Origin of the sequence: Reichenbachiella ulvae (genome assembly GCF_025833875.1) — a bacterium.
Lineage (GTDB): Bacteria > Bacteroidota > Bacteroidia > Cytophagales > Cyclobacteriaceae > Reichenbachiella > Reichenbachiella ulvae.
Genome location: NZ_JAOYOD010000001.1, coordinates 1038088 through 1499460, shown reverse-complemented (window position 1 = coordinate 1499460; position 461373 = coordinate 1038088). Strand labels below are relative to the sequence as shown.

Genomic DNA, 461373 nt, shown 5'->3' with positions numbered 1-461373 from the left:
CGTTAACGAAGAGAACTGGGGCTTGAAAAAGCTAGCTTATCCGATACAGCACAAATCTACAGGCTTTTACCAATTGTTCGAATTCGAAGGTGAGCCAACTATCGTAGATGCTCTTGAAACTGAGTACAGACGTGACGAGAAAATCATGAGATTTTTAACTACTGCTTTGGATAAGCACGCGTTGGCTTACAACGAGAAGAGAAAAAGCGGTGCATTTAACAAAAAGAAAGAGGAGGCTGCATCATGACATTAGTAAATGAACCAATGAACAGAACCGACAGAAAGAAAAAGTACTGTAGGTTCAAGAAAAACGGTATCAAGTATATCGATTATAAAGACGCTAACTTCCTTTTGAAGTTCGTGAACGAGCAAGGTAAAATTTTACCAAGAAGATTGACTGGTACAAGCCAGAAGTTCCAGCGCAAAGTAACTCAAGCTGTTAAAAGAGCGAGACATATTGCTTTGTTGCCATACGTTACTGATTCATTAAAATAATACAAGGACATGGAAGTTATATTGAAAGAAGACATCAAGGGCCTTGGTTATAAGAATGATGTTGTAACTGTGAAGCCTGGATACGGAAGAAACTACTTGATTCCACAAGGAATTGCGATCATTGGTAGTGAGTCTAACAAGAAAAAAATCGCTGAGAACGTTCGTCAAGCTGCTCACAAGGCAGAAAAGATCAAGCAAGATGCTGAGAATTTGGCTAACTCTATCGGTGATATGGTAATAGAAGTAAGAACTAAAGCTGGCGAAAGCGGCAAAATCTTTGGTGCCATCACTGCACTTCAGGTTTCTGATGCTCTAGCTGCTAAAGGTTTTGAAGTTGATAGAAAGAAAATCGAATTCGGTTCTTCTATCAAGAATTTGGGTGAATACCAATTGACTTTGGATTTGCACAAGGAAGTGAAGCATGAAGTTACTCTAAGCGTAGTAGCTGAATAATCACTCTCAATACTCAAGATAATGAAACCCGGGTCTGTTGACTCGGGTTTTTTTGTGTCTATATTTGATTCTGTATATGGATTTGCAAACCAAAATCAAACGAAAACCCTTCCTTCATCAAATGGCCCTTGGACATAAGGTCCTGTCTATTGGCTCATGCTTTGCCGATAGGATGGGAGGGTACCTGCAAGACTATAAGTTTGATGCTTTGGTCAATCCATTTGGTGTCATTTTCAACCCTGTTTCTCTGATCAAACTCATTGATCAGAAGAGTGATCCAGAGCCAGACAAGTTCATTGAGCGTGATGGTATGGTTTGTCATTATGATTATCATTTTGATCTCAGGGCAGATTCGGTGTCCTCGCTTGAAACATTGCTTCGAGCTAAGCATCAGGAGGTAAATGCCTTTATTCAAAAGGCAGATTGGCTGATCGTTACTTTAGGAACTGCTCATGTCTATGAGCTCGTGGTTGGGGCTGGCGTGGTGGCCAATTGTCATAAAGTGCCTCAGGGTGAATTTAATAAAAGGCTCTTGTCTCTGGAAGAGATGAAAACGGCATTTGTTTCTTTTCAAGAAGGGGTTAAACAGCTTAATCCTTCGCTGAAAATCATTCTGACTGTTAGCCCGGTAAGACATGTCAAAGATGGCATGGAGGAGAACCAGCTCAGTAAGTCTCTTTTGCGTGTATTATGCTCTGAACTCGAGGGAGATGATGTTTATTACTTTCCATCCTATGAAATCATGATGGATGAGTTGAGAGACTATCGTTTTTACAAGGAAGACATGATTCACCCATCAGCACAGGCGGAGCAATACATTTGGGAGTACTTTCAGGAAGTGGCTTTCGAAGAGCCTGCCAGAGTCTTTATGAAGGAATGGAAACAAGTCCTTTCGGCCTTAAATCACAAAGCATTCAATCCGAATTCGGCTGCTCATAAGCGTTTTGTCCAATCTATCTTATCCAGGATAGAAAGTCTGCCTGAATGCATCGATTATTCAAAGGAAAAGCAAGTGTTAGAAAGCCAGCTAGGCTAAACATTCGATCCGCAATAAATGATTGTTTTTGCTGTTTAAGATTGCGAAATTTATCATGATATGGGTGTTGTATTGAGTTTCGTCTAAATTATTTGCGTATCCTTAAGATTTAGTCGGGTGAATGCGGTGATTTGATGAAAATATTCTTTCTTTGGCCTCTCAAATATGAAAGCACTCGCTTCACATATCGATTTTGTTGCAGTTGCTCCTAGAACAAGGAGGAACAGAAGGCCCTTTGGGGTCTGCTAAATAATGATTGCCTACGTGGTGGTCGCATATCATATATCTAATTACCAGAAATTTTATTGTTTAACGACTAAGTTCATCCGAATATGAACGTTGATGTGCTATATGCAAACCCTGAGCATGCAGAATATGCCCAGGCTATATGTGAGTTGATCGAGTCTGCTGCCAAAGCAAGAGGGACAGGTATTGCCAAGCGGGACCCGAAATACATAGAAAAGAAAATCAACAATGGCCAAGCGGTCATTGCCCTTGGTGAAAAAGGGGAGTTGGCAGGTTTTGTTTATATCGAAACCTGGCAGAATAAGGAGTATCTGGCCAACTCTGGTCTGGTAGTACATCCTGATTTCAGAAATATTGGTTTGGCCAAACGCATCAAGTTGAAGGTGCTGAAGCTGTCAAAAGAAAAGTATCCTGGAGCGAAAATCTTTGGGATCACTACGAGTTTGGCGGTTTTGAAAATCAATTATGAGCTGGGGTACCGACCTGTTACCTTCTCCGAACTGACAAAAGATGATGAATTTTGGAATGGCTGTCAAAGCTGTCCGAACTATGATATCCTGGAGCGGAACGAAAGAAGAAACTGCCTATGCACGGGTATGCTTTTACATGAAGCATCCAATAAATTTGTAATCAAGGAAAAAGGAATAATCGCCAAGCGTTTCCAGCGCTTGACCAATTTTAAGAATCAAAGAAAACAGAAGAAGAAATGAGTAAGAAGAAAGTTGTATTGGCTTTTAGTGGAGGCTTGGATACTACCTACTGCGCCTTCTATTTGCGAGAGGAATTAGGTCTGGATGTTTACACAGCCCTCGTAAATACAGGCGGTTTTTCAGAAGATGAATTGGCTGAGACCGAACAAAGGGCTAGGTCATTTGGTGTGGTGGAGCATGTCAACCTGGAAAAGACTCAGGACTTCTACGACGAGTGTCTCAAGTATTTGATTTATGGTAATGTCTTGAAAAACAATACCTATCCGCTATCTGTGAGTGCTGAACGTGCATTTCAGGCTTTGGCGATTGCAAAATATGCCAAATCTATCGATGCAGACTATATCGCCCACGGTAGTACAGGAGCTGGTAATGATCAGGTTCGTTTTGACTTGATTTTCCAGATTATTTGTCCAGATGTAGAGATCATCACGCCTATTAGAGATAATAAACTTTCTCGTCAGGCTGAGATTGAGTATCTGAAAGGAAAAGGTGTAAATATCTCATGGGAGAAGGCGAAATATTCGATCAACAAAGGACTCTGGGGTACTTCTGTTGGTGGAGATGAGACCTTGACTTCTAATTTGACTCTGCCCGAAGAGGCTTGGCCTAGTCAAGTAGAGAAAGAGGGAAGCGAAGATGTAGAATTGACTTTCGAAAAAGGACAGTTGACAGCCTTTAATGGTGAGTCCATGGGGGCTGTGAAGATTGTGGAGACACTGAGAGACATTGCTTCTAAATATGGAGTGGGTAGAGATGTGCATGTAGGGGATACCATCATCGGTATCAAAGGTCGCGTAGGCTTTGAAGCTTCGGCTCCTTTGATCATCATCAAAGCCCATCATTTGCTAGAAAAGCACAATTTGACCAAATGGCAACAGCACTGGAAAGAGCAATTGGCTAACTGGTATGGTATGTTATTGCACGAAGGGCAATTCCTTGATCCTGTGATGCGAGATATTGAAGTGTTTCTTGAAAACACACAAAGAAATGTGTCTGGTAAGGTGAAAATCAAATTGGCACCTTATCGATTTGAAGTAATTGGAATCGAATCTGAGAAGGATTTGATGGCATCAGATTTTGGTCAGTATGGCGAGATGAACAACGGCTGGTCTGGTGAGGATGTGAAAGGTTTTACCAAAATTTTGGCTAACCAATCTAAAATCTACAATTCAATAAATAATGATTAAAGTAGGCGTAATAGGCGGAGCTGGCTATACAGCAGGAGAATTATTAAGAATATTAGTTGGGCACCCTGAGACTGATGTGACTTTTGTTCACAGTACCAGTAATGCAGGTAACCCGATCCATTCCATTCATAAGGATTTGATTGGAGATATCGAAGGAGATTTTACTGATCAGTTGAAGCTGGATGAAGTAGATGTGATTTTCATCTGCTCCGGACATGGCCACTCAAGAACTTTTTTAGAAAGCCATGAGGTGCCAGCTTCTTTAAAAGTAGTGGATCTCAGCAATGAGTTCAGACTGAAGGAAGATGCAGATGGTTTTGTTTATGGTTTGCCTGAATTGAACCTGGAAGCCATCAAGGGTGCGACTAAGATTGCCAACCCTGGCTGTTTTGCTACTGCGATTCAGCTGGCTATACTGCCATTGGCGGCCAAAGGTCAATTGACCGAGGATGTGCATGTCAATGCCATCACCGGATCTACCGGTGCAGGTCAAAATCCTTCTAAGACCAGTCACTTCAGTTGGAGAAACAACAATATTTCTATCTACAAGGCATTCAGTCACCAGCACCTGGGGGAGATCAATCAATCCATTCAGCAATTGCAAAATGGCTATGCCGGAGACGTGAAGTTTCTTCCTGTTCGCGGCAATTTTACCAAAGGTATTTTTGCCAGTGTCTATACTCAATGCACTTTGAGTGAAGAGGAAGTGATTGCTGCCTACAAGGATTTTTATAAGGATGCAGCATTTGTATATGTATTGGATGAGGCGCCCGATATGAAGATGGTAGTCAATACCAATAAATGCCTAATCAACGTGCAAAAGCATGGAGATACTGTTTTGGTACAATCCTGTATAGACAATCTAGTAAAAGGTGCTAGTGGTCAGGCGGTTCAGAATATGAACTTGATGTTTGGCCTGGATCAGAAGACAGGGTTGCAGCTAAAGAGTGTAGGGTTTTAAAGGATAGATATTAAGTTATTAGGTTGAATGAGTTACTAAGATGGCTTTCGAAACTTTTGAAGAGTTAGAAGCTTGGAAATTAGCCAGGCAACTTAAGTTGGAAATTAAAGAACTGGTGAGGGGCTTTTCTTCTGATGAGAAATATAGATTAGTAGATCAACTGATTCGTTGTTCTCGATCAGTAGGCGCTAATATTGCAGAAGGTTTTGGTCGGTTTCACTATAAAGAGAACTCGAAGTTTTGCAGAAATGCTAGAGGAAGTCTTATGGAAATATTGAATCACATAATTGACGCTCATGATGAGGGATATATTAACCAAGAGTCTATGATGCATTATAGAAGTAAGATTCTACATGCAAATAAGGTGTTAAATGGCTAAATCGCTTACCTTAACAAGCAAGCAACTAAATAACTTATTATCTTATTAACCAAATATCTAATTAGCAATTTAACTCAATAACCATCAACTAATAGAAAAATGAAAATAGCATTAATAGGAGTCGGAAACTTAGGTCTTTCTATCGCTCAGGGCCTGGTAGATCAAACAAATTTTGATGTTGAGCAATTGGTCTTGACAAAGAGAAATGTATCTAATCTGGACGGTTGGAAAAAGCATCCACACGTGTTGGTAACCCCTTCAAATGTCGATGCGGTCAGGGCTTCTGATATTATCATTTTGTGTGTTCAGCCGAATCAAATCAATGCAATTCTTGAGGAGATAAAAGGAGAGCTTGATGTGAAGAGGCATGTATTGATCTCAACCATTACAGGAAGAAAAATCGATGAGATTGCAGAAGTAGTGGGCAAGAATGTCGCGATCATCCGTAGTATGCCTAATACTGCCATTTCTGTAGGTGAATCAATGACTTGTCTATGTACTAATGGTACGGGCAAGGATAAGATTGGACTAGCAGAGGAGATCTTCAATGCGATGGGAGAGACCTTGGTTATCGAAGAGAGGAAAATGCAAGCGGCTACCGTGGTTTGTGCCAGCGGCATTGCCTTTTGGATGAGGTTGATTAGGGCTACTACCCAGGGAGCTATCCAATTAGGGTTTGATGCTCCTGAGGCAAAGGAAATGGCGACTCAGGCTTGTTTGGGAGCGGCTACTCTTTTGGTAGAGTCCGGCAGTCACCCAGAAGAAGAAATTGATAAGGTAACTACTCCTCAGGGATGTACCATATCGGGATTAAATGAAATGGAACACGAAGGATTGAGCTCTGCTCTGATCAAAGGCCTGATGAAGTCCTATGAGAAGATATCCGAAATAATGATTGAAAAGTAAATATGGAGAATTATAAGGTATACCCTTTATTTGATATAACCATTGAGCGGGGAGAAGGCAACTATGTCTATGACAATGCAGGGGAGAAGTATTTGGATATGTATGGAGGACATGCCGTTATTTCTATTGGACACTCGCACCCTACTTATGTTAAAAACATCTCTGAACAGGTTGCTAAAATAGGCTTCTATTCTAACTCAGTTCAAATCCCACAGCAAGAAGAGCTAGCGAAAAAACTAGGAGAGATGTCAGGCTATGAGGATTACAGCCTTTTCTTGTGTAATTCAGGAGCAGAGGCGAATGAAAATGCTTTGAAATTGGCTTCTTTTCACAATGGAAGAAGAAAAATACTAGCTTTCAAAAATGGTTTTCATGGACGTACCTCATTGGCAGTGGCTGCCACGGATAACCCGAAAATTCAGGCTGCTGTTAATTTTACGGACAATATTCAGCTGTTCGAACTAGGAGATCTGGAGGGTGTCAGAGATGCCTTGGCGGCTCAGGATGTAGCCTGTGTGATCATCGAAGGAATCCAGGGAATTGGTGGAATCAATGATCCAGGAACTGACTTTTTGGAAGGACTGGAAAAGGCATGTCGGGAGACTGAAACGATTCTGATTCTAGACGAAGTGCAATCTGGATATGGACGAACAGGTAAATTCTTTGCCCATCAGTATGCCGACATCAAGCCAGACATCATCACCATAGCAAAAGGTATGGGGAATGGTTTCCCAGTAGGAGGTGTAATTATATCTCCTAAATTTCAGGCGAGCTTTGGTCAGTTGGGGACCACTTTTGGAGGAAATCACCTGGCATGTGCTGCTGGATTATCTGTTTTGGATTCCATCAGAGAAGAAAATCTCATAGAAAATAGCCAACAGATGGGAGAATACATCCTGTCGCAACTTCAAGATATTAAGGCGATTAAAGGACTAAGAGGAAAAGGACTACTTTTGGGGCTAGAATTTGAAGAGCCGGTCAAAGAATTAAGAGGCGAATTATTGAAAAAATATAAGATCTTTACGGGCGCTGCGACCGATCCAAAGGTGCTGCGACTGCTTCCTCCTATGACGATCGGAAAAGAAGAAGCTGATATTTTTATCAACGCGTTAAAAGAATTGCTATGATGAACTTTTGCTCCATAGATGATGTGGCTGATCCCATTGGGTGGATTGGTAAAGCAATAGAATTACAGAAAAAAATCGAAAATGGCGGCCCACTGGATAAAAGTGGGAAGTCCATTTGCCTGTTATTTTTTAACCCCAGTCTCAGGACAAGGCTTAGTATGCAGAAAGCAGCCTTTAACCTGGGAATCGAATCCTTTGTTTTCAACCTTTCTTCTGAAGGGTGGCAATTGGAGTTTGAAGATGGGGTGGTCATGAATGGTAGCAAGAGTGAACACATCGTTGAGGCAGCAGGAGTAATCAGCTCTTATTTTGATGCGGTGGGAATCAGATCCTTTGCATCTTTGAGCGATAAGGCCAATGATTATGCGGAGCAGGTTTTGAGCCAGTTTGTGAAGCATTGTTCTATTCCAGTGGTAAATATGGAGTCAGCTACATTGCATCCTTTGCAATCTTTTGCTGACATGATTACCATCGAAGAATACAAAAAGGTGTCGAAACCTAAAGTCGTTTTAACCTGGGCTCCTCATCCAAAGGCTTTGCCGCAGGCAGTGGCCAATTCCTTTCTGCAATGGGGCAATCAAATGGACTATGATTTAGTGGTGACTCATCCACAAGGCTATGATCTTGACCCATCTATGGTGGGAGAGGCCAAGGTGGAATATGATCAGAAAAAGGCTTTTGAAGGAGCAGATTTCATCTATGCCAAGAACTGGTCGGCTTTTCAGGATGCGAACTACGGTCAGGTGGTATCTCAGGACATGAACTGGACGGTAAATCAGGAAAAGATGAATTTGACCAATGATGCCAAATTCATGCATTGCTTACCTATCAGAAGGAATGTAATCGCCACAGACGAGGTGTTGGATAGCGACTCATCCATCATCATGCCTCAGGCCAAACATAGAATAACATCAGCCCAAATGGTTCTCAAAGAGGTTCTTGAGATCAAATAATTAAAGCAAATCCTATTCAAATGAAAGACACTTTGACGGTTGTTAAGATCGGCGGAAAAGTCATCAATGAAGAAGCAGAGTTAGACTTATTCTTAAAGAAATTTGCTGCACTAAAGGGCAATAAAATTCTGGTGCATGGCGGGGGTAATATTGCTTCTGTAGTCCAAAACAAAATGGGCATTCCCCCTAAGATGGTAGAGGGACGTAGAATCACGGATGCAGATGCGATTGACATTGTGACGATGGTTTTCAGTGGGCTCAACAAGAAGATTGTTTCTAAACTTCAGGCCTTGAATGTTCAATCTATAGGATTGTCAGGTGCGGATGGCAACTTGATTCGATCCGTGAAGCGTCCAGTCAAAACCATTGATTATGGTTTTGTAGGAGATGTGGAAGAGGTAAATTCCGAACTGCTTAAGTCTTTGTTTGATGCCGGTTTGGTACCGGTTGTATGTGCTTTGACTCATGATAATCAAGGGCAATTACTCAATACCAATGCGGATACCATTGCTTCAGAACTTGCGAGAGGGGTGGCTGACAAATATCAGGTAGATCTGGTTTACTGCTTTGAGCAGCCGGGTGTGTTGAGCGACTTTGAAAACAAGGTGGTGATCCCAGAAATTACTCCTGAAGGTTACGAAAAATATAAGTCAGAGGGAGTCATAGTCGATGGCATGATTCCTAAGTTGGACAATGCGTTTGATGCGATCAATGCAGGTGTGGATACAGTTAAAATCTGTCATTTTGATTCCCTGGACAAGGTTCAAAGCGAAGATTATCCCGGAACTACTTTATGCTTGAAATAGATTCGAAATATAACGAGAATACGAGACAGGCAGTTCAATTACTGTCCCAGATGATAGAAACGGAATCTTTCAGTCGGCAGGAAGAGAATGTGGCTAAGGTGGTCCGTGATTTTTTACTATCTAAGAACATTGAATTAAACCTATCAGGACATAATACCTGGGCCAAATCCAGGCATTTTGATGGTAGTAAACCTACGATTTTACTCAATTCGCATATAGACACGGTCAAGCCGGCCTCTACTTATACTCTGGACCCATTCAAGGCTCAAATCATCGAAGGGCGATTGCATGGGCTCGGTAGTAATGATGCGGGAGGTCCATTGGTTTCTCTGATTATGGCCTTTGTTCATTTTTATGATCAGGAGAATTTGCCGTTCAATTTGATTTTGGCGGCCACAGCTGAAGAAGAAGTCTCTGGTGCCAATGGTATAGCTTCCTTGATTCCAGAATTAGGAAAGGTGGATTTGGCTATAGTGGGTGAGCCCACGCTGATGGATATGGCAATTGCAGAAAAAGGGTTGATTGTAATCGACTGTGAGGCTAAAGGGGTCAGTGGACATGCAGCCAGAGAAGAAGGAGTGAATGCCATATATAAGGCACTGGATGAAATAGAAAAACTCCGAAAGCTGGAATTCAAGGAGTCAGAGGTGTTTGGTCCCATCAAAAAGACTGTCACGCTGATCGAGTCGGGAACCCAGCACAATGTAGTGCCTGATTCTTGCAAGTTCGTGATAGATGTGCGAACGACGGATGCCTACAGCAATCAGGAAGTGGTAGATATCTTACAAAAGGAATTGGATGTAGAGGTTAAACCCCGTTCATTACGATTGAATTCTTCGGGGATTTCACCCGATCATCCGATAGTCAAACGTGGTGAGAGTCTCGGAATGAAGAAGTATGGTTCGCCTACTTTGTCCGATCAGGCCTTGATGCCTTATACCTCGATCAAAATTGGTCCTGGAGATTCGGCACGATCACACACGGCAGACGAGTTCATCTATGTAGATGAGATAGAAAAAGGAATAGAATTGTACATCAAGCTGCTTGATGGCTTGGGAATTAAATGAAATGCCAATAGCCATGTGCTAGAGGCCAAAAGCAAGCAAATATGAAACTCTGGGATAAAGGAAACACGGAAGTATCTAAAGACATAGAAAACTATACCGTAGGTAGAGATCGAGAACTTGATTTGCTGCTTGCCAAGTTTGATGTTTATGGTTCTATGGCTCATACGACTATGCTGGAAAGCATTGGTTTGCTTAGCTCAGATGAACTCAGTGATGTGTTGAGAGAGTTGAAAGAGATTCTAAAGGTTGTAGATGCTGGCGGTTTTGTGATTGAGGATGGGATCGAGGATGTTCACTCGCAAGTGGAGCTGATGCTAACCCGAAAGCTGGGAGATACAGGGAAGAAGATTCATAGTGGTAGATCGAGAAATGATCAGGTGCTTGTTGACCTTCGCCTTTTTATCCGTGATGAAATCAAAACTATCGCCGAGTTAGTCTCTGAATTGTTTACTTCTCTGAACGATCTGAGCAAAAAGCACAAAGACATATTAATCCCAGGGTATACGCATTTACAGGTGGCCATGCCTTCATCCTTTGGTTTGTGGTTTGGGGCCTATGCGGAGAGTTTGACAGATGATCTTCATTTACTTCAAGCGGCTTATAAAGTAACCAATCAAAACCCCTTAGGTTCAGGAGCAGGTTATGGTTCTTCATTTCCTCTGGATAGAAAAATGACCACTGAGCTCTTAGGTTTTGATGACCTGAGCTATAATGTAGTGTATGCGCAAATGAGCCGTGGTAAAGTAGAAAAGACGGTGTCTTTCGCCATGAATAGCATTGCTGCGACTCTGTCCAGAATGAGTATGGATATCTGTCTTTACAACTCTCAGAATTTTGGTTTCCTGGAGTTGCCAGCTGAGATGACAACCGGATCCAGTATCATGCCGCATAAGAAGAATCCGGACGTTTTCGAACTGATACGTGCGAAAATGAACAAGCTGCAGTCACTCTCTACAGAGATTAGTTTGATCACGACTAATTTGCCGTCTGGCTATCATAGAGACATGCAGACGATAAAAGAGACTTTTTTGCCCGCTTTTTATGAATTGAAGTCCACGCTGGAGATTGCGATCTTTGCTATGAAGAATATCAAAGTGAAGGACGGAATCATAGAGGATGAAAAATACAAGGACCTATTCAGTGTCGAAGAAGTGAACCGACTGGTTTTGCAAGGAGTGCCGTTTCGTGATGCTTACATACAAGTAGGGAAAGCTATACAGGAAGGTTCTGATAAGCTCTCTAAAGAAGTGAATCATACACACCTGGGTAGTATTGGTGATCCGGCTAATGATCAAATAGAGGCTAAATTAAAGCATGTTTTGGCGGGTTTTGATTTTGACAAAGCTGAAAAAGCCATTCAGTCATTGTTAAGCTAAGATTATTTAATTGACATGAGCAGTGGGGAGACGATTATTAAATCGTTATCTACTTGACATTTAGACCGTTATTGGCTATCTTATAAGTTCACCCAAAATCTCAATGTCATGGTAAAAAGCTACAGAGGTGTTCAAGAGGAGAAACCTGTTGTCATCGAAACTCAAAGAATCTCGGTCAAGGACTACATGTCCACGCATTTAATCACTTTTCATCCAGACCAATCGATCATGGAAGTGGTTCAAGAATTACTTACTCATCGAATATCTGGTGCCCCAGTGGTCAATTCAATGGGCGAATTGGTAGGGGTCATCTCTGAGGGTGATTGCCTCAAGGAGGTCGTCAAAGGAAAATACCACAATTTACCTTCGATGTGCGGAAAAGTAAAAGATCACATGGCGACCAATGTGGTTAGAATTCATCCGGAAATGAATGTTTTTGAAGCAGCAAGGATGTTTTTAGAAATGAAAATAAGACGTTTTCCGGTATTAGATGACCATGGAAGGTTGATAGGCCAGATCAGTCAGAAAGATGTCATGAGGGCGGTGCAAAATCTGAAAACGGAGAATTGGCATTAGACTCAATTCTTCTGATTTGGTGATTTTACATCCCATTGCTCTTCGTGCTTTTTGTTATCTGATTGTGCCTGACTTGCCTGTAGACCAAATATGATCAGTGCAATAATTGCCCAGCCAATCGCAAATATTTCTAGAGATTCCATTTTGTATGCTGCTTTACATAGAGTAGCATACAAAACCATACCAACTATGGGTTATATTAAATAATTAGGCGATTTACTTAGCTTAATGTCGTTCAATGTTGGGGATAACCACACTAAACTTAGTTCCCATGCCTAAGGTAGACTCTACTGCAATGCTCCCATTGAGTTTCTGAATGGCCTCCTTCACAATGTACAAGCCCAAGCCTGAACCTTTTGAGTCTGGACTGGCTCGATAGAACATGTCAAAAATCTTTTGGAGATAACTTTCCTCAATTCCTATCCCATTGTCGGATATTTCCAGTTTCATTTCCTTAACATCAATCTCGGCCTCTATGTTGATGTAGCTATCCGTCAAATCTGGATTCTGATATTTAATAGCGTTTGATATGAGGTTGTTAAAGATAATAACCAAACGCCTCTGGTCGCTGTAAAACTTCTCTTTAGCATCGATATTGACCAATTTTAGGAGCGTGGAGCAGCCTGGTAGGTAATTCAGGTGCTTGAAGGATTCATTGATGATTTCTCCTATGTCTACTTGGGTTTTTTCTACTTCTAGACGAGAGTTTCTGGAGTAGTCAATGATATCACTGATGAATTTATCTAGATTAACTGTGCTGTCTCTTAAAAGCTTCAGATAGCCTTGTATGTCATATTGTTTGTTTTCTTTCTCAATAATATTGAGTAGACCTAAAATAGAGAGGAGAGGAGCTCTCAGATCGTGAGAGGTGCTATAGACAAAGCGATCCATTTCTTCATTGATCTTTTTCAACTCCTGATTGGCATCCAGCAACTCTTCCGAACTTACGTTCATCACCCTTTCGATCAATTCCAGTTCTTTTTCATAGTTGTTATAACTGTCATTGATGCTCTCAAATAGGGGTTTCCATTCCTCAGGGATAGACTTGCCTTTGGTATATTTATTTATTTGTTTTTGAAGTAGATCGTTGTAGATATTCTCGCTCATTCAGTTTCACAGAAGGTGTTGAAAACCACACTTTGGTTGTGCAGTTCGCTGTTCGATTTTGCTTTCAAAGGAGCTATTTCTCCATGACTGTAAAAGCCCATCATTGGAGTGCTCTTTTCAAATTTTGAATTAATATATTCTTGTTCCTCACTAAGCCAATCTTTTAATACTTGTCTCCGTCCCACACAGTTGAACTGCAAAACGAATTCAGGTGTATTTCCTAATGATTTAATACTTTCTTCAGCTGCCAGTTCGGATGAGAGCAGAAGCTTGTGTGTGCTGGATTTCATCATTCTAACCTGGTCTCCATTTCTGAAACTCCCTGCAAAGGTGATAGAACCATCGTCGTGGATTTCCAGCATCGATCTTACCAGTCGTGAGTTTTCGATGTTTTTAATGCCTAAGGGGTATTCAATTACCCTTGATTTGACATCTGAAACGATCCCCGCCAGATATTGCTCATAAAAATGAATGCAGGCTTTGTCGTCAATCTCATACACTCGTTGATCGACAGCCTTGGTGATGGTTTTTTCTGCACCCAGGGTGGTCCAGCCCTGGTCTACACTGTGGCCAACCTTTAGTTTGTCTCCGCTGAATCCGACTCCAATTACTGTCCCATGCTTTGGGATGGAGTTGAGTCCGGTGTGGCTAGTGGATAGACCACCCAGGATAGGAACGTGACTGGCTAAATTGATGCCTATACCCATCAGAAGATCGGAGGCAACCAGTGCCTGACTGTCCCCGAATATCAATAGACTATTGATGTGGTCCTTTTCCAGATCTGCAGATAAGTGTGTGCCAGCATCAAAACTGTCCTTTACTTTTGAAACAGGAATACAAAGGGTCTGAATCTGTGTGTGCTTAAAATATATGGCCGAAAGAGTTATGCCATCATTAAGAATGAGTTCATTCAATATTTCACCATCCGTGCAGCATGTAATGATTTCCGCTTTTGGATATTGCTCCTTTATTTCTTCAAATCGTTTTTCATCCTTTATTACATTCTCATTTCCAAATGCTAAAACGAGTTGAGCTTTTTCACGCAATTGATGATTGGATAGCTGTTCCCAGCCCAGATTTAGAGACCACTTACTTTGCTCTACTTGCATGAATATTTCAGATGGATTAACGAGTTAGATTAAAGTTTTATTAGCATCCAAGATAGTTAATCTTGTTTTTATCTGTTGATAGATTTACTATTTTTTAGACCTGTTTTTTCAACAGCTCGATGGAGCAATTCAAAGTTTTGTATCATTTCAGCTTCATTCATCGAGGCAAACCCTAATCGACAACTATGAACGTCCTCATAGGTATCAATGTCCAGGTATAGATCATATTCTTTTGCAACTTCCTTTAAGGTACTGATTTCCACTCCTTCGAATGTTGTCCAAATCGCCATGCCACCATCTGGTACCTCGTAGTTTACTTTCGAACCAAAATGCTGTTGGAGCAGTCGATCCATTAGATCTCTCCTTTGTTTATAAATCCTCACGGCTTTTTTGATGGATCGCTGGATTTCGTTTTCCTCTATCATCATAGATAACGCCCGCTCCAGCAGCGGATCCCCTCTACGATCAATCAATTGTCGGGTCAGTATGCATTGGTCTATGATCGATTGGTGCGCATACATGTAGCCCATACGGATGGAGGGTGCCAATATCTTGCTAAAACTACCGATATAGATGACCTGATCAGCCTGATCCAGACTTGCCATGGGTAGGATAGGCGATCCTTTGTAGTGATAATCATAGTCATAGTCATCCTCCAGGATATAAAACTGATATTGATGGGCCAGTTTGAGAAGTCTTAGCCTTTCGGCAACTGGCATGGTCACTGTGGTAGGATAGTGGTGGTGAGGACTCAGGTAAACCGCCTTGATCTTGGCAGTTTTGACTTTTTCCTCTATTTGATTGATATCTAAGCCATGTTGGTTTAGGTCTACCTTTTCGAGTTTACCACCGAGATGAAGGATGGTACGATTGGCCGTATCATAATTGAGTCGGCCGACGATCACGGTGTCTCCGGGTGCAAGAATGGCAGATAGCGCCAGATAAATGGACATTTGACTCCCTCTGGTGACCATCATCTGATCAGGCGATGGGGATAGGGCTCTCGTTTCATGAAGGTAGCTGCACAAGGTAGTCCTGAGATGTGGTTCACCTGCAAAATGGTTTCCAGTGAGTATCGAACCACTCAGGTTGCCCGAAGACAGGGAACGCGCGGTTTTGTAAAGATCAGGAATGGGAGCCACCCTATAGTCGGGTGTTCCTTCGGTGATTTGATGCCCTTTAGATTTTTGAATAGAGACTTTGGGCTTGGTGAATACCCGAACGTCAGCCAGTTTCTTTGCTTGTGTAAAAGGTAATTCCTCTTTGATGAAGGTGCCTTTGTAAGCCTCAATGCTGATCCAACCTTGAGCCAGTAGTTCGTCATAGGCCGATTGTACCGTTTTGCGGTTGATGCTGAGTAGCTCTGCCATCTGACGACTACCGGGTAGTTGAGACCCGGCTGCTATTCGTCCTTGCATCACCTCTGAAATGATGCTATCTGCTAACTGCAAATAGTTGGCTCTTTTGGAAGCTGAGTCAAAAACGATAATGTTTTTCCATGGTATCATGACTGGACCCTTTAGTTGTTTCAAACTGGACTACAATGATAATCCAGTGGCGCCATACTTTTACATCCGAATCAAACAAAAATGAAATGTCAACATATCCTATAGAAGAGAAAAACAAAGTAGTACGCGGGGCGAAAAGAGCGGTCTATGACAAATCAGTCATAAACGAGATACTAGATGCTGGTTTCCTTTGTCATATCAGTTTTGTGATGAATGGACAGCCTTTTATGATCCCGACAGCTTATGCTCGACATGGTGAGAAAATCTATGTACATGGATCTGTGAAGAGCCGAACCATGCTGGAGGCCCAAAAGGGGATTCCTATTTGTTTTTGTGTGACTCATCTCGATGCATTGGTGTTGGCGAGATCAGCCTTTCATCATTCGGTCAACTATCGATCGGCCATCATCTATGGTTCGGCTCGGCCTATTACAAAGGATGAAGACAAAAATGATGCACTTCGCTTAATCACAGAAAACTTCTTGAAAGGTCGCTGGGACGAGGTGCGTCAGCCGAACCAAAAGGAGTTGGATATCACTTCTGTGTTGGAAATCACGATTGAAAGTGCATCTGCCAAAGTGAGAACCGGAGATCCTGTGGATGACAAGGAGGACTATGAATTGGATATTTGGGCGGGTCAATTGCCGCTTCAGCCGATATATGCTCAACCGATTGACGATGAGCTACTAAAGGAGGGCGTGAGAACAAGTCCTTCTGTTCAGCTTGCTTTCGAGGGATCGAAGAGATAGATTTGTTAAGAACACAAATCGAAAAAAGGAATGGCATTGATTAGAGAATTGTTGGGGAAAACGCCGGCATATGGTAAGGATTGTTGGTTTGCAGAAACTGCAGTGGTCATCGGCGATGTGACCATGGGGGACAACTGTAGCATATGGTACAATGCTGTGCTGCGTGGAGACGTACATTCTATCACCATTGGCCACAACTCCAATGTTCAGGACAATGCCATGATCCATTGTACTTACCAGAAAGCACCCACCGTGATAGGCAATCATGTATCTATTGGTCACAATGCCATTGTACATGGTTGTACCCTGGAGGATAATGTGCTCATCGGAATGGGGGCCATTGTGATGGATCATGCGGTAATTGGCAGTGGGTCGATCATAGGCGCTGGGGCTGTGGTCCTGGAAAATACTATCGTAGAACCCGGCTCGGTCTATGTGGGTAATCCGGCTCGAAAAGTCAAAGATATCGGAGACAAAGGAACCGCTGAGATTCAACGCATAGCGGGAAATTACCTCAAGTATTCGAGTTGGTATAAAGAATCGTGAGTTAGAAAGTTGAAAGTGAAAAGTTGAAAGTTCATAAAGAATATAATTATGACCATATCTAAACCAGAAGAAGGAGAGTACGGCCTATTCTATCAAGGCTACATCGATCATGTGATTGATGCCTCGGATATCCTAGAATTGCTTAAAAATCAAAGAGATGAATGGGTAGATCTCTATGAAAAGTTAGACAAGGAGGAGTGGAGCTATGCTTATGAAGAGGGCAAATGGACACTCAAGCAGATGCTGCGTCATGTGATTGATACTGAGCGGGTATTTGGCTATCGTGCCATGTGCATTGCCAGAGGTGAGCAGACTCCATTGCCGGGCTTTGAGCAGGATGACTATATCGCAGGGGCTGACGATGAGGCCAATAGTGGTCAGGACTTGATCACCGAGTTTATTCAAGTCAGAAATGCTAACATGAGTATGATCCAGAACTTTACCGAGGATCAGTTGAAGAAGATAGGAAAAGCCAGTGGACACGCAACTTCGTGTAGAGCAATCGTGTATATACTCGCGGGCCATATGGCTCATCATATGAATATCATCAAAGTACGATACCTATAACATGTTTCAATTCGACCCAGAAAAAAAATACGAGAAAACCACCAAAACCCGTTCAGTCATTCGCTTTCAGGATTGTGATCCGCTGCGGCATTTGAACAACGCCAAGTATTTTGACTACTACTTCAATGGCAGGGAGGATCAGGTGCCCAAGCTCTACGATATGCAAAACTCAGAGATCTATCGGGCCTTTGATGCGATATGGGTGGTGTACAATCATCAAATCTCCTATCTGCGCTCCGCTGGAATGGGAGAGTGGGTCAAGCTATACTCCAGAATCATCTGGTTCGATCAGAATTCATTGATCGTAGAGTATTTCATGACAGACGATGCTGAAACACAGCTCAAAAATATTCTGTGGAGCAAAATGAAATTTGTAGATGCAGCGGGTAAGGTTACAGACCATCCGGATAGGTTAATGGAGTTTTTGAAAGCAGTGTCGTTCGATGACTTCAAAGACAAAGCTCTGAATTTCGATGAGCGCTTGCAAGAAGTGAAGCAAGAGGTGAAAAGCCAGCATATTAGGTATAGATAAAAGGGGCGTTTGTTTATTAATAATGGCTCTCAAGCCGAGCGGGCTCTTCATTTTTGGCTTGACCCAAAAACGAAGCAAAAAAGTCAAGGCTGTAAATCAAATCACTAAATTACAGATCATTACATTGAAAAATCATAAACTCGCTGCGCTCAAACAGTATGATTTTTTTAACCATTTCACTCCCTGAAATTCTTAATGTATTTGATTTAAGGCCATTGAAAACCCCAATAAAGAAGAGTCATCTGATTTTGGGTTACTCAATAGCCATGATTGATTTCAAAATTAATTTTAAGAATGTTCAAAGTGAGCATTAATCTTCAATAGCAATTATCGAGATGTCCTAAAAAAGGCATGGAACCTTTCGACTCCATGCCCAAACTTTAGCATACTGTATTCAATTCAGTTTCTTATTTAGTTGATCACTACCTTCTTAAAGTATTGATCAAAAATGCTTTTCGCATTCAGCAATTGACCTGGGTTGTTTTCAGGAGTCCCAACTAGCGGGTATTCCATTCCCAGTAGTTCCCATTTGTGTACACCCAGTTGGTGGTAAGGCTGAATTTCTAATTGCTCGATGCTTTCATAATCCTGAAAATACTGCCCCAACTGATGCAGGTGTTCCGGCTTGTCAGTCAATCCTGGTACGAGTACATATCTCAACCAAAAGGGCTTGTTGTGTTTTCTCAGATAATCCGCAAAGGCCAGCGATTTTTCATTGCCTCGTCCCGTTACGATCTCGTGCATGGAGGAGTTGATGTGTTTGATGTCCAGCAGTACTAGATCTGTATACTCTAGTAGCTCCTCTACATATTTGTTCATCACGTGTCCGTTGGTATCCAGTGCGGTATGAATGCCTCTTGCTTTCAGTTCTTTAAACAGTTTAATCAGCTGTTTGGCCTGGCAGCAAGGTTCACCTCCGGAGACGGTCACCCCGCCTCCGTTGATGAAATAAGACTTCATATTAACCGATTCTTTTACAATTTGATCGATAGGGTAATTTTTTCCTCCATCGAAACTCATTGTATCTGGGTTGGCGCAATACAGGCATTTAAAAGGGCAGCCCTGCAAAAACAGGACGTATCTGATACCAGGGCCATCATAGGTGCCGAAAGTTTCGACAGAGTGTACATTGAGTACTTCTGTTTTTTCGGCAACTTCTACGATAGTCTGGTGGTCAATTCTCTCTTGTTCGTACATTATATTTTTTCAAAAAAGCTTCTAGATAATACTTCCAACTGCTGATCTCTAGACAGTCTCACAAAGTTGACTGCATAACCAGAGACACGGATGGTCAGCTGTGGATAGTTTTCTGGGTGCTCCATGGCATCTTCCAGCAATTCGCGATTGAGTACATTCACGTTGAGGTGGTGAGCCCCTCTGGTGAAATACCCGTCTATTATTGCACTGAGGTTTTGAATTCTTTTGTCCTCATCATTGCCCAGGGTCTTAGGGATCATAGACATGGTATTAGATATCCCATCCAGGGCATCCTCATAGTTCAGCTTGGCCACTGAGTTCAGTGAAGCAATCGCACCATGCGTATCTCTACCATGCATTGGGTTAGCTCCAGGAGCAAATGCGATTCCTTTGGCTCGTCCATCAGGAGTAGCACCTGTTTTCTTTCCATAGACCACATTGGAAGTAATGGTCAGGATAGACATGGTAGGCTCTGCATTCTTGTAAGTCTCGTACTGAGCCAACTGCTGGTTGAAGTGGCTGGTGATGTCCACGGCCAACTGGTCTACGCTATCATTGTCATTGCCATAGCATGGGAAGTCTCCTTCGATCTGGAAGTCTACTGCCAATCCATCTTCATTTCTGATCGCCTTTACTTTGGCATGTTTGATGGCAGAGAGCGAATCCGCTACGATAGAGAGTCCAGCGATACCATAGGCGACATTCACCTTAGGATCTGTGTCTACCAGTGCCATTTGTGCTCTTTCGTAGTAGTACTTGTCGTGCATGTAGTGGATGATATTCATCGCATCTACATAGACACGAGCTACTTCTTTCATCGCAATTTTGAAGTTGCTCATCACTTCTTCAAAATCCAGATCGTCACTTTTCAGAGCAGGTATGCCTTCTACGACCTGTGCACCTGTCATCTCACATTTACCCCCATTGATGGCCAGGAGCAAGGTTTTAGCGAGATTGGTACGCGCACCAAAGAATTGGATGTGCTTACCGATCTCTTGATAAGATACACAACATGCGATACCATAGTCGTCAGATTTTCTGGTCTTACGCATCAGGTCGTCATTCTCATACTGGATAGAAGAGGTGTCGATGGATACTTTGGCACAGAAGTCCTTGAAGCCTTTGGGTAACTGTGGAGACCAAAGGATGGTCATGTTAGGCTCTGGTGAAGGTCCCAGGTTGTATAGCGTCTGTAGGAATCTGAAAGATGTCTTAGTGACTTTGTGTCCCTGAGTCAGGTTCAGTCCACCGATCGCTTCAGTCACCCAGGTAGGGTCACCAGCAAAAATGTCGTTGTAGGCCTCCATTCTGAGGTGTCTGACCATGCGTAGCTTCATGACCAGTTGGTCTATCAGCTCTTGCGCCAGTTCTTCAGTGAGTAGGCCTGCCTGTAGATCTCTTTCGATATAGATGTCCAAAAATCCAGAAACATTACCCAAAGACATGGCCGCTCCGTCTTGCTCTTTCACCGCAGCGAGATAGGCCATGTAGACCCACTGCACAGCTTCTTGTGCATTGTTTGCAGGTCGGCCCAGCTCCAGGTTGTAAATCTCACCCAGCACTTTGATATCCTTCAATGCTTTGATTTGCTCACTGACTTCTTCTCTCAGTCTGATGCGCGCATCGTTCATTGGGCCACTGAGGCCATCCAGGTCTTTCATTTTTTCTTCGATCAACCGATCTGCACCATAAAGAGCCAATCTGCGGTAATCGCCAATGATTCTACCTCTGGCATAGTTGTCTGGCAGCCCGGTGAGAAATCCTAAAGATCTGAATTTTCTAATTTCGTTGTTGTAGGCATCGAAGACTCCATCATTGTGAGACTTGATGTACTTATCAAACATCTCTTTGACCTGAGGACTCATGGTAACCCCATGTTCTTCGCAGGCTTTTTCTACTACTCTAGCTCCACCGTAGGGCTTCATGGCTCTTTTGAGTAGCTCGTCTGTTTGTAGACCGACGATCACTTCATGGTCTTGAGAGATATAGCCAGCAGCATGTGAAGTGATTCTAGAGATGGTTTTGTTGTCGATGGATTTTACTCCATTGTTAGCCATTTCTTCTTTGACTGCTTTCATGCAGATGTCAAACAGGATTTGTGTGTTTTCGGTAGGCCCACACAAGAATGTGCTATCGCCATCGTAGGCAGTGAGATTGTTTTGCACAAAGTTTCGCACGTCGATTTGGTCGTTCCAGACCCCATTGACTAATGGCTTGAGTTCAGTTTTTGCTTCAGTTGACATAGTCTTAATTGTTTCTAAATGGATTTCGGATACAAAATTAGAACTCGCCAGATCCTAAAAACTGATGGGCATCAGGACTAGATGTGATTGCTATCATTGTGATGGCCGATGTTATCAAAGTTCTTTACATCCGAAAAATGACAGGCATCGACCCTTTACTGAAACAAGGGTGTTGCATTCGGATTAGTTTCAGTCAAATCCAACAGTTTTTTTGATTGAACATCCCACTAACATCCTTCCAAGGGGGATTAATGGTGTTTTGGTTTGACTGAAACTCTATATGAGTCTGGCTATCCATAGAATGTACATCCCTAGTCTATGAAGAACTTAATCTTATAATCACACACTAATACTACCATGGAAAAAATCAAAAACAGATGGCTCATTGCTGCATCAGCTGTAGGGATTCACGTATCGATAGGCGCAGTATATGCCTATAGCGTATTGAAAAAACCTTTACTAGAGGGAATCGGATGGGAGTTTAAGCAAACGGCATGGGCCTTTAGTATAGCCATATTGTTTTTAGGGCTGTCGGCGGCCTTTCTGGGAAGAAAGGTGGAGAAGATGGGACCGAGGAAGAGTGGAATGCTGGCAGCCTCTTTTTATGGAGTCGGCTTGGTGCTGGCAGGACTGGCTATTCAACTCGAGAGTGTGTATCTCTTCTATCTGGGCTATGGCGTCATTAGCGGTATAGGGCTTGGGGTAGGCTATATCTGTCCGGTATCTACTCTGGTCAAATGGTTTCCGGATCGCAGAGGTCTGGCTACAGGGCTGGCGATCATGGGCTTTGGCTTTGGGGCGCTATTGGCCAGTAGCATCATCCAATTTCTGATTGTGAATGTGGGCCTGGCGTTTACCTTTTATATTTTGGGAGTGGCCTATTTTGTGATCATGATGAGCTCGGCTCAGTATCTGGCTCCACCACCAGCAGATTGGGTGCCCGAAGGCTTTGAAGCAGATGGAAAGACTGAAAGCAAAAAGAAGATCAAAACAGATCTGGCACAGGTTTCTTCGATAGAGGCTCTATCAACCGTTCGCTTTTACTACCTGTGGCTGATGCTCTTCCTGAATGTAACCTGTGGGATCGCGGTAATATCTATCGCCTCACCTTTGTCTCAGGAGATAGCCGGGCTGACTCCCGTAGCTGCAGCTGCGATGGTGGGTGCCATGGGCTTGTTCAATGGTCTGGGGCGCATCGGTTGGGCGAGTTTTTCTGACGTGATCGGCAGACCGATGACCTATACGGCTTTCTTCGTGTTGCAGATTGGGGCTTTCTTCCTATTGCCACAGACTACCAATGCGGTCGTCTTTCAAGTACTGGTGTTCTTGATCCTGACCTGCTATGGGGGAGGTTTTGCTTCTATCCCGGCCTACATCGGAGATGTGTTTGGGACGAAAAACCTTTCGGCCATCCACGGCAATATATTGACTGCCTGGGCAGCTGCCGGATTGGTAGGACCACAACTGGCAGCCTATGTGAGAGAAGCTACTGGTAGCTATACCCAAACGCTCTACATCTTTGCAGGTTTGTTTGTGCTGGCACTGGTGATCTCCATTTTGATCCAGTTCAACATTCGATCTATCAAAGAAGGAAACAAAGTAGACAAGGAGCCACTCATGCCACTCAACAAGGTGTCGGGTTCGGTTTCATAATATATTAGATATTAGACGCTAGATTCTAGAGCCAAGATTCAAGAATCAAGAGACAAGACTCAAGAACTATGTTTGTCTAAATGAAATTTATCGTTTGTTTTAAGTTTAAAATGCGTGGGGAAGGGCTCTACGCATTTTTGTTTTGGAGATGTAGCCAGCCAATGGAGACTGAAACAGTATCTGGATTCATAATCCCTGTCATTGATTAAATACCCGCTATTTTATCGAGTTTCATTCATCGAAAAGATGCAAGTCATAGAGAGAAAATATCTATAAAATCGGTAAATTAATTCATGACTGAATTACTTGATTTTGAAACTCTAATCCAAACCTTCGATGATTTGCCTATGGGGGTAGGCATTTTTGAAGTGCCTGACACGAGCGACTCTAAAAGCATTCGATACATCTATATGAATAAGGTGATCCTCTATGAAATGAGGAAAGCAAAGGAGGAGGTTTTTGGTAAGAAAATCATAGAGGTAGCACCAGAAGCCTTTGAGCATGAGGGAGGTTTGATGGTCATGGACACTTATAGAAAAGTAGCAGCCGAAGGAAAGAGTATCAACCTGGGCTTGGTGGAGTATTCTAATCACATGGTCGCTGGAACCTACGAGTGCTCCGTTCACCCAATCAAGGAAAATTATGTCTATGTCATGCTCAGAAATGTGACGGAATTAGAACAAAAAAAGCAGGAGTTAGAGCAAAAGAACAATGAGCTGAGACAATATGCCATTATTGCATCACATGATTTGAAGTCTCCTCTCAATACCGTTTCTGAAATCATAAACCTAATCGAGCTTCAGTTTAAACTAGATGATTCCTTAAGTGAATTGTTGCACTTCATCTCAGACTCAACCCATCGCATGAGAAATGTGATTGATGCACTACTAGACCATGGTAGGATAGGTCAGGGAAAAGAAAAGACGATGGTGGATTGTCAAAAACTGCTTGAAGTAATCCAGCAAGATTTAGCAACTAAAATAAAAGAAACGAATGCCATCATAGAAGTGGGCAAAATGCCACAGATCATGGGGTATAAGACAGAACTTAGATTGTTGTTTCAGAATTTGATTAGTAATGGCATTAAATTCAGCAAGCCTGGCCTGGCACCCAAAGTCAAAATATCTGCTAAAAAACTAAAGGGATGGACATTTACTGTAGAAGACAATGGCATTGGAATAGACAAGCAGTTCCAGGAACAAATCTTTAACATCTTTGAGCGATTACATGATAGGAGAAAGTATGACGGATCAGGCATCGGATTGGCTCATTGCAAGAAAATAATAGAACTGCACAAGGGTGAAATATGGGTAAAGTCTAAGCCCGGTGAGGGAAGCGCCTTTCATTTTTCCATTCCATGCAGTGTATAGTTTTGATCAAAACCATGAGCCATGGCATTGGGATCAATCAATGAAAACACTAGATACCAGACGTTAAATTCTAATTATCTAAAGTCTAGAATCTAACATCTAGTATCTATAAAGGTAAGGGATTGAACTTCTGAACCCTCAGTCCGGGTTTCACCTCGCTGGTGTAGAGGTTGCCTTCAGAGTCCATGGTCACGCAGTGTACCCAGCCGAACTGTCCGGCATTTCGTCCTCCGGAACCAAAGGACCCCAATACCTCAAAGCTCTGGCGGTCATAGACCCATACTTTCATGTTTTTGGCATCTGCGACGTAGAGTTTGCTTTGCTTAGGATCACGAGAGAAAGTGACATCCCAGATAGTACCTGGACCCGCTTCTTTTGCCACAAAAAACTGCTTGACATAAGTCCCGTCTTTCTCGAAGATCTGTATGCGGCTGTTGGATCGATCGACTACATAGAGCAGACCATCGGCTGAAAGGGAGATGGCATGTACAGCAGTTTTGAAAGAGCGGATGGAGTCTACTTCGTCAAATGAAGGCAGTTCCTCATCGTGCGGTTTTTCGCCGAATCCTCCCCAGTGTCTTTTGTAAGCCCCGGTATTCGCATCGAAGACTATCACTCTGCGGTTGGCATAGCCATCGGCAATGAATACCTCGTTGGCCGCCATGTCTACGGCCATGTCTGCAGGGCCTCCGAGCAAAGTCGTGTCGTTACTGCCTCCTGTCTGTCCGTTGATGCCTATCTGAAGCAGGAGTTCGCCACTGCTGGTGTATTTCATGACCATGTGATTCTTGGCATTGCCAATCCACACATTCAGACTGTCGTCTACATAGATGCCATGTTCGCTCCCGACCCATAGTTGGTTGCCGTCTACTTCGCTTTTGGTCGTGTCACCTACCTGCCAGGCCTGTAGCACATTTCCTTCCTGATCGAACTGTATCACCGAGGGCGCAGGGGAGCAGCACTCCGGTGTATAGGGGCTGTCTTCCTTTCTCACCTCTCTGGGAGACAGGGAGGCAGGGCGCTGGATGATCCAGATGTTGTCGTTTTTGTCAGCATGGATGCCGGGAGTCTCACCGAGGATCCAGCCATTGGGCAAGGGCTTGGGCCAGAAGGCATCTACTACGAAATCATTGGCATTGAGAATGACTTCTTTCTGTGCCTCTTCCTTGGCAGGGGCTACTGAGCAGGAAGTCAAATAAGCCATCGAAAGGGTGGCTACTAGTAGGATAGGGTTCGTGATTTTGATCATGATGGAATGTTGATAAATAAGTATGCAATCTAAAGATAGGAGAAAGCAGATAGAATCGCTTACCGCTCATGTAAACGCAGGTTTTTTGCTGCTATAGAGATTCTAGTAGTTAGACCTTAGATAGTTAGAAACTAGAGCCAAGAGCCAAGAGCCAGTAATTTTAGATTTTAGACAGCTAGAAACTAGATTTTAGATAAGGTGTTGGGCGATTTGGTGAGGGTTGGTTTAATTGGGGGCTTATTAAAAGTAGCATATGAATCATATATTAACGATATTGAAGAGACATAGCTACACTCACCGCAACCCATAGACATATGAAAGCTGCCATCACTACCCAGGCTGGAAATCCTGAAGTCATCGAGATCAAAGAAGTCGCACAACCTGAGGCGAAAACAGGGTGGGTGTTGATTCAGGTCAGAGCTTTTGGACTCAACAGATCAGAATTATTTACCCGAAGGGGGGATTCGCCAGGAGTCGAATTTCCGCGCATACAGGGTATCGAGTGTGTGGGATGGGTACAGGAAGATCCCTCCGGTACCTATGCCAATGGTCAGCAGGTGGCCGCCATCATGGGTGGCATGGGGCGGTTTTTTGATGGGGGCTATGCAGAATATACGCTCGTACCCTTAGAGATCGTCTTTCCTTTCGAGAGCCAACTACCCTGGCACATCCTTGGGGCCATACCTGAGATGTTTCAGACCGTATCGGGTTCTTTGCATCAAGCCCTGGAAATAGAAGCAGGCGAAGTGCTCTTGATCAGGGGAGGGACTTCTTCTATCGGTATGCTGGCTTGTCAGCTGGCCAAAACAAAAGACCTGACCGTCGTATCTACCACCCGTAATCCCGCTAAGAAGCAGACCCTGCTGGACAATGGAGCAGATCATGTACTCATCGATTCGGGATCTATTAGCGAAGAACTCCGCAGCTTGTACCCGGCTGGAGTTGATAAGGTGCTGGAATTGATCGGAACCCAAACGCTAAAGGATTCTTTGAAGTGCATAGCCCCAAAAGGGATGGTATGTATGACCGGAATCCTGGGCAATGAATGGACGATGAAAGACTTTACCCCCATGGGAGACATCCCGTCGCTGGGTCGACTGACCGTCTATATGGGAGAGTCCAAAAACCTATCCAAAGAACTGCTTCAGGCCTTCATCGATGAAGTAGAAAAGGGAAGCATTCAACTGAATATTGACAAAGTCTATCCACTGGATCAGGTCCCCATCGCCCATCAATACATGGAAGACAACCTGGCCAAAGGCAAAATAGTGGTAGAGCTGAAATAGGGGGGCTGCTAGAACCTTATCAAAATCCAATGTAATCCCTAACAGCCACCTGTTTTTGCAGCTTTAGTGGGAAATCACAACATTGGGCGTCAACCACCGAATATCCTATCCCTCATTTCAGGTATATTGTCCAGGCCTGTGATCAAATCCTATCCGAGCAGTTGTATGTCAACAGGACGGGCATTAGATTGGGGTGGATTTTAAATAAACGAATGAAAAACCGATTGCAGCTCCTTATGGGAGATTTTGGGAGGGGGGCTGTTGTTAAGGTTATTAGAGCACATCAGGAGTAATATGAAAGCTTTTTTGACAACATTGGTTTTGGTTAGTGTCATATGGAACTCCTATGGACAAACAGGAAGAATAGAGGGAGAATCTTGGAGCAATTATGTTGAACGTACAGCAATCGAATCTGATCATTTAGAACCTGTTGATAGCTATTTTGATTATTTTAAATATGAAATTGACTATAAGAATAAAATTCGCTCTTTTCTTTTAGATACCCTAAACAAACGACCTTTAGCAAGGCTGTTAGTTCTTCCATCATTCACTAGTGAGTATGTTATTAACCTTGAAAATATTGAGGGTACCTATGTCGTGACTAAAGTATCAGTCGATAGGAGTATCTGGTATGCAGAGAATCCGGATGATATTAAAATCATAATCAGCGAAAGAAGTATCTCAAAAACTTTAGCTGATAAGATTGATAATTTATTTGAAACAGCACTAGATCAAACTAAGTACAAAAATAACGGAATGATGGGAACCGATGGAACAACTTATTATTTCACGTCAATTGGAAACTCTGGGAGGAGAACGGCAACAAAATGGTCTCCCAGAAAAGGAACTAAGATCAATCAACTTATTGGAATAACCGAAGCACTTACTTTGAGGAACCTGAACGAAGATCAACTAATTGATGAGATTGATAAACTTATGGGAAGGTTCTAAACGTGCTCGAACAAATGTTATGAATGAATGGGGTATCGATCAGGATAATTTTGTGGCACTTGGAAAGTCTGCCACAAGTAATGTATTTGAAAAAAGCCGTGGCTTTGAGCCAAGACGAAAGGTTAGTGAATTCTAATGCCCACTCATCAAAGCTTAGCGTTAAGATTATTTCGTCTGTAATAGAGTAGTACTTCACTCCTGAACATATGACTCGAATTCTTTTAATCATCTTGGTTTTTGCAACATTTCCATGCGTAGCTCAACAGCCAATTAATCTAAATAGCTACTATAGATGCTGGGCTAAACTTGTTGAAGGTGATGATGCAATCTCATTTTTAGCTCCTACTCAGGCGGAATGTAGAAGCGGTAATGCTGTACTTGCGTATCAAAAATTTCTTGGAAGCAAAGGAAGTAAAGCCATTTACGAAATCTCTGACACTTTGAACATTCGAACCGGTTGCCCTGAAAATTGCCTCTACATAACCACTTGCGAAGGGAACTCCGAATCGAGAGCTTACATTATATTGATTCGAGAAGATTACTCTAATGAATATTTCGAGAAGGTTAACCTAGCATGGGCTTACACGACAAACGGAAAATTAAAGGAAGTTGACCCTTCAACCCTTAAATGCTTGAACGAAGACTTTGTTGTCGATTAAAACTAAATCTAACAGTCATTTCCATAATTAAACTTCTTCAGATATAAATTTTATCAAATGGCTGCCTCTAGTTTCTTTTAGCTGTTATCGATTCGAGCAATGGGGTGTCGGACCATCCAGACCAGACTCGAGATCTAATGAAACGCCCTATTAGCCACCTGCCTTTGCAGCTATGGTGGAGAATCACCGAACTGGACCTCAACTACCGGATATCCCATCCCACATTTCAGATATTTTGTCCAGGCCTGGGATCAAATCCTATCCGAGCAGTTGAATGTCAGCAGGACGGGCATTAGATTAGAGAGAATTTTAAATAAATGAATAAATCACCGGTTGCAGCACTCTATGGTTGATTTTGGTAGGGGGCTGTTATTGAGGTTGTTAGCATCAATTTAAGACAACGATAAGAATACAGAGTTACTGTCTAAGAGAAACTTAATAGACTTTGATTAAATAGAGAGAGTATCAAATCTTTTAACAAATACTACTTACAAAAAAAATACTATGAAATTAAAAAAACGAACGAGCATCACGGCAATCTTATTCATGACTTTACTTTTATTCAGTTTTTCAAAATCTGATAAATGGGTTTTATTCGAATCGACCGAATATGGTTTTAAAGTTGATTTTCCTAAAGAACCGACTTCTAATCCTCAAACTGTGAATTCAGAAATAGGGTTGTTAAAAATGAATATTTTCATGTATGAAGCCTCAAATAACAAGAAGGATGATAACTTGGTTTACATGGTAAATAGTACGGAATATCCTGACACTTTGATAAACTCAAATAAAACTGAGATTTTGTATAACTTTTTTAGAAACTCAATTGATGGGGCAGTAAATAATGTGCACGGGAAATTATTATCTGAAACAGTAATTACGATAGATGAATACCCTGGAAGAGAAATAAGAGTTGATTTTCAAAATGGAAAAGCGGTAATAACAATGCGTTTATATCTTGTCAAGAATCAAATGTATATGCTTCAAACAATAACAGAAACAAATAAAGATTTTAATAATTCGATAAAAAGATTTTTTGATTCATTTGAATTGCTATAAAAAGCTGGTGCTAACAATGTGTCATACGTAATAGCGGGTAAAGTAGTAATTATAAAGGTTTGACAATGAAGAGCTTCAAAACCGAGACTATACATACACTCAACGTTATGGTCAATAGAAAAAAATGAGAAGTTTTCTAATCGTATTTGTAATGAGTTCCTTCTACTTGAACTCTTGCAATTCTCCCAGACCAAAAGAGGAATCAGAAATTTCAGAGCCTAACGAACCGACAGCTTTGGAGGTGAAGGTTGTTAGACCAGAAAGAGAAGATGAATCTACAACTGATACTAGCAAAATTGGCCTTCATCCTTACAATATTGAAGAACTTCCTGCTAAGTGGGTTAGATTAACTCAAACAGACTCGATTCCGATTATTTATAGTACTTGTGATGGAGGAAATCGATTGATCAGCATCATACGAAAAGACGAAGGATTTGATTTACTCATGCATGGTCAGCAAGAGGATTATGAGTACAACATAAAAGATACTCGCATTACTGAGGCTGGCATTATTCTGATTAAGGCCACTTGGGTTGGTTCAACTGAAGAACAAGAGTTTAAATTTACTTGGATTGATACGGACAATGGATTAGGGAAATGGGAGACAACATTTCACCCTAACTATTATCATGTCGACGAGTTTGTCATGGAAAAATTCGAACAAAGCTTTCCTAAAGTAGAGCAACCATGTATTGAATGCTTTGATCCTGAAGATTGTGCCGAAATGGAGAGCTTGAAAAGCCAATAGAGGCGATAATATATACTGAAAACCTGATGGAATGGCTTAATGGTCAACTGCCTTTGCCACTTTGGTGGAGAATCACCGCATGGGACGTCAACCACCGAATACCCCATCCCTCATTTCAGGTATTTTGTCCAGGCCTGTGATCAAATCCTATCCGAGCAGTTGTATGTCAACAGGACGGGCATTAGATTGGGGAGGATTATTAATTAACGAATAAAACACCGAATGCAGCACTCTATGGTTGATTTTGGGTGGGGGCTGTTGTTAAGCATATATCAAAAATGAGTAACAGAAAAGTATTTTTGATTTTAATTCTGCTAATATTGCCAATACTACTTTTAGGGATATATAATTACTTTGTTAATGAGTTTTCCGATGCTTTTGCTAAAGGATATTTTGGAGAATCAGAATCTAAATCAGAACAGAAAAGCCAAATACCTTCGACCAATGACGACATTTTATATCGGATTTGTGAAGATGCAATATGTGAATTAGGAACTCCGTCAGGCTATATTAACTCAGTTGGTGATACAATTATACCAATAGGCCAATTTTATTATTGTTATACCGATACAATAAAGAATTATGGGATCGTATTAGACCATAGTGGTAATTGCAAGGCATTAAATAATCATGGCGAATATCTTTATGATGTAAAATGGTATGATAACGGTCCTGATTACTTATCTGATGGAATGTTCAGAATATTGAAAGATGGTAAAATCGGATATGCTAATTCAAAAGGAGAAATTGCTATAGAACCACAGTTTAAATGTGCAAGCCAATTTAATGAGGGGCTAGCAAAAGTTTCCTATGATTGTGAATTAATAAATGGTAAAGGACATACAAAAATGATAAGTGAGTCCTGGATTTACATAAATAGAAGAGGTGAAAAAATAAAATAGAAAGGCTCTACAACATTGGGTCATAGAGCATACGCCAATTCGCATAGGCTTGCCCGAAGGAGGCTCCATACCTGAGACGTTAAGGCCAGAATAACACTTATCACGTGAGTTATTTAACTATCAACAAAAAATACAGGCTCAATTCGGAAACTAATTTCAATGACAAACTGAATGAACTTCTGACGGAAACAGATGAATTTGAGATAAATAAACTTGAGAATAACCTTATAAAAATAATTTCAAATATCTCATGGGGAGTACTAATAGTAAAAGGAGGTGGTGGTTTTCCGATAAACATTCTAATCGACACTTCAAACGTAGAAATTAATCGAACCGTTGAAATAAGAACTAAAATCAGAAAAGAGCACTTCTTATTAATGGGTCTACTGATACTCTTCCAAGTTGGTGCAATATTTTCAAACAAGGATATTTGGACTCAATTATTTGTTATTACGATTGTATTGATAAGTCACTTTTGGCTTCATTTCATATACCGTGTTCAAGAGAATACTTTAATTAAAAAGGTTATTTCAAAACTTGAATTAGAACAAATTAGCATCTAACAAACTCTGCCATGAATAACCCTCTGCAGATCTAATTTTAATCAAATCGCTTCCTATAGCTGTTTTAGAATCGAGTAATGGGGAATCCGACCATCCAGACCAGACTCAAGACCTAATGAAATGCCTTAATAGCCACCTGCCTTTGCAGCTATGGTGGAGAATCACCGAACTGGACCTCAACTACCGGATATCCCATCCCACATTTCAGATATTTTGTCCAGGCCTGGGATCAAATCCTATCCGAGCAGTTGTATGTCAACAGGACGGGCATTAGATTAGAGAGAGTTTTAAATAAACGAATGAAACATTGATTGCAGCTCTCTATGGGTGATTTGGGGAGGGGGGCTGTTGTTGAGGTTGTTCTGGGCTATTGCCGCAAATTGCAAATGAACCTAATCAAGATATCTATTTTTATTTTACTCGTTTCCTTTGGCTGTTCTCAACAACCTAACGAACCAACATTTCAAGGAAATTCTAATGTCATTGGTCAGTGGCATACGAACGACAAAAACTGGCCACATTGGCTCATGTTTGACTCGCTAAATAACTTTTATCGCTGGAGTTTCAACGAACAGATACCTTCCGTACCAACGGCAAAATTTGTTGCAACTGATTCAATAATTAAATTCATCTATCCTCCTGACAGTGTCGAACAAGAACTCATTTTACAAGTCTTTGAATCCAATAAATTGATGATTCTACCTACCGATGACCGAATCATGTCAACTTATATCTATCAACGAGAATAGTTTTTCCGACCCGAGATTTGCTGAAATTTACATTTTTCGACTAACTGATATAGAAGCTGATTCTCTTCGGAGTGAAATTCCGAACTATCAAACTGCTGAGGACTCGATTTTTGAAGACGCATTTTATCTCCTTGAACACTCTTGGATCAACTTTCAATTTGTAGATTCAACTTTGGTTACTCTTAAAGATGGTTCAACATATAACAAGTTTGATATGGGAGGTTATGGAGTTATCTATTTCACGAACGACAGTACCTATATTCGGGAGGGTTTTCCAGAACGGGCACAATTTCAAGCTGAAATTGATTCATTCTTCCATTTTGTGAATCGGGTAGCTGGATTGTAGAAATAACAGCCAAGTAACAGACGCTTCCATGAATATCCCTCTGCAGATCTGAATTCAAAGGTGTATCGTCTATAAACCATTGCCCATACAAGCGAAGCAAATCATATTTATACCCTATTTTAGGCTATAGAACACTAAATTGTTGTTCTTGATCATAACCTAACTATAGCCCATGATCCAATTCTTTAGAAAAATCAGACAAAACTTGCTTTTAGAGGGGCAGACAGGGAAGTATCTGAAATATGCTTTGGGAGAGATAGTTCTGGTCGTGATCGGGATATTAATTGCCCTTCAAATCAACAATTTAAATGAAAATTCAAAACAGAAACGCCAGGCGAATAACTACAAACAAACTTTAATAACAGAGCTGAAAGTTGATTTAATGAGCTTGGATCAATTGGATACTTTGTGTCGCAAAATGCAGGGTGATATCAATGATTATATCTCCTATTTTAAAAAACCAGATAAGGAAATCGGTGTGGTAATACAAGAAATGGATAAGGTGACCTATTATGGTGACTTCTACCAAAGCAGGGCCTATACCATAGACGATATTATCAATACGGGCAATCTGGAACTATTTAGCAAAGAGATCAAACATGCCATTTTGGAATTGAAAGCCACGCAGGAGTTTTATGAAAAAAACAGAGAGGAAGTGGTACAACATTGGGTACTTAGCAATCTTGAATTTGAAAATGCAGTAGACATGCTTTCCTTTTATGATCTCTCAGACGTTGAAGCGAAAAATCTCAATGACTGGAGGTTGGATTTAAAATCAGATCAATACCGATTGTTCAACAATAGGGCACTTTCTCTTTTACGGACTTATTATTTCCGAACCGATCAAAACCACAAAATGAAACAGAGCATTGAAAAACTGTTAACAGAATTGGAGCAGGAATGACTTGCTAAGCACATCCATAAGCTTTGAGTCATTTGCAAAGGCGGTAAGGTTGGGATATTTTTATTGAAAATTGAAAGACACAGCTCAGAAATGACAGTTGAGCGATGTGGAGCAATATCCCCATGAAGAACAATCTATTCCTAATCATATTATTCTGTCTTATATCATGTAGGTCTGAAACAAGCAGCGCTAGAATCTATCAAGAATATTTGCAACTAAGTAACCACTCTTGGAGGTGGCTTAGGAACATGGACAGAACACCCTTATATCGTTATAATGTCGATGATACCCTAATTCTTAATCCGGGGCTGAGATTCCTTATGATCCCCAATGACACTGTCCAAGGTATTCCCTTATCTGATGAATATTTCTTCGATGTAGAACAGCCAACTGCTGTTAGATTGACATGGTCTAATAAGGAACTCTTCTACCACGAACTTTATCATTTTGTAACGCTGGAAACGGATTCTATTGTCACTGGTACTATAACCTCTGAATCATTAATAGCCAATCAGGAAAGTTGCATAGATATGGCTCACGAACACCAGCGGCAACTTCGAATGATTAAGAAAATAATTGATGGATATAATGAACGGGTTTCTCTCTTAGCGGAGAAATACGGGTTGACTGAAGATTCGCTATTTCAAGTCCTAGCAAAGGAACACCATCGAACCACTGGAAGTCCTGTATTTGGACATTAATTTCCAAGATGTTGTAAATATATATAGGGACATAACCATCTAAACGAGGTGTCTGTAGTTTACTGTTGATGTATTGGTAGATTTTTTTCACTGGAACTATGTACTTGCAATACAAGGGTTTAATTAAAAGACAGTATTAAACCATAAAGAGCCTGGTCTACCTATTTGTTCTAGTGTTTTTTCGTTAAATTAAATATTAAGGTAGACTGTTAAACAAGAGAACTATATTTTGAGAGTAAAATCTGATTTGTATTCAGTCCTTTCCGAGTTCAATGAGATCGGAGATGTCAAGGAGGTTTTGAACGAGACTCCCTCATGCCTGAAATTGATTAATAGGCAAGGGGAACTGATCATGATGAACCCCAAGGGCCTAAGTCTGATCGAGTCGGATTCACTGGAGTCTGTGGTTGGTGCATCTGTATATGATTTGGTCGAACCCAGTCATCGACAGAAATTTATAGAATTCAATGAAAAGGTTTGCGCAGGAGAGAAAGGTTCGCTCATTTTCGAAATAGTTGGATTAAAAGGAGCCCGAAGATGGATGGAGACCTACGCCAGCCCTTTCACCTTGTCCAATGGTGAAACCTGTCACATCGCCATCACCAATGATGTGACAGAAAAAATAGAAGCACAAAAGCAAAGCGAATTAAGAGAAAAAGCCTTGGCTGAATCCATGCGCCTATCTGCATTAGGGCAGTTTGTAGGTGGGGTGGGCCACGAAATCAACAATCCGCTCACGATCATTTCTACCCAAACCTCCTTCCTCAAAATGTATTTGAACAAAAATGGAAAGATAGAGCCGGATATGCTTCTACAAGTTTTGGATCAAATCGAATCCACTACGATGAGGATGTCTGAGATTGTAGGCAATCTCAAGTTCTTTTCGAGAGAACCAAAGGAGGAGGACAAAGGAATCAATGAATTAAAGTCACTGGCAGAAAATACGATTAACCTCTCAAGAAAGAAGTTGAATATCAAAGGCATCAAAATCATTGAGAATTATGAGAGTTGCCAGTTGTATTGTAACCCGATTCAAATTTCTCAAGTAATCATTAACCTAATTAACAACGCCAGTGATGCCATTGAAACCAAGAAGGACAAATGGATAGAGATTTCAATATTTGCAGAGGATGATCAAAAGGTTGTTATATCTGTGAAAGACAGTGGAGATGGCATAGCAGACGACCTAAAAGATCAAATTATGAATCCATTTTTTACAACCAAGAAAATAGGAGAAGGCACAGGTTTGGGGTTGTCTATATCTCAGAGCATCGTGATAGAGCATGGCGGCAGATTGTATTATAACGAGCAGTCCACCAATTGTGAATTTATCGTTGAGTTGCCCTTGTCCAATAACTGACCAACCCACCATATGCAAAAGAAAATATTGGTAGTAGATGATGAATTGTTAATAGCACAAGGGTGGAAAATGTGTTTGGAATTGGAAGGCTTTGTTGTGGATTTTGTTTTGGGAGTGAAAGAAGCCATCAAGAAAATAGAAGAAAGAGAGTATGACTTGATTATAACCGATCTGAAAATGCCCGAACTGGATGGTGAAGTCCTGCTGCAGTATTTACAAGAATCTAAGCTACCCTCTAAAGTCATCATCAGCAGCGGCCACATTGGGAACGATGATCATTTAGAAAAGTATGAATTCGAAAAGATAGTCGAAAAGCCATTCAATATTGAACATGAAATCGAGGCAATCAAAGAGTTGCTCAAGGATTGATTGAAATTCGAACCCTGCCTAACTGGATCTAGAATCGTCGCAGAGTGATTAGAAGCTGTAAGACCTCATAAATATTACTTTGACATCTATGCCGTGGATAGATTTCCTAATAGTCTGCAAAAAAGCATAGTCACTAGGCCCACCAATACAGTCTATGATCCTTTCGTAATATTTATTCCTTAATACTTTTTCATTTTCGCAGACATATTTGAACTTAGCGACTGCTTTCATTCAAATCATACGAATATGAAGATACTGGCCATAGGTAGAAACTATGTGGAGCACATCGAGGAGTTGAACAATGAGAAGCCGGACGAACCGGTAGTTTTTTCCAAGCCTGATTCTGCTATTCTTAGAAACAACGACGCTTTTTATTACCCGGATTTTACAAAGGACATTCACCACGAAGTGGAGGTGGTCGTCAGGATCTGCCGAGAGGGTAAAAACATCGATCCTAAGTTCGTACACAAATACTACGACCAGTTTGGGATCGGTATAGATTTTACGGCCCGGGATCTTCAGACCAAGCTCAAGAACAAGGGGCTGCCCTGGGATCTGGCCAAAGGCTTTAATGGTTCGGCACCTATCTCTACCTTTCGATCTACCGAAGGCTATGATTTGAAAAACCTCAATTTCGGACTCAAAATAGATGGCCAGCAAGTGCAGCAGGGCAATACCAGCCACATGATGTTCGATATTGATTATCTGATTTGCTACCTCTCCAGGTTCTTTATGCTCAAGAAGGGGGATTTGATTTTTACCGGTACGCCTAAAGGAGTAGGGCCAGTTCAAATCGGCAACAGGTTGGAAGCATTTTTGGAAGATGAAAAAGTGATGGATTTTGAGATTAAATAGTCTGCTTGCCTGCCTCATATGTTGTGTTTCTTTTTTTACCTCGGCTCAGTCGCCTAAGAAGGGGGATTTCATCTTTCCTGTTCGTCCCCAGCAAGAAAACTACCTTGCCGGTACCATGGGGGAGCTGCGTTCGTCTCACTTTCATGCCGGGATAGACATCAAGACGAGTGGTACGACAGGCCTGCCGATCTATGCGGCGGCAGATGGTTATGTGCAGCGAGTGCGTGTATCTACCAGCGGCTATGGCAATGTGATCTACCTCTATCATCCACATAACGAGTCGGTGACTGTCTATGCGCATTTGGAGGAATTCAGTCCTGCGTTGGCCGCCTATGTCAGAGACGAGCAATACAAAAAAGAATCTTTTGAGGTTAATCTGTTTCCTGATGCAAATGAGTTTTCTTTCAAGCAAGGAGAGGAAATTGCCAAATCTGGTAACACAGGATCATCCTCAGGACCGCATTTGCATTTCGAGATCAGAGACAAGCAACACAAGATTTTAGATCCTTTGGCCTATGGATTTGACGAGATCAAAGACACGACTCCTCCGACCATCGAGAAGGTGGCCTTTGTGACCTTAGATGCCAATTCGCGCATCAATGGGATGTTTGGGCGATTCGAATTTGCCATAGTGCGTGATGCCCATGGCAATCCTATATTGGATGCTCCAATTTCATTGGTGGGCAAGATAGGAGTAGAGGTCTATGCTTATGACAAGTTGGATGGCGCCCGCAACCGGAATGGTATTCCTCGCCAGACCCTAACCCTCGATGGCGACCTGGTCTTTCATCAAAACATAGAAGAGCTGGAATTCAACCTCCAAAGAAACATACTGGTACACACCAATTACAAACGAGCGGTTCAGGGTGGTCGTCGCTTCAATAAGCTCTATGTGGATGAAGGTAATGAACTGGAAATCTATAAGACCAATGCCTACGACGGATTGATGAACATCATGGATTTGGATCCTCATCATTTGGACATCCGGCTAGAAGATAGCTATGGCAACATCAGCCAGTACCGGTTCACGGTCAACAATCTGAGTACGAATATCAGGCCTTATCAAGAGGAGATGAGCAAGCGCAAACCTCAAGGAGAGCTCCATGGTGATTTGCTTGAGCTCAAAGGTGATTTGAGTGAATACAACTACTGCGAGGCGCTGATCTATCATGACTCTACACAGACGACTTTGCAGTTGTCTTATGTGGTCATGGACGATGCCTTCTATCTTTGGGATATGAGAAGAGGTCTTCCTGATTCGGTTAAGATTTGTGATCAGATGATCTATTTTGATTTCGCGGGGACGCTCACCGAGGGTAGACCTTCGGCTTTCGATGGAGAAAACATCATCATCAAGTCTGGCTCCAATGCCCTTTTTGATACTTCATATATCCGCTATCGATATGAAATGGATTCGCTTACAGGTCAAGAGTTGTTTCAGATCAATAATCTCGAGACTCCTCTCCGGCACAATGTGAATGTGACGCTATATCCTCGTAAGATATATGACCAGGACAAAGCTGCCGTCTATAGCATTGATGATCGCGGGAACATGAGCTATATGGGAGGGACCTGGGATTATCACAGCATTCATTTCCGTACCCGCTATTTGGTGCCTTATACCATAGCTACTGATCTGGAAGAACCCAGCATAATACCTCTCAAACGCAGGTATGGTGTGGTCCGATTCAAAGTCAGAGATGACCTGTCGGGTATCAAAGAGTTCCGGGCAGAGCTAAATGGTGAATGGTTGTTGATGAACTATGATTCCAAAAGGAATCTGCTTTGGTCTGACGAAAAAGTGTCGGTTACGGGGCATTTCGAGTTGTATGTCAGCGACTTTGCACGCAACATTTCCACCTTCGAATTTGACTATTGATTCTTGGAATAAGAACAGCTGTAATTAAATCAACAGAAGCAGTTTTGAAATCTACTCAATTGAGAGTAATTTCATGTTTCTGAAATAAGATGAAAAACATGAGAACAAAACTAGGATTATTATTTTTCGCCTGTTTATTAGCCAGTCAGGCCTGGAGTCAGACACCTGTTGCGACGATACCTTTCGAGCAGTATGGTGATCACACCTTTATCAAGGTCAATGTGAATGGATCCGATGATTTGGATTTTATTTTTGATACTGGAGACGGACTGTGCGTGCTCAATATCGACAAGGCCAAGGAACTAGGTATGGCCTCAGGTTCGTCTGCTACTACGACTAGTGCAGAGGGTACCATCAGTGGTAAGCTGGTCAAGCACAATGAATTAACAGTAGGAGGAGCGCCTATTCACAATATTCAAGTATATGAAACCGATCTTAACCACCTAGAAATCAGTATTGGAAAGGATATCGATGGGATCATTGGTTATGATATATTGAAAAACTATGTGGTATCTATGGACTATGATGCGATGGAAATCAACTTGTATGACCCATCCAGCTATTCCTATATGGGAACAGGTAAGTCTTTTAAGATCAACCTGACTTCATACATCCCTCACATCGCTGCAGAAGTGGTCTTGCAAAATGGTGAGAAGGTAAGCGGAGAGTTTTTCGTTGACACAGGGGCCAAGGCTTCAGTAGACTTTAATACGCCTTTCGTGGAGAAGAATAAATTGGCTTCTAAAATAGGAGAGAGCTATATCTACCTGGTAGCGGGTCTTGGAGATAAGGAATATGAGCACCACAGGGGAAAAGTACAGTCTTTCTCATTTGCAGGATTCAGTTTTGAGGATATGCCAGTAGGCTTGAGCCATGCCACGAGTGGTATCCAGGCACACAAAAAGATAGCTGGTATCCTGGGAAGTGAAGTGTTGAGAAGATTCAACGTAGTGTACAACTACCACGATAAAGTAATGTACTGGGAAAAGAACAAGCACTATGACGAGGCTTTCCCTGTGAACAGCTCAGGAATCGAACTACAGTTGAGCAAGGACAAATCAAAAGTGTTGGTTCACAAGGTATTTGAAGACAGTCCTGCAGCTAGTGCTGGTATAGCGGTAGATGCTGAGATAGAATCTGTAGATGGTGTGGCCGCTACGGAAATCGGTCTGGCAGACCTTAGGGACATTTTTAGCGAATCTGGCAAAAGTGTGAAGCTGGTCATTGATGGCGAGGAAGTTGTTTTAGAGCTTTCTCCGATGCTTTAATTTAGCAAAAGCCCGAGTTAGCAGTTATTTGGTTAATGAGTTAACCGGGGTTTTGGGAAAAAAATGGAAAAAGGCTTGTAGTATGGACTGCAAGCCTTTTTTCTTTATGGGCTATTCAGTGTTGATCTTATCGTTCAATTAAGTTAAACTGAACTGGTTCAACTTTTTGAGATCAAAAGTTAATCTATTTGATCAAGTGTTTCTAGTATCGCCTGACAGGCCTTCCTAATGTCGGCTTCCTCTATGATCAATGGCGGTGCGATTCTCATGGAGTTGTCACAAAACAGAAACCAATCCGTTAGGTAGCCTATTTCGATCAGATGGTCGATAACCTTCTTGAGGTAATCAAAAGATTCCAGTTCCATGGCCAGCATCAGGCCTTTGCCTCTTACTTCTTTGATTTTGGGATGTACCAAAAGCGATTTAAACAATTGCCCTTTGGCCTCTGCCTGGTCAATGAGCCCAGAGGAAGACAAAAAGCGAACGGTGGCATTGGCCGCTGCTGCACTGACAGGATGCCCTCCGAAGGTAGAAATATGACCTAGAATCGGGTCGTGAGTCAGTTTGTGCATGATGTCCTTGGAGGAGATAAAGGCACCGATGGGCATACCACCTCCGACTCCCTTGGCAGTAAGTAGGATGTCTGGTTCTACTCCATAATGTTCAAAGGCCCAGAATTTACCCGTACGACCCACACCACATTGTACTTCGTCATAGATCAAAAGACAACCGACTTCATCACATTTCTTTCTCAATGCTTCAAAATAGGCCTGATCCGCCAAACGTACGCCAGCTTCTCCCTGTACGGGTTCGATGATCACCGCTGCAGTATCTTTATCAATTATTTCCAGATCAGCCTGCTTACCAAATCTGACGCGGTATGTCTCCGGTAGTAAAGGTCTGAAAGGCTGTTTGAGACTTTCATCTCCACAGACTGACAAGGCACCAGAGGTAGAGCCATGGTAGGCGTTAGAGCATGATACGATTTTGGTCTTGCCCGTGTATCTCTTGGCCAGTTTTAACGCTCCCTCAGTGGCTTCACTACCTGAGTTGACCAAAAACACATTGTTGAGATGGGAGGGAAGTGTATCAACCAGCGACTTGGCGAGTTGAACCTGAGGAGCTTCTACAAATTCGCCATATACCATCAGGTGCAGATATTTGTCAGTTTGTTCCTGAATGGCTGCAATCACAACTGGGTGTCTATGTCCCACACTGCTAACCCCGATACCCGAGATCAAATCCATATAAGATTTGCCCCCTGACTCGTACATATACAAGCCCTGGGCATGATCGATTTCTATGGAAAGGGGAAATTCTGAGGTTTGGCCGAGATGTTGGGAAAACAGTTGTCTGTTGTTCATGCTGTGAAGATAATCGCTGCGAGAAAGGTTAATAAATGCCAAAATTAAACCAAATGCTAAGCTTTTTACGTTGTAATCAACCATATTTATATTTTGAAATAGAATAAAATACGATCGAATGAGAATGAGGGAATATAGAAAGATAGGGGTGATGTTTGTTTTGCTATTGCAGGTTATCGTATCCCAGGCATATACTGGCGGTGACACATTGGCTACATTAGAACCAGCCGCAAAACACTGGAAAGAAACCTATCTGATCAACAACCTCTTGAGTAAGAATCATTATAGAGACATGGAATTGAACGACTCTTTGTCTTCAGTAATATTCCATGATTACCTGGAGTCTTTGGATGGGAATAAATCTTACTTTCTGGCAGCAGATATTGACTACTTCAGTAAGTATGAGTTTGAGCTCGATGATTATATCAAACGCGGCAATGTTGATGTGGCTTTTCAGATTTTTAGAATCTTTAGAGAAAGAGCCAATACACGTATAGATTATGTAGACGAGATACTTGCTACAGGTTTTGACTATTCAAAACAAGAAGAATTGAACATCGATGACAAAGAAATCGAATGGGCTAAGAATAACGAAGAAATCAACGAGCGTTGGAGAAAGATCATCAAGAGTCAGGCCTTAAGTCTAAAGCTGGCAGGTAAGACAGACGAGGAGATCGTAGAGTCACTAACCAATAGGTACAAGCGCTACAGAAAAGGCATCAATCAGTACAATTCGGATGATGTCTTCCAATTTTATATGAATGCCTATTCGGGCTCGTATGACCCACATACCAATTATTTTTCTCCTGTTTCTTCAGAGAACTTCAATATATCGATGAGTCTTTCATTAGAAGGGATTGGCGCTCGATTGACTCAGAGCATGGACTATACCGTAGTAAACGAAGTAGTGCCAGGAGGTCCAGCCTACAAAAGTAAATTGCTGCACAAGGATGATAAAATCATCTCGGTAGCTCAGGGCGATGAGGGTGATTATGTAGATGTGATAGGTTGGAGATTGCAGGATGTGGTTCAGTTAATCAGAGGTAAGAAAGGGACTGTAGTCAGACTTCAAGTTTTGAAGTTTGATGAAGCGGCAGGAGCCTTGCCAAGAGAGATCAGAATCGTAAGAGACAAGATCAAACTAGAGGAGCAATCTGCGAGTTCTGAAATTATTCCGATCTACAATGGAAACAAGACCTATAAGTTAGGCGTGATCACTTTGCCAAGTTTCTACATCGATTTTGAAGAAGCAAGACAGGGTGTGAAAGATTATAAAAGTACTACTCGTGATGTTAAACGCATCATCGAAGATCTTCAGGCTAACGAAGTGGATGGGATATTGATCGATTTGAGGTACAATGGAGGGGGCTCTCTGATGGAGGCCATCGACTTGACTGGATTATTTATAGATCAGGGTCCAGTAGTACAGGTGCGCAATTCGGATGGAAGCATTGATATCAAGCGTGACGAGGACATCAAAGTGCAGTATGATGGACCTTTGGCTGTGATGATCAATCGGTTTTCTGCTTCAGCCTCAGAGATTTTTAGTGGTGCCATTCAGGATTATAAACGTGGTATTATTGTCGGAGAAGCTTCTTTTGGAAAAGGAACCGTTCAGAATCTAATTGATTTGAATAGAATGTTTCCTAATGATGATGAGAGGATGGGACAGTTAAAACTGACTCTGGCTAAGTTTTACAGAGTGACAGGTAGCAGTACGCAAAACATCGGGGTAACGCCAGATATTGGTTTTCCATCTGGTTTTACCGCAGAGGCATTTGGAGAGAGCTCGAGACCTAATGCACTGCCTTGGGACCAAATTCAGTCTTCCTATTTTAGACCTACTAATAATGTATCACCTCAGTTGATCAAGCATTTGGAGGCTATATATCTTTCTGATTTGGATAGCGATGTGGATTTGCAGTACCTCCAGGAGGACATAGAATTGATGAAAAAGCAGCAGGATGACAATTTGCTGTCACTGAACTATGAAGAGAGAAAAGCAGAAAATGACGAAGAGCAAAAAAGAAAGCTAGATAGAGAGCAACTCACCGAATCTGGTGGAAAAATAGGCCAGGAGTTGACTTCAGAGGAAGATTTTCAGAAGAAGTTATCAGATGACCCGTATTTGAAAGAGGGGCTTAAACTTTTAGCTGAGCTGGTCAAAGAAGCGAAATAATAGGAAGAGAGCAAGGTTAGAGATAAATCTTGCTCTTTTTTTGATAGAATAAAAAGTAGCTGATTTTTTAATCAAGTATTGCAAATTGAATAGTTTTGCGATTGGATTATTTAACAGTGATCGACATCATAAGCCATACCTTGCCAAAAAAACTTTGTATTATAAAAAGATTTAAACTTTTAAGAAGCTTAGTAGTTGCTGCTATTTTATGGGTTGTTCATACACCCCTTAGTGCACAGGACCCTACGATCTACGTGAGCCCTCACAATCTAGATCAGACCTTATCCAATATCTACATCAGTTTGGACAACAATGGTCATACTTATCTCAATACGGTATATTACGAAGCTGATTCTACTTCAAAAGGAAGATTCATAGGATTGGTATATGTAGTAGATTTTGAGATCAGAAATTCAGATGAATTGGTTTCTTGCGAGCCAACCGTAGCTTTTGATTTACCATTCAAGATCATGGTTTGGAAGGAGGAGTCTGATATTTACATCTCGTATGTCAATCCTTTTATCCTTAAACGTCGCTATTTTATTCAGGGCTGTGATCAATATTTGAATCAGTTCAACAAGGATATGATTCGAATTGTCAATGATGCCATCCGTACAGATTGATATCTAATCGAATTCCTTTCAGGATTCAAAATCAAAGCTTGATATATTGCGTATAGAGGATCAAATTTGATTTCTTTGTGAGCAATTAAACCTTTGATAGTTCCGTGGCAAATTTTCAAGAAATACTTAAGAATCTTCAGGCGGGTCAGTATGCCCCTGTGTATTTTCTTCAGGGAGAAGAACCCTATTTTATAGATCAGATTGTTGATTATATAGAGGAGCACGCCATTGAAGAAAGTATGAAAGGCTTTAATCAAATCATAGTCTATGGCAAGGATGCTGATATCCCAAATATTATCAACCATGCCAAGGGGTTCCCGATGATGTCAGAGAGGAAGCTGGTGATAGTGAAAGAGGCTCAGGAATTGAAAGGGCTTGATAAGGAAGAAGGAGAGAAGTTCTTTACTGCTTACCTCGAAAACCCTCAGCCTTCCACTATTCTGGTTTTGGCTCATAAGTACAAGGCACTGGACAAGCGGAAGAAAATTACCAAGGCTTTTGCTAAGCACGCTGTGCTGATGGATTCGGCCAAGATGTACGACAATCAGTTGCCAGCCTGGATCGAATCATATGTCAAAGCCAAAGGGAAAAAGATAGAGCAAAAGGCTTTGTTTCTGATTACAGAGAACATAGGGAATAACCTGACTCGTATTGCCAACGAGATCGATAAAATGCTGATCAACATTCCGAACGAGGACTTGATCAAACCTGAACATGTCTACAAAAACATCGGGATCAGTAAAGAGTACAATGTATTCGAACTGCAGAAGGCGCTTTCTTATCGCAACGTGATGAAGGCGAATGAAATCGTGAATTATTTTAAATCCGATCCAAAGTCAAATCCTATCATTCCGATCATTGCCAATATTTACGCTTTTTTCAACAAGATTCTGCTGGTTCATCATTCACAAAATAAGTCGGATAAGCATTTGGCATCTTTATTGGGGGTTCATCCATTTTTTGTGAAGGAATATATGATGGCAGCTAAGAATTACCCGCTTTCGAAAGTGATCAACAATATCAAATACATCAAGATTGCAGATATGAAGTCCAAAGGCATAGACTATCCTACACAATCCGAAGGAGAGATCATGAAAGAATTGGTATTTACCCTGATGCATTGATCCATCAGTATTAATTTTATTACATCTATAGACTAAAGCAACAAGATTTGAAAAGCTTGAATTATCCACCCCATTTGATGATCAGAAGCCTGCTGGTTCTGATGGTTGTATTGATTAGTATTCAAAGCCATGCACAGGATTTAGATGTGGATGCCAGGTTCAGGCATGCCAAATTGCTTTATCAGAAGGGGGCCTACGTGGCTGCTCGAGGAGAGTTTGAATCCATCAAGGCCAAGCGTTATCTCATAGAATCAGAGTTCTTTGTGGCTTCATCGGCGGTTCGAGCAGGGCAGGACGATGGCGAGTACCTTATTCAGAAATTTGTTGATACCTATCCATATCATCACTATGCAAAAGGGGCTTATGCTGATTTAGGGAATTATTATTTTGATAGAGGAAATTATTCAGAAGCGCTCAAAAACTACGAAAAAAGTCAGGATGACTACAATCCTGAGTTATACTTCAAAAGAGGGTATTGTCATTTCAGCATTGGTAATTATCAGAAGGCTAAAGTTTCTTTTAGCAAGCTAGAGGGGACTTTTACGAGCTACGAAAAAGATGCCGCTTATTTTCAGGGCTATATGAGGTACAACGATGGTCAGGTTGAAGAGGCATTGCCCTATTTGGAATCAGGGTTTGAATCTGAAGATTTTGGTGTAGCAGCATTCGAATTATATGTTTCGGGGCTTTATAGTATGAAACGATACAAGCAGCTGATTCAATTGATAGAAGACAAGCCAGAGAAGAAGAGCCAGAGTCTGCTGAATTTTTATGCGGATGCGTTTTATGTGTTGGGCAAATACAAAAAAGCAGCAGAAGAGTACGAGGGACTGTTTCAAAACTATCATAGATCGCGCAATGAAGTCAATTATTACAAAGCAGGTTATTCCAATTATAAATTGGGTAATAAGACGGTAGCTGAGGAGCAGTTGAAGCGATCTGCTGTAGCTGATGATACGGTGGGTGCCTATGCTTCCTATTATTTGGGGGTGCTCTATCATGAGGATGGGAATTTACCGTTTGCTGTCACTTCATTTGAAAATACGACCAAGTATGATACGCGCTTGAAGGAAGATGCCTATTATCAATTGGCTAAGGCACTGATGGAGGTACCGAATTATGAGCGTGCGATTGAAGTGATTTCAGAGTATTTGGAGGTTTATCCAGACGCAGTTTACAAGTCAGCGACAGGAGAAATGATCAGCATGGCTTATGCCCTGACTGATAATTATGATTTGGCACTCCAGTACATAGAGAGCCGCAGTGTGCTGACCAATCAAATGAAACGCACTTATCAGAGAGTTTCATTTCTGAAAGGAATGGCACTTTATAATGATAAGAAGTTTGATCAGGCCCTGAAGGTTTTTCAAAAGTCATTGATTCATGATATGGATTCGGACGTGACTCAGAATGCCTACTATTGGGCAGGCGAGTGTCTGGCATTGTTGGGGAGAGAAGAGGAGTCATTGTTTTATTACCGCAGCGTGATCAATGATGGATCCGATTTGTATCTCAAGGCCATCTACAGCAAGGCGTATGCGTTGTTCAATATTCAGGAATATGCAGAGGCTCAATTGGCCTTTCAGGATTTTGAAAAGAAGTACAACAGTGCTGTCAATAAAAAATACCTGGGAGATGCTTATCTAAGAATGGGTGACTGTTCGTTTGCCCTGAAAAAATATAGCCAAAGTATCACTTATTATAAGAAAGCTGAGTCAGCTGGAAATAAGAAGCTAGGAGAAATCTATTATCAAATCGGATTGATGTACAGGTATCTGGATAATCCTTCGGATGCCAAAACTTATTTTAATAAAATCATCAAGGATGTACCTAACTCGGATCGAATGGATAATGCCTATTATCAATTGGCCAAGATTGAATTTGAGAAAGGAGAGGCTGCAAAGGCCATAGATCTTTACAGAAGCTTTAGCAACAAGTTTCCTAATAGTGAGATTGTCCCCTTTGCCCTTCTGGATCAGGCGGTGGCTTATGACAACATAGGGCAAGCAGAGGCCTGTGTCAACAATTACAAACAGATTTTAGATCGTTTTCCAAGACATGAAACTGCTAAAAGTGCGTTACTAGGACTCCAGCAAAAAAGCAACCAGAGCAAGTTTGACAATTTTCAGCAGTACCTGGCCAGATACAAATCTGCCAATCCAAATAGTGAGGCACTGGAGAACATCGAATTCGAAACGGCTCAAGGTCACTATTACAACCAGAAATACCAGGTAGCGATCCAGTCTCTTCAGGAGTTTATCAAAGATTATCCAAATAGCTCTCTCATTGTGACAGCCAGGTATCTAATAGCCGACTCTTATTATAGAATGGATGATAGCGAGGCTGCCTTGAAGAGTTTCTATGCAATTGAAAGGGAAAAAGATTTTTCTCGACATACGAAGGTGCTACATCGTATAGCTTCGCTGGAGGCTGAAAAGGGGAATGTGGTTATTTCCAATCAATATTATCATATGATGAAGTCCAGCACTACCTCGGCTAAGAATATCATTTTTGCTGAAACGGGCTTAATGGAAAACTTCTCTCAGATGGAAGATTATGATTCGGCTATCTACTACGGACAATCTTTGTTGAGCAATGCCAGAGCGGGTGTTTTGGTTGAGGCTTCTGCAAATTTGATAGTTGGGAAGGCGCTATTTGAGCAGGAGAAGTTTGAAGAGGCATTGGTTCATTTGCTTCCTTTGGTGGGTAACTCTCCCGATGAACGTGGGGCTGAGGCTTATCTTTTCATTAGTAAGATTTACTATCAGAAAAAGCAATATGAAAAGGCGCTTGAAAGCTTGTTTTCATTGACGAATAATTTCAAAAACTACGAATATTGGCAAAGTGAGGCCTTTCTGTTGATGGCGGATATATACATCGAAACAGACGAGATATTTCAGGCCAAGGCTACTTTGAATTCATTGATAGAGCATGCCAGTATGGAGGAGATCAAGTTCAGAGCCCAATCTAAATTGGATCAAATTGCAGAACAAAACGAGGTGTCTAATTAAACGAAGGATGAGAACAATGAAGAAGGTATTATACACAAGCGCTTTGTTTTTAGTCTCTCTGATGGGGTGGGCGCAAGAAGGTGAAAGTGAGGGAGAGTTACGCGATGCTGAGTTTGTAATCGAAAAGGATCGTGAAATTATCCTTGAAAAAGAAACGAAATTATATGAGTTCATCAAATGGAAGCCTGAAACTCAGAAGTATGAACCAGTGAACCCCGGAGAGTTCGAGGTTTTTGAATATGATTTAGCAGAAGAACCACAGCCCTTTCAATATGCCAAGACAGAGGTGCAGAAGAAGGAATCCGATTACTATCAATATATAAAAGCTGGGCTAGGTAACTATTGGTCGCCTGTAATTGACCTCTCTCTAGTGAAGCCTGGGAACCCTAATCAAACTGTAGGATTGAATTACAAGCATTTGTCATTCAACTCAGGGCCAGTAGATAAGAAGAACAGTGCCTCATCTTTCAATGAAGTGTCTGTATATGGCACTAAAGTATGGGAGAAGGTAAAAACGAATGCTCGATTTGCCTATCGATCCGATGTTAACTATTTCTATGGTTACCCTGAAGGTACTGTGGTAGATCGGGAGGACATTAAAAAGTCCAATAATTTTCTGAATGCTCGCGTGAGTCTGGAGGACAATAATTTGAAGGACAATTGGGAGTATACTGTGCTAGTAGGGTACCGAGGTTTTTTTGATAACTATGACAACAGTGAAAATACCCTGGATTTACAAGGGGAGTTTGTTTTCAAAGATGATATTCATCTGGATGTGATTTATAATGTCTCGAACTTTAACAATACCTTCCCTCAGAACAGAAGTCATTTTTTAGGAAGACCTTATTATTCATTTGAATTTCAGGATCTGAAGGTAGATGCCGGACTAAGTGTAAGTCTTCAAAGTGATAATGTGCCTGACATGAACAATGTCAAGGTTTTTCCTTACCTGGCAGCTAGCTATGAACTGTCACCCGAATATGAATTGTTTGCTAATCTTGATGGGGGCTATGATTTCAATACGATGTATTCACTATCAGAAAAAGTGCCTTACTTGAATCCTGCCAATATCCCAGTGAATACTGAGAATATGGCAGATATTGAAGTTGGGATTAGGGGAGATGTATTGGAAAAGTGGTATGCCCAAGTCAGTATGGAGATGAAAAATATGCGCTACATGCCCTTGTATATGAATAGTCCGGTAGATCAAAGTTTGATCGATATTGACTATGATCCAGAGATTCAAAGGTTGTTCAATATTGGCCTCAGTACGGCTTATTATTTAGATGGGAATAATAATTTTGAACTAACCCTTGATTTTAATAGCTACACAGGTGGTTTGTATGATCAAGCCTACAGCTATCCCAGTACTGAACTGTATCTGAAAGGAGAACATGAGCTTTTTGAAAAGTTGACCTTTCAATGGCAATATGCTCTGCTCCATGGAATCAAGATCTATGATGCGGTGAATGATCAGGAACTAAAACTCAAAGCCATCAATAAACTGGATTTGAGTTTGCATTATCAGGTAGCTGAACGACTTGGAGCTTTTGTCTCCTCTGAGAATACCATAGGCCAAAATTACTCTCGCTATTTCAACTATCCACAACGCGGAATTCAGATCAAAGCTGGCGTAACCTACAGATTTTAAGCTTTTTTCCTGCGAAGAAACATGCGGGTGTCAATAGGACGCAATAGGTGTTTTTCATAATTTCATCGGTGAGAAAACTATTACTTCGATGAGAAAAATTAACCTACTTGCACTTTTGTTTGTGTTCGTTCATTCAGCATTTGCACAGGACACGTTCAAAGACAACGGCTATAACTTGAGAAGTTATTGCGATCCGAGTGAATGCATCTATTTCAAATTCCAAAACACTATGGATTACCCGCTGGGTAGTGATGATCCTGATTGGAAAATGTCCAATGTGGAAATCGCTGTGAAGCGTTCTGGTAGCTACATCGTAACTGGTGATCTAGCTATTATTGGGAAAGATATGGGTGCCAAGTTGAACTTTGAGCTTCAATTATTTGACGCCAACGACCAACTGATTTTTGTGGAGCAAACTAGCTTGTTTGAATTCTATTCTGAGCCTAACCGAGCTGAACCCATGGTATTTTCAGGTGAGTTAGATGCAGAAATTGCGGAAAAGGTGGATTTCATGGACTTTATTGTGATCGAAAGTGAGGTTTTGCCTTACTATGAACTCTCTTCCGATTGCTATGGCCCATGTAAAAATCACCAACTCAATGTGAGTATTAAAGAATTTAAAAAGCACAAATAGTTGTTCCGATCAAGGAATGAAGGTTTGATTGTGATGATCTTTTTCATAGCTTGTAGATATACCCAACAGCTATGAAAAAGATTTTTTTATTTATTGTCCTTTGGGCAGCAATTGCGGATATTAGGGCGCAAAATCCCCCTCCCGATAACAATGGTTTGAATCTTGAAGACCTGTGTGAGTGGCCAGAATGTCTTTATGCCAATTTTCCCATACAAGTGAGTTTTCCTGATGACTCTGTACTGGCAGAATCTCGGTGGAGAATGGCCAACCTTGAAATGGCTCTAAAGGACAATGGATACTTTCTGCTGACAGGTGACTTTTATGTGACTCAAGAGGAATTAGGAGCTGTTTTTGAACTGGAGATAATGCTATACAATTAAAAGGATGAAAAAATTAGGGTAATCACATCTGGTGAGCAGCACTTCTATTCAGAACCGGGCTATGCCGAACCCTTTATGTATGAAACCAGAGTACCGGCTGAATTATATGATCAGACAGAGTTTTTTGGCATGCGGATACTCAGGAGTGAGATCCTGCCGTACTATGAAGTGGAAAGTAGCTGTTACCTTCCGTGTAAAAACCACGCGCTTCGTGTAAAGTTGAAGGAATTTAAAAGCCTCTGATGAACATATTTGTTTCAGGCGAATTAGATTTACTATTCAACATATAGGCCCCAATGAAGCAAATAGTAATTCTTTTCTTTTTATCCATTCTGGTATTTTCATGTCAAGATCAGGTGACAGTAGAGGTAGAAGATGGGATTTCCTTTCAACTGGCCCAAGAACGAAAGGCCAATATCAAGGATATCAGCTACCACTTGACCTTCGATATTCCTGAAAGCCCTGAACAAGGTATCCCATCTGAATTGATCTTAGGTGTAAAGCTGACAGCCCTCGATAAAGACCTGATTTTAGATTTTAGTGCTGATTCAGAACTGTTAAAGGCAATAGAGGTCAATGATCAATCCGTAGAGATCTATCATAGCCATCAGCATCTCATCATTCCTAAAGCCTCTTTGAAAAAGGGGTACAATGAGATCAAAATAGATTTTATTGCAGGGGACGCAGCATTGAACCGAAACGAGGAGTATCTCTATGCACTTTTTGTGCCTAGTAAGGCCTCAAGTACCTTCCCATGTTTTGATCAACCTAATCTTAAAGCACGGTTTTCTTTGAACCTCATCCTGCCTCAAGGATGGAACTATATGGCCAATAGTCCATTGTTAGAACAGGAAACACGAGGTGATAAGATATTTTATCAGTTCAAGGAATCGGCATTGCTCAGTACTTACTTGTTTTCCTTTGTAGCAGGAGATTTTGAGCATGTTGAATTGAATTCAGGAGGATTTGAAATGGAATTGCTGCATCGAGAGAGTGAAGATGCAAGGCTCGAGCAGAACCTAGACGAAATTGTAGACCTGCATCAGCAGGCCATAAAATGGCTTGAGAGTTACACAGGTATTGCTTATCCCTATGAGAAATTTGGGGTGGCAGTTTTGCCGGGGTTTCAATTTGGAGGGATGGAGCATCCGGGTGTGGTGCATTACAGGTCATCCTTATTGATGCTTGAGGAAAGTGCTACACTTCAGGATAGGTTGAATCGTGCAGGCTTGATTGCTCATGAGACAGCACATATGTGGTTTGGAAATTGGGTCACTATGGAGTGGTTTGATGATGTTTGGATGAAGGAGGTCTTTGCCAATTTTATGGCTGATAAGATAGTCAAAGAGATGTTTCCTGATGTGAATCATGATTTGGCTTTTCTTTATGATCACTATCCTGCGGCATATGCAGTAGATCGTACAGAGGGAAGCACTCCTATACGCCAGCACTTAGACAATCTCAAGGATGCTGCTAATATGTATGGTTCCATCATTTACCACAAGGCACCCATTATGATGAGGCAGCTGGAATGGAAGATAGGAGAGAAGCGGCTACAGTCTGCACTTCAGGAGTATCTCGAGAATTATGGTGAGTCTAATGCAGATTGGGAAGATTTGATCGAAATCATTCAGCGGGTTTCTGCACAAGATTTGAGTCAGTTCAATCAGTCTTGGGTTTATGAATCTGGTATGCCATATTTTGAACTAACTGAATTCAGAACGGAAACACAATTTGAATTTGACTTAATTCAACATGATCCAAAGGGAAAAGGAAGGGTTTGGCCGCAAGTAGTTGATGTGGCTTTCACAGATGAATATGGTACAGTTACCCAACAAGTTACTTTGGATAAACAGCATTACATTTTTCCACAGCTCGCTGGTAGGGACGATACCAAGTTTGTGCTACTCAATTCTAGTGGAAAAGGCTATGGCGTTTTCTCACATGGTTTAGGTTATATCAAAGATGAGTTTTTGTTCAATAAGGCTCGGGTAGATATCTCAAGATATGATGATGTATTGGTGCGTGGAGCAGCCTATATCAATCTACACGAATATTTACTGCAAGAAGGTTTTCATCCAGAAATGTACTTCTACTTCCTTCAGAACTATTTGAAGGAGGAAACTAATGAGCAAATCGTTCAATACCTACTGCGAGTGATGCAGCAGGTTTATTTTCGTTTTTTCACTCAAGAAATGAGAATGTCAAATGCAGGGGGAGTTGAAAGTATTCTCTTGAATAAATTAGAGAAAACTGAGTCAGTTCCACTCAAATCTGCCTTGTTCAATGCTTACATTGCTATGGCGCAAAGTTCAGATGGAATAGCTAAGCTCCGAACTTTTTGGAAGGGAGATTCATTACCTGAAGGAGTGTCCATATCATCGAGACAAGAGGAAAGCCTGGCCTTAGAGATTGCCCTCAAAGGGAATCCCGAAGATGAGACCATAATTGATGAACAGATCAACCGGATGACCAATCAGGATAGAATCAAAAGGCTGAATTTTATTCGTCCAGCAGTTTCTTCTGGTTCAAGTGTTAGACGAAGATTTTTTGAAAGTTTGAAGGAAGAGAAAAACAGGGTGCAAGAACCATGGGTAATCACGGCTCTAAGTTACCTGCATCATCCGGTCCGACAAGAGGCTTCTATTGACTACTTAATGCCTTCATTGGAACTCCTACCTGAGTTGCAAAGGACAGGTGATATCTTTTTCACCAAGAGATGGCTGGATGAGACCCTTTACGGTTATCAATCTACTGAAGCGGCTGACATAGTTAGACAGTATCTGGAAGATAATGAATTGAACTACCACTTAAAGAACAAGGTGCTTCAATCTTCAGATATGTTGTTCCGATCAGAAAAAATGCTGAATGACTACTTAAGCTCGGATTAAGGCCTAAATCTTTGCCTGATAGGTGTAAAGTTGATAATAACGCCCTTCTTTCGCTATCAGTTCATCATGTGTTCCATATTCAGCAATTTGCCCACCTTCAATGACGAGAATTTGATCCGCCTGCTTAATTGTACTCAGTCGGTGAGCAATCACAAATGTGGTTCTTCCTTTCATCAGTACCTTTAAGCTTTCCTGGATATAGGATTCACTTTCTGTATCCAGATTAGAAGTTGCTTCGTCAAGAATAAGGATTTTCGGGTCGGCTAATATCGCACGCGCAATGGCAATACGTTGTCTTTGTCCCCCTGAAAGTTTGACGCCTCTTTCTCCAATGATCGTGTCCATTCCTTCTTCGAATCTGTCTGTGAATTCATCGACATGGGCTGCTTTTACTGCATTGATTAGCTCAGATTCACTGGAATCAGGACGAGGGAAAAGTATATTTTCTCTGATCGTTCCTTCAAACAAAAAGTCGTCTTGCAAAACCACTCCCAATTGTTTTCTATAACTATTGAGAGTTACAGTAGAGAGATCCGTTTCGTCTATCATTACTTGGCCAGATGCCGGTTGAATAAAGGAAGCGACCAAGCCAGCAATTGTTGATTTGCCCGACCCTGATGTGCCGACCAGAGCAGTCACACTCCCTCTCGGTGCATCAAAAGACACATCTTTGATTACATTCTTATCTTCTTCGTAGGCAAAGGATACATGATCGAATCGTATATCTCCTTTAATGTCATTGAGTTCAATACGTCTCTCTCCCAGTTCGTCTTCCGTGTCCATTTCCATGATTTCTTCGGTGCGATCCAATCCTGCGAATGCCTCCGTCAATTGGCTGCCTATATTGCTCATTTGAACGATCGGAGCGATCATGAAGCCCAAGAATAAAGTGAAAGACAAAAAGTCTCCGATGGTAAGATCATCATGCATGATCATGTAGCCCCCAATACCCATGATGCCAGCAGTGGCCAGACCTAAAAGAAAGGTAGCTGAACTGGTAACTAATGCAGTAGAGGTGAGACTTTTTTTAACGTTTTCATAGAGACGTAAAGCACCAAGTTCGAAAGTTTTAATCTCTTGTTCCTCCGCATTAAAGCCTTTAATGACCCTGATGCCATTCAAAGTTTCTGTCAATCGGCCTGTCACCTCTGCATTGATTTTACCTCTAGTTCTGAAGATGGGGCGGATGTAACTAAAAGCCTTTAAGGAAATCACCCCAAAAATGATCACTGGTACTAGAACATATAGCGTCATCATTGGGCTGATTCGAATCAGCAGAACAAGTGAAATGATGGCAGTCAATATACCTCCAAAAAGCTGAACAAGACCTGTGCCTACCAAATTGCGAACGCCCTCGACATCACTCATGATTCTGGATACCAAAGCACCACTTTGATTGTTGTCGAAAAAATTGATGGGAAGCTGGATGATCTTTTTTTGAACTTTTACTCTCAATTGAGCGATTAGATGTTGTGCCTCTACGCTCAGCAGTCGAGTCAGTGCAAAACTGGTAATGGCCTGAACGACTATGGCTGAAACTACTATCGCTATGAGCATCTTCAACATTTCGAAATCCTTGTTGACAATGACATCATCCATGAGATACTTGCTGGCTCCTGGTAGGACCAAACTGGCCAATCGGCTGATCACAATTAAGAAAAGTCCTAGTATCAACAGTTTTTTGCGAGGTAGGATGATGGTCTTGAAAACCTGACCAATGGATGCTTTTTTGCTCATAGGGTATAAAAAATAATCCTAATCTATTACGGACCTCTGGAAGAATAGATTAGGATTCAATCAAAAACTATGGAATTGCTTGCTATCGAGCCATGGCAAAGCCAATACTGATAAGAAATGACTGTACGTGGTAGTCGTTTTTAGATGATTTAAATGCTTCATCATATTTAAAACTCAAATTCAAGCCACCACCAGCTAAACCAACTGGGAAAAAGATCCCAAGCTCAGGGGCAATTGTGAAATTGGTAGAAGTGCTGGAAAACTCCCAAATTCCATATTGGAGTTTTTCGTTGACAAACGACAGTCCTACATTGGCGCCTAGATATGGTCTAATCCCCCCATCTTCTCCTCCATATAGATGTACACTAGCCATCACGGGGTAGACGTTTACATGTCGGAGTTGTCTTCCATATACATCCAAACCTTCTGACACCTGGTGCAGACCAAATTGCTTGTCATAATAGAGTTGCCAACCGGTATAGGCACCCACTGAAATAAAATCATATATGAATTTTCTTCCTCCTATACTAAAACCGGAAAAGCTGGGTTCTTCGACATAATCAGTAAATCCTCCAACAGGAACACCGATCCCCCAATTCAAATTGAACATGGTTTCTTGTGCCTTCAGCGATTGAAAGGCTCCTAAAAATAATAATATTAAAAAGTACTTTTTCATGATTATTGCACGCTTAGGTATGAGGATTGATCAAAGCCTTGATTGATGTAGTTCTGGATCTCTGCACCGGTAATGCTGCTTCTCAATAGGCCATTGATGATGCAGGTCCATACAGCTTTAGAATTTTCATCTTGATTGAGAACAGATTGCTGATCTACCATGGAAATAATTACACTTCCTGTTTGGTAACTATATACAAAGGAGGGAGGGTAAGGAGGGTAGTAGCCCCATCCCCAACCGGGATACCAGGGATCCCACCACCACCAGCAATCCCAACAGCCACCGATACCTTGATTGTTTGTGATGGCTACTTCTGGGAGTATAATCAAATCAACATTGACAGAACCAGCTGATAGCTTCTGAAAACCAAGGGCCTCCATGTTGTCATCGATGGTGTTCAATATTAATTGATCAAATTGGTGATCTGATTCATCGTCAGGATCATTATGTAAGACGGAATCAGGCATGATATAAGTCTTGTATTGATGAGAATCTAGCGATTCAGTATCGTAAAAGGTCGCTACAACATCAAGCTCATCAGTCGTTGTAATTTCATTTGGATAGCAACTGGCTAACAACCCCAAAAGGGAAAGCCAAATAAATAGTTGGATTCTTGTTTTCATGATTTACAAAATGGATTTGAGCGAATTTATATAATTGTATTGCTAAATTAATTATACGTGGATAGATTTCCCTCACTCTTTTTGTAATAGACATTCTTGGTTTATTCATATTACTTTTTTGTTTAGTTTTGAACTTCACTAACCAATTATTCAAATGTTTCAACGAGCTATATTTATATTATTCTCTTTTGTACTTTTCAATTGTTCAGCCCAAAGATCTGAATTGATTTCCGCCGAAGAACTGAATGAAGTGATTCAAAATGATGAAAATGCCATTGTTTTGGATTTGAGAACCGATGAAGAAATAGCTGATGGCATGTTAGAAGGTGCTACTCAACTCAATTTTCATGATCCCGAATTTAATGACAAGTTGCAGGCATTGGATAAAAGCAAGACTTACTACGTTTATTGCAGAAGTGGTGGAAGAAGTGGGAAAGCAGCTGGAATCATGAAGGAAAGCGGATTCAAGGCTGTTTATGATCTTGAAGGTGGGATTGCCAGTTGGAAAGCCAAAGACTTACCGCTAGTTGTTCCTAACTAATCGTCGTATAGCAGATATTTTTCCCTAAGTTTTTGATATTCTATTAGGTCAGATTGCCATGAATCTTTGATTTGTTTGGCAGACTGCCCTTGTTTTATTTGAACCTCAAGCGATTCGGTTCCTGCCAGTTTGGTGAAAAAGGAATTAAAGAACTCATCTGGAGATGCCTTATACATGTTGATCAAATATTCTAGATTCAGTTCTCTAGATACTTGCACTTCTCTTAAGTCCTTTCCGTAGCAGACAGTGTTTTCATGTTTGGGATATTTAGAGTAACCTGGCATACTAACTGGGGTAAAGGTATAGCTGCCGGCATCAGGAGTTTCCGCCAAGCCTATAACCTGAAAGGGTGAATCTGTCCCTCTTCCTACGCTTACTTTGGTGCCTTCGAATAGACAAAGGCTTGGATAGAGTTTGATTGATTGATCATTGGGTAAATTTGGCGAAGGACTGATGGGTAGCTCGTATTGGGTTTGATGATTCCAGTTGTCCATCTCGATGATTTCAAGTTTTAATTGATCTGCCTGGTTAATCCATTTTTCACCCACTATCATTTGAGCCAATTCGCCTGCTGTTAGTGCGTATACAACAGGGATTGGATGCATGCCCACGAATGATTGATGCTCTAATTCTAGAATTGGTCCATCCACGTAAGAAGCATGAGGGTTCGGACGATCCAATATCATCATTTCCACCTGATTTTCAGCACATGCTTCCATCATGTAGTGCATAGAGCTGATATAGGTGTAAAATCTAGCTCCTACGTCTTGAATGTCATATATCACCAGATCAAGTTCCGATAACTGCTCCTTATTTGGCTTTTTGTTTTTGCCATATAATGAAATGATCGGTAGCCCTGTTTGAATGTCTTTACCATCTGAGAACGGTTTCTCCATTGGCCATCTCACCTCTGAATCCATGCTCTGGAGCAAATATTCTAACCACATTAACTTGACGAGAAATTAATGTGTCTAACAAATGAGTTGAGCCAATAGTGGAAGTGTGGTTTACCAACAGCCCTACTTTCTTTCCCTCCAGCATGGGTAAATATTGATCCATCCTTTCAGCACCGGTGATAACAGAGAAAGTGGAACTGCTTTGGCCATGGCATAGTGATAGTGCCATTAAATTCAGCAGTAGAATTGTCAATAGGTATTTCAAATTTATAGTCACTTCTTCTTTTGATTTCTTTTATTTTACGGCCATATCAGTGAAGCAAGTTATCATAAAATTGAATTTTCCATATTTCATATCGAAAAGAATCTCAAAGGATGAACAATCCAATTTTGCTACTACTATATCCCGATTGGCGGTATTTAGTATCGCTTTAGGACTTGCGGCCATGATATTGGCCTATTTTATTCTAGGAGGCTTTCAAAAAACAGTAAAAGACAAAATATACAATTTTAAGGGGCACCTTGAGATTTCAAAATATACTTTGGGTGGAAATTTTGACGAGAACTTCATTAGTCTGGGCTCAGATTTTTATTCGGACCTTGAGGCTTATGAATTTGTAGATCATTATCAGTCTTATGCATATAAAGCCGGAATGCTTAGGACAAAAGAGGAAGTAGAAGGGGTGATGATCAAAGGGGTGAGTCAAGAGTTTGATACACTCAGGTTTCAGGACAACATGCTTGCTGGGAGGTTCGTTTCTTTTTCGGACTCTAGCTATTCCAAAGAGTTGGTGTTGAGTAAAAGAATTGCTAACAAACTACAGCTTGAGATTGGAGATAAAGCTACTGTTTATTTTGTCCAGAATCCACCAAAATTTAGGAGACTAGAGGTCGTAGGTATTTATGAAACAGGACTGGAGGAAATTGATAAATCAATGGTCATTTCTGATATTAGAATGGTTCAAAAATTGAACAATTGGCCTGATAGTCTGGTTGGTGGGGTGGAAGTGTTTGTTAAAGAGGGGTATAGTAAGGATGAAGCAATGGATGCTCTTTTCGAATCCTTAGATGCCAGTCTCTATGTAGACAAAGTCAGTAACAGTTATGCTCAGATATTTGATTGGCTTGAATTGTTGACCCAAAATGTATCCGTTTTTCTGGTGCTCATTCTTGTCGTCGCTTGTTTCAATATGATTTCGATTCTGTTGATTCTTATCATGGAGAGAACTTACATGATAGGTGTGTTTCAAGCCTTAGGCGCTAGCAGATCCCAAATCAAAAAAGTTTTTATGTACAATGGGATGATTTTGGTTTTGAAAGGAATGCTCCTGGGAAATGTGATTGCCTTATTGGTTACCTGGCTCCAAGATCAATTTCATATCATACCTTTAGATCCAATCAATTATTACATGGATTTTGTGCCTGTTGATTGGAACTTTAAAGCCTTCTTTTTGCTCAATCTTCTCACCTTCATTGTAGTATTAATAGCCTTAAGAGTTCCATTAGCCGTGATTACCAGAGTAAAACCTGTTTCTGCCTTAAAATTTGATTAAGTTTCAGGTAATAGGCAACCTTTCTTATAGACTAACGATAAGTATCAAGTGCTCATCTCAGAAGAAGAAATATTAGATCGAATAAGTGAAGATGATAAATCTGCTTTCGAGCAAATTTTCAGGCTTTACTATACTGATCTTAGCCGTTATTGTCTGAAATATGTGCGGGATGAGCATGTGGCAGAGGAATTGGTTCAGGAGGTCTTTATCAATATTTGGGATCGCAGGCATACACTTTCTATTACCACATCTGTCAAGGCCTATTTGTTCACCGCCGTAAGAAATCGTTCCTTCAATTATCTAAAGCTTCAAATACCAAAGGAGCAGAGAAAGATTGGGGTAGAGGATGTTTTGGATCTTACAGATGGTTCTGAAGAAAGGGAGGGGAACATGGCCATTGAGGAATTGTACTCTTATGTTCAGGAAGCCATCGATGCATTACCCCCCAAATGTAAGGTGATTTTTAATCTGAGTAGAAGTGGTGGGATGACTTATAAGGAAATCGCTGAAGAATTGGATTTGTCAGTCAAAACGGTGGAGAATCAAGTAGGACATGCTTTACGAAAATTAAGAGAGCAGCTTACGCCTTTGTGGGATAAGATCATGCTTTTGATTTTGTTTCATTTTTTTTAGAAAAAATCGATTTTTTTTTGAGGGATTTGAGTGGGATTTTGACCTATAGATGAAAGAAAGAAAAAATGTACGATTTAGAGGAAAAAATACAGGCTTATTTGAATTGTCATCTCAGTGATGATGAAAAATCAGACCTGGAAAATTGGGCGAACTCTTCTGAAGAAAACCAACTTCAATTCGCTCATTACAAAAAAATATATGAGTTATCTGAAGTACAGACGAGCAAGTTTTGCCCCAATGTGGATCATGCTTGGAAGTGTGTGGAAGGTAAATTAGGTTCTAAGACTCACTCAATAAAAATTCACCCATTTGTTTACAAAGCAGCGGCGATTTTGGTTTTGGCAGTTGGGCTCGGTTTTTTTGCCGCGAATTACTTTTTGCCAACTAGTCTAATTGTCATTCGAACTGGTGAGAATGAGTTACAAAGAGTGAACCTTAGTGATGGAAGTACTGTGATTTTAAATGAAAACTCAGTTTTTAAATTCCCAAGAGAATTTGAGGATTCTGGTTATAGAAAAGTGTATTTGTTTGGTCAGGGATTCTTTGAAATAGCAAAGGATGATAATCAACCATTTAAGATTGTTGGTAGTTCTACAACTACTGAAGTTCTAGGTACTTCTTTTGATTTAAAATCCTATAAGAAAAATAGTCAGATCAATGTTGTAACGGGCAAGGTTATATTCCGTGACAAAAACAATAATGAGCGTGTAGTGCTGAAAGAAGGATATAGTGCCAAATCGACTAGTAAAGGAACGGTAGTCCGACATGAAATCGACGAACAAATGATGACCTGGAGGTATGGCGAATTGGATTTTAAGAGTCAACCGTTAAAAGAAGTGGCTAAGGTTTTATCAAAACATTACAAGGTTAAGATCAAATTAAAAGAAGGAATTGAGAATTGTTTAATTACATCAAGATTCGAAAATAAATCACTTGATGAGATTTTGGAGGTCCTTAATGTTATTGCCAATATCGAAAGTGAAAAGGATGAAAAAGGGGTAGTGAATTTATCAGGTCCCAGCTGTTGAGTTATCAGGTTAAGACTTAGTCTTTAAACTTACATTTGTAACTCATTTTTATTTTCCTTTCTTTACTATGTATAAATTTGACGAAAAGTCACCTATACATAGTCCTTGAGAGTAGTTTACAATTTTTTTCTTTCTTTAGCAGTGGTTATTTGCCTGGCCCAAACGATGAGGGCTCAGTCAGATAAGCTATCTCAAGTCATCTCTATATCCAAACAGAAGTACTCAGTCCGGTCTTTATTGGAGAAGGTTTTGCCAGAAAATGGTGTGTTTGTTTCTTACAATGATGACATCATTCCAATGGATAAACAAATTGTATTCAAATCAAAAAATGGATACAAGGTGGAGTCAATTCTGGAAAAGATTTGTAGAAATGAAAACTTGAGTTTTGAGGTAAAGGAAGATCAAATCCTGATCAAATTTTATGATAGGCCAGATAGTGAGTACAAATATGTAATCAGTGGCTCGATTAAAGATGTTGAATCAGGAGAGTTGTTAATAGGTGCTGCCATATACATTCCACAATTAAAGACCGGGGTTTCGACCAATGCCTATGGGTTCTATTCTTTTACCTTAACCAAAGGTGTTTACAATCTGGAAATCAGCTATATCGGATATGAAGCTCAATCGCTTTTTATCGATATCAATAAAAACCTCAAAAGAAATGTTGAACTCACCCCCAAATCCATTGAGTTAACAGAATTACATGTAGATGAGTTAAACCCATTAGATATCAAAGCCCATTCAATACTATCAAGTACGAATAGGATAGATATGAATATGGCTAAGCAAATACCGTATTTAGGTGAGGTTGATGTATTTCAAAGTTCATTGTTACTTCCGGGCATTACTAATATTGGTGAGGGGGTTTCTGGAATCAATGTTAGGGGAGGTAATTCAGATCAAAATCTTATTTTGATGGATGAGGCAATGCTTTATAGCTCTAATCATTTTTTTGGTTTGATTTCAATTTTTAACCCCGATGCTGTCAAGGATGTCGAAATATTAAAAGGTGATTTCCCTGCAAAATATGGAGGAAGGACATCTGCAGTAATGCACGTCAGACAAAAGGAAGGGAATGAAAGAGAGACTCAGGTTTCTGGAGGGATTGGTTTACTCACTAGTCGCTTGATGGTTGAAGGGCCAATGCTGAATAATAAGGCCAGTTACCTGTTATCTGGTCGCTCTACCTTTTGGGATTTGATCTTAAGAAATTTGAAAAATCCAGATTTTAATGATATCCGTGCCAATTTTCAAGATGTTAATGGTAAAGTTAAATTCAATATCAATTCAAAGAATAAAATTTACCTTTCTGGTTATTGGGGAGCGGATGCAACCAAAATCGGGACAGATGCTTATCAAACCTGGGGTAACCGGATGGTATCATTTCGATGGAATAGCATTTTAAGGAAAAAGCATTTCTTTAATACTACAGCATACTATTCAGGATACCGTTACAGGTATGTCGAGAATGAAGAGTTCAGGGATTTTACGGGAAGAATTTCCATTGATGATTTTTCATTAAAGCTAGATGTAAACAGCTATTTGAATCCCAACAATATTCTGGAATGGGGTGCCTCAAGTATCTATCACAAACTATTACCTGGAGAATTAATATCTGGTGAATTGGATACGTCGGGCAATGAATTCAAACTGGAAGATGAAACAGGAATAGAATCTTCAATTTATCTGTCTTCAGAAAATAGAATTGGATCAAGGATAACAACCCTGCTAGGGTTACGAGTATCACATTTTCTCAATAATGCGGAATCTGATGTTTACATCTATCAACCAAATGTTCCTAAGAGTGTAGAGACGATTACGGATACTTTGAAAGCGGGTAATAAGGAAAGTAAAACGAGTTTTTGGAATATCCTTCCTAGAGCTTCTTTGAAGCTTCTCTTGTTAGAAAATACCTCAGCAAAGATTAGTTATAGTAGTTCTGTACAGTATATGCATTTGTTGTCCAATTTCTCCTCGCCAACATCTTCTGATAATTGGGTTATGACTGGACGCAATATTAACCCAACTGAGATGTATCAGGGTACTTTGGGAGTATATCGGTACTTCCCATCCTTAGAGATGAATGTTTCTGCAGAGCTGTATTATCGTAGACTAGATGACGTAATTGATTATAAAAATGGGGCTAATTTGTTTTTGAATCCACAGGTAGAAACAGAGTTGATTTTTGGAGATGAGAGAGCTTATGGGATGGAACTTTTTGTTAAGAAGACTTTTGGTCGATGGACAGGGTGGGTAGGATACACGCTTTCTCGAGTAGAAAGAAAGTTTGATAGTCAATTTGAAGAATTAACCATCAATGAAGGCAACTATTTCCCTTCAGATTTTGACAGAACACATGATTTTGCTTTGACAATGGTGTTTAATGCCAATGAGAAGTGGAGCTTTTCGTCCAATTTTGTTTTTTATACAGGTCGACCTTACTCTTTCCCTGATTCCAAATATGAGTTTGATGGGATCTTAATTCCGAATTATCCTTCGAAAAACCAAGACCGCCTGAGTAATTACCATCGTTTGGATTTGTCTGCTACTTGTAAATTAGGTGAGTATAAACGAACGGGTCAAAAAAGAGGATATGAATCCAATTTGGTTTTCTCAGTCTACAATGTCTACGCCAGAAAGAATGCGCAAGCTTACTTTTTTAGTGAGGATGAAGATCGAACGGGTAAACCTGTTGTGAATCAGCTATCTGTTCTAGCATTTCCTGTTCCGTCTATCACCTACAATTTTATATTCTAAGTGAAAAACCCTTATGTAATCATATTGCTTTTAGTTTTCAGCTCTTGTCTCGAACCAGTTGAAATTGATTTGCCAGATGGGGATAACAGGAGAGTTGTATATGGTTGGTTGAGCAGTGTGCCAGAGGATTGTCTAGTTAAATTACAGTGGAGCAATTCATTCAATGATGCAATAGAATTCGAAAGAATTAAAGGGGCTACTGTTTACGTAACGTCTAATTCGGAGAAAATTGATTTTGTAGAGCAAACGGAAGAGGGGCTCTATTTGCCTTCTGACTATAATTTTGAATTCTTGCCTAATAACTTCTATCGGCTTTGGGTTATAACAGATGGAGACACATTAGTATCTGATTTTGAACGGCTAGGTGTGGTATCTCCTGTAGATTCTGTGTTTTCCAGTTTTTTAGTTGACCCAGATGCATTTGACATATCGAATCAGCAGCCTAACTACTACATTTCTGCATTAATTGACGATGATCCAAATGTTCGCAATTTTTATAGGTGGAAAGTTTATGTGAATGGCGAAGAACAGAAAACAGCAAATGATCTGATTTTGTTTGATGATTTAATCACCAATGGCAATCGATTTAGGATGGATGCCAATAATGTTCTCTTTACAATTGATGATTCGGTTAGTTTTAAAAATTTGTCCCTTTCTGAGGCTGCCTACAACTATTATGTCGCAGTGCAATTACAGACAGTCAACAGTACGCTAGAACCAAATGTGAGACCCACCAATATAATTGGGAATATTAAAAACATGACTCACCCAGATCAAGAGGTGTTTGGGTTCTTTGGCGTGTCGGATGTCCAGGTGATTAATGATGTGACTATTGGTAATTAAGCGATTTTCTTAGTTTTAAAAATCCAAGTATTTACTAATGTTTTGGAATCTTAGATGATGCAACTTTGTATAAATGCCAATACAACTTATGAAAAACAAGAAATTTATTTTTATGATGCTGGCTCTCATCAGCCTATTGGTTATCAAAAAAATAGCGGTTGATGATAAAATAGAAATGCATCAGGAAGTTCATGCCTCTGTGAGATAATTATTTCTCTAGTAACAAAACTTCATTTACATATCCAAGGGCATTGATTCTGACCCTGAGATATTTCTCTACCTCTTTTTCTTCGCAGTTGATTTTGTATTCATAGAATTTCTGCCCTCTTTCATAAAGCAAAGTTTGCTCTGGTCTACCCAGCACTTCATTTAGTTCTTCTTCTGTAAGGGAATAAATTTCTGCCCTTATCGAATCTATATTTTGCACTTTTCTTTTTCGGTATCCAGAACAGTCTTGTAGTTCTGATTTCCATAACTCGGTATTTACGAAAGAGTTACTTTTTTTCTCTTTTGAGTTGCAACTAAGCAGTAAGTGAAAAAATATGAAGAAAACAATATATGAGAGCTTTGATTTCATAAGAAAAAATTGTTTGAATCCGATTAAAAGGTAAGTAACAATTAATCAGGTATATTATTTGGCCCGAGTTTCTATCGCAATATTAACAACAATAATATTGGATTTATCAGGGCTTAGGATTAAGTTGTAAAGTCAAATTAAATGGCTACATTTACTGGCTAGAAAAAGAAACTAGAATATTTACTATATCAACAATAAGATTGACTATGGCTGAAGATAAGCTAAATGATGGTTCAGAGGAAGAAAAAAAATCATCAAATGACATGTCGGATGACGATTTCGGTTTGCCTGATTTAGAGTTTGATGAATTGCAAGAATTGGACATGTCTTTTGATGATGATGAAGAGTCAGATGATTCTCCAGTTCAAGAAGAACCTACCCCCTCTGATTCACCTTTGTCTGGGTCGGATGATATTGATATGAGCGTATTGGATGATATTCCTACTCCTGGGATAGATGAGCCAAGTGCTGATGCGGGATTGTCTAATTCTATTTTGGATGAGGGAATTGATGAAGTAGAAGATGTATTAGATAGTGCACAACTCATATCAGATAGGTTAGGGGATGATGATGATGACGATTCCTCTAGTACAGATTTTGGAAGTATCAATTATGATGAGCTGATAGGAGAAGATTCGTCTTCTGAGCCGGAAAGCTCAACTGAAGATAGCTCAGACTCTATATTTGCTAGTGATTCTGAAACAGATTCATTGTTTGGTGACGATGATACTTCGGATGATGATATCATGTCAAGCGATGATTTACTAGCAAGTATTGATAGTCCTGATGACCTGGCGGCCTTAGGTATGGCAGATGATGAAGAGGAAGACACCGATTCTTTATTTGCTTCTGATGACCCATCTTCTGTGGACTTTGGAAGTTCTTCTGATGAGGAATCTCTTTTTGATTCAGACAGTATTTCTTTTGGAAGTTCAGAAGAAGAGGAGCCAATTACCAATGATACTGAGGATAAGAAGTTACCCGAAAACTATAAAGCCTATACCTACAATGAATCTTCTGGAGGATTCACCAAGATCATTGTAATTGGTGTAATAGTCATAGCTGTCATAGCAGCCGGTATGCTTTGGTTGTCAGGAGGTCCTGAAGAAAACAAAGAAGTGGCAAAAGTTGAAAAATCAAAACCAGAGCCAAAGAAGGAAGAACCAGCACCAGTAGCTGAAATAGAAGAACCTGAATCTGAGGTAACTGAAACGACTAAGCCTGAAGAACCAGTTGAAGAAACAACTAGTACAGCTTCGGCGAATGCGGCACCAGCTGGTGAAATCATCAGAGTAACTGATCGTACTGGTTTGTCTTATATCATCATCGGTAGTTTTATTGATGAAGATTTAGCGATGGATTACGCCAAAGAGCTCAGCGAACAAGGCAGAGGAGTGAAAATTATTTCACCTTTCGGTAAATCCAAGAGATACAGGTTGTCTATTGCAGATTATTCCACTTATGGAGATGCTGCTAGTCAATTAGGTCAATATCAGTCTGAATTTGGAGATCAGGTATGGGCTTTGAAGTACTAAGTGAAACGAAAAACATATAATAATTAAAAAGGTCAATTTTTGGCCTTTTTTTTGTTTACCCCAATCTATGAATATGCTCAATATGGTTTTATTATCGATACTGCAAGAGTTGCCAGTAGAAGAGACGGTCGAGGTGGTAGAAGAAATGTCAATCCTAGATCTATTGTTTAAAGGGGGATATATGATCCTGCCCATCTTGTTACTGTCCCTAGTAGGTACTTATATTTTTGTTGAGAGGATTTTAAACATTAAGGCTGCTGGAAAGACTCCTGACAACTTGATGGATGAAGTCAAGCAATTGGTAGTGAATGGCAAAATATCAGAGGCTCAAACGCTTTGTGCTAGAGAAGCTACTCCTATCGCAAAGATGCTTGAAAAAGGGATATCAAGAATTGGTAACCCATTGAGAAGCATTGAGGCTTCCATCGAAAATGTGGGAAAGATAGAAGTATACAAGCTGGAAAAGAATTTGTCCTTGCTGGCTACTATTTCAGGTGCAGCACCCATGATTGGCTTTTTGGGAACTGTTACGGGTATGATACAGGCATTTATGTCTATTGCTCAGGAAGAAGGAGCTGTGAGTCCAAAGTTGTTGTCAAGTGGAATATATGAAGCAATGATTACAACAGCAGCAGGTTTGTTTGTAGGTATTATTAGTTACCTGGCATACAATTACCTCATCACCAAAGTGGGGAAGTTGATCCATAAAATGGAGTATACTTCGATCAATTTTATTGATTTACTTCAGGAACCCCAAAAATAAGAACTTATGGATCTGAAAAGTAAACATAAGGTAGAAGCATCATTTTCTATGTCGTCTATGACAGATGTGATTTTTCTATTGCTTATCTTTTTTATGCTCACCTCTTCGTTCATTACACCTTCTGGTTTACCAGTCAATTTGCCTACCAGCAAAAGTTCGAATATTGTGATGCAGAAAGTGAGTGTAACCATCACGCCTGATTTACAATATTTCGTGAATGACAAGAGCACGAGTTTGAATAATTTGGAGGCTGCCTTGAAGGCGGAACTGATGGATAAGGAGGGCGTTGTGGTCTTGCATTGTGACAAATCTGTCCCTGTGGAACATTTAGTAAATGTAGCCAGTGTGGCTACCAAATTAGAAGCGAAGATTTCATTGGCGACCAAGCCTGATTGATATGGAATTGAACGAAAAGAAAAATAGAATTACGGGTGTTTACGTGAGTGTAGTGCTTCACGCAGTCTTGCTATTGATCTTTTTCTTTACACTGGCCTGGACAGAACCAGATCCACCGATACCAGAATATGGTATAGAATTTAATCTCGGAAATGAACTTATCAGTGACAATTCGGATGATGTGCCTGTTCAATCAGAAACAATAGATGATGTAGAGGAAGTTCAGGAAGCCGAGCAAGCAGAGGAAGTTCAAGAGTCTAGTGAGGCCTCTAGTCCAGAAGAACCCGTAGAAACTGAGACGACAGAAGCAGTCGAGCCAGTAGAGGAGTCGACTACTACCGAGGATATTAACAGCCCCGATGTGGTAGAAAAACAAGTGGAGCAAAAACAACAGGTTGTAGAAAAGCCAAAAGAGCAGCCTAAGAAAGAGGAAGTTAAAGAAGAGGATGATACCAAAGGAGAGGATGCTGCTAAAACCACTGATTCTCAACCTAAAATTGATGATCGAGCCATTTTTAAGAAATCTGATGCAGGTGGCGGTAGTGGCAATGCCGGATCCAGCCTGGATCTGAGTGGATGGGATTGGGACTTTGCTCCTCAACCGGATGATAACTCTAATGAAGAAGGATACATCGTTTTCGAAATCAAAGTAGATGATGAAGGCGAGATTATTGGTATCCGAACAATTGAAAAAACAGTTTCTCCAGTTGTGGAAAGAGTCTACCGAGATGCAGTGATGGATTTGACCTTTAGCAAGCTTTCGGATAATCGATCAATGGCCCCAGTCTCAACAGGGCGTATTACTTTCATCATTACTTCCAAATAAACATATGACCTATCAGGAGTCGCTCGACTTCTTGTACGAGCAATTACCCATATTTCAGAGAGTGGGGGCAGCTGCTATGAAGAAGGATTTAACAAATACCCTTCGACTGGCTGATGCACTGAACAATCCAGAAAGGCTATTTAAATCCATTCATATTGCAGGAACCAATGGCAAGGGTTCTACTGCCCATCTTTTTGCTTCAGTGCTACAATCCGCTGGTTATAAGGTAGGACTTTACACTTCTCCACATCTTAAAAGTTTCAGGGAGAGAATTAAGATTAATGGAGAATTAGTGCCTGAATCTTACGTGGTGGATTTTGTTCAGAGATGCAAAGGGCTAATGAAGGAGGTGCAACCTTCTTTTTTTGAGATTACCGTGATCATGGCATTTGAATATTTCGCTCAGCAAGAATTGGATGTTGCTGTAATAGAAGCGGGGCTAGGTGGGCGACTAGATTCTACAAATATCATTACACCAGAGTTGTCGGTTATTACGTCCATAGGACTGGATCACGAGGATATATTGGGTGCTGGTATTGAAAATATTGCAAGAGAGAAGGCGGGGATTATCAAAGAAGGCGTGCCTGCTGTATTAGGTGAGATGCCTGCTTTGGCAAAAGAAGTAATTCAAGAATATGCGGAGTTGAAATCAGCGCCATGTTATTACGCATTCGATTTTTTTCAATCTCAGTTGCTAGAAAAAAATGAAGTCAGGATTCATGATCGACCATCGAACTCCTGGACTAATTACGCTTCAGACCTAAGGGGCGCCTCTATTGAAAAGAATCTCCCCATTGTTTTAAAGGGATTAGAAGTGCTTCGGACTGGTGGTTATGCAATAACTAATGATGCCATTGTTAGAGGAGTTTCCTCAGTAGTAAAGCAAACAGGCCTAAAAGGAAGGTGGCAACAAATTCGAGAAACACCATTGACTTTGGCGGACATAGGTCACAATGAGGAAGCAGTAGGTGAGCTGATGAATCGACTCAATCAATTGTTGACTGGTGATAGACAATTACATGTTGTCTGGGGAATGGCAGGAGATAAAGCAGTGGATAAAGTAATGAAGCTATTGATTAAGAAGGCTTCTTATTACTTTTGCGCCGCGGATATACCCAGAGCGATGAAGGTGTCAGATTTATCCGTTTTAGGTGAGAAGTATGATCTTGATTTTGAGACATTCGATTCGGTAAGTGAGGCTTATGAAGCAGCACAAGCTAATGCTAAACCTGGAGATGTGGTTTTTGTTGGTGGAAGCACCTTCGTAGTGGCAGAAATAAAGGACTTGTAAAAGTGGGAAGAAAGAAATTAGAGAGATTCGAGGATAACGCGATTCGTTACAATGTGGTAGAAAATGGGAAGCCTAATTTTACCAAACTAGGAGGGAAGTGGAGAACCGATCATTTCAAGAATAACAATGACCTGGTGGTAGAGTTAGGTTGCGGACGTGGGGAGTATACGACTGGACTTGGAGAGATTTTTACGGATAAAAATTTCATAGGCGTGGATATCAAAGGGGCCCGCATATGGGTAGGAAGTTCCTATGCGGTTGAGAATAATCTTGATAATATCGCCTTTTTAAGAACTAAAATTGAGCAAATTGATGACCATTTTGCCTCAAATGAAATCTCCGAATTGTGGATTACATTTCCCGATCCTCGACCAAAGGATGGGGATGAAAAAAGGAGGTTAACGGCGCCTCGATTTATGGAAATGTATCGAAACTTATTGGATGATGAGGGTTGGTTAAAGTTCAAGACTGACAGTACATTTCTATTCGATTACACACTGGAACTAATCCAAACAGGGCAGATCAAGGTTAAGAATCTATCTTATACCCACAATTTATATCAGTCAGAGTTTATGGATGAGCATCATGGTGTCAAGACCAAATACGAACAGCTATTCTATGACCAAGGGGAAAGCATTAAGTACATGAAGTTTCAGTTTGCTTAACTCACCACCAATGCGATCCCAGGATAAACTCTCTTGAAGTCATCTGAAATGATGATTTCTGGGCCAATTCTGATGTGATCATTGAGGCTTTTATGGATAGAGGCCTTGATGCTTCTTCCATTCCATAAACTGCTGTCAATGCTTTCGTTGATCTGGTAACCCATTCGGAAATTCCAGTTAGGTGCTCCGTCATTCTTTCTTAAGTCATAAATCAAATTACCATAGACCAAGGGTTGAATTTTGAGATTGGAAGCTTGACTTGATTCTGAACTAGTCAGGTTAGTCATTTGTATTTGAGTAGAAAGTCCGACACTCACTACATGCTGACTGTTTTTTCCTAAGTGTCCATATACAGGTAATGTCAATCCAATTTCTGGTGCCAAGCCATTGGTGTTGATGTTAACAGCTGCGAATGCTTTAGGTCTTTTATTGAAATGGTCCTTTGCTTCATTCATATCAGCTGTAGTAGCTTGAGTGATTTTAACTTTTGGAAGGCTGATCTTACTTGATTCATTTTTTTTAGTCCTATTTGAGATGGCTTTGGACTCTATAGTCCTTAATTCTTTCATCTCTGGTTTATGTTCTAATACATCGTCGATTTCAGCAAGCTTGGGTTGATCAATAGTCTCCTCCTCATTTTTATGAATGGGTGTTTCTTTCAATAGAAAATCTATGCTTCCTGCAACAACCAAAGAAAAGGAGGTGGTCATGACCAGAAACCATGATAACACTCGTTTGTCTATTTCAGAAAGTTTGGCTGATATCGATTCCCAAATCCGTTTCTTTCTTTCTAATCCCATAGAAACCTGATCGGCTACTTGACTAGCTGATTTACAGACTCGATCTGTCATGCTCTTTTTACTTATTTGCTTATTATTTGACTTCATATCTGTAGGGATTAAATAGCTCCTAGTTTTTCCAGTGATTTCATTAACGATGCTCTCGCTTTGCTCAATTGGGATTTAGAGGTGTTTTCGCTGATTCCAAGTTTTTCGCCGATTTCTCTGTGGGTGTAGCCTTCGATGGCATATAGGTTAAATACCGTTCTATATCCTTTGGGAAGCTTTCTGACTTCAGCAATGATATCTTCTTCAATTAGCCCTTGATCAATGCTGTACCCATTGTCTTTTTCAGCTGAGTGTTCAATATCTACTAATTTTTGTTTTCTCTTTCTCAAGAGCATTAGCGATTCATTGACGATAATTCTCTTAAGCCAACCTTCCAGACTTCCTTTTCCTCGAAACTCGAACTGAGGTATTTTGGCAAAGATTTTCAGGAAACCCTCAGTTACAGCATCCTCAGCTGCAGTCTCTTCGGACAAGTAACGAAAGCCTATACGATATAACTTATCAGCATATCGCTCATATAGCTCACGTTGCGCCTCGGCATCTTGGGCCTGACATCTTTTTACTAGTTCTCCTTCTTCCAATTGATTGGGAAGTTTAATGTTCATCGTTTGTATTCAAATGCAGCCAATACCAGATTAGTTGCCTAAGGGGTGAAATAATATCAGGTAAGGTAGAATCAAACAACAAACGACACTGTTAATGCAGCGTTAAAAGCTGTTAAGCAGTGTTAATAAGGAAGAAGAATTTTACATTCGGTTGAAGTAGAGGAAGACAATGTAGGCAGCAAAACCTAACAAGTATAATGCGCCTTCAGCTCTATCCAGCTTGTATTTTTGAAGGGTAAACATGAATAAGAACAACATGAAGGTTCCTATCATGATAATATAAAGATCTGTATTCAAATCAATATCAAAGGCCAATGGACCATTGAATGCAGCAGTGGCGCCTAAAACCAAAAGCAGATTGAAGATGTTGGATCCTACTATGTTTCCTACTGCCAAATCTGATTTTTTGTGAAAAGCTGCTACTGCTGTAGTTGCTAATTCAGGTAGGGAAGTACCTGCCGCTAGAATTGTTAAACCAATTACCTTTTCACTAATGCCTACGCTTTCTGCGATCAGAATAGCATTGTCAACGATCAGTTTACCTCCACCTCCTAGACCTGCTATACCAAATATGATTAGCATGGCAGTTTTTAAACTTCCATACATCTCGATTTCGTCCATGTCACCGCCTAGGTCACCTGTCCGTTGCATGTTTTGGAATACATAAAAAAGAAAGGCTCCAAACATGAGTAACAGTATGATTCCATCTAAGATACTGGCACTGTTTTCTTCCGCTCCAAAGATCAATTGATCATTGACTAGAATGAAGAATACAATAGTAGCGACCAAAGAATATGGAACTTCTTTCCAAAGTGCATTTTTTTGTACTGTCAAGGGATAGATCACACTTGATATCCCCAATATCAAAAACATGTTGAAGATATTGGAACCTATGATGTTGCCAAACACTACGTCGTTGTGCCCAGTAGATCCTGAAATAATATTGACTACCAATTCGGGTGCTGAGGTTCCCATAGCAACTACAGTCAGACCAATGGCTATGTCTGATACGTTGTATCTTTTCGCAAGTGATGAAGCTCCATTAACTAAAAAATCGGCTCCTTTGATCAAAAGAACAAAACCGACTATGATGAGCAACAATGGAATTACCATATTGTATTATTTAGTGCTTGGATGGTTCTCATATTAGAATTGAAATATAAATATATCTGTTTATACTTTTAGTCTAAAATGAAAAATATTGGACGCAATCAGTATTTAGATGCACTTTAGAGGTGCTGATATTCTAAAAATACAATTGATTCCATTTTGAGTTCTAATATAATGAACTTTTGAAACGGATTTGTGATATTATTAGAATACCAGCATAATTAGAGTAGGATTTATAATCCTAACTCTGATTTGATTTGCTCAATTTTTTGATTCAGCTTTTCTTTTTGTTCTTCAATACCTAGAGAGGAGCCAGATTCAGATTTTACACTGAAGTAAAATTTGATTTTAGGTTCGGTTCCTGAAGGTCTCAAAGAGACTTTAGAACCATCCTCTGTTAAGAATTGTAGCACGTTGGAGCTTGGGTAGTCCATTTTGGTTTTGTTACCAGTTTTGAGATCTGTTGCCTCGCCAGACTGATAGTCCAATAGGGTAGTTACTGGTGAACCTCCCAACGATTTTGGTGCATTGCTTCTTGCATCACTCATCATTTTTTGGATTTCTTCCGCTCCGGATTTCCCTTTTTTGGTTAGTGAAGTAAGTGCCTCCCAGTACATGCCAAACTCACTGTAGATTTCCTCTAGAAGCTCCATGACACTTTTCCCGTTGTCTTTCGCCCATGCAGCCATCTCTGCGATCATGGCACAAGAGGCCACCGCATCCTTGTCCCGAACGCTGTCCCCAATCAAATAGCCATAACTCTCTTCACCACCCCCGATGAATTCTTTCTTTCCTTCAAATTCACGGATGAGACCTGCGATAAATTTAAAGCCTGTCAGGGTATCATAGCTTTCGATATCAAAGCGATCGGCAATGTCCTTGATTAGCTCTGTTGTTACTATGGTCTTTACAATGAACTGCTTGCCGTTAAGCTTGTTGTTCTCTTTCCACTTGGTACACAAGTAATAAATCAATAGAGAACCGGTTTGGTTACCATTTAGTAACTCAAACTTGCCTTCTTTGTTTTTGATAGCGATACCTACACGGTCAGCATCTGGGTCGGTGGCCATAACCAAATCTGCATCGATGCTTTCTGCTTTTTTCAAAGCAATACTCATGGCTTCTTTCTCCTCAGGGTTAGGATAAACCACAGTTGGGAAATTGCCATTAGGTTCAGATTGCTCTTCTACTATAGTTACATTCTTAAATCCTAATCTCTCTAGAATGGAAGGAACCAGGGTGATACCCGTACCATGGATAGGAGAGAAGACAATAGAAAGATCAGATTGATTCTTGATAGCCTCTGGTGATAGGCTCAATGCCTCTAATGTATCCAGGTATTTGTCATCGATGTCTTTGCCGATTTTTACAATCAAAGCATCATCGGCTTCAAATTTCACATCTTCAAAACTAGATATGGCTCTTACCTCATCAATGATATTTTTGTCATGTGGAGCAATGATCTGCGCACCGTCCGACCAGTAAGCCTTATACCCGTTGTATTCTTTAGGATTATGTGAAGCTGTCAAAACCACCCCACTTTTGCACCCTAGCTCACGAATAGCAAAGGACAACTCAGGAGTAGGTCTCAATGCCTCGAATAAATAGACTTTAATGCCATTGGCAGAGAATATGGCTGCAGTGGTAGCTGCGAAGAAATCACTGTTGTTTCTACTGTCATGGGCGATAGCCACAGAGATTTCCTCTCCAGCAAATTCTTTTTTTAGATAGTTCGCCAATCCTTGAGTAGCTACACCGATGGTGTATTTGTTCATGCGATTGCTTCCCAAGCCCATGATGCCTCTGAGTCCACCAGTACCGAATTCCAGTTCTTTGTAGAACGAGTCTGTCAGTTCAGTTTCTTCTCCAGCGTCGATCATGGCCTGGATGGCTTTCTTGTCCGCTTCGTCAATGCTGCTATTGAGCCACTTGTCTATTGATTCTTGTATATATGCTTCCATATGTGTGAGGGTATTAAAATCCGATTAAGTCTTTGGTTCTTTGTAATACTTTTTGTGCGATGGCTCTGGCTTTTGCTTCACCTTCCTGAAGTTTTTGCTCTAGTTCAGCCTCGTTTTCCATATAATAATTGAAGAGTTCTCTTTCCTTTTGATACTTGTCTAAGATAAGCTCTAATAATTCTTTCTTGGCATGACCATATCCAAAATTACCTGCCAGGTATTTTTCTTTGAGTGAAGCCGTTTGCTCTGGTTCTGCGATGATTTTGTAAATCTGAAAAACGTTGCAGGTATCAGGATCCTTGGGTGCTTCTAATGGCAAACTGTCCGTTACGATCGCATTTACATTCTTTTTCAGCTTCTTTTCAGGAAGGAAAATGTCAATGGTGTTGCCATATGATTTACTCATCTTCTGTCCATCCGTACCCGGGATGGTCATGAGGTTTTCGTCAATTCTAGATTCAGGGATTACGAAATTCTCACCGTACTGATGATTAAAACTGTTGGCCATATCCCGAGTCATCTCGAGGTGCTGCTTTTGATCCTTACCAACAGGGACTATCTCCGCGTCATACATCAGGATATCTGCAGCCATTAGTACTGGGTAAGTAAATAGCCCTGCATTGACATCTGATAGTCTGTCCGATTTGTCCTTGAAGGAATGCGCATTGGCCAACATCGGGAAAGGAGTAAGGCAGCTCAGGTACCATGTTAGTTCACAAACCTCTGGTATCTTGGACTGGCGATAGAAAATTGACTTTTCAGTGTCCAGACCAAATGCCAACCACGATGCAGCCACAGCTTTGGTGTTTTCTTTTCTGACCTCAGCGTCTTTGATTGTAGTTAACGAATGGAGATCTGCGATGAAAAGCAACGATTCCTGACCTTCTTTTTCTGTCAATTGGATAGCTGGCTGAATGGCACCAAGGATATTTCCAAGGTGTGGTTTGCCAGAACTTTGAATTCCCGTAAGTACTCTTGCCATTTATGTAAATAATAGGTCGAAACTGACCAATTCTAAGTTGTTATTTATGTCGAAATGTGCGTAAAATAAATGCATTAATGCCTAGCAAAAAAACTCATCCGAAAAAATCCTATTAATTATTGGAAAGAAATAATCTTAGTAATTTTGAGCTTGAACAAATCAAATTTCTTATGAATAAAGTGACATTTTTATCCTTCCTGATTTTATCCGCCCTTTCAGTGTCGGTTTTGGCTCAACCAAAAATAGAGTTGATCGAAACGACTTATGATTTTGGACAAGTAAAAGAGGAAGATGGTCCAATTCTTCATGAGTTTGAATTTGAAAATGTAGGGGATGCACCATTGATCATTTCGCATGTCAAAGCGTCCTGTGGTTGTACCACTCCTAATTGGACTAAAGATCCTGTAGCGCCAGGAGAACGTGGATATGTCCGCGCGCAATACAATCCGATGAACAGACCGGGTAGCTTTAGCAAGTCACTTAGAATCAATACAAATGGTCAGCCGCCTGTGGTTTATGCTTATATCAAGGGTAGTGTGATTCCAAGGGTAAGAACGATAGAAGAGAAGTTGCCTACCAAGATAGGGATGCTCAGGGTGCAGAGTAACAATATTAATCTAGGAAGGATCACGGATGAAAAGCCTGTAAAATCTCAACTGGAGTTGTACAATGACAGTGAGACGGATACCCTGGTGTTTTTAGACAAGTATGAAGGGCCGGAATTTATTGTTGTGGAATATGATACCATGGTTTTGCCTCCTAAAACAAAGGCCAGTGCATGGGTGACTTATGATCCCAGCCATGAAGATCATTTAGGGATGCAGAGTTTTGGACTGTCCTTGTTCACCGAAGAGGCAGAGGATAGTCGAAAGAATTTGAACCTGAGAGCATCTGTAAGAGAGTACTTTCCTCCAATGACAGATGTAGAAAGGTCGAATGCCGCCCAGTTGAGCATCAATAATAAACTGCAGAATGTAGGGAAAGTTCAGGCTGGAGAGACTGTGAAGGTGGAATATGAATTGGTCAATACCGGCAAAAAGAACCTCAACATTAGAAAAGTAGATGCCAATTGCTCTTGTTTGGTGGCAGATCTATCTGACTATGATATCAAACCAGGAAAGTCGGCTAAACTTAAAGTCACCTTTGATACAAGCAATAGACGAGGTGGACAGAACAAAACAGTTTACATCTACTCAAGTGATCCACAGAACCCAACTCAAGTAGTTACCATTAGAGCTTCAGTACAGAATTAAAGTAAAAGCAAAGAATAGAAGTCTAATTGAGCATTAGCTTATAGCTTTGCAGCAAAATAGTCAACAATGAAAAGAATATTATTTGTAGTTATGTTAGCGCTGGCGGTTAGCTGTCAGTCAGAAGAACAATCCAAGGGAGATACGCTTTATGCAAAGAAGGATTTTAAAGGTGCAGTAGAGGCTTATAACGAATACCTGAAGCTACATCCTTCTCATGTGAAGTCACTTTATAATCGTGGACGTTCATATGAGGAATTGAATCAGTATGATAAGGCCCTTAAAGATTTTGAGAAAGTATTAGATATAGATGGTAAGAACACTTCAGCGATGTTGAGTTTGGCCAAGTACTACTATAGAGCTGAAAATTACGAGCAATCGCTATATTTTGCTGAATTGGCGATCAAAGAAAAGGATGATCTGGCAGAAGGATATTTTTGGGTAGGTCGTGCAGCGCATCACATGGGTGAATTCCCGAAGGCTCGTTCAGGATACAACAATGCCATTAATCTGGATAGACAATACGGAGAAGCTTTCTTGTACAGAGGTGCATTGAGTATGCAGGAAAAGAAAAGCACAGGTGCTTGCCAGGATTTTAAGCAGGCTGCAAGTCTAGGAGTGAAGGAAGCGGAATCAGCTGTAAGCAAATATTGCAAATAAGTATTCAGCCTGAATCACCAGGCTGAATAATCATAATAGCTTTCAATCTTGTTTTCAAGATCATCGGGTATGGAAGGGAAAAAGTCCATGCCCGTTTTTGTTTCCAGATCGTCCACGCTGAGTGCATATTCATACAATTCGGCAGATGATTTCTCATTGTCAAGCACAAATGCGATGGCCTTAACATCTTGGCCTACCAGTTCTAAAACTACTTTATAGTAGCCCTCCGGTACATATACTTTGTTCTTACCGATTTTCGTGCTTCGGCTACCATAGATAGGTCCAGTCACTACAAAAACCTCACCGTTGCTCATCGCCCAATCTCTTACTTGACCTTCGAGCTTTCTCCAGATGCCACGGTTAAAGCCCGGATCTTGGGGACTCATATTACTCATGTAGAAAGTTTCGCTAAGACCTCCTTCGTCCCAGGTGAAGTCTGCTGCAGGAGCCAAGTGCCCTCTATCATAGCCACTGCCTTTGTAGTCATCGGGGTGAGCAGATTTTGTATCTACCTCTGGGTCAGGTCTAAAATCATCCTCACGTTTGAAACGAGCGTTTTTCAAATTCTTGGCCGTTAATTTATAGGCAACCCAGTCCGCCTGCTCGGTTTTCTCGTTGTATTTGAGGGTGTAAAATTCATGTTCGATAATTTGATCTTCTCCCGTGTATTTTGGCCAGGCAAAATCAAAGCTTTTCGAAAAGTAATAGCGATCCGTACTGTTGTATTCTGGCAGATCCTCATTGGGCTTCACCGTTTCGACCATTCGCTCAGGATTGATCTTTTCTTTTTCTGCTACAGGTTCTTCCTTTGGTTCATCTGCTTGCTTAGAAGAAACGGTAAGTTCGGTCTTGCTTTCATTGTTTTCTTCCTCTACGAACCTTCTTTCTACAGATTTATCCTCTTTGGCACTGTCACTACCAAATTCAAATGTAATAGGTTCGAACTCCGAGTGATCTGAAAAATATTTCAATCCATAAATGGAAGCCGCCACCAGGGCCAATACAATTAGAATAATGAGAGGCTGACTACCGCCTCCCTGGTTGTTTGTTTTCTTCCTTGCTGTACTTTTCTTTCTAGTCTTAGCCATTCGTTATTTAGTGAATCTATTGGATACAATCAGTTCTTTGGATCCTTTGGTGTATTGATAAAAACCTTCTCCTGTTTTTGCACCGTGTACACCTGCGGTCACCATGTTGACCAGCAAGGGGCAAGGGGCATATTTTGGGTTTCCTAACCCTTCGTATAGCACATTCATGATGGACAGGCAGACATCCAGACCGATAAAATCTGCCAACTGCAATGGACCCATTGGATGTGCCATTCCTAGTTTCATTACTGTGTCAATTTCCTGCACGCCAGCGACTCCTTCGTGCAGTGTGATGATCGCCTCATTGATCATCGGCATCAATATTCGGTTAGCCACGAATCCTGGATAGTCATTTACCTCAACAGGTATTTTTCCGAGATTCTTTGATAGCGACATGATCGCCTTGGTGGTTTCGTCATCAGTAGAGTAGCCTCTGATCACCTCGATCAATTGCATGATCGGAACAGGATTCATAAAATGCATACCGATTACTTTTTCAGCTCTGTGTGTTGCCGCTGCTATTTTCGTAATCGAGATCGATGAGGTGTTGGATGCGAGGATCGCATGGTTAGGTGCAGCCTGATCGATTTGTTTGAACAAATCCAATTTGATTTTTTCATTTTCTGTAGCTGCTTCAACCACCAGGTCGGCCTCTGCGACTCCCTTGCTCAAGTCCGTAACGGTTTCGATATTAGTCAGGGTGTGCTTTTTTGTTTCTTCGGTGATTTTTTCCTTTGCCAATTGACGGTCCAGATTCTTTTCTATTGTGGCAAGTCCTCGTTCTAATGCCTTTTCTGAAATATCAATCAATTGAACCTGAAAGCCGTTTTGGGCGAATACATGAGCGATTCCATTGCCCATCGTTCCAGCGCCTATTACAGAAATATTTTTCATTTTGTCGAATTGTTTTGGGTCTGTTATTTGTTTCCAATGTTAGTCAAAAATCGCTTGTTCCGAAAGGAGGGAAGAGGACTTTTATCCACAAATCAGGACATAAAAAAAGGGACTCATTGGAGTCCCTTCTGTATCTTATTTGACTGAGGAATTATTTGTTAGTTCCTACGTTGTTCAAATCTTCGAATGCTGATTTCAATCTACTAACGAAAGATTGCTCTGCAGCTCTGGTCCAAACTCTTGGATCATACACTTTCTTGTTAGGAGCATCTACACCTTCTGGGTTACCGATTTGTCCTTGCAAGTAGTCTTTTTTGTTTTCGTAGTATCTACGGATACCATCCCAGTATGCCCACTGTAGGTCTGTATCGATGTTCATCTTTACAGCTCCATAAGAGATCGCTTCTCTGATCTCTTCAGTAGTAGAACCTGATCCACCGTGGAATACGAAGTTTACAGGGTTGTGACCTGTTTTGTATTTCTCCTGGATATAATCCTGAGAGTTTTTCAAGATTTTTGGAGTCAACTTCACATTACCTGGCTTGTAAACACCGTGTACATTACCGAAAGCAGCAGCGATAGTGAATTTATCACTCACTTTGCCTAATTCTTCGTAAGCGTAAGCTACTTCTTCTGGTTGTGTATAAAGTTTAGACTCATCTACGTCAGAATTGTCAACACCATCTTCTTCACCACCTGTAATACCCAATTCGATTTCTAGAGTCATGCCCATTTTAGACATTCTCTCGAGGTATTTTTTACAAGTTTCAATGTTTTCTTCGATTGGCTCTTCAGAAAGATCGATCATGTGAGAGCTGAAAAGTGACTTTCCGTGCTGCTCGTAGAACTTCTCACCTGCATCCAACATACCGTCAATCCAAGGCAATAATTTCTTAGCACAGTGATCTGTGTTCAAAATCACAGTCACACCGTATGCTTCAGCCATCATGTGCACGTGGTGAGCACCTGCTACAGCACCTGCGATTGCTGCCTTTTGGCCATCGTTAGACAATCCTTTTCCCGCGTTGAAGGCCGCACCTCCATTAGAGAACTGAACCATCACTGGAGATTCTAGATCTCTAGCGGTTTCCAATACTGCATTGATTGAGCTACTGCCGATTACGTTAGCAGCAGGAAGTGCAAATTGGTTCTCATTTGCGTAGTTTAATAATTCGGTAACTTCATCTCCTGTAAGTACCCCTGGCTTAAATTTCATATTAGAATTGTTTGTGAATTAATATGGGTTAAGGCTGGCAAATATATGGATTTGTCTGTAGATATATTAATGATTGTAAGGCAATATCTGAATACTTTCACGGTTAGTATAGATATTGAATAATCACGGCTATGGAAAGCCAGTTAACCAAAACCAAAATAAAAAAATTACTCGACATGAAAAAGATAATTTTATCTCTATCAGCAGTTGCATTGATGTTTAGCGCTTGTCAGGAAGAAGATAAGGTCAAAGAGCTTTCGCAGGAGGAAGCCAGAGTGGCTATTTCTGAAACTACCAGCGACATAGAATCAGATGTGATCGATATGGTGGAGTCTGAAGGGGCTATGGCTCTATTGGATATGACAGATTTCTTCTATTCACAAAATATTCTTCAGTTCAGTGCTGGTGAAGGAGAGATAAACGCTAAGGAATACCTCCAAAATGCGAGAAGCATTGGTCAAAAATTCTCTGTTAACAGCAGACTGAAAGAGACTGACCCGACCTTTGAGGAAGCCAAAGGAGTCTATGAGTGGGATGTTGAATTGCAGGATTTTAAATTGACATCAACGGATGTGGATTATGTAGAATTCAGGTTCCCATCAGAAGGTTCACAAACCAACAACGCAAGTTTGTTTATCTACAATTTAGTTGAATCCGGGGATGTGGTTCTCGAACTGGAAGCTGAGTTGAAGCTAGACGGGGAGTTGATGGCATCCTTGAACCTCAATGCAGCCTATGCCGCTGGCGCAGAAGATCCTAATAAGATCACATTGGACCTATTTGTGAAGCCTTTCCATTATTCTCTAGATGTGGATGACAGTCAGGCTAAGTCTTCTAGCATCGCTTTCGAAATTACCAGAGGAGATGAGTCAATCGCACATTTCAATGTAGGCGTAGATTTCAAATCAGAGATGAAAGAATTCCCGAATTTCATCGAAGGAAGTGTCGGCTATGGTAAAATGAAAGTAAAAGGAAGCATTGATGTGGCAGGTATGGAAGCCGCAGCAGACGATAACGTCAATGATTATATCGATATGAAGCTCTATCATGATGGTGATTTTGTTGGAGATCTGGAGATCGTGTTTACTACAGATGGAGATCTAGATGTATTTGTGGTTTATGCAGATGATAGTTCTGAGTCTTTGGTAGACTTGTTGCAGCCAACTCTGGATGAAATCGAGGCGATCATTTTAGAGCTTGAAGGAGTATAAAGATTTTTGAGTTGATATAGTAAAGGTGAGGCGAGCAATTGTCTCACCTTTTTTGTTGTCCCAGCGCAGCAAGGGCTAATGAAAGCATTAGCTTTGCGCTTTTATGAAGCAAAAGGATTCTTGTTTTACTTATTTCAAAGAGGATATATCTGGTCATTCATTGCCAGAGCAGTTCACCTATCCCTTTTATTATGAGCCGCACCCCTTGTGTCTCATAGCTGCCCATCAGCTGCAGGAGCATCTCAGCTCTCAGACGGATTGGGAACACGATTTTGGTCTCAATGGTTTTGTAGAAGGACCAAATGTGGGCAAGATGTTTGGGGTTTTGCTGGTGAGGAATCCAGAAGGTGAGGTGGGTTTTTTATCTGCTTTTAGCGGGAAGCTCGCGGGAGAAAGCCATCATCCCGGTTTTGTGCCTCCAGTATCTGATATTTTGGCGGTTGATAGCTTTTACCGAAAGGGTGAAAAAGAAATCATGGCGATCAATCAAGAACGCTTCGACCTGGAAGCCTCAAAGCAATACCAAGAGGCAATAAAAGCTTTTCAAGAATGCCTCGATGAATCTGAGCTCCAATTAGGAAATAAAAAAGCGGAACTGAAAAAGGCCAAGGAGGAAAGAAAGATCCGAAGAGAGGAAGGCAAGACTGGTTTGAATTCCGAGGAATTCGCGCTTTTAGAAAAACAGCTGAATGATGAGAGTAGTCGATTGCACTTTGAGTGGAAGGACCTCAAACGTCATTGGAAAAAAGTCAGGGATGAGAAGGAACATGAGTTAAGTGAAATAGAAGGCCAAATTAAGGCGCTTAAAAAGAAGAGTCGTGAAAGGTCGAATCGCTTGCAACGAGAGATTTTTGAACAGTATCAGTTTCTGAATAGAAAAGGGGAGAACCGAGACCTCCTGGATATCTTTAAGGAAACCAGCCTGGGAGTGCCGCCATCTGGTGCGGGAGAGTGTTCCCTGCCCAAATTGCTTCAATATGCCTATTTGCAAGACTATGAGCCTCTGGCAATGGCGGAGTTTTGGTGGGGGCAGTCACCCAAGTCTGAAATCAGAAAGCATGGTTTTTTCTATCCCTCATGTAAAGGCAAATGCGAACCGATTCTTTCTCATATGTTGGTGGGACTGGATGTGGCAGCTAGTCCGATGCAATCTATCTCAACCTCAGATAAGCATTTGGGTATCGTTTACGAAGACGAAGATCTGCTGGTGATCAACAAGCCCGAGGAATTCCTTTCTGTTCCCGGTAAAAACAACATGGATTCGGTGTATGATCGAATGGCTAAGCAATACCCTGAAGCCACAGGTCCCTTGATGGTGCATAGGCTGGACCGTGCTACATCGGGATTGATGCTGATTGCGAAGAACAAAGACACACATAAGGTGCTTCAGGATCAATTCTTAACTAAATCCATCCGCAAACGCTATGTGGCATGGCTGGAAGGGGAGCTGAGTGAAGAAGCTGGAGAAATTAAGCTCCCATTGCGAGTGGATCTGGAAGATAGACCCAGGCAGCTGGTATGTTACGATCATGGCAAACCTGCTCACACCCGATGGGAAGTGGTCGAAAGAAAGGAAGGGCGAACCAAAGTGTTTTTCTACCCTATCACAGGTCGTACCCATCAACTACGCGTGCATGCAGCACATCCAGATGGGTTAAATGCGCCCATCGTAGGAGATGATCTCTATGGGCAAAAGGACCGTAGGTTGCACCTACATGCAGAGAGATTGACCTTTATACATCCTCGAACCAATCAGGGAATGACTTTTCAGGTAGATCCCGAATTTTAAGTCCCGTAGGTTATTGAACATGGAAGAGTTATAGACCATTAAGGCCTTAGTAGCTTTTGATTCTGTTTAGCAAATGTTCATTCTTTATAAGAGAGCGTTTATACTGGATCAGTAGATGTTGATTCGCAATAAGAAACCATTCATTTTCTATCAATAAGTCTATATTTTCTAAAATTAGATATTCATACGGTATCACTAGATATGTATCATGAAGAACTAAGTCTTCATTTTTAAGAATGAAGGATTTATATAGACTAAGAAAGTGTTTATACTGTATAAGGAATAGTTTATCATGTATAACAAAGTGTTCATAATGAATAATTCAATTACGTTATGGTCATCTTTATTGGATCAGAAGATTGCTGGTTTTACCAATTCCCGAATTAATCAATTGTTAAGGGCTTGATATGAGCCATTCGATTTCCTTTTTGTTTGGTAAACTGACCTTAACAATCAGGCAATGGCTCACAGATAGTTTTACGATTTCAATTAATAAATCAAAAACTATCAATGAACAAACCTTACAAATTCATAATGACCTGGGCACTTGGCCTGTTGCTATGTACTGCCTGTAACGAAGAAGATGGATTCAAAGCACCGAACGAAGATGCATCCACCTTTGACGAAATATCCCATATCACTATAGGTGGTGAAGGGGCCGCTGAAATATCGGCCTATGACCCTTCCACTCAGCAACTCTTTGTTGTTAACAATGCGGATGAAAGCAAAATCGATGTGATTGATTTTTCTGATCCAGCCCATATGCAGGTGATCCAGAGTATTAGTATTACGGCTTACGGTGCTGGTGTCAATAGTGTTGCTGTTGGTGGGGACTACCTGGCAGCAGCCATAGAGGCGGATGAAAAAACGGATAAGGGTAAAATTGTGGTGTTTAATCTTTCTGACTTGTCAGAAGCTCAGGTGATCGAGGCGGGTGCCTTGCCGGACATGGTCACTTTCTCCCCAAATGCTAAATATATTCTTTCTGCGAATGAAGGAGAACCAAATGATGACTATTCAATCGATCCTAAAGGATCGGTAACGATCGTGACCGTTTCGGATTTCAGTTCCGTTACATTGGACTTTACTTCTTTCAATGATCAGGAAGCGGCCTTGGCAGCAGAAGGATTCAGAGTGTCAGGTCCGAATGCTGATTTAGCACACGATGTAGAACCAGAATACATCGCAGTATCGCAGGATTCGAAAACTGCTTATGTAGCGCTTCAGGAAAACAATGGTTTGGCCATAATTGATCTGGAGACTAAAACTGTTTCTGATCTAAAAGGATTGGGGTTGAAGGACTATGCAGGATCGAATGTACTGGTAGATCCAAGCAACGAAGACGGAAAGGTGGAGTTTCGTTCAGTCCCAGAGAATATCTATGGCGTGTATATGCCTGATGGCATGGCAGCTTTCGTAGTAAATGGTGTGCAATACTTAATCACTGCCAATGAAGGAGACGGTCGTGAGTACATTTCTGATGATGACGAGGCAACATGCAACACCAAGGGTGGAGATTATGATGAGGATGATGGATGCATAGTCTATACCGACGAACAAAGAATCAAAAAGTATGACCTGAACTTGGCAGCTTTTCCGGATGCCGCAAACATCTTGTTGGAAGAGAATTTTGGAAGATGGAAGGCCATGTGGACCGAAGGGGATGTAGATGGCGATGGATTGTACGAATCGCTCTATACCTATGGAGCTCGATCCTTCTCTATCTGGGATGCCAATGGCAACCTGATCGCTGATAGTGGTGACGAAATGGAAAGACAAGTTGTGATGGCCGGACTTTACGATGATGGCCGTAGTGACGACAAAGGTGTGGAGCCAGAAGGTGTCGTAGTAGGAGAGGTTAATGGCAAAACCATCGCATTTGTTGGTTTGGAAAGAGTAGATGCAGTCGCGGTATACGATGTGTCTAATCCAGCAGCACCGCTTTTCCTATCCATACTACCTACTGGAGATGCGCCAGAGGGATTGGTGTTTATATCCGCTCAGGACAGCCCCACTGGCAAAAGTGTTTTGGTCGTTTCTTGTGAAGACGATGGAACGATATGGGCCTTTAGCCCTGATACGATCGTAGAATAATTAGAACATTTGATCGAAGCTAAGGCTGCCCTTCCTTGATTTAATTAAGGAATGAGGCAGCCTTTTTTATATAAGCTCAGGATAGGAATATGGCTGACCATGGTCTTAGGTTTTATATCTTTGACTCAAAATTTCATAGCCCAAGATTCATGAAAAAAGCACTTCAATTCTTTTTAATTAGCCTATTGCTCTGGTCATGCCAAACTGAGAAAAAGTCACAGCCAGAATTCGTACATGATATATCAGAAGGCCCAACTCCCTGGACCAGTTCTGCCTTCGAATTAGAAGAGGATTATTTCACCTTTGCGATCATTGCGGACTTAGCGGGAGGAGAAAGACCTGGAGTATATAGTACGGCAGTTCGCCAGCTCAACCGACTTGATCCTACCTTTGTACTAAGCGTAGGAGATCTAATAGAAGGAGGTTCTCATGATTCGACGATTTTGAATCAGGAGTGGGATTCTTTTGAGGCACGAACAGCTCAGCTCAACATGCCCTTTTTTCACCTGGGAGGCAATCACGACCTGACCAATCTGGTCATGAGAGACTTTTGGGCTGACAGGTTTGGGCCGAGGTATTATTACTTCAAGTACGAAAATGTACTCTTTCTCATGCTCGACTCGGAGGATTTTGAGGATGATCGCATGATGGAAATCGATGCTGCAAGGGCCGAGGCTATGAAAGTGATCAGAGGAGAGGTAGAAGGTGAATTTGAGGATACGGCATACGCTCAAATGATAGAAAGCGAAGCAGGTGGTATGAGGCAGGAGCAGATAGATTATTTCAAAGAAGTACTGATTGCAAATTCTGATGTGCGCTGGACTTTTGTGCTCATGCATAAGCCGCTCTGGAAGCGTGAGGGAAACAAAGGGTTAGGGCAATTGGAAGAGTTATTGGCTACTCGCCCATATACCGTCATCAATGGTCATTTGCATACCATGTCTCATCGCATCCGAAACGAGCGGGATTACATCATGCTTGGGACTACTGGCGGCTATCAACCCAAGGATTCCATGGCTTTCGATCATGTGACACTGGTAAGAATGGATAGTGTGCCTGTAATTACCCATCTCAAGATGGAGGGTATCTTAGATGAAACGGGTAAGGTTCCTGATTAAATCATATTGATTCACACTAGCTGTTAGGCTTTTGTTCAAAATAGAAGAGTGTATTCTTGTCAGAGAATTTAAATTGAAGCTTTGATACTAAAGATGGAAAATCGATGAATTACACCTACTCTTCAATTGTTAAACTGATGGTTTTATGGCTGGTGATCATAGCCTGCGAATCCAAAAAAGACAAAACTGAAAGTAAATCCATCCATTCGGATCAAACCATTAAGGTGGATTTATCAGCTTTTGCAGATGGGATCCATCATTGGGAGTTGTTTGCCACCAATTTTGCGTATGAGCGTCTGGCGGAAGATGATTTTGAATCCATAGCTGACAATTTCGTCAAGTATCAAAACTCCGATGGAGGCTGGCCCAAAAACATGGATTGGCTGGCTATTATCGATGTTGATTCGCTTAAGGCCACTCTTAAGGAAAGACAGAATCAGAGCACTTTCGATAATGACAATACGCATTCTCAAATAGATTTTCTGGCTCGTATGTATGCCAATACTGAAAAGGAGAGCTATAAGGAAAGCGTAGTTAAGGGATTGAATTACATATTGGAGACCCAGAATGCCAGTGGGGGCTGGCGAGGATGGGATGTAGATGCCATCACATACAATGACAATGTCACCAATGGAATCATGGATTTGCTCCTTGATATCCGGTTGAGGGAGCCCTACTACGATTGGTTGGATGCAGCGCTTCGTCAGCAACTGGATTCAGCGCTAGACAGAGCTATCGAAACTACTCTGAATTGTCAGATCGTAGTGGATGGTGTTCGAAAAGGATGGTGTCAGCAGCACAGCCACGAGGACTTTAAGCCTGTTAAAGGTCGTTCATTTGAATTGCCCTCTGTAGTTTCCAGGGAGTCTGTTGAAATCTTAAGGTTTCTGATGAGGATTCCTAACCCGAATGAGGAAGTGATAATTTCGATCGAGTCGGGGGTGCAATGGCTTGAAGCATCGGCCTTGTACAATATCAGAGTGGAGGACATACCCATTCCTGCAGATACCTATCCCGGCCAAAACCTGGATGTGGATAGAAAGGTAGTGGTGGATTCTACAGCTGCACGCATATGGTCGCGCTTTTATCAGATTGAAGATAATGTGCCCTTTATGTGTCGCAGAGATAGTACTAAAGTGTATTCTCTGGCAGAAGTGAACCCAGAAAGAAGAGGCGGCTATGCCTGGTATGGCTATTGGCCGGAAAAGTTGCTTAGCAAAGACTACCCCAAGTGGAAAGAAAGAAATGGACTTTAACCATGAGCTGGATTGGAAGCGGTAATTAGTCATTTAAATCCTATTCATTATCTCATAAACGTCGATTTGTATGTAATGGAAGATAAAATAGATCGTATATTTGATCCAGCATGAGCAATCGATTCACACTAAAATTATTCTTTGGCCTTTCACTTTTTGTAGCAGCGATGCTTGGGGTGGGTGCCTGGCGTCATCAGGATGATTTAGGTGCGTTTGCCCTCTCTTTAATTGCTGTGGCTTCATTGGGCTACCTATTGTTCAAGGATAAAGACAGTCCCGTTTTCCTGGATGTCTGGAGGCCTATACTACAGGATAAGGTTCAATTCTACAAAGAGCTAACTGTAGGTGAGAAAATGGTGTTTGAGCATCGCATAGCTTTGTTTTTGAGCACTATTGAAGTGACGGGTGTTGATTTCGAAATGGATGATGAATGTCGAGTACTGGTGGCTGCCAGTTCAGTGATTCCTTTTTGGGACCTACCGCAGTGGGAATATGGCCGCTTGCAAGAGGTACTTGTTTACTCTGGGAACTTTGATGAAAACTATCGAGTAGGAGAGGATTCGAGAATTCTGGGTATGGTAGGGAGTGGTGGCCATATGGATCGCGTCATGTTACTGTCAAAAAAAGCGCTCTACTATGGTTTTGATAACAAAACGAATAAATCCCACGTGGGCTTTCATGAGTTTGCTCATTTGCTAGACAAATCAGATGGTGAAGTGGATGGCATCCCCGAATTGTTTCTTCCCAAAGAAAAGGTAAACCCCTGGACCAAATTGGTTCATAAAGAAATGCAAAAAATTCGAGAGAATGAATCAGACATTGATCCCTATGGCGCGACCTCTGATTCTGAGTTTTTTGCTGTCATTTCAGAATATTACTTCAAGCGCCCTCATTTATTAGAGAGAAAACATGCAGACCTTTTTAAGATGCTGCAGTTGATCTATCATCCTCAGAATTTAGCTTAATTCTCAATTATTAAGGTCAGTCACTATAAGTAGTGATGATGTATAGCTAGGAGTAGTGAGTTGTATTTCACTATGGCTAGTGATTGTACTTGCTTCCTTGCGAGCATAGATTTGCATTCTATTTGTAATCAGTCTAAATAATAATAATGCGAATCTCACTTCTGTTTGTACTACTATGCTGTCAGGCCCATCTCATGGCACAGACCCTTTCAGGTGTTGTGAGAGATGGTCAGGGTCAGGCTTTACCAGGAGCCACTATTTTGCTTACAGATTCAGGTAAGGGAACAGCGGCAGACATAGATGGAAAGTTTCAATTGCTCAACCTTAAGGATGGGAAATATAAGCTCAGAGTCTCTGCTATTGGGTTTGATCCGAAAGAAACAGTCATAGAAGTGGTCAATGGAAATGTTTCACCATTGAGGGTTCAATTGACAGAAAGTAGTACAAGCCTGGAAGAGGTAGTCGTAACAGGAAAATCTGAAGCCACCCTGATTCGGGAACAGGCCTACGCAGTATCTGTAGTGGAAGCCAAAAAGCTGAAGAATTCTAGTGCAGATGTAAATCAAATTCTCAACCGTGTATCCGGTATCAATATCCGCCAAAATGGTGGAATGGGCTCCAATTTCAATTTGTCTCTCAATGGGCTATCGGGAAATCGCGTACGAACCTTCATCAATGGAATCCCCATGGATTACTTTGGGTCATCACTTAGCCTCAACAACTTCCCTGCTAATCTGATCAGTAGCATTGAGATATATAAAGGAGCTGTACCTATTCACCTGTCTTCAGATGCACTAGGTGGTTCTATCAATATTGTTACCGATTCTCGTCCTGTCAACTTTCTAGATGTTTCTTATTCTTTGGGTTCTTTCAATACCCATATCGCAGCGATCAACGGACAGTGGCACGAACCCAAGACTGGTCTAACTTTCAGAGTCAAATCCTTCTACAATCATTCTGATAATGACTACCCGATAGATATCCGTTTGCTCGACGAAGAATCAGGAAAACTTGATGACAACTACAGTGAAGTGACACGCTTTCATGATGCATATGACTCAAGAATGATATGGGCAGAAGGTGGGCTGATGGATAAAAGTTGGGCAGATGAGCTGATGATAGGTGTAGTTTTTTCTGATAACTATAAAGAATTGCAGCAAGATCCATTTGCTACAGGCACTTCATCATTTCCGGTAGGTGAGGCGACTAATCAGTCTGATATTAAGATTGTTAACTTTTCTTATCGTAAGAAGAATCTGGGCATTCGAAACCTGAATGTAAGGAGCTATGTGGTGTACTCAGATGCCAATCAGGAAAAGACAGATATCAGTACCTACAAATACAGCTGGGACGGCAGCTTCATCGAAGATGCCCATCCGACTACAGGTGAGTTGGGTAGAAAATCCCATTTCTTTCTGAATCGAAAAAACGTATTGGCGAACCTGAATGCGGAATATGAAATCAATCCTCACCACAATGTCTCACTTAACTACTCCCTCAATCGCCTGGAGCTAGTTGGAAGTGACGAATTCCAACCACAGAACAATACCCAGTTTAGCACGCCCAATACGATGAACAAACAGGTGATGGGTGCGGCCTACACCAACAAGGCATTAGACGACAGACTGAGTACCACAATTTTTGCCAAGCAGTACTTTTATCATCTGCAGTCCAACAATTCTTCCTACAGTGAAGATGAGATTAATTCCTTCGATACACGCAATAACAAAACAGGTTTTGGATTGGCCAGTACTTTTTTTATCCACCCGGGTCTCCAAATAAAAGCCTCATATGAGAGAGCCAATCGCTTCCCTGAGTCTCTGGAGATGTATGGAGATGGAGTCAGTACCATTCCTAACCCTGAACTGATTCCTGAGATTAGTGATAACTACAATCTTGGTGTTAGAATCAATAGCAGTAAGGCCAAACTCAATGGCTATGTAGCAGAAGTGAATTTGTTTGTGAGGAATTCACAGGACTACATTCGATTCGAACCTCGTATGAACCGCAGCTATTATGTCAATGACAAGAGCGTTTTGGCCTCTGGTGTGGATTTGGCTTTTAACTATTCATGGCGTGAAAAGCTGAATATAGGACTAGGAGGAACTTACCTGGACCTAAGAAACAATGATGAGGAAAGTGCACTCTATCAAGATCGATTGCCAAACGAACCTTTTCTGTTTGGAAATCTGATTATCAGCTACAGCGTCCAGAATGTATTCAGTCAGGCAAATCAATTGACACTGATGAATATCAATCGCTATGTGCATGATTTTTATCTCAAATGGCCGAGTGTGGCGTCTCAAGGAAAGTCTACCATTCCTTCTCGTCTAACCAATGATATTCAATTGACCTACAGTGCTCAGAATGGTCGTTATAATTTGTCCTTTTTGGTGTCTAATGTTCTGGATGCTAAGGTGATGGATAATTTCAATCAGCAGAATCCAGGTAGGTCTTTCAATCTGAAACTAAGATATTTTTTAAGTAACAATCCATAAGATTATCATAAATGAAAAAGCAATTATTACAAATCATAGTGGGCGTGATTGCCGCAGGTCTAACTTTTACTTCGTGCATAGAAGATGATGGTGGGTCCATCAATTCAGCCTTTTTTGTAGGGGTAGAAGCTGAGTCAGGAACAGATGTTATTGTTGGGGTGGATGACCTTAGCACTGGAGTGATTTCTCCTATCGGTACAGGGGTAGAGCAGCCTGCATGGATGTCCTTTTACCAAATGGGAAATACGATGTTGGCCTGTGGATATACCAGCGATAACTTGACCACTGGCTATAGAATGGTAGATACAGTCTTTACTGAAGTGGGTTCTTTGGTAACGGAACTGGGTATCTATGGTATGACTGAGGTGGATGATAAAACCGCGATTGCAGTAGGAGTGACACGTTCTGGGTTTGAGCCTCGAGTATTCTACTTTATCGATCTGGAAAGTATGTCTATCACCAGAAAGGTAAGCAGTAAAATCGATGAAAGACAGGAAGAAGGCCTGGTGGCTTGGCCTACAGGTATGGTTGTTCAGGGCAATAAATTCTTCGTGTCCTATTACCTCATGGGTGCTGGCGAATTGGAGGATGTTCCCGCCTTTGCTACACCTAATTCTAATCAGGCGAGAGTAGCAGTTTATTCTTACCCAGAACTAGAATTCGAAAAGATCATCACAGATGACCGAACCACAGATATTGGTGTTTATTCGGGTGAAAGAGCGATCCTGGAGACTGAAGGTGGTGACTTATACACCTATTCTACTTCAGCTCTTGCCAATGGATTTCTGCCTACTCCGGATAACCCATCTGGCTTCTTGAGAATCATCAGTGGTTCAACAGAGTTTGATAGCGACTACTTCTTCAATTTTGAAGAAAAGAGTGGGGGATATAAGTTGAACAATGTGGTGTATGCTGGAAATGGAAAAGCGGTGGTTAGAATGGCGAAGGAAGACGACACCAATCCTGATTACAAATGGGCTACCTATGGTCCTAACATAGAAGCTGAACTGGCCATTTGTGAAATGGCCATAGTTGACCTTGAAAACCAAAGCATCACAAAGTTGGATATTCCTGCTCATGGTGGTGAATGGGGCATGGCCAATCTGGTGTACGATGGTAAGGTGTATGTCAATGTCAGTACGGCAGATGAAGCACATATCTATGAGATCGATCCGCAGACAGCTACTGCTGTTAAGGGAGCCAAGATCAATGGCAATTGGGCCAAAGGTTTCGCAGTGCTTAAAGATTAATTGATATAGTTCTTGACCCGGAGCGAAAGTCCTCGCTCTGGGTTTTAATATTTAAAAGATAAAAATGAAGAGAATCATTTTAAGTATGGCCTTGATGATTGGCGTTTGCCAGATCTCATTTGCCCATTTTATGTGGATCGAAACGGAAGCAACCGGAAAACAAGGCGTGACGCAGGAGATCAAAGTCTACTTTGGAGAATACAACTATGGCGTATACGAAGAGGTAGGAGGAGAGTCATTTGATAAAATGAAGGATTTCCAGCTTTGGGTGGTAGATCCTGCAGGTAAAAAGCAAGTATTGACTACAGAAGCACGTGACAAGTACTATCTAGCCAGATATACGCCTCAAACTGAAGGAACCTTCACTGTCATCCTGGACAATGATCAGATCGATGTGGTAGACTATTCGCAATACGATTTTGGGATATTCAAAACGCACTACCATGCCATGGCAGAAATCAATGTGGGTGGAGAAGCTAGCCTAACAGCTGATCAGAATGAAAGCGGCTTATCCATTCAGCGAGTGCCATCAGACGATGACACAGTGAAGTTACAACTTTCATTCTTAGGTAAACCTTTAGCTGAGAGTGAAGTGTCGGTTTTTATCTCAGACCAATGGAAAAAAGAGATTTATACGGACAAAGAGGGTTTTGTCACCTTCACCTTACCGTGGAGTACCAAGTACATCGTAGGGGTGACCAAAAAAGAAGAGGTCCCTGGACAGTTCCGTGGCGAAGACTATGAGTTTGTTTGGAACTGTGTGACCTATTGCATTAACAACTAACAACACTATGGCAACATTGACGATAGCACTCATTGGTATGGCTTTTTATATCGTGTATCACACATCTAAACGTGCTGTGCCTACTCGGTTTTTGAAAATTGAGAGATGGTTTTATTACAATGAAACCAAGACCAAAAGCCTATCGATTATGTTGCTATTTATTGCTTTGTCTCTGGCGATCATACTTTGGGGTGTCGCAGCGGGTGTACTGACTTTTTTCGTGGTATTGATGACATGGGGCAGTTTAATTGTGATTTTAAGTCCTATTAGAGTTTTTACGATCAAGCATTTGTCTGTCTTGTTTTTGCTTTCACTTTTTTCGGAACTATTCTACCTATGAGCCATGCCTGCCAATAAGAAATACCTCACTAAATCCATTCATCAGCGTATAGCTAAAATCACAGCGGCCATCCTGGGTGGATACATATTGACCATGTCACTTCATTTGGCAGCAGCGACCTGGATGGACAAAACGACCGTAATGATCACTTCTACATTTACAGGTTTTATTATGTGGGTAGCGCTTATGATCGTGGCTTTTCTAGCACGAAATGGCTGGAAAGTTTGGGGTCTATATCTGCTACTATCTGCTCTCTGTGCAGCTGTGATTTATCTGGGACAAAATCTTAACCCGAGCATCTAATGGACAATAGAAAATACAACGTACTCTTTCATCTACATACGATTAGTGGGATAGTCATCTCCGCTTTGTTGTTTGTCATATTCTTTGCTGGATCCTTTTCGTTTTTCAGAGATGAAATTGTCAACTGGCAAAAGGGACATACTGTGGCACAAACTGAAGCTATCGATATGGACCTTGATCTAGCTTTGGATTCACTGGCTCTACGTTATGACCTCAAGGGAAGAAATTTGTCCATTGGCAAGCACTACAGAGAAAGAAGGATAGGAGTCAATTTGGAGGCATCCAATGATTCTACTGCTGCGGATGAGGCCAAGAAAGGAAGTTTCTTTTATTTAGACACAGAAACACAGGAGAGTACGAGCTATGCAGATTCCTATTCGCTGGGGGAGTTTCTCTATCGACTTCACTTTTTTGCTCAGATACCCCATCCATTCGGTTATCATCTGTCTGGCTTTACTGCTTTGTTTTTTCTGTTCGCATTGATCACCGGTGTACTGGTGCATTGGGATAAGATCATTAGTAACTTCTTTCTGTTCCGCCCCTGGGCCAAATTAAAAACGATGTGGACCGATGGACATACTGTTCTGGGTACGATTGGATTACCTTTTCAGTTTGTCTATGCTGTTACAGGCGCCTTTTTCATGATCAAGGCGGTATTGATAGCGCCGAGCGTATTTGTACTTTACGATGGAGATCAGAAAAAGCTTTTCGATGATTTGGGGTATGGAGAACCGCACTATGAGTACGCTTATCAGGATTTAGAAAGTGATTTTCATTTGAATCAACTGGTCGCAGCAACTGAAGCAGATTGGCCGGGTTTCGAGTTCAATCATCTCCACATCTTCAACTATGGAGACCAAAATATGCATGTGTCTATCGAAGGGCAAATGAACTGGAATCAGCAGTTTACCGGGCCTGGAAAGCGAATATATAAGGTGGCTACTGGTGAGATTGTGGAGGAGCAAAGCCCTATGGCTGCTGCATCTTATCTGGAAGGGGTGAAGAATTCTCTCTACCGTCTTCATTTTGGAGACTATGGAGGATATCCTCTGAGGATTATTTCTTTCCTATTGGGTATAGTCTCATGCTTTGTGATATTGTCTGGAGTTATGATTTGGTTGGTAGCCCGAGACAAGAAAAAAACTCCAGAACGCAGGCGTAGGTTCAATCTATGGGTAGCTCAGGTTTACATGGCCGTTTGCCTGAGTATGTTCCCTGTGACTGCATTGTCTTTTCATTTCGTCCAAATCTTTGGAGGGGGCATAGATACAATTTATACTTTTTATTTCATTCCATGGTTGATCCTCAGTGCCTTCTTCATTATCAAAAGAGATATTGCTTTCACTAACAAATATTGCTTGCTCAGTGGTAGCCTTATCGGATTTTTGATTCCAATGACCAATGGAATAGTGAGCGGAAATTGGATATGGATAGCCTTTGAAAATGGCATGAATCAGGTGTTGTTTATAGACCTGTTTTGGCTAGGATTGTCTGTATTGGCGTTTTATTCCTATTGGAAAATAAGGTCTGACCATATAGTAGCAGAAATAGACATAAAGGAGATTATAGAAACTCCTGACAAGAAATCTCTTTTGGTAGAAGAGATGGTTTAAGTAGTTTTTACATATTCTATCAATTGATATGCGTTTCATTATTAATGAGCTGCATAGCCAGTGAAAAGTGATCCTTCGAAACAATTCCCGGCAACATGTCACTTTCATTCAGCAGGGGAGACCTACCAATACCTTGGGTGCGTCTGAGATATTCATCACAATCCAATATGGTTCGAGCCAGGGGATTGTGGGGATCATTGATGTAATTGCTCAAAAGAGCTTGTTTGTATATTTTGTAATGATACCAGTTGGTCGATAGTTGATTGATCGACTGGAAATAAAAGGTGAGACACTTTTTTGCTCCTTTCGAAATATTGAAATCCCCTTTTTTTAATTGGCCTAATTCAGTGCCTGTATAGAGCGCCCAAAGTTTGACTATAGAAAGACTTTGTTTCTGATTTGTGTTGTAGAGCAAATCAGATCTAAATCGCGTTGAAACTATGATCACTCTTCCTGATGTGAGTGTTCTCATCAGGGATTTGAAATCAGATAGATATTCCTTTTCCAGGTAGAGTTGCTTGGCACTCTTGCCCAGTACAGTCATTAGGTGTATCATAATCAAGCCAATGAAATGGCAAATGCAATGCTCATTTCATTATTATTTGGATGTTTGTTTTTCTTTATTTTTCACCCCCTACAGAGCCATTGTATTAGTCGACTTGCTCTTTTTTTAGTTTTGGGGAGGAAAAATGGAAAGGTGATTTGATTCTGTCGGAAAATCAAATCACCCAATCTTACCTGAAGATTATTTCAAGTCAAACCGGTCCAGGTTCATCACCTTAGTCCAAGCGGCTACAAAATCCTTAACGAATTTTTCTTTGGAATCTGATGAGGCGTAGACTTCAGCCACAGCTCTCAATTCAGAATTAGAACCAAATATCAGATCGACACGTGTGCCTGTGTATTTAACAGCACCAGACTTTCTGTCTTTTCCTTCAAATAGGTCATCTCCATCAATGGCTTTCCATTCAGTACTCATATCGAGTAGATTCACGAAATAGTCATTCGTTAGAGCGCCAGGTTTGTCAGTGAAGACGCCATGTTTCGATCCATCCCAGTTGGCATCCAGCGCACGCAGACCACCTACCAATACCGTCATCTCAGGAGCAGTCAGGGTCAGCAGTTGCGCCTTGTCTATCAACATTTCTTCTGCTGATATGGCAAACTTGCTTTTCATGTAATTCCTGAATCCATCGGCATACGGTTCTAGGAAGCCAAATGAATCTACATCGGTTTGTTCTTGAGTGGCATCCATACGACCCGGAGTAAATGGCACTTTGACATCATGTCCGGCATCCTTGGCTGCCTTTTCTAACCCGGCAGATCCAGCCAAAACGATCAAATCAGCCAAAGATACTTTTTTACCTGAGCCGTTGAATTCGCTCTGAATATCTTCTAAAGTGGTCAAAACTTTACTCAATTGAGTGGGGTTGTTGACTTCCCAATCTTTTTGAGGAGCAAGTCTAATTCTAGCGCCATTGGCACCTCCTCGCATGTCTGATCCTCTGTAGGTAGAGGCAGAAGCCCATGCGGTTGAGACCAGTTCAGAAACAGTCAACCCACTGGCTAAAATTTTGCTTTTCAAAGATTCCGCATCACTGTGGCTGATCAATTCGTGATCTACTGCAGGAATAGGATCCATCCAAAGCAGCTCTTCATCAGGCACTTCAGGTCCTAAGAATCTCACTTTTGGTCCCATGTCTCTATGCGTCAGCTTGAACCAGGCTCTCGCAAATGCATCTGCAAATTCGTCTGGATTCTCATAGAACCTCCTTGAAATCTTTTCATACTCAGGATCAAATCTCAAAGAAAGGTCTGTTGTCAGCATGGTCGGTGCATGTTTTTTGGCTGGGTCAAAAGCATCCGGAATTGTACCATCCGCATTTTTGGCCACCCACTGCTGAGCACCTGCAGGGCTCTTGGTCAACTCCCACTCGTAGCTGAATAGGTTCTCGAAGAAGTTGTTGCTCCACTGAGTCGGAGTAGTAGTCCAGGTAACCTCCGGTCCGCCAGTAATGGCATCAGGACCTTTACCAGTTCCATGACTACTGGTCCAACCTAAACCTTGTTCTTCAATTCCTGCGGCTTCAGGTTCTGGGCCTACCAATGCTGTATCTCCGGCACCATGGGTTTTGCCGAAACTGTGACCACCAGCGATCAATGCGACCGTTTCTTCATCGTTCATGGCCATTCGACCAAAAGTCTCTCGGATATCCTTGGCAGCTAGTAATGGATCAGGGTTTCCATTAGGGCCTTCTGGGTTCACATAGATCAGTCCCATTTGTACAGCTGCGAGTGTGTTTTCCAGATCTCTTTCGCCAGTATAGCGTTTGTCATCGAGCCATTCCTGTTCGGTACCCCAGTACACGTCCTCTTCAGGCTCCCATACGTCTGCACGACCACCTGCAAATCCAAAGGTTTTGAAGCCCATGGATTCAAGGGCTACATTACCTGCCAGGATCATGAGGTCTGCCCAGGATATTTTTGATCCGTATTTTTGTTTGATTGGCCATAGCAGTCTTCGGGCTTTGTCCAGGTTGGTATTGTCAGGCCAACTGTTCAATGGTGCAAAGCGCTGCATACCTGTACCTCCACCGCCACGACCATCACCTGTTCTGTAAGTACCTGCACTGTGCCATGCCATTCGGATCATGAACGGACCGTAGTGTCCAAAATCCGCAGGCCACCAGTCTTGCGAATCAGTCATTAGATCTGTTAAATCTTTTTTGATGCCTTTATAGTCCAGTTTTTTGAACGCTTCGGCATAGTCAAAATCCTCATCCATGGGGTTGGATAGGGAAGAGTTTTGTCGAAGTATTTTTACATTCAATTGATTGGGCCACCAGTCATTGTTTCTGGTACCCCCACCAGCTGCCTGATTTTGAGTCGCTCCGTGAAATGGGCATTTGCTTTCACCATTATTGTTGTTTCCCATGTTTTTTGTTGTTTATAGTTTGTCGATTCAATATTCACTAATCTCATTAATTAAAACTTATTATTCAAATCAATAATTATTATACTTACATAACTTTTAGTTATATGACATTACAGCAATTTGAATATATCGTAGCTCTGGATGAGTATCGTCATTATGTGACAGCAGCTGAGCACTGTTATGTTTCACAGCCTAACCTGACGATGCAGGTGAAAAAGCTAGAAGAGGAAATTGGAGTGAGAATATTCGACCGAGATAAAAAGCCCCTGCAGCCGACGGTTATTGGCAAAGAAATCATTCTTAGAGCTCGACAAATTTTAAGAGAGTCCAGACAAATCAAGGAATTTGTCAATCATGAAAGGGAATCGATGGAGGGAGAGTATACCCTTGGCATTATACCCACATTGGCTCCTTATCTCTTACCAAAATTTTTACCTCTGTTCTTAAAGGAAAACCCCAAGGTTCATTTGAAAATTCAGGAATTGCAGACACATCAGATCATTTCTCAATTAGAAAATGGAATGATTGATATTGGTTTATTGGTGACCCCCCTTAAAGAATCTTCTCTTAGAGAGATCCCCGTTTATTATGAGCCCTTCCTTTTGTATCTACCGGAGGATCATAGGTTTATTGATCAAAAACTACTAATAGCAGAAGATCTGGATCCAAGTGAAATACTGGTGTTAGATGAGGGACATTGCTTTAGGGATCAGGCTTTGTCTATCTGTAATGGTGCCAAGAGTGGTTCAGCGATTGGGTTCGATTACCAAAGCGGATCTATTGAGGTCCTCAAGAATCTGGTCAAGAATGGGGTAGGTTATACTTTAGTACCTGAAATGTCAGTAATTGAGGAATTGGAATCCTTACATGTCAAACGTTTTTCTAGTCCCGAACCTGTGCGAGAAGTAAGTATAGTAGTCCACAATAGCTTTATAAAAGAGTCCATATTAGAAAGATTAAAAACTGTAATTCAAAAGTTGGTCCCGGAAAGACTATTAGAACCACAGGCTGTTGTGGATATGGGTTCCTTCTAGTTACTGGAATGGGATTGAAATGATGTCTAGGGTATTCCCCTAAATGTGTTCGTTGAATTACCGAAATAAAGAATGCTAAGTGACTGAATAAGAGGTTGGAATGTTGTGTTCAACAATTTGACCACTTGCTTTTTGGTGTTGAAGCCATTAATCTTGTTTGCCTTTCTAACTTAAATCCTTGAAGAAACTATTTCTTCAGCACTCTTTTAAAATTCAATCAGCAAAAGAATTTCAATCAAATGAAAAAGATTTTAGCACTTAGTGTTTTTACATTTATAATAGGCCTAGCCAATGCCCAGGTAGCTTTTCGTACAGGTAACGCCCAACTGGATACTGATCTCAACAATATCAATGCAAATGCTAGTTTACATTTTGGAGCCTTTCGTACAGATCTAAGCATTGGATATGATGTTTCGGAGAAAAAAATCGATTACATGCATTCCAGATTAGAGATGAAGCCTGGTGAGATCTACGTTGCCTTGGAAATCTCAAAAATATCCAGAAGACCCGTAGACGAGGTGATTCGATATTATGAATCTGATAAAGATCGAGGTTGGGGATATATCGCTAAACAATGTGGAATCAAACCGGGTTCAGCGGAGTTTCATCAATTGAAGAATGGTGCTCAAAGCCAAAAAGGGAAGTCGAACAAAGGACACAAGGCCAAGGGAAATAACGGTAACAAAGGAAAAGGAAAGAAGAAATAGTAATACAACTAGTTTGTTAAAGCCCGTGCAGATATGTTCGGGCTTTTTCTTTTTAGTTAGGTTAGTATCTATTTTAGACAAAGCGGCTTTTGGACTTTTGCGATTATCATTTCTTGCTTTGATTTGCTGTCGATCTAGCAAAGAATGAAAGTAGCCTTTAGCCCCATTTACAAATACGACCTGTTGCCAGAAGGCCATCGATTCCCGATGGAAAAATATGAATTACTGCCTCAGCAATTGTTGTACGAAGGCGTAATCACTCAGCGAGATTTTTTTCATCCCAAGGCATTGACTGAAGAACAAATTCTACGGACGCACACGGCCGAATATTGGGAAAAGTTGAAAACGGGGAGTCTGTCTCGCAAGGAGATTCGAAATACAGGTTTTCCTTTTCATGAATCTTTGGTCAAAAGGGGGAGGCATATTGCACATGGGACACTGGAATGCGCCTATCATGCCATGAAGGATGGTGTTTCTCTAAATATCGCGGGTGGTACACACCATGCTTATGCAGATCGAGGAGAGGGCTTTTGTATCTTCAATGACATAGTGGTTGCTGCGAATGAATTGCTTTATGAGCAAGTGGCAGAAAGAATTATGGTGGTAGACTTAGATGTTCATCAGGGCAACGGAACGGCCAAGATATTCGAAGAGGAGAGTCGGGTATTCACTTTTAGTATGCACTGCGAACACAACTATCCTCTGCAAAAGGAGAAGTCAGATTTGGACATAGGATTGAAAGATAAAACGACTGATGAAGAATATCTATCCATCTTGTATAAAACACTTCCAAAACTGATTAAGGAATTCGACCCACAGATGATATTCTTCCAAAGTGGGGTAGACGTAGTGGCCACAGACAAACTTGGGAGATTGGCTATGACCAGGGAGGGGTGCTATCAACGGGATTTATTCGTTTTTGAGCAATGTAAGTTGCATCACATACCTGTGGCGGTAAGTATGGGAGGAGGCTACAGTCATAAGATCAATGACATAGTTGCCGCGCATACGAATACCTACAAAGCAGCCAAGGAGATTTACTTTTAGTATTATCTTTGCAGCACCCAAACAGCAACATTCAGCCTATGATACACTTATCTGTACTATCCAGATCTTACTACTTTCTGATCTATCTGGTTCTATTATCAATTTTATCCTTTTCCGTTTTTCTGGGACTATCTGATTGGCTTTTTTCAGAACCAAATTTAGCCTGGGGCATCATAGCGGACCTTACGCTAACAGCTCCTTTGGTTTATCTAATCATGATTTGGAAAACCAAAATTCCAAAGTTGTCCGTTGTGCCAGTTTTAGGTTTGGGTATTTTGATAGGTACTTATATCATACCCGCATCTCACCAACTGCCTCTTACCATATTCAAGAGTTACGTACTTCCATTGGTAGAATTGTCTGTTTTGTTTTTAGTTGGCAGGAAAGTGATTCATGCAACCTCAGCCATTAGAAAAGCAAAAAGATCCGCAGACGTCTATGGTGTCATTAAAGAGCAATGTGCTTTGATGATTGAAAACATCAAGGTTAGTAGAATATTTGCCACTGAGATGGCCATGATTTATTACGGTCTATTTGCCTGGAGGAAAGCAAAACCAGGGGTCAATGAATTTACCAGTTACAAGGAGTCAGGGGTTGTGGCGCTATTAATTGCCGTGGTGTTGGTCGTACTTATAGAAACTGTCGGGCTTCATTTTTTACTGATTCGATGGAATGAATCAGTCGCCTGGATAATTTTTGGTGTCAGTTTGTATACCGCAATTCAGGTGCTGGCACATCAAAAAGCACTGAAACGTCGATTCATTCAAGTTTCAGAATCACAACTTGAGCTGAAAAATGGCCTTTTTGGAGATCTAGTGGTGAATTGGGATGAAGTGGAAAGTATTGAGGCCTTTACAAGAGATATAGAAGAGGAGGGAGTCGAGCAACTGGCCTTCCTCAAAGGATTAGAAAGTTATAACCTGCTGATTCGTTTCAAGAATGAAGTGACAATAGAAAAGCTTTATGGAATGAAAAAGAAATGTAATTCCCTGTTAGTTCAGGTGGATGATAGGGAACGATTTTTAAATCTGGTTTCTGAAAGAGTTTAAAAAAGAGGCTGTCTCAAATTTCTGTTTATTGAATCTTTTGAGACAGCCTCTTTTCATTTATATGATTCTATCAGTTCCAGGGCCAGCTGCCCCATGCCTCGCAAAAGTTTCCTTTGTCATTAGGGCCTAGGAAATTTCTAGCTTCTCCAATATAAAGCGCATTCATGGTGTTGACGGGTTGATAAACCAGTTCGAAAGTACCTGCATCGGTATCTTCAAACAATTGTAAAATCCCGAAGTGCCCCAAATTAAGTGTGTGACCAAACTCATGAAGAATAACTGACTCTAAGTCGATGACACCAGGGCCAGCTCCATCTGCCCAAGTAAAGCCATCGTTGAACCACACTTCGGTGAAGGCTTTATCCTCTTTGCCTCTGGTACTTTTAACTGGATCGCCGTTTTCATCCACAAATACGAAAGAAAAGGCAACACCCAATACATTTTCTGAACCTAATACTGCTTCAAAAATCTGTGCAGGCAAAAAGCCAACCACAGAAACATCCGCGATAGGTAGTCCAGCATTCGGCAAACCAAAGTCGAGAATCAAACTGGGGTTGCCCATTGAGAAGTCGTACGTCATCTCATCGATGCTTACAGTATTGCAGTACCCATCATTTTCCCATTTGGCATACATATCCCGATAGATAGGTTCAGTCGCGAAGGTTCCATTAGCCACAGCAAAAGGAGTGAATGAAACCCAATCTATGTCATTGAGGTCTCCGTCTCCATTCCAGTTTCTGTTTGGATCTCCAGGAACCCATCTGGATGGTAACGTACTCTCAAATTGTTTGTCTAAGGTTTCAACATTGGTGGCTGGATCAGCCGTTTTGAATTGATGTACTTCCTTGACCTGAATGTTGGAATTGGCAAACAAAGTGCTATTCAAGGCATCTTTGATCGAAATGTCCTTTGATCGGGAGGAAGCTAAAAATTGGGTAAGTTGGTCTGGTACTGAAATGGTAGGTTTCTGATCCAAGTCCATGCCTTTTTCAGAAACATTCAGTTCTTGACAGGACACAGCTATTGCTCCTGCACAGAGTGCTACTAGTAGCTTTTTCATAGGTGAATTAAATTTAGGTTAATAAAAATTGGTAATAGTTTACCTGCTAAACACCTAATATAGAATGAATTGAATGGAGTGACAAGAAAATGTCTCGTTACTTATAAACAACGTTATGATGTAGCTTCTTCCTTATTGACGTTGAGCAAATATCCATGGAATCAATGTTTCGTCCTGCCAGGCTTTTTGAAAGGTGTCTCCATGTCCTGTGCTGTCATATTCTGTGTACTTCACTTTGGCCCCCGCATCAGTTAGTATTTGATACATGTTTCGTGAGCCCTGGACGGGGTTCCATTTGTCGATATTGCCATGAAAGATCCAAATGGGGATATGTTTGATTCGCGATACTTGCAGTGGATCAGAATACCCAGCCATAGGTACAGCTGCAGCAAAAAGCTCAGGTCTTCTGGCTATGAACTCCCAGGTGCCAAAACCTCCCATGGAGAGTCCAGTTAGATAGACTCTTTTGCTATCAATGTCATATTCAGCCATGATATGATCTATCAGTTCGAGGGCTGCAGTTCCTGAATCGGAAGCTTTGGAATTCATGGTGTAGGATCCATCTTTACCCAAACCTTCGAATGGGGTTTCAGGCGTGTTGCCTACCCATTTGGCCCATTCTTCATTTTCCGTTTTGTCAGAGCACTGTGGTACCAGTACAATACAACGATAATCATGTTGCATGTTAGGTGATACAATGGACCTGGCGCCATTGAACAGAGGAATGTTATCGTAAAGGTTGGTTGGGTTTTCTGTTCCCCTTTCGCCTCTTCCATGAAGATGAATCAGCAGAGGAAGACTTTCATTGTTGTTGTAGCCCTCAGGAACAAAAAGTCTGTAAGGCATTTGCATGCCATTGCTTGCCAAGAAGGTTTTTGGGATCATTACTTTGTCCAGATTTTCATCCACCCATTTTTGGTTTTCTTCAATTGTAAGATGTGAATAGTTTTCTGCCTTATCAAATTGGCAACTTGCAAGCAACCAGAGTGAAGCTGAAATGAGAAATAGGTTTTTCATAATCAGAGAAATAATAGGGATGCAATTTATCAATCCGGCGAATATTTCAAGACAGATCAAACATTTGCCTATGTCAATTGATTCAGAATCCTTTGCTTGCGCTAGACTTCCTAAATAGTAAGTACTAATTTTAAATCTAAACTATGGAACCAACAGCCAAAGACATAGCTGCACAACTAAGGAAACCTACAGGGCAACTGGGCCGTCAGGTTGCCGAAAAAATGAATGAATCTAATCGACCCATGACCTCTTTTACATATGATCATTTAGAAGTAAAACCGAGTGATCATGTTTTGGAAATTGGTTTTGGAAATGGTCGGTTGATGCCGCTACTTCTGGATCAGCATGAGGTGAAAATGACTGGGATTGATCTGTCTGCTGAAATGGTCGCATGGGCCAAGGAAAACAATGCTGATTATTTGAATAGGGGAAGCTTGAGATTGATGGAGGGCAGTGTTTCAGCTCTGCCATTTGATGACGAAAGTTTTGATTCGGCTTGTTCTGTCAATACCTTTTACTTTTGGGAGGATGCATTGAAGTGTGCCAAAGAGATATTACGGGTGTTGAGGCCAGGTGGATGTTTATGTTTGGGAGTGACTCCAAAAGAGGAGATGAAGCAATTGCCGCCTACTCAGTTTGGTTTCAATCTATACGAAGATGAGGAAATCATTTCCATTTTGAATCAAGCGGGTTTTCAAACCATTGAAAAACACAAAAGGATGGAAGCACCTGTAGAAATCGGAGGCCAATCATTTCAATTTCACTCCATGGTAATTAAAGGATTTAAGTCATAAAAAAACAAGGTAGGATGGAATACAGAAAACTGGGAGAATCAGATTTAGAATTGTCAGTGATCACTTTTGGGGCATGGGCCGCAGGCGGTTGGATGTGGGGACAGACTGAAAGGTCTGAAGCCATTAAAGCCATCCGTTCGTCCTACGATCATGGTGTGACATCTATCGATACAGCGCCGATCTATGGTCAGGGTACCAGTGAAGAAATAGTAGGGGAGGCGATCAAAGGAATAAGTAGAGACAATGTACAAATTCTTACCAAATTTGGCCTAAGATGGGATTTACCGAAAGGAGAGTTCTATTTTAATAGTAAAGACAATGATGGTCAAGAGATAGACATCTATAAATTTTCCAGCAAAGAAAGTATTATTGAGGAGTGTGAAAATAGTCTAAAGCGTCTGGGTACCGATTACATTGACTTATATCAAATCCATTGGGCAGATCCTACTACTCCAATCTCTGAAACTTTTGAGGCAGTAGAAAGGCTCATTGAGCAAGGGAAGGTTAGGTATGCCGGTGTCTGCAACTACGATCGTGAGCAAATGGCTGAAGCTGAAAAGACGTTGAAACTGGTCTCGAATCAAATTCCCTTTAGCATGGTGAATAAAGGGATAGAGGATCAAACAGTTCCATATTGCATCGAAAATCTAAAGTCCATACTGGCCTATAGCCCATTAGAAAGAGGTTTGTTGACAGGAAAGATCACTACTGATTATCAATTTCAGGAGGGAGATCATAGAGCCAGTCATCCTCGTTTTCAATCAGAATTTGTAGAGAAAACCAACCATTTCTTGAATCAGATCAAACCCATAGCGGAAAAACATGGTGCAAGTTTGGCTCAGTTGGTTTTGAAATGGACCGTCGAACGTCCCGGTATCACGATTGCTCTGGCTGGAGCCAGAAATGCTGACCAGGCGATATCGAATGCCAGGGCTGCAGATATTAAGTTAAGTGACGAAGATATTTATAAAATCAATCATCATTTGGATCAGCTTGTACTTGACTAAAGTAGAATGATTAGGCTGGCTTCAATAGCACAGTGCTAGTCAAGCCAGTCCATGTTATTCTTCTTCTACTCCTGGTATGCTTTTGACCCATCCGACCATCAATTCTACCTCTTCTGGAGACAATGACGCTTCTGAATGCATCAGGGTGTAAGAGGCCAATGGCATTTCGCCTTCTTCTACTTCCTCGTAAAACTCTTCCAGTTTGTGTAGCGCCTTCTTTTCATCGTACTCGGCCCAAATGGAGAAGTTGAGGTGCTCTCTTCCTTCTTCTATATGATCGCCGATCCACCACGATAATGGAGCGACATTAGTGTACCAAGGGTATTTGGTTTTGTACGAATGACAATCGTAGCAAGCCGTTTTGATTAAGATGGCTACTTCAGCTGGTGGATTCATTACGTGCATGAAATCCTTTTCGGCTTCAACAGCAGGCGCTTCTTTGTTAATACCAAATATTTGGATCAAAAGTAGAACTGCCATTACGGATATGATAATTTTTCTTTTGTCGATCATGTCTCTCTTGTTTGATTCGAATTTAGTCAATGCTGCGGAAATAATTACTGCACATATTTGAGCATATTTGTAATTATATTTTTTCACCAGCGTTCATTACTATTATGAGAAAAGGAGTTTTATTAATTGTTGGAGCCTTCTTGTTGATTGCATCTAGCTGCGAGGAAGCAGAAAAGTTTTTTGATTTGCCACTGACTGATGCAGAGATTGCCGAAGGATTAAAAGCGGCTCTCAATGAGGGTACAGATGAATCGACCACCAGTGCATCAGCCGTAGATGGCTATCTCAAAAATGAGCTGATCAAAATATTGCTTCCTGAAGAAGTGAAGAATTTACAATCAGAAATTAATACCGGATCCATCGCAGGAGTTATTTCTTATCAAGATTTACTTGACTTATATGTAGCGACTAATCCTAATATTGATACCGATCCATTTGAGGAATTGATCACAGCCATGAATAGGGGAGCAGAAGCTGCTGCTGCTAAGGCCAAACCTATATTTGTGGATGCGATCGTAAATATGTCCATAACCGATGCTTTAGTTATTTTGCAAGGAGGGGAGACATCTGCTACAGAATACTTCATTCAGAAAACTAGAACACAGTTAATAAATGGCTTTCAACCTGATATTACCAGTGCATTGGGTCAAACTAAGGCAATAGACATCTATGATGGCATTCATGGCTTTATGAATTATGAGTATGAAGTAGATCTCATTGTAACCAAGCAGACTTATGCAGTTAACGATTATCTTCAATATAACTTGCCTGAATCTATAGACGGCTATGCCACCGAAAAAGCGGTTGACGGCTTGTTCACCTTGATTGCTGGGGAAGAAAAGAAAATCAGAGCGAATCCATACAGCTATGCCAGCGACATCATCCAGAAAGTCTTTGGTAGTGATGAGGCGCAAGCGGCATTATAAGTTTTGAGTTGATGTCAGATTGCTTAATTTAGCGGCCTGAAATGAACACCCCATTATGGTTAAAGCGATCAAATTTTGCTATCTGATATCTATCCCTTTGTTTTTGGCTGTATTGCTATATTATTATGCGATGCTACCGGATCAACTTTCGTTGTATTTCGAAGGTGAGTCTTCTGTTTTTAATCTTAGTAAGGGAAACTTTTTCTACTCGGCAATTGGCCTCTTTATTCTTACCAATGGCATTATCATTATCTACCGACAGCTGGCACAATCTCAGGTAGACCAAAGCCTGATCGATTTTGCAGATATGAACAGGCAGGAGAGTTTGTACCACTGGGTACAGGGGTTGTCGCTGATGTTCAATGTAGTTTATATCCTTTCTATTATCTACATCGGGTTGTTTCACAGCAAGGAAAATTTTGATATTACTGATTATAATATCCTTGTCTACCTGGGACCGATATTTATTGTGCTTTGGATTTTTTGGTTTTTCTATCTTCTCGCTACGAAGAAATAGAAAGCAATTGTTTTTCAATTAGTTAAACAGGGTTGTTTCAATAAACTCTCCAAAGAGTTAGGCAGCTTGAGTATTTAAGTGTTGAAAAGTCGCTTCCATTTTTCAAAGCAAATCGGCTATATTCACGCTTTGTTTGGAAGGAGTAAAATCATAGGATTAACTGCTTGGGTTGGTTAATTCCCTGATTTTAGAATGATTAGCTTTTCCTGACAACCAGGAGGGCATTACTCCTGTCTGAATTGATTTTTCAATTAAGGATTAACCGCAAATAGATGGCTGAAAAAGTTGAATATACCGAAGATAGTATTAAATCCCTCGATTGGAAAGAGCACATTCGTCTGAGACCCGGTATGTATATCGGTAAACTCGGCGATGGTTCCGCTTATGATGATGGTATCTATGTCCTGGTAAAAGAGGTAATTGACAACTGTATCGATGAACATATGATGGGCTATGGTAAAACCATCAATGTCAAAGTAGGTGATCATCGAGTAGAAGTTAGAGATTACGGTCGTGGGATACCCTTAGGTAAAGTAGTGGACTGTGTATCTAAGATCAATACAGGAGGTAAATACGATTCGACGGCATTCCAAAAATCAGTAGGTCTGAATGGAGTGGGTACCAAAGCGGTAAATGCATTGTCTACTTATTTCAAAGTGCAATCGTTTAGAGATGGAGAGACCAAGGCTGCCGAATTTGAAGGGGGTAATATCACTAACGATGCGAAAATAGAGAAGACGGATCAACGTAATGGTACCTTGATCATCTTCGAACCAGACGCCTCTGTTTTCAAGAATTATCATTTTATTCCAGAGTATCTCAACAACCTGCTCTGGAACTATGCATTCCTGAATGCAGGACTCACGATCAACTTCAACGGTCAGAAGTACCATAGTGAAAATGGTCTTAAAGATCTCCTGGCAAAGAAAACTAATGAAGAAAGTCAGAGATATCCGATTGTACATCTAAAGGGAGAGGATATTGAAGTGGCCATCACTCACTCCAATCAGTACGGTGAGGAATATTATTCCTTTGTGAATGGTCAGTATACCACCCAGGGCGGTACGCATTTGGCGGCTTTTAGAGAGGCCTTTGTAAAAGTAGTCAGGGATTTTTATGGGAAGAACTTTGAGGCGGCAGACGTTCGTGCGAGTATCGTAGGAGCCATAGCTGTTCGTGTTCAGGAACCCGTTTTCGAATCCCAAACCAAAACGAAACTAGGATCGACCAATGTAGCTCCCGATGGAGCTACCATGAGGACTTTTGTCCTGGATTTCCTTAGAAAGTATTTAGATGATTATCTGCACAAGAATTCTGACACTGCAGATGCACTTCTCAAGCGTATTCTTCAATCCGAAAGAGAAAGAAAAGACATTGCGGGCATCAAAAAGCTGGCCAATGAAAGAGCCAAGAAAGCCAATCTTCACAACAAGAAATTAAGAGACTGTCGCGTTCATTTGGATGATAAAAAAGGGGATGAGGACAAAATGAACAACACCATGCTCTTCATCACCGAGGGAGATTCGGCTAGTGGATCTATCACTAAATCCAGAGATGTTCAGACTCAAGCGGTATTCAGTTTGAGAGGGAAACCCTTCAACTGTTTTGGTCATACCAAGAAGGTAGTTTATGAAAATGAGGAGTTTAACCTGCTCCAGCATGCTTTGAATATCGAAGATGGGATAGAAGGTCTTCGATATAGAAAGATCATCATCGCAACGGATGCCGATGTAGACGGCATGCACATACGACTTCTGTTGATGACCTACTTCCTGCAATTTTTCCCGGAGGTAGTAAAAGGCGGTCATTTGTATATTTTAGAAACGCCACTTTTCAGAGTCAGAAACAAGAAGGAAACTATCTATTGTTATTCGGATGAAGAGCGAAGAAATGCCATTAGTAAACTGGGGAGCAAACCAGAAATCACTCGATTCAAAGGGTTAGGAGAGATTTCGCCTGAGGAGTTTGGTGAGTTCATTGGTGAGGATATTCGTCTGGAGCCAGTGATCATGAACAAAGACACTAAGGTGGAGCAATTGCTGAAGTTCTATATGGGTAAGAATACACCGGATAGACAGAATTTTATTATCGATAGACTCAGAGTAGAAAAAGATTTAGTAGAAGAAGTAGCTGTAGCTTAAGCAATGGAAGAAAACGGTAACGAAGAAGAATTCAAAAACGGTTCTGATGAACCCATACATGATGTGATTCCCGTTTCGGGACTTTATGAAAACTGGTTTTTGGACTATGCTTCTTATGTGATTTTGGAGCGTGCAGTTCCAGATATCAATGATGGTCTGAAACCGGTACAGCGTCGAATCCTTCATGCCATGAAGGAGATGGATGACGGGCGCTTCAACAAAGTCGCCAATATTATCGGGTCTACTATGCAGTATCACCCCCATGGAGATATGTCTATTGGGGATGCTATGGTGGCTTTAGGTCAAAAAGACCTGCTCATCGATATGCAAGGTAACTGGGGAGATGTACGTACAGGAGACCGTGCGGCCGCTTCTCGTTATATAGAGGCTCGACCATCTAAGCTGGCTTTGGATATCCTATACAATCCTCAGACGACCAATTGGCAATTGTCATATGATGGTCGTAAGAAGGAACCTATTACTTTACCTGTGAAGTTCCCATTGCTTCTGGCACAGGGAGTTGAGGGTATTGCAGTAGGATTGTCAACCAAAATATTGCCACACAATTTTTGCGAGTTGATTGATGCTTCTGTCAAATATTTGAGAGGCAAGAGTTTCAAGCTATTCCCGGATTTTCAGACGGGTGGAGTCATTGATGTAGAGGAATACAACAAAGGTGCTCGTGGGGGAAAGGTAAAAGTTAGAGCTTGTATCGAAGAATACGACAAGAAAAACCTGGTTATCAAAGATATCCCTTTTGGTACTACTACTACAAGTGTGATCGAATCGATCATTAAGGCCAATGATAAGGGTAAAATCAAGATCAAGAAGGTAACGGATAACACAGCCAAAGACATTGAGATATTAGTGGAACTGGCCAATGGCGTGTCTCCCGATATCACGATGGACGCGTTATATGCTTTTACAGATTGTCAGGTTTCTATCTCGCCTAATGCCTGTGTGATTGTAGACGAGAAGCCGGTTTTTATGGATGTGCATCAGATACTGACACACAGTACCGATAAGACGGTGAGTTTACTGACTCAGGAACTAGAGATCAAGAAAGGCGAGCTTCAGGAAAAGATATTGTTTTCATCTCTCGAGAAGATCTTCATCGAGAACAGAATCTATAGAGACATTGAGGAATGTGAAACCTGGGAGTCGGTTTTGGAAACCATCGATCAGGGATTGGAACCTTTCAAAGAGCAGTTCTATCGTGAGATTGTTCAGGATGATATCATTCGATTGACTGAGATTAAGATCAAGCGTATTTCTAAATTTGATGCTTTCAAAGCTGATGAAATGATGAAAAAGCTGGAGGAAGATTTGGCGCAAGTCGAACATCATCTGGCGAACATCATAGACTATGCGGTTGCTTATTATGAAAACCTACTGAGCAAGTATGGAAAGGGAAGAGAACGGAAAACAGAGATCTCGTCAATAGAAACCATTACAGCTACAACTGTGGCAGCCAACAATGCCAAGCTTTACGCCAATTTCAAAGAGGGCTTTGTGGGATATGGAATGAAGAAGGATGAGTACATCTGCGATTGTTCTGATTTGGATGATATTATCGTTTTTCATAAGAATGGAACCTTTTCTGTAGTCAAAATTCAGGACAAGGTTTTTGTAGGTAAGGACATAATTCATGCAGCGGTTTTCAATAAGAATGACGAGCGCATGGTATACAACATGTCCTATGTCGATGGTAAGTCTGGTAAAACCTATATCAAGCGATTCAATGTGACTTCTGTTACCAGGGAGCGCATTTATAATCTAACTAAAAGCGATAAAGGATCTAAGGTTCATTACTTCAGTGCCAATCCAAATGGAGAAGCAGAGTTGATTACGGTCTATCTGACCGCTGGATCTACTGCACGTAAAAAAGTGTTTGATTTTGATTTTGCTGATATTGAGATCAAGGGAAGAGGTGCCGGAGGTAATATTCTTACTAAGTATCCGGTCCGTAAAATAGTGTTGAAGTCAGAGGGTAAATCTACTTTGGCTGGCACAGATATCTGGTATGACGAAACCATTGGTAGACTAAACCGAGACGAAAGAGGGGTGCTGCTGGGCAACTTCAATGCAGATGACAAGATTGTTGTATTCTACAAAGATGGAACTTGTGAACTCACCTCTTTCGAGTTGTCTAATCACTACAATCAGAATCAGATTTATAAAATAGAGAAGTTCGATTCTGAGGGGGTAATTACAGCCATACATCAGGATGGAGAGTCGAAGGTGGCCTATATCAAGCGCTTTGCGATTGAAGCGACTAGTACAGATAAGGTTTATCCTTTGATCAATGAGTCTAAAGGTTCAAAGCTGATTTTCCTGACATCCACTGCTTCACCTAAAGTAGAAGTGGGTTACAAAAAGAAAGGGGAGCGCAACAAGTCCGTGAAGGAAATGGAGTTGGCAGATATCATTGACAAGAAGGGCTGGAAGGCGATTGGAAACAAGTTTCCTTTGCAAAACATCCTATCTGTAAAAGAGTTGGAAAGTAATCCTGAACCTGATCCAAATGCTAAGAAAGATGATTCGCTAGATTCTTTAAAAGATAGCATTCGTCAAGAAGTGGAGAAGGAAGAAAGTCAAAATGATGAAAGCTACGATGTGGGATCATCCGTCGAATTCGATACGAAGAAGAAGGATGATGACGATGAGAAAGATCAATTAGGACTCTTTGGATAAAAAAGAATACGACCGCCTTTTATTTGAATATCTCGATCAATATGTAACTGACAATAAGAAACAGGTCTTTGATCAGGTTCTGAACCAGCGCACGCGTAAGCTTACGTTGGTTCTGGAAGATATATTCAAGCCACACAATGCCAGTGCAGTTATGCGTACAGCTGAATGTCTCGGGCTGCAGGATGTGCATGTTGTAGAGCAAAACAATAGCTTCGATTTCAATCCCTATGTCCTAAGAGGATCGGGAAAATGGCTAACGGTGCACCATCACAAAGACAGAAAAAGTCACAATATTGAGAGCTGCTTTAGACAATTGAAGGAGGGAGGTTATCAAATCATAGCCACTTCACCTAAATCTTCGGCGGTTGATTATAGAGAGGTGGATCTCAGTAAGAAGACTGCAGTTATATTTGGTGCGGAAGAAACAGGGATCAGTGAATATGTAACAGAGAACGCTGATCAATTGATCACGATTCCCATGAAGGGGTTCACTGAAAGTTTTAATATTTCGGTATCTGCCGCTATTGTGTTAGAATATTTCAACCACGAACTAAGAAAATCGGACGGGTGGCAGCTTTCTTCAGAAGAAAAGTTTTCTTTGCTTTTGGAATGGTACAGAAAGGTAGTCCCAAAAGTCCATCTCCATATCAAGCATTTCGAAAAGAACCTGAACCTCTCCTAAATGAAGATAATCAAGACCTTGTTAGCCTGTGCTCTACTGACGACTGCCTTCGTTTTGTTTTGCAACTTCTGGATTATTGGTGAGACCAAGGATCGCATTTCCATGGATACCAGAGAATTGGTAGGAGCTGAAATTGGGATAGTTTTTGGTACCAGCAATAAGCTTATCGGTGGTGCTGACAATCCATTCTTTTATAATCGTGTCAATACAGCGGCTCAGCTGATCAAGTCAGGTAAGGTTGAGAAGCTTTTGCTCAGTGGTTCGAGGGATTCCATCTATTACAACGAAGCGGAAATGATGAAAGCCGCATTAATTGATTTAGGAGTTTCTCAAAACAGATTGATCCTTGATGATAACGGGGATCGAACATTGGAATCTTTGGCTCGGATGCGTGATGTCTATGGGGTAGAATCTTGTGTAGTAGTAACCCAGCAATACCATGCTTATCGCTGTTTGTTTTTGGCAGATCACCTTGGGATCTCGGCGGAATGCCTGGCTGCCAAAACGCCAGAGATAGTAGAACATAAGAAAGCAATCTTGAGAGAATTGTTCGCCAGAACCAAAGCGGTCATCGATATTTTGATGATCTATCCTGAAAAATCAAAAAACTAGAATCTTCTTTCTACAAGATGTGGGATAATATGCGACATATAATAATTTCGCATTAAATTGCTGCAATCTATTACGATCAAATTTGACATATAATTGGTGCCTGTATCTATGGAAATAACTTTTGATACTTATGATGAGGACAAAAGTGTTTACTACTTCGCGAAAGAGCCACTCAGTTTTCAAAGTGAGTACCTGAATTTGTATTTACAAAAGGGGATTGAAGAAATGGGAGGTAAGCTGAATATCGTTGATATTCTGGTTACCACTGCACAGGAAATTACCTTTTCAATGTTTTCACGACTTTTCGCCAATAATGAGAGATGGGAAAAAGAACATGTGCGAAAAAAAATTGTCGAGGATTATTTCGCTCATTGTGGATTTGGACGTGTCAATCTACATAGTATTCAGCCTAAAGGGGGATACATAGAGGCAGTTTCAGAGCACTACGCCATGGCTTGGAAAAAGCATTTTGGTCTGCGTGATGAAAAATTATCAGGTGTAAGCTATTTCAGTCTGGGTTTTTTGTGTGGTGCAGTTGAAGCCATTTTTGATGTCAAACCGGGCACCTTTCGTGGCAAGCAAATCCAATGTTTATCCAAAGGACACAGTGTTTGCAAATTTGAGATCTACCGTGGATTCAAAAGAAAAATCAATGGTTCTCCGTCAATTGGTAAACTTCAACATGAAGTAGGCGAAATAGAAGATGTTTTTGTCCCTAACGGCCAGTCGGTAATTGATGCAATTAAAGGATTAAATCTCAATGGTCTTGATAGCAAAAAAGGACTGATCGATCAATTCGATATGACGTTGACCAAGCAGTTTGCGAATTACATGGCCATGGTTGAGATCAAGCTTCTAATGCAAGCCAAAAAGTTAGGTGCAGGCGGTTTGAAAACTGTCAAGACTTTCCTTGAGAAGTTGGGTGAAGAAAATGCCTATTTTACTATTGGTAAGATGATCAATTCCGATTATTGGCATGAGTACATACAGGAGTCAGTTGGAAAAGATTCTAATAGCGAACTGTATGCTTGTCTGGATGTCTTTACGGCATTTGGTTGTGGCAAATGGCAGTTGACCTCTAGTGATTCTGGGAATGCCGAATTCACTATCAAAAACAACCCAGAGACCAATTCATTCCTAAAGTTAGTAGGCAATAGCAAATCTCCGTTGGGATTCTATGCTGGAGGTCTCTTGATGGGGATCATGAATATGCTGGATAGAGGAGCCAAAACAGGAGGTGCAGGTATTGACATGAGTTATGTCAATAAACTGAAGAAGGCTGGGCATCATTATGAATATGCACAAAAAAGCTCCAGAATGACTGGAGCTGAATTGGATGTGTTTTTGGTTAGAAAAACCTAAATTAATTCTTAGCCTGAGAAGATAGCAACCATGCGCCACCTCCTAATGCTACATCTTTCAAAAACGAGCTAGTAGCCATTTGATCGCCGCCCATTGCACCAGGAAGGTGAATAAGAACTGCAAAAAGAATAAGCATTAGCCCTAACAATTGAGCAGCCAGTTTTCCTTTTTTTCCTATGATTATTCCGATACCAGCACCAATTAGCGCTGCGCCTGTGAGGTAAACCCAGAATACTGCTCCGGGTAAAAATGAAGGAACCATGCCTGACATGCTTTTTGCTCCCATAAAATGGAAGATGCCAAATATCATCATGGGTATGACAAAAATGAATTTGCCTATTGTCGGTAATGCTTTCATAATGAACGTTTTGATTTAAGAATTGGTGAATGAATTTTTAGAAGGTAAGGATAATAATAAGAATTGTCAAGTTGATTGATTCGAATTCAACGCTTCCTGACTTGGTTTGACCAAGATAACTTCTTCTCTATCCACTATTACCTGACCCGGTAAACTGCCTTTTGGCTTTCTGACATATTTTTTGGGAGTGAAAATCACAGGACACAAAGTGTCTGTTTTCCTCTTGGAATAATAGGCAGCCAACTCTGCTGCCTTTTCTATTACATCCTTTGGGATCATCTGATTACTAGAATTTCGGATGACGGTATGTGATCCCGATACATCTTTTGCATGGAGCCAAAGATCATCCTTCCTGGCATACTTTTGTGTCAGCAAATCGTTGTTCTTGGCATTCTTGCCAACCCAAACTGTATATCCCGAAATCTCACAGCTGAGAAAGGGCGCTTTGGGGGGCATTTGCTTATCTTGATTGTTTTGAGTTTTTAACCTTTGTTTCAAATCTTTGAATTCCGAAATGGATTTGACATTTTCCAGATCCATTTCCAGACTTTCCAGAAGATCCTTTTTCTTATTTAGGTTTTGTTCTGCCTTGTCTAGTTCTATGCCTTGATTTTTAGACTTCCTATACAATACTTCGGCGTTTTGCTGAAGATTAAGATTAGGTTTTAATTTGATGGTAATAGGTTTGTTTTGATAGAAGTCTAGTAGCTCAATTGATTCTTGTCCCGGCAACACCTTCTCATGCAAATTGGCCATTAGTATATTGGCGATTTCATCAAATCCCCTTCTTGATAGGATTTCATCAATTTTATTTTGCGTGTTTTGGATGTAGCTGTTGGCTTTTTTAATCTCCTTCTCAATTTTCCTTAGTTCACTTTCCTTTTCCTTATTAAACTGATAGTTGGTGAAGAAAGCTTTTGCAAAAGCATTGCTGATAAGGATTGCACTCTCGAATTCAGTCACATATTCGAGGTCCTTTGGAGGTAATAGACTGATTTTTGGTAGAAATGAATTCTCAACCAGATAGAACTTGGGCTTCTTTAATTCTCTAAGCGTATCATCAAGCAACCTCTGTTTTTCCTCCTCAGTATCATTATCCAGAAAACCACTTTCCTCCAGGTAAGAGAGGATTGTCTTGTCAAAGGTTGGATAGATTTTCTTTAGGTTGAAGTTACTCTCAATCAATGCTTCCGAGCTTTGATCGATCTCCCTGTCTAAATGATCTAACTGTAAGTGCTGGTCTTGTTCCATTTCAGTCTTGAACATGGAGTGATAATTTCCCTCTTTGAATAGAATCAAATTGGCTCTGCGACCGTGTAGTTTGAAAAGAAGATCGAAATGATCAAATTGGATGGCAAAGCAGCGCTCATTTTTGAACTGTCTAATAGAATGAACGATCTGGTGGTTCAATTCCGAAAATAGATCAACTGAGTTTCTTTTGGCTCTAGCAAACTCTTCAGGAAAGGAGAGGAGTGACTTCTCTCCATCTAGATTTACTTTGATTAGGAAAAAGCTGCCATCATCTTCGAATCGTAAGACCAACTCATCTTTGTTTTGGCTGAAGCAATTGACCAAACTTTTGCCCACCAGATGTCCGGTTAACTCCTGAGTTAAGAATCGAAGGAAATAGTAATTGAATTGCATTAGAGGTGAATAGTCAGTCCATCGTATGCCAAAGATACATTATCAGGAAGCATCTTTTCTACTTCTGCATGATGCCCCAGATAATGACTGATATGTGTGAAATAGGCCTTCTTTGGTTTTAATTCATCGACCAGGGCTAGCGCCTCTTCAAGAGTAAGGTGTGAAATATGTTCTTTTACCTGAAGGGCATTGAGCACCAATACATCTAATCCTTTCAGCTTCTCTTTTTCGGTTTCAGAGATTGTTTTGGCATCTGTGATATAGGCAAAAGATCCAAACTTGTAACCGAACACAGGTAGTTTGTAATGCATGACCTCCACGGGTTCAATATTTACATTCTGAACAGTAAATGGTTTATTGAATATTTCCTTCACCTCAAAGGTTGGGACCCCGGGATACTTTTGCGCTGCAAATGCGTAAGAAAACTCTTCTTTCAGCCGATCGATGACTTGAGCCGTGGCATAGATGGGCATATCCTTTTTTTGCTTGTAATTAAAGCTTCGGATATCATCCAAACCTGCCACGTGATCTTTGTGCTCGTGTGTGAAAATAACGGCATCCAATTGCTTGACACGATTTGTCAACATTTGCTGACGAAAGTCGGGTCCGGTATCGATCACCAGATTTGTTCCGTTTTGTTCTACCATAATAGAAGAACGGAGTCTTTGGTTTCTGAAATCTACGCTACTGCATACTTCACATTCGCAGGCAATAACTGGAATTCCTTGAGAGGTACCAGTTCCAAGAAAGGTAATTTTCAAAGCGAAAGTTGTTTGTGGGATAATTCGTACAAAAAGGATTTGTTTTTATCACTCAATTGATCTTTGTTTAGCTCTACTTCCTTTAGGATCTCCAAAAGGCAATTGATCTTACCATCCAGAGAGTAGAATTTATTTACAATGATCACCTTAGTGTCTTTTAATATGCAATATCCAGATTGGAAGTTGCCTTTTTCGTATCTCAATACATAATCCGACTCAGAAAATAAATCTTCTAGTTTGTTCAGAAAGTGTTTCGAGTATTTAATCATCCTTTTCTGTATACAGTTTTACTTTGTCGACTAACAAGTCAAAGTTAAGGGGTTTTGGGATGTATTCGTTAATTCCTACTTCATTGAAGTCACTAATAGAGTAATTTTTGGCATTTCCTGTGATTGCCAAAATAGGAATTTTAGATTTGATCGGGTCCGCTAGATTTCTGATTTGTCTGGCGCATTCCATACCGTCCATTTTGGGCATGTTGATGTCCATCAATATCAAATCATAATCTTCAGCATCTAATTTTTCTAACACCTCTTCCCCGTTTTTAACTGAGGTGATTCCAAAATTTTGGATCTGTAGTATTTTCTTGGTTAAGTTTTGAATAACTGAGCTGTCTTCTGCAATTATTATCTTCTTCATTGTTAGTATTCTAGTTTGTCCAAGTTTATAATACAAGTGTATTAGTTGGGGGAATTAGAAGTCCAATTTAAGAACATTCATTCAGTTTTTAGAATGTTTTTGTAATTTTCCTGAAACTCTTTGTAGGATTCTAATATACCATCCAATTGCTCCTTTAATAAAGTAGTATCTGCGGTCTTTAATTGCTTTTCTAAATGGATCACTTTTCCTTCTAAAATCTCAATTCCTAAAGTTCCGGCGCTTCCTTTCAGCGTATGCAATTCCTTTCTTATGTCTTCTATTTTGTCTTCCTCATAAAAGACGAAACAGTTGTCAATTAATTCCTTTGCCTCACTTTCAAATTCAGATAATACTGAGTCCAAAAGCTCCTGCCCACCATATTTCGAAAGTTGATTCAAAGTATTCTGATTGATGATGAGGCCCGTTTTTTCTTCGGAGATGCCAATTTTGATTTCTTTCGGTTTGAAATTGACATGATCACGAACCTTGTTGATTACCACATGGGCCTTAATCGGTTTGGCTACATAATCATCCAGTCCTGCTTTCAAAAACTTCGCTTCATCGTCCTCCATCGAATAGGCTGTCATTGCCACGATAGGAGGTAAGGTTTTATTCTCAAGCTGCTTGATTTTTTGAGTAGTCTGAACACCATCCATTTCAGGCATTTGAATATCCATGAAAATCAAGTCATAGTCGAATTGCTCTACCAGATCTATAGCCCGAAAACCACTTTCTGCAGTCTCCACTTTACAACCTGCTTTCTTCAGTATTTGACTTGCCACCGTTCTGTTGACGTTGTTGTCATCTACTACAAGAATCTTTGGTGGCTTCAGGGAGAACTCTTCAGGGATGTTGATTTTTTCATCTGGTTCTGGTTCTTTGATCTCATCATCTGGATCGGTGATTTCTCCTGCTACAAAAGTGAACCAAAAGGTACTACCTAGACCAGGGGTAGAGGCTACTCCAATTTCTCCTCCCATGGATTTGACCAATTCTTTAGAAATGGCCAGGCCTAAACCAGTTCCACCATAGGTCTTGGTGCTAGAATTGTCCAGTTGGTTGAAGTTGACGAACAATTTGTCCATCTCAGTTCTTTTGATGCCGATACCTTCATCTTTGACCTGCACTTTAAAGTAGTGCTTGCCTTGTTCGGTCTTTTGCAGCATCAGACTAATGTTGATCGTTCCCTTGTCCTGAGAAAATTTGATGGCATTGCTGGCCAAATTAGAGAGGACTTGTAGCAAACGAGTTTCGTCTATCAACACTCTGTCAGGTGTATGTGGAGACAGGTGGTAGTATATACAGGTATTGTTGAGCTGGGCCTGCTGCGAGAAGAGATCGTATAGCTTCTCGAATGTAGAAATCAATTTGATCGGCTTTTCTCGCAACTCCATCTTGCCAGCTTCTATTTTTGATAGATCCAAGATGTCATTCAAAATGACCATCAGCGTTTCAGAAGACTTTTTGATGGTCTTGACATAATCGAATTGCTCACCATCCAAATCTGTACTCCCTAATAGATCAATCATCCCGATGATACCATTCATAGGCGTACGAATCTCATGACTCATGTTGGCAAGGAATCGTTCTTTTACGGCCAACGAGTTTTCAGCGATTTCTTTGGCTTGACGAAGATCGTTATTGGCTTTGATAAGGGCAGAGATATCTCTGGCAACTCCTTCTATACCGACAGCATTTCCATCTCTGAATAGCAACCGAATGTTGCAGATGAAGTCAATGTTCTCTTCATTTTTGCCAGTATAGCGTACTTCTAAGTTTTGTAGGCTCTGTTTTGACTCTAATTCTTTAACTATTTCCTCTGGTGAGGTTTCAGAAACGAAGTAATGAAGGATACTTTTTCCCAGGACATCAGATGGTTGTAGGTCAAGCGATTTTACGGATGGGCTGATCATATTGATCATACCATTCATGTCGCATCTGAAGTAAATATCCTGAATTGATTCAAATATTTCTCTAAACTTGGATTCACTCTCAGATAAAGCAATTTCAGAGTTTTTCTTTTCAGTGATGTCATGAGAGATCACTGAAACCTCTTCGATCTCACCATCTGATTTGATGATGGGATTGATGAATACCTCTGACCAATTGATGCTATTATCCTTCTTTATATCTTCATTTTGAAAGTTGACTGGTACTCCCTCAAAGGCTTTGGCGTATTGGCTTTCCCATGCTTTTTGAGTGTTTGGATTATTAGAGTTAATGATCTCTCCGAGCGTCAGCTGGATCCCGAAATTTTCGGATAGATTGGTAGCAAAGTTTTCGTTGTAGGAGGTGAGTTTGTACTCTTTGTCAACGGACCAGATTTCATGGCTGCTACTTTGGAAAATCGCACGAAGACGGGCATCTTGATCTGTGATTTTGTCTTCATTCAATTTTCTCTCGATCGCCAGAGATATCTGACTGGATACAAAAAATAGTAATTCAAGATCTTTATAACTATAGTCTGATCGATCCGCATAAGAATGGATGTTGATCAGTCCAATGTTTTCATTGCCTATGGTTATGGGAACTCCTAGCCATATCTTGGGTACCAGACCTTCAAAATCATTTTTGATTTCTAATATCTTTTTCTCAATCTCTTCTTCATGGATCATTCGAGCTTGAGTGCTGCTCATTACCCACTGACCAAGTGTTTCATTGAGCCACTTTTGTCCTTCTATTTCCTTTGGGTCAGTAAGAGACGTTTTGAAATAGGGAATGGAGCTTTCTTCTCTGTTTTTGATCTGAATGGCGATGTTGTTGATGACAAGGATGTTGTTGAGCTCCTCGTACAGATTAATGTACAGGTCGTCCAGTTTCATTCCCTCGACGTTGTAACTGGCAATTTTGAAGTAAAGAGACTGGGCTTTTTCTGTTCTGATTCTTTCGGTGATGTCGTAGAAGATGGCCCGGAACTGAGCACGGCCAGTCACATCAAAGGAGCAGTTGACCCGGCCGGAAACGAAGATTTTCTTGCCCTGGTCGGAGAGGAGAACGGTTTCGAATCGCTCTACAGATTCGCCCTTGATGATCTTGTCCAGGTTGGCGACTGTGTTGTTCCATTCTTCGGGACTCACTATGTCCTTAAACTTGATCTGATCCGTCAACTGATGGTAGCCCAGTTTTTCTGACCAGGCCTGATTGACGAATTGAAAGTTGCCATCCTGATCGAAAATTTGAATCAAATCATAAGAGTTGTCAAATAGCTCCTTGAGTTGATCGTTGGTTCGTTCTAATTGCTTTTTGACAAATTGCCTTTCCGTAATGTTCTCACCGATGAGATTGATACCCGATACTTCATTGAGTGCATCCTTTAGGAAAATCACATTGAAGCGAACTTCTATTTCAGAATCATCAGCAGCAAAGAACTTTCCCTGAAGTTGATCATTGTACTGACCTAATCGAGCCAGCTCCGCATATTTCTTTTGATTGATCTTCGTAGTGCCATCGGGTATAAATAGCTCAAAGAGATTTTTCCCAACCACTTCGCTCAATTCCTGTTGAATGAAACTGAGTAGTTTGTGATTGCAGAAACGGATGGTTCCTTCTGTGTCGGTGGTAAGTGCGACTACTTCTGAAGTATCCAGTGATTCCTGTAAAGTCGTTTCTGCAGAGGCAATGGCTTGATCTCTGGTCGTTTCTAGTTCCAGGTTTTTTCTTTCTGTAGTATCTACTGCAGCAAAGATGTATCCAATGAATTTATTGTTTTTCGAATAGCGGGGGACTCCCGTGTCTAGAAGCCACCGATAGCTACCTTCCCCATCTTTGATCCGAAAGGAAAATTCAAACTTCTTTTTCTGATTGGTGGCGAACTCCAGGGAGCTTAAATAATCCGTTTGGTCATCTGGGTGAATGTTTTCAATCCAATTGTTGCTTAATCCAGTTTCAGAGCTTCCTAGCAGAGTGGACCAGCCTTTGTTAAAGTAGCTGATACTGCCAGATTCATCTGCTATTCTGATAAACACGGGGGCATTGTCTGCGATAGCATTGGAGGAGCTAGAGGCGCTAGTGGCTTCTTCGGCCAAATCCAAATGGGCTAGATACCTGTCATCTTTGATTTTGGAAAAGGTGCAAATGGCTCGGAAGGAGCTACCATTTTTGTCTATGAAATCAAACTCAAAAGGTTCGGAACGACCGATGCTGCATTTCTTGAATTGGTAGTTCCAGTTCTTTTTACTCTCCTCACCATCTACCTGATAGATAGGAAGTATTTCTTCGACGGTTTTGTCCGCAAAGTCACTGGCAAAGACAAATTTCTCTTCTGCCTTTGGACTGAATTCTATGATGTTTTCTTCTTCAAATATGAAGAAATAGCTGGCTGAGGATTCTAAAAGCAGATCATACTTGTTATGAAGCTCTTTTAACTCGTTCTTGAGTTTCTTTATTTCATTGACAAGCTCTGATCTTTCTTGATTTAAGATCGCCATTTTCTCAGCTCTATGTTATTCTCGTAAACTTAAAACTAATAAGAAATATTTGCATTAATCGAATATCCGGGAGATTGTTATATCGACAATTTCAACTTTCGATTTGCTTTAGGATTCTGCGTGCGCGCGAACGAAAACCGGCACTGGCAAGAGGCATTTCATCTTTTAGAATCAAGGTCAGTTCAGCTTTGAGATCAGGATAGATCATACATAGGTTGCCTATGATGGTCATGGCAAACACTCTGATGGCTACAGGAGTTTGACGATCAAGGAGATAGTCAAAGCAATGCTGGATCAATTGTCCCTGTAGCTCTTCTGGAATGCTATGGAATTGTAATAATCTAACGACGTTTCTTTTGACGGCATCTATAGGATTGCTCTCTAGCGATTGGATGAGTTGGGGGATGAAAGGTGAGAACAGTTCCGGTTTTTCGTCTCCGATTTTCGAGATGGCCATGGCTGCATTTTGACAGAGACGATAATCTGACCCAGTAAAAATGTCCACCAAATCATTCATCAACTCTGGTTGTTCAAATACCAGGTTTTTGATCGCCAAAGCGTTGGTTTTGCTGACGGGTCCTTGAAGATGTGTGCTTAGATCCATGTCTAAATAGTAGCTACAGACAAGAGCATCTCCAATAATACTGCGAATGTTAGAACCCAGGTATATATAAACCCTGTAAGAAGGAATTTAATAAAGGTTTTTCCAATTGGTTGCTGATAGACTTTTTTGAAACTGAGAAAGCAATAAATATTGACAATAGGAAAGGTTAGCGTCAACATCCAATTATTGAATACTTCATTTGCATTGAGCAAAAGTAGGAGGGCAGCTAGAGAATAGACAATGTATGCAAAGCTATGCAGATGCAACAGGTGGATGATGTGAGTGAAATAATACTCTCTTGATAAATAAAATAGTTTCAATACCAATGCCATGATAGGAATGATTAGAAGCATCATCATGGGGAGATTTTGCATGACTCGACTGACTATGAGGTCCATTGGAGCCTGATCTGTCTTGATGGCCTGGAGGACCATCTTTCGTTCGAAAGTGGTCAGACTGTCTGTATTGAGAGAGTCGAGCAACTGTTCGGGGCTGAAATTCTTGTCCTTTCGAAGTTCCAAATATCTATTGATGTTGACGTCACTTAGGAATCCATTTTCTGATGAGGTCTTAAGTGAGGTACTAAACCCTTTGTCTGAGTTCTGGATGGAATCTAAGGAGGACATTGTATTGGATATAGCAGAGGAGTCAATTTGGGCTTCTGCAAATACCTTTTTTAATTCCGATCTGGTGGAATCATTGACTACTTCGGCTGCCTCAGCGATCTCCTGACTCGTTCGGTTCATGAACTCTCGACTGATCATATTGAATACAAAGAAGAACAGTAAACTAATGATCAGGTAGAGTCGAATCGGATTGACATAAGCTGCTCTTCTGCCTTCTACAAACAACAGAGTCAACTTGCCTGGTTTGAAGAGGAAGGGTATTAGACTGTTGCTGAACTTGGAATCGAAAGACAGATAGTTATGGAAAAAGTCGGCCACAATAGTCCCAAAAGACAGCTTGTTGTGGTTGTTTTCCTGACCACATCTGGGACAGTAGTTGGTTTCCAAATCATACTCATACCTACAATTGAGGCATTCTGTAGATGGATGCCTTCTTCGCTTTAGAGAAGGGAGTTTGGATTTGAGGCTACTACCGTTCAGCTTAGGAGCTGTGCCTTTCCACTTGGCTTTGAGTTTCTCGATTACAGGTGTCACCTTGCCAAATTACGACTTTCAATCCAATACTTCTAATACTTCGAAGATATCTGCCAATTCATCATAATCCTTGAATCCTGGTTTTTCTTCTTCACTACCTGAGAGGGCTATGCCAGCAAAGGAATCTCCTTCATTCAGTACATTGTTCGCACTTACATCGTAACCCTTCAAAGCCTTAACCTGACTACCTTTAACTATTGTTTCGATTTTCTCAAATAGCTCTGGAGTGTTGGATTGGATCACGATCAAGTCCAGTTTGTCAGACTGAGTGGCTTCTTGTAATTGGCTCAGTTGTGATTCGCTATCCACGGACAACTGTAACAGGATCTGAGCTGTACTGCCAGCTAATCCTTCTGCAGTCTCAAGTGAATTGACCTGCGCTGCCCCTGTATCTGTTTCATTTAAGATTCCTTTGATTTGCTCCAATGGCAATGATCCAAACTCCAAAACGAAATCTACACCGGCTACCCATCCCATGATTTCTTTGGCAGTTTCTAGTGCCACCACATTTTCCTGAGTAGGATCCAGGTTGAAGCCCAGCATGTTGACGCCAAAGCCTGCGCAGTAGCGCGCATCACTGAGATTGGAAATGTTACCGACTTTGACAAAAGTTTTCAAGTTCATATCAATATTGACAATTGGTCCATCAAATAATTTTATGCAAATCAAAATCATTCAGTCGAACTATGCCGTAAAATTGTGTAGTAATTCAATAACAATTCAGACAAAAACGAAATGGAAGTAATAGAAGTAAAAGATCAAGATTTGGCATCAACACTGTCCAATAATTCTAAAGTGGTAATTAAGTACTATGCGGACTGGTGTGGATCATGTAGGCTTTTCAATCCTAAGTATAAGAGATTGGCTAAGGATGAGAGATTTCAGGATGTAACTTTTTTGAATATCAATGCCGAGCACAACCCTGAGGCAAGATCCAAAGCTGGCGTTTCTAACCTGCCTTCATTCGCGATCGTAGAAAATGGTGAGTTCAAAGAAACCATTTTTACTAGCAAAGAAGAAGCAGTCGTAGAGTTGCTCAACAAATTGAACTAAGTCTTCCAACAATAGCCATGAACGAATAGTTGATGGTATATAGATATAAATGATGGGTCGATGGAGCTGAGTCTCGGTCGACCCATTTTGGTTTCTAGAGAGTTCAGAAGTCTTAATCTTGAATTCAGATGAGCTGGCTTTATTCAAATGATATTGCATATATGGGGTATGACTTTGTTATCTTTAAGTATTAAAATGACAACCTCTACCTAATTTCTGAACATGATTTCCAAAAAGGCTAAGGAAACCATTCAAGACAATGGATATTATTTATCCTCTACTGATCAAGTTTTATCCTTCAAACCATCGAGGGCTACAGCCTATGGATTGATTGCAATTATGGTTTTTATGATGAGTCCAGGACTTGTTTTGATTTTTCACGTTCCATTAGTAGGTCTCATAATAAGTGCAATTGTTTTTGGGTTTTTCTCTTTTCCAATAAGAAACAGATTGAAAAGAAAGTCATTGGCCCTAAACCCAAGCAAGAAGAGACTTTTCTTAGGTGATGAATCATGTCATTTTATGGATATTTCTGAAATAAGTTATGATTCAGAATTTATCTCAGAATATACCAGTGCGTATAAGGAGACAAATAAGGAGTACCATATGACCTTGCAAGCAACAGCAAAGAATGGTAGGAAGTGGGAACTTTTGGTATTTAGATCAGATTATCCTGAACCTTCAGAGCCTATGAAAGAAATAGCTAGTTTAATCAGAAATACTGCATTGACAAATCCCAATTTAAGTTAGGCATGGATTTATGATTTGTAGCTAAAATTGAATCATAAATAACCACTCACATGTTTATTCTCACCCAATCCAACCATTTATGTCCTTTTGACACATTTGACAGTCATCTTTCTCATCATCTCAACTCTTTGGATTAATTTTGTAGCTTAATGAAATGTGAACACCAGGCTGTGAACCTGGCAATTAAACATCTGAATGAGTAAAAAAGGAAGAGTATTAGTAGCCATGAGCGGCGGTATAGATAGCTCAGTGGCTGCAGTCATGCTTCATGAGCAAGGCTATGAAGTAATAGGAATGACAATGAAAACCTGGGACTATCAGTCTTCGGGTAGTAGCAAAAAAGAAACAGGCTGTTGCAGCCTCGATTCGATCAACGATGCGAGAAACATTGCAGTTGATTTAGGTTTTCCCCATTACATACTGGATATCAGAGAGGAGTTTGGTGATTATGTGATCAATCATTTCACTGACGAATATCTGAAAGGTCGTACCCCCAATCCATGCGTACTTTGCAATACCCACATCAAATGGGATGCGCTGCTGCGTCGTGCCGATAAGTTGGGCTGTGACTACATCGCTACAGGGCACTATGCCAATGTGCGTGAGGAAAATGGTCGCTATGTGATTTCTAAAGGAGCTGATGAAAACAAAGATCAATCCTATGCCTTGTGGGGCGTGTCTCAGGAAAGTCTGTCTCGTACCATTTTGCCATTGGGACATCTGAGGAAAACCGAAATCAGAGAGATGGCCATCGAGCGTGGCTTTACCGATTTGGTTAACAAATCTGAGTCATACGAAATCTGCTTTGTGCCTGACAATGATTACCGAGGATTTCTAAAAAGAAGGGTAGACGGTCTGGAAGAGCAAGTAGCTGGAGGAGAGTTCGTACTAGAGGACGGTACTGTAGTAGGTAATCACGAGGGCTATCCCTTCTATACAGTGGGGCAAAGAAAAGGCTTGGGTATTGCATTAGGCTTCCCAGTCTATGTGACAGAAATACAAAAAGAAAAGAACCGTGTGGTGCTGGGTACATTCGACGAGCTATCGAGAGATGGTATGTATGTAGACCAGTTGATCATGGGCAAATATGCCGATCTCGGCGAACGACTAGATACAGTTACCAAGGTACGCTACAACGATCCAGGAACGCCTGCAGTAATCGAACAAGTAGGCGACATCATGAAAGTGTATTTTGGCAAAGGTGTAAGTGCCATCGCACCAGGCCAGGCAGCTGTATTCTACGAAGGCAATGACGTAATAGGAGGGGGCTGGATCAAGTCGAGCTTTCATCAAAAACAACATGCGGCAGTTTAGTTTCTGCCTCATATCGTTGGTCCTTTTCTGGGCTTGTGAGTCGGAGGTAATGCCTGATTCTGAAAGATTGGGCACACATTATTTCCCGATTCAGGTGGGCCAGTTTCATATCTATGAGGTAGAAGAAACCAACTACTATTTGATCGGTCCTGAAACCGAAAACTATCAATTAAGGGTAGAAGCAGTCGATTCTGTAATGCTATCATCAGGGGAGGTTCAATATACGATTCATCGTTCGAGACGTTTGGATGAAAATTCAGAGTGGAAACTCGATTCTATTTGGAATACCTCAGTATCTTTAAACAAGGTAGTAGCCAATGAAAACAATGTTTCATTTGTGAAGTTGGTGTTTCCTATCGATGAGGGATCAGAGTGGGATGCTAATGTTTTCAATAGCCGAAGTGCAGAATACTATAGATATGCGGATCAGCGTTCGGATACTACCTTGGCAGATCAGAGCTATACGCAAACCATTAGAGTCATTCATAGTGATGAAGGATTTGACTCGGTAGGTAGGGATGATCGTTTCGAGGTTTATGCACCTCATGCAGGTTTGATTTATAAGGAGATGCATGTCTGGGCTTATTTTCAGGAAGATGGGCAGGTAGATCCTAACAAAATAGTTTCAGGGAGAGACCTGAAGCAGGTATTGATATCGTATGGGCAAAGGGATTAGGTTATTATTTTTGGGCATGGCGTTGGGCATGGTGCTGGAGGCTTCTGCAGAGAAACATCGTTTTATGGTTTTCTTTGCGGATAAAGCAGATAGTCCTTATTCCATAGATGCTCCTTTAGAATTCCTTTCTCAAAAAGCACTAGATCGAAGAAATAAGTCAGGTCAATCTGTGACCGAAGAAGATTTACCTGTCAATGCCAACTATCTAGACTCACTTGTCAAATACAATATCACTCCCTATTACAGCTCTCGCTGGTTCAATGCTGCTCTGGTAGAAGCCGATTCAGTGGATTTGGAATCTATAGTGGCGACATCTTATATTCTCAGCTATGAGTATATCGCTCCGGGTGTCAGACTGAATCCAGTAAAGGAAGTGACAGATGTCAACTTTTCACCATTAGAGCCCAGTATCATTTCATCTAATTCACAGATTCAGATCGAAATGTTGGGTGTACATACCATGCACGATCAGGGCTATAACGGAGCGGGGATTCATGTGGCAGTTTTCGATGGAGGTTTTGAAGCTGCTAATCAAACGGCCGTGTTCAAGGATGTCTTCAACAATGATCGTCTGATCGATCGAATGGATTTTACTGCCAACAGTGACAATGTTTTCAATTACGATGACCATGGTACCAATGCGATGAGCTGCATAGTATCTAATTATAAAGAGACGCTGATAGGAACGGGCTATGGTGCCGATATCAGTTTGTATGTCACAGAAGATGTGAGCGATAACGGTAATTTTGAATATAGAATAGAAGAATACAATTGGCTGCTCGCTGCAGAGCGGGCAGATAGTGTAGGGGTAGATATTATTTCCTCGTCTTTGGGCTATTTCGATTTCAATGACGATCGAATGGACTACAGCTATGAAGAAGATGCAGATGGTCTGACATCTGTCATTACACGAGCGGCCAATCTGGCAACAGAACGAGGCATATTGGTCGTCTCAAGCGCTGGAAATGAAGGCCGCAGTACCACTTGGAAGTACATTACCATGCCTTCAGATTCCGAGCATGTAATCGCAGTAGGAGCTGTCAATAGCCTCAATGAAAAATTGAATTTCAGTTCTTTTGGCCCGACGGCTGATGGACGAGTCAAACCTGACGTAGTAGCCCTTGGTAGTAGCGTGGCTGTCTATCATAAGAATAACACCATCGGTACCAGCAGTGGGACGAGCTTTTCTGCTCCTTTGATCACGGGTTTGGTGGCAGGCATGTGGCAGCAATTTCCCGAGCTTACCAACCTGGAGATTAAGGAGTTGCTACTCGAGATTGGCGATCACTCCAATCTACCCAACAATGAAACAGGTTACGGTCTTCCAAACTATCGAAGGTTGATCAACGACTCAGTTTTGAGTGTAAAGGCGATGTTTGATGAATCCTTTACCGTCTTCCCAAATCCATTCGAGGGAAATTACGTTCTCAGTTCAGGTCGAAAAAGAATATGCCAGAAAGGATCTACGAATGAAACTTTATGATCCCAATGGCAAGCTAATCGTGAACGCCTATCAAGAAAAAGTGAAAAAAGGAGATGTGATGACGCTGGAATTCCCAGGAGATAGCAAAGGAATCTACATTCTCAATCTGGTTTCGGGTGATCAGGTGAAAAATGTAAAATTGCTTAGGTACTGATTCATCCTACTACTAAATTGCAGGGCTGATAAGCCAAAGTATGCGATATCTCTTAGCCACTTTACTGTTACTATCATTTCTATCCAACCATAGCTCATACGCACAAAGCAGCTATCAACTCAATGTTCATTTGATCGATTCGGTGGGCGATCCTATATCCGATGCGCAGGTGATCATCATGCCTGATTCGATTCTGAAGGTCAGCGATTCTGATGGGTTTTGGTCAGCGGATCTCATCGCAGGTAGGCATTTTCTCAGCATATTTCATTTGCAGTTTCAGCAGCGCCAGGAAATAATGGAGATGAATGGTGACAAGGATTTGACCATTCGCATGGATTACAAAACGTCTTACCTTAAAGATGTCCGTGTGACTGGTCAGACTTACAGAGATGATTTGACTACCATTCGTATTGACCCCAGAGCGATTTACAATCTGCCTTCAGCCACGGGGGATTTCACCAAAGTGCTTAGCACATTGCCTGGTGTGAGTAGCAATAATGAGTTTTCTTCTACCTATTCGGTTAGGGGAGGAAACTACGACGAGAACCTGGTTTATGTCAATGGAATTAAAATCTATCGACCACAAATCATCAGTGCCGGTCGTCAGGAAGGTTTGAGTTTCATTAATATGGACTTGGTAAGTAAGGTGGAGTTTTCGGCAGGTGGCTGGGAGTCAGCCTATGGTGATAAGCTCAGCTCGGTGCTTCGGGTCAACTACAAAGAGCCAGAAAAAAACGAGGCGAGTATTAACCTTAGCTTGCTGGGAGGTAGTGTGTATTTTGGAGGCGTGTCTAAGAATGGAGGATTGAATTATACCTTTAGTGCCAGGCATAAGAACACCAAGTATCTGCTAGGGACGCTGGAGACTCAAGGAGAGTATTTACCCAGGTTTACGGATGTCCAATCATTCATAACCAAGCGATTGGGTGAGAAAACCAAGTTGGGTCTATTGATCTCAACGGCTATCAATAATTATGAAACCATTCCAGAAAGACAAACCACAGATTTTGGTAATCTCCAGGCTTCTTATCGATTGAATATTGCCTTTGATGGGAGAGAAAAATTAGATTATATAACTACACAGGCAGGCTTGATTCTTACCCACCAGTTTTCTGAACGACTGAGGTCTACACTTTCTTTGTCAGGCGTGCGATCCTTTGAAAAGGAAAACTATGAGGTAGAAGCGGGCTATCTGCTGTGTGATGTCAATACCAATTTCGGATCCAACCGTTTCAACGAATGTGTAAATACTTTGGGAGTAGGAACCAACTACAACTATGGTCGAAATCAACTCAAGGCAACCATTGTCAGCGCAGAGCAGAAGAATGAATTGAAAGTAGGAGAGCAACTGCTGCAGTTTGGGATGAGCTGGGATCATGAGATGATCGACGATCGATTGGATGAATATGAGTTCATCGATTCTGCGGACTATGTTACCATCACAGAGGTGCTGGATAGTAAAGCTTCCATTAGTTCGGACAAGGTAGCCGGCTATGTCCAGCTGTTGATTCATAGTCAGGACAAAAGCCATCGACTGAACGTGGGAGTCAGAGCGAACCATTGGACCTACAGTGGTCAGACCTTAGTGAGTCCACGGGCCCAGTATGCTTATGAGTTTGGACATGAAAGAAGGAATACTGTCCGGGCCTCAGCTGGGATTTACTCCCAGCATCCCTTTTATCGTGAATTAAGAAATAGACAAGGGCAAATCAACGAAAATGTGAAAGCACAGGAATCTGTACATACACTTTTAGGTTGGGACAGGCATATGTTTATATGGGGAAGGCCCTTCCTTTTGTCTACCGAAGGGTTCTATAAATACATGTGGAATATCAATCCATACGATATCGAAAATGTAAAGATCAGATACTTTGCTACCAATCAGGCCAAAGCCTATGCCTATGGTTTTGATTTCCGGATGCATGGCGAATTTATAGAAGGGACGGAATCCTGGTTTAGTTTTGGCTATCTCAAAACCGAAGAAAATCTATTCAACGGAAATGGATATAGACGCAGACCCATGGATCAGCGGCTGCATCTAGGGATCTTCTTTCAGGATCACATCCCGAACGATCCTAGCGTCAAAGTAGATTTGAGTTTGCAGTTTGGAAGCGGCTTACCTTTCGGACCTTCAGGTGATGATGACAATCGCAATGTATTCGATGGAGATCACTACACCAGGGTAGATATTGGGTTCTCGAAAAGCTTCGAGTTTCAGCAAAAGAAGGCCTGGCTCCCCAAATCTCTTTGGCTTGGAGCTGAAGTGCTTAACTTGTTGGGTACGGATAATGCTTTGACTTATACCTGGATCAAAGATGTGAGCAACAACACTTTTGCAGTCCCTAACGCGCTTTCGGCTCGGTTTCTTAATGTTCGCCTGATAGCCAAGTTTTAATCCATTAATTTTAAACTGATTATTGGAAAAGTCAGCTGGATTTGGCTGTTTTTTGTCTGCCGTTATAAGCATAAAGAAATAAGCCTGCAGAGCAAAGTAAGATTCCTGCGATTTCAGCTGTTGACAAATGTTCCTTCAAAATAATCCAGGCCAATATAGCCGTAACAAAAGGCACGAAAGAAAAATAGATAGAAAGTGTCATGGCGCCAATATGCTTGAGTGCATAAAAGGTCAAAAGTAGTGCTATGATACTTACGAGAACGCCTTGATAAGAAGCCTGCAATAAAAGATCGCTCCAGGGTGCCTGACTAATGCCGCTATCAGTCAAAAACCACCAGGGGAGGAAAATCACAATATTGATCACGGGGAGGAAAGCTAAAACATCTCGAGTAGTGAATCCCCATCGTTTACCTAGGAACATATAACTTGAGAATACAAGCGAAGCGCCAAAAAGCATCAACCAGCCGATCCCATGTGAAGACAATTGACTCAAATCTCCCATCATAATCATGTTGGCAGCAAGAATGAGCAGGATAGCTAACATGCGTGATTTAGTACTTCGTTCTTTCAAAACGACAAAGGCCAAAATCATTCCAGGGACCGGCAACAAGCCATTGACAATCACACCGGCATTAGCTGCTTTCACTCCTTGCAAGCCATAGAATGAAAACATCGTATAAGGAAAGCCACAGCCTAGTGATACAATGACCGCTTTGTGCAAGCTTAGTTTCTTCCAATTGTATCGCAGTGAGAAGGGGAGTGCCACCAAGGTAGCTGTTCCAAATCGAATCACAGTCAGGTCCTCAGGAGTCAAGCTACTTTGAACCCCGGCTCTGGAAAGAATAATCCACCCAGACCAAATAAAAGTCATGAGTAAAGCACCTGCTGAAGAAAGAAGGATTGGATTGGTACGAATGAATTGAGTCATTGAATTGGGTGATACAGATAATCAAAGCATCATATACGACTAAATGTCCGGTAGGATGTATGCACTACAGGATATTTTTGGGCCTTAAGCGATTTTGTCAGTTATATGCTGACAACCAATCTATTTGGTGCTGTTAGATGCTAGAGTGCTTTTGAAGCAGCTTCTACTACTTTTTTACTATTACCAATAAAAATCTGATCCTCGATGATAATAACCGGACGCTTAAGGAATGTATATTCATCCAGAATATATTTCCTGTAATCCTCTTCGCCAAGTGATTTCTCAGCCAATCCCCAAGCTTTGTATTTCATAGATCGACGACTAAACAGACTTTCATAATCTCCCGCCATCTCTTTCATTTCGTCCAACTGGTCTGGAGTGATGGATTCGGTTTTAATATCCTGCATGATGAAATTGTCAGAACTGATACCTAATTCCTTGATGATTCTGGAACATGTACTACATGTAGAGAGATAATAGATCTTTTTCATTTCAGTAGAGATAAGTCAAGTCTAATACTTAATAAAACTAAACCCATATTAGATAAAAGTAATTTTATTAGGGTTTAACCTGTGTTTGTAAGGCTGTAGAATTATTTTATTATTGAAATAATGATGCGAAAGTAATTGATTGTCGGATTCATTGGCCTAAATCCTTGAAAAATCCGCTTGTTAGTTGTTATTTCGTGAGTTGTACAAACAAAACACAAATAAATTTTGAACATGATGAAAAGAGTATTAACCACAGTGCTGTTGTTCGTGGCAGTATTTACGGCCAAAGCACAAGACGAAATATCTAAAGAAGATTTAACCAAATATGCCAAAGTAATGCTGGCTATCGATTCTTTGAAGGCAGGCGTACAAGACCAAACCAATGACCTGGTAAAGAATGATCCTTTGATGGACGGTGGTAGAACTTTTAATGCTATCAAGACAGCTAATGGAGATGAGGCAAAATTGGCTGAAGCTGAAATCACTCCTGAAGAATTGGCTGCTTATGATTCTATCCTGGTGAAGATCGATGAATTAAAAGCCAATTTCAAAGAGGCTTATACTTCTGCAATAAAGGACGATTTAGGAGCAGGTTTATATAACGATATTAGAAAAGCACTCAAGTCAGATGCGGATTTAAAAACCGCCTATGATGAGATAGTAGCATCATTGAAAGAAGAAACTGTCAGCGAGGAAGAAAGCGAATCCTGATAGTATTTTCACTTAGTAAGTATCGCCATGAAACCAATGAAAGACCATTGTTTCATGGCGATATTTTTTTATATCAGTATTGCTAGTCTGGTTTAGTGAATTATTCTTTATATTCAAATCTGAATAATTCAAAATCATCTCTAACCCATGTTTACTGAATACGAAATAGAAACTTTGCTCGAGCTGGAAGATGTGAAAAAGGCAGCCTTTGAGCTCAAAAAAGATTTCATTAAAACAGAAGCCCCATATCTAGAAATTTCAGATCAGGACTTTTTCTCCCTAATCATGATGACCCCTACACTCGGTATCGCTTTGGCTGATGGGAACGTGAGTTTTTTTGAAGAAATGCGTTTGAATCGTAAGGCTAGAAAGCTTTCTCAAGGCGGGTATTTTATGATTAAAGACCCGGTTGTATTCGGAATGAAATTCTTATTGAAGAAATATAATGATTGGGAGGATAAATTTTTGAAAGTAATACGATTGACCATGGAGGAGTCCTTTAATATCAGCTCTATGGAGAAAGACTATGATAAGACAGCTACTGTTACTCAGTCAGAATACAGAAAAGCAGTTTTAGATGCTCCATATATCTTAATTCGTTTTCTGGTTTCATTCTTCTTAGAAGAGGATGATGACATCTTTAGTAGGAGTACTATGACAAGAACTGATTATGATCGCATGCTTTCCATCGCAGAAAAGTTAGGATTAAATAAAGTCCCCTTGTTCCATTTTTTCTGTGCCAATTTTGACGTGCATTAGTATTTAGACCTTTGCTTATTATTTTTCCTATAATTAATTTCATTTTCGCTCGTTATTGCATCAATTTGTGCTACTAATACAGGCGATTTGAATAAAATAAATTTTCTCTCATATATAGTGGTTTTGAGTATGGCCATTGCCATTGGATCATGTAGTGACGATGGTGGCAAAGTGGTCACTGATCAGGCTGCTGCTGATGAAGAAGCTATATTGACTTACCTGGAGGAAAATGATTTGTTAGATGTTACAGAAAGGGATGATTCAGGTATCTACTACCAAATCACCAATGTAAATGAATCTGGTGCCACACCGGGTAGTGGAGAGGTGCTTTCCATTTACTATAGAGCGAATGCATTGGGACAGCAGGCATTTGATGCCTGGGAAAATGATGGTAGCAACGAGCCTCTGAAATTACAATTCAATACCAATTCAGTATATCCTATTGGTCTCGATCAATCCTTGGCTTTGATGAGAGAAAAAGAAGCAGCGATATTCTACATTCCCTCTGCACTGGCTTTTGGTGAACTGGAAGATCTGTCGAGTATCATTCCTGCCAATTCTGTATTGGTGGTGGAACTTGAACTTGATTCGATTCAGACTGAAGCACAAGTGCATGAAGAGCAATTGGCGATCATGGATAGTTATGTCACGATCAATCAACTAAACGATACCATCAACTACCCTTTAGATTCAGTGGATATTTTAGACTCTGATGTGTATTACAAGAAATTAGTAGCCGGAATCGCCGATGATACCCTGGTGAATGGGGACACAGCCGCCATTACTTATTTATTCTACGCACTGAGTTCCTATCCCGGCGGAAGTCCAATAGCAGGCTCAAGTAATGAAGTGCTAAGTTTTATGTTTAATACGGGTACTGTCATATCTGGAATCGACGATGGCATAGACCAGATGGAAATAGAGGAGAAGGCGCTATTGATTGTTCCTTCTAACCGTGCCTATGGGGCCAGCGCTTTTGTGATCCCAAGAAACAGAAAAGCTTATCTTGAGGAAAATGACATCATACCTGAGTATGCCATTCAGGTTTCTCCGTATCAAATTTTGGCCATGGAGATTGAACTAGTAGCACCACCACAAATACCACCCAATTGAGAAAATTTCTGATCATAGCATCATTAGTTGTCATCTCATTCGGTTCGGTGTGGGCGCAAGAGTATGATATCAGCCCGGAGGATATTCATAGGTCTCCGGTCAGACGGGTGTTGAATATGTTTTCCTTTACAGTGAGCACGGGGTATCATGCAGTGACTTATAAGCATAGCCTTAACGGATATTATCTTATTCAAACCCCAGATAATCAATATATCACTATTGACACTGGCGAGGCTTTGGGATTACAATTTGATAGTTATGAGAATTGGCTCAACGATCCGGCACTTGCTTTACCAGTTGCGCTTGAGGATACGTTCAGTATTCCATTTCCAGGAATTTCAAATCCCGTTTTGAATCCTGCCCTGATAAATGATAATAGAGCATATGATGCGGATTCTTTAGGGTTAGGATTTAAACGAACCAGTTGGGCTGTTCCCTTGAATGTCAGGTTGAGATTCAATTACAAAGGTTTTAGAATAGGAGGGGGTGTCTCTTTACTCTATCATCAGATCAATAGTCTAAAGCCAACCGTGGAAGGCCTGGGTATCAGAAACTATGAGCCGAATGTAAGTTCTGTGTTTCAATTTCAATACTTCGGTATGCTTGGGTACAAGTTCTATGATTTTTGGGATTATTCCTTTGCGGCTGAGTTAGAAATAGGAAAGGATAAGTATCTAGGTAGCAAGTTCAATCAAGGCGCGATGAATCAGCGTGTGTATTACAATTTTGGCATCTCTATCGAAAAGAATATTTCAGAGTACTTTAGAATCATTGTGAAGCCATCTTATGACCTAAGAAGCTTTGATATGAATCTCCCAGGTGGAAGCATCAGGCATGGTAACAATTCGTTCAATATTGATTTTGGTATCAGCATCACTATTCCTGAAATACCACGGTCTCCCATGCCTAGTGACCATATACAGTTGAAGCATGTAATTCAGGATCCTAAGAACGGATATTACTATGAAGTAAGGGGGCAACCTATCTGGAAAAGGCAAAATCCTAAGGTGGGCGAAAACCACAGAAAGCTTTGGCGATACAGATGGCGAAACAAGAGAAAAATGAATCCTTACTAAACAGCTGTTTATCAATGAGTTAAGGATGTGATTTTTATCATGTTTTCTTGTTTGATTTCCCCTCGCTACTTTATGCGAAAACCTTGCTAATTCAGCCCCTATTTTATTAAATTGCAGCCTTGAAAAATCCGTTTTCAAATAAGAATTTATGGCTGAAGATAACGAAGATATTCCAATAGGGGATCAGCACATCATTCCAATCAACATTGAGGATGAAATGCGTGGCGCCTACATTGATTATTCAATGTCGGTTATTATATCCAGAGCATTACCAGACGTGCGAGATGGGCTAAAGCCTGTGCATAGAAGAGTACTGTATGGGATGCTCGATTTGGGAGTTTTACACAATAGAGCTTACAAGAAATCTGCAAGAATAGTCGGGGAAGTACTCGGTAAGTATCACCCACACGGCGATTCGTCAGTATATGATACCATGGTGCGTATGGCGCAACATTGGTCACTTAGATACCCGCTCGTCGATGGTCAGGGTAACTTTGGATCGGTAGATGGTGACTCACCAGCAGCGATGCGTTATACTGAGGCTAGATTGAGAAGAATAGCTGAGGAGCTTTTGACTGACATCAATAAGAATACAGTTGATTTCAGTCCTAACTTTGATGATTCCTTAAAGGAGCCGTCAGTATTGCCTGCTAAGATCCCTAATCTTCTGATCAATGGTACTTCTGGTATTGCAGTAGGTATGGCGACCAATATGGCGCCACATAACCTGACTGAAGTAGTCAATGGTATTATTGCCTATATCGACAACCGTGATATTACTATTCCAGAATTGATGGAACATGTGACTGCACCAGATTTTCCAACAGGTGCAACCATCTATGGTTATCAAGGGGTTCGTTCGGCATATGAAACCGGAAGAGGTAGAGTTGTTCTCAGAGCAAAGGCGCAGTTCGAGACCTTGAAAAGTGGAAAAGAGCAGATTATCATTTCTGAGATTCCCTATCAGGTCAATAAGGCCAACATGATCGAGAAGACAGCAGCCTTGATCAATGAGAAGAAATTAGAAGGTATTAGCGATATCCGTGACGAATCGGATAGAAATGGTATGCGTATCGTTTATGATATTAAAAAGGATGCCATTCCTAATATCGTTTTAAATAACCTCTATAAATACACCCAGCTTCAATCCTCTTTTGGGGTAAACAATGTGGCCCTGGTACATGGACGTCCACAGACCCTGAACCTAAAAGATATCATCAAGTACTTCGTAGAGCACAGACATGATGTGGTGGTTCGAAGAACTGAGTATGAGCTGGAAGAGGCAGAGAAAAGAGCTCATATATTAGAAGGCTATCTGATTGCATTGGATAATTTGGATGCGGTGATCGAATTGATCAGAGCTTCAAGAGATCCGGAAATTGCAAAGACAGGCTTGATGGAGAAATTTGGCTTGTCTGAGATTCAGGCTAAAGCCATTCTCGAAATGAGACTGCAACGTCTGACCGGTCTCGAAAGAGAGAAAATCCAAAAGGAATACGAGGAAATCAAAGAACTCATTGATTATTTGAAATCTGTATTGGCAAGTGAAGAATTGAGGATGGATATCATCAAAACTGAACTTCAGGAAATCAAGGACAAATATGGAGATGAGAGAAGATCTGATATAGAGCATGCTGCAGATGACTTCACTGCAGAAGATATGATACCTGATGAGGAAATGGTTATCACTATTTCGCATGAAGGATATATCAAAAGAACTGCTCTGACCGAATACAAAACACAAGGTCGTGGTGGAGTAGGTTCCAGAGGAGCTGCTACTAAAACTGATGACTTTACGGAGCACCTATTTATCGCTTCGACCCACAACTACTTACTGATCTTTACTGAACATGGTAAAGTATTCTGGAAGAAGGTATGGGAAATTCCAGAGGGGGGTAAAGCGACCAAAGGACGTGCGATCCAGAACCTGATCAACATTGAATCAAGCGACAGTGTAAGAGCTGTGATCAATGTAACCACATTAGGAGATGAAGATTATATCAATAATAACTTCATTGTGATGTGTACGAAAAATGGTACAATCAAAAAGACACCATTGGAGGCCTATTCCAGACCTAGAACCAATGGTATCAATGCGATTACCATACATGAAGGTGACAAGTTGTTGAACGTGAGTCTGACCAATGGTGATAACCATATCGTAATTGCCAAGAAATCTGGGCGAGCGATTCATTTCCATGAGTCTGATGTGAGGTCTATGGGCCGTACAGCAGCAGGTGTAAGAGGGGTAGCTCTCGAAGGGGCAGATGATGAGGTAATCGGAATGGTATGTATCACCAGAGACGATGCTAACCTGCTGGTTGTTTCTGAAAAAGGATATGGTAAGCGTTCGGAAATCGGAGCTTACAGAATCACTAAGAGAGGTGGAAAAGGTGTGAAAGCCATGAACGTCACAGACAAAACTGGCGCGCTTGTTGCTATCAAGGAGGTGATTGATACAGATGACTTGATGATTATCAATAGATCAGGTATCACTATACGTATGGCAGTAGACACTTTGAGAGTGATGGGACGAGCGACTCAGGGAGTTCGTTTGATCAAGCTGGGTGATAATGATAAAATCTCTTCTGTAGAAAAAATCGAGAGAATCGAAGGAGAAGAGGAAGAAAATGGAGGAGAGGAAAACACTACTCCAGACACAGATAATAAAACAGATAATAACGAATAAATAAGAACAGGATTATCCAAAATACAATCCGTTACGCAAACAATTGGAAATTATGAACACTAAAAAATTACTCGTATTAGTAATAGCCGTTCTTGTGAGTGCAGCATCATACGCTCAGAAGGGTTCTATCGGCAAAGCAGAAGCTTATTTGACCAAAGGTGAATTGGTATCTGCAAAAGGTGAAGTGGATGTTGCTATTGCTGATGAAAAGAAAGCTAGCAAGTCTAGAACCTGGTTTACGGCAGGTAAAGTTTATCAGGCCATTGCAACTAGTGAAGATGAGTCAACAAAAGCTATCGATCCAGAGGCTCTTTCAAAAGCAGTTAATGCTTATAAAAAGGTCTTGGAAATGGAGAAAGAAAATAGCTCATACTATTTGATCGCGACTACTAACTTAGATCAAATGTGGGGTAGCTTCTTGAACACTGGAGGCGAGGCATATGGTGAAGAAGATTTTGCTATGGCTTTGAATCAATTCGAAAAAGCTTTGATCGTAAAAGAAAACGATTCTACTACTTTGTTCTATGCAGGTGTTGCTGCACAGCAAGGTGGAAACGTAGACAAAACATTGCAATACTACTATCAGATGATCGATCTTGATATTGCCAATGCGGACATCTATTCTTCTGTTATTTATTACGAAAGACAAAAGGAGAATCCAGAAAAAGCGCTTGAAGTGACTAGAGCTGCAAAAGCTAAATTTCCTTCAGACGATAGATTCGGACAAGAAGAAATTAGCTTGTTGCTAGCAATGGATAAGTTGGATGAAGCTGAGTCGCAATTGATCAAGTCTATTGAGGCAGATCCAGACAATGTGAATCTGCATTTGAATCTAGGTGTACTATATGACAACCTGGGAGCAGCACTTTCTAGTGAAGGTAAAACAGAGGAAGCAAGAGCTACTTTTGACAATGCCAAAGAAAGCTATTTGAATGCGCTCAAAGTAGATCCAGATAACTATATCGCTAACTTCAACGCGGGTGTAATCTATGTAAACATGGCTAAGGAATTCTATGACGAAGCAAGAGACATGGACCTGAAAACATACCAGAAGTATGGTGATGCTAAGATCAAAAAAGGAGATGAGATCTTGAAAAAAGGACTTCCATACATGGAGAAAGCCATCAGCTTGAAGCCAGACGATATCGATGGTTTGAATGCATTGCAGTCTATGTACACGCAATTGAAAATGATGGACAAAGCAGAAGAAGTATTGAATAAAGTTGAAGCACTAGAAGCTGCTCAATAATATTCATTAACAAAATATGGAACCCTGACCACAATGGTGTGTCAGGGTTTTTTTATACCCACTTGTACAGATGAGCGAAGAAAACAGTTCTGGTTGGAAAAGAATATTGCTTAAATGGTCATTGGCAGCTCTTTTAATAGGAGCCTCGCTGATCGTCCTTTTTATTGCTAGTGTTTATCTAGGTTTTTGGGGAGCATTGCCTAATGACAAGACCCTCGCCAATATTTCGCACAGCCAATCCACCCGAGTATTTGATCAGAACAATGAGCTCATCGGAAAGTATTACTTATTTGATCGTACTTCTGTTAAATATGAGGATCTGCCAGAGGATCTTATCCAGGCCCTTGTAGCTACTGAAGATTCCCGCTTTTATGAGCACAAGGGTATCGACTACCGTAGCTTGCTGCGTGTGTTGGTCAAGACCCTGATAATGGGAGATCGATCAGCAGGAGGGGGTAGTACGATCTCTCAGCAGCTGGCGAAAAACCTTTTCCCTCGAGAAGATCACAGCAAACTGGGCTTGGTGCTTTCCAAAATTAAAGAGGCGATTACCGCTACCCGATTAGAAGACATCTACAGCAAGGACGACATCCTGACCCTGTACTTAAACACCGTTTCCTTTCCTGACAATACCTTCGGGATCGAAAGTGCTTCCCGCAAGTTTTATAGCAAAAGCACTTCATCTCTCACGCTTCAAGAGGCAGCTACGCTAGTAGGAACCTTGAAGGCTACCTATACCTATAATCCGAGAATTCATCCAGATAAGAGCCATCAGAGAAGAAATGTAGTGCTTTCTCAAATGGTAAAATATGACTATTTGCATCCCGATGATTATGACCTGATCAAAGAAGAGTCTACACCAATCAAGTATGCCCAGGGAGCCAATCAACAAGAAACCGCTGCATATTTTCTCGAGCAGGTTCGACTGAAAGCCCGAACTCTAATAGAGAAACAAAAGAAAGAAGACGGTTCTCAATACAACCTTTATTCAGATGGACTGAAGATCTATACTACCCTTGACCTGGGGATTCAAAAGAAAGCTGAGGCAGCACTAGCCCGACATATGCCTACCATACAAAAGAGCTTTGAAAGCAACTGGGGTAATCAGGCTCCCTGGAAAGTGGACGCCACATTTGTGCAACATGTAATTCGAGAGAGTCAAGTATTCAAAAATCTACAAAAAGAGGGTCTGTCTGAAGCTGAAATCATGGAACAGCTTCAGGTTAAAAAGAACATGACCTTGTTTGATTGGTCCAAGGATAAGGAAGGAAGTTTTAGTAGCAAGGATAGCTTGCTGTACTATGCTAAAATGCTCAATGCAGGCTTTCTGGCCATGGATCCTAAAACGGGAGGGTTTAGGGCCTGGATCGGTGGAGTCAATCATGACTACTATAAATATGATCATGTCAATCAAGCCAAACGACAAGTAGGTTCTACTTTCAAACCCTTCGTATATGCTGCTGCTCTGGAGTCCGGGGTGGAACCCTGTGACAGGGTGTCGGGTAAAACCGTGACCTATACCAACTTTGACAATTGGACGCCCAGCAATGGTACGGATGAGTACGATGACAAATACCTGTCTATGCAGGCTGCCTTGACTAAATCCATTAACACCATCGCAGTGAAAATGATGGAGAAGGCTGGAGTAGATCGCGTGATGGAATTGGCTGAAGAAGCGGGTATAGAAAGTCAACTCCCTAGAGTGCCCTCATTGGCACTGGGGACTGCTTCGCTGACCATGAAAGAACTCGCTGAGGCTTATGGCATTTTTGTCAATCAGGGGCAAGGACTCACTGGATACATGATCGAACGGATAGAGGATGCCGATGGACAGGTGATATATCAACATGAGTTCCCCGAATCAAAAGATCAAGTCTTGAGTGACTATACTTATCAGGTGATGCAGCAGCTCCTGATGGCTGTCACTCAATCGGGAGGGACTGGCAGTAGGCTTAGGTGGAAGTATGGATTAGAAACTGATATTGCCGGTAAAACAGGAACTACTCAATCCAACCGTGATGGATGGTTCGTAGGTGCAACACCCAAATTGCTTACCGTCAGTTGGGTAGGAGCGGATGATTCTCGATTGCATTTCAAGGACACACAATATGGACAGGGGGCCAATTCTGCCTTGCCTATTTTCGGTTTGTTCTATCAATCGCTGATTTCAGATCCTAAGTATCGCTCCATTACCCAGGCTAAATTCCCAGCACCGGATGAAGAAGTCGTGAGTGACCTGGAATGTGAGGGGGTAGAAGAGGAGAACTTTATTCAGGGGCTGTTCAATAAAGAAGGGAAGCCAAAGGAGAAATCCTTCGATCAGGAAGACATTCAATTGGATTCCACAGAGGTAAAGGAGGAAGAGCCTGAAGAAGATCAGGGCTTATTCAAGAGGGTTAGAAAACTCTTTAAGAAGAAAGATTAACTATAGAAATGGGACATGCACTCAAGCCTGTCTGCTGTGGACTGGCCGGACAGGCTGGGATTTGCATTTATCGCTTAGATTCCTCCAGCGTACGAAATGACACAACGTTTGCTGATCTATTAACTAATAGCGTTCTGTCATCCCGACCTTAGGAGGGATCTAAAAAAGAGACACAGATCACGAAAAACAAGTGATATAGACCTTTCATGGGTTGCCATGTCGATACCTTAATCTTACCTATCAAAGGGACATTACCCGATCTGGCGCTCTTTCTCTGAAATCCCTGTAAAATACCATCCCCTATAGAGAATGTGCAATTCGACATAGAGAAATTACAAATAGGTATAAAGAAAGTACAAATAGTGGTAGAGAAATCAATATCCTATATAAAGAATGTACAAATCTGTATAAAGAAATTACAATTGTGTATGGAGAAATTACAATTTGATGTAGAGAAAATGCAATTCCATTCAGAATATGAGAGGGGTGAGGTGGATAAAATATGGGTTGTATCACCTAGGTTGGTGTAAAATGGCAGGATTTTAAAGTTTTTTGTCAGGATTTTAAAGTCAAAGTGGGTCACATTGGGTTTTTAATTATTCACTTAAATGATCTACACTATGGAACAAAACACGCTGAACAGCTATCAGATGGCCTTGTCTACACAAAGCTTTCTCGACACGAACAGCGAGACCTGGTCTGTGATCCCGATCATCAACATCTTTAAGAAGCGACTGGACGAACTGATCCAGGCGATGAAAGTACAGTTGAAAAAGGCGGGGGAGACGACCAAGGGACTCACCGAAAACAAAAATTTACTCAAACAACAAATCGCTACTAAAGTGTCCGTACTCTCCGGTTCGCTTTCTGCCTATGCGATGGTATCGGGCAATCAGGACCTGCACGAAAATGCCTACCTGACCAAGTCGGATACGGTAAAGATGCGCGATTCTGAAATGCCTGAGCGATTGGGCTTCTTGATCGACTTGCTGACCGAGCATTTGCCAGCGCTGGCAGACTATGGGGTGACTGAGGCTCAGATCACTGACCTGTCGAGCTCTGTAGATGACTATCGCGAATTGATCGGTCTGCCAAGACTCAAAGGTACTGCCACTAACCTGGCCAAGAGAAACACCTACGAGCTGATGGACGATGTCTCTGAACTCTTTGAGGAGAAGATGGACAAAGTCATGATGCAGTTTAGATGGAGCAACCCCAACTTTTATGAGGGCTACCAAAGCGCCCGTACGATCGTAGGCTGATCCTGATCTAATAGACACTTGTAAAATCCCTGTTTGGTATGACCAGATAGGGATTTTTTTTGTACTTACCAGTCAAATAGGAAAGGGTGGGGGCGAGTTGAGAGAAATATCAAATGGATATACCCTTGAAGGCTTATCTAGCCGATCGGCAGTTTACTTCTTTTTGAAAAGATTCGAGAAGGAGTAATCATTTTATTAAACGTTTATAAACGTATATAAATGTTTATAAACATGCTTAAGTTAGTTATTCTCTCTGTATTTGCTTTATGAAAGCTAGCTCTTCAGATAAACAAGTAGCAGACAGCAGCAGGATATATCCCTCTACTATCATAGGAGCGATTGTACACAGAGTAGTAGCAAATCATGGCAGAAGACAGCAAAGGTTAACTCAACACACCTACTGGTATTCTTTTGCGACCCATTTACCAGAATCTGCTACGGATCTCAGATATATCCGGGTTTTGCCAGGGCACAATACTTCACGTAGCACTGAGATATACACACATGTGGCCCATTCGAATTTCGTGGGAATAAAAAATCCCTTAGATTTGGATTGATGCAGTGTGCATAACAGCCATAGCATTTACGAAATTGTTAGGTGCAAGTTGAAAAAAGATTACGTGATAATTAATCAAATATATTTAAACTATGGAGTTTCTAGATAAATTACTGGGTATTGACCCAAATTACATTGTTATTGGATTAATTGCCCTCTTCTTTTCTTTAGAACAGATAATGAAATCGCCATTCAATTTTCAGAAACGAATTAATCATCTATTTCAAAATTTACTATTTCAAATCATACTTGTTATCCTAAATATATTTTTTGTGACTTTTCAAATCTTTTCAATTGAATGGTTGAACAGTAATCATATCGGACTTTTATATTTGGTAGAACTACCCCTTTGGGCAAAACTTTTTATCTCTGTTGCCTTATATGATGTTACAGCATATTGGGTACATAGAGGTACGCATGCAATCCCTTTACTCTGGAGATTTCACAGGGTACATCATAGCGATACTACGATGGACTCTTCAACAGTTTTTAGATTTCACCCATTGGAATTAATATTAGTGTTTGGTATCGGAAATATAGTGACAGCTGCATTGTTTGGTACTGATGTACTTTCTATGGCTTTATATTATTTCTTTTTATATGTGTTTTTCTTTTTTGAACACGCGAATCTTAAATACCCAAAATGGCTGAATTCTACACTCGGATTGATTTTTGTAATGCCTGACCATCACAGAGTACATCATCAGCAAGACCAATTCTATACAGATTCAAACTATGCTGATATTTTTATTATTTGGGACAGAATATTTGGAACATTTAAAATGATGCCAGTAGAACAAATGAAATATGGATTAGTAGAATTTGAGGAAGATAAAAAACAGACATTCCTATATTTAATTAAAAGCCCTTTCATTAATATTAAGAGAATAACATCTAACAAAACAGATGAAAATAAAGCTGAATAAAACCAGCACCTAACAATGTATAAAAATAATAGCGGTTTAATCGAAAAAACGAAAGTGAAATATATAAATCAAACAACCGTTCTAAACGGAATGTCAAGTGCATAAAAACCCGCTACTATTCTTATACTAGACCGTTGTAGAGCATCAGCGGAACACACAATGAACGAACACAAAATCAAGAAATACTACATTACGCTAACAGTGGTGAATTTGGTGATCGCGCTGATTTTCACATTCCTACCGAGCGAATTGGAAATATCCGAACGGGTAAAAACAGCCGTACAAGTCAACATTGTATTTCATGGAGCATATCAAGGTATTAGCCGCTTTTTCATATGGGTATTCGAACTAATCAGTAAAGACAACCCGAATAATTTTACCTTTCATATTAAATTTTTCATTGGATTCGCATTTGTAATGATGATTCTCCCATTCTTGTCTGCGGTTTTCATATTTAAATCTGTAATCTTCGAACAAGAATATCAAAACTTGTTTAATCTCATTTTTCTTTCAGGAATGGTCCTTGGCGGGTATTCCATGAAGTCAAAATTTAAGGATAAACTAACTCCTAGAACTACTAGCTAACGACCTTCTGGAACTACATTCGAACCTCGCACAACGAAGAATTCTTCTGAACTAACGAAAGAAACGCTCTACAACATGGCGTGATAGTGCATGTGCGAACTGAGCATTTAGCCAGCTTCGGTGGAACGAACCCGTGCATCTGCCGGCGGAATTTACTTCTCTGCATATAGTGAGATCAGTTCGCCGCATCGGAAGATCGGCGGAATGCAGCTCTCACCGATTCACTAGTAGGTTCGACAGATTTTCACTACTTTGGCCGTATTATCAAACGACACGCACACGCACCATACGCAGGCGTTATCTACAAGTATATGAACGTGAAGAACAAGCTTTAATGAATACTATATTCGCAATTTTGAACAACCTGAATTATCGATCATTTTTCTACTTCATAATACCAATCTCAACTTTAACAGTCTGGCTATTAACACACTATCAGCTCCTAAGTCAGGATTTAGAAACAACGATTACATCAATCATCTCTCAACTTGCAGGAATATACATTATCGGAGCATTCTGGCTTTTAATCTATGTTCTATTTAAAGTAGGATCATCTGCGAACAAATTAATTGACCTCAATTCAATTACGACCAGCGAACATTTTAATACGAACAACTACTACAAAACCGTATTTGCAGCTTGGATCTTAGCTATGTTAATCCTAATGTTCGAACTCTTCTGAACGAAAAATGTAGATAACATGGCGTATAGATGCATGTGCGAACTGAGCATTTAGCCAGCTTCGGCGGAAAGAACCCGTGCATCTGCCGGCGGAAATGACTTTTCTACTTATAGTGAGATCAGTTCGCCGCACCGGAAGATCGGCGGAATGCAGCTCTCACCGATTCGCTAGTAGGTTCGGCAGATTTTCACTACTTTGGCTGTATTATCAAACGATACGCACACGCACCATACGCAGGCGTTGTATGCCATTGTCTTTCAAAATCTTGCTCCACGACCTTCAAATTCAATGGAGTAGTCTTCTGTAATCTCCCATTTTGTTTGGCTGATGGTCACCGAAGGAGCGGCAATAACAAAAACTAGGATGTTTATAAGTATAGCTTTCATTTTTAGTCTTTTTTGATCCAATAAAACGTTTTAGTCATAAAAAACTTCTTGCCTGTCACTTTCAATTTGCTGCTTTGTTCAAGTTGTATAGTGCCATCTAATTCCATATTTCGGGCTGCTGAGTTAATCGTACCGGTATACAGTTTTTCTTTGTCATCATACTTAAAACCATAAATAACCTTATGGCCGACAAACCCTTCCTCTTTTGATGAGATGATGATCCCCTCGTAGCTCCCATCAGACAACCGGGTCACTTCAATAACAGACTCATCCATTTCTTCTGCATACCATTTTCCGGTAATGTCTGGGCCGTTCTGAGCCATTACCTTTAACGAGAGCAGGGCTATGGCCACTCCCAATCCTATAATTACGATCCTTTTTGCTTTCATTTTCATTTCGTTTTATGTTCTCTATTTCATTTTGGTGTCCTTGTGGTCTAAATCTTGCCACGAAGGAACAAAGGCGCTAAGTGTGTTTTCTATAGTTAATGATTGCCCAGGTATTAAACACTGCGGCAAAACCTGCCATAATGAGAAAATGCCTTGTGACATGCTGAAATCCGCTCCCCTTCATGATGATCATCCTGACCACTTCAATGAAGTAGGTCACCGGATTGAACTGGGCGATCACCCTGGCCCATGGTGGCATGCTTTCCACTGATGTAAACAAGCCGCTCATCAATAGAAAGATCATCATCAGAAAGAAGGCTAGTGACATGGCTTGCTGCTGCGTCTGGGAATAGGTGGAAACCAGCAGCCCAATGCCCAGCACCGCAACCAGGTAGAGTGCCAGGTAGCCATACAAAAGTGCCAAACTGCCTACTGGGACAATCCCATAAATGAGCCTGGCAACAAGGAACAACCCGAGCGTAAAAACAAAAATGCCTATGACCCAGAAAGGAATGAGTTTGCCCAATATGAAATGGTGTTTCCTGATCGGGGTAACGTTGATCTGCTCAATAGTTCCTACCTCTTTTTCCTTAACAATATTTAGTGCACACATGTAAGCTCCTACCATCGTTACCAATACCACCAGGATGCCCGGCACCATGAAAAACTGATAATTCAGCAGCGGATTGAACCAGTTGATGGCCTGGGCTTCTATCACAGTGCTTTTTGCCGGCATGCCCTTTTGGAACCACTCCAAACGGATTTCCTCATTGAAACTGCTGATGACACTAGCTAGGTATCCTCCTCCCACATTGGCTTTGGTACCGTTAATGGCATTGATGGCAAGAAATAGTTGCTCATGATTTTCCCTGACGAGGTTACGTTCAAAACCAGGAGGAATCTCCAGTACCACATCGGCCACATCGGATTCCAGATAGCCAAATCCCTTGTCCATGCTGTTGTTGTAATCCACCAAAACGAAGTATCCGGATGCGGTGATCTTGTTGACCAAATCCCTGGAATAAGTAGAGTGATCGTGATCGACTACCACTACATTGATGTTTTTGATCTCGAAATCAGCCGCCAATGGTAATATGGCTAACTGAATCACTGGAATAGCCAGGATCATCCTGAGTAGGGTCGGATTTCGGAAAATTTGTTTGAATTCCTTCTGAAGTAAAAACGAAAGTACTCTCATGACAATCTGATTTTAAATTTTTTAATACTGACAAACAGTAGAAAAGCGGTCATACCGGTTAGGATCAGGGTTTCTTTCCAGATGGCTGAAAAGCCCAGCCCTTTGATCATCACATCTTTCACGATGATGTAATACCATTTGGATGGGACAACATTAGCGACTAGCTGAAGAGGCCATGGCATGTTTTCCAAAGGGAAAAGAAAGCCGGTAAACATCATGGTCGGGAGCAGCATTCCCATTAGGGATATGAGCATGGCTGCCTGCTGAGAATCAGTAGAATTTGAAATGAGCAGCCCCAATGAAAGGGCAGTCATGATCAAAAGGATGCTTACAGCGAAAAGTAATGCGATGCTGCCGTTGATTGGCATATCAAGCAGATACACACTTAGAAACAGGATGACCGACAGGTTGACAATGGAAAGTAACAAATACGGCACAGCTTTGGCGATGATTACCATGAATGGATTAAAGGGCGAGACCAGCAATATTTCCATGGTACCACTTTCTTTTTCCTTAACGATGGAAACTGAGGTCATCAGCACACAAATAAGCAACAAGACCAGTGCCATCACACCCGGGACAAAATTAGTAGTGCCTTTGAGTTCCGGATTGTAAATGTTTCGGGTATCTATCGCGATACTGTGATCAGGCCTACCTGTGGCCAGCTCCTGTCGAAAATCCCTGATGATCGTATTGGCATGGTTCACCAGCGTGGTAGCGGTGTTGGGATCTGTCGCATCAGCAATGAGTTGTATGGAAGCCCGGTTTTCATGAATGAGGTCATTTTCAAAGTCTGCCGGGAAGATAAGTGCCATTTTCACTTTCCCTTCTTTAAAAGCTTCCTCGATTTCTTTCGTCCCCAGGATCGACTCTTCCAACTTGAAGCTGCTATTCGTCCTGAATTTCTCAATGATCTTCTGGGTGGCTTCATCCTTAGAATAGTCCACTACCACCAGGCTGGCATCCTTGATTTCATTCGTGAGTGCAAAGCCGAAAAGAATGATCTGCACAATCGGCAGTCCGAACAAAAGCAGCAGTGTTTTCTGATCCCTGAAAACGTGCTTGAACTCTTTTTTGATAAATGTGAATAGTTGCCTCATAGTTAGTCTCCTTTTCGTTTAGCTCCCCTTGCCAGCTCATAGAAAACCTGATCCATTGACTCGGCGTGGTAGTGCTTTTTCAGATTGGCGGGGGTGTCCAGTGCTTTGATGTAGCCATCCACCATCATGGAAATACGGTTGCAATACTCCGCTTCGTCCATGTAGTGCGTAGTGACAAAAACCGTAATGCCGCTATCGGATGCTTCGTAGATCTGATCCCAAAATTGTCGTCTGGTCATAGGGTCAACGCCACCAGTCGGCTCATCCAGAAAGACAATTTGTGGATTGTGAAAGATGGCAACCGAAAATGCGAGCTTCTGCTTCCAGCCAAGGGGTAAGTCACTTACTAGTTTATTCTTTTGACCTTCCAGTCCAATGCGCTCCAGCATTTGCGCCATCTTTGCTTTGATCTCTTTTCTGGAAAGGCCATAAATGCCTCCAAAAAATCGGATATTTTCCATCACGGTCAGGTCTTCATACAAAGAGAACTTCTGGCTCATGTACCCTATGTTCTCCTTGATCTTTTCGGTCTGCTTGTACACATCAAACCCTGCTACTTTTCCCTTTCCACTGCTGGGAACGGAGAGCCCGCATAGCATACGCATGGCCGTTGTTTTGCCTGCACCATTGGCTCCTAGGAAGCCAAAGATTTCACCCTTTTTCACTTGGAACGTGATCTCATTTGTGGCTACAAAGTCCCCGAACCGTTTAGTAAGCTTATTCGTTTCTATGACAATTTCTTCACTCATCTCTCATCAGGTTTATAAAACAGTCTTCAATTGTAGGTTTGATGGTTTTCATCTCCGAGCCTTCCATATTCAAGCTTGCCAGGACTTTTTCCGAATCAATGCCATCATCAGACAGGGTTATGTGATGGTATTCGCCAAAGGCATTGGCACTCTGGATAATCTGGCTATTCCTCAGGGACTTTAGCAATCGGCTCATATCCGGTGACTTGATCGCATAGAGAGGTTTAGGGTACTGATCCACAATCTTTTCCGGTGTATCAATGGAGAGTATTTCGCCATTCTGGATTAATGCAATTTTTTCGCATAGACTCGCTTCGTCCATGTACGGAGTGGAAACCAGAATGGTAATTCCTTGCTGCTTCAAACCTTTTAACATCTCCCAGAATTCTTTTCTTGAAACCGCATCTACACCTGTCGTAGGCTCATCTAAAAATAGGACGGTGGGTTTGTGAATCAGCGCGCAGCAAAGGGCGAGCTTCTGCTTCATTCCACCGGAAAGCTTGCCCGCCCTCCGGTTCTTGAAAGGTTCGATCTGCACGTAGATATCTTTGATCAGGTCATAATTCTGCTCAAGGGTGGTGTTGAAAATAGTTGCAAAGAAGTTCAGGTTTTCTTCTACCGAAAGGTCTTGGTACAGTGAGAACCTACCTGGCATATACCCGACCTGTTTCCTGATTTCTTTGTAGTCCCGGACGACATCAAGGCCATTGACACTGGCATTTCCACTATCCGCCAGCAGCAACGTGGTAAGGATGCGGAACAGCGTGGTTTTCCCAGCTCCATCCGGGCCAATCAGGCCAAAGAGTTCCCCTTCTTCCACTTCAAAGCTGATCTCGTTCAAAGCAGGAGTTCCCTCTTTGACAAAGGCTTTGGAAACATGATCGATGATAACGTGCTTCATGACTCGGTATCAAACGTCACTTCTCCGTACATGCCGATTTTGTAAGAGCCGTTATTCTTTACCCTTATTTTGACTGCATACACCTTATTTGCCCGCTCGTTTTTGGTTTGCACACTTTTAGGGGTAAACTCGGCCTTTTCGCTGATCCAGTAGATGGTTCCTGCATCCTCTTTGTACCCGCCATTCCCATCATCGGTATAAACGGAAACCTTCTGGTTTAACTTCACTTGTGCAAACTGGTCTCCCGAGATGTACGCTTTCAAGGTCAGCTCACTCAGGTCGGCTATCCGGTAGAGTGGCTGACCCGGACCAACCTGCTCATAAGGTTCCGCATAGACAGACAATACCGTTCCATTTACAGGATTGATTATTTTGCTTTTGGCGATCTTGTCCTCCATCTGCAGGATCTGAGCTTCCAATGGGCCAATCTCCTGATCCAGACTCCTCGAGTTATTGACAAGGGATGTCCTAAGTCCGGTAATATTACCGTTGATAATATTGATCTGCGCGTCCACATCATCCAATTGCTTTGGGGTAGCTGCATCGGATTTGAGCAGGTTTTCGATTCGTGCTTTTTCCTTCCTAGCGGCTTTTAACTGCTCATTGAGCGCCACAAGTTGTGATGCAATGTCCGGCTTCCGGCTCAGCACTGCTTTGATTTGAGCTTCCAGTTGCGCTTTGGTCAGCGCAAGCTGGGTAGTATCGATATACCCTAGATACTGGTTTGAGGGTAATTCTTGTCCTTCATCTACTTTGAAAGAAAGTAACTTTCCCGATGCTTCTGAAGAAATAATTGTTTCGTCTGCTTCGAAAGTACCTGTTGCATCAAATTCGTGTCCATTGTTTGTACATGATGACCAAAGTACGCTAAGCAGCAAAATACATATTGGATTTTTAAGTGGATGTTTCATTTTAGTTTCCGGATGTTAGTTTGTAATCATTTTTAAGTTTCATTAGCTCGATCTGATGAAGTGTGAGGTTTTGTCGTGCCTCATCAGAATCGATCACTACAGTCTTGTACTCGGAGGCGGTGATGACCCCATGCTCCAACTGGCCTTTGGAGGAATTCACAATACCTTCCCTCAAGGCAATAATCTCCTTGTCCTTTTCAATCAGTTTTTCGACTTTCACAATCTGTACGTCTTGGTTGGCCATAGTCAGCCGTGTATTAAAAAGGAAAGTTTCTCGCTCAGATTCCAATATGCTTTTATTGATTGAAAAGAGCTGTCTTTGTCCTTTGGTAGTGTAATAATTGGAAAGGTTCCATGACAGCCTCAGCCCACCGATATAATATGGCTCAAAATCATTGCTTAGAAAGTTCAGTGCGGGTCTTCCAAAACCGCTTTGCATGAACAGGCTGAACTGAGGTAGATTCGTTTTGCTGAGCAAGCCATCTTGAAGGGCAATGGACTGCATTTTATTAGTGTAGATTGAGAGCTCCGGTCGGTTGATTTTTGAGGCCAGCACGGTTGGAGCGGGGACAATTAATTCGAAATCGCTATTTAATTCCTGATTGACAAAAAGGCCCAGCATTTTTAAGTACCCGTCTCTTGTTGATTCCTTTTCGATGATCCGCTGATCGATGGTGATCAATTGCGCTTTGAGCACATCGGCACTGCTTTTTAATGAAGTTCCGTACTTTACAGAGGCCTCTACCCGGGATATTCCTGCTTGAAGATCCTGTTTGGTCAGCTCGCTTTGCCTGAGCTGGTTCTGAATCAGTAATACCCCGAAAAACAAATCACTCACCCGCTGTTTGATGGCGTAGAGCTTAGCCTCCAATTCAGCCTTGCTTACTTGCCCATCAGCCTCAATGATTTTTTTCTGCTGGTTGATGACGGCCAATCCTGTCAACGGTTGGACGACCTCCCCATAGAGTTGATACTGGTCTTGACTTAATGGGGCAACTCCCATCGCCTCACCTCCAGGAACCTGGGTTACGTCAGACTGATAAGTGGCCTGCCCTGCAATGCTTAATTGCGGAAGCTTTCCCTTTTGAGCATTTGCTATAGAATACTCGGTTGATTGGCTAATCAACCCGTATTGGGCAATTTGTGGGTAATTCCTCTCTGCCATTGAAAGGCAACTGTCAAGCGATAGACTCTGTCCGGACAATGAGTGACTCCACGTGCTGATCAGGAGCAATAGCCAAAATGTTATCTGTTTTGTTATGTTTATTATTTTCATCGTTTGTTTTAAAAGTATGTTTTAAACATTTGATTAATCAATGGATAAAAAATTTTACTTCAACATCTGCATGATCCACATCGGGATTAGCTTTTTTCGTTCTTCCATCATTTTGTTGAACACGGCATTGTCTATTCCGGTAACCATTCGCATCATGGGTTTGCCCACGAACGGGAAGAGGGTTAGACTCATCAAATTCATCATAATGTGTATTGGATTGAGCCCCTTCACCCTTTCTTCCCCGATTTGCTCAACCAATTGCGTGTAGATATAAAAGTCCTGCAAGCGTTTCCCTTCGATAATTTTCAGAAAAAACTCCTCGGGCCTTGACCGCAACTCATTCAGCAGGAAGTTTGGAATATCAGGGTTGGATTTGATCTTATCGATGTACCTGGATGCAATCAATTCAAACTTTTGCTCCAAAGTTGTACGCTCGTCCTGAAAAATGCTGAAGATACTTTTCATGAACATCGACATCACTTCCATCATGATCTTGTTGAAAAGTAGCTCCTTGCTTCGATAGTAATAATTGAGTAAAGCTAGGTTAATACCAGCCTTCTCGGCAATATCCCTTGTTTTGGTAGCTGCAAATCCATTTTTCGTAAAAAGGGATTTTGCCGCCTCTTTGATCTTTTCTTCCGCTGTAGAATCTTGTGCCATTTAGAATAGTTTCGCCAAACTTACAAATACTAAACGAATGATTTAAACATTTGTTTAATTTTATCTAAAAAAAACTGATTAACGCATTAAAAATGAAGTTACGGCATACAACAAACGATATAGCACATGCCTCTTCTGAGTTACTTGATATTGAAATGTGAAACCAATAGTTTACCGATATTTGAATGTCCAGAGGCACGTGCCATATCTGGTCGTTACCACACATACTCTCCAACCTATGAACAGGAACTTTATAGTCTTATTTCTCTTCCTAACAACCCTTTTTGGCTGTAAAACTAGTCAAACAACAATGCTGATATCAGACAGCTATAACGAAGAGAAAAATGTAACATCCTTAACGCTATTTCCATACGGTAACATCGACATTCCAGGGAAATGGACGAAAACGAATTACAACGAAACGAGCAGGCAGCACTATTTTAAGAACGCAGACTCAACATCCATTGCTGTAGCGCTCAACCCAGTGAACAAGTATCCATTCCATCATGACAGTTTAACGAATCAACAATGGGTAGATAAATTCTATTTGTGGGATTCTGAATACTACTTGAATCAAGGTTATACAACCGAAATACTGGACACTAAGGAATCTGGAGACTTTATAATTTGGAAAATTACCGGTAAAAATGTTAATACTATATTCCTTTTTGGACGCAAGAACGAATATGCCTTGAGCTATGCAGTTAATACGGACAATCTAACTGATGAACAGCGGATTAATTTTCTGACTGAATTATTCAACCTAAACTAAACGTGTGGTAACAGGTGATATAGCGACTGGCCAAACTGCCTATTTGATCTTTCTGTGCAATCCTATCAATCTGCCCAATTCAAGATAAAGAATCAATAATAAATCACATTCACTTCTGGATGTTCTGCCTTGTATTCGTCAATCAAGTAGGCAATGATGCGCGTGTTGTTGCAGATCAGTGTTTGGAGATTTCTTAGTTCACTCAGTCTGCCTAGTCGCCATACTTTGGTACTGCTGATGTCAAGCTTTTCCAGATTGTAGATTTCTGAAATGCCTTTGAGGTTGGAGATGCCTGTTCCGGAGCAATTGAGTTCTACGAGTGAGCGCAATCCTTCCAAATCTTTTAGGTCACTCACAGCGGTGCTGGATACATTCAATTTTTCGAGTTGCTGAAAGTAGGAGATACCCGATAGACTCTCAAGGGGACCTTTGGTGCAAGTCAGCTCTCGTAAGCCTGTATGCATGGTCAGATCCTGTAGATTGGAGATATTGACTTGATCTAGATTCAGTTGTTTCAAATTGATGAATACGGAGAGTGGTTCGAGAGAAGATATATGCAATCCCGATACACTCATCGATTCTCTTTCGATCAACTGATGCAAATGATAACTGTCTACCTTTTCTAAATCAAACAAGGATTTCCAGTCTGAACTGAGTTCATTCCACCATTTCTCAAGTCTATCGCTTTGATAAATAATGACCGTTTTAGGGTTGGACTGAAGATACTTAGCAATAGCGGATTCATCCACGTAGCTACGATCCAGATTGACCATCTTCAATTGGTCCAAAAATGAAAGCGCGCCAATATTGACAATTTCTGATTGAGGAATGGATAAATACTCCAGCTTTTCATTTTGATCCAGGCCATCTGTACTTTGAACGGGTAGTCCTTCTCCCGTGAGCGAAGTAAGGTCTTTCATGCCACTGGTGTAGCTAAAGTTTTTGAATGAATTGCCAGACACGTCCAGGTACTTGATTCTATTGAATTTTTTCAGTGGTGAGCTATCTGCTAAGCCTTTGCCTGACAAGTCCAGTGAGTCAGTATTCAACAGTTGAATGATTTCTTCTTTTCCAGGCTCTTCTACTTCAATTTTTTGGGTAAGGATTTTCTTCCAATCCGCAGACAAACTGCCCCACCAATTCATGACTTGAGCACTTTGGGTCACTACCAATGTTTTGGGCTTTTTTGCCATAAAGGAGGATGCCTCTTCCTGACTTATCTTAGTATAGTCGGCATATACTTTCTTTAGCTTAGGAGCGGTTAACAGGGCTTTGAGCTCGCTGATGTCTGTTTGGTTGATATTGAGTAGCTCCAGGCTTGGATGGCTTTCCAATCCATCCAGATCAGTGATAGCTGTCTCAGATACGTCCAGGGTTTTGAGTTGTGAAAATAACTGAAACACATGTAGATCTGCCAGTGAGGTTTTCGATAGATTAGCTTCCTTTAGGGCCTTGTGACCAGACAGAAAACCCGCATCATTGAATCTGGATTCTGAGAGATTCACGCTCTCTAAAGTGTTGAATTGCTGGATGGGTTTGAAATCTCTGATATGGGTATCAATCAAACGTAGATGTTTGAGCGATTTCATTTTTTCAATTCCCTGAAGGTTCATAAGGGGAGTCTTGGACAGATCCAATGTCTCTAAACTCTCAAAATATTCAAGCGTCGATACGTCGTTGATTTTGGAGTTGTTGGCTTTTAGGGTTTGAAGGTTTCTCGAATAGCGAAGTGGGCTGATGTCGGTGATTTCGGTATGACTGATGTCTAGATATTTCAGATCCCTCAGTGCTGCCAGGGGTTCAATATTCAATATCAAAGCATTGCCAGACAGGTTGAGACTGTCAATACTAGAGATTTGTTTGAGTACCCGGAAGTCGGCACTGTCGAAAGTGACATACTCTCTGAAAACCTGAATCCAGCCATAGGAGAGGGACTCCCACCATACTTCCAGCTCCTTTTCTCTGCTGACTTTGGTATGGTATACACTGGCGATTTTAAGGTCTCCAGATGCCTCATCAGCATTCACCTCTATGAATCGCTGTTGTGCATTGGTGTAGGGTTCATTGTCTAATGTGGTCGCTTCGATTAGGCTTTCGAAGGTGACCAAATAATAGGTCGAAGCACCTTCTTGCTTTTGCTCGACCTGGATGTCGTTGAAATCAAATACGATGTCCTTGAAGAAAAAATCGACATCTCTCAAGTAGGCCGCCACATCTTTGTTAGTGATGACTTTCCTATTGTGAATCAGATCGTCTTCTATCTGGACTTGTGGACTGCTAAAGACTTTTTTGTAGCTCTCGGTGATGATGACTTCCTTGTCGCGGGTATTGCTTCGGGCCGAACCAATGTTGTTGAGCATGTATTCGTAAAACTGAACCAGACTTCTAACTTCGGCATAGCGCGAAGTATCTGGTTCCTGCATGCTGATACCAGCATAGGCCCACGATGGATTGAAAATCAAGAAAAGAGTTCCTATCAAAAGAACTCTCATTAAATCATACCTTTTAGCCTTTACCATAGATATAATCCTTCATTTGTTTGGTTTCATTTTCCGAATTTAAAGGAACCAGACTCGATATGAGCCATCCTGAATTGTATCCAGTTCTATTAAAATAGGAGAGAGAAAAATAATAGCCTTCGATAGCAAAGAAGTGCAATTGCATGTCATTTACCGTGACGAATTTCAGATTACCAGTGTTCAATTCATATAAGAAAATGGACAAATAATCTGGTTCGAAATCATTCGCTGTGTATTGCTCTGAATGTTTGTTGTCCTTGAGCGCCTTTTTTAGAGTCATGAACTCTAACTCATGACTCATCGGGTGAATAAAAGCTTTGCTTTCAGTGGTGTCTTTGTCAAAACGCCCATTGATGAAATCAAACATGACATCCTCGATGATCCATTCATAGCCCTGTCCATATGCTTGTAGTCGCATGAAGAGCAAGCCTGAAACTTCCTGTCCTCGATAGTTAAAGGTAGTTCTCACCTCGGCAACCCAGTCATCCTGATGAAAATCCAGAAACTCTGGGTTTTTCTTATCGGTGATTTGCTTAACGAAGTTTTCGGTCTCCTTAGGATCGTACTGACCTGTCTCTGTATCAAACAGTACAGGCATGTACTTTCTCCTCAGAGAGGTGGATCTAAACTCCTTATCTTTTTCATAATAGCGATTGCCGTCGGTGCTTTCCTCGCCATTGAATCTTCTGAAAAACTGATTGACTTGCTTCGTCGAAGCTTTGAGTTGGGCTTCTGTTTCTTGCATATCATTGGTGAGCCTCATTTGACCCACCAATGGTTGTATGCATAGTACGCTCAGTACCAATACTACTAATATTCTCATGCAGAAGTCTCAGTTACTCGAATGTCTCCCAACATTACATCCCAGAATTCGATCACTCTACCCGCAATCTGCGTTTCTTTTTTCTTCACGTAAATGGTGATGTCCTTTTTGGTCGTATCCTTATAGTTCAGCGTATTATCAGCGGTAGTACCTTCAAACCTCTGATAAATGGTGATTACCCCGACATAGGAGCCATCGGGCTGTCTTTCCAAGTCACTGACATAGTGAATGTCGTACCATTGGATTTTTACCTTGTCATAGTTGAGGGCCATCAGGTGCTCGAAGTACTCACGGACCTTGTAGTAAGTGATCTCTTCGCTGCTCAATGAGGAAACGCCCATTTCACTTCCCGGAGCAAAAAGCTCTTCTGCTCTGTCCATTACGCGCTGCGCCTCTGAGAAAGGAGTGTCCTTACTTCCAATCAGGGAAATGTATTTACTCAAATCCTTAACTTTCTCTAAAGCCAAAGAGTCAATGGCTTGTTTTCTTCCAGGATCTACATCGTTCTGAGCCATGGCCACAGAACCCGTCAATAGCATCAGGGATACTAAAGTATATTTTAGATAATTCATGTCTTTTTCTATTGTGGATTCAATAATTTATTTCTTCAACACCAATTCTTTGATCAGGCCACTTTCGTCGTAGATGATTTCTTCTACCTCTGCCTTGTCGTTTTTGGTATCCTTCAGATAGTTGAGATACTTATTGATGGTAGTGGGTTCGTCATAGCTTGGTTGAGAACCATCGTGATATATTACTATCAAAACAGGAGCGTCTGTATCACTGAACATATCCAAAGCTTCTGCGATGCTGGCATTGGCAGACGAAGTGGAACTCGCGTTGGCAATCGCTCCGAAATAATTGTTTAGCTGTTGTTCTTTAGAGAGTTTTTTAGGAGTAGGTGCGGTTTCTTCTACTTCTTCCATGGGCTCTATCGGTTCTTCTTCCGATTCGTCTACAGGGTTATTCATGGAGTTGGGTTCTGCCGTAGAAGTAGCCACAGGTTCAGCTCCTTTGCTTTTCTTTTTGAATAGTTTCTTATTACAGGATGAAAAACTGACCATCAAAGCCAACAATAATAGGATGGACCAATTTTTAGAAATACAGGTGTGTCTTTTCATTTTCTTTCTTTTTCCGTGATTGAATCAAAGATAGTTTTTGTTCTATCAAATTGTTGTCAGTGAACTTAACAAATAGCGTTCCAAACTTGAAATAAATTCACAGCCGTAGCAAGTCTCTTATAATAAAACCTTTATCAAGAGATGCTGTGAAGGGAACGGATGGAGGAGAGAATGAGGCTGTATCAAAAGGTTTAATAAAAAGGGTTTGTCACATTGAGCATAGTCGCCCACCTGCCGGACGGCCAGGAAATGTACCTTTGAAAGGTATAGTTAATGTTTCGACTTGGCTCAACAAGACAAAGAAAGACTTTTAAGACAGCCTCATTCTCATTTTGATAATTTATTTCTTAGGTGGTTGACTCGGTCTTACTTCGATTTTGGATGGAAGTGTACGAGGGTCCAACCTTAGTACATCTACTACCATTTGCCCCAGGTCTTCTATCTGGATTTTCCAGTCATCAGAGGCATCAGGCGTGTTGCCATTGAAATAGGTAGCCACAGATCCCGGCATGATAGTACTGACATTGATTCCCTCATGCCTTAGGTCCAACATCATGGCTTGAGTAAATCCTACCAAACCAAACTTACTTGCATTGTAGGCACTGCCTTTTGCAAAGAAATTGGCTCCTGCCAGGCTAGCAATGGTGAAAATGTATCCCTTAGTTTCTTTAAGAGAAGGAACAGTAGCTCTCACTGTATTGAATACCCCAGTAAGGTTGATGTCGAGTGTATCTTTCCATTGCTCATCCGATAGTTCAGTTACAGAACCGAAGTGGCCCACACCAGCATTGGCTATGACCACATCCAGCTGTCCCCATTGCTCTAAAATCTTGTCATTAGCAGCTTTCATGGCTGCACTGTCTCGCACATCTGCCACTATACCGATGATGTCTCCAGTTGACTTTAGCTTGTTTACTGCTGCGTCTACACCTTCTTGATTTCGTCCGGTGATAGCTACTTTCATGCCTGCTTTGAGCATAGCTTCTGCTATTCCATATCCTATACCTTTGGTTCCTCCGGTGATTAATGCTGTTTTATTATTGATTTCTCTCATGTGATGTTTTTACATTTTTGTTTGTATATACATTCGAATGTGAAGTTAAAAGGTTTGATAGTTTTTTGACCAAAATTGCTTCTAGTATTGGTTTGACTTGCTCTTTGAGCTTGAAATGTAGTTCTTTATTTAACCCACCTCTGTTTCTTCTCCCAAGAGGAGAGTAAAAGTTCATTTCAAGCTCAAAACATTCATTGTAAATCAAACTGAGGCTTCTAGTTGGTCTGTAATGATGTAGGTCATTTTTTACTTGAGGACATAGTCGTAAGTTTGCTCCATGAAATCCGATATTTCAAATAGACAAGATGTAGAGTTACTAGTCAACACCTTTTATGACCGTGTAAGACAACACGAAAGATTGGGGCCTATATTTAATACCGTAATAGAGGATTGGCCTGCACATCTGGTACAGCTGTCGGATTTTTGGGAGAGTACCTTGTTTCAGGTGCAGAAATACAAGGGCAATCCTATGCGCGCTCATCTGCAAGTAGACGCTCGTTTCGATCATAGTATAGAACAGGCCCATTTTGGGAACTGGTTGGAGTTATGGTTTCAGACATTGGATGACCTGTTTGAAGGAGAGGTGGCGCTTCTTGCCAAAGAAAGAGCCAGGAATGTGGCACACATGACCTTCATGAGATTGCATCAGGCCAGGCAAGGAAAATTGATAAGATAAGTAAAAACTTGTTTACGAATTTTTCATCTGATTGAGATCAACTTTGTGAAATTTTCAATTTGATTCAAGATATTCATCTTCCTGTCAAGGAAACTCCTCTAATATCTGATAATTTCTTACCTTTGCGCTTCCATTTTGAGCGAAAATTCGTTCCGCTCGAATGAAGCATGATTAAAAACATAAATAATAGATATAATTATGGGTAATACGTTGTTTGACAAAGTGTGGGATAAGCACGTAGTTAAGAAAATAGAAGGAGGGCCAGACGTACTGTTCATAGACAGACACATGGTGCATGAAGTAACAAGTCCTGTTGCTTTCTTAGGATTGAAGAATAGAGGGTTGAAAGTGCTCCACCCGGAGAAAACTTTCGCTACTGCGGATCATAACACACCTACTATCAACCAACATTTACCTGTAGAGGATCCATTGTCTGCTAGCCAGTTGAAGGCCCTTGAGCAGAATGCCAATGAGCACGGAATCTCTCACTGGGGTCTGGGTCATGAGAAAAACGGAATTGTACACGTAGTAGGACCAGAGTATGGTATTACTCAGCCTGGTGCAACTATCGTTTGTGGTGACTCACACACTTCTACACATGGTGCTTTTGGAGCCATTGCCTTTGGTATTGGTACTTCAGAGGTAGAGATGGTTTTGTCCTCTCAGTGCATCATGCAGCCAAAGCCTAAAAGAATGCGCATCAAAGTGAATGGGTCTCTTCAAAAAGGAGTGGTTCCTAAGGATGTGGCACTTTACATTATTTCGAAATTGACTACTTCGGGTGCTACAGGGTACTTTGTAGAGTATGCAGGTCAGGTGTTCGAAGAAATGAGCATGGAAGGTCGTATGACGGTTTGTAACCTAAGTATCGAGATGGGTGCTCGTGGGGGCATGATTGCTCCTGACGAAAAGACTTTTGAGTACGTGAAAGGCCGTGAATTTACTCCGAAAGGAGCAGATTGGGATAAGGCTATGGAGTACTGGAAGACATTGAAGACTGACGATGATGCCGAATTCGATTTAGAATACGAATATGATGCGGCAGACATCGAGCCTATGATTACCTATGGTACTAACCCTGGTATGGGTATGGGTATCAGTAACAGCATTCCTCAGGCGAAAGAAGGAGACAGCGGAAAAGCTACATATGAAAAGTCTTTGGGATACATGAACTTCAACCAGGGAGATTCTATGATCGGCAAACCTATCGATTATGTGTTTCTGGGAAGTTGCACCAATGGTAGAATTGAGGATTTCAGGGCTTTTGCATCTATCGTAAAAGGTAAGAAAAAAGCTGACCATGTTACGGCTTGGTTGGTGCCAGGATCTCACAAAGTAGAAGCGGCCATTAAAGAAGAAGGTATTCTAGATATACTAACTGAAGCTGGTTTTGAATTAAGAGAGCCAGGTTGTTCTGCTTGTTTGGCCATGAATGACGATAAAGTACCTGCTGGTAAATTGGCAGTGAGTACCTCTAACAGAAACTTCGAAGGGAGACAAGGCCCGGGATCAAGAACGCTATTGGCTAGTCCATTAGTAGCAGCAGCTTCTGCAGTGGCAGGTGTTGTAGCTGATCCGCGCGAGTTGATGGTGGAGATGGCGTAGTTCCATTGAGCTGAACGCTATACGCTAAACGCTTTGCGCTGGTGAGGGATTATAGAAAATATAAGGTTTGGGAAATGGGACACGAATTGACACTGTCAATTTATCGAATTACTCAAAGTTTTCCAGATTCCGAAAAGTATAGTGTAATAAGCCAAATGCAGAGAGCTGCCTACTCAATCCCTTCGAATATAGCGGAAGGCTGTGGAAGGGATAGTAATGCAGAGTTTGTGCGATTTTTAGTGATCGCCAGAGGATCAGCTACGGAGCTTGAGTATTTTTTACTATTGAGTAAAGAATTAAACTACTTAGGTACCGATCAGTATGAAGCTCTCTTTGACAAAGTCAATCAGACTAAAAGAAGTCTGAATAATTTAATTGAGAAAGTAAAAAGCGTATAGCGCTAGGCGATAAGCGGAAAGCCTATACACAAATGCAAATAAGATGGCATACGATAAATTTGAAATATTGACAAGTACGGCGGTTCCATTGCCAATAGAAAATGTGGATACTGACCAAATCATTCCAGCTAGATTCCTAAAAGCTACTGAGCGAAAGGGGTTTGGTGACAACTTGTTCAGAGATTGGAGATACAATTCTGATGAAACACCTAAGAAGGATTTCGTATTGAATAACCCAACCTATAGCGGTAAGATCCTGGTAGGAGGTAAGAACTTCGGTTCTGGTTCTTCCAGAGAGCATGCTGCCTGGGCCGTATATGATTACGGATTCAGATGTGTGATTTCAAGTTTCTTTGCAGATATCTTCAAAAACAACTGTTTGAACATTGGTGTCTTACCAGCTCAAATCAGTCCTGAATTTTTGGATAAAATTTTCAAAGCGATCGAAGCAGATCCAAACACAGAGATCAAAGTAGATCTTCCATCACAGACTGTTACTTTGTTGGCTACTGGTGATTCCGAGGAATTCGAGATCAACTCTTACAAAAAAGGCAACATGCTGAACGGCTTTGATGACATAGATTATCTACAAAACATCAAAGGTGATATCGTAGAGTTCGAAAAGACTTTACCACTTTAATAAAATCATAGCGCAATCCCTGCTTGTCAGGGATTGTTTGCTTCCATCGACTGAATATCCTTTCATGCCTCAATATGTCGAGATATTAGATACGACGCTTCGCGATGGCGAACAAACCTCTGGTGTATCCTTTACCGAAAGTGAAAAACTTCGTGTCGCTCAAATGCTTCTTTCCGAGCTCAAAGTAGACCGTATAGAAGTGGCTTCTGCACGTGTATCCGATGGTGAGTTTCGATCTGCCAAGGTGATTCTGGACTGGGCCAATGCCAACGGTTTTGGGCAAGCGGTCGAGATTCTTGGGTTTGTGGATGGAGACATTTCCCTCAAATGGATCGAAAAAGCGGGTGGGCATGTCATCAACCTGCTTTGCAAAGGATCCAAAAAACACTGCGAAAAGCAGCTCAAAAAGACTTTAGATCAACACCTGGCAGATATCGCTAACACAGTTTCGATTGCCAACGAAATGGGCATTACTGTGAACGTATATCTGGAGGATTGGTCCAATGGTATCAAGGACTCTGAAGACTATGTCATTGATATGGTCAAGGGATTGGAAAAAATGAATATCAACCGCATCATGTTGCCTGATACGCTGGGCATGCTCAATCATAAGCAGACCACAGCGTATTGCAGTATTATGACGAGCAACTTCCCCGATATGAAGTTCGATTTTCATGCGCACAACGATTATGATTTGTCAGTAGCCAATGTCTATAGCGCATTGGAATGTGGCTTCTCAGGTGTGCATACGACATTGAATGGTTTAGGAGAGAGAGCGGGGAATGTTCCTTTGTCCAGTGTGATTGGAATCGTAAAGGATCACCTCAACTACGACATGAAAGTGGACGAGTCCAAGCTTTACAAAACCTGTAAACTGGTAGAGTCATTTTCAGGTCTTCGAATCCCGGCAAACAAACCTTTGATAGGGGAGTTTGTGTTCACGCAGACGAGTGGGATTCATGCTGACGGTGACAACAAGGACAACCTGTATCATAACAGTATCAACCCTGAGCGATTTGGTCGTACCTATTCATATGCCTTGGGTAAGATGTCTGGTAAGGCCAGCATCAAAAAGAATTTGGATGAATTAGGAATCCAATTGAGTCCGGAAGAAACCAAAAAAGTAACTGCCAAAATCATCGAGCTGGGAGATAAAAAGGAGTCGATTTCTAAAGAGGACCTTCCTTTTATCATTAAGGATGTTTTGGGCTCACAGATCGTAGATCCATCCATTAAGATCAAAAACTATTCACTGTCAGTTGCACAGGGATTGAAGTCTATGGCCACCCTTTGTATAGAGGTGAATGGAAAAGACTATGAAAAGACGGCTGCTGGAGACGGACAGTACGATGCTTTTATGAATTCTCTGAACCTGATCTATGAAGAACTAGGGAAGGAGCTGCCTAAACTGGTGGACTATGAGGTGCAGATTCCTCCGGGGGGAGAAACCGATGCTTTGGTGATTACAACCATCACCTGGCAGAGTGAGAAACGCTTCAAAACCCGTGGGTTAGATTCTGACCAAACAGTGGCTGCCATCAAGGCGACCATCAAAATGTTGAACATAATAGAAAATAATATATAAGTCGAGAGACGTGAGTCAGGAGTCGAGAGATGATCGGCTGGCTTGATTTCGAATCTCAAATCTAAAATATCAAATCAAAGAAGATGGACTTTAAAATAGGCGTATTGGCCGGTGATGGTATCGGACCAGAAATAGTAGAGCAGGCGATCAAAGTAATGGATGCAGTGGCATCTAAATATGGTCATACATTCAACTACACTGAGGCATTGGTTGGTGCTATTGCGATTGACAAAACAGGTAACCCTTATCCAGATGAAACACATCAGGTGTGTTTGGATTCTGATGCTGTACTATTTGGTGCGATTGGTGATCCTAAATACGACAACAACCCTGCGGCTAAAGTAAGACCTGAGCAAGGACTACTGGGCATGAGAAAGAAACTGGGTCTATATGCTAACATCAGACCTGTGGCAACTTTCCCATCGTTGATCGATAAGTCTCCTTTGAGAAAAGACATCGTACAGGATGTAGACTTGGTGGTTATCAGAGAATTGACTGGCGGGATTTATTTCGGTGCTAGAGGTAGATCAGAGGATCAAACTGAAGCCTTTGATACTTGCTACTATACCACTGAAGAAGTAGAAAGAATCCTTGAGTTGGCCTATGTATATGCTGGCAAAAGAAACAAGAAAGTAACTGTGGTAGACAAGGCCAATGTATTGGCTTCATCTAGACTTTGGAGAGAGGTAGCACAGCGAATTGAAAAGACTCATACTGATATCGAGACTGACTACATGTTGGTAGATAATGCTGCGATGCAGTTGATCCAGTGGCCAAAGAAATTTGACGTGATGGTGACTGAAAACATGTTCGGTGACATCCTGTCTGATGAGGCTTCTGTCATTACAGGATCTATGGGCTTGTTGCCATCTGCTTCTATTGGTAGAGAAACTTCTGTTTTCGAGCCTATACACGGTTCTTACCCTCAGGCAGCTGGCAAAGACATCGCTAACCCATTGGCTACTGTGCTTTCAGCAGCTATGTTGCTAGAGTCTTTGGATCTATTGGAAGAAGCGCAAGCAGTGAAAGACGTAGTTAACAAATCAATCGAAGAAGGATATGTAACTGTAGATATCGCTGGAGAAGCCACTTCATACAAAACATCGGAAGTAGGAGATTGGTTGGCTAAGAACATCTAATCAGGAACTACTAATAAAATTTGAAGCCCCAACTTTCTCTGAGAGTTGGGGCTTTTATTTTGATAATATAATGAAAAAGAAAAGGGCTGGAAAAACTTCCAGCCCTTTTACTATTAGCTTTATTAATATCAATTAATAATTGTCTGCATTGCTCCAGTTCATGAGATAACGAATCTCTAAATCCAGACCGCTGATGACTTGTCTCAGGTGCATCTTCTCTGGTCCCAGGAAGACTATTTCGAAATCAAATACCTGACTGCTACCACCTACTTCCGTTAGAGTTAGGCTTGTTTCGGTAGAGGTCCATGTACCGTGGAACAGCACGTCGTTGGAATCAACTAGGATGAAGGTCCCGTCACGTTCCAAAGTGAAGCGTTCTAGAATGTAACTTCCTTGCGTCTGTCCATTCACAAAGTATTCAGCTACCTCCCAATCACCATATGGCATGTTCTTAGCTGCAGTGAATTCTTCCGGATCGGTGCAGGAGAAGGCCGATAACACCAACCCAAGCACGATTATATGTTTAAATAATTTATTCATGATTTTAGTTTTTAAGAATTCTGATGTTTTCAACTTCATCACCTTTTTTGATCTGCATGTTGTACAAACCTCGCTCTAAATGACTGATAGAAATGGCTTTCGTAAATTCTTCGACTTGCTTATCTAGCACTTCGTAAACCATGACTTGTCCTGTCATACTCATGATGCTCACCGTATAGTCACCAAAGTTGGTTCCTTTTACTTCCAGATTGACTACCTGACCTTGAGTAGGGTTAGGGTAGGTCGTAGTATTAGCACTTAGTCTTCCAGATGCATCAGCAGGAGGAGTTGTTGGTCCTAGATCTACTGAATTAGAAGTTAGCATACATCCTCCTTCGTACAATACTTCAATCGTATAAGAAGCCCCATCTGTAATATTCAAAGAGGTTCCTGTTACATTTCTCAATTCAACACCATCTCTGTACCAGGTATACTCCATGTAGTTACCAGAGATAATTGCTCTTACTGTATTACCATCGAGTTCAAGAATGACTGCATTTGGGTTGATAGTTCCGATTGACTCATCTTCACTCATACAGCCTGTTCCATCGGCATAGGTTACTTCTACACCTAATTCGGTAGACGTTTCTATACCAGTCAATGGTACATATACAGAGCCGAACGTGTTACCAGTAAATACTGCACCAATGGTTTCACCTGTTTCAGTCAGGGTCAATTGATAGTTGTACTTAGAATTGGTATTGTTTGCTCTAACTACAATATCGCCACTCGCGCAATCTGTTTCATCTACTGATATACTTATTGATGTGCTCGGAGCGGATTGCTCTTCGATTTGGATTACATTAGAAAGTTCACTTTCACATCCAGCTTCGTTAGAAACAGCTACCTGATAATCTCCACCTTGAGAAACGGTGAGCGTATTGTTACTTCCTGTTCCATCCGTGATGGCACTTCCATTTCTATACCATCTGTAGAACGGAGCTCCAGCATCAGCTGTCAAGGTCACACTCACCTCATCTTCACAGAACTCAGTTTGAGCAGGAGCAGCTATGGCAACTGGTGCTATTTCTGCTACTATATTTACAGTCACAGCATTGGTCATGAACGTACATTGACTAGTAGCATCAATACCTCCAAAACTTACTTCGGCATGATAAACGCCATTTGTTTCTGGGTAAACATATGAGTAATTGTCACTAGAATTCACATTTTGATCAGTAGCCGGGATAGCAGTGCCATCCAAGTACCAGGTGATAGCCGCATCGTTTGCACTTGTATATGCTCTCAGATAATGATTGTCACCGTCAACTTCACAGTAAGAGATCATTTGACCATCTTCCAGATCACCTTCATAGTTAGAGTAGATTTCCATACTAGGCTCCGTATGAACTGTAACATTTACACCTTCAGATCTCTCGCTATAGCAACCCACATTGAATGGTACCATTGAACCTTCTACCTGATATCTACCAGAATTTTTGGTTACAACCAAAGTTTCTGAAGAGGTATTCATCAAAGAACCATCTCTGAACCATCTATAATAGTTGTAGCCAGCTGTAGCTGTCAAAGTCGCAGATCCACCTTCACAGAATTCTAAGTCTCCTGCTACAGTGATAGCTGGTGTTTCTGGTTGCTCTGTAATCTGCAAAGTGAATGTTCCAATACTTGCTGTACAGCTAGAATTGATATCACTGCTCACCCAGTCTATGGTATAATCACCACTCTCTGTTAACTCATAACTTGTATTCTGAGTAGAAGCATAGAATTCACCATCTCTACTGATCACTACCTCACCATTGTTGTTTTGCCAGCTATTTCCATTGTAGAAATAGATATAGAATGATTCACAACCTTTATGAGCTGATCCATCGATGATATTATATCTATCATCACTACTAGTAGTAGTTTTAACCTGGAAGTCAGGCAAGAATTGAGATTCTACTACAACTGGGATAGAACTTGCGCTTCCACACCCTGCATCAAATGGTACGTTAGAAACCTCTACATAATATTCACCTTCTTCTTCTACGGTCAACATTCTATTGGTCCACTGTGTGCTACCATTCCACTTGTAGTAAGAGAATCCTTCCGGAGCAGAGAGAACTACTTCACCTTCTCCATCACAGAAAGAAAGGCTTCCAGACTCTATTGTTATTTCAGGTCTCTCAGGAGTATCCACTCTTTCTACAGTAAATGACTCTGTAGTGTAAGTACAAATATTGTCTCCACTAGTGTCAGTGATTCTCGCGAAATAATTACCGGATTGAAGGGTTTCGTTATCACCCAGAATGTTTCCAGATACGCTAACAGGTGTAGACAGGTCGTTTCTAAACCATTCTACAAATGATCCTGAACCATCACCACTTTCACTGTCACGATTTACACTTAATCTCACTTCTGAAGAAGAGCCACAAATAGTTCTCGAGTCACCAGAATTTACTACTATTCTAAGACCAGTATCATTGTAACTTCTTCTGAACAACTTGTATGTTTCCAAAAGCTCCACTACTTCAGTGTCATCTATTTCTAGAGAATTACAAGATGTGCCAGAACTTGACATAGCTGTAGTTCTAATGCCTATTTCTGTATCTGCAGTTATAGTACCGATATTAATCTCATCAACACCTGTTTCTGGATCATAGGTCAGACTAGCCAGAACAGTAGAGTTATTACTAAGATCTAATACCTCATACATGAAGTAATCCTGCTCCCCATTAAGGGTAATCATCACATTAGAAGGGTTACACTCCAATGGATCATCCCAAGAGAAGCTTAGATCTTGATTGATTGGCGCTACTACTTCTAGACTTTCTTCTGAATATGGTCCTGTTACACTGAAGTCCTCATTGATATCTTCATAAGTAAGGTCTTCAGCTTCCAATTGGAACTTGAACCATTTATTACTCTCTGTAGTACCAATGACATCAGATGGGAAGTTGAAAGTAATGCCACCTGTTCCATCTATAATATTGAACTCGAATGCATCCAATGTGTTGACATTCCCGTCAGTATCTCTGTAATTGACCATCACCATGTTGTCGGCACCAAACTTTCCTCGTACCTCATAGTTGATCATCATATCACCATCGATGCACGTCTCAAGTGAAGACAGACTAGTAATCAACAAGGCCTGTTCGGCAATATCACGATTGTATGCGATGTAATCGAAAGGAAGTATTTCTCCTTGTTTGAAACTGAAATTTTCAAACATGACATCAATACCATTTCTTTCTTCTTGTCTGAATCTAAATCTAACGGCATTGTTTTTCATATCATTAGTTACGGCAATTAGAAAGTTCTCTGCCACTAATGGAGCTTCTTCTTCCATATCGGGGAAGCTTCTCAACTCAGTGAAAGTAACACCACCATCAATAGAATATTCAAATATCAAATACTGATTGTCAATTAGGTTATCAGGAACTTCATCGAAGCTCAAGTCAAATGAGATCAGAGAAGAATTTTCTAATTCACCAATTTCAAAATCTCTGGTGGTGATTAAACCTCTACCAAAATCATTTTCAAAAACAGGTCCGAAAGTTGATCCACCCATAGGGAAATAAGAATTGTTATTTTCCATATTGGTATTAAATGAGGCTATCTCAACATTAGAAATCTCAATTTGACTTCCACGACCAGTTGGAGTTACACAGCACCATGGATCATAAGCAATCCACCTAAACCGAACTCTTTCATTATAAGTTCCGCTTGGGCTATTGTAAGTGCCATTTATAAAGTTGTCTAAATTAGTTGAATAACTTCCCGAAGTTGTCCACCAGGTCCAATTGCTCCATGAACTTCCTCCATCTTTAGAATATTGGAGATAGAGTCTTTCATTTCCAACTCCACTTTCTGCCAAAACAGGATCGAAAACAAAGTCCCATGAGAAAGTCCTGTTAGTGTTATATCCAAACCAACTTTCGTAGAAATCGCCGGTTTCAACTAAAGTTACCACATCACCACTTACAAAGTCCTCTGGAGTCAAATCAATACTACTATCCATACCGTCGAAATCATCCATTTCACCAACCTCGCCAAGTGCTGCGCCTTCCGAGAAGATGATTACAAAATCTTGGTTTCCATTGATAAATGGCAATAGATCGACAGTTATATCCCCAGTGCCTTCTTGAGTTGCAAGTAAGATATCATCATTTCCGCTATAGTCTTTAACAATAAGGTTGGCAAAGAGACTTTCGATATCAGCCAATGCATTCAGGTCATCATTTTCTAACAACACGCTGAAAGTAGCAGTGCTACCAGCATAAACTACATCATTCTCATCAATGTCAATGGTTGTTCTTGCAGCTCTTAGGAAGACATCTAGATCTCCTACAGAAGTTGTACTTTCTCCATCTTCATCGCCATAAAAGAAATAGTTCCCATTTTCACTGTCTTCTAAGTAAGCGATCAATCTAACATCATAATTGTCAGCTCCAATGAAATAAGGAACCTCTGCATCGAATGTGCCTACTCCTGTTGCCGTACCAATAACATATGGCATATCAGTAGTTGGGTCGATGACAAAATCACTACCATCATGAAGAATGAAGTCGAACATGGTTCCTGAAGGGAAATCATTAGTCGATTCATAAACCTTATTCCAATCGAATGAGAAGGTCTCACCATTGAATACTGGATCAGTATCAGCATCTGCTTGAACCCATTCATAAACATCAGTTCCAGAATTTACTTCTGGGTGACTTAATGTAGAAACAACTGAGCTATTTTCTGCCAAATAGTAGGTAGAGATCTCATTACCTTGGACTAAGGTGATAGAAATACTGCTGATTCTCCACTCGTTGGCATCCTGACCTAAATTCAAAGCCTGATACCATCTGAAGTGTGTAGCACTAGTTAAATGCTCCGCTGGAATCTCAGCAGAAAAGCTATTGGTATAGTACAGATAACCATCACCCAATAATCCGTCCTCTTCAGCCGCAATGGTCTGGAACGAAGCTCCTGCATCAGTAGATACCTGAAGAACTGGGATTGTTAATAAATTACTCGTAGCAGATATACCGTTATAGTTGCTTGTAGTGAAGTTGATAAAAGCAGATTCAACACCACTCAAATCGAAGGCATCTGTTAATAAACTTCTATCTCCAGCTCTATCGAAAAGATAATCACCGTCTCCAGTACTTGATGAGTTTTCTCCTTCAATCACAAGGAAGTACTCATCATCATCGATCACCATGGTCTCATCAGACAGATACTCAGTATCTGCAGTTGCTTTATTGTAAGCCACCACTTTGATCTCGTCATAAAGATCATCTGGACCAGCGCCATTTTCTTCTTTTGACATGGCAGGCATGGTCACATCTACAGTTGTTAAACCTACCGATTCGCTTTCTCCAATTACGGTTTCTAAATTGTCAGGCCCAGCCATTACAATCGCAAATGCGGTATTGGCAGGGAAGGGGCCAGTTGTATTGTATTCGATAGTAAACTGTTCACCCACAGTGAAATCGTAGCTGTCTAATACTTCCAATGAAACAGTTGGCTTTCTGAATTGACCAGATACATCTTCGGTATCTGAGTTAGCAGAAACCAATGCGCCAGTCTGAAGCGTAATTGAATTCAGAGTAAGTACATTTTCTAATTCTGCAGCTTCACTGCTCATATTATAAACTACTCTGATCCAAGTTTCATCTCCCCACAATTCTTGTGGTAGAGTAATGGAACTAAAGGTTACATCAGCATTGGCATACTCTTGATCATCGATGGTTGTCCAGTCTGTACCATTGATACTCGCTTGTAGGTAGACGTCTTGAGGTGTTCCATTGTAAGACGCCGCATTGTTGGTTAATCCTAAGGAGACAATTCCGCCGTTGCTTAGATCAAAAGCCAGGGTAGTAGCTGATCTTTGACCAGATCCTATGAAATCATCTTCATTCAACGGATCGTTTCCTTCTGTCATGTCAAAATCAAAAACACTTTCTGAATAGCCAACTCCATTGATATCAGCATCATCTGTATCCTTTACAAATGCCAGGGCCATGTCTACCAATACGCCATTTCCAATTTTGATTCTGACATAAGGTGTTTCAGCACCGTCATCATCATAATTGATAGTTTCTGAAAGTGTACCAGTTATAGAACCACTCAGAGTAGTCTCAGAGTTGATAGTAACATAACCATCATTGTCTGAAACATCCAGGTCATAATCTCTAACCTCTAGTTTCAATTCAGCGCCTGCTCCCATATCACCTACAGCATTATAATTAACTGTGATTTCACTGCCTGGGAAGAAAACATCTACTCCACCGTCTGTAACACCGCTGTTAGAAGTAATCTCTGTGATCTCTAAAGTAGTATTATAGACAGGAACAGTAATCGTGTTCGATTCTGTGTCATTAGTAGAAGACATCAAATAAACATCATAATCTCCTCCCACAATAGATGGAATGGTGATGCTTATGGTATGATCTTCTGTGTCTCCCGGAGTGATATTTGCTGAAGTTCCTACTTCGTACGACAATACTCCGTTATCTAAAATGGCACTGATTTCTGTTCCCGTAGGAAGCGCACCATTCGTAATATTATAAACTAGGTCAACTGAACTACCTGGGTAAATGAGGTCGGCAGGAACTGCCACTGCGTCCAAAACGATGGTGGGTTGTAATACATCAATTGCTGATGAGGTGTAGGTAAAGCTATCGCCGTCTGGAATCACAGATCCACCAGAAACAATCATTAAATCATCCACTGACCAGGTTGATAAACCTGCTCCAGCATTTGAAAGTTGTCTGATTTGAATTTGAGTAGTAGAAGAAACAATCCCTGCAGGCAATGATTCAAACATTAAAGCCTCAGAAAGATCATCATTCAAACTAATGTCATCACCAATTTGTGTGTAAGTAGATCCATCAGTAGAGTACTCCAATACTATCTCTGTACCATCAGGACTCAATCCAGAACTTAACTTCGAAAGATTGAAAGAGATGTAGGCATTAGTGGTTGAACCTATGTAAAGTTCAGGTGTCATTAACCCTCTATCACCATCCCCGGTGAATTCTACTGCAGTTGCTACTGAACCACCCTGAATTTCTAAATCTCCCAGGTTGGTAGCGGAGCTGCTGAACTCTTCTTCCACTCCGAAAGTAGCATCTGCTCCTGTGTATGCTTCGATCGTAACATCCCAATTTTCATCTAGTGTAACACCAGTTGGGATAGTGCCACTGACAGAAATATCATTGCCTGTATTAGAGTCTGCATTTCCTTCCAAGGTAAACCATTCTCCTAAGGTGGTATTTCTGAAAACAGCGACATAGTTGTAATCTAATACTTGATCTGTCCCTCCATTGAACACACCGTCAACAATTACACTCTGTCCTGCATAATACTGCCCAACAGGAGTATCAGTGACATCATTGAATGCAACTCCATTGATAAATGGTTCATTAATAGTGTAAGTGCCTACCGCTGCTGAAGTTTCAACCACGATACTCCCCACCTCAATAGTGATTGCATCATCTACACTCCAGGTTTCAACCCCACTGGTTAGACTATTTGCATCTGTTCCAGTTTGTGCAATTCTAAAAATAGTACTTGCATTCTTTTGTCCAGATGTTAAAAGAAACTGAATATTAGCTCCAGTACCTCCAAACCATTCATTGTCTGAATTAGTATCAGTCATGTCGGTGAAAGTGGTACCTCCATCTGTAGAATATTGAACAACAATTGGACGATCGGCGATCGCATTGGTTGTGGTCAGATCTACATTCAGTGTAACATCATCAGTGTAGTCGGTATTAAAAGGCTGAGTTGTCAACCTTCTGACTCCCGTACCATTCATATTGTAGATAGCACCCGTATAGGTACCACCAGCAATAGCAATGTCTGAACTAAGAATGTCTGTGGTTTCCGCATTGAAAGAACCTGTGGCAGCAGAAATGGTTAAATTTTCTGTTCCGGTTCCTGATGCTGGCCATGTGAAATTATAGGTTCCAGCTGCGGTCAATTCACCTAGCACATTGTCCTCTTCTAGAAGGCCGGTATGAAGGTAAAAAGTCGTGTTTGTTGCAAAGGTTCCTGTTGTTGAGAAATCAATTGATTCGGTCGTATTAGTATAATACGGTCCAGGAGCAACCGGTGCAACATCTACGGTAATGGTTTGGGCTTTTACTAATGAATTGGTCCAAAGCATTACCATCAATAGCATACAGGCTTTTACGCCATGCCATAGGTATGGATTGTATTTCTTTTTCATTGAATAGGATATTTAGGTTAAAGTAATAGGAAGCCGAATCGAACAGCGTTACGAATTAGCAAATCACCTCCTTTGTATGTAACTGCATCTTGATAAGTCTCACCATCTAAAGTGATTTCGTCATACATGGTCATGTTCAGCATAAATCCTGCTTCCATGCCCACATAAAAACGCGAACCAAAATGATAGTCAGCACCGACCGAAAGGGCAGCACCTACCTCGAAGTAGCCTCGGTTACTTTGTGAAAAAGTCTGAAGACTGTTTCCGTTTGGCATTTGAGTCGTGCCTGTAACCGAAGATCCGGTAGTGGTTTTAACATTAGCAAACTTTTGTCCCACGATAGCATCCAATGCTACATAAGAACGGAATCCGCCATTGTTAGAAATCTGATACTCTACACCAGGAGTGACCCTATAGGTAGTGTAATCAGAAACATAATCGGGTCTTAATTGATTGTTGTTGAGATCCATATACATGCCCAATCGGACAGCTATATTATCTGCAACTACATACTTAAGGCGAAATTCGCCAAAATCAAGAAGTGAGGAGCCTGTAAAAGGCGATCCAGACAATTCTACCAGTAAGTTTCCGGAACTAACCCCTGATGTGCTTTCTGTACTCAGGTCTAAATCCTGAGCAGAGCTCACATAGGTTAGTAGGAAACACACTAGTAGAACCATGAAACGGTTTTTCATAGTGTGGAATAGTTAGGTTAAACAATTTATTTAAATCAGGAATACCCGTCTGGTATGCCCATAGAAAGTTATGCACTTTCACAGTTTATAGCAAAAGGCATGGCGCAAAGTAGATACATTTTGACTTTAAAATCCTGCCATTTTTCTTTAAAATCCTGCCAAATTGAAATTTTTTATAAAAAATTCATTTAGGGTAATAGTATCGTAACTTACAGATAATCAAGCCCATGTATCGTTTTATGCGTTTTTTGGTTATAGAAATGTTATTATTTCGGTTAGCCAACTCTCAAATCTAAAATTTTATTCCACTTGTTTAATATCCATGTGTATTTATGTTGGTATGAGATCTTGAATAAGATTTATTAAATCAAAAAAGAGGGGATATTCCAATATTAAGAACTAACTTCGCATCAGAAATTAGTATTTCACTTCTACAAGGACATCTCTCGATACCATTTCAGACATTTCTTAGAGGATAGTATTTTTTTCCATAGCAGACAGGATCCTGTTTGTCGTATAGTATTTTATTAAAACAGTTTTATGGCAAGGTCTCAAAATAGCTTTATCAAGTTCCAAAAAGAAAAGAAGAAAAGAATGAAGAAGAAGGAGAAAGAGGAACGAAAGCTTGAGAGAAAGGAAAACAGTAAAGGAGGAGATTTAGACGAAATGTTGGCATATGTTGACGAATTCGGAAATATCACCACCAAGCCGCCAGAACCTGTCAAAGAAAAGAAGGACGAAGTCCAAGCAAGAATTAAGAATTAATAACAATAATAATAATGCAACAAGGAGTAATTAAATTTTTCAATGAATCTAAAGGTTTTGGATTCATTAAGCCAGCAGATGGCGGTAATGACATTTTCGTTCACATTTCTGGATTGGTAGACGATATCAGAGAGAATGACAGTGTAGAATTCGAAGTAGAAGAAGGAAGAAGAGGATTAAATGCCGTAAACGTAAAAGTAGTCGGCTAATCATAGACGATATTTTTGAATGGAAAGCGAACCAATTAGGTTCGCTTTTTTTGTTTTAGGCCACTTTGGTATTGATCTTCCCGTATCGATTGAGATTTTTACCTATATTGTTACTTATTCATTATAAGTGAGGTCTATGAATCGTATCTATTTAGTTCCATTACTCTTCGTCTTAGTATTCTCATCTTGCAGTAAGGCTGATAGATATAGAACCCAAATCGAGGAGATTGGCGATAAATGGGAGACACTCGCCTCTGATGCTACTAATCTTTCTATCAACACATCAGAAAATATAAAAACCTGGCAAACTAATTATCAGAATCTATTCTCCTCTTTTGATTCTGAAGAGATTTCAATGTCTGAAGAAGAAAAATCTAAGCTGGATCAGTTTAAGATTACCTGCTTAGGTCATGGTGATGTTTACGTAGAAATCCAGGAAGTAATGGATAGTAGAATCAAGGAGATTGAAGCAAAAGGTATAGAGATCCAGGAATTAATGTTGGCCTTAGAAGGTGATGCTATCCCAGACGATATTGATAGTCAAATAAAGGGACTCACTGATTTTATCGATAGTACCGAAGTTTCAATTCATGAATATGAGCAAATCACTAGCAATACCCAAAAAGAATGCATCTCTAATTGTATGCCTTTAGTCGAAAAATTAAAACGTGCTACTCAATAATAAATATTACAAAAACCAATTTTTGTATTTGTTCGACTGTGTTGTGAGAAGATAATAAGCTAACTTCGTTTTGTGTTTTACTAAACAAGTAAAGAATCTGCTATCAAGATTGTTTTAACAGTAATTGAAGCAGATTATATTTATCGAAGAGAGAACAACCAATATTCCCAAGACTAACGATCCCAAGTTAGGCATTGAGTTCAATTCAAAACTCAAAATAGGGAAGGTGAGTGTTACCATATCTGTTCCTTTTCAAATCAATCATTTTCTGATAATCAATAATTATTTGAACCAAAATTTCCTTTGGAAGGATTTCAATTGGTTCGAAGGGTATTGGCCTATACCTGGCTCTGGTAGGGTTTTCTAATATCTGATTCATGCAGCAGAAACGTTTCCTGTTGCTTCAATATCAATTATTTGAAACGTTTAATCTTAATTCTTTATTTAATGGGAAAGAAAAATTTTAATGCTTTCGTCAAGAGACAAAAAGCCGAGAAAAAAAGAAAAAAGAAAGAAGAGAAAAGACTTAAGTTAGAAGAGAGAGAATCTACTACTGGTAAACTAGAGGATATGATTGCCTATGTGGATGAATTTGGTAATATAGTAGATGAGCCGCCAGAAGAGCAAAAAAGTGAAGAGGATAAGGAAAAAGAATAAGTATAGATATTCCATATTTGTCTAACTCCCCATTGATAAGGATTTGTCTCCTTATTTTATCCACATTTTATTGTGGACAAATTTATTAGTTGACATATCGCAATTGATAAAACGAAACATATATTTGCCACATTCATTAGTTTGCTTTGTGCTGACTATGTTAATTAAATTAAACAGAAACCAAGCTTTATGGGCAAGATCATTTCAATAGCAAATCAAAAAGGGGGCGTAGGCAAAACGACTTCTTCTATCAACCTCGCAGCAAGTTTGGCTGCTTTAGAGTTTAAAACTTTGATAGTAGATGCCGATCCTCAGGCCAATGCAACCTCTGGGGTAGGTGAGGACCCTAAGCAAATTGAAGCCGGTATATACGAATGCATGGTGGATGGTGTAGATCCTTATGATTGCATCGTCCAGACTGATTTGGATTATTTGGATCTATTGCCCTCTCATATCAATCTGGTAGGTGCTGAAGTCGAATTGGTAGACTATGAAGAGCGTGAGGAAAAAATGAAGCAGGCATTAGAACCGATCAAAGATGATTACGATTTTATCATCATTGACTGTTCACCTTCTTTAGGTTTGATTACCATTAATGCTTTGACTGCTTCTGATTCGGTTATCATACCTGTACAATGCGAATATTTCGCTTTGGAAGGTCTGGGCAAACTTCTTAATACAATTAAGATTATTCAGAACCGTTTGAATCCAGAATTGGAAATTGAAGGCATCTTATTAACCATGTATGACATGAGGCTGAGACTTTCGAACCAGGTGGTAGAAGAAGTTACTACTCACTTTAAGTCTATGGTTTTTGATACATTGATTCCTCGAAACATTAAGTTGAGTGAATCGCCAAGTTTTGGCTTACCGGCCATTGCCCATGATGCAGAGAGTAAGGGCTCGATTAGTTATTTGAATTTGGCACATGAGATCGTGGCTAACAATCAAGTGGCTGTAGAACAAGAAGTTGAGTAATTTTAGAAACCAATAGATGTCGGCAAAGAAACCCACGAAAAGAAACGCTCTAGGTAGAGGATTAGGTGCGTTATTAGATGATTCGTCTAGTGATGATGGAGAAAAGAGAGAGCGTAAACCACTGAGAGATCGGGGGGCAAGTGTTGGTAGTATATCGGAAGTCTCGCTAGATCAGATTGAAGTTAATCCTTATCAACCCAGGACTGACTTTGACAAGGAAGCCTTGGAAGAATTGTCAGAATCTATCAAGGTTCAGGGAATCATTCAACCGATTACTCTACGAAAACTGAACAACAACTCCTATCAGTTGATTTCTGGGGAGAGAAGGTTTCAGGCGAGTAAATTAGCAGGGTTAAAAAAGGTTCCTGCATATATCCGTACGGCTGATGACCAGCAGATGCTGGAAATGGCCTTGATTGAGAACATTCAGCGTCAGGACTTGAATGCCATGGAAGTGGCCTTGAGTTATCAACGATTGCTGTCAGAGTGTGATCTCAAGCAAGAACAGTTAGGAGATCGAGTGGGTAAGAAAAGATCAACTGTCAATAACTATTTGCGACTTTTGAAATTGCCACCGGATGTTCAAGCCGCTGTAAGAGATGGTAAATTGTCAATGGGACATGCTCGGGCACTTATTAGTGTAGAGGATACTAGTTTTCAGTTAGACCTCTTGAAAAAAATTCTTGCTGAAGACCTTTCAGTGAGAAAAGTTGAGGCCTTGGTGAAGCAAGCTTCTTTTCCGGATGAGCCGAAGGAAAAAAATGTAGACAAAGAGCCTGACAAAGAAATATTAAAAGTTCAAGATCAACTATCTTCGCATTTCGGGACGAAAATCAAAATTTCGTCTAACGATAAGAACAAAGGAGAAATCAAAATTCCATTTACTTCCGTATCAGAATTGAATAGAATTTTGGAAATAATAGATGCTTGATAATTTAATTAGAAAATCACTTTATACAATTACTCTCATTTTATGCGCCCAAATGCTATGGGCTCAGGAAGATGAGAGTATTCCTGTTATTAGCCACGAGGATTCTTTGTTTATAGAATCAGTAGGGGTTGAATCATTCAGAAGCAAATCAAAATTAGATCCTGACAAGGCTGCAGTCTATGCTGCTGTGTTACCAGGTTTGGGTCAGATATACAATAAACAATATTGGAAATTGCCCATTGTCTATAGTGGTGCCATTTTAATTGGTCATTTTATCAAATACAATCATGACTATTACAATGCGTTTCGTAATGCCTGGATAGCAGAAACTGATGGTGATGATAGTACGGTCAATCCATTTCCACAATTTAACTCGTCTTCTTTGCAAAGGAATGCCGAAAGGTTCCAGAGAGATAGAGATTTCATGATAATAATTGGAGCTGCATATTATTTACTGACCATAGTAGATGCACATGTGGCTGCCCATTTGATCGAGTTTGATATTAATGATGAATTGGCCATATTGCCGGCTTATCAACCCCAGACTCAATTTTCCGTTAGGACCGTGGGCGTTAGTTTAGTTTTAAACCTGAGTAAGTAAAATGAATATAGGTCTCGTAGGCTATGGAAAGATGGGTAAAGCCATCGAACAGATTTTGATCGAAAGAGGTCATACTGTCTCCAAAATCATTAATGAAGATAATCCCGAGGAGATTGCTGATATCAAGCCTGAAAACACTGATGTAGTGATTGAATTTACCGGGCCAGATTCGGCCTTTGATAATATCACTTCTGTAATCAATAATGACGTACCTGTAGTATCAGGAAGTACGGGTTGGTTGGATAGATTTGATGAAGTCAAGGCGCTCGTTGGGTCAGGAAAGGCTGCTTTTTTCTATGCATCCAATTTCAGTCTTGGGGTTAATATTTTCTTTAAGTTGAATGAGTTTTTGGCTAAAATGATGAATGGTAGAGGTTATGATTCATCCATGGTAGAGATTCACCACACCCAAAAATTAGACGCACCAAGTGGTACGGCGATCACGCTGGCAGAAGGGATGATGAAAGGGTTAGAAGAAAAAACTGGCTGGGTCAATGAATCAACCAAAGCTGAAGATAAGATTGGTATCGTATCTGAAAGAATAGAAAATGTGCCTGGGACGCATGATGTACAATACGATTCTGAGGTAGATACAATCAAAATCAGCCACGTGGCACATAGCAGAAAGGGTTTTGCATTAGGAGCGGTTTTGGCTGCTGAATTTTTGGCTGGAAAGAAAGGAATGTTCGGAATGGACGATTTACTTCAGCTATAATTAATGAAATAACGAAAGATGAACATAAAGAACTTTTTCAAGAAGAAAGAAAAGAAGAAAAAAGGTCCCGTTAAGGAGTGGTTGGATGCTATCATATTTGCGGTTGTAGCAGCTACCTTGATCCGATGGGCTTTTATGGAGGCATATACCATACCGACTCCTTCTATGGAGAATTCATTATTGGTTGGGGATTTCCTGTTTGTAAGCAAAATCAACTATGGCCCTCGTACGCCAAAGACGCCCCTACAGGTACCCTTGACACATGCGAAATTGTGGGGACCATTGGGAGGAATTTCTTCTTACTCTGATGCCATACAATTGCCTCAGTTCAGGCTTCCTGGTTTTGGTGATGTAGAAAGAAACGATGTGGTGGTATTCAATTACCCACCTGAATTCGAACATCCAGTAGATTTAAAAACACATTATATCAAAAGATGTGTTGCTGTAGGGGGAGATACCTTGCAGATAAAAGATACTCAGGTCTATATCAATGGAGAAGTAGCTGAGAATCCAGAGAATATGCAGTTTTTGTACTTTGTCGCTACAGACAAGAACATTAATGACAGGATTTTTGAGGAGATGGGAGTATGGGATAGAACTCAAAGAGCTGGTGGGTATTACATTCAGGCACGTCCACAGGATGCCAAGAAGTTCGAGTCTTTGCCATTCGTTGATAAGGTGATCGAGACTAAAAAGAACAAGGATTATGTGGAGCCAAGGATTTTCCCTGACGCATCACGCTATCCCTGGAATGCTGATTTTTATGGTCCGCTTGTTATTCCAGCCGAAGGAATGACTATTCAATTGACTGAAGACAATGTGATTACCTATGGATCTACCATTCGCGATTATGAAGGATTGGAAGACGTGAAGGTTCAGGAAAATAAGTTGGTTATTGATGGAGAGGTGGCTAAGGAATACACATTCAAGCAGAACTACTACTTCATGATGGGAGACAACCGACACAACTCTGAAGACTCAAGATTCTGGGGATTTGTACCAGGAGACCATGTGGTAGGAGAGGCCTCTTTCATCTGGATGTCAATTGACCCGAATGCCGATTTTCTCGGCAAGATCAGATGGTCGCGCCTATTTAGCGGCATCAATTAAGTAGATAAGGTTTTAAAAATATTGAAGGCTTACCACTCTATAGGTGGTAGGCCTTTTTGCTTTAAGAATTTATTGGTTTTGCTGAAATGGCGGTTGCCAAAGAACCCTCTATGTGCCGCAAATGGAGATGGGTGTGCAGATTCAAGGACCAGATGCTTGGTTTTATCAATTACGGCTCCTTTCTTTTGAGCATAAGCTCCCCATAATAAGAAAACAAGATTTTCCTTTTCGGAGGAGAGTATCTTGATTACCGAATCTGTGAAATCTTCCCATCCCTTATTTTGATGTGATCCTGCGGTGTGTGCCCGAACAGTCAAGGTAGCGTTGAGCAATAGAACTCCTTGTTTGGCCCATCGTTCCAGATTTCCATTTGGTGGAATCGAAAGACCCAGATCCTCCTTGATTTCCTTGAATATGTTTTGAAGGGAAGGAGGCGATTTCACTTCTTCGTTGACCGAAAAACAAAGTCCATGAGCCTGACCTTCACCATGATATGGGTCTTGTCCTATAATAACCACACGTGTCTCATCGAAATGGGAATAGTCAAAGGCTTTGAAAATATCGCCAGCCTTTGGATATACTTTATGATTCTGGTATTCTGATTTAACAAAATCTACCAAGGATTGGAAATATGGCTTTTCAAATTCATCGACAAGTCTTGATTTCCAGCTTTGGTGAATTTTCACATTCATTTTTTTTGAATGTAAGATAATTTCACTTAATTGTACTCTCAAGGATTGTTTCATATTATTAATTGAGTGTTTCATTACCTATGATGGTTACCCAAAAAACAAAAGGAATCAAAGTGAGCGTTGAGACGGAATACCAACCGAAGTATTCGAGTCCCAGACAATTTCACTATGTATTTACTTATAAGGTAATTATCAAAAATGAGAGTGAGAATACCGTTCAATTGAAAAGAAGACACTGGTACATCAAGGATGCCTCCTACACGGATAGAGAAGTAGAAGGTGAGGGAGTTGTCGGACAGATGCCAATCATTGAGCCCGGACAAGAACACATTTATGTTTCTGGTTGCAACCTGAGAAGCGGTGTAGGTAAAATGTTCGGAACCTATCTCATGGAAAGAATTATTGATGGTAAAATGCTGGAGGTTTTGATCCCTGAATTTACCATGATCGTTCCTGAACGAAACAATTAAGCCTTTCCTCATCATATTTTGAGTCTTTCATTGATTCTGTTCCGCATTAAAAGGTACGTGTGGTATTGGCTTTATCGTACAGATCAGCATTCCCTTCAAGCGCCTTTGGTTTTCGATTTATATCAAAAGGTTTTTAGAAAAAGACATATCATAGATTCAGATATTCTGAATTTGTGGGATTCCCTCAAAAAATCAGATCAGGCCATTCATCAACAATATGGAGCAGGTTCATTAATTGATTCTAAAGAATACTCTGTTTTTAAAATAGCCAGGTATGGGGTCACTTCTCCTAAAAATGCGAGTCTGATATATCAATTCATTTCTTATTTCAAGTCAAAAAACGTTTTGGAATTAGGTAGCTCTATCGGTTTACATAGTGCTGTTCTTGCAAGAAATTCATATCTGGATAAATTAGTAACCGTAGACAGACAGGAAGATCTAATTAAAATTGCCAAATACAATTTTGAACAATTGGGTATTGAAAACATTGAAGTGGTTCATGATGATGTGTTTAAGTATATCAATAATGCAGAAGCTAGTGCGCAAAAATTCGACTTGATCTATGTAGATGCTGACCATAGTTATTCTGCTCTTATGAGGTACAATGACATACTTCCACGTATTCTTTCGGAAGGCACTTCAGTAATCATCTATGATGATATTAATTGGTCGCCTGATATGCGAAAGGGATGGAACGAAATTAGTCGTCAATTTCGGGGAGGGTTAATTTTAGAAACCTATCAATTCGGAATTATGATCTATGATTCTGGCTTGCAGAGGCAACATCACGTCATAAATTATTAGTTTGGTCTGGTATTTGAATAGGGGCTTTTCATTAAGTGCAGGCACTCCTTGGTAAACTAAGGTATTGGCCTATTTTTGCAACCAGAATATTAGAGGAAAATGGAAATTAATCAGAAGCAGCAACCTAAAAAACAAGAGACTCAAAGCAGAAAGCGAATTGTAGTTGTTTTAGGGGTGATTCTTATAGTAGTATTAGGGGCAGGTTTTGTATACCAGCTGATCAAATCAATTGATTTAGAGGGGCAGAACGAACTTACCCAACAGCAGTTAGATCAGGCTTATAACGATCTGGATTCAATGAGTAACGAGCTTGATACTCGAATCCTGAAAATAGCACAGCTAGGTGGTGAAATAGATACACTACTTCAAATCAAAAATCAACTAGAAGAGGAGAAAAAGGCTTTCAGACAAAAGGCCTATAGACAAATCAATGATCTGCAGGGACGTGTAGATGGATACAAAGAATTGTTGCTGGCTCAGGATAAGGAAATCGAAAGACTCAAGCAAGTGAATGAGGAACTACTGGAGGAGAATACTGAACTAAAGGATGAGACGAATGCCTTGAATGAGTCCATCAAAGACCTGAATGAGTCTAGAAGTCAATTAGAGGAGAAAGTGGCCAAGGCATCACAGTTGAAAATTGATGGGATGAAGATCCTGGCTGTAAATGAAAGCGGAAGAGAACGAGAAGGTGAGTTTAAAAATCGACACATTGCCCATCTAAAGATTCAATTCGATGTTTTGGAAAACAAGGTAGCTCCTATAGAAGGCAAGGAAATCTTAGTGAAAGTTACTGATCCAAAGAATCAAGTAATATTTGATGTGGCGACTGGTTCTGGCACCTTTGTTTTCGAAGGAAGAGAAAGCTTTTTTACCATTAAGAAAGAGATACTTTATGATCGAAATACTCAGTCATTGACTTTCCTTTATGATAAGGGGTCTGAGTATGATTTAGGAGAACACAAAGTAGAAGTTTATACAGAGGATTATAAAATGGGAGAAGGCAAATTCATCGTGAAGTAATCACTTCACTTGTTAAAGGTTAATTTTTCTTTCTCATCATATACGACCTTCAAACAACAAATGAGGGTGATTATTGCCATAATCATCAACTGGCCCGAATCTTCATTTACTACTATCCCTAAAATGAACACGTGGGACAACAGGGCTCCAATCATGAGCATTACCCCTAAAGTTGCTGCATAAACGGACTGTTTGGTAAATAATCCTATGGCCACAATCAGTTCCATAATACCTGTTCCGATTCTGAATAAGCCCTCTTTATTAGGGTTACCAAAAATCATTTCTGCCATTTGGATGAAGATCATCTGAGACTCCTGAAGTGCTATCTCTCCGCCAATCCCAAATTTGAACCAAAGGGTTTGTAATAGAATGTAGGCCGCTACTATTTTGGGGAAATAGTTTAGAATTAGGTGTTTTCTTTTCATTTTTTTAAATATTTCACAAGATAGTTAAGATCGTTTATATACTTTGGTAGTTAATTTATATATTTAAGTGTCATAACATATAACGCAAAACACATGGGGTTAAATAAAGATATTAAACAAGTAAAGTTCAGGTCTGAGTTCGATAAAGTCGTAGTTAATTTAATGTTTACCAGTAATTGGCTAAAACAGCAAGAATTTTATCTCTTCAAGCCATTCGGTTTGACTACACAACAGTACAATACTTTGCGTATTTTGAGAGGTCAATATCCAAAGCCTGCTACGATTAACTTAATCATCGAAAGAATGCTGGACAGAATGTCTAATGCATCAAGAATAGTGGATAAGTTGGTTTTGAAAGGCTTAGTGACTCGTGAAACCAATGATTCGGATAGAAGAGCCGTAGATGTGAAGATCAATGAGAAAGGTCTGAAATTGCTGGAGGAAATGGATGCCAAACTGATGGAAATGACTGGCGAAATCAATCAATTTTCTGAAGAAGAATGCAAAAAAATGAATGATTTTCTTGATCGATTCAGAGGAACTGAGCCTGATTGATAATTAATTGGGTTTTTAATTCGCAATCAATTGAAGATAGGAGAGTAACTTAATAACATCACGAACAAAAAACACCAAATCCTATATGGATCACCTGAAAAACTTAAGACCGATAAAAAAACTTTTAGTTGCCAATCGTGGAGAGATTGCGATCAGAATACTTAGAGCTGCCAATGAATTAGAGATTCGCACGGTTGCGATGTATACTTATGAGGATCGTTATTCATTGCATCGATACAAGGCAGATGAGGCCTATCAAATAGGGGAGGATAGCGAACCATTGAAACCATATTTGGATATCGATGAGATTATTCGAGTGGCTAAAGACAATGATGCAGATGCCATCCATCCAGGTTATGGATTCTTATCGGAGAATGTGCATTTCGTTCGTAAAGTTCAGGAAGCGGGAATCATTTTCGTAGGGCCGGATCCAGAGGTGATGGAGCGTTTAGGCGATAAGGTAGCTGCTAAGAAAATTGCTATTCAAGCCAACGTGCCTATTATTGAAGATAGCAAGGAAGAACTTTCTAGCCCTGAAATTGCCCTTTCAGAAGCCAAGAGAATCGGCTTTCCTGTCATGGTCAAGGCTGCGGCTGGAGGTGGCGGACGTGGTATGCGTGTGGTACGCGAAGAGTCAAAGTTTATCCAAAGCTATACCGATGCGAAAAAAGAGGCCTTAACAGGTTTTGGTGATGATACGATTTTCATTGAAAAGTTCATAGACCAGCCAAAGCACATTGAAGTTCAGATCCTGGGTGACAGACATGGAAACCTCATTCACCTGTTCGAAAGAGACTGTTCTGTTCAGCGACGTTTTCAAAAAGTGGTAGAAGTGGCCCCATGTATTTCTATCCAACAAGAAACAAAAGATAAGCTTTATGAATACGCCTTAAACATCACTAAATCTGTAGGTTATAGTAATGCAGGCACTGTGGAGTTTTTGGTGGATAAGGATGAAAATATTTACTTCATCGAGGTGAATCCGCGTGTGCAAGTTGAGCACACTATTACAGAAGAAATCACAGGAGTGGACATCGTTCGCTCTCAGATTTTGATAGCCATGGGCCATAAACTCTCTGACAAGCAGATTTATATCAAATCTCAGGAAGATGTAGAATGTCATGGTTATGCGATCCAGTGTAGAATCACTACTGAGGATCCAACTAACAATTTCAGTCCCGATTATGGTCGCGTCATTGCCTATCGCAGTGCCAGTGGTTTTGGTATCAGGCTAGATGCAGGTAATTGCTATTCCGGCGTTAACATTTCTCCATTCTTTGACTCCATGCTCGTGAAAGTGAGTGCATGGGGACGAACGCTGGAAGGTGCCTCGCAGCGATTGAGTCGTGCATTAAAAGAGTTTAGAATCCGTGGTGTAAAAACCAATATTGGTTTCCTTAACAAAGTCATTACACACCCGGAGTTTTATAAGGGGAAAACAACGGTTCAGTTCATAGAGTCGCATCCTGAGCTGTTCGATATGCCAAGGAGAAAGGACAGCGGAACCAAGCTCCTCAGGTATTTGGGAAATGTAGCTGTCAATGGTCATCCGGATGTAAAGAAAGTGGATGAAGATAAGGTTTTCAGGTCACCAATTATCCCAGAGTTTAACAAAACGGGAGCTTATCCGGAAGGAACTAAAGATAAGCTAAAGGCTTTGGGTCGTGAAGGATTTGTCGATTGGCTTAAGAATGATAAGCGCATACATTATACAGATACGACGTTTCGAGATGCACACCAGTCTCTGCTAGCTACTCGTATGCGCACGATTGACATGCTGAAAGTAGCTGAAGGATTTGCCAAGAATCATCCAGAGATATTCTCAATGGAAGTTTGGGGTGGAGCGACCTTCGATGTTTGTATGCGCTTCCTCAATGAAAACCCATGGGAGAGGTTGAAGCTTTTTAGAGAAGCCATGCCAAATGTGTTGCTCCAAATGCTTTTTAGAGGGTCAAATGGGGTAGGATATAAGGCATATCCGGATAACCTGGTGGAGAAGTTCATCGAGAAGTCCTGGGAGAATGGAATGGATGTTTTTAGGATATTCGATTCTTTGAACTGGATAGAAGCGATGAAGGTCAGTATCAAAGCGGTCAGAGAAAGAACGGATGCGCTCGCTGAAGGCTGTATTTGCTATACAGGTGATGTGTTAAATAAAGATTCCAAATACAATCTGGATTATTACCTGACGCTCGCCAGACAGCTGGAGGACGAGGGGGTTCATATGTTGGCCATCAAAGATATGGCGGGCTTGTTGAAGCCTAAAAGTGCCGAGGTATTAATTTCAGAACTGAAAAAAGCGGTGGATTTACCAATCCACCTTCATACCCATGATACTTCCTCTATTCAGTCTACCACCTATCATTCTGCAGTGAACGCTGGGGTGGATGTCGTAGATCTGGCCTTGGGCTCTATGTCTGGCTTGACCTCACAGCCCAATTTCAATTCCTTCCTGCATGTGATGAAAGGTCATGAAAGGGAACATGAAATGAATATTCAATCCCTGAACCAATACTCTAACTATTGGGAAGATGTACGAGAGTATTACTATCCATTTGAGTCTGGGTTGAAAGCCGGAACAGCTGAAGTTTATGACCATGAAATCCCGGGTGGACAGTATAGTAATTTGCGGCCACAGGCAGAGTCCTTGGGTCTTGGTGATAAGTTTCAGGAGGTGAAAAAGAACTACGCCATCGTCAACAAGATGTTTGGTGATATCGTCAAAGTAACTCCATCGTCTAAAGTAGTTGGAGATATGGCGATCTATATGACTTCTAATGGTTTGAAGCCTGAAGATGTGTTGTCAGATAAAGCCTTGTCATTCCCAGAATCTGTGGTGAGCCTGTTTAAAGGAGAACTAGGACAGCCAGCTGGTGGATTCCCGATGGATTATTCGAAAGCCATTTTGAAAGGGGAAAAGCCTTTTACAGAGCGACCGAATGCACATCTGGAACCCATCGACTTTGATAAGGAGATGAAGCTGTTTCAGGAAGAGTTCGATGAGTATTGTGATGAATTGGATTTCTTATCCTACAAGCTGTACCCGAAAGTCTTTAAGGATTTTTACAACAGATGGAAGATGTTTGGTGAAGTGATGAAGCTTCCAACCAAGGCTTTTTTCTATCAAATGAAGGAAAATGAGGAGATTCTGGTTGATTTGGAAAAAGGCAAATCAATTATCATCAAATTCCTATACAAATCGAGTCCAGATGAATCAGGGCAATGTGATGTTTACTTTGAGCTGAATGGTCAGACGCGAATGATTCGCGTGATTGATCAACATATATCAGTGAGTAAACCGATCAATAGAAAAGCGGAAACTGATCGAGAAATCGGAGCGCCAATTCCTGGTAAACTGGTGGAAATAAAAGTGAAAGTAGGTGATCAGGTCAAAGAAAATGATCCTCTTTTTGTGATTGAGGCCATGAAGATGGAAACTACTATCACCGCAACAGATAGTGGGGTGATCAAGTCGGTTTTTCTCTCTGCCAACGATCTGGTTGAGTCTAATGATTTAGTTTTAGAATTCGAATAATATGAGATATATAAGTATACTATTGATTGTGATACTATCGGCTTGTGGATCAAAAAAACCGGAAGCTGTTAGTACTGAGTTCAATCAATTGATGAAAGAGGTGATAGAGGTACATGATGTGGCCATGGCCGAAATGGGAAATCTCATAAGTTTGAAAAAAGAACTTGCAGCAACTCTGGACAGTACAGAGAATGATAGTGTGAAGCTGCAGGCTATTGAAGACCTGGATATAGCACATGAAAGTATGATGGTATGGATGCGAGGTTTTTCTGATGCCTTTACCGCAGAGCAAATAACCAAAGGATTGCCAGATACTTATGAGTCAGAAGAGGTGCGAGCAGAAGCTGAAGAGACCTTGATAGACCTCAAGGAACAGGCAGAGTCAGTGGAAGAGATGAACCAAAAAGTTCAAACCAGTCTCACCCAGGCCCGGCAGATTTTAAAGAAATGAGTTCAAAGCCTTTCAGTCAAATGAAAGGCTTTTTCTTTTAAAACACATGAGCTAATCGGGTTTTTTTAACCATTAATATTTAGGTTCAATGATTTAGCTATTTCATTGAATAAGGAAGAAGCATATTGCAATAAGGTGTGTGCTGAAGTATAATCTAGTTAATCTCCATTCGTTCTGCCCAATGTATATCATTAGGTAATTCCAAGGAATTAAATTCTAAATGAATAACTCTTCGGTTTTTTTGATTGACAGTTTTTGGGGTGGAATGAAGCAGGAGAGGCTTCATCAAGTGAATCCCTCCAGTGCGTACATCACATGTGCTGGGCCAAGCATTTTGCGTAATTAGTTGCACTTCATCTTTGTTTAATAATTTTTGATGAGATCCAGTGATGATATTCAATGCACCATTTTCTTCGTTGGTATCATCTAAATGTACTCTGAGCGTAATGGTATTCTTTAAAATCTCCTCTGGTGGCCGAACACCATAGAACTCTTCCTTTTTAGTCCAGCCTTGATACCCTTGTAGTTCCAGTTTGGTGTCAACATTAATTGTGCTATCCTGATGCCATGTGACATACCAGTTCGATTCCGCTGGTTTATCAAAGTAGATGGCTTTTGTTAAAAACAGCTTTTCGTCAATGTTGTTCAAAATTTTTCGAATATTCGCATTAATCAAGTAGTCTTTTAGTTGTGGTAGCTTTCCTAAAAGGTTTCGAATCGAATACACCGATTGAGTCGTTCCAGATTCATTGGTTTTGTATTTATAAAGGATGGCTCCAATCTTACCTATAGCCTTTCGAGTATACACTGAATTAATGATAGTGGAGCCTCTCGCATTCAACTTTTGTGGATAGTGTTTGATTTGGCTTTGCATCAGGTCCGTTTGATATATATCTACGGAATGGGATAGGCGTTCTTTTATTTTAGATCTAAGACGTGCCGGAGCAATTACTTTCATAAACTCGCCAAAGGATAGGATTTCCTTTTCCAACTCAAAATTGTGCTGTACTCTCAAAGATATGATCACGCCTTCTTTAGTTTTTTCTACGACCTTTTGGCTGTGATGCATGGGTTTAGTCAGAACATAGGGTACATGTTTACCATATACAAGAATTTTGACCTCTTGTGGCTCTTGGCCTACATTGACTGTAGCTCCAATTACATCTTTAAAGTGATTAGACAAATCATACTGGCTGTAGTCCATTACTGATTCTTCTAACACTTCAAGCTTTTCTATTCGATCGAGCGCCAACATCATAAAGTTGTCTGAAGGTCTTTTTTTACCTAGCACAAACCAGCGATTACGCCATTCTTTGAGCAATGCAGGATGGAATTCAAATAGACTACTGCTTCTAGCTTTGAATGACTGATAAGTGATAATTAGTTTCTTTTGGCTAGAAATAGCTCTAAAAATAGGATCAATAAATTCGAGTCCCTTTAGGTTTTCATTTTTCTCAATGTCTATGATAGGTCTTTGATTTGTTTTGCTGACATGAATTTTATCCTCGAGTTTTTGAACCATTCCACTCAAATCCTGAAAGTGCGTAAACCCCTTGAATTGCTTAAGGATATCAACCACCTCAGATAATTTATCCAAATCCTGATCGGTAAGTGGGATATTGGTAATAGAGTATTCGGGATCAGAATAGGTGTAGTATTTTTTTTCTTCCACTATGATAGGTGCGTGGTAACCTAGTTTGTCACTACGCATCATTTGAATATCCATTTGAATAGTCCGTCGACTTACACCCTTGTCTATTCCCTCGTAATCGTAAAGTGCCTCCGAACAAGCTTCGATCAGATCCTCCAATGTCCATTTTCGAAATCGGTTTCTCAGACAGTTGTCAATGGTTTTATAACGGATCAATGCATTCCTATTAACAGGCATATTCAATTTTTTTATAAAAAAATGAAAGATAATTCATCTGCGCAAAAAGACTGCGCAGCAGCGCTTCAACTTTGAAACATCATTGAAAATCAATAGTCAATGAGACTTACCACCCTCTCCGCATATGGCGGAGAGGTATTGAAAAAAATGGGAATGCGCCAACGATGGAGAGTTGGGCCAGACTGTAAATCTGGTGCTATGTGGCTGAGTAGGTTCGAACCCTATCATTCCCACATTTTGTTCTTTGAATAATTAAAAAATGCTTTCAACCCAAAGGGTTGACAATGATCTTCCTGAAATAGGAAGCGTGAAAGTGCGAAAGGAATCGGAGACCTGGTGAGAGTTTCTGTATAGCTCCGCAGTATTCCCTAAGAATATGCTGCTCCATCCGGACGTGATTTTCTCTGCTTGCAAGCGAGGGTTCGACTCCCTCTCACAGTCCATATGTGATAGTTCAGCGGTTAGAACAACAAGCCCTATTAGTTGTGGGTTCGAGCCCCACTCCCTGCAATGGGATAGTTCAATTGGTAGAACAGTAGGTGGGTAGATGCCCATTGTTACTTCAAAAGAAGGTCAACTTTTAAAAATGACTATCAGAAAGCAGATTAGGTTTAGCCCGCTATTAATAGGGTTTAATAGCAGTCTGGACATTGTCTTGAATGGTGTGGATACCGTCCGATTTGGTGGTCTTTACTTCAACTTCAACACGTGCTCTTTTATTGAATAAGGGTATGCCTTGAACGAGAACTGAAAATTATTGAATCAGACTCAATCAACATTCCACATTGGAAGGATGGCGATCTCTTCTACTTTCTTAAAAATGAATTTTAACTAATAATTATAATAACGATGAAAAGGATAAGAATTAGTGCTGGCAATGTCGGTTTGGTTTTTAAAAATGGTGATTACAAAAGAGTGCTCACAGCAGGATTGCATTGGATCGGTCCATTTGAGACATTCCTCAGCTACGATATGGCTCAGCCATTTTATCCTTCTATCGAAATAAATGTGCTCCTGAAGGATGAAAAGATAGCCGCATTGTTACATCTGATTGAAGTTGGAGATAATGAAATGGTATTACTCTATCGAAACGGAAACTTTAGTGGAATTCTAGGACCGGGTAGATTTACTTATTGGAAAGGCTTGGTGGATTATAGGTTTACTCGTGTTGATTTAAGTAAAATTGAAATCACAGAGGCCGTTGAGCTCTTAGCTTTGAAAAGAAAGGAATTGGTGCCTTATGTTCGAATTTGCAAAGTGGACTCTTTTGAGAAGGGTGTGTTGTTTGTAGATAACAAAATGGATCGAATACTCGATCCTGGTGAATACTACTTTTGGAAGAATGCACAAGAGGTTGCTGTATCAAGAATTGATTTAAGACAACAGCAATTGGAAGTTTCTGGTCAGGAAATATTGACTAAGGATAAAGCTGCGCTTCGACTCAATTTCTTTGCTCAATTTAGAGTAATAGATATTGAAAAAGCCATTGTGGATAATAAGGATTACGAAAGACAGCTGTATATCTTCTTGCAATTAGCTCTACGAGAATATGTGGGCAGTTTGACGTTTGATCAGTTGTTAGAAAACAAGGAGGAAGTAGGTGATTATGTCATGAGTTCTCTAAAAACGAAATCTCTTCAGCTAGGGGTAGAAATAATGGGTTGTGGTGTTCGAGATATCATATTACCAGGTGAAATGAAAGAGATCATGAATCAGGTTTTGATAGCTCAAAAACAAGCACAAGCCAATGTGATTACTAGGCGAGAGGAAACTGCCTCAACTAGAAGTCTTTTGAACACGGCTAAACTATTGTCTGAAAATGAGATGTTGTTTAAACTGAAAGAGATGGAATATGTAGAGAAGATTGCCGATAAAATTGGTGAGATAACAGTTTCGGGAAATGGTCAAATTGTAGATCAGTTGAGAGGAATTTTCTCGCCAAATAAATAATTAGTGGACAGTGCTTCTTGTTGATACACTGTTTTAATAATCTTTTGCTCAATCTGAATTAAACTAATAAGCAGATCAGGCATAAACAGAAAGTCATGAAAAAAATAGATGGACATATATTAATCGATATGGGATTTGAACCTGATGCTTGGTTTAGAGAAGCCATCGATTACATCAACGAAAGGGAACTAACTAATGAAGAGATGATGGTGTATTTGGAGCAATTCAAATCTCCGCCTCAATTGGCGTTAAAAGATGAAGCTGTCCCTTTTGCGATCAATATTGAATCTGAATCAGAAATAGAGGAAGAGAATGTGCAATCAGTGGTAGCGACCATGCAAGAGGTAATGCGAACGCCCACAGTGGTGGGTGGTGCCTTGATGCCAGACGCGTGTCCAACTGGATCCATCGGGACGATTCCGGTAGGAGGTGTGGTGGTCACAAAAAATGCTATCCATCCGGGAATGCATAGTGCGGATATCTGCTGCTCGGTGATGTTGACCGATCTTGGGGAAATAGATCCAAAGCAGGTTATGGATATTGCGGAGAAGGTAACGCATTTTGGACCGGGTGGTAGAGATCGTGATGTGCAATTCCGTTTTCCATCAGAATTATTAGAAGCATTCGAGTCTAACAAATTTCTCAATGATAAGAATCTGATTAAGATTGCCAGAGCTCATTTGGGGACTCAAGGGGATGGGAACCATTTTCTTTATGTTGGAAAATCCAAGAATACAGGAAATACAATGCTGGTAACTCATCATGGATCCAGAGGTGTTGGTGCGCGATTGTTCAAGAAAGGAATGATTACTGCTGAAAAGTTCAGGAAGCAACTTTCTAAAGAAACATTGAAGCAAAATGCATGGATTCCATTTGATACTGATGAGGGAAAGGCCTATTGGGAGGCCTTACAAATAATTAGATCATGGACTAAGTTGAATCACGCTTGTATCCATGATGCAATTGCTGATAAGATCGGTGTAGAAGTTAAAAGCAGGTTTTGGAATGAGCACAACTTTGTATTTAAAGAAGGAGAGCTTTTCTATCATGCCAAGGGAGCGACTCCTCTAAAGGATTCTTTCTTGCCAGAAGGTCAAACTTCAAGATTAATTCCTTTGAACATGGCTGAGCCTATTTTAATCGTAAAAGGTGAGCATACCGTTAACAACTGGGGATTTGCTCCACATGGGGCTGGTAGAAACTTAAGTAGAACACAGCACAGAAAGTCCAAAGAAGAAAGGTCAGTGCAGGAAGTGTTTGAAGAAGAAACAGCAAACCTAGATATCAGATTTCACTCTGGTGAAATTGATATTACCGAATTGCCATCTGCTTATAAAGATGCCTCTTCGGTTAGGTGTCAAATGAAAACATTTGGTCTGGGTGAAGTTGTGGATGAAGTGCTTCCATATGGATCTATCATGGCCGGAGATTGGCAAAAGAATGCGCCCTGGAAAAGAAAAGGTAGAAGATAACTCTTACACTCTATTAGGGTTTTCCGGTATTCGGGGAATCCTTTTCTTTTTGATATTATAAACATAATACCCAACTCCACGTACCTACATTCATTGGCTTTAGAAAATGCACCTTGAGTGCCTTTTAATTAATGAAAATAACATCAAGCAGGTTCAAACGCATCTTCATTATGCTTCTAGTTAGTATTGCAACATTTATCATAATATTAGTACTTGCGGTTTTTCTGTTTATTCGTTTCAATCCAGAATTTGGAGGAAAACAATCAGAAGCAGACAAACTGCAATATGCCAAACTGGATCACTATCAGGATGGAGGATTTGTCAACTTGATACCTACCTATACCATGGAAGTTAATGCTAAGAATATCTATGGTTTTTTCAAGGAGCAATTCACCAATAAGGAGCAAAGGGCTCCTGAAAAGAAATTGATGCCTGAAAAGCTTGATTCCTTAGAGATTGTAAACAACCTTAAAACCAGAATTACCTGGTTTGGTCACTCCACTATTTTGCTGGAATTGGATGGTAGCAAGATTCTGATTGATCCTATGTTGGGAGATGTTCCTGCCCCACATCCTATGTTGGGGAAGGCCCGATTTGTAAAAGAACTTCCCATAGCTATTGAGAAATTACCTTATCTCGATGCAGTGGTAATTTCTCATGATCATTACGACCATTTGGATTATGGTTCTATCCAAAAATTGAAAGACAAAGTAGGTCGTTTTTTTGTTCCATTGGGAGTCGATGCCCATTTGGAAGCGTGGGGAGTGGATCCATCCAAAATTGAGTCTTTGAACTGGTGGGATGAAACTGAACTAAAGGGAATCAAAATGGCATTTGCACCCTCGCGTCATTTTTCAGGTCGTGGGATAGGTGACAGCAATGCCACACTTTGGGGCTCGTGGATATTCAAGGGTAACGAAGACAAAATCTATTTTAGTGGGGATGGAGGATACGGACCACATTTCAAGGAAATCGGAGAGAAGTATGGACCCTTTGATTTTGCTATGGTGGAATGTGGCCAATACGATGAACGTTGGAGTCAAATCCATATGATGCCTGAAGAAAGTGTACAAGCAGGGCAGGATGTAGGGGCTAGGGCCATTATGCCCATACACTGGGGTACTTTTGTTTTGGCCTTTCACGATTGGCGCGATCCAGTCGAAAGAGCTACATCTAAAGCCGAGGAATTGGGAATCCCTATCATTACTCCAAAGATTGGAGAGGCATTTACCATGGATGAGCTAAATAATAAATTTCCGCGCTGGTGGGAACAGCCGAATGTCGTAAATTAGCGACAATGAAAAATCCGCTTATTCTACGATTCTGTGTTTTAATCATCATGGCACTTGGGATCAATGTGCAATTGAGTGCTCAAAACGATCAAGAAGTCCTTGCTGAAACCATCGATTGGTTAGAGAAAAAGATCAACATTAGCTACTACAATGCGCAAACCCAGGAATGGTGGAGCAACCGATTTTTCTACAATGATGAGACCGGGATGATTAATATTAAGAATACCTCATCGGATGGTCCTTCTTTCATTACTCGAAACACCTATTATGATAGAAAGGTATTGCTTTCGAATCTGGATGCCAGTAGTATCAAAGTACATGACGTGAATGAAGATCAGGGTAGAATCGTTTATGGTCAGGTAGTACAGGTGAACACCATTGGCAATCAAAAGCTAATCCAAAGAACCAAAAATGACAGGCCCTCTTTTGCAGAATTTTTTCTACAAATACCTGTTCCGCATACCTACGATAGTCTGCGCCTGACCGCAGATTCTATCAAGACCAAGCTGGCTTTGGCCATAGAGCTATCCTCTAAAATCAAACCAGACGAGAATGAACGCGCCAATGCGAATACCATCATGGAGATGTTTCACGGGAGCTTCAAAGGCAATGATGACAGCCGAATTTCTTTCACACTTATTGCAGAGAATGCTTACGAAATAGAGCATATGAATGGTGTTAATTACATTAGAGAAGGATTGATTGGGTTCGATGAGGTCAATAATCAATTCTATCAATGGACCATCAACCGAGGACAGCGCGAAAGGTTGAACCTTTTAGTCAAATCTGAAGATCAGATTTATCTGGAAAACGAAGAAGGTAATTTCCGAATCACCCTACATGGCACCAATCATTTTTCTATTTCGGAGAATGGTACCAATTTGGATTTTTTTAGGGTAAAAGAATAGCTTTTTATTTTTAGCTAATCCAATATCTTGAGCTTTTTCAAGCAGTCTATCCATTTGATTTCTTCTTCTTCCCACAAGGCCTTTAACGTCGAAAGTTCCTGACTTCTATCCATAGAGGCATGGAGAAAGTCTTCTGCTTTTTTCTGATCTATTTGATTGAAATCAAACGGAAGTCCTTTGGTGTATTTCTTGATGAAAGATTGCCAATGGCTTCCTTCTTCGTACATAATGGGTAATCCACTAGCTGCATATTCGAATACCTTAGTAGGCATACAGTGCTGATTGCTGGGGTTGGTTCTATAACAAACCAGGCCTGCATCGGCATGTTTGATGGCTTCTTCGATTTCGGAATAGGGAATGGGCCGCTGATCGATATGCAAACTCAAGGTTTCACCTTCTTGTTCTTTAAGCCATCGATAGATCTTGGCTTCCGGACAATGACCTACTATCCTAAGCGTCAGGTTAATATGCCTGGACAATTCATTGACCAATGAAAGGGCTTCATAAATACCAGTGTTTTCAGTGATGGTACCGCTAAACAGAATTTGGGGCCTGGGATGGTTTTCATTCCTAATTCTTTTGACCGCAGACAAAGCCTTGTTTTCCAGGACAGTATATCTGTTGTTGATAAACTTTAATTCAGATGAATAGCACTTTTCTGCAAACAAAAAATGATCAAATACTGGGGCCGTTAGTACCTCTTTTAGCCTTAGCGTCAGAGCAAGAACATGCTTGATCAATGGAGGGTAGACATTCTGAAACCACAGGTTTTTAAAGTAGTTTTCCTGTATGTCATAGATGATTTTAGTGCCAAATAATATTTTGCAGTAAATCGTAACCCACAGTAATTCAGGAGAGTTAACTACTACAATCTTGGGTTTTAGTTGAAGCAATCTTTTGAAAATGGAATAGGGAACAATCAGGCGCTGAAAACTGATTCTTGGAAATGGTTTTGAGGGATGAAAATGAATTCGGTCGGTGGGTTTTAGCTTTGATTGAGTGGGATACCCAAACAAATGAATATCTGCCTCAGTATGTTTGGAAAGACTAAGGGCTAGCTTGTGGTAACTGCGAATGTCATCCACAGGTTTGAGCAAGGAGACGAATGCTATGTTTTCCTTCGGCATGAGACCAAATCTATTTAATATTGCGCAGATTTTACCCTCAAATGATACTGAGTAAATTTTAAAATTTAATACCAAGAGATAAGATGGAGGACATCAAGAAACTAGTAGAGGAAACCTGGGAAGATAGATCAAAGCTGCACCAACCAGAGGTCGTAAAAGCGATAGAATTTGTGATCGAGGAATTGGACAAAGGCCGATTGAGAACCGCTGAGCCAACTGCCGACGGATGGCAAGTGAACGATTGGGTGAAGAAGGCAGTTATCCTTTATTTCCCTCTCAGAAAAATGGAGAAAATCGAAGTAGGTCCTTTTGAGTTCCATGATAAGATGGCCTTGAAAAAAGACTATGACAAACTCGGTGTTAGAGTAGTACCTCATGCTGTTTCTAGATATGGAGCGTATATTTCTTCTGGTACTGTTTTGATGCCTTCTTATGTAAACATCGGAGCGTATGTAGACGAAGGAACCATGGTGGATACATGGGCAACTGTAGGTAGCTGTGCACAGATTGGTAAAAACGTTCACCTGAGTGGTGGAGTAGGTATCGGTGGTGTGTTGGAGCCCGTACAGGCTGCACCTGTAATCATTGAAGACAATGCTTTCATCGGTTCGAGATGTATCGTGGTAGAAGGTGTGAGAATAGGTAAAGAAGCCGTTTTAGGCTCGGGTGTTAACCTAACCATGAGTTCTAAAATCATCGATATCACAGGAAGTGAGCCTAAGGAGTACAAAGGTTATGTACCAGAGCGCTCAGTTGTCATCCCTGGATCCTATGCCAAAGAATTCCCTGCCGGTACATACAACGTTCCTTGTGCTTTGATCATTGGTCAAAGAAAAGAAAGTACAGATAAGAAAACTTCTTTGAACGACGCGTTGAGAGAAAACAGCGTAGCAGTATAATCATATTATGATCAAACAATCTCTAAGTATAATCCTTGTTCTATTTACTTTGAATAGCCAGGCTTCTGAAAGGGTAACTTTCAAGGCGGAAGATGGAGTGGAAGTAGTCGCAGACCTGCATATGGCACACCCTAAAACCGCTCCTATGATTGTGCTTTTTCATCAAGCGGGATGGAGTCGAGGGGAATACTTAGAGATTGCACCTACCTTGAATCGATTAGGGTACAATTGCCTGGCGGTGGATTTACGCTCTGGCAATCTGGTCAATGGTGTTCGCAATGAGACCAACAAGAACGCAAGGGCACTGATGCGTGAAACACAATATGTGGACGCCTATCAAGATATCGCTGCAGCGGTAGAATACAGTCGCGCCATGACCAGTAACAAATTGATCTTGTGGGGAAGTAGCTACTCTTCAGCATTGGTGATCAAATATGCTGGTGACAACCCCGGTAAGGCACAGGCTGTACTTTCATTTTCACCAGGAGAATATTTTAGATCTCAAGGCAAACCTGGAGACTGGATCAAGCAAAGTACTGTTAACATCAACTGTCCAGTTTTCATTGCCTCAGCAAGGAATGAAATAGCCAATTGGCAAGCGATATATGATGCGATTTCAGCATCAGGCAAAATGAATTTCACTCCAAGCGAGACTTTGGGCAACCATGGATCCAGTGCGCTGTGGGTCAGACAAACGGACCATAAAGAATACTGGGAAGCTGTTGTGGCTTTTTTAAAGAGCTTGGAGCCCCCAAGGGACACGGAGGAGTAAGGCACTCCGTATTAATACGGAAATAGATTTACAAAATTTCTGAGATTACATTTTGTGACCCCTTGTTCTAACATTGTAAAGAACAAAACCATGAAATGTTATGCACTTATTTGATGTAGTCGCTTTCCTTATTTTCCTGTCCGGCCTGTTCATATTTATCAATACATTTTATCTGAAGCTTCCTTCTTCGGTTGGCTTGATGATACTCACCCTCTTACTGTCCTTTACAGTACTTATAGTGGGTAGAATGTTTCCTTCCCTCAATGTAGCAGCTCATGTCAAGGAATTTGATTTTAGCCCCGTACTCAATCAAGTAGTAATCAGTGTGATTCTTTTTGCAGGAGGGCTTAAAATGAACCTAAAACGACTGGGAGATCTGAAGTTTACGGTGATCATGCTGTCTATCCTCAGTGCATTAATATCCACCATAGCGATAGGAAGTATCCTATATGGTGTATTGCATTTGATCAATCTGGAGGTATCGTATATGTTCAGTTTGCTGTTTGGTGCTGTGATTTCTTCTACAGATCCCATCTCAGCGATGAATATCACAGGCAGGTTTTCTCTGCCCAAAAAACTAACTGTAAAAATAGAAGGCGAGTCTCTTTTTAATGGAGCCTTTTCGGTCGTATTGGCATTTGTCCTTTATCATGTGATGCAAGTCTCTGAAGGACACGAAATGATTTTTGTAGAAGTAGCTCGTGTGGTGAGTCTTGAGATCATTGGCGGTGTAGCCATTGGAATCGGTATGGGCTATGTAGGGTATCTCATTCTCAATTACATCGACAATGAGGAAATGCACATTGAGGTATTGATCACGATCGCCCTGGTGATGGTGGGTGCCTTCATTTCAGAGTACTTTAATATTTACTCAAAGCTGGTGGCTCTGATAATGGGACTGATGATTGGTAATTTGGGACGTGTCGATCAGAAGGATCCTAGTGAAAAAGGTGTGGTCAACAACTATGTTTATAAATTTTGGAACTTGATGGAGCAGACGATGGCCGTACTCTTATTTGTCCTCATGGGACTGGAAATGCTGGTGATAGAGCTAAGAATGGACTACTTCGCAGTGGGCTTCATAGCAGTCAATATAGTCTTGTTCGGTAGATGGCTCAGTGTTTTTGTGCCGGTTAAGATGATGTCTTCTCATGTGGCCTTTGACAAAAACACCGTATCGGTGATGAGCTGGGGAACCTTCAGGGGAGGTTTGCCCATCGCATTGATATTGGCACTAAGTCATTTTCCTGGCAAAGAATTGATGATAACCATGACTTATGTGGTAGTGGTTTGTTCTATATTGTTTCAGGGATTTACCTTACCTATTATGATGAAGGAGCGATTCCTGGAAAGGTCCAGGCTATCGAAGAAACCTAAAATTCAAGGAGATTAAAAAGTATTTATAATTCTAATTTGGCGGTTAGAAATCAGTTAAGGTTTGCTCAGAAGGGGCTTATCTACTACATTTAAATTTATATTAAAAAGGCCTTTGAATTGATTCAAAGGCCTTTGTTATTTAGTAATTAGTCTATCTTATGCTTTGGTTGGTTCTATATAATCTTCAGTATCAAAACTCTCTTCTCCATGATAGCCCAGATCCATACCCTGGTCTTCTAGTGCATCTTCTACACGCCCACCACCTGTCACCAAAGTGGTGATTTTAAAAAGTAGGATCGATCCGATTCCAGAATAAACAATCGTGGCACCAACCGCCACCAGCTGAGGAACTACTTGACCTGGATTTCCATAGAGTAGGCCAGTTTCTCCATTGATATCTGGGTTGGCCAGAAACCCGGTAGCTATTGCTCCGAATATTCCCACTAAACCATGAATGCCAAATACATCCAGCGTATCGTCATACCCTAATAGCACCTTGAGTTTAACCACACCAAAATATCCAATGGCACCAGAAATCAGACCAATCAGGATAGCTCCACTCACATCAACATATCCAGATGCTGGGGTGATTCCCACCAGACCAGATACGACACCAGAGGCAGATCCTAGCAAAGTCGGTTTCTTGTGGCTAGTCATCCACTCGATGGTGAGCCATGCCAATCCACCTGCTGCAGCAGCGACATTAGTCACCAACAGTGCATTGGCTGCAATAAAGTCAGCAGCTAACTCACTACCTCCGTTGAAACCAAACCATCCAAACCACAACAATGCACTACCCAGCAGCATTAGTTTGGTGGATGAAGGACGGTGCTCCAGCCCTTTGTGTCCTTTTCTATTACCTACGAGATACACGAGAACCAAACCTGAGATTCCTGCATTGATATGAATGACGGTACCGCCAGCAAAGTCAAGCTCTCCGTGATCACTTAGGATGCCACCGCCCCATACCATATGAGCAATAGGAGAGTAGATGAACATTACCCAAAGAATGGAGAAAATAAACCAGGTAGAATATTTTACACGCTCGATGATAGAACCACTCACCAATGCGACGGCTATAGCTGCGAAAGTGCCCTGAAACATGACAAAGAGTAGGTGAGGTATCGTGCCGGAGATGTCGTCGATTTTAATGCCTCGAAGCATAAAGTAGTCGAATCCTCCAATAAAACCATTGCCCTCACTGAAGGCCAAACTGTATCCGATCACTACCCATACAATGGTGGCGGTACAAAAAGCTGTGTAGCTCATACCGATGGTATTGAGTACACTCTTTCTTCGGGTAAGTCCTCCATAAAACAAGGTTAGACCTGCGGGGGTCATCAGCATCACGAGTGCGGTCGATACGAGCATCCAGGCCGTATCTCCTGTATCCAGACTGCTGTCTTGTCCCCAGCTGATCAAAGGCATAGCAAATGCCATAATCAATAGCGAAATAGATTTTTTGTTCATAAAAATGAATTTGATGTATCCAATAATAAAGCGTTATCCAGTTTTTTATCAGCTTTGGGGGCTTGTTGTCAAAACCAACCGCAAGGATAATAAAATTTAAGATACACACAGAAAAAAACATGATTTGAAACAGAATAACACCTGTATTGATTATTATTGCAGTCTGATCTGTGTTACCGTTTTTATTCATCATTTGTTTGTCTAAATTGGACGTTGCTGAATCATGGCTAAACAAATGAACAGTATCAGTATCAGGCTTTGGACGACACTTATGATCAATATGCTAATCATATTGACCATTGCGTCTTTGTCCATATTCTTTTATCAGCAATTCCAGCAGGCACTCAACGAACGGGTACTGCTTCATTTGGCCTCTATTAAAAATCTAAAATGTGTTCAGATCGAGCACTATTTAGAATCAGAATGGGGGGAGTTTCATGAGAATGTTATTCTCCAGTCTAGAGATAATCTGGAGAATAACATTTATTATACTACCGATCCTACCGAGCACCTATGTTCCGATTTCTCTTTTGATGGAGTGATTACCTCAGGCATCTATGACGTGAGCAAGTGCGATGAACAGGGTAAAATCAAATTAGCCTTCATTGAAGTTTTGGATAGTGGCAGGTACTTGATGAATGTAAAACGATTGCCACGCATTCAGGAGATCCTGCTGGAGCGAACCGGAATGGGCCAGAGTGGAGAGACCTATCTGGTTGGAGTAGACTATTCATTGCGTTCAGTTTCTCGGTTTTTCCCTTCCAAAATCCCATCAAATATTGAAGCGCATACCCAGGGAGTAGACAAATCCCTAGCAGGAAAGGACAGCACCGGCATGTTTGCAGATTATCGGGGAGTGGAAGTGTTCAGTGCCTATCAGCGCATCAATGTACCCAACCTCAACTGGGGCATTTTGTCCGAAATAGATGTAGAAGAAGTCAACATACCGCTACAGGAAATGCGTGCCAAGCTATTGCTTATTGCACTGTTGGTATTAGTCGTTTCCATTGCACTGTCTTTCTTTCTGATGGATCTTTTTTCCAAGCCCTTATTAAAAATGCGGGATCTACTGACCAGTATGTCTGTAGGAAAATATAATATCAGCTTCACTAAGCATTACCCTGCTCAGGAGATCAACCAAATGTTCAATGCGCTGGATGAATTGAAAAAGAGTATCAGTGGAGCGATCCAGTTTTCGCATGAGTTGGGTAGTATGAATTTGGACTCTAGCCATAAGCCCCTCGGCGAAAGTGATGTATTGGGCAAATCCCTGATGCAAATGCAGAAGCAGCTGATTGAATTCAAAAAGAAGGAAGATCAAAACCGTTTGCTTTCCAAGCAATCGCTTATCACGGGACAGGAAAATGAAAGAAAAAGGCTGTCTAGAGAGTTGCATGATGGATTAGGTCCATTGTTAACTACGCTCAAGCTGGCGGTTCAGTCGGCAGACATGGACGAGGACGACAAGTTGAAGATGAAAAGAATGGTGGATGATACCATTACCGCCATCCGGCAGATGTCTTATAACCTGATGCCCCAGGCCTTGATTGACTTTGGAGTAGGGAAGGCGCTGGAAAATTTTGTAGAGTTGGTCAGAAAGTCCTCTGATATGGACATCCGCTATATCAACTCATCATTTGATGAGGATACTGAACTGAATCCAGAAATTAATATATGCATATTCAGAGTCTGTCAGGAACTGATCAATAACACGCTCAAGCATGCAGAAGCTCAAAGTATCAAGCTGTCATTGACAGAATTTGAAGATCGATTCAGTTTGTTTTATCAGGATGATGGTAAGGGTTTTAAGGTAAACGAATCTCAACCAGGATCAGGTTTGCGCAACATTCGGGAGCGAATAGAAGTATTTAATGGACTCTTTATGATCCATTCGGATCAAACAGGAACAGAAGTGGAAGTAGAAATCCCAAAGAAAAATGACAAAGATTAAAATAGCCATTGTAGATGATCACCAGTTATTCAGAGACGGCATGAGTGCCCTATTAGCTGGAAATGATGAATTTGAAGTATTAGCCGGCCTTAGCAATGGAGTGGAACTGTTTAAGTTTTTAGAAAAGGGAGACCTTCCGCATGTGCTTTTACTGGACCTGACCATGCCTGAGATGAATGGTTTTGAGGCATTGACCAAGTTGAAAAAAGAATATCCAAAAATCAAAACCATAGCCATCTCGATGCATGATGATGGCAACTACATCGTGAAGTGCGTCAGGAGTGGGGCCTATAGCTACCTGTTGAAAAATACGGATGAGGAAGAGCTGGTTCAGGCCATCAATACGGTATACAAAGGACAGAAGTATTTCAATCCGACCATATCCGAGCGAATGATCAACATCATGGCCATGGAAGGCAACCAGCCCAAGAAGCTTTCGGCCAAAGAAATGGAGATACTAGAAATGATCTCTGATGGTCTCACCACAAAGGAAATTGCCGATAAATTGATCATAAGTACGCGTACAGTTGAGACTCATCGCGTAAATATGATGAAGAAGCTGGACGTCAAAAACACCGCTGAATTGATCAAAAAAGCAACAAAACTGAGTTTGATTTAAGAGTATCCGTATAAATACGGATGCCTGTCCTCAGGATTTATTACCACTATTATTTACCATTTTTCTTAGAGTAAATCCGGCCTCTATAGCACGTATAATTGTATAGATGAATAAAACGGATTGAATCACTAAATACACAGAGCTATGAAAAAGGTAATAATTGCTATTTTGTTTTTGACGGCAGCTACTTTTGCTGGCGCACAAGGAAGAAATAATTTGAAAGGTCCTGCAGCTAAAAACTACAAGCCTTGGAAGGATGATGTAAAAACAGAGCAGACTATAGTAATGAAGTCTGACAATGCCAAAAAACTACAAGGCCCAGCGGCTAAGAATAATAAAGTTTGGGCTGAGGAGAACAAGGAAGACTTTACTGAAATCGCTGTGGTATCTGATAGACCAGCATTGAAAGGTCCTGCTGCTAAAAACCACAAGGTGTGGATGAAGGCGGATACGGATAATTCAACATTAGTCAAAAAGGATACCATAAAGCGAACCAAATAAGTAAGACAATAGATCAGAACCAAAAGGTTGAATTAGAGTTGATCTCATATAGAGCACTCTGCTATCTAACTGTAGCAGAGTGCTTTTTTTATGTTCAGTCTTGACCTCTGTATAAATACGGATGCCTATTATCCTGAAAAACCTACACTAAAAATTACCATTTTTCTTATACAAATCTCGGCTATTAATCCTCGTAAAATTGTACTGAAGAGTTAATCAAATGTCTAACACGAAATATAAATAGTTATGAAAACGGTCATCATCGCAATTGCATTTTCTACAGCAGCCATATTCGCTCAGGCGCAAGGGAACAATGGTTCTCAAAGGACCTGCTGCTAAAAATCATAAGCCCTGGAATAATGAAACAAAAACAGAGCAGACTATAGTAATGAAGTCTGAAGTGAATAAACTGCAAGGACCTGCTGCTAAAAACAGCAAGGTTTGGTCAACTGAAAATCAGGAGATTTTCTCAGAGGTAGCTGTCATATCTGATAGACCTGCGTTGAAAGGACCTGCAGCCAAAAATCATAAAGTTTGGATGAATGATACACATGAAAACAGTGTGTTGGTTAAAAACAACAAGTCATCTAAAACTAAATAAGAAACCAGTTCAGACGGAACTGTATATAGCGTAATAGGAGTTATCCAATAGTTTAGCACTCTTCTATCCCAGATAGTAGAGTGCTTTTTTTATATCGTCACATCAGTACTGTCGATTCCAACCCAAAACTCCTTTATGATCATCCTTACAGAATCAATCGCAGCAGGTTGTCCGAGCAAATTGAGTGCATTGATCTTTCCATCCAGGGCTCTGGTTCTATTTTTTGCCACTGCCAGGCTTTTTTCAAACATTTCTAAAGCCTCCTTAGGTCGATCTTGAGTCAGCAACCACTCTCCATATTGTTCGAAAGATGGATAGGGGATGTCTGGAGGGCCGTAAGAATATTCTGCCTCTTCCTCCAGGTTAGTAGCTGCCATCAGATAAAGCTCCGTAAGTTCTGTATCCTTGGCCAAGATGCTGATAAAGGCATTCATTTGATTGACCATCACTTGTGCACGCAGGATGTCTGATTTGTCTGGTGCATATCTGGTAGGTCCGGTACCACATACACTTATGGTCTTCTCAATTACGATAAGTTCTGCGGCTGCTATTTTGTTTTCTAATGAATCAGTATGGGCGGCTATGGAGATCGAATCTCCCTTTTCGTAGGCCAGCATGGATTGAAAGAAAAGTTGCCCCGCCTGACTGGTTAAGCTCAGATCCTCAATGTTTACAATCATAGGTTCCAGCCCCTCTATCCATTGACCTGATTCTACCAACTGGGCATTTTGCATACTGATCAGATAGCGTCTGGTGTACCTCACTGGCACGCTGTTTACATAATGATGCATGTCTCGGAGCAACTTCTCTGCCTTGTCGAACCGGCCTTGTTGCAAATAGCCATAGTGTAGCCAGGCATAGCTGTGGTAGCCTCTGGCTTCATCGCCCAGGCCTTTACGTTCCATACGGTTCACACTGGCCGCATAAGAATTTTCATTCGAATGAACCATTTCATTCCACATACCCATGGCCAGATAGATGTGTGAGGGCATATGTAAAGCATGGGTCGCATCTGGTGCTACATCGGCATATTCATTGGCAGCTGCGATGGAAAGCGCCGCATAGTCTGGATCATCATTGGCATGAATCAGGTAGTGCAAGGCACCGGGATGTAAAGGATTTTCCTCCAGAATACCTTTGGCAATCTGGGCGGACAAACCTGATGCTTCCTGGGTTCTGCCATCAGATTCGGTCCACATCAGTGCCAGCGCATAAAAGGCCGCCACCTCTTGATTGTCCGGATAACGCTCATACAAATCCGCCATGTGATCTGCATAGGCTTGATTTCTGGCGTCTAAACTCCCCTCACCATAGAGTATTTCAATTCCCTTCCAGAAGTCCAGCTCTAAAGGTCCACTGGCTAACTTATATCGGTTATCCTGAGTCATCCCTGCTCGCTGGATGACTGCTTTGCCTGAATCTTCATTTTGTAATCCCCAAAGGGCCTTGTAATGAGACATGGCTTCACCCCAATAGGCCATCAGTTCTGATGGGTCGTTGGTGCGTGCTTCGATAAAGGCCTCTCGCGCATCATCATATTCAAAACTATGAAGCAACAACAATCCTCTTTCGAAAGGTTCCTGCGCACTCTTATTGATTTTGAACTGATGATTGAGCTGGCCTAGTTGAAAACTTTCCTGTTGCTTGGGTGCCTGACAGGCAGACAGCAACACCATTACTACGAGTAGTTTTGAGAGGGTAGAGGTAGACATGATGTTCGATGTTTGGGTCAAGTACTTAATTTACTCAAATACCAAAGAAGAATCAATGATGATGTCATTTATTAAACATACAAGTGTGAACAGAAAGGTCAAACAGTTGTTTATAACACTCATTATAAGAAATGAGAGTAGAATTTTGATAAAAAACCTATTTGGATAGTGCTGTTCTTTGATTGTTCTATCCGTTCACTATCAAACATTTAACCACCCAATTGTTAACCAATCTCACCCCAGTATCCGGCTCTTGTTTTCTAGCTTGTATTGAATTTTTATAACTAATAAGCATAATTATGAAACGACTAAAACTAAGCTCCGTTTTGCGGAGTAGCATACTTGCTATGCTCGTAGCTCTAGGGCTACATTTCGACACCAAAGCTCAAGGCCCGACAGCCACAGAGCTTGCCAGCCAAATGACCATCGGCTGGAACATCGGTAACTCCCTGGAAGTACCCGGCAATGAAACAGGTTGGGGAAACCCTGCCACCACCCAACAACTGATCGATGCAGTAAAAGCCGCCGGATTCAACACCGTTCGTATCCCATGTGCCTGGGACAGCTATGCCAACCAGAGCACCTATGAAATTGATCCCGCCTGGTTAGCCCGTGTCAAGGAGGTGGTCGATTACTGCTATGCCAATGATATGTATGTGATACTGAACAGTCACTGGGACGGTGGCTGGTTAGAGGAGCATCCCATCTATTCCATGCAGGCTGCCATCAATGTGAAGCAAGACGCCTATTGGACGCAAATAGCGAATTATTTCAATAGCTATGACGAGCATTTGCTCTTTGCCGGAACCAATGAGGTAAGGGAGAACTATAGCATCCCAACAGCTGAAAACATCGAAGTACAAGAATCTTTCAACCAGACTTTTGTGAATGCCGTGCGTGCTACTGGTGGCAACAATGCCAGCAGGGTGCTGATCGTACAGACCTATAATACCAATGCCTGGTTTGGTTTGGATTACTTTTCCCTCCCAAATGATTCAGCTTCGGATCGCCTATTTGTGGAGATCCACCATTACGATCCTTACGATTTCACACTCAATACCAACAATGGTCAGGCATGTACTACCTGGGGTGCTCCTTTTGCAGGTGGAGATGTCTGCACATGGGGTCAGGAAGCCTACACAGATGATTTGTTCAATCAGGTGAAGACCAAATGGGTAGATCAAGGTGTGCCAGTAGTGATTGGTGAGTTTGGTGTAGTGAAGCGAACCTCACTATCAGGAACTGCCTATACCGATCACATAGCAGCTAGAGAGTACTATCTCGAGTACATCGTCAATGCAGCGAAACAAAGAGGGATACTTTCGGTCTATTGGGACAATGGTCACAATGGAGACATGGGTTTTGCGCTATTTGATAGAAGTAGTGGAGCGGTAGTGGACCAGGGTGCCATCGATGCCTTGATGGCCGGAGTAGGTACAGATCCGGGACCGACAGATTATAACCTATCAGTGACCACCAGCGGATCGGGTAGTGTATCACCTTCATCAGGGACTTATCCATCAGGCGGTACAGTTACGCTGACGGCTAGTCCTGATGCAGGTTGGGTCTTCAGTGGGTGGACTGGGGATTTGAGTGGCAATACCAATCCGGCGACCGTCAGCATGAACAGCGACAAAAACATCACAGCAGTTTTTGTAGAAGAGAACACAGGAGGATCGGGTACGGGCAGTATCTTAAGAGAATATTGGACGGGTATCAGTGGCTCGTCAATATCTGCCTTGACGGGAAATAGCAATTATCCCAGTAGTCCAAGTGGAAGCACTCAAATGACCAGTTTCGAGGCGCCAACGAATTGGGCTGACAACTATGGTACAAGAGTCAGAGGCTATGTACATGCACCTACTAGCGGTAGCTATACTTTCTGGGTATCGGGAGATGACAATACGGAATTGTATTTAAGTACTGATGATAATGCTGCGAATGCTTCATTGATCGCATCGGTAGATGGATGGACCAGCCCGCAGCAGTGGGACAAGTACAGTTCGCAAGTAGCAACGGTCAATCTGGTAGCTGGAGCGAAATACTATATCGAAGTGCTGCACAAAGAAGGCAGCGGTGGAGACAACCTCGCTGTGGCTTGGTCAGGCCCAGGCATTTCTCAATCTGTAATCGATGGTAGTTATCTGTCTCCCTACGAAGGGGGAAGTGACCCTGATCCGGTAGTTCAATATACTTTGACGACCGGTACTTCAGGCAATGGTTCTATAGCAGTAAATCCTGCTGGTTCTGTTTTTGATGAAGGCAGTACCATTAGTCTAACGGCAACAGCTGATTCAGGCTGGCAATTTGATGGATGGAGTGGAGATATTTCGGGTTCAGCCAACCCGCTTTCTTTCACTATCAATGCGAATACATCCGTAGTAGCAAACTTTTCAGAAATCCCGACGGGTGGGGGAGATCCTTGTGATAACCCTACAGCGATCAGTATGCCATTTAGCTATGATGGAGCAGGGGAGTATTGCTGGGAGGTCTCTGGCAATGTGGGCTATATCAATTCCTGGAGTCTGGATCAACTCGAGATCAATGGAGTGGACTACACCAACACCTGGTCGAATAGTCTCCCTTCCAAAATTCAGGGCAAGTATTTCATTCACTATGTATCTTCAGTATCATGGGGTCATTTTGAGATCGTGAAACAAAATGGAGCGAGAATGCTTGCTGATCAAGGACAGTCGGATTTGGACTTTGCTGTTTATCCTAATCCGTCCAGGAATGGTTTTCATTTACAGATCAAAGATCCTAAAAGTGTTTCGGCCATTGAATTGACCGATATGTCGGGCAAGCAATTGACCTATTTGAACACCTCCATCATGAATGAAATGCAAATCGGAAGTTCATTGAAACCTGGGGTTTATCTCCTGAGAGTCCATCAAAATGGAAATTGGAAAAATTTTAGAGTGGTGAAAGAATAGTTAAAACACAGATGCTCTTATAGTTATAGCCCGGTCCAGGTCACTTGACTTGTACCGGGCTTATTTTTTTCTTAAATAATTGAAATTTGTTGCAACATATATTTACAATATCAGTTTATATGTACCAACACATAAATACAAGAAACCATGACATTAAGAGAAAAAACAGTAGACATCTACAACATGATAGGACAAGGTCAATTGCTTGAAGCATTTGATAAGTACTACGGAGAGAGCATCGTAATCACTGAGCCAAGAGGAACCTGGGAAGGAAAGGCTGAAGTTAGAAAGCACGAAGAAGAGTTTTTGAGTATGGTGAAAGAATTCCATGGCTTGGAGGTGAAGGCAATCACATCAGACGAAGAAGCAGGAGTAGTGATTCATGAGACGGTAATGGATTTGACTTTCCAGGATGGCAACAGAGTACAGATGGAGCAAGTGGGCGTTCAGAAATGGGAAAACGGCCAGATCGTTCACGAAAGATTTTACTACGAACAGTAGGGATTGAGTTAATTGGTTAATAGTTAATAAGTTATTGGGTTAATTGGTTATTAGGAAGGGAAGGATTGGGAAGAAGCCAAACCTATTAACTGAGTAACTCAGTTTCTCATTAACTCACTAAAAAGCGCCCGGGCCTGATAGGTTTGGGCGCTTTTTGTTGATAGAAAATATAGTGGGAAACACGGATGGAACGGATTTCATGATTTCACTGATTTTTTGGATCGGTATAGGCAGGCTTGGCAATGTGAGCTAGCGGGTTGGTAGCTCCGTACAAATCCCCTAGCCCTGGATGCATCGAACGGCTTTCCGAAAGGCGGAATCGAATATTCATACTTTGGTAGAAGACTAGATGAGTTCAATTGACTGAATTCTATTTCAAATCACAGCTACCGAATGTAGTAGAGTAACCGCTGAAGATACAACAATACTTTGCAAGTTATATTCCCACTTTATTAAAGGGGGGCAGGGGGATTAATCACGCACACATCACTAAAAAACTATTTCTACCTCAAGTGTTTTACCCAACCAGCTTAAATCCCACCATCCATGAAATTACTTCAGTCCCTTCAATCCGTGAATCTGACAATTGTAAACAGCCGATTGAAACCTATCTATAAGTCAAAGTCTGGCTTCTAGCCATGTACAAATCCCACTAACCCTCGATGCGTCGAACCGCTTCCAAAAGGGGGAATTGAATAATCAGTCATTGGTAGAAGATGAGATGATTTCATTTTAATTGATTGGTATTGTTACCTTATCAAATCAGAATATTTAAGTCGGTATTGATTACCGCTATATAGCCACACCTCTATATAAAAACTGAGCCATCTGAACAATTTGAATACAGCGGCAGATCACCTAAATTTATCGGATTGTAGAAAGCTCGGAGCGCACAGTGCCTTATCTGGGTGGTGGCTATTATTGAACTCGACTATAACCAACGAGATATGACAAAATTGAAATCCTTTTTAGTAGCCATAGCTTTTTTCGCTTTAGGTACTCACCATTTATTCGGACAGGGTTGTAGTGACGCGGGGTTTTGTACCATCAACAGCTTCAAACCTAATAGTGACGACAGTGCTAAAGTGGTCAACAATCGATTAAAAGTAGGCGCATTTTTGGGGAATGCAGACCACTCTATTTCTGCCTATGGTACTTATCTTGAGTACAATAGACAATTAAATAAGAAATGGGGACTTGATATTAAATTGACAACACTTGCTCAAAATGGAAATGGCATTTCTACATTCGGACTGTCGGACATTTTTGTCAATGCCAACTTTAAAGTCAACGACAGAATCAATCTAACGCTGGGTAGTAAAATCCCTTTGTCTGACGCAAATGAACAACTGAACAACCTCCCGCTACCGATGGACTATCAGGCGAGTTTGGGGACTTTTGATCTTATATTCGGAGTTAGTTATGAAATCAAGAAAATACAATGGGTTGTAGCCCTTCAACAACCGTTGACTCAAAATGCCAATCAATTTATGGCTTCAGATTATCCAATTGATTCTGATCTACGATCTTTTCAGTCCACCAATCAATTTGAAAGGGCTGGGGATGTTTTACTCCGTGTTTCCTATCCCATCCATATCACCTCGAAACTCAAATTGACACCAAGTATTTTGCCCATCTATCATCTGACTAACGACAAGTACACAGATGAAAACAATGTAACAGAAGAAATAGTCGGATCTCAGGGACTTACACTCAATGGCAATGCTTACATAGATTATGAAATTAATAGTAAGAATAGCATCCAACTCAATTTAGGCATGCCATTTATCGTGAGAGAAGCCCGACCAGACGGACTGACAAGAAGCTTTATTGCGAATTTGGAATACAGCATTCGCTTTTAACAGTCAGTTATAACCATCATCAATAAAGGAAAGTGAAATACCCATGCTAATAAAAAAATACACGCCTGACTGGACTGTCCACTTCGTGAAACTAAAAGGGGAAATTGAAAAAGGCCTAGAGGGACTTGATTGTCAAATAGAACACGTAGGGAGTACCTCTGTGGCCAATCTGGATGCGAAAGACATCATCGACATTGATATTGTCTACAGGGAAGAATGGGAATTTGAGAAAATTAAAGCGGGGTTGATTGAAATCGGGTATTATCACAATGGCAACCAGGGAATCGAACAGCGCGAGGTTTTTAAACGTACAGGCCAACTGACTCACGAGGTTTTAGATGCTATCGTGCATCATCTGTATGTATGCCCTATGGACAGCCAGGCCCTGGAGAGACACATTTTGTCCCGTGATTTTATGAGAAAAAATGATTGGGCTCGATTGAAATACCAAAACATGAAATATGAATTAGCCGAACAGGCCCATCAAGACAAGAAGCGCTATGCAGAGCTGAAAGAATTACATGTAAACGATTTTATAAACTCGATCATCGAAAGCGAAAAAACGAATGCAGACCAATCGAACTGAATCCTTTAGTACAGCGGATCGTCATGAATTTTTAAACCGATTTCATCCCATCAGTCAGGAGGAGTTTAATGCCATTCAAGAAAAGATTAAATCCAAAACCCTAAAGAGAAATGAGAGCCTCATCAGGCCCGGACAAGTGCAAAAACAGCTCTTTTTAATCAGGAGCGGGGTTCAGATGTGTCATTATGATCAACACGATAAAAAGCATGTGATTGCCTTTACTTATCCGCCCAATTTATGTGCGATTCCGGATTCGTTTTCTGAGCAAGTCCCGTCCAGGTATGGTTTTACCAGTGTGACCGCAAGTGAGGTGGATTGCCTGAGCTTTGAAGATCTGCAGCTCCTTTATGCCCAGTTTCCGAACATTGAGACCCTTTTTCGTCGGATCAATGAGAAGCTATTGGTGCGCTTGCTTAACCTACACATTGAGTTTCGATCCATGTCTATAGAAGAGCGATTCACTGCATTCTGCCAAAGAAGCCCGCACCTTCTTCAAAAAGTGCCTCACAAGTATATTGCCTCGTATTTAGGAATTGACGCCACTAACTTCAGCAAGCTATTTAACAGCATTAGAATCTGAAATGTTGGTATTCACCAAGAATTTCGAAAGATTAAAAACTAAGATTTGCATGGACAAAAATACTACTATCCATGACATCCGCACACCTACTTTATATCCCCATTGTATTCTCTCTAGGACTCCTGGTGGGTACTTTGCTCAGTTCTAATGCCGAGAGATCTACTAAAAGCCATCAGAAGCCAGACGGCCTATTTCCAAAGGGATCTACGCTTTTTGGTTCATTTCTCATCTTTATGGCCGCTTTCGTGGGAACTCACTTTTTCGAAATACCCAGGTCATCCAAAGCAGTCAGTACTGCACTAAACGATTTAGAGATATTTGACAAGGCTCCTTCCTTCTCAAGTGAAGAAGTATATAGCCGTATCGCCTCGTTTCCTCTATACGGAATGGCTATCTACAAGGAATTCACTTATACCATTGATGTTTTCTTCCCCATTACCCTGCTTGCATTTCTTATCCTATTGTCCCTTTACGTCACGAAACGAGGGCCCATCTCGAGGCAATTTCGAATCACTCTACTGCTTATTCCCATGATATGGTTCGTCATGGATATGATCGAAAACTACAGCATCTACCATCTACTCGATACATTTCCTGCCAAAAACGAAACGTTAGCCGGTATGCTAGGTTATATCACCATCACCAAATTCACTCTTTTGCTACTCGCCATCCTGATTCCCACTATCCTAAGAACCTTCGGGAAGTCCCTTTTGAGGAAAATAGGGGCAAGCAGCCAGCCACAAAATGAAACGAATCGCACCTAGCAGCTGGGAAGTTTCGGCAGGATGTTTTAGTTTGGTTTCCGAGCAGCTTAGCAGCCTGCTTCCCGCAGCATTTTCGAGAGAGAGAATTTTAATCATGAATATAGGTTATAAAACAAGTATTAGGATTTTACTCGGTTAGGTAGCATTTTTATCAATACAATGAATCTTCACATAGAACGAACATCTCATTCATCAACTCTTTTTATTACCCCTGATTTTAAATCTTATGGAATCGCTATTTTCCTAACATTGATGCTTCTAGGGTTTCTACGTGGGGTATATCAAACTATTGAAAGGATAATCATGGGGAATTTTAATATGTTCTTTCTTCCGATCTTTGCTCTTTTTTTCTGGGGTTTCTATTACAATTTTTTCAACTTTTATTGGGCAGCGATTGGAGACGAAGAAGTAGAGATTAAAGACAACTCAATAAAGATCACCAAGAGAGTTAAAATCTTTAAACACTCTTCTCGATACAAGAAGGATAAAATTTCAAATGTGGAACTAGTTGACACTTCTGGTAGTTATGGGGCCACTGGAACTGCAATGTTTGGTTTTTCGGATGTCCATGTATACTTCAAATATGGCCGAAAAAAGAAAATGATTGGCAAGCAAATAGAAACAGAAGAAGGTGAGATAATAATCGAGGAACTGAGAAGATGGGGATATGATATCCAACAAGCAAAATAAGCTCAGGTCTCAAGTAGGCAATGTTTTGCCAAAACGTTACATTGGAGAAACACGGATGATACTGATTTCATGATTGCGCAGATTTTCTGTGGTCGATTCCCCATCCGTGCAATCCATCAATCCTTCTAATCCGTGATGCAGACAATGGTGGTGCGGACAATAGGGGAGCTTCTTATGCATTTCATCAGCCCTATAATTACATATCTAGTCACACGACTATATAAATAGTTGTATAATTATATTTATAGTCATATGTTTGTGACGTTCAAACTGATGAAGACCGGTTATCGTGCACAATAATGGGTTTTTGGAGGGTTGGGCGTAGCTACGAATTTAAATACGTATTGAAATGAAAGAGTTGACAAAGGCGGAAGAACAGGTAATGCAGTATCTATGGGAGCTTGAAAAGGCTTTTCTTAAAGATATAGTGGAGAAGTTTCCCGAGCCAAGACCTGCCTATACAACCGTGCAAACTGTTGTAAGGGTTTTGACGAAGAAGAAATTTATCGGCTATGAGACTTTTGGGAAAACCAATCAGTACTATCCATTGGTGTCCAAAGGCGATTATTTCAGAGTCCATTTCAAAGGAGTGGTTAATAACTTCTTTAATGGCTCTGTAAGCAAATTCGCCTCGTTTTTTACTGACGACAAAGAGTTAAGTATTACCGAATTAGAGCAAATGAGACAGTTAATAGAAACGAAGATCAAAAATTTGAAAGATGATGGTAACTGATACTATATTTTACCTGCTTAAGGTAAGCGGAGTATTTATTGTTCTTTACTCGTTTTATCATCTATTACTCAGTAGGTCTTCATTTCATCATATCAACCGAGTGTATTTGTTGGCTATGATACCTGTGTCTCTGATCATACCTTTGATAGATATAGAATTAACATCCAGTTATACCTTGCCCACTGAAACGATACCAGTATTGTTTGAGGATTTTGGGTCGATTGATGACAGAATCCAGCCTATCGAGGCAATCGAGCAGTCCCATTCGGATTGGAATAGTTTGCTGGCACTTGTCTATGTTTTGGGGGTGATAGTTAGTTTGATCAAATTTACTTTTAACCTATTGAAAGTGTTTAAAATCAAGCAACAGTCCTCTGTCCAAACAGATGGTGCATTTACTATCATTCAATACAAGGGGCGCTTGGTTTTTTCTTATTTCAAGTGGATTTTCATACCTGCCGACAGTAAGAATACCATTGATCGTCTGATCATCGACCATGAAAAATGGCACGGGAAGGCCTGGCATACATTGGATTTAATTTCTACAGAGTTATTTGCTTCAGTACTATGGTTCAACCCATTTGTCTACCTCTTTCGGAGAGACCTTAAAACTGTACATGAATATCAGGTGGATGCAGCTATTTTGCAAAGGGACATTAAAAAATCCAAGTACTTGCAATTGATGCTCAACCAGCTCATTGATTCACACAGAAGAATAGGGATCTACAATTATTTTAATGGTTTAACAATGAAAAAACGTATCAAGATGATTTCTAAAGATAAGAGTACCAAATGGCAGCTATTGAACTATTTACTGATTATTCCGGTTTTGGTGACGATGACCATGTCCTTTTCGGCCCCAGAGAAGTTAGCGAATGAATTTACAGAGATGAACTTTCCATTCTCAGGACCTGAATATCTTACTGAAGGTTTTCCTGAGCTAGAAATGATGAACATTCCGTTTTCAGTGTCAGAAAAATCAGATGAAGATATCCCTAGTATCTCGCCTATCAAGGATGGGGATTATGACTTCCCACCTTCTGGTTATGGTATGCGAATACACCCTATAGATAAGGTTAGACAATTTCATGGCGGCTTAGACTTTAGTGCAAAGAAAGGAACCAAGGTAATAGTGACAGCCAATGGGGTGGCAAGCAAAATTGAATTTCAAGAAGGTGGTTATGGGAGACTTGTGGTAATTGATCATGGCGGTGGATTTGAAACGAGGTACGCGCATTTAAGTGGTTTTGCTGTAGAGCAAGGGGATCAGGTGCAACGTGGAGATGTAATCGGATATGTAGGAACCACCGGAAGGTCAACAGCATTTCATCTCCATTATGAAGTTCGTAAAGACGGGAAACCTGTAGACCCAAAAGACTATATGTAGGATGGATGAAAAGAATGAAAGGAGAAAAGCCGCTTCACTACACGATGGGGCGGCCTTCTTTCTTACTTGGAAACACGGATGATACAGATTTTAGGATTGCACGGACTTTTTGGGATCGGTATAACTAGGCGAGGCACATACTTACTAGCAGGTTTGTAGCTACGTACAAATCCCCCTAGCCCCCTTTATGAAAAGGGGGAATCCAATAATCGGTCTTTAGTAGAAGACTAGGTAGGTTTTATTAATTGAACTGCATTTCGAATTACGTTACTGAATGTAGCATAGTAACCGCTTTAGATACAACAATCCTATGCAGGATTAATTCCCCCTTTCGGAAAGCGGTTCGACGCATCGAGGGCTAAGGTGGATTAGTTACATGCACATGTCTCATAAGGTACCATGCTTTATTCACCCCACTTATATATCCCAGCATCCGTGCCATCCATCAATCCCCTTAATCCGTGGTGCGGACAATAGGGATAAACACATATTCGACCCAAAAAACCGACCTTTCATCAATAGTAAAGTTGATTTAAGCAAGGGTAAATTGTCGTCTGTCGGTCTTCGGCCATTAGCAGATTTGCCCATTCGTAGACTAATCAGATTGACAATATTCTTATTATATTGAAACTGCTAAACTTCAACACATAACTAATATCATGGCCCAATACACCCTAAAGGTTAACAATCAGGAATTTAAGGTCGATGTAGCAGAAGACACCCCGATACTCTGGGTGCTGCGCGATCATTTGCAACTCGTAGGAACCAAATTTGGCTGTGGTATGGCCATGTGCGGTGCCTGCACCGTCTTGTTAGGCGATACTGCCGTCCGCTCTTGTAGCATGCCTATCTCATCCGTAGAGGGACAAGCCATCACTACGATAGAGGGACTGTCCGAAAAAGGAGATCACCCTTTGCAGCTAGCATGGCAGGAGGTCGACGTGCCCCAGTGCGGCTATTGTCAGGCAGGTCAGATCATGAATGCAGCCTCTCTGCTTCGTAAAATCCCCAACCCGACAGACGAACAAATAGAAGCCTCCATGAATGGCAACATCTGTCGATGCGGCACTTACTTACGCATCAAGGAAGCCATCAAACAAGCAGCACAAAGCGCCTGATTCACCTAAAGCATTACTTCACATGACACTTATCAAAACAAAATACAACCGCCGGTCATTTCTTAAAGTGAGTGGCGCAGCAGGAGGGGGATTACTCCTCGGATTCAGTTGGTTAAATGGCTGCATGCCAGCCGGCGAATCAGGGATAGCCTCCATCCCAAACGAATGGTTTGAGATCAATGGGTTCATCAAAATTGGTGATACCGGACTGGTCACCATTTTCTCTCCCAATCCAGAGATTGGACAAAATGTAAAAACCTCCATGCCGCTGATCGTAGCAGAGGAGCTCGACGTGGATTGGAAAAATGTGGTCGTCGAACAGGCGCCTTTGAATACCGATATTTTCCAAAGACAAATAGCAGGAGGTAGTCAGTCGATCCGACATGGATGGAAGGCCCTGCGTATGGCTGGAGCTACGGGCAAGCGCATGCTCATGGAAGCCGCCGCTCAAAAGCTATCCGTCCCGGTGAGTGAATTGACAGTGAGCCAGGGAGTTATTTCTCATCAGGCCAGTGGCAAATCGCTAAGCTATGGTGAAGTCGCCTCCTTGGCAGCTACTATGGAAGTACCGGAAGAAGTCGAGTTGAAGGACAACAAAGATTTTAAACTGATTGGTACCAAAGTCAAGAATGTCGATGGTCAAAAGATCGTGACAGGTCAGCCTTTGTTTGGACTGGATTACCAAAGAGAAGGGATGTTGATCGCCATGATCATACATGCGCCCGCCTTTGGGATGAAAATCAAATCCTTTGATGCCACAGAGGCCAAGGCCATGCCGGGAATCAAAGATGTAATCACTGTGAATACCTGGCCAGACGAGCCTCAATGGTCCGACCTCAGTGCCTTTAGGGAATTGATAGCGGTAGTTGGTGATACTACCTGGCAAGTGTTGAAAGCCAAAAAAGCAGTTAAAGTCGAGTGGGAGGTAGATACTGCCCTGGAAAGCACCGCTGATCATATCGAGAGACTGAAAAAAGCCGTCGAGAGCGATCAGGGCAATGTCGCTCGTGTGGATGGAGATCCAGACAAGGCCTTTGCTGAAGCTGATGAAATTATTGAAAGCAGCTTTACGGCTCCCTTCCTGGCACACAACACGATGGAGCCCATGAACTTCTTCGCTCATGTGACCGACACCAAAGCTGAGCTAGTGGGTCCGATCCAAACGCCAGAATATCTGGAGCATTCTCTGGCCAGCCTCCTGGGTATGAGCCACGAACAAATCGACATCAAGATGACCCGTATGGGTGGGGGATTTGGCCGCCGACTCTATGGCAACTTTGCCAATGAAGCCGCTGTGATCTCGCAACTGATGAAGGCACCTATCAAGCTGATCTATACCCGAGAAGACGACATGACACAAGGAGCCTACCGACCCGCCTATCGAGTGAAGTATCGAGCTGCTTTGGATGCGGATAAGAACATGACGGCATTTGAAGTGAAAGCTGCAGGAGTGGATGATCCGCCATTGTTCGCCAACAGATATCCAGCTGGCACCCTCGCACATTACAAAGCGACCGAGGTAAAAGTAGATTCTAACATCACAACAGCCGCCTGGAGAGCCCCAAGGTCCAATTTTATTGCTGGGGCAGAACAAGCATTTTTGGATGAGGTGGCCGAGAAAGTAGGAAAAGACCCGATAGACTTTAGGTTAGAGCTTTTCGACAAAGCCATGGCTAATCCTGTGGGAGAGAAAAATGACTATGATGCAGAGCGATATGCAGGTGTGATCAAGCTGGTGAAGGAAAGATCCAATTGGGGAGTTGAAACCCCAGGCATCAAGCGAGGCATGGCTGCCTACTACTGCCACAACTCCTATGTGGCGCAAGTAGTGGATCTCGCTGAATTGGATGGAGAATGGAGAGTGAAGAAAGTTTGGTGTGCCGTAGATTGTGGAATCGTGGTGAACCGAGAAGGTGCCGTCAATATGATGGAAGGTGGAATCGTGGATGGATTGGGTCATGCGATGTTCAGTCAAATGACCTTCAAGGACGGAAAGCCCGACCAAAGCAACTTCCACAATTATCAATTGATCAGACAGGAGCAAGCTCCGCTCGAGATAGAGACATTCTTCGTAGAGAACAACATCGACCCGACTGGTTTGGGAGAGCCGCCATTACCGCCAGTGATCGGCGCATTGGCCAATGCACTCTACCAGGCTACCGGCAAAAGATACTATGATCAACCCTTCCTGGTGTCCTGATGAATGAATTGAAGAAAATCGTGCATGCCTATCAGGCCACTGATTTCAGTCAGCGCAAGGCTGCTTTAGCAACTGTGATCAGCGTTACGGGGTCTTCGTACAGAAGTCCCGGGGCGCGTATGTATATCACCGATGATGGCCGATGGTATGGCAGCATCAGCGGGGGCTGCCTGGAGGGAGACGCCCTACGCAAGGCTCGTGAAGTCATGCAGACTGGAGTGCCGCGTATGGTCACCTATGATACCATGGATGATGAAAATCCCACCTTAGGTGTAAGCCTGGGCTGCAATGGGATCATTCATGTCTTGCTAGAGCCTATCGAGGAGCAAAACGACCCGATGGCTTTCATGCTCAAGCTATATGAGCAGGAAGATATAGATGCACTAGCTACGGTCTATGAATCAGAAAACAAGCAGGTGCAAGTAGCGAACAAATGGGTGTTTTCTAATCTGACAAAAAAATCTCAACTCACTGATATAGAGAAAGAAATACAGCAACTCCTTCATCAATCCATTGAACATCGCAGGTCCGGTATCCAGACAGTAGAAAACACTATTGGTCGCTATAAAGTATTCCTTGAAGTGATCGAGCCTCCGATTCATCTGATGGTATTTGGAGGGGGCTATGATGCACAACCTCTGGTGGCCATGGCCAAGGGATTGGGATGGGAAGTGAATGTGATAGACGAGTGTGCAGCCCACTTGATTCCAGTCAATTTTCCCGAAGCGCAGCTGACCAGTTGTCATCGCAGCAAGGTCAGCGATCATGCCGCACCCAAGCCTTATTCGGCAGCAGTATTGATCTCTCACAATTACTACTACGATATGGAAGTCATGCAGCAACTACTGGATACAGATATACGCTACATTGGTCTTTTGGGTCCGAAAAAGAAGGGAGACAAGATCAAAGCTGAGCTGATAGAGAAAGGAGTGGAGTGGAATGAAGATACAACGCATCGTGTGCACTATCCCATCGGTATAGACATAGGAGCGGACACCCCGGAAGAAATCGCCTTGTCTATCCTGGCCGAGATCAAGGCCAAGTTCAGCGGTAGATCTTCTGGATTCCTGAAATATAAAACAGGCCCGATCCATCACAAAGATCCCAAATCAGGAGAGGTGTTCAAACAGGTGTATATCCACAAATCTGTACGTCCCGCGAAAAATGCCTAAGCAGGTAATACTGATATTAGCTGCTGGTAATTCTTCACGCCTGGGTCAACCCAAGCAGATGTTGCCTCTTTCGGATGAGGCCAACTTACTACAACATACCGTACAGGTGGCTATGGATAGTCTGGCCGATGATATAGTAGTAGTGTTAGGCTCCAATGCAGGAGAACATGATCAAATGCTGGATCAATGGAAAGACCAATTGCACATCATACAGAACGATCAATGGCAAAAGGGCATGGGCAGTTCTATCAAGGCTGGAGTCAAATGCATCGATAAAGAGATCTCAGATTGGGGAGGCGTGTTGATTTCAGTTTGTGATCAGCCGCATCTGAGAACTAAGATTATCGATCAATTGATTCAGGAGGGAGAAAAGTGTCAGGCTCCAGTCGCATCCCAATACGATCCAGATAACTTTGGAGTGCCGGTTTGGTTTCCTAAAAGCTGGCAGTCACAGCTAGAAGAATTGCCCGATGAGCGCGGGGCTTTGTTCCTCTTAAAGCAAATCCAATCCGAACTTTTCACGCTTCCATTTCCAGAAGGAGAAACAGATATTGACACCCTGGATGATTGGAAAGAGTATTTGGCTACCAATCGGTAATTTCAAATCTGAAGGAGTTATTTGATTATCAATCAAGTACAAATCAACTCAAGTTGTTTTTTTAATCTCTAATTAAGATTATATTAGATTAGACAACATCGGGCACAGCATGAGAGAAAGGATTAGGATCGGAGTTTTAATAGCTTTTGGGCTAATCTATGGCTTTGCTGCTCATTCCCAACACCCCTTAAGACTTCAATTTCAACACATTCAGAAACCTTTGGTGAAAAACCTCGTCGAGACGGTTTGCCAGGACTCCTATGGTTACATGTGGATAGGGACGGATGGAGGTCTTCACAAGTCAGATGGCACCAATTTCGAACTATTTACAGATGCAGAAGGCTTGCCAGCCAATTATATATTGTCAATATATGAGGATCAAAATGAACAACTATGGGTAGGTACCAATGAAGGAGTAGCCCGGTTCGACAGGAAGCTGAATCGTTTTGAACACTTACCGAATGTAGGTACTAAAAAGGACGATATGCTCAACGACAATTGGATTAGAGGCATATTGGAAGATAATACTGGCAGACTATGGATTACCAGCGAATCTCGCGGGTTATTCTATTGGGAAGAAGACCACTTTGTTCATTTCCCTACTGGCAGTGCTCCAGGTCAAATCAATTCTCGACGTACTGGGGGAATGACACTTGATAAGGATGGTAGATTGTGGGTAGCCACCTTTGATGATGGGCTTTATATCATAGACACCGAAACCCTCCATGCCACTAACCATAAAAAACTATATACCAGAGAGGGCCAGGAGGAGTGGGTGTATTTCTGTTGGACATTGGAGGCCGACCGGGATGGTACTGTATGGATGGGCACCAAAGGAACGGGTCTGTATCACCTGGAGCTCAGGCAAGACAGCGTCATGACCAGGCGATTTGTCAATGACCCTGATGATCCTAACACCTTGTCGAACAATGAAGTGTATACGTTGCACATTGATCAGAAAGGAAGACTATGGGTGGGGAATGAAAACGGAGGACTGCATTTGTTTGACCGAAGCAAAGAGCAGTTCACAAGATATGAGCATAGAGAAAATGACCCCCGCAGTTTGGCCCAAAATTCAGTGCGATGTGTTTATACCGACTCTCAAGACAGACTTTGGGTAGGCACAGCCTTTAGAGGTCTGGATGTTTTCGATCCCTATTACACCAAATTCACTCACTACGAGCACATGGAGGGAGGCAAAAAGGGTTTAAATAATAATCTGGTTCGGGATTTTTATGAAGAAGAGAATGGTAACATTTGGATTGCCACTGATGGGGGTGGACTCAACTATTGGGATCGAAGTGAGAATACCTTTGATTATTACATGCACGATCCAGACGATAAAACGACGCTCAATTCCGATGCAATATTAGGTCTGGCAGAAGACCCCTCAGGAAAACTTTGGGTGACAGGATGGTCTGCAGGTATCAATGTGCTCACCAATCGGGATCAAATGACCTTTGCTCATTATCGTGACAAAGGTTTCAGGAACTCCTTTCCTATGAACCATTTCTTTGATATCATCCGGGATCAAAAAGGGAATCTCTGGGCAGCTAATTTTGGCACAGGTTTGATGCAGTACAATTGGGAGGAAAAGACCTTCAGGATGCTATATGGAGAACCAGGGCCTGACAGTTTCTTTCCTTTCAATCGATTCACTACCTTGATAGAAGATAGTCAGGGAGACCTATGGATCGGTACCGAAAATGCAGGCGTAGTGCGGCTGATGAACAAGGAAAATGAAAAGCCAGAATTCACTATCCTCTCTGAGAAAAAGAAGATCATTTATCAAATTCTGGAAGGCCACCAAGGATATATATGGGTAGGGACTGATCAGGGACTCGATCGGATAGAAAGACAAACAGGTGAAATAAAAACCTATGGTGAAAACGATGAATGGCCCAGTAAAACTATAGTATCCATCGCCGAGGACGACAATCACAAGCTTTGGTTAGGAACTACCAGTGGCTTGATTTGCTTTGATCCTGACAATGAGGAAATAGAAACCTATGACATCAGCGATGGTTTGCAGGGCAATGAATTCTCACGATATGCGGCTACCCGATTGAGTACAGGGGAATTGATATTTGGGGGGATGAATGGTTTCAATATTTTTCATCCAGACAGTGTTTTCAAGAATCCTAATTTGCCTCCAGTCTACTTCACCAGTTTCAAAATATTTAATCAGGAAGTCAAAATAGGAGGAGAAGAATCTCCACTCAATGCACATATCTCTACCCTTGACGAAATCACACTTACCCATGAGCAATCGGTATTTAGTCTGGAGTTTGCTGCGGTCAATTTCACCCGTAGCGAGAACAATCAATACGCCTTTATGCTAGAGGGGCTGGAGGACCAGTGGAACTATGTGGGTACCGATCACAAGGCCACCTATTCTAATTTGAATCCTGGAGAGTATACGCTTCGGGTAAAGGCAACCAACAACGACGGCATTTGGAATGAGAAGGGTGCTACACTTCGTATCATCATTTTACCTCCCTGGTGGAAGTCCTGGTGGGCCTACAGCATAATGATAATAGCAGGAGCCTTGATCATATTGATGATCGTTCGATTGCGCACTTCCTATATCAACGACCAAAAGAAACGTCTACAACTACTAGTTGATGAAAGGACCTCTCAATTAGAGCATCAAAACAACAAGGTAAAGGAACAAGCCGATGAGCTGAAGATGTATAACGAATCCCTGAATGCCCTTAATGAAACCCTGGAAGAAACAGTCAAGGCCAGAACCAAAGAACTGCGCCACAAGAATGAAAAGCTCGCTGAATACGCCTTTATCAATGCGCACAACCTGCGCGTACCAGTGGCCAATATTAAAGGGATCATTCAGCTATTTAGTCAGAACAAATCAAGGGAAGAGATAGAGGAACTGATAGAACTACTCAGAGGTCAATCAGAAAAGCTGGACAAAGTCCTACTCGACATCCAACAGATGCTCGACAAAGATGAATCTTTAAACAAAAACAAAGGCCGCTTCAAGCCAATCGATAAGTCAGAGTATGGGCTTTAGGGACTTGTGTTGTGTCGCACAAATCCCCCTAAGCCCCCTTTACGAAAGGGGGAATTAATACTGCAGGTCCTTGCGAAATCAGACCATCTTCTCAGGTCTTTAATAATGATTCCTGGCTATAAGTACTCAACTATCGATTGATGAAGCTATTCGCCTCTTTACGAAATGGGGAATTGATTCCCCGGTCATCAGTGGATGCTTTGAATATATGTTTGAAAGGCATTTAAGGTGATTAGTATTCCACTGTAGCCTGATAGATATAAATCCCCCTTTGCCAAAGCAGGGCTGTTGCATTCTAAAAAATGGATTAACTTGAAAATTAAAAATGGCATCAGAAAGTATCATTTGGTATTTAGGAAAAGTGAAGGATCACAGGCGTGGTGCGGGTCAGCGACATTCTCTGGAATTGGTACTGGTCATCGTGCTGATGTCGGTAATGAGCGGCTACTATGGTTATCGTGCTATTGGAGATTTTATAGAAAGAAATAGAGAGAACTTATTGTCTACTTTTCAGCCCAAACAAGACAGATTACCGACTTTTTATACTATTCGAAGAGTGTTGATGGGATTGGATTTTGATTCCTTTTCTCATCAATTCTATCAGTGGAGTAAAGCCTATGTTTCGATAGAGTCTGGAGAATAGCTTAGTGTAGATGGCAAGGCCATCGGTGGTACAATGAGTGATTATTCAAAGTCGTATCAGAATTTCATCAATCTAGTGACCGTATTCGTTTCCAGACAGAAAATGGTATTAGCCAATGGAGAAGTCATTAACTCAAAAGAGAGTGAAATACCTGTAGTTCGTCAATTAATAGAGATGCTGGATCTCAAAGATGTGGTCTTTACTATGGATGCTCTTCATTGTCAAAAAAAACGGTAGAAGTGATTATAGCTAGTGGAAATAATTATGTAATTGGAGTGAAGAAAAATCAAAAGACACTCTACCAGAGCATCGAAAAGTGTGCCCAAGAAAAGCCTATAGGTTATTATTCTCAGCTAGAGAGAAACAAAGGAAGAATAGAAAATAGAGATGTAACAGTGTTCAATTTGCCAGAGGAAATAAAAAAACAATGGACTGGTGCACAACACGGCATCAAAATTAGAAGAGAAGTAAAAGTCAATGGACGCTACAGGGAAGAAAACGCGTATTATTTAAGCAGCATAAAGAATGGAAGTGCATTATTATACAACTATGGGATAAGGAATCATTGGCACATTGAAAACAGTCTACACTGGACCAAAGATGTAACGATGAAAGAAGATGCCTCTAAAATCAGATTAGGCAACGCTCCATCAATTATATCCACGCTTAAAAATGGTGCAATGAATATATTTAGAAAACAAGGCATGAATCAAATAGCAAAGGCCACCAGACTGGTAGCCAATGATATTGAGACTCTAAACAAACTAATCAATTAGAATGCAACAGCCCTGCTTTCCAAAAGGGGGTAAGGGGGATTCGAAACGCAAACCCACCCAAACCCACTGTTCCACACCTCAAATCATACTTTACGCAACAAATCATAAAACACAATATATCAAATAGTTATGAAATTATAAAACTCTTAGCACACCATCCCGGAAAAACACCATTATAAAGAAAATCTATTTAGTCAAATAGCTTGCATATTCGCTTAGGCGTGGGTACGAAAAACTTTTAACCCAACTCTCGTCGGGCAGGCTTTACACTTTTAACTTTGCACTTTTAACTTAGTCTTGAATGACCGAACAAATCAAAGAGCAAATCCTCCTACACACCGGGAGTCAATTCATCATCCACACGCAAAGAATCCAGAGTCTATGGAGTGGCTATGGGGAGATCTCGAGATGTCAGCTGGAAGGAGGAGAGCGAGCCGCAGTGGTGGTCAAGCATGTGCAACTGCCAGACCAAAGCCAACACCCGAGGGGCTGGAATACGGACATCGGACATCAGCGAAAGCTCAAATCCTATCAGGTAGAAATGAACTGGTATGCTAGTCAAACCGAAGCGATCGATCCACACTGCCGCATCCCGCTAGGCATCTACAGTTGGCAACAAGAAGGGGAGATGCTCATGATTCTCGAAGACCTCAACGAAGCAGGTTTTTCACTTAGACACCATCACATCGATCTCACACAGATCAAATCCTGCCTCAGCTGGCTGGCCTACTTTCATGCGAAACACCTGAATCATGGGGGTGATGGACTTTGGGGAATCGGTACCTATTGGCATATGGATACCCGACCAGACGAATGGCAGGCCATGCAAAACCAGGCCTTGAAAAAGGCAGCCAAAGCGATCGATCAGCGCCTCAATCAGGCCCAATTTCACACACTGGTACATGGAGATGCTAAGCTGGCCAACTTCTGTTTCAGCAAGGATACTGCAGAGGTAGCAGCGGTGGATTTCCAATACATCGGTCGGGGCTGTGGCATGAAAGATGTGGCCTACTTTATCAGCAGCTGTCTCGATGAGGAAGACTGTGAAGCCCTGGAGGACGAATTGCTCAATCACTACTTCGGGCAACTATCTGATGCATGTAAGCATTACAATCAAAAAGTAGATAGCGATGCGGTCATAGCAGAATGGAGGGCATTGTACCCATTCGCTTGGGCGGATTTTTATCGCTTCCTGGATGGTTGGAGCCCGGGTCATTGGAAAATGCATGGTTATAGCGAAAAGCTGAGTCGAAAAGCAATGAATCTCCTGCATATCTGAAAAAAGCAATAGGTTTTGGTCTTAATGGCCTGATCCTTGCTTGTTTTGTTTTGAAAATTTTGATAAGTGTAAAATACACGCTTATTTAGAACTATATTTTTAGTTGATGAGGTAAAGGCACCAACTATCACACTAACATTTAATAACCAACGAACTAAGACATGAAGTCCAAACGAAACTTAATCATTGTTGCGGTTGTCCTAATTGCAATCATTCCCACTTGGCTACTCACTTCCTCAGGGGAGGCAGAATCTGTATTAATTTCAGAAGCCGTCAAAGGAGACCTGGCCATTCAAGTGACCACCACCGGCGAACTAGAAGCCCAGAAATCAGTTAAAATCATGGGGCCAGGAGATGGCATGCAAGCAGCGGGTATTTGGGACACCCGGATGGATCACATCGTAGAAGAAGGAACCGTTGTGAAGAAAGGAGATTATGTGGCTCGTCTGGACGGCTCTTCATTGGAAGACAAAATCAAAAACAGTATGGACGAACTGACCCGAGTAGAGTCCGAATACACTTCTACCAAACTGGATACGACGCTGACGATGCGTGAGCAAAGAGACAAGTTGCTCAACATGAAATTTGTAGTAGAGGAGAAGAAGATCAAAGTAGAGCAATCTGCTTTTGAGCCTCCCGCTACCATCAAGCAAGCCAAAATGGAACTAGAGAAAGCCGAACGTGAACTGCAGCAGGCTACCGAAAACTATAAGATCAAGAAGGCCCAAATGGACGCTAAGATGACCGTAGCAGCAGCCAATCGTGAAACGATCAGGAGAAAGGTTCAAATGATGAACGACCTAAAATCCAGCTTTACCATTTTTGCTCCGGAAGATGGCATGGTCATTTATTCCAAAGACTGGAGAGGGGCCAAGATCAAGTCGGGCGACCAGATCATGTCTTACCGTCCAATCGTGGCTACTCTACCGGATCTATCCAAAATGATCTCTCGCACCTATGTCAATGAAGTAGATATCCGTAACATCAAAAAAGGACAATCTGTAAAAATAGGTTTGGATGCATTTCCAGATAAGGAACTGAATGGCGAAGTAATCAAAGTGGCCAATGTGGGAGAGCAAAAGCCCAACTCAGATAGCAAGGTGTTTGAGGTTTCCGTTTTGATCCATGAATATGACAGCATACTGAGGCCCTCTATGACCACCTCCAACCAGATCTTGATCAAATCTTTGGAAGACTGTGTCTATGTGCCGCTGGAGGCCATCCATAGTCAGGGCGATTCGATCAACTATCTGATCGTGAGTGAAGGCTTTGGCTACAAGAAGAAAGAGGTAAACGTAGGAGATACCAATGATCAATTTGCCGTTATCACAGACGGAATCAAAGAGGGGACGAAGATCGCTCTCAACGAAAGTCCAAAAGTTGCTGACCAACCCATCGACCTGCTCCAATAGTGCTACCGGATAAAATCATCTTTTCGTTTAAGATTGCCTTAGAGGCCATTTTAGCGAACAGGGTGCGTTCTTTGTTAACCGCTCTGGGAATCATATTTGGGGTGAGTGCAGTGATCGCCATGCTGGCCATAGGCAATGGCGCCCAACAAGAAATCATCAAGCAAATGAAGCTGATCGGGGTAAATAACATCGTGATCCAACCGATCGTCGAGCAAAAAGAAGAACAACTCGATGGTGAGAAGAAGTCCAATGGCAATAACAAATTTTCGCCTGGACTGCACATGCAGGATGTGGAGAACATGAAGGAAGTGATCCCTGGTATCACTGACATGAGTCCTGAGATAGAACTAGAGTCCTATGTGGTACATGGAGGCGTCCGTCGCTCTGCCAAGATCATAGGCGTGGACACCAGCTACTTCAAGGTCTATGACTTTGAGTTTTATAAGGGGCTACCTTTTTCTTCGGTCAATCTGGAAAATGGTGATCCGGTCTGTGTCATAGGCAAAGCCATCGAAACGCGCTTTTTTAGTCAGGAGGACCCCATAGGTAAGCAAATCAAATGTGGGGGAAACTGGTTGACCATCGTGGGAGTGCTAGACGAACGTCACTTTACGGATACCAATCTCGAGTCACTAGGGATTCGCAATGCCAATCTGGATGTATATATCCCCCTGCAGACTATGCTGATTCGCTTCAAAGACCGATCTCGGGTCACGCGTCATTCCATCGATCAATTTAGAATGGAGAGTCAGCAAAACGATAATAATCAGGAAAGCAAAACCACTGCGACTAATTATCACCAGCTGGACAAACTCGTGGTACAAGTAGACAAGACAGAAGACCTGACTACTACCTCCAGTGTCATTAGACGCATGCTCACCCGTAGGCACAACGGAGTGGTAGATTTCGAAATCACCATCCCAGAGTTGCTACTGAAACAGCAGCAGCGCACCAATGACATCTTCAATATCGTACTGGGGGCCATTGCCGGTATTTCATTGCTCGTCGGGGGGATCGGCATCATGAATATCATGCTTGCCTCTGTGATGGAGCGCATCAAAGAGATCGGTCTTCGGATCGCTCTGGGCGCCAAAAAGAAGGACATCATCCTACAGTTCCTCATGGAATCCATTCTCATCAGTGTGTTTGGTGGACTATTGGGAATCATTCTGGGCATTGGCTTTTCGATTACAGTTAGTCAATTTGCAGACATCCCTACGGTCATATCCTTCGAATCTATCCTTTTATCCTTTGGTGTCTCTGCCTCTGTAGGCGTACTATTTGGCTATATGCCAGCCAAAAGAGCCGCCTCTCAAAATCCAATCGAATCCTTGCGTTATGAATAGAATTTTAATCCCAACCCACATGCCACAGCAATTACTTTGCCTCCTGCCACTGCTGTTCTTAGGACTGGTGACACAAGCACAAATCAGCGATACACTTTCTTCTCCGGTCGCTCAACAGGCATCCGAAGATTTACTGCTTCGCTCCATGAGTTTGACCAGTGTCATAGACTATGCACAGATGCAGTCTCTGGAAGCTGAAAAGGCCGAAAACAGAAAAGAAAACAGCTACTGGGCCTATCAGCGTTCGCGCTCGATGATCAAACCCAGTCTGAGTCTACAGGGTAATTTGCCCGACTATCAGAAAAGTATCATTCCCGTGATTCAGCCAGATGGTTCGCAGCAGTTCAAAGATGTACAAAACCTCTATTCGGATGTGAGGCTGAGCCTGGATCAAAATATATTATGGACAGGAGGGAGCGTCTCCCTTTTTAGCAGTCTGGAACGAAACGATGTACTGCTGGGTGCCAATGAAGGCACATCTTATGCCAGTCAACCGCTGGTAGTAGGGATCGACCAACCGCTCTTTGCCTACAATCCCTGGAAGTGGAACCGCAAGATCGACCCACTGAGATACGAAGAATCCGTGAAGCGATACAAGGAAGAAAATGTGCGCATCGCACACCAAACTACCGAACTGTTTTTTGACCTGCTATTGGCTCAGATTCGATTAAGAATCGCCCAAAAGAACAAGGAAAACAGCGACATCAACTACAAAATAGGACAGGGGCGCTTCAACCTTGGCAAGATCGCTGAAAACGAATTGCTCGAACTGGAACTGAACCAGCTCAACGCCGAGCGAGACATGGCCAATGCCAAACTGCAGGTAGAAACCAATCGTCTCAGCCTCAATACCTTCATCGGTAGTGACAAGAACGATACATACAATCTGTTGATACCTGACGAAGTGCCAGAGTTTGACATTGATCTGGACAAAGCGCTATCGCAGGCCAAACTGAACCGACAGCAATATGTGAGTTTCAAAAGAAGACTGCTGGAAGCGGAAAGTCAGGTGGCCCAGGCCAAGAGTGAAAACACGCTCAATATCAACCTGAGAGCAAGAATAGGGCTGACTGATCAGGGAGAATCCTATAGAGATGTATATGGCAATGCCCAAAATACGCAGCGCTATGCGGTGGGTGTGAATGTGCCGATTCTGGACTGGAACAGAAGAAAATCCAGTTACAAAACAGCCCTGGCCAATCAGCATCTGGTAGAAAACACCATCGAGCAGGAAGAGCAATTGTTCGAGGCAGAAATCATCACCCTGGTGAAGCAAATGCCGACACTCAGAGCTCGGGTATTGTCTACGAAGCGCGGAGATGAAATCGCCAACCGTCGCTACGACATCTCGCAAGAACGCTACCTGGTCGCCAATATCACCGTTACGGATCTGAACCTGGCACTTCAGGCCAAAGACCAGGCCAAGGAGGCCTATCTACGCGCGTTGAGAGAATATTGGATGGCCTACTACCAGCTGCGCTACCTCACTCTGTACGATTTCGTCAACAACCAAAGCCTGTAAACCATGGAAGCACTGATCAAAACAAACGAACTGAGTCGCCACTATGCCATGGGAGACAACCTGGTCAAAGCCCTGCATGGAGTGGATATAGAAATCCAAAAAGGGGAGTATGTGGCCTTTATGGGCCCTTCGGGATCGGGTAAAACCACATTAATGAACATCATCGGCTGTCTGGATACACCTACGGCAGGGGAGTTTTGGCTCAACGATTCACTGGTCTCTGACATGAAAGACGATGACCTGGCTAGCATCCGAAATGCCCAAATCGGTTTTGTATTCCAGAACTTTAATCTGCTGCCCAGACAGTCGGCGCTGGACAATGTAGGCTTGCCGCTGGTCTATGCAGGTATCGGCGAAGAAGAACGAAAAGAACGTGCCATGGCCGCTCTGGAGCGGGTAGGATTGGGCGAACGCTACGAACACAAACCCAACGAAATGTCAGGGGGTCAGCGACAAAGAGTGGCCATAGCCAGAGCTCTGGTCAACAATCCGAGTTTGATACTGGCGGATGAGCCCACAGGTGCACTGGACACCAAGACTTCTTATGAAATCATGCAGCTATTCGACGAGCTCAACGAAGCGGGCAACACCATCATCATGGTGACGCACGAAGAAGACATAGCCGAATATGCCAAGAGGATCGTGAGAATGAGAGATGGGCAGATCGAGCGAGAAGACAGGAAATAGTTAACAAAGAGATAACAAATTGATTTACGCCTGATTTGTCTGTCTGATCACTTAGGGCTAGATTGAATCTGATCTTAGATTCAGATTACAAAAATTGCCTATGATATTAAATACTGGACAGCTCAGCGAATTGGCCCAACTGGCAGAAACCGCCGCAGCAGATGCGGCCGCTTTCATCCGTCAGCACAACAGCGGGGAGATCAAGGTAGACACCAAACACGGCAGCAGCGAAGCTTCGTCTGTGGTGACCTGGGTGGATCTGAAATGTCAGGACATCATACTGAAACACCTGCAGGCCAGCATACAACGCTATGACCTGGGTCTGCTGACCGAAGAGTCTGAAGATGACGAGTCGCGTCTTCACAAAGACTATTTTTGGTGCATCGATCCGCTGGACGGTACCTTGGCTTTTACAGAGCGCAGACCGGGCTATTCTGTGAGCATCGCGCTGATGAGTCGCTCAGGAGAGCCACAGATCGGAGTGATACACGAGCCGATCACAAATAAGCGTCTCACAGCGATCAAAGGTCTGGACGTATCGGGAGAACTGCTGCAGCATTGGTCAACTGAAACTGACAAGCTCTACGTGATGATCGACGGTGGCGTCAGACATCTGGCCGAATACCAAAGCGTGCTACAGGCGCTAGAGAAAGAAGCTAAATACATGGGACTGTCTGGGCTCGAATATATCAGTGGTGCTGGTGCTATACTGCAGGCCACCCGTGTAGCAGCCAGTCCACACGCGCTGTATTTCAAATTGCCCAAGCGCAAACGCGGTGGCGGCAGCATTTGGGACTTTGCGTCTACGGCTTGTCTGTTTCAGGAGATGAAGTTGCCGCTCTGCGATGCACAGGGACAAGTGCTAGACTTCAATAGTTCGCACAGCACATTTTTCAATCATTGTGGAATCGTATACGCCACAGAGGAGAGACTGGCTGAAATAGTGATAAACCGGCAAAGCTAGGTATCCAGTTAAATAACGTTATTTACGATAGTAACTACCATTAATGATTCAAAGGTTTTAAATGAGGCTTTAATGTTAAAACTAACAACCTCTATCTGAATTCAGAAAAGAATAACACTGCTTTAATCCTGATTATTTTATATTAATTCTATAATTATTATAACTTTATCCTCAGCATGTATTATGAATTCATAAACTTAAACTTTCAGTAAAGAATTCAACCCCAATGAAAATCATTCCAATCTACCTGTTACTCTTGTTGATCGTAGGGCAGGCCTTAGCACAAAATGGTACGGTATCAAAGGTTGCCATTAAAACACAAAACAATAAAGCTTCCTTCTTGAACCCCAGAGGCTTTGTCATTTATCTACCCGAGAATTTCGATGATTCTGGTGAAACCAAATACCCAGTCATTTTCTGGCTGCATGGCCTGGGCAAAGATGGCGATGGCTCCCTGAACAATTTGAATAAGATATACAATGATCAAATCTGCGAATGGCTCAAAACCCATGATATCCCATTTATCGTATTTGCTCCTCAGGATCACAATGGATACTTTGGAGGCGCATATCCATCCCGATTGACCCGTTTCGTACAATGGGCTACAGAAGAATACGTTGACAACATAGATTTTTATCAATTGCATTTGGCTGGACTATCAGCTGGGGGCTATGGTATTAGAGAATTTATTGTCGAAAATGACGACTTGTATAAGATGTTTGCCACGCTGACCCCCATGTCAACCAATTTGAATAATGCCAACAATTATGCACAAAGGATCATCAACAATGACCAATATGTATGGATTCATCACGGGACCAATGATTCTTCACCCAATGCAATAGGGGCTGTAGAGAACTTCCACAATGCAGTACAGAGCTTAGATCCCAAAAGATCAAGACTAACTGCCTACAAAGGCATGGGACATAGTGCCTGGGAAGAAGTCTATGACAACACTGGTCAAGGCAAGGAGCAGCTAGAAGGCACCATTTCAGGTACAGAATATTACAACTGGACAGCAGAAGATGATACCTGGTACGAATGGCTGACATTACACACCAAAACCCATGCGCCAAGCAGATTGAAAATCTCGAACACTGAATTGGAAGATGAAGAAGCGGCTGGTACAATAGTCGGTCAGTTGTCTGGAAATGGTTCGTATCCTAGAAAATATCTGCTGGTGTCTGGCGAGGGTGATGCTGACAATGATAAATTCTCAATCAATAGTTCCAATGAATTGGTGATTGAAGAAGCGACAAGATTTATCGATCAAAGCAGCTACCAGGTACGTGTCGGGCTTTCAAACAGCGAAGGATCTTATGAAGTTCCATTGGTAATCTCTGTAGACGGAATTCTCAGTGCAGACGCTAATGATTATCCTGGAGGTATTTCTTTATACCCGAATCCAGTAAAGGTTGGGACGCACAGTCTAATTTTGGATTTGGATAACGCATACAAAGGTCAATTGGATTACCAGATTGTAAATCTTTCCGGAGCATTAGTGACCGAGGGTAGCTGGATCAAAAACTCCAAGGTATTCTCTCAGCCTGTCAACATCGAAAGTATCGAAAGGGGAATATTCATATTGAAGTTGAAGGGGAATGATTTCCAGGATTCCATACAGTTTATAAAAATGTAAAAATTAGGCAATAAAGGTCATAAGACTGGATTGTCTATAGTTATATTTAACATAATATTAATTATATAACATTAATATGGATTTGCCGGAATAGCTGCGCAGCGGATATTTAAGCGTCCGTCGCACCGATAAAATCAGTTATCGATCCTGATGAGTCCTTCGCGATCAAGTTCAATAACGATTCCGCTTATAGATTAAGGCAAAACACATCCTTGCCTATATAATTAATAATATCACAAGCCATATTAAGAGCGTCATTCTGAGGAATCAGTCAGCTGATAAGCTGAATGATGACGTGAGAATCTCCTTGAGCCTTGCAGGCAGTTTCAAAGACTGGCTTACTTTCAACAATGTTCGCTTAATCTCTCAAGCCGTTGGGCTCATCCTTTTTTATCGGCAGCCGATGCTGTGATAAAAAGTATGCAAAAAACTAGCGGTTCGACGTTTCGACAAAATAATTACCTATTAGTCCACTGACCTACCCACGCCCAGGTATTTTGGCAGGCCATCGCTCAATTCTTACTTAACATAATATTGCTATACTGGAAGATTTTTCTCGTATCCGACCCAGTTCACATATTACACATTTACTGAGAAATTACTTTTCATAAATTCACCAATAACTTGTTTTGCCATAGCGGAATACGGTTCTGTTGGCTTCATGTACTTCTTCAATATTGTTAATTCCCTTTTAAGAATATCGTTGAAATAGATCTGCATTGCAGTCTCTTTAGTGAGACTATCATTTACATTTTTCACACCTTCTTTTACTCTTTGGATTTGTGCTAGAATTTCTATTAACACCTTTTCTCTTGCTTGTACCAAAGGAACTCTTTGCAATACATATACTTCTATTGATTTTTTACCTTTTTCGCTTGGAATACCATCTATTTTTTTAGGTTTTATGACACCACTATTGATGTCATATTCAAGGTGGATTTCAGGATTTTCCTCGCAAGGATTAAGTAACAATCTATATGACTCTTCATTATTTATGCCATTTGGATTGCTATGTGATCTGACATACTTTTGTGGATCAATCAAAGGAAATTGATTCATTTTGCCCATTGTTTTAGCATTGGCCTCACCATGAATCTGATGAGTAAGCTTTTGATTACAATTCCTGCACGATAGAAGTAAATTATCCCAGTCTGCTGCGAGCCAGTAGTACCCAGGTTTTGACGGATTTGCTTCATCAATTTCACCTTTAGGTCTAAAATGTTCAATATCCCCAGAGTAGACATGAAGAAAAGTACTTTCGCAATAGGCACATTTCTTTTTGAAAAGCTTAATAAGGGCTTCCTTAACTTCTTTATCTCTGTATACTGAAAATTTCTTATAAGGCTTAGTATTGAATGGATTTGAGTAATAAGCTATAGCTTTAGCAGTTTCCTTTCCGCCTTTCGAATTTGTACCATCAAGAACCTTAGGTTTTGGTATAGTATTCCTATCGATTTCTATCATCCCTCCTGCTCGATTTTTTCCCAAATTGAAATCACTCTTTCAACAGCCTCTTTTTTTAAATCCTCCATCTTCATTCCTTCATCCTTGACTTTTCTTGCTAACAATTCATCAATAACATGGTATACTAAATTCTCACGAATATTGTCTCCAAGGTGCTTGATACGAGGAATAAGCTGACTCAACTCAACAAGTCGCGTCTTTTCTTTCAAGTCCCTCTCCTCTTCATCTTTCGCTAATAGTCCATAGTATTCTTCGAAGATTTGTTCGGTTTTAGGGTCAAATGTGCTTTTCAATCCAAAGAACTCTGAGGTTAGTATTTGATCAATTCTAAGCTCGCTTGGATCAGGCAAATCATCTATTGCAATAATTTCATTAGCATCATTTTTTGCCAGAACTATAACTTCACCTGGCCCCAAGCCCCGTAAACAGAGTGGTTCATGGGTTGAAACAATGAATTGAAGATTTGGAAATGAGCTCCTCAGCCTTTCAACAACTTGCATTTTCCATCTGGGATGAAGGTGCGTTCCTATCTCATCAATTAGTACAATTCCATGTGCCAGGTTATAATTAATATTCTCTGATGAAAGGCTTGACATGATATCAACGGCCATAGCGTAAACCATTTTATATCCATCACTCAACTCATCAATAGAAATGGGTTTTTGGTCAGGGAAAGTAACCTGTATCTCTTTATTAATTCTTCTTAGGACACAATTTTCATTAAGAAGCATTAACTCCTTCAGAGTGGTTGCTTCTCTATCAAATTCACCTCGACTTCTTGATAACAACCATTCATTGGCATCTCTAAGAGCGATAGAATAATCAAAGAGGTTACCAACTCTGATATTGTTAAATTCACTTTGCTCAGATCTTATATCACCCTTTGGTAATAATCTTACTGAGCCATATGCAATTATGTTTGTTAGGGGTTCTTCAACACTTGTTTTGATTGAGTTATCCTTCTTGGAAAAATTGACAATGACTTCTTGACCTTGATTATATGTCAGCTTAATGTGACCTGATTGTTTTCCATTCTTAAGTAATTTTTTTGAATTGATCTCATGTGACAGCTTTGCTATAGATGATTTATTAAGTAATGCAATACTAATTGCTTTAAGTATTGAGCTTTTACCTACACCATTTTCACCAAGAATCAAATGCCAGGGTTCACCACTTTCACTATTATCTAGCCTTGTTTGCGATAAATTGAGGTTTATATAATCAAAACACTTGTAGTTTTTCAATTCAAGTCTCTCCAGAAAAACTTGATTGGTTTTAATAGTTGGCGTGTGTGCTGAGATTGATAAATCAGAAGTCTTTGTGGGTATTTTTACTACATTCTCTTTTGGGGTTGTTTTGGGTTTGGGAACAACCTTTTTCTTAATCGGATCTTTAGTTTTGATTTTTTGAAGGTCACTTTGAGAAGTCTTGTCTAAAATATGTTCCTCAATTTCTGAAATGGTTTGAATTCTATCAAGGATTAGTGTCTTTGTAGCTGCGACATATGGTCGACTACTTTTCTCAGAAATTATTTCGCGCCACGCTGCTACTATTTCATTAATTCTAGACCAATTGTTTTCTTTCTTTCGCCAAAGCTTTGACAGTTCTTCCCATTCTCCGAAAGTATTTTGAATTTCATTTTTCCTGAGCCCTACAAGCTTACTTCTGTTTAGATTAAGCAATTCGATTGTTACTTTTCCTCTTTCAGATAAATATTCAATTTCTCCAGAATTATTAAAACTGAAATGGTCAGATGGCATATCCTTACAGGGATCTATAAATAAAGGTTTCTCCTTTTTGAGGATATCTTCATAATTGCTTTCAGGTTTCGCCCTTTTACCAACTACCGGAAACCAAGTTGCCTTATATCGATTACATTCTGAGCACGCCAAATAGAAATTGTTCCAATTGTAGGTTAACCACCAATAATGATCTTGAGAAAACTCCTTCTCGTCACCTCTTGCACCAAATTTTGGTCTAAAGTGATCATATTCTGTTTTTGATCCTTTCTTAACAATTGATTCACAGTATGCACATTTGCTTCTAAATAAACTGTGCAATGAAATTTTAATGGGTTCTCTAAGATCAAATTCAAAAGGCCTTGAGTATCGCTTTTGACTTCTGGATTTACTTGGTTGATTGTAAAATTCTTTTAATCTATCATTAGCAATTTCCATTTCTTTAGTGGAAAACACCTCTGGAATACTGACAATATTTCTATCAACGAAAATCATTTTACGGTCTTTGTGGCAAACTTTTCAAGAATAACAGAACTTGGGTGATTAGATAATGATATCAGCTTATTGGCAAGGGCAACAGGTATTATGGCATTATCATACATGTCACATCTAAGTTTTTCGATATTCCACAGAATCATATCAAGATTGTTGAAATCTTTTCGTTGCGGATTAAGTACAATTGATTCACTATCAACAGGTAACGTAACAACATGCATACGTTCATCTCTTGATTTGAAAATCAGTTTGGAACTATAGTAAGATGTACTTCCATATGGATCCGGTGTATCAGGATCACCTGGAAGAATGTTTTGATATATATGCTTATTGTCAAGAATTAAGGCCTGGCCTGGTTTTATCAAATCCTTTATTTCATCTGCATGCTCTACGAATGCTCCTGATTTTTCAAGCCCTGCAAAAAACAAATTATTAGTTTGAAACAAGAAGTTGCAGAGTCTTCTCATGGGCTTATGTAAACCAGCAGTTTGACCAAAGAAAGCCAAAGGACCGTCTTTTATGAACATGAATGATTGGAGAAGTTCTGGCTTTGAGGCCCTTACATTTTTTATTTGATGTATTAAGTTGAAATGCTCAATGAGATTGGTCAAATAACCCAAAATACCTCCAGCACCTGTTTCATTGTCCACTACTTCATGGAATCGAAAAATATCGGTAATCAATATTGACCTTCCACAATTCTCGCAATCTTGAGAAAAGTCCGGATGGAATTTTGTTCTATAGAGGTCTATTCTAGTTTCGTGGCAATGAGGACAACTAGCTAACTGATACGAATCAATTGGTTGATTATACTCTTCATATAAGAACCAATGCAATGTTTCTAAAAGAGTCGTTCCGTCATCCTTTCTTTGAAAAAAGCGGTAGATGCTCTGCCTTACAGATTCGACTAATGAGTTAGACTTATTATATGCAACATTTTTAGTGGGCAAAACCAGCTTATCTCTTTCCAAATCCTTCAGCTTCGTCATTGCTTCCCTAGAAATAAAAGGTTGCTCAGAAATATGATCAAGGTCATTTGTACTTAGTAACAGCGTTCCGAATTGAAAAAATGTGAGTAGCGAGGAAGGAAAAGTCTTTTTTACCGGGACTGTCGAATAACCGCCATCGACAGCAATTATGTGTTTTACATGATTTGAATTCGGAAAGTTAACATCAATGATTAGTGTATCATTAATTGATATTTCTTCTTTTCCTTTTGGATATTCACAATTTTCAAGGAATTCTCGAACGTCAGAATCATTAATAATATTTGAATGAGATGACATACTTGCCAACTCTTGAGGTCTTTTCCCATATCTACTTGAATATGACATCCTTATTTTTAGGTTATTGTGAAGTTGAGAACTTGTCAATCTGAACAGGGACCACAAATGGATTTGAATAAGTTTTCATTCTAACAAAACCCTTATCATTTTTCGCACTGAATCGAATTAATGAGTCCGTAAAATCACTAAAGTCATAGTATTTCCTCAATTCTCTGATTTCATCTTCGTTATTGAGATGTGCTATAAACCAGTTTTGTGTGTTCTTAAGAATGTTGGAACTGATTGATGATACTTCTTGGGTAGCGTACATCATTCCTAAATTAAGTTTGGCTCCTTCTTTCGCTATTCTATTGTATATCTTATTCAAATCTTTATCCTCTTTTTGGGGAAATAAGTTATGAGCTTCTTCGAAATAAAATTGGATGAAATTATTAGGTGAATTGGCTATAAACCGGTTCATTGAATCATTAAAAATGCTCTTACATAGCATTTCAGAATACATTTTTTGTATGCCAGGATTACCTTGAGAAATATCTACAATCACAATCTTCCCTTGTCGTAGAAGCTTTACTATATCTGATGTAAAAGCTTCATCACCTGTCGGAGTATGTTGTTCGATAATACCTCTTAATCTCAAATAACCATTATTATCTACTGATTTACCTGGTTTTCTCTTTCTCGTAAGGAAAACTAATATAGCTTGTAAGTCTTCATCAGCCCACTCTTTATCCCTTTTAGCTCGATAATTCTTAAAGAAATCATTGCCATAATTATCCCAGATTGTTTCAAACCAATTAATAGCCTGATCAAAAGAAATACCTCTTTTAGGGTCCAGGCTACCGTCAGGTTTAACTAGATTATTCAAATCAGCATTACCTGAGAATTTAAGAGTTTTCATATCACTAGGTAACGGGAAATTTGCTTTCTTTAAGCAACATAAATAAGCGGCTATTTTTCTTTCCCACCTACATTTAGCACTTTCATCCAAATCATCACTAGGCTTCTCCAGATTGACAGCCAAAAGACTTTTTACAAAGTCAGCTGAGTCATCAGCAAGGTAACTTTTGATCAATTCGAATCCTGCTTGGATTTGCTTATAAAAATTCACCTTCATTACTGTAAATCCAGGTTTATCCAGCACACTATATCTGGTTACATCACTGGCATACATTTCAAAAATGGCTGTCCCTTCGTCCTGAAGATTGGCATTTGCGTATTCCCCATTGACATCAAAGATTATTTGACCGACCATGTATTTTGGTGATCCTTTTTCAGTAAATGACTCCAAATTTTCTTCAGTCTTGATGGATTTATCACCAAGAGAGGATCGAGCTTTAGATGAAATTTCAGTCGTCGCTTGAATTACCTTTTTTACCGTGTTCGATTTTCCTGTTCTTGTCATCCCAAACAAGGCGCTTCTTTTACCAATCAAGTCTGCTGGATTAAGATAAACCTTAGCCTGTTCTGATTTATTCTGAAATCTTAAGCTTGAACTGTATCTTACTGATCCTAGAGGAAATTCATTTTCATTGCCTGGTACAATATCTGGGGAATCACGTTGATTTACTATGTATCCTAAGACATCATTGTTTACTTTATAAACACTATAATGGTGTGCAGAATAGAAATTTTCTAAGTCAGCCCCAAATTCAATCGCTTTTTCTCCAGATCTATAAAATGTTCCTAGCACTCTACATTCTAAACCTGAGAAGCTAAACTCATATCTTGTAAAATCATCGAGTTTCGAATTCTTGCCTGATGTTGGCAGGTTGTCTTTATAATACTCAATCATTGAACCTACAACCGCACTATCAGTAGGAAGTCTCGCTGGGTTCAAAGCTCTCAATAAAATTGCTTCTTCCACTTCATCTTCATTATCATAAAATGCCAACAAGAATGTGCCCTGAGCTATTCCATTCACCTTTTGTTTATCATCATCGCATACCAATACACTTGCTTTGTTATAATCCAACTGAAAGGGATGGCCAACGAACAGTTCAGACTTTCTACCCTCTTTTAAAGGGTCAACGGATGCTATTCTTTTTATTTCTTCATTTACTGTCATTACGGTGAACCTTTTTAGGTGGTGAGATTTTAGGGTCTTGGAATCTGATTTTAGACTGTTTTATATAGCTATCATCAATTTCAAATGAAATCCATTTTCTTGAACTTAATTCTGCGCAATAACCAGTAGTATTACTTCCCCCGAACGGATCAAGTACCAAATCTCCTTTATCGGTTAAAAACTCAATAAAAAATTCAATTAAACCCTTATTCATTCTTGCTGGATGCGGTGTGATATTTTTCTCACGGCATTTCTTGAGAAAATAGTCATTGGAATTTGTATTGGAATAACTCAATACGTTATGAGGTAAACGTACATCTCTTTTTTCATCCAATGATTCCAATTCGAAAAAATTATGAGAAATGCTACCTCCATGATCTTTCAAAAATCCATCTCCACTAATGACGTGTTCAGATGGTCTTTTTCCCGAGTTGTATTCTTGCTTTTCCAACAACTTCTTCATGCTCTTACTATAAGGTCTAAGTACCTTACTGTTATCGGCTTTTGGAAAATCAGATTTTGCAATCCACCAAACATGGGTGTAGCTATCTACAGTTCTTAGTCTGTTGACCGTAACCCACTGTGCTGGGGAGGGCAGTTTTGACGGGTTATAGCATATAAACTCTTGAATCAATCTTAATTCTGATGTTGGATGATTTACAAGTCCTAATAAGCATTCAAGATGGAGCAGAGATTGTACAGGTCTTTCTGGTTCCCAAGAATTACCTATTTCTATAACAAGTGACCCCTTCTCTGATAGTAACTTGGAAAAGACGGGTGCAAGCCCAATAAACCAATTGCGATAATCTTCTCCTATTTTATTACCGTACTTCTTTTTGTTATTGAGCGGAAACGGTGGAGAGGTTATTATTAAATCTACCTTTCCTTCCAGATTTTCAACAACTTCCTCACTTTGAAGAAGCTTTACGGCATCACCTTTGACCATTCTACCTAGCTGCGTTGAATAAACTATACTCACGGCTAGATATTATTTGGAGTTATAAGTTCCCGTACATCAATATCCAAGATATTTGCAATTTTATGCAAATCTTCTAGACTCGGTTGCCTTCTATTTTGAACATATGAGTTTACCATATTGTAACTCTTATTTAGCTTCTCAGCTAGCCAGGTTTGAGTAACAGCTTTTTCAAATAACACTTCTTTTATCCGATTCATCATACTTTTATTTGATGAGGTGCCAAAATAGATAGAAAATATTGTATATCATAAAATGAGATAGTGCTATTCAGAAGGTAAATAACTAGTCATTAATATTTTTGCAAACTCCTACAATTCTGAATCTCAAACCATCCCCATTTCTTGGTATTTTCTCTCCCCTCTTCAGCCACTTCCTTAATCACTTGATTGCGCTGGGTGAGTAGGCGTGTCATGTAGCGTTGGAGAAAGAGGACGTCCGCCAGTCGTCCGAGCAGGTCCAGAGGCGAAGTGTAGTCGAAATGATCGGTCATTACTGTGCCAGCTACTGTGGTCTTAAAATGATGCTCATGACGGAAGCTTTGGAAGGCTCCCTGAATCATGTAAGACTAACCAAACGAATTAACCAGCTATGCATGAACCAACCGTCTTCGGCATCCTGTCGGAGTTTCACTCTTTTCAACAACACATCGACCCATCATCGGGCTTTTGTCTAGCGGCCCTTCCCTCCCGCTCACCGCCTTAGCTGCTTCAGCACGGGGTATTTATAGGCATGTAATGCAAATAAAAGCCCTCTACCGACACACAGCAGCCAGAGAAAAATCGAATCGATTTTTTAACTTTTAATACACAAATAATATGAGCATACAGTATAGTTTGTTCTCCAATCACCTTACTGAAGCCGACGACTTCATAGGGATCATTCAGAATCAAGAATCCAAGAGCCTCGAAGACCTGATCGACGAAATGATCGGTAGAGGTAGTACAGTTACCAAGGCAGAGGCGCTATCTGTCCTGGAGGAGTTTCATGGCGCAGTAGAAAGGACCCTCGAAGCGGGATACAGCATCAACACAGATTTGTTTCGTATCTCACCCTCGATCCAGGGAGTATTTGACAATCAGCAAGACAGCTTCGATCGATCTCGTCACTACCTGCGTCTGAATGTAACCGCTGGCGGTCGAATCAATCCGATCGCTGAGACCTTGAAACCAGTGAAAGTAGAAGGCCAGGCTCCACAGCCTAACCCTAAAACCTTCAGAGACTTCAATTCTGACACCATCAATGAGACTTTGAGTGCAGGGGGTGTGGGTGAGCTCAGAGGCAGCCGCCTCAAATTTGACGCGAGCGACCAGCAGCAGGGTGTCTTCTTTATAGCAGCTGACGGTACCGAAACCCGTGCCACCCAGTATTTCCGCAACAAGCCTAGCAATGTGATCCTTGGTGTACCAGAGGGCCTGGCAGCCGGACCCTATAGATTGGAGGTTCGTACCATCTTCACTAACAACAAATCCATACGCAAAGGCAGTCTTCTTGAAGAATTGACCGTCTGACAATTACTCATAGAGTTGTGAGTGAATACTCATCAGATCACTGAGCTAGTACTCATGACTCTCGTGAGTTAGTACTCACTACATCGCTGAGTTAGTACTCATCAGTGTCATGAGTTAGTACTCACGATTTTGCGATCTGTCTAATGAAACCACCCCGTTATTCATATTTTGATAATTGGGGTGGTTTTTTGTTCAAAAGGTGCTCGATAATGAATTTATTTTGTATTCTAAAATTGCCAATTAAAAAGACGAACTCATTATCTTAACTATACTATCAAATAGAGCCATACTTATTCTAGTTGCCCCATTACCAGAATAATCACCTGTAGTATGTATGGCACATACATGATAAGGTTTGTAATTATCGAATTTGCTCCATACACCACTTCCACTTTGTCCACCCATTGTATCTATATCATAAATAACCCTTTGGTTTGACGTTGATTTAATAATATCGGCATGGGTCCACATTTGTCTACCACCTTTATCTCCTGGATATCCTGTAACATTAACTCTATGACGTAATAATTTACGATGGTCACGATAAGCTATTATTCCCAAATGACCAGTTTTTTTATAAATTTCTTCGTTAAGAATCAACATGCCAAAATCCCAATTTGTATCGCTTTTCTCAGTCCATCCCTTTACACTCCAAAGCTTTACAACTGGAATACCACCAAAAGGCAGATAGTTGTCATTCTGAGCCGGATAAAACATTACAGATTTAGCCCAACCACCATCACGCTTTGAGAACACACAATGCCCCGCTGTAATTACATGATGTTTATTGACTATTGTACCGGAACCGATATAAACTTTATTATTCGGAAACTTAATTACCATATGACCATGCGTTAAATATGGCCAAGAGGTGGTTTGATTAATCCTTTTACGATCGTCAGTACCAATAATTACTTCTGCAATTTGATCATTAGGGTATTTTGAAAAATTAAATGACTTATTTATTTCATCAAGTTCTTCAGAATAATTTTCATTCTGCTCTTTATAACCTGAAACTGGAATTGGGTTTTCGCTTGCCAATTCAACTTTTTCTATTTGCTCGGGAACAATTGAAACTGAATCGGTATCAGATTGGATTTGAAAAGATGAATTTAGTGGCTTCAAATCCAATAAAGTATTACTAACTAATTGTTGATTTTTGTCATTCATGATTTTAGTTTTTTTTTGATTAGATTTTTTTATATCATTTATTTTCAAAATCAAATTCAATTTTGAAACATTATTATTGATTCGAATTTGCCAGTATTATCCTCTAAAAGAATTGGTGTTTTCCCACTAGGAACCATATTTAATACATCAATTGTATTAAACCATAGGAACGTTTCTGATTTTGGAACATACATAATTGTGAATCCACTTTCTTTAACTACGACTGGGGAAACTTCTGTTTCATTTGTAAAATCCTTTTTATAGTTAACTTCAAGCCTTGATGACAGATTGCTTTCATTTTTGGTCAATCCTGTGCCAATATCAATTTGACCTTTACAAAAAACGATATAATTAGATTCACTATATAGTGCGAGTTTCCCTCTTTTATTTGTAAGGAGTGCATCAACCTTTGCAATAATTTCGGGTGTTTCGGCAACATAGTATAACTCATATGGTTTACAACTGACTAGAATTGATAGTAGCAGAATAACAATTATTACTCTATTATTTTTCATAAGTATTTGGTTTATTAATTGGAAATTGAATTGGTGGTAGATTAGGCCTTTCTTAAGAGCAAAGGCCTTACCCTAATATTGTGAAAATGAAATTACAGCATCGATGCCCCTCATGGAACAAATAACTAGTAAGTGGTAGCCTAAATCTAGTTTCTGGAAGAAATATTTAGATTCTGGATAAGTAAATTTTTGATCTGGGATGTAAAAGAAATCCTATGCTAAATAGGACATAGCAAATGATATTGATCACATTGTGCATAGGCCATAGCTCTTCAGCCAGTCCAGGAATACGCTGAAAGATCATCATGATAAAAGTGCATAGCGAGTAGCAAAAAACACCAAAGAGAAACCAAAGAGTGGAATTTTGGGCATAGGCTTTGCCTTCTTCAAGCACAGAAAGTATGACCCAACCGGATAGCACCGAAATAAGGACACGGTAAATGGCCTGAAAACCGGCATATTTCTCTACTCCATTCCCTAAATGTGGAATAAATATCTCAAGCCACATCCATAATAGAATAAGAGAAAAGAAAATAGCCTTGGAATAAAAGAGTTTTTTAGTTTTAATGTGCTGCAAAGTAAACCATGCAAAAAACAAAGCCTCTACCAGGGCATAAAATCTGCGAAGAAAATCAATAGACCCATGGGATAAGTTTTGATGGTACTGATACCAACCCATGCCATCTATGGCAAAACCAAAGAGGAGAAAAACAACAAAAAGCCGAAGTGTACCTTCGGCTTTTTGCCAGCATGACCAACAACCCAAAAAAATGGGCAGCAAAACAAATAATGTAGATATTATGGCTAGTATATAATCCACATCTAAATTTAACTCAATTATTTATTATTTAGGAGGCCATGAGTTTTCAAGAATTTTATCGTCATCAAGCAAAACTTGACTTTTTATTTCCGGAACTATGTTTTTCCCCTGCTTATCAACACCGATCAAAATAATTCTGATTTTATTATCTACGTTCTCATCAAAGCCAAAGTAGTAACGGATGTATACTATATTAGAATTATTCACAAATAATTCTAATACTTCAGGATGATTTCTATTCTCAAAAAAACCATATGGAACTTGCATATACTTTTTGAATACTGAGTTATTCAAAAAATTTGTTTTGAAGCTCAGTACTTCTGATTGGTTTATATTCATGCTGATTGGCTCTCTTTTATCAGTATGTGTACTTAGCAAATTGAATATATCCTGAGTAGAACCATCTCCAGAATACTTGAATACTGAAGCCTTAACTGGGCAATGTAAATTTTCTTTCACAGGACTCTCGAGTCTTCTGTCTTCCTCATATTGATCATTTTCTTCAAAGCTTAGAAATAATTTTGGAAAATCAGAATTTTCATCGTTTAAACAATACCAACCAGCATTTCCAGTATCCTTAACGAGGGTTTCTATTCCTCCATAAATCCCCTGCCGAAGAATGGTTCCACCAAGTGCCATTTCTCTAGCAACAGTTTCTAACTCCCTATGATTAACAAATGCCTCAATATATTTAACAGCATCTTCAAATGTTATTGCATATTCCATATTCGTATTGTTTAGGTATTAAATTGAATATAATTTGTTTCGTGTTCTTCTTTCGGGATCACCTTGCGCATCTCGAATTCTGCAGACGCGGGAGATGAAATGCTAATACTATAAGCCGAGCCTGCCTGCCCTCTAATCGTCCAGCCTAGCTTATAATCCCTTCCAGTCAAAATAGGTAGCTGAAGATATTTGGCACCTACCTCTTCTAGTATCAATTCACCATTCAGGCTTATTTCTATTTTTCCATTTTCGACGAAGGTGCTCAGCTCTAATTTTAGCATATTCCAGTTGGTTGTTTTTACTAAAGTACTTACCCATCCACTCAATACTTTGATGTTTTTGGATAGTGGCAAGGTCTATTTAGAATTCGGTAGCATTAGTGCAGACTATGGTAGTTGGCTTTTGAATGAATATAAAAAATGTTCCTTTCTTCTTCTGGAGACAGCTATTTCCGATCCATCTGACATTTTCACGATTCCTCCCTCACCACGTTCGTATTCAGTTATATATTTCAGATTGATAAGGCTGCTGTTATGCACCCTGCAAAAGGAGTATGTCTCCAACATCTGTTCACAATGCTTCAGAGTCTTTGAAACCAATATTTCACGCTGATCTGTCAGAAAAAAGGTGGTATAAGTATTGTCTGATTCGCATCTGATGATTTCGTCTGGTTTCACAAAAGAATACCCCTTATAGGTGGGGAGCGCAATTTTTACACTTTCAAAAGAGGGGTTTCTAAAATTCGAGATCAATAGTTGTAGATGTGCACTTGTACGCTCTGATAGAATTTTGGTCCTTGCCTTTTCTATGGCCTCATTTAACTCTTCTATTGCTATCGGTTTGAGCAGAAAATCCACAGCAGAAAGTCTGAAGGCTCTTATGGCATACTGTTCAAAAGAAGTGGTAAAAATGACCTCTGCGTCCAATTGGGGAATAGCTTCAATAATATCAAAGGAAGTACCTCCATTGATCATCACATCCATAAATAACAAATCAGGTTGATATTGTTTAATAGCTGATGTTCCTGCTAATACAGAATCACATGTGGTCATCACCTTTATTTCAGGAAAGTTTTGCTTCAATAAATTTTGAAGGAGCAAAGATTGCTTTTCTTCATCTTCAATAATTATGGCATTCAGTGCTTTCATTCTTCTTCAAAGGGGATAATAAGTGTTACCTGCATTCCTTGATAACTACCTGTAGGGTCTATGATTTCATTGAGCTCCAGTGTGGCAGCCTGTTCGGGTTGTATGTGAAAATCAATTCTTTCTTTGACCAGATTAAGGCCGAAGGATTGGCTTTTATGAACAGAACTGTTATTTTTCTTCAGCCCATTGTCAATCACCTTGCAGATTAGCTCATTCTGCTTTCTTACAAAGTCCATATGGATTCTTTTTGCCCCTTCTTTTTTATGACTTAAACCATGCCAAATGGCATTTTCAACAATAGGTTGAAGAAGCAAAGGCGGGACATAAATTTGATTTTCATTAAGGCCTTTATCAATCGTAAATTCTAAATCAATTCCTCCATGTATCCTCATGCTTTCCAATTCCACATAGAGTTTGAGTATGTCTAAATCTTCTTTTAAACTAATAAAATCCTCTTCTGAGGCCTCTAGCACCTTTCTGATTAAACGAGAAAATTTAACCAAATACCTTTCGGCAAGCTCATTGTCGTGGTGATGTATATAATGTTGAATAGATCCGAGGCAATTAAAAATAAAGTGTGGGTTGACCTGCGCTTTCAAGGCTTTCATTTCCATGGCTTTTTTGGCATACAATAGGCCAAGTTCCTTCTCTCTTATCTGAGATTCCCGTTTATTTCTATAATAAAAGAAAAAGACAAAAATGAAAAGCAAAGTGACAGGAGCCAATGCCAAATAAATGATCACTTTGATTTGCTCTTCATAATCAACGAGTTCTTCTGTACCTTCCTCCGTTAAACCAGTACCATCATAAGCTTTCAATCGATTGCTATTAAAGAAAACTACAAATAACCCTATGGCTACATAGATACTGTACTGATGTGTCCAAAAAGGTACCTTTGGTCTTGAAAACCTATCGATTATGGTTCGAAGGTAAGTTTGAAATTTGAAGGAGCAGTTGGTAGATAATTTCACGCTGATTAAAATACCTACATCTATTTAACAATAGAAACTACTTAGAGCATAATAACGTTGTCTGGGAAAAATTCTGGTTATAATTCAATATCTTATTTGATAGATGAAATTAAACAATTAAAGACCTGATAATCTTAATAGTTATAGTTACCATTCAAAGGGTATGTGAAGATTTTGTGTATTTAGTATGCAGGTATCATGTGACTCAATACTTAGAGGAAAAAATACGCTTGTTGCATTGTACAACTATTCCTAAAATGCAGTTTACACTTTTTCTTTAAGTCATTTCGACGCTTTTAGATTATTGTGGTCTTCAATGAGATGAGAACATTACTATAAATAGACTAGAGCACATAAAATTGGCGCGAGGATGTTTGAGGTGAAGCATTGTTTTCTTTGCCGAGCATCTCTAGAATATCAGATTCGATTTTTTCTGCTATGAATGTGACGGGTGTGTCGGTGGGGATATTTTCGAAAGGGTCCTGCATTCTAAAGGCCGCTTTTTCTAAGAAGAAAAATACAATGGATACAATCACCAAAATGCTGAATTCCAGCGCAAAGTGCTGCAATTTGAAAGCTACAGATAGGGAAAGAAAAATTACAAATAAGTAAATGCTACTGTGAAGCCCATACCTGTATATCGGAGGGAATATGGTGTTTTTGATCCTTTCACATTTACCCATCGAGGCGGTTAATCTGGCAATGGTCTCTTCAATCTGGATTTGCGAAAATTTGTCTAGTTCGTTATTGTGATACAGTTTGGCTATGGTGCTTGATTGTAAGGATAGGATGGCCAATGGTATATTGCCTTTTTCTTTTATGTCCTTATATTCTTCTTCAGAAAACCACTTTTGTAGATCCTCAATCGAACGAGTCTTTCTTAAATGCCGACCTAAACAATGATTCCAGGCGATTTGCCGATAACTAAGCGCTTCAATATTAGCCGTATTTGCATTCAGATACATTTTCAACTGAATGACCAGGGTTCGTGAATCATTTACTATTTCTCCCCAGATCTTCCTGGCTTCCCACCATCTCTCGTAGGATTGGTTCATCATATAGGACAGCAAAATAGAAATAGCTATACCCAAGGTCGTAGCTATGCTGATCGGAATGTCGGATAAAAAGGACTGAAAAAAGAATGGTAACAACCCCGAAATACTAGCAATTAAACAGACGTAGAGTAAAGGGATCTTAAGTTCATTGAAAAGATAGGATACTGGAATGCGACTTTTTATAATCATAGTTTGGGATTGATTCCACTAGTAGGTTTGTAGTTCGGCAAAGATGAGTTTCAACTCGGCTCTGGTTTTCTTCAACTTACCAGCCAGCTGATTCAACATATCCTCCTGCTCCTCTTCTTCAAACGCAAAATCTGCATCTGACAGAATGGAAAATCGTTGTTTTAGCATTACTTTTTGCTCTCTCCAGCTTCTTGTTATATTCATCCTTTCTCTTTTTATATTACTCTGTTGACTCATGCCTCGCTATGCTGAGGTTAAGCTCCTGACTCCATGCTTGCGCTATTTTTGGCTAGCAACTCTGGGTCTTCCACCAGTTCCCTTTCATAATACACCAGTTCTTTGAGAGCTGGATTATCCAGTACTTGACAGTAGTATATCCGCTCTGTGTATCGCCTGATTTTTAATTCTAACGATGGGTTCACTTTTGCATATACCACATCTCCGGGCTTGTACTTATTATCTTTAATGATTTGTCTGCTCATAATTTTTTGGTCTAAGACTCTTTTCTCAAGTTGAGGCTTTTTTGCTTCTAAAGCGTTGCACTCAAATGGACTGTTGTTACATAAATACCACTTTAATCGAGATGGGCAGGTTTTCTAAGCCTGCCCAACCTCAATCATCTCTTCCTTGTAGGTGTACCATCTATTAAATGTTACAATTTCCAATTCTGAGTATTTCTTTCACTCCACTTTTTTTGCGACTACTAACTGGATACCTTCAGCTCCCTGATCAAACGAGGTAGAATGATACTTCAGTGCTGATCCTAAGGTCATGCTTGCTGGATCTTTAGGTCTCCCGCTATTAGATACTGACTTCCTCATACCCACTCTTGATCACTGTCGATATCATCTTAAAGCATACATTGGCTTTGATACTGTTTCGACTATGTGCAGGGATCACCAAAGATTGTCCCGTGTCCAATTGATGAGATTGATCGTCTATGACCACCTGGGCCTGACCGTCTATGACCTGGATCAGGGTATCAAAAGGAGAGTGTTTTTCTGTCAGACCCTGACCAGAGTCAAATGATGACAAGGTCACGTTTCCGGTTGTCTTTCTAAGGATCGTTTTGGTCACTACAGCATTGGGAATGTATTGAATGATCTCGACCATAATAAAGTCCTTACCTTTTTCCTGCTCTTGATTACTCACGTTTTTAAAGGTCCGGGTTTAGTCTTCACTTCGTTTGGTCTTTCTTTTTTCCTTCTTTTCGGCTCGCTTCTCTTTGAGTGTCTTGGCAGGAGCAGTTTTGTTGGTTTTGGACTTACCTTCTTTTTCTTTCGACATGATCTCTTGTTTTAAATATTTAGAGCTAAGATCCGTAGAATAAAGCCGCCTATGTTATACTTTGATCCATGAGTCTTACATATTTCCTTCTTTTTGATTTCGATCAATCTATTGTAGAAGGTGGGTTTTCTTTTCTCTGGCTAAGTATCATTCACAACTGACAGATTGAAAATTAAGGGCAATGAAAACAACTATTAACCCCAACCCTATCATCCATAGCTGTCAATTAATGGTTCTATTGGCAGGCTAGCCAGCAACTGTATATTATGCCCTTTGATTGAGTTTTACGCTTTGTTCTTCCAGCCCATCATGACATCCATTAATAAAAAATTGTCACATTGGGCCTAGTCGCCCGCCTGCCGGACGGCCAGGAAATGTACCTTTGAAAGGTAAATTAATGTTTCGACTTGGCTACCAATGACGTGTTAGTAAAACTTGTGTTTTTTGATCTGTGGATCGCTTATAGATCTCTCCCTCTGGTCGAGATGACACAACAGTTTTAGCTTTTGAATTGCTACCACCTATGACCCCATCAGCTTTCGTCATTCCTTTTTGTGCGGTTGGGTACCAAATGTTAGGTCTCGAAATGACACAACAGTTTTAGCTTTTCAATTGCTACTAACTATAACCTCATCAGTTTTCGTCATTCCATTTTGTACGGTTGGGTACCAAATGTTAGGTCTCAACGTGACAAAGAAAGACTTTTGAAACAGCCTCATTGTATGGTTGATTTATTCAACCATGGTTATAGAATTGGAGTCCAGTATCACAGCTGTCTGTGCAAGGGCACTCCCATTCATGGTCGCTCCCGTCTGAAAGGTGATTCCCGTCATAGACAGAATGACACCTTCAAAATGTGAAGTAGTCCCAAATGTAGCCTCACCTGCTACCTGCCAGAATATATTTTTGGCAAGCGCACCACCATTCAGGGTAATGGCAGTAGCCGCACTTTGAGTCAGATTACCATCAATTTGGAATATCCATACATCCGTTGCACTTCCTGTCAAGGTAAGATCGGTTGGTATGGTCACTGTACTTGACCATTTGTACAGACCGGATGTCAAGGTCATACCGCCAATATTTCCAGAACCTAGTTCTACGAAATCAGGGGAAGGTCTTCCAGCTGCATCGTTGTATGCGGTGGTCATATTGTTAACAGCGGTGGTGAGATTGACTGGTGTAGGGTCAGCCATGTCAGCTGCATATACATTTCCTGTCACTTGCGAGGATGTAGCATAACCCGTAAAATCAACCAGCGCCAGCCCGGTTATGAAGGTAGTGGCAGCAGGGCTTAAACCCAAATTACCCTTAATGGCAGATGTAGAGCTGTTATTGATGGCTGTCTTTGCCAGTATAACATAATCACCTGCACTACCAAGATTAACCACAACCAGAATCTCAGCAGTTGCTCCTGTCGTAAAATTCCATGTGGTGTTGCTAGTCAGAGCGATCCCGGCTAAATTCTTTGCACCCGTAGTAATAGTCACTGTATAGATTTTAGCGGCGCTCAAATTTATAGCAGGTGTAAAGGTTGCAGTTGTACCTGCATAAGCCACTTCGCCTGTAATGGATGTACTGCCTTGCTTGAGGGTAAGTGTTGTGGAGTTTATGCTTGAAGGATCCATGGCCTCATTAAAAACGATGGAAACGGTCTTGCTTCTGGATACATCTAGGGCATTGCTAAGTGGATTCGTCGATGTAACATTAGGAGCACCATCTACTGGCGAGGGATCGTTATCGCTCTCGCAACTTGTAAATAGGATTAGCGGCAGTAACAAAACTACCATCAATGCTTTTATATAATTCATGATTTTTCAGTCTAAAATGTTCAACTATTTAATTCTAGAGAAAGGTCATCTGATCCAGGTCGCAAAGCATTACACAAGCAAAAGCCATTGTTACATATATCACTTAAAACGAGGGGAAATGGATAAACAATCTCAAAAAATCATTCCCTTGATAGGACTTTATCAATATGTGCGGCTGTAATAATGCAAAATCCCCATCTCATCTTCCCGGCTAAATATATCGCTCCATGGTCAGCCTTGACAGCAAATAGCTGACGGTAGATTCTGCACCCTGATTGAGGTTGACGTGGTGTTCTTCCAGTCCATCATAGCATCCACCCGTGCATGGATTATAAATGATTTGGTGCAAATGATTGTCTCCCAAAAACCAATTGAATGTGGCTTTCAACTGATCTACATATTCTAACTCACCGTACTCCTGACTGAATTTGTCAAGGGCCAAAATCGTATAGGCATACTCGATAGGTTGCTCACCAAAAGATGTTCTAGCCTTACCTTCGACATGTTTTTCGATATTGGAAATCATCATGATCCGATCATTCTCGTGGGTAATAGACAATAGGAAATCAAAGGTTTTCTTAGCAGTTGATTTATAAAGTTCACTATTGGTGGATTGACCAGCTATAAGCATCGCCTCCGGCAGGACTGCATTGGCATAAGTCAGATATGGCTCATACCATTGCCAGTTTTCGTTGGATACACCCCGGTATTTTGACACCAGATTATCCGCTAGTTGAGTGATTAGTTTTAGCGTTTCTGGATCATGGCAATATTGATAATAACAATTGAGGCCTTTGATACTAAAGGCCATAGCCCTGGGAGACTTAAGATGACGGATTATCTCAAAGCTTTCTAGAAAAGCCGTTTCGACCTCAGCGTGTAGATGGAAACTAATGACATGACGCAAATCGAGAAACTCCCCCAATGCCCAGATGGCTCTCCCATTGGCATCTTCAAGGTTTTCGTCCCTGTTTTTTTCAAAAAACTGTTGGTCGATCGTTACATAATTCAAAAAGGAGCCGTCCTCCTGTTGGCAGAAAAGGATAAACTCCAGATAGGTATTGATTAAATGAAGGTCTTTAAAATTACCAGTTTGATCGAAATGTTTCGTGATGGCAATCAAAGCCCTGGCATTGTCGTCAAGGGTATATCCAGAGGCTTTGTCTGGCTCGGCTACTTTGGCAAATTGAATCATGCCAAAATCGGTTGTCATCCGTTTGATATGACCCAAAGAAATGGCTGGATACTTATAGTTTGGTGTCAGGTAAAAGTCTTCAGTTTTTAAGGTTTCTCTGACGATCTCAATATGAGCGATGGCGGCATTTTGCCAGGAAGTAGGTCGGATATTATGCAGGCCATTCATCCACATCTCCTCCATCAACTGGGAATCAGAAAGTATGGTAATCACTGCATCTGCCAGCTGTCTGGAGTTCTGAAAATCGAAATTGATCCCAGCACCTGCTGTCAGCTCTAGAGAATGAGGAATGGGCGTGGATACAACTGGACAGCCTGCGGACATGGCATAGGCCAGCGTGCCACTCACCGCTTGTTGTGGGTCTTTGGATGTAAACAGGTAAATGTCTGTACGCTGTAAATATTCCAGCAATATTTTAAGGGCGAGAAACTTATTGATAAACAACACATGCTTATCAATTTTTAGCTCTTTCACCCTATCACGGAGAAAATCCCTATACTTTTCTCCCTCAACAGCCAGCACTTCTGGATGCGTTTTCCCTATGATCAGATAAAGCACATTTGGAAATTTGTCAGCAATGCTCGGCAAGGCATCCAATGCCGTTTCGATACTTTTTCCTTCACTGATCAGTCCAAAGGTGGACAAAATGGTTTTATCAGGAAAAGGTACATTTTCCAGTTTTTGGATTTTCCGGGGTTTGATTAAATGCGTACCGTGCGGGATGATGGTTATTTTATCTTCATCAATTTGATAATCAGATTGGAGAATACTGGCAGAGCGTTTGGTCATCAGGATCAACTGGGCTGATCGCTCCGCAATTTGCTGAACAATAGTCTTTCTCTCTTCTGATGGATCTGACAAAATCGTATGAAAAGTGGTAATCACCGGCACTTTTAGCTTCTCTAAAAGGTCAATGAGATAGCTCCCCAATTCCCCACCATAAAGCCCAAATTCGTGTTGCAGATAGACGGCACAAATGCTCTTGTCTTCGTTGATGGCTTCTGCTAATCTGGTATAATCTTCTTTTATCTCTGTTTTCAGGAAGTATTTTACCTCAGAAGGATAATCGTTTTGATCGTCTTCTTTGAGCAATGCGCAAATCCCGACCGTAAAATCTCTGGTGTATTTCTCATCTATCGCCTGTATCAGGTCCGCACTGTAGGTAGCAATTCCACATTTTCTGGGTGGAAATGAAGTAATCACTAATAACTGTTCCTCGTTCATCTTTTGTGATTAAGTAGTTCGGTGATTAGCTCACTCATATTCACTGACGCTACAGCTATGCAGGTATCTGCTGCGCCATAGTAGATGTACAACCTGCCATCAAAAAGGGACGTCCCGGTAGGAAATACCACATTATTGACTTCTCCTTTCAGTTCCCAATCCAGCTCAGGCTTGAACAGTGGGAAAGGCAGGCGTGCCAGTTCTTTCTCCGGCTCATTCAAGTCAAGCAGGGCGGCACAGGCCGAGTAGACGTACCCTTCTGCTGTATCATGTACCCCATGGTATATAAGCAACCAACCGGCCTTGGTCTCGATGGGTGGGCAGCCCCCTCCTATGTAACTGATCTCATGCTCATGTATAGAAGTCATCAAGATATGCTCATCGAAATGGAGCAGATAGTCATTCCAATAGTCGGCTGTGAGCTCCTCAATTGCATTAACAGAAGCTATCTGTATATCAGGCCTGATGCGGTGCAGGAAGTAAAACTTCCCATTGATCTTTCTAGGAAAGAACATGAGGTTTTTGTCCGAAAGCAGGATATTATGTTGACGAATACTGTCGGGTTCATGCAAATTATGAAATCGGTTATATTTCCTACTGATATGGGTACCGGCTGTAACCTTCAAAAATTCCTCATGCGTGATTTGCGGTACGATGATGCCCATGCGTTGAAACTCCACAAGATCTGTGGAAGTAGCCAGAGCGCCTAAGGCATTGATGCCATCGTAGGCAGTGAAAGTCAGATAATAAAGATCATCGATCCTTACAATTCTGGCGTCTTCTACTCCCTGAGATTCAGAGTCTACCTCGGGTGCCAGCAAAGGCGCAAGCCCTCGCTCAGCTACCTCGAGCGGACCATTCATTTGACAATAACCAATCGTCGAATGATTCCCCTGTCGTACCGCTCTGTAAAATACGTGGACTATATCACCCTCTTGCATGACAGCAGGATTCAGTACGCCCTCATTCTCAAACTCATGATCAGTTTTGTTAAGAATTACACCTTCTTTTACTATGTTCAACATGCTTGTTAGTTTAAGTACAACCTAATTCTATTAATTATTCTTGGTTACATCCCCTACACCTATGAGAGGGATAGCACCAGCACCTGTCACCCGCGGTAAGATTCCATTCCACTTTTCAATTGCCTTGAGATTGGCCTCTATTTTTCTGAGTTCGATCAGATCCGGAGAAATGTTCATTTTCTGTAATCGAAGTGCTTCGGCTTCTGCTGTAGCAGCCGCAATGGTTTGCTCGGCTTCCACCTTTATCCTGTCCAGATCTCTTTTGGCTTTCAGTGCATTTTGCTTAGCGGTCTGTTTGGCTTCAATGGCTTCTGTGAAGGTTTCTGAAAAACTAAAGTTGATGATAGAGAATGCATCTACACTGATGTTTGAAACAAGTAAACGCTTGGTAAGCGCCTCCTTCATTTCTTTACTAACAGCCGGCCTTTTGGTAATCAATTCTTCAGCCGTATACCTTGCCGAAACGGCCTTCATCACTTCCTGAATAGCCGGATCAATAATCCGTTCTTTGAATTGGGTACCAATGGTTTGATAAACCAGGTTTGCCTTGTCCGGAATGATGTGATAGTTGAGGGCTACTGATAAATCTACGTCTTGCAGGTCAGAAGATGAAGAGGCTGCATCAGTCATGGCCTTTTGAATTTTAACATCCATTAGAATGACAGTCTGCACTATCGGTATTTTATAATGAAGACCTTCCTCCAATACCACATCCTGCACCGCACCAAAGTTCTGAACGATTCCTCTTTCTCCAGCTCCTACTTGAACCCACGGTTTAAATATCATAAGTAAAAAAAAGATCGCTCCACCTATCAGCAGCACTTTTAATCGACCTCCTTTGAGCATGTTTTTAATTTCGTCTATGTTTTCATTTTGCATGTCATGGGCTGTTTTGATGATGGGAAATTTGTCTTTGATAGACTTTTTAGGATATGATGTTTAATCATGAATCTGGCGATAGGTTCTCAGGAAAATTCGGTTTGATCACAATATCAATTCGTCGATTCAATTTTCTACCGACAACCGTTTCATTATTGGCTACCGGTTTGCTCTCACCGAATCCTTTTGTACTAAAGCGTGATTTGTCTATGGAAGTATTGGCATTGAGATAGCTTAGGATCGCATCTGCCCGCTCTCTGGAAAGCTTCAAGTTCAATTCATCACCACCTTGAGAATCCGTGTGGCCTTCAATCACGATGTTCGCATCTTTAAAGAGGTTCATCGCTTCTTGCAACTTGGTCAGCTGGGCATAGTCTTTTTGATTGATCTGCGCCTTGCCCACCTCAAAATTGATTCCAATCATCCGTATGATCACATCATTGTTTTGTCGAAAAACCTGGGCATCTTTTTCATTAAACAGCTTTTGAACCTGCTCGAATTTATCATTGATTTCGGCCATCCGATCGATGCGATTTTGAAGTGCGACTTGTCTTTTTTGTCCAAGAATCGCCTCATCTGATAGCTGACCTTTCATGCCATCTAGTATGTTTCTATTTACGCGTAGCATACTTCTCAGACTTTCATTCGTCATCTTATAATTAAAGAGTGAAGCTTCCAGATTTGAAATGCGTGATTGATAACCCCTAATCCGATCGGTAATTTCTGTGACCGGACCATCGGTTACTCCGTCAAATCTCAAATTGAGATTCATACTTTGACCAATAGTGGCGAGAGGCTCGTAGCTCATGAGCAAATAATCCTCTACCTCATAGTCTTTGTCGTCATAGGCTTCCTCCAGGCGTGCGATGTTTGTTGCCAGCAAGGCTTTATATTCTGCCTCCTTGGCCAGGTGTCTCGCGTTATCGGTATCGTACCTGTTTTCAAGCAATTCATTCTCGGCACTTTTAAGCAGCTCTCTTGACGAAGCAATGGTTTTGGGGGCTGTTTTATTAACCTTGTTCTTATCGGCTTTTTCTAATAATCTTCTCGCATTTGTCAGGTAATTGGCTTTGATAGATTCCAGTTCTGCCTTTCTGTACAGGTCCGTAGCTTCAATAGATTTTTCTTTGGCCTTGTCTGCATCTCCTTTTTCCAATTGAATGGCAGCATCTTTCATCTTAGCTTCTGCTTCCTTCCAAATGGCATTGACAAAACGATCTGACTCGGCATTCAAAGCATCCACTCTGGCAGATAGTGCCCCTGAGAACATGACAGCACTCACCCGGGTGTTTTCAGTTGCTTCCCTGAACTTATTGTTGGCACTCTTGATTTTTTCTTTTATTTCTGAAAGCTCCTCTTCGTTTTTATATAGCTTTTTAGCCTCATCGTACGCCTCCATGGCCTGCTGATAAGTGCGTGGAGACAGTACATCCGCCTGTGCATTTTTCGAACTGGCCTTCGATTGATTTACTTCATCAAATAGCGATGATTGTAGCCCTTGGCTATATAGGCTCAATCCCGAAACTGTCATTAAGACAGCAAAGATCAAGGCTGATTGTAACAGGTTGTTTTTCATATATTTAGCGTTTTGTGTTTAATGGAAGCATGAATTAACATGACTGGCATTCACTCAGATTAGAATGATTACTGCCCATGTTCATTTCATGTAGATTTTCTTTTGACAAAGGTCCATGGGAACCTGTCGGGAACCATTACACCCTTATATCTATGTATTGCACATTTCACATATTAGGGAGGAGTCAGGAAAGGAATGGCCAAGTTCCTGAAAGACCAAATAAAAAAAGACAGGCATTTGGGCTCCTGTCTTTTATCCAATCAACTCATTGCAATCAATTGGAATGAGTAGGTGATCTATAATTAATATGTTCATTAGTGGGTAACTCTACCCTAATGGATTGTTGCCCTTGATGACACGTACCAGTATGGCTATCAAAGCGATAACCAATAGTATATGAATGATCCCACCAGAACTGTAGCCCAAGAAGCCTACAGCCCAAAGAATGATCAGAACTACTGCGACATAGTATAGTAAATTTCCCATTTTGATTTTTTTATAGTTCGGGTATTGCTTGGTGGAATCCTACTTTTTGTTGTCTTTAGTCAGATCCATCAAGGCATTTCCAAGATTGTCCATGTCACGATTGAATTCAACTTTGAAAGCATCCCATTTTTCTTTGCCCTCCAGTTTATATTCATCCAGCTTCCTTTTCAAATCCGCATTTTTTTGTTCAAGGTCACTGATTTTTTGATTGTATTCAGCTTTAGCTTCTTTTTTGTCATTGGCAATTCTTTCCTTGAATTCACGAATACTTTTTTCGTTGGCCGAAATCTTGGATTGTGATTCTTTTTTATACTTTTCCATATCGGCTCGATATTCCTTTTCTGCTTTTGAGAGGTTATCTTGAGCCTCGACCACTTCGGTCTTGGCATCCTTAAGCTTTTTTGACGAACTGTTTTGGCAACTGGTACCTGCCATCATTACGATTGGCAATATGAGGGTAATGATTAATCCTAATTTTTTCATAAGAGTATATGTTTCATTTGAGAAGCAAAACTCACTTTATTCTGGATGGAATCCGTTACACCAAAAGAATCTTCATTTGTATATATCACAGGTGGGTTATTCTATTTTTAGAAAAATTAGTGTCCGGAAGCCTTCTAGTTTCACCTAAGCGATTCTGATTTATTCAGAAAGGAAGATTTGGAAATAAATAATATGCGTGATGTATTGCTCAGAATATTCAGTTCGCTTTTGGATTTTAGCTAAACAAAAATCTCAATCCAAGAGCTCAATAACCAATGCTCTAATAACTCCCGATTTCAGCAATGCCTCAATCGAGTTTTAGACAATTAACCAGAGGTACTTACATCTATCACATATTCTGATCATGGCGGTGATAAGAGGTCAACAGGGCATCTAAGGAATCATAGTATGCTTTCAGATTGGAACATATATTGGCATCTGAATCTTCATCATCGATTCGCATTTCATCGAGGAATACCAATAATTCAGGAGATGAATTATTGATTTCTACGGTCTTCTTAAGAATTTGTGCATTGAGTTCACGTTCGCTTTTCATCTTAGTGTGGTTTTTTGTCATTTACAATCAATTTATCTTTATCTAGCCAGCAAATGTCAATACACCTTTGCGTTGGCTTTCATCGGCATTCCTTCATTTGCTCTTAGTTATTGAGGCTAGCTTACTTAATTTCCTAATCGAATGTTCTGCGGAATCCTAATTAACGTGTTACAGGTCTTGCGAACATATTTACATAAACTCCATATTCAGCGACTGAATCATTTTAGTATTTACTACCGTAACACATGCCTTCCTGCAAGGGTTTTGAACAAAAAGCTCATTGTTTCCATGGCCTTGCCCATGGATATCAGGAGTAAGACGGCTATATACCATCATTCAAGCTGCCAAGTTGGGCAATTGGTTTTGGAAGAATTGTATACCTTGTCAAAATCATATGCTAACCAATTTTTGACAACTGGTTCGATCAAGCAGGCCTCTTCCCCAACCGCTTGAGCAACTTAATGTGACCCTCAAGCGCTTTGGCAAAGGTGCTTACTCGTTTATAGGGAAAACCAAATTCACTAGCAGTTGACCTGACGATTCCTGAAATTTTCGGATAGTGTACATGACAAATGCCCGGAAAGAGATGATGCTCAATCTGAAAATTCAAGCCTCCTACAAACCAGGTAAACCATCGACTCTTATTGGCATAGTTCGTAGTGGTTTTCAATTGGTGAATGGCCCAATTATCATTAAGTGAGTGATTAATATCCGGCTTTGGAAATTCTGATCCTTCTATCACGTGGGAAGGCTGGAAAATAATGGCCAATAAAAAACCGGTAATGTAGTGCATAATCAAAATGCCAACAATGACTTGCCACCACACCCAAGGAGTAACGAGCAAGGGTATAATAAAAATATAACTGAAATATATGACCTTGGTCGTGATGAGGATGCCCCACTCTTTCCATGCATTGCTTTTCTGATACCTGATCCACCCCATCCTTTGATATCTTAAAAGTTGCCCGAAATCTTTAAAAAACATCCATAATAAGGTCATAAAACCATACAGAAACCATGCGTATATAAATTGATATCTATGATACCATTTCCATTTTTCATGAGGGGAAAAACGCAATGGTCCTTTTTGGCTGACATCTTCATCTGCGTCGCTCACATTAGTATAGGAGTGGTGAAGTACATTGTGTTGAACCTTCCAGTTGAATGCATTTGCTCCAATCAAATTGAGTGTATAACCAATCACTACGTTGATCCATCTTTTATTGGCATAAGCCCCATGGTTACCATCATGCATTATACATAGACCTATTCCTGCTAGGCCTAGGCCCATCAAAAAGATCATAGTAAGGTTGGCAAATACACCTGAAAACACACCGCTGATTATCAGGGCATAGGGGCCGAAATACAGTGACATCATCGCAATAGATTTGATGACCATTTCCCTATTTGCATATCGACTCATTCTCTTCATCTTAAAGTATTCATTGACGCGCTTGTTTAGCGTAATCATGAAATCTCTATGATTATTTTCAAAGGTTATATTTTTTAGAGTGCTCATATCAAATATCTTCTTCGTCTGCAATGTTTGATATCACAAAGTTCTTTGACTCATCTGATTATTCTATTACATCTAAATTGATAATCGTTGTAAATATACAATGCACCTAGACTACACTTGGGGTATTATAGGTCTTCCAGGTTTTGTTTCCGCTTATTTTTTAGTTGCTTGTAAAAGGTGGGAGTTAATCCCGTGATTTTTTTGAATTGATTGGACAGGTGAGCCACACTGCTATAATGAAGCTTGTAGGATATTTCCGTGAGGTTCAGCTCGTCATATATCAGTAACTCTTTGACCTTTTCTATCTTATGTATGATAATGAATTGCTGTATGGTGATTCCTTTGACCTCCGAGAAGGTATTAGCCAAATAGGTGTAGTCATACCCCAATTTTTCACTGATATAATCAGAGTAGTTCACTTTAGGCAGCTCATCAGAATAATGGATCATTTCTACGATCACATTTTTGATTTGCTCAATCAGTATGCTTCTCTTATTGTCTAGTAGTTCCAAACCAGATTTCATCAAATTTGCTTTTAATTCGCTTCTTTGCTGCGGTGTAATGTCTTCTAAAATTTCGACCATACCCAAATCCACAATAACATAGTGTAGTCCAAGCTTCTGCAGCTCTTCTTTGACCATCATCTTGCATCGTAAACTGACCATGTATTTGATGTATAGCTTGTTACTCATTCATGTAATTTACCTTTAGGATTAACAAAACAGCTTGGATTAGCAACTATTTATTGTGGCGTGACCATAGTTGATTTAATGGCTCAGTAGATGTCCTTGCTGTGATCTGATATCACCTGCCTAAATTCCTAACAGATTCTTTTCCGCAGACCTACTTGACTCAAATTGAATTCTATGCAAATATTTGCAGAATATTAATCCCTCTTTCGAACCAAAACGATCTTGACATAACACAAGAAGATTATGTTACTTTGCAGAAGATTTAAAAACAAGAATAACCCCTATGCGTCGTAAAATCCCAGAATCTACTCTACCAAAAATTAAACGCTCGCAAATGATCACGCCCGAAGGCATGCAAAAACTAAGGGAAGAACACGATCACCTATGGCGTGTAGAACGACCTGAGACGACTCAGAAGGTCTCTTGGGCGGCCAGCCTTGGGGATCGCTCTGAGAATGCCGACTATCACTACAACAAAAAGCGTCTCCGAGAAATTGATAAACGATTGCTCTACTTACGAAAATGCATTGATGACTTTAAGGTGATCGAATACCACCCGAATCAGGAAGGAAAAGTTATGTTTGGCGCCTGGGTGGAGATCGAAAATCTAGAGAAAGGTTTCAAAAAGAACCTACGCATAGTGGGGTACGAAGAACTGATCGGTAACAAGGACCACATCTCCATGGACTCCCCCATGGCTCAAGCCCTGATGGATAAAAAGGTGGGCGATGAAGTAGTTGTGAAAACCCCAGCAGCCCAATTCACCTGGCGCATCAATTCGATTGAGTATGTGAAGGGGTAAGCAAGGCACCTCCAAAGTATCGTTTAGTGCTTGTTAATCGACTACTCGATATTATGAATAAGTTTTGTATGAATTTTTCTCCATTCAGCTAGTAGTAAAGTGACGAATCCAAATAAAAAAACCAGAACTAAGAAGCTCTGGTTTTTATTTAATTCTATTCTCATTCAAACGCATGAGATTAAACCATTCGCTATTCGATGATTATTCGTCCTAAATGATCAGGATAACCTTCTGCACTTATTCTTATGATATAAACCCCTGATTGAATGTCCGATAGATTTATTGTTACTGTCAATGGCTGACTAGTCGACATATCCACATTTGCTTGGAATACCCTTAAGCCACCCACGCTGATCAATTGTATTAAGGCATCATCAGAGTTTTCATACCCTTCTACTTTTATAGATAATCTATCTTTCGCTGGTATGGGGTATATACTTACCTCATTGAGATTACCTAAATCAGCTGCAGTTATTATATCATCTACAAAAACCTCAAATGTCTGACTATCCTTCAACTCCCCGTCAGTGACACTGAGAGTTACCGCAAACACTCCTATTTGACTCTCTGTTGGGGTCCAACTAAATAATCCTGAGCTGGCATCTACAAACATACCTTTGCTCTCAGATGTTTCATCCAAAGTGAATGTAAGCGTTTGAATAGGCTCATCATCATCAGAGGCAATGGTCGTGAAGGTTAGTTCCTCTAAGGCCCTAATAGTATGATCAGATATTTCCGACAAAACTGGCGCCTGATTGACTTCTAACACTTCAATGCTGATGATTGCATTTACTATTATGATGCCATCAGTCACAGATAGGGTCACTTCGTGCAAACCATCCTGTGATTCTGTGGGTGTCCAGCTGAATGTTCCAGAGGAAGCTTCTATAGTCATTCCCTTGCTGATGGATGTTTCATCAAGACTAAAGGTCAGGGATTCACTATCGGTATCAGTAGCACTGACATTGAAGCTTAGTTCCACTCCTTCATCCACACTTTGATCAGATACAGGATCCAAAACAGGGGCTTCATTGACTGTTTCTTCTACTTCATTGACCGTAATCACGAAATCCTGACTATCCTCTAGTTCTCCATCACTCACCGTGAGACTTACTGTATGTTGGCCATCCTGTGATTCAGATGGTGTCCAATTGAATGCTCCAGTGATAGCGTCAAGGTTCATTCCTTTGTTGACTGATGTTTCATCAAGACTAAAGGTCAGTGACTCACTATCGGTATCAGTAGCGCTGACATTGAAGCTTAGTTCCACTCCTTCATCCACACTTTGATCAGATACAGGATCCAAAACAGGGGCTTCATTGACTGTTTCTTCTACTTCATTAACCATGATCGTGATGGATTGACTATCGGTTAATTTTCCATCACTCACTGTGATGCTCACAGTATGCTCGCCATCCTGTGATTCAGAAGGAGTCCAACTAAACTCTCCTGTGCTAGCGTCAATGGACATGCCCTTAGACATTGAAACCTCATCTAGAGTAAAACTTAGTGATTCACTATCAACGTCAGTAGCATTCGCAGTGAAAGTTAGTTCTGTTCCTTCATCCACGCTTTGATTATCAATAGCCGCCAAAACTGGGGCTGCATTGACTGTTTCTTCCACTTCATTGACAGTAATGGTGATCGATTGACTATCAGTTAATACTCCATCGCTCACCGTGATGCTCACGGTTTGTTCGCCATCCTGTACTTCGGTAGGAATCCAACTGAATGCTCCTGTACTTTCGTTGATACTCATCCCAAGACCCAGTGATTCTTCATCAAGACTATAGGTCAAAGTTTGTTCAGGGATATCTGTGTCTTCAGCAGTCACAGTAAAAGTCAACTCCGTCAATTCATCGACGTTTTGATCGTCAATGACAACCAATACTGGTGCGGTGTTCTGCTCTGCAACCATGACAGTAAAAGTCTCACTATCAATGGCACTACCATCCGATACTGTAAGAGTCACCTCATAGCTTCCATCCTGCGATTCCGAGGGTGTCCAGCTGAATGCTCCTGTACTTTCGTTGATACTCATCCCAATACCCAGTGATTCTTCATCAAGACTATAGGTCAAAGTTTGTTCAGGGATATCTGTGTCCTCGGCAGTCACAGTAAAAGTCAACTCCGTCAATTCATCGACGTTTTGATCGTCAATGACAACCAATACTGGTGCGGTGTTCTGCTCTGCAACCATGACAGTAAAAGTCTCACTATCCATGGCGCTACCATCCGATACCGTAAGAGTGACATTGTAGCTTCCGTCCTGCGATTCCGAGGGTGTCCAGCTGAATGCTCCTGTACTTTCATTGAGACTCATGCCCAGGCTCAGTGATTCTACATCCAGACTATAGGTCAAAGTTTGTTCAGGGATATCTGTGTCCTCGGCAGTCACAGATAAAGTCAACTCCGTTAATTCATCCACACTTTGATCCACTAACGTAGATAGTATTGGAGCTGAATTGACCTCTGCTACCTCGATAGAAATTACTTCAGTATCTGTCGCTGTTCCATCGCTGACCGATACAGTCACTTCATAGCTACCATCCTGAGCTTCTGTAGGCGTCCAGCTGAATGCACCCGTACTTTCATGGATGCTCATGCCCAGGCCCAACGATTCTTCATCAAGACTATAGGTCAAGTTTTGTTCTGGAATATCTGTGTCTTCAGCAGTCACAGTGAAAGTCAAGTCCGTCAATTCATCCACGCTTTGATCGCCGATAGTGGTTAAATCGGGACTGGTATTTTGCTCTACGACGGTAATGGTATATGTTTCACTATCAATGGCACTACCATCCGATACCGAAACAGTTACATCATAGCTACCATCCTGAGCTTCAGTAGGCGTCCAACTGAATGCTCCTGTACTTTCGTTGATACTCATCCCAAGACCCAGTGATTCTTCATCAAGACTATAGGTCAAAGTTTGTTCAGGGATATCTGTGTCTTCAGCAGTCACAGTAAAAGTCAACTCCGTCAATTCATCGACGTTTTGATCGTCAATGACAACCAATACTGGTGCGGTGTTCTGCTCTGCAACCATGACAGTAAAAGTCTCACTATCAATGGCACTACCATCCGATACCGTAAGAGTGACATTGTAGCTTCCGTCCTGCGATTCCGAGGGTGTCCAGCTGAATGCTCCTGTACTTTCATTGAGACTCATGCCCAGGCTCAGTGATTCTTCATCCAGACTATAGGTCAAAGTTTGTTCAGGGATATCTGTGTCCTCGGCAGTCACAGATAAAGTCAACTCCGTTAATTCATCCACACTTTGATCCACTAACGTAGATAGTATTGGAGCTGAATTGACCTCTGCTACCTCGATAGAAATTACTTCAGTATCTGTCGCTGTTCCATCGCTGACCGATACAGTCACTTCATAGGTGCCGTCCTGTGATTCTGTTGGCGTCCAACTGAATTCACCAGAAGAGACATCCAATGACATTCCACTTGCTATGGATGTTTCATCCAGGGTAAAGCTTAATTCTTGATTGGTATCATCGGGATCTTCAGCATAGACTGTAAAAGTAAGCTCTGTAAGTTCATCTATAACTTGATCTCCGATAGCTGTGAGTACCGGTGCAGTGTTTACCTCATTCACTACAATAGTAAATCTTTCCTTGTCATCTCGTCCTTCATTATCGGTTACTGATATAGTCACTTCATGTGTACCATCGTGGCTCTCAGTAGTTGACCAACTATAAGATCCAGTGGATGGATCTATGGTCATACCAGAAGCTATGGATACTGCATCCAATGCAAAAATTAAAGTCTGTGTTTCATCTAGATCCTCATCATTTCTAATCTTTACATCAAAATTCAATTCCTCTAACTCATTAATCATTCTATCACCGAGATGCTTGAGATAAGGATTGGCAAGCGTGTCAGGAGCATTTCCATTGTTCATCTCAGTACAATAATTATACATCACAGATTTAAAATTGTCCTGAATGTTTGAAATTGTATAATTCTGCCCTAATCCATCTCGGTCTCCAAAATTATATGTATTGAATGCCTCGATACCATCGCAGAATGCCTTGTTTTGTGCAGCCAATGTAAATTCACTCAAATTGCCTTCCAATTCTTGAAACTCGAATGTGCTTACGCCATCATAGTATTGACTGGAGTTAGCCATAATTCGTTCTTGGCTTCTACTCTTGAGGCTGGTTAAGGTCAAAGACCAGACATCATACGAAACAGTTATCCATTTTGATAACTCCTCATTGAAATTAGTCCCTTCACTGGCATTGGCGAATTTGGCTCTCAACGAATCTTGATGTAAAAGATGTGTGATATCCATTTCTCCTGGCAAAGAACCATTTTCTCCATCAAATAAAATCGTATAACCACTGCTTGTTTTGTTTTGAGGCAATGGGCCGTCACTCGCTGTTTCTACATTGATCGACAACTTAATTGCATCTACGATTTTACCCCCGACTCTGTCATTGATGGCAAAATAAGGTTTCTCCTTGATTTTGAGATAGGCACTAAAATTATCGCCACTTTTGGAAACCGCTATCGCAAACTCTGGTTGATTGAGCATGGTGAACTTACCCAGGGGATTGTTATACAAAGGAGCTGCACCTCTGGATCCATTCTGATGCCACTCCGGTCCCTGATCTGAATTGAGAGCACCAGGTGTTGCCAGATATGCTGTCGTCATATGAGTTTCTACTTCCAAGGTGCCACTCAAAGCTAACTCTCCAAATACCACATTGGGACGAGGTTCTGGTATAGGCAACTTGATCACCTGATCATCATTCTTGACCTTGTCTTTGATGTTCTCATAATGAAGCTTTTTTGCATAGGCTAATTTACTTGAAGGAAGCACGCTTTCATCATCTTTGGAGGCACCTTGAACAATATTGAGAATACCATTGCCTAGCGTATTAAGTCCGGTAATCGCTCCCCCAATTGGTAATTTTTCAACAACTCCTCCTGCAATCCCACCTGTTACAACCGAACTGACTCCAATAATTCCTTCCCAAAGTTGTTTTTCCTTTGCTTCTTCTCTCTCCGTTTCTTCCTGATCTGCAACAAGCTCCTGTGCCTCCCATAGCAATTTGGCTTCTTGTTTTTCCCATTCTGGAATATCAGACCCTACCAAAGTGCCTTCAAGGCTTTCTTCAAATTCCTTCAAACCAAAATTCGACATTTGATTCATGGAGATATCACCAAGGGTATTCGACAGTTCACCAAATGGAGTCCCCATTACTCCCATCAAGTAATTTTCTTGATTGCTCATCCAGTCACTGTACTCCTCTGAACCAGCTGGGATAGTACCCCCTTGCATACGTCCTACCAGCGACATTTCTCCTACTAGCATTTTGTTGACATCTACGATGATGCTCGATTCGAAGAAGCTCGTACAGGGATCAAATTCCATAATAAAGTCGTAATAGTACCACTCTCTTCCCTCTGAAGTAGAGGCCGAAAGAGCAGTTGACTTGGTATAGGATCCATACTCTACCTGATCCAAAGATTTGTATTGCTGAAGACTACCCCATAATAGTGGAGTATAGTCTTCCTCCGTCTGTTCAATAGGATTTTTGCCACCAACACCAAGTGTGACTTGCAATTGATTGGATGCACCCTCGCTATGTACATATACGAAAACTCTTAGCGTAGCACTAATCCTGTCATATAGCAATACATATGGGAATTTAGGTGCAGGGTTAATTTCTGTTCCATCGGCATAGTAGCCGAGGTTGGCTTTTAACAATTCCCAGCCTTCGATTGAAGAGAAATCTTCACCACCCATATAGCTACCATCATCTGGATCAAACTTGGCACTAATACCAGAAAATCCTGCGTTTGTATTGTTGTAAAATGGACTGAATTCGGCCTCTCCTTCTGCCAGCCCACCGTCATAGCGTACCATCCACTGCGATTGCTGCCAATCAAATGTATTGACTAGTTTTTCTCCTTTGTTGTATGGCAAGTAGGGATTGGTAGAGGCCAGATGCTTTCCTGAGATGCTTCCTTGATCATTGCTAGAGTTGATCAATCCGTTAGCCATCGTATAAGCTAAGGAAACCTCCCCTTCTTCCAATCCAACTAACAACCTGGCTCGTTGAGTAACCGATTGGTTTAGGTATTGTTCTGCTGGGACACCCGTATTTAAAGTAACAGTTTTGTCACCCTGGCTAGCTACAAATTGATATTGACTCTGAAAACCAAAGTAAATGGGGTCTATCATATTAAACCCAGTTAATTTCTCATTGTCTATGATTTCCGTGGTAGAAGGCAGTTCTTGATCTCCTGTAAAAAGGAAAAGATAAACATCATCTTCATCGAAACGAATGCCCACTTCCGGTTTAGCATACTGATAAACATCTACCTCGAAAAGCTGATTAGTATAATTAATGAAGCCAACAGACCCTACAGCACCAGGCTCCAGTTGCAATTCAAAGTCATCAGCACCAAAACCTGAAACGTAAAACTGAGATGAAACGAAGTTCAGTGGCTTAGCGCCACCTTCTACTGATACTAAAGTGGCTTCATCCCCTTGCAACACCATAGTGCCTGTTGACTCCAACTCGGTTTTCGATATAGGAAACCCCATATAGCCTCCTGCCCCTAATGTAGCCTGATGAATATTGAGTCTATTGGACCCATCAAGAGTAAAACCGTAGCATTCGCATTCGGCAGTACCGGTATAATCGTTCAGGGATTGGGTAACTATAGAACCAATAGCCATCACTGACTCTCTTTCCTCAGACAATGAACGAAGAGGACCTAGTGGATCCATTCTCATAAGCAGCTGTGTCGTCTCCTCTTCAAAGTCCGAAGACAACCTAGCGGTACCGTCCTCCTGAATACTCACTACTGCCCTACTGGTAGAGGCACTGTGCAGCTGAAACGTACGAGTCACTAGGTTTTCAATGATCCAAAAGTAGAAATGCTGATCACTCGCATCTAATGTTGCTGTGGATAGCGTGCCATCAGACATTTCTTTGAGGTAATTTCCCGTTTCATCTATTTCTATAGAATAGATACCTTTGATCCTATGATCAGGAGTCAGATCATCAAAAACTACCGTACTGATCTCCTGGGCATTAAGTTGGGAAGTCAACAGAACACATAGCATCCCCAGTAGGGATACGCCTTGATATATTAATTTCATCTTAGCTAATTTTAGGTTGTAGGTAAGACAGACTATTGATTTAATTGAGCTTTTAACGCTGCATTCTCCTTTTGCAGCTCATCAATCTTTTCATTCATTTCGATCAAGTGTAGGTAGATGGTCTCAATATTTTCTACCGATTTGATGACTACATCCGCCACATCCAATCCCTGGTCTACTACTTCAGATTCAGAAGGCATGTTTGGTAAATGTCTGTAGGTGTGAATATATGTGTCCAGGTTGTTGAGAGACATTTTATTGTAATTGTCTCCAAACACATAATCAGGAAAACTGGCTGTAGAGGTGACGAATGAAGTGGCTTTGATAGATCCAACAACTTCTAGTTTTTGGGTAGGTGCAGCAGTGCCAATGCCAATATTACCATCCATATTGATACGAAAGGTTTCCTCTTCTACATTGTTATAAAAGACTACTTCGCCATCACCTGTTGCATCTACATCAGGTTTGAATTCTAAAGGGCCATGAGACATGATGTCTCCATTATCAATGCGCAAGTTACCTACTAAATGGAACTTTACTGATGGATCCAAAGTGCCGATACCAAAATTCCCTCCCCCATTCATTGCGGTAATATTGTATTCAGAATTATTCATTAAATACAAATCCGAATCTATCGCATCAATTTCATTACCATCTAGCAACATGGTCTGACCTGGGGACGTTACTGTCAAAGCTGCGGTAGTACCATCATTATCAGCTCCTAATACATGAAGCTTACTGCTCGGCGAAGTGGTACCTACACCAATATTTCCTTCATTGGATATATACATACTCGTACCAGCACTCTGAGAACCTTGCAGATGTAGATCATCGAATCCTCTGAGGACATTGAGATTCATGATGGATTGAATAAAGGCGTTTCCATTTACGGTGAGTGCATCTGTATATGTACTCTCCATATCAACATGCTTAAAAAATGAAGGGACATTAAGGCTAAGTGATGTAGAAGATAGAGACATACGCATATTAGAGCCAACATAAAAATCAAGCCCCCAGTTCGTACTGCGGTACCTCCCATTTTGGATGTACTCTCCAGTTGTAGCACCATCATAGTTCAATATGTACCTCTCAGCACCGTCTAAATCAGTCTGGCCCTGGGCAGAATAGGTTATTATAAATAAAACAAAGAGTAGTGTTAAAATGTTGGTTGTAGTTTTCATATAAGTACTTATTTGATGCTAGTTTGATAGCAGTTTTTATTGAATAAACAGATAATAAGTCAAAGCTCTAGATATTGACTCAAGCTGTCTACTCCAAAAAGTCCATATGCTGACGCAAAAAGGCCAGACAGGGGTTTATTTAGCCTCAGATGAGTTTTTCGGGGATTAGGTAAAGTTTTTCTACCTGCAATTTCGATCCTCTTTATTTTTTTTACAATTGATATTCGGATGGCTTTTTACCGAATCGCTCATAGTACAACTTGGAGAAATGTGAGGCATTTTCCAAGCCCACCGCATAGACGACTTCCAGCACTGTAGCGTACTGTCTGGCCTCCAGCATAGCCCGGGCTTGTTGAAGACGGATCTCTCTGACGAACTTACCTGGACTCATACCTGCTGTTTTTTTCAGGGTTCTTTTGAGAGAGCTGACACTCATATTTTGGGATTCGGCCAGATGCTCTATGGTGAACTCACTATTCTTTAGTTCGCTTAGCACGAATGCTTTCATATCCATGATTAGCTGGTCATGATAGCTTGGCTCTTTTGTATCTGTGTTATCTAGCTGAGCGCTTTTCAATCTTTCTTGATAATTTAATATCAAATTACTTGCTCTAATCTCGAGCTCCTCAGCATTAAATGGTTTGGTCAGATAATCGTCTATTCCTATGCGCAAGGCTTCCAATTTGTCTGAATCAGAAGCTTTGGCTGTGAGGGTCAAAAAGGGAATGCATTTGAGCTCTTCTGACTGTTTGACTCTTTTGGCGAGCTCTATGCCATCCATGCGTGGCATCATGACATCTGAAATGATCAGATCTGGCTGGGAGTTTTCTAAATACTCCAGTGCATCTAAACCATCTATTGCTTCAACTAACTGATGATGTGCCGACAGGATGCCGTGAATGTACTGTCGCATATCAGGATTGTCCTCTACGATCAGAATGGTAGAATCGTGTGAAGAAGGTTCGACTGCCTTATTGTTTTGAGCTTGCCAATTGCCTTCCTTTATCTCCAACTCAAAACCTGGCGAAATGGTGGTGAGAGATTCTTTCTCATCGATAAATTCTGAGCTTTGAATTAAACCTGGTGGTAGGCTCAAGGTAAATGTGCTTCCCTCTCCTAGCTCACTTTGTACATTAATCTCGCCACCATGCAAATGCGCCAATTCTTGAGACAAGGCCAGTCCTATCCCAGTCCCTCCCTGGTTCATGCGATTGGTATTGGTGGCTTGATAATAGCGATCAAAAATATGAGGCAGGTCTTCCTTAGAAATCCCCTCCCCTGTATCCCGTACGCAAACAAGTGCTCCTCTATGTTCATCATGTTCAAGTCTAACGCTAACACTTTGACCTTTGTGTGTGAATTTCAAGGCATTGTAGATAAGATTGATCAAGATATTTTGAGTCCTGTCTTTATCAATTTTAGCAGTGATATCATGATTTAACTCAATACGCAATGTCACCTCCTTTTGTCTGGCCATAGAATCAAACTGAGAAGCTGTTTCTTTAACCAGCTGAGTCAGATCAGTGATCTGCCAGTTGAGTTTGAGTTGATTAGACTCTAGTTTGGATACATCGAGTATTTCATTGACGAGTCGTAATAGGCTCTTACTATTCTTTTCTGCTAAAGTGATATTGCTTATACCTTCATATGAACCATTGTTGTTAGATTTCAAAAACTGACGAATCGGTCCCAGAATTAAAGTAAGCGGTGTTCTCAGTTCATGGGCGATGTTGGTAAACCATCGGGTCTGTACCGAATTAAATTCCTTTAGTTTTTCAGCCTGCTTTTCTATAGTTTCTTTATCCGATTCTATTTTGTTCTTTTGACTGAGTATTTCCTTTGTTCGCTCTGTTACTGTTTGTTCCAGATGGAGTTTCGCCTTTTCCAGGCGCTGCAATCGCATTCTAAAAAACAGAAAAACAACCAATCCCAGGAGGAAAATGACCAAACCAATAAACAAAGGGGTCTCATAGTAAATCCGGTTCATTCTCAGTCCAATAACCAATTCTTCACTGCTCCATAAGCCACTTGCATTTTTAGCTTTCACCCTTAGCATATAGTTGCCATAGGGTAAGGAGGGAATGTTAATGCGAGTCTGATTACCTAGAGTATTCCAACCCTTATCTAGGCCACCTAACATGTATGCATAGCTATACTCCTCTGGATACCCAAAATCTGCTAGTGCGAATTCAATCGAAAAATTACGATCATAGTAGTTCAAAGCCACCATCTTGTTATGCCTGGCAATCGTAGATAAGTCTTTAACTTCATTTTTATCACCATCCAATTTGGTAAAGCTGCTTAAGATCAGTGGTACATGATATTCACTTTCCTTCTCCTTTTGATACTGGATCCATTGAGACGTGTTAAAGGAAGTCAATCCCTGGGGCCCACCAAAAAAAAGCTGGCCAGATGTGGTTTTCAGAGCACTGTTGATGTTAAATCCATTATCTGCCAAACCATCTCTTTTGAAGTAATTTTTAAAAACTTCAGTTGATGGATCGAAGCACGACAGACCGTTGGAAGTACTGACCCAAATAAGACTATCCGTAGATAAAATAGCTTGGACACTATTACTAGCTAGTCCATCTTTTTTGGTGTAATGATGAAACTGCTCTTGTTCTGGATCAAATCGAATGAGACCACCACTACTTCCTCCCAACCAAAGCACCTCATTTTGATCTTCATGCAAATTGACCAATACATTACTACGAAGACCACTTTGCTGATAATTTTGAGGGTTATACCTATTGATGAATGTATTATCAGCTCCTAGTTTCAACAGACCATTGCTACTGACAGCCCAGAGGATGCCACGTCTAGATTGAATCATTTTATAGATTCTAGTTACTCGTAGCATTCGATCTTCCTGATACATACGGGTGAATTGCTCTGTAACTGGATCAAATGAAAAGACACCAGTTCCGGTCCCAATGAGTACTTCTCCGGTACTGATCTGAAGCAAAGTATGATATCGAGTTCTAAACCCTAAATTATAATTCACTGTGGCATAGGACTGTTTATCAATTTTAAAGAGCCCATCGTGTTCATGAATCGCCCAGAAACTGTCTTCGTCTTCTATCAATTCGAAACACTTCCCTTCAAGTTCAAAAAGTGTATCCAATTGATATGTAGATGGATCAACTGTAATCATATGATCAGCTGCATGTGCTACAACACCCCCATTTCTTGATTCGAGCATGCCGTTAAAACTGTAGGTATCTATAGAAAGAGATAATGTAGAAGGGATTTGAGTAAAACCACTTGCCTTATGGGGAACAATCTTAATCACACCCTGATCGGATGTCATCCAGATTGTACCGGTCATATCTTCGATCCCTTTTGCTCTGGAGTATTTAAAAGGAGAAACATATGGCTCGAAGTGAATGAAAACCTGTCCACTGTTAATCTCTATTTCCGCACAGTGCTTGTTATCGACAATCCAAAAATTTTCGGATTCACTTATTACAATATTCCCTTCTGTAAATTCAGGGGCAGGAATGGGCTTTATTACTTTAAACGAGTAGTCTGCATAGTCGTACTGCAACAAACCCGAGTCATCGAGTCCATAGATGTTTCGAGCTTTATCTATCCCTATCGCATTTAATTCAGGAATGATCTTTACATCTATGGGTGCTTGACTTCCCGTTAAAGGGCTTTCAGACGTCCTTAATGAAGAGGGAATTACAACAATGTTATTTCTGGAATCTCTAGCCCAAACTTGCCCCAAATTGTCTTCAGCAATAAAAGTAATGAAGTTGGCTGTGATACTACCGCCATAAATGGAGCTTTCATCCTGATTATTGAAATGATAAAAAATCTCAAACTCGTCTTTGCCTAAGTATCTTTCGACCGTACCATTGTCGGTTCCTATCCATATAGTACCATCCTTACCTTTGTGCAAGTTGCGAATCCTATTATCACTTATTGACTTGGGATTATTGCTATCAGACCAGTATATTTTTTGAACCTCTCCTTGAACATCCATGACAGTTAACCCAAACTCGGTTCCGACCCATAATAAACCTTCATTGTCTTGAACAATGGCATGAATTTTATTGTTGCTTAGCTGAGGCGTATTGAAGATATCAAACACCTTAAATTGTCTACCATCATACCGAGTTAAGCCTGCTTTGGTTCCAAACCAGATGAACCCGTAACTATCCTGAAAAGTGCAAAATATGATGTCTGAAGACATACCATCTTGCACCGTGAGAGGAGTAATGTTGACTTTTGTTTTCTGAGCCAAAGACTCTTGAGATAGTAAAACGAAAATCCATATTAAAAACCAAAAGGTTTTGTTAATCCAATGCTGGGTAATACACATAAGGTTAGTCGGAGGCTCTAGATTAGAATTAGTTATTGGTCTTTCATCTACAATAATAGATTACTTTTTTGTCTTCGTAATGACAATTTGCAATCCGTTCTATCAAAGAATATTTAAAATTGAATTAACTCATTAAATCATTATTCACATAGTGTATACTTTATTAGCCATCTTTCCATACTCCCCATTTCAAATTGCCAGCCAGATTGGGTATAGCTTCAAAATCCATCAAAGTATACATCTCTAGCAAACGGCCGTCAAAGTAGGCTGGGGATACGCCTTTGTAGTTGTACTTTTTGACCAATTGACGGTAGTGCTTTTGCGAATGGACTTTGGGCGCTATGATGTGAGATACGATTTCAGTCTTATGAGGGTCGGGTTTCTCTGCCAGTCGCTCAATGTATCCTTCCAATTCACGACGCTTCTCAGAAGCTCTATTAATGACGTTTTCCTTCTTGAATCTATTCCAGAATAGATTGTACTTGGTAGCATACTGTCCTACATAGGTTACATCAGGCATACTGATTTGCAACTGATGCTCATTTTCAAATGCTTCTTTGATCTGATCTAGTTTCCTCAAGCTGATCCAATCCGTACCACAGATGAACTCCATTTTGTTTCTTTGTTCGGGATCGTATCGGTAGTTACGAATGGGGAGATCATAATCTCTAGCCAGTTCTAGCAAGCATTCGAAATGCCTCCTATGATAGGTAAGCGCATCGTGGTGCGAGGTGAGGTGCCGAATAGGAAGACCTTCGAACACCTTCATTTGCGCATGCAGCTCGTCCATCAATCGTTCCTTTCCCCTTTGATCTATTTCCTCAACATTCTTAAAATCCCGGAAGCCCCTAAGTGTGCAACTCTGCTCAAACCCATTGATTCCAGTTAGCGGTTTTCCAGAGCTAATCGTCAGATGGATTCCCAAATGCAGTTCATGTCCACTGTTGTCGGCGATTTTCAATAATTGCTCAGCCTTTTTACGAGACAGCTGTCCTTTATTGCCATAGTTGGCAAAAGCTGCTACTGAATTGATCTTACCAGCACTGACGGCCTCCAGGACTCCCCTATCGATTTCATCAAAGACGCCATAGTCATCTGCAGTTACTATTATTTTTTGTTCAGTCATGTAGGTTAGTATTTGAATTAGTCAAAGTTCATTTGATATCAAACATAAAAAAGCGCATTTCAAGTGTTGTTCTCAAAATGCGCTTGATTAATTTACTGCTAATGATCTTAATATCAAAACATTAGACCGTTTCAAATTACCTCCCTATAGAACTACCTTTGCTTGGTGCAATTCTCACCTTCCTCAACCGATCTACTTAAACCTACTCGTGGAGATCACTTTCAATCAGTACTTTGATTCCATACTCTGAATGCCACTTAACTGAAACGTCATCAGGTTGATTAAAATCTTCTTTATTGGCCAAAACGGTCATTGAATTAAGTCCTGTTTCAATATAGTTTTGATCAGACAAACGCAGGGTATATTGATATACATTGTTTTTGGTAAGGCATAAAGATTCTGTAACCTCATTTATATCGTTTAGTAGGATCATATCCTCATCTGAGAGGCGAATTCGTATACAATTCTGTTGTATTCTTATCTTCATGGCTCAATGGTTGAAACAGATTTATTGTTCTTGTACCTTAATTTCCCCACTTCAATTGGAATGGCTGCCTTGACCAGGATCGTAAATATAAATGCTCCCATGGCCCAAATTCCTAAGGTTACCCCAATTTCGATTAAGGTGGGAGAGTATTCTACAATATCTCCGTAGGGACCTGGGATAAAACCTGGAATAATCAATCCCATTCCCTTTTCTATCCAGATAGCCACAAAAAGAAGTAAACATGCAAAATTGAGCCATTTAATATCCTTCCTTAATACATGCAAGGTGAGAATGATGGTGGCAACTATGTTCATGGCGATGGATGAATAAATCCAAGGCATGAGGGCATTTTTTCCATCCAGACCAAAAAACAAGTATACAGCACTAATGCTGTGATGCGTAGGTGCATAAAACTCTTTGAATAATTCAGAGAAAAGCATGATCAAATTGATCTGAGCTGCCACTGCTACTACCAAGGATATTTTTCGAATGGTCACCTTATCGATTTTATAATCCGAATAACGGTCAATCACCTGCAACACCAAGATTATCAGTGCGGGTCCTGCAGCAAATGCAGATGCCAAAAAACGAGGACCTAAAAGTGCATTGTTCCAAAAGGGTCTGGCGGGTAGTCCTGCGTAAAGAAAGGCAGTTACCATGTGTATGCCTACTGCCCAAAATACAGACAAAAACACTCCTGGCAAGTAAATTTTCTTATTCGGTTGTAGCCCCTGATACTTGCTAATCAAAATATACAGCGGTACAGTAAGATTGATGATGAGGTAACCATTTAATACTATAACGTCCCAGGCTAACATGGAATCTGGCCAATTGAAACGACCTATACCTGGTATCAGATGCCAGGCTCGAATAGGGCCACCCAAATCGACTGTCACGAAAGCCAAACACATAATTAAAGCAGAGGCTGCTAAACCTTCACCTATCAATACGGCTTTGGAGAAATCAAAATCATGAAGGATATAAGTTGGCAATACTAACATCACAGCTGCTGCCGCCACCCCTACCAAAAAGGTGAAATTGGAAATGTACAATCCCCAACTGACTCTGTCACTCATGCCAGTAGCGGATAGTCCTACGTTCAGTTGTTGGTGATAACAGTACGCCCCGAGGAGCATGAGCATGGTAAGACTGCCCATCCAAATATGATAGGACTTATTACCTTGTAGGGCTTCATTGAGCCCATCTTTGGCCATACTGGCAAAAATTGTTAGTTGCTTTATCATTAGTCCATAAAATACCAGAATTTGGGTTCGGTACCCAAATCCTCCTTGAGTCTAAATACTTTCTTATTGGCCAATACCCATCGGATGTCACTGTCCGGATCCAGCAGGTTGCCGAATATTCGAGCGCCCGTAGGGCATGCTTCTACACATGCTGGGTTTTTGCCATTACGGCTTCTTTGAATACAAAAAGTACATTTTTCCATCACTCCCTTTTTGCGCAATCTGTTGCCAAGATAGTGTTGCACCAGGTTCACCTCTTCTTCAGGTACTTGGGGAGTAGACCAGTTGAAACGACGACCATCATAGGGACAGGCTGCCATGCAGTATCTGCATCCAATACACCAGTCATAGTCTATTACCACAATACCATCTTTTTCCTTCCAGGTAGCCTTGACTGGGCAAACGTCCACGCAAGGGGGATTCTCGCAGTGGAAACACTGGGTCCCCATGTAAAAATGCCCCTCGGCTGGGACTTCGTGAAAATAGTCATCATCAGAGTCTTCAAAATTGATAGAACCATTTTGGTGTTCGTGGATCCTGATGTATTGCATCTGAGAATCTCTGTCCTGATTATTCTCCTTGACACAGGCATTTACACAGTCCATATATCCCTGACATTTAGAAATATTGAATGCATAACCGTACAGGACGCCTTTGATGGCATCTTTGGAAGATATCTGGGACTTTTTACCATGATTCAATTCATATAGGCGTTCCAGTCGATTTACGGTATCTTCTTTTTCCTCATCCGTCATCAACTGATAGTTGCCTTTAAAAAACTCCTCCCACTCCAGTTCTTTCTTTTCTTTGGTCTCATCAGAAGCAAGCACACTACAAGAAGAGTTGACTAGACCGGTTCCAGCCATTAGTCCTGCCGTCAGGGATTTGAACATACCTCTCCTGCTCGTTTTTTTATTGAATGTTTGTTCAAAACCATCCTCCTTACAGGAGCAATTTTTTGATTCACACTGCTGAGACAAGTCTTTTTTATTTTCGTTTGGGTCCGTACTCATTTCTTATTGATTTTGTTCAAGCAATTTCACTGTATTTAGCCTTGCAGGCCATCGGCTTTGAATTTTGGGATTATGAGGGTTGTGACAGCTCACACAATTGTTAATAGTCCTAGGTTTGACCCAGCCTCCTACTCTTTTGCCATGCGCACCCCCAAGCCATTCCTTGGCCTGCGATGAGTGACATTGGGCACATTGCTGATAACTATGATTGAATTCAATGGGTCGCTTGCCCAACGAGGTTAGCTGATCAGGTTCATCCAGATTATGACAGGTTCTACAATCCATTACCAAGTCGGTGGCATGGTTTAGTTTTATATTCCAATGCGCATCAGCATCTTTGTTATCCAATTTTTTGGGCACACTGGTATGACAGCTGCTACAAGGAAAGGAGGTCATGTGTTCAGTTCTAGTAAGCACAAAGGTTTCTTGGTTTCTTTGCTGTATTTCACTCTTTAGCTCCTCATTTTGCTTCAGTTGCACTTGAACTTTCTTCAAATCCTCCATTAGCCTCTTCATCTCCTCGGAATAAACCACGGAATCCAAAACAGCATTTGGCAATGAATGCATAAGTCCATGTCCATGACCTGAGTCGTTGAATGATTCATTTTCCTTTTCAGAATGGTTGCTGCATGAAACCAAAAGAAAGACATGAATAGCCGAAAGTATGACGGTAAAATGTTTCATTGACTTAATTTTTTCCATTCAATTTTTGGTTTAGCTACCGCTGATGGGATCGAATCCCACTGGATCAAATACTTCTTTTTTCTTGTGGTAGCATGACACTGACGGCAATTGATTCTTTCAGGGTGGCTCACCTGGATTTCTTTTGGGGCCGCAGGACCTGCATGACATGCCAGACAGTTTTCTCTCATCTGTAGATCATGAGGAATAGGCGGTGGACTACCGATGAGGACTGCACCTCCTACCTCTGGATGTCCCATTTTTTTCCATTCTGATGCTACATATAGATCGTTAGTTTTGCTGGGCACATGGCATTGTCTACAGCTGATCAATTCGGTATGAGGACTTATAGGCGCGTATTTTTTAAATACTTCGACATACCCACCATTTTGATGACATTGTAGACAGGATTTGTCCCCGATCCCTTTCTCATCTAGTAATGGATGAGGAATGATTGGAGGGGCACCTGCATAGGCTCTATTTTCATAGTATTCCTTCAAGTCCTTTCTGTTAGGATTATCGATTGTCATCAATTCAAAATCAATCTCACCAGATCCTCTCTTGAAAACACCAGACTCAAGTGGTAAAGATTCCTCATACTCAGTCGGTTTAAACTGCGTAGAGATTTCATTATCAGCCTGGATGCTATCATCAAGGATATATATGGCGGCAGCCATGAGCACCACCATAAGCATGATCATTTTTATTTTAGCCTTTAACACTGCTGTATTTTTCTACCTTGACTGCACATTTTTTATAATCTGGCTGCTTAGATATCGGGCAAAAAGCATCCAGCGTTAGCTCATTAATCAAAAACTGCTCATCGAAGAAAGGGACAAACACATGACCAGGAGCTGGTTTCCCTCTTTCATCGACCGATGCAGGCATGACGATTTCTCCTCTCCGAGAACTGATTTTTACCAAATTGCCCGTACGGATATTCATTCGCCGCGCATCATCAGGATGCAACTCGACATAACTATTCGGCACTGCCTGATGTAGAACAGAAACCCTTCTGGTCATAGAACCAGTATGCCAGTGTTCCACTACACGACCTGTATTTAACCAAAATGGATATTCATTATCAGGGACTTCTGGTGGAGCTTCATAAGGCCTGGCCAAAATCCATGCCTTTCCATCCGCTTTGCCATAGAAGTCAAAGCCCTCTCGCTTGCAAGCGGGATCATACTTGGGATTGAAACGCCATTTGGTACTCTTTCCTTCGTGAAAAGGCCATTGAGCACCAGGTTGGGATTTGAGCGTCTCGTAGGGGGCCATTCCATGCTTTGGACCTTCATGGAACCTACCATATTCCTTCCAAATTTCCTCAATGTGATTTTCTTTCGTCCATGGGAATAATTTTTCATATCCCAGTCTTCTCGCTACTTCGATCAATTGCCATGTATCACTCATAGCCTCACCTGGCGGTTCTAACATTTGTTCGAAATGTTGCGTCCTTCTTTCAGAATTCCCAAACATACCCTCTCTCTCAATCCACATGGCAGATGGGAGAATCACATCGGCAATGGCTGTGGTAGGTGTAGGATATACGTCCGATACTACGACAAACCTTCCCTCTTTCAGGGCTCCCTCTCTATATCTATTGAGTTTAGGCATGGTGACCATGGGATTAGTAACTTGAATCCACATGAATTTCAAATCCCCTCTATCCAGAGCTCTGAACATTTCGACCGTATGATAGGTAGGTTTGCTTGGGATTTTTTCAACAGGAACTTGCCAAATTTCTGCCGCCATTTCACGTGAATGTTCATCCATAACCACACCATGTGGCAACTTATGGGTGAGTGTTCCAACTTCACGTACTGTGCCGCATGCGCTGGGTTGTCCTGTCAATGAAAAAGGACTATTACCAGGCGTTGAAATCTTTCCGGTTAGCAGGTGAATGTTGTAAATGAGGTTATTGATCCACGTACCACGTGTATGCTGATTAGGTCCCATGCACCAAAGTGACATCACCTTTAAGTTGGGGTTTCCATACAATGAAGCCAGATATTTGAGGTCTTTGGCCGACACCCCAGACAGCTCTTGTATAGATTCAGGTTTATAGTCTTGCAAAAAGGTTTTGTAATCCTCGAAACTGATATCACTGATTTTGTCATTGAACTGAAAACCATCTTCTAGCCCATACCCAATGTCAGTCTTACCCTTTTTGAAATGAGTGTGCTTCCGAACAAATTGTGTATTGACCCAGTCATTATTGACTATTTCACAACAAATGGCATTCGCAATAGCTAAATCGGTCTGTGGTTTAAAAAGAATAGAACGATCGGCTGCCATACTGGTACGGGTAGTACGAGTAGCCAAATCGATAATCTTAACATTTTTACGCTTTAGACGGTTGTCTAGTAATCTTGAAAACAATACCGGATGCATCTCCGCCATATTGTTTCCCCAAAGCACAAACACATCCGCATGGTCAATATCATCATAGCACCCCATGGGTTCATCCATACCAAAAGTTGACATAAATCCTGTCACTGCACTGGCCATACATAGTCTGGCATTGGCTTCCAGATTGTTGGTACCGATAGCTCCTTTCATCAGCTTGGATGCCACATAGCCATCTGGTATGGTCCATTGCCCAGAGCCATATAGAGCTACTGAATCCTTACCATGATTATCAATAGCTTCCTGCATTTTTTGGGCTACTAAATCCAAAGCTTCTTGCATGGAGGTCTCCACCATCTTACCATTTTTTCTCACCAGCGGCTTGGTCAGCCTATCTTTGCCATACAATGCCATCACAGAATGATAGCCCTTCACACAGCAGAGTCCTTTGTTGACAGAACTTTGCGGATCACCTTTTACAGCAATCGCCTTACCCTCCTGAAGTCCAATGAGAAGCCCACATCCCACTCCACAAAAACGACATGGAGACTTTTTCCAGGCAATATCCCCGGATGGGAGATTTCTATTTTGTTCTTCGGCAAAGACAATTCCCGGAAACATACTCGCTGCTACAGCGAAGGCAGAAGCTTTTGCCGCCATTTTCAAGAACTGACGCCTCTTTAGATTAGTTTTTTCTACGATTTCATTCATAGCCTGAGACTAAAGTGATGTGTTTGATTTTTTGATTGTTTTCTATCTGCTCTAAAAGCTCCACCTCTTCATTAGAATCAGTCGTGTCTGTTACTAATATGAGGACCTCCTGATTCTCTGCCGGATGAATTTCGCACCCCTTCAATGCTCCAATTTCATTAGCCAACTTTGACTTATGGCCTGTTTGTGGTATGATTAAATAACTTTTTACCGGCATATTATTATTGGTTTTATCCCACAGTTGCCCTTTCAGTAGTGGGGATTATTATGAAATAGTTGACTTGGTGTTTTTGAGATTGCTAGTTGCCTTTAGTTCATCTCAACTCTTCCCATTCTACAGTTTCAATGTGTAATTTATCTCACATGCATCAGGACTAACATCAGGAGAATCATTCTGGTTTATGACTTTTGTCATGTTTTATAATGCGGATTAAACATATTATCTATCCTGTACAATAACAGATCACAACCCATAACTATGGGGTGTTTTTGCCATAAATACGTTTGAGAATGCCCCTCAAAATCTCATCGATTCCCAATGGATTCATGACACTTCATCATTAGATAGCATCACGGCTATCTGTTATTGCAGGGATGTTCTGTCTGTTATTTGGTTCCACATTTTGCAATCAAAGGCTTGAATTTCCCTCGAGTCATTACTCGTACCTCAGGCTCTTCACAGGATTGTCCTTAGCAGTCCTTACAGTTTTGAAGCTAATGGCAGCAAAGGCCATGGCCAGACAGATCAAAGAGGTGACTACAAAGGGTAAAAAACCGATGGTGATACGATAGGCATAGTTGTCGAGCCATGCTTCGCTGAAGAAGAAGGCAATCGGAAAACCAACTAAGAGGCTAATGCTCACGAGTATCAGGAACTCTTTGGATAGTATAAGCAAAACCTGATTGATAGAGGCGCCAAGTGCTTTTCGAATACCTACCTCGCGGGTTCGTCGAGAGACGGTAAATGAGGCCAGACCAAATAGTCCCAGGCTAGCGATGAAAATAGCGACCAGAGATAGACCGGTGAAGAGTTGGGCACGCTTATTTTCTGTTTCATAGAGAGAACGAAACCTTTCATCAAGAAATTGATAATCGATGGGTAAATCTGGAAAGAACTCATACCACTGATCTTCAATATAGTTCATAGTTTCGGTGAGCTTTTCACCCTCCATTTTTATGGATAAAACTTGTAAGCTTTCATCTGGGATAAAGAAAATCATTGGGACAATCTTGCTCTGCAAACTCTCAAAATGAATATCCTCGATTACACCAATCACAGGTCCTTCCTTTCCTCCATATTGTAGGGCTTTGTGTATCGCATCTTCATCAGAAGTCCACCCTATCATATTCACAGCAGCCTGATTCAAAATGAAAGCTACACTGTCGGTGCGAATGTCCGGATCAAAATTCCGGCCTGCTACCAAATTGATTCCATAGTTGGGAATAAAGGACTCATCTACCCTGATATTTTTTATCACAGTTTTAGGTTCGACCATATCACCATCTACCTCTGTCTTTACTCCACTAAAACTGGTGAGTCGACTAGAAGGGACACTATTGGACAGTCCATAGCTCAAGATGGAGCTGTGATTGAGCAAGGATTCTTTGAAAGCATCAGAATTATGGCGTGCATCATCATTCAAAAACAATATCAACATTTGCTCCTTGTCAAAACCCAGGCTTTTGTTATTCATAAAGGACAGTTGCTCAAAAACCAGAATGGTGCACAAGATCAATATGGACGAAATAGAAAATTGAATGATAACCAGAACCCTACGAAAGCCAACCGCCCCGATACCGGTAAAATTTGATTTCAACGCGTGAATGGGTTTAAACTTTGATATTACCATTGCTGGATAAGCACCTGAAACAAGCCCAATCAAGATGCCGGCAAGAGTAATAACTCCCAAAGTCTGAATGATTTCGGTCGTGCCAAATACATAGGCGTTACCCGTGAAGTTTCTGAGGTATGGTAAAGCAAAAAAGGCCAATATGAACCCTAGTCCTATCGACAAAAATACCATAACCAGAGATTCAGTCATAAACTGCGTTACCAACCCAGATCGAACGGCCCCCATTACTTTTCTTAAACCTACTTCTTTAGACCGCTGTATCGACATGGCGGTAGTAAGGTTGATGTAATTGATAATAGAAATAACCAGGATCAACAAACCAATGGCCGAAAAGGTATAAACATGGACAATATCTCCATTGGTCCAGGTTTCTCCATCCAAATGGGAGTATAAATGAATGTCCCTGATGTTCTGGGTATGCAATGCGGTCCAATCATTGGCCTTTTCATTCATATGATTGGTAAAAAAGTCTGGAAATCGTTTTTCTATCTCTTTGATAGACGCACCCTCTTTCAGTAAGAAATAGGTAGACAAGTTGTTTTCTGCCCATGCCTGCATCATATTCTCCCGTCCGCCATAGTTCAGCTCTGCGAATGAAAAATCCGCTAGCATTTCCAGGCTGAAGTGTGTGTTTTCCGGCATGTCCTTTATCACACCTGTGATCATCAAACTAATTTCAGGGCCAAACTGGAAGCTTTCGCCCAACACATCTAATTTTCCAAAATACCTCATGGCCGTCTTTTCGGTGAGAACCAGAGAACCGGGATTTTCTAGCGCAGTAGAGGGATCTCCACTGATAAATTCGAAGGGAAAGACCTGAAAGAAATAATTGTCTGCCAGGGCAATATTAGGCTGCCAATGTTCCTTGCCATCAATAACCAAAGTAGTCGAAAAAACATCAAACTGAGTGATAGCCTCCATTTCTGGAAAATCCTGTCTCATGTAGGGTGCAAACGGAGGGGCGAGATGAGCCAAATGTATCGAGGTAGACCCATCCGTATTAATAAACTCACGCGAGAGTCGGTAGATCCTATCGGAGTTCTTGAGATAGCGATCATAGCTCAGTTCATGCTTGAGGTATATACCAATCAAGATGCAGCATGCCAGACTGATTGCAAGTCCAATACCGTTAATTAAACTAAAAGATTTGTGTTTGCTGAAATTGCGAAAGGTGATTTTAAGATAGTGTATAAACATGTCTATTTGATATAGGTTGATTGAGTTTAAGTTTTTAATCGCGAAAGGTCTTAGAAATTTCAGTCCATGCCAGATGTACATTCTGTTGGCTTTCTTTTCTCCAAATTCTTCGGTCCATAGTTCGTAGTATTCCTGAAGATCTCCTTCTATCTCTTCGAGGAGTTCAGGCTTGCAGAGTTTCTGCAAGAGCGAGTTAATCCATTTGGGCGCTGTACTCATATAGCAGCCAAAGCGTTTGGTGGTATTTGACTCCATAGTTGTGCCCTTACCTCTTGTATTTCTGTCAGTACACGACTTCCAGCCGCCGTTACCTTGAAGTATCGTTTGCGTCTCCCTCCCCTTTCGGCAGTGGCTCCTCCCATGTGGGAAGTGACGAAACCTTTTTTCGACAAGCGATCCAAGGTCGCATGAATGGCACTGATACTTAATTTTCTATTGAGGTCTTGCTGAAGGTGGAGACCGATGGCCACCCCGTAGGCATTGTCTTGAAGGATCGCTACTGTGAGCAAAATCACCTCTTCTAGTTCTCCGATGTAGGCTTTTCGCATGGATTTTCTATTTATTCCATTTTTGTAGAACAAATAGTTTGCCAGAACTAAAAATAGCCATGAGATGATTACAAGGCTGTTTTCATATTTTAAAAGTGTTCATATCCGTGCTGTTTTGTACAGATATGAACATGAATCCTATAGGAGTTAATGCCAGCGGTCACATGTTAGAGTTAGATTGTCTACCGATAAGTCTTAATTAATAGCTTACCTCCTATTTAACCTACTCTGGTTTCTACTCAGTCAATATCATCATTAACACTTCACTAGACATAGTAAAGTGGAGTTGCTAACCTGGGTTCAGTCCTGCATAATCTTCTCACGATGCTTAGTGCCCCACTGAGCGAGGGCCTCTATAACCGGTCTGAGGGAATGTCCATATTCAGTCATGGTATACTCAACAGTCACTGGAAAAGTGTCGTACACGGTTCGCTTCACTAATTGATTCATTTCCAAACTGCGCAATTCTTTGGACAACATACGATCGGTGATTCTCGGGATTTCACGTGATAAGTCAGAAAAGCGCTTGACGTCATTGATAAGGGCTACTATGATTGGAATCTTCCACTTACCACTGAGCAGTTCCAATGCATCCTGAATGGGTAGCATCACTTTTTGGCAGCTTTCAGTGGTGTGTTTATTGCAGAATTCTTCCATAAGTTCAAAATTAAAGCAAACAGGCTAATCTATACCAAAGTATAGTGCTATACTCCAGTATAGTAATTACTAAAGTATAGTGGCTACTGTTCAACTTTGTCTTGTAAACTAAAAAGAAGAGATATGAACAAGAAGATAATTTACTGGACTGTTACCGTCATCGTTTCTGCACTGATGATCTTTAGCGGGATTGCCTACTTTACTATTCCGGAGGTAGTCGAAGGGTTCAGCAAGATGGGATTTCAAGACTATTTCCGCGTCGAATTAGCCATAGCGAAATTGATTGGAGCTGTCGTCTTACTATTACCCATGATTCCGAAGATTGTAAGAGAATGGACCTTTGCTGGATTTGCCATTACTTTCGTATCGGCATTCATTGCTCATCTGTCCATGGGTGATCCGTTATCTGTCTCCATCTTCCCGATTATTGTTTTGGCATTGTTGGCTGTATCACAGCGCTACTACTATAAGCTTTATAACTAAATTTATTATCCGATAGTAATTAATAGAGGCTGTCTCAAAAGGTTCTTTTTAAGTTTTGTCTGATTCTCTTGAATGAGATATGATTTTCGAGCATTCAGACAATTAATAAGAATCTTTTTAGTTTTATAGACTATGAAACTTCAACCACTATCCCTTAAGAAAACAGGATTGACTTTCCTGTTTTTCGCCAGTAGTCTATTGGTCATGCGCTGCAGCAGCGATGACAACAACACCAACGATCCATCCCCAGAAGAACTGACACCTTCAGTAATAGCAGAACTCTACCGCGATAATTGTGGTGGATGTCATGGGCAAAATCTAGCCACTTTTGTCGAGCGTGACTGGGTATATGGCAACAGTTCCGAGGATCTTTTTACCTCTATCCATGATGGCTATGCCGAGAACGGTATGCCCAGCTATGGTTCAGCGCTCTCAGATGAAGAGATCAGTGCCATTGCCGATTACATTTTGAGCGAAACTGAGGGTGTGACTCAGGAAATGCTGCTGGAAGACAACCCTGATTTGTCTGGTATCATCGAATCGGAAGATATGAATTTTCGCCTGGAAGTACTGACCGATGAGATCAACGGTGTGCCATGGGGACTCACTCAATTACCTAATCAAGATCTACTCGTAACAGAGAGAACTGGCAGCCTGTATCGTATCACCACGGATAAGAGTTTGGAAACTATTTCTGGTTTACCATCCATGTATACCGAAGGACAAGGTGGATTATTAGACATAGAAATTCATCCTAACTTCGCCGAAAACAATACCCTTTATTTTTCCTATTCCAAAATAGACCCTAACAATCAATATATGCTCACTACGGCAGTTGCTCGAGCCCAGCTCCAAGACAATGCGCTGACAGAAGTAGAAGATATCTTCATCGCCCTACCCTATCACGGTACAGGTCATCATTTTGGTTCACGCCTGCAATTTGATGAGAATGGATATTTGTATGTCACGGTTGGTGATAGAGGCAATCGCGATGTATTTCCTCAAGACCTGGATGCCATGGCTGGCAAAGTCCATCGCATTCATGACGATGGTAGCATCCCGGCTGACAATCCTTTCGTCAATGGAGACAATCCTAACGGCAGCATCTACTCTTATGGTATCCGAAACCCACAAGGTCTTACTCGCCATCCTGTGACAGGAGACATTTGGGAAGGAGAACATGGGCCTAGAGGCGGAGATGAAATCAATATCATAGCGTCCGGTAACAACTATGGCTGGCCTGTCATCACCTATGGCATCAACTACGACGGTAGCCCTATCACCGATCTAACCGAAATGGAAGGAATGGAACAGCCGATTCACTATTGGGTGCCCTCCATAGCACCTGCTGGTATGGATTTCGTCAGTGGCGACTTATACTATGGATGGACAAACGATCTCTTCGTGGGGGCATTGAGTGCCACATACCTGCATCGACTCATCATGAATGGCGATGAAGTAATAGGCCATGAGGAATTGCTCAACGATATCGGTCGTGTACGTGATGTGCAAATGGGGCTTGACGGTTATCTATACCTCACCGTAGAGAGTCCAGGCCGTGTGATCAGAATCGTACCGGAGAATTAGGAAACAGTCCTTAACCTAAAAAAGGATTAAGTAGAATAGTTATCGATCAAGGTATGAAAAGAAGATGCAATCCTTAGGTTTGCGATATAGGCGATCTCAATGAGTTACCGAATAGACATATCGCGAATCAAGACCGAAATCAAACTGACTACTGCTCGCAGCGGTGGCCCAGGGGGACAGCATGTGAACAAGGTAGAATCAAAGGTTGTACTGAAGTTCAATGTATTGGAATCTACAGGTCTGACAGAAACAGAAAAACAACGCCTTCTGTACAAACTAAAAGGCAAACTCACCAAAGAGGGGGAATTGATTGTAATGGCAGAGAATCATAAATCTCAGCTCAAAAACAAGGATCTGGCCTTTATCAAGCTAGAACGGATCTTGGCTCAGGCCTTTTATGCCCCCAAAACCCGACGTAAGACCAAGCCCACTAAATCATCGATCAACAAACGCATCCAAGCCAAAAAGCAAAGGAGTGAAAAGAAGAAATGGAGGCAAAAGCCTTAAACCCTTTGATTCCTGACAATGGATCATTGGAATCGGCCCATAGCTTTAATCCACTCTTATCAAAAATGATTAGGTTTAATGTTGAACCGACAATACTATTTTGGTTCTGAAATTGAATTATGGAGATGTTTAATAAATCCCGATTTATACAGTAGCAAAATCGGAGTTATTGGTTAATCAGTTATTACGTTAATAGGATGATTGTATTCATTCAGAATCTGCATGAATGCTTATTCACCAATTCAGTTAGTTTAAGTCGATTGAGACTAAAACTATAGGTAGCTGTTTTTTTGTCTAATAACTCAATAACAAGTATCTATTAACTCCTGAATTTCATAATTCAGGTTAAACGACTAGCAATGGGATTCATGGGCTTTGGTATGAGAAAAGGTACGGACGCAAGACAGTCTAGAAAGGTCTTTTCCAAACTAAAAAGTAAGTATGCCGAGGGTATCGATTTGCCCAGTTCTAACATCAAATGGGTAGTAGACCCACCCGAGTCATTTGAGACGCACTCCTACTTACCTTTCTATCAAACACGAGACTATCGAATCATTAAGTATTCGGCCATTGCATTGATTGGCGTCTTAGTTTTGTGGTCGATTTTTATCGATAAACATTATCGTCAATTCCAACAGCGTCAATTTGAAGAAAGTGGATTTGCCATGCTGTATCAAGAAGATTTGACTTACTTCAATCAGTTGTTTGAATACATGGAAAGCAACAGTGACAAGATCATTTCATTGCAATACCAAAGTCATTCGAATGACTTTGATCTTTCCTTGAAGCACCCTGATGCTGAATTTAATCCTAATGACTTTGAACAAAAAATAGCTTCATTCGATGGACGATGGGAAGGTGAAAGACTCGTAAACAATGATAGCATTTACCTCCAGGCACTTTGTCTTTCTTCATATGGGACTACTAATTATTATCCTACGAATTGGATCTATCGGTTGCATCATGTTCAAATGAACCAAATTCCACATTCAGTTATCAACTATCTCAATCTGTCAAACGATATACTCAATGGCTGCATCAAGTCTTCAAAATACCAAACCAACTTTTATGTAGACTATGAGGGAATTACTACACCCTTCAAACATCCGGATTTTGGTTATTACAGGCTGATCTTTTCAAAGTATCCGCCTCAGAGTTATCAATTCAAAAAACGAGGAGAGGCCTACGAAGTACGAGTTGGACAATTAACAGAAGGCGTCTATTGGACCAAGGAGGTTAAGGTAGAAAAAAGCAATTCTTAGTCAATAGGCTATTCAAATTAACTTGTTGCTTTTTAACCTAAAAGATGACCCAATAAACTATCATCGCCTACTTATTACTATTAATACTTCAAGACCCAAACCTCATCCCCATAACCAGTTAATGATTCGGAAGCCACTTCTGCTTGATCTCTGGTACCATAGTCAGCCAGCGATACACCGAAAAAGGGCAACTCATTAAAGTTGTGCTCTACGAGTTTTACATTCTCTCCTTCTTTGGACAATTTTTTGGCATAATCTAGCGCTAAGTCATCGTCCACACAACTAGAGACGATCACATAGAATCGCTGAGTCGGTGTAGTCACAGACTCGATCTCGCCTGCAGCTCGTCGTTCCTCCTGTGCTGCCAGTTCCTGGAGTTTCGCACTGATCAGTGCCAATTGATCCTTTGGGTAGGTCTCCTTAGACAATATCGCAGAGGCCTTTGTATATAGGGATTGGGCTGTCTCCCACTGCTCTGCTTCGAACGCCTCATCAGCACTAGCAATCAACTTTTCGTATTTCGCCTTGTTTTGAGCCGCTTTCTTCTTTTTTTCTTCCTCTGCTTTCTTTCGAGCGACTTGCTCTAATCGCGCTTTTTCCTTGGCTTCCTGTTCCGGCTTATACATGAAACCATACCAGGCACCAACCAAAACTGCCAGGACCAAAATGATGATAAGAAATACTACTACGGGTTTACTTTTTTGATTAGATGGATCAATCATTGCGTTCGTTTAGGATTAAACAAGTTACAAATCTATGATTTTGTGCGGAACCATCTATATGCAACACAAATGAATAGCTCTTAGCCGCTCATCAAGCTAATTCTTATAGTTCTTACTATTTTCGCCGGATGAAACACCTGCATTGGATTTTGAAAAAAATTACGACAGTCCTACTTTTTATATTCACACTTTTGATAGCTCAGTCCGGAATGGCACAGGTTGATCAGGAGGAAGTAGCTGATTTCACACGAGTGATTGCCTATCAGCAGAAGAAGCCCTTGGCCAGCTTTGAAAACATCATGAGTCAGGCGGAATATGTTCCCGAAATCATAGAAAAGATTTCTAAACCAGCAGAGAAGACCATCAGCTGGGAGCGCTATCGTGGCATCTTCATGACCTCTGAGCGAATAGCCGCTGGAGTAAAATTTTGGAATGAAAACGAAGTAGTGCTGAATCAGGTAAGCCAGGAATCCGGGGTATCGATTGAAGCTATAGTCGGTATTATCGGTGTGGAAACCTATTTTGGTCAGCGTATGGGCAGCTATCGCGTACTGGATGCCCTCTACACCCTAGGCTTTGGATATCCCAGACGTGCTTCTTTCTTCAAGGCTGAATTAGGAAAGTTCCTGGAGTTATGTGAGCAGGAAGGATTGGATCCACTATCCATCAAGGGCTCCTATGCAGGTGCTATGGGCTATGGACAGTTCATGCCTAGCAGTTATTTGGCCTATGCCAAGAGCTACGATCAGGACTCAGGGGCCGATCTTATGAATGAGGTCAATGATGGGATCGCCAGTGTAGCCAACTATCTCAAAGTACACCGATGGAAAGAAGGCCAATCAATAGCCGCAAAAGCAAATAAGATGGAAGGAGCAGAATCACTCTCGCCCCAATCGTCAAAGCCATCAAAATCCACCTCTTACTATACTGAGAGAGGCTATGAGACTCTAGCACCCATGGATGATACTGAATTGGTTTCTTTACAACAGATGGAAATGGAAGATGGAAGTCATGAGTATTGGTTGACCGCCTACAACTTCTACGTGATTACCCGCTACAATCATAGTCCACTCTATGCCTTAGCGGTATATCAGTTGGGGGAAGCCATCAAATCGGCCAGAGAAGAAAAGGAGACAGAATAGAAAATTACCCAGGCACTGAGTTTAAAGGGAACGTCTAGGTGATGTGCCTTATTCTTAATTCATTTTCAATCAACTGAATCATACCAAAATATCATTTGATAATAAGTAATTGAATTTTAGTTCAATAATAGCTAAAGAATAATATTGAAGCCCAAAATTGAACCTAAATTATCTGTAAAATAGGGATCATTAAATCTGGAATCAGGTGCTACGCGCAACCTGTGATATCCGAAACTCAAATCCACATAAATATTTTCATTCAAAGAGTACGTAATTCCTATATCGCCACCATAAATTTTGTATGAATTCTTATCATCTCCGTCTATGTTATTGTATTCAGTGATTTTCGCCCCTATTCCTGCGTCTATTTGAGCGAAAGGTTTCCATCTTTTCTGACCAAAATAATACCTTAGGAAGGTTTCGAAAAACCAGGTTTTATCAATCATTTCATTACTTCCATATTGTTCATTCCGATACTCTAAGGGTAGAGCTATACCAAAAGCAAAATTATCTGACCAAAAGTAACCTATAGTAGGTGTTACTTGGATTTGAGTTATCTTGACATCTAGATATCTGCTCCCCCTGCTGGTGTTTTGTATATTGGTCAACATATTTGACTCACCACCAAACATCCATTTTTTGTGTTCTATTTTTTGTCCGATAACTTCTGAATTGGTAGATAATAGTAAAACAAAAATGAGAGGAAGGGTCAGTTTATGAAAAAGCATGATTAAATAATAATTTTAATAATGCGAAGATAAGGTTTAGATTCAATTTAGCCACACAAGATAACGTTCATAAAAATCTTTTGATTATCGATTTTTATGTATTGTTTCTTCTAGCACTCTGCTTATTATAAGTAATGCTGTTATCGCACATAGAGACACTAACAGAACTTATGGGCTCAAAGCACATCCATACTGACCACCTTGGGAAGTTCACACCCAAGACTGCTGGTGAATGCCGCCTTGTGGGCCTTGTATCTGGAACAGGAGTTCGTCTATGTAGGCGACGCAGGTGTGGTAGATCCTAGTGGCCAAACCCGCCGCATGGGTGTAGACCTGGGATTGAGATGGCAGCTGCTAGATTGGCTCTACTATAGCCAGGATGTGAACTATGCTTATGCACGCGCTTTTTCCATGCCATCAGGCGAAGATTACATTCCCCTGGCGCCAGATTGGACGGCTGTCGGTACTTTGAGTATTTCTGGACGCAGTGATTGGCTCGGTAGCATCCAGTATCGCTACCTCAACCATCGACCCGCCAATGAGGACAACACCATCGTGGCAGAAGGTTATACCATCGTAGATGCGAATCTTGGCTATCAATTCCAATACTTCGATCTCGGCATCAACGTCCAAAACCTCCTAAACACCAAATGGAAAGAAACCCAGTTTGCCACCGAATCCCGATTATTCGACGAGCCAACTAGTGTAGAAGAAATCCACTATACTCCAGGCACTCCTTTCTTTATCAAAGGGGTACTGAGGGTGAAACTATGAATTGCTTCTAGATGACTCTATTTGCCTGTTCAGTTCCACATTTAATTTAACTGTAGGCTAAGATGTCAATTCGATTTTTTCTATTTTTCAGGAATTAGTAATCGTCTTTCCACATGGACTTCATTTTTAGTATCGGCATATTTGCTTGCCTTTTCTTTTTTATTCTTCTTATCAATAAGAAAAATAAGTCCATTCCTGATCATATACTAGCGATCTGGATGTTGGCGATTGCTCTACATTTGACCAGCACTTACATTAATATATTGGGCTATTGGGAGTTGTACCCCCATTTAATAGGTATCACTGTGCCATTCCCGTTTTTCTATGGGCCCATGCTTTACCTGTATATCCAATATTCTATTCAGGATTATTCTCAATTCAAGTTCCTTGATTACTTGCACTTTTTACCGATAGCCTTGTCATATGGCTATATGGTTCCCTTCTTTTTTACTTATACTGAAGAGGAAAAGCGATTGGTGGATCAGGGCCTTGTCAATGACTTTGGACTTTTCTCACAGCTCATGGTATTTGCTTTTATCCTTTCTGGCTTATCATATTCGATCTTATCATATCGCAAATTGAATAAACATGAGCAACTCATCGCTGACAACTTTTCTAATTCTGAAAACCTCGATCTGAATTGGCTCAAAAGCTTCATTTGGGGTATTGCTTTATTATTTATTACAGTCACATTGGTATTAATCGCTAAGGAAGTGATTGAGGTGCCTTTTCCATTTTACCCAGATTTGATATTCTATGCAATGCTAGTAGGCGCGATACTCATGTTGGGATATTACGGTATACGACATCAACATATCTTTACTGATCATGAGGTGATTGATTTAAAATCAATGTCTAATAATGCATACCAAAAATCCAATCTGAAGGAGGAACTAGCAGGAGATAAACATGAACAACTAATCACACTCATGAAGGAGGAAAAGCCCTATCTGGCCCCTACCCTTACCTTAAGCGATCTCGCCGAGCAACTAGACCTATCATCGCATCACCTCTCCCAAATCATCAATCAATTCGAGCAACAAAATTTCAATGACTTTGTCAACAAATATCGTGTCGAGGAATTCATCCAGCGAGCGCACAAAGACAGTCATTTTAGTTTTCTGGCGCTGGCGCTGGATTCAGGCTTCAATTCCAAATCAACTTTCAATGCGGTATTCAGAAAGCAGAAAGGCGTGACACCTTCTCAATATATGAGCGCTCAAATGAAGAAAGCATCCTAACTCCAAGCGAAAAAAGTCACTTTAAAGCCCATTTAGAGGTCTGAGATTATAAATCTGGTCGATTTAGGTCTGTCTATTGTTTCCCTTTGATCCATCATAAACACAAAATCAAAGGAAAACCATGAAAACTCTAATCATCTCTACGCTACTCGTTTTTAGCTTACTCAATCCACTTCAGTCTCAGACACTGAGTCAAAGCATCCAGGGCAAAATCATAGATCACAGTACAGAAGAAGCACTCTTTGGCGCTACGATAATGCTTATAGGTTCTGATCCATTGTTGGGTACAATATCTACCATAGATGGAAGCTTCCGATTAGAAAATGTACCCGTAGGCAGGCAAAGTTTAGAAATCAGAATGATAGGCTATGAGTCCTATCAGGTCAATGAAATACTGGTAAGTTCAGCCAAATCACTTGAGCTCGAAATAGCACTGACGCCAGCTATCACTTCTTTGGAAGAGGTCACGGTGACCTACCAGGCGGCCAAAGAAAAGGCCATCAATGAAATGTCCCTGATCAGTAGCAGGCAATTTACGGTGGATGAGACCCAGCGATACGCAGGCGGGCTCAACGACCCTGCTCGATTAGTATCGGCATTTGCGGGTGTGGCCTCTCCCTCTATCAGTAGCAATGGCATCTCTATACGCGGCAATAGTCCTGGAGGCCTGCTTTGGCGCGTAGAAGGGGTAGAAACTCCGAGTCCCAATCACTTTGCGAATCTCACCCTGGCAGGTGCTGGCGCATTGACCGTGCTTAGTAGTCAAGTGATGGGCAACAGCGATTTTTACACCGGCGCTTTTCCTGCAGAATATGGCAATGCCAGCTCAGGGGTTTTCGACATTAACCTTAGGTCCGGAAATACTTCTAACCGCGAACATACCATTCAAGCCGGGGTATTGGGAGTAGAATTTGCTACAGAAGGCCCAATGAATAAAGCCAAAGGATCCAGCTATTTGATCAATTACCGCTACTCCTCTTTGGGCTTAATTGCTCCCTTCCTCCCCAGTGATGCCGGGATTTTGAAATATCAAGACCTTCTTTACAAGCTAAAAATGCCTACCCAAAAGGCTGGTCAGTTTTCACTTTGGGGAATGGCAGCCTATGATGCCATCGATATGGAAGCTCAGGATTCTACCGAATGGATTTCCAAGGCGGACAGAGAAAACTCTCAAACCCACATGCATCTATTCGCATCTGGCCTCAATCATAAAATCAATCTGGGATCAAAAACTAAGTTGGAAAGTGCCCTGGCCATTTCGGGCAATGGACTATCATTCGAGGAACAATATGTCGATGATCAGCTGATCAGCAATCCGCAATCCTATGCCCAGAAGAATGAGTACAAGATCACCCTTCAGTCGATAGTCACCTCCTATATCAGTGAAAGACACATGCACCGAAGCGGTTTTTATATCAATCATTTGAGACATGACCTGCAAGTAGACGATGCTCCCAGCGTAGACCTGGGGCCCGAAACCATAATCAAAGATCAGGGGCATGCCATGCACTATCAGCTATTTAGTCAGTCGCAATTCCAGTTATCCAATGGATTTAAAATCAATGCAGGCTTGCATTTACAATATTTTGAATTGAACGAAAACTTCAGCCTGGAGCCCAGGTTATCCATACAATATGACCTCAGTGTCAAATCTAGCCTTTCTCTGGCCTATGGACTTCATAGCAAAATAGAACCACTCAGCTTGTATTTCATCAAAAATGACGAAGGCTCAATGCCCAACCAAGACTTAGACCTAATGAAATCTCACCATCTGGTATTCTCTTTTTCGACGCAAATCAGTGAACATCTTCACCTGACTATCGAACCTTACTACCAATATCTGACCCAAGTGCCTGTTGCGCCGGACAGCTATATATCTACCCTCAATATCAGCAACAATCTATTTTTCAATGAAACGCTGGTCAACGATGGAAATGGCCGTAACATGGGCATTGATTTGAGTCTCGAGCGCTATCTACACAATGGATTTTATTATCTAATCAGCGCATCCCTTTTTGACTCCAAATACACCGCAGCAGATGGTATCGAACGCAACACCAGGTTCAACAAAAACTATGTAGGCAACATCGTCTTGGGCAAGGAATGGCAAATGGGCAAAAACAGCAATAACACTCTTGGCACCAGTATCCGAATCAACTATCTAGGAGGCAATAGAAAGGAATCCATAGACGAAGAAAGTTCTCTAATTGCTCAGGATGTAATATATGGAGAGCGTGATGGTGAGTTATCTTTCAGTCAAAAGCAAAAAGATCTTCCGATTGTTTCATTCACGCTTTCTTATCGAAAAAACAAAGCACGTTATTCCTCGGTTTGGTCCCTCCAGGTAATCAATGCCACTCAGACTGAAGAATTTTCAGCCGATATTTTCAACCAGGCAACCCAAAGAGTAGAAAGCCAATACACTGCAACCCTAATCCCTAACCTGAGCTACAAAATTGAGTTTTAATTTAAACTCTAACAGGTATATTATTGGAGTCTTTCCTCTTGAGAAAGGCAACCCTCTCTCCAAGCATTTGAAAGCTATTAAGCCATGTGATATTGCACGTGGCTTAATAATCGCTCCTTTTTCTCTATCCGCTCCAGTTCCCCCTCCAAAAACTCGATATAGTTCGAATCATAGCTTTCTGATATAGCTTCGTGTAAGAGCGTTTTGGCCAATTGATAGTCCTTTCTCAATTCAAAGATCAAGGCTTTCAATCGTAACCACTCTGGAAATATCACTCCCTTAAGCCCAACAGCATAAGCTATCAGGCGAAGAGCATCATCAAAACGCTTCGTTCGGATCATAAGCCAGGCCAAACTTTCGCAAGTCTGAATATTTTCAGGGTCAGCAGCCATTGCCAACTGAAAATAGCTCTCTGCGATATCAAACTTCTGAAACTGCTCCATATAAACCCTACCCATCAGATAGTTGGCACCTGCATGCTCTGCATCATAGCTCAAGGCATAATTCAGGTTTTCCAACACTTCTGTGAAGTTATAATCATAGTCATCCAGTGCCTTTAAATAGTACTGATCTGCTAATGTGATTGACATAATCTTAATTTTAGTATTCTAATCGCCTGATGGAAACCTGCTTATCAGATTTCCTTTGGCTTTTGTATTTCTTACTTTCATAATTGGATTTAAAATCACTTCCCTTAAAGACCCTGATAGGATTTCCCCTATCCAGTGCATCATGATTTTCCCAACTTTCCCTGATCTGTTCTTTGAACTGATCCATGTTTTTCTTTTCTAACAAAAGAGCTAGTCGTCTCAAAGCCTCTTTCTTGTTTTGGATTTGTGATCTATGATTTGATTCAAAGACCATCAAACTTGTAGGCCGATGTATAGCTCTAACAGCCGTACTTACTTTGTTCACATGTTGACCACCAGGTCCACTGGAGCGAGTAAAATCAAACCTTACCTCACGCTCATCAAAAACTAAAGAGCCATTAACATTCATCAATTTGATGCCTATAAACCAATTCTTACGCTTATGATGTCTTCTGTAATGACTTTGTCCAATCCATTGAATAGTACCAATCCACTGGCTTAAAAATTGATCCAGATTATTACCCACCAATTGTAGACTTGCAGATCGTAGGGTTCCATTTTCATCTCCCTTGACTCGATCCAAAACTGTTGTTTTAATACTCGTGGTTTTTGCTTCATCCATCAGGTATTTCAGCACCTGAGCCACCACCCAACAGCATTCTGCAGGTCCTCGACCGGAAGTTATTTGTATGATTCGTTTATCGATGTACTTCATTTCATTATCCTTTATCCATTCTAACCATCATAGGCTTGAATTCACCAATGATATCTACCAGCTCTTTTTGACTGGCCATGACTTCATCTATATTCTTATAAGCGATAGGTGCTTCATCTACACCCCCACCAATCAAGGTTACCCTCTCTTGACTCAAGTATTTGTTTAATGCGCTTTTCGTATAGCAATTCTTCACTTTAGATCTAGACATTTTGCGTCCTGCTCCATGTGAGGCACTGTTGAGACTGGAAGCTTCTCCCTTTCCACGAACGATATACCCATTAGTCGCCATTGATCCCGGAATGATCCCCAACTCTCCCTTCGCTGCTGGTGTAGCACCTTTACGATGAACAATCACTTCTTCTCCATTTGGTCCTTTTTCCCGCCAGGCGAAGTTGTGGTGATTTTCCACTGTCAGTATGGAATCCAAACCTAGATAGTGACTCAAATGATAATGAATCTGATCATGACAAGCTTTGGCATAATCACCAGCCAGATTCATCGACAACCAATACTCCCGACCTGCATCAGAGTTCATGTCTAACCATGCCAAATGCTGAACATGCTTAGGCAACAAACAATCCTTTTGAGCCAAATCAGTGTAGTGCCTCGCCACTGTAGCACCCAATCCTCGAGAACCCGAATGAGACAATAGACCTAAGTATTCACCACCAGGATATCCTAATTCATTACCCTCGTAAAGTCTAACTGAACCGAACTCGACAAAGTGATTACCTGAGCCAGACGTACCGAGCTGTTGAACCGCTTTGCCATGGAGTTGCTTGAGTAATGGAGTCTCTGAGAAAACAGGACTGTCCAAAACCTCGTGCTCTTAAATGATGTTCAAACTACCTCCTGATCCAAAATTGGTTCTTTCCTTGAGAGCCAGCTTGAATTGATAACTGTTCCTCGTCAAATATTTCGGGTTCACATCAAATAGGCTTAAACTCATCCGACAGCCAATATCGACACCTACACCATAAGGTATGACAGCATTCTGGGTAGCCAGAACACCTCCTATCGGCAGTCCATAGCCGATATGAGCATCTGGCATAAGTGCACCATATACTGCTATAGGTAGACGCATGGCCCATTCCATCTGCTGGCATGCATTGCTCATTATGTGTTGCCTTCCAAAAACTCGAAATGGCTCAGCTTCTTCCTTTAATTGAATCTCTTGTTTGATTTCTTCATGATCTTGATCCAAAAAGTATTCTGCAAGCTTGCTCCACACGAAATCATTCAGAAATTGCTCGGGTTCATTCTTAACCACGGACAAAATCTGAAGTTTTTCTTCTTTCGAAGAGTGTTTTAAATGTTTGGATGTAATATCCAGAGCCATGCTTTTTTCTTTACTTGTGTAGTAAGCAATGGCTTTGAGGTCTTTTCCTCTTAATTTATGATTGCCCATTATTACAATAATTAGCACCATGCCAATCAGCAAATACTATAATGGCATGGACAACCCCTCTAAATCAATAGAGTGATCTTTGATTAAAATATAATTGTGATTTGTGTCTAGGGTTGTCCCAAAATACAGGACATAAAAAAAACCCGACCTAAATGGACCGGGCAGAATATACAATCAGCTGCTGACTATTTCAGCCCGGGATTTATTTCGATATGTAATCTATTCTGCACCAACATAATTTCTTGTGTTTGAAATGAGACACAAAAGTAGTTGCTCTAAGAATTAAAAAGCAACACTTTTATCATTTTTCTAAGGTTCATAGACCATCTATCATACTATTCTAAAGTGTACTTTTTTAGATACTTTAACAAACTAACTCCCCCATTCCTCTAGGTTTTTTCAAATTATTTCCACTACTTTGAGTTTCAAAGTACTTTTTATGGAGAAGCAAAAATACCTCGAAGACTTACAAGACATCAAATCGATCATGGATCGATCCTCTCGTTTTATATCCTTGAGTGGAATGTCTGGCGTGGCAGCTGGAGTAGTCGCCTTGATCGGTGCTTACCTGGCCTATCAGACCGTGTATACTGGGCAAGATTACCTGAGCTATCGTAGGGCAGAGATGACTCAGGTAAACCTGATCCTATTAATTGGAATTGCTTGCGGCGTACTAGCCCTTTCGTTGATCGGTGGTTTATACTTCACTCAAAAGAAAGCGAAAAAAGCCAACCTCAAACTTTGGGACAATCAAGCCAAACGTTTAGTGATTAACCTAATGATCCCTTTGGCAACAGGCGGCCTGGTTTGCCTGATTGTTTTGTCCAAGGGCTTTATCGGTTTTGTAGCGCCATTCACCTTGATCTTCTATGGTTTGGGTCTGGTCAATGCCAGTAAATATACCCTTTCAGAGATCAGAAGTTTGGGTATCATGCAGATAGCCTTGGGCTTGATTGGCTGTCAATACATTGGCTTTGGACTGATTCTATGGGCACTGGGTTTTGGTGTATTGCATATAGTCTATGGTATCGTCATGTATAAAAAGTACGAAGCGTGAAAGACATCCTACAAGATCTCAATAAGGCTTTCGAAAACAAGGTCCGTCTCGGAATCATGTCCGCACTGGTGGTCAATGATGCCATGGACTTCAATAGTCTGAAAGATCTACTAGGCGTAACTGACGGAAACTTGGCCTCTCACATCAAGTCCCTCAGCACCAAAGACTATATCTCTGTACACAAAGAATTTTTAAACAATAAACCCCATACCCAATATGCCGCTACCCCACTTGGAAAAGACGCCTTTGTCAAGCACATCAAGGCTATAGAACAACTTTTGAAGAACTAAAAAAATTTACTCAATCACTTTGTATTTCAAAGTGCTTTTAAACCAATAGTTATGAACACACAAAAATCCTTATTCGAAACCATTGCCAGTTGGATCAAGCACTCTATTATGCTAAAACTATCCATCGTTGGCATTCTAATCTTGATACTGCTGATTCCAACCACGATGATTCAATCCATCATAGACGAACGTGAACAAATGAACCGTATGGCGACTGAAGAGGTGAGCTCCAAGTGGGCCAACGAGCAATTGATTAACGGTCCGATCTTGACTATTCCTCTCTCCTACGAGCGAGAAAACAAAGAGGAAATTGAGGTATGGGAGGAATACCTACATATTCTTCCTGAATCGCTAAATATCAATGGTTCAGTTGACCCTGAAAAGCTAAAAAGAGGGATTTATGAAATCGTAGTGTACAAATCTCAGCTCGTACTCAATGGAGACTTCATCACCCATGCGAAATTCGACCGAAAGGACTTGAAGCAAATCCACTTGGATCAGGCGTTTCTGACCATTGGCATCTCTGATCTCAGAGGAATCGAAGATGAAATCAACCTCTCCTGGAACGAACAAAAGTTAAAGGCTACACCAGGTACTCGAATACCCGAGCTCATCTCAACCGGTGTGACCATAGAACTACCGGAGATTAGTTTCATTGATAGTGCTATAGTAGATTTTAAATTCGACCTCAAACTTCAGGGAAGTCAAAATATGTCTTTCGTGCCGCTCGGCAGCACTACCAACGTGGCCCTTACTTCTCCCTGGCCTTCTCCTAGCTTCAATGGGGATTTCTTACCAGACGAAAGAACCGTAGGCGATAAGGGCTTTGAGGCCAACTGGAAAATCCTACAACTCAACAGAAACTTCCCTCAAAGCTGGATGGGCAACAGAGCCAAAAACCAATTGGCCACTGCTCTATTCGGAGTAGACCTGATGCTTCCTCTGGATGACTATCAAAAAGCTACAAGATCAGCCAAATACGCCATTATGACGATTGCGCTATCTTTCTTGGTTTTCTTCCTGGTAGAGATCATCAATGGACGTAAAATTCACCCTTTTCAATATACGCTTGTAGGACTCTCACTCTGTTTGTTCTATATCCTACTGATATCCATTTCGGAGCACTCCAATTTCAACCTGGCTTACCTGATTTCTTCTATAGCCGTCATCGCTATGATCTTCTTGTACTCGTTCAGTGTATTTCGATCGTCTAAACTATCTGCTTTACTCAGTGCTATCTTGATAGGTCTTTACGGCTTCTTATTCGTTACTCTTCAGATGGCAGATTACGCCTTATTGATGGGCAGCATCGGTCTTACAGCCATACTGGCCTTGACTATGTACTTTACCAGAAATATTGATTGGTACCAAATCAACCAAAAATCTGAATAGTTAATCCAAACCATTTGCTTTTGGCCATTGGCATCCCACAAGCCAATGGCTAATAACCAAAAGTTATAAAAACATGAAATCAAAAATCACATCTTACTTCCCTCCTTTAGCCTTCTTCCTTTTCATTCTCTGGATGGTCTGGTCGGCGGATACCAATCATAAGAACTTCATCATGGACATCGGGCACAGCGTTCCTTTTGGAGATAAGATTGGGCACTTTCTGCTGTTTGGGATTCTCGCGCTATTGATGAATACAGCCTTGAAGTTCAGAAAAACAAATCTCAAGTATCGCACCTTTCACCTGGGTTCACTACTGGTATTTGCTTTTGCGGCTATCGAGGAATGTAGCCAACTCGCCTTTCAATCTCGAACCTTCGATCTGGTAGATGTATTGTTCGACTTATTAGGAATTGGGCTGTTGTCTTCTATTTCCTTTAGACGGTATTTGGTCTATCAATTGAGACGTTGGGTTGATTACCTATCAATGAGCTTGCAAGTGGATTGAAGTCTTTAAGGATCTTTCTAGTTCGAAAACCATTACGAAAGACTCAGGTTATTGGCCGACTAATAGCAGGCTTTATATCTTTGACCCAAGACGAATACAGACATGAGCAAGAAGAGAATATTTTTTACTGGTGGGGCGGGCAAAGCAGGTAAGCATGTGGTCCCCTATTTGTTAGATCAGGGATACAGGGTAATGAATGTGGATCTGAAACCGCTGGATCATCCTGGAGTAGACAATTTGATCGCTGACATTACTGATTCGGGACAGATGTTCAATGCGATGAGCTCCTATGCAGGACTGGACGAATTGGAAGGTGGCAAGGGCACGCCTCCTTTTGATGCTGTCGTACACTTCGCTGCAGTCCCTCGAATCCTTATCAACCCTGACAATGAAACCTTCCGAGTCAATACCATCGGCACGTACAATGTAATAGAAGCTGCTGTCAAACTCGGAATCAAGAAAGTCATCATTGCTTCGTCGGAAACCACCTATGGCTTGTGCTTTTCGGATGGACAGACGGATCCTCATGTCCTGCCATTGGAGGAAGACTATGATGTAGACCCCATGGACAGCTACGGACTGTCCAAGGTGGTGAATGAAAAAACAGCTCGCAGCTTCCAGCGTCGATCAGGCATTGATATCTATGCTTTGCGCATCGGCAATGTGATCGAGCCGCACGAATACGAAGAGCTGTTTCCCCATTATTTCAAGCACCCGGAGGTTCGTCGTAGAAATGCCTTCTGCTATATCGATGCGCGAGACCTGGGACAGATTGTGGATTTGTGTATCCAGAAGGATGGTCTGGGCTATGAGGTTTTCAATGCTGGCAATGACCACAATGGTGCCGTCCTGCCCAACAAAGAATTGATCGAAAGGTTCTTCCCTGGTGTACCTCTGTCTCGTGAATTAGAAGAACATGAAGCCCTGTTTTCTAATCGAAAGATCAGAGAAGTACTGGGATTCAAGGAGCAGCACAATTGGCGCAACCACCTCAAGTGGGACGAATAATGCCATACAAACAAGTCACGAAATGAACCAATATTCGCAGACCGATTAAGAGAATTGATGATTTTTTATCAGATAGGCTGCTTGCAGATTCATGTATAGACAATTGTGCAATAGGCAGGTTTAAATTTCTTAAATCTCAGTTTTTCTTCGTATTTTAAATAAGCATCAATTGCTAACACCAGAACCTAAAGAGACTCAACATGCCCTTATTCATGGATATTCATACGGTAGATTCTGATCAGTTTACTGCTGAGGATGTGGTCAAGGCACATATGGAAGACCTGGCTGTTCAGGATCGCTTTGACGTAAAACAGTTGAAATACTGGGTCAATGAAAAGGCCAAAACCATCTTTTGTCTGATGGAGGGTCCAGACAAAGAAGCTTGCAATCAGGTACATCTTCAATCCCACGGCAACACTGCATGCAACATCATAGAGGTATCTGACGATGAATATCAATTATTTATGGGACAAGGTTCGGATATCAATGATTTGGCCACAAGAGATGGCGGTGGTTTAGACCCTGGTTATCGGACTATTCTATTGGTTAAAATTGTTCGATTCGAAAAGACAGCGTCCGATTTTGACAAAAAGCTGAACCAAGCCATTCGTCAGTACAATGGCCGAATCATTCGTGAGCCGAATGCCTACACTATGGTGACCTTTCACCTGGCCAATGATGCGATGGCCTGTGCTATGACTATTCATGATCAACTGGAGGCTCATTGTGGTCATTTGGAATACAGCTTGGCCATCATCAGTGGTAGGCCGGTAGACGAAGAAGGTGATACGTTTTTTGAAGAGACGAAACGCACGGCCAAGGGGCTTTGTGCTCTTGGTTTGCACAATCAACTGTATCTTGACAAAATCACCCAGGATTTATGTGACAAAGAATCCTCCCCAGAAAAGCCATTTACCCTATTAAATCAAAGTGAAATTTCCTTTTTGTTATTGCTTCACCAAACCATAGAGAACAGATTGAATCAAAGTGATTTCACTACCGAGGAGCTATTTACTGAACTAAGCATGAGTAAATCTCAAGCCAATCGTAAAATCAAGAATCTGACTGATCGATCACCCAATCAGATCATTCAAGAGGTCCGTTTACTCCATGCCATTAATTGGATGACTGACACAGGCAAAACGATGGCCGAAATTGCCTATGAGTCAGGCTTCAATAGTCCCACCTACTTTTCACGCTTGTTCAAAAAGCGATTTGGCCTATCCCCTACTGCCTTTATGGCTGAATCAATCAAGTGAAAAACAACTCTGACCTCATCTCTTTTCACAATATTTCTTATCTACTTCTCCACTAGCATCGAACAGAATCAATTGTGACAGTATATGGGTCAATTGTGAATCATACCGCTTACTGATTTCTTCATCTTTGTATCATAAGGTTTGAAAGTCCACTAAAAGATACAAATGATGAAGAAGATAAAAGTAGCCGCCGCACAACTCACTCCTGTGTTTTTGAACAAGGAGAAAACTGTTATCAAAGCTTGTGAAGCTATCCTGGAAGCAGGAAAAAATGGGGCACATTTGATTGTGTTTCCTGAAGCATTCATTTCCGGATATCCGGATTGGGTATGGACGGTTGCCAATGGCAAAAGCGCTGAATTGAATGAGCTATACTTAAAATTGGTAGAAAATGCTGTTTCTGTCTCAGATCATGCCACAGACAAACTTTGTCAGGCTGCCAAAGAGGCTCAGATCAGTGTAGTGATAGGAATGAACGAAAAAAATAGTGAAACAAGTAGTAGCAGCCTATTCAATAGCCTCCTTTTCATCAATGATCAAGGCGTCATCACAGGTAAGCATCGCAAGATCATGCCCACAGGTGGCGAGCGTACCGTTTGGGCGCAGGGAGATGGATCTACCTTTCGATCCTACGACACTGCTGCAGGTAAAATCGCAGGCTTGATCTGTTGGGAAAACTACATGCCACTGGCCAGACAGGCGGTTTATGAAAGTGGTGCACAAATCCTGGCCGCTCCTACCTGGGACAAAAGCCCGAATTGGCTGCAATCCATGCAGCACAATGCCCGTGAAGGTGGAGTATTCTTAATCAGTACCTGTATGGCCATCAAAGTAGATGATATACCTGATGAATATGAATTCAAAAAGTACTATCCAGAAGGACGAGAATGGGTCAATCCGGGAAACAGTTGCATCATCGATCCCAAAGGCCAGATCATAGCAGGACCGTTGGAGGCAGAAGAAGGTATTCTTTATGCCGATATAGACCTCCATCAAATCATAGAAGCCAAACGCATGTTTGATGTAGTAGGACACTATTCCCGTCCTGATGTCTTCAATTTTTCACTCAATCACCACTAAACAAGATAACCATGTCATATCAAAACACAAGAGCCCAGGTACTCGCAGATCGTTTACTTGTAGGCTCCAATTCTCTTGCCACTCTAGCCAGAGAATTATCCGAAGAAGAATGGAACATGCCAGTCCATGGGGATGGCAGGAGCATCGGAGTTGTCATACACCACGTCGCACATGTCTATCCTTTGGAAATCGAATTAGCCCAAGTGCTGGCCTCTGGCAAAGCCATCACTGGTGCGACCAAGGAGGTAGTAGATCAAATGAATGCCGAACATGCTATAGAATTTGCAGAGGTTGACAAAGAAAGCACTATAGCACTACTACTCAAAAATAGTCAGGAGGCCGCTTCTGCTGTTCGCGCTTTTTCCAATGTGGAATTGGATCAGGCAGCCCTTGTATCTCTCAATTCCAATGCACCATTGACCGCCCAATTTTTCATTGAGGATCATGCATTGCGTCATAGCTATCATCACATGAGCAAGATTAAACAAACACTAGAACTATTCCCTATAAGCGTAAATCCCGAAGTGAATCATGGATTACACCAAAAGAGAAAATGACTTGAATTTCAAATCTGAAATATCGAATTCATCAAGTCCCGCAATAGGTCTGATACAAACGATCAAAGCCCTCAGGTACCTCTTGAAGGCTTTGGTCCTGGGCGTAAGGTTGGGAAAGCTTCTCTAGAAGATCATTGAAGGGTTTCATCTTGCCATCCACAGCTTCTTCCAGTGCTTGCTCTACCAGGTGATTGCGAGGGATTACGACTGGATTGTTTTCATCCATCAGCTGCAGTCCTTTTGGGACATCCCTTTCATGCGCCTCTTTCCATCTCTGTTTCCAGCTGATGAAACGCTCATCCTCTAGTAATGCCTTTTCTGTTATGGAATCATGGCGCAGCGAAACGAAGAAGTTGGTATAGTCGATCCTGTGCTCTGCCAATAGCTGCATTAGCTCCTGAACCAGCACGGCATCATCCGGTTTTTGTTGCGCTATGCCTAGTTTGTTGAGCATCATGGAGAAGTATCGCGCTCGGTACATCTCTGGAAATTCATTCAACACAGCCTCTACCCTTTCGATGGCCTTTTTCTCATCCTGATCCAATAGCGGCAACAGGGCATTGGCCAATACCGCCAGATTCCAGTGAACAATCCTGGGTTGGTTGCTATAGGCATAGCGTCCCTGACGGTCTATCGAACTAAAGACCGTGTCCGGATGATAGGCATTCATGAAAGCACAAGGTCCATAGTCGATGCTCTCTCCTGCTATGGAAGTATTATCGGTATTCATCACCCCATGTATGAAGCCCACACGCATCCAGTGGACCACCAGATCTATCTGACGATCGATCACGGACTGAAAGAATTTCATCGCGACATCTTCCTGTCCCACTAGCGATGGGTCATGACGCTGAATACTATAATCCAGCAACTGCTTGAGCTCTTCATCGGACCGGTAGACTCTGGCGAACTCAAAGGTCCCTACTCTGAGGTGACTCTTAGCGATTCGGGTCAGTATGGCCCCCTCATGTTGATATTCGCGTTGGACCTTCTCTCCTGATTTGACTACCGCCAAACTGCGGGTCGTAGGTATGCCCAAATGGTGCATGGCCTCACTGATCAGATACTCTCTCAGCATCGAATAGAGCGTAGCGCGTCCATCTCCCTTTCTGGAAAACAGCGTTCTGCCCGAGCCTTTGAGCTGCATATCATATCGCTGATCCTCTTTAACTATTTCTCCTAATAGGATCGCTCGACCGTCCCCCAACATGGTGAAATGCCCAAACTGATGCCCAGCGTAAGCCTGTGCGATGGGTTGACTGTCAGCTACGGCCATATTGCCCGAAAGCCAGGCCATGGCCTTTTTGGCATCTTGCCAATCAGCGGGCAAATCCAGATCAGCAGCCAACTGATGATTGTACACAAACATCTCTGGGGCCGCTACTGGCACGGGGGCTTGTTCGCTATAAAAGCTAGAAGGCAATTGATCGTGATAGCTATTCTCTAACATGGAGGGAGCAGTTTGAATGATGGGTGAATAAAATGATGCTTCGGTCTATCTATTCCTGATAGATGTGGATTTTAGACTCAGAGTAGAGATCATATACCGCCACCAAAGACTCTCTACCGGTCGATCCCTGATAGCGCTCGTAGCGGTTGATGGCCTGACGGTCTTCCGTGTATTCTGGCAGGTACTTTTCTTCGAAGGCATCCCAGACGATCAGCAGATAGGCATACGAAAGCTTACTCTCCCGTCCCTGTTCCAGCCATTCCTCAAAAACCTCTTCGCTCAGTGATTTTGGATAATCCGATCCGTCGAACATAATATGATTTAAAATGAAGTGGCAAGTTAGAAAGCTACTGCGAGGATGCAAAACGCCGTGCAGTAAGGAAGTTGCTTTCTTTCAAGATTCCCTATATTAGCTTCTATTGATCAACCTTTATTACCATGCCAATCAAGTATTTCCTACTGCCTAATTACCTAAACAAGGACAATAGTTATCACGCCAAGGTCAAAGACCAACGAACGAAAAACATCGAAGACCTGATCGATGAAATGATCGAATCTGGCAGTACCGTCACCAAAGCAGAAGCACTGGCTGTACTGGAAGAATACCACAGTGCGATCGAGAGAAGCATCTTATCTGGAGACAGCGTGTCCACACCACTCTTTCATATCAAATCCTCCATCACCGGTCGGTTCGATTCTGAAACTGACGCTTTCGATGCTTCGAGGCATCAAATCCGGCTCAATGTACAGGCCACCAAACCCTTTCACGAATTAACCAAACGTATCAAAACACAAAAGACCACCCATGAAGCCCCAGCTCCTACTCCCATGGATTTCAAGGACATGGAGTCCATGGTGGTCAATCAGATCCTCACAGCAGGAGGCGTAGCACAGATCAAAGGGAATAGGTTGAAAATAGATCCAGATGACAAGGAAGAGGGAGTTTTCCTCATGGATGAAAAGAAAAACACGATCCGAGTAGAGCAATACATACGAATCAAACCTAAAGAGCTCATCTTCATGATTCCAGAAAGACTAAAAGGAAAGAAATACACGATCGAGGTGCGTCACTATCCCCGAAGATCAAAAAAACTAAGGCGCGGCAAATTGGAACAAACGCTGCATCTAACCTAGAGCAATGGCTCTATGCACTAGTACATTGCAAGGCAATGCTTCTATGAGTACTAACTACACGCACCATGGATCGTACGATCCACGATCAATGGATCGACTGATCCACATACTATGGATCGAGCGATCCATAATCATCATAGTGATAAGGGTAGAGAATACAGAGCTAATAAGTCAATGATCACAGAGCCTTAGGGCTTATCTGATAATTGTTTTGAAGATTAAACCTCTGCTAGAACGTTTTCTAAAAGGATTTTAAGATCAGGCATGACTATTAAGCCCACCTAAATCAGTAAATAATCTGGTTTTTGGGTGTTTCATTTGGCCTTAAATCAAATGCGTTAAGAATTTCAGGGAGCGAAATGGTTAAAAAAATCATACTGTTTGAGCGCAGTGAGTTTATGATTTTTCAATGTAACGAACTGAAATTTAGTAATTTGATTTGCAGTCCCGGCGGGGAACCGCTTGACCTTTTTGCTTCGTTTTTGGGTCAAGCCAAAAATGAAGAGCCTGCTCGGCTTGAGAGCTTAAATCAATAAACAGGTAAGCCCTCCCTACAATTCCTCTGGTCTGCGTACATCCACACTCACCTTCATCTTTTGCTTGCCTACACTGTAGATGATGCCCTTGAGAGGGGTTACGTCTGCAAAATCCCGTCCTACTGCTACACGGATATGTTTGTCGTCTACCAGGAGATTGTTAGTAGCGTCAAACTCCACCCAATCGTGTCCGGGGATGTAAAGGGCGATCCAGGCATGAGAGGCATCGGCCCCTACCATCTTAGGCTTGCCCGGAGGGGGCAAAGTCTCGATGTATCCGCTGACATAGCGGGCCGCCAAGCCAATAGATCGCAGACAGGCCAGCGAAAAATGAGCATAGTCCTGACAAACCCCTTTCCGGGTGGCAAACACCACGGACACGGGGGTACTGATATCTGTAAAGCCCGGCGTAAAGCTGAAGTCCCGATAGATGCGGTCATTCAAATCCAGCATGGCCTCCATGATCGGCCTGCCGGGGGTAAAGGAAAGCAAAGTATATTCCTGCAAGCCCTCGAAAAATTCTACATGCTTGGATTGCAGATAGTACTGACGAATATCGTTGAGTGCCTGTGTGCTTCGCAACCAATCCCGCACTTCTTCCCATGGCTGTGTCTGACTCGGATTCAAAGACATCCAGGCCGGCGACCACAGATTGACCGTACTTTTGGCCGTCACGCTTAGCTTGGCATGTGATCGTTCTATGGAGAAATGCACCCTTTCATTCTCAAAAAAGTCCTGTTGTCTATCGAGATAATTCGGAGTAGGTATGATGATCTGCTCGTGCTCCTCTACCTGTTGAAATGCCAGATTCTTCGGTGTCTGTATCATGATGTTATGACAGAGCGAAGCAGCATTTTGATAAATGTAGTGGGTGATATGTGTGACTATATATTTCATATCTCCGGCAGTGAAACAGATTGAATCATACTGTAGCGGTTGTTGGTATGATTGAAATAGTTTTCATTTACGATAATAGAGGTCTCCCCTAATACTTTGATGATGTCGTCCAAAAAGGCCTCCAGCAAATAATGCTTATGGGTTTTGACATCCAGCATACAAAGCATATCCACCTCGCAAAGACGGATTTGTGTAATCGCGGCGAGTAGTTTCTTTCTCTCAGTTCCCAATTCTCGGGATTGACCAAATTCCTGGGCGGACATATTTTGCAGATGCTCGTCGATCTTCAGCACCTGATAGATCAGCGATCTGGGATTGGATTCATTCACCAACAGCAGGGTCAGCACCGCACTTAATTCCAGATTGGATCTATATCGGTAGCGATAGGTCACCAGACTCTCATTGCATCTGAGGGTATCCTCCAGCAGTGACTTGTTAGTCTCCGCATCAAAACTCTTGCAGAGCATGCTTTTCAGCACCAGACAGGTATTGGTGGCAGATTCGATGAATCGACCGATATTCAAGAGATGCCAGGTCGATTCGCGGGTCATGTTATCGATATTGAGCCCATAGAAGGCCATCATCTTGATGACCATCTGATCCAACCCGTGATAGACATCCGTCAGCGTCGCATCCGAAATGCGCATTTGATTCAGTTCCTCGGAGACACTGTCCAGAATCCTCCAGGTATCCAGACTCAATCTATCCCTTACGGCAAAACCATTGGAGATGAACGACTGAATAGAATGTGCCAGAGTCCCCAGTCGAGACACATCCAGTGTCAGGGACATCAGCTCCTTCTCTGGATTCTTCAATACTTTTTTATCAGTAAACCCTGGCAGGGTTCCTGTCAGATGCGACAAGCTTTTGAGCAGGGTAGATAGCACAGGATCCTCGGTCACATGGATATCCTCATCGGCCTCATTGTAAGTCAGCAGGGTCATACGCATCAGTCGCACCGTATAGGCAGACCGCTCCATGTACCTACCCAGCCAGAAGAGATGCTCCCCTGTCCTACTTGGCAAAATACTGGAAAGTTGCGCCTGGGGCTTCATGATAGCAGGCTGATCTCTATTGATCACTTCATTGCCCTTACCCAGCACCCAGGTGTCTTTGCTGATCCCACCTGTCTGGTTAGATACCATAAACACTCCTTGCTCAGGCGAACTACGAGACAGACCGCCCGGCATTACAGCGTATTTGTTATTCTCTACATCTGCCACGATGTAGCTTCTGAATACGGCGTTTCTAGCTACGAATTTATTGTCTACCCATGCAGGTGTGGTTGAGAAGTCGACACGCTCCTGCCCTACATAGAGATAAGGATTGGAATTGATCTTGGCGATCAACTGACTCTTTTCTTCCGAGCTCAGGTTGCCCCCATATACCGACTTATTTACTCCGTTTCTATATATACTTCTTATGATCAAATCATCAAAATGATCGATCACATATTGCTTTTCTCTTTCATGCCCACACCACCACGTGGCTACAGAGTTCAGGATCAATTCTTCGTTGAACACATGACGACATATCTTAGGAAGAAAGGCCATGAGTCCCGGATTTTCTAATATCCTCACCCCTAATGGATTAATGACCAGGACATTCTTCTGCCGTACGGCCTCCATCAGCCCTACCACACCCAAATGGGACTCGTTCATAAACTCTAGCGGGTCGCAATAGACATCATCTACCCGTCGGATGATCACATCTACCTTTTCGAGCCCCTTGATGGTTTTCAGCCATACATGACCATCACTCACTGTCAGATCCTCTCCGATAGCGAGCGTAAAGCCCATAAATGAGGAAATGTACGCATGCTCAAAATAAGTCTCATTGGTAGGTCCCGGGGATAGTAACACGATCCGCGGGTTGTCCCGGCTTCTCGACGATAGGTGTACCATCGAGTTTTTCAAAGTCTGATAGTAGGAAGTAATCTTCCGGACTTCATTTTCGCGCAAAACATCGGGGAATACCCGAGTCATGGCTGCCCGGTTTTCGAAAGTATAGCCCGCACCAGAGGGTGCATCGGTACGGTCATGCAGTACCCACATTTTGCCATTGGGTCCTCTCGCCAAATCTGCAGAATATTGGATCAACTGCTGCTCCCCTTCGAAATGCACTTTGTCCATTTGTCGAAGGAAGCCTTTGTGGTTGTAGATCAACTCGAAGGGGATCAAGCCTTCTTTGATCAACTTTCTCCCTCCATAGATATCTTTCAGAATGTAGTTGAGCAGCTCAGCGCGCTGTTCCAGACCTCTTTCGATCACAGACCAGTCCTCACTACCAAATACCATGGGTACCGGATCCAAATTCCAGGGACGATTCATCCCATCAGGATCACCATAGATATTGTAAGTCACCCCGTTTTCACGAAGCTGACGACTCACTTCTTCATGACTGGTCTCCAATTTCTGTGGCCCCACACGTTCATAATACTGGGCCAATTTCTCCCACTGGGGCGTAATCGTCCCATCCCTATTAACCAATTCATCTAAAAACTTAGAATGGTTCTCCTCTCTATCACGCAAATAAGACTTAATCATCAGTCATCAAGCTATTTAATTGTCGCTAAAATACAGCTTATTGTTTGGCTTTATATCTTCTTAAGTCCATTGTGTGAGGAAAATCTGGATTAAATACTTCACCCGTCGAAGTGTAGTTCGTCATGATGTTCACCTTGGTTACAAATCGCCCTACAGTCTGCTTAGCCACCACGGTCGGTTCCACCAAATTGATCGAATGACCAAAGTCAAAGAACCTAGAAATTCTGCGAGATTCAGCCTCGTAGCTATTGACTGGAAAAGTATCATAGTTTCTGCCACCAGGATGCGCCACGTGGTATTTACATGCCGCTACGGATTTCTTCGTCCAGGTATCATATAGGTCGATGGTCAAAGGCGTATCTACCCCTATCGTCGGATGCAAGGCCGAAGGTGGCTGCCAGGCACGGTATCTTATCCCCGTGACATATTCGCCCTGTACACCTGTGTTCTTCATGGGTATGCGGATACCATTGCACAGCAGATGATACCTCGAGTCAGTCAATCCAGTCACCTTCACTTGCAGCCTTTCCAGAGATGAATCTACAAAACGAGCTGTCCCTGAGTTAGATATCTCTTCTCCCAGTACATGCCACGGCTCGATGGCCATTTTCAATTCTATATGAATATCATCCACTTGCAGTTCTCCAAGGAAAGGAAACCTGAAACTAAAGAAAGGATCGAACCAGGCCATATCAAAGGCATAGCCAGCATTTTGGAGATCATTGACCACCTCCGTCAGGTCTTTGTAGCAATAGTGAGGCAAGAGGAATTTGTCGTGTAGGGAAGTGCCCCAGCGCACCAGATTGTGGTCATAGGGCTGCTTCCAAAACCAGCTGAGTAGAGCACGAATCAAAAGCATCTGCACCATACTCATACGATAGTGTGGTGGCATATCAAAGCCCCGAAATTCTAAAATCCCCAGCCTGCCCGTCGTGCTGTCCGGTGAATAAAGCTTGTCGATACAAAACTCCGCTCTATGCGTATTGCCCGTAATATCCACCAGTAGATTTCTGAAAATGCGATCCACCAGGTAGTAAGGCACTTCATCCTCCTTCAGGTTAGGGATTTGCTGAAATGCTAACTCTAGCTCATAGAGCATCTCATCTCTCCCCTCGTCTACCCTCGGTGCCTGACTGGTAGGCCCGATGAACTGCGATGAAAACAGATAAGACAAGGACGGGTGATGCTGCCAGTAGGTGATAAAACTCTTGAGGACATCCGGTCTGCGCAGCAAAGGGCTATCAGCAGGTTTGATCCCACCAAGCGTCACATGATTGCCCCCGCCTGTACCGGTATGCCTTCCATCCAGATTGAATTTCTCTGTCGTTAGGCGCGATTCTCTTGCACTTTCGTAGAGCGTATCGTAGTTGGACAGCAACTCCTTCCATGAGGTAGAGGGCTGTATATTCACTTCAATCACTCCTGGATCAGGTGTGATGTTAAACTTCTGAATTCTATTGTCCGAAGGGGGATCATAACCTTCGATTAAAACGGAGAGCCCCAGCTTTTCTGCAACACGTTCTACCGCCCCAGCCAGATCCAGATAGTGCTCCAGATGCTTCAATGGAGGGAAAAACACAAAGAGCTTGCCCTGTCTTATTTCGACCATAAAACTGGTCTTAAAGATTTCGTCTGTGTTGTTATAGGCCCCTTTCTGATCGTGAAAAGAATGGGTCTCATGAATCTGCGGCAGATCCTCCGTTTCAGCAAATGGATCCTTCTCAAAATCCTGCTTTTCCTTGTCCTCGTCCAGGTACTGAATGGAGTCCAATGGCAATCGAAGACCTGCTGGCGAATTTCCAGGTACCAGAAACAAATCCTTTCTTCGGAAGGACCATTTACAACTTTGCCAGCTTTGGTCTGATTCGTCCCAACTCAGGGGAAGTGAAAAACCCACCGGTTTGTCCAGGCCTTCATTAAGCAGCTCAGCCAATTTCTGTCTTTCCAGTGACGACTTTAGGTCCTTCTTCAAAGGATCTACATTGACAGGCACTTTGCTTTCCTCCCAGATGAAATAAAAGGGATCTTCATATGCCGGAAGAATGTTACCGGGATCTAGATTCAGTTCATCTGCCAGTGCATAGGTGAAATCCCTGGCCTCCTTGTCTCCATATCCATAGTCCTTGGACAAATCAGCCATCAATTGGTCGTTTTGCCAGATAGGATGGCCATCAAGACGCCAGTAGCACGCCAGTTTCCACCTGGGTAGAGGTTCACCGGGATACCACTTGCCCTGACCATATTGTATCAAAGCTCCTGTACCGAACTTATCCTTGATCTTATGAAAGAGCACATTGGCCAATTTGCGCTTGTGCTCACCATCTGCATCAGAGTTCCACTCAGGTGCATCCGGATTATCAATTGCCACGAAGGTAGGCTCTCCTCCCATCGTCAATCTCACATCATTGGCTTCCAGATCAGCATCTACCTGATCTCCGACCGCTACTATCTGCTCCCACTGTTCATCAGAATAGGGCTTGGTTACCCGTGGCTTTTCATGGATACGCGTTACTTTATTCTCAAAATCAAAGGTCACTTTCGCCGGTTCCGCAAAACCGGATATCGGAGCAGCACTCTGCGAATCAGGCGTACATGCCAAAGGGATGTGCCCTTCACCAGCAAACAAACCAGAGGTAGCATCCAAACCTATCCAACCCGCACCAGGGATATAGACCTCAGTCCAGGCATGCAGATCCGTAAAATCTTCTTCAGTGCCTGATGGCCCATCCAGAGACTTTTCATCTGCTTTCAGCTGGATCAGATAACCCGACGCAAAACGAGCCGCCATGCCCATATGCCGCAGCACCTGCACAAACAGCCAGGCAAAATCACGACAAGATCCGGAGCACTTCTCCAATGTTTCTTTACAGGACTGCACGCCAGGCTCCATTCGGATGTTGTATTTCAGATGGGCATTGATCATTTGATTAATCGCCACCAGCCAGTCAATGATGCTAATGTCCTTGGTTATCCTGGTTTTAGCCTGCTCTACCATTTCCATCAGCAAAGGGTCATTTTCCGTGAGCTCCAGATAGGGCAAAAGCTGTCTCTTGAGGTTTTCCTCATAGGTGAAAGGGAATTTTTCCGCATACTCCTCTATGAAGAAATCGAATGGGTTGATGACTACCATATCTGCAATCACCTCTACATCCACTTCGAAGTGATCCACCTTATCCGGGAATACCACTCGGGCCAAATAGTTGCCAAACGGATCCTGCTGCCAATTGATGAAATGGTTTTCGGGCTTGATATTCAATGAATAGCCTTTGATAAAAGTCCTGGAATGAGGTGCAGGCCGCAGGCGAATCACCTGTGGGCTTAGTTCAATGTGACGATCATAAGAATACTTGGTGTAATGTCGGACAGCTACTTTGATGGACATAAAAAGATAGATTAAGATTGTTTTCCTCTTTCACAAATCTATTCAATAATCATGCTCCCCAATCACCATTATGTCATCTAGTTAATTGCTATTTAGCACGTTTTGCCAATAGTGTACAGATTGTCCGCCAGCATTAGCAGAATATCATTTTCCAATTGATTCTCAGAGCTAAAACTGTCATATTCTAAAGGATTGTCGAAAATTGTTTGAGGCGAATCGATCAAATCCTTTATCTTGTCTTTCCTCATGAAAATAAACCAGGACATATCACAGTTGATTGAAAGAGCCAAAGAGGCTTCAAAAAACTCCTATTCTCCCTATAGCAAATTCAAAGTAGGCGCTGCTTTAATCAATGATAAAGGACAGATCTACTCAGGATGCAATGTCGAAAACCTATCTTTCCCTGCAGGAATATGCGCGGAACAAACGGCCATTTGCAAAGCAGTAAGCGAAGCAGGCCCTGATTTAAAAATCAATATTTTGGTGGTCTTTACCCCCACTGATGATTTAACCACCCCTTGTGGACTTTGTCGTCAGGTCATCAACGAATTTGCCACTCCAGCCACACGAATTATTTGTGTGTGCAACTCGAATACACAATTAGATACCACATTTGACCAGCTATTTCCATTGAGTCCAACTATCAAAGGTTTGAAATAGTCTTGTTGATTTATTTCAAGTGTATTGATGAATTAATCGTACGATCCCTTTCAATTGTACTGCTTCATTGATTAACTTTTACAATAGTATTTAACTACTCATCCACCTAAGCATGATTAATCGACCTATTCATCTGCTACTTTTAGTAGCCCTAATTTGGCTGTCTTTTACTTCCTACAGTCAGTCTACCTCAGATAACTCACTTGAATTTCATCAATTAAACCAAGGGCTATCCCACAACCGAATCATCAGTCTGGTTCAGGATCAAAATGGTTTTATTTGGGCTGGCACCTTCAGTGGCCTCAACAAATATGACGGCATATCCTTTCGTACTTATGAGTCTGATCGGCAGGACAGTACTAGTCTTCCTGCCAATAGGATCAGCCAGATCTTAACAGATCACAATAATGATATCTGGGTGGCAACATATGGTGGTGGTTTAGCCAAATACAATAGGAACAACGATGGTTTTGAAAGTTGGAAAACAGAAGATGGGTTATACGACAATGTCCTTTTGTCAATTATCGAAGATGGCCATAACCAGTTGTGGATAGGATCTAATAAAGGGCTATGCGTCATGGATAGCACGAGATCTAAAATCAGCAAAATAGAAATGCCTGCTTTTACAGAGGCAAACAATTCCATAGTCAGTTTGTGCCTGAGCGCAGATGGTAATTTGCTCATTGGTTCCAGGGATGCTTTAATGCTTTACAACATCAAACAGAAAGAATTCTCAAAACTGACTGACATCAACGATCAGCCCATTGACATTCGGAATATCGATCATTTATTTCTGGATCATCAAAAACGCATTTGGGTAGCTACAAGTGGAAATGGTCTTTTCCGTCTATCTCCAAAAGGTTCAAAATACAATCGAAAACATTATCTATCGACAGAATCTCCCATTTCCTTGGGGAATAATCGTGTAAAACGTATCTATCAAGACAGTAAGGATCGGATATGGATTGGGACAGAAAATGGTGGTTTGAATCTTTATATGGAGAACCAGGACCGATTCAAAAGATTCCTGCGAGATAATGATGACCCCTATTCAGTTAGTAGCAATTCTATTTGGGAAATCATGGAGGACAATCAAGGAAGGTTATGGGTCGGAACATTCAACCAGGGCATTAACCTTTATGATCCCTACCGAAGAAAATTTGCTCATATGACCCAAAAAAGTGGCGGAAATGGAGGCTTGTTAAACAACTCGGTAACTTCCTTCATTAGTATAGACAAGAAGCAACACTGGGTAGGCTCTGATGGAGGTGGAATCATGATCTGGGATGAAGACAAAGCCGGAAATGAATATTTTCTTAACGACCCCAATGATGAAAACAGCCTTGCCAGCAACTCTGTACTCAGTCTTTTTCAGGATAGCGAAGGAACCATATGGGTGGGTGCCTGGGCAGGCGGTCTTTGTCAATACCGTCCAGAATCTAAAGACTTCATTAGATATATGCATGACCCTAATGATCCCTACAGTATAGGTAGCAATAATGTATTTGATATTGTAGAAGATCAGGAGGGGTATATCTGGGTAACCTCCTTTGAATATGGAGTCAGTCGATTGGATCGTCGCACTGGACAGTTCCTCAACATTAAAGGAGAGGAAGGAAATGACCAGACACTTTCCAACGTTCATATCACCAATCTGGCGACTGATTCAAAAGGAAATATCTGGGTGGGCAGTGAATTAGGACTAAACAAGATTAGCAAAGATGCTTCAGGCAATTACCAGATAAATCACTACAACAGTAAGGCAAAAGATTCTCAATCTCTCAGTTCTGATTTGGTCTTTTGTGTTTTTGAAGATAGAAATAGCAATATATGGGTAGGAACTTCGGCAGGTTTGAACCTATATATATCAGATGAGGAGGGCTTTCAATCCATTGGAAAAGAGGATGGATTTGCCAATGAAGCTATCAAGGACATCATACAAGATGATACTGGGGGATATTGGATCACGACCAACAAAGGAGCCTCCTATATGACCAAAAATGAAGATGAGATCACAATCAGAAACTTTGATGTTGCAGATGGTCTGCAGGGAGATGGCTTTAATCGCAATGCAGCCTATCGCAATCCATATGGCCAGATCTTTTTAGGGGGAACCAATGGCTTCAACTATTTTCAAGAAGACGCCATCAAATACAATCCTAACCCGCCCCGAATCATCTTCACCAATTTTATGCTATCTGGTAAGGACGTAAAAATAGGAACAAAGCATTCCCCACTTCCTCAACATATCAGTCAGTTGGATGAAATCACCCTTCAACCCTCACAGACAGTATTTGCCATTGAGTTTATAGGGTTAAGCCTGACCCATTCTTATAAAAATAGATATAAGTATAAATTGGAAGGCTTTGAGGAGGACTGGAACAAGATAGAACAACTACAACCCATCACCTACACCAACCTGGATCCAGGAGACTATACATTTTTGGTAATGGCCTCCAACAATGATGGCGTTTGGAATGAAGAAGCAACAGCTATGACGTTTCATATTTTACCTGCCTGGTATGAAACACTCTGGTTTAGAATTGGAGCTGTTTTGGTAGTTTTTATGGTAGGTCTCTATGTCTATTATAGAAGAGAAAAACAATTCAAAGAGAATGAAAACCTGCTCAATCAAGAAGTTAAAAAAGCCACAGAAGAAATTAACCTTCAAAATACAAGGCTGATGAGTCAGCAAGACAATTTACAAAAGGTAGTGTTAGACACCAATATGGTCATTAAGGAGGCGGTTGAATCAGGTAATTTTGGAGCTAGGATCGATATGTCTGGCAAGGAAGGTGAATGGAGAGAATTGGGCGAATCCATCAATCGATTATTCGAGGCAGTAGTTCACCCTTTCAACCAAATCAATTTCATTGTTTCCAAGTTGTCAGAAGGGGATTTGACACAGAGATATACTGAAAAAGCCAGAGGAGATATCGAGGAGTTATCTGCTAATTTGAATAAAGGCATGGATGATTTATCCGCCTTACTACAGGTTTGTGTTGACAAAATCAATTTCATCGGGAGTGCTTCTAATGACATGCTGCTTTCCACCAAGGAAATCAATCAAAGCAGTGCTGAAATAGCCAATGCCATATCTGAAATCAGTCATGGTGCCAACCAGCAACAGAACAGAATAGATGATGCCTCCAACATGCTCGAAAACATCAAAAGCACTTCTGAACGAATCAAAGAAAAGGCAATATTGATTAATCAGAATGCAGAAGAAGGAGTAGAAAGTAGTGAAAATGGTATTAAGGACGTTCAGTTTCTTGATCAATCAATGAAACAAATCATAGAACTATCCAATGAAACCACTGATTCAATAGAAGACCTTACCACTCGATCCAAAGAGATATCTTCTGTCATTAAGATCATCAAAGAAATAGCCTCACAGACCAATCTACTTGCATTGAATGCGGCCATAGAAGCAGCCCAGGCGGGAGAAGCTGGAAGGGGATTTTCTGTGGTAGCCGAGGAAATTCGAAAACTTGCAGAAGACTCAGGTAAATCTGCCAAAAACATTGAAGAGTTGATTACAGGCATTCAAAACACCACTAGTTCTACAGCAGGCCTTGTCAATTCAATGGGACATAAAATTCAAGAGGGAGAAAAAGCCTCTCATCAATCTTTGAGTGCATTCAATAATATTTCCAGGTCCTATCAAAGTACACTGATGTTGTCTCAAGAGATCGAAGAAAGAATCATATCTCAAGATCTGGACCTGTCTAACATCCTTGAGGTCATGCGAAATGTAGTCGTAATTGCAGAGCAAACAGCAGCTGGAACTGAACAAATTGCCAGCTCAGCCAACGAGCTGTCATCTGGAATGACCAACTATACCAACAAGAGCCAGGAAGTACTAGACATTGTGAAAGACCTGTATGAGCGAATCAAAATATTTAAACTTGGATCAAAGGAGGTGGCTCAAGAATCACAAAATCGTGTACTTATGGATAATTAAGTCATTCAACCCTAGTTAAATCGTCATGTGCGTCTCAAATTCTAAATTGAAACGATTGAACATGCTAAATTTGACAAGACAGTATAGTAAGTTCGTAAGAGTTAAATTTACTGATTAAGAAAAGAAACTTCGTCTAGGGGGCTTAATTTGCATCCCATAATATCACTTATATTAGACGGAATTTTAGAACCCAACTTTACATATTTTGAGTGCAACTGAATATCTAACATTTCTCCCTTTGCTTTTTTATGGTATTGCCCTATCTGAGCTTTTGAACAAATGGAAACGCCTGTTTTACATCAAAACGCTGTTCATCCCCTATGCTCTGTTTACCATTATGTTGACAGAAATTGCCCTTTACAATGTTTTTGTATTTCATGATTTGATAGAAGGATTGGAAAACATCCCCTACTTCAAATATCTGATTTACCTGCTACCTCCTTTTCTCTTTATGCTAGAAGTGTATGTTTTTACGCCGGATGATGAAACAGATACAGAATCATATTACAGGCAGCACATGCCCAAATTTCATACCTTGATGGGGCTTTTCATCTTATCTCATTTCCTATTTGAATTTGACGAACCTAGTTCTATGATTGGGTCCCGAATAATTTCATCAATATTGGTTATTGGGCTGGGCTGGACACGCAAACCCTGGACGGTATACATCCTCTTTGCTACATGGCTATTCGGCCTATTTTTCAAAATTGGAATTATATAAAACAAAAAAACCGGTACATCGTACCGGTTTCAATATTCTTAATTGCTCCTTCTCTATTAAGGCTTAGCCACAATCTCCAGGCTAATTTTAATATCGTCAGACAGCACCATGTCTTCCATGAAGTGCTCCCAGCTCACTTCATAATCCTGACGGTTGAATACCAAATCAGCTTTAGCAGAAAGACCTTCAGGTCCTACTTCTAATGAAGAGATAGTAGCAGTTTCTTCTTTAGTGATACCTCTTACTGTCAGGTCACCTACCAATTCAGATCCGTTATGTGATTTGATAACGAAAGTTGAAGTAGGATTTTCTTCTACTAGGAAGAAATCACCTGTTGAAAGGTGTGCAACCAAATCAGAAGCTCTTCTTCCGTCTTCATCTTTGTATGAAGCAGAATCCATTGGCTGAATAGTAGTCATGTCAATCACCACAGTAGCTCCTGTGATAGAGTCTCCTAATGTGCTAACGGTACCTTCTGCGATCTCGATTTCGCCATTGTGTCCATATACACCAGCTACCTCTCCTGACCAGGATACAGTAGAAGCCAATGTATCAACAGTATATGTAGCTGCAACAGCTGCCTCTGTTGATTCTTCTGTAGTTGTCTCTTCAGTGTTAGACTTTTTGCCACCGCATGATGCGATCAATACGGCCAAAGCCAGGGTAAATAGTATGGATACTTTTGTGTTCATAGTAGTTGTTTTTAGTTTAGTTCAAAGCTATAAAATAATTATCGGATAATCGATGTTGCAACATACGTTTCATAAAACATTGAGTTACAAACATTTTTTAAAACTCCATCAATTTACTCAAAGGAATTCTTGTGAATTCAACATCTTCCTTATTTGTGGCATAGGAAACATACAAATACCCTTCGAAGATCATGGATTTTGGATAATGATATCCCGGTCGTTTGGCTTTACCTTCTGTACGCAAGGCCTGCAAATCAGCCCCTCCTTTTCTCAAGACAAAAGCTTTATCAAATAGAATCCCGTCCTGACTCAATGATATGACCAATGGTATTCTTACTTTATTCTGTACAGGGTTTCCTGCCATATAGATAGAGCCGTTTGGGATATTACCAGCACTCTGTTTGGTCCTGGCATCAGGAAATGAAGTAGCTACCGGTTTTGTCCAGCTTTGACCCTTATCCTTACTGAAGGAAGCGAATTTCACGAAAGAGCTCTTTTGGTCCCTGAATATCATTACCAGCGTACTATCAGGTCTAATAAAGGTACTAGGCTCGATACAACGTGACACATCATCAATAGAAACATTCTCAAAATCAGCTTTCACCCAATCTGAAACACCCCTTGGATCATCCGTATAAATCGGATTTACAATTAGTCCCGGCTGAAAATGGGCTGCATTTACCAGCCTTCCGGATATCACCTCATGAGGATCCTGCTCAATTATGGCCTTCAAGGTGTCCCCATTCTGCATGGTGACTGCTCTGGGATCACTCCAATGGATCCCATCCTGACTACTGATATAGCGGGTATATCCACCACGTGGATGAGTAGATTCAGGCCATGTATTGATATATGCAATGAGCTCACCATTATGTACTCTCCAACCTCCAGGTGCTGTATACCCCTCTTCTATGCTTTCTGCTAACACCATGGGATCACTCCAGTGGACTCCATCTTTGCTTCTGCTGTAGGCGACCCAGCTATCCAGACCATCCTCACCTACGGCAGAACTCTGCCACTGGCAGTACAAATACCCCTGAAACCCAATCATCACAACATTGTTGCTGAATTTGTCAGTACTATCAGATGGAGAAAACACTGTGACCGTTTCCGCTCCCGTGACAATAGATAGACCTAAGTCCTGTGTCTGTTCTTGATTGAATAAATCATCAGTATGGGAAAGCAGTTTTTCCTGTGCCCAACAAGTAGATATTAAAACGAGTGAAAGAATAGAACTCAGAATAATACAAGAGTATTTCATGCGTATGATTAAGGAATTAAAGATTAATAAAACGAGTAAGGTTAAATGACCGATTGTATAATGCCTTTTTCTATCAGCTGGCGGACTACTGTTTCGGTCATCTCACTTTTGAATTTAAACTCATCTCTGATGTCCAACACATAGGCCTTCAATCGCATTTTGTAGAGCGATCGTCCCATCTTCATTTCATTAATAAAAATAACTGTAATGGGTTTATTCATGTAGATGTAGCGAGAAACTTGAGCAGCTTCGGTGGCAAGTTCCCTTACCATTACCGTATCGATATCGAGAGGCAAATAAACCTCAGCAACAACCTGACAATTGGGTTCTCCAGAGTTGGCATTAGAAACTGCCGTATTCATCACCTCGCTATTGGGGATGGAAACCAGACTATCATCCGGCGTTAGAATTCGAGTTGATCGTAAACCTATCTCTACTACTTCTCCATAGTGTCCCCCTACTTCTATCTTGTCTCCAGAATTAAAAGGTCGGTCGAAAAGGATCATGATACCACCAAAGATATTCTTGAGAATATCCTGAGAGGCAAAGCCCACCGCTACACCTATCGAAGCAGAAAATGCCAAAATAGTGGCCGCCGGAGGCTGAAACACCCCTGCCACTATAAATATAATGACGACTACCCATCCCAGAATCTTAACCACTGGGATCAAACTCTTGATGGTGATGCGATACTGAGTGCTTTTCTCAGCAAGTAGCTCAAGGACTCTCGAGGTAAAGCGAATACCAAAATACCCTACTAGCAGAATGACCAATGTCCAGAAGATCTCCGAAAAGGTCACTAGCTCGGATAAGTCCGGAGCATTATGAGCAATCGAAGGTCCTTTTTTTGCTACAGTATCAGCCACTATAGGTTTTGGGCTAAGTTGTAGGCTATCTACCGAAACTCTCGCTACTGTACTGTCTTGTGCCTGAACTAAAGCTGAAACAATTAGAAATATTATAACAAATAGATATCTCATAATCAGTGAATTAGATTTTTAGAGATCAATAGATTAATTACTCCACGATAAATCACCGGATTGATCATGAATATCTCCTCAGTCAATAGGACAATCCCATCTTCTCTCAAAGCGGACAATATCATGGCAATTTGCTGTTTGGTTTGCTTCATTACTAAGCATAACTGATTGATTTTTAACCCATCATGCATAATTAACGCATGCAATACATATACTTTTTCATTCGATAGAGATTTGAGGAAATTCAAGTTGGGTTTTTCAAATTTTCCTATGGTAATCTCATTGGCGTCCATGTCCCTGGTTGACAATAACCAGAAAAGCAGAGCCATACTCACATTGCTTTTTGCAAAACTGTTGAGTTCCTGAAAGTAATCTTCACTTAGTTTAAGCTGTTTTTCTTCAGGGCTCAATCGTTGAAATTTTTTATCATTAGCTAAGCTTTCATCTTCTTCGAAGGTGATCTTAAAACCACTGATGCAATTCCTTTTCCAAATCAAGTTTACGATTTGCTCCTTTTTCAAATCACTTAGCTTGATTTGATAACTGAAGTATTCATGAAATTGAATGCTCTTGCTCAGGTAATCCCAGGAGTAAATGGTAGAGGTTGACAACCAAAATATATGATGACCAGTTGCAGCTATCAAACTTCCCAGCGCTTCTAAAGCTTCGAACCCTCCCACTTTCCGCAAGTACGCATTTTGCACATCCTCCAAAATCATTATCCTTTTAGGGCCTTCTAGCAAGTGTTTTTGTAATTCTTCGAGACTCTGAAAACTACTTCCCAATAAACTAGAAAACTCAGCCAATAAGTCGATTGTTGAAAATTGATTACCAACGAACCTATGACGTGTGATCTTGTGGCTGAACTTAAGCTTCTTTTCAGCATAGTTAACAAAAGAGGTCAGACCTCCCCATTTTTCTCCTAAAACCACTGTAGCGGCATATCGGCCCATTTTCCAGTTTTCATAAGCCTTGCCCAGAGACTCCAACTCCTTCTCCCTCCCTTCAAATAGTTCCATATCTTCCAATGGTTCTATTTCATAGAGTCTTTGATAAATCGTCGGGAGTTTGTCAATGGCCTGCTGCGATTCGTGAAGAAAATCAGAGACCTGTTTGGTCAATTCTGGCTTACCAGCTGTGAGAATGAACTGCCCGCTTAGACGTTGAATCCTACTTTTAGACAGGTCATAATTTTTTTTGAGATACTGCCAGGTAGATTGGCCTCTTTCCAGCAATTGATCTTTTACCTGCTTTCTTACTTGCTTGGCTTGTTGAGCTGCCTTGGCTTTGGTGATTCTGAGCCTAAGTTCTTTGATATTTTCATTGGCCAAAAGGTCCATGATGCCACGGACAAAATCATCCATGGCCGATTTTATCATCTCTATGTTTTCGGTCAACAATCGATTGATCCCTTCTTCGATCTCCTGAACCCTACCCTTGGCACGCTCGATCCCTTCGATTGCAATTTTGATTGCCTCTTCTTCTTCGGTTCCCTCTTCGATGGAGGAAAGTGCGGAGGTAAGGCTAAAAGTGATAATATGATCTATGTCTTGAGCCTGAACAGTCATTTGACTCAATGTGCTAAAGACCTGACTCTTCTGCTGTGCAATTTGTTTCTGAAAATTCACAAGAATCTCAAAAGTCACCAGCTCATGGATAGAGATCGAATAAAAATCCTCCTTATCCATTGGTTGATCATACTGTCCATTTTTAACAATGATATGTTCCTCCGACAGACCTTGAACATGCTGCACTACCTCTAGTTCTAGCTTGTTTAAAAGGTTAACTATAATCTGACTTGACAGCTTATCTACAAACTGCGGAACCAATACTTTATCAAGTTGCTTGGTAGTCTGATAATGTATGCGTTTAAGCTCCTTCTGTAGGTTATCCTTTGAGTTGATAGTCCCCTCTTCATCGATAAATGCACGAATATCATGAATTACCGGAAACAATTGTTGATTCACCTTTTCAGTCTGCGCCTGATTGAATTTTCCTAATTCTGAAAGCACAGAATGTTTGAGTGCATACAGATCCAAATCCGACCTCCAGTCCTCAAACAAGGCATAAAGTGCGTTTCTCCACTTTAAATCCCTCTGCTCCCATTCTTGTTGACTTTGAACTTTGAGCTTTTCTAGTTTTTGGGTGGATACAGCATTATCTGATAATTCAAGGGTGTCTATTTTGTCCCACTGGTCACAAAACATTTTGGACTTCTCCCCCAAAATTCTAGTTAACTCCTTCTTTAGTAATTGATCTGTTCTGGTATGAAAGGTATCAATGGCGGACACCACTTCTTCATAACTCCATTCATGTTCATGAGAAAATGATAGTGCTTTCTCCTGCCAATCTTTAGTCAACTCGTACTGCTGAATCAAAGCATGATAAAAACCATCTGATAATGAAATAAGATCTGAAGCTAACTTACTTTGATAGTGCTTCAATAACAAAGCCTGAGCAGGTACGATATGAGCCCAATAAGCTGGAGCTTTCTTGTTTTTCCTAAAGAGATTAGCTACCCGTATAGGGAGGGTAGTCAATGACCATATACCTGATTTAGTACCCTTGGCCATCTTGATTACCACAGAATCACCTTCTACCTTACTAAACCTCTCTGCAGCCTGTAGTTCTATGACCTCATCAGGTTGATCATCGATGTATTCCTTAATCCCTGAATGCAGAGACTCAAACTTTTCTTCAAAACGAACTTCCTCAGGAATCTCCCAAACTTTATCTAAAAGAGAATGAATTTTTTGATTGACTTCTGCTTGATAAGACTCCTTTTCATGGACTCTAAATTGCGACAATTCATTCGCAACAGCCACGATCGCTTTCATATGTTGAGTCTGATCTTCTAATTCCTGTTGCCACTCTTTTAGAAACAATTGTCGAATCAGTTCCTCAATGGGTAATGGTATATCTTCTTTTCTAATCTTGATATTCATTGGTTTGCTCAGGTTGAACTATACACAACCATAGGGTGTAAAATAGCTGATTCCATTACGAACTCAAAGGCGGATAGTTGGTCTTTAATAGTAATTTATTAGTTCGCCCGAATCGGCAGTTTGATGATGACATCTGTTCCTTTTTCCAATTGGGATATTACATTAATACTTCCCTCATGATCTTTGATAATGTTATAACTTATGGTTAAGCCCAATCCGGTTCCCTGACCAGGATCTTTTGTCGTAAAGAATGGATCCATGATTCGAGTCATTATTTGATCCTCTATACCCTTACCATTGTCAGTAATTTTTATCACGGCTTCATCCTTTTCTGTAGCAGTGCACAAGGTTATTTCGCCCTCGTTTTCAATGGCATGAATAGAATTTGACAATAAATTGATAAACACCTGATGGAGCTTTCCTACATTGCCTTTAACGATAATGGGGGATTCTGAATACTGACGATTAATTACAATTTGTCTCTTGAACTGATTAGACAGAATCAACAAACAGTTTTCAAGGATATTATGAATGTCACAAGTCTCATCCATTGATGAATTAGTCCGATTGAATTGGTTGAGGCTCTTCACAATAGCTGTTGCACGATCAAGACCGGTTTTCAGCCCCTGCATTAATAGGTCCACATCCTTACTATTGTTTTCTTCCCTGGTCTCCAGGTATTTCTTCAATCCTAGATAGGACCCATGGATAAAGTTCAGTGGATTGTTGATTTCATGCGATACACCAGCTGTTAAAGTACCCAATGAGGCCATTTTTTCAGTCTCAATCAACTTGGCTTGAGACTCCTTTAATTGTACCATGGTTTTGGTCAATTCCTGATTGGCGTGAGTCAACTCCAGAGTCCTTTCTTCTACCAATGATTCCAATTTGTTTTTATAATCCTGCAATTCGATAAAGGCTTTGTGTTTGGTCTTGATCAAATGAATCAACACTTCGTATAAATAGCCAATCCCAAAAATGATGATTGTAACCAATGAACCAAACCCAACTATCAATGTCACCCAGGAAATGGGATTTTGACCGTATAAGTTAAGGTCCACATCTGTTGTTAACCAACCCTCAGAATAGCCCATTGCCATTATGGACATTAACACTAGAAAAACTACACCATAAATGGCTGTAACAATCCTATTTGATATGACTGAAAGTATTACGAATGAAATCAAAGCATATGCATACCCCCCACCGATACCAAAATGATACACGCCAAATAGCCCTATGAATAAATAAAAACAACCTAAAAAATGGGTTTTGGCTAGATGGGACATTTTATTTCTGAGCAGAAATATTGTTAACAACAATACATATAGAAATGTATGTGCAAAGTATATATTGTTCCACCCTATACTAAACCATCGTATCAAACTAGACAGGTAAGCAATTGAAACAAAGGTCAATGTGATGATCAATACTTTATTGATCACCCTATTTTTAATTAATGAGAGTTCATCTTGGGATGTCATGTTTGTCAGATTGAAATCAAAAGATAAATATTATTGCAAATTAGACCATGCACACTTATCATTTTGATCTTATAATATATCTAATCAACAGTTAATTGATAAGTCATCAGAAACTCATTTCCGTGCTTTAGATGAATAATATATTTTCCTTTACTCAATGGGCATTTACTTTCATATAATCCATCTTCATCTAGTTCAAACTCACTGAATGATTGTATAAATTTTCCTGAATAAGACAGGATATCTAGTTTCAGTTTTTCATTCCCCAACTTTTCCAACGCTGAAAATATGATAGTTAGTGACTCTTCCTTTTTGATATTAAGATCGAAAACCTGTGGCATTTGGGGTTCTACACCATAAGCAATGGCTGAATAGTATAACAATGGGGCATTCAGAAAGTAATCTAAACTCTTAGGTTCGTCTACTAAAAGCCACATTGGATCTAATGGGTAGTGATTCTGGTTAAAAATCTCTGACTTGGTAAGAAAATATGCCTCCGTGAAATTTTTCTGAAAGCCCTTGGTATTATCATTGACCTGACCACTGGACCATGTGGCATCACAAAGAAACCATTCTCCATCCAACAGCACTGCATTCCAGCTATGGTTGACGTACCCGGACCCACCGATATTGGCAGCCGCACTTCTACCATATCCATCTATGATTTCGCATCTAATACCTGCATGATAGGCCAATTCTTTAATCAGATAGGCATACCCAGTACATACAGTACTCCTCTTTTTCACTAAGGATTGAATGACCTTAGGTTTGAATTTCTTGTTCCATTCAATTAGAGCTACTGTATCACCGGCATACTTTTCCCTCATTCTTTTGTTTCGAGCATAAAGTGAATAATCATTGGATATATTATCGCAAACCCACCGAAATATCGCTCTAAACTTTTCTTGATCTGTAGAAAGTCCTATTGTTAAATGATCCGCAAGCAACTTTAAGTTTTGAATGCTGTGACCATGTAGAGCCAAAGCCAAACTATCTGCTTTGGAATAATCAGTGCTCTGGGCAAGGCTAAACTGTGGAAGAAAAGTCGAATACCCCAGCACACAAATCATTATCCATAATGGCAATCCCTTTACCATGGTGTCAAAGCATTCCAAATGCGTTTGTACCAGGGAGTACTGGCTTGGTAGCCTCCGACCACTACTACTTCACCCATTATATCATATTCCATCATGACTAGCATTACCTCCAAACTTTCCAGCATGTTTTCTTTGATCTTCACTTCCTTATGTTCAAAACCGATAAAACTAAATACCAACACCTCTCCCACCTGAACTGAACGAGGAAATTCGAATGCCCCATCGATATCCGTCACAGTCCCAATGCTATCGCCTTTGATATAAACACTCGCTCCAGGAAGTGGCTCGTTGTCTTCATCGACTACAGTTCCTCTTAAAGTATGCCCTTGTAACATGGGCTTTTCAGATAGGGAAAAAGATGTGTCTTGCTGTTCCATTTGAACCTTCTTGTAGATTTTAGCTTCAGCATCCTGTTGTCCTAGAAGCAATAGACTAAGAAGGCCAGCAGGAATCCACGACCATTTAGAATTATGGGTTGAAGACAGGTTGTAGTCTCTCAGTTGGTGAGAAAGAAATCGACCACAGCCAGAGGATTGCCCCGATCGAAAGTAAGCTTTGATTTCATCATCAGTCATGACAGTAAAGTCTATGACGTTAGTCTGACAGCTAGAACAATACCCACCTATTTCTGTTTTGTCAAAGTTGCTCCATTTTTCCTGACAAGGTTTTGGAACTGATAAATTGATTTGATTCTTCATCGTGTTTTTACTTTGAGATGTTGGATTCAACTCAATTCCATAAAACAACACAACATTTTTTTGATATCAATGACGAAGGACCATTTAATCTGAGGAACCTGATTCTAGATTTGAATTCCTAGAGTAAAATAGAAGCTCCTTCCATCCGAGGGGATAATACCAGGACCAGGATACCCTGTAGCTCGCCGAGTAAAATAGTTATTGTTCGTGAGGTTATTTACACCCGTCTCGAAACGCATGAATTTGAGCTTATAACTCAGCGAAAAATCCATGATATGATAAGCAGGAATCTCCCCGATCACTCCCGAACGAATGTCATTACTATCTTCTACGGTGGAGTTTTGTGCATCGGTAAACTGTTGACTCAAATAACTGAATTGCACACTAGCCCTCAAGTTTTTATATCCTCCATTAAGGCCTGTTTTCAAATTCACCAGAGGGATGAACTCTACCTGATTGCCCTTTACATTGTTATTATCCTCAACAGCAGAAATGTATTGTGAATAGGTAAATGCGTCGTTCACAAACCACGTAAGATGTGTCTGATTGCGATCCAGTCCGAATATCTCCGCCAGATTCAGCTCTACCAGCATCTCTACTCCATAAATCAACGCATTGCCGATGTTGGTTCTGACACGATTGGCCCTATCATCCAAAATAATTCCAATGCGGTCTTTGTACATCAATGAATACACCCCTATATCATAGGACATGATATCTTTCCATCGACCTCTAAAACCTACATCTGCCGTATAGCCACTTTCATCCTGAATCAATGAATCAACCTGAAAAGTAGGGCTCACCGTTCTGATATCACTAAAAGTAACTGAACGGTAATTCTGAGAAACGTTGGCATACAGCTCCAGATCAGACCTAAACTCCTGACTCAGTCCCAGTCCTAACAATACAAAGTTTCGCTTAAGGTCCTGCTGATCCTGGATGTATTCATCGCTAGTGGCTACATAGTAGGAACCATCCGATTGCGTATTGATGTGTTCGAAACGAATCCCTGGTGTGATTGACAATTTATCATTCACAAATAGGACGTTCTCTCCAAAGAAGGCCAGGTTTCTATTAGGGAATTTATAGATCGACTGGCTACTGTAATCTGGATAGTTGTCAAGATCAAAACGAAAATCTGCATCTTTTTCGTTCGTACCAGGTCCTTGTCTGGATCTATTATTGGCATGGTAATACTTCGAACCAATCAAAAACACCGATTTTCTCCCCAACCATTCATATCTATGCAGCAATCTGGCCTCTGCACCCCAATTCTCAAATTGACCCTTGATCAAATCTCGTGTAAATACGTATTCTCCTTGTTCGTCTATATAATCATCCTCGCTCACGGGATTGAAAACTGAAGGGTCTGAGCCTCTGTACCCTACTGCATCTCTGGATGCGTTCAGTCCAAATAGAGAAAGACTCCAATCTGTCTGATCTCCTATCTTTTGCTCCCACCTTAGGTTAAACAGATTCCAATTAACAGAAAACCAATTGCGCTCCCTATTACTAAACATAGGGTCTGATTCAAATTGTTCATCAGTCAATCCGCCTGCCTGCTGCGCTAGATAGTTCAAATAGGTATAATCAAAACTGAACTTGGTCTTGTCACTGAGTTGATAATTGAAGTTCCCAAAATAATTAAAGGATTGAAAACCCGAATTCGGTCTATAACCCTCTCCTTGTTTGTAATTGACATAGGTATAGTAACTGAATTTACCTATGGTACCGCTGAGACTGTTGAAACTGGTAAACAAGCCAAAAGATCCGACAGTCTGTCTCGAATTGAGCAAGAGACGCCTATCACTCTCAGGCTTTTTCATTTTGAAATTGATGAGGCCACCAAACTGTGTACCGTACTGCAAAGACGCTGCCCCTCTGATCACTTCTATTTCTTCCAACCCTTCTATAGGCGGTGTATAGTAGCTTTCCGGATAACCCAGGACATCAGCACTGATATCATAGCCATTTTGTCTGGTATTGAAATTTGCTGTACGATTAGGGTCTAATCCCCTACCGCCAATGCTCAATTGAAGCCCTCCATCATTGCTTTCATAGATATTTAGCCCAACTACTTGTGCATATACTTGTCTGGCATTGTTAGCAGCACGATTGCCTACCATATTGTCAAGAAGAACAACTTCAGTCTTTTTCCCTGCATATATGGCAGTACCTTCTACTGGTTGTAATCGCTTGAGCCCGAAAATCTCTTCCTTTTTCTGATTGATAACTACCTCTGAGAGCTCTTGAGACAGTTCTTCCATGTTGAAGTTCACTTCGGTATCACCATCTACCCCAACAGGAACCGTAAGTGTCTGATATTGGTAGGAGAAAATAACCAATGTGTAATGGCCCTTCTTCAGACCTTTGAATTCGAAAAAGCCATTAGTATCTGTAGATTGAAATTGTCCATTTTCCTTGAGGATAACCTGCGCATCGCCAATTGACTTTCCGGTGATTTGATCTTTGACCTGACCACTCAATCGATATTGAGCAAATAGGCTATGTCCAACCAGCAACAAGAAAATAAAACTACTACAAACCTTTAATCTCATCCTCAAATGGTAGTATCCAGGTCTTGTGCCCGAATGACTCTTTTTCTTTTGTTAGATCCACACTGGGATCGATATACCTCTTGCTAATTCGCCCATTGAGAGCGACAAAGCTATCTACATATACTTCCACCTCGGCCCATCCTTCTCCTTCGTAGTGCTCTTTCAAAAAGTGAGCATAAGTCAGAATAAAATCCGGTTGTGTGGCCATTTGCTTCTCCTGAAAAGAAGTCAGAAAGACTGTGTTGTCTACATAAAGCCATTTGTTGGATTGTCCATCGACTACTTTGAAAGTTGCCTTACCGGACTTTTCCATCAACATCACCCTCCAAGAAAAAGGATAGCCTTCTTCCGTCCAAAAAAGCTCCCCTGGATACAACAGGTATCTAAATGGGATTAGCAATTGCAGCGCAAAGAAAAGCAATATCAACTTTAATTTAGACTGATTAAAAAGAGATTGTTCATGAAGCTGATATTTATCATTGAAAAACACCTTTGGATCCAATTTAAAAAAGCTCAGGAATGAGTTGATGATCTTGATATGTAGAGATGAATCAAAAAATATCAATGAACTGGCTATCATGATATATGGAAACATACCAATGGGAAACAAAGCGCCAGTAATCATATGAAAGCCCACGATCATCATAAACCCCAACACACGAGTGCGTCTGTTGATCATCAAAAAAGGGATCATCAAATCATAAATAGCACCTGCCCAACTGAATACATATAGAAACCAGCTCTGCTGAAACAATTCTCCTAATAAGGGAAAGTCATAATGATAAGGCAACCAAATTTTTAGAGGCATGGCATGAAACAACCAATCAGAATTCAGTTTGGCCAGTCCAGCATAGAAATACACGATTCCTAACATCAACTTTACCGCATCGATAGTCCATCGAGGTATGAATTGAAAAGCCTTTTTAGGATCTAGCCAGGCATCAAGGGAAAATGTAGCATGGACAGGCAAAAAAATCATTAGAAAGCTCACCAGACTAATGAAATAGTAGTGATTGAGATAGGTCGTTTTATCCATCAACTCTATGTAAGTGAAGGATAGAAAGAATAAAATAATCGATAGCCGATACTTATAGCCCAGAGCCACAGATAGCGACGAAAGCCCGCATAGCAAGAAAATCATATAGGTCCAGCCAGACAGTGGCCTTACCCATTCGAAACCGAAATAAGGAAAGAAAAACTGGGGTTGAACATAAAGCTGATCGATCCAGCCCATGGCCCCAAAACGAATGATGCTGGCCAACATCATCAGTCCGAATAAAACACGAAAGACCGCTAGTGGAGCGGCCTCTGTATGTTCTGTACCATATCGTCTTAGACGATCAGTCACCATCGTTGTCCATATAGTCGACCGCAATACTCATTGCAGAAAGCATATCAACTTTCATAAACACTACATTGCGTTGCAATTCCTGATAGGTTTCAAGCATTAAGGTATTGTCTAATACAACTTGCTCAGAGAAATTATCCGAAAGAGCGGAAGACTTTTGTTCAGCCAAATCAAATTGCTCATTAATCAACTCCTCCAGAGCTTCCGTTTCTTTAATCGTATTGAGATACTTTAAATAACTAAACAAACTCTCACCGGAACCAGTTTGGTCAAAATATTCACCATTAAAAAAAGCTTTGGATGCTTTGAGACTTTCTAAAAACAAAGACTTAGCTATGTCGCTTTGATAGAAGCCTTCTACAGTATTTGGATCTTTCACTCCGGTAAAAACACCTGCTGGATCTCCAATTTTGGCTTTTCTGATATGGCCTTCGAAATAAGATATATAGTCATTCACCAGCTTATCAACTGCACTACTTTTACTTGATCCACTATTGGCGATAAAAGTTTCTCTATATCCTTGATTCCAATTATCAACTACCTGACTGGTAAGATTCAACAATCGATCCACCACATCAGACAAATACTGTACATATGAAGCTCCGCTGTCCCCCTGATATACGGCTAGAATGGCAGCATCATCAGCTCCTAATCCATTGATCAGGTAATCCAAAGCGGGAAAGCCTTGTTGGCTCATTCGGGTGGGCAATTCAAAATTGTATTCCCCGGAAGCTATTAAGTTTTCAATTTGGGCGGCATCAGCCGGAAATGTATTGGTGAAACCCAACAAATAAATAGATTCGGATTGGCCAATCTGGTACATTCCTACCCATTGCCAAGCCTTATATGCTTCTTTCCAACTGGTACGAAGGGTCTGCAGATTAACCTCACTTTGATCCGTTACAAACGCATCTTTTGCCTCGTCAAGCTTGGTTAATTCATCATAATAATGATTATAAGCTGGAATGATCAAATTGTCGGCCCAGTTGGTCAACATGGCCGTGCGATCAAAACCATCATTGGTATCATCACCATCATTGGTTTCACATCCAAAAATCAAAAAGGTTGATAGAACAAGAAGCAATCTATATTTCATACCGAATCGTTATAAAACGCAAAAATGAGGATAGCTTTTACTCTATCCTCATCCTTACTCAATTTTTTTCAATTTAGTTAGCGGCCTGCGACACTGTGAATCCAAATTCAGCAGCAATTTCTTCTGAAATGGAATCCAAAGTTTCTGTACTTACTTCCCAAAAACCATTTCCTTCTAAAAGCTGAGTAATCCAGTCTTCCACCTTGCTAGCCTCAAAATAAGGCGCATCTGTACCTGGCTTTCTGGTAAATTGTAAGCTATTAATGAAGCCCAATCCTTCGGACAACTCATGGAAGGCAGCACCCATACTCTGTGCTTCCAAAGCAGCCTTACCACCTTGCAAATAATGTACAGCTCTAACTGCAATCACCAAGGAAATTTTTTCTCTAAGGATTTCAGCTTGCTCGTCTCTGATGTCATATTCTCCCGCTACAATCGCTGCACGCCCTAGAATAAAAGCTTCAAAAACATCATCAGCAATTCCTGCAAAATCAGAGTCTCCATCTACGCTTGCCAGGTATTTATTTAGGAAGCTATCATCACCTAAGGTAGCAAGTGGGTTAGCTGCATCCTGAGATGCTCCGAAGAGATAACCATAACCTTCGTCCCAGTAGTGCTCCATAGTGGTATATGACTTTCCTTCAATAACAGTACCTGCATCATTGTCTGACACATTCGTACCCGCATCCAGTTTTGCAGGGCTCAGATAGTTATTTATTATTTGGTCAGCCATCAAGGCCCCAATCAAAGATTTAGCAAACATTTGGTTGTACTCCAAACCGTCACCATTGACATACCTTGCTGTAGTTCCATCGAAAATATAACCAGAGGTACCCGCTGCTGCTAAGGTTTCCCAGTTTGGATACACTTCTTCTACTTGAGAACTAATATAGCCGTCCATTAGAGATTGGAAAGCGGCTTTTGCGACTGCATCGTTAGCATAGAAATCAATAGAAGCGGCCGTTTTGCTCTTTACACTTTTGTCCGATGCATTGAGATCAGGATCACTAAAATCATCAGCACCCTCAACATGAGCAAACATAGATTGGATTGATTCTGCAGTTAAAGTATTGTCTTTCATAGCAGCTACAATTTCTTCTGCCATGGCGATTCGCGTACTTTGTCCTCCAAAAGAAACAGTGCTCACTCCTTCTCTGGTAAAACTATAGCTAGTTGGTACATCTATATTATTTGTTTTCTCTTCTTCTGAACATGAAGCTAGCAAACCAATAGTAGCTAAAGCCAAAGTCCAAGTCTTCCAGTTTTTGATCATTTGTATGTCGATGTTTTATTCAGACTAATTTTAAATAAGCTGCAAAACTATTCATATTGAGTATTGAGGCAAGTCTTATTTAGAATAATTACAGATACCACTAACAATTCACTACAAGTAGTGATATAAGTCATTTAAGAAAATTGAAAATATTTTTAGATGAGCCTAAACAAATATTACATTTGCATCGAAACAACAGATATCCATGCTTAGTTACGCAGAAGAAAATTATTTGAAGGCGATCTACCATTTATCCGAGTCAGGTAAAAAATCGGTGAGTACCAACGCTATATCCGAAGTACTCAAAACCAAACCTGCCTCGGTCAGTGATATGATCAAAAAGCTCAGCGACAAAGGTTATGTATCTTACAAAAAGTATAAAGGAGTGAATGTCTCCATCAAAGGTGAAAAATCTGCTTTGCTTGTGATTAGAAAGCACCGTCTATGGGAGGTTTTTTTGGTGGACAAATTGGGCTTCAATTGGGATGAAGTGCATGAAATAGCTGAACAATTGGAGCACATTAAATCCCCTACTCTGGTAACTAAACTGGACAAATTTTTAGGCTATCCTAGAATAGATCCACATGGTGACCCCATTCCAGACGAGAATGGTCAGATCATAAATAAAAGTAAGGTACCTTTAGTCGAAGTTGCATTAGAAAAACAAGTGATAGTCACCGGTGTAGAAAGTTCTGAATCCGAATTCTTGGCCCACTTAGACAAAATCAATATTTCTTTAGGCTCCAAATTGACTATTAAAGACATCAATTCATTTGACGGATCTATGCAGTTAGACATAGTCGGTCACCCAACCATTTTCATCTCAAAACAAGTAGCAGAAAACCTGCTCGTCACAGAATAAATATGAAATACACGCCTTCCATTCTCTTACTCATTTGTCTATCGGTTTTTATTTCTTGCCAACCCAAAGAAAAAACCAGAAACGGAAAAATCAAGGTAGTCACTACCACCGGAATGATCTACGATGCAGTCATCAACATTGGTGGAGATTTGGTGGAAGCCCAGGCTTTAATGGGACCGGGAGTCGATCCGCACCTTTATAAAGCCACGCAGGGAGATCTGAAAAAACTTCAAGACGCTGATATTATCTTTTACAATGGTCTTCATTTGGAAGGAAAGATGGGTGAAGTATTTGAGAAACTAGAGAGAATCAAAAATGTAGAAGCAGTTAGCAGTACAATCCCCGATAGTCTACTTCGTGAAAGCGAACAATATCCGGGCACTTTCGATCCTCACATTTGGTTCGATGTAGCCCTTTGGTCACAAGCCGTACATAACGTCCAAAGCTATTTGGTAACATTCGACCCAGAACATGCCGATACCTATATCGAAAATGGAAAAAGCTATCTCAGCTCCTTAGATTCTTTGCACCAGCAAATACTCGTATCCATCAATCAAATCCCAGAATCACAGAGAACCCTGATCACGGCACATGATGCCTTTGGCTATTTTGGAGAAGCCTATGGTATTGAGGTCAAAGGCTTGCAAGGCCTTTCTACGCTTTCAGAGCCCGGACTAAAAGACATTTCCAATATGGTCAATATGATTGCAGAGGATAGCATTAAAGCTTTGTTCGTAGAAACTTCCGTATCAAAAAAAGCCATTAATGCGGTAATCGAAGGTTGCAGAGAAAATGGATTAGAAGTAAGGATTGGAGGCAGCCTGTACTCGGATGCCATGGGCCCATTTGGAGAATTTGAAGGTACCTATATCGGAATGGTAGATCACAATGTCAGAACCATAGTAAATGCATTGAAATGATAGTAAACGTCGAAAATCCAGTATTAGAGGTACATGACCTGACTGTGACTTATAGTAGGAAGCCAGTGTTGTGGGGAGTAGACATGACGCTACCCAAGGGTTCGTTAGTAGGTGTAATCGGTCCAAACGGCGCAGGCAAATCAACATTGATCAAATCCATCATGGGCCTGGTTCCATTGAGTAGCGGATGGGTAGAAATTTTTGGTACCTCGCTGAAAGAATCAAGAAAGAAAGTAAGCTATGTCCCTCAGAAAGAATCTGTCGACTGGGATTTCCCTGCCTCAGTACGCGATGTAGTTGTCATGGGACGCTATCAAAAGGTCGGTTTATTCAAGCGACCCAGAAAGGCCGATTACGAAGCAGCTGACTATGCCATCGAGCAAGTAAAAATGACTGAGTTTGCCAACCGACAGATCAGCCAACTATCAGGTGGTCAGCAGCAAAGAGTGTTTTTGGCTCGTGCCTTGGCGCAGAATGCGGACCTCTACTTTATGGATGAGCCTTTTGCTGGAGTCGATGCTGCCACTGAAAAGGCCATCATTCATATCCTGAAACAAATGTCAGAGCAGGGAAAAACTGTAGTGGTTGTTCACCACGACTTACAGACGGTGACCAAGTATTTCGACTGGGTCGTACAATTGAATACAAGATTAGTAGCTTCTGGTCCTGTTGAGCAAGTATTTACTCAGGAGCTATTGCAAGAGACCTATGGAGGTAAACTTACGATCCTTTCGGATGTCGGCAACTTATTGAAGAAACAAGATTTCCCAACCAGAGACGTGACATGATAAAGGATTTATTCGATTTCTTTTCATTTCAAGACCCCAATGTACGCTATGTAGCGGCAGGTTCAGTACTGCTCGCCATTAGTTCTGCATTGGTAGGTTGTTTCACCTTCCTTAAGAAAAAAGCCTTGGTAGGTGATGCAGTGGCTCACTCGGTCCTGCCTGGCATCTGCCTAGCCTTCCTTATTTCGGGAAATAAGAATCCACTGGTGCTCATCATTGGCGCCTTTGCCACTGGTTGGTTGTCTTTGGTATTGATTGACTTCATTTCCCGAAACAGCAAAATCAAGGAAGACACATCGATAGGTTTGATCCTATCAGTGTTCTTTGGCATTGGGATTCTGCTATTGACCATGATCCAGCACTCTGGCAATGCTGCACAGACTGGATTGGATTCTTTCCTCTTCGGAAAAGCTGCTGCACTGGTTGGACAAGATCTTTGGGTGTTTTCTTCCATTAGCCTGGTATTGGTTGTGGTTGTTTTCATTTTCTACAAAGATTTTGCGTTGATTTCTTTCGACGAAAGCTTTGCCAAGTCCATTGGTTTTCCAGTTCGCAGATTGGAGTTGGTATTAACAACACTTACGGTTTTGGCAGTGGTGACCGGTATACAGGCAGTTGGGGTCGTGTTGATGGCTGCTATGCTCATCACACCTGCTGCAGCTGCGAGGTTCTGGACAGACAAGTTAAGTTGGATGCTTTTTATAGCAGCCTTTTTTGGAGCTATCTCAGGAGTCAGCGGTGCCTTTATTTCCTATACTGCCCCCTCTATGCCTACGGGCCCCTGGATCGTTTTGGTCGTTTCTATGCTGGCCATAGTCTCATTCTTCGTAGCTCCTGGCAAAGGCATCTTATCCAGATGGATTCGACAAGAAAGAATAAAAATTAGAATCATCAATGAGAATATTCTGAAGCTTTTTTATCAGCTGTCAGAGCAAGACAATAACCAAAGACGAAGCTTTCAAGACCTACTCAAGAAACGACAAATGAGAGAGACCACCCTTCGCAAGGGCCTAAGAAGACTGCACATCCAGGGTTATCTTTCTAATCAGGATGGAAAATGGAGTTTAACTACAGAGGGCAAAATCAAAGGAAGACGAGTAGTAAAACTGCACAGGCTATGGGAAGTATATCTAACCCAATACCTTCGCATAGCTCCTGATCATGTGCATGAGGATGCCGACAACATCGAGCATATCTTGACTCCTGAATTGGAGAAGAGACTTGAGGCGCTTCTCGATTATCCCGAAAGCGATCCGCACAGCTCTAAAATCCCTTACGATCCAAACTTGATGAAACAATAATGGATGCCTTTTATATCATAACGACCGGATCTCTTGTAGCCATGGCCTGTGGCCTTTTAGGGTGCTTTTTGATCCTACGCAAGATGGCTATGGTGGGTGATGCCATTTCGCATGCTGTTTTGCCAGGGATTGTTTTGGCCTTTTTACTGAGTGGAAGCAGAGATTCCGTGATTATGCTGCTGGGTGCAGGAACCATAGGAGTAATAACTACCTTTTTGATAGAGTTCTTTCACAAAAAGGGCAACCTGCAATCCGATGCCTCCATTGGTGTTACTTTCACCTGGTTATTTGCCCTGGGAGTAATTCTTATCTCTGTTTTTGCAGGTGAAGTAGACCTGGATCAGGATTGTGTCCTCTATGGTGAAATCGCCTACGTACCCTTAGATCTTTGGATCGGAAATGATGGCACTATCTACGGTCCACGATCATTATACATCTCAGCAGTGGTTTTGTCGATCATTGTATTGTTCATTTGGTTGGGATACAAAGAACTTCATTTGACCACTTTCGATCCCGCCTTTGCCTCGGCGATTGGCATATCCACCGCACTTTGGCACTATCTATTGATGGGGGCCGTATCGATTACCACTGTGGCCTCATTCGAATCTGTAGGTGCTATATTGGTGGTAGCTTTACTGATTGCTCCGCCGGCAACTGCGTATTTGCTTACTCATAGCTTTAAGCGGATGCTCTTGATCACCGTATTGATAGCCATTTTAGTATCAGCAACGGGCTATTACCTGGCTGTGGCAATCGATGGGTCCATTGCAGGAGCCATGTCCACCATGGCTGGCTTCTTCTTCGCACTTGCCTTAATTTTCTCTCCCACAGATGGATTGCTTTTCAAAAGACAAAAACAAAACAAAAGTGCAGCAAGCCTTAAAAAATCATTGTCAGAAGTTTAAATTTACTCAGGCAGCTACTAATTGAAATGACACGAAAAAGCCAACTTCTCATATTACTATTCACTTGCCTTTCCTTTTCGATGTTTGCCCTGTCACCAGCAGCAGAGTATAGTGTTCTACCCAAGGATATGGGATTGAAATATGAAAGCTATAAGGTGAATGACGGAGACAAGCTATCAATCAATTGCTGGTACATGCCTGCTCCTGGCAGCTATAAAATTGTAATCATCAGTCATGATGGCACTAGAAACATGGGGGCGCACCTTGAGCGTGCTAAACTGTTCGTAGAATTAGGTTTCAGCGTACTCACCTATGACTATAGAGGTTTTGGTGGCAGCAGCACCTTCCCTATTGATCCATACGAGTTCATCTATAAGGAATTCTTTGATGACCTTAATTTGGTTATCAAAGACTCTGAAAAACGTCATGGTAAAGATCTAGTATTATACGGCTGGGGATTAGGAGCCAGTATTTCTCTTCATCAATCCTACCTTCACTCTTCCATATTAGGCACCATTGCAGATGATCCATATGTCAGTTTTGCCAAGCTGGATCAAAAATTCACGGCGATCAATGCTGCCATGAACACTCCCGATTTAGGTTCACCCTATGAGCCTTATTACTTTGTGAAAAAAGATCTTTCAGATGATTTCCGAGGGATTTTGTATCTGCATGGCAGCAACAACCTTCTTGTTAGTGACAGTGACATGAATGAATTGTTCGAAAGAACCAAGTATGAATTTAAAAGCATACATGTATTCAAGAAATCGGCTCGGGCAGATAATTTCACTTTGAATAAACACGAGTACAGCAGACAGGTTTATGCTTTTGCTCTGAACCTCTAATCAACCTGTTTTCTAGTCCTAAAAACAAAAGCCAGAGAAGCCCCTACTCCTGCCCCAAAAACATGTGATTCCCAGCTGGTCTGAGGATTATCAGGCATCAGTCCATAAATCAAACCACCATATACTGCTACGGTAATTATTGAGATGAATAAAGATTTTTTGTCTCCTCTAAAAAGGCCAAACAACATCAGAAAGAAAGCAAGGGCATAAATCACTCCACTCGCCCCTATGTGATAGAATTCTCGTCCAAATAGCCACACCAATATCCCCGTTATCAAATAGGCATTATAAAAAACCGTCGTTGCGATTCTGCTGTAAAAATGAAATAGGGCAGCGCCTAATAGAATCAAAGGTAAGGTGTTGGACATAATGTGATTCAGATCTCCATGAATTAAGGGAGAAGTAATAATCCCAATTAGACCTGAGACTTGCCGAGGATATACTCCCAGAAACCCAAGATCTGTGCCCGAATAAAACTGATAGGAAAAACTGACCCACATGAGAAATGCCATGCGGAGAGGTATAACGGAACTCTTTCTGTATGCTCTTACCATAGGGATACAAAAAAGCGCCAACCTTGAGGTAAGCGCTCTTAATAATTCTTTAGTTAAGCTAGATTAGATCTCGTATTTCTCAGGATCCTCTATCATCTGTAGCTCCATTAATTTAGCCTCTTCATAGCTTACAGACATATAACCTAATATTCCACCAGAAGCTTCAGCTACTTTCTTTGCCATATCTCTCAAACTAGCGTATAGCTTGATAGCAAAGTTTCTATCAACTTTAGGTAAAATAAAATTCAACTTTCTCAACTCTGCAGTGATAGCTTCTGATCTTGCACTTGCATTTTCAGGCATCTCTGCGACATACTTCTCAAATTTTGCTTGAAAGTCCTTCCCTACTTCTCTGTAATATTCAATCAGCTGCTCTCTTGCACGTGCCTGCTTGCTATTTGCAATTTCAACAGCCTGTGCAATTTCATCCTTATCGATCTTATCATCAGCACCAGCGATCAGTACAGAGACCAATACAGGAGCGTTCAACAAAACCTCGATTTCATCGTCTCTCAGTGTTTTAAATTCTTCAACCATCTAGCTAAGTTTATCTTCTAAAATTCATTTCCGAAAATAAGAGAATTCAGTCAATTCAAAAACATTTTTTACATTAATCGACTGATTATCTTAGATTGAAGCCCTTCTTTTTTGCTCCTCAATAAAACCCTTCACTTGTTCAACATCCAGTTTTTTCGCAATGATGGTTTTATCCTTATCTAAGATATAAAGCACAGGTGTGCTTCTAACGTTATACTGTACTCTAAAATTGCTCCTGTATCCCAAATCAGCGTAATTAAGCCAATTGAGATCCAAATCTTTAATGAATTTTTTCCATTCCGCTTCATCGGTATCTGTACATACAGCTACTACTTCGGCCATACCGTCCATTTCTTCATAGACCTCTTTCAGAACTGGGGTTTTCTTCTTACAATGTCCACAAGTGGGTGAATAGAAATATAGAATAATAAAATCCTCATTTATATCATACAGTGAAGTGGTCACACCGGTGGTATCCTGCATATAAATTTGGGGTGCCTTGTTGCCAATCTGATTGTCACGATGAAAAACCATTTCCTTTTTCAATTCCTCCATCATTTCGTCACCAGCCCATGGCGCTTTACCTTTCAGGTAGTATTCATCAGCCAGGTGAACAAAAACCTTATCCATCCCCATGATTTTATGATTTTGATACTTTTGAAATGTAGTTACTAGCAGGTAGCGATACATCTCTTCATTGGGTTCAGCACTAGTCAACAGGTAATCTATTGATGCAATTACGGAATCAGGATTTTGAACTGTTACCTTATCCAAAAACTCATTAACTTTCGCATCAAAAATGGGAGTTCTAAGTACACCTTCGGAACTGAAATCCACGCCGGAAAAATATGCTTTCTTAAAATCTGAATATTCTGTCTTTTTTTGCTCAACTGAAAGGCTATCAGAAGAAAACTGAAATTGAGGATTGAGCCCCATAAGTTCTAGTAATTGAGCAACGAAAGTGTCACCATAAGCTGATTTCAGACTATCTCTTTCCTCCATGTTTCTCTCATTGAGTGACTTCATCTGCTCAAAAACCGCTAGTGAATCTGCCTGAACAGAACTAGAATCTAAACTCTCCGTTAGCAACTTGATTTCCTTCTGATGGGCAATCATCAACTTTTGAAAATCTCTGAATTGCACGTTATTCACCGAGTTTTTCACGTCCATTTTGCCATAAATATCCTCTCGATTGGTCATCAACTCAAAATCCTGTTCATCCACTATTAATTCCATGTAGAATTTAGGCGTATACAAAAAGTAGACTCCTGTCTTCAGATCCTTATTACCTTGAAAACTGACCTTTCCTCCCTTACTTACCACAGAGGTGTCCTGAAGATACTTTTTCGTTCCAAAATGATACCCCAAGTAGGCCACACTGTCCTCTAACCCCTCAACCGTTATATCTATAGTATAGCTATCTTCTTGAGCCCTGCTGAAGGTAGGAATAGAAAAACTTAAAACTATTACTGCAACAATTACTCTCATCATAATTTTCATTTCACTAGGTGCAACGCAAAAAAAGTGATTTTGATATGATATTCTCAATTGCTCTACGCTTTCTTTCAAAGAATAACATTTATTAACAGATGTACATGAGAGCATACTTCATCAATTATGAATTCTAAACTAGCTGTTGTAAATTCATCCAAATTTTTAACTAAATATTACAATTATGAATTTTTCAGCAGATTTAGATTATTTGAACAGAATGCCAGAAGAAGAAATAGATGGCAGTAAAAACGACAATGATGATGATCCCAAATAGATAAAAATGAGGATTAAATTTGCAGCGTTCGAGAAAAATTATTTTACACTTCAGCATTGAGAAAAAATCATACATCAGCAGCATTTCTTTTTTTCTTACTCTTTTTTTGTTTCAGTCAACAAGTGACCCACGGTCAAAAACTTAATCGAAGAGCAGAGATAGACTCTCTTTTTGACCAAATTACTAGGCTATACAATGAGGAAAAATTCGATTCCTGTAATCTTATAATTTCTAATCTTGAAAAGAATAAGAAGGTTCTAAGCATTCGTGACCAACTCAGACTAAGCTATGAAAAAATCAGCGTGGACAACCGTCAGGGAAGATTTCTTAGCTCCCTTGAAAATGCCCAGGAATATCTCGATTTGGTTGAAAAACACCAATTGGACTCCAATAAAGTAGCGAATGTAGAAGCTTACAAAGGCATTAACTACTACTACTTAGATGAATATGGTTTATCAGCAGATGCATTTCTTAAAGCCATCAAATATTTTAAGGAAGTGGGAGACAGCAGGCGATTGGCTATTTGCTACCACAGATTAGCGGATACTTATAGTGAACTGCAAGACTATGATAAAGCCATAGCGTTTATTAAAAATTCGATTGAAACATCAAAAAAATCACCAGAAAACAATCAAACAACGGCTACAAGATATGTAAGCTTGGCTAGCTACTTGATTTATGACAATCAACTTAACCAGGCACAAATTTTTCTGGATAGTGCTCAGTCCCTTTATAGAGGAATACCAACTCCGCTTTTTTACAGACGTTATGGCAACTTAGAAGAGAAAAGAGGCAATGAAAAAAAAGCCATAAACTACGCCAAAAAAGCTGTTAACCTTTGTTTTGAAAACAATGAGACATTGGTTAATACAATAGAAGCATTGCATGCATTGGCTCATTTAAATAAAAAGTATGGTTATCCTCAAGAAAACATAGAGTTACTAGAGGGCTTTCTTCAAGAGTATGCTCTTCAAAAAAGCTATTACCCCCGCCTGACAGAATTGGAAGACTTCCTTTTCGATGCTTACACCGAGACCGGTAAGTACAAAAAGGCAATCACTCTAAGGAGCAGCTTTGAATATCTCCATGACTCTATCCAATCATTGGAGACCGCCAAGCAAGTTGGAATCACTGAAATCCGATCAAATGCCGCCAAACAAGAAGCAGAATTCGAATTACTCAAAAAACAAGATGAACTACATCAGCAAACCATCAAGGCTCAAAACACTCTTTTGTTTTCTGCATTGATAATCATTTTGCTGGTGCTTGGAGTCACTGTAATCATTTATCGCGCATCTAAACTGAACAAGAAATTATCTGATCAGAATAAGGCACAAGCCGAGCGTTTGATTCAGCTTGATGCGGCCAAATCGAGGTTCTTTGCGAATATCTCCCACGACCTCAGAACTCCAATGACCTTGATTATGGGCGGCATTCAGAAAGTGCTGGAAAATGAAAATATTTATTTAGACTCCAAATCTGAAAAACAACTAAGCATTGGATTAAAGAATGGAGAAAGGATCATACATCTGACAAATGAAATCAATGAACTGATCAAATTGGAGGATGGACAAATGCAGATTACCTGCCAATATGTTGACATCAATCAACTCCTTAGTCTTTTTGTAGAAATGTTCAGCTCAATGGCCGAAATCAAAGGGGTACATTTAGCCTATAGTTACAACGAGATCCAGGGAGGAACCATAGTCAGTATTGATCCTCACCACTTCGAAAAAGTTCTATTCAACCTAATTACAAATGGGCTGAAACATACCCAAGCGGATCAATCTGTAACTGTAAGTCTCAGCAAAGTGGAAGATGACCTCTGTATTTCAATTCTTGATACCGGAGAGGGAATACCAAAGGAAAACGTGCCTTACATATTTGATAGGTACTACCAGGCGCCTGACACTACATTTAAGACACAAGAAGGTTTCGGAATTGGATTGGCACTAGTGAAAGAAATAATTGATAAGCATGGAGCAAAAATATCCGTAGAGAGCCGACAGGGTCATGGAACTGAGTTTCGAATCCTATTGAAACAGGAACAGGCCAAACCTGAGGAAATCGTACCATTGAGTCGACTTGACTATAGTTACGAAAAAAGAGAAATCTTCAAAGATATCGATGAGGTTGAGGCCGATTCCAAAACTGCCATTTCCATTGATAGCTTGAAAAATCGGACCAGTAAGATTGCTAAGCAAACCATCTTGTTGGTTGAGGATCACCCTGAGGTTCGCGAATATATCTATGACATCATATCAGATTATTACACAGTTATCACTGCACCTAATGGCAAAAAGGCATTGCAGATGCTGGAGAATGAACATGTAGACCTCATTATCACTGACTTGATGATGCCATGGTTCGATGGATTTGAGCTCTTGGAGGAATTGAAGAATAGCGAACACCTAAGAAAAATACCTGCTCTTGTTCTCTCCGCAAGAACATCAGAGCAAGACAAAGAAAGGGTGCTTAACAATGGAGTTAATGATTTTCTGGGCAAGCCCTTTAAAACCAAGGAACTATTGCAAAGGATCGAAAATCTGCTTAATAAAACTAGCTGGAATAACACTGACCCCTCTGCCCTATTCATCAACAGTCAGGAAACGATGAATGAGGTGGAAAATACCATTCTATTTAAGGTGGAGCAACTCATATTGGAGCGCATGCAAGATCCTGAACTCAGTGTGACCGAAATAGCTGATAAAATATGTATCAGTGAAAGAAAGCTATACCGAATGTTGAAAAAGATGAAGGAAACGACCCCCTTCGAATACATCAAAGAAATCAGACTACAGCAGGCTCATCGCCTGGTTCAGAACAATCAGGTTCATTCGGCCAGCGAATTGGCGAGACTTGTTGGGATGAAGAATGTGAGCAACTTTAACAAGCAATACAAGAAGAGATTCGGTAAAAACCCGTCAGATTTTTTCCAAAAAGTCTAATTTGGCAGGATTTTAAAGAAAAATGGCAGGATTTTAAAGTCGAGTCAGCAGATCTTTACTTCATAATTTTTCTCGAATAATGCTGCTGGCTCCAGAACAAAAGTTCTGGGGTTTTTTTTTATAGATGAGAATCAAATGAATTAAATCTTTTACATTTTTAATTATTCCCAATTTTGATATCTTGGATTCTTATTTAAACCTAATCGTTCAATCATATACAAATGCTCAATTCTTCAGAACAACAAAAGGTCAACAGGTTTATTTTTGGCATCCTAATAGGTGCTCTGATTTACTTTGTTTTGATTACTCTTTTGATTCGTTTTGAACAGGACAGTACTCAATCTAGTATCACCAATTATCATCAAGCGGTTTGGTACACCGTGGTGACTTTGACCACAGTGGGGTATGGAGACATCTATCCCAACACCATATATGGTAGGGTGATTGGCTATGTCTTTGTGTTATTGAGTGTAGGTATTTATGGTTTATTGATAGGACAAATCACTAACCTTGTAACAACAATTAAACAGAATAAAATGCTAGGCTACAACGGAACTGTATTTGAAGATCATGTGGTGATGATTGGCTGGAGTGATTTTGGGCAACTGGTCACTGAACAGTTGATTGGTGCCAGCAAACAGGTCGCTATTGTCACCAATAAGAGAAGTGACATTGACTTGATCTATGAAAAATACAACAAGAAGGAAGTATTTACGCTTTATGCTGATTTCGAGAATTTTGAAGCACTGAAAAAAGTAAACATTGAAAAGTCATCTGTAGTATTTGTCAACCTTACCGATGACACAGAAAAGTTGGTTTTCATTCTTAATATTAAAAAAATATTCGATCGATTAGAATTCGTCGTAACTTTAGAAAATGCGAATCTGAAGAACACTTTTATCAATGCGGGTGTAACCAATGCTATTTCACCTCATGAAATTTCGTCTAAAATATTAGCGAGTTACATGTTCGAGCCAGATGTAGCTGCTTATACTGAGGATATCATGTCATTTGCGCATACGCCTACGGACTATGACATCAAACAATTCCTTGTAACCTATGACAACCCCTTTTTGAATAAAACCTACAATCAAGCCTTTGAGGGAATCAAATCCAAATTCAATGGCGTTCTGATTGGAATGGTCAAAAGGAACATGACAGGAACACGTTTGCTTATTAAAAACCCACACAAGGAATACAAAATAGAGCTCGGAGATTATCTAATCATCATAGTCAATGGAAGTTCGTTCGATGTAATCCAAAAAGCATTCAATGTCCAGGAAGGGTACTTTAAAGAAAGGAGATAAACATGAAGAAAACCATTAAATACTTACTCTACTCAATAGTTTTAACTTCATTGGCATCATGTGAGAATAGAGATGTCAATCACGGTGACGGGCCTAACTTTAGTGAAATACATGAAGACATCAACTATCACTTCGATAGAATTGTAATTGATGATGTCGAATACTTCATTCTGGAGAGAGACAGAAACAACCCTCATGAAGGGTTTGGTTTTATGGCCTTGAATGGAAAGAAAATAAGAAATAATCAGGATTCCATTAAAGCCTATTTGAAAACAATCATGGAGCTTCAAGTAATTAGTGCTGCTAAACAGCAAGGCACGAACAAAGCCAAAATGGAACAATATGCTGATGAACTTTATCAGTATTATTTCAAAAACTCTATGACTCCACCAGATATTCAGGAACAAAAAAAGAGAGATGACCAATGACCATCTCTCTTTTTATTAAAACCATTCAGCTTATCAAAGTTGACTGAAGTGTGGTTTTAACCCTTCTAAAACTTCTTTAGTTCCTGGATCTACAAATCCTGCTGAAGCAATATCTTTAGCCACTTTAACAGCATCAATTAATTCATCTTGCTCTTTGAATACTTCCTCTAGTATCCCACAATTGTGAATAATGGACATCAGAATCACAATAGCCGGAGTAGGTTTCTTACCACTCTTTACTACAGCTTTCAATGTATCTCTAATCTCTTGCTCAAACGCATAATTTGCATTATCCATTCTTTCAGATACCGGGATCCAAAGCAATTTGGTAGATTCTACTTTTAGAATACCTCTTTGAACCAATAGCTCGATGACATCATCCTGAATTTGGTCGAAACTTTTAACCAACCTGGTCACAGTAGCAGGAACAGTTTCACCTCCCCCACCTATCGCTTTCAATACGCTATCCAAAACCTTGTTACCAGTCCCAGTTGTATCCTTCACTACAATCTTTCCACCTTCAAAAGCAATTCTTTTAATTAGTGAAAGTTCTAGAATAACGATAGCTAAAATACCATGATCTATTGAATGCTCTGCTGCCGCCAAAAGTCTCCCTTCCTCGTCATCCAAAGCAATCAGCATTAAACCTTCTGCTAAACTTAATTTCATTTCTTTATTTTTATTCTACTACGAAGTTGCAAATATTATAAATCCTACCCACTATTTCATAATTTTTTCAATAGTCAGACCTTGAACCAGGATAGAAAAGACCACAACGGCATAGGTAGCGGTTACAATAACATCCTTGGCGGGTATAGCATCTGACAAAGAAAGGGCCAACGCTACGGATATACCGCCTCTTAGTCCACCCCATGTCAAAATCATAATTGTTTTTCTCTCAAACTTTTTCCCCATCGCTTTCATGATGGTAATTGGAATAGATACACCCAAAAATCTAGCAAACAACACAACTAATATAGCCACGGGCATGATAATCATGTATTCATCCTGAAAAGTCTGGGTGATGACAATGAACTCCAACCCTATCAATATGAAAAGGATAGCATTAAGCGCTTCGTCTAAAAGGTGCCAGAATTTGTAAACGTATTCACCAGTAGCATTAGCCAAATGATCGCTACGTCCTTGATTACCAATAAATAGACCCATTACCACCATTCCCAATGGAGCGGATACATGAATAAGCTCGGCCAATCTTCCTCCCACCATCACCAGAGTCAAAGTCACAAGAACTTCTAATTCTACATGGTCATTATCTATATAATTCAACAGTTTAAATCCAAGGAAACCAAAAACAGCTCCCAGAAACAACCCTCCAAAAACCTCAGTGGCAAATAGCCCAGCTACACTCAAAGGAGTAATTTCTCCCCCATGCTCTCCACCACCCTGAGCAATACCCAGAATCGTCAAGAAAATAACTACTCCAACCCCGTCGTTAAACAAGGATTCTCCCGCTATTTTGATTTCAAGTCTTTTGGCCAAACCTACTTTCTTTACAAGAGACAGTACCGCAATTGGATCGGTTGGTGAAATCAACGCACCAAACAACAAACAATATATTAAGTCAACCTCTACCCCCATCAATGGGAAAGCATAAAACATAATCCCACCCACTAAGAAGGTCGACATCAAAGTACCCGCAGTGGCCAAAATAATTACAGGTACTTTTTCCTCTAACAAACGAGTAAGGTCTACAGACAGTGCTCCAGCAAATAGCAAGAAATTAAGCATCACATTCAAGAGAACTTCCTTAAAATCAAACTCTTGTATAATATGCTCTGCACCACTAAGTATCGAGGGTGTCACTAACCCAAAAAGTACGATAACTACCGATGATGCCAATGCAATTGCCATCAGCCCGATGGTAGAGGGTAATTTTAAAAGTGTGATATTGATAAGTGTAAAGACTGCCGCTAAAAAAATCAATAAGGTTATTAGATCCAGTATGCCCATTTTGTGCTAAATAGTTTAAATGCTATTGTAAATGTTTGATTCTTGTTTTAATACAATATAGCGCGTCATCCGATGTTGCCAATATACTAAGAATATCTGTTTTGAGTCCAAGACAAGACAATTATTAGTAGCTCGACTGATGCTGCAAAGAGAGACAAAGTATTGATAAGTCCAAAGATAAATTTACAATGGAGTTAAAATATTATACATATCCCCAAATAATCATAAAAAGATTGTCATTTTTGCAATTATACAGCTGAGCACGATTAATCTACGTATTTATATCATTGATTTATTGCAATAAGAATAATTTTGCGGCACAAAAGCACTGTAAAAGTGCAGTTTAAAAAAAGATATAATTTATCCTCGAATGACGGAATCAAAGGTAGCCAACTTTGTCATAGATTTTGACAGTACATTTACTCAAGTGGAAGCCTTGGATGTGCTTTGTACCCTTGTCTTTCAAGATGAAGAAGAAAAGGCTGTGGCGCTCAAGGAAATAGAAAGAATCACCAACCTGGCCATGGGTGGAGATCTATCCTTCAGAGAGTCTCTTGAAAGCCGATTAGCTATCCTAAAAGCAAATAGAAAACATATCCCTCTGTTGATCGAAAGTCTCAGACCATTGGTCTCTAAGTCTTTTCGTCGCAACAAGAATTTTTTAGCTGAGAATTCTGACAGTGTCTATATTCTTTCGAATGGATTTAAAGAGTTCATCTATCCCATCGTAAAAGAATATGGAATCAAAGAAGAGCATGTTTTTGCCAATACTTTTGAGTTTGACGATGAAGGGAATATTACCGGCTTTGACAAAGACAATATTCTATCGCGCAGCGGTGGCAAACCAGCATTGATTGAGTCGCTGAAGCTAGAAGGAGAAATTTTTGTAATTGGAGATGGTTACAACGATTATGAAATAAGAAAGGAAGGAAAAGCCAATCGCTTTTATGCCTTCACCGAAAATGTAGAAAGAAAAAATGTGATGGATTTTGCTGACCACATCGCTCCATCACTTGACGAAATATTATATCATAACAATATGAAAGGAGCACTCTCATACCCTAAGAACAGAATTAAAATCTTACTTCTTGAAAACATACATAGTAGAGGAGTCAAAATTGTAGAGGAAGAAGGATATCAAGTTGAGGTTCATCCTGCTGGACTCTCAGAGGACGAACTTTGTGAAAAAATCAAAGATGTTTCTATTCTTGGGATTAGGTCCAAAACTCAAGTAACGAAAAGAGTGTTGGAGCATGCCAATCGATTGATGTCTATTGGGGCTTTTTGTATAGGCACTAACCAGATCGATCTGAAAGAATGTACCAAAAGAGGAATTACTGTTTTCAATGCTCCTTATAGCAACACCCGCTCTGTGGTCGAGTTGGCTATTGGAGAGATGATCATGTTGATCAGAAACCTGCCTGATAAAATTGCTAGCATGCATCAAGGCAAATGGGACAAATCGGCAAAAAACAGTTTTGAGGTAAGAGGAAAGAAATTGGGTATCATCGGCTATGGCAATATTGGTAAGCAATTATCTGTATTGGCAGAGGCTATGGGACTTCAGGTATACTACTATGATATCGACGAAAGATTAGCCATTGGTAATGCCATCAAATGTACCAGCTTGAATGAAATGCTAGGTGAAGTGGACATTGTTTCTCTTCATGTAGACGGAAGAGATAGCAACACCAACATCATCGGTAAGGAGCAATTTGACGCGATGAAAGAAGGCATCATCTTCATGAACCTATCTAGAGGTCATGTTGTGGATATCCCGGAACTTAAGAAAGCCATAGAATCAGGTAAAATTACCGGATGTGCAGTGGATGTATTCCCTGAAGAACCATACAGTAATGCACACGAGTTCATATCTGAGCTGAAAGGGCTGCCAAATACCATTTTGACTCCTCATATTGGAGGTAGTACTTTGGAGGCTCAAGAAAACATTGCTGAGTTCGTACCGAACAAGATCATTAGCTACATCAATTCAGGTTCGACGACCAACAGTGTCAACTTCCCGAATTTAACGTTGCCTAAGTTACAGGATGCGCATCGATTCATTCACATCCACCACAACAAGCCAGGCATCATGGCTGAGATCAACAATATTTTGGCCTCACACAACATCAACGTGATGGGACAATACTTGAAGACAAATGAAACAGTCGGCTATGTGATCACTGACATTGACACAGATTACAACAAGGACGTAATCAAAGTGATGAAAAAAATAGAGGGTACGATTCGATTCAGAGTACTGTACTAAAAAGTAAAAATCCCGTTCAAATGAACGGGATTTTTTTATGTCTTGCAATCATGGTTTAATTAAACCGATTAAGTAACGATTTGAGCTATCCAAATAATTCAACCTTCCACTGTTATCTCCGTAGGAGTTTCGAACAAGTTCGAAATGAGGCCTGGTTTAGCTACCGGTTTCACTCGTCTATATGTATGTTTATAGTTTAATAAACTTATTGATATACAAGACGACACAAATATATAATCATTAATATCTTTTGTAATAATTTTGCGCCCTTTAAACACCTTATGTCTCTAGGAATTCAATGAACAAAATATTTTTCACTCCCGGCCCTTCTGCCTTGTATTTTACAGTAGAACAACACATCAAAGAGGCGCTGAAGAACAACATTCCATCAATCAGTCATAGAAGCAAACAATATGTCCAAATGCATCAGGAGACAGTTAATGCTTTGAGACAACTCCTGAACCTACCAGAAGGATACCAGATTGGTTTTACTTCTTCTGCGACGGAGATTTGGGAGAGAATGGCCGAGAACTTAATTGACAACAACTCCTATCACTTTGTGAATGGATCTTTTTCAGAGAAATTTTATAAAACGGCAAAGGACCTTGGCAAAAACGCCATTTTGGATGAAGCCGTCCCAGGAAGCAATCACGATCTAACTCAAGCTACCATTCCAGACGAAGTAGAATTGATCGGAGTAGTACAAAATGAAACCAGTACTGGAGCTATGCTTCCGGTAGCAGACATTGAGGCACTCAGAAAAAACAATCCGGACAAACTCTTAGTGGTAGACTCTGTAAGTTCTTTGCCGGTGACCAAATATGACTTCAGTCAATTGGACAGCTTGTACTTTTCTGTTCAAAAATGTTTTGGTCTTCCAGCAGGATTGGGAGTATGGATATATAATGAAAGATGCCTTGAAAAAGCCCAGAAACTCAAAGAAGCTGGCAAGTATCATGAGACATACAATGGTCTTTTGAGTATCGACAAATTTGCACAGAAACATCAAACGAGTTGCACCCCAAATGTGCTGAACATTTATCTATTGGGTAAAGTGGTACAGGATATGTTAAACAAGGGAATTGATCAAATCAGAAATGAAGCCATATATAAAAGCACTTTGATTTATGATTTGTTTGAGAAACACGAAAAACTTTCTCCATTCGTATCAGAAAAGAAATTCAGATCGCTGACTGTAGGCGTGGGCCAGGTAGAAGGCGGAGCAGAACCATTGATGTCAGCTTTGGCCGACAAGGGGATGCAAGTAGGTAGTGGATATGGTCCATTCAAAGGTCAGCACATCCGAATTGCAAGTTTCCCGACACACTCTAAGGAACAAGTAGAAATGCTTGTAGATACCATCAATGCTTTGGATTTTTAATACATCACTTATTCATAGATCATGAAAAGCTTCAAAAAAATACTAGTTGCCTTAGATCACACCGACATTGACAAGGAACTCATCAAAGCTGCCTCCTTTATTTCTACATTGGCTAAAAGTGAGGAGGTTCGTTTTATCAACGTGATCAAAAACACTAATATTCCAGAACACATCAAGAAGGAATTTCCAAATTTGATGGAGGACGCTCTGAAGGATCGTAATAAAGAAATTGCCTTAAAAGTGGATCAACACTTCGAAAATGATTCGTGCAAGACAATCATTGAGATCACTTCTGGACAGCCGACCAAATGCATTTTAAAATACAGTGCTGGTAAAAACACTGACCTCATCATTATGGGTCGAAAAAATGAGAAAAAAGGCGGTGGAGTGTTGATTCATAGAGTAGCAAGACGGGCGGGTTGCTCATTGCTAATCATACCGAGGGGATACAATAAGAAGGTCAATAAAATCCTGGTTCCTATCGACTATTCAGATCATTCCTTAGATTCAGTCAATCAATTGATCGAATTATCTGAGGACAAGATACCGAAGGTTAAATTGGTGCCTCAGCATGTGTACCAGGTTCCTTCTGGATATCATTATGCTGGCAAATCATTCAATGATTTCGGGAAGATCATGGAGGAAAACAGCATCAAAGAATATGAAGCCTTCAAAACCAAATTCAAAGAAACTGATTTGGATATTGAACCGATATTCACGCTGGATCGAGAAGAGGATGTGATTTCGACGATTTATAAAACAGCCAAAAAGATCAGAGCCAATGCCATAGTAATTGGTGCGAAAGGGGTGACTAGCACCTCTGCCCTATTTTTAGGTAGTAGTGCGGAGAAACTTATTCAGCTGGATTCAGAAATTCCACTCTTTGTCATGAGAGCAAGAGGAAAACAAAAAGGCATCATAGAGTATCTACTGAAATTATAACATAAAAAAAGCCCTTAGAGATTCTAAGGGCTTTTTTGTTACTTTTTCTTCTTACTATAAAGTCCGTCCAATAGCAATTGAGCCCCTGCTGGATTGGTGGCCAAAGGGATATTGTGAACATCACAAAGTCTCATCAGCATTTGAATATCTGGTTCGTGAGGGTGCTTACCGTGCGGATCTCTGAAGAACAATACAAGATCTAATTTTTTCTCAGCTACCAATGTCGCAATCTGAGCATCACCTCCCATAGGTCCCGAAAGGAATTTCTTTACCTTCAATCCGCCTTTCTCTGCATGAGTACCTGTGGTTCCGGTAGCTACTAATTCTGCTCCATCTAGTTTATCATCATTGCCTCTTAAGAAACCTACCATTTCGGCTTTCATTCCATCATGGGCAATCACTGCAATTCTCATCATAATCTTTCTTTGAACTTTAACACTTAGACCACAAGATAAAACAAGTTCGTGATTCACGAAACTATAGTATCAGCTTGTGGTCTAAGAAGATTTATATTATTTCCAGCTCTTGTATTGATTGATCAAGCCGTTTGTAGATGCATCGTGCGTATCAACTGGCGCATCACCTTCTAGCTCCGGCAAAATACCACCAGCCAATTGTTTACCGAGTTCTACACCCCATTGATCAAAACTGAATACATTCCATATCACCCCCTGTACGAAAATCTTATGTTCGTACATTGCGATCAAAGCACCTAGATTGAATGGAGTAATTTTCTTGATCAGTATGGAGTTGGTGGGTTGATTTCCTTCAAATACTTTGAATGGCATCAACAAGTCAATTTCCTCTTCGGTTTTGCCTGCATCCATCAATTCAGCTACTACCTGCTCCTCGATCTTACCCTTCATTAGAGCTTCTGTCTGGGCAAAGAAGTTGGCCAATAGCTTTGGATGATGATCTCCGACGGGATTCTGGCTTTGAGCAGCTGCTATAAAATCAGAAGCAATAAACTTAGTTCCCTGATGGATCAGTTGATAGAAAGCATGCTGTCCATTCGTGCCTGGCTCTCCCCAGATGATTTGTCCAGTTTGGATGGCAATAGGATCTCCATTTCTGTCAATAAATTTACCATTACTCTCCATATCGCCTTGTTGCAGATAGCTAGCAAAGCGATGTAAATACTGATCATAAGGAAGTATCGCATGTGATTCAGCCCCAAAGAAGTTGTTGTACCAGACGCCCAACATGGCCATGATCACCGGCAAGTTTTCCTCAAAGTCGGTTTCCCTAAAGTGTAAATCCATAGCCTCTGCCCCATCTAGCAGCTGCTTGAAATTGTCAAAACCAATGGTAAGGGCAATCGAGGCACCAATAGATGACCATAGGGAATATCTACCTCCTACCCAATCCCAGAACTCAAACATGTTCTTAGAATCGATACCAAAAGCCTCTACAGCTGCTTGGTTAGTAGAAAGGGCGATGAAATGCTTAGCGATTTCTGCTTCAGACTTGGCGGAATCCAAAAACCAATCTTTGGCCGATTGGGCATTGGTCATAGTCTCCTGAGTAGTGAAGGTTTTAGAAGCTACGATAAACAAAGTCTCTTCTGGATTTACTTCCTGCAGCACCTGATATAGATGTGAGCCATCGACATTAGATACAAAGTGTGCTTTCACTCCTTTAACCCAGTATGGTTTTAATGCTTCGGTAACCATATAAGGTCCAAGATCAGAACCACCAATACCAATATTCACAATGGTGTTCAGTGATTTTCCACTATATCCTTTCAGCTCACCTGCATGGAACTTATTGGCAAAAGCTTCCAACTTCTTCAATTCAGTTTGGATCAAAGGTCTCACATCCTCACCATCTACTTTCAATGGTTCAGAGCTGTTGCTTCTAAGCGCAGTATGAAGAACCGCTCTATTTTCCGTTTCATTGATTTTTTCGCCAGTAAACATGGCTTCAATGGCCTCTTTCAACTGACATTCTTTTGCCAATTTGATCAAGGATGCTTTTGTTTCCTCATTGATGATGTTTTTTGAATAATCAACTAGAAAGTCTTTCCATTGGATAGAGTATTTTTTGAAACGATCTGGATCGTTTTCAAACATATCCACCATTGGTTCTTTTGAGATTTCGTCGTAGTGCTTTTCTAGTTCTGCCCAGGCGTCTGTCTGCGCCGGATTTACTTTTGGAAACATATTCGTTCTTCAGTTATTATTTAGATTTTAACTCCTAGTCCTGAATCAGTGCTATTACTTCATCCAGGTGATTGACGACATGATCAGCAGCTTCTAGATCCTGATTGCCTGAGCGGTGATTCTGATAGCCGATGACTTGCATACCTGCCGACTTTGCTGCAAGCACACCATTCTTAGAGTCCTCGATCACCAAACACTCATCAGGCCGACTTTTCAATTGCTGAGCAGCCTTCAAAAAAATATCAGGATTGGGTTTTGCGTGTTTCACATCCTCACTACTTACAAATTGATCAAAGTAGTTTGAGAGGCCAAATTTATCTAAAACCAAACGAATATTATAGCGCGAAGCAGAAGAAGCTACGATCATTTTTTTATTCATCTGATATATCGCTTCCATCAATTCAAGCACACCATCTATTGGATTCAATTCTGATGTTTTGATTAGTTCCAGATAGCGATCATCGGATTCTGCAGTCAACCTCATCACATCATCTTTCCAACCATAACTCTCGACTATAAATGCCCATTTTGTCGAGGTTTTCGCACCCACATAGTCTCTATGAATTTGATCAGGCAGATCCACTCCTCTTGCCATCGCCATTTCATGAACCACCTTTTGGGAGATGGGTTCACTATCGATAATGACACCATCCATATCAAAGATGACGGAACTAACAGATTGAAACATTAAAATCTAAAACAGAAATAGCCCCACTTTAAAATCAATTCCCAGTGGAGCCGGGAAATCATCAAAATTCCAGATCAAAGATTCATTGGTCACTACTTCTCCATCATATGAATTAATTTCAGGTGTAGCCTCTTTGATCACATATCTATAGCTCAAACTAGGCTCGAGAAAAGCCCGTTTCTGAGCAAAAACAAAGCGGTAACCAATTTTGGCGTAATACATATTGGTTTTAACCTTGTAGTCTTCAGACACATTCCTATAGTAGCGTTGATTCCCATCACTTATTCTCAGAACGTAATCCGTACTAAAATTAGATTCAGTTATGGAATAACCCGTAGCAAAATAGGGTTTGTGATTTCCAGGTAAGATATAAATTTTAGCCTCTCCATATGCTCTGTATCCGTATTCGAAATCAATGTATTCTGAATTAAGGATTTGACCCATCATGTATAGATGAGGCGCTGCTGTATTGCTTGCATCATCTATATGTGAGCTCCATACCTCAGCCCCAAATAGTGGCCCAGCTCCTACTCCTATACCTATCAGTTCTTGAAGCGTCGCATCAAAGGAAATAAGTACACATGGATTATTGCTCAACAGAGGAAGAAAGTCTATCCCTACTCCCAAAGAAAGCGGTTTATTAGCTTTAGACTCGTCATTCTGGTTTTCTTGAGCCCATAGACAGGAACTACTTAAAATCAGAACGGCTGACAGGATTGATCGAATTTTCATTAGTTATAGTTTAGTTGGCTGATAACTGATAATGAACCATCCGACCCGACAGTCGCTTGTACGAGTCCATCCTCAGTATTAATAATTAGGTTTTGGCCATCTCGAATAAAATCTCTGGCCTTAATATCACTATAGCTTAAGATCTCTACAGCTTCAGATGGTGTACTTACATCAAAGACCTTCATACCATTTTCTCCTTCTCCGACATAAAGCCAATCATCAAACAATACCAAGCCATAGGGTGAAGTCATATTGATAGATTTCATTTGCTTTGGATCACTCAAATTGCTCACATCTATAATGTCCAAAATATCTTCAGCACCCCCACATATACCTCCTGACCTTAAGGTACTATATGCCACCTGACCATCAGTCACTACTGGATCGCAGGCAGTAACATGCCTGTAAACAGACACATATTCGGGTCGATCAGGGGAAGAAATATCAAAAATCAATACACCTGTCTGAGTACCCACAAATAAGGTTTGATCATATCGATAAATTGTCTCCAATTCGGAACCCTCCCATCCATAATAATCAGAATAAACTTCCCGGACATTCTCAAAATCTGTAATATCAAAAGCCATCAATTCGTCCTGATCTATTACATAGAGATGTGTATTGGTAATGTGAAACCTGGCGATAGATCCTCCTTCAGATACCCCACTATCAAATCCAAAACCATCTAAACCAGAATCCTCGCAGTTGGTCAACAACAAGGTAAGTGCTATAGCGAAAATAAATAGTCGTTTCATATCAATAGTAACATTGTGGGTTATACAAAGTGGTTCGCTCCCATCCTACCACTACACCATTTTCATTTTCTACACATTCGAAATATACGCCTGTTTCGGGTGGTAAATTACCTGAAAGATCCCCAAATACCCCTCCGCTTCTATTGACAGATAGGCTACCGTCTTGCATGATTTCAATTGCCAACAGATCTGAGCCAGAATCAGCATAAACTACATTGTCCTTGACGGCTATGTTATTGTTGTAAGGAATGACAAAAAAACCAGACTTCACTGGTTGACTCGGATCTGTATTGTCAATGATATGAAAGCCCTGATTGTTTTCATTGATCAGAATAAGTCGACCATATTTTGTAATATTACCCGGATTGGTAAAAGGCCGTGCATCTAATATCTCTACTAGAGAGACTTCCTGAGAGTAAATAGGTTTATACCCTTCAGTTTCCCTGACATCAAACTCAGGGATGTATTCATAGTCATCACAACTATTAAGTCCTATTGAAAGAACTATTGATAATACTATTATTGTTTTCTTTATCATAGGTCGGTTCATGAGTTTAAGTAAATGTAGCTGAGATTCTCTCAACAATCAATCACTACTTGTCGTGATTTTTCAATCGTTTGATATACCAATTGAGGCCAAAAGCCAATATCCAAACTCCGAATGCAATCAGGGAGTATTCGAGTTGTTGGGTTTCACTACGGAGACTAACATAAAAGGCCCATAAAGCACATGCGAACATACCCCAATAGACAACCATCAATAGCTTTAACTTATTCATCCGCACTTTTCCCTTTTAGTATTTTCAAATATTCCTGAATGTCATCATTCGCTACCAATACAGCCAAATTGTATTGCTTGAGCTTCCACTCTCCTTTTTCCTTTTCCAAAACTCCAGATCCCCTACAGGGTCCCATCCAGGTATCTAAGGTTTCTTCGAACCAGGCTACTTTTTCATTCGATGAAAAAAAGACCTTTCTCCTTGTCGCTTTGAAACTCCAGGCTTTGCCTTTATCAAAGTAAGGTTTGCTGAAACCATAGAACTCTTCTTTGGTCCAAACTTCTGAGGAGTCAGTGCCTAAAAAATATCCATCATCAGCAAGTAAGTCAAAATATGAATCTGCATTCGCTTCGCTAGCGGCTTGATGCCAGGCATCCAACAGTTCGTTGATGCGCTCTTCTTGAGCCAAACCCATTAATGGAGACACACAAAACAACAAAAAGGTCAATGTCCTTCTCATGATTTTTGCCTTACTTTTAAATAATTCCCTTCTTCGGCTATCACTTCTATTTCTGTATCCTTATCTATATACTCCCCTCGACTAGATGCATCATAGATAGCATCTTCAATCATCACCTTACCACTGGGACGCAAAATCGTGTAGGTATTACCCGTCTTACCTATGAAAGATTCTGTTTTAAAATTTGAGGTATAGCCCGCTTTTGAATCCAGAACATTGGGCAATGCAATTCGATCAAAGGCTTTTGATTGTGTCAACCTCACTCCCCCAATGAACATCACTATAAATGCTCCAATCAACCCTAGCAGAGCTGTCATAGCAGCCACAGCTATATTGCCAGTTGGTACAAAAGAGAAATCAAAAAAGTCATTGTTGACCATGATAAGCACCAATGAGCCTACTGACAAGAATATTCCAGAGATGCCGGCTATGCCGAACCCAGGTATGACAAAAATCTCTAAGGCAATCAAGACCAGCCCGATAAAGAAAAGAGCCATCTCCCAATATTCTGCCAACCCATTCATGTAATAGGGAATAAAGTATAAAACCAATGCAACTAGGGCGGCCAGTATAGGAAAACCCACTCCTGGTGTCTGTAATTCAAAATAAATGCCTCCCAGAATAACCATAATCAAAATCCCACTAACAAAGGGATTGATGAAAATGGATACAATTCTTTCAGACATACTCAGCTCGTATTCATACAACTCATATTCTTCGATTCCAGACCGACTTACGATTTCTTTAAGATCATCTACCTGCGCTTCACAAAACCCATATTTGATGGCCTCAGAAGTAGAGAAAGTGATGACCTTGCCTTCTGTAGAGATACTATCAACCTCTATCGTTTGATCTACCATTGCTTCAGCTATTCTTGGATTTCTACCGGTCGCTTCAGCAGTAGAGCGCATGATGGAGCGCATGTATGACTGGTATTTGTCTGGTGCCGCACTCCCGTCCTGTGTCACAACAGTAGCAGCTCCAATCGATGCCCCTTTGGCCATGTATATACTATCGCAAGCAATAGAAATCAATGCTCCTGCTGAAGCTGCATCCTTATTGATAAAAACGTATATGGGGATTTCCAATTCCAGCACTCTGGTTCTGATATCATCGGCATCATTCAATGCACCTCCATAGGTATCCATTTCGATCACCACCAAATCAGCCTTCATCTCTTCGGCCTTGTCCAGGGCCAGTTCTGTATATCGATTGGTTCGGGGATCAATTTCTGCATCCAGTTTCATTAAGAAAACTAAAGTACTGTCGGCTTCAGCCCAACTCAAAAGGGGCATTAGCAGTAAACATAGAATTGGAATAATGTTGGTTTTCATATTACTATTGGATTGATGATTGGAAACCTTGTCTCTGGCAATATTAATTTCGTAATTTGTCTTTTTTAACATCAGCAAACAAATATTTTGTCTACGGATCACGCCCTTCAACATTTGGAATTAGAGGTCAATGGGCCTATCATGTATATGCTACCCTCCAATTCGGGCAACGAACTAACCATTGAGTTTATCGATGGAGAATTGCCTAGTTTTTATCTCATCGATCTGCAATCACGAGAAATCAAGAAAGAACTAAAACTTGATAAGTCATTCGAACAGGTCATTCTGAAGAGCTTCTCCTCAGAAAGGATCATAACCCAAAGGTTTTCAGATCAAAACAACCCAAATTCAGTAGAAGTACATTGTTTCGAATGGAACAACCCAAGCCCCACTTACAGCCAAATCAATACACAAATATTGGATGTAGGCTCAGACTGGCTGCAATTGCCGCACCCACATTTTCAGGGTAAAAAAGTAATCATAGATCTGAAAAACAATGAATCTATAGACAAAAAACCTATTGAGACTCAGTCTGAGTATAAAACCCAATTTCCGGTGGCTTATTCGAATCAGTCCAGCTATTTCGAATGGTTTCAGAAGCTATTTAAAAAGCACAACAAAGAAATACTCCGTTCCTGCGAATTTCTGAAACATTCAGAAAAACTGATCATATCCTATTATACCAGGGAAGATGAGACAGTTTGTAATTACCTTTCTGTTTTTGATACCAAAGGCACATTACTGGACAGCTTTTTGCTTGCCAAAGGGCTGAAAGGAATCGGTAAAGACACCTTTTTTGTTTGTCATAATCAACTCATCTTTGTCACAGGAAAACAAACGCTTAATGTCATTGAATTATAAAGTAACCTTAACCTTCTTTTTTCTTTTGATTGGACTTGTGTCTCAAGCTTCTCCAATGGACAGCCTGCGTACAGAGAAAATCAAAGGACAAAAATTCATCATACATAGAGTAGAGCCTCAAGAGACTCTGTTTTCTATTTCCAGAAAATACGGAGTTTCAGTAGACGAAATCAGAAAGTACAATCCGGAGGTGAATGACGGCCTTAAGATGTTTACCGTGCTCAAAATACCAACAGGTGAAAAGAAAGGACTCTTCAGTCGAAATAAAGAAGAAAAACCGACAGTCCCTACCCCAGATGATTTTGACAAGTATCATATCGTTCAACCAGGAGAAACGCTTTTCGCAATTTCCAGAAAATACGAGATGTCCGTAGACTCCATCCGCCAAATCAATCAATTGAGCTCCAATGAAATTGGAATTGGTGATACACTTTGGATTCAAAAAGCCCGAGTTGATCTTGCACCGACCGAAAAAACCACCCCTGATAAGCAGGAAGAAAGAACGGAAAAAAGTTTTCATATCGTGGCAAGCTCTGAAACCTTGTTCTCCATCTCAAGGAAATACAACTTAGCTCTTGATTCTCTTAGAAAATACAATAAACTCAATTCTGACAACATAGGAGTCGGTGATACGCTTTGGCTAGAAGGTTTGAATGATAAATCCATGGTGGTACAATCTGATCTGGCAGAAGAACCTACAGAAGAGTTAACTCCAGCACCATCCACATTGGACAGCAGCCAGTACCACACTGTAGCACCATCTGAAACCATGTTTTCCATTTCGAAAAAATACAACCAAGATCTGGATTCGCTAGTTGCATGGAACAATCTGGAATCATACAACCTTAGCATTGGACAAAAGCTACTTGTTGTTGCTCCAAAACCGACAAAAGCTGATTCAACTAAAAAGACGCCCCAATTGGCAGAGGTTAAAAAGAAAGAAGCAGCATTGGACACCATCTTTGTCAAAACCGATAACTCTCCCATCAAAACCACTGCCAATGTAAATCAGGAGGGTAAAATAGAAATTAAGCAAGAAGGTTTCGCGATGGAAATCGAGGATACTGATCACACTACCAAATACCTCGCGCTACATCGAGACGCGCCTCCAGGTACATTGATGAAAGTGATCAATCAAATGAATGGTAAAGAAGTGGATGTAAGAGTGGTAGGCAATCTGCCTGAGAGTGGGCTCAACAAGAATGTGATGCTTCGAATCTCACATGCTGCATTCTTAGGATTGGGCGCTCTGGATTATAAAATCCCAGTTCAGGCTTCTTATGTCGAAAAATGATTGATCAAAAACTCAAGACATTTTTAGATCAAAAAGTAGAAGAATACAATCAGCCAGGCTTCATTGCAGATGACCCGATTTGTATTCCCCACGAATACAGCAAGAAGCAAGATATTGAGATTGCGGGTTTGTTTGCAGCCACACTGGCCTGGGGCTTGCGAAAAACCATTATCAACAAATGCCACGAATTACTGGCCTTGATGGACAACTCCCCTCATGATTTTGTACTCAATCATTCGGATCAGGATCTTAAAGCCTTTGTTCATTTCAAGCACCGTACATTTAACTATACGGATACATTGTACTTCATTTCCTTTCTAAAGCATCATTATCAACAACATGATTCTCTGGAGCATGCTTTTACTCAAGGTTTAGAAGTGGATTTATCGACCATGTTAAAAAACTACCATCAATACTTTTTCAGCTTGGAATATGCCCCGGACCGAACTAAAAAACACGTATCCACACCTGCCAGAAAATCAGCCTGCAAAAGGCTCAACATGTATTTGAGATGGATGGTAAGACAGGATCATTGTGGGGTTGATTTTGGAATCTGGAAAAATATAAAACCAGAAAATCTCATTTGCCCCTTAGACGTTCACGTACAACGAACGGCACAAAAACTGTTATTGCTAAACAGAAAGCAAAGTGACTGGCAAGCCGCCACCGAGCTGACCGAGAATTTAAGAACACTAGATCCAAAAGATCCGGTCAAATACGATTTTGCCTTATTCGGATTGGGCGTGATTGAAAAATTCTAAAATAAAAAAAGCCCACATCTCTGCGGGCCTCATATATCGTTTAATAAGTATTTCAGACATTCCAATTTTCTGGATCCTTTCGCCAGGCAGCTAGAGATTCCATTGCTTCTGGTTCAATGTATTTTTCATTTTTTGCGATATCCAATAAGACATCGTATCCAGATAGAGTAAAATAATCCACCTCTGCAGCTTCCAGGTTTTTATCAGCTTGTGGGAAACAATATGAGAATATGGCAGCAAGACCTAAAACCTTCATACCAGCTTCTCTCAATGCTTCTATGGCCTTAATAGAACTTCCTCCGGTAGAGATCAAGTCTTCAATCACTACTACGTTTTTTCCTTCCTGAATTTTACCTTCGATCCTGTTGGCCGTACCGTGCGCTTTGGCCTTATCTCTCACGTAGATAAAGGGAAGATTCATGTTTTCGGCAATGATCGCTCCCTGAGGGATACCAGCTGTCGCAACACCGGCAATTACCTCTACCTCTGGGTAGCGCAATTTGATATCCTGCACGAAGGCATTCTTGATCATGGTACGCAGATCAGGATAGGACAAGGTCATACGATTGTCGCAGTAGATGGGTGAGTTCCATCCCGAGCTCCATTTGAATGGTTCCGAGGGACTTAACTTAATAGCTTTGATTTTGAGCAACTCCGATGCGATTCTTGATCGTAGTGCCACGTTAGATCCTTGATTACTCATGCTGCGAAAATAGCAAAACTTTAAGCTTTTCTGTCAATTATATTCTCTAGACTTTTCTAATATTGTACGACTAGTACATATTCCTTTTCTTATGAAAATATACATGAACGAAATCCCAGTAAGGATCAGAGACAAGAGAAAGAAACCTCTCAAGTTTTACGACCTCATTCTGGATGATTCCGAGACATTGATTCCGCTTGCCAAATTGAAAGGTCATGTATTGCTGGAAAACAAACCTGATAGTGCTATCGACAAGTTGCTCAAAATCATGACCAACAAGAAACACCAAAAAATCAAAAGTGTAGAAATAGTGGTTCAGGATAAAGAAACGGCTAGAAACTACCTTGTTTCCCATTTCAACCTAGTCGAAGCTGCTGGTGGAGTAGTAGAAAAAGGAAAGAAGATATTGTTGATTCATAGAAACGATCTCTGGGATATCCCAAAAGGGAAATTGGAAAAGAATGAAAAGACCAGAGAAGGTGCGATCCGTGAAGTAGAGGAAGAAACAGGTGCCAAGGTGGAAATCATAGAAAAGATCTGCTCGACCTGGCACACTTACCTGATGAAACAAAAATATGTGCTAAAAAAGACACATTGGTATCGAATGCATTGCCTGGATGACAGCAAAATAAAACCACAAAAGGAGGAGAATATAGATGCTGCCATTTTCATGAGTCGTTCAGAAGTAGATGTAGCGATGTTTCATTCATATAGAACGATAGAGCAAGTCATCAAAAAACATAGGAGCTTACAGGACAAGGTATTGACCTAAGGCTAATTACACCTCATAAGGTACAAAAGGGCTGATGTCTCCATCATATTTGTGCACTTCTCTGATAATTGTCGAGCTGATGTGTGCCCATTCAGGTGAGGTAATGAGAAAGACAGTCTCTAATTTATCATTCAGGTATCGATTGACCTGTGCGATGCTGTTCTCATATTCGAAATCTGTGGTATTTCTTAATCCTCTCAGCAAATAATTGGCATTATACTTTTCTGCAAGAGAAGCAGTCAATTCATTGTAGGTAATAACAGATATACTGGGATCATCAGCAAAAGTTGATTCAATCCTATCAATCATGTAATCAATTTCGAAGTATCTCTGCTTCTTGGAATTATGACCAATGGCAATGATAATCTCATCAAAGAGAGCAGAAGCTCTACGCACGATGTCCTCATGCCCCTTGGTGAAGGGATCAAAAGAACCAGGAAACATTGCTATTTTCTTATCAGCTGCCATCTCGTCGCGATTTAGTCGCAAAGGTGCATACTGAACAGATCGATATGATGATGATCAGGAATCTCATCAAACATGTAATTGAACCTTAAGAAACCAGGTTTCTTGCCCAAATTCACATTTCTAATGTATTTCCTTAACAGCGCCAAAGATTCACCTTTTTCAGAAAGACTACCCCAAAACACGACGGGCTGGGTACGCTGATCCAATTCAAATTCTTTGAAAACCAGCATAGTATATTTCAACAACTCCTTACTGGATTTGATAGAAAACTGGTTGTAGTAATAAAGCTGACTGCTTTGAGACACAAATACGTGAAGCACATTTCTGTCAAGAATGCAATACACATTCTTACCTTCAGTAGCCCCCTTTTGTCTAAGAATAGCTTCTATCAAAGAACTGCCCTGATGCATCACAGTTACATCAATAGCGGGATAGAGAGACTCCACCCAGCTCACCAGGCGTTTGTCAGCGGCGAAAGCATTGACAACATTAGACGACTTGTGCTGATAATAATATTCGCCCTCAACATTCGGGTTGACTACACAGTTCAACTTCAAGTATTCCCCAATAGAATCAGGAATAAAATGCGAAGAAGGCACCAAAGAAAATTTATGACTTTTCAGCGATAGTTTCACTGATTTCCAAAACCCTGCTTTAAGCAAATGATGGTTTTCAAATAGGTTCGCCAATGCTTTCAATCTAGCATTCACGGTCTTGATCTCCAAAAGCAGAAAATCCTCAACCAATAGGCAAGAATTATCCTTGGAGTCAGTGACACACACCTGTATATCTCTAATTCCTATTTGCAATAAAAGACAATAGTCGTGTAGTTTATCTACATCGAATCTATTGTCTTTTACTCTTGATACTAATTTGTATAACGTGGATTTTGTTGTCTCCAAAGTTTTTATTCCCAGTTACCAGCTGTTGTTACATTAGTTCTAGAACCAAATCTAAGAGGTTTCCTAGTTCTGGCTTCATTCTCTTCTTTTCTAGCAGGGTCAATAGGTGCAGGGTTTTTAACTTCAACCACATCTATTTTAACTCCACTCTTTTCAATTTCGTCAGCCCACATTTCAAACTCTGCATCCTTTCCAGGAACTTTTGAAAGTGTTTCTAAATTAAACTTAGGGTATTTTTTAGCAGAAAAAACTGAATCCTTAACTAAAACTGTTCCCAATGTATCGAATTCTACATAAACACTATCCGCACCATAATCCAAAGTGATGATATGCTCTACTCTATCTACCAAATAGAACTTACCTGTATCTATGAAAGATTTTAATTTATCCCAATCACTAGTGTAGTTACCATTCACAGACTGATAAGCGATTTGAGCTTCTCTGATCATAGACAACTTTTGTATTACCGCTTTTTCTCCTCTCTCAATACTCTCAGCCTGATCAATAGAGGTAAAAATACTCTTTCCTAGATATGCTGCTAGAAGAAGTGAGATTATAAAAAAGACAATAGATATGATTTTAGTTTTCTCCATCCTTGATTCAATTTTTTGCAAGTATAAATATTTTTAAAGTAATTCTTTTTTTAAGGTGGCGCTATTTTAGACATTATTTCTAAAATTAAAAAATCCCTGATATCTGAACAATTCGTCAAGATTTCGAAGGTTCTGAAACACAGGATGAAAGCAACCCTTTGGAAGTTTTTTTATTTCTTCTATTCCCATCAATTTGTATTGATCTATCACTTGCCCCCCTTCCATTTCAGGATCAAAACCTAATTGAAGATCACCTTCCACAGTGTCCACAGAAAAAAACAGCTCAATGGCATGTAATTCACCAGACTTGAATTCTGAAAAGAACAAAAACTCACCGACTTTTGCCTCTACTCCTATCTCCTCATTAAACTCACGTATAAGCGCCTCTTCCAGCCCTTCGCCAAACTCAACCCCACCTCCTGGTGGCAACCATAGTTCGTTGGCTTCATTGAGTCCTCGGTGCCTCAACAATAGCAGCTGGTCTTGACGTCTATACAAGCCCATGACACGGACTCTTACCCTTTGTCCAAAAATACTTTTGATTTCTTCACTTGACATGAAAGCCGATTCTTATCATTGCACTTCCCAATGGATGGGAAGTTAAAGGTTTTTCGAACAATACCACAAACAAGGATATATTGCCGCTACCCTCCGATATACTAAAAAACAAATTTGAGCATGAACCAACTGCAAGCCAGCTGGCCATGTTTGAAGAATTTGATCGCTTCATTGAAGCCAAACATGAAAAACCCACCTTTGTACTGCAAGGCTATGCTGGTACGGGTAAAACCACCATTGTCGGAGCATTGGTTAAAGTTCTACCTTTATTTAATTACCGTTTCGTTCTATTAGCTCCTACCGGTAGGGCCGCTAAGGTTATTAGTCAATATTCCAAAAGAACAGCATTTACTATCCACAAGCGAATATACAAAACCAAATCCGGCAAGGATGATCACGGCCCTGTCTTTAGCAAAACCAAAAACTACCAGAGCAACACTGTTTTCATAGTAGATGAGGCCTCCATGATCAGTTCTGAGAGTGATTATCAAGGAGGAAATCTATTGGCAGATTTGATCAGCTATGTTTTCGAAAAGGAAAACAACAAGTTGATACTGATTGGGGATATTGCACAGCTCCCTCCTGTCAAACAGGACAAAAGCTTAGCACTGGATCCTGACTATCTCAAGGAAGTTTACCGACTGAATGTATTTGGTACGCAGCTGACCGAAATCACCAGGCAAGCTGAAGGAAGTGGCATCCTGGTAAATGCCACCTCATTGAGAAATGTACTAGGCACCAAAGATCAATTGATAAAGCTTCATACCCAGAAACACCCGGATATATTTCGAATGACCGCCGAACGGCTAGAAGACGGCCTCAGATATGCCCATGACAAGTACGGGATAGAAAATACGCTTATTATCTGTAGGTCTAACAAAAATGCGGTGATGTACAATCATTATATCCGTAACAATCTACTCTATCGGGAAGAAGAACTAGAGGCAGGCGATCTACTAATGATCTCTAGAAACAACTACAATTTTGCGACAGATGAAGTACCATCTGGTTTCCTGGCTAATGGTGATTTTATTGAGGTGAGAAAGATCAAAAGGGACGAAGAAATTCACGGATTCAGATTTGCCGATTTAGAAATCCAACTCGTAGACTACCCTGATGTAAATCCATTTGAAGTCAAAGTGATTTTGGACGGTCTTCACATGTACAGTCCATCACTCAATCGCGAACAAAATTTAACCTTGTATCAAAGTGTATTGAAGGATTATCAGGATTTACCAAAAGGTAAACAGAAAGAGGCCATGAAGGAGGATCCCTATCTCAACGCACTCCAGATCAAATATGCCTATGCCCTGACCTGTCACAAATCACAAGGTGGTCAGTGGGACGCAGTATTTGTGGATCAAGGGTATTTAGGAGAAGAGTTCGATCCGCAAGATTTCATCAGGTGGTCCTACACCGCAATGACACGTGCCAAGAGCGAACTCTTCCTTGTCAATTTCGACAGTAAGTTCTTTTAAGATAGATTAGTCAAAATGAAGTTCTATTGAGAATCGCGAAAAGTTCCCATCCGTATCTTTACTCAGAATAATCAGCGACAAATGCTCATCTGTTGCCAATTGATCCAGGTAATCCTGTGACACTATAATACTCTCATTGGCCAAAAGGTCCTCTATCCGAACTGACTCAACTCCTCCTAGTTCAAAATCCTTTTCGTATACAGCCGTCTCAGCTAAGGTCCTGGCATGACTGTGATCATGATCCGCAAGTTCCAAATGTTCTACATATACAGTCACATGCTCAATGGTTCCTACTTGATCTTCGATCAAACCATAAAAACTTAATGCAGCCCCTGCAGTGGCTTCATAATGAGTCACCTCTTCACCTAATTCATTTTCAAAATGCGTGATCGCCATGGATGTATTGGTAATCCATATTTCTCTCTCTTGACTTGATCCATCCTCAAATGATGTCCCGTTACCGACCGCATCAGTGGCTTGTAATACGACGTGGTAAGGGCCAGCAGTTGCATCTTCCGCAACCAATATCTCATGATCCAGATCAAATAAAGTACCCGTCATAGACAAGCTTTGGTTAATGGAGAATGCAGCCAATTTTCGACCATGGCCATGGCCATTAAAGTTATCATGAACAGTAATATTGAGCATCCCCAAATCTTCGTCATCTGTAACCGTTCCTATCACATGAATATGCGACCCAGCTTCTACCAAATCACCTTCATGGGGTTCTACTAGTGTTATTACCGGAGCTGTAAGATCGGGAACATTATTATCTGATTCACAAGCAAATAATGCAAAAGCGCCTAAAAGTAACAATGAATTCTTCTTCATTTTATTATGTTGATTTTGAATGATTAAACAATGGTATATGAAGGGACACAGAAAAATTGCGCCCCTGTTCTGGCAAATTCAGGAGTCTATATCGACTCAAGTGATTCATATAAGTCTGGTCTAACAGATTGCTAGCCGAAAGGAACAAATTGACTTCCTGATTCCCCAGCCTAAATCCGGTTCCAAGCGTGGCTCCCAAAACGAAGTACCCTTCGGTAACTCTCTCATTTCTATCTACCCTGTTTTGATCCCAGACCCATTTGGCATTTAAACCAATTTCTAGATCCTTCATTCCCTTACTTCCAAACTCCCATTCATAATCAAGCTCTGAAAATAGGGAAGCGGGAGGAGTCAGGGGCAGTGGAAGATAGGTCTCCAAATTATAGTTGTAGATGTATTCGAAAGCAGTCTGCCAGTGCAATTGATCTATTGGATGAAACTCTAGCGTCACCTCTGATCCAGCAAAAAAGGCATCATGCTGCTTGTATTGAAAAACCTGGGTACTTTCAAAAAACGCATCCTCATCCAAACTTGTAGAAAACTGTGGGGAAGGTGATAAATAAATAAAATTGGTAAAATAAGAGGCGAATGGAGTTACCACTAAACTAAGGTTTGATTTCTGATAGCTCAGGCTCAAATCCCCTTGCCAGCCTCTTTCTGACTCAAGATCAGCATCCCCCAATTCATGTCTAAAAGTCCCATGATGAATCCCATTAATGCTCAACTCATTTGCTGAAGGCACTTTATAACTACTACCAATATTCAACTTGGCGTTGAAAGAACTGCTCGGATAATAGGAAAGACCTATAGCAGCCGAGTAATTCCCGAAATTTCTGTCTACTTCGGGATTTCTCTCATAATAGCGTATCACATTTTGATCCGCATCCACTATAGGTTGGCGAAAACTCGATATATTCCTATTGGCATAATCGATTCTCAACCCTCCTGTAAGTGTCATATGCTCCCACCAACTATGTTCTTCGTATAGATAGGCTCCAATGGCCGACGACTTATAGTCAGGTATCAGATGTTCAAATCCTTTGACTTGATTGACCTGATATTGACCCTGAATGCCTACAGTTCGACTATGATCGGCATGTTGATGCAAATAATATCGAGCATTGAGCGTGACAGTCTGCAAGTCCAAATGCAAGGCCAAATTAGGGTCGCCTGTTACCAGCTGACCATTGTGGGGTTGAGATATTTCCTTTCGGAGATTTCTTTGATAGCCCAGGTCTAATTCAAGCCAATTCCTTCCTAAAAGCAAATTGGTGTTAGAAATCACCTTGAAATGATCCGTTTCTTGCCGTGGCTGATCGATATTCCTTCTATTTCCGTCAGGATCTAATTGGTATAGTCCCTGTATCCCCACCACACCTGGAAACAATCCCACTCGCTGTTGGAAATTACTAATGGTAAGCGTAGAATGTCCCCAATCCTTTTTTACTCCAGCCATGAGGCTAAAATTCCTTTCTCGTCCAGCCGTATTTTTCAGATGTTCATCAAATATTGGGTTGATAGTGCCATTATAATTAAACTCATCCGCTGGTACACGGTAGTCTCCAAAGTCCTGCGTACTAAACCTTGCTCGGTATACAAAGGCATTCATTTTACCTTCTATGCTCGTGGATGTACCCAATAGATGGTTATTAGATTTGTACAAGAGTTGGAGGGTCCCCTTATGCCCATCAGAATTGGGTACAGCTGGCGGAAAGATATTAATCACACCTCCTAACCCGTCTGAGCCATATTGGAGTGACGAGGGACCTTTAACTACTTCTACCCTACCAGGCTCGAACATATCGATCTCCAAACCATGATCACTACCCCACTGTTGTCCTTCCTGTTTTATTCCTTTGTCATTGACAATGACACGGTTGAAGCTCATGCCACGAATAACGGGTTTTGATATTCCCACACCAGTATTGATGGTGTTGACTCCTGGCAGATTCTCTAAAGAACCTACAAAAGAGCCTTTACGATTCTTCAATAAGAAATCGGTATCCAAGATTTCCATTGAAAGGGTCTGTTCTTTAGGGCCAGTTTTATAATGATTGGATTCGATGAGCACTTCGTTCAACTCCAATGACGTAGGCTTTAACCTCACCTCTATCAATTCATCGAATTCATCCGCTCCTATGACCCGCGTAACCGCCTGATAACCCAAATAACTAAAATGTAAATGATAGTTGGCCTTTCGAATGCCATCCCAATAGAAATACCCATCAGGATTAGTCAACACCCCACGCTCCAACTCATGTATCTCAACGATTACACCAGGAATCCCCTCCTTAGTTTCTTCATCGATCACCCTGCCCTCAAGACGAGACTGAGCATGAGAAAAAATTGACAATAAGACCAGGTTAACTATTAAAATCCACTTCATGTTCTGTCAACCATTACAAGCTCTACACAAACCATTTAGAATCATGTTTGAGTCCTTTATTATATAGCCTGGGATCTCAATTCGAGGAACATGATGTGTCGGCAGACAATCTACATTGCCGCACTCATCGCATTTGAAATGAACGTGATCATGATGATGGGCTTCTGCATCACACTTGCTATCACAGACGCCATACCTAGCCACACCAGAATCATCCGGTATTTTATGAACTATACCTGCTTCAATGAAAGTATTAAGTGTTCTAAACAAGGTCACACGATCATATCCAGTCAGCTCATCCTCCAAAACCCTACTTGTCAAAGCATGTTTTTTTGATTTAAATAATTGTAAAACATCTAACCTACAATCAGTTACCCTGAGCTTGTGTTGCTTGAGAAAATTCTTTAGTTCTGAAAATTGCATATCGGTGGCAATATTAGACTTTTTGCAACACTATTGCATTAAATAAAATTGATTCTTTTACTTTCTTTTATCAGAAGTGACATCATCGTAAATTGCACGACATTAAGCAGCATTACCGGAAAGATTACAATTACAAGAAATAACATTACACGCATGTGTGATGACTGATAAAACGACGAATTAATTATGATCAGGAGGATAATGAACGCTATTAACAATTTGAGCTTGGGGGTAAAGATCAGTTTGATTCCTATCCTTTTTCTCTTGCTCTCTGTTATCAATTTTTACATCATATCTCACTACAGAAACCAGCAAGCCGCTGACACGTTAGTGGTAGATGTAGCGGGCAGACAGCGAATGTTGTCTCAAAGAATAGCTTTTTATTCTCAACTAGTGGCTATCGGAGACCCATCAGCCAAAGAAAACCTTCAGAAAGCAGCTGAACTTTGTAACAAATCCCTTAGCGCCCTAAAAAATGGAGGCCAGGCACCAGGACACCCTGAAGGCACATTACTCCCTCCTACCTCTAGTGCTTCCATGGATATCTTTTCAAAAACAGAAAATCTATGGTTACCCTATTTCAATCATGTTAATAGCGTACTCAAACAGAAGAATACAGCAGAAATCAATGAGTCCGCTCAAGCTATTGCTTCAAGTGCTACAGACATGTTGAAACAATTCAATGCTTTGGTTCAATCTTATGTCCGAGAAAATAAGGAAAAGCAAAGTTTCTTAGATGTGATCCAATATATCTTGATTGGATTGAATCTATTAATTATCGGAATTGCCATTTGGTTGACCAACAAGAAAATTACGCTTCCGATTCAAAGAATTCTAGAAATAGCCAAGGACCTTTCTTTAGGCAAATTGAATTTGACCTATGCCCGAACTGGGAATGATGAATTGACTAAAGCCATTCAAAATCTTCATGTCCTTGATCAAAACCTTCTAAGAGCTTCAGAATTTGCTAGCCATATCGAACAAGGAAACCTTGACACGTCCTTTGAGACATTGAGCGAGGAAGATCAGCTAGGACAATCCTTGCTGAATCTTCGTGCCAAACTCAAACTAACCGTGGATGAATTTGAGCAGGTGGTGAAGGAAGCTGGAGAACAAGGTAATTTGAACTTGCAAATTGAAGTGGATCAAAAGCAAGGTGCATGGAAGCATTTGAGTCAGGCCATCAATCATTTGCTATCCAATATCAGGACTCCTATTTCAGAATTAAAAGTACTTATTGAAGGTCTGGCTGCTGGTAATCTGACAGTGGAGTACCACGGAGATGCCAAAGGTGATTTGAAAGCGTTGATCGACAGTCTGAATGCAGCCATCAAAAATCTTCACGACCTTATTTCAGAAGTTCAGACAACCACCAATACTGTTGACAATCATACGACTGAGATCTTGAGTCATGGTAGTGAGATGAATATTTCTTACAGCGAAATTTCATCAGCGATTGGCGAAATGAACCAGGGTGCTCAAAATCAATTGCTAAAAATTGAAGAATCTTCTTCCACGATTGAAAATATAAAGAGATCCTTTGACCACATGGCCAATTTGTCCAAGATGATCGATGAGTCTGCTACCAAAGGATTGGAAAGCAGTTCGAAGGGTAGACAGAGTATTGACGAATTGATCAAAATCATTGACACTGCGGCACAATCTGCCAATCAGGTAAAAGACTCAATGGAAATCTTGACCAACAGGTCTCAGGAGATCGAAAGGGTCCTTGGTATCATTACTGGTATTGCTTCTCAAACAAACCTTTTGGCGCTTAATGCGGCGATAGAAGCCGCTCAGGCAGGTGAATCTGGAAGAGGATTTGCAGTAGTAGCAGAAGAAATCAGAAAGCTTGCTGAAGGAGCCAGAAAATCGGTAAACGAGATTGCAGATTTGGTAAGCGATGTACAAACAGACACCGCCTCTGCTCAGGATCTGATGCTGACCATGAATAAGAACGTAAAAACGGGGGTTAAAGCCTCCGTGGAAGTGGCCAAAGTATTCGAAACCTTGTCTGATTCGTCGAAGGAAACCTCTGTTAATTCAAAAGAGATTTTGGATACGGCACAGAATCAAACACATAACATCAATTTTATGGTGAGTAGCAATGAAAACGTAATCATCATTGCAGAAGAAAGTGCTGCTGGATCAGAACAAATCGCGAGTTCTGCTTCTCAATTGGCTTCTGGTATGGAGGTATTCATGAACAAAACTCAGGTTTGTAGAGACAAAGCCAGTGAATTGAAATCTACAGTTGGCAAATTCAAACTACATAAATATCAATCTAACATGAAGTTAGAAACTGCCGAGGTAGATTAAAAAAAACTGCCCTGAAAATCAGGGCAGTCTGCAATACCTCTTCGTAGTAGTAAATATAGAAGCTTGCTATTTTTTTCCGTTGCTCTCAGAAAAATGTGCATGAAACACTTCTTCTGATACTCCGGTCTTAAAATGATCAAACCCGACCAATTTTAAATCAATTCCTCTGTTTTTGCTATTGATTTTAAAATCTTCTATCAGCTCCATCACATCCCAATGTATTTCCTGGGTTCGCGTGGCATCAATGATTACTTCGCTATCATCGGGTAGCACATTAAAAGTCTTTATGATACTTGCCTTATTCAAGAAAGTCACATTGTCCGACAAGGCTATTGTGATAGGCTGCCCTTCCTTCACATGATCTGGATCAAAATGATATGGGGTTTTGAAGTTATTCCACAGAATAAACATAATTGCTACTACAAGCCCCATCCCGATTCCCATCAGAAGATCTGTAAATACAAGTCCTAGAATTGTAATAATGTAAGAATAAAACTGATCGTTACCTGTTTTATACATTTCCACAAACATGGATGGCTTAACTAATTTGAACCCTACCACTATCAATACTGCAGCCAAACTGGCCAATGGAATCATATTCAGAACCTGAGGAACCGCCAATGCACATATCATGAGGAAAATACCATGAAAGACAGCAGAAGCCTTTGTTTTACCTCCTGATTGGATATTGGCAGAACTCCTCACGATCACCTGAGTAACAGGCAAACCACCTATCAACCCTGAAACTGAATTCCCAATCCCCTGTGCCACCAATTCTCTATTGGTTGGTGTGATTCTTCTTTCTGGATCCAATTTATCAGCTGCCTCTACACTCAGCAAGGTTTCCAAACTGGCAACCACCGCTATGGTAAACGCGACAATATATATTTGCTTTTCACCGATCATAGACCAATTAGGCGTTGCAAACAAACCAAGGAACTCATCAAATGAAGTAGTCACTGGTATAGTTACCACATGATCACCATGTAGAGATAAGGTAGGGATAGACTCAAACACCAAATTCAAAACAATACCCACAGCTACTGCCACCAGTGGACCATTGACATATTTGGTAAAGGTCATTTTCTTCATAAAAGGCCTTTCCCACAGGATTAAAATGGCCAGTCCCAAAAAGCCAATAATTACTGCGCCTGGAGTAATATTTTCAAAGGCATAAAGTATCTCAGAAAATGTATTGTGACCATCAGGCTGAAAGAAATCCATGTCTCCTTCTGGATCAGCGTCATACCCAAAAGCATGTGGGATTTGTTTTAAGATGATGATAACTCCGATACCCGAAAGCATACCTTTGATCACCGATGAGGGTAGATAATAACCTAAAACCCCTGCTTTGGCAATCCCCAAAACTATCTGTAATACACCTGCAATCACGACTGCAAGTAGAAAATTCTCAAAACTTCCTAATTCTGTGATTGAATTAAGAACTATTACTGCCAAACCTGCGGCCGGACCACTTACCCCAAGACTAGAACCTGAAATAAGTCCAACCACAATACCCCCTACAATCCCTGCAATAATTCCAGAAAAAAGTGGCGCTCCTGAGGCAAGCGCAATCCCTAAACAAAGTGGCACTGCCACCAAAAAAACAACTATACTAGCTGGCAGGTCCCTGCTGATATTCGACAGGAATCCTGACTTATGTGAATCATTCATTAAAGTGCGTTATTAATTGCTACTTGAGCAAAATTTGAAATCAATTTCTTATAAAAATTAAGGTTAGCTCTAAGCTAATAAAAAATGATCTGGGGGTGGGTTAAGCACCGTTTGGCACCTCTCCGAAAGTTTAAAAAGATAGTGGCAAAAGGCCTTTTCGGCCATATTGAAATCTACTAGGAACACAAGTTGATAAAGAAGAGGAGACTCTACTTGTAGTTTTTCCTTCAATTCCTCATTTTTCTCTTCCGATTCCTTCTCATCCAGGTCACTATTTTCAATAGCAAAATCATGATTAGATATAAAGATTTCAGGAAGAACGGTATTGAGAAGAAACAAACATGAAAAGCATACAAGAAATATCCTGAAGCCTATAAAAAAGATGTTTGGTTTCATTTAGTCCCTAATTACGGATTGTGTATTCAAAGTAAACCGTTATTAACCAAAGTTACAATAAGTAGTTTACCTAAGTTACCATTCAATTTTAATCCTTGGCAGGCAATTCTGGAATATAAACCTCAAAAGTAGTTCCCTTTTGTAATTCTGAATGGACATCTACTGTTCCATTCAACTTGGCAATAATTTCCTTAACCATATACAACCCTAATCCTGATCCGTCATTGAGAGTTGTAGCTCTATAGAACATCTTGAATATATCACTGATATGTTTCGGGTCAATACCCAATCCATTATCCTGAATTTCAATTCTGATTCCCTCCAACAACTTTTCAACTTTGATACTTACCCATGGATTCTTCACCTTATCAGGAGCATGATGCTTAAAGGCATTGGTAATCAAATTACTCAAAACTATCTTCAGTCTTCCACGATCCGAATTGAATATTAGCCCTTCAGGAATATCTATATTATGACTAATTATTTTATAGTTTTCCGTAAAACTAATCCCGTGTAGAATGCTATCAATTAACTCCCTCAAGTCTATTTCCTGGCTAATCACACCCAGGCGAGCATTTCTCGAATAATCTATTATATCCTTTATGAAATCATCCAAACGCATCACGCTGGACTCAATGTGATTGAAATACATATTTAAATCACCAGACTTATCCGAACGTGCTATATGCACCAATCCCAAAATAGAGGACAACGGAGAACGCATTTCGTGCGAAGCACTATAAACAAAGCGATCCAACTCTTCATTTACTTTTTTCAGCTCTTTGTTTTGACGATTGATAAATGAAAGCCTCCATTCATATATCGCCCATATAAGCAAGAACACGAAAATGGCTACAAGAAGCAAAAACCATATAGTTTCATAAAAATATGGCTTGACAATAAACTGAAGAGAGGCTGGTTCTGAACTCCAATGTTCTCCATCATGACTTGCCATAACCTGAAAGGTGTATTCTCCTGGCCTTAAATTGGTGTATTCAATCTCACCAAGAGTGGTAGGCTCACTCCATTGACTATCAAACCCTTTCAACATGTACTTATATACATTCCTTTCCGGAGACAAAAAGCTCAATGCAGCAAACTGAAAAGCCAATCTTTTCACCTCAGGATTTACTTCTAGCTCTTCCTGAGTTATGATAGCCAATTCCGTTTCCTGATCAGCAATCATATGTCTAATAATCACATTAGGAACATAAACTTCATCGCTCATTTTTCTAGGATCCAGCACACACACGCCCGCTAAAGTAGGAATCATAATTCGACCATCTTTCATTTTAGTTGCTCGAGTGGCACCTGTACATTCTTCATTGTACATGCCGTCATTTTCGTCCAAAACCTGATACCCAAGCTCTGAAATCTCTCCTCTTTTGTAGGCCTCAAATTCTTTTGTACTAATACGCAGGACCCCTTTGTTTGACGTCACCCAAATACTACCAAAGTCATCTTTTATGATATCAAAAAAGGTTCTACTAATTGGATCATATTTTAATTGAACTAGATCAAGGTTCTTACCATCGAAATACACAATACCAATCGTGGACGCCAGTAATGCCGTTCCATCCTCATTCAAATCAATATTGAAAAACAAGACACCAGAATCGTCCTCCTTGAGATGGTAAATCTTCATATCACCATCTGGACTCAAAACTGTCAACCCACCACTATGAGTACCCAAATAAAGATTGCCTGCTGCAGACTCCTCAATGGATAAAATAAAATTTGATTCTAGTCCATTGTCGCGATTATATATCTGCTTGATCTCACCATCTCTGAATTTGACCAATCCACCAGACCTGCTCCCAAACCAATAGTTTCCAAACTGGTCTTTATGAACTACTCTAAAATTATTGGCAGGCATACCTTCATTGATATCATATACGCTCTCTTCTCCATCCTGGTAGTGAATCATGCCACCATAAGTGGCAAACCACAAACTACTGTCTGAATCAAATAGTATATCTCTAACCCCATTGTCATACAAATTGGATTTGAGCTCAAGTCTTTGGCAAACGGAATCACATATATCGATATAAGGTTGATCAGTCGTCACAAACCTCCTACCATCTTGAGACTCATAGACTACAAATATTCTATCCCCAGAGATTGTGGGCTTCAATATGGTACTAACTAAACTTTCCTTGAATCTCATGAGCCCAGATCTATTGGAAGAGACCCAAATGTTCCCTTCATTATCAGAAGTAATCTTAGAAATTCGCACCAAATCGACCCCTCTTTTGGAGGCAAGTTTACTCAGTTTTCTACTGTCTTCATGAAACTTGAATACACCTAACTCAGAACCTAACCAAACTGCTCCTTCATTATCAAGAAACAGTGTATTGACATAGATGTCTTTGAGCTCAGGATAGCTCAGAACATTATTGGCTGCATCAATTACCTGATACCCCCCATTGTTTCCGACATGTATTCTTCCATACGCGTCTACTCCTAGTGCATTGATTGTATTGCTGTGTAGTCCGTCTTTTACTCCAAAATGCAACGTATCAGTTGCACTGATAGAATATACTCCCTGCCCCTCTGTACCTATCCATATCGCTCCATTCTTGCCCTTGCAGATAGATTTAATGGTCAGCTTCCCTAATTCTTCTTCAAGAATACTTTGACTATTATTTCCACTTATTTTGATCAAGCCCAGATTATCAGTACCGGTGTAAATATTATCATTCTCATCTACCAGGATGCATCTAATAGATTTTGGCTCAGGTCCCTGGGAGATGTTGAGTTTATCAAACTGTCCATTCTTAAATTTAATAATACCATTTCCCTGTGAGCCAAGTAGCACTGTACTGTCAGACAATTCAGATACACTGTGGAAACCATCATTGTCGAGAAAAGGAAAATGATTTTTATCGTATACCTCGATTCTTTCCGTATCATAGATCATGACACCATTAAAGGAGGTCAACCAGATAAGTCCTCTGGAGTCCTGATAAACTGAAGTAATGTTATTAGAAGTGAGACCGTCTTTAGCTGTCCATTGATAGATACTATAGTCGGTTAAGTCTCCTATTGCTTGAACATCATCGCTATAGGCCATTGTAAAACAACCCAGCATCGCAATTAAGCCAAGTAAACCCTTCCTGATAAAACTATTCAGACAGCACACACCTTTCAAAACCAATCTTTCCATCCTCTATTGGGTGATCTCGAATAAATATTTAACTAATAGCTGATTAAAAGAGGGACTATGAAATTGCTGCATTCTTTGATACCTCAAATGAAAGTTAACCAAATATTATTCAATAGATGACAATATTTAGAAACAAAAAAGCCGTCTCTATGAGACGGCCCGTATTTAAAATTCTACAATAACAAATTCGGTACGTCGATTGGCTGTTCGGCCTTCAGGTGTACTATTGTCTGCGATTGGGTTGGATTCTCCATAACCTTTAGACTGAAGTCTGCTCTGCTCTATCCCCGCCAATACCATGTAATCAACTACGGCATTCGCTCTAGCCTGTGACAATCTTTGATTGGCATCTTCAGCACCCACATTATCTGTATATCCACCTACTTCGATCACCATGGATTCATTGTCTTTCAACAGCTGAACTGCCTTATTCAATTCCACATAGGAGATTGGTTTAAGCTCTGCACGACCTGACTCAAAAAAGATATTGTTCAATACCACCTTGGTTCCTTTTTCTATCGGCTCTAGCAAGATATCCTTTTCGATTTCTGCATAGCTCGCATCTTCAGGTAGATCAAAACTCTGTGAGTAAAAGAAATACCCCTCCTTGGTAGCAGACACACTATAGCTACGACCTGCAGGCAATACAATCAAATACTCTCCAGTCTCATCATTACTTTTATTCAAGGCGATCAATTCTCCAGTTTCCAAATCTTCAACCAAAACAACCGCACCAATTGGAGCCGAATTGTTGGCATTGGCCACTATACCCTGTACTACAACAGATGGTTTTGGCTTTAGATGATCAGGCAGCTCCATTTCGAAAATATCGAAGTTACCTTCATCTAACCTAGAAGAGGCAAAATAGCCCATACCAGAAGCCGAAATACTAAAATTGGTGTCATCACCAGAAGAATTAATTGGCGCCCCTACATTGATTGGTATCCCCCATTTCTCATTTTCAAACAAGGAATAAAATATATCCGATTGACCATATCCTGGATGTCCTTCCGAAGCATAATACAGAGACTTACCATCAGATGCCAAATACGGACTCTTATCACTTAAAGGAGTGTTTACAATACTTCCCAGGTTACAAGGTATACCCCATTGACCATATTGATTTAAAGTAGTCATATAGAGGTCTGAATCCCCATAACCTCCATCTCGGGTAGAAGAAAAAATGATTCTGGTACCGTCAGAACTAATGGTAGGCTGAGAATCCCATGCCTCGCTGTTCACCACATTACCCATATTCTTTGGTTCGGTCCATTTTCCATTTTCAAAATAAGAAATGTACAGATCGCATCCTCCAATGCTTTCTTCACGACCACATCTTACATACACCATAGTCAAACCATCTCCAGTGAATGATGACCCAAAATCATCAGACATCGAATTAATTGGCTCTGGCATCAATTCTGGTTCTTGCCATTCATTGTTCTCAAAACTTGAGAAATAGACATCCTCCCCAAAATTGGTCAAACGAGAACTATCTTTGATATAGTCAAACCCACCTTGTCTAACACTGGTAAAGTAAAGTCTGGTACCAGTTGGATTAACCTGTGGAGTGTAGTCATGTAGTTCAGAATTCACTTTGGTAAGTGGCTTAGGTTGTTCCGTGCTATTGCTGGATGCTCTGATCTCAGGGCTTCTCTTAGCATACTCGATCCTGTTTTTTGCCAAATGTTTAGTAGCCATTTCTTTTGGCTCATCTGGAGTCATATCATAAAATTTCTGGTAATAATCCTGTGCTTTCGATAGTTGCTCCATATTCACATATGCATCAGCTATGTGTTTATAAAGCATCGGGTTATAATCAGGATTAATGGACTCCAACTTCTTGAAACAATAGATCGCACGATCAGGATTTTGATCCGCTACGAATGAAAGACCTGCATAGTACCAGGAGTTTTCATGAGTGCTCCTGTATTTCAGAGCTTCCTGAAAATTCTCCACAGCACCTTTGTAATCTCCTTTTTTGTAATCCGAGATTCCCCCTCTGTAGGCATTCTTAAATGCTTCATTTAGACTAGTGGTTTGAGCAGTAGCTACCTGCCCGAGCACCATGAAAAGCGCTATTATGTAATAACTGATTGATTTCTTCATGAATTGATATCGTTTGATTAATTCTAAAGTTAGGACTTTTGTTGAAAAAAAGAAGCAAATATAAGATTGCACTTTGAACATAGCGCTATATGATGATTTTAATATTAATGCTTGATCCGGGCTAAAGGCTTACTGCATCGCTTCAAATGAAAACCTTTGGTCCTGATTGTAGTAAATCCTGAAATTCTGAAGGTCCATCAACATATTCATCTTTGAATCCATCCAGTTCATCCTTAGTTTCAGCTGAAAGTAGTTCGACCATCTGATCCAACACAGAACCTGCCACCATGTATGGAAACTCAGAAAAGACCAATTGATCGCCAACACAGGCCGCATAAATCTGACATTCTGAGACTTCAGAAACAGCTTTACCAGAAACTATACAGTTTTCGATCCATTTATAAGCCTGTAAGGGATAGGCTTCATTCATTTGATGCCGATGCTTGTTCAAGTCCATGTTTTGAGCAAAAAACTCCATCAACTTGGCCATTGAGTCTTTTGACATCATTGTTTTCATGCTCTCAGCGCAGTTCATGCACATCGCATATTCGAAAAGCGTCGAGTAGGAATCATAACTACCATATGGTTTCAATGCTTTCTCGATGATATAAGGTCGATCCCCTCGCATCAAGTCGCTTTCACATTTGATGCATTTATCAAAATAAGCTCCGGTAAAATCACATCGAAATATTTTGGGTATATCTACAATTCTGGATGTCATATAAATAGCTATTTGGCTCGAAATTACATTTTTTAAGCAAACGATAAGTCTAATCCCCATTCTATTAACAGATGGATTTGCCCCTCAAAATGAGTAAACCTCTACGATTTCGATCAATTAAGGAGATAATACCAGTTGAATTTGAAAGCTATTCAAAATTAATTTTGAATTTAAGCATCAGAATCACTAAATTCACTGGCAATCAGCAACCTATAAATGATCAGATATTAATCCATCTTTATATTATTACCCCCTAATTCGTGGAAGATTAATTGCTATGGTAGTCTTCCCTAAAGATGTCCAAACCTCCTACTCAGGAGGTTTGTTTTTTTATCAAACAATAAAAAATTCAATCCGAAAGACCAATTCACACCTTGAGCAACAATAATTGTAAGATCAAGCGTTTGGTAGTAAAACTAAAATTGAGCTAAATTCAACATATTTGCAGATCGATAAATAGACAGCTATGAGAAAAGTTTTACTGGGATTAATATTCTTAAACCTACTGCCTTTCATCACTCTTGCTCAAGAGACAGAAGAAGAGGATCCTTTTGCAGAATACTCTTATCTCTGGGAAGATCTGGATAAAAAGAAGAAAAAGAAACGCAAACAAAAGGAAGAGGATTCACAAACACAGGAAGTGGCTCCTGCTGCAGACACCCTCATCACTGAAGAAGCACCCGTGGTATCAGACACGTTGCAACAAGAGGAAGTAGCTGTAGATTCTTTGGACAACTCCCCTGCTATCGCCTCTGACACCACTGTCCAGCAAAAATACATCTTTGTAGACTCTACTACTATCGAGGAAGAAACAGGTCCAACAGCTGATGAGCTAGCAGAACTGGAACAACAAAAACAGATGCAGGACTCGTTAAAACAAGCTAAAAAAGAGGCCCGCAAAGAAGAACGGGACAAAAAGAAAAAAGATGAAGAACCTGCAGAGGATTTCCGAGCAGGTCTACCTCCTATGAATAGCTCTTCATCAATCAACGGAGGTTTTACTTACACCATGATTGACGGCAAAGCCTATGCGGGTCTAGTACTGGCTCCAGAGCTCAACCTGGGAAAAGTAGGTGTAGGAATTGATGTGCCTATCCTATATGGCATAGACGACCAAAAGATTCGAACTGAAATGTTTGAAGACGGCGTGGGAGTCGCAAGACTCATTCGTTACGTCAGGGTTGGGCAACAAAAAGTAGACCCGATTTACGTAAAAGTAGGGTCTTTCTCCAATACCATGATTGGATACGGAGGATTGATCAACAATTACTCCAATAGTATCAGCTATGAAAAAAGGAAGATTGGATTACACTACGATTTCAACTTTAGAGGTTTGGTTGGGCTCGAGGGATTATATTCTGACTTTGATCCCGCCTCCTTCAACTTATTTGCTGTAAGGCCTTATGTTCGTCCTATGAGCTGGACGGCCATTCCGATCGTTAGAAGCCTTGAGATCGGCGGATCTTATGTCTCAGACAATGACCAAACCAAACTACTAAGTACAGAATCTGGGGTAGCGACTAGCTATGCATTGACCCAAGAAGGTATATCAGCATTCAACTTTGACGCTGGGATGACGCTTCTTCGAATTCCTTTTATTCAAATCGATTTGTTTGCCAACTATTCAAAACTCAGTGTCCAAACGGATGCCCTATTGGATTCTATTAATACTTTACAGACCAGTGGTTCGATCATGATGCCATCAAGTGAGTTTGAAGATGGTTCCGGTTTCAGTGCCGGATTAAACTTCAGGTTCCATTTCATTGCAGACCTATTGAGTACTGATTTACGAATTGAAAGACTGAATTATTCTGATTACTATCTTCCTCAGTTTTTCGACACCTACTACGAAATCAACAAGGACGCCAAAATCATGTCGCTAGCAACCGCTGAAAGCATGCATGGAATCTATGGAAGTCTAACGGGTCATGTACTAAAAAAATTGAGTCTGGGAGGCAGTCTGATGATTCCAGATAAAATCAGTGAATCCGCTCCTGCTACAGTCACCCTCAATGCAGATGTGGACAGGTTATTTGACAAATTTTCGATACATGCCAAGTATTTCAAAGGTGGCTTGACTGATTTGGGAGATGCATTTACCTTGGACGAAAGATCATTGGCCAAAGTGAGATTTGTGTATCACTTGAATCGATTCATAGTCACAGGCGTTGACTATTTCTACAGTTTCACACCTACTGAAGATGGTTATAAAGCCACGCAATATGTCTCGCCGTATTTTGGAGTGAGCATTCAGTTGTAAGAAATCAGAAAGCCATCTTTTTGGATGGCTTTTTTTCTTTCAAATGGCTTTAAAAAGCACTTCAGCTGAATCAGGGCAAAGGGCTGAAAACTGCTCAGAGGCCCGTACACCTTCTGGGACTTCCTCTCTATCCATTTGAGAATAGCCGAGTCTAAGAAAGTATGCTCCAGCCGATGTGGTCAATAGATACAAAGAACGAAAGCCCTGCATTTTGGCCTCTGTTTCAAGGCAGTCCACTAAGGCTCTAGCAAGCCCTTGTGCTCGGAAATCATCATCAACCACCAATGACCTCAACAATCCCACTCCCTGACAAGACTCTAATCCTATACAGGCAATCAATTTTGATTCCTTTTTGATTCCAAAAAAATTGATCTTACCCTTGTTCAAATCATCAGATGTGAGTTTGTTGGATGTCAACAATGAAACTACTTCTGGCAAATCCTGCTCGTCCAACCTCTGTATCGAAATATTCATGATCTCCTATTATTAATAATGATCGCCACTGCCAGATTGGGAACCCAACAGAGCCAGGCCACAATTTTATAAGCAACAATGAATTCATCTAGGCTGAGCGCCAATATAGGAAGCCAAATTCTAAGCGTCACGGCTGCCATGGTCAAAGCATAGCTATATATCATCCATTCCTCATGCTTCTCTAAGCTACCTAATTTCACTTTAAAATAGGCATTGGCAGTGGAATAAACCCATAAAAAACCCAAAGTCATAAACCCTAATGAGGAAACCCAGCCTCCATTGGCATAAAGGCCTATGTAAATCCCGGAAACTCCAGATAATAGCACAGAAAGAACATAGACTCTCCCCACCCTTCTATGCCAATTCAGATATTTGCTTCTAAGTTTTTGAATGAACTGTGGCCAACCTATCAGTAATGCCAGACCACCTAAAGCGATATGTATGTAAAAAGCCCATTGCCAAAGCGATTCGTTCAGCAGATCGACCGGCTTGCTAGATAGAAATCCAGCATTAGCATTTTGTGTTAAATATATAAGAGGATATAATCCAATAATCGTACACAGGAAGCACAACAAATACCAAAGACCTGACTTGATTCGAGAGCGAGAGGCAGTACCCATGGCTCAATATCAATTCAGCAAGTGGGTTTTGAATTTATCTATCAAAACCTTCTCTTCTTGCACCACCCCATCATGCGCTTCTGCCACCTTTTCTAGCAAATCTATGAATTGCTCATAATGAGAACGGACATCATATCTACAAAATACCGACATGGCCTCCTCAAAAATACCATCTGCATCTGAATCCAACTCTCTTTCGACCTCAAAAGACAATTCCAACTCTTGAGCCCACTCGTGATCATCTATTACCTTGCGAACCACGGCTAGCTCTTCCTCTTGAACTTCGCCATCGCTTTTGGCTACCGCATATAAGATTTTACCAAATGTGTCTAAAAGTTCTTTGTCTAATTCAATCATGGGGCTTTATTCTTGATATTGGTAAATATAACAGGATTGAGAAAAAGCAGGGAGCAGGCTCAAATTATTTTAATCGCTATTTGTGATTCATATTACAATATTGTAATATTACTATATGGGAATAACCAAAACTGAAGGCTTTGCCATCAAAACCTTAGAAATGGCCGAATTGATTAAGTCAATTGGTCATCCAGCACGCCTTGAAATAGTTAAATTCCTGGCCAATAGCCCTTCTTGCATCTGCAACGATATTGTGGATGAATTGCCTTTGGCTCAGCCCACCATTTCGCGACATCTATCGGAACTAAAAAAGGTTGGACTGATCAAGGGAAGTATATCTGGTAATAACATTTGTTACTGTCTGGATGAATCTAAATGGAGCGAATTACAATCATACCTAAACCAAATTACCGAAACACTCAAAACAAGCAGTGAATGCTGTGATTAAATCACTTTAAAAATGAACAACTCTAATTTCCCCAGAATGCACGTCTCTTTCTACGTGTCAGATATCACAAGTACGGTTAATTTCTACTCTACCTTTTTTGGGAAGCCTGCCAATAAAATAAGGAAGGGGTATGCCAAATATGTATTAGATGCTCCTGCACTCATCATATCATTCATAGAAAATAAAGATCGAGTCAACAGCGCATTTGGTCACCTTGGTTTCCAGGTTGAAACAAAGGAAGAAATGGAAGAAAGACTGAGTATCGCTCAAAAACAAGGAATAGTCGACAGAGAAGAAATCGGCACTTCATGTTGCTATGCTGTTCAGGATAAGTTTTGGGTCAACGACCCGGATGGTTACCAATGGGAAGTATATTATTTCCACAAGGATGCTGAATTCAACGACCCCAAATATGATGAAGCGGATGCTTCTGCCTGCTGTATTGTTACAGAAACAGTAGAATCCAAACCAAAATTGAATCTATCAGAAATCAAAAAAGAAGAAGCTAGTTGTGAGCCTGGATCTGGCTGCTGCTAAGCATACGTCGTATGAATACACTTAATCAATATATCGAATCGGTAAAAGGAGAATTCGATTCTATCACACCAGAAAGAAAACAATTATTAGAAAAGATAGCTGCATTTGTTAAAGAGAAACAGGCTAATGATCAAATAGCTAATCTAACCCTAATCTGTACGCACAATTCACGCAGAAGCCATTTGTCACAGGTTTGGACACAGGTAGCAGCGAGACACTATGGTCATGCTAATGTATTTGCGTATTCGGGAGGTACGGAAGCTACTGCCCTCTTCCCTTCTGCAGCAGAGGCTCTCGAAAAGGCTGGGTTGCAAATCAAGAAGCTATCTCATGAAACAAATCCAGTTTATGCCATCAAGTATGATGAAAATGAACCAGCTATCATTGCCTTTTCGAAAACCTATGATGACCCATTCAATCCACAAAAGGGATATGCTGCTGTCATGACCTGCAACCATGCTGATGCCAACTGCCCGGTGATTCCTGATGCAGAAAGATTTTCATTACCTTTCGAGGACCCTAAAGCTTTTGATGGTACTCCTCAGCAACAAGAAAAATATGAAGAAAGATGTAGAGACATTGCCAGAGAGCTGCTCTATACTTTCTCACTGATATAAATAACAAAACAGCCCTGAAATTGAACTTCAGGGCTGTTTTGTTCTAATTAACTCTCAGGCAGGATCGGAAATTTCTTCATCAATTTTGCGATCTTTTTATTGATGTCTTTCTCTCTTTTGTTCGGCTTGCTTTTCACTACTGTGGTGATCACACCTTGCCATATCAATGATTTAGTTTCCGTATCGTATAGGTCCAAAACTAATGTTCCTTCGTTATAATCAGTTTCTGTGTAGGTGGTGGTAGCTGTACCCATTCCTCCATAACCATAGCCATAGCCATAGCCCCATCGTCCTCCATAACCCATGTTATTATTATAGGTTGTATAGGAAGACTTACTGGTTTTCTGATCAACTGACACGAATAAAGTAACAACCGCATCTGCGTTATCTTCTACCAATTCCAATCCCCTAGCGTCAAATTGAGATTTTAGCGCAGATAAAACCCTTTTCTTATCTATTTGGTTTATTGCTTCATCACTATCTTCAACCCATCCCGCAAACTTGTAAGTTTTTATTTTAGAAAAATCAGCATCCTTGTCATAGTCACTTTTTATTTGAGAATAAGTAGGATTGACAAATGCGCAGCAGAGCAGTAGCAGCACTCCCAGACTTAATAATTTACTTTTCATAGTTTCTATTTAGTTTAAATTAGACTTAAAATATTTTTGCAACACCCAGGCCAAAAACCCAGGAATCATATGCATCAAGCTTAAAATCTGTCATCACATTGACAGCCAATTCCCAGTTGTTGATCAACTCCCATGAATAGTCAGCCCCTACTCTGATTAGTGTCAAATTTTCCTCCGGAGCAAGCTCGGTACCACCTCCAGCCAGGATAGTAAGATGTTTGCCAATCTTCCTACTTCCCACCACTACCAAAGCTACAGGTCTTGTTCGATCCAATTTGATTTGATTTTCACTTTCGTATTCAAAACTTTCAATTACCATTTCCGAATGTAGACCGATCGACCAATTGGCATTCAAGCGAAAATCATAATCTAAACCCCAACTGGGTAAAACAATCCATGCTTTATCTCCTTTTGAATTGAATCCATTCGCAACATGCGTATGGCCCAATACTATCATTACTTTATGTCTATGAAACTCCTCTGAAGATCCTGATTCTTCTTGGGCCCATAGCTGAGAGTACAATAGACTGAAAAACAAAACTAGCCATATTCTTTTCATTATTTTATTCATTTTACCATCCAGAACCAAAATCACATTAGAACCTGACAGATCTACTCTTATTAGCAGGCCAGGCCAAATTTTCGGAACAAAAGTTACCTAAACCCAGCACCATAATTATACACCCAATCTGCACCTGAAAAACCTTGTTCCTCCGAAATGGCTTTAGCAACTCCAGTAAGTGCAAACGCACTCCATCGTAAACTAAAATCATATCGCTGTTCTGTTTAGACCTGAAAGGCCTGAACACCTTGATATCGAGATCTGAGTACACCTTCTCAATTGAGCTGGCATTATAAAAATGTGCATCATCAAATACTTGTCTACCAGTGTCACATGCAATATTGCCTTTTATCATCCTTACCAATCATCAAAATTTGAAATGCCACAATTATTAATAACTCAAGAAGAATCTAACCTATGTAGATCTAAAGGGTAATAGCATCATACTATTTCAATTCAAAAGGATAAATCACCTTCCAATCATCTTTCATACTTATTAATTTCCACCCTTTATTATTGGCTACATCTAAAGCCTCATCAAATTTACCCACATGCGAATCTCGATCGTAAGCAAATTCCCTTTCACTGTCTGTATGATGTACATATAACATCATACTGGGACCTTCTCCGGCAGCAGTCCATTGCTGCATAGCTAAGTCTCCATCAGAATTGCCCGCACAAAGAATAGGCCTACGACCAATAAAGCGCCAAATCCCTACAGGTTTGCCCTCCTTATCATCAATAAAATCAATTGAAGGCTTCCTAATAATAACAGGGTTATCCCCTTGCATCACCAGCTCTGTTTTAATACTACTACCAACTACTTGATCTCTTGGTATCCCATAAACATCTTCTACCCATGGCCTCATAAATTCAATCCCACCACCAGAAACTATAAAGGTTTTAAATCCATTTGACCGTAAGTAAGTCAACAGCTCTAGCATGGGTTGAAAAATCAAATCTGTATAAGGACGGTCAAAATGAGGATGACGGGCAGAACTAATCCAATCCGTTACAAACTTCTCAAACTCATCTGTACTCATACCTGCATGACTGGTCATTAGGATTTCCATCAACTCCTTCATCCCAAAACCAGAAAGAGTTTTCATGTCATTAGTAAGGATCGCCTGATAGGGCTGTTGCTCTTGCCATTCAGGATGATTCTCTGCCATATCACGTATTCTGTCCAAGGCAAAGAATAACTGAAAGTATAGGGGTTGCTCTGACCATAACGTGCCGTCATTGTCAAACACTGCCACACGCTCAATTTCAGGCACAAAATCCTTACTGGCAGTATCAGTAACAGACTCTACAAAAGATATAATAGCACTTTTGTTCTCACCTGAATTCCATGATGGTAATGGATCCTTAATTGCCTGCTCAAGCGTTTGAGGCTTTTGACTGCAATAAGAATGCAATCCAGCATATATGTTTGGGGAGAAGATGGTAATTTTATTCATAAAAGAAACAGAACCAAGCTAAACTTCCTTACTGATTTGTTTACTCTTTGAAAATAAACACTTTACAACAAATATTTAATTGTTTCATATTAATCTTACATTAACAAGTCTTCATACTGCCTAAACAATTATTCCACTCAATTTCAACGGCTTGTATTCTCAGTTTAGACTGACGTCAATCCCTTAACACAATTACCACTACGGCTTTATATATCCTGAACAAACCACAACTACACAAACAATATCCATAGTGGTCAAACCAAGAGCATCACACTCAGAGATAACCTGATAAACATAAATATATAAACGCCCCATTTATTTGTAGAAATTGAGCAGAACTATCATTAATAAACTCTTCCTGAAAAGGAATCCTGAAAAAATTAATTTGGAACAAGCGATTTTGGCATCATTTTTCCATGAATATTTACCATTCAACAACAATATGAACTATGAATAAGCTAAGTATACTTTCCCTTCTTTCCGCTATGATTCTTTTTTCTTGTCAGGGACCTCCTGGTCCAACAGGCAGACCAGGACAGGATGGACTGGATGGTGTCAACGGAGAAGAAGGATACACCTTCGAATATATATTGGACTTTGAGGGACCAGATTATGCAGCCTTATTGGACCTGCCCGTTGACTTTGTCATGTATGATTCTGATGTAATGCTCGTTTATCTACTATGGGAGGTAGAACAGGATGGCACTGAAATATGGAGAGCGTTACCACAAACTCTTTATTTTCAAGACGGTATGTTAAGCTACAATTATGACTTTACTAAATACAATGCATCGATTTTCCTAGATGGAACAGTAGCTTTAAACACTTTACATTCAGACTGGACCCACGATTGGATCGCCAGGGTTGTAGTAGTCCCAGCGCAGTTCGTAAATGCACGAACGACCATAGATTTCAACAATTACAACGAGGTAAAAGAATACCTGAACCTCTCAGATTCGAAACTCGCATATCCAGGATACACCAAAAGACCTGAATAAAAACAAGGGCTTCAAACAAATGAAGCCCTTGTTTTTTCTATTTCACATCCACGTCCATCGGACGAAATAGATTATAATTGATACCGAGAATACTAAAGAAGCCCGACTCCTGGGTGATACCATTGGCGTAATTCCTGCCCAAACTGGCACTGACGAAAATGGATTTAGACAATTGATAGTTGGCATTGATGGCCAATCGATAAGTAAAGTCCTCTTCTACCCTGTTGATAGGCTGACCAGTTGAATTAAGATCCATGAATTGAACTTCATACCATCGAGCTACCCCTTCGAAAGACAAACTGATATTGTCCACGTCCTTCACAAAGCTAAGCCCCAGATCAAAGTTAGAGGCAACAGAATCCAACGTAGAGCTCATGTATCGCGCAGAAAACACAAATTGATTGTCTTCGTTGATTTTTTCTGAGGCAGTAGCCCAAAAACCCAACTTCCTTATTCCACCCTCCTGACCGACTTGCTTCGTTTGAAAAGAAGAAGCTCCTCCCAACTCAATAATCAGACCTACTCGCTCTCTGGTTTGTTCAATCAACTTTTCATCGATATTCTTCGATAAATAAGCCTCATTGATTTGCTCAGCAAACGCTCGGATTTCACTTACATCATTACTCGCATCTGTTGTATAATTATCGTCTATTTCCAAAACTACCTTCATCAACTCCTCCTTCATCTTTTGATCATAGCCAGCCTGAGTCAGGTTCAGCAATAGCTGATCTATTGCAGCCTTCTTATTTTTGAAGCGCATAGCCATAGCTCGCATGGCCAAAATCAATGAAGAAACACTGGCTCTTGATCGAACTTGCTCAACCGCAGCAATAGTTTCATCAGACAGGTGTCCTTGTAGCAATTGAAACCTGAAGCCCGCACCCATAAAAGACTGATTAAGAGCTGTATCCTGAACATTGGCAAAAGAAATCCTAAAAGTTTGTTTCATGGTCTGCCAGGTGCCCGGATTCACATACTGTTCATATGTTAAACTAGGTTTGCTTTGAAGCCAATAGGGAGCAAATTCCAAACCTATATTCGGATTCAACTTGCCATTTTCATCAAATGAACTCATCAGTTGAGTGGTCAATTCCGAAGGGCTGGTAGGTCTCAGTACCGAAGTGGGTTCAAAATCCAAAATGGCAAAAGCAGGACTACTTGGGACTTCATGATGAATATTACTTTCCTGACCATACAGGCAATGGACCCCAAACAAACAGAAAATCAGCCACAATGATCTTCTCATATCAAGTCAATTATTAACGTATAACCTACCACATCCTTGTCCTTGTCTACTTTTTTGGAATAAGGCCCAAAGGTTTTCAAATCATCCCCACCTTGTTTCAATAACAAAGTAAAACTGGTCCAGTTCGTATCTGCATTCGTATCGACTACTGTACAGGTAGCAATCAATTGCTTCCCCTTCAATCCAGCAGCTTCTCCTATTTCTACCTCACTATCTTGGCCCAGCAGATTGTTTCCTAAAAACACACTGTGACCACCTGTCTGTCCATTCCCAATTGTCAATTTTGCACGAATCACTCCATGATCAGGCAGCTGCACCTGGTCTTCAATATCTACATAGCTCGTCTTACTCATTTTTATTAATTTATATACAATTATGAATTACTTGGTTTGCATCGTCCCTCTCAATTTCATGAGTTTGCTCAATAGGTCGAACCAGAAAGGCGCTCCCAGAGAAACCGCCAATGCTGTGATCAAATAGCCTCCCGGGTGGGACAATAGCAACCAAAGCATGTAATGCAGTTTATCAATCCATTCTACAGTCACATGCCCTTCTTCCTGTTCAACTTTCAACACACGATTGGCCAAGGAGACTTCCACCCAATCCGGACAGACGATTTTAGAGTTACTTATTTGCAAGGAATCCGGCAACCAGCCTCCCAACCCCAAAACGCTATGGGCACTCGTCATATCTGCTTCCAATGAATTTTTGATCGCAAATAAGGTATCAAGTCTTTGATTGTAAGTCATCGCATTCGTATTGTAATCCTTCAGTGTAGCTATACTAGCCGAGTCAAATCGACTCGTATCATTGAGTAAGGTAGAATCCTTAGAGATCAAGGCAAAATCCGCATATCGGTTATTTTCTATGTAAGCACCAGCGAGCTCGACTACTTTGTCTCTGGCATCTTTGTCGTAGGATAGCTTCTTGATGATCGTAAAGGTATCCGCATTGAATATCCAGGCCATCATAAAACCAATGATCAAGAGTATTTTTTGCATGCGCTGTTTATACCATTCGGTAGTTTGATCCATCGTTCGATCAAACCAATTTTCTAACTCATGTTTGAATTGAATCACTTGCTCCTTGCCATCGTCTATTCGGTTTTGACAATCTTCAAAGATTCCTTTCACATAGGCTGCCGTACTTGGACCCAAAATTCTATTTACATCCTGTACATAACCATCTAAATCTGGCTTAGACACACTCAATTTAGACAAGCCACTTTGGATCTTCTCTAATTCCGTATCCCCCTCTCCTAAAGCCTTAATTCGGTCCAAAAGCACCTTACTGAAATTAGAGGACTGAATGGCAGATGGGTTCAAAGTCGCCTTTCTCCCAAGATATTTGACTTCCTGATGGTCGTAAAAATTCCTGATCAGAAAATTAGAGACCTTCTTGGGCATGATATTGCAATGTACCTTGATATTGGTGAGCCATCCTTCTTTATCATCCTCATCGTTGATCATTCTGTTGATGGCCTCTTTGAGGTTTCTGGCACGAAGACTCAGGTTAGTCGCTACAATCTCTGCAATCAGAGTAGCAAACAAGCTATATAGCAAATAGATGAAGACCAATCCGATCACCACATCTAAAGCAACACTTCCAGTCATAGGATATAATTTGAAATGATAATTCTAATAAAATTAAGCTTGAAGCAATGATTCGATAACAGTCTTCGAATCATTACCATAGACCCCGTCTACGGTCAATTGATTGTTGGCCTGTAGCAGCTTCAAAGCACTCAGTGTTTTGTTGCCAAATGAACCATCAGGATCACCACAGTTGTAACCCAGCTTATTGAGAATTTGCTGCAATTGAATGACTCCTTCTCCCTTATCATCCTTTCTAAGATATGGATCAGGGATCGAAATACTCACTTCTGCACCTACTCTCCGAAAACCTAGCACCTTTTTGGTATCATAGCCGGCCACAGACACTGCATTGCCTTGATTACCGCCAAGACAAAATATCTTCTTTTTATCTTGAGAATGCCCCAGGTAAAAAGCCACATGACCTTTCCAGGAATGAATGCTCTCCCGCCAAAAGACCACTATATCTCCGGGCTTTGGGTCATCGGAGCTATCCTTACCCACTTGCATCCAGCTTCTGGCATTGGCTTTTCCGCTCTTCTCATATTTCAGTTGATCACAGCAGAAATTGACAAATATGCTGCACCATGGGGTTTCATCGTCTCGTACGCCTGGAAAGTTTCTTTGCTGTGCATATTCGACAATTCTCGGATTGTGCTCAGCTCCGGGTATCTCAGTAGTACCCAGTTCCACAAAGGCAATTTGTAGTAATTTACTCATGTTAGGTAGTTTTGGTTAGTTAAATCTACGGGCTCCAATTGCCATTATCTAATGAACAATCAAAATATACCCTATTTTAGGGATCAGTAAATATATAAAAAAGAGACGAACCAAATCAATCTTAACCTTATAGCTCCAATCAACCATTAAATCCAACAGGTCAATCCAATTGATAATCAACAATTTCCCATACCGATGAGCAGTCAAATCAAATCCATTATCAATGACACTTTCCCAATCTCTGATACGGCATTTCGGCTGATTGAAAAGCACCTCGATTATCAGCATTTGGAGAAGAATACGGACTTCATCGTCCGTGGAAGAAAGAATAATTTGGAGTATTTCATACTCAACGGTATCTGCAAGAGTTTTGTCCTCAACCCTGACGGAAAGGAGATTACCATTTCGTTTTTCATGACCCAAAGCATACTATCCCCCAGACAAATCAGAACGACTGCAGATCGATCCAATTTGAGTTTCAGATCACTTACTGATTTGGAAATAGCTACCATCCCGGCAGACACATTCGAAAACCTGATGATCGAAAATCTGGAAATCAGAAACTTTGCCAACACGGTACTACAACAAGAATTGATCAGAAAAGTACAAAAGGAAATCGGATTGGCATCTTTGACTGCCAAAGAAAGACTATTGGCCTTTCGGCAGGATTATCCCGGGCTGGAAAACTTCATCCCACACAGCGACATAGCCTCATACCTTGGCATAACTAATATTTCATTGAGCCGACTCAGAAGTGAATTGGCACGTTAGATGGTTTTTTATCATTTGTTAATGGAGCGGATTTGGTCACATGCTAGCTTTGAATTGTAATTAATTCAAAACGCATGAAAAAGCTATCTATCAATCGAACCCCCAGCATATCCCATATATTCATTCTATTCTTAGGTTCTCAGCTGGTTTTAGGTCTCATGTTTGCTTTCACCTTTCCTGTCATTCATAGCCAGATGGGAGACCGCACTTTTGATTTGAGGACCTTTGGATATTCAGTTAAAACTGCACAGTCCCTGGTTGACAAATTGGATGCAAGTACTGCCCAATTCTATTTGTTTCCTCAACTCTTCCTATTGGATCTTATTTACCCTTTTTTACTCGCACTCTTTCTATATACCTTTCTGCTGAGGTTGAAGAATCTGACCGGATTAGCGAGTCAAACCTGGTGGCTTTGGATAAGAGTATTGCCTTTTGTTGCCATGGTATTTGATTATCTTGAGAATCTAGGCATTGCTATCATGATCACTCATTCAGGCCTACTTCCCCCTTCCCTCGTTCGATTGACCAGTGCATTTACTGTAACTAAAGGCCTGTTCACAACCTGCAGCTGGATAGTTGCTCTTGCACTCTGCATTGCCTGGTTTTGGCAAAAAATCAAATCCTCAAATAAAAGGTTAGACCATAAAAAAATAGAAGTCTAGACTTTACTCTCCGTGGCGAGCCGTTGACTTTCTTCTTCACTAAAGAGTCGTGATCTGATGATAAATCGAACACCCATAGGAATCTCCAAGGAAAAACTAGAACCTCTGCCAGGCGTAACATCAAGGGTCAGATGCGTGTGCTTCCAATATTCATATTGATCTTTGGACATATAAAATGGACAACCTTCGACCACCCCTAATTTCACATCGGAGGAGCCGATCAAGAACTCTCCTTCTTCAAAACACATGGGTGATGATCCGTCGCAGCAGCCCCCACTTTGGTGAAACATGAGCTCTCCATGTTTGGTTTTGAGTTCTGCGATGACTTTGGCGGCTTCTTCTGTGATGGATACTCTTTCTATATCTTGTTTCATATCTAAAAAAATAATGGAGAGAAGCCTGAGCTCCTCTCCAACCATTATTGACAATTGACGCTATCTGCTAAAAAAATCCTAGCTTCTTTTTATCGTAAGAGATCAGCATATTCTTAGTGTTTCGGTAGTGATTCAGCATCATTTTGTGTGTCTCTCTACCAAAACCTGATTTCTTGTACCCACCGAAAGGCGCATGAGCAGGATAGGCATGATAGCAGTTGACCCATACACGACCAGCCTTAATCTCTCTCGGCATCTGATAGATCTCGTGTGCATCTCTGGTCCACAAACCAGCCCCTAATCCATACAGCGTATCATTCGCAATCTCCAGCGCCTCCTCTGCATTCTTGAAAGTTGTCACAGAAGTAACCGGCCCGAAAATCTCCTCCTGGAAAATTCGCATCTTGTTGTGCCCCTTGAAGATGGTCGGCTCGATGTAATAGCCATTTTCTAATCCGCTGTTCAAATTAGCAGCGCCACCGCCACATAGTACTTCGGCACCTTCTTTCTTACCAATATCCATATAGGATAGTATTTTCTCATATTGATCGTTAGAAGCCTGAGCACCCATCATGGTGTCGTCTGCTAGTGGGTGACCGAGTTTAATCGCTTTGGTTCGTTCAACGACTCGTTCCATAAAGCGATCATAGATCGATTCATCCACCAAAATTCTGGATGGGCAGGTACAAACCTCACCCTGATTGAGGGCAAACATGACGGCTCCTTCTACACACTTGTCAAAGAACTCATCGTCTGCATCTGCTATGCTTTTCATAAAAATATTGGGAGACTTACCCCCTAATTCCATAGTAACGGGAATCAAGTTTTCGGAGGCGTACTGCATGATTAGTCGTCCTGTTGTAGTCTCTCCTGTGAAAGCCACTTTAGCCACTCTTGAAGAGGTAGCCAGGGGTTTTCCTGCTTCTGGACCAAAACCAGTGACCACATTGATCACCCCCGGCGGCACCACATCAGCTATCAATTCCATCAGTGCCATGATACTCGTTGGCGTTTGTTCAGCAGGCTTCACTACGGTGCAGCAACCAGCCGCTAATGCCGGAGCGATTTTCCATGTGGCCATTAGCAGAGGAAAGTTCCAGGGAATAATTTGTCCTACCACTCCTAATGGCTCCTGGAGGTTGATACTCACCGTATGCTCGTCATGCTCAGACATGGTACTTTCGTCCGCACGAATAACTCCAGCAAAATACCTGAAGTGATCCACGCACAAAGGCAAATCTGCTGCTCGGGTTTCTCTTAGCGCTTTACCATTGTCCAGCGTTTCGATTCGAGCCAGTGTTTCCAGATTCTCTTCTATGATGTCGGCAATTTTGAGAAGGACATTGCTACGAGCGGCAGCCGAAGTTTTGGACCAAATAGGAAAAGCCTTGTGCGCGGCATCCAAGGCTTTGTTGATATCGACTTCATTGCCGCGAGCCGCTGTGGTCATGACCTGACCATCTACTGGACTAATGTTGTCAAAGTATTCTCCGGAGTTGGGCTTGACCCATTCTCCACCAATAAAATGGTCGTACTGAGTTTTCAATTTTGGGCGATCGACGACCTGATAAGGTGCAGTTAATGTTTCCATAAGTATGTATAGTCTTTTGATTAAATAATTATGCTTTGACCAATTTCATGATATCAAAATGACTTCTGTTTGCTCTGAGTCTAAATCCTTTTGCTCTGCGTCTATTCCTTTAAAAAATCCGCAACATCACACCTTATATCTGCTGGATTTTTTGCATATTGTTAGTTACCAGCTTTTTTATTGAGAGATTACAAAGCATGATGATATGAAAAAGTTTCTGATAGATTCATTTCCTACCCGTGATGAGCGTTCACTTTTTACGTTGGTGGAGAACCGAACTGCCTATTCTTATGACATGTGCGAACTCAATCTATTCGAGACCCACCGTCAGGCCGAGAATGTGAATTTAATGTTTGATCATTTTGTACTCACTAGCATGCTGAGCGGTAAAAAGGTGATGAAACTGCCAGAAAAACCTTCATTCGATTATTATCCAGGAGAATCGGTCATACTGCCACCCGGAGAAATGATGAGCATCGATTTTCCAGAAGCCAAAAAGCACAACCCCACACAATGTATCGCGCTGACCATCTCAAATGAAGCCATCGTGAAGACAGTAGACGTTCTGAATGAGGTTCACCCTAAGGCACAAACCTGGGGTCAATGGAACATAGACCCATCCATTTTCCACCTAACCAATAATATGGAGCTATCCGACACCATCAATCGCATCATTCGCATCACCAAAAGCGAACAGGGCAAGGCCAAAGACCTGATGGTCGAATTGACCTTAAGAGAAATGCTGATTCGCTTGATGCAAACACAAGCAAGAGTCGTTTTCGAAAAGTCCTATGCCCTACTCTCGTCAAGCAATGCGCTGGCCCATACCTTACATTACATCAAAAACAACCTGCGTACTAAAATCGATATGAACAAGCTCGCAGATCAGGCATGTATGAGTCGCGCGAGTTTTTTCAAAAAGTTCAAGGAGACCATGGGAATCACTCCCTCCCAATATATCCAAAAGGCACGCATCCATCTGGCGCAAGAGCATCTGAAAGCTGGAAGCACCAGTATCTCCAAAGCTTGCTATGCTTCTGGATTTGAAAACCTATCGCATTTCACCAAAAGCTTCAAACAGGAAGTAGGAATGACGCCCAAGGAATGGCAGTTGCAATACGCCTAAAGTCTAATTCCATTTCAGATTTGGCAAATCTGACTTTGATATCTGAATCAAAACGGGGCTTTTGCCAGGTTCTAACCAAGCCGCCAGGGCTAACAAATTTTCTTTTGACATAGCCGTACAGCCCAGGGTAGCAGAACCGGGACCTCTCCATACATGGAGAAAAATGGCACTTCCTTTTCCAGGGACTGCAGGGCTTTGATTGTGCTTAACCACTATTCCGAACTCATACAAGTGATCCTTTCTCCTCATTCTTTCATAGGAAGTCCAAAATGCCTTAGGATTATTTGCCTGATTCAAAGGAATGCTTTTCCAGCTATTATAATCCTCCGACTGACTATCATCTATGAAATAATCTCGATCCGTCGCTTGCCGATAGGGATAGCTCGTTTCAATGAGGGATGTCTCTGCATACCCAAAAGAGGTCCCCAAAAGGAATATACCTGCTGGCGCCTTCCCGTCTCCTTCGACTTTTTCCGGCTGTCTGCTTTCATGCAAGCCTTTACCCCATGCCAAACCATTTTTACCCAGTACCACAGGTATGGGCGTTCCTACTTGCTCCCATTCACTTTCCACTCTTTCGTATCGTACCAGTTGGCCTGTCGTAGCATTATTGTTGGCAGACTGTACCCAAATGATCTGGCTACACGATGCTGGAACATCCAGTCCATTTAGACTTGATTGCGCACTTAATTCGGATAGGAATACCAGGGAAATAAGTAAAACCCTAGCGACCATAGGAGTCATAGTAGTCATCATAATACTCCTCATAATTGTACATCATATCAATATTATGCGCCTCTACCTCAGTGAGCTTGTCTCGTACATCTATGGACATAGGGATGTACCAGTCTTTCGCATCAAATATTCTTCTGATTTTGATATTCTGAAAGCTATATCCATGTCTCGCATAAATTTCATTTCTCCTCAATTCAATTTCTTCTGGCAATAGATTCATGGCGTATGCTGGTTCGAGATATTCCGAAGAGGTTTCTGGGTAATCACCGGACTTCCTATCGTATTGAAAAGCTCTTTTTTCTAATTGATAATTCTTCGCCGAAACGGTATTTTTATATGGTGCCCAGGACCCTGACAGAGACATATCTGACAAGTCTATGGTAAACGTAAATTCACCATCATATTTATCATCTCCAGGCTCGAACATTTTGATAGCGAACAAACTATCGGAAAAACTTTTAATTGTTCCTTTGATGGGTCTAAAATTCCCTGCACAGACACTATGTCCGTAAATAGAATCACCCTCAATATCCGAAATGGCAATGTTAATTTTGTTCTTTCCAAAAGCCCCAACCCAATAGCCAAACAAAGGATTTTCTGAAGCATCTATTTTGTAGATGTTCTTTTCAATGATCTTTTGTGATTGAGGTTTGGCTGGACCAATTAGCCTCGGATCCCTTTCCAACTGCAACCCAGCCTCCTGAACGGTAGCTTCAGCTTTTATCTCTTGTTTCTTCTTAGGTGAAGAGCAGCCTAAGAATAGACTGGCCATTAACATTGCGGCAAGCAGAATATTAAATTTCATAGCAATTTGAGTTCAATTAATACTGAGCAAAATACTATAAATTCGTAGTTCGACTCGATGAGATTCAAAATAAATATCGCTTTACTTTCCTTCTTTAGCTTTTTGATGCTGAGGATTACCTTGCCCTATCTGGCATTTGATGACCATACGGCATTCCTGAGAATCAAGCAGTGGGTCATCGACAATTCACTCTGGAAAACCGCATTCTATATTCATGTACTTAGCAGTATGTTTTGTCTCATAGCTGGGTTCACCCAATTCTCTAACAAAATACTTACCCGATATCCAGTATGGCATAGAACCATGGGGCAACTCTATGTGGGCGTAATTCTATTTTTATCTGGTCCTTCTGGCTTGATCATGTCCATTTACGCCAATGGCGGCTTCATTTCTCAATTAGCATTTACCAGTTTGAGTCTCTTATGGCTGTACTTTACTTTTCAAGGATATTACCAAATCCGAAAAGGTAACTTATCACTGCATCAGCAATTCATCATTAGAAGTTACGCCCTGACCTTATCCGCATTGACTCTTCGTGCATGGAAATGGGTGATCGTACTGCTCCTAAGACCTCACCCAATGGATGTCTACCAATGGGTGGCCTGGCTAGGCTGGGTCCCCAACCTGCTGATAGCCGAATGGTATATCAGAAATAGCATGAAAAAATCAATCGCTCTAAAATGAACCAAATACGAAATTTAACTCTTTTACTGCTCCTTAGTATTTCCGCTTGTCAGCCAGCCGAAAAACAACAAACCTCTACTGATCAAATAGAAGTTGAAAGCATTCAAGTAGCTCCAGATGAACCCAGATTCGAAGCTCTTGACATCTCCAATTGGAGTGATTCTAGTTTTGTGGATCTGAGCCTTCTTTCCAATTCTTTTGTATATGATATGAAATATGCGGGCTTGGACAACTTCCTCAAAGAAAAAGTCTACCCATGTGCTCATTGTCTATTGAGAAAGCCTGTAGCATTGGCATTGATAGAAGCCAACGACTCTTTGGCCCAACACAACATGCAAATTCTGATATTCGACTGCTATCGCCCCCTATCAGTGCAAAAGAAGATGTGGGAAATATATCCCAAACCCAGCTATGTCGCCAATCCCAAATATGGATCAGTTCACAACAGAGGCGGTGCTGTAGATATTGGTTTAGTGTCAGATGCAGGAGAGATTGTTGACATGGGTACTGGATTTGATCATTTTGGTCCGGAAGCACATCACAGCTATAGCGATTTACCCATTCAAGTAAAGGACAATCGAGCCTTACTTCGATCGATCATGATGCATTTTGGATTCAACCCTATTCGTACCGAGTGGTGGCATTACAACTATCAGGACAACAAAAAGTTCGAAGTATCAGACTTCCCTCTGGACTGTAATTGATCCGGACAGACTATTCAGGACTCGTTCAATCGGCATTGAATGATCTCGATACGATCACCGTTGATTTGATAGACCAAACGATGCACCATATTGATTCTTCGGGTCCAGATGTATTTCAAGTCATAGCTCAGGGGCTGAGGATAGCCCTTGCCTTCGTAAGGGGATTTCGCGATATCCAAACATAATTCATCAATCATCCGCTTGATATCTGGACTATTTTTTTGCCAATGAATGTAATCCAACCAGGCCTGTGAAGAAAATTTGAGTCCGGCAATCATGAGGTTTTAGGTAAACTCTTTTCAAATCCCGCTCCACCTTTTAGTTCGCTCAAGGATTCAAAAATCCTATCTGCATTTCTAGGGTTACGAAGTAAATAGAAAGTTTCGAGCATGCTATCATAATCGGCCTTAGACAAAACGACCACATCCTGACCATGTGCCCGAGTCACCAGCAATGGCATTCTATTATCCATTACTTTGTCCATATAAGATTTAAGATGTTGGCGAAAATTGGTGTAACTGGTATGTTCCATAGCTTTGATTTTTTAACAATATAATCAAAGCTGTACATAATATCGTACTATTTAACTATCTAATTACCAACAGTTACCATGTCCACCATTCAGCCTTTACACCAAAATAGTATCCCCAACGATCTGAACCGACCAGCTGAAGATAGGGCGAATACCGGGCATTCATGGCGGCATCATTGTAGCGAGCAGCAGAAGCCACAAACCTAAGGTGGGGACGTGCCCAAACGGATCGAGCTCCGGTCGGCGCTAAAGTAGGCACCAGGCTCAATTTTGTCATGGCATACCAGGGTTCATTACCATCCTTCCTTTCCGAATGATGGAGCTCCGCCTGCAGATGCAGTTGATCGGTCAGGTACTTTACCGCCTTTACTCCCAGTGTCCAATCGGTTTTCGAGTTATAAACTTCCCTACCTAAATAGGTCTCGGCCAACCCATTGGTACGAGCAGCCCCTTTGCTCCTATTCAATACTCCGTAGGCATTCAGGCTCCAACTTTCTCCGAAATTGACTAAGAAATGATCTACGATATGCCAGGAATAGGCATCCTTGAACTCATAGGTATCCAGATTGGCTGCCCCGAAGGTATTCCAGGTGCGAGAGTTACCACCATCCCCTCCATTGGCAATTCCTGATCCATATCGAAGGGCCAGATGATTGAAAGACCCTGCTGATAAACCAGCGATTTCATTCCATTGATGTTTTACCCCTAGTACCCATCCATCATCTCCTGGGTAAGAAGCTATGATATCTGGATCGTTGATATCTAATTCTTCATCAGAGGGGTCCCCCATATGATGCCATTCTCCCAAAACCGTCAATAGATCATTTTCCTTGAGATGAAAATCATGCTCAAAGGCAGTCACTATTCGCTGCCTTAGTTCCAGTCCAGGTGTTCCAGATTTGATATTCAAAAAGAAATAGGGAGGAACCGTGGATGTCGTATCTGAGGATGAAACAAAAATGGCACTGACTCTAGAGTTCTTGTACTCCGCCCCAAAGCCCTGACCCGAATGATCATTGAAATAAAAATAGTCAGCCATATGCACGTCTCCTCCCCGATACAATCGAGATCCCACCCAAACATTCAAGTTAGGCACTAGAACATGCCTGGCCTCTATGAAGATCTCAGGAAATGCCAGTGTCAGACTGCTGAATGCATCGCCTGTGCTCGAATTGCCAAAATATTGAAGGTTATTAGAATATAGAGCAGAGCGAATTTGTACTACGATCTCGGTGGAATCTTTCGGATAGTTTTCAGGCTTGATGTAGAACGCTACCCCAAGCTCCATATAATCCTGCTCCTCCATTCGCCCTCCGATACTTCCCATACTGTTCAGGTTCAGTCGGCGACCTTCGGTAGACTCAATGGTCGGCATCCAACCCACACCGATTCGACCATAGCTCCCCAGACCAAAATCTAAATGATCGGTTTCTAAAAACCTTTGATAGGCAATGGAAGTCTGTGCAATAAGAAGTGGTCCTGAAAAAATCAGTAAAATTAAAAGTCCAATCAGGTATTTGGCTTTCATCTTTGGTTAGGTTGATTAATGAATAATGCTACGAATTGAGTTCCCTTTTACATATTTCAATCAATCGGTCCTTCTTCAAAGGTTTGACAAGGTAATCCTTGATTAATTCAATGTTTTCTGCTTTGTCTATGTCCCTGTAGTCTATCGAAGAAGACAATATATAAATAGGCACAATCTCTATTCCCAACTTTTGATAATTCTCAATGAACTCCCAGGCATCCATGATAGGCATGTTGATATCGAGAAAAATTAAATCAGGCAACTCTACATCTTGGCGCAATTGCTCGATGGCTTCCTCCCCATGTAAGAACATATGAACATCCACATCGGAATCGAAATTGCCCAACATTTTTTTCATGATCCTTTGTAAGATCGGATCATCATCGATCACATATACTTTTCGCCTTAATTCCATTCTGATTTTATGTGTTAACACAAGAGTTTCCAATATACAACAACTCCTATTATTTGGTCAACTCAAAACATCATTTTATCTCACCCATTTTTCAGTATTGCCAATATTGTTTCATAAAAAAAGCGCCTCCGAACCACCAGAGACGCTATAAACCAGCTATTCAATCGACATAAAATCTTTTATTCAATAAGAACCCAAACTATGTTTCCCTCTCAAAGATTCTGATTAGAAATTCACTTACATATAATTCAAATGGTTGACTTCTTCTAATCGCATACCCGTTCAAATACCTGATTATTAATCCCTGTGCTTATCCATTCAATTGATAGTTTCATCAGTTTATTTCTGGCATTCAACACATTTCAAAATAGTAAGGCAGACAAACACAATAGCATTGCAAGCCTAACATCAGCTATACCCTCTTTGTGATTAAGGGCAACAACCAAAAACAAATAATTGTTATGAAGAGACTTTATTTTTCGACTATTGTATTTTGCCTATTTGGCATCAATCAGATTTATGCTCAGGGCTGTGTAGCCATCCGAGGCTTTAGTGGCTGTGCTTCTGGCATGGGCAACACCTTCGGAGTTTCAGAAGGTGAATTTTTCACTTCCGCTGGTTTTCGATACTTCAAATCATTCAGACATTTTAGAGGAGCTGAAGAGGAACACGAGCGAATCGAACAAGGTACCGAGGTAATTAACCACAGCTATTTTCTTGACCTATCCATCAACTACGGTATTACAGATCGCCTCTATGCAACAGCCATTTTGCCTATGCTCTACCATGACCGGTCCTCGATGTACGAACACGGCGGTAATCCTCCCAATGGGCTTGGCGAGCGCCATCATACCAGCTCATATGGCTTGGGAGACATCCGCTTGGGAGCGGGATATTGGCTCCTAGACCCCAACCAGTCTAACAAACACAATCTCGCATTCGGGCTTGGTGTAAAACTCCCTACCGGAAAGTATGATTATAAAGACACGTTTTATAATCAGTGAGACAATCGAGATCAGGAAGTAGAAGCAGTTGTAGATCAATCAATCCAACCAGGCGATGGCGGAACTGGGATCACGGTAGATGTTCAAGCCTATCAAGTGCTGTCTCATTCGTTTGTAATCAGTACGAACCTTTTTTACTTATCTAACCCGCGAGAAACCAATGGCGTATTGACTCGCCGAGGAACAAGTGAATTTTCATGCCCGGATCAATATGCCGCTCGTCTGGGTGCATTCTACAATTCACCCATCAATGGTTTGAGTCTATATGCGGGCGGCCGATTCGAAGGAGTTCCTGCAGAGGATTTGATTGGCGGCAGTGCTGGATATAGAAGACCTGGATATGCCCTCTCTGTAGAGCCTGGAGTAGTATTGAGCAGAAAAAACCTCGCTTTAAATCTAACTGTACCTTTGGCTGTATACAGAAACCGTACTCAGAGCTATCAAGACAAACAAAGAACCAAAGAAACCGGTGAATACCGACATGGCGATGCTGCTTTTGCAGATTACGTTCTCAATATGACCGTTACGTATCGTTTTGGTGGATCCAAACACACCGGTATGCTCAGGGACATGGTGCCTGAATGGAATGAATTGATTAACAAGGATTGATTTATTATGTAATGAAGCTCACTAAAAAGAAAAGCTACTTACAAGTCAAGTAGCTTTTCTTTATGAACTAATCTTTAAAGTGCTTTGATATTAACTCATCCAACAATTCTTTACTCAAAGGTTTTGCGTGATAACTAGCCACATGACTTATGCCATCTGCTTTTTGTATATCGTCTGGATTTTCAGAAGTCGTCAGCATTACCACAATCACATGATTCTTGTCCGAAAGAATCAAATCCTCATATACTTCTAAAAACTCCCAACCAGACATCCCTGGCATATTGATATCCAGAAATATCATATCAGGCTTGATCCAACCATCCAGTTCTTGATTTTTCAGGTAGTCAATGGCCTCCTGGGCACTTTGACAAACCACCACATGGTCAGCACTTTTATTTCTTTTGATCACTCGCTGATGAAAAAAATTATCATCCGGATTGTCATCAACCAGCATGATACAATTCAATTTTTTAGTCATGAGTTATTTTTGGTATAGTAAAGTTAAAGGTAGTTCCTTGTCTTTCTTCCGATTCAATCCAAATCCTACCGTTATGTAATTCTACGATTTTTTTACAATAAGCCAAGCCAATACCATGCCCCTCATATGTATTCGCGGGATTGAGTCGCTGAAAAATATAAAATACCCGATCAAAGTTCTTCTTAGAAATCCCAATACCATTATCCACAATGCTAAATTCATATGCCGATTCAGTGACTTTGCACATAACTCTCACCTGGGCTAACTGATTCTTTTTTCTAAACTTGATAGCATTAGTGATTAGATTCTGAAACAACTGTCGAAGTTCGACATCATAGCCTTTGACTATTGGCAGTGATCCAATCTCTATTTGCGTACCTGTCTCTTTGATTAAATTATTCAAGTCAGAAACTACAGTGGCCACTAGTTGTTCACAATCTACCTCGGCCACTTGTCTACCTACTCCCAAACGAGAATACTCCAGTAACGCCTTTACTAAAATCACCATTCGATCCGTAGCTCGACCAATGGTATTCAGATAACCCAAAGCCTCTGAATCCAATTGATCCATACAATCCTCCTTGATTACGGTGATAAAATTCGAAATAGTTCGAAGAGGTTCTTGTAGATCATGTGAAGCGATGTAGGCAAACTGTTCGAGTTCCTGGTTTCGGTTTTCCATCTCTTTCACTTTGGCCCGAATACTTTCCTGAACCTTCCTTTCTGTGATGTCAATAATAGAAGCCAATACCATTTGGCCTTCATCCGTAGTTATAGGATTAAGTCCAATCTCAATTTGAACTTCTTTTTTATCTTTTCTAAGACCGAACAACTCACGTCCGGCTCCCATGGGTCTCGTACTAGGTGCCTGAAAATAACTTTCTCTATGATCTGGATGCTTTTCCTTGAACCGATTAGGAATGAGCATTTCAAGACGATTTCCTATTAGTTCTTTTTTCTGAAACCCAAAGAGCCTTTCTGTTTGTGCATTAACCAAAGTAATAATCCCATCTTGATTAACCAATATCATAGCATTGGGGGCAGATTCAACTACCAATTTGAATCTCTCTTCTGCCTTCTTACGCTCTGTTATATCAATAATAGAAGCTAAAACCAGGGTGCCTTCTGTCGTTACTAATGGATTCAGACCAATTTCCACAGGAAATTCTGATCCATCCTTTCTCAGTGCATATAAGTCTCGCCCAGCGCCCATGGATCGCACCGAAGGAGATGAAAAAAACATATCACGAAAACGAGGGTGATTTTGATGAAACCTTGGAGGAATGAGTATTTCAATTAGTTGACCAATTAATTCTGTTCGGTCGTATCCAAAAAGCTGTTCTGACGGTTTATTGACATAGGCAATCTTGCCTTCCTTGTTGATCAAAACAATGGCATTAGGGGTCGACTCGATCATGAGCTGAAAAGTCAACTCTGAGTGTATGGGTTTTTCTTTCATAGCATAGCATTATCATTTCACCTGAATCCAGATTCAGAATCCAATTCCCCTTAAAATGCTGCTGCCTGATCAAAGATTGATCATATGAACTTCAAATTAAATAATACTTCGATAAGGAACAATATTAAAAGTGAATAACAAAAAAAACCGCAACATGGAATCATGCTGCGGTTTCTAAAAAATTTTGGCCCTATTTCGGAGGAAATGAAACTGCACCTCAAGATATTTCTATCAAAATCAATATAAAATATTAACCCCAAGATCGTAATCAGCTATAATTTCTCAAGTTAATCTCTAATCAAGGTTCGATGACAGTTGAGCCTTGATTTTTCAGTTTAGCTAATCGGGTTTTTTGAAATTCAATAGAAACTACGACATGTAATCCTGATATTTGCCACGGATTAGTTTGAAATATATTCTATGGAGTTAAAAAAAGGCATTAAAGCAATCAACACTGTCATTCACGAGTGTTTGAGAGAGAAAAAAGAAGCGGTAGTTGCAGTAGTAGATAGCAGCGGGGAACTCGTAACTTTTGCCCGTACAGATCATGCCCCATTGAGTTCTATTCAACTGGCCATCAACAAGGCCTATACGGCAGCCAGAACCAAAAAAACTACTGAGCAGTTGGCTCAAGAGCTTTCTGAAAAAGACCCTAAAGAAATCAGATACTACGACGACCCAAAATTTGTTTCCTGGCCAGGTGGCATCCCTGTATTTGGTCTCAATGAGGAATTTGAAGGGGCCATTGGAATTAGTTCTGGAAATGACAATGAAGATATCGAGTTGGCTAAGATTGTAATAGAATCAATCAAGCCACTCCCACCCAAAGAATCCAAACTCAAACTTTACTCCTAACAGGATATGCATATAGGTGAATTTAACACCCTCAAGGTTAATCGTTTTACAGACAATGGTGCTTATCTAATAGACGAGGAATCCGAAGAAGTACTCTTGCCCAACAAGTATGTAGCAGAAGGCCTGGAAATAGGTAATGAAGTCAAAGTGTTCGTGTACACAGATTCACAGGATAGAAATGTGGCTACCACACTCACTCCATTAGCTCAGATTAAGGAATTTGCCTGTATGAAGGTCAAGGACGTATCTCAGTATGGGGCTTTTCTGGACTGGGGATTGGAGAAAGACCTTTTCGTTCCTTTTAGCGAGCAAGACCGAAGATTGAAAAAAGGACAATGGGTAACGGTCTATACCTATCTGGATAGTATCACCAAAAGAGTAGCTGCCAGTGCACGAATCCATCTTTTCCTTAGTCGAGAAATCGAAGGGCTAACCGAAGGAGATGAAGTCGAAATTGTGATTGGCGAAACCACAATCAACGGCATCAGAGTCATCATCAATCAGAAATATCAGGGTCTGCTATATGAAAATGAGACCTTCGAGGAGCTGATAAAGGGTAGTAAAAGAAAGGCTTTCATCAAAAAACTAAGGGAAGATGGCAAGATTGATGTATCCCTCAGAAAAGGAGGAATGCACGATCTGGAAGCTGGAGCTCAAAAAATACTAGATTATCTGGAATCACATGATGGTACCCTCCCCTTGCATGACAAGAGTAGTCCGGAAGAAATTCAGGAAATGCTTCAAATGAGCAAAAAGAACTTCAAAAAATCACTTGGGATCCTATACAAACAAAAGAGAATCAAACTAGAAGACGAAGAGGTAAAGCTGAGTTAACAAAAAGTTTATTTAGAATTAGTTTAAATAAAATTTGCATCCATCAGGATTGCCTTTATTTTTGCTTGGAACGATTCTAAATAAGCAACAAGTGCCGTTAACTCAAACTGTAATCATCGCTGACACCAATTACCTAAGTTTACAGGGTTTGCAACTCATTGTAAGCGAACAACCCGATTTAGAATTAGTTGAATCCCTAGGGCAATTGGATCAGGTCAATCAGTTTGAGCAGAATGACCACAACATCTATATAGTCAACATCAGTAGGGACACAGACATGCTCTGTCGCAAAGCTCTGGAATGGAACCGTAAGTCAAAAGTATTAGTGATATCGGATACAAGAAATGAATTCCACATTCAGCAGCTTTGGAAAAACGGCATCAACAGCATAGTCACCAACCACTGCAGCGAAGACGAAATCTCTCAGGCAATCAGACATCTCGCGAATGATGAGAAGTTTTATTGCAACACCATTCTTGACTTGCTGACAGACAGTAAGAATAAGACAACCATTGAGGAACTCACCAATAGGGAACTCGAAGTACTGGATTTAATAGTAAAAGGCAAGAGCTCAAAGGACATATCCGAAGAATTATTTCTAAGCCACCATACGGTCAATTCTCATCGAAAAAACATCCTAAAAAAACTCAATCTCAAATCTCCTGCTGAATTGATCATCTATGCCTTAGATCATGGCTTTAGTCAATAATGGTATTTTTCTATCATTTATTTGAATTATAACAACAACAGTTCAAGCCGATCGTTTTATTTAAGTTAGTTTTAATGCAATAACCAAAATCTAACTTATGACCATCCGAACTTTATCCTTTTTGTTTCTTCTCCTATCGTCGCTGACTCTACAAGCACAAGTACAGGACAGCTCATATATTGATGAATTGAAGGAAGAAATAAGCATTCTAAAAACCACCGAGCTGATTCAATCCATGTCTCAACGCTCGGAGATCATGCCTTCCTATCACACTGAACTAAAGGCGCTAATTGCCAAGCAAGCCTATGATTTTTGGGTAGAAAACGAAGGCGAAAAATACGTTTCACATAAAAACGTATATGCTGCGCTCTATTATGCCAACAAGTACCTCAACTATGATTCGACTACCTTTCAATCTTACAATCAGGTCATGGCACATAGCGAGTCTGTGGTATCCCTCAAGTTTGGGCCTGATTCCAGTACATTTTATTCCGCTGGCTCAGATGGCAGGGTACTCAAATGGAACCTGAATGACATCAAAGGAATACCCACAGTGCTTTATCAGGGCGATCATCTAATCAAATCGATAGACGTCAGTCACGATGGTCAGATCCTTATGATTACTTCCAAGTCTGACGGAATATTCTTTGTAAAAACTAAAGATATCTTAAGCGAAGGTGAAACGATCAGCCATGATCCCGAGTTAGTACAGAATGCAACCTTCTTCCCCAACGAATACAAATACCTGACAGTCAATCAATCGGGTCAAATCAGAATCAAAGGTTTCAATGTCGATTCCACGCTCAACAGAAGCAACAACCAGGCAGTAAACACCATCATGATAGATGAAAGTGGAAAAGAAGTATTCCTAGGGGGTAAAAAAGGCCAGCTAGAAATCATCAATGACCGATCAGACTCCTCCTATTTCATTCCAGAGCTTTTTGCCATCAATGCACTCGCCATCAGCCCGGACAAAAAGCTCCTGGCCATTGGTCGAGAAAAGGGGGATGCTGTACTTTATGATTTGGAAAAGAAGAAAATCAAAAGAATCATTTCCGGTCATCAGTCAGCTGTGACTGACGTAGATTTTAGCAACGACAATCAACATTTACTCACTGCGAGCAGAGATGCGACTACCCGTATTTGGGATATCAATAACTCTCGGGTGATGCCATTAATCCTGGATGATCATGAAGACTGGGTTTTCTGTGCCAAATTTACTCCAGATGGCAAACGGGTCGTAACAGGAAGCAAAGACAAGCATATCAGAGTCTGGACCATAGATTTCGAACAACTTGCCGATCGCATTTGTCAATTGGTGGACAGAAACCTGACCGCTGATGAATGGGATGAATATGTCGGGGACACCTTTTCTTACCAAGAAACATGTCCCAACATCGAGAATTAATCTCAAGAATTTTCTACTTCAAAATTTTCGGATAACTTTGAAATCACTTTAGGGGTGCCCACGGGATCGTGGCTGAGAAGATACCCTCAATACCTGATACTGGTAATTCAGTCGAAGGGAAAAGTTCAGCACATCTTTAAATGTGGCTCCTAAGGTAAAAATTGATTCATTATGAAATTCAAATTGAACAACGAGGAGCTGAACCGTCAGGAAAGTCAAATTGAACTGATTCCTTTATTAAAGGAAAAAAAACTGTATATTGATAGAGGAATTGCAGTGGCTATCAACGACGAAATTCTCCCCAAGTCCAATTGGGATAATTACCTCGTAAAAGAAAACGACAATATTTTAATAATCACCGCAACTCAGGGTGGCTAAAATAAAAACTATGGCTAAAGTAGATCAAATTCCAAGAGAAGAGAAAATCACAAGAGACCCCTTCCCCGCTTCGAAAAAAATATATGTCAAAGGAGAGATTCATGACATCAAAGTAGCGATGCGTGAGATTGAGCTCAATGACACAGTGCTAAAGTTTAACCCTTCTGCCCCTAAAGAAAAAAACCCTGCAGTCACTGTCTATGATACCAGTGGTCCATACACGGATCCTAATGTGGACATTGATGTTAGAAAAGGACTTCCTAAACTCAGAGAAGAGTGGATATGGAATAGAAATGATGTAGAAGAATTAGAAGGAATCACATCCAATTATGGTCAGAAAAGATTGAATGATCAATCTCTGGATGATTTAAGGTTTGAGTACCTGGCCAAGCCGAAAAGAGCAAAGAAAGGCCAGAACGTGACTCAGCTTCACTATGCCAAAAAGGGCATCATTACTCCGGAGATGGAATATATCGCCATCCGTGAGAATCAAAAAATTGAAGAGTGGAACCACTTGAACGTTCAGCATCCGGGCGAAAGCTTTGGAGCGAATACTCCAAAAGGAAAAATCACTCCTGAATTTGTAAGAGATGAGATTGCCGCTGGACGAGCCATCATCCCTAACAACATCAACCACCCGGAATCAGAACCGATGATCATTGGTAGAAACTTCCTGGTTAAAATCAACGCCAACATCGGTAATTCTGCTGTTAGCTCTTCCATCGAGGAAGAAGTAGAAAAAGCAGTTTGGGCCTGCCACTGGGGAGCTGATACCATTATGGACCTCTCTACTGGTAAGAACATTCACGAAACACGTGAATGGATTCTAAGAAATTCTCCAGTGCCGATTGGTACTGTGCCTATCTACCAGGCTTTAGAAAAAGTAAATGGTAAGGCTGAAGATTTGACATGGGAGATTTTCAGAGACACTTTGATTGAGCAAGCAGAGCAAGGTGTGGATTATTTCACTATCCATGCAGGTGTACTTTTGAGATACATTCCACTTACTGCCAAGCGCGTAACCGGTATCGTATCTAGAGGGGGATCTATCATGGCCAAGTGGTGTTTGGCTCATCACAAAGAAAGTTTCCTCTATACACATTTTGAAGAGATCTGTGAAATCATGAAAGCTTACGATGTAGCCTTCTCTTTGGGGGATGGTCTTCGCCCAGGTTCATTGGCAGACGCCAATGATGAAGCACAGTTTGGTGAGCTGGAAACTCTTGGAGAACTGACGAAAATCGCCTGGAAACATGACATACAAGTGATGATAGAAGGTCCAGGTCACGTACCTATGCATATGATTAAAGAAAACATGGAAAAGCAACTAGAAGAGTGCCAAGAAGCGCCTTTCTACACGCTTGGACCATTGACTACTGATATTGCACCAGGTTATGACCACATTACTTCTGGTATTGGGGCTGCCATGATTGGCTGGTATGGCTGTGCGATGCTTTGTTATGTTACGCCTAAAGAGCATTTGGGTCTCCCAAACAAGAAGGACGTAAAAGATGGAGTAATTACATACAAAATTGCTGCCCATGCTGCAGATTTGGCTAAAGGTCATCCTGGAGCACAATACCGTGACAATGCCCTATCGAAAGCAAGATTTGAATTTAGATGGGAAGATCAGTTCAACTTATCACTAGATCCAGATACTGCTAGAGAGTTTCATGACGAAACCCTACCTGCAGAGGGAGCCAAAGTAGCTCACTTCTGCTCGATGTGCGGACCTAATTTCTGCTCAATGAAAATCACACAAGATGTGAGAGAATTTGCAGCAGAAAACAAACTCACTGAGCAAGATGCCCTGAACAAAGGCATGGAAGAAAAAGCGAAGGAGTTTACGGAAAAAGGAAGCGAAATATATTTAGAACAATAATTGAATATAGTTATCATCACACCGGAGACGCTGGTGGAGCATGAGCTGGCAACTTGCAATCAAATTTTGGAACTCCCAATTCGCTTGCATGTTCGAAAGCCACATAGCTCGAAAGATGATCTAAGACAATATCTGGATCAAATAGACCCAGAGTTTCACAAAAAGCTTAGCCTCCATCAACATCACGATTTGATGGAGGCTTATCCTAATGTTGGATTGCATTGGAAATCCCACCAGAAGGTAAATCAGTCAGCGAGTCTTCGATCAAAGTCATTTCACTCAATTGAGGAAATAAATGAAGAAGATGCAAAACTTGATTATGCTTTTTTGAGTCCTATATTTAATAGTATCTCTAAGCAAGGGTACAAAGCGGCATTTGATGTTTCAATACTAGGAGAAGCATTAAATATGAAGCACCCCTTCCCTATCTATGCTTTGGGTGGAATTGACTGGAACAATTTCAAACAAGCACAAGAGATGGGATTTGCGGGATTCGCAATGCTTGGAGCTTTTTGGAATATGAATGATAACGAAAGACGCTTCAAATTACTTAAACAAATAACTCATGGCAATAGTAAAAGATAATCTGGTACTGAGCATCGCAGGATTCGACCCTTGTGGAGGAGCCGGTATTTTGGCCGACATTCAAACCATGCACCAATTAAAGGTGCAGGGCATGGCTGTAGTTACAGCACTCACCTACCAAAATGAAGATGACCTTTGGGGTATCGAATGGAAAGATTTTGAACCTATCAAATCACAAATTGATGCGCTTTTGGCCGACTATAGCTTTTCTGTAGTCAAAATCGGTATCATCAATGGATTGGATTTGCTCAACAAACTGCTTCAATACCTTGAAAAGAGAATACCTGATGCAAAAATCATTTGGGATCCAGTTCTGAAGTCTTCATCAGGTTTCGACTTTGTCAAAAAAGTAGAATCCGATCAGTTTCAGGACATCCTAAGAAGGGTTCACTTGATTACGCCTAATCGTTGGGAGTTTGACAAAATCTCTGCGGCACTAGGCTCTGAATCATGGCCTACTAATGTCCTGAAAAAAGGCGGTCATAGTGACACTGATGACACTAGTGATTTTTTGATCCTAAAGGACGGAAAGGAAGTAAAAATCACCGGAAATAGAATCGAAGGCAAAGACAAACACGGTACAGGCTGTGTACTGTCGTCTGCAGTAGCTGCAGGACTCAATAAAGGTGAATCACTAGAAGACGCTTGTAAAAACGCTAAAGCATATACAGAAAAATACCTTCAATCAGGCTCAGCTAAGCTTGGAAGACATTTTGAAATCGAAGCATGATAAGCAGATTGCATTATATCTCTCAGGAAACAAATGGAAAAAGTCATGTCGAAAATATAGAAGAGGCATGTAAAGCAGGAGTTGACTGGGTACAATTAAGAGTAAAAAACAAAACAGATGATGAGCTTTTGTCTATTGCCAAAGAGGCTAAGGAAGTTTGCAAAAAACACAAGGCCAAGCTCATCATCAATGACCATGTTCAGGTAGCCAAAAAGGTAAAAGCCCATGGTGTGCATTTGGGCAAACAAGACATGGCCCCTAAAGAAGCCAGGGAAATCCTTGGAGATCGACCTTATATCGGCGGAACAGCCAATACCTGGGAGGATATCCAAAGGCTGGCAGAAGCGAAGGTTGATTACATAGGATTAGGCCCATTTAGACATACTGAGACCAAAGATAATCTTAGTCCTGTTTTAGGAATAAAGGGTATATCTGCAATCCTTAACAACATGATAATAGAGGACCTCCATATACCAATTATTGCTATTGGAGGCATACAGGTTGAAGATGTTTTCGACCTGCAATTATCAGGCTGTCATGGAGTGGCAATTGCATCATTGATCAATACTTCAGAAGACAAGAAAGAAACAATCACCGAAATCAAATATTGCTTACCAGATGGAGACTTTTAAAATAGCAGACAAAGAATTCAATTCCAGATTGTTTACAGGGACAGGTAAGTTCAAAAACAGCCAACTGATGAAAGAAGCTCTTGAGGCTTCTGAATCTGAGTTGGTTACGGTGGCACTTAAAAGAGTAGATGTCTCAGATGCAGATGATCAAATTCTAACGCATCTGAACCACAGTCGTATCAATCTTCTTCCCAATACTTCTGGCGTACGTACTGCCAAAGAAGCGGTCTTTGCAGCTAATCTGGCTCGCGAAGCATTAGAAACCAATTGGGTGAAGCTGGAAATCCATCCCGATCCCAAGTACTTGATGCCAGACCCGATAGAGACGTTAAAAGCTACGGAAGAACTGGCTAAACAAGGTTTCATTGTACTGCCATATATTCATGCCGACCCAGTACTTTGCAAACGACTAGAAGATGCAGGTACTGCTGCCGTGATGCCTTTGGGCTCCCCTATCGGCAGTAACAAGGGGTTGAAAACCATCGACTTTCTAGACATCATCATAGAACAAGCCAACGTACCCGTAATTGTAGATGCCGGAATTGGAGCACCTTCCGACGCTGCGCGTGCCATGGAGATTGGAGCAGATGCTTGTCTGGTCAATACTGCCATTGCCGTATCAGACAATCCAGTACAGATGGCCATTGCCTTCAAAACTGCAATTGAAGCCGGACGCATGGCCTATGAGGCTAAACTAGCGAGTCCTGTCAAGCATGCTGCTGCTAGCAGTCCATTAACAGCATTTTTAGATGAGCTTTAAAGAAGTATTTGATCAATACCACTGGGATGATATTAAATCATCCATCTATAACAAAACAGCAGAGGATGTAGAACGTGCACTCCGTCATTCAGACAGAGACATAGAAGACTTCAAAGCCTTGATCTCTCCTGCTGCGGCTCCCTATCTGGAGCAAATGGCGCAAATTAGCCATGAATTGACTTTACAGCGATTTGGCAACACGATGCAGCTATATGCCCCCTTGTACCTGTCCAATGAATGCCAAAACATATGCACCTACTGTGGTTTTAGTCTGGACAACAAGATCAGAAGAAAAACCCTGAATGATATTGAAATAGCGAGGGAGGTAAAAGCGGTCAAGGACATGGGCTTTCAACATATTTTGCTCGTAACTGGAGAGGCCAATCAGACTGTAGGAGTTGACTATATCGAACGTGCCATCAAACAAATCCGTCCTCATTTCGCCAATGTCAGTATGGAAGTACAACCTTTGGATCAGGAGGACTACGAACGTTTGATCCAACAAGGTTTGCATTCGGTTTTGGTATATCAAGAAACTTACCACAAGGCTGACTACAAAATCCACCACCCCAAAGGAAAAAAATCAAACTTTTACTACAGATTGGAAACTCCCGATAGACTGGGTAAGGCGGGTATTCACAAAATGGGCTTAGGTGCATTGATCGGTCTGGAAGACTGGAGAGTTGATAGCTTTTTTGTAGCTCTTCATCTCGACTATTTGGAGAGAAAATATTGGAAGACCAAATACAGCCTTTCCTTCCCAAGGTTAAGACCATTTTCAGGTGGATTAGAACCAAAGGTTGAAATGGTTGACCGTGAATTGGTTCAGCTGATTTGTACCTATAGACTTTTCAATCAAGAGGTAGAACTCTCACTTTCCACTCGCGAAACGAACCAGTTCAGAAATCACGCTATCAAGCTAGGGATCACCACCATGAGTGCAGGATCAAAAACCAATCCTGGTGGCTATGCAGTTGAGCCTCAATCACTAGAACAATTCGAGATTTCGGATGAAAGAAGCCCTGAGGTCATTAAAACAATTCTAGAACAAAATGGCTATGAACCAGTTTGGAAGGATTGGGACTTGGCTTTGGAATCGGCCATTTGAAGGCGATAAATGCAAAGTGCATGGCTGGTGTTTGATAAGTTTATATAAATTAGTGTAAATGAACTTACTCATCAACCATTAAAAAAATGAAACATTCTAAATCCACTAAGGCTATCCTTTTAGCTTTATCACTTATTTTCTTATCGCTAGACAACTTTGCTCAGGATTACGTAGCATGGGCAAGAACAGGAAAGTATTGGTCACTCATTGATCAATCAGGTAACACAATCATTGATGCAAATAAGGAAATCAGGAAAGTAAGTCCTTTTTACGCTGGTTATGCGCATGCATTGATTGGCAAAAAATGGTTCTATGCTTCTCAGGACGGACAATTAATTTCCACACCAGACTTAGAAAATGTAGATATATTTAGCGAAAACAGAGGAGGATTCGAATTGGACGGTCTCTGGGGGTATTTTGATGAAAACGGTCAAATAGCCATCACTCCTAAATACGAAGCAATCAAACCATTTAAAAACGGAAAAGCATGGGTAAGATTAGATGGGAATTGGTTTTTAATTGATAAATCTGGGTCTATTCTATCTCAAAGCTATGAAGACTTTCACTATTTCAACAATGGTTATGCCCGTGTTCGTAAGGGAGACAATTGGGGATTCATCAATGAGCAATACAAAGAGGTAGCAGGCGGTTTAAAATATCAAAAAAACGAAGATTTCTATAATGGAAAGGCATGGGTAGAATCTGGTGGACTTTGGGGGGTAATTGACGAACAAGGCAACTATGTCATTCCACCAACATTTGAGAAAGTTAGTGGCTTTTTCAAAAAAGATTACGCTGTTGTAAGAAAAGGAGATTTCTTCGGGATTCTTCATGTAAGCGGCAAGGAAATACTCCCCACGAAATATCAAGCTATCAAAGGGTTTGATGAAGGAGTGGCAGCATTTAAGGAGGGGGATTTGTGGGGATTTGTTTCCATGGATGGAGCAATTGTTTCAGGCGCTAGTTTTGATGCTTTCAAAAAATTCGATAATGGAAATGCCAGAGTAAGAAGAGGAGATGAATGGGGTTATCTCACTCGTTCAGGTGAAATCAAATTAATGGGCCAATTTGATGATATTGATGACTTTGTAAATGGGAGGGCAAAGGTTAGAAAAGAAGATTTTTGGGGATTTATTGATGAGAATTTTCAAATTGCCATTACTCCACAGTATGAAAAAGTAGACCATTTCTATGCAGAAAGCACACAAGCTTTAACTACAGAGGGTAAATGGATATTCATTGATAATAATGGAAATCAATTACCTGGCACCAGTTCCTATGAACGAGCCGAAGGTTTCTTTAGAAATTTAGCCTCAGACACAGATTATTCTTGTGAACAAGATCCCTTCAGCAATGTTATCAATAAAACAGGATTTGGTTTTTCATTCAATACGTCCTTATTCAGACAAGCAGACATAATGCCTTTAAATGTGGCTAGAGTTAATATTGATGGGGATTGGGCTTATATCTCAAAAAATGGTGAGATCATTGAATCCAATCTTGATCATGCAGAAGCATTTATCAATGGGTATGCTCGGTTTGAGAAAAATGGAAAATGGGGTTTCTTAGATCAAAACGGACAAGTCGCAGTTCAACCTCAATATGATGATGTCAAAGACATGACTGAATATTGCAAATAAGAGATTTGGCTGGCTCAATATATTAGAGCCAGCCTAACGCTTTGAAACCACAGGTATCTGTCATACTCCCCTTTCGCAACGCTGCATCAACTCTACCTGAAGCAGTTGATAGTATAATAAGTCAAAGCCATTCGCCCGTTGAACTCATTCTGATAAACAATAAATCAACTGATTCAAGCCTTCAGATTGCCCAAAATTATTGTAATCAGCATAAGCACATCCGACTTTTACATGAGGATCAAATCGGGGTTAGCCATGCTGCTAATAGAGGTATGAACGCCGCAAAGGGAGAATATCTAGCAAGAATGGATGCCGATGACATATCTTATCCTGAAAGGTTAGAATCTCAGGTTCAGGAATTGATTCGGCATAAGGCTGACATCTGTGCCACTCAAGCCGATGTAGTCATCAAAAACAACAAGGGCTTTCATCATTTTGTAGAATGGAGTAATTCAATTCTTAGTACAGAGGACATTTATGGAAATCGATTTGTTGAATTCCCCCTAATTAATCCTACACTAATGATTACAAAATCATGTTGGGAGCAAGTTGGGCCTTTTTATGACGAGGATTATCCTGAGGACTATGAATGGTTTCTCAGAGCCCTATACAAAAAGATGAAAATCATCAAGTTAGGCAAAGCACATTTGTTTTGGAGAGATTCAGAAACACGGCTAACTCGATCTTCTGAAAAATATAGCACCGATGCATTTTTCAAGATTAAAACTCACTATCTATCAAAAGAACTAAAGGATCGGCAACAAGCATCAGTTTGGATTTGGGGTGCTGGAAAACTGGCCAGGCAAAGAGTAGAATACTTAAAGAGCTATCAAGTTAAGGTTGAAGGATTCATTGACATCAAGAATACAAAACAGCATTCAAATTATAGATGCATTCATTATGAATCAATAAGAAAAGAGGAACAGCCCTTTATTCTTAGTTATGTAACCAACCGAAATAAGCGTGACGAAATAAAAAACTTCCTGCTTACTAAGGGATACATTGAAGATCGAGACTTTCTACTAATGGGCTAATCTTCCAAAAAATGATGTCTCTGAAACACATTCTTAGGTGTGATAGTGATGGAATAATCCCCTTTCCTATTTTTGACAGACACTTCTAGATCGTTAAAGCCAAATACATAAATATTGAACTCTACATTGAGATCTATGACATGAGTAAAAGCCTTCTTGAGTACTCCCCAATGCCTGCGCATCTCATCTTTCTCATGTTTGCTCAAGTTAGAAGTATGCTCATGTATGCTACCGCTTGATATATAAGACTCATTCAAATCAACATGTACTTGCCCCATGCTTGTATGAGAGATCTTCAAGGCCTGGCTGTATAGATGATGAGCCAGTAACTCATGGTTTTTGAGAGTCAGCAAATGAGATTTCGTTGAGTCATCTTCGATATCATCATATGGAAATTCTCTCCTAACCCATTCATCAGAAACCTCAATCACAGAAAACAACAAGGTATCATATATGGCCATGTTATAGATGCTAATTGGCACCATGATCATGGTAAAAGTCTGATGTTCTGTAATATGATTAACATATACATCCACATCATCCCCGATCCTTACATCTCGTTTATTTAAAGAAATATCATCTAGAAGGTGTCTTTCTTCTTCCTTAATAAATTGTTCCACAAAACTCTTGGAAGAAGCCAATTTATGAATCATATCTTCTATCTCTTCGATATGATTCTCTTGGATATACTCTTGCATTGACTCCCCCATCTCAATTTCATTTGATATTTTTTGGGCAAAAATCTGAATTTGAGAGAAGAGAACGAATAATAAAACGTAGCTGATTGATTTTACCATTTTGAAGTCTCTCTACTCTATAAAAGTAGATATATCAATAAAGAAGTTATTTGAGCTTAACCCCGATCATACATTTTGAACTTTCACCTGACAACTGTTTTGTTATTTTTTCAAATTGCTCGTTCATAGAGGCATCAGTCATTCCACGCATATACTGAAGAAAAGAAACCCCTTCGGTAGACGAATCATTTGAAGGGATAATCTGGTTCACCATATTTTTAGAAATAAAATAGGCCTTGGTAACACCATTTGCTGTATGCACTGACAATTTCGGGTTGTTGTTTTCAACAATATGATAGGCTTCTTTATCCCCATTCAACATCTGCAGTTTACCCTCTGTATCAAAATAATACATACTCTGATTGGATCCGCTATATGAGATTTCCTTGGAGTTCAAGTCAATTATGGCCATTGAAATATCCATTGGCTTCATAGGAGCATCATTTCCCTCAAATTTATTTCTGATCTTCACATAAAGTTTACCTAGTATTTCTGCAGAATCTAATTTGTCCGACTTATATACAATTTCGGATAATGATAAACTGATATATGATTTGACGGCTAGAGATACATTCACATTGTCTCCAATATCGAAACAAGCCATAGCTAACTTCCCTTGCTTTTCACCGAACCAATATCCGTACGAATTATCTGCATTGTTGTCAAACAAAACGAAACTATCTGAAATCAATTCTTTCAGATCCTTATCACTAGGTAGAATAGACTCATTTAACTTCAACATTGAATCTCCAACATCTGCAGTCTTTGGAGCAGTTTTTTCACTTTCTTTTTTCTCAAGTGCTTTATCAAATTCAGCCTTCAACTGGTCTCTGTCCCATGGCTTAACCAAATATTTATCCAAGCCAAATTCGTTGACTGCTCTGATAATTGCGCCAATATCACTAAACCCTGTCATTATCATTCTGATAATATTCGGGTGCTTTGGTACAATCTTAGCCAACAAATCTACCCCTGACATCTTAGGCATTTGTTGGTCTGTGATTATCAGATCTACCTTGTTTTCGCTTAACATTTCCAGAGCTTCAAAACCACTGGATGCAGTTAATACATTATAATCCCTTTTAAAGGCATGTTGAAAAATTCTGAGGTTTACAGGCTCATCATCCACATACATCACACTGTACTTCTTGACCGATTCCTTCTTCTGTGGACGTTGTAATATTAATTCCATATCTATCTACCCTAGCTCAATTGGTTTTCTAAAACTTTCTCGTCTAATTCTAACTTTTTCGGCAATTTAATAATAAAGGTTGTGCCTACTCCCATTTCGCTTTCCACTTCGATGCTACCATTATGTTTTTCTATAATACCATGTGAAATTGAAAGCCCTAACCCCGTGCCCTTTCCTATATCTTTTGTTGTGAAGAAAGGATCGAATATTTTCTCTTTTACCTCATCAGGAATACCTGATCCAGTATCTGAAATTCTAATTTCAATTTTGTTCTTATCAATATTTTTGGTTGCTATGGTAATGGTTCCTTCATCCTCCATTGCATCCAATGCATTATTTACCAAATTCACAAAGACTTGATTTAACTGACCCGGAAAGCACTGAATTTGTGGGATGCTTTCATCTAAGTCCATGACAATCTCCGCCTTGTTTTTATACTTATTCTTCAAAATCAATAAAGCAGAAGAGAAGCTTTCATTGATATCCGCATCCTTCACTTCCGCTTCATCATGTCTACTAAAGGATCTCAAGCCATTAACAATTTCTGTAATTCTGGAAATACCATAGTTAACGTCAGCTAATAACTCTTCACTAGCATCCTGAATTTCATTCAGGCTCTCTTCATCTTCCTGTAATACAGCACGATACTTCTTAATATCATCAAAATCCTCTAGCGCCAATACCTTTTGATAATTCTCTATATAGCTCTTAATTTCATTGAAATTCTGAAGCAAAGACTGAGCACCACTAGATACGAAGTTGATCGGGTTGTTGATTTCATGAGCAATACCAGCGGTCAACAAACCTAAAGAAGACATCTTCTCTGCTTGAACCAAATGTACTTGTGTGTTCTTAATTTCTTTATTGGCTTTCTCCAGTTCTTCTCTGGTTTCCTGTTCCTTCTTCAACAAAACTTTCAAATTGACATGAGCCTTTTTCAACTTGTTGTTCATGGCCAACATAGCCTCTGAGCTTTTCTTCAATTGAATATTTCGATTCAAGATTGTTTTTTGCTGTTCAGCCAGGTTTTTGTTTTGTTCCTGAATGGTCTTACCTGTATTATAGGTACGATAGAAAGCCACAGCCAGAATGGTCAATATCACTATCGACCCGATAATAACTATGTATTGTAATACCTTAGCTTGCTCCGCTTGCTTAGTTTCAAATTCCTTTTGTTGACGTAGGATCTCTCTTTCCTTCTGGAGAATGTCTAATTCCTTTTGTCTTTCAGCTTCTGCTAGTCGAGTCATCTCAGCCTCCAACTGAAGCCTTTCCAATTGCTCTTCGTTTAATTTTGCCTTTGCAGCCTGCTCCAGCAACATCATTTCTTGTTTTGCCTTCTGAGCTTCCAGCTCAATCTGCTGCAACTCTGCCTCTTGCAATTTACTTCTTTGCTCTACTAGCTGAAGTTCTTTTAGCTTTTGCTCGGATCTAAGCCTTTCTCTTTCCTTAGCTAAACGCTGGTTTTCTTCACTTGAAATTTCTGCTCTGGCCTCCTGCTCATAACTCTCTGCTAAGTTTTCACGTGCCATCGAAACTTTTGACGGATATGGATCTGAATCTCCAACTTGCAACTTTACAGCTTTGTAAAGTTTATTGTATTCTTCATATTGACTATCCAATCCTCTTTTCTTGTACATGTCCGTATATACTTTGTAGGAATGCAAAAGAGTCTCCTTTGAATTTTTATTGACAGCAATGTTTTCTGCAATAGACAGTGCATCTGTAGCCACCTTGTATTCTCCGAAATCCACTGCGATTTCTGCCTTCTTATTTTGAAACTTTGCCACGTCCATGGTACGTCTTAACTTTTCACTTTTCTGGATGGCCTCATCAAAGGTGGTCATTGATTTCACAAAGTCATCATTCATCGCGTATGCAACTGCTTGATTACCTAAATATTCAATCTTATTTTGATTCTTTTGAACGGCGATGTTTGCATATTTTAGGGCATTTCGATCATCTCCTAGTTCTATATACTGCCCAGAAAGCAAATCAGCAGCTTCAGCAATCTGCCGAGGGTTTCCTCTATCCTTGATCCTCTCATAATACAAAACCCCATACTTAATGGCGTTCTTAGTATTACCTAAAATCATATATTGATTGAAAAGTTGTTCATTTGCCTTTCCTACGTAGGAATACAATTTATCATTAACGGCAATATTCAAAAGCCTTTCATAGGTATCAATAGCCTTCTCTGTTTGATTTGAAGTGACATAATTTTTACCCAGGGCTTCAATCGCATTGGCCTTACCCTGCTTATAGCCAGTCTTGTCATAAATTACAGAAACCTGATAATAATAGTCGCTCGCCTTATTGTAAGCTCCCATACTTGAATAGGTATTGGCTAAATAGAAATATCCTTGTGCAAGATTATTTTGATTGCCTGTGCGCTTGGATGCTAGTACTATCCCAAGAAAATTATTGATTGCCTTTTTATAATCCTTTTTTGACAAGTAGATGTCCCCAAGAAGAGATTTGAATTCAAAAATGAGGTCGTCATTATTAAGTGCCTCAGCCTGATCCAGACCAAGCAAACCATACCCTAAAGCCCCTTCTAAATTCCCTCTTTTTTTGTTGTATTCAGTTTTCTCCAAAAGTGATCTAGCCTCATCTTCGGAAATTTCCTGAGCCTGAGAAACGATAGTCATGAATACCCCTACGACTAAAAATACAATTGGCCTCACTTTTTTCATATAATGGATTAATCCCCTCTATTAATTTTATCCTCGCTCTCAGTTTGCGAAAATACTAAGATTAGGGAATTTCATTTTATTAAATTTCTAATAAATTCCAATCTCAATCGAGACTAATACAATTTGCCTAATATATATGCTTTAACAAAGATTATTTGATAAAACCTCGAATATTTTCGACTAACAACGGGTATTCTTCTATGGATTAAATCCTAAACTGACCGATTGGACAATCTCGCTAATTTGTACTAATCGAATATTTCTAGTAAATATTCCGATATAATCTAAACCCTTATACATCTAAATATTACTACTTCAAGCACTCATTTTATAATCTTTCTTACCAATTGTATTTATCCGGTCCCATCATATTCTATTTTCTCCAAACCTAAATTTAATTGAACTTATCCAATATTTTTAAGAATTATTCGATCCAAAAATCAATTTTATTGCACATATCCAATATTTGTTTTGATTATTTGAATTTAACTTCTATATTTACATATGATCAAAAGATAATAGCCATGTTTAAAACTCTTTTTAACAAAAACAGCGATACCAGCAAAAAATTAAAATTGAAGTTCAGCAAAGAAGATAATTCTTGGCTTGTCTTAAAGGGGCATAGTATTATGTTCATTGGTCGTGAAGAACAGTGCAAAACGTATATCAGCAACTTTAGCTAAGGCAAGAGCTAATCTTCACCTGTCAATCAACCTAAAAGACAAAAAAAGGGAGATCATTCGCATGATCTCCCTTTTTTAATTCAATAGATTGAAAACCTATCAACCTGTATTTCTCATCGCACTTGCTATCGCATTGATGGTCAGCATCAACTCGATTTGAGTTCCAGAAGCTTCTTCGGTTTTACCCTCTTCTTTTTGTTTTCTCCATTTTTTCAGCAGTTGAATCTGCTTCTCGTGCAGATGCTTCATCAATGGAGCTCTCAAGAAATTAGAGTAGTAGTGATTCTTACGACGTTCTTCTATTCCTTCACCTAATAGGTCAAACAAAACATCTCTTGTCAATTTCAATTCCGTTAAGAAAAGATTTAAAAACTTCTCTCTTAAAGCTTTATCCTCTACCAGATCACCGTATTCCTTCATGATTTGCTCATCAGTAGCTGCTAGTGAAGTATCCACATTGGTTAAGACATATCTGATAAAAGTGTCATTGGCAATGGCTTTTTTGAAGGCCTCATAGTCAGCAGGGCTACTCTCTTTTAGATTGGTAAAAGCAGTACCCACGCCATACCAGCTAGTCATATGATAACGCGATTGGCTCCATGAAAAAACCCAAGGAATAGCTCTCAAATCCTCCAATGTATTGGCCCCTGTCCTCTTAGCTGGACGCGAACCAATTTTACTCGTTTCAATCGCATCGATAGGTGTTGCAGTTCGGAAATACTGTACAAACCCTTCTTCATGAGTCAAAGCTTCGTAATGTTCCTTGCTTTTAGCTGCCAAACTATCCATGATACTGGCCAACGGATGATACTTACGCTCCTGCTTCTTGTCTACAAGACTTTTTGACAAGGAATTGGCTACCAATAATTCGAGGTTGTATTCCGCGTTTACCTTGTTCTCATATTTTTGTGCAATGGTTTCGCCTTGCTCTGTCAAACGAATGTTATTCTTAATAGAACCATAAGGAAGAGCTTTAATGAAGTAATGAGTAGGTCCAGAACCTCTACTGATAGATCCTCCTTTACCATGGAAGAATACCAAATCCACCTCATGCTTATCAGCTAATTCAACCAAAAGGTACTGAGCTTTGTACAGATTCCATTGACTGGCAATGATTCCACCATCTTTGTTGCTATCGCTATAGCCAACCATCACTTGTTGACTGGCTTTTTCTAATCCTTTTTCTTTTCTTAGATATTCTAAGCTTCTAACTGTGAATTCGTGTTTAAGGAATCCTTCTAAAATACCTGGTCCATTTTGAAGATCCTCAATAGTTTCCAACAGAGGCACGACAGGAACTCTACAAACCAATCCCTCTTCAGTATTAATAACTATGCCGGCCTCTCGAGCTAATAAATAAACGGCAAGCAAATCAGAAACTGAACGAGTCATACTCACGATAAAAGACCCGATCCCCTCAGTACCATACTTATTGATATGCTCCTCAACCACTCTATAACATGAGATTACTGCAGAAGCATTTGGACCGAGATCTGCATTTTGATGCGTAAATGGTCTGCTTGATTTCAATTCGTTACTTAGGAACGCTACTCTTTTCTCTTCAGACCACTCAGAGAAATTACGATCCTCTACTTGTGCTGCTTCTAAGAGCTGCTCGATGGCCTTATCATGGAAGGCAGAATTTTGTCTTACATCTAGTTTGGCCAAATGGAACCCAAATGTTTCCAAACTACGAACCGCCAGGTTCACGTCATCGTAGGCGATTGACACTGCTCCAAAGGCTAACAATTCCTTCTTCAGTAGATTTAGGTCCTCCAGCATATTTTGGGCATACACATATCTACCTGGCTCTTCAGTCAATTCGGTAGCATGTCCACGTTCCAGATTGATTGGCATCTTGGCAATCACCAAGTTCGCAAATTGTCTAAAGCACTCCCCTTTGTTTCTATCAAAGGCTTCAAACCCTCTATCACCTAAATCATTGATCATCTGATCAATTCTGGTTTTGAACTCTGCACTGCATTCGTTGACCTGATGCGTAAAACTCAAATGCTTTACCAGATTGGTCAACTTTCTATTCATTACCACGAAAGCATTCAACCTCAGGCTTTGAAGGGTTTCTGAAGTAACTGATTCGGTTACCAATGGGTGACCATCTCTATCTCCTCCTACCCAGTTACCAAATGTGATTTTTGGAAAACTGTGATTCTCCAACAATGACTTTTTGCTAAGACCTACAGACGACCAAGCCTGGATCAATCTTCTGTCTAATACAGGAATCACCTCAGGAAACACATTCACCATATAGTGCAAAATGTTTCTCAATTCAGACTGAACATCTGGCTTCTCCAAATAGATCTCACCAGTCTTCCAAATTCTGTATAAAGCGAGTTTGATATTGTGTCTAATATTCAGCTTTTCATTGTCTGAATACATTTTATTTTCTCTGTTGACGAGCAAGAGGTATAGATCTCTGTGATGATCTAATACTGTTGCTCTTTTGGCTTCAGTAGGGTGAGCAGTCAAAACTGGCTCGACCACAGTGCTCGGCAATTGCTTCAAGATATCCGCTTCGCTGACTTCACTGTCCAATAAATTCTTAAGGTTGTTGGCAAACAAGCCATGAACGGCTTCATACTCCTCATTTTCGATTCTTCTTCGATTCTGAACGGCACCATTGACCTCAACCATATTCACCAATTGGAATACCAATGAATAGAGCTGGATGTGCTTGGCGGTCATTTCCTCTCCTGATTTAAATGGGAAGTCGTTAATAAAAGGAATATCCTTTGCTATCTCTCCTTCTCCATTTTGTTCCAAAATATCTTTTAGACACTCGAGCAAAAACTCAAAATCGTGATATGGTTTACCCAGTCTCTCCTTTACTTCTGTTAGAATTTTGTTCATATGACCGCTAATTAGAAATTTTATATTAAAATCGGTGTTTCTCTACTATTTCGACATGCAATTTAGGGATTTATTAACTTCATTCACACTCATCCAGAGTTATATTAAAAATGATGTCTAAAAGCATCTTCTTATGAATGATTAAACTATTTTTTCGGAGTTTTTAAAAGGCTTGCTTCTTTAGATGCAATTTTTTGGTTAGAATTGGCCTTACTTTAGAACATTACTAGATCAATTAAGAATAATGGAGAAATACAAGTGTATTGCGATCGATGACGACCTGGTGTATTTGGAGATATTCAAAAAGCTGGCCGAGAGAGTGGAATGCATTGATTTGGTAGGGACTTTTAGCAGTGCAATCGACGGTGCTGTAGGGGTTTCCAAATTGAAGCCAGATATTTTGTTCCTTGATATTGAAATGCCTTATCTCGATGGATATGAGACCATATCTACTTTGGAAAGCAAACCAAAAATCATCATCGTATCCTCTCACCTGGAATACGAAACAGACGAATTGAAAATAGACGTTAAGAAATATGTACGAAAGCCTTTAGAAGGTCCTGAGCAATTGGAGCAAATTGTAAAGGAAGTCATGGCTGAGTAATCAGAAAAAGCTTCAATATAGAAAGAGCCAATCATGTTTGTGATTGGCTCTTTCTTTTTAGAACGAAAAGTTCAGCCCGTTGCTAATACTATAAACCGTCTTGTTAATGTCAATGATGGGTTTATCCTCATAATGTACTGAGCCAGCCACCAAAAATGAAAAATGCTTGGTAATCTCAAATTGCATAAACAAATCAGCACTCATCCTATGCCTAAAGTCGGAAATGGCCTGATCATAGCCGACCTGATAAAAACTGATGAACGATAAAGTGGTTGTTTCACTTAGGTACAAATTACTTTTAAAATAATTGGAGGACTTCACCATGCTAATGCTGACGACTTCACTGACAGCATCAAAGGTCTCCCATTTCTCATGTTCGTAGAACGCACCTGTACCTAAATCTATATCTATCCCCATTTCACTAACAATCTAACCACCAGAAAAGTAGTCGGAGTAATCAGTCGTCACATCCAGGGTGTTGATATTGAGAATCTGAGCCAGTGACACAAAGGGAAACATAACGAGACACAAAGGAAAGAGGACAGGTTTAAATCGAATCATACAGGTAAGGGTAGTTTAGTACTAAAAATAGAGAATTTAAAAAGAGAATGGAAGTAGACCAAAGGATGAATATGACCAAAGTACTACCTTCGCACTTCGATGTTAGAAAACAATGAACTTCTGGAGATAGTCTATCAAGACGAAGACTTTGTGGCGATCAACAAGCCCCATGGGCTGCTGGTACATCGGAGCAAAATGGCCGCTAACACTGATAGATTTGCTCTGCAAGAGCTTAGAAACCAGCTGGATCGACATGTCTACCCCCCACATCGACTGGACAGAAAGACAGGGGGCGTTTTACTTTTTGCCTTGAATGAGGAAGCGCTGCACCATATTAGAGTGCAGTTCGAAGCACAAGAGATCAGCAAGGAGTACTTGACTTTGGTAAGGGGCTATACCGATGACCAAGGCTGCATAGACTATGCCTTGACCAACGACAAAGGAAAAACCCAAGACGCCATCACCCACTATGAGACGCTAGCCAGGACTGGAGATAGAGGTTCCTTTTGGCAAGCATGCTACCTCGCGATATTCGCTGGTCAAAGCCATACCCGAAACGGGTCGAATGCACCAACTCAGAAAACATTTTGCTCACATATTTCATCCTATCATAGGTGACAGACCACATGGCTGCAACAAACAAAACAAGCTTTTCCTCGAACGCTGGCAAATGAACACCATGCTACTGCATGCGACCTCTCTCGAGTTCAAGCATTTTCGAACTAAGGAGACTGTACGCATCACCGCAAAGCCTCAATCCGAATTTCAGCGAATGATGGATATGATGGGATTGGGCCACATTTGGTGAGGGTCGGTTACCATGGGTCAGCATATGGAACTGGTTAATCCATACAAGGTGACCGAGAAGTCTAAGGCAGGGCGTCTTAAGAAACCATCGTCACTTCGACAGAGCAGAGGAAGATGACCATCTTCTCATGAGACTAGAATTCCCAATCGGATAGTTCTGGGATATAAAATGGCATTCCGTGCTTTAGATGTGAGCATTACACCCGCCTGCCAGACGAATAGGAATCTCAATCATGGTTTCCAGCCTCAATTGGGAATGCGACAGAGTGGAAATGTGGCAAAATTTCCACTCCCCGCAAAATATCTTGTCAGACCCCCAATTCATTCATAGGTGTTGTTGGTACTAGTATTATTTTTCAATAATTCTTGATTTGTGCATAAATCCATTTATCAAGGTTTTTTCGCCATCAGGTCTTAAATGCACTTTCCACCAGTCATAATTTTCATCTCTCCAAAATTTGAATTCAACACCCTCTTCAATCCTATATACAATTTTAGAATTTGAATTCGGTCTACTTCTTACATTCGTATAACCATCAGGGTCATTAATTACTCCAACGATACCTGAATAATACCATTTTGGAATAGTTTCATCATCATGCATGTAGTCCCAGTAATAAGAGTTCAAGCATCTTACTTTATCGGCTTCTACTTCAGATATTTTTCCAGTCTGGATATCAGCTTTCCAGGCTTTCTGTATTTGGTTAAAGTATTGAGGTTCAGCAATATTACCTTCAAATGTATATAGTGCAAAAACCTGATCATCTTCTTCTTGTTCAAATTCACAACTGATGAAAATTCCGTTTCGTCTAATTCCAGCAATGGCTTTAGTAAATATTTTATCTGATACAATATATTTTCCTGCTGTCCTTTTGCACAATATGAAACAGACATTATGGTCATCTCTGAACTCAAACAATAGCCAAAAAAGATCTATAGATCGGGCATCTACAGATTGATATCGAACTTGCCTATGATTCAATTGTATTCTGCTTCCCAATGTTAGTTCATGAATTTCATCATCTAAGAGAAGATAGTATGACCCGTTAGCGATTGGCTGCTTTGTATTGCCGAGACCATCATTCAATTCAAATTTTAAGTACTCTATATCATTTATGATTGTATTAATGGGGACTTGACCATATGATTCAGTCATACCGATTGACAACAGTATGATTAAAATGGAAATCCAGATATTTTTCATGAGTAGTATATTAATGCCAACCGGATATCTGCAATTTACCTTATGAATAGTGTGCTTTTACCCGATTGTAAGTGTTTATAAACGTTTAAAAAATGTTTTCCCATTCTCGAATTGCTGCAGAAATCAGGCCCCAAATCTACTTAGTAAAGCCAATACTAATCTATCCAAAGCATACATCCCAATGGATGAGATGATTACTAAACCCACAGCCAACTATCCGTCGATCAACTTCAATCAGGATTCGTCCAAATGTAGTCAACTGATTGCAGCACTAAACACCCCTGGCTTCAACTGTAAAGGCAAAAGTTCCAAATGCAACGCCCAAACCTCCAACTGCAATGGTAAAAGTTCCAACTGTAACGCCCGAACCTCCAACTGTAACGGCAAAAGTTCCAACTGCAACACTGAAAAATGGAAATGTAATGCCTAAAGTTCCAACTGTAACGGTAAAAAATGCAACTGTAACGGCCCCAGCCCCAACTGTAACGCCAAAAGTTACAACTGCAATGAAGAGAAATGTAAGTGCCATCCCCTGGCCGCCTCAAGGGGAAATTGTATTCAGAAATTTTAATGCTCCCTACCTAAACTCCTACCCTAAGCGCCCAGCTACGAAACCGGTACTCCAGGCGGCTTGAAAATTGAAACCACCGGTGATGCCATCTATATTGAGCACCTCGCCTGCAAAGTATAAACCGGGTACCTGACGGCTGGCCATGGTATTGAAGTCTACCTCTGCCAGGTCTACGCCCCCGCAGGTCACAAACTCCTCTTTGAAGGTAGTCTTGCCACTGATCTCGTAGCTGTCGTTGCACACCACGTTGATCAGGCGATTCTTGTCTTTCTTACCGAGCTCGTTCCAGCGCTTGTTGGGGTCTATTTCTACTCTGTCAAGCAAATAGGCCCAGAGTCGCTTCGGCAGGTCGAAGGGATTGATATTGGAGATCTGTTTCTTCTCTATGTTAGGCAGCTCTGACTGTAGCTGCTCTCGGGCCTGATTTTCATTGTCATAGGCAGTCCAGTTGACCAGTGCGCTGAATTGATAGTCCATCTCTGCCAGTTGGCGCGCTCCCCAGGCCGATAGCTTCAGCACAGCGGGACCACTCAAACCCCAGTGCGTAATCAGCAGCGGTCCTTGTTCCACCAGTTTGCTTCCCTGGATCTTGACAGTAGCCTTGGGTACCGCAGTACCCGATAGGGCGATGAGCTTTTTCTCCGTCGGGATGTTAAAAGTGAAAAGCGAAGGAACCGGCTCCACTATCGCATGGCCTAATTCCCTGAGCCAATCGTAACCACTCGATTTAGGGCTCCCGCCAGTGGAGACTATCACCCGGTCATAGGCGCTCTCCTCACCTTGAATGCTGATCATGAATCCGTTATTATCAGGCTTCAGATTCTCTAGTCTTTGTTTCTGGAGTATTTGAACTCCCAATTTTTGGGACTCATTGCGCAAACAGTCGATGATGGTCTGTGAATCGTTGGTCACAGGAAACATCCGACCATCAGGCTCGGTTTTCAAGCTCACTCCTCTCTGTGCAAACCAATCGATGGTCCCCACCCGATCGAAATGCGCAAAGGTCTTTTTCAATTGCTTACTCCCTCTCGGGTAGTGTCTCAGGAAGTCGGCTCTGGATTCGCAGGCATTGGTCACATTGCAGCGTCCCCCGCCTGAAACCTTTACCTTGGACAGGGTCTTGTTACTAGCCTCTATGATATCTACAGATGCATCCGGATGATGCGTTTTGCAAGACAATGCCGCAAAGAATCCCGCGGCTCCCCCTCCTATGACTGCTACTTTCATTTCGCAATATTAGTACTAGATACTAGTATTTAGTAGCTAGATGCCAGACTTTAAGTATTCGATGTGCTTTAATTCAATCCCATCTACCCAGTACAAAGCCCTCTTCACTCTTAGGCATTAAACCTTCAACTTTGAATCTTAAATCTAAAAACTAGCATCTAGCATCTAATTCTTCTACCTTTGCGCCCTTATTAAAACAAGCGTCTATGATTTCAGCAAATAATGTTTCCCTTCAGTTCGGTAAAAGAATCCTTTTCGACGAGGTAAACATCAAGTTCACACATGGCAATTGCTATGGGGTAATTGGTGCCAACGGAGCGGGCAAATCTACTTTTTTGAAGATTTTATCGGGAGAGATCACTCCTAACTCGGGCAATGTGGTGCTGGATCCAGGCAAGCGTATGGCTGTGCTGAAGCAGAACCACTTTGAGTTCGATGAAGAGACGGTTATCAATACTGTGATGCGCGGGCATACTGAGCTATGGGCCATCATGCAGGAAAAAGACGCCCTGTATGCCAAGCCAGACTTTAGCGAAGCAGACGGGATCAGAACCTCTGAACTAGAAGAGAAGTTTGCAGAGATGGACGGCTGGAACGCTGAGCCAGATGCTGCCAGCCTATTGAGCGGTTTGGGTATCAGTGAAGAGAAACACTACCAGCAGCTAAAAGAATTGCCGGGTAGTTTGAAAGTACGTGTGCTTTTGGCGCAAGCACTATTTGGCAACCCAGACCTACTGATCCTCGATGAGCCTACTAACGACCTGGATCTGCAGACCATCAGCTGGTTAGAAGATTTCCTTTTGGAATTTAAAAACACTGTGATCGTAGTATCTCACGACAGACACTTTTTGGATACGGTATGTACACACATTGCAGACATTGATTTCTCTGCCATCAAGGTATTTACGGGTAACTATTCCTTCTGGTACCAGTCGAGCCAGTTAGCTCTGAACCAGCGCAGTTCTATGAACAAAAAGGCGGAAGAGAAAAAGAAAGAACTGCAGGAGTTCATCGCTCGATTCAGCGCCAATGCTGCTAAGTCTAAACAAGCGACCGCCAGAAAGAAACTATTGGACAAAATCAATATCGAGGACATTCAGCCTTCGTCGAGAAGGTATCCTGCTGTGATCTTCACTCAAAAACGCGAAGCAGGTGACCAAATCCTGGAAGTGAAAGAGCTGACCAAAAAGTCTGGTAGCAAGACCTATTTCGAAAATTTGGACTTCTTCGTAAACAAGGGAGACAAAATCGCTTTCCTCGCCAAAGACAGCACCGCCATTACACAGTTGTTTAAGACACTGATGGGTGAAGTAGAGGCAGACAGCGGAACTTATAAGTTTGGCCAGACCATCACTACTTCATATTTACCTAACGAAAACGAGGCTTTCTTTCAATCTGACGAAAACCTGATTGACTGGTTGAGACAATACTCTGAAGGAGAAAAGGATGAGGTATTTATCAGAGGCTTCCTGGGCAAGATGCTATTTTCCGGAGAGGAGACGTTCAAGAAGTGTAACGTGCTATCTGGAGGTGAAAAAGTGAGGTGTATGCTTTCCAAGATGATGCTGAACGAGGGTAACCTTTTGATCCTAGACGAACCGACTAACCACCTCGATCTGGAATCTATTCAGGCGCTTAACAATGCGTTGAGAGATTTCCCAGGCACGGTGCTGTTTACCTCACATGACCATGAGTTCGTGCAGACAGTGGCCAACCGTATCATCGATCTCAAAGATGGCAAAAACATAGCCGACAAGCTTTGTTCTTTCGATGACTACATGACCGAATTTGCAGAAGTGTAACAGTAAAAAACTTCCAAAATTGAAGGCCCGCTCATGTGAAATGAGCGGGCTTTTTTTGTTCATATCCGTGCAAGACCGTTAACTCAATGTTATTTTTTGTAAAGAATTGACAATTGAAATAGTTGCTCTAGGATACTTTGAGCATTATTCTTACCTTGAGTCTGTTTAATTATTAACTGAAATCCCTAAACTGATATGAAAACTACCTCCCTTGTTCTCGTCTTTGTATTTTTATCACTTCCGTCCTTAATTTTTGCACAGGATACTGTAGTCCTAAGCAATGGAGATGATATAGTAGGAGAAATAAAAGGTATGGACAAAAGTGTCCTAACCATCGAAACCGATTACTCTTCCTCTGATTTTGAAATCGAATGGGAGAATGTGGTCGACCTCACTTCAGCCAGTGTCTATATCATCAATTTAAAGGATGGTAGCAAAATAGATGGCACGATCAATATCAAAGCCAAGTCTGCAACTATCAAGGATGAAAAAACCGGCGAAAGCAAAACTGTAGCTCTCAATGAAGTAGTATATCTGAATTCGGTCAGCCAGGGCTTTTGGGACAAAATGAGTATCTCTATAGATGGAGGCTACACCCACTCCAAGGCAGGAAATAACAATCAATTTACTCTTAGGGGGAATGCCTCATACCTATCTACCCGTATCAACCCTGACATCTACTTCAACTTCGTACAAAGTGCCATAGACGCCAACGATTCGGTACGTGCCGAGTCCAAAAGAAACAACTATGGCGGTAACTTCAGAATATTCTTTGCCAAATCATGGTTTGGAATCTTTGGAGCAGATTACCTGACATCTGATGAGTTGGGGCTGGATTTGCGATCTACCTACACACTTGGTTTGGGTTACTACCCTATTAAGAGCAACAAGATGTACCTCAACGTATCTGCCGGTGCTGCCATCAACAATGAGCAGCTGATGGACACGAGCCTGGGCGACAACAACACCAGTACGGAGGGTTATTTATCAGCCGAGTACAATGCTTTCAATCTCAATGACATCAGCATCGTCAGTGACATCAAATATTACCCAGGCCTTTCCGAGCAAGGAAGACACCGTGTCAACTATAAGTTGGATGTGAAGTTAGACTTACCACGAGATTTTTATATCGGGTTTGGTTACACCATCAACTACGACAACATGCCAAGTTCAGAAGGTGTAGATGATTCTGATTATGTGATTCAAACCACCATCGGTTGGAGTCTGTAAGGATAACTCCTTCCCTCCCGATAAGGTCAGGACTTAGGGTCAAAAACACCATTTAATAAAATCAGACAATTTGTTATTGAAGGAATCCAACTCTGCTTAGGAGAATCTCCTAAGCAGTTTATTCATTCTCCTAAAATTCACATTTGAGTCTTACATTTAGCTGAATTAAAGAGCAGCTTTTGTACTTTTAAATTTGTGAATACAGTCAAGAAATTCTTCACTCTCTTTTATGCTTTTGTAGTACTGCTATGTGCATGGAATGCACAGGCACAAAACAATTCAGACAAGGAAGAGATGATCCAAAAAGCGGATCATCATTTCTACAATGAAGAGTTTAAGAAAGCCCTTTTGCTCTACAATCAGATATTGCACGAGTATCCGGACAACCACTACATCCAATATCACAAGCACATAGCCAATCATCTCATATATGGTCATGAATCTACGATGGATTCGCTCCGAGAATATGAAAGGAACGAAGGCAAAACGGACAAGTTCTACAACTACTGGCTAGGTCGGATACATTACAAAAGCTATGAGTTCGATCTATCTGAAAAACACTATCAGGCCTTTCTGGATCTGGAAGCCTACAAGACCGAAGAAATCACCAATGAGGCCAAAAAACGCCTGGAGCAAACCAAACGCGCCAGGCAATTCTACCTGAACACCAATGACTATGAAGTGATCAATATGGGACCTCCGATCAACTCATCGGCCGCTGACATTTCCCCGGCTTTTTTTGCCGATCACAACGAATTGATCTTTAGTTCATCAAGATTAAAGCCCTCCCACCCACTTAAAGAAGAAACCAAAGGAGTTTTCACCATTTTCCACTGTATCAACACAGGCTCTAGTTGGCAAAAACCTACCGCATTGAAAGAACTAGGGACATTTGAGGAAAACAATGCCAAAATAGAAGTGGTCAACAACGATGGAAGACTCTTTATGTACATCAAGGACGGAGACCGTAGCAACCTATTCTATAGTCAGCCTAACGGAGAGGACTGGAAGGTACCCACTGAGTTTGATCCTAAATTAAAGGAAGCGCATATTGCCTCCCATTTCTTTATCAATGATGAAGAAACAGTCATCTATTTCTCGAGCCCATCGCCTAGAGGAGATTTGGATCTATACCAAACACATTTCGAGCCCGGCAGCCAGTCCTGGTCTAGCCCTGTCCCTGTTCCCGGAGATATCAATACCTCAGCTGACGAGGACAGCCCTTATCTCTCTCATGACGGAAAAAGCATTTACTACAGCTCTAACAATCCAGATCTATCTATTGGCGGATTTGACATCATCCAATCTGAATGGAACGCTGCGAGCAATAGCTGGAGCAAAGTCAAAAATGTAGGCTTCCCTATCAATACGATCGACAATGAGATCAACCTTCAGTTGAATCCTGATAACATCTCTGGTTTCTTAAGTTCGGACCGCATACATGGGAAGGGCGACTATGATATATATTACTTCCACAAACACGGCAAAGTGATCGCCAAAGGCACGGTCTATGATAACAGCACAGGCAAACCTATACCCGAAGCACAGGTCGACATGCGGCCCGTCACCAACGCAGACGAGCATTTCAAAACGTACACAGATGCCAACGGGCAATACAGCATGGAAATCTTTTCCAAAGAGCTATTCGATGCGGACATCACCGTACTGGGGCACAAAGCCTACAGCGAACAGGTAGTTTCTGATCATGGAGACAGGAACCGATTGTTTGTGCAGGACTTTCATATTCAAGTACCCGAGGCGATAGAAGAAACGGACTACCTGGCACTGTTTGACCGAAATAAAGAAAGCCAATATGAAAAGCTGGACATGATGGGTAGCAAGTTTAGAGCCGGGCAAAAAGTGATGTTGAAAAACATCTACTTCGATGTTCATTCTGCCCACCTCACGCAGGAGTCCAACGATGCTTTGAATCATTTGTACCAGACCCTAAAAAATAGTCCCAAACTGAAAGTAGAAATCGGAGGGCACACTGATAACACTGGTACTCTGGCAGCCAATATGGCTTTGTCATTGGAGAGAGCCAATGCGGTAAAGGACTATCTAACCAGCAAGGGAATAGCTGCCTCTCGACTGATCACAAAAGGCTATGGCCCCAATCAACCACTCGCCTCTAATGACGATGAAGAGAACGGTAGAGAACTGAATCGAAGAATAGAGGTTAGGGTTTTGAATTAAGCTTCAATACCCGCTATTATTTATATTTGTCCGACCAAAACACAACGTAGATCCATTTGAGAACATTCATACCAATCCTTTTCCTACTCTTTCTCTGCAATAACTTATTGGCTCAAAATCCAGATACGGTATTCCTGTCCAATACGCATGTGGTTATTGGAGAAATCCAGAGTATGGAATATGGTGTACTCACGATCGAGACTGAATACAGTGAAGATGATTTCACCATAGATTGGGAGGAAGTAATAGGTGTCAATTCCAGTTCAGAATTCATCATTATGCTGAGGAACAAATACAGGCTAAAAGCCAGTCTTTCGATGGATGCCATCAATCCCGACTACATGATTATTTCTTCTATAGAAGGCGCCCGAATGTTTGCACAATTCAAGGACATCGTCTACCTCAAATCTTCAGAGGATCGGTTCTGGGACAAGCTTTCATTTGATATAGATGGTGGTTATTCCTTCACGAGAGCCAGTAATACCACGCAATTTTCAGTCAATGGAAAAGCCAATTATACCGACACCCATTTCTTCATCAATACCTACAGTAGCGTCATATACAACAAAGTCTCCGAGGACACTACCACAATCAGTACCTCTCGAAACAACTACGGTTTTACCGCTCAATTTTTCTTAAAGGGAAGCTGGTTCATCATTGGAAACAATGACATCCTACAGAGTGAACAGCAAAACTTAAGACTTAGGACCACAGGACAAATTGGCCTTGGAAAAATGCTCATCAGAAACAATAAGGTATTTGTGGGAGTAGCCACTGGCCTGGCATCCAACACGGAGAGGTTCTACAACACAGATGATAAAGATCAATCCTACGAATCCTTACTGCAGGCCAATATCAACGCCTATGGATACAAAGACTTGCGATTCTCTGCTCAAGCCCAAGTATATCCCAGTATAACTGTAAAAAAACGAATCAGGGCAAACTACACTGCCACATTAAAATATGATCTTCCGCTTGATTTTTACATTGGGTTGAACACCACACTCAACTATGACAACCAACCTACTGAGGACGCCACCAATTTTGATTTTGTCTTCCAATCCAATGTTGGTTGGAGTTTCTAATACGACATTCAATCCTAAGGCAATTATCATTTGCACCATATAAATTTGCACTCAAACGAATAATAGCAGCCATTTATGTCATTGAACTTATCGAAGCTCAACTCACTCGCCATTTTGTTAATATTTACAGCTACCACAGCTATTTCCCAAACCCCATCAGATAGCACCACACAGATTAGAGCAACTGGAGAAAAGGACGTAATCATATTGAATAATGGCGACAAAATCGTGGGTAATATCAAATCACTTGATAAGTCAAAGCTGAAATTCAGCACAAGCTATTCCACAGCCAACTTCTCCATCGCCTGGACAGAAGTCACAGATCTATATAGCAATGATTTTTACATCATCAATCTTCGTGACGGCAAGAAAATCACGGGTTATCTATCCATTTCGAATGGTAAGGCTACCATTAGCAGCGCGGACTCTTCCTTTACCATCAAAACAGACTATATGGAAGTCGTCTATCTTAACTCCATTAGTCAGGGATTTTGGGACAGCCTATCATTGTCTATAGATGGAGGGTATACGCACTCTAAATCCGGCAACAACGACCAACTGACCTTTCGAGGCAATGCCTCCTACAATTCCGTCAAATTTAATCCTGACATCTATTTCAATTTTGTATCCAACGCCCTGGACGCCAATGATTCCATCAGAATTAGGAAGAGAAGGCAGAATTATGGAGGCAATTTCAGAATGTACTTTGCCAAATCATGGTTCGGTATCACGGGTGCCGACTACCTGAGCTCAGACGAACTTCAACTCAAGTTAAGATCTACCTATACACTCGGCTTGGGCTACTATCCTATCAGGACACACACCATGTACCTCAATGTATCCACTGGTACAGCGATCAACTATGAGATCATGGACGAAGAAGCCCAGTCTGAAGAAAATACCAGTACAGAAGGGTTCTTGACAGCAGAGTATAATGCTTTTGGTCTCAATAATGTCAACATTGTGAGTTCCTTGAACTACTACCCAAGTCTAACTCAAGCCGGGAGACATAGAGTCAATGGTAAAATTGATATGAAGTTTAATCTTCCATTAGACTTCTATATAGGCTTAGGTTATACAATTAACTACGATAGCAAACCTTCTAACGTGGAGATCTCCGGTTTTGATTATGTTTTTCAGACCACAATCGGCTGGAGTTTATAAATAATAGAACTCATTAAATTTCAGTAGTTTACAATAATTGTTACGCTTAATACGTCAGACGATTTTTAGGTAGTATGAGTCAAAGCATAGGAAAAACTACTAAATCAACACACCTATACCATAGGTAATTCCCCTATATAATAAGTAATCTCATTAAATTCACTGTGTTTTCGCAGTACAGATTTGCAATTGACATGTAGCTGTCCATATATTGAAGATCGAAAGACTGTGTCATAGCCTGACATCAACACTGACTTAAAGCATGCAGCATGAAAGAGTTAATAAAAAAATGCACACTTGCGATGATCGCGACTGTCGCCTTTACTTCTCTATTTGCCCAGAGCGAAAATTTCGAGCAGGGAGAGATAGCATTTAATGAAGGGAGAAAAAGAGATGCCCTACTTCTGCTTAACAAAGCAGTGCATAATGACATTTACCTGATGAAGGGAAAGGAAATCCCAAAAGCATACGCTTATTTGGCAATCATAAGAAATGAGTATCTCGAAAAGAAACTTGAAGGAGGAACCTTATCTACTTTAAAAGAAAACCCGGGCCTATTGAACTCAACAATTAGTGATGTCAAAAATGCCTTGAAATTTCAAGACAATGGGTCTAAGCTATTGATCAACAGAGCACAAAGTCAACTGATCAAAAATGCAATGACCGTTGGACATATCGTGACTGATTCATTGTTAAAAATCGATCTGGACAACGATCTCAGCAACGCGCAAAACTTGGCCACAGTATTGAATTATGAATTGAAAGACCTATCTGATATTGACAAGGAAAATTGGGAACTTCATGATATGATTGGCCTGTCTTACTACATTTTGGATGAAAAAGATCTAGCTATGCTAGAATTTAAAAGAAGTAGAGACATATACAATGAGCAAGGGGCTACAGACCTTTCGGACATCCATCTTTACAATTGCATCTACAGCACACAATACAATTATAAAGTGACAAAAAACTATGTAGAAGCATATGCAGCCTCAGTAGACGGTAAGAAGTTTGTTGGCCAAATGATGCAAGAGGTAGATTCTGACAGCATACATCACTTGAAAAAATTAGCTACAATGGATGGAACATTTAGTAGCATTCAGGATAGAGTAGAAAACATGAATATCATCTCTTCCACTAAAGAATAAAAAAAGCAGACTAAGTTACTTACATCCTCAGGGTTCAAAACTCTGAGGATTTTTTTTGATTAAACTTTTTTAAGAGAGACGATAAAGGTACTTCCTTTTCCCAATTCACTCTCACAAGTAATCTCACCTCCCATAGCTGTCACAAATTTCTTCACAATAGAGAGCCCAAGTCCAATAGACTCCTCATTGCCTGTAGGGCGTGCACTCAGCATCTGATATTTAGTAAAAAGCTTCCTCATATCCTCTTTGCTGATCCCCAACCCTTCATCCTTGAATTTGACCAACCAATTACCATTATCAGCTTCTATATATACCGTGATTTGAGTATCAGCATTACTGTACTTAATTGCATTGGACATCAGGTTATCAAATACTTGTAAGGTGTATTTGTCATCGATATTAGCAAAGTGCAGCTTTTCATCCACCTCACATACTATCTTTATTCTCTTTTGATTCGCTACAAAACGATAATTGTTAGTCACCTGATGTGCCAACTTACCTAAATCATGCCTTCCTAGATTCAGGTTCACCTTCATTTCTTCTATAGCAGAGATATCCATGACACGATCTATCATATCCCTCATCCGATCCACACTGTCATTGAGCATATTCGAATAAGTCAACTGCTCCGAATCTTCCTTTAGGTTGACCAAAGACAGTAAACCTTTGATATTATTAAGTGGACTCCTCAGATCATGAGCCACTACACCCATCAGGGTATTCTTTTCCTCATTTATCTGCTGAAGCTTTTTATTTTGTTTTTGCAGAAGGAAATACGCTCTACCCAAGGTCAACCCTAATACTGCAGCCATGGCCAGAATCACATAAAGACCATTCTTATCAGATGTTTGCTTCTCAATTTCGTATTCCAGACGCATAAAATCCGCCTGCTTCTTGTAGTCAAGCATCTGAAGCTTCTTTTCAAGCTCATAATTGGAGGTAATTCTTGCAATCTCACTGGCCTCCTTTTCACTCATAATAGAATCTTTGGTCGCTTGATATGCCTCATAATAATCAAGTGAGCGAGAGGCGTTACCCATTTTCTTATTTGCCTCATAGAGAGCAAAATAGGTTCGCTTGAGTTCATCAAGCAATTTTGTTTCTTTGGCAAGCTCTTCTCCTTTCAAAAGCCAATTGATTCCTTCTTTAAAGTTAGATTGTGTAACATACAACACCCCTTTATTCCTATAAGCACTGGCTAGCAAAGGCTTATTCATGCATTCATTGGCAATGGCTATGGACTCATCAAAAAGCTGGAGTGCAGAATCATACTTAGCTCTCTTAATGCATAACCTCCCTAAACCTTCTAATGGGTAAGCTAAATCGCATCGATCACCATACTTTTCTGTCAAAGCATAGGCATTTTTGATAGCCATAAACGACTTTAAGGTATCTCCCATATCCATATAAAGTTCTCCAAGATTACCTTGCAGGTAGGATTCTAATTCATTGAATCCATGAATATGTGACTTTTCGATTGCTGTCCAATAAAACTCCTTGGCCTCTTCTTTTTTACCAATTTGATCATATAATATGGCAAGGTTGTTTAATACCATTACCTCACCATTTACGTCTCCACTCCTTTCAGCTGCCTCCAGACATTTATAATAGTATTTGAAAGCCTCACCCTGTTTAGCAGTTTCTTCATAGATGATACCTAACAGGTTAAAAACGTGCGAAGCATCTTTTCCAATCAAATGATTTTGATAGATCCCCTCTGCTTCAAGTGCGTAATCAATAGCTCTATCATTTTGACCAATGGCATTGTACAATCCAGAAATTGAATAATTAACCTGAGCAGACCTATAATAGTATTCTATGGAATCAGAAAATTGAAGGGCTTCCTGGTAGTAGGTAAAAGCAGAATCAATAAAATTTTGTTCATCCAGGTTAAGTGCCAGACAATACAGCACATCAGCCTTCAATTTTAGGTCGACTTTATCATTGGCATAAGCTAGAGCTTCTGTCAAATACTCTTTGCTTTCTATATACGCCTGGTTTTCACCCAACTCATTGCCATAATAATAGGCACTCCTGGCTTGGCCAGCTTTATAGTTAAGTTGCTTAGAAAGAAGATATGCTTTTTTTGCAATATCGAGATTATCTGAGAGGGAAGACGCGCTGTCTAAAACTGTCAGGAGCAAATCAACCTTCTCCTGATCATCAGCCATTGATTCTATTTTCAAGAGCACACCATTCCCATTACCTTTTTGCGCAAAGGAAGAAACTGCTATAGCTAAGAAAAAAACCAGAGTGGTAAGGCTTCTCTGCATACCTGATGAACTAATCATTTAAGTAAGATCACTTTACATTTTCTCGAATAAAATGATACTCTTTAAGTCCAATAATTTAAATGATTATTCGTCCTTATCTAATGATTTTTCAATATCAGATTCCAAATCATCAAGTTCAATTACTTTACTATCATGATCCAAACCGCCCATTCCAGTCGGATCAATACTCTCAATATCTTCTAAATCTTCTGGCTTTATTTCGTCCGAATCTTTATTCTCCTCTTCCATATTAATTATCGCTTTTTGGTATTACGGGTATTATCACTATTATTTTGGTACCTACTCCCTCTTCACTTTCTAATTTAACATCTCCTTCCAGCTTAATAATTGCACTTTTCAATAAAAACAACCCTAAACCGGACCCATCAACTTCATCATTAGCTCTGTAGAACATATCAAACACTTTTTCTTGATATGCCTCGCCAATACCTATCCCATTATCCTCTACAATGATAGCAAAATAATCCTCAGACATTGAACGAACCGATACCTTTACATATGCATCTGAGATCCCGTGCTTTGAATACTTGATGCCATTTTCAAGCAAGTTCTGTACAACGGTGTTTATCAAGCCTTTATCAGAAAGGACCTTTAGATTTTCCTCAATATGCAATTGAAAATCTATGTCATTAAAGTTCGGATAGTAATGAAACGAATCCAAACATTCAGTGATTAAATCTTGAAAATTAATCTCTGTAAACTGTAATTCCCTTGAATTTAATTTGGTGAGCTCCAACAAATCCAAAATCGTCTCATTCAACCTCTTCAAACCCCTATGGTACATGTCAAAATAAAATAGAGCATTCTCTTCCTTTATCTCGGCTTTCACCACCTTATTCAGTTCTATCATAGAGGTCAAGGGACCTTTAAGATCATGAGACACCCGGGATACAAATCGTCTCAATTCCTGGTTCTTTCTCTCCGTAAAATCAGCCTTCTCTTTTTGTGCTTTTGCATCGCGCTCCAGAGTCTCCATGCGCCACATGGACTCCAGCGATTTGATACGGCTCTTGGTACCACTATTAATCACTCGAGATTTACACTCATGGAACTGTTCGTGATAGTAGAGCGCCTTTACTAGCTCCCCTTTTTTCTTCGAGATCTTGTACAAATATTCAAATGCATGGTATCGCACCTCATCATTATTCAATTTCTCTCCACACTGTAGCGATTCCTCGATACATTTTAGACTCTTGTCCAAATCATCTAATTCAAAGAAGATTTTACCCAGTTTAGCATGACACATGGCGGCACCCAAATATTCGCCCACATACTTATGCTTGTTTAGACTTTGACTGATATAGTCTAGCGCCAGCTCAAATTGTTTTTGATGGAAATGAATTTTACCCTTACCATAATATGCAAAGGCCAAGCCTCTTTTATCCCCTGTTTCCTTTTTCAGTTTGATACTTCGGTCTATCAGTTCTTGAGCATGTTGGATATCACCCTTTCTTAGATACAATGCCGATAACGAATTACAGGCATTAGACTCTCCATTTTTGTCTCCTATTTCTTTACTGATGGATTGACTTTGGTGATAGATCTCTTCGGCCTTTTCATATTCCTGAAAAGATTCATAGATATACCCAATCGCCTTTAAAACTCTTGATTGACCAGGAAGGTCTTCCAGCTGCTGAAGGATTCTAAGACCATCATATAGATACTCTAATCCTTCGTGATGCCTGGCAGATTTGTAAGCCACGCTACCCAAGATATAATAGGTCTCTGCTATACCTTTTTGATCATCTATTGCCTCAAACAACTCCTTTGCCTTATGAGCGAAGTTGGTCGCTAAATCATGCTTTGCAGTGATCATATAAAACAACCCTAAAAGACAACTAGACTTAGCCTGTCCCTGCAAATACTCTAACTGAATCGCATATTCGCGTGCTTCAGACGCAATATTGATTGCCAACTGAACATTACTGACTCTTGCCTCTTGGGCATATTCTAACATCGAGTCTATTTCAGAAATAGTCTTTGCTGTTGAGTCTTTGGTGCGGTTTGGTAACGGATTTGGTTGCATTATTTTTAGTGCTACGAATGTTCATTCGCATCTCAAATAATACAGGTGGATGATAAATATAGATGTATTGAAGTAAAATCCCTAAATAGAGCAATTAATTTTTTGATTATCACTTACTTATATGACATTACAACAAACTAAAATATGACATTAAGCATAAAGACAACCTTACTTTTTGCTAACCCATTTGCTCTCCGATAGATAAAATCGCCAGAGCTTGTTTGCATCTTTACCCGCATAATCAACCCCTATTCTCTTTGAAGCCACAACATCACCAAGCTTATCTTCTTCATTAGCTTCAATCCAAATAGAAGAATCAATCAAGGAAGACTTATCATGCAACGTATTAATCCCCAATGCCTTGGTCAATTTT

416 protein-coding genes, 1 tRNA gene and 1 riboswitch (2 of these 418 cut by a window edge) are annotated in these 461373 nt (G+C 40.9%); of the genes, 233 read left to right on the top strand and 184 right to left on the bottom strand.

Going from position 1 to position 461373, the window contains the following annotated elements; genetic code table 11:
• From rpsF to N7U62_RS05980, 15 genes are all read left to right on the top strand, one after another.
• Positions 1 to 247, top strand: partial view of a 30S ribosomal protein S6 gene (gene rpsF / locus N7U62_RS06050; protein ID WP_264137002.1) — the 3' portion only. The gene continues 110 nt to the left of window position 1, outside the view; only the last 247 of its 357 coding nucleotides appear in the window; its start codon lies off the left edge, out of view; the stop codon is at positions 245 to 247.
• Entirely contained in the window at positions 244 to 495 is a 252-nt protein-coding gene (gene rpsR, locus N7U62_RS06045; protein WP_264137001.1) for a 30S ribosomal protein S18, read from the top strand. The genes rpsF and rpsR overlap by 4 nt, the downstream gene beginning before the upstream one ends.
• 9 nt (positions 496 to 504) lie before the next feature.
• A complete protein-coding gene (gene rplI, locus N7U62_RS06040) occupies positions 505 to 948 on the top strand; it encodes a 50S ribosomal protein L9 (RefSeq protein ID WP_264137000.1) in 444 nt (147 codons plus the stop codon).
• Positions 949 to 1024: 76 nt separating this feature from the next.
• A complete protein-coding gene (locus N7U62_RS06035; RefSeq protein ID WP_264136999.1) occupies positions 1025 to 1984 on the top strand; it encodes a GSCFA domain-containing protein in 960 nt (319 codons plus the stop codon).
• A gap of 332 nt (positions 1985 to 2316) precedes the next feature.
• Complete coding sequence (locus tag N7U62_RS06030) at positions 2317 to 2940, top strand: GNAT family N-acetyltransferase (RefSeq protein WP_264136998.1); 624 nt, start codon at positions 2317 to 2319, stop codon at positions 2938 to 2940.
• Positions 2937 to 4127 carry an argininosuccinate synthase gene (argG, locus tag N7U62_RS06025; RefSeq protein ID WP_264136997.1) on the top strand — a complete coding sequence of 397 codons (1191 nt, stop codon included), beginning with the start codon at positions 2937 to 2939 and terminating at the stop codon, positions 4125 to 4127. The genes N7U62_RS06030 and argG overlap by 4 nt, the downstream gene beginning before the upstream one ends.
• Positions 4120 to 5088 (top strand): N-acetyl-gamma-glutamyl-phosphate reductase, encoded by a 969-nt coding sequence (gene argC / locus N7U62_RS06020; RefSeq protein ID WP_264136996.1) that lies wholly within the window; start codon positions 4120 to 4122, stop codon positions 5086 to 5088. The genes argG and argC overlap by 8 nt, the downstream gene beginning before the upstream one ends.
• 40 nt (positions 5089 to 5128) lie before the next feature.
• Entirely contained in the window at positions 5129 to 5467 is a 339-nt protein-coding gene (locus N7U62_RS06015) for a four helix bundle protein (protein ID WP_264136995.1), read from the top strand.
• 99 nt (positions 5468 to 5566) lie between these two features.
• A complete protein-coding gene (gene proC, locus N7U62_RS06010) occupies positions 5567 to 6373 on the top strand; it encodes a pyrroline-5-carboxylate reductase (RefSeq protein ID WP_264136994.1) in 807 nt (268 codons plus the stop codon).
• A gap of 2 nt (positions 6374 to 6375) precedes the next feature.
• On the top strand, positions 6376 to 7500 hold the full coding sequence (locus N7U62_RS06005) for an aspartate aminotransferase family protein (RefSeq protein ID WP_264136993.1): 1125 nt from the start codon (positions 6376 to 6378) through the stop codon (positions 7498 to 7500).
• A complete protein-coding gene (locus tag N7U62_RS06000; protein ID WP_264136992.1) occupies positions 7497 to 8453 on the top strand; it encodes an N-acetylornithine carbamoyltransferase in 957 nt (318 codons plus the stop codon). The genes N7U62_RS06005 and N7U62_RS06000 overlap by 4 nt, the downstream gene beginning before the upstream one ends.
• 20 nt (positions 8454 to 8473) lie before the next feature.
• A complete protein-coding gene (argB, locus tag N7U62_RS05995; RefSeq protein ID WP_264136991.1) occupies positions 8474 to 9259 on the top strand; it encodes an acetylglutamate kinase in 786 nt (261 codons plus the stop codon).
• A gap of 50 nt (positions 9260 to 9309) precedes the next feature.
• The gene (locus N7U62_RS05990) at positions 9310 to 10326 is read left to right on the top strand and encodes a M20 family metallo-hydrolase (RefSeq protein ID WP_264136990.1); all 1017 of its coding nucleotides are present in this window, start codon (positions 9310 to 9312) and stop codon (positions 10324 to 10326) included.
• 41 nt (positions 10327 to 10367) lie between these two features.
• On the top strand, positions 10368 to 11702 hold the full coding sequence (argH, locus tag N7U62_RS05985) for an argininosuccinate lyase (protein ID WP_264136989.1): 1335 nt from the start codon (positions 10368 to 10370) through the stop codon (positions 11700 to 11702).
• 108 nt (positions 11703 to 11810) lie between these two features.
• Entirely contained in the window at positions 11811 to 12278 is a 468-nt protein-coding gene (locus tag N7U62_RS05980) for a CBS domain-containing protein (RefSeq protein WP_264136988.1), read from the top strand.
• Between the two features lie 2 nt (positions 12279 to 12280).
• Here the strand turns inward: N7U62_RS05980 and N7U62_RS05975 are convergent, their stop codons facing one another.
• The 4 genes from N7U62_RS05975 to N7U62_RS05960 all read right to left on the bottom strand — a co-directional run bounded on the left by N7U62_RS05975 (position 12281) and on the right by N7U62_RS05960 (position 16002).
• On the bottom strand, positions 12281 to 12421 hold the full coding sequence (locus N7U62_RS05975) for a hypothetical protein (RefSeq protein WP_264136987.1): 141 nt from the start codon (positions 12419 to 12421) through the stop codon (positions 12281 to 12283).
• Positions 12422 to 12503: 82 nt separating this feature from the next.
• Complete coding sequence (locus tag N7U62_RS05970) at positions 12504 to 13385, bottom strand: sensor histidine kinase (protein WP_264136986.1); 882 nt, start codon at positions 13383 to 13385, stop codon at positions 12504 to 12506.
• Positions 13382 to 14494, bottom strand: coding sequence for an FIST signal transduction protein (locus tag N7U62_RS05965; protein WP_264136985.1), 1113 nt, complete (start codon positions 14492 to 14494; stop codon positions 13382 to 13384). The genes N7U62_RS05970 and N7U62_RS05965 overlap by 4 nt, the downstream gene beginning before the upstream one ends.
• A 68-nt stretch (positions 14495 to 14562) precedes the next feature.
• On the bottom strand, positions 14563 to 16002 hold the full coding sequence (locus N7U62_RS05960; protein WP_264136984.1) for an aminotransferase-like domain-containing protein: 1440 nt from the start codon (positions 16000 to 16002) through the stop codon (positions 14563 to 14565).
• 86 nt (positions 16003 to 16088) lie between these two features.
• Between N7U62_RS05960 and N7U62_RS05955 the strand changes: the two genes are divergently transcribed.
• From N7U62_RS05955 to N7U62_RS05940, 4 genes are read left to right on the top strand one after another with little or no spacing between them, the layout of a single operon-like run.
• Complete coding sequence (locus tag N7U62_RS05955) at positions 16089 to 16751, top strand: pyridoxamine 5'-phosphate oxidase family protein (protein WP_264136983.1); 663 nt, start codon at positions 16089 to 16091, stop codon at positions 16749 to 16751.
• Between the two features lie 30 nt (positions 16752 to 16781).
• Entirely contained in the window at positions 16782 to 17297 is a 516-nt protein-coding gene (locus N7U62_RS05950; RefSeq protein ID WP_264136982.1) for a gamma carbonic anhydrase family protein, read from the top strand.
• A gap of 48 nt (positions 17298 to 17345) precedes the next feature.
• Positions 17346 to 17864 carry a DinB family protein gene (locus N7U62_RS05945; RefSeq protein ID WP_264136981.1) on the top strand — a complete coding sequence of 173 codons (519 nt, stop codon included), beginning with the start codon at positions 17346 to 17348 and terminating at the stop codon, positions 17862 to 17864.
• Position 17865: 1 nt separating this feature from the next.
• A complete protein-coding gene (locus N7U62_RS05940) occupies positions 17866 to 18396 on the top strand; it encodes an acyl-CoA thioesterase (RefSeq protein WP_264136980.1) in 531 nt (176 codons plus the stop codon).
• 411 nt (positions 18397 to 18807) lie between these two features.
• Here N7U62_RS05940 and pflA read toward each other — a convergent pair whose 3' ends face one another.
• On the bottom strand, positions 18808 to 19593 hold the full coding sequence (pflA, locus tag N7U62_RS05935) for a pyruvate formate-lyase-activating protein (protein WP_264136979.1): 786 nt from the start codon (positions 19591 to 19593) through the stop codon (positions 18808 to 18810).
• Positions 19593 to 21836: a formate C-acetyltransferase gene (pflB, locus tag N7U62_RS05930; RefSeq protein WP_264136978.1), complete on the bottom strand. Its 2244-nt coding sequence runs from the start codon at positions 21834 to 21836 to the stop codon at positions 19593 to 19595. The genes pflA and pflB overlap by 1 nt, the downstream gene beginning before the upstream one ends.
• Positions 21837 to 22193: 357 nt before the next feature.
• On the opposite strand from pflB, the gene N7U62_RS05925 reads away from it, so the two are divergent.
• Both N7U62_RS05925 and N7U62_RS05920 read left to right on the top strand, forming a co-directional pair.
• Positions 22194 to 23489, top strand: a complete 1296-nt coding sequence (locus N7U62_RS05925) for an L-lactate MFS transporter (protein WP_264136977.1) — start codon at positions 22194 to 22196, stop codon at positions 23487 to 23489.
• Between the two features lie 293 nt (positions 23490 to 23782).
• The gene (locus N7U62_RS05920) at positions 23783 to 24859 is read left to right on the top strand and encodes a PAS domain-containing sensor histidine kinase (RefSeq protein ID WP_264136976.1); all 1077 of its coding nucleotides are present in this window, start codon (positions 23783 to 23785) and stop codon (positions 24857 to 24859) included.
• Between the two features lie 106 nt (positions 24860 to 24965).
• Here N7U62_RS05920 and N7U62_RS05915 read toward each other — a convergent pair whose 3' ends face one another.
• Positions 24966 to 26108, bottom strand: coding sequence for a 6-bladed beta-propeller (locus N7U62_RS05915; RefSeq protein WP_264136975.1), 1143 nt, complete (start codon positions 26106 to 26108; stop codon positions 24966 to 24968).
• 314 nt (positions 26109 to 26422) lie between these two features.
• On the opposite strand from N7U62_RS05915, the gene N7U62_RS05910 reads away from it, so the two are divergent.
• From N7U62_RS05910 to N7U62_RS05840, 15 genes are all read left to right on the top strand, one after another.
• Positions 26423 to 27394 carry a zinc-binding alcohol dehydrogenase family protein gene (locus tag N7U62_RS05910; protein WP_264136974.1) on the top strand — a complete coding sequence of 324 codons (972 nt, stop codon included), beginning with the start codon at positions 26423 to 26425 and terminating at the stop codon, positions 27392 to 27394.
• Positions 27395 to 27688: 294 nt separating this feature from the next.
• Complete coding sequence (locus tag N7U62_RS05905) at positions 27689 to 28345, top strand: hypothetical protein (protein WP_264136973.1); 657 nt, start codon at positions 27689 to 27691, stop codon at positions 28343 to 28345.
• Between the two features lie 206 nt (positions 28346 to 28551).
• Positions 28552 to 29004, top strand: a complete 453-nt coding sequence (locus N7U62_RS05900; RefSeq protein ID WP_264136972.1) for a hypothetical protein — start codon at positions 28552 to 28554, stop codon at positions 29002 to 29004.
• A gap of 504 nt (positions 29005 to 29508) precedes the next feature.
• Complete coding sequence (locus N7U62_RS05895) at positions 29509 to 30063, top strand: hypothetical protein (protein WP_264136971.1); 555 nt, start codon at positions 29509 to 29511, stop codon at positions 30061 to 30063.
• A 124-nt stretch (positions 30064 to 30187) separates the two neighbouring features.
• Positions 30188 to 30811, top strand: coding sequence for a hypothetical protein (locus tag N7U62_RS05890; RefSeq protein WP_264136970.1), 624 nt, complete (start codon positions 30188 to 30190; stop codon positions 30809 to 30811).
• Positions 30812 to 31089: 278 nt separating this feature from the next.
• On the top strand, positions 31090 to 31713 hold the full coding sequence (locus N7U62_RS05885; protein ID WP_264136969.1) for a WG repeat-containing protein: 624 nt from the start codon (positions 31090 to 31092) through the stop codon (positions 31711 to 31713).
• A 104-nt stretch (positions 31714 to 31817) separates the two neighbouring features.
• The gene (locus N7U62_RS05880) at positions 31818 to 32276 is read left to right on the top strand and encodes a hypothetical protein (protein ID WP_264136968.1); all 459 of its coding nucleotides are present in this window, start codon (positions 31818 to 31820) and stop codon (positions 32274 to 32276) included.
• Between the two features lie 323 nt (positions 32277 to 32599).
• Positions 32600 to 33025, top strand: coding sequence for a hypothetical protein (locus N7U62_RS05875; RefSeq protein ID WP_264136967.1), 426 nt, complete (start codon positions 32600 to 32602; stop codon positions 33023 to 33025).
• A gap of 518 nt (positions 33026 to 33543) precedes the next feature.
• Complete coding sequence (locus N7U62_RS05870; protein ID WP_264136966.1) at positions 33544 to 34275, top strand: DUF6090 family protein; 732 nt, start codon at positions 33544 to 33546, stop codon at positions 34273 to 34275.
• A 248-nt stretch (positions 34276 to 34523) separates the two neighbouring features.
• Positions 34524 to 34976, top strand: a complete 453-nt coding sequence (locus N7U62_RS05865) for a hypothetical protein (RefSeq protein WP_264136965.1) — start codon at positions 34524 to 34526, stop codon at positions 34974 to 34976.
• A 229-nt stretch (positions 34977 to 35205) separates the two neighbouring features.
• The gene (locus N7U62_RS05860) at positions 35206 to 36336 is read left to right on the top strand and encodes an ATP-binding protein (RefSeq protein WP_264136964.1); all 1131 of its coding nucleotides are present in this window, start codon (positions 35206 to 35208) and stop codon (positions 36334 to 36336) included.
• Between the two features lie 12 nt (positions 36337 to 36348).
• Complete coding sequence (locus N7U62_RS05855; RefSeq protein WP_264136963.1) at positions 36349 to 36705, top strand: response regulator; 357 nt, start codon at positions 36349 to 36351, stop codon at positions 36703 to 36705.
• Positions 36706 to 36951: 246 nt separating this feature from the next.
• On the top strand, positions 36952 to 37560 hold the full coding sequence (locus tag N7U62_RS05850; RefSeq protein ID WP_264136962.1) for a fumarylacetoacetate hydrolase family protein: 609 nt from the start codon (positions 36952 to 36954) through the stop codon (positions 37558 to 37560).
• The gene (locus N7U62_RS05845; protein ID WP_264136961.1) at positions 37547 to 39439 is read left to right on the top strand and encodes a M23 family metallopeptidase; all 1893 of its coding nucleotides are present in this window, start codon (positions 37547 to 37549) and stop codon (positions 39437 to 39439) included. The genes N7U62_RS05850 and N7U62_RS05845 overlap by 14 nt, the downstream gene beginning before the upstream one ends.
• A 98-nt stretch (positions 39440 to 39537) precedes the next feature.
• Positions 39538 to 40707: an aspartyl protease family protein gene (locus tag N7U62_RS05840; protein ID WP_264136960.1), complete on the top strand. Its 1170-nt coding sequence runs from the start codon at positions 39538 to 39540 to the stop codon at positions 40705 to 40707.
• Between the two features lie 179 nt (positions 40708 to 40886).
• Here N7U62_RS05840 and N7U62_RS05835 read toward each other — a convergent pair whose 3' ends face one another.
• Positions 40887 to 42071, bottom strand: a complete 1185-nt coding sequence (locus N7U62_RS05835; protein ID WP_264136959.1) for an aspartate aminotransferase family protein — start codon at positions 42069 to 42071, stop codon at positions 40887 to 40889.
• 118 nt (positions 42072 to 42189) lie between these two features.
• On the opposite strand from N7U62_RS05835, the gene N7U62_RS05830 reads away from it, so the two are divergent.
• From N7U62_RS05830 to N7U62_RS05795, 8 genes are all read left to right on the top strand, one after another.
• Entirely contained in the window at positions 42190 to 44250 is a 2061-nt protein-coding gene (locus N7U62_RS05830; protein ID WP_264136958.1) for a carboxy terminal-processing peptidase, read from the top strand.
• 101 nt (positions 44251 to 44351) lie between these two features.
• Positions 44352 to 44873, top strand: coding sequence for a DUF302 domain-containing protein (locus N7U62_RS05825; RefSeq protein ID WP_264136957.1), 522 nt, complete (start codon positions 44352 to 44354; stop codon positions 44871 to 44873).
• A 104-nt stretch (positions 44874 to 44977) separates the two neighbouring features.
• Positions 44978 to 45997, top strand: a complete 1020-nt coding sequence (gene holA / locus N7U62_RS05820; protein ID WP_264136956.1) for a DNA polymerase III subunit delta — start codon at positions 44978 to 44980, stop codon at positions 45995 to 45997.
• Positions 45998 to 46053: 56 nt separating this feature from the next.
• Positions 46054 to 49008, top strand: coding sequence for a tetratricopeptide repeat protein (locus N7U62_RS05815; protein WP_264136955.1), 2955 nt, complete (start codon positions 46054 to 46056; stop codon positions 49006 to 49008).
• Positions 49009 to 49024: 16 nt separating this feature from the next.
• The gene (locus N7U62_RS05810) at positions 49025 to 50659 is read left to right on the top strand and encodes a porin family protein (RefSeq protein WP_264136954.1); all 1635 of its coding nucleotides are present in this window, start codon (positions 49025 to 49027) and stop codon (positions 50657 to 50659) included.
• 88 nt (positions 50660 to 50747) lie between these two features.
• On the top strand, positions 50748 to 51293 hold the full coding sequence (locus N7U62_RS05805; RefSeq protein WP_264136953.1) for a hypothetical protein: 546 nt from the start codon (positions 50748 to 50750) through the stop codon (positions 51291 to 51293).
• A gap of 71 nt (positions 51294 to 51364) precedes the next feature.
• Positions 51365 to 51673, top strand: coding sequence for a hypothetical protein (locus N7U62_RS05800; RefSeq protein ID WP_264136952.1), 309 nt, complete (start codon positions 51365 to 51367; stop codon positions 51671 to 51673).
• A gap of 296 nt (positions 51674 to 51969) precedes the next feature.
• The gene (locus N7U62_RS05795) at positions 51970 to 54564 is read left to right on the top strand and encodes a M1 family metallopeptidase (RefSeq protein ID WP_264136951.1); all 2595 of its coding nucleotides are present in this window, start codon (positions 51970 to 51972) and stop codon (positions 54562 to 54564) included.
• 3 nt (positions 54565 to 54567) lie between these two features.
• On the opposite strand, the gene N7U62_RS05790 is transcribed toward N7U62_RS05795, so the two are convergent.
• From N7U62_RS05790 to N7U62_RS05780, 3 genes are all read right to left on the bottom strand, one after another.
• Positions 54568 to 56301 (bottom strand): ABC transporter ATP-binding protein, encoded by a 1734-nt coding sequence (locus tag N7U62_RS05790; protein ID WP_264136950.1) that lies wholly within the window; start codon positions 56299 to 56301, stop codon positions 54568 to 54570.
• A gap of 82 nt (positions 56302 to 56383) precedes the next feature.
• Positions 56384 to 56977 (bottom strand): hypothetical protein, encoded by a 594-nt coding sequence (locus N7U62_RS05785; RefSeq protein ID WP_264136949.1) that lies wholly within the window; start codon positions 56975 to 56977, stop codon positions 56384 to 56386.
• 2 nt (positions 56978 to 56979) lie between these two features.
• The gene (locus N7U62_RS05780; protein ID WP_264136948.1) at positions 56980 to 57600 is read right to left on the bottom strand and encodes a DUF4136 domain-containing protein; all 621 of its coding nucleotides are present in this window, start codon (positions 57598 to 57600) and stop codon (positions 56980 to 56982) included.
• A gap of 223 nt (positions 57601 to 57823) precedes the next feature.
• On the opposite strand from N7U62_RS05780, the gene N7U62_RS05775 reads away from it, so the two are divergent.
• Positions 57824 to 58141 carry a rhodanese-like domain-containing protein gene (locus tag N7U62_RS05775; RefSeq protein ID WP_264136947.1) on the top strand — a complete coding sequence of 106 codons (318 nt, stop codon included), beginning with the start codon at positions 57824 to 57826 and terminating at the stop codon, positions 58139 to 58141.
• On the opposite strand, the gene N7U62_RS05770 is transcribed toward N7U62_RS05775, so the two are convergent.
• The gene (locus N7U62_RS05770; protein WP_264136946.1) at positions 58138 to 59037 is read right to left on the bottom strand and encodes an exo-beta-N-acetylmuramidase NamZ family protein; all 900 of its coding nucleotides are present in this window, start codon (positions 59035 to 59037) and stop codon (positions 58138 to 58140) included. The two genes, N7U62_RS05775 and N7U62_RS05770, sit on opposite strands and share 4 nt — an antisense overlap.
• A complete protein-coding gene (locus N7U62_RS05765) occupies positions 59012 to 59266 on the bottom strand; it encodes an exo-beta-N-acetylmuramidase NamZ domain-containing protein (RefSeq protein ID WP_264136945.1) in 255 nt (84 codons plus the stop codon). Before N7U62_RS05765 ends, N7U62_RS05770 begins: the two co-directional genes overlap by 26 nt.
• Positions 59267 to 59351: 85 nt before the next feature.
• Between N7U62_RS05765 and N7U62_RS05760 the strand changes: the two genes are divergently transcribed.
• The 5 genes from N7U62_RS05760 (at position 59352) to N7U62_RS05740 (ending at position 65851) form a co-directional block, all read left to right on the top strand.
• On the top strand, positions 59352 to 60590 hold the full coding sequence (locus N7U62_RS05760) for an ABC transporter permease (RefSeq protein ID WP_264136944.1): 1239 nt from the start codon (positions 59352 to 59354) through the stop codon (positions 60588 to 60590).
• A 48-nt stretch (positions 60591 to 60638) separates the two neighbouring features.
• Positions 60639 to 61223 (top strand): RNA polymerase sigma-70 factor, encoded by a 585-nt coding sequence (locus N7U62_RS05755; RefSeq protein ID WP_264136943.1) that lies wholly within the window; start codon positions 60639 to 60641, stop codon positions 61221 to 61223.
• Between the two features lie 260 nt (positions 61224 to 61483).
• The gene (locus tag N7U62_RS05750; protein WP_264136942.1) at positions 61484 to 62251 is read left to right on the top strand and encodes a FecR family protein; all 768 of its coding nucleotides are present in this window, start codon (positions 61484 to 61486) and stop codon (positions 62249 to 62251) included.
• A gap of 165 nt (positions 62252 to 62416) precedes the next feature.
• Positions 62417 to 65008, top strand: coding sequence for a TonB-dependent receptor (locus N7U62_RS05745; RefSeq protein WP_264136941.1), 2592 nt, complete (start codon positions 62417 to 62419; stop codon positions 65006 to 65008).
• Positions 65009 to 65851, top strand: a complete 843-nt coding sequence (locus tag N7U62_RS05740; protein WP_264136940.1) for a DUF4249 domain-containing protein — start codon at positions 65009 to 65011, stop codon at positions 65849 to 65851.
• A gap of 208 nt (positions 65852 to 66059) precedes the next feature.
• On the opposite strand, the gene N7U62_RS05735 is transcribed toward N7U62_RS05740, so the two are convergent.
• Complete coding sequence (locus N7U62_RS05735) at positions 66060 to 66278, bottom strand: hypothetical protein (protein WP_264136939.1); 219 nt, start codon at positions 66276 to 66278, stop codon at positions 66060 to 66062.
• Positions 66279 to 66634: 356 nt separating this feature from the next.
• On the opposite strand from N7U62_RS05735, the gene N7U62_RS05730 reads away from it, so the two are divergent.
• From N7U62_RS05730 to trmB, 6 genes are all read left to right on the top strand, one after another.
• Positions 66635 to 67963 carry an SPOR domain-containing protein gene (locus N7U62_RS05730; protein WP_264136938.1) on the top strand — a complete coding sequence of 443 codons (1329 nt, stop codon included), beginning with the start codon at positions 66635 to 66637 and terminating at the stop codon, positions 67961 to 67963.
• Between the two features lie 82 nt (positions 67964 to 68045).
• On the top strand, positions 68046 to 68726 hold the full coding sequence (locus N7U62_RS05725) for a MotA/TolQ/ExbB proton channel family protein (protein ID WP_264136937.1): 681 nt from the start codon (positions 68046 to 68048) through the stop codon (positions 68724 to 68726).
• Positions 68727 to 68732: 6 nt separating this feature from the next.
• Complete coding sequence (locus N7U62_RS05720; RefSeq protein WP_264136936.1) at positions 68733 to 69122, top strand: ExbD/TolR family protein; 390 nt, start codon at positions 68733 to 68735, stop codon at positions 69120 to 69122.
• 1 nt (position 69123) lies between these two features.
• The gene (locus N7U62_RS05715) at positions 69124 to 69948 is read left to right on the top strand and encodes a hypothetical protein (protein ID WP_264136935.1); all 825 of its coding nucleotides are present in this window, start codon (positions 69124 to 69126) and stop codon (positions 69946 to 69948) included.
• Positions 69949 to 69952: 4 nt separating this feature from the next.
• Positions 69953 to 71239, top strand: coding sequence for a bifunctional folylpolyglutamate synthase/dihydrofolate synthase (locus tag N7U62_RS05710; protein WP_264136934.1), 1287 nt, complete (start codon positions 69953 to 69955; stop codon positions 71237 to 71239).
• A gap of 2 nt (positions 71240 to 71241) precedes the next feature.
• Positions 71242 to 71904, top strand: coding sequence for a tRNA (guanosine(46)-N7)-methyltransferase TrmB (trmB, locus tag N7U62_RS05705; protein WP_264136933.1), 663 nt, complete (start codon positions 71242 to 71244; stop codon positions 71902 to 71904).
• Here trmB and N7U62_RS05700 read toward each other — a convergent pair.
• From N7U62_RS05700 to trpS, 5 genes are all read right to left on the bottom strand, one after another.
• Positions 71901 to 72791, bottom strand: a complete 891-nt coding sequence (locus N7U62_RS05700) for a hypothetical protein (protein WP_264136932.1) — start codon at positions 72789 to 72791, stop codon at positions 71901 to 71903. The genes trmB and N7U62_RS05700 overlap by 4 nt on opposite strands.
• A gap of 11 nt (positions 72792 to 72802) precedes the next feature.
• On the bottom strand, positions 72803 to 73357 hold the full coding sequence (locus N7U62_RS05695; RefSeq protein ID WP_264136931.1) for an RNA polymerase sigma factor: 555 nt from the start codon (positions 73355 to 73357) through the stop codon (positions 72803 to 72805).
• Between the two features lie 141 nt (positions 73358 to 73498).
• On the bottom strand, positions 73499 to 74470 hold the full coding sequence (locus N7U62_RS05690; RefSeq protein ID WP_264136930.1) for a calcium/sodium antiporter: 972 nt from the start codon (positions 74468 to 74470) through the stop codon (positions 73499 to 73501).
• Between the two features lie 230 nt (positions 74471 to 74700).
• Entirely contained in the window at positions 74701 to 76428 is a 1728-nt protein-coding gene (locus tag N7U62_RS05685; protein WP_264136929.1) for a phospho-sugar mutase, read from the bottom strand.
• Between the two features lie 13 nt (positions 76429 to 76441).
• Complete coding sequence (gene trpS / locus N7U62_RS05680) at positions 76442 to 77410, bottom strand: tryptophan--tRNA ligase (protein ID WP_264136928.1); 969 nt, start codon at positions 77408 to 77410, stop codon at positions 76442 to 76444.
• A gap of 170 nt (positions 77411 to 77580) precedes the next feature.
• On the opposite strand from trpS, the gene N7U62_RS05675 reads away from it, so the two are divergent.
• Positions 77581 to 78663, top strand: a complete 1083-nt coding sequence (locus N7U62_RS05675; protein WP_264136927.1) for a DUF1573 domain-containing protein — start codon at positions 77581 to 77583, stop codon at positions 78661 to 78663.
• A 66-nt stretch (positions 78664 to 78729) separates the two neighbouring features.
• The gene (locus N7U62_RS05670) at positions 78730 to 79320 is read left to right on the top strand and encodes a tetratricopeptide repeat protein (RefSeq protein ID WP_264136926.1); all 591 of its coding nucleotides are present in this window, start codon (positions 78730 to 78732) and stop codon (positions 79318 to 79320) included.
• 14 nt (positions 79321 to 79334) lie between these two features.
• Here N7U62_RS05670 and N7U62_RS05665 read toward each other — a convergent pair whose 3' ends face one another.
• From N7U62_RS05665 to fbaA, 3 genes are all read right to left on the bottom strand, one after another.
• Positions 79335 to 80408, bottom strand: coding sequence for a DNA/RNA non-specific endonuclease (locus N7U62_RS05665; RefSeq protein ID WP_264136925.1), 1074 nt, complete (start codon positions 80406 to 80408; stop codon positions 79335 to 79337).
• A 3-nt stretch (positions 80409 to 80411) separates the two neighbouring features.
• Entirely contained in the window at positions 80412 to 81302 is an 891-nt protein-coding gene (locus N7U62_RS05660; RefSeq protein WP_264136924.1) for a 3-hydroxybutyryl-CoA dehydrogenase, read from the bottom strand.
• A gap of 151 nt (positions 81303 to 81453) precedes the next feature.
• Complete coding sequence (gene fbaA / locus N7U62_RS05655) at positions 81454 to 82518, bottom strand: class II fructose-bisphosphate aldolase (RefSeq protein ID WP_264136923.1); 1065 nt, start codon at positions 82516 to 82518, stop codon at positions 81454 to 81456.
• Positions 82519 to 82694: 176 nt separating this feature from the next.
• Here fbaA and N7U62_RS05650 point away from each other — a divergent pair, with 176 nt between their 5' ends.
• From N7U62_RS05650 to N7U62_RS05595, 12 genes are all read left to right on the top strand, one after another.
• Complete coding sequence (locus N7U62_RS05650) at positions 82695 to 83729, top strand: hypothetical protein (protein WP_264136922.1); 1035 nt, start codon at positions 82695 to 82697, stop codon at positions 83727 to 83729.
• Positions 83730 to 83832: 103 nt separating this feature from the next.
• Positions 83833 to 85518, top strand: coding sequence for an RluA family pseudouridine synthase (locus tag N7U62_RS05645; protein WP_264136921.1), 1686 nt, complete (start codon positions 83833 to 83835; stop codon positions 85516 to 85518).
• A gap of 510 nt (positions 85519 to 86028) precedes the next feature.
• Positions 86029 to 87612 (top strand): choice-of-anchor I family protein, encoded by a 1584-nt coding sequence (locus N7U62_RS05640; protein WP_264136920.1) that lies wholly within the window; start codon positions 86029 to 86031, stop codon positions 87610 to 87612.
• A 149-nt stretch (positions 87613 to 87761) separates the two neighbouring features.
• Positions 87762 to 88730, top strand: a complete 969-nt coding sequence (locus N7U62_RS05635; protein WP_264136919.1) for a metallophosphoesterase family protein — start codon at positions 87762 to 87764, stop codon at positions 88728 to 88730.
• Positions 88731 to 88834: 104 nt separating this feature from the next.
• Positions 88835 to 89986 carry a pectate lyase gene (pelA, locus tag N7U62_RS05630; protein WP_264136918.1) on the top strand — a complete coding sequence of 384 codons (1152 nt, stop codon included), beginning with the start codon at positions 88835 to 88837 and terminating at the stop codon, positions 89984 to 89986.
• Positions 89987 to 90096: 110 nt separating this feature from the next.
• Positions 90097 to 90951, top strand: a complete 855-nt coding sequence (locus N7U62_RS05625; protein ID WP_264136917.1) for a M90 family metallopeptidase — start codon at positions 90097 to 90099, stop codon at positions 90949 to 90951.
• Between the two features lie 146 nt (positions 90952 to 91097).
• Positions 91098 to 93449: a TonB-dependent receptor gene (locus tag N7U62_RS05620; protein ID WP_264136916.1), complete on the top strand. Its 2352-nt coding sequence runs from the start codon at positions 91098 to 91100 to the stop codon at positions 93447 to 93449.
• An 11-nt stretch (positions 93450 to 93460) separates the two neighbouring features.
• A complete protein-coding gene (locus N7U62_RS05615; protein ID WP_264136915.1) occupies positions 93461 to 94699 on the top strand; it encodes a DUF4374 domain-containing protein in 1239 nt (412 codons plus the stop codon).
• Positions 94700 to 94763: 64 nt separating this feature from the next.
• Positions 94764 to 95483: a DUF4198 domain-containing protein gene (locus tag N7U62_RS05610; protein ID WP_264136914.1), complete on the top strand. Its 720-nt coding sequence runs from the start codon at positions 94764 to 94766 to the stop codon at positions 95481 to 95483.
• A gap of 7 nt (positions 95484 to 95490) precedes the next feature.
• Complete coding sequence (locus N7U62_RS05605; RefSeq protein WP_264136913.1) at positions 95491 to 95823, top strand: hypothetical protein; 333 nt, start codon at positions 95491 to 95493, stop codon at positions 95821 to 95823.
• Positions 95824 to 95826: 3 nt separating this feature from the next.
• Positions 95827 to 96126, top strand: coding sequence for a hypothetical protein (locus N7U62_RS05600; protein ID WP_264136912.1), 300 nt, complete (start codon positions 95827 to 95829; stop codon positions 96124 to 96126).
• On the top strand, positions 96126 to 97739 hold the full coding sequence (locus tag N7U62_RS05595) for a PepSY-associated TM helix domain-containing protein (protein ID WP_264136911.1): 1614 nt from the start codon (positions 96126 to 96128) through the stop codon (positions 97737 to 97739). The genes N7U62_RS05600 and N7U62_RS05595 overlap by 1 nt, the downstream gene beginning before the upstream one ends.
• Before the next feature lie 19 nt (positions 97740 to 97758).
• Here the strand turns inward: N7U62_RS05595 and N7U62_RS05590 are convergent, their stop codons facing one another.
• Together N7U62_RS05590 and katG are read right to left on the bottom strand one after the other, a co-directional pair.
• Positions 97759 to 98295, bottom strand: a complete 537-nt coding sequence (locus tag N7U62_RS05590) for a hypothetical protein (protein ID WP_264136910.1) — start codon at positions 98293 to 98295, stop codon at positions 97759 to 97761.
• Between the two features lie 189 nt (positions 98296 to 98484).
• A complete protein-coding gene (gene katG, locus N7U62_RS05585) occupies positions 98485 to 100674 on the bottom strand; it encodes a catalase/peroxidase HPI (RefSeq protein WP_264136909.1) in 2190 nt (729 codons plus the stop codon).
• A 104-nt stretch (positions 100675 to 100778) separates the two neighbouring features.
• Between katG and N7U62_RS05580 the strand changes: the two genes are divergently transcribed.
• The 4 genes from N7U62_RS05580 to N7U62_RS05565 all read left to right on the top strand — a co-directional run bounded on the left by N7U62_RS05580 (position 100779) and on the right by N7U62_RS05565 (position 104511).
• The gene (locus N7U62_RS05580) at positions 100779 to 101708 is read left to right on the top strand and encodes a LysR substrate-binding domain-containing protein (protein WP_264136908.1); all 930 of its coding nucleotides are present in this window, start codon (positions 100779 to 100781) and stop codon (positions 101706 to 101708) included.
• Positions 101709 to 101947: 239 nt separating this feature from the next.
• Positions 101948 to 102415: a hypothetical protein gene (locus N7U62_RS05575; protein ID WP_264136907.1), complete on the top strand. Its 468-nt coding sequence runs from the start codon at positions 101948 to 101950 to the stop codon at positions 102413 to 102415.
• A gap of 144 nt (positions 102416 to 102559) precedes the next feature.
• Positions 102560 to 103462: a histone deacetylase family protein gene (locus tag N7U62_RS05570; RefSeq protein ID WP_264136906.1), complete on the top strand. Its 903-nt coding sequence runs from the start codon at positions 102560 to 102562 to the stop codon at positions 103460 to 103462.
• 38 nt (positions 103463 to 103500) lie between these two features.
• Positions 103501 to 104511 (top strand): hypothetical protein, encoded by a 1011-nt coding sequence (locus N7U62_RS05565; protein ID WP_264136905.1) that lies wholly within the window; start codon positions 103501 to 103503, stop codon positions 104509 to 104511.
• Positions 104512 to 104581: 70 nt separating this feature from the next.
• Here N7U62_RS05565 and N7U62_RS05560 read toward each other — a convergent pair whose 3' ends face one another.
• The gene (locus N7U62_RS05560; protein ID WP_264136904.1) at positions 104582 to 105571 is read right to left on the bottom strand and encodes a zinc metalloprotease; all 990 of its coding nucleotides are present in this window, start codon (positions 105569 to 105571) and stop codon (positions 104582 to 104584) included.
• 132 nt (positions 105572 to 105703) lie between these two features.
• Entirely contained in the window at positions 105704 to 106588 is an 885-nt protein-coding gene (locus tag N7U62_RS05555) for a carboxylesterase family protein (RefSeq protein WP_264136903.1), read from the bottom strand.
• A gap of 143 nt (positions 106589 to 106731) precedes the next feature.
• On the opposite strand from N7U62_RS05555, the gene N7U62_RS05550 reads away from it, so the two are divergent.
• Both N7U62_RS05550 and N7U62_RS05545 read left to right on the top strand, forming a co-directional pair.
• Positions 106732 to 107382, top strand: a complete 651-nt coding sequence (locus N7U62_RS05550; protein WP_264136902.1) for a class I SAM-dependent methyltransferase — start codon at positions 106732 to 106734, stop codon at positions 107380 to 107382.
• Between the two features lie 14 nt (positions 107383 to 107396).
• Entirely contained in the window at positions 107397 to 108389 is a 993-nt protein-coding gene (locus tag N7U62_RS05545; protein WP_264136901.1) for an aldo/keto reductase, read from the top strand.
• Positions 108390 to 108443: 54 nt separating this feature from the next.
• On the opposite strand, the gene N7U62_RS05540 is transcribed toward N7U62_RS05545, so the two are convergent.
• Positions 108444 to 108989 carry a heme-binding domain-containing protein gene (locus N7U62_RS05540; RefSeq protein WP_264136900.1) on the bottom strand — a complete coding sequence of 182 codons (546 nt, stop codon included), beginning with the start codon at positions 108987 to 108989 and terminating at the stop codon, positions 108444 to 108446.
• Positions 108990 to 109006: 17 nt separating this feature from the next.
• Between N7U62_RS05540 and N7U62_RS05535 the strand changes: the two genes are divergently transcribed.
• The 7 genes from N7U62_RS05535 to N7U62_RS05505 all read left to right on the top strand — a co-directional run bounded on the left by N7U62_RS05535 (position 109007) and on the right by N7U62_RS05505 (position 117836).
• The gene (locus N7U62_RS05535) at positions 109007 to 109828 is read left to right on the top strand and encodes a DUF4197 domain-containing protein (RefSeq protein ID WP_264136899.1); all 822 of its coding nucleotides are present in this window, start codon (positions 109007 to 109009) and stop codon (positions 109826 to 109828) included.
• 55 nt (positions 109829 to 109883) lie between these two features.
• On the top strand, positions 109884 to 110345 hold the full coding sequence (locus tag N7U62_RS05530) for a hypothetical protein (RefSeq protein WP_264136898.1): 462 nt from the start codon (positions 109884 to 109886) through the stop codon (positions 110343 to 110345).
• Positions 110346 to 110617: 272 nt separating this feature from the next.
• The gene (locus tag N7U62_RS05525) at positions 110618 to 112486 is read left to right on the top strand and encodes a DNA topoisomerase IV subunit B (RefSeq protein WP_264136897.1); all 1869 of its coding nucleotides are present in this window, start codon (positions 110618 to 110620) and stop codon (positions 112484 to 112486) included.
• Between the two features lie 3 nt (positions 112487 to 112489).
• The gene (locus N7U62_RS05520) at positions 112490 to 115180 is read left to right on the top strand and encodes a DNA gyrase/topoisomerase IV subunit A (RefSeq protein ID WP_264136896.1); all 2691 of its coding nucleotides are present in this window, start codon (positions 112490 to 112492) and stop codon (positions 115178 to 115180) included.
• Entirely contained in the window at positions 115173 to 115862 is a 690-nt protein-coding gene (locus tag N7U62_RS05515) for a TrmH family RNA methyltransferase (RefSeq protein ID WP_264136895.1), read from the top strand. The genes N7U62_RS05520 and N7U62_RS05515 overlap by 8 nt, the downstream gene beginning before the upstream one ends.
• Complete coding sequence (locus tag N7U62_RS05510; RefSeq protein ID WP_264136894.1) at positions 115863 to 116474, top strand: SanA/YdcF family protein; 612 nt, start codon at positions 115863 to 115865, stop codon at positions 116472 to 116474.
• A gap of 108 nt (positions 116475 to 116582) precedes the next feature.
• Positions 116583 to 117836 carry a hypothetical protein gene (locus tag N7U62_RS05505; RefSeq protein WP_264136893.1) on the top strand — a complete coding sequence of 418 codons (1254 nt, stop codon included), beginning with the start codon at positions 116583 to 116585 and terminating at the stop codon, positions 117834 to 117836.
• A 1-nt stretch (position 117837) separates the two neighbouring features.
• Here the strand turns inward: N7U62_RS05505 and N7U62_RS05500 are convergent, their stop codons facing one another.
• The 9 genes from N7U62_RS05500 to N7U62_RS05460 all read right to left on the bottom strand — a co-directional run bounded on the left by N7U62_RS05500 (position 117838) and on the right by N7U62_RS05460 (position 128053).
• Positions 117838 to 118194, bottom strand: coding sequence for a DoxX-related protein (locus N7U62_RS05500; protein WP_264136892.1), 357 nt, complete (start codon positions 118192 to 118194; stop codon positions 117838 to 117840).
• A 66-nt stretch (positions 118195 to 118260) separates the two neighbouring features.
• Positions 118261 to 119838 carry an NFACT RNA binding domain-containing protein gene (locus N7U62_RS05495; protein ID WP_264136891.1) on the bottom strand — a complete coding sequence of 526 codons (1578 nt, stop codon included), beginning with the start codon at positions 119836 to 119838 and terminating at the stop codon, positions 118261 to 118263.
• On the bottom strand, positions 119838 to 120599 hold the full coding sequence (locus N7U62_RS05490) for an MBL fold metallo-hydrolase (protein ID WP_264136890.1): 762 nt from the start codon (positions 120597 to 120599) through the stop codon (positions 119838 to 119840). The genes N7U62_RS05495 and N7U62_RS05490 overlap by 1 nt, the downstream gene beginning before the upstream one ends.
• Positions 120596 to 120868 carry a hypothetical protein gene (locus N7U62_RS05485; protein ID WP_264136889.1) on the bottom strand — a complete coding sequence of 91 codons (273 nt, stop codon included), beginning with the start codon at positions 120866 to 120868 and terminating at the stop codon, positions 120596 to 120598. Before N7U62_RS05485 ends, N7U62_RS05490 begins: the two co-directional genes overlap by 4 nt.
• The gene (locus tag N7U62_RS05480) at positions 120861 to 121238 is read right to left on the bottom strand and encodes a response regulator (protein ID WP_264136888.1); all 378 of its coding nucleotides are present in this window, start codon (positions 121236 to 121238) and stop codon (positions 120861 to 120863) included. The genes N7U62_RS05485 and N7U62_RS05480 overlap by 8 nt, the downstream gene beginning before the upstream one ends.
• Before the next feature lie 77 nt (positions 121239 to 121315).
• The gene (locus tag N7U62_RS05475) at positions 121316 to 125665 is read right to left on the bottom strand and encodes a PAS domain S-box protein (RefSeq protein ID WP_264136887.1); all 4350 of its coding nucleotides are present in this window, start codon (positions 125663 to 125665) and stop codon (positions 121316 to 121318) included.
• 91 nt (positions 125666 to 125756) lie between these two features.
• Positions 125757 to 126269 carry a HEAT-like fold family protein gene (locus N7U62_RS05470; RefSeq protein ID WP_264136886.1) on the bottom strand — a complete coding sequence of 171 codons (513 nt, stop codon included), beginning with the start codon at positions 126267 to 126269 and terminating at the stop codon, positions 125757 to 125759.
• Between the two features lie 2 nt (positions 126270 to 126271).
• On the bottom strand, positions 126272 to 127429 hold the full coding sequence (locus N7U62_RS05465) for a DUF3667 domain-containing protein (protein ID WP_264136885.1): 1158 nt from the start codon (positions 127427 to 127429) through the stop codon (positions 126272 to 126274).
• 18 nt (positions 127430 to 127447) lie between these two features.
• Entirely contained in the window at positions 127448 to 128053 is a 606-nt protein-coding gene (locus tag N7U62_RS05460; protein ID WP_264136884.1) for a beta/alpha barrel domain-containing protein, read from the bottom strand.
• Positions 128054 to 128164: 111 nt separating this feature from the next.
• Between N7U62_RS05460 and N7U62_RS05455 the strand changes: the two genes are divergently transcribed.
• The 7 genes from N7U62_RS05455 to N7U62_RS05425 all read left to right on the top strand — a co-directional run bounded on the left by N7U62_RS05455 (position 128165) and on the right by N7U62_RS05425 (position 135254).
• Complete coding sequence (locus tag N7U62_RS05455) at positions 128165 to 128482, top strand: thioredoxin family protein (RefSeq protein WP_264136883.1); 318 nt, start codon at positions 128165 to 128167, stop codon at positions 128480 to 128482.
• A 222-nt stretch (positions 128483 to 128704) separates the two neighbouring features.
• Positions 128705 to 129232: a hypothetical protein gene (locus N7U62_RS05450; protein WP_264136882.1), complete on the top strand. Its 528-nt coding sequence runs from the start codon at positions 128705 to 128707 to the stop codon at positions 129230 to 129232.
• 195 nt (positions 129233 to 129427) lie between these two features.
• Positions 129428 to 130546, top strand: a complete 1119-nt coding sequence (mnmA, locus tag N7U62_RS05445; protein ID WP_264136881.1) for a tRNA 2-thiouridine(34) synthase MnmA — start codon at positions 129428 to 129430, stop codon at positions 130544 to 130546.
• Positions 130547 to 130595: 49 nt separating this feature from the next.
• Positions 130596 to 131222, top strand: coding sequence for a hypothetical protein (locus tag N7U62_RS05440; protein ID WP_264136880.1), 627 nt, complete (start codon positions 130596 to 130598; stop codon positions 131220 to 131222).
• A complete protein-coding gene (locus tag N7U62_RS05435) occupies positions 131206 to 132705 on the top strand; it encodes a S8 family serine peptidase (protein ID WP_264136879.1) in 1500 nt (499 codons plus the stop codon). Before N7U62_RS05440 ends, N7U62_RS05435 begins: the two co-directional genes overlap by 17 nt.
• The gene (locus tag N7U62_RS05430; protein ID WP_264136878.1) at positions 132692 to 132859 is read left to right on the top strand and encodes a T9SS type A sorting domain-containing protein; all 168 of its coding nucleotides are present in this window, start codon (positions 132692 to 132694) and stop codon (positions 132857 to 132859) included. The genes N7U62_RS05435 and N7U62_RS05430 overlap by 14 nt, the downstream gene beginning before the upstream one ends.
• 40 nt (positions 132860 to 132899) lie before the next feature.
• A complete protein-coding gene (locus N7U62_RS05425) occupies positions 132900 to 135254 on the top strand; it encodes a TonB-dependent receptor plug domain-containing protein (protein ID WP_264136877.1) in 2355 nt (784 codons plus the stop codon).
• Positions 135255 to 135285: 31 nt separating this feature from the next.
• Here N7U62_RS05425 and N7U62_RS05420 read toward each other — a convergent pair whose 3' ends face one another.
• Complete coding sequence (locus tag N7U62_RS05420; protein WP_264136876.1) at positions 135286 to 136182, bottom strand: DMT family transporter; 897 nt, start codon at positions 136180 to 136182, stop codon at positions 135286 to 135288.
• A 140-nt stretch (positions 136183 to 136322) separates the two neighbouring features.
• A complete protein-coding gene (locus N7U62_RS05415) occupies positions 136323 to 136673 on the bottom strand; it encodes an arsenate reductase family protein (RefSeq protein WP_264136875.1) in 351 nt (116 codons plus the stop codon).
• A 234-nt stretch (positions 136674 to 136907) separates the two neighbouring features.
• Between N7U62_RS05415 and N7U62_RS05410 the strand changes: the two genes are divergently transcribed.
• The 11 genes from N7U62_RS05410 to N7U62_RS05360 all read left to right on the top strand — a co-directional run bounded on the left by N7U62_RS05410 (position 136908) and on the right by N7U62_RS05360 (position 150024).
• Positions 136908 to 137384 (top strand): DUF4168 domain-containing protein, encoded by a 477-nt coding sequence (locus N7U62_RS05410; protein ID WP_264136874.1) that lies wholly within the window; start codon positions 136908 to 136910, stop codon positions 137382 to 137384.
• 147 nt (positions 137385 to 137531) lie between these two features.
• Complete coding sequence (locus tag N7U62_RS05405) at positions 137532 to 138143, top strand: hypothetical protein (protein WP_264136873.1); 612 nt, start codon at positions 137532 to 137534, stop codon at positions 138141 to 138143.
• 87 nt (positions 138144 to 138230) lie between these two features.
• The gene (locus tag N7U62_RS05400; protein WP_264136872.1) at positions 138231 to 139256 is read left to right on the top strand and encodes an FKBP-type peptidyl-prolyl cis-trans isomerase; all 1026 of its coding nucleotides are present in this window, start codon (positions 138231 to 138233) and stop codon (positions 139254 to 139256) included.
• Positions 139253 to 140332, top strand: coding sequence for a hypothetical protein (locus tag N7U62_RS05395; RefSeq protein ID WP_264136871.1), 1080 nt, complete (start codon positions 139253 to 139255; stop codon positions 140330 to 140332). The genes N7U62_RS05400 and N7U62_RS05395 overlap by 4 nt, the downstream gene beginning before the upstream one ends.
• Before the next feature lie 148 nt (positions 140333 to 140480).
• Positions 140481 to 143021 carry a DNA gyrase subunit A gene (gene gyrA, locus N7U62_RS05390; protein WP_264136870.1) on the top strand — a complete coding sequence of 847 codons (2541 nt, stop codon included), beginning with the start codon at positions 140481 to 140483 and terminating at the stop codon, positions 143019 to 143021.
• A 52-nt stretch (positions 143022 to 143073) separates the two neighbouring features.
• Entirely contained in the window at positions 143074 to 144270 is a 1197-nt protein-coding gene (locus N7U62_RS05385; protein ID WP_264136869.1) for a tetratricopeptide repeat protein, read from the top strand.
• Between the two features lie 70 nt (positions 144271 to 144340).
• A complete protein-coding gene (locus N7U62_RS05380; protein ID WP_264136868.1) occupies positions 144341 to 146695 on the top strand; it encodes a transglycosylase domain-containing protein in 2355 nt (784 codons plus the stop codon).
• A gap of 620 nt (positions 146696 to 147315) precedes the next feature.
• Complete coding sequence (locus tag N7U62_RS05375; RefSeq protein WP_264136867.1) at positions 147316 to 147957, top strand: hypothetical protein; 642 nt, start codon at positions 147316 to 147318, stop codon at positions 147955 to 147957.
• Positions 147958 to 148223: 266 nt separating this feature from the next.
• Positions 148224 to 148514, top strand: a complete 291-nt coding sequence (locus N7U62_RS05370) for a tyrosine-type recombinase/integrase (RefSeq protein WP_264136866.1) — start codon at positions 148224 to 148226, stop codon at positions 148512 to 148514.
• Between the two features lie 91 nt (positions 148515 to 148605).
• Positions 148606 to 149439 (top strand): sterol desaturase family protein, encoded by an 834-nt coding sequence (locus N7U62_RS05365; RefSeq protein ID WP_264136865.1) that lies wholly within the window; start codon positions 148606 to 148608, stop codon positions 149437 to 149439.
• Positions 149440 to 149598: 159 nt separating this feature from the next.
• Complete coding sequence (locus N7U62_RS05360; protein WP_264136864.1) at positions 149599 to 150024, top strand: hypothetical protein; 426 nt, start codon at positions 149599 to 149601, stop codon at positions 150022 to 150024.
• Between the two features lie 939 nt (positions 150025 to 150963).
• Here N7U62_RS05360 and N7U62_RS05355 read toward each other — a convergent pair.
• The 9 genes from N7U62_RS05355 to N7U62_RS05315 all read right to left on the bottom strand — a co-directional run bounded on the left by N7U62_RS05355 (position 150964) and on the right by N7U62_RS05315 (position 158276).
• Positions 150964 to 151092 carry a hypothetical protein gene (locus tag N7U62_RS05355; RefSeq protein WP_264136863.1) on the bottom strand — a complete coding sequence of 43 codons (129 nt, stop codon included), beginning with the start codon at positions 151090 to 151092 and terminating at the stop codon, positions 150964 to 150966.
• 2 nt (positions 151093 to 151094) lie between these two features.
• Positions 151095 to 151481 carry a DUF2147 domain-containing protein gene (locus N7U62_RS05350; RefSeq protein WP_264136862.1) on the bottom strand — a complete coding sequence of 129 codons (387 nt, stop codon included), beginning with the start codon at positions 151479 to 151481 and terminating at the stop codon, positions 151095 to 151097.
• Between the two features lie 76 nt (positions 151482 to 151557).
• Entirely contained in the window at positions 151558 to 152679 is a 1122-nt protein-coding gene (locus tag N7U62_RS05345; protein WP_264136861.1) for an ABC transporter permease, read from the bottom strand.
• Positions 152676 to 153779, bottom strand: a complete 1104-nt coding sequence (locus N7U62_RS05340) for an ABC transporter permease (protein ID WP_264136860.1) — start codon at positions 153777 to 153779, stop codon at positions 152676 to 152678. Before N7U62_RS05340 ends, N7U62_RS05345 begins: the two co-directional genes overlap by 4 nt.
• 2 nt (positions 153780 to 153781) lie before the next feature.
• On the bottom strand, positions 153782 to 154528 hold the full coding sequence (locus tag N7U62_RS05335; protein ID WP_264136859.1) for an ABC transporter ATP-binding protein: 747 nt from the start codon (positions 154526 to 154528) through the stop codon (positions 153782 to 153784).
• Positions 154521 to 155429, bottom strand: a complete 909-nt coding sequence (locus N7U62_RS05330) for an ABC transporter ATP-binding protein (protein ID WP_264136858.1) — start codon at positions 155427 to 155429, stop codon at positions 154521 to 154523. Before N7U62_RS05330 ends, N7U62_RS05335 begins: the two co-directional genes overlap by 8 nt.
• A complete protein-coding gene (locus N7U62_RS05325) occupies positions 155426 to 156340 on the bottom strand; it encodes an HlyD family secretion protein (protein WP_264136857.1) in 915 nt (304 codons plus the stop codon). The genes N7U62_RS05330 and N7U62_RS05325 overlap by 4 nt, the downstream gene beginning before the upstream one ends.
• Position 156341: 1 nt before the next feature.
• Positions 156342 to 157505 carry a TolC family protein gene (locus N7U62_RS05320; protein ID WP_507172382.1) on the bottom strand — a complete coding sequence of 388 codons (1164 nt, stop codon included), beginning with the start codon at positions 157503 to 157505 and terminating at the stop codon, positions 156342 to 156344.
• A 165-nt stretch (positions 157506 to 157670) separates the two neighbouring features.
• Positions 157671 to 158276 carry a TetR/AcrR family transcriptional regulator gene (locus N7U62_RS05315; protein WP_264136855.1) on the bottom strand — a complete coding sequence of 202 codons (606 nt, stop codon included), beginning with the start codon at positions 158274 to 158276 and terminating at the stop codon, positions 157671 to 157673.
• A 310-nt stretch (positions 158277 to 158586) separates the two neighbouring features.
• On the opposite strand from N7U62_RS05315, the gene N7U62_RS05310 reads away from it, so the two are divergent.
• A complete protein-coding gene (locus N7U62_RS05310) occupies positions 158587 to 159048 on the top strand; it encodes a hypothetical protein (protein ID WP_264136854.1) in 462 nt (153 codons plus the stop codon).
• A 92-nt stretch (positions 159049 to 159140) separates the two neighbouring features.
• Here N7U62_RS05310 and N7U62_RS05305 read toward each other — a convergent pair whose 3' ends face one another.
• The 5 genes from N7U62_RS05305 to N7U62_RS05285 form a co-directional block, all read right to left on the bottom strand.
• Positions 159141 to 161540, bottom strand: coding sequence for a leucine-rich repeat domain-containing protein (locus tag N7U62_RS05305; protein ID WP_264136853.1), 2400 nt, complete (start codon positions 161538 to 161540; stop codon positions 159141 to 159143).
• Between the two features lie 13 nt (positions 161541 to 161553).
• The gene (locus N7U62_RS05300) at positions 161554 to 162390 is read right to left on the bottom strand and encodes a hypothetical protein (protein ID WP_264136852.1); all 837 of its coding nucleotides are present in this window, start codon (positions 162388 to 162390) and stop codon (positions 161554 to 161556) included.
• Complete coding sequence (locus N7U62_RS05295; protein ID WP_404818031.1) at positions 162387 to 162929, bottom strand: hypothetical protein; 543 nt, start codon at positions 162927 to 162929, stop codon at positions 162387 to 162389. Before N7U62_RS05295 ends, N7U62_RS05300 begins: the two co-directional genes overlap by 4 nt.
• 60 nt (positions 162930 to 162989) lie before the next feature.
• On the bottom strand, positions 162990 to 163511 hold the full coding sequence (locus N7U62_RS05290; protein ID WP_264136850.1) for a hypothetical protein: 522 nt from the start codon (positions 163509 to 163511) through the stop codon (positions 162990 to 162992).
• 340 nt (positions 163512 to 163851) lie between these two features.
• Entirely contained in the window at positions 163852 to 164565 is a 714-nt protein-coding gene (locus tag N7U62_RS05285) for an SDR family oxidoreductase (protein WP_264136849.1), read from the bottom strand.
• A 277-nt stretch (positions 164566 to 164842) separates the two neighbouring features.
• Between N7U62_RS05285 and N7U62_RS05280 the strand changes: the two genes are divergently transcribed.
• From N7U62_RS05280 to leuB, 6 genes are all read left to right on the top strand, one after another.
• Positions 164843 to 165241 carry a group III truncated hemoglobin gene (locus N7U62_RS05280; RefSeq protein ID WP_264136848.1) on the top strand — a complete coding sequence of 133 codons (399 nt, stop codon included), beginning with the start codon at positions 164843 to 164845 and terminating at the stop codon, positions 165239 to 165241.
• A gap of 198 nt (positions 165242 to 165439) precedes the next feature.
• Positions 165440 to 166846 (top strand): 3-isopropylmalate dehydratase large subunit, encoded by a 1407-nt coding sequence (leuC, locus tag N7U62_RS05275; RefSeq protein WP_264136847.1) that lies wholly within the window; start codon positions 165440 to 165442, stop codon positions 166844 to 166846.
• Between the two features lie 41 nt (positions 166847 to 166887).
• Positions 166888 to 167244: a four helix bundle protein gene (locus N7U62_RS05270; protein ID WP_264136846.1), complete on the top strand. Its 357-nt coding sequence runs from the start codon at positions 166888 to 166890 to the stop codon at positions 167242 to 167244.
• Between the two features lie 43 nt (positions 167245 to 167287).
• The gene (gene leuD / locus N7U62_RS05265) at positions 167288 to 167884 is read left to right on the top strand and encodes a 3-isopropylmalate dehydratase small subunit (RefSeq protein ID WP_264136845.1); all 597 of its coding nucleotides are present in this window, start codon (positions 167288 to 167290) and stop codon (positions 167882 to 167884) included.
• A gap of 64 nt (positions 167885 to 167948) precedes the next feature.
• Positions 167949 to 169469, top strand: coding sequence for a hydroxymethylglutaryl-CoA lyase-like TIM-barrel protein (locus N7U62_RS05260; RefSeq protein WP_264136844.1), 1521 nt, complete (start codon positions 167949 to 167951; stop codon positions 169467 to 169469).
• Between the two features lie 83 nt (positions 169470 to 169552).
• Positions 169553 to 170608 carry a 3-isopropylmalate dehydrogenase gene (gene leuB / locus N7U62_RS05255; RefSeq protein ID WP_264136843.1) on the top strand — a complete coding sequence of 352 codons (1056 nt, stop codon included), beginning with the start codon at positions 169553 to 169555 and terminating at the stop codon, positions 170606 to 170608.
• 132 nt (positions 170609 to 170740) lie between these two features.
• On the opposite strand, the gene N7U62_RS05250 is transcribed toward leuB, so the two are convergent.
• The 3 genes from N7U62_RS05250 to N7U62_RS05240 are packed head-to-tail and all read right to left on the bottom strand — an operon-like array spanning position 170741 to position 180010.
• Complete coding sequence (locus N7U62_RS05250; protein ID WP_264136842.1) at positions 170741 to 171148, bottom strand: hypothetical protein; 408 nt, start codon at positions 171146 to 171148, stop codon at positions 170741 to 170743.
• A 4-nt stretch (positions 171149 to 171152) separates the two neighbouring features.
• Complete coding sequence (locus N7U62_RS05245) at positions 171153 to 179315, bottom strand: T9SS type A sorting domain-containing protein (protein WP_264136841.1); 8163 nt, start codon at positions 179313 to 179315, stop codon at positions 171153 to 171155.
• A 17-nt stretch (positions 179316 to 179332) separates the two neighbouring features.
• Positions 179333 to 180010, bottom strand: coding sequence for a hypothetical protein (locus tag N7U62_RS05240; protein ID WP_264136840.1), 678 nt, complete (start codon positions 180008 to 180010; stop codon positions 179333 to 179335).
• Positions 180011 to 180550: 540 nt separating this feature from the next.
• Between N7U62_RS05240 and N7U62_RS05235 the strand changes: the two genes are divergently transcribed.
• From N7U62_RS05235 to lepB, 9 genes are all read left to right on the top strand, one after another.
• Positions 180551 to 180775 (top strand): cold-shock protein, encoded by a 225-nt coding sequence (locus tag N7U62_RS05235; RefSeq protein ID WP_264136839.1) that lies wholly within the window; start codon positions 180551 to 180553, stop codon positions 180773 to 180775.
• 14 nt (positions 180776 to 180789) lie between these two features.
• Positions 180790 to 180984, top strand: coding sequence for a cold-shock protein (locus tag N7U62_RS05230; protein ID WP_264136838.1), 195 nt, complete (start codon positions 180790 to 180792; stop codon positions 180982 to 180984).
• A 136-nt stretch (positions 180985 to 181120) separates the two neighbouring features.
• Positions 181121 to 181666 carry a hypothetical protein gene (locus tag N7U62_RS05225; RefSeq protein ID WP_264136837.1) on the top strand — a complete coding sequence of 182 codons (546 nt, stop codon included), beginning with the start codon at positions 181121 to 181123 and terminating at the stop codon, positions 181664 to 181666.
• Between the two features lie 447 nt (positions 181667 to 182113).
• Positions 182114 to 182323: a cold-shock protein gene (locus tag N7U62_RS05220; protein WP_264136836.1), complete on the top strand. Its 210-nt coding sequence runs from the start codon at positions 182114 to 182116 to the stop codon at positions 182321 to 182323.
• 189 nt (positions 182324 to 182512) lie between these two features.
• Positions 182513 to 183301, top strand: coding sequence for a ParA family protein (locus tag N7U62_RS05215; protein WP_264136835.1), 789 nt, complete (start codon positions 182513 to 182515; stop codon positions 183299 to 183301).
• Between the two features lie 16 nt (positions 183302 to 183317).
• Complete coding sequence (locus tag N7U62_RS05210; RefSeq protein ID WP_264136834.1) at positions 183318 to 184232, top strand: ParB/RepB/Spo0J family partition protein; 915 nt, start codon at positions 183318 to 183320, stop codon at positions 184230 to 184232.
• Positions 184225 to 184833: a DUF5683 domain-containing protein gene (locus N7U62_RS05205; protein ID WP_264136833.1), complete on the top strand. Its 609-nt coding sequence runs from the start codon at positions 184225 to 184227 to the stop codon at positions 184831 to 184833. Before N7U62_RS05210 ends, N7U62_RS05205 begins: the two co-directional genes overlap by 8 nt.
• 1 nt (position 184834) lies before the next feature.
• On the top strand, positions 184835 to 185548 hold the full coding sequence (gene dapB / locus N7U62_RS05200) for a 4-hydroxy-tetrahydrodipicolinate reductase (RefSeq protein ID WP_264136832.1): 714 nt from the start codon (positions 184835 to 184837) through the stop codon (positions 185546 to 185548).
• Positions 185549 to 185566: 18 nt separating this feature from the next.
• Complete coding sequence (lepB, locus tag N7U62_RS05195; protein WP_264136831.1) at positions 185567 to 186658, top strand: signal peptidase I; 1092 nt, start codon at positions 185567 to 185569, stop codon at positions 186656 to 186658.
• Between the two features lie 29 nt (positions 186659 to 186687).
• On the opposite strand, the gene ung is transcribed toward lepB, so the two are convergent.
• Positions 186688 to 187350, bottom strand: a complete 663-nt coding sequence (gene ung, locus N7U62_RS05190) for a uracil-DNA glycosylase (RefSeq protein WP_264136830.1) — start codon at positions 187348 to 187350, stop codon at positions 186688 to 186690.
• A gap of 83 nt (positions 187351 to 187433) precedes the next feature.
• Between ung and apaG the strand changes: the two genes are divergently transcribed.
• From apaG to N7U62_RS05175, 3 genes are all read left to right on the top strand, one after another.
• A complete protein-coding gene (apaG, locus tag N7U62_RS05185) occupies positions 187434 to 187820 on the top strand; it encodes a Co2+/Mg2+ efflux facilitator ApaG/CorD (protein ID WP_264140415.1) in 387 nt (128 codons plus the stop codon).
• Between the two features lie 57 nt (positions 187821 to 187877).
• The gene (locus N7U62_RS05180) at positions 187878 to 188624 is read left to right on the top strand and encodes an O-methyltransferase (RefSeq protein WP_264136829.1); all 747 of its coding nucleotides are present in this window, start codon (positions 187878 to 187880) and stop codon (positions 188622 to 188624) included.
• 99 nt (positions 188625 to 188723) lie between these two features.
• Positions 188724 to 189647 carry a DUF8428 domain-containing protein gene (locus tag N7U62_RS05175; protein ID WP_264136828.1) on the top strand — a complete coding sequence of 308 codons (924 nt, stop codon included), beginning with the start codon at positions 188724 to 188726 and terminating at the stop codon, positions 189645 to 189647.
• Between the two features lie 5 nt (positions 189648 to 189652).
• Here N7U62_RS05175 and N7U62_RS05170 read toward each other — a convergent pair whose 3' ends face one another.
• On the bottom strand, positions 189653 to 190072 hold the full coding sequence (locus tag N7U62_RS05170; protein WP_264136827.1) for a DoxX family protein: 420 nt from the start codon (positions 190070 to 190072) through the stop codon (positions 189653 to 189655).
• A 93-nt stretch (positions 190073 to 190165) separates the two neighbouring features.
• Between N7U62_RS05170 and N7U62_RS05165 the strand changes: the two genes are divergently transcribed.
• The 3 genes from N7U62_RS05165 (at position 190166) to N7U62_RS05155 (ending at position 194613) form a co-directional block, all read left to right on the top strand.
• The gene (locus N7U62_RS05165; protein WP_264136826.1) at positions 190166 to 190627 is read left to right on the top strand and encodes a MarR family winged helix-turn-helix transcriptional regulator; all 462 of its coding nucleotides are present in this window, start codon (positions 190166 to 190168) and stop codon (positions 190625 to 190627) included.
• A gap of 85 nt (positions 190628 to 190712) precedes the next feature.
• Positions 190713 to 194162 (top strand): pyruvate carboxylase, encoded by a 3450-nt coding sequence (locus N7U62_RS05160; protein WP_264136825.1) that lies wholly within the window; start codon positions 190713 to 190715, stop codon positions 194160 to 194162.
• Position 194163: 1 nt separating this feature from the next.
• Entirely contained in the window at positions 194164 to 194613 is a 450-nt protein-coding gene (locus N7U62_RS05155; RefSeq protein ID WP_264136824.1) for a hypothetical protein, read from the top strand.
• Positions 194614 to 194767: 154 nt separating this feature from the next.
• Here N7U62_RS05155 and N7U62_RS05150 read toward each other — a convergent pair whose 3' ends face one another.
• Positions 194768 to 196501, bottom strand: a complete 1734-nt coding sequence (locus tag N7U62_RS05150) for a WYL domain-containing protein (protein ID WP_264136823.1) — start codon at positions 196499 to 196501, stop codon at positions 194768 to 194770.
• Positions 196502 to 196650: 149 nt separating this feature from the next.
• Here N7U62_RS05150 and N7U62_RS05145 point away from each other — a divergent pair.
• The 5 genes from N7U62_RS05145 (at position 196651) to N7U62_RS05125 (ending at position 202123) form a co-directional block, all read left to right on the top strand.
• Positions 196651 to 196734: transfer RNA gene (locus N7U62_RS05145), tRNA-Tyr, on the top strand.
• 616 nt (positions 196735 to 197350) lie between these two features.
• Positions 197351 to 198451 (top strand): slipin family protein, encoded by a 1101-nt coding sequence (locus N7U62_RS05140; RefSeq protein ID WP_264136822.1) that lies wholly within the window; start codon positions 197351 to 197353, stop codon positions 198449 to 198451.
• Between the two features lie 95 nt (positions 198452 to 198546).
• A complete protein-coding gene (locus tag N7U62_RS05135; RefSeq protein WP_264136821.1) occupies positions 198547 to 199923 on the top strand; it encodes an RtcB family protein in 1377 nt (458 codons plus the stop codon).
• Between the two features lie 170 nt (positions 199924 to 200093).
• Positions 200094 to 201215: an MBL fold metallo-hydrolase gene (locus N7U62_RS05130; RefSeq protein WP_264136820.1), complete on the top strand. Its 1122-nt coding sequence runs from the start codon at positions 200094 to 200096 to the stop codon at positions 201213 to 201215.
• A gap of 5 nt (positions 201216 to 201220) precedes the next feature.
• Positions 201221 to 202123, top strand: a complete 903-nt coding sequence (locus N7U62_RS05125) for a hypothetical protein (protein ID WP_264136819.1) — start codon at positions 201221 to 201223, stop codon at positions 202121 to 202123.
• Positions 202124 to 202137: 14 nt separating this feature from the next.
• Here N7U62_RS05125 and N7U62_RS05120 read toward each other — a convergent pair whose 3' ends face one another.
• On the bottom strand, positions 202138 to 203250 hold the full coding sequence (locus tag N7U62_RS05120) for a glycosyltransferase family protein (RefSeq protein ID WP_264136818.1): 1113 nt from the start codon (positions 203248 to 203250) through the stop codon (positions 202138 to 202140).
• An 83-nt stretch (positions 203251 to 203333) separates the two neighbouring features.
• Between N7U62_RS05120 and N7U62_RS05115 the strand changes: the two genes are divergently transcribed.
• The 3 genes from N7U62_RS05115 to N7U62_RS05105 all read left to right on the top strand — a co-directional run bounded on the left by N7U62_RS05115 (position 203334) and on the right by N7U62_RS05105 (position 206314).
• The gene (locus N7U62_RS05115) at positions 203334 to 204149 is read left to right on the top strand and encodes a 2,3,4,5-tetrahydropyridine-2,6-dicarboxylate N-succinyltransferase (RefSeq protein ID WP_264136817.1); all 816 of its coding nucleotides are present in this window, start codon (positions 203334 to 203336) and stop codon (positions 204147 to 204149) included.
• A gap of 7 nt (positions 204150 to 204156) precedes the next feature.
• Positions 204157 to 204921 (top strand): alpha/beta hydrolase, encoded by a 765-nt coding sequence (locus N7U62_RS05110; protein WP_264136816.1) that lies wholly within the window; start codon positions 204157 to 204159, stop codon positions 204919 to 204921.
• 100 nt (positions 204922 to 205021) lie between these two features.
• Positions 205022 to 206314 carry a cation:proton antiporter gene (locus tag N7U62_RS05105; RefSeq protein WP_264136815.1) on the top strand — a complete coding sequence of 431 codons (1293 nt, stop codon included), beginning with the start codon at positions 205022 to 205024 and terminating at the stop codon, positions 206312 to 206314.
• A 140-nt stretch (positions 206315 to 206454) separates the two neighbouring features.
• Here N7U62_RS05105 and N7U62_RS05100 read toward each other — a convergent pair whose 3' ends face one another.
• A complete protein-coding gene (locus N7U62_RS05100; RefSeq protein ID WP_264136814.1) occupies positions 206455 to 207768 on the bottom strand; it encodes an ammonium transporter in 1314 nt (437 codons plus the stop codon).
• Between the two features lie 235 nt (positions 207769 to 208003).
• Between N7U62_RS05100 and N7U62_RS05095 the strand changes: the two genes are divergently transcribed.
• From N7U62_RS05095 to N7U62_RS05080, 4 genes are all read left to right on the top strand, one after another.
• On the top strand, positions 208004 to 209719 hold the full coding sequence (locus N7U62_RS05095; protein ID WP_264136813.1) for a sensor histidine kinase: 1716 nt from the start codon (positions 208004 to 208006) through the stop codon (positions 209717 to 209719).
• Positions 209706 to 210338, top strand: coding sequence for a response regulator (locus N7U62_RS05090; protein ID WP_264136812.1), 633 nt, complete (start codon positions 209706 to 209708; stop codon positions 210336 to 210338). The genes N7U62_RS05095 and N7U62_RS05090 overlap by 14 nt, the downstream gene beginning before the upstream one ends.
• Before the next feature lie 144 nt (positions 210339 to 210482).
• Positions 210483 to 210839, top strand: coding sequence for a hypothetical protein (locus tag N7U62_RS05085; protein ID WP_264136811.1), 357 nt, complete (start codon positions 210483 to 210485; stop codon positions 210837 to 210839).
• A 313-nt stretch (positions 210840 to 211152) separates the two neighbouring features.
• On the top strand, positions 211153 to 211440 hold the full coding sequence (locus N7U62_RS05080) for a hypothetical protein (RefSeq protein WP_264136810.1): 288 nt from the start codon (positions 211153 to 211155) through the stop codon (positions 211438 to 211440).
• A gap of 89 nt (positions 211441 to 211529) precedes the next feature.
• On the opposite strand, the gene N7U62_RS05075 is transcribed toward N7U62_RS05080, so the two are convergent.
• Entirely contained in the window at positions 211530 to 213152 is a 1623-nt protein-coding gene (locus N7U62_RS05075) for a tetratricopeptide repeat protein (RefSeq protein ID WP_264136809.1), read from the bottom strand.
• A 299-nt stretch (positions 213153 to 213451) separates the two neighbouring features.
• Here N7U62_RS05075 and N7U62_RS05070 point away from each other — a divergent pair, with 299 nt between their 5' ends.
• The 24 genes from N7U62_RS05070 (at position 213452) to N7U62_RS04955 (ending at position 241575) form a co-directional block, all read left to right on the top strand.
• The gene (locus N7U62_RS05070) at positions 213452 to 216085 is read left to right on the top strand and encodes a cellulase family glycosylhydrolase (RefSeq protein WP_264136808.1); all 2634 of its coding nucleotides are present in this window, start codon (positions 213452 to 213454) and stop codon (positions 216083 to 216085) included.
• Positions 216086 to 216232: 147 nt separating this feature from the next.
• Positions 216233 to 216586, top strand: a complete 354-nt coding sequence (locus tag N7U62_RS05065) for a nuclear transport factor 2 family protein (RefSeq protein ID WP_264136807.1) — start codon at positions 216233 to 216235, stop codon at positions 216584 to 216586.
• 947 nt (positions 216587 to 217533) lie between these two features.
• A complete protein-coding gene (locus tag N7U62_RS05060; protein WP_264136806.1) occupies positions 217534 to 218448 on the top strand; it encodes a hypothetical protein in 915 nt (304 codons plus the stop codon).
• A gap of 43 nt (positions 218449 to 218491) precedes the next feature.
• Entirely contained in the window at positions 218492 to 219034 is a 543-nt protein-coding gene (locus N7U62_RS05055; protein WP_264136805.1) for a GrpB family protein, read from the top strand.
• On the top strand, positions 219015 to 219614 hold the full coding sequence (locus tag N7U62_RS05050) for a Crp/Fnr family transcriptional regulator (RefSeq protein ID WP_264136804.1): 600 nt from the start codon (positions 219015 to 219017) through the stop codon (positions 219612 to 219614). The genes N7U62_RS05055 and N7U62_RS05050 overlap by 20 nt, the downstream gene beginning before the upstream one ends.
• Before the next feature lie 71 nt (positions 219615 to 219685).
• Complete coding sequence (locus N7U62_RS05045; RefSeq protein ID WP_264136803.1) at positions 219686 to 220378, top strand: hypothetical protein; 693 nt, start codon at positions 219686 to 219688, stop codon at positions 220376 to 220378.
• Positions 220379 to 220681: 303 nt separating this feature from the next.
• Complete coding sequence (locus tag N7U62_RS05040; protein ID WP_264136802.1) at positions 220682 to 221068, top strand: hypothetical protein; 387 nt, start codon at positions 220682 to 220684, stop codon at positions 221066 to 221068.
• A gap of 349 nt (positions 221069 to 221417) precedes the next feature.
• Positions 221418 to 221801: a BlaI/MecI/CopY family transcriptional regulator gene (locus N7U62_RS05035; protein WP_264136801.1), complete on the top strand. Its 384-nt coding sequence runs from the start codon at positions 221418 to 221420 to the stop codon at positions 221799 to 221801.
• Complete coding sequence (locus N7U62_RS05030) at positions 221788 to 223188, top strand: peptidoglycan DD-metalloendopeptidase family protein (RefSeq protein ID WP_264136800.1); 1401 nt, start codon at positions 221788 to 221790, stop codon at positions 223186 to 223188. Before N7U62_RS05035 ends, N7U62_RS05030 begins: the two co-directional genes overlap by 14 nt.
• Before the next feature lie 659 nt (positions 223189 to 223847).
• Positions 223848 to 224306 carry a (2Fe-2S)-binding protein gene (locus N7U62_RS05025; protein WP_264136799.1) on the top strand — a complete coding sequence of 153 codons (459 nt, stop codon included), beginning with the start codon at positions 223848 to 223850 and terminating at the stop codon, positions 224304 to 224306.
• A gap of 22 nt (positions 224307 to 224328) precedes the next feature.
• Positions 224329 to 226506, top strand: a complete 2178-nt coding sequence (locus N7U62_RS05020; RefSeq protein ID WP_264140414.1) for a xanthine dehydrogenase family protein molybdopterin-binding subunit — start codon at positions 224329 to 224331, stop codon at positions 226504 to 226506.
• A complete protein-coding gene (locus tag N7U62_RS05015; RefSeq protein WP_264136798.1) occupies positions 226506 to 227678 on the top strand; it encodes an XdhC family protein in 1173 nt (390 codons plus the stop codon). Before N7U62_RS05020 ends, N7U62_RS05015 begins: the two co-directional genes overlap by 1 nt.
• Positions 227671 to 228276 carry a nucleotidyltransferase family protein gene (locus N7U62_RS05010; protein WP_264136797.1) on the top strand — a complete coding sequence of 202 codons (606 nt, stop codon included), beginning with the start codon at positions 227671 to 227673 and terminating at the stop codon, positions 228274 to 228276. Before N7U62_RS05015 ends, N7U62_RS05010 begins: the two co-directional genes overlap by 8 nt.
• Positions 228277 to 228385: 109 nt before the next feature.
• On the top strand, positions 228386 to 231307 hold the full coding sequence (locus tag N7U62_RS05005) for a two-component regulator propeller domain-containing protein (RefSeq protein WP_264136796.1): 2922 nt from the start codon (positions 228386 to 228388) through the stop codon (positions 231305 to 231307).
• Positions 231308 to 231632: 325 nt separating this feature from the next.
• The gene (locus N7U62_RS05000; protein WP_264136795.1) at positions 231633 to 231950 is read left to right on the top strand and encodes a transposase family protein; all 318 of its coding nucleotides are present in this window, start codon (positions 231633 to 231635) and stop codon (positions 231948 to 231950) included.
• Positions 231951 to 231983: 33 nt separating this feature from the next.
• Positions 231984 to 232187 (top strand): hypothetical protein, encoded by a 204-nt coding sequence (locus N7U62_RS04995; protein WP_264136794.1) that lies wholly within the window; start codon positions 231984 to 231986, stop codon positions 232185 to 232187.
• Positions 232169 to 232726, top strand: a complete 558-nt coding sequence (locus tag N7U62_RS04990) for an ISAs1 family transposase (RefSeq protein ID WP_264136244.1) — start codon at positions 232169 to 232171, stop codon at positions 232724 to 232726. The genes N7U62_RS04995 and N7U62_RS04990 overlap by 19 nt, the downstream gene beginning before the upstream one ends.
• A 301-nt stretch (positions 232727 to 233027) precedes the next feature.
• Positions 233028 to 234005: a phosphotransferase gene (locus N7U62_RS04985; RefSeq protein ID WP_264136793.1), complete on the top strand. Its 978-nt coding sequence runs from the start codon at positions 233028 to 233030 to the stop codon at positions 234003 to 234005.
• Positions 234006 to 234166: 161 nt separating this feature from the next.
• The gene (locus N7U62_RS04980) at positions 234167 to 235417 is read left to right on the top strand and encodes an efflux RND transporter periplasmic adaptor subunit (RefSeq protein WP_264136792.1); all 1251 of its coding nucleotides are present in this window, start codon (positions 234167 to 234169) and stop codon (positions 235415 to 235417) included.
• Positions 235417 to 236763 (top strand): ABC transporter permease, encoded by a 1347-nt coding sequence (locus N7U62_RS04975; RefSeq protein WP_264136791.1) that lies wholly within the window; start codon positions 235417 to 235419, stop codon positions 236761 to 236763. The genes N7U62_RS04980 and N7U62_RS04975 overlap by 1 nt, the downstream gene beginning before the upstream one ends.
• Entirely contained in the window at positions 236756 to 238285 is a 1530-nt protein-coding gene (locus tag N7U62_RS04970; RefSeq protein ID WP_264136790.1) for a TolC family protein, read from the top strand. Before N7U62_RS04975 ends, N7U62_RS04970 begins: the two co-directional genes overlap by 8 nt.
• Before the next feature lie 3 nt (positions 238286 to 238288).
• Complete coding sequence (locus N7U62_RS04965) at positions 238289 to 238972, top strand: ABC transporter ATP-binding protein (RefSeq protein ID WP_318840636.1); 684 nt, start codon at positions 238289 to 238291, stop codon at positions 238970 to 238972.
• A 100-nt stretch (positions 238973 to 239072) separates the two neighbouring features.
• A complete protein-coding gene (locus tag N7U62_RS04960; RefSeq protein WP_264136789.1) occupies positions 239073 to 239936 on the top strand; it encodes a 3'(2'),5'-bisphosphate nucleotidase CysQ family protein in 864 nt (287 codons plus the stop codon).
• Positions 239937 to 240162: 226 nt separating this feature from the next.
• Entirely contained in the window at positions 240163 to 241575 is a 1413-nt protein-coding gene (locus N7U62_RS04955) for a T9SS type A sorting domain-containing protein (RefSeq protein ID WP_264136786.1), read from the top strand.
• Positions 241576 to 242154: 579 nt separating this feature from the next.
• Here N7U62_RS04955 and N7U62_RS04950 read toward each other — a convergent pair.
• The 7 genes from N7U62_RS04950 to N7U62_RS04920 all read right to left on the bottom strand — a co-directional run bounded on the left by N7U62_RS04950 (position 242155) and on the right by N7U62_RS04920 (position 250162).
• The gene (locus N7U62_RS04950; protein ID WP_264136784.1) at positions 242155 to 243039 is read right to left on the bottom strand and encodes an HNH endonuclease family protein; all 885 of its coding nucleotides are present in this window, start codon (positions 243037 to 243039) and stop codon (positions 242155 to 242157) included.
• Entirely contained in the window at positions 243036 to 245273 is a 2238-nt protein-coding gene (locus tag N7U62_RS04945) for an AAA family ATPase (RefSeq protein ID WP_264136783.1), read from the bottom strand. The genes N7U62_RS04950 and N7U62_RS04945 overlap by 4 nt, the downstream gene beginning before the upstream one ends.
• Positions 245270 to 246607 carry a hypothetical protein gene (locus tag N7U62_RS04940; protein ID WP_264136782.1) on the bottom strand — a complete coding sequence of 446 codons (1338 nt, stop codon included), beginning with the start codon at positions 246605 to 246607 and terminating at the stop codon, positions 245270 to 245272. Before N7U62_RS04940 ends, N7U62_RS04945 begins: the two co-directional genes overlap by 4 nt.
• A 13-nt stretch (positions 246608 to 246620) precedes the next feature.
• The gene (locus tag N7U62_RS04935; protein WP_264136781.1) at positions 246621 to 248624 is read right to left on the bottom strand and encodes an ATP-binding protein; all 2004 of its coding nucleotides are present in this window, start codon (positions 248622 to 248624) and stop codon (positions 246621 to 246623) included.
• The gene (locus tag N7U62_RS04930) at positions 248611 to 249570 is read right to left on the bottom strand and encodes a DNA-methyltransferase (protein WP_264136780.1); all 960 of its coding nucleotides are present in this window, start codon (positions 249568 to 249570) and stop codon (positions 248611 to 248613) included. Before N7U62_RS04930 ends, N7U62_RS04935 begins: the two co-directional genes overlap by 14 nt.
• 35 nt (positions 249571 to 249605) lie before the next feature.
• Positions 249606 to 249800, bottom strand: a complete 195-nt coding sequence (locus N7U62_RS04925; protein WP_264136779.1) for a helix-turn-helix transcriptional regulator — start codon at positions 249798 to 249800, stop codon at positions 249606 to 249608.
• A gap of 92 nt (positions 249801 to 249892) precedes the next feature.
• On the bottom strand, positions 249893 to 250162 hold the full coding sequence (locus tag N7U62_RS04920; RefSeq protein ID WP_264136778.1) for an SRPBCC family protein: 270 nt from the start codon (positions 250160 to 250162) through the stop codon (positions 249893 to 249895).
• A gap of 256 nt (positions 250163 to 250418) precedes the next feature.
• On the opposite strand from N7U62_RS04920, the gene N7U62_RS04915 reads away from it, so the two are divergent.
• Positions 250419 to 251111, top strand: a complete 693-nt coding sequence (locus tag N7U62_RS04915) for a DNA-binding domain-containing protein (protein WP_264136777.1) — start codon at positions 250419 to 250421, stop codon at positions 251109 to 251111.
• Positions 251112 to 251351: 240 nt separating this feature from the next.
• Here the strand turns inward: N7U62_RS04915 and N7U62_RS04910 are convergent, their stop codons facing one another.
• The 21 genes from N7U62_RS04910 to N7U62_RS04810 all read right to left on the bottom strand — a co-directional run bounded on the left by N7U62_RS04910 (position 251352) and on the right by N7U62_RS04810 (position 270435).
• Positions 251352 to 252329 (bottom strand): trypsin-like serine peptidase, encoded by a 978-nt coding sequence (locus tag N7U62_RS04910; protein ID WP_264136776.1) that lies wholly within the window; start codon positions 252327 to 252329, stop codon positions 251352 to 251354.
• 8 nt (positions 252330 to 252337) lie between these two features.
• Positions 252338 to 252796, bottom strand: a complete 459-nt coding sequence (locus tag N7U62_RS04905) for a hypothetical protein (protein WP_264136774.1) — start codon at positions 252794 to 252796, stop codon at positions 252338 to 252340.
• Between the two features lie 166 nt (positions 252797 to 252962).
• Complete coding sequence (locus N7U62_RS04900) at positions 252963 to 253616, bottom strand: hypothetical protein (protein ID WP_264136773.1); 654 nt, start codon at positions 253614 to 253616, stop codon at positions 252963 to 252965.
• Between the two features lie 24 nt (positions 253617 to 253640).
• Entirely contained in the window at positions 253641 to 254342 is a 702-nt protein-coding gene (locus tag N7U62_RS04895; protein WP_264136772.1) for a hypothetical protein, read from the bottom strand.
• Positions 254343 to 254353: 11 nt separating this feature from the next.
• On the bottom strand, positions 254354 to 254695 hold the full coding sequence (locus tag N7U62_RS04890) for a hypothetical protein (protein ID WP_264136771.1): 342 nt from the start codon (positions 254693 to 254695) through the stop codon (positions 254354 to 254356).
• 33 nt (positions 254696 to 254728) lie between these two features.
• Positions 254729 to 255490 carry a LytR/AlgR family response regulator transcription factor gene (locus N7U62_RS04885; RefSeq protein ID WP_264136770.1) on the bottom strand — a complete coding sequence of 254 codons (762 nt, stop codon included), beginning with the start codon at positions 255488 to 255490 and terminating at the stop codon, positions 254729 to 254731.
• Positions 255487 to 256461 carry a sensor histidine kinase gene (locus N7U62_RS04880; RefSeq protein WP_264136769.1) on the bottom strand — a complete coding sequence of 325 codons (975 nt, stop codon included), beginning with the start codon at positions 256459 to 256461 and terminating at the stop codon, positions 255487 to 255489. The genes N7U62_RS04885 and N7U62_RS04880 overlap by 4 nt, the downstream gene beginning before the upstream one ends.
• Before the next feature lie 344 nt (positions 256462 to 256805).
• The gene (locus tag N7U62_RS04875) at positions 256806 to 257705 is read right to left on the bottom strand and encodes a bestrophin family protein (RefSeq protein ID WP_264136768.1); all 900 of its coding nucleotides are present in this window, start codon (positions 257703 to 257705) and stop codon (positions 256806 to 256808) included.
• Positions 257706 to 257723: 18 nt separating this feature from the next.
• Positions 257724 to 257909 carry a hypothetical protein gene (locus tag N7U62_RS04870; protein ID WP_264136767.1) on the bottom strand — a complete coding sequence of 62 codons (186 nt, stop codon included), beginning with the start codon at positions 257907 to 257909 and terminating at the stop codon, positions 257724 to 257726.
• A 50-nt stretch (positions 257910 to 257959) separates the two neighbouring features.
• Positions 257960 to 258187 (bottom strand): hypothetical protein, encoded by a 228-nt coding sequence (locus N7U62_RS04865; protein ID WP_264136766.1) that lies wholly within the window; start codon positions 258185 to 258187, stop codon positions 257960 to 257962.
• A gap of 319 nt (positions 258188 to 258506) precedes the next feature.
• Positions 258507 to 258857 (bottom strand): cupin domain-containing protein, encoded by a 351-nt coding sequence (locus N7U62_RS04860; protein ID WP_264136765.1) that lies wholly within the window; start codon positions 258855 to 258857, stop codon positions 258507 to 258509.
• An 866-nt stretch (positions 258858 to 259723) separates the two neighbouring features.
• Positions 259724 to 260800 carry an ice-binding family protein gene (locus N7U62_RS04855; RefSeq protein WP_264136764.1) on the bottom strand — a complete coding sequence of 359 codons (1077 nt, stop codon included), beginning with the start codon at positions 260798 to 260800 and terminating at the stop codon, positions 259724 to 259726.
• Positions 260801 to 261011: 211 nt separating this feature from the next.
• Entirely contained in the window at positions 261012 to 263219 is a 2208-nt protein-coding gene (locus N7U62_RS04850; RefSeq protein ID WP_264136762.1) for a glycosyltransferase, read from the bottom strand.
• Positions 263216 to 264244, bottom strand: coding sequence for a glycoside hydrolase family 130 protein (locus N7U62_RS04845; protein ID WP_264136760.1), 1029 nt, complete (start codon positions 264242 to 264244; stop codon positions 263216 to 263218). Before N7U62_RS04845 ends, N7U62_RS04850 begins: the two co-directional genes overlap by 4 nt.
• A 30-nt stretch (positions 264245 to 264274) precedes the next feature.
• Positions 264275 to 265123, bottom strand: coding sequence for a prohibitin family protein (locus tag N7U62_RS04840; RefSeq protein WP_264136759.1), 849 nt, complete (start codon positions 265121 to 265123; stop codon positions 264275 to 264277).
• A 64-nt stretch (positions 265124 to 265187) separates the two neighbouring features.
• The gene (locus N7U62_RS04835) at positions 265188 to 266699 is read right to left on the bottom strand and encodes an OmpA family protein (RefSeq protein ID WP_264136758.1); all 1512 of its coding nucleotides are present in this window, start codon (positions 266697 to 266699) and stop codon (positions 265188 to 265190) included.
• Between the two features lie 327 nt (positions 266700 to 267026).
• Positions 267027 to 267185: a lmo0937 family membrane protein gene (locus N7U62_RS04830; RefSeq protein WP_264136757.1), complete on the bottom strand. Its 159-nt coding sequence runs from the start codon at positions 267183 to 267185 to the stop codon at positions 267027 to 267029.
• A 39-nt stretch (positions 267186 to 267224) separates the two neighbouring features.
• Positions 267225 to 267668, bottom strand: coding sequence for a sll1863 family stress response protein (locus N7U62_RS04825; RefSeq protein WP_264136756.1), 444 nt, complete (start codon positions 267666 to 267668; stop codon positions 267225 to 267227).
• 349 nt (positions 267669 to 268017) lie between these two features.
• Complete coding sequence (locus N7U62_RS04820; protein ID WP_264136755.1) at positions 268018 to 268245, bottom strand: hypothetical protein; 228 nt, start codon at positions 268243 to 268245, stop codon at positions 268018 to 268020.
• A 403-nt stretch (positions 268246 to 268648) separates the two neighbouring features.
• Positions 268649 to 269695 carry a fatty acid desaturase family protein gene (locus N7U62_RS04815; RefSeq protein WP_264136754.1) on the bottom strand — a complete coding sequence of 349 codons (1047 nt, stop codon included), beginning with the start codon at positions 269693 to 269695 and terminating at the stop codon, positions 268649 to 268651.
• A 173-nt stretch (positions 269696 to 269868) separates the two neighbouring features.
• Complete coding sequence (locus tag N7U62_RS04810; RefSeq protein WP_264136753.1) at positions 269869 to 270435, bottom strand: helix-turn-helix domain-containing protein; 567 nt, start codon at positions 270433 to 270435, stop codon at positions 269869 to 269871.
• Between the two features lie 334 nt (positions 270436 to 270769).
• Here N7U62_RS04810 and greB point away from each other — a divergent pair, with 334 nt between their 5' ends.
• Positions 270770 to 271237, top strand: a complete 468-nt coding sequence (greB, locus tag N7U62_RS04805; protein ID WP_264136752.1) for a transcription elongation factor GreB — start codon at positions 270770 to 270772, stop codon at positions 271235 to 271237.
• Positions 271238 to 271427: 190 nt separating this feature from the next.
• Here greB and N7U62_RS04800 read toward each other — a convergent pair whose 3' ends face one another.
• The 14 genes from N7U62_RS04800 to N7U62_RS04735 form a co-directional block, all read right to left on the bottom strand.
• Entirely contained in the window at positions 271428 to 278369 is a 6942-nt protein-coding gene (locus N7U62_RS04800; RefSeq protein WP_264136751.1) for a putative Ig domain-containing protein, read from the bottom strand.
• 32 nt (positions 278370 to 278401) lie between these two features.
• Positions 278402 to 279550, bottom strand: a complete 1149-nt coding sequence (locus tag N7U62_RS04795) for a coiled-coil domain-containing protein (protein WP_264136750.1) — start codon at positions 279548 to 279550, stop codon at positions 278402 to 278404.
• A 211-nt stretch (positions 279551 to 279761) separates the two neighbouring features.
• Positions 279762 to 283799 (bottom strand): hybrid sensor histidine kinase/response regulator transcription factor, encoded by a 4038-nt coding sequence (locus N7U62_RS04790; protein ID WP_264136749.1) that lies wholly within the window; start codon positions 283797 to 283799, stop codon positions 279762 to 279764.
• 241 nt (positions 283800 to 284040) lie between these two features.
• A complete protein-coding gene (locus N7U62_RS04785; RefSeq protein ID WP_264136747.1) occupies positions 284041 to 285003 on the bottom strand; it encodes a ChbG/HpnK family deacetylase in 963 nt (320 codons plus the stop codon).
• Between the two features lie 202 nt (positions 285004 to 285205).
• Positions 285206 to 285490: a DUF7009 family protein gene (locus N7U62_RS04780; protein ID WP_264136746.1), complete on the bottom strand. Its 285-nt coding sequence runs from the start codon at positions 285488 to 285490 to the stop codon at positions 285206 to 285208.
• Positions 285487 to 286734: a sulfate reduction electron transfer complex DsrMKJOP subunit DsrP gene (gene dsrP / locus N7U62_RS04775; RefSeq protein WP_264136745.1), complete on the bottom strand. Its 1248-nt coding sequence runs from the start codon at positions 286732 to 286734 to the stop codon at positions 285487 to 285489. The genes N7U62_RS04780 and dsrP overlap by 4 nt, the downstream gene beginning before the upstream one ends.
• The gene (locus N7U62_RS04770; RefSeq protein WP_264136744.1) at positions 286734 to 287747 is read right to left on the bottom strand and encodes a 4Fe-4S dicluster domain-containing protein; all 1014 of its coding nucleotides are present in this window, start codon (positions 287745 to 287747) and stop codon (positions 286734 to 286736) included. The genes dsrP and N7U62_RS04770 overlap by 1 nt, the downstream gene beginning before the upstream one ends.
• 3 nt (positions 287748 to 287750) lie before the next feature.
• Positions 287751 to 288449 carry a hypothetical protein gene (locus tag N7U62_RS04765; protein ID WP_264136743.1) on the bottom strand — a complete coding sequence of 233 codons (699 nt, stop codon included), beginning with the start codon at positions 288447 to 288449 and terminating at the stop codon, positions 287751 to 287753.
• The gene (locus N7U62_RS04760) at positions 288428 to 289129 is read right to left on the bottom strand and encodes a hypothetical protein (protein ID WP_264136742.1); all 702 of its coding nucleotides are present in this window, start codon (positions 289127 to 289129) and stop codon (positions 288428 to 288430) included. Before N7U62_RS04760 ends, N7U62_RS04765 begins: the two co-directional genes overlap by 22 nt.
• Before the next feature lie 7 nt (positions 289130 to 289136).
• Entirely contained in the window at positions 289137 to 291488 is a 2352-nt protein-coding gene (locus N7U62_RS04755) for a molybdopterin-dependent oxidoreductase (RefSeq protein WP_264136741.1), read from the bottom strand.
• Positions 291481 to 291705 carry a chaperone NapD gene (locus tag N7U62_RS04750; RefSeq protein WP_264136740.1) on the bottom strand — a complete coding sequence of 75 codons (225 nt, stop codon included), beginning with the start codon at positions 291703 to 291705 and terminating at the stop codon, positions 291481 to 291483. The genes N7U62_RS04755 and N7U62_RS04750 overlap by 8 nt, the downstream gene beginning before the upstream one ends.
• 439 nt (positions 291706 to 292144) lie before the next feature.
• The gene (locus N7U62_RS04745) at positions 292145 to 294793 is read right to left on the bottom strand and encodes an FtsX-like permease family protein (protein ID WP_264136739.1); all 2649 of its coding nucleotides are present in this window, start codon (positions 294791 to 294793) and stop codon (positions 292145 to 292147) included.
• Complete coding sequence (locus tag N7U62_RS04740; RefSeq protein WP_264136738.1) at positions 294754 to 295086, bottom strand: PadR family transcriptional regulator; 333 nt, start codon at positions 295084 to 295086, stop codon at positions 294754 to 294756. The genes N7U62_RS04745 and N7U62_RS04740 overlap by 40 nt, the downstream gene beginning before the upstream one ends.
• A gap of 300 nt (positions 295087 to 295386) precedes the next feature.
• Positions 295387 to 295743: a winged helix-turn-helix transcriptional regulator gene (locus tag N7U62_RS04735; RefSeq protein ID WP_264136737.1), complete on the bottom strand. Its 357-nt coding sequence runs from the start codon at positions 295741 to 295743 to the stop codon at positions 295387 to 295389.
• Between the two features lie 123 nt (positions 295744 to 295866).
• Between N7U62_RS04735 and N7U62_RS04730 the strand changes: the two genes are divergently transcribed.
• The 4 genes from N7U62_RS04730 to N7U62_RS04715 all read left to right on the top strand — a co-directional run bounded on the left by N7U62_RS04730 (position 295867) and on the right by N7U62_RS04715 (position 299582).
• Positions 295867 to 296226, top strand: a complete 360-nt coding sequence (locus N7U62_RS04730; protein WP_264136736.1) for a DoxX family protein — start codon at positions 295867 to 295869, stop codon at positions 296224 to 296226.
• A gap of 132 nt (positions 296227 to 296358) precedes the next feature.
• On the top strand, positions 296359 to 297813 hold the full coding sequence (locus tag N7U62_RS04725; RefSeq protein WP_264136735.1) for a PQQ-dependent sugar dehydrogenase: 1455 nt from the start codon (positions 296359 to 296361) through the stop codon (positions 297811 to 297813).
• Positions 297814 to 297912: 99 nt separating this feature from the next.
• Positions 297913 to 298320 (top strand): alternative ribosome rescue aminoacyl-tRNA hydrolase ArfB, encoded by a 408-nt coding sequence (gene arfB / locus N7U62_RS04720; RefSeq protein ID WP_264136734.1) that lies wholly within the window; start codon positions 297913 to 297915, stop codon positions 298318 to 298320.
• Between the two features lie 380 nt (positions 298321 to 298700).
• Positions 298701 to 299582 carry a hypothetical protein gene (locus tag N7U62_RS04715; protein ID WP_264136733.1) on the top strand — a complete coding sequence of 294 codons (882 nt, stop codon included), beginning with the start codon at positions 298701 to 298703 and terminating at the stop codon, positions 299580 to 299582.
• Positions 299583 to 299662: 80 nt separating this feature from the next.
• On the opposite strand, the gene N7U62_RS04710 is transcribed toward N7U62_RS04715, so the two are convergent.
• Positions 299663 to 300304: a hypothetical protein gene (locus tag N7U62_RS04710; protein WP_264136732.1), complete on the bottom strand. Its 642-nt coding sequence runs from the start codon at positions 300302 to 300304 to the stop codon at positions 299663 to 299665.
• Between the two features lie 149 nt (positions 300305 to 300453).
• Between N7U62_RS04710 and mltB the strand changes: the two genes are divergently transcribed.
• Positions 300454 to 301446, top strand: a complete 993-nt coding sequence (gene mltB, locus N7U62_RS04705) for a lytic murein transglycosylase B (protein WP_264136731.1) — start codon at positions 300454 to 300456, stop codon at positions 301444 to 301446.
• A gap of 131 nt (positions 301447 to 301577) precedes the next feature.
• On the opposite strand, the gene N7U62_RS04700 is transcribed toward mltB, so the two are convergent.
• Entirely contained in the window at positions 301578 to 302174 is a 597-nt protein-coding gene (locus N7U62_RS04700; protein WP_264136730.1) for a porin family protein, read from the bottom strand.
• Between the two features lie 201 nt (positions 302175 to 302375).
• Between N7U62_RS04700 and N7U62_RS04695 the strand changes: the two genes are divergently transcribed.
• The 3 genes from N7U62_RS04695 to N7U62_RS04685 all read left to right on the top strand — a co-directional run bounded on the left by N7U62_RS04695 (position 302376) and on the right by N7U62_RS04685 (position 306656).
• Complete coding sequence (locus N7U62_RS04695) at positions 302376 to 302948, top strand: TonB-dependent receptor domain-containing protein (RefSeq protein ID WP_264136729.1); 573 nt, start codon at positions 302376 to 302378, stop codon at positions 302946 to 302948.
• A gap of 113 nt (positions 302949 to 303061) precedes the next feature.
• Positions 303062 to 304189: an AraC family transcriptional regulator gene (locus tag N7U62_RS04690; RefSeq protein ID WP_264136728.1), complete on the top strand. Its 1128-nt coding sequence runs from the start codon at positions 303062 to 303064 to the stop codon at positions 304187 to 304189.
• A 121-nt stretch (positions 304190 to 304310) separates the two neighbouring features.
• Positions 304311 to 306656, top strand: coding sequence for a TonB-dependent receptor (locus tag N7U62_RS04685; RefSeq protein ID WP_264136727.1), 2346 nt, complete (start codon positions 304311 to 304313; stop codon positions 306654 to 306656).
• A gap of 77 nt (positions 306657 to 306733) precedes the next feature.
• On the opposite strand, the gene N7U62_RS04680 is transcribed toward N7U62_RS04685, so the two are convergent.
• From N7U62_RS04680 to N7U62_RS04665, 4 genes are read right to left on the bottom strand one after another with little or no spacing between them, the layout of a single operon-like run.
• Entirely contained in the window at positions 306734 to 307246 is a 513-nt protein-coding gene (locus N7U62_RS04680) for a tetratricopeptide repeat protein (RefSeq protein ID WP_264136726.1), read from the bottom strand.
• Between the two features lie 10 nt (positions 307247 to 307256).
• Positions 307257 to 307961: a peptide chain release factor H gene (gene prfH, locus N7U62_RS04675; RefSeq protein WP_264136725.1), complete on the bottom strand. Its 705-nt coding sequence runs from the start codon at positions 307959 to 307961 to the stop codon at positions 307257 to 307259.
• Positions 307962 to 307965: 4 nt separating this feature from the next.
• Complete coding sequence (locus N7U62_RS04670) at positions 307966 to 308781, bottom strand: RtcB family protein (protein ID WP_264136724.1); 816 nt, start codon at positions 308779 to 308781, stop codon at positions 307966 to 307968.
• A 12-nt stretch (positions 308782 to 308793) separates the two neighbouring features.
• The gene (locus tag N7U62_RS04665; RefSeq protein WP_264136723.1) at positions 308794 to 309372 is read right to left on the bottom strand and encodes an RtcB family protein; all 579 of its coding nucleotides are present in this window, start codon (positions 309370 to 309372) and stop codon (positions 308794 to 308796) included.
• A gap of 439 nt (positions 309373 to 309811) precedes the next feature.
• Between N7U62_RS04665 and N7U62_RS04660 the strand changes: the two genes are divergently transcribed.
• The 8 genes from N7U62_RS04660 (at position 309812) to N7U62_RS04625 (ending at position 316520) form a co-directional block, all read left to right on the top strand.
• Positions 309812 to 310429, top strand: a complete 618-nt coding sequence (locus tag N7U62_RS04660; RefSeq protein WP_264136722.1) for a hypothetical protein — start codon at positions 309812 to 309814, stop codon at positions 310427 to 310429.
• On the top strand, positions 310426 to 310719 hold the full coding sequence (locus tag N7U62_RS04655) for a winged helix-turn-helix domain-containing protein (RefSeq protein ID WP_264136721.1): 294 nt from the start codon (positions 310426 to 310428) through the stop codon (positions 310717 to 310719). Before N7U62_RS04660 ends, N7U62_RS04655 begins: the two co-directional genes overlap by 4 nt.
• Positions 310720 to 310770: 51 nt before the next feature.
• Positions 310771 to 312111, top strand: coding sequence for a cell envelope integrity protein CreD (creD, locus tag N7U62_RS04650; protein ID WP_264136720.1), 1341 nt, complete (start codon positions 310771 to 310773; stop codon positions 312109 to 312111).
• Between the two features lie 73 nt (positions 312112 to 312184).
• Positions 312185 to 312616 carry a VanZ family protein gene (locus N7U62_RS04645; protein WP_264136719.1) on the top strand — a complete coding sequence of 144 codons (432 nt, stop codon included), beginning with the start codon at positions 312185 to 312187 and terminating at the stop codon, positions 312614 to 312616.
• A gap of 102 nt (positions 312617 to 312718) precedes the next feature.
• Positions 312719 to 313624, top strand: coding sequence for an NAD-dependent epimerase/dehydratase family protein (locus tag N7U62_RS04640; protein WP_264136718.1), 906 nt, complete (start codon positions 312719 to 312721; stop codon positions 313622 to 313624).
• A 200-nt stretch (positions 313625 to 313824) separates the two neighbouring features.
• The gene (locus tag N7U62_RS04635; protein WP_264136717.1) at positions 313825 to 314883 is read left to right on the top strand and encodes a nickel-binding protein; all 1059 of its coding nucleotides are present in this window, start codon (positions 313825 to 313827) and stop codon (positions 314881 to 314883) included.
• A gap of 165 nt (positions 314884 to 315048) precedes the next feature.
• Positions 315049 to 315963, top strand: coding sequence for a carbon-nitrogen hydrolase family protein (locus N7U62_RS04630; protein WP_264136716.1), 915 nt, complete (start codon positions 315049 to 315051; stop codon positions 315961 to 315963).
• Positions 315964 to 315974: 11 nt separating this feature from the next.
• Positions 315975 to 316520 (top strand): DinB family protein, encoded by a 546-nt coding sequence (locus N7U62_RS04625; protein WP_264136715.1) that lies wholly within the window; start codon positions 315975 to 315977, stop codon positions 316518 to 316520.
• A 31-nt stretch (positions 316521 to 316551) separates the two neighbouring features.
• Here N7U62_RS04625 and N7U62_RS04620 read toward each other — a convergent pair whose 3' ends face one another.
• Together N7U62_RS04620 and N7U62_RS04615 are read right to left on the bottom strand one after the other, a co-directional pair.
• Positions 316552 to 317970 carry a protein adenylyltransferase SelO gene (locus tag N7U62_RS04620; RefSeq protein WP_264136714.1) on the bottom strand — a complete coding sequence of 473 codons (1419 nt, stop codon included), beginning with the start codon at positions 317968 to 317970 and terminating at the stop codon, positions 316552 to 316554.
• A 49-nt stretch (positions 317971 to 318019) separates the two neighbouring features.
• Positions 318020 to 318283 carry a hypothetical protein gene (locus N7U62_RS04615; protein WP_264136713.1) on the bottom strand — a complete coding sequence of 88 codons (264 nt, stop codon included), beginning with the start codon at positions 318281 to 318283 and terminating at the stop codon, positions 318020 to 318022.
• A gap of 125 nt (positions 318284 to 318408) precedes the next feature.
• Between N7U62_RS04615 and N7U62_RS04610 the strand changes: the two genes are divergently transcribed.
• On the top strand, positions 318409 to 319104 hold the full coding sequence (locus N7U62_RS04610; RefSeq protein ID WP_264136712.1) for a DNA-binding domain-containing protein: 696 nt from the start codon (positions 318409 to 318411) through the stop codon (positions 319102 to 319104).
• A gap of 305 nt (positions 319105 to 319409) precedes the next feature.
• Positions 319410 to 319640 carry a hypothetical protein gene (locus tag N7U62_RS04605; RefSeq protein ID WP_264136711.1) on the top strand — a complete coding sequence of 77 codons (231 nt, stop codon included), beginning with the start codon at positions 319410 to 319412 and terminating at the stop codon, positions 319638 to 319640.
• Positions 319641 to 319655: 15 nt separating this feature from the next.
• On the opposite strand, the gene N7U62_RS04600 is transcribed toward N7U62_RS04605, so the two are convergent.
• Genes N7U62_RS04600 through N7U62_RS04590 form a run of 3 tightly spaced genes read right to left on the bottom strand, consistent with a single transcriptional unit; the run spans position 319656 to position 326465 of the window.
• Positions 319656 to 320537: a transglutaminase family protein gene (locus tag N7U62_RS04600; protein ID WP_264136710.1), complete on the bottom strand. Its 882-nt coding sequence runs from the start codon at positions 320535 to 320537 to the stop codon at positions 319656 to 319658.
• Positions 320534 to 323083, bottom strand: coding sequence for a circularly permuted type 2 ATP-grasp protein (locus N7U62_RS04595; RefSeq protein WP_264136709.1), 2550 nt, complete (start codon positions 323081 to 323083; stop codon positions 320534 to 320536). The genes N7U62_RS04600 and N7U62_RS04595 overlap by 4 nt, the downstream gene beginning before the upstream one ends.
• A 37-nt stretch (positions 323084 to 323120) precedes the next feature.
• Complete coding sequence (locus tag N7U62_RS04590) at positions 323121 to 326465, bottom strand: transglutaminase family protein (protein WP_264136708.1); 3345 nt, start codon at positions 326463 to 326465, stop codon at positions 323121 to 323123.
• Positions 326466 to 326711: 246 nt separating this feature from the next.
• On the opposite strand from N7U62_RS04590, the gene cdd reads away from it, so the two are divergent.
• The 3 genes from cdd (at position 326712) to N7U62_RS04575 (ending at position 331810) form a co-directional block, all read left to right on the top strand.
• The gene (gene cdd, locus N7U62_RS04585; protein WP_264136707.1) at positions 326712 to 327125 is read left to right on the top strand and encodes a cytidine deaminase; all 414 of its coding nucleotides are present in this window, start codon (positions 326712 to 326714) and stop codon (positions 327123 to 327125) included.
• A gap of 112 nt (positions 327126 to 327237) precedes the next feature.
• On the top strand, positions 327238 to 331089 hold the full coding sequence (locus N7U62_RS04580) for a two-component regulator propeller domain-containing protein (protein ID WP_264136706.1): 3852 nt from the start codon (positions 327238 to 327240) through the stop codon (positions 331087 to 331089).
• Between the two features lie 205 nt (positions 331090 to 331294).
• Positions 331295 to 331810 carry a hypothetical protein gene (locus N7U62_RS04575; protein WP_264136705.1) on the top strand — a complete coding sequence of 172 codons (516 nt, stop codon included), beginning with the start codon at positions 331295 to 331297 and terminating at the stop codon, positions 331808 to 331810.
• 56 nt (positions 331811 to 331866) lie between these two features.
• Here the strand turns inward: N7U62_RS04575 and N7U62_RS04570 are convergent, their stop codons facing one another.
• The 11 genes from N7U62_RS04570 to N7U62_RS04520 form a co-directional block, all read right to left on the bottom strand.
• Complete coding sequence (locus N7U62_RS04570) at positions 331867 to 332502, bottom strand: YceI family protein (RefSeq protein WP_264136704.1); 636 nt, start codon at positions 332500 to 332502, stop codon at positions 331867 to 331869.
• A gap of 97 nt (positions 332503 to 332599) precedes the next feature.
• The gene (locus N7U62_RS04565; protein ID WP_264136703.1) at positions 332600 to 333763 is read right to left on the bottom strand and encodes an exo-alpha-sialidase; all 1164 of its coding nucleotides are present in this window, start codon (positions 333761 to 333763) and stop codon (positions 332600 to 332602) included.
• Positions 333764 to 333804: 41 nt separating this feature from the next.
• Positions 333805 to 334743, bottom strand: coding sequence for a mechanosensitive ion channel family protein (locus N7U62_RS04560; RefSeq protein ID WP_264136702.1), 939 nt, complete (start codon positions 334741 to 334743; stop codon positions 333805 to 333807).
• Positions 334744 to 334745: 2 nt separating this feature from the next.
• Positions 334746 to 337688 (bottom strand): MarR family transcriptional regulator, encoded by a 2943-nt coding sequence (locus N7U62_RS04555; RefSeq protein ID WP_264136701.1) that lies wholly within the window; start codon positions 337686 to 337688, stop codon positions 334746 to 334748.
• Between the two features lie 98 nt (positions 337689 to 337786).
• Complete coding sequence (locus N7U62_RS04550) at positions 337787 to 338797, bottom strand: sensor histidine kinase (RefSeq protein ID WP_264136700.1); 1011 nt, start codon at positions 338795 to 338797, stop codon at positions 337787 to 337789.
• A 455-nt stretch (positions 338798 to 339252) separates the two neighbouring features.
• Positions 339253 to 340269: a transglutaminase domain-containing protein gene (locus N7U62_RS04545; protein ID WP_264136699.1), complete on the bottom strand. Its 1017-nt coding sequence runs from the start codon at positions 340267 to 340269 to the stop codon at positions 339253 to 339255.
• Entirely contained in the window at positions 340263 to 340967 is a 705-nt protein-coding gene (locus tag N7U62_RS04540; protein ID WP_264136698.1) for a carboxypeptidase-like regulatory domain-containing protein, read from the bottom strand. The genes N7U62_RS04545 and N7U62_RS04540 overlap by 7 nt, the downstream gene beginning before the upstream one ends.
• A 104-nt stretch (positions 340968 to 341071) precedes the next feature.
• Entirely contained in the window at positions 341072 to 343525 is a 2454-nt protein-coding gene (locus tag N7U62_RS04535) for a TonB-dependent receptor (protein ID WP_264136697.1), read from the bottom strand.
• Positions 343506 to 344876, bottom strand: coding sequence for an HTTM domain-containing protein (locus N7U62_RS04530; protein WP_264136696.1), 1371 nt, complete (start codon positions 344874 to 344876; stop codon positions 343506 to 343508). Before N7U62_RS04530 ends, N7U62_RS04535 begins: the two co-directional genes overlap by 20 nt.
• Positions 344866 to 345969 carry an imelysin family protein gene (locus tag N7U62_RS04525; protein WP_264136695.1) on the bottom strand — a complete coding sequence of 368 codons (1104 nt, stop codon included), beginning with the start codon at positions 345967 to 345969 and terminating at the stop codon, positions 344866 to 344868. Before N7U62_RS04525 ends, N7U62_RS04530 begins: the two co-directional genes overlap by 11 nt.
• 73 nt (positions 345970 to 346042) lie before the next feature.
• A complete protein-coding gene (locus tag N7U62_RS04520; RefSeq protein ID WP_264136694.1) occupies positions 346043 to 347242 on the bottom strand; it encodes a DUF4856 domain-containing protein in 1200 nt (399 codons plus the stop codon).
• Positions 347243 to 347447: 205 nt separating this feature from the next.
• On the opposite strand from N7U62_RS04520, the gene N7U62_RS04515 reads away from it, so the two are divergent.
• From N7U62_RS04515 to N7U62_RS04490, 6 genes are read left to right on the top strand one after another with little or no spacing between them, the layout of a single operon-like run.
• Positions 347448 to 348104: a metal-dependent transcriptional regulator gene (locus N7U62_RS04515; RefSeq protein WP_264136693.1), complete on the top strand. Its 657-nt coding sequence runs from the start codon at positions 347448 to 347450 to the stop codon at positions 348102 to 348104.
• 2 nt (positions 348105 to 348106) lie between these two features.
• A complete protein-coding gene (locus N7U62_RS04510) occupies positions 348107 to 349024 on the top strand; it encodes a metal ABC transporter solute-binding protein, Zn/Mn family (protein ID WP_264136692.1) in 918 nt (305 codons plus the stop codon).
• A complete protein-coding gene (locus N7U62_RS04505; protein WP_264136691.1) occupies positions 349021 to 349812 on the top strand; it encodes a metal ABC transporter ATP-binding protein in 792 nt (263 codons plus the stop codon). Before N7U62_RS04510 ends, N7U62_RS04505 begins: the two co-directional genes overlap by 4 nt.
• A complete protein-coding gene (locus tag N7U62_RS04500) occupies positions 349809 to 351113 on the top strand; it encodes a metal ABC transporter permease (protein ID WP_318840632.1) in 1305 nt (434 codons plus the stop codon). The genes N7U62_RS04505 and N7U62_RS04500 overlap by 4 nt, the downstream gene beginning before the upstream one ends.
• Positions 351113 to 352018: a metal ABC transporter permease gene (locus tag N7U62_RS04495; RefSeq protein ID WP_264136690.1), complete on the top strand. Its 906-nt coding sequence runs from the start codon at positions 351113 to 351115 to the stop codon at positions 352016 to 352018. Before N7U62_RS04500 ends, N7U62_RS04495 begins: the two co-directional genes overlap by 1 nt.
• A gap of 26 nt (positions 352019 to 352044) precedes the next feature.
• Positions 352045 to 352863 carry an alpha/beta hydrolase gene (locus N7U62_RS04490; protein ID WP_264136689.1) on the top strand — a complete coding sequence of 273 codons (819 nt, stop codon included), beginning with the start codon at positions 352045 to 352047 and terminating at the stop codon, positions 352861 to 352863.
• Here the strand turns inward: N7U62_RS04490 and N7U62_RS04485 are convergent.
• The 3 genes from N7U62_RS04485 to N7U62_RS04475 form a co-directional block, all read right to left on the bottom strand.
• On the bottom strand, positions 352860 to 353375 hold the full coding sequence (locus N7U62_RS04485; protein ID WP_264136688.1) for a rhomboid family intramembrane serine protease: 516 nt from the start codon (positions 353373 to 353375) through the stop codon (positions 352860 to 352862). The genes N7U62_RS04490 and N7U62_RS04485 overlap by 4 nt on opposite strands.
• A gap of 105 nt (positions 353376 to 353480) precedes the next feature.
• On the bottom strand, positions 353481 to 353954 hold the full coding sequence (locus N7U62_RS04480; protein ID WP_264136687.1) for a hypothetical protein: 474 nt from the start codon (positions 353952 to 353954) through the stop codon (positions 353481 to 353483).
• 90 nt (positions 353955 to 354044) lie between these two features.
• On the bottom strand, positions 354045 to 355445 hold the full coding sequence (locus tag N7U62_RS04475) for a thioredoxin-like domain-containing protein (RefSeq protein WP_264136686.1): 1401 nt from the start codon (positions 355443 to 355445) through the stop codon (positions 354045 to 354047).
• A gap of 579 nt (positions 355446 to 356024) precedes the next feature.
• Here N7U62_RS04475 and N7U62_RS04470 point away from each other — a divergent pair.
• From N7U62_RS04470 to N7U62_RS04460, 3 genes are all read left to right on the top strand, one after another.
• Positions 356025 to 358670, top strand: a complete 2646-nt coding sequence (locus N7U62_RS04470) for a hybrid sensor histidine kinase/response regulator transcription factor (protein WP_264136684.1) — start codon at positions 356025 to 356027, stop codon at positions 358668 to 358670.
• Positions 358671 to 358891: 221 nt separating this feature from the next.
• Entirely contained in the window at positions 358892 to 359977 is a 1086-nt protein-coding gene (locus N7U62_RS04465) for a potassium channel family protein (protein ID WP_264136683.1), read from the top strand.
• 2 nt (positions 359978 to 359979) lie between these two features.
• Positions 359980 to 360405, top strand: coding sequence for a hypothetical protein (locus N7U62_RS04460; RefSeq protein WP_264136682.1), 426 nt, complete (start codon positions 359980 to 359982; stop codon positions 360403 to 360405).
• Positions 360406 to 360438: 33 nt separating this feature from the next.
• On the opposite strand, the gene N7U62_RS04455 is transcribed toward N7U62_RS04460, so the two are convergent.
• Together N7U62_RS04455 and N7U62_RS04450 are read right to left on the bottom strand one after the other, a co-directional pair.
• On the bottom strand, positions 360439 to 361074 hold the full coding sequence (locus N7U62_RS04455; RefSeq protein ID WP_264136681.1) for a GOLPH3/VPS74 family protein: 636 nt from the start codon (positions 361072 to 361074) through the stop codon (positions 360439 to 360441).
• A 51-nt stretch (positions 361075 to 361125) separates the two neighbouring features.
• Positions 361126 to 362376: a cation:proton antiporter gene (locus N7U62_RS04450; RefSeq protein ID WP_264136680.1), complete on the bottom strand. Its 1251-nt coding sequence runs from the start codon at positions 362374 to 362376 to the stop codon at positions 361126 to 361128.
• A 370-nt stretch (positions 362377 to 362746) separates the two neighbouring features.
• Here N7U62_RS04450 and serA point away from each other — a divergent pair, with 370 nt between their 5' ends.
• From serA to N7U62_RS04435, 3 genes are all read left to right on the top strand, one after another.
• Complete coding sequence (gene serA, locus N7U62_RS04445; protein WP_264136679.1) at positions 362747 to 364645, top strand: phosphoglycerate dehydrogenase; 1899 nt, start codon at positions 362747 to 362749, stop codon at positions 364643 to 364645.
• 298 nt (positions 364646 to 364943) lie between these two features.
• Entirely contained in the window at positions 364944 to 366026 is a 1083-nt protein-coding gene (locus N7U62_RS04440) for an aminotransferase class V-fold PLP-dependent enzyme (RefSeq protein ID WP_264136678.1), read from the top strand.
• Positions 366027 to 366047: 21 nt separating this feature from the next.
• Positions 366048 to 366968 carry a universal stress protein gene (locus tag N7U62_RS04435; protein ID WP_264136677.1) on the top strand — a complete coding sequence of 307 codons (921 nt, stop codon included), beginning with the start codon at positions 366048 to 366050 and terminating at the stop codon, positions 366966 to 366968.
• Between the two features lie 38 nt (positions 366969 to 367006).
• Here the strand turns inward: N7U62_RS04435 and N7U62_RS04430 are convergent, their stop codons facing one another.
• From N7U62_RS04430 to N7U62_RS04390, 9 genes are all read right to left on the bottom strand, one after another.
• Positions 367007 to 367381 (bottom strand): methylglyoxal synthase, encoded by a 375-nt coding sequence (locus tag N7U62_RS04430; RefSeq protein ID WP_264140411.1) that lies wholly within the window; start codon positions 367379 to 367381, stop codon positions 367007 to 367009.
• Positions 367382 to 367480: 99 nt separating this feature from the next.
• Positions 367481 to 369130 carry a glucose-6-phosphate isomerase gene (pgi, locus tag N7U62_RS04425; protein WP_264136676.1) on the bottom strand — a complete coding sequence of 550 codons (1650 nt, stop codon included), beginning with the start codon at positions 369128 to 369130 and terminating at the stop codon, positions 367481 to 367483.
• Positions 369131 to 369164: 34 nt separating this feature from the next.
• The gene (locus N7U62_RS04420) at positions 369165 to 369818 is read right to left on the bottom strand and encodes an HAD family hydrolase (RefSeq protein WP_264136675.1); all 654 of its coding nucleotides are present in this window, start codon (positions 369816 to 369818) and stop codon (positions 369165 to 369167) included.
• 6 nt (positions 369819 to 369824) lie between these two features.
• The gene (locus N7U62_RS04415) at positions 369825 to 370550 is read right to left on the bottom strand and encodes a hypothetical protein (protein ID WP_264136674.1); all 726 of its coding nucleotides are present in this window, start codon (positions 370548 to 370550) and stop codon (positions 369825 to 369827) included.
• Positions 370550 to 371305 carry an LVIVD repeat-containing protein gene (locus N7U62_RS04410; protein ID WP_264136673.1) on the bottom strand — a complete coding sequence of 252 codons (756 nt, stop codon included), beginning with the start codon at positions 371303 to 371305 and terminating at the stop codon, positions 370550 to 370552. The genes N7U62_RS04415 and N7U62_RS04410 overlap by 1 nt, the downstream gene beginning before the upstream one ends.
• 1 nt (position 371306) lies before the next feature.
• The gene (locus N7U62_RS04405) at positions 371307 to 371843 is read right to left on the bottom strand and encodes a hypothetical protein (RefSeq protein WP_264136672.1); all 537 of its coding nucleotides are present in this window, start codon (positions 371841 to 371843) and stop codon (positions 371307 to 371309) included.
• 55 nt (positions 371844 to 371898) lie between these two features.
• Positions 371899 to 372084, bottom strand: coding sequence for a hypothetical protein (locus N7U62_RS04400; protein WP_264136671.1), 186 nt, complete (start codon positions 372082 to 372084; stop codon positions 371899 to 371901).
• Positions 372077 to 372544: a nuclear transport factor 2 family protein gene (locus N7U62_RS04395; RefSeq protein WP_264136670.1), complete on the bottom strand. Its 468-nt coding sequence runs from the start codon at positions 372542 to 372544 to the stop codon at positions 372077 to 372079. The genes N7U62_RS04400 and N7U62_RS04395 overlap by 8 nt, the downstream gene beginning before the upstream one ends.
• Entirely contained in the window at positions 372541 to 373950 is a 1410-nt protein-coding gene (locus N7U62_RS04390; RefSeq protein WP_264136669.1) for an NfeD family protein, read from the bottom strand. The genes N7U62_RS04395 and N7U62_RS04390 overlap by 4 nt, the downstream gene beginning before the upstream one ends.
• Positions 373951 to 373965: 15 nt before the next feature.
• On the opposite strand from N7U62_RS04390, the gene N7U62_RS04385 reads away from it, so the two are divergent.
• The 3 genes from N7U62_RS04385 to N7U62_RS04375 are packed head-to-tail and all read left to right on the top strand — an operon-like array spanning position 373966 to position 376794.
• On the top strand, positions 373966 to 374739 hold the full coding sequence (locus N7U62_RS04385) for a hypothetical protein (protein WP_264136668.1): 774 nt from the start codon (positions 373966 to 373968) through the stop codon (positions 374737 to 374739).
• Positions 374729 to 376033: a LysM peptidoglycan-binding domain-containing protein gene (locus N7U62_RS04380; RefSeq protein WP_264136667.1), complete on the top strand. Its 1305-nt coding sequence runs from the start codon at positions 374729 to 374731 to the stop codon at positions 376031 to 376033. Before N7U62_RS04385 ends, N7U62_RS04380 begins: the two co-directional genes overlap by 11 nt.
• Positions 376030 to 376794 carry a TIGR02757 family protein gene (locus N7U62_RS04375; RefSeq protein WP_264136666.1) on the top strand — a complete coding sequence of 255 codons (765 nt, stop codon included), beginning with the start codon at positions 376030 to 376032 and terminating at the stop codon, positions 376792 to 376794. The genes N7U62_RS04380 and N7U62_RS04375 overlap by 4 nt, the downstream gene beginning before the upstream one ends.
• A 52-nt stretch (positions 376795 to 376846) precedes the next feature.
• On the opposite strand, the gene pyrE is transcribed toward N7U62_RS04375, so the two are convergent.
• Complete coding sequence (gene pyrE / locus N7U62_RS04370) at positions 376847 to 377497, bottom strand: orotate phosphoribosyltransferase (protein WP_264136665.1); 651 nt, start codon at positions 377495 to 377497, stop codon at positions 376847 to 376849.
• Positions 377498 to 377588: 91 nt separating this feature from the next.
• On the opposite strand from pyrE, the gene N7U62_RS04365 reads away from it, so the two are divergent.
• Positions 377589 to 378269, top strand: coding sequence for an NUDIX hydrolase (locus N7U62_RS04365; RefSeq protein ID WP_264136664.1), 681 nt, complete (start codon positions 377589 to 377591; stop codon positions 378267 to 378269).
• Positions 378270 to 378275: 6 nt separating this feature from the next.
• Here N7U62_RS04365 and coaD read toward each other — a convergent pair whose 3' ends face one another.
• The 4 genes from coaD to N7U62_RS04345 are packed head-to-tail and all read right to left on the bottom strand — an operon-like array spanning position 378276 to position 380790.
• The gene (gene coaD, locus N7U62_RS04360) at positions 378276 to 378737 is read right to left on the bottom strand and encodes a pantetheine-phosphate adenylyltransferase (RefSeq protein WP_264136663.1); all 462 of its coding nucleotides are present in this window, start codon (positions 378735 to 378737) and stop codon (positions 378276 to 378278) included.
• Positions 378738 to 378748: 11 nt separating this feature from the next.
• The gene (locus N7U62_RS04355; protein ID WP_264136662.1) at positions 378749 to 379639 is read right to left on the bottom strand and encodes a DUF3822 family protein; all 891 of its coding nucleotides are present in this window, start codon (positions 379637 to 379639) and stop codon (positions 378749 to 378751) included.
• A gap of 5 nt (positions 379640 to 379644) precedes the next feature.
• Positions 379645 to 380253 (bottom strand): hypothetical protein, encoded by a 609-nt coding sequence (locus N7U62_RS04350; RefSeq protein ID WP_264136661.1) that lies wholly within the window; start codon positions 380251 to 380253, stop codon positions 379645 to 379647.
• A 45-nt stretch (positions 380254 to 380298) separates the two neighbouring features.
• On the bottom strand, positions 380299 to 380790 hold the full coding sequence (locus tag N7U62_RS04345; RefSeq protein WP_264136660.1) for an NUDIX domain-containing protein: 492 nt from the start codon (positions 380788 to 380790) through the stop codon (positions 380299 to 380301).
• Between the two features lie 146 nt (positions 380791 to 380936).
• Between N7U62_RS04345 and N7U62_RS04340 the strand changes: the two genes are divergently transcribed.
• Positions 380937 to 382268, top strand: coding sequence for an ATP-dependent DNA helicase (locus tag N7U62_RS04340; protein WP_264136659.1), 1332 nt, complete (start codon positions 380937 to 380939; stop codon positions 382266 to 382268).
• A gap of 6 nt (positions 382269 to 382274) precedes the next feature.
• Here the strand turns inward: N7U62_RS04340 and N7U62_RS04335 are convergent, their stop codons facing one another.
• The 3 genes from N7U62_RS04335 to N7U62_RS04325 are packed head-to-tail and all read right to left on the bottom strand — an operon-like array spanning position 382275 to position 385908.
• Positions 382275 to 383099, bottom strand: a complete 825-nt coding sequence (locus N7U62_RS04335; protein WP_264136658.1) for a DUF4625 domain-containing protein — start codon at positions 383097 to 383099, stop codon at positions 382275 to 382277.
• A 4-nt stretch (positions 383100 to 383103) separates the two neighbouring features.
• Entirely contained in the window at positions 383104 to 385485 is a 2382-nt protein-coding gene (locus N7U62_RS04330; protein WP_264136657.1) for a TonB-dependent receptor, read from the bottom strand.
• Between the two features lie 6 nt (positions 385486 to 385491).
• Positions 385492 to 385908: a Fur family transcriptional regulator gene (locus N7U62_RS04325; RefSeq protein WP_264136656.1), complete on the bottom strand. Its 417-nt coding sequence runs from the start codon at positions 385906 to 385908 to the stop codon at positions 385492 to 385494.
• A gap of 225 nt (positions 385909 to 386133) precedes the next feature.
• On the opposite strand from N7U62_RS04325, the gene N7U62_RS04320 reads away from it, so the two are divergent.
• Complete coding sequence (locus N7U62_RS04320) at positions 386134 to 388227, top strand: methyl-accepting chemotaxis protein (RefSeq protein WP_264136655.1); 2094 nt, start codon at positions 386134 to 386136, stop codon at positions 388225 to 388227.
• Between the two features lie 66 nt (positions 388228 to 388293).
• Here the strand turns inward: N7U62_RS04320 and N7U62_RS04315 are convergent, their stop codons facing one another.
• The 4 genes from N7U62_RS04315 to N7U62_RS04300 all read right to left on the bottom strand — a co-directional run bounded on the left by N7U62_RS04315 (position 388294) and on the right by N7U62_RS04300 (position 396293).
• On the bottom strand, positions 388294 to 389901 hold the full coding sequence (locus N7U62_RS04315) for a SulP family inorganic anion transporter (RefSeq protein WP_264136654.1): 1608 nt from the start codon (positions 389899 to 389901) through the stop codon (positions 388294 to 388296).
• Between the two features lie 484 nt (positions 389902 to 390385).
• Positions 390386 to 393463 (bottom strand): sensor histidine kinase, encoded by a 3078-nt coding sequence (locus tag N7U62_RS04310; RefSeq protein ID WP_264136653.1) that lies wholly within the window; start codon positions 393461 to 393463, stop codon positions 390386 to 390388.
• Between the two features lie 165 nt (positions 393464 to 393628).
• The gene (locus N7U62_RS04305) at positions 393629 to 395572 is read right to left on the bottom strand and encodes an OmpA family protein (RefSeq protein ID WP_264136652.1); all 1944 of its coding nucleotides are present in this window, start codon (positions 395570 to 395572) and stop codon (positions 393629 to 393631) included.
• 142 nt (positions 395573 to 395714) lie between these two features.
• On the bottom strand, positions 395715 to 396293 hold the full coding sequence (locus tag N7U62_RS04300) for a hypothetical protein (protein ID WP_264136651.1): 579 nt from the start codon (positions 396291 to 396293) through the stop codon (positions 395715 to 395717).
• Positions 396294 to 396759: 466 nt separating this feature from the next.
• Between N7U62_RS04300 and N7U62_RS04295 the strand changes: the two genes are divergently transcribed.
• Complete coding sequence (locus tag N7U62_RS04295) at positions 396760 to 398553, top strand: hypothetical protein (protein WP_264136650.1); 1794 nt, start codon at positions 396760 to 396762, stop codon at positions 398551 to 398553.
• 39 nt (positions 398554 to 398592) lie between these two features.
• On the opposite strand, the gene arsN2 is transcribed toward N7U62_RS04295, so the two are convergent.
• From arsN2 to N7U62_RS04280, 3 genes are read right to left on the bottom strand one after another with little or no spacing between them, the layout of a single operon-like run.
• Entirely contained in the window at positions 398593 to 399027 is a 435-nt protein-coding gene (gene arsN2 / locus N7U62_RS04290) for an arsenic resistance N-acetyltransferase ArsN2 (RefSeq protein ID WP_264136649.1), read from the bottom strand.
• Entirely contained in the window at positions 399024 to 399647 is a 624-nt protein-coding gene (locus N7U62_RS04285; RefSeq protein WP_264136648.1) for a DUF2306 domain-containing protein, read from the bottom strand. Before N7U62_RS04285 ends, arsN2 begins: the two co-directional genes overlap by 4 nt.
• 9 nt (positions 399648 to 399656) lie before the next feature.
• Positions 399657 to 400004, bottom strand: a complete 348-nt coding sequence (locus N7U62_RS04280; RefSeq protein WP_264136647.1) for a tellurite resistance TerB family protein — start codon at positions 400002 to 400004, stop codon at positions 399657 to 399659.
• Between the two features lie 115 nt (positions 400005 to 400119).
• Between N7U62_RS04280 and N7U62_RS04275 the strand changes: the two genes are divergently transcribed.
• The 3 genes from N7U62_RS04275 to N7U62_RS04265 are packed head-to-tail and all read left to right on the top strand — an operon-like array spanning position 400120 to position 401606.
• Positions 400120 to 400452, top strand: a complete 333-nt coding sequence (locus tag N7U62_RS04275) for an ArsR/SmtB family transcription factor (RefSeq protein WP_264136646.1) — start codon at positions 400120 to 400122, stop codon at positions 400450 to 400452.
• 12 nt (positions 400453 to 400464) lie between these two features.
• A complete protein-coding gene (locus tag N7U62_RS04270; protein ID WP_264136645.1) occupies positions 400465 to 400989 on the top strand; it encodes an ArsI/CadI family heavy metal resistance metalloenzyme in 525 nt (174 codons plus the stop codon).
• Between the two features lie 11 nt (positions 400990 to 401000).
• Positions 401001 to 401606 carry a low molecular weight phosphatase family protein gene (locus tag N7U62_RS04265; RefSeq protein ID WP_264136644.1) on the top strand — a complete coding sequence of 202 codons (606 nt, stop codon included), beginning with the start codon at positions 401001 to 401003 and terminating at the stop codon, positions 401604 to 401606.
• A gap of 47 nt (positions 401607 to 401653) precedes the next feature.
• On the opposite strand, the gene N7U62_RS04260 is transcribed toward N7U62_RS04265, so the two are convergent.
• From N7U62_RS04260 to N7U62_RS04250, 3 genes are all read right to left on the bottom strand, one after another.
• Positions 401654 to 402235, bottom strand: a complete 582-nt coding sequence (locus N7U62_RS04260; protein ID WP_264136643.1) for a DUF4136 domain-containing protein — start codon at positions 402233 to 402235, stop codon at positions 401654 to 401656.
• 25 nt (positions 402236 to 402260) lie between these two features.
• Complete coding sequence (locus N7U62_RS04255) at positions 402261 to 402794, bottom strand: hypothetical protein (RefSeq protein ID WP_264136642.1); 534 nt, start codon at positions 402792 to 402794, stop codon at positions 402261 to 402263.
• Positions 402795 to 403243: 449 nt separating this feature from the next.
• Positions 403244 to 404257 carry an HAD family hydrolase gene (locus N7U62_RS04250; RefSeq protein WP_264136641.1) on the bottom strand — a complete coding sequence of 338 codons (1014 nt, stop codon included), beginning with the start codon at positions 404255 to 404257 and terminating at the stop codon, positions 403244 to 403246.
• A gap of 449 nt (positions 404258 to 404706) precedes the next feature.
• Between N7U62_RS04250 and N7U62_RS04245 the strand changes: the two genes are divergently transcribed.
• Entirely contained in the window at positions 404707 to 405255 is a 549-nt protein-coding gene (locus N7U62_RS04245; protein WP_264136640.1) for a hypothetical protein, read from the top strand.
• Between the two features lie 37 nt (positions 405256 to 405292).
• On the opposite strand, the gene N7U62_RS04240 is transcribed toward N7U62_RS04245, so the two are convergent.
• Genes N7U62_RS04240 through N7U62_RS04225 form a run of 4 tightly spaced genes read right to left on the bottom strand, consistent with a single transcriptional unit; the run spans position 405293 to position 408813 of the window.
• Positions 405293 to 406501 (bottom strand): hypothetical protein, encoded by a 1209-nt coding sequence (locus tag N7U62_RS04240; RefSeq protein WP_264136639.1) that lies wholly within the window; start codon positions 406499 to 406501, stop codon positions 405293 to 405295.
• Positions 406498 to 406854, bottom strand: a complete 357-nt coding sequence (locus N7U62_RS04235; protein ID WP_264136638.1) for a hypothetical protein — start codon at positions 406852 to 406854, stop codon at positions 406498 to 406500. The genes N7U62_RS04240 and N7U62_RS04235 overlap by 4 nt, the downstream gene beginning before the upstream one ends.
• A 27-nt stretch (positions 406855 to 406881) precedes the next feature.
• Positions 406882 to 408114, bottom strand: coding sequence for a hypothetical protein (locus tag N7U62_RS04230; protein ID WP_264136637.1), 1233 nt, complete (start codon positions 408112 to 408114; stop codon positions 406882 to 406884).
• Between the two features lie 33 nt (positions 408115 to 408147).
• Positions 408148 to 408813 carry a C40 family peptidase gene (locus N7U62_RS04225; RefSeq protein WP_264136636.1) on the bottom strand — a complete coding sequence of 222 codons (666 nt, stop codon included), beginning with the start codon at positions 408811 to 408813 and terminating at the stop codon, positions 408148 to 408150.
• Between the two features lie 195 nt (positions 408814 to 409008).
• On the opposite strand from N7U62_RS04225, the gene N7U62_RS04220 reads away from it, so the two are divergent.
• Positions 409009 to 409584, top strand: a complete 576-nt coding sequence (locus N7U62_RS04220) for a Crp/Fnr family transcriptional regulator (RefSeq protein ID WP_264136635.1) — start codon at positions 409009 to 409011, stop codon at positions 409582 to 409584.
• 74 nt (positions 409585 to 409658) lie between these two features.
• A complete protein-coding gene (locus tag N7U62_RS04215) occupies positions 409659 to 410246 on the top strand; it encodes a hypothetical protein (RefSeq protein ID WP_264136634.1) in 588 nt (195 codons plus the stop codon).
• Here N7U62_RS04215 and N7U62_RS04210 read toward each other — a convergent pair.
• A complete protein-coding gene (locus N7U62_RS04210) occupies positions 410243 to 410620 on the bottom strand; it encodes a DUF779 domain-containing protein (RefSeq protein ID WP_264136633.1) in 378 nt (125 codons plus the stop codon). The genes N7U62_RS04215 and N7U62_RS04210 overlap by 4 nt on opposite strands.
• A 67-nt stretch (positions 410621 to 410687) precedes the next feature.
• The gene (locus N7U62_RS04205; protein ID WP_264136632.1) at positions 410688 to 412211 is read right to left on the bottom strand and encodes an aldehyde dehydrogenase family protein; all 1524 of its coding nucleotides are present in this window, start codon (positions 412209 to 412211) and stop codon (positions 410688 to 410690) included.
• Positions 412212 to 412416: 205 nt separating this feature from the next.
• Between N7U62_RS04205 and N7U62_RS04200 the strand changes: the two genes are divergently transcribed.
• Complete coding sequence (locus tag N7U62_RS04200) at positions 412417 to 413337, top strand: AraC family transcriptional regulator (protein WP_264136631.1); 921 nt, start codon at positions 412417 to 412419, stop codon at positions 413335 to 413337.
• A 3-nt stretch (positions 413338 to 413340) separates the two neighbouring features.
• On the opposite strand, the gene N7U62_RS04195 is transcribed toward N7U62_RS04200, so the two are convergent.
• On the bottom strand, positions 413341 to 414093 hold the full coding sequence (locus N7U62_RS04195) for a L,D-transpeptidase family protein (RefSeq protein WP_264136630.1): 753 nt from the start codon (positions 414091 to 414093) through the stop codon (positions 413341 to 413343).
• Positions 414062 to 414877 (bottom strand): YARHG domain-containing protein, encoded by an 816-nt coding sequence (locus tag N7U62_RS04190; RefSeq protein WP_264136629.1) that lies wholly within the window; start codon positions 414875 to 414877, stop codon positions 414062 to 414064. Before N7U62_RS04190 ends, N7U62_RS04195 begins: the two co-directional genes overlap by 32 nt.
• A 57-nt stretch (positions 414878 to 414934) precedes the next feature.
• Between N7U62_RS04190 and N7U62_RS04185 the strand changes: the two genes are divergently transcribed.
• Positions 414935 to 415561, top strand: coding sequence for a DUF2306 domain-containing protein (locus N7U62_RS04185; RefSeq protein ID WP_264136628.1), 627 nt, complete (start codon positions 414935 to 414937; stop codon positions 415559 to 415561).
• A complete protein-coding gene (locus tag N7U62_RS04180; RefSeq protein ID WP_264136627.1) occupies positions 415558 to 416265 on the top strand; it encodes a M15 family metallopeptidase in 708 nt (235 codons plus the stop codon). The genes N7U62_RS04185 and N7U62_RS04180 overlap by 4 nt, the downstream gene beginning before the upstream one ends.
• A gap of 14 nt (positions 416266 to 416279) precedes the next feature.
• On the opposite strand, the gene N7U62_RS04175 is transcribed toward N7U62_RS04180, so the two are convergent.
• The 4 genes from N7U62_RS04175 to N7U62_RS04160 form a co-directional block, all read right to left on the bottom strand.
• A complete protein-coding gene (locus tag N7U62_RS04175; protein ID WP_264136626.1) occupies positions 416280 to 416543 on the bottom strand; it encodes a Txe/YoeB family addiction module toxin in 264 nt (87 codons plus the stop codon).
• A complete protein-coding gene (locus tag N7U62_RS04170) occupies positions 416540 to 416797 on the bottom strand; it encodes a type II toxin-antitoxin system Phd/YefM family antitoxin (RefSeq protein ID WP_264136625.1) in 258 nt (85 codons plus the stop codon). Before N7U62_RS04170 ends, N7U62_RS04175 begins: the two co-directional genes overlap by 4 nt.
• 73 nt (positions 416798 to 416870) lie before the next feature.
• Positions 416871 to 418325 carry a carbohydrate porin gene (locus N7U62_RS04165; protein WP_264136624.1) on the bottom strand — a complete coding sequence of 485 codons (1455 nt, stop codon included), beginning with the start codon at positions 418323 to 418325 and terminating at the stop codon, positions 416871 to 416873.
• A 28-nt stretch (positions 418326 to 418353) separates the two neighbouring features.
• On the bottom strand, positions 418354 to 418740 hold the full coding sequence (locus N7U62_RS04160; RefSeq protein WP_264136623.1) for a response regulator: 387 nt from the start codon (positions 418738 to 418740) through the stop codon (positions 418354 to 418356).
• Positions 418741 to 419201: 461 nt separating this feature from the next.
• On the opposite strand from N7U62_RS04160, the gene N7U62_RS04155 reads away from it, so the two are divergent.
• Both N7U62_RS04155 and N7U62_RS04150 read left to right on the top strand, forming a co-directional pair.
• Positions 419202 to 419744: a transporter gene (locus N7U62_RS04155; RefSeq protein ID WP_264136622.1), complete on the top strand. Its 543-nt coding sequence runs from the start codon at positions 419202 to 419204 to the stop codon at positions 419742 to 419744.
• A gap of 168 nt (positions 419745 to 419912) precedes the next feature.
• Positions 419913 to 420353 carry a hypothetical protein gene (locus N7U62_RS04150; protein WP_264136621.1) on the top strand — a complete coding sequence of 147 codons (441 nt, stop codon included), beginning with the start codon at positions 419913 to 419915 and terminating at the stop codon, positions 420351 to 420353.
• 67 nt (positions 420354 to 420420) lie between these two features.
• Here N7U62_RS04150 and N7U62_RS04145 read toward each other — a convergent pair whose 3' ends face one another.
• Complete coding sequence (locus N7U62_RS04145) at positions 420421 to 420831, bottom strand: response regulator (protein ID WP_264136620.1); 411 nt, start codon at positions 420829 to 420831, stop codon at positions 420421 to 420423.
• Positions 420824 to 422290, bottom strand: coding sequence for a PAS domain S-box protein (locus tag N7U62_RS04140; RefSeq protein WP_264136619.1), 1467 nt, complete (start codon positions 422288 to 422290; stop codon positions 420824 to 420826). The genes N7U62_RS04145 and N7U62_RS04140 overlap by 8 nt, the downstream gene beginning before the upstream one ends.
• A gap of 420 nt (positions 422291 to 422710) precedes the next feature.
• Between N7U62_RS04140 and N7U62_RS04135 the strand changes: the two genes are divergently transcribed.
• The 13 genes from N7U62_RS04135 (at position 422711) to N7U62_RS04075 (ending at position 434845) form a co-directional block, all read left to right on the top strand.
• Positions 422711 to 423145 (top strand): GlcG/HbpS family heme-binding protein, encoded by a 435-nt coding sequence (locus N7U62_RS04135; protein WP_264136618.1) that lies wholly within the window; start codon positions 422711 to 422713, stop codon positions 423143 to 423145.
• A 6-nt stretch (positions 423146 to 423151) separates the two neighbouring features.
• Positions 423152 to 423979, top strand: coding sequence for a CvfB family protein (locus tag N7U62_RS04130; RefSeq protein WP_264136617.1), 828 nt, complete (start codon positions 423152 to 423154; stop codon positions 423977 to 423979).
• 91 nt (positions 423980 to 424070) lie between these two features.
• Positions 424071 to 424688, top strand: coding sequence for a response regulator transcription factor (locus tag N7U62_RS04125; protein WP_264136616.1), 618 nt, complete (start codon positions 424071 to 424073; stop codon positions 424686 to 424688).
• Positions 424689 to 424785: 97 nt separating this feature from the next.
• Positions 424786 to 426096: a WD40 repeat domain-containing protein gene (locus tag N7U62_RS04120; RefSeq protein WP_264136615.1), complete on the top strand. Its 1311-nt coding sequence runs from the start codon at positions 424786 to 424788 to the stop codon at positions 426094 to 426096.
• A gap of 40 nt (positions 426097 to 426136) precedes the next feature.
• Positions 426137 to 426233: riboswitch (TPP riboswitch) on the top strand.
• A gap of 34 nt (positions 426234 to 426267) precedes the next feature.
• On the top strand, positions 426268 to 426474 hold the full coding sequence (gene thiS, locus N7U62_RS04115; RefSeq protein ID WP_264136614.1) for a sulfur carrier protein ThiS: 207 nt from the start codon (positions 426268 to 426270) through the stop codon (positions 426472 to 426474).
• 10 nt (positions 426475 to 426484) lie between these two features.
• Positions 426485 to 428356: a phosphomethylpyrimidine synthase ThiC gene (thiC, locus tag N7U62_RS04110; RefSeq protein WP_264136613.1), complete on the top strand. Its 1872-nt coding sequence runs from the start codon at positions 426485 to 426487 to the stop codon at positions 428354 to 428356.
• Between the two features lie 192 nt (positions 428357 to 428548).
• A complete protein-coding gene (locus tag N7U62_RS04105) occupies positions 428549 to 428941 on the top strand; it encodes a thiamine phosphate synthase (protein ID WP_404818013.1) in 393 nt (130 codons plus the stop codon).
• On the top strand, positions 428922 to 429671 hold the full coding sequence (locus N7U62_RS04100) for a hydroxymethylpyrimidine/phosphomethylpyrimidine kinase (RefSeq protein WP_264136611.1): 750 nt from the start codon (positions 428922 to 428924) through the stop codon (positions 429669 to 429671). The genes N7U62_RS04105 and N7U62_RS04100 overlap by 20 nt, the downstream gene beginning before the upstream one ends.
• Positions 429668 to 430303, top strand: a complete 636-nt coding sequence (locus tag N7U62_RS04095) for a thiamine phosphate synthase (protein ID WP_264136610.1) — start codon at positions 429668 to 429670, stop codon at positions 430301 to 430303. Before N7U62_RS04100 ends, N7U62_RS04095 begins: the two co-directional genes overlap by 4 nt.
• Complete coding sequence (locus tag N7U62_RS04090; protein ID WP_264136609.1) at positions 430290 to 431063, top strand: thiazole synthase; 774 nt, start codon at positions 430290 to 430292, stop codon at positions 431061 to 431063. The genes N7U62_RS04095 and N7U62_RS04090 overlap by 14 nt, the downstream gene beginning before the upstream one ends.
• Positions 431053 to 432171 (top strand): 2-iminoacetate synthase ThiH, encoded by a 1119-nt coding sequence (gene thiH, locus N7U62_RS04085; protein WP_264136608.1) that lies wholly within the window; start codon positions 431053 to 431055, stop codon positions 432169 to 432171. The genes N7U62_RS04090 and thiH overlap by 11 nt, the downstream gene beginning before the upstream one ends.
• Positions 432172 to 432257: 86 nt before the next feature.
• Positions 432258 to 433811, top strand: a complete 1554-nt coding sequence (locus N7U62_RS04080; protein ID WP_264136607.1) for a WG repeat-containing protein — start codon at positions 432258 to 432260, stop codon at positions 433809 to 433811.
• A 41-nt stretch (positions 433812 to 433852) separates the two neighbouring features.
• Entirely contained in the window at positions 433853 to 434845 is a 993-nt protein-coding gene (locus tag N7U62_RS04075; RefSeq protein ID WP_264136606.1) for a glycosyltransferase family 2 protein, read from the top strand.
• Here the strand turns inward: N7U62_RS04075 and N7U62_RS04070 are convergent.
• The 4 genes from N7U62_RS04070 to N7U62_RS04055 form a co-directional block, all read right to left on the bottom strand.
• Positions 434842 to 435543, bottom strand: a complete 702-nt coding sequence (locus N7U62_RS04070; protein ID WP_264136605.1) for a hypothetical protein — start codon at positions 435541 to 435543, stop codon at positions 434842 to 434844. The genes N7U62_RS04075 and N7U62_RS04070 overlap by 4 nt on opposite strands.
• A 145-nt stretch (positions 435544 to 435688) precedes the next feature.
• Entirely contained in the window at positions 435689 to 436834 is a 1146-nt protein-coding gene (locus N7U62_RS04065) for a response regulator (protein ID WP_264136604.1), read from the bottom strand.
• Positions 436835 to 436845: 11 nt separating this feature from the next.
• The gene (locus tag N7U62_RS04060) at positions 436846 to 439530 is read right to left on the bottom strand and encodes an ATP-binding protein (RefSeq protein WP_264136603.1); all 2685 of its coding nucleotides are present in this window, start codon (positions 439528 to 439530) and stop codon (positions 436846 to 436848) included.
• A gap of 782 nt (positions 439531 to 440312) precedes the next feature.
• Positions 440313 to 443081: a phosphoenolpyruvate carboxylase gene (locus N7U62_RS04055; RefSeq protein ID WP_264136602.1), complete on the bottom strand. Its 2769-nt coding sequence runs from the start codon at positions 443079 to 443081 to the stop codon at positions 440313 to 440315.
• 244 nt (positions 443082 to 443325) lie between these two features.
• Between N7U62_RS04055 and N7U62_RS04050 the strand changes: the two genes are divergently transcribed.
• Entirely contained in the window at positions 443326 to 443685 is a 360-nt protein-coding gene (locus tag N7U62_RS04050; RefSeq protein ID WP_264136601.1) for a LytR/AlgR family response regulator transcription factor, read from the top strand.
• A gap of 57 nt (positions 443686 to 443742) precedes the next feature.
• On the opposite strand, the gene N7U62_RS04045 is transcribed toward N7U62_RS04050, so the two are convergent.
• Both N7U62_RS04045 and N7U62_RS04040 read right to left on the bottom strand, forming a co-directional pair.
• Positions 443743 to 444102 carry a hypothetical protein gene (locus N7U62_RS04045; RefSeq protein ID WP_264136600.1) on the bottom strand — a complete coding sequence of 120 codons (360 nt, stop codon included), beginning with the start codon at positions 444100 to 444102 and terminating at the stop codon, positions 443743 to 443745.
• 12 nt (positions 444103 to 444114) lie between these two features.
• Positions 444115 to 444246: a hypothetical protein gene (locus N7U62_RS04040; RefSeq protein WP_264136599.1), complete on the bottom strand. Its 132-nt coding sequence runs from the start codon at positions 444244 to 444246 to the stop codon at positions 444115 to 444117.
• 99 nt (positions 444247 to 444345) lie between these two features.
• Between N7U62_RS04040 and N7U62_RS04035 the strand changes: the two genes are divergently transcribed.
• Positions 444346 to 444864 (top strand): pseudouridine synthase, encoded by a 519-nt coding sequence (locus N7U62_RS04035; RefSeq protein ID WP_318840627.1) that lies wholly within the window; start codon positions 444346 to 444348, stop codon positions 444862 to 444864.
• 538 nt (positions 444865 to 445402) lie between these two features.
• On the opposite strand, the gene N7U62_RS04030 is transcribed toward N7U62_RS04035, so the two are convergent.
• The 3 genes from N7U62_RS04030 to N7U62_RS04020 all read right to left on the bottom strand — a co-directional run bounded on the left by N7U62_RS04030 (position 445403) and on the right by N7U62_RS04020 (position 448055).
• A complete protein-coding gene (locus N7U62_RS04030; RefSeq protein ID WP_264136598.1) occupies positions 445403 to 446257 on the bottom strand; it encodes an SH3 domain-containing protein in 855 nt (284 codons plus the stop codon).
• 271 nt (positions 446258 to 446528) lie between these two features.
• A complete protein-coding gene (locus N7U62_RS04025) occupies positions 446529 to 446786 on the bottom strand; it encodes a hypothetical protein (RefSeq protein WP_264136597.1) in 258 nt (85 codons plus the stop codon).
• Between the two features lie 60 nt (positions 446787 to 446846).
• Positions 446847 to 448055 carry a BaiN/RdsA family NAD(P)/FAD-dependent oxidoreductase gene (locus N7U62_RS04020; protein ID WP_264136596.1) on the bottom strand — a complete coding sequence of 403 codons (1209 nt, stop codon included), beginning with the start codon at positions 448053 to 448055 and terminating at the stop codon, positions 446847 to 446849.
• Positions 448056 to 448261: 206 nt separating this feature from the next.
• Between N7U62_RS04020 and N7U62_RS04015 the strand changes: the two genes are divergently transcribed.
• The 6 genes from N7U62_RS04015 (at position 448262) to N7U62_RS03990 (ending at position 456680) form a co-directional block, all read left to right on the top strand.
• Positions 448262 to 449857 carry an ABC-F family ATP-binding cassette domain-containing protein gene (locus tag N7U62_RS04015; RefSeq protein WP_264136595.1) on the top strand — a complete coding sequence of 532 codons (1596 nt, stop codon included), beginning with the start codon at positions 448262 to 448264 and terminating at the stop codon, positions 449855 to 449857.
• A gap of 195 nt (positions 449858 to 450052) precedes the next feature.
• Positions 450053 to 451087 (top strand): DUF481 domain-containing protein, encoded by a 1035-nt coding sequence (locus N7U62_RS04010; RefSeq protein ID WP_264136594.1) that lies wholly within the window; start codon positions 450053 to 450055, stop codon positions 451085 to 451087.
• Between the two features lie 195 nt (positions 451088 to 451282).
• The gene (locus tag N7U62_RS04005) at positions 451283 to 453283 is read left to right on the top strand and encodes an OmpA family protein (protein ID WP_264136593.1); all 2001 of its coding nucleotides are present in this window, start codon (positions 451283 to 451285) and stop codon (positions 453281 to 453283) included.
• A gap of 56 nt (positions 453284 to 453339) precedes the next feature.
• Positions 453340 to 454368 carry a DUF481 domain-containing protein gene (locus N7U62_RS04000; RefSeq protein ID WP_264136592.1) on the top strand — a complete coding sequence of 343 codons (1029 nt, stop codon included), beginning with the start codon at positions 453340 to 453342 and terminating at the stop codon, positions 454366 to 454368.
• Between the two features lie 75 nt (positions 454369 to 454443).
• The gene (locus tag N7U62_RS03995) at positions 454444 to 455532 is read left to right on the top strand and encodes a DUF481 domain-containing protein (protein ID WP_264136591.1); all 1089 of its coding nucleotides are present in this window, start codon (positions 454444 to 454446) and stop codon (positions 455530 to 455532) included.
• A gap of 269 nt (positions 455533 to 455801) precedes the next feature.
• Positions 455802 to 456680 carry a hypothetical protein gene (locus N7U62_RS03990; protein ID WP_264136590.1) on the top strand — a complete coding sequence of 293 codons (879 nt, stop codon included), beginning with the start codon at positions 455802 to 455804 and terminating at the stop codon, positions 456678 to 456680.
• Positions 456681 to 456739: 59 nt separating this feature from the next.
• On the opposite strand, the gene N7U62_RS03985 is transcribed toward N7U62_RS03990, so the two are convergent.
• From N7U62_RS03985 to N7U62_RS03970, 4 genes are all read right to left on the bottom strand, one after another.
• On the bottom strand, positions 456740 to 458971 hold the full coding sequence (locus N7U62_RS03985) for an ATP-binding protein (protein ID WP_264136589.1): 2232 nt from the start codon (positions 458969 to 458971) through the stop codon (positions 456740 to 456742).
• Positions 458972 to 459037: 66 nt separating this feature from the next.
• Entirely contained in the window at positions 459038 to 459202 is a 165-nt protein-coding gene (locus N7U62_RS03980) for a hypothetical protein (protein ID WP_264136588.1), read from the bottom strand.
• Between the two features lies 1 nt (position 459203).
• Positions 459204 to 461000: a tetratricopeptide repeat protein gene (locus N7U62_RS03975; RefSeq protein WP_264136587.1), complete on the bottom strand. Its 1797-nt coding sequence runs from the start codon at positions 460998 to 461000 to the stop codon at positions 459204 to 459206.
• Positions 461001 to 461168: 168 nt separating this feature from the next.
• Positions 461169 to 461373, bottom strand: the 3' portion of a protein-coding gene (locus tag N7U62_RS03970; RefSeq protein WP_264136586.1) for a DNA-3-methyladenine glycosylase. Its footprint extends 365 nt past the window's final position; the window shows 205 of its 570 coding nt (coding positions 366-570); its start codon lies off the right edge, out of view — the gene reads right to left on this strand; it ends in the stop codon at positions 461169 to 461171.

Excerpts from the sequence above, each read along its gene's own strand:
- rpsR (WP_264137001.1), top strand. The coding sequence starts at position 244 with ATGACATTAGTAAATGAACCAATGAACAGAACCGACAGAAAGAAAAAG.
- rplI (WP_264137000.1), top strand. The coding sequence starts at position 505 with ATGGAAGTTATATTGAAAGAAGACATCAAGGGCCTTGGTTATAAGAAT.
- N7U62_RS06035 (WP_264136999.1), top strand. The coding sequence starts at position 1,025 with ATGGATTTGCAAACCAAAATCAAACGAAAACCCTTCCTTCATCAAATG.
- N7U62_RS06030 (WP_264136998.1), top strand. The coding sequence starts at position 2,317 with ATGAACGTTGATGTGCTATATGCAAACCCTGAGCATGCAGAATATGCC.
- argG (WP_264136997.1), top strand. The coding sequence starts at position 2,937 with ATGAGTAAGAAGAAAGTTGTATTGGCTTTTAGTGGAGGCTTGGATACT.
- argC (WP_264136996.1), top strand. The coding sequence starts at position 4,120 with ATGATTAAAGTAGGCGTAATAGGCGGAGCTGGCTATACAGCAGGAGAA.
- N7U62_RS06015 (WP_264136995.1), top strand. The coding sequence starts at position 5,129 with ATGGCTTTCGAAACTTTTGAAGAGTTAGAAGCTTGGAAATTAGCCAGG.
- proC (WP_264136994.1), top strand. The coding sequence starts at position 5,567 with ATGAAAATAGCATTAATAGGAGTCGGAAACTTAGGTCTTTCTATCGCT.
- N7U62_RS06005 (WP_264136993.1), top strand. The coding sequence starts at position 6,376 with ATGGAGAATTATAAGGTATACCCTTTATTTGATATAACCATTGAGCGG.
- N7U62_RS06000 (WP_264136992.1), top strand. The coding sequence starts at position 7,497 with ATGATGAACTTTTGCTCCATAGATGATGTGGCTGATCCCATTGGGTGG.
- argB (WP_264136991.1), top strand. The coding sequence starts at position 8,474 with ATGAAAGACACTTTGACGGTTGTTAAGATCGGCGGAAAAGTCATCAAT.
- N7U62_RS05990 (WP_264136990.1), top strand. The coding sequence starts at position 9,310 with ATGATAGAAACGGAATCTTTCAGTCGGCAGGAAGAGAATGTGGCTAAG.
- argH (WP_264136989.1), top strand. The coding sequence starts at position 10,368 with ATGAAACTCTGGGATAAAGGAAACACGGAAGTATCTAAAGACATAGAA.
- N7U62_RS05980 (WP_264136988.1), top strand. The coding sequence starts at position 11,811 with ATGGTAAAAAGCTACAGAGGTGTTCAAGAGGAGAAACCTGTTGTCATC.
- N7U62_RS05975 (WP_264136987.1), bottom strand. The coding sequence starts at position 12,421 with ATGGAATCTCTAGAAATATTTGCGATTGGCTGGGCAATTATTGCACTG.
- N7U62_RS05970 (WP_264136986.1), bottom strand. The coding sequence starts at position 13,385 with ATGAGCGAGAATATCTACAACGATCTACTTCAAAAACAAATAAATAAA.
- N7U62_RS05965 (WP_264136985.1), bottom strand. The coding sequence starts at position 14,494 with ATGCAAGTAGAGCAAAGTAAGTGGTCTCTAAATCTGGGCTGGGAACAG.
- N7U62_RS05960 (WP_264136984.1), bottom strand. The coding sequence starts at position 16,002 with ATGATACCATGGAAAAACATTATCGTTTTTGACTCAGCTTCCAAAAGA.
- N7U62_RS05955 (WP_264136983.1), top strand. The coding sequence starts at position 16,089 with ATGTCAACATATCCTATAGAAGAGAAAAACAAAGTAGTACGCGGGGCG.
- N7U62_RS05950 (WP_264136982.1), top strand. The coding sequence starts at position 16,782 with ATGGCATTGATTAGAGAATTGTTGGGGAAAACGCCGGCATATGGTAAG.
- N7U62_RS05945 (WP_264136981.1), top strand. The coding sequence starts at position 17,346 with ATGACCATATCTAAACCAGAAGAAGGAGAGTACGGCCTATTCTATCAA.
- N7U62_RS05940 (WP_264136980.1), top strand. The coding sequence starts at position 17,866 with ATGTTTCAATTCGACCCAGAAAAAAAATACGAGAAAACCACCAAAACC.
- pflA (WP_264136979.1), bottom strand. The coding sequence starts at position 19,593 with ATGTACGAACAAGAGAGAATTGACCACCAGACTATCGTAGAAGTTGCC.
- pflB (WP_264136978.1), bottom strand. The coding sequence starts at position 21,836 with ATGTCAACTGAAGCAAAAACTGAACTCAAGCCATTAGTCAATGGGGTC.
- N7U62_RS05925 (WP_264136977.1), top strand. The coding sequence starts at position 22,194 with ATGGAAAAAATCAAAAACAGATGGCTCATTGCTGCATCAGCTGTAGGG.
- N7U62_RS05920 (WP_264136976.1), top strand. The coding sequence starts at position 23,783 with ATGACTGAATTACTTGATTTTGAAACTCTAATCCAAACCTTCGATGAT.
- N7U62_RS05915 (WP_264136975.1), bottom strand. The coding sequence starts at position 26,108 with ATGATCAAAATCACGAACCCTATCCTACTAGTAGCCACCCTTTCGATG.
- N7U62_RS05910 (WP_264136974.1), top strand. The coding sequence starts at position 26,423 with ATGAAAGCTGCCATCACTACCCAGGCTGGAAATCCTGAAGTCATCGAG.
- N7U62_RS05905 (WP_264136973.1), top strand. The coding sequence starts at position 27,689 with ATGAAAGCTTTTTTGACAACATTGGTTTTGGTTAGTGTCATATGGAAC.
- N7U62_RS05900 (WP_264136972.1), top strand. The coding sequence starts at position 28,552 with ATGACTCGAATTCTTTTAATCATCTTGGTTTTTGCAACATTTCCATGC.
- N7U62_RS05895 (WP_264136971.1), top strand. The coding sequence starts at position 29,509 with ATGAAATTAAAAAAACGAACGAGCATCACGGCAATCTTATTCATGACT.
- N7U62_RS05890 (WP_264136970.1), top strand. The coding sequence starts at position 30,188 with ATGAGAAGTTTTCTAATCGTATTTGTAATGAGTTCCTTCTACTTGAAC.
- N7U62_RS05885 (WP_264136969.1), top strand. The coding sequence starts at position 31,090 with ATGAGTAACAGAAAAGTATTTTTGATTTTAATTCTGCTAATATTGCCA.
- N7U62_RS05875 (WP_264136967.1), top strand. The coding sequence starts at position 32,600 with ATGGGTGATTTGGGGAGGGGGGCTGTTGTTGAGGTTGTTCTGGGCTAT.
- N7U62_RS05870 (WP_264136966.1), top strand. The coding sequence starts at position 33,544 with ATGATCCAATTCTTTAGAAAAATCAGACAAAACTTGCTTTTAGAGGGG.
- N7U62_RS05865 (WP_264136965.1), top strand. The coding sequence starts at position 34,524 with ATGGACAGAACACCCTTATATCGTTATAATGTCGATGATACCCTAATT.
- N7U62_RS05855 (WP_264136963.1), top strand. The coding sequence starts at position 36,349 with ATGCAAAAGAAAATATTGGTAGTAGATGATGAATTGTTAATAGCACAA.
- N7U62_RS05850 (WP_264136962.1), top strand. The coding sequence starts at position 36,952 with ATGAAGATACTGGCCATAGGTAGAAACTATGTGGAGCACATCGAGGAG.
- N7U62_RS05840 (WP_264136960.1), top strand. The coding sequence starts at position 39,538 with ATGAGAACAAAACTAGGATTATTATTTTTCGCCTGTTTATTAGCCAGT.
- N7U62_RS05835 (WP_264136959.1), bottom strand. The coding sequence starts at position 42,071 with ATGAACAACAGACAACTGTTTTCCCAACATCTCGGCCAAACCTCAGAA.
- N7U62_RS05830 (WP_264136958.1), top strand. The coding sequence starts at position 42,190 with ATGAGAATGAGGGAATATAGAAAGATAGGGGTGATGTTTGTTTTGCTA.
- N7U62_RS05810 (WP_264136954.1), top strand. The coding sequence starts at position 49,025 with ATGAAGAAGGTATTATACACAAGCGCTTTGTTTTTAGTCTCTCTGATG.
- N7U62_RS05805 (WP_264136953.1), top strand. The coding sequence starts at position 50,748 with ATGAGAAAAATTAACCTACTTGCACTTTTGTTTGTGTTCGTTCATTCA.
- N7U62_RS05800 (WP_264136952.1), top strand. The coding sequence starts at position 51,365 with ATGAAAAAGATTTTTTTATTTATTGTCCTTTGGGCAGCAATTGCGGAT.
- N7U62_RS05795 (WP_264136951.1), top strand. The coding sequence starts at position 51,970 with ATGAAGCAAATAGTAATTCTTTTCTTTTTATCCATTCTGGTATTTTCA.
- N7U62_RS05790 (WP_264136950.1), bottom strand. The coding sequence starts at position 56,301 with ATGAGCAAAAAAGCATCCATTGGTCAGGTTTTCAAGACCATCATCCTA.
- N7U62_RS05785 (WP_264136949.1), bottom strand. The coding sequence starts at position 56,977 with ATGAAAAAGTACTTTTTAATATTATTATTTTTAGGAGCCTTTCAATCG.
- N7U62_RS05780 (WP_264136948.1), bottom strand. The coding sequence starts at position 57,600 with ATGAAAACAAGAATCCAACTATTTATTTGGCTTTCCCTTTTGGGGTTG.
- N7U62_RS05770 (WP_264136946.1), bottom strand. The coding sequence starts at position 59,037 with ATGGAGAAACCGTTCTCAGATGGTAAAGACATTCAAACAGGGCTACCG.
- N7U62_RS05765 (WP_264136945.1), bottom strand. The coding sequence starts at position 59,266 with ATGGCACTATCACTATGCCATGGCCAAAGCAGTTCCACTTTCTCTGTT.
- N7U62_RS05745 (WP_264136941.1), top strand. The coding sequence starts at position 62,417 with ATGAGGGCTCAGTCAGATAAGCTATCTCAAGTCATCTCTATATCCAAA.
- N7U62_RS05730 (WP_264136938.1), top strand. The coding sequence starts at position 66,635 with ATGGCTGAAGATAAGCTAAATGATGGTTCAGAGGAAGAAAAAAAATCA.
- N7U62_RS05725 (WP_264136937.1), top strand. The coding sequence starts at position 68,046 with ATGGTTTTATTATCGATACTGCAAGAGTTGCCAGTAGAAGAGACGGTC.
- N7U62_RS05720 (WP_264136936.1), top strand. The coding sequence starts at position 68,733 with ATGGATCTGAAAAGTAAACATAAGGTAGAAGCATCATTTTCTATGTCG.
- N7U62_RS05715 (WP_264136935.1), top strand. The coding sequence starts at position 69,124 with ATGGAATTGAACGAAAAGAAAAATAGAATTACGGGTGTTTACGTGAGT.
- N7U62_RS05710 (WP_264136934.1), top strand. The coding sequence starts at position 69,953 with ATGACCTATCAGGAGTCGCTCGACTTCTTGTACGAGCAATTACCCATA.
- N7U62_RS05700 (WP_264136932.1), bottom strand. The coding sequence starts at position 72,791 with ATGAAGTCAAATAATAAGCAAATAAGTAAAAAGAGCATGACAGATCGA.
- N7U62_RS05695 (WP_264136931.1), bottom strand. The coding sequence starts at position 73,357 with ATGAACATTAAACTTCCCAATCAATTGGAAGAAGGAGAACTAGTAAAA.
- N7U62_RS05690 (WP_264136930.1), bottom strand. The coding sequence starts at position 74,470 with ATGGTAATTCCATTGTTGCTCATCATAGTCGGTTTTGTTCTTTTGATC.
- N7U62_RS05685 (WP_264136929.1), bottom strand. The coding sequence starts at position 76,428 with ATGGAAGCATATATACAAGAATCAATAGACAAGTGGCTCAATAGCAGC.
- trpS (WP_264136928.1), bottom strand. The coding sequence starts at position 77,410 with ATGGCAAGAGTACTTACGGGAATTCAAAGTTCTGGCAAACCACACCTT.
- N7U62_RS05675 (WP_264136927.1), top strand. The coding sequence starts at position 77,581 with ATGAATAAAGTGACATTTTTATCCTTCCTGATTTTATCCGCCCTTTCA.
- N7U62_RS05670 (WP_264136926.1), top strand. The coding sequence starts at position 78,730 with ATGAAAAGAATATTATTTGTAGTTATGTTAGCGCTGGCGGTTAGCTGT.
- N7U62_RS05665 (WP_264136925.1), bottom strand. The coding sequence starts at position 80,408 with ATGGCTAAGACTAGAAAGAAAAGTACAGCAAGGAAGAAAACAAACAAC.
- N7U62_RS05660 (WP_264136924.1), bottom strand. The coding sequence starts at position 81,302 with ATGAAAAATATTTCTGTAATAGGCGCTGGAACGATGGGCAATGGAATC.
- fbaA (WP_264136923.1), bottom strand. The coding sequence starts at position 82,518 with ATGAAATTTAAGCCAGGGGTACTTACAGGAGATGAAGTTACCGAATTA.
- N7U62_RS05650 (WP_264136922.1), top strand. The coding sequence starts at position 82,695 with ATGAAAAAGATAATTTTATCTCTATCAGCAGTTGCATTGATGTTTAGC.
- N7U62_RS05645 (WP_264136921.1), top strand. The coding sequence starts at position 83,833 with ATGAAGCAAAAGGATTCTTGTTTTACTTATTTCAAAGAGGATATATCT.
- N7U62_RS05640 (WP_264136920.1), top strand. The coding sequence starts at position 86,029 with ATGAACAAACCTTACAAATTCATAATGACCTGGGCACTTGGCCTGTTG.
- N7U62_RS05635 (WP_264136919.1), top strand. The coding sequence starts at position 87,762 with ATGAAAAAAGCACTTCAATTCTTTTTAATTAGCCTATTGCTCTGGTCA.
- pelA (WP_264136918.1), top strand. The coding sequence starts at position 88,835 with ATGAATTACACCTACTCTTCAATTGTTAAACTGATGGTTTTATGGCTG.
- N7U62_RS05625 (WP_264136917.1), top strand. The coding sequence starts at position 90,097 with ATGAGCAATCGATTCACACTAAAATTATTCTTTGGCCTTTCACTTTTT.
- N7U62_RS05620 (WP_264136916.1), top strand. The coding sequence starts at position 91,098 with ATGCGAATCTCACTTCTGTTTGTACTACTATGCTGTCAGGCCCATCTC.
- N7U62_RS05615 (WP_264136915.1), top strand. The coding sequence starts at position 93,461 with ATGAAAAAGCAATTATTACAAATCATAGTGGGCGTGATTGCCGCAGGT.
- N7U62_RS05610 (WP_264136914.1), top strand. The coding sequence starts at position 94,764 with ATGAAGAGAATCATTTTAAGTATGGCCTTGATGATTGGCGTTTGCCAG.
- N7U62_RS05605 (WP_264136913.1), top strand. The coding sequence starts at position 95,491 with ATGGCAACATTGACGATAGCACTCATTGGTATGGCTTTTTATATCGTG.
- N7U62_RS05600 (WP_264136912.1), top strand. The coding sequence starts at position 95,827 with ATGCCTGCCAATAAGAAATACCTCACTAAATCCATTCATCAGCGTATA.
- N7U62_RS05595 (WP_264136911.1), top strand. The coding sequence starts at position 96,126 with ATGGACAATAGAAAATACAACGTACTCTTTCATCTACATACGATTAGT.
- N7U62_RS05590 (WP_264136910.1), bottom strand. The coding sequence starts at position 98,295 with ATGATACACCTAATGACTGTACTGGGCAAGAGTGCCAAGCAACTCTAC.
- katG (WP_264136909.1), bottom strand. The coding sequence starts at position 100,674 with ATGGGAAACAACAATAATGGTGAAAGCAAATGCCCATTTCACGGAGCG.
- N7U62_RS05580 (WP_264136908.1), top strand. The coding sequence starts at position 100,779 with ATGACATTACAGCAATTTGAATATATCGTAGCTCTGGATGAGTATCGT.
- N7U62_RS05575 (WP_264136907.1), top strand. The coding sequence starts at position 101,948 with ATGAAAAAGATTTTAGCACTTAGTGTTTTTACATTTATAATAGGCCTA.
- N7U62_RS05570 (WP_264136906.1), top strand. The coding sequence starts at position 102,560 with ATGAAAGTAGCCTTTAGCCCCATTTACAAATACGACCTGTTGCCAGAA.
- N7U62_RS05565 (WP_264136905.1), top strand. The coding sequence starts at position 103,501 with ATGATACACTTATCTGTACTATCCAGATCTTACTACTTTCTGATCTAT.
- N7U62_RS05560 (WP_264136904.1), bottom strand. The coding sequence starts at position 105,571 with ATGAAAAAGCTACTAGTAGCACTCTGTGCAGGAGCAATAGCTGTGTCC.
- N7U62_RS05555 (WP_264136903.1), bottom strand. The coding sequence starts at position 106,588 with ATGAAAAACCTATTTCTCATTTCAGCTTCACTCTGGTTGCTTGCAAGT.
- N7U62_RS05550 (WP_264136902.1), top strand. The coding sequence starts at position 106,732 with ATGGAACCAACAGCCAAAGACATAGCTGCACAACTAAGGAAACCTACA.
- N7U62_RS05545 (WP_264136901.1), top strand. The coding sequence starts at position 107,397 with ATGGAATACAGAAAACTGGGAGAATCAGATTTAGAATTGTCAGTGATC.
- N7U62_RS05535 (WP_264136899.1), top strand. The coding sequence starts at position 109,007 with ATGAGAAAAGGAGTTTTATTAATTGTTGGAGCCTTCTTGTTGATTGCA.
- N7U62_RS05530 (WP_264136898.1), top strand. The coding sequence starts at position 109,884 with ATGGTTAAAGCGATCAAATTTTGCTATCTGATATCTATCCCTTTGTTT.
- N7U62_RS05525 (WP_264136897.1), top strand. The coding sequence starts at position 110,618 with ATGGCTGAAAAAGTTGAATATACCGAAGATAGTATTAAATCCCTCGAT.
- N7U62_RS05520 (WP_264136896.1), top strand. The coding sequence starts at position 112,490 with ATGGAAGAAAACGGTAACGAAGAAGAATTCAAAAACGGTTCTGATGAA.
- N7U62_RS05510 (WP_264136894.1), top strand. The coding sequence starts at position 115,863 with ATGAAGATAATCAAGACCTTGTTAGCCTGTGCTCTACTGACGACTGCC.
- N7U62_RS05505 (WP_264136893.1), top strand. The coding sequence starts at position 116,583 with ATGGAAATAACTTTTGATACTTATGATGAGGACAAAAGTGTTTACTAC.
- N7U62_RS05500 (WP_264136892.1), bottom strand. The coding sequence starts at position 118,194 with ATGAAAGCATTACCGACAATAGGCAAATTCATTTTTGTCATACCCATG.
- N7U62_RS05495 (WP_264136891.1), bottom strand. The coding sequence starts at position 119,838 with ATGCAATTCAATTACTATTTCCTTCGATTCTTAACTCAGGAGTTAACC.
- N7U62_RS05485 (WP_264136889.1), bottom strand. The coding sequence starts at position 120,868 with ATGATTAAATACTCGAAACACTTTCTGAACAAACTAGAAGATTTATTT.
- N7U62_RS05480 (WP_264136888.1), bottom strand. The coding sequence starts at position 121,238 with ATGAAGAAGATAATAATTGCAGAAGACAGCTCAGTTATTCAAAACTTA.
- N7U62_RS05475 (WP_264136887.1), bottom strand. The coding sequence starts at position 125,665 with ATGGCGATCTTAAATCAAGAAAGATCAGAGCTTGTCAATGAAATAAAG.
- N7U62_RS05470 (WP_264136886.1), bottom strand. The coding sequence starts at position 126,269 with ATGGATCTAAGCACACATCTTCAAGGACCCGTCAGCAAAACCAACGCT.
- N7U62_RS05460 (WP_264136884.1), bottom strand. The coding sequence starts at position 128,053 with ATGAACTTGAAAACTTTTGTCAAAGTCGGTAACATTTCCAATCTCAGT.
- N7U62_RS05455 (WP_264136883.1), top strand. The coding sequence starts at position 128,165 with ATGGAAGTAATAGAAGTAAAAGATCAAGATTTGGCATCAACACTGTCC.
- N7U62_RS05450 (WP_264136882.1), top strand. The coding sequence starts at position 128,705 with ATGATTTCCAAAAAGGCTAAGGAAACCATTCAAGACAATGGATATTAT.
- mnmA (WP_264136881.1), top strand. The coding sequence starts at position 129,428 with ATGAGTAAAAAAGGAAGAGTATTAGTAGCCATGAGCGGCGGTATAGAT.
- N7U62_RS05440 (WP_264136880.1), top strand. The coding sequence starts at position 130,596 with ATGCCTGATTCTGAAAGATTGGGCACACATTATTTCCCGATTCAGGTG.
- N7U62_RS05435 (WP_264136879.1), top strand. The coding sequence starts at position 131,206 with ATGGGCAAAGGGATTAGGTTATTATTTTTGGGCATGGCGTTGGGCATG.
- N7U62_RS05430 (WP_264136878.1), top strand. The coding sequence starts at position 132,692 with ATGAAACTTTATGATCCCAATGGCAAGCTAATCGTGAACGCCTATCAA.
- N7U62_RS05425 (WP_264136877.1), top strand. The coding sequence starts at position 132,900 with ATGCGATATCTCTTAGCCACTTTACTGTTACTATCATTTCTATCCAAC.
- N7U62_RS05420 (WP_264136876.1), bottom strand. The coding sequence starts at position 136,182 with ATGACTCAATTCATTCGTACCAATCCAATCCTTCTTTCTTCAGCAGGT.
- N7U62_RS05415 (WP_264136875.1), bottom strand. The coding sequence starts at position 136,673 with ATGAAAAAGATCTATTATCTCTCTACATGTAGTACATGTTCCAGAATC.
- N7U62_RS05410 (WP_264136874.1), top strand. The coding sequence starts at position 136,908 with ATGAAAAGAGTATTAACCACAGTGCTGTTGTTCGTGGCAGTATTTACG.
- N7U62_RS05405 (WP_264136873.1), top strand. The coding sequence starts at position 137,532 with ATGTTTACTGAATACGAAATAGAAACTTTGCTCGAGCTGGAAGATGTG.
- gyrA (WP_264136870.1), top strand. The coding sequence starts at position 140,481 with ATGGCTGAAGATAACGAAGATATTCCAATAGGGGATCAGCACATCATT.
- N7U62_RS05385 (WP_264136869.1), top strand. The coding sequence starts at position 143,074 with ATGAACACTAAAAAATTACTCGTATTAGTAATAGCCGTTCTTGTGAGT.
- N7U62_RS05380 (WP_264136868.1), top strand. The coding sequence starts at position 144,341 with ATGAGCGAAGAAAACAGTTCTGGTTGGAAAAGAATATTGCTTAAATGG.
- N7U62_RS05375 (WP_264136867.1), top strand. The coding sequence starts at position 147,316 with ATGGAACAAAACACGCTGAACAGCTATCAGATGGCCTTGTCTACACAA.
- N7U62_RS05370 (WP_264136866.1), top strand. The coding sequence starts at position 148,224 with ATGAAAGCTAGCTCTTCAGATAAACAAGTAGCAGACAGCAGCAGGATA.
- N7U62_RS05365 (WP_264136865.1), top strand. The coding sequence starts at position 148,606 with ATGGAGTTTCTAGATAAATTACTGGGTATTGACCCAAATTACATTGTT.
- N7U62_RS05360 (WP_264136864.1), top strand. The coding sequence starts at position 149,599 with ATGAACGAACACAAAATCAAGAAATACTACATTACGCTAACAGTGGTG.
- N7U62_RS05355 (WP_264136863.1), bottom strand. The coding sequence starts at position 151,092 with ATGAAAGCTATACTTATAAACATCCTAGTTTTTGTTATTGCCGCTCCT.
- N7U62_RS05350 (WP_264136862.1), bottom strand. The coding sequence starts at position 151,481 with ATGAAAGCAAAAAGGATCGTAATTATAGGATTGGGAGTGGCCATAGCC.
- N7U62_RS05345 (WP_264136861.1), bottom strand. The coding sequence starts at position 152,679 with ATGAGAGTACTTTCGTTTTTACTTCAGAAGGAATTCAAACAAATTTTC.
- N7U62_RS05340 (WP_264136860.1), bottom strand. The coding sequence starts at position 153,779 with ATGAGGCAACTATTCACATTTATCAAAAAAGAGTTCAAGCACGTTTTC.
- N7U62_RS05335 (WP_264136859.1), bottom strand. The coding sequence starts at position 154,528 with ATGAGTGAAGAAATTGTCATAGAAACGAATAAGCTTACTAAACGGTTC.
- N7U62_RS05330 (WP_264136858.1), bottom strand. The coding sequence starts at position 155,429 with ATGAAGCACGTTATCATCGATCATGTTTCCAAAGCCTTTGTCAAAGAG.
- N7U62_RS05325 (WP_264136857.1), bottom strand. The coding sequence starts at position 156,340 with ATGAAACATCCACTTAAAAATCCAATATGTATTTTGCTGCTTAGCGTA.
- N7U62_RS05320 (WP_507172382.1), bottom strand. The coding sequence starts at position 157,505 with ATGGCAGAGAGGAATTACCCACAAATTGCCCAATACGGGTTGATTAGC.
- N7U62_RS05315 (WP_264136855.1), bottom strand. The coding sequence starts at position 158,276 with ATGGCACAAGATTCTACAGCGGAAGAAAAGATCAAAGAGGCGGCAAAA.
- N7U62_RS05310 (WP_264136854.1), top strand. The coding sequence starts at position 158,587 with ATGCTGATATCAGACAGCTATAACGAAGAGAAAAATGTAACATCCTTA.
- N7U62_RS05305 (WP_264136853.1), bottom strand. The coding sequence starts at position 161,540 with ATGAGAGTTCTTTTGATAGGAACTCTTTTCTTGATTTTCAATCCATCG.
- N7U62_RS05300 (WP_264136852.1), bottom strand. The coding sequence starts at position 162,390 with ATGAGAATATTAGTAGTATTGGTACTGAGCGTACTATGCATACAACCA.
- N7U62_RS05295 (WP_404818031.1), bottom strand. The coding sequence starts at position 162,929 with ATGCTATTGACGGGTTCTGTGGCCATGGCTCAGAACGATGTAGATCCT.
- N7U62_RS05290 (WP_264136850.1), bottom strand. The coding sequence starts at position 163,511 with ATGAAAAGACACACCTGTATTTCTAAAAATTGGTCCATCCTATTATTG.
- N7U62_RS05285 (WP_264136849.1), bottom strand. The coding sequence starts at position 164,565 with ATGAGAGAAATCAATAATAAAACAGCATTAATCACCGGAGGAACCAAA.
- N7U62_RS05280 (WP_264136848.1), top strand. The coding sequence starts at position 164,843 with ATGAAATCCGATATTTCAAATAGACAAGATGTAGAGTTACTAGTCAAC.
- leuC (WP_264136847.1), top strand. The coding sequence starts at position 165,440 with ATGGGTAATACGTTGTTTGACAAAGTGTGGGATAAGCACGTAGTTAAG.
- leuD (WP_264136845.1), top strand. The coding sequence starts at position 167,288 with ATGGCATACGATAAATTTGAAATATTGACAAGTACGGCGGTTCCATTG.
- N7U62_RS05260 (WP_264136844.1), top strand. The coding sequence starts at position 167,949 with ATGCCTCAATATGTCGAGATATTAGATACGACGCTTCGCGATGGCGAA.
- leuB (WP_264136843.1), top strand. The coding sequence starts at position 169,553 with ATGGACTTTAAAATAGGCGTATTGGCCGGTGATGGTATCGGACCAGAA.
- N7U62_RS05250 (WP_264136842.1), bottom strand. The coding sequence starts at position 171,148 with ATGAATAAATTATTTAAACATATAATCGTGCTTGGGTTGGTGTTATCG.
- N7U62_RS05245 (WP_264136841.1), bottom strand. The coding sequence starts at position 179,315 with ATGAAAAAGAAATACAATCCATACCTATGGCATGGCGTAAAAGCCTGT.
- N7U62_RS05240 (WP_264136840.1), bottom strand. The coding sequence starts at position 180,010 with ATGAAAAACCGTTTCATGGTTCTACTAGTGTGTTTCCTACTAACCTAT.
- N7U62_RS05235 (WP_264136839.1), top strand. The coding sequence starts at position 180,551 with ATGGCAAGGTCTCAAAATAGCTTTATCAAGTTCCAAAAAGAAAAGAAG.
- N7U62_RS05230 (WP_264136838.1), top strand. The coding sequence starts at position 180,790 with ATGCAACAAGGAGTAATTAAATTTTTCAATGAATCTAAAGGTTTTGGA.
- N7U62_RS05225 (WP_264136837.1), top strand. The coding sequence starts at position 181,121 with ATGAATCGTATCTATTTAGTTCCATTACTCTTCGTCTTAGTATTCTCA.
- N7U62_RS05220 (WP_264136836.1), top strand. The coding sequence starts at position 182,114 with ATGGGAAAGAAAAATTTTAATGCTTTCGTCAAGAGACAAAAAGCCGAG.
- N7U62_RS05215 (WP_264136835.1), top strand. The coding sequence starts at position 182,513 with ATGGGCAAGATCATTTCAATAGCAAATCAAAAAGGGGGCGTAGGCAAA.
- N7U62_RS05210 (WP_264136834.1), top strand. The coding sequence starts at position 183,318 with ATGTCGGCAAAGAAACCCACGAAAAGAAACGCTCTAGGTAGAGGATTA.
- N7U62_RS05205 (WP_264136833.1), top strand. The coding sequence starts at position 184,225 with ATGCTTGATAATTTAATTAGAAAATCACTTTATACAATTACTCTCATT.
- dapB (WP_264136832.1), top strand. The coding sequence starts at position 184,835 with ATGAATATAGGTCTCGTAGGCTATGGAAAGATGGGTAAAGCCATCGAA.
- lepB (WP_264136831.1), top strand. The coding sequence starts at position 185,567 with ATGAACATAAAGAACTTTTTCAAGAAGAAAGAAAAGAAGAAAAAAGGT.
- ung (WP_264136830.1), bottom strand. The coding sequence starts at position 187,350 with ATGAATGTGAAAATTCACCAAAGCTGGAAATCAAGACTTGTCGATGAA.
- apaG (WP_264140415.1), top strand. The coding sequence starts at position 187,434 with ATGGTTACCCAAAAAACAAAAGGAATCAAAGTGAGCGTTGAGACGGAA.
- N7U62_RS05175 (WP_264136828.1), top strand. The coding sequence starts at position 188,724 with ATGGAAATTAATCAGAAGCAGCAACCTAAAAAACAAGAGACTCAAAGC.
- N7U62_RS05170 (WP_264136827.1), bottom strand. The coding sequence starts at position 190,072 with ATGAAAAGAAAACACCTAATTCTAAACTATTTCCCCAAAATAGTAGCG.
- N7U62_RS05165 (WP_264136826.1), top strand. The coding sequence starts at position 190,166 with ATGGGGTTAAATAAAGATATTAAACAAGTAAAGTTCAGGTCTGAGTTC.
- N7U62_RS05160 (WP_264136825.1), top strand. The coding sequence starts at position 190,713 with ATGGATCACCTGAAAAACTTAAGACCGATAAAAAAACTTTTAGTTGCC.
- N7U62_RS05155 (WP_264136824.1), top strand. The coding sequence starts at position 194,164 with ATGAGATATATAAGTATACTATTGATTGTGATACTATCGGCTTGTGGA.
- N7U62_RS05150 (WP_264136823.1), bottom strand. The coding sequence starts at position 196,501 with ATGCCTGTTAATAGGAATGCATTGATCCGTTATAAAACCATTGACAAC.
- N7U62_RS05140 (WP_264136822.1), top strand. The coding sequence starts at position 197,351 with ATGAAAAGGATAAGAATTAGTGCTGGCAATGTCGGTTTGGTTTTTAAA.
- N7U62_RS05135 (WP_264136821.1), top strand. The coding sequence starts at position 198,547 with ATGAAAAAAATAGATGGACATATATTAATCGATATGGGATTTGAACCT.
- N7U62_RS05130 (WP_264136820.1), top strand. The coding sequence starts at position 200,094 with ATGCTTCTAGTTAGTATTGCAACATTTATCATAATATTAGTACTTGCG.
- N7U62_RS05125 (WP_264136819.1), top strand. The coding sequence starts at position 201,221 with ATGAAAAATCCGCTTATTCTACGATTCTGTGTTTTAATCATCATGGCA.
- N7U62_RS05120 (WP_264136818.1), bottom strand. The coding sequence starts at position 203,250 with ATGCCGAAGGAAAACATAGCATTCGTCTCCTTGCTCAAACCTGTGGAT.
- N7U62_RS05115 (WP_264136817.1), top strand. The coding sequence starts at position 203,334 with ATGGAGGACATCAAGAAACTAGTAGAGGAAACCTGGGAAGATAGATCA.
- N7U62_RS05110 (WP_264136816.1), top strand. The coding sequence starts at position 204,157 with ATGATCAAACAATCTCTAAGTATAATCCTTGTTCTATTTACTTTGAAT.
- N7U62_RS05105 (WP_264136815.1), top strand. The coding sequence starts at position 205,022 with ATGCACTTATTTGATGTAGTCGCTTTCCTTATTTTCCTGTCCGGCCTG.
- N7U62_RS05100 (WP_264136814.1), bottom strand. The coding sequence starts at position 207,768 with ATGAACAAAAAATCTATTTCGCTATTGATTATGGCATTTGCTATGCCT.
- N7U62_RS05095 (WP_264136813.1), top strand. The coding sequence starts at position 208,004 with ATGAACAGTATCAGTATCAGGCTTTGGACGACACTTATGATCAATATG.
- N7U62_RS05090 (WP_264136812.1), top strand. The coding sequence starts at position 209,706 with ATGACAAAGATTAAAATAGCCATTGTAGATGATCACCAGTTATTCAGA.
- N7U62_RS05085 (WP_264136811.1), top strand. The coding sequence starts at position 210,483 with ATGAAAAAGGTAATAATTGCTATTTTGTTTTTGACGGCAGCTACTTTT.
- N7U62_RS05080 (WP_264136810.1), top strand. The coding sequence starts at position 211,153 with ATGGTTCTCAAAGGACCTGCTGCTAAAAATCATAAGCCCTGGAATAAT.
- N7U62_RS05075 (WP_264136809.1), bottom strand. The coding sequence starts at position 213,152 with ATGTCTACCTCTACCCTCTCAAAACTACTCGTAGTAATGGTGTTGCTG.
- N7U62_RS05070 (WP_264136808.1), top strand. The coding sequence starts at position 213,452 with ATGAAACGACTAAAACTAAGCTCCGTTTTGCGGAGTAGCATACTTGCT.
- N7U62_RS05065 (WP_264136807.1), top strand. The coding sequence starts at position 216,233 with ATGACATTAAGAGAAAAAACAGTAGACATCTACAACATGATAGGACAA.
- N7U62_RS05060 (WP_264136806.1), top strand. The coding sequence starts at position 217,534 with ATGACAAAATTGAAATCCTTTTTAGTAGCCATAGCTTTTTTCGCTTTA.
- N7U62_RS05055 (WP_264136805.1), top strand. The coding sequence starts at position 218,492 with ATGCTAATAAAAAAATACACGCCTGACTGGACTGTCCACTTCGTGAAA.
- N7U62_RS05050 (WP_264136804.1), top strand. The coding sequence starts at position 219,015 with ATGCAGACCAATCGAACTGAATCCTTTAGTACAGCGGATCGTCATGAA.
- N7U62_RS05045 (WP_264136803.1), top strand. The coding sequence starts at position 219,686 with ATGACATCCGCACACCTACTTTATATCCCCATTGTATTCTCTCTAGGA.
- N7U62_RS05040 (WP_264136802.1), top strand. The coding sequence starts at position 220,682 with ATGGGGAATTTTAATATGTTCTTTCTTCCGATCTTTGCTCTTTTTTTC.
- N7U62_RS05035 (WP_264136801.1), top strand. The coding sequence starts at position 221,418 with ATGAAAGAGTTGACAAAGGCGGAAGAACAGGTAATGCAGTATCTATGG.
- N7U62_RS05030 (WP_264136800.1), top strand. The coding sequence starts at position 221,788 with ATGATGGTAACTGATACTATATTTTACCTGCTTAAGGTAAGCGGAGTA.
- N7U62_RS05025 (WP_264136799.1), top strand. The coding sequence starts at position 223,848 with ATGGCCCAATACACCCTAAAGGTTAACAATCAGGAATTTAAGGTCGAT.
- N7U62_RS05020 (WP_264140414.1), top strand. The coding sequence starts at position 224,329 with ATGACACTTATCAAAACAAAATACAACCGCCGGTCATTTCTTAAAGTG.
- N7U62_RS05015 (WP_264136798.1), top strand. The coding sequence starts at position 226,506 with ATGAATGAATTGAAGAAAATCGTGCATGCCTATCAGGCCACTGATTTC.
- N7U62_RS05010 (WP_264136797.1), top strand. The coding sequence starts at position 227,671 with ATGCCTAAGCAGGTAATACTGATATTAGCTGCTGGTAATTCTTCACGC.
- N7U62_RS05005 (WP_264136796.1), top strand. The coding sequence starts at position 228,386 with ATGAGAGAAAGGATTAGGATCGGAGTTTTAATAGCTTTTGGGCTAATC.
- N7U62_RS05000 (WP_264136795.1), top strand. The coding sequence starts at position 231,633 with ATGGCATCAGAAAGTATCATTTGGTATTTAGGAAAAGTGAAGGATCAC.
- N7U62_RS04995 (WP_264136794.1), top strand. The coding sequence starts at position 231,984 with ATGAGTGATTATTCAAAGTCGTATCAGAATTTCATCAATCTAGTGACC.
- N7U62_RS04985 (WP_264136793.1), top strand. The coding sequence starts at position 233,028 with ATGACCGAACAAATCAAAGAGCAAATCCTCCTACACACCGGGAGTCAA.
- N7U62_RS04980 (WP_264136792.1), top strand. The coding sequence starts at position 234,167 with ATGAAGTCCAAACGAAACTTAATCATTGTTGCGGTTGTCCTAATTGCA.
- N7U62_RS04970 (WP_264136790.1), top strand. The coding sequence starts at position 236,756 with ATGAATAGAATTTTAATCCCAACCCACATGCCACAGCAATTACTTTGC.
- N7U62_RS04965 (WP_318840636.1), top strand. The coding sequence starts at position 238,289 with ATGGAAGCACTGATCAAAACAAACGAACTGAGTCGCCACTATGCCATG.
- N7U62_RS04960 (WP_264136789.1), top strand. The coding sequence starts at position 239,073 with ATGATATTAAATACTGGACAGCTCAGCGAATTGGCCCAACTGGCAGAA.
- N7U62_RS04955 (WP_264136786.1), top strand. The coding sequence starts at position 240,163 with ATGAAAATCATTCCAATCTACCTGTTACTCTTGTTGATCGTAGGGCAG.
- N7U62_RS04950 (WP_264136784.1), bottom strand. The coding sequence starts at position 243,039 with ATGATAGAAATCGATAGGAATACTATACCAAAACCTAAGGTTCTTGAT.
- N7U62_RS04945 (WP_264136783.1), bottom strand. The coding sequence starts at position 245,273 with ATGATTTTCGTTGATAGAAATATTGTCAGTATTCCAGAGGTGTTTTCC.
- N7U62_RS04940 (WP_264136782.1), bottom strand. The coding sequence starts at position 246,607 with ATGTCATATTCAAGTAGATATGGGAAAAGACCTCAAGAGTTGGCAAGT.
- N7U62_RS04935 (WP_264136781.1), bottom strand. The coding sequence starts at position 248,624 with ATGACAGTAAATGAAGAAATAAAAAGAATAGCATCCGTTGACCCTTTA.
- N7U62_RS04930 (WP_264136780.1), bottom strand. The coding sequence starts at position 249,570 with ATGGTCAAAGGTGATGCCGTAAAGCTTCTTCAAAGTGAGGAAGTTGTT.
- N7U62_RS04925 (WP_264136779.1), bottom strand. The coding sequence starts at position 249,800 with ATGAATCGGATAAAAGAAGTGTTATTTGAAAAAGCTGTTACTCAAACC.
- N7U62_RS04920 (WP_264136778.1), bottom strand. The coding sequence starts at position 250,162 with ATGATTCAGGGAGCCTTCCAAAGCTTCCGTCATGAGCATCATTTTAAG.
- N7U62_RS04915 (WP_264136777.1), top strand. The coding sequence starts at position 250,419 with ATGAGCATACAGTATAGTTTGTTCTCCAATCACCTTACTGAAGCCGAC.
- N7U62_RS04905 (WP_264136774.1), bottom strand. The coding sequence starts at position 252,796 with ATGAAAAATAATAGAGTAATAATTGTTATTCTGCTACTATCAATTCTA.
- N7U62_RS04895 (WP_264136772.1), bottom strand. The coding sequence starts at position 254,342 with ATGGAATATGCAATAACATTTGAAGATGCTGTTAAATATATTGAGGCA.
- N7U62_RS04885 (WP_264136770.1), bottom strand. The coding sequence starts at position 255,490 with ATGAAAGCACTGAATGCCATAATTATTGAAGATGAAGAAAAGCAATCT.
- N7U62_RS04875 (WP_264136768.1), bottom strand. The coding sequence starts at position 257,705 with ATGATTATAAAAAGTCGCATTCCAGTATCCTATCTTTTCAATGAACTT.
- N7U62_RS04870 (WP_264136767.1), bottom strand. The coding sequence starts at position 257,909 with ATGAATATAACAAGAAGCTGGAGAGAGCAAAAAGTAATGCTAAAACAA.
- N7U62_RS04865 (WP_264136766.1), bottom strand. The coding sequence starts at position 258,187 with ATGAGCAGACAAATCATTAAAGATAATAAGTACAAGCCCGGAGATGTG.
- N7U62_RS04855 (WP_264136764.1), bottom strand. The coding sequence starts at position 260,800 with ATGAATTATATAAAAGCATTGATGGTAGTTTTGTTACTGCCGCTAATC.
- N7U62_RS04850 (WP_264136762.1), bottom strand. The coding sequence starts at position 263,219 with ATGAACGAGGAACAGTTATTAGTGATTACTTCATTTCCACCCAGAAAA.
- N7U62_RS04845 (WP_264136760.1), bottom strand. The coding sequence starts at position 264,244 with ATGTTGAACATAGTAAAAGAAGGTGTAATTCTTAACAAAACTGATCAT.
- N7U62_RS04840 (WP_264136759.1), bottom strand. The coding sequence starts at position 265,123 with ATGCAAAATGAAAACATAGACGAAATTAAAAACATGCTCAAAGGAGGT.
- N7U62_RS04835 (WP_264136758.1), bottom strand. The coding sequence starts at position 266,699 with ATGAAAAACAACCTGTTACAATCAGCCTTGATCTTTGCTGTCTTAATG.
- N7U62_RS04830 (WP_264136757.1), bottom strand. The coding sequence starts at position 267,185 with ATGGGAAATTTACTATACTATGTCGCAGTAGTTCTGATCATTCTTTGG.
- N7U62_RS04825 (WP_264136756.1), bottom strand. The coding sequence starts at position 267,668 with ATGAAAAAATTAGGATTAATCATTACCCTCATATTGCCAATCGTAATG.
- N7U62_RS04820 (WP_264136755.1), bottom strand. The coding sequence starts at position 268,245 with ATGACAAAAAACCACACTAAGATGAAAAGCGAACGTGAACTCAATGCA.
- N7U62_RS04815 (WP_264136754.1), bottom strand. The coding sequence starts at position 269,695 with ATGATTACGCTAAACAAGCGCGTCAATGAATACTTTAAGATGAAGAGA.
- N7U62_RS04810 (WP_264136753.1), bottom strand. The coding sequence starts at position 270,435 with ATGAGTAACAAGCTATACATCAAATACATGGTCAGTTTACGATGCAAG.
- greB (WP_264136752.1), top strand. The coding sequence starts at position 270,770 with ATGATCACGCCCGAAGGCATGCAAAAACTAAGGGAAGAACACGATCAC.
- N7U62_RS04800 (WP_264136751.1), bottom strand. The coding sequence starts at position 278,369 with ATGAAATTAATATATCAAGGCGTATCCCTACTGGGGATGCTATGTGTT.
- N7U62_RS04795 (WP_264136750.1), bottom strand. The coding sequence starts at position 279,550 with ATGAAAACTACAACCAACATTTTAACACTACTCTTTGTTTTATTTATA.
- N7U62_RS04785 (WP_264136747.1), bottom strand. The coding sequence starts at position 285,003 with ATGACTGAACAAAAAATAATAGTAACTGCAGATGACTATGGCGTCTTT.
- N7U62_RS04780 (WP_264136746.1), bottom strand. The coding sequence starts at position 285,490 with ATGAAGATAAGAATACAACAGAATTGTATACGAATTCGCCTCTCAGAT.
- dsrP (WP_264136745.1), bottom strand. The coding sequence starts at position 286,734 with ATGATAAAGCAACTAACAATTTTTGCCAGTATGGCCAAAGATGGGCTC.
- N7U62_RS04770 (WP_264136744.1), bottom strand. The coding sequence starts at position 287,747 with ATGAGTACGGACCCAAACGAAAATAAAAAAGACTTGTCTCAGCAGTGT.
- N7U62_RS04765 (WP_264136743.1), bottom strand. The coding sequence starts at position 288,449 with ATGGAAAAAATTAAGTCAATGAAACATTTTACCGTCATACTTTCGGCT.
- N7U62_RS04760 (WP_264136742.1), bottom strand. The coding sequence starts at position 289,129 with ATGATCATGCTTATGGTGGTGCTCATGGCTGCCGCCATATATATCCTT.
- N7U62_RS04755 (WP_264136741.1), bottom strand. The coding sequence starts at position 291,488 with ATGAATGAAATCGTAGAAAAAACTAATCTAAAGAGGCGTCAGTTCTTG.
- N7U62_RS04750 (WP_264136740.1), bottom strand. The coding sequence starts at position 291,705 with ATGCCGGTAAAAAGTTATTTAATCATACCACAAACAGGCCATAAGTCA.
- N7U62_RS04745 (WP_264136739.1), bottom strand. The coding sequence starts at position 294,793 with ATGGAGTCAAATACCACCAAACGCTTTGGCTGCTATATGAGTACAGCG.
- N7U62_RS04740 (WP_264136738.1), bottom strand. The coding sequence starts at position 295,086 with ATGCGAAAAGCCTACATCGGAGAACTAGAAGAGGTGATTTTGCTCACA.
- N7U62_RS04735 (WP_264136737.1), bottom strand. The coding sequence starts at position 295,743 with ATGGAAGAATTCTGCAATAAACACACCACTGAAAGCTGCCAAAAAGTG.
- N7U62_RS04730 (WP_264136736.1), top strand. The coding sequence starts at position 295,867 with ATGAACAAGAAGATAATTTACTGGACTGTTACCGTCATCGTTTCTGCA.
- N7U62_RS04725 (WP_264136735.1), top strand. The coding sequence starts at position 296,359 with ATGAAACTTCAACCACTATCCCTTAAGAAAACAGGATTGACTTTCCTG.
- arfB (WP_264136734.1), top strand. The coding sequence starts at position 297,913 with ATGAGTTACCGAATAGACATATCGCGAATCAAGACCGAAATCAAACTG.
- N7U62_RS04715 (WP_264136733.1), top strand. The coding sequence starts at position 298,701 with ATGAGAAAAGGTACGGACGCAAGACAGTCTAGAAAGGTCTTTTCCAAA.
- N7U62_RS04710 (WP_264136732.1), bottom strand. The coding sequence starts at position 300,304 with ATGATTGATCCATCTAATCAAAAAAGTAAACCCGTAGTAGTATTTCTT.
- N7U62_RS04700 (WP_264136730.1), bottom strand. The coding sequence starts at position 302,174 with ATGCTTTTTCATAAACTGACCCTTCCTCTCATTTTTGTTTTACTATTA.
- N7U62_RS04690 (WP_264136728.1), top strand. The coding sequence starts at position 303,062 with ATGGACTTCATTTTTAGTATCGGCATATTTGCTTGCCTTTTCTTTTTT.
- N7U62_RS04685 (WP_264136727.1), top strand. The coding sequence starts at position 304,311 with ATGAAAACTCTAATCATCTCTACGCTACTCGTTTTTAGCTTACTCAAT.
- N7U62_RS04680 (WP_264136726.1), bottom strand. The coding sequence starts at position 307,246 with ATGTCAATCACATTAGCAGATCAGTACTATTTAAAGGCACTGGATGAC.
- prfH (WP_264136725.1), bottom strand. The coding sequence starts at position 307,961 with ATGAAGTACATCGATAAACGAATCATACAAATAACTTCCGGTCGAGGA.
- N7U62_RS04665 (WP_264136723.1), bottom strand. The coding sequence starts at position 309,372 with ATGGGCAATCATAAATTAAGAGGAAAAGACCTCAAAGCCATTGCTTAC.
- N7U62_RS04660 (WP_264136722.1), top strand. The coding sequence starts at position 309,812 with ATGGAGAAGCAAAAATACCTCGAAGACTTACAAGACATCAAATCGATC.
- creD (WP_264136720.1), top strand. The coding sequence starts at position 310,771 with ATGAACACACAAAAATCCTTATTCGAAACCATTGCCAGTTGGATCAAG.
- N7U62_RS04645 (WP_264136719.1), top strand. The coding sequence starts at position 312,185 with ATGAAATCAAAAATCACATCTTACTTCCCTCCTTTAGCCTTCTTCCTT.
- N7U62_RS04640 (WP_264136718.1), top strand. The coding sequence starts at position 312,719 with ATGAGCAAGAAGAGAATATTTTTTACTGGTGGGGCGGGCAAAGCAGGT.
- N7U62_RS04635 (WP_264136717.1), top strand. The coding sequence starts at position 313,825 with ATGCCCTTATTCATGGATATTCATACGGTAGATTCTGATCAGTTTACT.
- N7U62_RS04630 (WP_264136716.1), top strand. The coding sequence starts at position 315,049 with ATGATGAAGAAGATAAAAGTAGCCGCCGCACAACTCACTCCTGTGTTT.
- N7U62_RS04625 (WP_264136715.1), top strand. The coding sequence starts at position 315,975 with ATGTCATATCAAAACACAAGAGCCCAGGTACTCGCAGATCGTTTACTT.
- N7U62_RS04620 (WP_264136714.1), bottom strand. The coding sequence starts at position 317,970 with ATGTTAGAGAATAGCTATCACGATCAATTGCCTTCTAGCTTTTATAGC.
- N7U62_RS04615 (WP_264136713.1), bottom strand. The coding sequence starts at position 318,283 with ATGTTCGACGGATCGGATTATCCAAAATCACTGAGCGAAGAGGTTTTT.
- N7U62_RS04610 (WP_264136712.1), top strand. The coding sequence starts at position 318,409 with ATGCCAATCAAGTATTTCCTACTGCCTAATTACCTAAACAAGGACAAT.
- N7U62_RS04600 (WP_264136710.1), bottom strand. The coding sequence starts at position 320,537 with ATGAAATATATAGTCACACATATCACCCACTACATTTATCAAAATGCT.
- N7U62_RS04595 (WP_264136709.1), bottom strand. The coding sequence starts at position 323,083 with ATGATTAAGTCTTATTTGCGTGATAGAGAGGAGAACCATTCTAAGTTT.
- N7U62_RS04590 (WP_264136708.1), bottom strand. The coding sequence starts at position 326,465 with ATGTCCATCAAAGTAGCTGTCCGACATTACACCAAGTATTCTTATGAT.
- cdd (WP_264136707.1), top strand. The coding sequence starts at position 326,712 with ATGAAAATAAACCAGGACATATCACAGTTGATTGAAAGAGCCAAAGAG.
- N7U62_RS04580 (WP_264136706.1), top strand. The coding sequence starts at position 327,238 with ATGATTAATCGACCTATTCATCTGCTACTTTTAGTAGCCCTAATTTGG.
- N7U62_RS04570 (WP_264136704.1), bottom strand. The coding sequence starts at position 332,502 with ATGAACACAAAAGTATCCATACTATTTACCCTGGCTTTGGCCGTATTG.
- N7U62_RS04565 (WP_264136703.1), bottom strand. The coding sequence starts at position 333,763 with ATGAAATACTCTTGTATTATTCTGAGTTCTATTCTTTCACTCGTTTTA.
- N7U62_RS04560 (WP_264136702.1), bottom strand. The coding sequence starts at position 334,743 with ATGAGATATCTATTTGTTATAATATTTCTAATTGTTTCAGCTTTAGTT.
- N7U62_RS04555 (WP_264136701.1), bottom strand. The coding sequence starts at position 337,688 with ATGAATATCAAGATTAGAAAAGAAGATATACCATTACCCATTGAGGAA.
- N7U62_RS04550 (WP_264136700.1), bottom strand. The coding sequence starts at position 338,797 with ATGTCCATAATGGCAATGGGCTATTCTGAGGGTTGGTTAACAACAGAT.
- N7U62_RS04545 (WP_264136699.1), bottom strand. The coding sequence starts at position 340,269 with ATGGTAAAGGGATTGCCATTATGGATAATGATTTGTGTGCTGGGGTAT.
- N7U62_RS04540 (WP_264136698.1), bottom strand. The coding sequence starts at position 340,967 with ATGAAGAATCAAATCAATTTATCAGTTCCAAAACCTTGTCAGGAAAAA.
- N7U62_RS04535 (WP_264136697.1), bottom strand. The coding sequence starts at position 343,525 with ATGAGATTAAAGGTTTGTAGTAGTTTTATTTTCTTGTTGCTGGTTGGA.
- N7U62_RS04530 (WP_264136696.1), bottom strand. The coding sequence starts at position 344,876 with ATGGTGACTGATCGTCTAAGACGATATGGTACAGAACATACAGAGGCC.
- N7U62_RS04525 (WP_264136695.1), bottom strand. The coding sequence starts at position 345,969 with ATGAAATATAGATTGCTTCTTGTTCTATCAACCTTTTTGATTTTTGGA.
- N7U62_RS04520 (WP_264136694.1), bottom strand. The coding sequence starts at position 347,242 with ATGATCAAAAACTGGAAGACTTGGACTTTGGCTTTAGCTACTATTGGT.
- N7U62_RS04515 (WP_264136693.1), top strand. The coding sequence starts at position 347,448 with ATGCTTAGTTACGCAGAAGAAAATTATTTGAAGGCGATCTACCATTTA.
- N7U62_RS04510 (WP_264136692.1), top strand. The coding sequence starts at position 348,107 with ATGAAATACACGCCTTCCATTCTCTTACTCATTTGTCTATCGGTTTTT.
- N7U62_RS04505 (WP_264136691.1), top strand. The coding sequence starts at position 349,021 with ATGATAGTAAACGTCGAAAATCCAGTATTAGAGGTACATGACCTGACT.
- N7U62_RS04500 (WP_318840632.1), top strand. The coding sequence starts at position 349,809 with ATGATAAAGGATTTATTCGATTTCTTTTCATTTCAAGACCCCAATGTA.
- N7U62_RS04495 (WP_264136690.1), top strand. The coding sequence starts at position 351,113 with ATGGATGCCTTTTATATCATAACGACCGGATCTCTTGTAGCCATGGCC.
- N7U62_RS04490 (WP_264136689.1), top strand. The coding sequence starts at position 352,045 with ATGACACGAAAAAGCCAACTTCTCATATTACTATTCACTTGCCTTTCC.
- N7U62_RS04485 (WP_264136688.1), bottom strand. The coding sequence starts at position 353,375 with ATGGCATTTCTCATGTGGGTCAGTTTTTCCTATCAGTTTTATTCGGGC.
- N7U62_RS04480 (WP_264136687.1), bottom strand. The coding sequence starts at position 353,954 with ATGGTTGAAGAATTTAAAACACTGAGAGACGATGAAATCGAGGTTTTG.
- N7U62_RS04475 (WP_264136686.1), bottom strand. The coding sequence starts at position 355,445 with ATGATGAGAGTAATTGTTGCAGTAATAGTTTTAAGTTTTTCTATTCCT.
- N7U62_RS04465 (WP_264136683.1), top strand. The coding sequence starts at position 358,892 with ATGCTCAATTCTTCAGAACAACAAAAGGTCAACAGGTTTATTTTTGGC.
- N7U62_RS04460 (WP_264136682.1), top strand. The coding sequence starts at position 359,980 with ATGAAGAAAACCATTAAATACTTACTCTACTCAATAGTTTTAACTTCA.
- N7U62_RS04455 (WP_264136681.1), bottom strand. The coding sequence starts at position 361,074 with ATGAAATTAAGTTTAGCAGAAGGTTTAATGCTGATTGCTTTGGATGAC.
- N7U62_RS04450 (WP_264136680.1), bottom strand. The coding sequence starts at position 362,376 with ATGGGCATACTGGATCTAATAACCTTATTGATTTTTTTAGCGGCAGTC.
- serA (WP_264136679.1), top strand. The coding sequence starts at position 362,747 with ATGACGGAATCAAAGGTAGCCAACTTTGTCATAGATTTTGACAGTACA.
- N7U62_RS04440 (WP_264136678.1), top strand. The coding sequence starts at position 364,944 with ATGAACAAAATATTTTTCACTCCCGGCCCTTCTGCCTTGTATTTTACA.
- N7U62_RS04435 (WP_264136677.1), top strand. The coding sequence starts at position 366,048 with ATGAAAAGCTTCAAAAAAATACTAGTTGCCTTAGATCACACCGACATT.
- N7U62_RS04430 (WP_264140411.1), bottom strand. The coding sequence starts at position 367,381 with ATGAGAATTGCAGTGATTGCCCATGATGGAATGAAAGCCGAAATGGTA.
- pgi (WP_264136676.1), bottom strand. The coding sequence starts at position 369,130 with ATGTTTCCAAAAGTAAATCCGGCGCAGACAGACGCCTGGGCAGAACTA.
- N7U62_RS04420 (WP_264136675.1), bottom strand. The coding sequence starts at position 369,818 with ATGTTTCAATCTGTTAGTTCCGTCATCTTTGATATGGATGGTGTCATT.
- N7U62_RS04415 (WP_264136674.1), bottom strand. The coding sequence starts at position 370,550 with ATGAAAATTCGATCAATCCTGTCAGCCGTTCTGATTTTAAGTAGTTCC.
- N7U62_RS04410 (WP_264136673.1), bottom strand. The coding sequence starts at position 371,305 with ATGAAACGACTATTTATTTTCGCTATAGCACTTACCTTGTTGTTGACC.
- N7U62_RS04405 (WP_264136672.1), bottom strand. The coding sequence starts at position 371,843 with ATGATAAAGAAAACAATAATAGTATTATCAATAGTTCTTTCAATAGGA.
- N7U62_RS04400 (WP_264136671.1), bottom strand. The coding sequence starts at position 372,084 with ATGAATAAGTTAAAGCTATTGATGGTTGTCTATTGGGGTATGTTCGCA.
- N7U62_RS04395 (WP_264136670.1), bottom strand. The coding sequence starts at position 372,544 with ATGAGAAGGACATTGACCTTTTTGTTGTTTTGTGTGTCTCCATTAATG.
- N7U62_RS04390 (WP_264136669.1), bottom strand. The coding sequence starts at position 373,950 with ATGTTAAAAAAGACAAATTACGAAATTAATATTGCCAGAGACAAGGTT.
- N7U62_RS04375 (WP_264136666.1), top strand. The coding sequence starts at position 376,030 with ATGATTGATCAAAAACTCAAGACATTTTTAGATCAAAAAGTAGAAGAA.
- pyrE (WP_264136665.1), bottom strand. The coding sequence starts at position 377,497 with ATGAGTAATCAAGGATCTAACGTGGCACTACGATCAAGAATCGCATCG.
- N7U62_RS04365 (WP_264136664.1), top strand. The coding sequence starts at position 377,589 with ATGAAAATATACATGAACGAAATCCCAGTAAGGATCAGAGACAAGAGA.
- coaD (WP_264136663.1), bottom strand. The coding sequence starts at position 378,737 with ATGGCAGCTGATAAGAAAATAGCAATGTTTCCTGGTTCTTTTGATCCC.
- N7U62_RS04345 (WP_264136660.1), bottom strand. The coding sequence starts at position 380,790 with ATGTCAAGTGAAGAAATCAAAAGTATTTTTGGACAAAGGGTAAGAGTC.
- N7U62_RS04340 (WP_264136659.1), top strand. The coding sequence starts at position 380,937 with ATGTTTGAAGAATTTGATCGCTTCATTGAAGCCAAACATGAAAAACCC.
- N7U62_RS04335 (WP_264136658.1), bottom strand. The coding sequence starts at position 383,099 with ATGAAGAAGAATTCATTGTTACTTTTAGGCGCTTTTGCATTATTTGCT.
- N7U62_RS04330 (WP_264136657.1), bottom strand. The coding sequence starts at position 385,485 with ATGAAGTGGATTTTAATAGTTAACCTGGTCTTATTGTCAATTTTTTCT.
- N7U62_RS04325 (WP_264136656.1), bottom strand. The coding sequence starts at position 385,908 with ATGCAATTTTCAGAACTAAAGAATTTTCTCAAGCAACACAAGCTCAGG.
- N7U62_RS04315 (WP_264136654.1), bottom strand. The coding sequence starts at position 389,901 with ATGAATGATTCACATAAGTCAGGATTCCTGTCGAATATCAGCAGGGAC.
- N7U62_RS04310 (WP_264136653.1), bottom strand. The coding sequence starts at position 393,463 with ATGGAAAGATTGGTTTTGAAAGGTGTGTGCTGTCTGAATAGTTTTATC.
- N7U62_RS04305 (WP_264136652.1), bottom strand. The coding sequence starts at position 395,572 with ATGAAGAAATCAATCAGTTATTACATAATAGCGCTTTTCATGGTGCTC.
- N7U62_RS04300 (WP_264136651.1), bottom strand. The coding sequence starts at position 396,293 with ATGACATCCAGAATTGTAGATATACCCAAAATATTTCGATGTGATTTT.
- N7U62_RS04295 (WP_264136650.1), top strand. The coding sequence starts at position 396,760 with ATGAGAAAAGTTTTACTGGGATTAATATTCTTAAACCTACTGCCTTTC.
- arsN2 (WP_264136649.1), bottom strand. The coding sequence starts at position 399,027 with ATGAATATTTCGATACAGAGGTTGGACGAGCAGGATTTGCCAGAAGTA.
- N7U62_RS04285 (WP_264136648.1), bottom strand. The coding sequence starts at position 399,647 with ATGGGTACTGCCTCTCGCTCTCGAATCAAGTCAGGTCTTTGGTATTTG.
- N7U62_RS04280 (WP_264136647.1), bottom strand. The coding sequence starts at position 400,004 with ATGATTGAATTAGACAAAGAACTTTTAGACACATTTGGTAAAATCTTA.
- N7U62_RS04275 (WP_264136646.1), top strand. The coding sequence starts at position 400,120 with ATGGGAATAACCAAAACTGAAGGCTTTGCCATCAAAACCTTAGAAATG.
- N7U62_RS04270 (WP_264136645.1), top strand. The coding sequence starts at position 400,465 with ATGAACAACTCTAATTTCCCCAGAATGCACGTCTCTTTCTACGTGTCA.
- N7U62_RS04265 (WP_264136644.1), top strand. The coding sequence starts at position 401,001 with ATGAATACACTTAATCAATATATCGAATCGGTAAAAGGAGAATTCGAT.
- N7U62_RS04260 (WP_264136643.1), bottom strand. The coding sequence starts at position 402,235 with ATGAAAAGTAAATTATTAAGTCTGGGAGTGCTGCTACTGCTCTGCTGC.
- N7U62_RS04255 (WP_264136642.1), bottom strand. The coding sequence starts at position 402,794 with ATGAAAAGAATATGGCTAGTTTTGTTTTTCAGTCTATTGTACTCTCAG.
- N7U62_RS04250 (WP_264136641.1), bottom strand. The coding sequence starts at position 404,257 with ATGAATAAAATTACCATCTTCTCCCCAAACATATATGCTGGATTGCAT.
- N7U62_RS04245 (WP_264136640.1), top strand. The coding sequence starts at position 404,707 with ATGAATAAGCTAAGTATACTTTCCCTTCTTTCCGCTATGATTCTTTTT.
- N7U62_RS04240 (WP_264136639.1), bottom strand. The coding sequence starts at position 406,501 with ATGAGAAGATCATTGTGGCTGATTTTCTGTTTGTTTGGGGTCCATTGC.
- N7U62_RS04235 (WP_264136638.1), bottom strand. The coding sequence starts at position 406,854 with ATGAGTAAGACGAGCTATGTAGATATTGAAGACCAGGTGCAGCTGCCT.
- N7U62_RS04230 (WP_264136637.1), bottom strand. The coding sequence starts at position 408,114 with ATGACTGGAAGTGTTGCTTTAGATGTGGTGATCGGATTGGTCTTCATC.
- N7U62_RS04225 (WP_264136636.1), bottom strand. The coding sequence starts at position 408,813 with ATGAGTAAATTACTACAAATTGCCTTTGTGGAACTGGGTACTACTGAG.
- N7U62_RS04220 (WP_264136635.1), top strand. The coding sequence starts at position 409,009 with ATGAGCAGTCAAATCAAATCCATTATCAATGACACTTTCCCAATCTCT.
- N7U62_RS04215 (WP_264136634.1), top strand. The coding sequence starts at position 409,659 with ATGAAAAAGCTATCTATCAATCGAACCCCCAGCATATCCCATATATTC.
- N7U62_RS04210 (WP_264136633.1), bottom strand. The coding sequence starts at position 410,620 with ATGAAACAAGATATAGAAAGAGTATCCATCACAGAAGAAGCCGCCAAA.
- N7U62_RS04205 (WP_264136632.1), bottom strand. The coding sequence starts at position 412,211 with ATGGAAACATTAACTGCACCTTATCAGGTCGTCGATCGCCCAAAATTG.
- N7U62_RS04200 (WP_264136631.1), top strand. The coding sequence starts at position 412,417 with ATGAAAAAGTTTCTGATAGATTCATTTCCTACCCGTGATGAGCGTTCA.
- N7U62_RS04195 (WP_264136630.1), bottom strand. The coding sequence starts at position 414,093 with ATGATGACTACTATGACTCCTATGGTCGCTAGGGTTTTACTTATTTCC.
- N7U62_RS04190 (WP_264136629.1), bottom strand. The coding sequence starts at position 414,877 with ATGAAATTTAATATTCTGCTTGCCGCAATGTTAATGGCCAGTCTATTC.
- N7U62_RS04185 (WP_264136628.1), top strand. The coding sequence starts at position 414,935 with ATGAGATTCAAAATAAATATCGCTTTACTTTCCTTCTTTAGCTTTTTG.
- N7U62_RS04180 (WP_264136627.1), top strand. The coding sequence starts at position 415,558 with ATGAACCAAATACGAAATTTAACTCTTTTACTGCTCCTTAGTATTTCC.
- N7U62_RS04175 (WP_264136626.1), bottom strand. The coding sequence starts at position 416,543 with ATGATTGCCGGACTCAAATTTTCTTCACAGGCCTGGTTGGATTACATT.
- N7U62_RS04170 (WP_264136625.1), bottom strand. The coding sequence starts at position 416,797 with ATGGAACATACCAGTTACACCAATTTTCGCCAACATCTTAAATCTTAT.
- N7U62_RS04165 (WP_264136624.1), bottom strand. The coding sequence starts at position 418,325 with ATGAAAGCCAAATACCTGATTGGACTTTTAATTTTACTGATTTTTTCA.
- N7U62_RS04160 (WP_264136623.1), bottom strand. The coding sequence starts at position 418,740 with ATGGAATTAAGGCGAAAAGTATATGTGATCGATGATGATCCGATCTTA.
- N7U62_RS04155 (WP_264136622.1), top strand. The coding sequence starts at position 419,202 with ATGAAGAGACTTTATTTTTCGACTATTGTATTTTGCCTATTTGGCATC.
- N7U62_RS04145 (WP_264136620.1), bottom strand. The coding sequence starts at position 420,831 with ATGACTAAAAAATTGAATTGTATCATGCTGGTTGATGACAATCCGGAT.
- N7U62_RS04140 (WP_264136619.1), bottom strand. The coding sequence starts at position 422,290 with ATGAAAGAAAAACCCATACACTCAGAGTTGACTTTTCAGCTCATGATC.
- N7U62_RS04135 (WP_264136618.1), top strand. The coding sequence starts at position 422,711 with ATGGAGTTAAAAAAAGGCATTAAAGCAATCAACACTGTCATTCACGAG.
- N7U62_RS04130 (WP_264136617.1), top strand. The coding sequence starts at position 423,152 with ATGCATATAGGTGAATTTAACACCCTCAAGGTTAATCGTTTTACAGAC.
- N7U62_RS04120 (WP_264136615.1), top strand. The coding sequence starts at position 424,786 with ATGACCATCCGAACTTTATCCTTTTTGTTTCTTCTCCTATCGTCGCTG.
- thiS (WP_264136614.1), top strand. The coding sequence starts at position 426,268 with ATGAAATTCAAATTGAACAACGAGGAGCTGAACCGTCAGGAAAGTCAA.
- thiC (WP_264136613.1), top strand. The coding sequence starts at position 426,485 with ATGGCTAAAGTAGATCAAATTCCAAGAGAAGAGAAAATCACAAGAGAC.
- N7U62_RS04105 (WP_404818013.1), top strand. The coding sequence starts at position 428,549 with ATGGAGGCTTATCCTAATGTTGGATTGCATTGGAAATCCCACCAGAAG.
- N7U62_RS04100 (WP_264136611.1), top strand. The coding sequence starts at position 428,922 with ATGGCAATAGTAAAAGATAATCTGGTACTGAGCATCGCAGGATTCGAC.
- N7U62_RS04095 (WP_264136610.1), top strand. The coding sequence starts at position 429,668 with ATGATAAGCAGATTGCATTATATCTCTCAGGAAACAAATGGAAAAAGT.
- N7U62_RS04090 (WP_264136609.1), top strand. The coding sequence starts at position 430,290 with ATGGAGACTTTTAAAATAGCAGACAAAGAATTCAATTCCAGATTGTTT.
- thiH (WP_264136608.1), top strand. The coding sequence starts at position 431,053 with ATGAGCTTTAAAGAAGTATTTGATCAATACCACTGGGATGATATTAAA.
- N7U62_RS04080 (WP_264136607.1), top strand. The coding sequence starts at position 432,258 with ATGAAACATTCTAAATCCACTAAGGCTATCCTTTTAGCTTTATCACTT.
- N7U62_RS04070 (WP_264136605.1), bottom strand. The coding sequence starts at position 435,543 with ATGCAAGAGTATATCCAAGAGAATCATATCGAAGAGATAGAAGATATG.
- N7U62_RS04065 (WP_264136604.1), bottom strand. The coding sequence starts at position 436,834 with ATGGAATTAATATTACAACGTCCACAGAAGAAGGAATCGGTCAAGAAG.
- N7U62_RS04060 (WP_264136603.1), bottom strand. The coding sequence starts at position 439,530 with ATGAAAAAAGTGAGGCCAATTGTATTTTTAGTCGTAGGGGTATTCATG.
- N7U62_RS04055 (WP_264136602.1), bottom strand. The coding sequence starts at position 443,081 with ATGAACAAAATTCTAACAGAAGTAAAGGAGAGACTGGGTAAACCATAT.
- N7U62_RS04050 (WP_264136601.1), top strand. The coding sequence starts at position 443,326 with ATGGAGAAATACAAGTGTATTGCGATCGATGACGACCTGGTGTATTTG.
- N7U62_RS04045 (WP_264136600.1), bottom strand. The coding sequence starts at position 444,102 with ATGGGGATAGATATAGATTTAGGTACAGGTGCGTTCTACGAACATGAG.
- N7U62_RS04040 (WP_264136599.1), bottom strand. The coding sequence starts at position 444,246 with ATGATTCGATTTAAACCTGTCCTCTTTCCTTTGTGTCTCGTTATGTTT.
- N7U62_RS04035 (WP_318840627.1), top strand. The coding sequence starts at position 444,346 with ATGTTAGAAAACAATGAACTTCTGGAGATAGTCTATCAAGACGAAGAC.
- N7U62_RS04030 (WP_264136598.1), bottom strand. The coding sequence starts at position 446,257 with ATGAAAAATATCTGGATTTCCATTTTAATCATACTGTTGTCAATCGGT.
- N7U62_RS04025 (WP_264136597.1), bottom strand. The coding sequence starts at position 446,786 with ATGGCACTTACATTTCTCTTCATTGCAGTTGTAACTTTTGGCGTTACA.
- N7U62_RS04020 (WP_264136596.1), bottom strand. The coding sequence starts at position 448,055 with ATGAAAGTAGCAGTCATAGGAGGGGGAGCCGCGGGATTCTTTGCGGCA.
- N7U62_RS04015 (WP_264136595.1), top strand. The coding sequence starts at position 448,262 with ATGATTTCAGCAAATAATGTTTCCCTTCAGTTCGGTAAAAGAATCCTT.
- N7U62_RS04010 (WP_264136594.1), top strand. The coding sequence starts at position 450,053 with ATGAAAACTACCTCCCTTGTTCTCGTCTTTGTATTTTTATCACTTCCG.
- N7U62_RS03995 (WP_264136591.1), top strand. The coding sequence starts at position 454,444 with ATGTCATTGAACTTATCGAAGCTCAACTCACTCGCCATTTTGTTAATA.
- N7U62_RS03990 (WP_264136590.1), top strand. The coding sequence starts at position 455,802 with ATGAAAGAGTTAATAAAAAAATGCACACTTGCGATGATCGCGACTGTC.
- N7U62_RS03985 (WP_264136589.1), bottom strand. The coding sequence starts at position 458,971 with ATGATTAGTTCATCAGGTATGCAGAGAAGCCTTACCACTCTGGTTTTT.
- N7U62_RS03980 (WP_264136588.1), bottom strand. The coding sequence starts at position 459,202 with ATGGAAGAGGAGAATAAAGATTCGGACGAAATAAAGCCAGAAGATTTA.
- N7U62_RS03975 (WP_264136587.1), bottom strand. The coding sequence starts at position 461,000 with ATGCAACCAAATCCGTTACCAAACCGCACCAAAGACTCAACAGCAAAG.